This is a genomic window from Streptomyces stoeckheimensis, from assembly GCF_045822005.1.
GTDB lineage: Bacteria > Actinomycetota > Actinomycetes > Streptomycetales > Streptomycetaceae > Streptomyces > Streptomyces stoeckheimensis.
Window position 1 is genome coordinate 1637467 of the sequence record NZ_CP169550.1, and the last position, 455255, is coordinate 2092721.

Here is a 455255-nt window from a genome sequence, read left to right on the forward strand (position 1 = left end):
CCCGGACGCGGTACGGGCCCTGGCGAAGAAGCTCCGCTCCTCGGCGGACCGCCTCGCGGAGACCTCCCGCGTCGTCGACGCCCTGGTCTCCCACAGCTCGGCCTGGCAGGGCGAGGCCGCCACCGCCTTCCGCGCCTCGCTGTCGCGGGAGCTCCCCCGTCACCTCCACGCGGCCCACACATCCCTGGCGGAGGCGGCGCGCGGGCTGACCGGCTGGCACGACACCCTGGCCGCGCACCGCACCCTGGCCTCCCGCTACGCCTCCCTGGCCGCTGCGGCCACCACCGAGGAGGCGCTCACCGACGCCCGCCTCCTGGCCCGTGAACTGGCCTCGGAGCACTCGGCGGCGGCCCGCAGGGTGGCCCGCACGCTGACCGCGACGGCGGAGCGGCTGGCGCCGAAGGAGCCCGGGATGCTGGAGTCGGTCTGGAACAAGATCGTCGAGGATCCGGCCGACGCCCTCTCGAACGCCGCGGCCATTCTGGGAGCCGCCGGTGCGGGCATCGCCCTCTTCTTCCCGCCGGCCGGGATGGCGGTCATGCTGGTCGCGGGCGGGCTCTCGCTGGCCGCCCTGACCGCGCACCTCGCGGACCCCGGCTTCCGCAAGCCGCTGACCGAGGGTTTCACCCGGGGCAAGTTCGACGCCGCGTTCTGGAAGAACGGCGTGACCCTGCTCGGCGACGGCCTCGGCGCCGTTCCGGGCGTGGCCGCGGTCGCCTCGGGCGCGCGGGCCGGTACGGTCGCGGCCCGCGCGGCCATGGCGGTCCCGGAGGCCGGCGCCCTGGCGGGCGTGTCCCCGGGCGCGGGTGCCTTCGCCCGTACGACGTGGAACACGGCGGACGAGCTGCGGAAGGTGGAGAGCCCGCTCGCGGCGTGGGCGCTGCGGTCGTCGACGCCCGAGGTCAGGGAGCGGGTGGGGGTGGCCGTGGCCACCACCGGAGCGGCCACGGCCGCCGCCGACTACACCGGTGACGACGCCGCCGTGGACCGCGGCTCCACGGCGGTGGACGGCACCCGCCTCGTCGTGGAGGACGGTCCGTCCACGGTCGCGAAGTCGGCCCGCCTCTGGACGCTGGTGCAGCCGTGACGCACCACGCCGTCCCGCCCGTCTGGTTCCGGCTGCCTCCCGGGTTCCACGACATCGGCCCCGAGGACCGGGGCGCCCTGCAGGAGGTCGCCGGAGCCCTGGAGGATCTGGTCGGCTTCGGCGACTGCACGCATGCGGCTGCCGGTACGGCTGCCGGAACCGGTGCGGGGTCGCAGCTCGCCCTGCTGATGGACCGCCTCGACGAGCTCGCCGGTCAGCCCGGCCTGCACCTGGTCCACACCGCGGTCGGCCTCCACCCCGAGGGGCGCGAGGCCGTCTCCACCTCGCTGTTCTCCCTCTCCGTCCGGCCCGCCGGAGAGCCCGGGTCCGCAACCGGCGCCGCGGCGGGTGTGGCGCGTACGGCACTGGCCCTCGCCCGGGCGGCACCCGGGAGCGGCTCGACGCGCGGCTTCGTCGAGCTGGCATCGGGCCTCCCGTGCGCCCTGGTCTGCGGGGTCGTCCCCGCCTCCGGCACCGACCGGGGGCTGTTCCGGGCCAGGGCCGTCACGGCCCATCCGGAGGGACGCCACCTGTTCCTGCTCGACCTCATCAGCACGGCCACCGAGCACGCCGGTGCGTACACCGCCATCCTGGAGGCGGTCGCGCACACGATCTCCTTCGCCGATCCCAGTCCCCGGACGCCCGGGCCGCCGGGCGGCGCCGGGACCTCGCGGATCCTGGAACTGCTGGGGTGACGCCGTCTGTCGGGGGCCGCGCGGCCGGGGCCCGTTCTTCGGGTCAGGGCCGGCGGCGCAGGGCCTGGCGCTCGGATTCGGACAGGCCGCCCCAGACGCCGAAGCGTTCGTCGTTGGTCAGTGCGTAGTCCAGGCAGGCCTTGCGGCCCTCGCAGGCCCCGCACAGCCGCTTCGCGTCGCGCAGCGAGGAGCCCGGTTCCGGGAAGAAGAAGCCCGGGCCCGTCTGGGCGCACAGGGCGAGCTCGTACCAGGCCGGGGCGGCAGTGGCGGTATCGGTAGCGGTGGTGTTCATCGACATGCCGCAGAGCCTGTCCGCCGGTGATGGACGTCCGATCAACGCCTGATCAACAGCTCAGAGTGAACGACCGTGCGTGCGATGACTTCGGTACCATGGCGGTATGGCAGACGGACGCGTGGAGCGCGGGAACCAGACCCGGCGGACCGTCCTGGAACGGACGATGAGCACCGCCTCGATGGACGGCCTGGAAGGGCTGTCCCTGGGGAAGATCGCCACGGAACTGGGACTGAGCAAGAGCGGCGTGTTCGCCCTCTTCGGGTCCAAGGAGGAGCTGCAGCTCGCCACCGTGCAGGCGGCCCGTGACGTCTTCGTCGAGGAGGTCGTGCGTCCCGTACGGGACGAGCCCGCCGGGATCGCCAAGGTGTGGCGGCTGTGCGAGAGCTGGCTCGACTACTCCGGCCGCCGGGTCTTCCCCGGCGGCTGCTTCTTCTACTCCGCCGCCGCCGAGTTCGATTCGCGCCCCGGGCCCGTCCACGACGAGATCGCCAAGACCCGCGCCGCCTGGACGCGGTACGTCGAGCGGCTGCTCGACGAGGCCCGGCTGGCGGGCGGGTTCCGTGATGCGGCCGCTGCCGACGCCGATGCGGTGGAACAGCTCGCCTTCGAGATCATGGCGATGATGGAGCTGGCCAACGCGCACTCCGTGCTGCACGAGGACACCACGGCCTACGACCGTGCCGCGCGGGGGATCCTCGCCCGGCTGCGCGCGGCGACGGCCGCCCCGGAGGAACTCCCGGAGCGGCCGCCCGTACTCGCGTTCCCGGTCGCCGGTTTCTCCGCCGGCGACGCACCGGCCGTCAGCCTCCCGGCCGCGTCGGCTTCCTCGGACCGCTGATCCGCATCGAGGCTCCGGCGACCGCCGCGGCGAGCGCGGAGAGCGCGATCAGCAAGAAGATCCCGTGCCAGTGCTCGCCGGGGTCGCCCCCGGTCAGCAGGGCCGCCGTACCGGCGACTCCGAGCGCCCCGCCGAGCTGGCGGGCCGTCATCAGCAGGCCGGTACCGGCCGCGAAGCGCTGCGGCGGGAGTCCGGCCGAGGCCGTGGTCGAGAGCGCGGTCAGCACGGCTCCGATGCCGAGACCTCCGAGGAGTGCGGCGGGCAGGAAGATCCGGGCGTACGAGGTGGACTCCCCGACCCACCCCCACAGCAGCAGGGCGTTGGCGGCGAAGAGCAGCGATCCGACGGTGACGGCGGCCCAGTGGAGGCGGTTGGGGACCCGGCGGCCCACGAAGAGCGAGCCGGCCATGGCGAGGACGGCGCCCGGTGTGACGCCGACGCCGGCTTGCAGGACCGAGTAGTCCCAGCGCTCGACGAGGTAGGACGGGCCCATCAGCAGCCACGCGTACATGGCGACGCCGAAGAGCAGGGCGCCGATGTTGGCGCGGGCGAACAGCGGATCGCGCCACAGGTCCCGGTCGACGGCGGGGGCGGGATGACTGCGCGAGCGGCGCAGTGCGAGGGTGCCCGCCAGGGTCCCGCCGATGACCAGGACGAGCACCGTGGGGTCGGTCCAGCCCCACTCGGTGCCCTGGGAGAGCCCGGCCACCACTCCCCCGATGCCGAAGGCGAGGGCCGTCGTACCGACGGGGTCGGGCAGCCGGCGGCCGGTGCGCGGCTCCTTGGGGAGGATGCGGGCCGCGGCCCAGCCGACGGCGAGGCCGAGCGGGACGTTGATGAGGAAGATCGCGCGCCAGTCCCACCACTCGACGAGCAGTCCGCCGATGCTCGGGCCGACGGCGGCGGCCAGTCCGCCCGCCGCGGACCAGGCCCCGAGGGCGGCGGCCCGGCGGGCGGGCGGCGTGTGGGCGAGTACGAGGCCCAGCGCGGCGGGGATCATCCCGGCGGCGGCCGCTCCCTGGAGGGCGCGGGCCAGGATGAGCAGCTCGGCGGTGGGGGCCGCGCTGGCGGCGAGCGAGGTCAGGGTGAAGGCGAGGATCGAGCCGAGGAACAGGGCCCGGCGGCCCAGGGTGTCCGCGAGCCGGCCGGCCGCGGCGAGCAAGGCCGCGAACAGGACGGCGTAGGCACTGACGACCCAGGTCAGGCGGGCCAGCGACACCTCGGGGAAGGCCCGGCGCAGGTCGGGGAAGGCGATGTTGACGACGGTGGCGTCGAGGAAGGCGAGAAAGGTGACGGCGCTGGCCAGCGCGAGCACCTGCCCGCCGCCGGGGCCGGAGGCGGGGGCGGGGGCGGGGCCAGGCACAGAAGTGGAGCCGGGCGCGGCGGCGGACGCCGGCGCGGAGCCCGAGGCGGCGACGGGCGCCGGCGCGCCGGGTTCGGGACGGGTGGAGGTCATCGGGTGGCTCCTGCGGTCTCGGCGGCCGGGCTCGCCGCAGGGGTCTGCGACGGGGATGCGTTCAGGAACTCGACGGCGGACGCGATGACTTCCGGGTCGAGGAGGATGCGGCGGTGGCCGAGTCCGCTCGTCTCGATCAGGCGGGCCCGCTCCCCGTAGGCCGCCGCGATGGCGCGGGACTGGGCGGGGGCCGCGGTGTCGTCGTCCGCGTCGTGCACGAGCAGGATCTCCGAGGGGATCTCCTCGGGGTGGTGGCACGCGTCGAAGCGGGGCCAGATGTCGGGCTCGCCCGGGAAGAGCCGGCGCTGGACGTGGCGCCGCATGGCGTCCTCGACGGCCTGGTTCACGCCCAGCAGCGCGCGGAACCGCTCGGCGAGGAAGTCGAAGTCGGCGATGGATCCGATCCCGACGATCCGGTCGGCCCGGATCCCGTCCCGCAGCGCGAAGAAGGTGGACACCACCCCGAAGGAGTGGGCCAGGACGGCCGAGAACTCCCCGTGCTGCGCCCGCAGTCGGCGGATGATCTCGCGCTGCCGGAGGATGGTGGTGGCCCGGCCGCCGGACGCGCCGTGACCGGGTGCGTCGAAGGAGACCACGGTCCGGCCCTCGGCCAGCAGCGCCTCGACGAACCCGGCGAAGCGCGAGGCGCGCGAGGTCCAGCCGTGCACGACGAGAACGGGCCGGTCGCCGTCGCCCCAGCGGTACGTGGTCACGGGTATCCCGTCCACGACGAGCCGCCCGGTCACGGCCCGGGCCATGACCTCGACCTCGCCCGGCTTCACCTTCGGCCGGCCGAGCGGCCGCACGAACAGCGCGAAGGCCACCCGCCCGACCGGGCCCGGGGCGACCCGGGCGGTGATGTTGAGGGTGGTGCTCAGGAGTGAAGCCATGGGGTGCATGCCCGGTTCTCCGGATCTCCTCAGAGTGGCCAGACGGCGCTGGCGGGTCAGGGTGGTGAAGAGATATTAGCACGATCGTTCGTGTTGTTATGGATGGGTCACGTCGGCCCTCTTCCTGTGCGGTCGCCCTCGCCGACGACGGTAGTCGACGTTGATCCACGGACCGGGCGAACTCCCCTCGCCATCAAGGACTTTGATGACCCGACCTCGCCGGGTGGCCGACCGGATGCGGGGGGGTAGCCCCACCCCGGGTCGGGTGGGCCGCCGGATGTCCCCGGCCCCCGGCCTCCGCGGATCCTGTGACGAGCCAAGGGGCTTCGGCAGCGAACGGGGACGGCACGATGACACGCACACGCACAGACACGGGCGCCCGCACGGGCACACGTACGGGCACTCACCGGCGCGCGGCCGCGGCGGCGCTGCTCCTCGCCCTCACGGTCGCCACCGCCGGCCCCGCCGCGGCCGCCACCACCGTCGGCCGCTCACCCGCCGGGCCGGTCGGGCCGGTCGGGCCGGTCGGGCCGGTCGGGATCTGGCGGCTCGACGGCTACGGCACCGTGCTCCGCGTGGAGTCCGGACGGCTCCAGGAGTACCAGGTCACCGGGATCAGCTGCCTGCCCGGCCCGAGCGCGCTGCGGGTGACGGACAACGGGAGCCCCGCGGCCTTCCGCTACGCCACCGAGGACGGCGAGGTCCTCACCGTGCGCCGCGGATCGGTGCACGTCGAAGGATCGGTCGGCGACCGGGCGACCCACCGCCTCGCCTCCTTGCCCGAGCGGTGCCGCGAGGCCCAGGAGCCCGGCCCCGCCGCGGATCCGGTCGCCACCTTCGACGTGTTCTGGCAGACGTTCGCGGAGAACTACCCCTTCTTCGCCGCCAAGGGCGTCGACTGGAACGCGGTGCGCGCGAGTCACCGCCCCCGCGTACACGCCGGCACCACCGAGGACGAACTCTTCTCCGTCTTCGAGGAGATGCTCGCCCCGCTGTACGACGCACACGTCCACCTCTCCGACGGCGGCGACCGGTTCTTCGGCGAGGTGCGCCCGGGCACCGCGATGCCGACCCTCGAACTGGAGACCCGCGTCAAGGCGTACATCCAGGAGGTGGACCTCGGCGGACGAGCCCCGCAAGAGTTCGCCCGGGGACGCATCTCCTACGCCGACCTGCCCGACGGCCGCGGCTACCTGCGCCTCTCCGGCTTCGGCGGCTACACCGAGAACGGTGACTTCGCCTCCGAGAGCGCCGAGCTCGACCGTGCCCTGGAGAGCGTCTTCACCGCCGAGCGCACCGCCCGCCTGCGCGGCCTCGTCATCGACCTGCGCATCAACGGCGGCGGCTCCGACGAGCTCGGCCTGCGCCTGGCCGCCCGGCTCACGGACCACCCGTACTTCGCCTACGCCAAGCGCGTGCGCAACGACCCCGACGACGCGACCCGGTTCACCCGCCCGCAGCCCCTGTACGTCCAGCCCGCGCGGGGCACCCGCTACACCGGACCGGTCGCCGTGCTCACCGGGGGCTCCACCATGAGCGCGGGCGAGACCTTCATCCAGGCCCTCCTGGAGCGCCCCGGCCGGACGGTGCGCATCGGCGAGCCTACCCAGGGGGTCTTCTCCGACGTACTCGGCCGCGCCCTCCCCAACGGCTGGGAACTCGGCCTGCCCAACGAACAGTTCCTCACTCGCACAGGGAAGACCTTCGACGGTCCGGGCATCCCGGTCGACGTCACCACCCCGGTATTCACGCAGGAGGAGTTCGACGCGCACCGCGACTCCGCCTTCACCGCCGCCCTGCGCCGTCTTCCCCGGACCTAGGAGGCCGGGAACCCCCGTCAGTCCTCGTGCTTCGCGCGGCTCGGCTGGACGCGCTTGGGCTCACCCGGCATCTTCGGGTAGTCCGGGGGGTACGGCATGTCGCCGAGGCCGTGGTCGCGTTCATGGCGGTCGGCCAGTTCCAGCGCGGCGTCCAGGGCGAAGGCGTGCTCGTCCATGTCGGCGTGCAGGTCGCCCAGTTCCGCGAAACGGGCCGGCATCGTGACGATGTCGAAATCGCGCGGCTCCGCCTCGTCCAGCTCCTCCCAGCGCAGCGGCGCGGAGACGGGGGCGTGCGGGCGCGGACGGATGGAGTACGCGGAGGCGATGGTGCGGTCGCGCGCCGTCTGGTTGTAGTCGACGAAGATCCGCTCGCCGCGCTCCTCCTTCCACCAGGCGGTGGTGACCTTCCCCGGCATCCGGCGCTCCAGGTCCCGGCCGATCGCGATGGCGCACCTGCGGACCTCTGTGAAGGTCCAGCGCGGCGCGATAGGCACGAACACGTGCAGCCCGCGGCCGCCCGAGGTCTTGGGCCAGCCGCGCAAACCCAACTCCTCCAGGAGTACGCGCAGTTCGTGGGCGACCGCGACCGCGTGGTGGTAGTCGGTGCCCGGCTGCGGGTCCAGGTCGATGCGCAGCTCGTCGGGACGGTCGGTGTCGTCCCGCCGGACCGGCCAGGGGTGGAAGGTGAGACAGCCCAGGTTGGCGGCCCACAGGACGGCGGCCGGCTCGGTCGGGCAGATCTCGTCGGCGGTGCGTCCGCTCGGGAAGGCGATGTGGGCGGTGGGGATCCAGTCGGGCAGGTTCTTCGGTGCCCGCTTCTGGAAGAAGGACTCGCCCTCCACCCCGTCCGGGAACCGCTCCAGGGTCGTGGGCCGGTTGCGCAGGGCGCGCGTGATCCCGTCCGCGACCGCGAGGTAGTAGGCGGCCACGTCCCCCTTGGTGAGGCCGCGCTCGGGAAAGTACACCTTGTCCGGGCTGGACAGCCGGACGGCCCGGCCGCCCGCCTCCAGCTCGATCGCTTTGCCCGCTGCACCCATGTGCGCCACGGTAGGCGGACCCGCGCGGCCCCGCACACCGAGCGGGTCCGGGCGTACCGCCCCAGAATCGGAGACATGGATCTGCCGGTCATGCCACCCGTGAAGCCGATGCTCGCCAAATCCGTGTCCACGATCCCCCCGGGCATGCAGTACGAGGCCAAGTGGGACGGCTTCCGCGCGATCGTCCACCGGGACGGGGACGAGATCGAGCTCGGCAGCCGCACCGGCAAGAGTCTGACCAGGTACTTTCCCGAACTGGTGGCGGCGCTGAAGGCGAATCTGCCCGATCGCTGCGTCGTCGACGGCGAGATCGTCGTCATCCAGGGCGCGCGCCTCGATTTCGACCGGCTCAGCGAGCGGATCCATCCCGCCGCCTCCCGGGTGAAACTGCTCGCCGAGACGACCCCGGCCTCGTTCGTGGCCTTCGATCTGCTCGCGCTCGGCGACGAGGCCCTCCTCGACACCCCGCTGGCCGACCGCCGCGCCGCCCTGACCCGCATCCTCTCCACCGCCCGGCCCCCCGTTCACCTCGCGCCCGCGACCACCGACCCCGCGCTCGCACGGGAGTGGTTCGAGCGGTTCGAGGGCGCCGGACTCGACGGGGTCGTCGCCAAACCCCTCGATCTCCCCTACCGGCCCGACGCCCGCCTCATGTTCAAGATCAAGCACGAGCGTACGGCCGACGTCGTCATCGCGGGTTTCCGTTTCCACAAGAGCGGTCCGATTGTCGGATCACTGCTCCTGGGCCTGTACGACGCCCACGGCACGCTCCAGCACGTGGGCGTCTGCGCCGCCTTCCCGATGAAGCGCCGCGCCGAGCTGATCGACGAGCTCGAACCGCTCCGGATGCCCGACCCCGCGGGCCACCCGTGGGCCGCATGGGCCGAGGAGTCCGCCCACGAGAGCGCCCGCCTGCCGGGGGCGCAGAGCCGCTGGACCGGAAAGAAGGACCTCTCCTGGGTACCGCTGCGCCCCGAGTGGGTCTGCGAGGTGGCCTACGACCACATGGAGGGCGACCGGTTCCGGCACACCGCACAGTTCCGCCGCATGCGGCCGGACCGGGAGCCGCGGAGTTGTACGTACGCCCAGCTGGAAGAGGTCGTCGGCTACGACCTCGCCGAGGTCCTGAGAACGAAGACGGCCTGAGGCACACTGCGCGGCCGAGCGGAGCGGGAGCCGCGCAGCGGGTGAATAATTCCTCGAAGGCAGCCGAACCCGCGTGCGAAACTACGGGCCCATCTGCTGATTTCCGCACCACAGCACCCGGTCGTCCCACGGGTTCCGCGGTGAGAACGACGAGGATTCACGTGCGACGTCCCCTCCTTCCCGTGGCACTGGCGCTGACCGCACTCGCCGTGGCGGCGCTCAGCGGGTGTGGCAGCGAGGTCTTCACCTCCCGCGGAGGCGGAGCCGGCGACGGTGCCCCGGCCGCTCCTGCCGCCGGGTCAGCCGCGCCGTCCTCGAAGCCGGGCTCACCGCAGCGGAGTGCGCAGGCGCCGCCCGCGGGACGGGGCGCAGCCGACTACGACCCCAAGGCGGATGCACGGGCCGACATAGCGGCCGCGCTCGCGGCGGCGAAGCAGGACGGCCGTCCGGTGCTCATCGACTTCGGCGCCGACTGGTGCCTGGACTGCCGCGTCCTGAGCGCCCGGTTCAAGCAGGCCGGACCCGCCGCGCAGCTGGCCAAGTACCACGTGGTGAAGGTGGACGTCGGCGAGTTCGACCGCAACCTGGACGTGGCCGAGCGCTACGTCGACCTGGGCACGAGCGGCATACCCGCGCTGGCCGTGCTGGATCCCGCCTCCGGAGACATCAAGGTGGCCACGAACCAGGGCGAGTTCTCCGGTGCCCGCAGCATGTCGGCCGCACAGGTCGAGGAGTTCCTGACCCGATGGCTGTAGCCCTCCGGCTCCGGGCCCGCCGCGCGCGGGCCGGCTGCGCGTTCGTCGCCGCCTTCGCGGCCGTACTCACCGGGTGCGCAGGCCCCGGTGAGAGCGGCAGGACCGCGAACGCCGCCCCCTTCACCTTCGGTGGAGTGGCCGTGAAGGTGCGGGCCGAGTCCCGTGACGGCAGCGTACGGATCCTCGCGGAACTGCGGCCGGAACAGCCGGGTTTCCACCTCTACGGCCTCGGTCTCCCGAACGACGGAGTCGACGGGATCGGCATACCGACCCGCATCCGTGCCGAAGGCGGCCTGGGGGCCACCGGGCCGGCGACCACCGACGCGAAGCCGCGGGTGCTGCGTCCCGCCGGTCTGGACGTCGGGCTGCCGGTCTACGAGGACGGGACCGTCACCCTCGAGCTTCCGGTCCGGCGGGTCGAAGGTGCCGACAGCGCGCGGGTGTTCCTCACGTACGGGGCGTGCAGCGAGACCGGCGGCTGCCTGCCGCCCGTGCGCGACCACGAGGTGCTCCTTCCGCTCGGCCCGCTGGATCCGGCGAGCTTGGCGAGCCCGGCGAGCTGAGGAATCCACCGACCGGCGCGCTCACCGGAGGCTCCGGGCAGCGGCCGTCAGCGCGTCGTCAGCTCCTCCCACTCCGCCCGGCTCGGGCCGGCGGTGTTCGGTGCGTAGTCGGGCCGGGCCGCCAGCCAGCGCGCCACCCGGGCCCGGATCTCCGGGTCGGCGTACGTCCGCTCCGGGGGATCGGCCAGGTGCCTGACCCTCGCGCGCGCCCGCATCACCTCCGGGTCCTCCAGCGCGCAGTCGAACAGCGCGGCCACCTCGCGGGCCGTCCCCGCGCGCCCGGCGCGGGTTGCGAACCGCTCCCCGATGGCCCCGTCCGCGACCACCTGGAAGTCGAACCACGGCTTGAGGGTGCGCACCGCCCACGCGTGGTACGCGGCGGCGAACCGCACCGATCCCGGGTCCTGGTCGGCCGTACGGGCCACCCTGCGCGCGGCCCACAAAGTGAGCGAAGTCCCCTGCCCGAGCGTCGGATTGGTATGGGTGACGGAGTCTCCGACCGGCACGAACCCGCTCACCACCGGCCCCCGCTCGTCGACCAGGGCGCTCCAGCGGTTGTCCAGCCCGCCCGTGGCCAGTACCTCGGACAGCGGCTCGGCGCCCAGTCCCAGCCAGGCCGCGCCGGGCGGGAAGGCCCGCGCGGCGGCCTCGAACACGGCCGGATCGCGCAGCGCGGACCGCGTGTCGTCCCCGGTGTGCACGAACAGCGTCACGGCGAACAGCCGGTTGTCGGCCGGGAAGACCGCGCACCCGGCGAAACTGCCGCCCGTCACCGCCCAGGGGCGCCGCGGCCCCTCCTCACGCCCCTCGGGCAGCCGGTACCAGCGGCAGAAGTAGGCGAGGCCCGTGCGGTGCCGCTCCACGACGCCCGGCCGGCAGCCGATCGCCGCCAGCCACCGTTCGGAGCCGCCGCGCCGGCCGCCCGCGTCCACGACGAGGTCGCCCGCGTAGACCCCCGCCCCCGTGGTCACTCCCGTCACCCTGACCCCGGAAGGAGCAGCCCCCTCCGCGATCAGCCCGGTCACCGGCTCCCCGTACCGCGCGACCACCCCCGGTTCGGCCCGTACGGCCGTGGCGAGCGCGCTCTCCAGCACGATCCGCCGGGCCTGGAGCATCACCAGGTCCTCGTCGCCGGGCCGCGCGGGAGGGCGTACGTCGAACCAGTCCAGCTCGTGCCGTTCCCGGGCTCCGAGCCGGAGCATCTCGGCGTGGACGTCGGGCAGTTCCTCGCGCAGCACCCCGCGCGCGGCCCCGAGCAGCACGTGCGGCTGGTTCGCCTGGGGCACCGTCGACCGGTGCCAGCCGAAGAAGTCCCGGTCGAGCGCGGTGCCGGGGGCGCGCGGATCGCGTTCGAAGAGCTCGGCCGTGTGTCCGCGGCGCGCCGCGAGCAGCGCGGTGGCCAGCCCTCCTATGCCCCCGCCGACAACCAGCACGTGCGCCATGGAGCCCCCTTGAGCCGGTCGAACCGGCGAACCGGCCGACCGGCGAGTCGACGAACCGATGCGCCGTACGACGATCGGACCGCGGGAAGCCTGCGCGGGCGGTGCCCGGCCGAAACCCCGCACGGCCGGCCGGGACGTAAGGTCACAGCCGGACCGCTCCGCACGCCGCCCCGGCCCACTGATCCACCGATCCACCGATCCACCGAACGACCGAAGGACAGTCATGAGCACAGAATCCGGCGAAGCCACCGGCCGCGCCGTCCCGCGCGCCCACGCCGTCATCGGAGTCGGCGTGATCGTGGTGGGCCACGACGGCCGGGTGCTGCTCGGCCAGGCGCACGACGGGCGCTGGGAACTGCCCGGCGGCAAGGTCGACCCCGGGGAGGCCTTCGAGCAGGCCGCCGCCCGCGAACTGGCCGAGGAGACCTCGCTGCGGGCCGCGCCCGAGGAGATCCGGATCGTGTCGATCATGCTCGCCGGTGACACGGGCTCCGGAAACGACTCCGGCCCGACCCGGCTGACGGCGGCGGCCGTCACCTCGGCCGCCGAGGGCGCCGCCACGGTCACCGAGCCCCACAAGATCGCCCGCTGGTCCTGGTTCGCCCCGGCGGAGATCCCGGCGGCCCTCTACGCCCCGTCCGCGGCGGCCCTGCGCGCGTGGCGGCCCGAGCTCGCTCCGAGCCTCCCGCACGTGCCCTCGTACGACTATCCGACGGCCATGCCGCCCCGGACAGGCCCTAGCCGAACACCGTCGCCGTCGTGGCCACGGTGATGGCGGCCATCGCCAGCCGCATGTCGCGGATCGCGGTCCGGATGCTCTCGGCCGCCCACTGCCCCTCGGCGATCTCCGCCGTGCGTGCCTTGATCTCCTTGCGCGTGGCCCCCGGGAAGGCCAGGCCGTGCAGGTCGGCGGCGTGGATCACAGTGATGAGGCTCGCGGTGCGCTCGTCCGGCTCCGCGCCCTTCTGGACCGCGGCGGCGAGCCGCTCGCGCAGTGCGCGCTCGACCGCGCCGTCGGCCTCCGGGTAGCGGCGGACCGGGAACACTCCGAGCGCCTTGCGCTGCTCCTCGACGACCACGCCGCGCGCGGTCAGCCGCTCCACCGCCGCGCCGATGGCCTTGGCCTGGTCCTTCATCAGCCATTCGCTGACCCGGCGCTGGGGCCGACCGCGCATCCAGGTCCGGATCGACTCGGCCCGGCCGTCGAGCAGTTCCTCCCCGGTGGGCGACTTGTCGACCACCTCCAGGTACTTGCCCGAGACCCGCACCCGCTCCGCGAGGACCAGTTCGAGCAGGAGGGCTCCGGCCACGGCCCAGCCCACCGCCTGCCGCTGCTTGACCGACCCGGACTCGTCGTCCAGGGACAGCAGCGTGATCTCCTCCGCCAGCGTGATCGTCATGCCCAGCTCCCCCGTCGATCGTCCGCGTTCACGTGATCAGACGTCCGAACGCGCCCGGAGGTTCCACCGGTTCCGCGATCTCCCTCCTGATCTACGGCCGCCCCGCCATCGCGCGCGGGGCGAAGTTCCCGTCCCCGAGGTCCTCCGCCAGCAGGCGCTTGGCGATCGCATCCGCCGCGGCCCGAAGCTCCGCGCTGCGCGGGCGGCCCCGGTCCTTCTCCAGCTGGTCGCCGAGCCACTTGGCCCACGCGGCCGAGATGACGCCCGCTTCCCGCTCCCCCGCCGGGGTCTGCGTGTAGAAGCCGTTCTGCCGCGTCATGTAGCCCTCGTCCACCATCCGTTCGAAGACCGGCAGCAGTACCTCCGGGGGCAGGTGCCGGCGCGAGGCGATGAGGCCCAGGCTCGCGTAGCCGACGGTGCGGGTCATCAGGTCCACCTGCATCACCGCCCACGCACCCGCCATGTCCAGCCGGGTGTCCGAGGAGTTCACGATCCCGCGCGCCGTCTCCGGCCCCATGCTCCGCACCAGCTTGCCGACCGCCAGTTCCAGCAGTTTCGCCGAGTCGCCGGAGGCCGTGGCGGGTGAGCCGAAGCCGTCTCCCATGTCCGTGGAACCGGCCCGTGCGCTGTCGCGCAGCTTGACCTGCTTGAGGAACAGCGCGACGACGAATCCGACCACCGCCACCGGCACGGTCCACAGGAACACCGTGTGCAGGGTGTCCGCGTACGCGTTGATGACCGGCCCGGCCGCCGCCGGATCCAGGCCGTGCACGCCCTGCGGGCTCTGCGCCGCGACGCCCAGCTGCCGCGGGTCCTCGCCGGTGGCGCGCGCGGCCTCCGCCACGCCCTTCGCCAGCGCGGGTTTGAGGGTGTTGGCGTAGATCGTGCCGAAGACGGCGGTCCCGAAGGCGCTGCCGAGCGTACGGAAGAAGGTGACGCCCGAGGTCGCCGTGCCGAGGTCGGCGTAGTCCACGGTGTTCTGTACGGCGATGGTCAGCACCTGCATGCACAGGCCGATGCCGGTGCCGAGGACGAACATGTACAGGGATTCCAGCCAGGCTCCGGACTCCGGTCCCATCCGCGACAGCAGGTAGAGCCCGAGGCCCATCACGGCGCAGCCGACGATCGGGAAGATCCGGTAGTGCCCGGTCTTGCTCGTGACGTTGCCGCTGAAGACCGACGCGATCAGAAGGCCGATGACCAGCGGCAGCGTCCGTACGCCCGAGACGGTGGCCGAGTCCCCGTCCACGTACTGCAGGTAGGTGGGCAGGAAGGTCATCGCGCCGAGCATCGCGAAGCCGACGACGAAGCTGAGGACGGAGCAGACCGAGAAGACGGGGTTGCGGAACAGCCGCATCGGCAGCATCGGCTGCGCGGCGCGCACCTCGACCACGCAGAACAGCGCCAGTGCCACGACTCCGCCGGCGAAGAGTCCGACGATGAGCGGCGAGCTCCAGGCGTACTCGTTCCCGCCCAGGCTCGTGGCCAGGATCAGCGCGCTCGCGCCGATCGCGACCATGGCGATGCCCAGGTAGTCGATGACCGGCTTGCCGACGGCGCGCACGGAGGGGATCGTCTTCGCGGCGGCCACCACGACCAGGATCGCGATCGGCACGTTGACGTAGAACGCCCAGCGCCAGGTCAGGTGGTCGGTGAAGAGTCCGCCGAGCAGGGGTCCGATGACCGTCGCGACGCCGAAGACGGCGCCGATCGCGCCCTGGTACTTTCCGCGTTCGCGCAGGGGGACCACGTCGGCGATGAGGGCCATCGCGGTGACCATCAGCCCGCCGGCGCCGATGCCCTGGATGCCGCGCCACACGATGAGCAGGGTCATGTTGCTCGCGAGGCCGCACAGGAACGACCCGGTGATGAAGACGATGGCGGAGACCTGGAAGACCAGTTTCCGGCCGAAGAGGTCGCCGAACTTGCCGACGAGCACGGTCGCGACCGTCTCGGTGAGCAGGTACGAGGTCACGACCCAGGACATGTGGTCGCCACCGCCGAGGTCCGCCACGATCGTGGGCAGCGCCGTGCCCACGATCGTCTGGTCCAGGGCCGCCAGCAGCACGCCGAGCATGATCGTGCCGAACACGATGTTGCGCGAGCGCCGGTCGAGGACGGGCGGTGCCGCGGCGGATGGGGCGGGGGCTGCACCTTCGGCTGTGGTCACACCTCGCACTCTCACAGCGCCCCCGCCCGGCCGCATGCGGCGCTAGCCCATCCGGGGCGGGGCGCGAGGGCCGTCGGTGCAGGTGAGCGGGGTGTCAGCGCAGGTAGCCCAGCCCCGGATGCTCCGCCGCGTAGCCGGTCACCAGCCGCCGGGCCACCCCGACGGAGTCCACCAGCGGATGCAGTGCGAAGGCCTTGACCGCGTCCGCCCGCGATCCGCTCGCCGCCGCGGCGAGGACCTCCCGCTCGGCGGCCTTGACCGAGGTCACCAGGCCCACCGCGTGCAGCGGCAGCGGATCGACGGCGACCGGGTGGGCCCCGTTGGCGTCGACCAGGCAGGGCACCTCGATGACGGCCTCGGCGTCGAGCACCGACAGGGTCCCGCGGTTGCGGACGTTCAGGATCAGGGTGGCGCGCTCGTCCCGGGCGATGGCGCGCATCAGGGCGAGGGCCACCTTCTCGTACCCGCCCGACTCCAGGTCGCTCTCCTCGCGCGCGCCGACGCCCGCGACCTCGCGGTTCTCGGACATGTACGTGGCTTCGCGCTCGGCCCTGGTCCGGTCCCAGGCGGCCAGCGCGGCCCCGGGCGCCGGATCCGGCCGCCCGGCCTCGGCGTAGAAGCCCCGCTGCTGGTCGCGCAGGAACGCCCCGCGGGTCTGCTTGGCCTCCTGGTAGGCCCGTACGGTGTCACGGTTGAAGTAGTAGTAGTGCAGGTACTCGTTCGGGATCGCACCGAGCGAGCGCAGCCACTCGGCCCCGAACAGCCGGCCCTCCTCGAAGGATTCCAGCGCCCGCGCGTCGGCCAGCAGCCGCGGGAGTTCGTCCCGGCCGCCGATCCGCAGTCCGCGCACCCAGCCCAGGTGGTTGAGGCCGACGTAGTCGATCCAGGCGTCCTCGGGCCGGGCGCCGAGCAGCCGGGCGATCCGCCGCCCGAGCCCGACGGGCGAATCGCAGATGCCGATGACCCGGTCCCCGAGCTCCTCGGCCATGGCCTCGGTGACCACCCCGGCCGGGTTGGTGAAGTTGATGACCCACGCGTCGGGGGCGGTACGGGCCACCCTGCGCGCGATCTCGCGGGCCACCGGAACCGTCCGCAGGCCGTAGGCGATGCCGCCCGCGCCCACCGTCTCCTGGCCCAGCACTCCCTCGGCCAGGGCGATCCGCTCGTCGGCGGCCCGCCCCTCCAGCCCTCCTACGCGAATGGCCGAAAACACGAAGTCGGCGCCGCGCAGGGCCTCGTCGAGATCGGTGGTGGCCGTGACGGCCGGGGCGTCCGCGATCCCGGCGGCCTGGTCCGCGAGGACCCGTGCCATGGCGCGGAGCCGGCCGGAGTCCTCGTCGTACAGGGTGACGTGCGACACCCTGCCCTCGGCGCGATCGCCGAGCAGGGCTCCGTAGACGAGCGGTACCCGGAATCCGCCTCCGCCGAGGATCGTCAGCCGCACGCCCTTACCGCCTTTCGCAGTGCTCCGGTGCCAGGTGTCGTGGCACCAGTCTCCCCCGCCGGATCAGTCCACCGGCGACGGCACGGCCCTCAGCCGCGGCGGCTGGTGCTGCTGCGCGCCCGGACCGCCCGGGAGCGGGCCCGTCGCCAGGCCCCGCGGAATGGAGAGGACCAGCGTCATCCGGGTCAGTCCCATGCCGTCGAGCATCGGGCCGGATTCCGCCACCATCCGGCAGCGCACCAGGCCCCAGCCCGGGTCCGGGTGGCGCACGCTGCGCACGGCGCCGTCCTGTTCGGCGGCCTCCGCCCCGTGGGTCGTCAGCCAGTGCGGCACTCCGTACCGGTAGGCGGCCTCCATGAACGGGTCACGGGCCACCTCCTGACGGATGCTGCGCAGCCCCTCGTCCTCGGGGGCGGCGGCCAGCGCGGTCGCGAACCGGGCCAGCAGCGGTACGCACCAGGCCGGTTCGTGGTCCTCCAGCACAGCGGCGGCGTCCGGGTGGAACAGCACGAAGCGCAGGAAGTTGTCGTCCGGCAGGGCGGTCGGATGCGGGCGCACCGACTGGAAGAGCCGGTCGAAGGCCGAGTTGGTCAGGGCCACGTCCCAGCGGTGGTCCACGAGGAAACTCGGGTAGGGCACGGCCTCCATGAGGGCCGCGTAGTCGCACAGGTAGTCGCGCTGCGCCGGATCGTCCGGCAGCCGGCTGTCCTCGGCCGCGCGCCAGGTGGGCGGCGGGTCACGATCGACCATGATCCGGAAGAGCCAGAAGCACTGCCGCTCGCTCATTTCCAGGGCTTCGGCCAAGGCGAGCAGCTTGCGGTCCGTCCACTCCTTGACCAGGCCGCGCTCCCAGTTCCCGTAGGCGCGCACGCTGATGCGCAACCGCGCCGCCAGGTCTTCCTGGCTCAGCCCGAGTTCCTCCCGGCGCTGGCGCAAAATCTCCTTGCGTCGCTCCGACCGCACGGCGCCGCGTGCGGACTCCTCGCCCGCGAGGCGCTCCCCACCGATGTGGGCGAGGCCATCGGACGGGCCCACCGCTGCGAGATGTGGCACCGAGAGCTCCCCCCTCTTCCTTACGGTCTGGATCTTCATTTCCGTGTGGCGATCCTGCTACCGACTTCATTCGAGTGTCAACTATTGTGGCAATTCCAGCCTCCTGGCAGCTCGTTCCCGCCACAGATGTGGCACGTTCTAGCCGTACGGACCGAGACCGGATAGATTCCAGAGGCCGACCACGTGCCCGTACCCCGACCTCGCGCGATCTAGGAGAACCACTGGTGACAGACGGCTTCCCGGCTCCCGTCGCGGTGGCCAACACGCTCCTGGCAGCCACCGTCACGCGTGTCGCCGAACTCGCGGGCAAGCTGGGCCGCGACCGGAACCAGGTCTTCGACCTGCGCCGCCTCTCCGAGGCCTCGGGCGTCCCGGCCGACGTGGTGCGGAGCCTGCTGGACGGCCGGCCCGCCGGCGAGCCCGATCTCCAGACCCGGTTCCTCCAGCGCCTCGACCTCCTGCGGCGCACCCGCGTCAAGCCCAACGGCCGCCGCTACACGCAGCAGGAGATCGCCGACGGCGCCGCCATGTCGCGCCAGCAGGCCGGGGCCCTGATCAACGGCGACCGGCGGCCGACCATGGAACACTGTGACGCGATCCAGCGCTTCTTCGGGGTGCACGCCGGATTCCTCACCGCCCATGACGCGGACGCGCTGACGGACGCCCTCCAGCGCACCGAGCAACAGCTGCTCCAGGACTTCGCCGGGCGCGCCAGAGAAACCGCACCCGCTCCGGCCGCTTCGGCGGGCGATCCGCTGGCAAGACTTCTCCAGAACCACGGCGTACGGGGCATCGCCTGGAGAGCCGCCCAACTGCCCAGCGACAAGCACCGGGACAAGGTGACCGAATGGCTGGACATGCTCCTCGAAAGCGTCAAACCGAACGAATCCTGACCCAGTCGAAAGTCTGGGTCTGATCCTTGAGTCCTGATCCGGATCCGCGCCGACGGGGAGAACGGTGAGCATAGGCAGAGAGCAGCGGCGGTTGTGCGGGGAGCTGGTGGCAGGCATCAACCTGACCGCGCCCGTGGAGCCCGTGGACCTCTACGCCGCCCTCTGCGAGGGCATGAGCAAGCACCGCGGCCGCCGGGTGGACTTCCGGATGGCCTCGTTCCCGCCGGGAACGGCCAGCGGCCTGTGGCTCGACATGGCGGACCGCGATCTGGTGGTCATCGAGGAACGCACCGCACCCGACCACCAACTGGTGATCCTCGGGCACGAGCTGTGGCACATGAAGGCCGGCCACTGCAGCCACCACGTCGACGGCGCCGCCGTCGCCGCCCGGCTGCTGACGGACGAGGCCGACATCGGCGAGACCGTGCGGCGCGTCGCCGCGCGCACCCGCGCCGACGTCCAGGAGGAGACCGAAGCGGAAACCTTCGGTTTACTGCTGGGCAGCCGGTGCAGGAACTGGCTCGCCGGATCGGCGAGCCACCGCGCACCGGCACAACGAGACCAACTGGCGGGCCGCATCGAGGCATCGCTCGGATACCGGGGGCACAGGAACGACCGTTGAACGGCAAGGACTACTACATACCGGCCGCGGCCCTGGCGATCGCACTCGCCTTCAAGCTGCCGGCGCTACGGCACAACTGGCGTGAGCCGCTGCTGCGATCGGTCTGCGCCCTGCTCACCCTGGCCGGCGCGGTCTTCACCTTCGCCGCCCCGCCCACCATCGAGGCGGTCAACCGCTGGACCGGCATCACCAACTTCTCGGCCCCGCTCGTCTACTGCCTGATCAGCGCTTTCAGCGCGTCGTGCCTGGTCCTCATCGTCAACTGGCGTGGCGGCCCGCCGGAGCAGACCCGGCGCATCTCCCGCCGGTGGATCCTGGGCTACGCCACGGTCATCGTGATCCTGATGACGCTCTTCCTCCTCGGCGACGCACCGGTCGAGCGACTGCGCGACTTCGACACCTTCTACGCCAACACCCCGTACATGGGGCAGATGATCGGCCTCTACCTGCTCGCGCACAACGTGGCCGCCTTCGTCATGGTCGCGATGTGCTGGCGCTGGTCCCTCCAGGTGCGCGGCTGGCTCCGGACCGGCCTGATGATCATCGTCGTCGGCTACATCCTGAACCTCAGCTACGACGCCGCCAAGATGAGCGCCGTCGTCGGGCGCTGGGTCGGGCTCGGCCCCCGGCTCGACGACCTGAGCACCTTCGTCGCCCCGCCGCTCGCCGCCGCGGGTGCGCTCATCAGTGCCATCGGCTTCGTCCTGCCGTTGCTCTGCCAGCGTCTCTCGGACAGCTGGCAGCACTGGTCCACGTACCGCCGGCTCGGCCCGCTGTGGCACGAGGTGCGCATCTCCGCGCCCGATACCCCCGTCGGGGTCCAGATGTCCTGGTGGTCGGCCGCCGACATCCGCGTGATCCAGCGCGAGTCGGACATCCACGACGGCTTCCTGCACCTCGGCCCGTACTTCGACCGGTCCCACCGGGACGACGCCCTCGCGCGGGCCTACGCCGCCGGCGCCGACGAGGACACCGCGCGGGCCGTCGCCGACGCGGCCATGGTCGCGGCCGCCGTGCGCGCCCGGGCGGCCGACCCCGAGGGGCGGGTCATCGGGGCCAGCGACGAGGGGGCCCCGCCGCCCGCCGACGGTCCCCGCGACCTCGTGCGGATCTCGCACGCGCTGCGCAACTCCCGCGTGGTGGCCGAATGCCGACGGCAGTCGTCCCTGTCGGGGCGCTGAGCCGAGTCCGGGTCGGCCGGGCTGCCGATCAGCTCCCGGCGGCCAGGGCCAGCGACGGGAACAGGTCCTGGAACGGCGCCGCCGAGTCGATCCCGTCCCGGCCGAAGGGCGCGTCGAAGCTCCACACCATGAACAGCAGGAACACGATCAGCGCGCTGAACAGCCCCGCCAGCAGCAGCTCCCGCCCCGAACGCCGGATCTGCAGGGTGAAGATCAGCCCGACGGTGACCAGTCCGCCCGCGACCAGCCCCAGCCAGACCACCCCCGGCAGGGTGGACTCGTCGCTCTGCGTCCGCTCGTGGCGGGCGTCGTCGGCGGCCGCGATGTGGTCCAGCAGCGGCTGGTAGGCCTGGGCCTGCAGCTCGTTGCCCGGGCTCTGGTGGGTGACGTCGCTGCGCAGCTTGCCGAGCAGTTCGCCGCCCTCCGCGGACACCGGGGCCCCGGAGGTCAGCCGCGGCCAGTCCACACTGACGGTGTGGGACACGTACGCGTCGACCTCGCCGCGGATCCGGTCGCGCACGGCGGCCGGGTAGACGTCGGCCCGCTGGGTGACCTCGTACAGGGACTGGGCCTCGCGGCGCACGCTGTCCTCGGCGGCGCCGCGCGCCTCCCAGACGCCCGCGATGGCCAGGCCGAGCACGATCGCGTAGACCACGCCGACCATCATCACCATGTACTCGAGGACGTCGGGGGTTTCGCTGGTGTCCTCGTCGTCGGCGACCCGGCGGTGCCGGATCGCGGTGAAGGCGAGGACGAGGGCGCAGACGAGCGCCATGGCGATGGCCAGGACCAGCCATTCGGACACGAGGGTTCTCCGTAGGTCGAGATGAGCGGACTGAACGTGGGGCGCGGCGCGGCTAGCCGCGGCTCCTGGAACGGGGCCGCAGCGCGACGGCGGCGAGGACCGCCGGGGTCGTGACGACGACCATGAGCATCAGGGTGGACATGCCGTCCGGGCCGCGCCGCGCCAGGGCCGCGGAGTGGTACGGGCGCACGTGGAAGCGCCCCGCCGCCCCGGCCCCCGCTGCGCCCCGGTGCGGGGCCACCGCTCCGCCCGGAGCGGCCTGCGCGACCCCGGCCTCCTCCACCGCGGCCGCCCGCGGCTGCGCCGCCGAAGGCCTTGCCTGCGCCGTCGGCCCGGGCCCCGGGCCGGGCTCCGCCGCCACGCCGGCCGGCGCGGGGGCGAGCGGCCCCCGCCCCGGGTGGCGCACCGTCGGCGCGGCCGGGCCGGGCAGCAGCACACGGGCGGTCGGCCGGACGGCCGGAGCCGAGGGCGGCAGGAGCAGCGGCGGCACGGACGGCCTCGGCCGCGACCCGGCGGGAACACACAGGTCGACCCGGGCGCCGCGCCCGTGGCCGTCTCCGGCGACCGCCACGTGACCGTGCAGCGGGCAGAGCGCCGCCACCAGGCCGGCCCCGGCGAAGTACTGCCAAGCGGTCACCGCGCGTTCTCCCGATTCCGCAGCAGGGATGAGGACTACGCCTGAAGAAACGATCACGGCGGTGCTTCGATACGCGGCAGACAGGTCAAGATCGGCCCTCGGCAGCCCACTTCGGGCCACGGCGGGTCCGGCCGGCCCCCGGCCCGTCCCGGTCCCGCACCGTTCCCGCACCGTTCCCGCACCGTTCCCGCACCGGCAGGCATGCCCCCGCTCACCACCCCGGCGCGCCCTCGCGCGCCCCCGCGCCCGCGGCCGGGCTTCACCCGTCCGGACCACTCCGTCACGGCGCGGCCCGCTCTCCCCGCCGATGATCGGAGAACCCGATCCCGCAGCTCAGCGGGGTGGCCCCGGAGAGCACAGGGACGGTGGCAGGTGGACGCGGACGGCTCGCAGACCCTCGAAGCACAGGTCGACGCCCTGATGGACGGCCTGCGGGCCGACTTGGAACGGCTCGCGTCGATCCCCTCGGTCGCCTTCCCCGGCTACCCTCCGGAGCCCGTCGAGGAGGCGCACGACCTGCTCGTCTCCCTGCTGCGCGAGGCAGGCGTCCCCACCATCGAGCGGATCGACCTCGCGGACACCGCCCCGGTCGTCTACGGGGAGATCCCGCCCCCGCACCCGGACGCCCCGACCGTCCTGCTGTACGGGCACTACGACGTCCAGCCCGCCGGCAATCCGACCCTCTGGCTCTCCCCGCCCTTCGAACCCACCCCCGTCCCCGGCGTCCCCGGCGCCCTGCGGGCGCGCGGCATCGCCGACGACAAGTCGAACGTGATCGCGCACCTGGGCATGCTCCGGGTCTACGGCGGCCGGCCGCCCGTCGGGATCAAGCTGGTGATCGAGGGACAGGAGGAGTACGGCAGCCCCTTCGACGACTATCCGCCCACCGATCCGGAGCGGTTCGCCTGCGACGCGATGGTCATCGCCGACCTCGGCAACCTGCGGCCCGGCACCCCGACCCTGACCACCGGTCTGCGCGGGGCCTGCGAGGTCATGGTGGAGGTGCGCACCCTCGCGGAGGCTCGGCACAGCGGGGAGTTCGGCGGAGCCGCTCCCGACGCCCTGCTGGTCCTGCTCCGGGCGCTGGCCACCCTGCACGACGAGCACGGCGACGTGGCGGTGCCCGGGCTGCGCCGCGATCCCTGGGAGGGAGCGACGTACACCGAGGAGGAGTTCCGCCGGCTGGCCTCCGTACGGGACGGGCTGCCGCTGATCGGCACCGGATCGCTCGGCGAGCGGCTCTGGAGCGGGCCCGCCGTCACCGTCATCGGGCTGGACGCCCCGGACGTGGCGGGCGCCGCCTCCGCCGTGGTCCCGTACGCGCGGGCCAAGCTGAACCTGCGCTTCCATCCGCTCCAGGACGCGAAGGAGGCCCGGGGCGCGCTCGTGAAGCACCTGCGCGCGCAGCGCCCCTTCGGCATCCCGCTCACCGTCACCCCGGGCGACACCGGCCCCGGCTTCGAGGCGCGGACGGGCGGGCCGGCGTACCGGGCGGCGCTGACCGCGCTGAAGGAGGCCTGGGGCACGGAGGCCTCGTACGTGGCCACGGGCGGCTCCATCCCGCTGGTGAACGGCCTCGCGAGGGCGGCTCCGGGCGCGGAGGTGCTGCTGTTCGGCGCGCAGGACAGCATGTGCAACCTGCACGCGCCGAACGAGCGGGTGCTGCTGTCGGAGGTGCGCAACACGGTGGTGGCGATGGCCGCCTTCGTCCGGGAGTACGCGGCGGACTTCCGTGCGCGACAAGCCCCGTCGTCCCCGGGAGGCCGGCAGTGACCACGACACCTCCGCCCCCGGCCCCGCCCCAGATCCCGACCGTGCAGACTCCGCCGGAGGAGCCGGCGCCCGGGCGGAAGTTCTCCTTCCCCAGCGCCCTGACCATCCTGGCCATCGTCACCGTCGCGATCTGGCTGCTGGCCTTCCTCGTCCCGGCCGGCCAGTACGACCGCAACGACAGCGGCGCGCCCGTCTCCGGCACCTACCACCGGGTCGACGGCACCCAGAGCTTCACCGATCGCCTGAACGACCTGTTCCTCTCCCCCGTCAACGGGCTCTACGGCCTCCAGGACCCCAAGACCGGCGAGGTCGGGCCCACTTTCAGCGGTGATCTGTACGGCAGCGCGGGCGTGTTCCTCTTCGTGCTCGCGATCGGCGCCTTCATCACCGTCGTGTTCGCCACCGGAGCCCTCGACCGCGGCATCGCCCGCCTCGCCCACCGGCTGCGCGACCGCGGGGCGCTGCTGATCGCCGCCGTGATGGTGGTCTTCTCGATCCTGGGCACCGTGGAGGGCTTCGCCGAGGAGACCCTCGGTTTCTACGGTCTGCTGGTGCCGATGATGCTGGCCCTCGGCTACGACCGGCTGGTCGCGGTCGGCGCGAGCATCCTCGGCGCGGGCGTCGGCGTGCTCTGCTCGACGGTGAACCCGTTCGCGACCGGCGTGGCCTCCTCGGCGGCCGACATCTCGCTCGGCGACGGGATCGGGCTGCGCTTCCTCATGTGGATCGTGCTGACCACCGTGACCGTGCTCTACGTGATCCGGTACGCGCGGCGGGTCCAGAAGGACCCCTCCAAGTCGATCTGCGGGTTCCTGCCCGGGGACCGGGAGCAGAAGGCCACCGGCGCCGAATACCCCGAGGGCGCAGAACCGGAGCTGACCCGGCTGCACAAGACGGTGCTGGTCCTGCTGGTCCTCGTCTTCGCCTTCATGATCTTCTCGGTGGTGCCCTGGTCGAGCGCGCTCACCGGTAAGGCGGACGCGGCCCCGTACGCCTGGGAACTGGACTGGTCCTTCGCCCAGTTGGCGGCGCTGTTCATCTGTGCGGCCGTGCTGATCGGCCTGGTCGCCCGGATGGGCGAGGCCAAGCTCAGCTCCACGATCATCCAGGGCGCCGCCGACTTCATCTCGCCCGCCCTGGTCATCATGCTGGCGCGCGGGGTCACGGTCATCATGAACAACTCGCAGATCACCGACACCGTGCTGCACTCCATCGAGGGCGTGGTGAAGGGGACTTCGTCCGGGATCTTCGCGATCATCGTCTTCCTCGTGAACCTCCCGCTCGCCTTCCTGATCCCCTCCACCTCCGGGCACGCCACGCTCACCATGCCGATCCTGGCCCCGCTCGCCGACTTCGCGGGCGTCTCCCGCGCGCTGATGGTGACGGCCTGGCAGTCGGCGAGCGGCTGGATGAACCTCTGGGTTCCCACCACCGCCGTCACCATCGGCGGTGTCGCGCTGGCCAAGGTCGGCTACGACAAGTACCTGCGGTTCGTCTGGCCGTTGCTCGGCATCCTCTTCGTGCTGATCTGCGGGTTCCTGGCCCTGGGTGCCGCGATGTGACGGGGCCGGTGACGGCTCAGCGCCGCCGGACGACGACGAAGTCGGCCAGAGCGGTGAGCTGTTCGCGGACCTCTTCGGGCAGGTGGATCTCGTCGAGGGCGGCGAGGGCGGCGTCGTACTGCCGCCTCGCCTCGGCGGCGGTCCAAGCGCGGCCCCCGGCCTCCTCGATCAGGGCGGCCCGGAGCGCGAACTCCGCCTCGCCGAAGACCTCGTCCGGCGCGCCTCCGGCGGCCCCGGCGTACGCGGCGTCGGCGGCGAGCAGCGCGGCGAGGCGCTCCGCGGCCGGTCCGCCGGCTTCGAGCGCCGCGCACACCGGCAGCGACTTCTTGCGCTGCTTGAGATCGCTCCACGCCTGCTTGCCGGTCTGCTCCGGGGTGCCCCAGATGCCGAGCAGGTCGTCGACGGCCTGGAAGGCGAGGCCGAGGTGGTACCCGTAGCGCTCCAGGGCGTCGGCGGTCGCGTCGTCGGCGCCGCCGAGCACGGCGCCTATGGAGATGGCGCAGGCGAGCAGCGCGCCCGTCTTGTTGCCCTCCATCTCCAGGCATTCGGCCACGGTCGCCCGGTCGCGCTGCTCGAAGGACATGTCCTGGGCCTGCCCGTCGATCAGCTTGCGGGTCGCGGTGTTCAGCCGGCGGGTGGCGCGGGTCGCGTCGACGGTGCCCAGCTCCAGCAGCACCTCACCGGCCAGCGCCAACAGCGCGTCCCCGACCAGGATCGCCTGGGCCGGGCCGTGCACCTTCCAGACCGTGTCGCGGTGGCGGCGCTGCTCGTCGCCGTCCATGAAGTCGTCGTGCAGCAGCGAGAAGTTGTGCACGAGCTCGACCGCGACCGCCCCGGTCACTCCCGCTTCGGGCGGGGCGCCGGCGGCTTCGGCGGAGATCAGGGCGAGGGCGGACCGGAGGGCTTTGCCGCCGTCTCCGTCCGACGGGTTGCCCGCGGCGTCGATCCAGCCGAAGTGGTAGGCGGCGATGGTGTCCATGGGCGCTGCCAGCCGTTCGACGGCCTTGCGCAGCACGGGCGCGGACAGGGTGCGCCCCCGCTCCAGCAGGCCGAGCACGTCGACGGCGCCGCGGATCCTCGGCTTCACGTCCAGACGGTTCATGCTGTCTCCTCCCAGAAGGGCCGGGCGCCGTGCAGCCAGGCCATGTGCGCGTACAGGTCGTCCTCGCTCTGGGACCGCAGCATCGCGTTGCGCGCGCGGGCGGCCTCGCCGGCGGGGTGGTAGAGCCGTTCTCCCATCTCCCTGGCCAGGAGCTGGGTACGTGCGGTGCGTTCGCGGCGTTCGGCGTTGTACTTCTCCAGGCGCGCGGGCACGTCGCCGGCGGTGGCGTCGCCGAGGAGCTCTCCCAGCACCACGGCGTCCTCCAGGCTCTGGCACGCGCCCTGGGCGGCGTACTGGAGCATCGGGTGGGCCGCGTCGCCCAGCAGGGTCACCCGCCCGTCGGTCCAGACGTCCACGGGATCGCGGTCGCAGAGCACCCACTCGCGCCATTCCTCGCCCAGGTGGAGGAGCCGGCGGGCCGGACCGCGCAGTTCCCGGAAGCGCTCGTGGACGAGGTCCCGGGGGGCGGGCCGTCCCGCCACGGGCTCGCGGGCGCCGTCGTCCAGGGTCGCGGCGAGGTTGAGGTACTTCCCGCCCCCGATGACGTAGTGGACGAAGTGCCATCGGGGGCCGGCCCACAGCGTCACGGCGTTCCACCGCAGTTCCTCGGGAACCTTCCCGATCGGTATCACCGAGCGGTAGATGGTGTGCCCGCAGACCCGGGGGGCTCCGTCGCCGACGAGCTGGGCGCGGACGGCCGAGCGGATGCCGTCGGCTCCGACCAGCAGATCGCCGGTGAAGGTCCGGCCGTCGGCCGTGGACACGGCGACTCCGGACGGCTGCTGGGCGTACGAGCGCACGGCGGCGCCGGTCACCAGCTCGATGCCGTCGGCCGCGCGGCACGCGGAGAGCAGCGGCTCGTAGAGGTCGGCGCGGTGCACCACCGCGTAGGGGCCCGCGAACCTGCGGCGGTAGCGCTCGGTGAGGGGCGCCGTGACCACGGTCTCGCCGGTGACCCCGTCCATGAAGCGGAGTTCGGCGACGAACACCGCCCGCTCGCGCACCGCCCGGCCCACGCCCAGCCGGTCCAGGGCGTGGAAGGCGTTGGGGGCGAGCTGGATGCCCGCGCCGATCTCGGCGAAGGCGTCCGCGCGCTCCAGGACCGTGACCCGGTGTCCCCTCCGTGCGAGGGAGAGGGCGGCGGCGAGTCCGCCTATGCCCCCGCCGGCGACGAGTGCGTGCGTCGCGGTCCCGCTCGTGGCCGTCGGGTTCGGGTTCGGATGCGCGTTCACGGGCGCAGCACCCCGGTGAGCAGCGCACCGAGGATCCGCCGGCCTTCCCGGGTCAGGACGGACTCCGCGTGGAACTGTACGGAGGCGAAGTGGCGGCCCTCCAGGGCGTGCACCTCTCCGGTGTCGCGGTCCCGGCTCACCGTCACCCGGCCGTGGTCGGGATGATCGAGGACGTCGGCCTCGGCCCGGGCGGCGAAGGTGTTGTAGAAGCCCACCCGTTCGCGCCCTCCCAGCAGGTCGATCTCGCGCTGCACCCCCTGGTTCGGGGCCTCGCGGCGGACCAGGCCGAGACCGAGGAACCCGCTCAGCACCTGGTGGCTCAGGCACACCCCGAGGAAGGGCTGCTCCCGCGCGAGCAGCCGGGAGACCTCGGCCCTGAGGTGGGCGATCTTCGGATGCGCGAGGTCGCCGGGGTCGCCCGGACCGGGGCCCAGGACCACCAGGTCGTGCGCCGCGGTGTCGTACGGCTCGTCGAACCGCCGTACGGTGACCTCCGCGCCGAGGGAGCGGATCAGCTGGGCGAGCATCGCCGTGAAGGTGTCCTCGGCGTCCACCACCAGGACCCGGCGCCCCGCCAGTTCGGCAGTGGCCCCGTTCCTGCCGCCCGGGTCGTCCAGCCAGAACCCGGCGACGCTCTCGTTGCGCAGGGCGAGCGCGGCACGGACCTCCGGATGGGCGGCGAAGCGGCTGGGGGCGGGTCCCGCCAGGGCCGCGAGCAGCCCGGCGGCCTTGGCCCGGGTCTCGCGCGCCTCGGCTTCGGGATCGGAGTGGCGCACCAGCGTGGCGCCGACGCCGATGCGCAGCCGGCCGTCCACGGCGATGTCGGCCGTCCGGATGAGGATGGCGGAGTCGAGGCTCCGGGCGCCGGAGGGGTCCCTCCCGATGAGCGCGGCGACGCCGCTGTAGTAGCCGCGTCCGGTGCTCTCGTGGCGGCTTATGACCCGGGCGGCGTTCTCCAGTGGGGCACCGGTCACCGTGGGCGCGAACAGGGTCTCCCGGAGGACGTCGCGGACGTCCAGGTCGGTGCTGCCCTCGATGAGGTACTCGGTGTGCGCGAGCCGGGTCATCTCCTTGAGGTACGGGCCGATGAGCCGCCCGCCGGACCGGCAGAGCCGGGACATCATCTTCAGCTCCTCGTCGACCACCATGTACAGCTCGTCGGCTTCCTTCCGGTCCGTCAGGAAGGACAGGACGCCGTCGAGCGTGGGGCCGCCCGGGGGGTAGCAGTAGGTGCCGCTGATGGGGTTCATGACCGCGGTGCCGCCCCGGACGCTGATGTGGCGCTCGGGGGTGGCGCCGATGAGCATCCGGTCGCCGGTGTGCACGAGGAAGGTCCAGTAGGCTCCTTCCTCCCGTTCGAGGAGGCGGCGGAAGAAGGACAGGGCGCCGACGACCGAGCAGTCCGGCAGCCGGGCCGTGAACGTCCGCTTGATGACGAAGTTCGCGCCTTCGCCGGTGCCGATCTCGTCGGCGACCACCCGGCGCACCATGTCCGCGTACGCCTCGTCCGAGAGGTCGAACTCCTCGGATTCGACCTTGACGGGGTCGTCGGGCAGCCGGCGCAGGGCCGCGGCGAGCGGGAGGTCCTGCCGTTCGGTGACGGTCAGCGCGATGAGCGGCTCGCCGTCGTCGAGGGCGGCGAACCCGCGCTCGGTGATCTGCCGGTACGGCACCAGGGCGAGCACCTCGCCCCCGCCGGCCGGGGCCGCGGAATCCCCCGCGGGAGTCCCGGGGTCCGTGAGCGGGAGGTCCGCCAGGGTGGCGCAGGCGGCCGTGTCGCCCAGCAGCACTTCCAGGGTGCCCGGGGCCGTGGTTTCCGGGCGGTACAACAGGGCGAAGGCTCCCGCGGAGCCGTCCAGGACCCGGGCGAGGAGGTCCGGGGCCGCGGCGGCGGTCGGCCCGGCCATGGCGGCATCCGTACCGGCCGCGGGCCTGCCCGTCCCGGTCACCGCCGGTCCCCCGCCGGTACGGCGCCGGCCAGCGCCTCGCACACGGAGGCCGTGGTGACGACGGCCGCGCACCGCTCGGCCGCGTACTCCAGCGCGAGCCGGTGGTAGGAGGCGGAGAAGTCGGCGACGGCGTCGCCCACGAGGAACGGCTGGATGTCGCGGGTGAAGGCGTCCACCGCCGTCATCAGAACCCCCACGTGCGCGTAGACCCCGCAGATGACGAGCTGGTCGCGGCCTTCGGTCCGCATCCGTTCCAGCAGCCCGGAGTTGAAGAAGGCGCTGTAGCGCCATTTGGTGAACACCCAGTCGTCCGGGGCCGGTTCGAGGCCCGCGACGACGAGGCGGTGTTCCGGGGAGGTGCGCATCCCGGGGCCCCAGAAGTCCGCGAGCAGACCGCGCTCGGCGGGGGTCATCCCGCCGGGCTGCGCCGTGTAGGCGACGGGGATGCCGAGTTCGGCGCAGCGCCGGCGCAGCAGGGTCGCGTTGCTCACCAGGGGGTCCCGGGGGGAGGTTCCGCGCGGGAACGGCCGGAGGAAGTACTCCTGCATGTCGTGGACGAGCAGCACGGCGCGCCGCGGGTCCACCCGCCAGCCGACCGCCGCGGGAGGGAACTCACCGGGCAGGGGCATCGGGTAGGGATCGATGGAAGGGAGGCCTGCCATGCGGTGGTCGGTCCTTTCGGGATGCGGTCGGTGGACGGAGCGGACCCGGGCGCGCGCGTGGACGTGGGGCCGCGCCCGGGGCGGAGCGGGTGTACGGCGGGGCGGGGGGGGGGAGGGGCGCGGGCCGCCCGGCTACACCCCGAGGGTGGCCCCGCCGTCGACGGTCAGGCCCTGCAGGGTGATGTGCCCGGCCTCGTCCGACAGCAGAAAGCGGATGGCGTGGGCGACGTCCTCCGGGCTCGCCACCTTCCCCAGCGGTATGCCGGTCCGGTAGGCGTCCGGGTTTCCCGCCACGGAGGCGGTGACCGCGCTGCCGTCGGCGTGCATGCCGTGCAGCATGTGGGTGTCCGTCGAACCGGGGGTGACCACGTTGCAGCGGACGCCGTACCGGGCGACCTCCAGGCCCATGCACTTGGTGAAGGCGATCGCCGCCGCCTTCGACGCGGCGTAGGCGGCCATGTGCGAGCGGGCGGTGCCCGCGGCGTTCGACGCGACGGTGACGATCGAGCCCCTGCGGCGCGCCACCATGCGGCTGACCACCGCGCGGGACACGAAGAAGACCCCGTTCGCGTTGACCGCGAAGGTGAGGTACCACTCCTGGTCGCTGAGGTCCGTGACCTCGCCGAGGCGGAGCACGCCGGCGGCGTTCACCAGGTAGTCGATGGGCCCCAGTTGCTCCTCCACCGCGTCGATCACGGCTTCGACGTCGGCGCTCGAGGTCACGTCGGCCGGGTGGCCCCGTACGGGCAGGCCTTCGGCGGCGAGCTTCTCGACCGTTTCCCAGAGCTGCCCGTTGTCCAGGTCCACGGCGGCCACCACCGTGCCCTGCTCGGCGAGCAGCCGGACCACGGCCGAACCGATGCCGCCGGCCGCTCCGGTCACCAGGGCGACTTTGCGGGCCATTCCGTCGCTCATTGCGAGGCCGTCGCCGACAGCGGCCGCAGGGCGGACGGCTCGGCGAACTCTTCGACCGCGAGGGCCCGTTCGCCTCCGGCGTGCGCCTCCTCGGCTTCGCGCAGGGCCGCGATCTTCAACTGGCGGACGAGCATGAAGAGTCCGTAGGTCACGATCAGGGCGATGGCCGGGGCCCCGACGATGTACGCCCACACGTGCCGGATGCCGAACCGCCGGCTCTCCACGATCATGTACGCGCCGACGGCCGCCCAGGTGAGCACCAGGTCCATGTACACGAACTGGGTCGCGAGGTTGGTCGTCGAGTCACGGAGGAAGTTCTCCACGACCCCCAGCGCACCGGCGTCGGCGTTCTGCACGACGAACGCGACGGCCATCCACCCCATGATGATCAGACCGATCAGGGCGGACGTCCCGTACAGGACGCACAGTGCGCGGTCCCTCCCGCGCACCTCGCTCAAACGCGTCACAACTGCCTCCCAGGCATGGGTTCCTCCTGCGGCCGGGCGGCCGCGGGATCATCGTTCGTAGCTGTAGTCGTCCAGGTCGAAGTGGCGGGCCCGCCAGGCCGCTTCGTAGGTGGAGGCGGGGCGGACGGCCGGTGCGTCCCCGTGCTCGTCGAGGTAGTAGCTGTGGGTGCCCCGGCAACTCGGGTCGAGGAAGACCGTGTTGCGCATGCGGCGCAGGTTCCTGCGGAAGGACCGGTCGTGCTTCTCCGGGCGGACGACCGCTTCCGTGGCCCGGCGTCGCCGGGCTTCGCCGATCACCCGCAGGGCGTGGGTCACCTGGTAATCGATCATTCCGAACCAGGACCCGCCGGTGAAGGAATAGGGGCCGACGATGAACCACAGGTTCGGGTAGCCCTTGATCGACGTGCCCTCGTACGTCTGGAACCGCTCGGTCTTCCAGAACTCCTTGAGGTCGCGGCCCCCTTGGCCGCGCATCGGGAACGGGGGCAGGTTGTCGAGCACGTGGAATCCGGTGGCCAGGATCAGCACGTCGAGGTCCTGTTCCTCGCCGTCCGCGGTGCGGATGCCGGACGGGGTGATCTCCTCGATGGGCTCGGTGACGAGCTCGACGTGGTCGCGGGTGAAGGTGCGCCAGTAGCCCTTGCTCAGCGACGGCCGCTTGCAGCCCACCCGGTAGGAGGGCGTCAGCTTGCGCATCAGCGTGCGGTCGCCCTTGACCTGACGCCGCAGGTAGAGCTTGGACGCCGCCTCCCCGGCCTTCGCCAGGAAGGGGAAGCGCCGGTAGTGGACCATGGCGATCACGAAGCTGAGCTCGGTCACGACGTCGGTGAGCAGCCGGATCGTCCGCTGCGTCGCGGGAACCCTGCGGAAGAGCCGGCGGACGGACTCCGGTACCGCGAAGTCCGGCTTCGGGAGCAGCCAGGTGGGGGTCCGCTGGTAGACGTGCAGCCGCTCCGTCCGCTCGGCGATCTCCGGGACGATCTGGACCGCGGAGGCCCCGGTGCCGATGACTCCCACCCGCTTGCCGTCCAGGTCCAGGGACCGGTCCCACTGCGCCGTGTGCACGAGGTCGCCCTTGAACGTGTCGAGGCCGGCGATGGCGGGCGTCTTGGGCTTGGTGAGCCACCCGGTGGCGCAGATGACGAAGCGGGCCGTCAGCGCGGTGCCGTCCCCGAGGACCACCGTCCACACGTGCGCCGATTCGCTGTAGGAGGCGCGCTTGACCCGGGAGTTGAAGCGCAGGTGGGGCCGCAGGGCGTACGCGTCGATGCAGTGGTCGGCGTACGCCTTGAGCTCCTCCCCCGGGGGGAAGACCCGGGACCAGGACGCGAAGGGTTCGGCGGCGAAGGAGTAGGAGAAGGCGGAGATGTCCACGGCGACGCCCGGGTACGTGTTGGCGTACCAGCTGCCGCCCACGTCGTCCCGCTCCTCCAGGATGACGAAGTCGTCGATGCCCGCCCGGCGCAGGCCGAGCGCGGCTCCGATGCCGGAGAACCCCGCGCCGATGACGAGGACTTCGTGGTCGGGAGTCATCGTTCCCCTCGTGGACGTCACAGGGCCAGACCGATCGCCTGCAGGGACCCGAACGCGAGCAGCAGCAGACAGGTGTGCTCCAGCGCCGGAATCAGCTCGCGGCCGGCCGCTCCGCCCAGCACCCGGCGCATCGGGAGGACGGCGAACGGGACCGCGCCGAGGACGAGGAACGCACCGGGACGGGCCGAGGCGAGGAGCAGCGCGGACACGAAGGCCGCGGCGACGCAGAGGGAGTAGAACCGCCGGGTCGGTCCGGCGCCCATCCGTACCGCGAGGGTGATCTTCCCCGCGGCCGCGTCGGTCGGGATGTCGCGGAGGTTGTTCGTGGTCAGCAGCGCGACCGCGAGGAAGCCGAGGGGTACGGACGCGCCGAGGGCGATCGGGGGCACGTGCCCGAGCTGGACGGCGGCCGGGGCGCACACGAAGACGACGCCGTGGTAGAGGAAGATGCTGGCCTCGCCGAGCCCGCGGTAGCCGTAGGGCCGGGCCCCGCCGGTGTAGAACCAGCCGCCGAGCGCGAGGGACGCGGTCAGCGCCAGCACCCACCACGAGACCAGCACGGCCAGGACCAGCCCGGCCAGGGCGCCCACGGCGTACAGCACCAGTCCGTGCCGGAAGACCTGCCGGGGCGTGGCCCGTCCCGAGCCCACCAGCCGGGCCGGGCCCGCCCGGTGGTCGTCGACGCCCCGGATCCCGTCGCTGTAGTCGTTGAAGAAGTTGGTCCCCAGGACGAAGCCCAGGACGAGCACGGCCGTCAGGGCGGCGTGCCAGCGGTCGACGGTCCCGGCCTCGGTGGCGACGGCCAGGCCCACCGCGAGCGGGGCGAGGGTGACGGGCAGGGTCTTGAGCCGTGCGCCGGCCACCCAGCTCCGCACGGCACCGTGCCGCACGGGCTGTTGCTGAAGGGTCATTTCTTGGATCCCACGCCCAGGTAGAGGACGGACGTGGACTTCGTGCGCACCATGGTCACTTCGTCGATCCGGCCGGCCGCGAAGCGGGCCATCTCGCGCATCCGGGGGCGCAGGCCGAGCAGTTCGAGCTCGACTCCGTTCTCCCGGGCGGCCCGGGTCAGTCGCTCCCGGTTGACGAAGAGCCGGTGGTCGTGGGTGCCGCGGGGCGGCCGGCCGGGGAGGGGGAGGTTCTCGGCGAGGGTGATGGAGACGAGCCGGGCCATCCGGGTATCGGCGATGGTGTCGACGATCAGCGTGCCTCCGGGACGCAGCACCCGGCACGCCTCGGCCACCACGGCGTAGGGATCGGGTACGTGCTCCAGGCACTGCCCGGCGGTGACCACGTCGAACGACTCGTCCTCGAAGGGGAGTCGGGCGACATCGGCCCGGACGACCTCGTCGAACCCGTGCCGCAGCGCCTCGCGGAGCGACATCTCCGACAGGTCGACGCCGACGACCCGGTAGCCCTTGGCCGCCGCGTGCGGGCCGAACAGCCCCCCGCCACAGGCGATGTCGAGCAGGGCGGCCCGCTCGTTCCGCGCGAAGGGAACGAATTCCGCGCGGGCCCGGGCGATCCAGCTCAGTGGTGCGAGCGCCCCCCTGGGATCCCACCACTCGTCGGCGAGCCCGTCGTAATCCGAGATGAAGTCCTGCCGGATTTCCGACCTGTCCTTTTCTCCACTGCGTGTAAGCAAAGCAGTTTACCTCCGCCCGTCAGTCGCACTGCGGTCAGCCTTTCCCCGAAGCCTGACAGGGGCGGATAGAGCCCGCATGGAGCATCCCTAGGGCGGACGGCCCGCGCGCGTCCTGCGGCCTTCCGGAGCGGGGCCGGAGCCGGTTAACCTCCCCTGACTTCTTCAACTCCGGCAACCTGCCTGCCCATTCGACAGGCACCCATGCGGCGCGACCCGGAACGATTTCCGGGAAAGGTGGCACACGATGAGCACATTCGGCACGGATTTCGGGCGGTCCCTCTCCCTCACCCCCGAAAGGGTGGTCCGGGAGGGCGCGGACGGAGAGATCGGCGACCTCATGGCCGAGGCGGCCGCGTCCGGGAAGGACACGGCCGTACGGGGAGCCGGCCGCTCGTGCAATACCCAGACGCTCACGACCGGGACCGTGCTGGACAATTCCCGCGACGACGCGGAGCCCCGCTTCACGGGCGAGGGGCACCTCGTGGAAGTACCGAGCGGAATCACCTGGCTGGCGCTGGAGAAATGGCTGAACGGGCACGGCCGGGCCAACCCCGTCCTGCCCAGCTACCTGAATCTCACGGTGGGCGGAACGCTGTCCATCGGAGGTTTCGGGCACGGTTCCCTGCGGTCGGGACTTCAGATCGACCAGGTGGCGGAGATCGAACTCGTCGACGGAACGGGACGCTCACGCACGTGCTCCCGCGAGGAGAATTCCGAGCTGTTCCGATTCGCCCTGGGCGGCCTGGGACAAGTCGGTTTCATCAGGAACGCCGTGCTCCACACCGTCCCGTACCGGGCGGTCACTCCCGTCTCCAGGATTCCGCACACGGGAATGTCCGATCTCGCGGAATTCATGAAGGGCGTCGCCGCCGATCCCGCGGTTTCCGGCTATTTCGGCATGTACGACCGAGACTCCTGGTATTCGCAGATCGCCCTCGCGGCGGAGGTCGCGGAAGCCGTGGAGGCCGGCGAGCCGGGCACCGTGCTGCCCGCCCCCGACTACTCCCTGCTGCTGCACCAGGAGGTCGACCAGCACCTGCTGCCCGTCCTCCAGGACGCGTCCCACGTGAACCTCTGGGCCGACTACGTCTTCGACGAGGCGGGCTTCGAGGGGATCGCGAAGACCCTGGAGGAACTGACCCGCGAGTCCCCGTTCGCGGACCACCTGATCAGTCTGTACTTCCTGGTCATCGTGCGCCCCGAAGCGGCGACGCCCTTCGTCTTCGCCCCGTCGCTCGACACACCCGTCCAGTACGGGATCGGCGTGTTCACCACCATCGAGAAGTCCGACTACCACGCCGTGGCCGAGACCCGCCGGGTGCTGCGCGAGCTGCTGGCGGCCTGCGCGGAGGCCAAGGGGCGCCCGTACCTGTACGGCTCCCACGAGCTCGACGCCGAGCTGCTGGAGGGGTTCTACGGTGCGGACGCGCTGCGGCGGCTGGAATCCCTGCGCGCGGAGCACGCGCTGACCCGCTTCAACCCGCGGGCGTTCGGCGGCGTACGGCCGTGAGGAACGCGCGCAGGGGCGCGATCCCAATGGATCGCACCCCTGCGTAGGTTGGTGCCCAGGCGCCCAAGGGCCCTGGTGCCCTGGCGCCCGGAGGGCCCCTCCGGCTCAGGCCTCGGGGTTGCCGCCGAAGCGCTCGCGGTAGGACTCCAGGTCGTCCTCGGTGACCCTCGGGAAGAGCACCGCCGGAACCGTGAACGGGGTGCCCGCCGGCACCGCGTCGAGGGACGCGGCCTGCTCCGGGGTGACCCAGGTGGCCGTGTCGTCGGCGAGGTCGAACGCGGAGCGCATGGCGCGCGCGGAGGCCGGGATGAACGGCTCGGAGACCACCGCGTAGAGGTGGATGAGGTTCATCGCGGTGCGCAGGGTGAGCGCAGCGCCCTCCAGGTCGGTCTTGACCTCCGTCCAGGGGGCCTTCTCGTCGAGGTAGGCGTTGCCGGCGGACCACAGGGCGCGCAGCGCGGCCGCGGCCTTGCGGTACTGGAGTGCGTCCATGTGGCCCTCGTACTCGGCCAGCAGTTCGGCGATCTGCGCGCCCAGCTTGGCCTCGGCCTCGCCCGCGGGGCTTCCGGCCGGGACCTCGTCGCCGAACTTCTTGCGGGAGAAGGTCAGGACGCGGTTGACGAAGTTGCCCAGCGTGCCGCCGAGGTCCTTGTTCACCGTGGCGGCGAAGTGCTCCCACGTGAACGAGGAGTCGTCGGACTCGGGGGCGTTGGCGATGAGGAAGTACCGCCAGAAGTCGGCCGGGAGGATCTCCAGCGCCTGGTCGGTGAAGACGCCGCGCTTCTGCGAGGTGGAGAACTTGCCGCCGTAGTACGTCAGCCAGTTGAAGGCCTTGACGTAGTCGACCTTCTTCCAGGGCTCGCGGGTGCCGAGCTCGGTGGCGGGGAACATCACCGTGTGGAACGGGACGTTGTCCTTGGCCATGAACTGGGTGTAGCGGACGTCCTCGGCCTCGTACCACCAGGACTTGTAGTCGCGGTTCGCCGGGTCGGCGTCCGACCACTCCTTGGTGGAGGCGATGTACTCGATCGGGGCGTCGAACCAGACGTAGAACACCTTGCCGTCGGCGGCCAGCTCGGGCCACGTGTCGGCCGGGACCGGGACGCCCCAGTCGAGGTCGCGCGTGATGGCGCGGTCGTGGAGGCCCTCGGTCAGCCACTTGCGGGCGATGGAGGACGCGAGCTGCGGCCACTCCTCCTCGTGCTCCGCGACCCAGGCCTCGACCTCGTGCTGGAGCTTGGACTGGAGGAGGAAGAGGTGCTTGGTCTCGCGGACCTCCAGCTCGGTGGAGCCGGAGATGGCCGAGCGGGGCTCGATCAGGTCCGTGGGGTCCAGGACGCGGGTGCAGTTCTCGCACTGGTCGCCGCGGGCCTTGTCGTAGCCGCAGTGCGGGCAGGTGCCCTCTACGTAGCGGTCCGGCAGGAAGCGGCCGTCGACCGGCGAGTAGACCTGCCGGATCGCGCGCTCCTCGATGAAGCCGTTCTTCTCCAGCTGGCGCGCGAAGTGCTGGGTGATCTCGCGGTTCTCCGCCGAGGAGCTGCGGCCGAAGTAGTCGAAGGACAGCTCGAAGCCGTCGTAGACCGCCTTCTGGGCGTCGTGGGCCTGCGCGCAGAACTCGGCGACCGAGAGACCGGCCGCCTTCGCGGCGAGCTCGGCGGGGGTGCCGTGCTCGTCGGTGGCGCAGATGTAGAGGACGTCGTGGCCGCGCTGGCGGAGGTACCGGGAGTACACATCCGCCGGAAGCATCGACCCGACCATGTTGCCCAGGTGCTTGATCCCGTTGATATAGGGAAGCGCGCTGGTGATCAGGTGTCGAGCCATCCTCGGATGCTCCATTTCATATATGCCGGTACGACGTGACGTGCGGTTCATCGTATCGAACCGCCGAAACGCCACGCCCCGCATTTCTTCGGGGTGGACTGGGGTGCAAAGCACCGCGGAGGTGCAAAGCAAAAGCGAGGACTGTGACCACTCCGTCACGGCCCTCGCGCTGCGGCCATGGTACAGCGGGCCGGGCAGCCCCCGAACCGCCGTCCCCGCCCTTGGGACACCGCCCGCGACAGCCGCGGACGATGCTCCGGCGGACGGTCAGTCGCGGCCGCCCCGGGCGCCGTCGATCGCGGTGATCCGGACCCCGCTCGCGAGTCTGCCCGTCAGGGTGGCCGCGCGGCCCTGCGGACCGGCGACGGGGACGGCCAGGGTCCGGCCGGCGGCCTCCGCTCGGACGGCGCCGTCCGCCGTGATGCCCGCGACCTCGCGGCTGCCGGCCGCCAGCAGGTACCAGCGGCCGGCCGGCGACCTCCACCTGGCGCCCGCGAGCAGGTGCTGTCCGAACCGTCCGCACGCCGCGGTCCCGCGGGACCGCGCCACGTCCTGCGGAGCCCCGGCGGGCAGGCGCAGCTGGACCAGGACGTCACCCGGGCCGGCCCAGCCGGAGGCCCGGGTGCAGGTCCAGACGGCCCGGCCCGCGCCGTCGGGGAGTTCGGAGCCGGCGAAGTCCCAGATGTTGACGGCCCGTACCCCGCCGGCGCGGTACTCCCGCAGCCGGCAGGCGACCGGCGCCCACGCCGCCCGCGCGGCCGGGCCGGTGGCCTCGCGCGGCTGGCGTGCCGCCACCGCGCCCGGACCGTCGGGCAGCGGCGTGTAGGTCAGGTGTACGGGGGTCAGCGCGCCCAGGTCGGCGAGGACGAAGGCGTGCTTCTCCACGATGCGGGCGGAGGAGGTCAGCTCCAGCACGGGCCACGCCGCGCAGGCTCCGCCGGCGTCGCCCGTACGGGGCACCGCGGTCTCCTCGGTGACCCCGTCGGCGGAGACGGCCAGGGGTTTGGTCCCCTCCCCCGTCCGGAGCAGGTCGCGGGTGCCGGCCCGGGCGATCCACGGCGCGAGCAGGTACCGGGCCCGGCCCCCGTCCGTACTGTCGTTCCCGTTCCCGTTCCCGTTCCCGTTCCCGCTCCCCTTCTCCGGGGAGCGGCTCAGGGTCAGTGCGGCGGCGGTGGTCACGTTCGCCTCGTCGGTACGGGCGAAGTCGAGCTCCCGGCCGCGCGGCCCGGCGGTGGCGTCCGCCGATTCGCCGTAGCGGACCACCCGGTCCCCGTCGAGCAGCAGCACGACGGCCCGCCCGGCGACGTCCCCCGCGTACAGCAGCTGCGGCGCGCGCAGCGGAGCGTCGGTGGCCGTCCCCGGCGCGGCCGTCACCGCCACCTCCCGGGGCCGGGCGGACCAGGCCGCCAGGGCGCGGGCGAGCAGGCCCCGGTCTGCGGTGCGGGCGCCGCGCGCGGGCCAGGCGGTGAAGTCGACGCGGGCGGTGTCCGCCCAGGCCTCGGCGGGCACACGGACCAGCCGGTCGGGGTCCAGCGCCCCGGCGGCGGCCGGTCCGGCGAGCGGCGACGCGTCGGGGCGGGGCGCCGACCCGTCGGCCGCGAGGATCCCGGCTGCCAGGGCCAGCGCGACCGCGGCGGTCCAGCCCGCCCGGGTACGGCGCCGCCGGCGCAGCAGGTCGGTGGGGCGGGCACTGACCACGGCGGCATCGAACGCGACGTCGCCCGCCCCCCGCAGGAGCGTTTCCCCACCGGCCTCCCCCGCTCGGGCTCCGGATCCGGCACCGGAGCCGGAGCCCAGGCCGAAACCGGGGCCGGGGCCGGAGCCACGGCCCGGGCCGGCAACGGCCGACACCCCCGTCCACGGCCCGGTGCCCGCCCCCAGGGGTCCGGAGGCTCCGCCCACCCACTCCCTCCAAGCGGCCAGCGCCTCCCGCACGGCGTCCGCCGGGTCGGCGACCCCCGCCGCACCGAGGAGCCGGGCCACCGCCTCCTCGGGCAGTCCGTCCATGCCGTGCAGGACGAACGCCGCCCGGACCGGCCCCGGCGCCGCACCCAGCACCCGGGCCGGCTCGTCGATCCCGCCCGCCGGGGGCCACAGCCGCAGCCCCCAGACGAAGGGCAGCACGGGCGGCCACCCGAGCCCGGCCGCGGCGAGCCGGGCCCGGCCGGACGGAGCGAGGCTCGCGCGCAGGACCCGTACGCGCACCTGGGCCAGGGGCCCGCCCGGCCCGTCGGGACCGGCCGGGGCCGCCTGTGCACTGCCGAGCCCGCCGCGCGGGAGGGCCCGTTGGACCGCCTTGTGCGCGAGGAGGACCCGGGTATGGCGGCCGAGCGTGACCGGGAGCGTCACGTAGGCGAGCCGTACCAGTTGGGGGTAGTGCTCGACGAGGACGGCCTCGGCCTGCTCCACGGCGGTGGAGCCGAATCGCTGTGTTGTGCCCACTCTCCGACAAACGAGTGAATCTTGGGATGGTCACACGCCGTGCTCTCCGGCCGGGCGCGAAACGGACGCACAGGAGAACGGCATATGCGTTTGCACTGGTTGGGCGCGCGTGCGATCGACATCGATCAACACGTGATCATCACCGAACGTAATTCTTCCAGCTTTCGTCTCTGCGCCCTCCGAGTGCGCCCGCGCTGATTTCCTTGCCCCGCACACGGGATGGGGTGGAGCGGTGAGCGATGGCAGCGGTCTTCCGGAGGAGTCCGGTGGCGGGGCCGTGGGTCTGCCGAGCCGGCGACGGCGGCCGGCGCCCATGAGCCAGTGGAACGCGACGGCGCGCCTGTCGTACTGGGCCTTCCACGCCGACCGGCGCCCGGCCTACATGCGGTTCGCGTACCTGCAACTGGGCTCGGACGCGGCGGCCGAGGAAGCGGTCGACGCCGCCTTCGACTCGATCATGTGCGAATGGCTGCGGATGCTGCACATGGACCGGCTCGACGCCTACGCGTGGACCGTCCTCAAACAGCGGCTGATCGACCGCCAGTTCCGCCGCAGCCCCTGGCCGGAGCCGATGGACACCAGTGCCTTCGAGGCAGCGCTCAAGGAGGCCCGCGCGGGGGCCGACCAGTACGAGGTGCTCACCGACACCATCCGCTTCTACTCCGCCGTCTCCCGGCTCGCCGAACGGCAGCGCGACGCCGTGCTCCTGCGGTACGGGCTCCAGTGCACCCCCGGCGAAGCCGCCGCGATCATGGGTGTGGACGAGGCCACGGTCCGCTCGCAGCTCGGCCAGGCCCAGCGGCGGCTCGCCCGCCTGCTCGACACCTCGGCCGAGTCATGAACCGCAACACGAGCCGCGGAATCCGTCGCGAGGACGGCGGACTCCCGCGCTCCCTGGAGCAGTTCCTGGCCCGGGCGAGCGTGCGCGACCGCTATCCGCACTACGACCTGGGCGCGGCGGAGGCCCGGCTGCTGCGGCGCGGCGCCGACTCCACCGCCGCCGGGTCGAAGCCGCTCCCCGCTCCGGCCCCCAAGCGCGGCGGAACCCACGCCCGGCGCCGCACGCTGGGCTGGAGCGACCCCCTGCGCGACCTGCCGCTGGACTCCGAGCGGGCCGGACGCGACCTCAAGGCCGCCTGTCTGGCCTCCGTGTGCGCCACGGGGGCCCGGGAGCGGCTCGACGCCTTCGAGAGCGGCGGCCACGCCGACCTGCCCGGCGCCGTGATCTTCGGCTGTCTGCTGCACCTGGCCGGACTGCGCGAAGGGGCCCGGTTCTGGTGGCAGTTCGCCGCCGGGTCCGGGCGCAGCCGGACCGCGCACGCCGCGTACTGCCTCTTCCTCGACCACTCCCGGCGCGGCGAGCACCACGACGCCCGGGTCTGGGCCCGGGAGCTGGGCCAGCGGCGCTTCCGGCCGAGCGGGCGCCGGGAGCTGCGCGAGGTACGGCTGTGCGCGCAGGCGCACGTCCTGCGCTACGTCGACCAGCTCGACGACCCCGACCTGGGCCCGGTGCCGCTGCCGAGGCCCGGGGTGTCCCGGGCGCTGGACGCGTTCCGGCCGCCGGCCGCTCCGGGCGCCCCGGCGCGGCCGCCCCGGCCGGGGGCGGGCCGGCTGGGTTCGGGCCCGCTGCGCCACCCCGCGCTGACGGCCGCGGCCCGCGGGACCGTGGTCCAGCCCGGCGGGGGCGAGGCCCTGGCGGCCGCCCGGCGCGCCCTGGCCGTCGTACGGGTCCTGCAGCGGCGGCCGCTCGGCGTACGGGCCGGGCGGCTCGGGCGGGAGGCCGGCCTGGCCGAGGCGGAGCTCGGGCCGCTGCTGTCGATGCTCTGCGAGGAGCAGTACGCGTACCGCTCCGGCGTCGGGGTCTACGCCCCGGGGCCGGCCCTCGACCGGCTCGCGGCCCCGGGCGGCCGGGGCCTGGCGGGCCAGTTGCAGCGCACGCTGGCCCTGGCGCGGGACAGCGCTGGCGCGGCCGTGTACCTGAGCCGGTACGCGGAGGGGGAGGTCCGGATCACCCAGATGGCGGACGGGCCCGGCGCCCCGCCGGTACGGGAGTGGGTGGACTTCCGGGACGCCGCGCACGCCAGTGCGGTGGGCAAGTGCCTGCTGAGCCAGCTCGACCACGACGGCCGCGCCGACCACGTGGCCCGGCACCGGCCCGCCCGGCTCACCGAGCGGACCATCACCGACAGCCGGGCCCTGTTCAGCGCGCTCGACGCGGTGGCCCCGGGGGGCCCCGTCTTCGACCTGCGCGAGTACGCCCCCGGCGTGGTGTGCGCGGCGGTCCCCCTGGCGCTCGGCGACGCGGCGGGCAGCCTCGCCCTGTCGCTGCCCGGCGGGCACGCGCACCGGCTGGGCCGGGCCACCGAGGCGCTCCGGCTGAAGGCGGTTCCGGTGCTCCTGGCGCTGCTGCTGGCGGGGGCGATCCCGCCGGACGGCACGGAGGGTGCGGGCGGCGCGGAGGAGGAGGCGGAGGACACCGGGTCCGACGGTCCGGAGCTCCGGCCGGAGCCGGAACCGCAGCCGATGCCCGTGCCGGTCACGGCGGAGACCCTGCGCCAGCTGCGCAGGGTCTTCCGGACCCCGCTCACACGGGCCACCGGCGGGGCGGAGGGGCCGCACCTGGTCAGCGACAGCGCCTCGGAGGCGGCGTACCTCTTCGACGCCCCGCAGGGCGACGGAGCCCCGGGCCTGGCGCTCCCGCGCACCTACGCCCCGCTGGTCCCGGGCAGCCTGCGGACGGCCGGCGGGCAGGACGGGCTGGTGGTGCTGCGCACCTGACCGGGGAGGGCCCCGGGGTGGCGGGATCGGCGGGGAGGGGTCAGGGGGTGACGGAACCGGGTGCGCCGGGGACGAAGGTGGCCACGGCGGTGTCGAAGTGCCGCTTGGCCGCGGCGAGTTCGTCCACCGGGGCGGAGACCCAGATGTCGTACATCCGGCCGTTCTGGTCCCAGCAGAGGTCGTAGGTGTGCCGGGGCCCCTCGGCCGGGTCGAAGCCGTTCCAGGTGAACTCCCACAGCGCCGCCGGAAGTTCGTGGTGGGTCGTGGGGACGACCGTGCCGCCGCGGTAACCGGGGTTGGTGTCCGGGCCCTTGGCGTGGGCCTGCCGCATCACGCCGAGCGGACCGCCGGGCACCGGCATCTTCACCCGGATCCCGACGCGGAAGGCCCCGTCCGGGGAGACGTAGAAGACCCGCTGGTCGTCGGTGGCCCGCTGGTAGCCCTCGGGCACGGCGATGGCGAAGCCCTGCGGGTCGGCGAAGGTCCGGTACCCGGAGGGCGGCCCGCCGGGGGCCACACTCACCGGAGTCGGGGTGGAACCACCCCCGCTCGGAGTCACGGACGGGCTCACGGAGCCGCCGGGCGCCGGCGGCGCGCTCGATGTCCCCCGCCCCTCCTCCGCCACTGCGAACAGCGAGCGCAGCGGGTCGGCGCCCACCACCACCCCGCCCGCCACCAGAGCGACGACGACCGCGACCACCCCGAGGCCGAGGCCCCGCCGGGTGGCGAGCCGCTGCCCGGCCGTCGGGCGCGGAGCCACGGCCGGGGCCGTCGACCCCTCGGGCTCCGGCGTGGGCGTGGATCCGGCGGCGGGGGCGGAGCCGTCCGCGGCCACGGACGAGGGCGTCCCGCCGGCGGGTACGGGCACCCGGTCCGCGGGTACGGGTACACGGTCGGCGGGAAGAGGCCCACGGCCCGCGGCCTCGGGTCCGCCGACTGGCACGGTCATCCGTTCGGCCCGGCCGACCGGGCTGCCGCCCGCCAGGTACGCCGACAACAGCCGGTCCGCCTCGGCCGCCGCCATCCTCCGCTCCGGGTCGCGTTCCAGCAGACCCCGGATGACCGGCAGGAGCGGCCCGGCCTGGACGGGCGGCCGGATCTCCCCGGACACGACGGCGTGCAGGACGCCGCCCAGCGAATCGCGGCGGAAGGGGGATTCCCCGGTCAGCGCGGTGCACATGAGCGTGCCGAGCGACCACAGGTCGGCGGCCGGCCCGGCCTCGGCTCCCTGCATCCGCTCGGGAGCGGTGTACTCGGGCGAGCCGACGAAGGCGCCCGTCTCGCTGATGGTGGTGGCCCCGGAGAACCGGGCGATGCCGAAGTCGGTGAGCACCACCCGGCCGGTCCCCGCCTCCATGAGGACGTTGGCCGGCTTCACGTCCCGGTGGAGCACCCCCCGGCCGTGCGCCGCGGTCAGGGCGCCGAGCAGGGCGAGTGCGGTCCTCGCGGTCTCGACCGGAGTGAGGGTCTTCCCGGCGGAGATCAGGTCGGCGAGCGAACCACCGTCGACCAGTTCCATGACGATGCAGGGACGGCCGTCGTGTTCGACGACGTCGTGGACCACGACGACATGGGGGTGGCGCACGTGCGCCACGGCCCGCGCCTCGCGCAGCGCCCCCGCGGCCACACCGTCCCCGTCGCCTTCGCCCACGTGCAGTTCCTTGACGGCGACCGGACGCCCGAGCAGTTCGTCGGTGGCCCGCCACACGGTGCCCATCCCGCCCCGGCCCAGCCGGTCTTCCAGGCGGTACCGTCCGGCCACCACGACGCTGCCGCGCGCCTCGTCCTGTGCCACCGCGATCCCCCTCTGCCGTTCCCCGGGCCATGATGCCGTAGCCCGCTCTCCCGGCGGTCCGAGCCCGGCGCACTCTAGAATCGCGTCGCGCGGCACCGGCACAGCTCTACGGGGGGCACACGTGGAACCCACAGCCATCGGGCTCAAGTTGGCGACGGCCGTGATCGGCCCGCTCGTCAGGAAGTTCTTCGTCGCCGACGCCCCCGGGGCGGGGCTGGTCGACAAGCCGGTCCGGCTCTCCGGGTACGTCTCGTTCAAGGGCGAGAAGCGCACCCTCACCGAGTCCGACGTACGCACCCTGGCCGCCACCCTCGTCCGGCAGGCCCTGAGCACGGGCGAACGCCGGATCCCGGCGGACGAGGAGAACGCCGTCACCGACGCCCTCGCCGCGACCCTGCACGCCCTCGGCGACCTCACGATCACGGACGTCGACGCCGTCCGCCTCGGCCCGGAGGCCTTCGCCCGCGAACTGCGCCGCGCGGCCGACCGCCCGGAGCGCCACCTCTCCGCCGATGCCACGCACTTCTACGAGGCCCTGCTCGGCGTCGCCTCCCTGCACATCCTGGAGTTCTTCACCCAGCGCAAGACCTTCACGGCGCACGCGCTGGTCGGCCAGACCCGGGCGGTCCACGAACTGGCGGCGAAGGCGGACGAGTTGATCCGCCGCACCCCGCTCCCCGACGCGGCGGACGCGGCGTTCGAGGCGACGTACCTCCCCTACGTGGCGAAGAAGCACTCCAAGCTCACCATCTACGGCATCGACCTGAGCAACTCACCGACGCGCTGGCCGCTGGACGTGGCGTACCTCAGCCTGGAGGCGGCGCCGCTGGGGCGATCGGAGATCTCCTGGGACGCCTACGAGACCGCGGAGGATTTCCTCGCGGTGCAGCGGGCCCGGGAACCCCAGCCCGCGGACCAGGCACTGGCCCGCGCCCACCGCGTCTTCCTGCGGGGCGAGGCCGGTTCGGGCAAGACGACGCTCGTCCAGTGGCTGGCCGTCACCGCAGCGCAGCAGGACCGCCCGGACCGGCCCGCGTACCTCCACGGCCGGATCCCCTTCGTGCTCCCGCTCCGCACCCTCACCCGCCACGGGGAGCGCCTGCCGGCCCCCAAGGACTTCCTCGCCGCCATCGGCTGCCCCCTCGCCGGCTCCCAGCCCGCCGGATGGGAGCACCGGGTGCTCACTGCCGGTCGGGGGCTGGTCCTGGTGGACGGCATCGACGAGGTGCCGGAAGCGGAGCGGGAGCGGACCCGCCACTGGTTGCGGGACCTCATCGACACGTACGACGCCACCGGCAACCGCTGGCTGGTCACCTCGCGCCCGTCGGCCGTCGGCCAGAACTGGCTCACCGCGGAAGGCTTCGGCGAACTGGCGTTGTCCGCCATGGGGCGCTCCGACACCGCCACCTTCATCGAGCGCTGGCACGCGGCCGCCCGCGACGGCTCCGAATCCGCAGCCGAAGCAGCCGAACTCGACGCGTACGAGGCACAGCTCCTCACCGCAGTCGGAGCCAAGGCCGACCTCGGCAGGCTGGCCACCAACCCCCTGATGTGCGGCCTGATCTGCGCGCTCCACCGCGACCGGCGGGGCTATCTCCCGCACGGGCGGAAGGACTTGTACGAAGCCGCGCTGTCCATGCTGATCAGCCGTCGCGACCGCGAGCGGGACATGAACGTCCCCGACCTCCGGGAAGAGCCGCAGCTCGAACTCCTCCAGCGGCTCGCGTACTGGCTGATCAAGAACGGCCGTACGGAGATGGACCGTTCCCAGGCCGAGGCCATCATCGGCCGGGCCCTGCCGGCCGTTCCGGAGGCGGCGGCGCTGGGTGACGCACCGGCCGTCTTCGACCACTTCCTCCAGCGCAGCGGCCTGCTCCGCGAACCGACCCCGGGAACGGTGGACTTCGTCCACCGCACCTTCCAGGACTTCCTGGGCGCGCGGGCGGCGGTGGAGGAGGGCGATTTCGGGCTGCTCGCGGCGCACGCCGCGGACGACCAGTGGGAGGACGTCATCCGCATGGCGGTCGCCCTGGCCCGGCCGCGCGAGCGGGTGACCCTCTTCCAGGACATGCTGACCCTCGGCGACGGCACCGAGGAGGAACGCATCCGCTTCCGCGTCTACCTCCTCGCCGCGGCCTGCCTGGAGCACGCCACGACGCTGGAGCCGGCCGTCCGCGCGGCGGTGGAGGAACGCACCGCCAGACTGATCCCGCCGAACGACGAGGAAGAAGCCCGCGCACTGGGGCAAGTGGGTCCCCTGATCCTGGACCTGCTCCCCGGCCCGGAGGCCGTCGGTTCGGCGGACGCGGCGCGCCAGGTGGTCATCGCGGCCTCCCACGTCGCGTCCGACGCCGCGATTCCGTTCCTGGCACGGTACGCCGCCGAACGGGGTTCGCCACTGGCGATCCGGAGTCAGCTCGTGTGGGCCTGGTCGCGCTTCGATACCGCGCGGTACGCGGAGGAGATCATCTCGCGGCTGAACCCGGAGGGCCTGGATTTCACCGTCACTTCCGATGAGCAGGTGCACCTCCTGGAGCGGCTGGGGGTGTCCGTGGAATCCCTGGACCTCAGGAGCGACCCCTCGTGGGAGGTGCTCGCCTCATACCTCTCCCGGCACGCACTGACGAGCTTGCAGCTCCAAGATCGCGACCTGCCTCACCTGTCGTTCCTGGCCGGCCAGACGCGGCTCGAAACGTTCACCGCCCTCCAGTGCAGCCCGGTCTCCGATCTCTCCCCGCTCGCCGGGCTCCCCCTCCGGAACCTGTTCATCGACCTCACCACGGGCGTGGACCTCAGTCCGTTGTGGCAGCTGCCCCACCTCTGCAGCCTCGCGGTGTCCGCCGTGGAGCTCGAGAGCTGGACGCCGGCCGATTTCCCTCCGCACGCTCCCCTCGAGCACCTCCAGATGTTCAGCCACTTCCCTCACGAGTTCTCGCTCAAGGGAATCAGCCGCTTCCCCCTGCTCAGATCCCTCGGATTCTCCGGCTCGGCCACGGCCGAGGACTGGCAGGAGTTCTCCTCCCTGCGGGAACTCTCCCGGCTCAGCCTGGAGGCGGATTCGTTCGACGTCCTTCCGTCCGGCACCGTCCTGGCGGAGCTCACCCATCTCGACGTGAGCGGCATCGACGACGCACTCACCGCACAGAAGATCATCGACGTATTGCCCCGCACCTTCCCCCGCCTCACCGAGTGCGCGTTCTGGGGAAAGGTGGCTCTGGCAGGCACCGTCGACGTCTCCCCACTGGCAGGTGCCCACGCCTTGGAGGAGTTCCGCATCAGCGTGTCTTCGGCCCAGCTGGACGGTCTCGCCACGCTGCCCTCCCGGATCTTGGTCCACAGCGACTTCTGACCGGACATTCGGTCACCCTGTCCGCGCGAGCGCCCGGAGCCGCCCGGTAAGGTGTCGGACCGTGGCTGATCGTCGAACGGCAATCATGGAAGGCGCCGCGCGGGTCATCGCCCGGCGCGGCGTCCGCGGCCTGCGCGTGGAGGAGCTCGCCGCCGAGGCGGGCGTGTCCACGGCCTTGATCTACTACCACTTCAAGGACCGCGCGGGGATCCTCCGCGCCACCCTGGAGTTCATCAACGACCGCGCCGGCCGGTACACCACGGAGCGGGACCCCGCCGATCCGCCGCTCGACGCCCTGGGCGAGCTGGAGCAGACGCTCCTGCTGGAGTTCCAGGACGATCCCGCGGTACGGGAGAACAGCACGGCCTGGGGAGAGCTGCGCGCCAGCGCGGTGTTCGACCCCGACCTGCGGGAAGACCTCGCCGGCGCCACCCGCGTGTGGATCCAGGAAGTGGGCGAGCTGCTCGGGCAGGCCCGCCCCATGGCCCCGGCCGCCGCTCTGTCCGGTGCCGCCGAGCGGCTGACCGCCCTGGTGGAGGGGCTGAGCTCGCGCTGGCTCAGCGGCAGCCTGCCCCTCGCGCACGCCCGCGAGCTGATGGTGTCGTCCATCGCCGCCGAGCTGGACCGCCTCGCCCGCACCGCCTGAGCCGCAGGCTTCGTACGACGCTCCCCCCATCGGCGGGGGTCGCGCACACCTCGCGCCTTGACTGAATTTTCAGTCAGTGACAGAGTCCGGCCATGGCCGCTCTCGGCACCCCCACCTGCTCCGGAGGCTCACCCATGCACGAATCCCCCGACGACAGCCGCTCGCTCCTCGGCCGGCTCCTCGGCTCCGCCCCCTCCCGCAGGCGCGTGCTCGGGGCCGCCGGACTCGGAGCGGCGGGGGTCGCGCTCGGTACCGCGGCCGCCGCGGCGCCGGGGGCGCTCCGGGCGCCGAGCGCGGCGGTGCAGCGCTGGCGGGTGGACCTCGACGACGTTCCCCACGCCCGCACCTGGATGTCCTGGCCTTCGCGCTCCTCCATCTGGGGCGGCCGCGCGCTGGCCGGGGTCCAGGAGGACATCGCGTTGATCGCGAAGACGATCGCGCGCTACGAGCCCGTCACGATGTGCGCGCCGGACTCGTACACCGCCTCCACCGCCCGCTCCTGGTGCGGCCCGGGCGTGACCGTGACCACCGCCGTCGGCACCGACGACCTCTGGATGCGCGACATCGCACCGGTCTTCCGCCGGGACGGCCGCGGCGGGCTCGACGCGATCGGCCTGAACTTCAACGGCTGGGGCAACAAGCAGGCCCACTCCTACGACCGCCACGTCGCGGAGAGCGTCGCGTACGAGGCCCATCTCCCCTTCAGCAAGACGGACTTCGTCGGCGAGGGCGGGTCGATCGAGACCGATGGCGACGGGACCGTGATGGCCACGGAGAGCAGCCTCGTCAACAAGAACCGCAACCCGGGCTGGAGCCGGGCCGAGGTCGAGGAGGCCGTTCTGCACGCGTACGGCGCCGACAAGATGATCTGGGTGCCGGGCATCAAGGGCAAGGACATCACCGACGACCACATCGACGTGACCTCGCGGTTCATCCGACCCGGAGTGGTCATGGTCCAGGTGCCGCCTGCGGGCCGCGACGACATCTGGGCGCGCGATGCCCGGGAGCAGTTCTCGATCCTCTCCGCGGCCACGGACGCCCGGGGCCGGCGGCTGACCGTCATCGAGGTCGACGGCCCCGACACCACGCGCTCGAAGAACCCCGAGTTCGTCGACTCGTACATGAACTTCCACGTGGTCAACGGGGCCGTCATCACCGCCCAGTTCGGGGACGCCGCGAAGGACGCGGCGGCGAAGCGGGCCCTGGCGGCCGCCTTCCCGGGCCGGACCGTGGTGCAGCTCGACGTCGACCGGCTGATGGCCGGGGGCGGCGGCATCCACTGCTCCACGATGGCCGAACCGCGCCCGTAGGGCCGCCGCTGCCGGTGCCGTCCGTGCCCGCGGCACCGGCACGTGCCCGCCGCACCGGCGGCGCCGGCACGTGCCGGCGGGACCGGCAGCACAGCGGGGACGGCGCCAGCCCTTCCCTTCACAGATGAGGCCGCATGCGACTGACGCCGACCGAGCGGGACCGGCTGCTGATGTTCATGGCGGCGGAACTGGCCCCCGCCCGCCGCGCGCGAGGCCGCCCTGACCAAGGCCCGGGCCACGGGGTACCTCACCGCATACGAGGACGCGGCGCCCGACGGGGCGCAGCACCGGGCCCAGGCTAAGGCCGCCGCCGTCCGCGACACCTGCGACATCGTCTGAAGGGCGGCTTCCCGGCGTACGGGGTCACCGGCGACCCGAACGCGTCGACCGATCGCTGCGAACCGCTGGTCCTGGGACCGCAGTTCGGCGCCTACGGGGCCACCGCGGCCGACATATCCGTGGCGTTCGCCGCGGAAGCGGCCGTCCGGAACGGGGACGTGATGCCCACCCGGCGCCGCCGCGTGGCGGTCCGCGGGACCCGGGGCATCGGGCCGAAGCACATGCTCCGCAACAGCCGTACCGGCACCGTCGACGTCCATCCCGGCACGGGCCTGGTGTCGCCCGACGGGGAGCCGCTGGTCTCCGAGCCGGCCGACTCCATCTCGCTCGGCAGGCTCTACTTCCTCTAGGGGGTCTCCCCGGGCTAGGGCGCGTCCCCCGGGGCGTGCGGGCGGAGGTCCAGCATGCAGAACACCTTGTCGTAGCGGCGTTCGCCGACGGCGACGAAACGGGGCAGCCGCCCGTACTCGGTGAAGCCCAGGGAGGCGTAGAGCCGCAGGGCCCGGGTGTTGTCGCCCCGCGCATCCAGCGTGAGGACTTCGATCCCGGCCCTGCGGGCGTCCTCGAGGAGCGCGGCGGTCAGCGCCCGGCCGAGCCCGAGTCCGTGGGCCCCTGGCGCGACGGCGAGCTTCTCCAGGTCCGCGTGCGGCCGGTGGGTGGGGCGGGCGTAGCGCTGCCAGTACCCGAGCCCGACGAGCCGGTCTCCCAGATAGGCCCCGCGCAGGGCCGCGTCCCCGGTCCGTACGGCGGCCACGACCCCGTCGAGGAGCTGCGCCACCTCGTCCTGCCCGGGCGGGTCGACCCAGCCCAGCGCTGCGCCCCCGGCGACGAGCTCGGCCAGGATCCGGTGCGCCGCACCGGCGAACCGGGCAGCCCGTTCCGGGTCGGACCCCAGCTCCAGGGCGCCCACGATCACCGCTTCGGCGGCCGCGCCGCCCGTCTCCCGATCCATGACCGCTATGCGCCCAGTTCCCCGTCGATCGCGTCGGCGAGGAGCCGGCGGGCGTGCTCCAGGGGCAGCGAGCCGCTCAGCCACCGGACGCTGAGTCCTTCGAGGAGGGCCGTGAGGCGCTCGGCGGCGGCCGCGTGCTCGGGGGCCGTGCCGGTGGGGCGGGCCTGGGCGAGGAGGTAGGAGATCTCGTGGACCCAGCTGTGCGTGGCCTTGGCCACGTCTTCGCGCAGGTCGGCGTCGAATACCGCGCTGGCCCTCAGCTCGCCCCAGGCGGTGCTGTTCTCCCGCACCTCGGGGGTTTCCTGGAGTTCAAGGAGCAGGGTCCGCTTGAGCTCGTCGCGAGGGCTCTCCGGATCGTCCGAGCCGTCCTCGCGCTCGGCCGTGTAGCGGTCGGCGCGGTCGCTGATGAACTCCAGCGTGCGGCGCAGGATCCCGGCGCGGTCGGTGAAGTGGTAGTAGATCAGCGAGGTGGACACGCCCGCTTCGGCGGCGAGCTCCCCCACCCGGAGCCCGCGCACGCCGCGTCGCGCGATCACTCGCGTGGCGGCTCTGAGTATTTCCGTTCGACGGTCTGACACGAAGGGTCACTCTACCCGTCGAGTCCGTCACCTGGGGCTTTTCCTGACCGTAACATCAGGCACCCGTTTCCGGCGGTAACGCCGTGATCATGCCGTTTCAGGGGCCCCTCCACAGCCTTTCACGCCGTGTCCGACACGCGGTGTGACCGATTCCGCATCAGCTTGGCCAGAACCATTGACTGAATTTTCAGTTCGGTGGAGGATGCGGGCACCCCTTACAAACACTGACTGAATTTTCAAACAGGAGTGGATCATGACGAGTTTCCGCATGCCGGCCGAGTGGACGGACCACGAGGGCTGTCTGATGGCGTGGCCGACCCGGCAGGAGCTGTGGGGCGACGTCTTCGACGAGGTCAAGGTCGAGTACGCCCAGGTCGCCGCCGCGATCGCCGAGTTCGAGCCCGTCACGATGGTTGCTCTGCCCGGCAAGGGCGACGAGGCCCGCGCGCTGTGCGGTGAGGGCGTCGAGGTGATCGAGCTCCCGATCGACGACTCCTGGTTCCGGGATTCCGGTCCGATCTTCGTGCTCGGAGAGGACGGCCGGCGGGCGGGCGTGGACTTCCGCTTCAACGCCTGGGGCGGCAAGCACTTCCCTTACGACACCGACGACAAGATCGCCGGGGCCCTACTGGCGCACCTGGGCGTGGACCGCGTGGACTCGCGGATGATCCTCGAAGGCGGCGCGATCACGGTCGACGGCGAGGGCACCCTGATCACCACCGAGCAGTGCCTGCTGCACCCGAACCGCAACCCGGACATGACCAAGGAGCAGATCGAGGCCGAGCTGATCGCCCGCCTCGGTGTCACCAAGGTGATCTGGCTGCCGTACGGCGGTCTGCTGGACACCGAGACCGACGGGCACGTGGACGGCGTCTGCGCCTTCGTCGCCCCCGCCACGGTCGTCGTCCAGCTCCCGAGCGACCCGGCGCACCCCGACTACGAGCGCATGCGCGTCAACCGCGCCGTGCTGGAGGGGGCCACCGACGCCGCCGGCCGCCCCTTCACGATCATCGACCTGCCGCAGAGCAACCTCGTCGAGGTCGACGGCCGGGAGACCGAGGTCGGCTACCTGAACTTCTACGTCGCCAACGGCGGGGTCGTGGTCCCGATCGCCGGCACCTCCGAAGACGAGGGCGCGCTCGCCGTCATCGCGTCCGCGCTGCCCGGCCGCAAGGTCGTCGGAGTCCGCTCGCGCGTGATCGCGTACGGCGGCGGCGGCGTGCACTGCATCACCCAGCAGATCCCCTCGGCCGGCCGCGCCGTCTGACCGGCTCGCCCCCTTCGCCGTGCCCGGGCCGGCGGCCCGCACCCGGGCTCCGAGCCCCTCCCCGCTCCGCTCGCCGCCTGCCCGTACCTCCCCGCCCCGCATGGAAGAGAGAGCACCGATGCCCAGATCCCTTCCCTGGTCCAGAGCCGCCAGGTCCGCCGGCCCCGCCGCCACCAGCCCCGCCGCCACCGGTGGCGGTGCCACCGCCCGTGGCTCCGCCGCCCGACGCTCCACCGCCCGCCGGTACGCGCTGCCCGTCGCCGCGCTGACCGTCCTCGGCCTGGTCGCCGCCTGTTCCGGCCCGCCGAAGGGCGACGGGAGCACGAAGGACGCGGCCTTCAAGCTGTCCGCCGGCACCCCCGCCGCCGCGGGCGAGATCGACTCCTTCACCTGGGCCGTGTACGCGGAGCCGCCGACGCTGGACTACATATCGGCCTTCGACTACCCGGCGAACACGATCCTGTCGAACGTCTGCGAGAGCCTGATGCGGTGGACCCCGCAGCTCACCATGGCTCCGGGACTGGCCGAGAAGGCCACCAACCCCAATGACCTGACGTGGGTCTACGACCTGCGCCCGGGCGTGCGGTTCCACGACGGCGGCACGATGAGCGCCGACGACGTGGTCTACAGCCTGGGACGCCAGATGGACCCGGAGAACGGGGCCGCCTGGAACAGCAACTTCTCCAACGTCGAGACCGTCACCAAGACCGGCCCGCTCCAGGTGACCGTCAAGCTGAAGCAGCCCGACTCGCAGTTCCCCCAGTACATGGCGACCGCCGCCGGCGTCGTGGCCTCCAAGGCCGGGGTGGAGAAGGCGGGCGAGGACTACGGCACCACCGGCAGCCTGGACTGCACCGGCCCGTTCAAGCTCGGCGCCTGGAACAAGGGCCAGTCGATCGAGCTCCAGCGCTTCGACGGCTACTGGGGCACCAAGGCCAAGTCCGGCAAGGCCGTCTTCACCTTCCTCACCGACCCCAACGCCCGGACGAACGCCCTGCTGACCGGCGGAGCCGACGGCGGCTACCTGATCCCCACCGAGAGCTACGACCGGCTGCGCGCGAGCGGCGCCGGCACCCTCTACTTCGGCGAGGGCCTCAGCACCGTCAACGTCAACGTCACGAGCATGAAGGGCGCGCTCGGCGACGTCCGCGTCCGCCGGGCCCTGTCCCTGGCCCTGGACCGCCGCGGCTTCGTCAAGGCCGGCCTGGGCGGCGCCGGCACCGTCACCAGCTCGCTCACCACCAAGGCGATCTGGGCCGGCGCCCCCGATGCCGTCCGCGCGTCCGCCTTCGACACCCTGCCGTCCCCCGACCAGAACGTCGAGGCGGCCAAGCGGATGATCGAGGAGGCCGGCGCCACCGGCAAGACGCTGACCGTGGCGACCAGTTCCATCGGCCAGGACGTCTCGGTGCTGGCCACCGCGATCCAGGACGCCGGCACCAAGATCGGTCTGAAGATCGAGCTGAAGACCATCGCCCCGAACGCCTTCACCGCGCTGTTCACCGACCCGGCGGCGCGCGAGGGCATCGACATGTTCCCGGAGACGTACTACGACTCCATCACCGACCCGATGGACCTGCTGAGCAACTTCCAGACCGGGGCCTACCAGAACTACGCCGGCTACAGCGACGAGTCCTACGACGCGCTGGCCGACAAGGCCCGGGCCGAGTCCGATCCGGCCAAGCGCTTCTCGGCGGCCGCCGAACTCCAGAAGAAGGCCTCCGACCAGGTCCTGTGGATCCCGGTCGCCGAATGGCCCACCGCCGTCTTCCTGAACAAGCGCATCACCGGCGCCCCCACCACCATCTCCTACCTGTACTCCCCGTGGGCCGCGGACATCGGGGCGGCCGCGCGATGAGTTTCCTGCGCTTCGCCGTACGGCGGCTGGCCGAAATGGCCGCCACCCTGCTCGGCGCCTCCTTCGTGATCTTCGGCGCGCTGTACCTGGCTCCGGGCAATCCGGCGAGCTTCCTCCTGGGCGGCCGCTCGGCCTCCCCGGAGGCACTGCAGGCGATCAACGAGCACTACCACCTGGACGACCCCTTCGCCGTCCGGTACCTGAACTGGCTCGGCCAGGTGGTGCAGGGCGACTTCGGCCGCTCGATCACGTACCGCACGGACGTGTCGCGGCTGCTCGCGGACCGGCTGCCCAACACCCTGATGCTGATCTCGATGGCGCTCGTACTGGTCCTCGTGTTCGGGCTGCTCCTGGGCTGGATCGGCGCCGTCCGCGGCGGGAAGGCCGACTCCGCGATCCTGGTGACGACCACCGTCGCCATCGGCACCCCGTCGTTCGTGGCGGCGGTGCTGCTGCAGGGCCTGTTCGCCGTGAAGCTGGGCTGGTTCCCCACCGGCGGGGCCGGCGACGGTTTCGGGCAGATGCTATGGCACCTGACCCTGCCCGCCATCGCCCTGGCGCTCTACCTGATCGGCATGCTCGCCCGGGTCACCCGGGCCGCGATGCTCCAAGTCCTCGGCCAGGAGCACGTCACCGCCGCCCGGAGCCGCGGCGTGTCCGCGAGCCAGGTCATCCGTCGGCACGTCTTCCGCAACGCGCTGGGCACCGTGCTCACCACCGGCGGGCTCATCGTCTCCACCCTGCTGGTCTGCACCGTCCTGGTGGAGTCCGCCTTCAGCGTGGGCGGCATCGGCCAGCTCCTCGAACTCTCCACCACCACCAAGGACTTCCCCACCGTGCAGGCCATCTCCCTCATCATGGTCGCGCTGTTCATGACGGTGAACCTCGTCGTCGACCTGCTCCATCCGCTGATCGATCCCCGGGTCACCCTCGGCCCCGCGAAGAAGGCCCCGTGAGCTCCGTCCTGGTGCGCCGGCCGGGCCTCGCCCGGCTCCGGACCTCCCGCGCCCCCCTCTCCCTGTTCTGTACGGGCTTCGTCGCCGTCGTCGTCCTCGTCGCGGTGCTCGCCCCCTGGATCGCGCCCTACGATCCCAACTCCGTCGACCTGGCCAACGCCCTCGCGGGCCCCTCGGCCGAGCACCTCCTGGGCGTCGACGCCTCCGGGCGCGACACCTTCTCCCGGCTGGTCCTGGGCGCCCGTACCTCGCTCCTCGGCCCGCTCGGCGTCGTCGCCTTCTCCACCGTGGCCGGCGTGGCGATCGGCACCGCCGCCGCCTGGCGGGGCGGCTGGCTGGATTCGCTGCTCTCCCGCAGCACCGAGCTGGTCTTCGCCTTCCCCGGCATGCTGCTGGCCATCCTGATCGTCTCGGTCTACGGCGAGGGCCTGCTCGCCCCCGTCATCGCACTGGCCATCGCCTACCTGCCGTACGTCAGCCGGCTGACCCGCTCCCTCGTGCTCGCCGAGCGCGCCCGCCCGTACGTGGAGGCGTACCGCGTGCAAGGACACTCGGGGGCGCAGATCTGCCTGCGCCACGTGGTCCCCTCCGTCATGCCCGTCGTCCTCGCGCAGTCCGCGATCAACTTCGGCTACGCCCTGATCGACCTGGCCGGCCTCGCCTTCCTCGGGCTGGGCGTACCGGCCCTGACCCCCGACTGGGGCCGCATGGTCTTCGACGGCAACGCCGCCATCCAGGCCGGCTATCCGCTCTCCGCGATCGTGCCGTGCGTGGCGATCGTGCTGACCGTGGTCGCCTTCAACGTCGTCGGCGAGGCCTGGGCCGACAAGGTAGCCCGGAGGGCGCGATGACTCTGATGAACACCCTTGAGATCGAGGGCCTGCGGCTGCACCTGCCGGGGGCCGTCCGGCCCGTCCTGGACGGCGTCGGGCTCACCGTCGGCCCCCGGGAGACCGTGGCCCTGGTCGGCGAGTCCGGCTCGGGCAAGAGCCTGACCTCGCGCAGCGTGCTGCGGCTGCTGCCCGAAGGAGCCCGCACGGAGGGCGAGGTGCGGGTGGCCGGGGACGACGTGCTCACCATGTCACCGGGCCGGCTGCGGGTGCTGCGCACCAGCACGGCGGCGATGATCTTCCAGGACCCCCGGGCCGCGGTGAATCCGATGCGCCGCGTCGGGGACTTCCTCACCGAGAGCCTGCGGCTGAACGCCAAGGCGACCAAGGCGGTCGCCGAGGACCGGGCCGTGGCCATGCTGGAGGCCGTCGGCCTCACGGCGGGCGCACTGCGCAAGTACCCCGGACAGCTGTCCGGCGGCATGCTGCAGCGGGTCGTGATCGCGGCCGCGCTGATGGGCGATCCGGCCCTGATCCTCGCCGACGAACCCACCACGGCACTGGACGTCACCACCCAGGCCGAGGTGATCGGCCTCCTCGGGGAGCTGCGCGACCGCTTCGGAACGGGGCTGTTGTTCGTCACGCACGACCTCGGCCTCGCCGCCGCGATCAGCGACCGGGTGTACGTGATGTACGCGGGCCGGATCGTGGAAACGGGCCCGGCGGCCGAGCTGTTCGCCCGCCCCCGCCACCCGTACACGGCGGCGCTGCTGAACTCCACCCCCCGCCTGGACGCGCCCCGCGGGCGGCTCGCCGCGATCGAGGGCCGGCCGCCGAGCCTGCGCGAGGAGCTGAGCGGATGCCCGTTCGCCGCGCGCTGCGTGCTCGCGACCGACGTGTGCACGAGGGAGGCACCGGCCCTGCTCCCGGTCGCCGGGAATCCCGGCCGGCTCGCCTCCTGCCACCACGGCGAGCTGATCGCCGAGCAGGAACGCGAACGGGAACGCGAACGGGAACGGGACCAGGACCGGGCGGGGACCCCGCAAACAGGGGCACAGCGGAAGGAACTCCACCCATGACGACCGCCACCGGCACGAGCGCCGCCGCCACGGCGGGCACGACGAAGACCGTCCTGGAGGTCCTGGGCCTGCACCGGACCTACGGGAGCGTCCGGGCCGTGGACGACGTGTCGTTCCGGCTGGCCGAGGGCGGCTCCCTGGGCATCGTCGGCGAGTCCGGTTCGGGCAAGACGACCACGGTCCGCATCGTGGTGGGGCTGGAACACGCGGACGAGGGGCAGGTGTTGATCCAGGGCCGCGACCGCGGCGACCACGCGCGCGACAAGGCGCGCCGGCTCGCGCGGGCCCGCGAGGTCCAAATGGTCTTCCAGGACCCCTTCTTGTCCCTGGACCCGCGCACCACGGTGGGCGCGGCCCTGCGGGAGACCCTCGCCCTGCACTTCCCCGGCGCCGACCACGCGCGCCGGATCACCGAACTGCTCGACCAGGTCGGCCTCGGCTCCCGCGAGGCGGACGCGCTGCCCCGGCAGCTGTCGGGAGGGCAGCGCCAGCGCGTGGCGATCGCCCGCGCGCTGGCGGTCGAGCCGGCCGTCCTCGTCCTCGACGAAGCGGTGGCCGCCCTGGACGTCTCGGTGCAGGCGCAGATCCTGAACCTGCTCTTCGACATCCGCGAACAGACCGGCATCGGCTACCTGTTCATCACCCATGACCTCGGCGTCGTGCGCTGCGTCACCGATGACGTGATCGTCATGCGGAGCGGCCGGATCGTCGAGTCGGGTCCGACCCAACAGGTGCTCGCCGACCCCCAACACCCTTACACGCGCCTGCTCCTGGAGTCCGTGCCCCGACCGGGGTGGGACCCGCGGAGCATCGCCGCCGCGCGCCGCGCCCTGTGAGGGGGGCCGCGGGTGCGTCGGCGCCCGCGGCCCATCGGTTCACCCGTTCACCCGTTCCACGCAATTCGCGCATCCACGCTTGACTGATCGGAGATCAGAGATGAACGAGCACGTCGTAGGGAAGCTGGACAGACGAGGGTTCCTGGCCGCGGCCGGCCTCACGGCCGCGGGAGCGGCACTGGCATCGGTGGGCGGGCAGGCCTTCGCGGCCGGCCGGCCGTCGGCCGCGGCCGCCGGGGGCTTCTCCGTCCCGTGCGAGACCGTCCGGCACACCCGGACCTGGATGGCGTGGCCCGACCGGACCTCCATCTGGGGCAACAAGCTCTCGGGGGTGCAGGCGAACATCGCGCTCATCGCGAAGACCATCGCGAAGTACGAGCCGGTCGTGATGCTCGCCAACCCGGCGAGCGTTTCCAAGGCGAAGAGCGCCTGCGGGACCTCGGTCACCGTCATCAGCTCGATCCCCGTCGACGACTGCTGGATCCGCGACACCGGCCCGGTGTTCCGTACCAACGGGGCGGGCGGCCTGGACGCGTTCGGCACCAACTTCAACGGCTGGGGCAACAAGCAGAGCCACGCCAAGGACGCCCTGGTGGCGGGCCGTGTCGCCGCCTACGCCGGGGTGGCGTTCAGCACCACCTCGTTCGTCGGCGAGGGCGGCTCGGTGGAGACGGACGGCGCCGGCACGCTCATGGCCACGCGCAGTTCCCTCATCAACTCCAACCGCAACCCCAACATGAGCCAGGCGCAGCTGGAGGCGGGCATGTGCGCCGCCTACGGCGCGTCCAAGGTGATCTGGTTCAAGGGCATCTCCGGCCAGGACATCACCGACGACCACGTCGACGCCACGTCCCGGTTCCTCGAAGCGGGCAGGGCCCTGGTCCAGATGCCGCTGGCGAGCGACAACGACATCTGGGCCAAGGACGCGCGCGAGCAGTACCAGATCCTGTCCACCTCCACCAGCGCCCAGGGCAGCCCGATCGCGGTCACCAAGCTCCAGGGCCCCGACTACAACAAGATCCGCTCCACGAACCCCGACTTCGTGGCCTCGTACGCCAACTACTACGTGTGCAACGGCGCGGTGATCTCCTCGCAGTTCGGTGACACCCGGGCCGACGCGGCGGCCAAGGCCACCCTCCAGCAGCTCTTCCCGGGCCGGGTCGTCGTGCAGCTCAACACCGACAGCCTCGGCGGGGGCGGCGGCGGCATCCACTGCGTGACCCAGCAGCAGCCGATCGCGTAACCGCTCCCCCACCCGTCCGGCCCCCCGCTGTCCGCGGGGGGGGGCCGGTTCCGTTCCCGCGGGACCGCGGCCCCACGGCCCTCCCGCGGGACCGCGGCCCTACGGGGCGACGTCGTCCCAGGCCATCGCGCTCATTCGCCACCCGTCGGGCGTCCGCACGTACTGGGTGGTCTTGTGCCCGGAGCCCTCGAACCAGGTTCCGTCGAGGTATCCGGACTTGCGGTACTCGCTGAACCGGTGCGCGATCGAGCCGAAGACCTCGGTCCGCTCGGCGACCTCCCATTCGCGGAACTCCGTCAGCGTCCCGTCGGTGAGGATCTTCTCCCGCGGCTCGATGAAGCCGTCGAGGTCGTAGATCACGGGGTCGCCCCCGATGTTCTTGATGATCATCCCCTGGGGAATGAACACCTCGCGGACGGCGCCCAGATCCGGCCGCCCGCCGTCGACGTTGCTGAACGCTCCGAGGAAGACGCTCATCAACCGGTCCAGCTCAGCCTTGACTTCGGACACGCATACCCTCCCGAGGGCGAAGATTCCCGGCCGATCTTCGCCTACCCCCGACAGCAGGGCAATGGCCCTCGCACGCACACCACCGGAGCCCCGCCGGCGGCTGAGCGGTCCGGGGCCGATACCCAGCTGAAACGCAACCGTCGGGCGCCCGAAGGGATCCTCTGACGCACTGGAAGTGCGCCTCTCCGAGGCTGTGCCGGTACCCGATCCGCGGTGTACGCGACGTCGGAAGGCGACTGCCGTGCTGAGCACCTCGTACCGTTCTGAGACCACCGGGGAAGAAGGGCCGCCCGGCCCGCTCCCTACGGCACGCCCTTCCCGCATCAGCACCGGCCGTGGTCGTGTCCGTGGCCGGCTGATCGCCGCCGCCGCAGTGTGCGGCGCCCTGTCGATGGCCCTGCACACCTGGATCCCGAACGGGGTCGGCAACCTCGGCAGCCTGTTCCGGACCTTCCTGCCCTGGGTCGGGCTGAGCGTCCCCGTCCTGCTCGTGGCGGCGGCGGTACGCCGCTCGCGGCTCGCGGCCGTCGCCGTCCTGGCCCCCGCGGTCGTCTGGGTCTCCCTCTTCGGCGGGACGCTCACCGACAAGCGTTCCGGCGGCGGGGACTTCACCGTGGTCAGCCACAACGTGGACGAGGAGAACCCCGATCCGGCGCGGACCGCGCGGGCGCTCGCCGCATCGGGCGCGGACGTACTGGCCCTGGAGGAGATGTCCCCGAAGGCCACGCCCGTCTACGAGCGCGAGCTGGCCGCCGGCTATCCGTACCACTCCGAGAGCCTCGGCGTCAGGCTGTGGAGCAAGCACCCGCTGAGCGGCGTGGAAGCGGTGCCGATCATGCCCTGGACGCGTGCCGTACGGGCCACCGTCGACACCCCGGGCGGGCCCGTCGCGGTCTACGCCGCCCACCTCGCTTCGGTACGGGTGACCCCGGCCGCCGGTTTCACCACGGCGCGCCGCAACGAGGCGGCCCGGAAGCTGGCAGCTGCCGTACGGGCGGAGCCGCTGGCCCGGGTCGTCGTGATGGGCGACTTCAACGGGACGGTCGAGGACCCGGCCCTGGAACCCGTGACCTCCGGGCTGCGCTCCGCGCAGCACGACGCGGGCGCCGGCTTCGGCTTCACCTGGCCCGCCTCGTTCCCCGTGGTGCGCATCGACCAGATCCTGGTGAAGGGGATGAGCCCGACCTCCTCGTGGACCCTGCCGACCACCGGCAGCGACCACCTCCCCGTCGCGGCCTCCCTCCGGCTGTGACCGGACCGCAGGCCCGACTGACTACGATGGGCTCTCCCTATGTCCGTTTATGAGCAGGTAGGTGGCGTGTCGGCACCCCGGGTCCCCGACCCCGTCAGCATCCTCGTCGTCGAGGACGACGCCACCATCCGGCGCGCCGTGCAGCTGTCCCTGGAGCGGTACGGCTACCAGGTCGCGGTGGCCGCGGACGGACTCGGCGGCCTGGAGTCGTTCCGGGCCGGTGCGCACGACCTGCTGATCCTTGACGTGATGCTGCCCGAGCTCGACGGCATCGGGCTGTGCCGCCGGGTCCGCGAGGAGAGCCTGGTCCCGGTCCTGATGATGTCCGCGCGCGGGGACGCCCTGGACGTGGTCGCCGGACTGGAGGCGGGCGCCGACGACTACGTCGTCAAACCCGTCGACACCGCCGTCCTCGTCGCCCGCATCCGTACGCTGCTGCGCCGTGCGACGTTCCGGCCGGCCGAGCCGGGGTCGGGTTCGGGTCCGGGTCCCGCCGGGTCGGCCGGGTCGGCCGGGCCCTCGGAGTCCGCGGGCACCTCCCCGGACACCGGGACGGCCCCCGGGGACCTGGTCTTCGGGGACCTGACCGTGAACACCCTCGGCCTGGAGGTCCACCGGGGCGGACGGCCCGTCCCGCTGACCCCCACCGAGCTGCGGCTGCTGCTGGAGTTCGCGGCGGCTCCCGGCGCCGTGCTGGACCGCCGCCGGCTGCTGCGCGACGTCTGGGACTACGGCTGGGAGGGCGACACCCGGGTCGTGGACCTGTGCGTGCTGCGGCTGCGCAAGAAGATCGGCGCCGGCCGGATCGAAACCGTCCGGGGCTTCGGCTACAAACTCGTCCGCGACTGAGGGGCCCGGCCCGAGCCATGGCACTGCTCAACCCGCGCGCCCTGCGTTGGAAGGTCGCCGCCCTGACCGCGGCCGCCTGCTGCGCGGTGGCCGCCGTGATCGGCGTACTCGTTCACCGGGCGATGGCCGAACGCGGCGACCGGACCGGGCACGAACGCCTCTCCGTACGGCTGAACGCCGCGGAACGCGAGTACACCCGCACGGGCAGCGCACCGCTCGACGTCGAGGTCCTCGAACGGGAGCAGCTCGACGCACCGCTCGCGCGGGCACTGGCCGCCGGGGATCCGGCCGGCCTCTATGCGACCTGGTACGACCGCAAACCCCCCAACTGGTACTGGCTGTGGGGGGCCATGCCCGTCGAGGGCGGCCGGGTGCTCGTCGCCCGGACGGACATGAGCTCCGAGGTGCGCGGCCTCCAGCTCCTGGACCGCAGCATCGTCACAGCGGTGCTCGCCGCCCTCTTGGTCGTCGTTCCGCTCGCCGCCCTGGCCACCGAGCCGATGAACCGCAGGCTGCGCCGGGGGTCCCGTACGGCCCGGGCCATCGCCGACGGCGACCTCGACGCCCGCATCGGTCCGGCCGGCCGGGCCCGCGACGAGATCACCGAGATGTCGGCCGCCGTGGACGAGATGGCCGCGGCCCTGCAGCGCAAGCTGGAGGGCGAGCGCCGCTTCACCGCGGACGTCGCGCACGAACTGCGCACCCCGCTGATGGGGTTGTCCACCGCCGCCGGGCTCCTCCCGGAGGGCGACGAGGTGGCCGAGCTCGTCCGCGACCGGGCCCGGGCCCTGAACGGGCTGGTCGAGGACCTCCTGGAAATCTCCCGGCTCGACGCCGGAGCCGAGCGGGCCCGGACCGACGCGGTACCGCTGGGCGAGCTCGTCACCGACCTCGTCCGCCGCACGGGGACGCCGACCGGAGTGGTGGTCCGTGACGCCGGCGTGGTGGGGACCGACCCGCGCCGGGTGGAACGGATCGTGGTCAACCTCGTGACCAACGCCCACCGGCACGGGGCGGCCCCCGTCGAGGTCACGGTCGAGGGCACCGTCGCGGGCGCGCGGATCGTCGTACGGGACCACGGGCGCGGCTTCCCCGCGGAGCTGCTCGAGGAAGGCCCGCAGCGCTTCCGCACGGGAACCGCGGAGCGGGGGCGCGGGCACGGTCTCGGGCTGACCATCGCGCTCGGGCAGGCGGAGGTCCTCGGGGCCCGGCTGGCCTTCGCGAACGCCCCGGAGGGGGGCGCGGTGGCCACCCTCGACCTGGACGGCGGCCCCGGTCCGTCCGACGGTCCGGTCCGGCCCGCGGGCTGAAACGGAACCGCAACACGACCTCCCGGCGGCGGAAGCAAGCTCGCGCAGGTCCGGAAGTACGGCTCCTCGAAGGTGATCCGGGTGCGGGATCCGCACCCCGTCTTCCCGGAGGTTCCCCGATGTCCACCGACCACCGCCGTTCCTCCCGCGACCTCCGCGGGTCCGGCCTGCGCAGGTCCGGCCCGAGCAGGTCCGGCCCGAGCAGGTCCGTCGCGCTGTCCGCCGCCCTCGTCATGACGGCCGGTACGGGCGCCTGGTACGCCTTCGGCGGCGACGGGCCGCCCGGTCCGGCCGTCTCCCCGGACGGCACCGCGGTCGCTTCCCTCGCCGGGTCGCTGGACCTCCCGTGGCCGGCGCAGGGCCAGGCGAGCGCGGAGGTCGAGGGCATCGGCAGCCTCGGCACCAAGGGCGAGCAGGTACCGGTGCCGATCGCCAGCATCACCAAAGTCATGACCGCCCACGTGATCCTGACCGACCACCCGATGTCCGGCGACGGCCAGGGCGAGGAGGTGGACGCCGACCAGCAGGCCGCCGACGAGTCGTTCTCCACCTCGGAATCGACCGCACCCGTGGTGGCCGGCCACCGGTACACCCAGCGCCAGCTCCTGGAGCTCATGATGCTGCCCTCCGGGAACAACGTCGCCAGGCTGCTGGCGCGTTGGGACTCCGGCGATCAGGAGCGGTTCACGGCGAAGATGAACAAGGCCGCCGCCGCGCTCGGAATGGACCGCACCGCCTACGCCGGAGCCTCCGGCCTCGAAACCGGCTCGCAGAGCACGGCGGCCGACCAACTGAAGCTGGCCCGTGCCGTCATGAAGAACGAGGCTTTCCGCCGGATCGTGGCCACGCCCACCGTGACCGCCCCCGGTGCGGATGGGCAGATCCGCAACAGCAACAAACTGCTCGGCCAGGACGGAGTCATCGGCCTGAAGACGGGCTCCTCCACTCCGGCGGGCGGCAACCTCATGTGGGCCGCCACCCAGGAGGTCGCGGGCGTCCCCCGTCTCATCCTGGGCGTCGTCCTCCACCAGCAGGCCGGAACCAACCCCGCTGCGGGCATGGACGCCGCCTTCAGGACGAGCCACACCCTGATCACGGCCATCCGCGCCGCCCTCCCGCACGCCCTCGCCGCCCAGAGCCCGAAGAGCTGACCGGCGGACCCGGGTCCGGTCAGGCGGTCAGGCGGTCAGTTCCCGCACGGTCCGCTCGAGGGCCGAGAGGATCTCGGCGGCGCGTGCAGAGGTGTGCGCGGTGGCCAGCTCGACACTGAGCCGTCCGGCGAAGTGCGTGACGACGTACGTGGACGTGGGAGCGGGCGGTTCCCATGGGGTCGCCCGGCCGGCCGGGCGGAACCTCTGGTCGATGATGGCACCGCGGAAATCCTCGATCCCGCAACCGGCCGGTGTGCGCAGCTCCGGGATCCTTCCCCAGTTCGTCAGCATGACCGTGTCGTCCGCCAGCACGTACGCCGTCCCGGCGGCCGCCTCGGCAGGTGTCGAAACGTCCTGCTCCTGCGCCTGCTCCTGCTCCTGGTCCGGTCCCGTCAGGTGGAGCTGCGACTGCTGTACGACGCCGTCCTCGATGCTCGCCTTCAGTTCGTCGAGCAGGTCCTTGGCCAGCACCACCGGGTCGGTGTGCACGCCGAGAGACCGTGTGAAGCCGACCGTGCCGAAGACGTTCGTCCCGCCGAACGCGTCCACCGGCGGGCTGATGCGGGTGCGCACGTCCACCGGGTAGATGAAGGGAACGGCCACCTCGTGCACGTGGTCGGCGGCGGCTTTGACCCCGGCGTGGGCGATCATCACGGCCGCCGAGACCAGACCGTGGACCGAGACCCCGTTGGCGCGCCCGACCCGGGCCAGCGCCGAGGTCGTCTCGGCGGTGAAGCGGATCCGGCCACGGGCCGACCGCGCCCGCTCACCGGTGGGGGCCGCCGCGTCCGCTGCCGGATCCTCCGGCCGGTCCGGCACCGCGAACGGTTCGAAGAGGGCTTCCAGTCCGTTGCGTTCCAGCCGGGTGACCCCGCGGTGGGCCAGGAGCGCTTCCAGGGACTCCGGCACGGGGAAGGCCCCGAGCGGTGTGGGGAGCCCGGTTTCGACGATGTCGGTGTAGTGCCCCCACAGCTCGGCGAGCAGCGCCACCGATGCGCTCGCGTCGGCGATGCTGTGGTCCGTGAGCAGGGTGACCGTCGAGCGGCGATCCCCGTGGGAGACCTCCAGGCCGATGAGTTCGTCCGCGTGGTCCAGCGTGCGGGTCGCGGGTTCCGGATTCCCGTCGCCGGTACGGAACCGGATCGGGGGAACGGTGCGGTTCCCGTCGAGGAAGAGCTCGGTCCCCGCCGGTCCCGACCGCAGGCATCCGGTGAACACGGGGTGGGCCCGGCAGGTCGCCGCGAAGGCCTCCGACAACGCGGACGCGTTCAACGGGCCCGTGACCGTGACGGCGTACGCCACGGTCTCCATGGGCTCCACATGGGCGACCTCGGTCGGCGCCAGCATCCGCCCGGCAAGGGTCGGCACGGTCTTCTCGCTCATCGGCGACCCCGCTCCTGTTCGGGTACAACAACAGAGCCGGTCAAAGCGACGTGATGTCGCTTTGACCGGCTCTGTTTGGTCGATTGACCGTTGTGTCCGAGGGGGGACTTGAACCCCCACGCCCGATAAAGGGCACTAGCACCTCAAGCTAGCGCGTCTGCCATTCCGCCACCCGGACTAGGTGGTCGGCCCCGGTTTCCCGCGGCGACATGGACAACAATAGCAAAGGTTCAGCGGGGTTCCGACCAGGTATTTCGCCCGGGCCGGGTCCGACGCGCCGCGCTGACCTGCGGGCATGCCCGGGGCCCGGCGCGCGGGGCCGGGCGAGACGCGGAGTCTCGCCGCGCCGGGACTCCTGGTGCACGCACTCCCCCCACCAGGTCCGCCCGGCGCTGCCGGGCGTAGCGGGTGTCCCCGTCGGAGCGGTGCGGCCTCCCGGATGCTGATACCCGTTGGACAGGGGCGGGCCGAGGCGATCGGATGGGCGCCGCACGTTCGACTCCTGGGGGGAATCGCGCATGGAATCCGAGCATCGCGTCAGCACGCTGGAGCTCTTCTTCGACCTCGTCTTCGTCTTCACCATCACCCAGCTGACGGTGCTGCTCGCGGACGACCTCACCCTTCGCGGTGCCGGGCGGGTGCTGCTGATCTTCACGGTGCTGTTCTGGATGTACGGCGGCTACGCGTACCTGACCAATCAGGTACCGCCCGACCGGCCCGTGCGCCGCTTGCTGATCCTGCTCGCCATGGGGGCGTTCCTGGTGTGCGCCCTGGCCGTGCCCACGGCCTTCGGTGACGGCGGGGTCGCCTTCGGTCTCGGCTACCTGGTCGTCGTGATCATGCACAGCGCGCTGTACAGCCAGGCCCACGGGCGCGGGGTGCTGTGGTTCGCGCTGCCGAACGCGCTGTCCGCGCTGTCGGTGACGGCCGCCGGGCTGTTCGACGGCGCGGCGGCCCTGGGCCTGTGGGCCCTGGCGCTGCTGTTCCAGTTCGTCACGCCGGCCATCTCGCGGCGGGCTGCGGCCACCGGGGCCGACGCAGTCGAGGGGAAGACCATCGAGGATCAGCTCGGCGGGATCGGAGCCGCGCACTTCGTGGAGCGGCACGGGCTGCTGCTGATCATCGTGTTCGGCGAGTCGATCATCGCGGTCGGCATCGGTGTGGGTTCGCTGCCGCTGACCTTCGGGATCATCGTCGGCGCGTTCCTGACGCTGGCCGTCGGGGCCGCGCTGTGGTGGATGTACTTCGTGCGCGACGAGGGGCGTGCCGAGCACGTCTTCGCGGGCTGCCCGCCGGACCGGCGTTTCAAGCTGGCGCTGCGCGCGTACTACTACTGCTTCATCCCGATGCTGCTGGGCATCGCCGCCTTCTCGGCGGGCGTCAAGAAGAGCATCGGGCACCTGGGCGAGCAGCTTCCGGCCGGGCCCGCACTCGCCCTCGCGGGCGGGGTCGCCTGCTATCTGGCCGGGGACGTCGCCTTCCGGCTGGTGCTGGGGATCCGGCCGGTACGGTTCCGGGCGCTCGCGGTGGTGCCCGTACTGGCCACCGCCGCGGCGGGCATGCGGATCGGTGCGGTCTGGCAGCTGACCGCGCTGGTCCTGGTGCTCGTGGCCGCGCTGGCGGCGGAGTCCCGCAGCGCGGGCCCCGGCGCGGATCCGACCGGGGCCGAGCCCGGGGCCGACCTCACGGCCGAGCCCGGGGCCGAGCCCGCGACGGGCGGCGTCGCGGGCTCCGGGCCGGGTGTCGCCCCGGGTGTTACGGGCAGCTGATGACCTGGCCGGCGTAGGAGAGGTTGCCGCCGAAGCCGAAGAGGAGGACGGGCGCCCCGGAGGGGATCTCGCCGCGCTCGACCAGCTTGGACAGGGCCATCGGGATCGAGGCCGCCGAGGTGTTGCCGGAGTCGACGACATCGCGGGCGACGACGGCGTTGACGGCGCCGATCTTCGCGGCGAGCGGCTCGATGATCCGCAGGTTCGCCTGGTGGAGGACGACCGCGGCCAGGTCCTCCGGGGTGATCCCGGCCTTCTCGCAGACCTTGCGGGCGAGCGGGGGGAGCTGGCTGGTGGTCCAGCGGTACACGGACTGGCCCTCCTGCGCGAAGACCGGCGGCGTGCCCTCGATGCGGACCGCGTTGCCCATCGAGGGCACCGAGCCCCACAGGACCGGGCCGATGCCGGGCTCCTCGCAGGCCTCGACGACGGCCGCGCCGGCGCCGTCGCCGGTCAGGACGCAGGTGGTGCGGTCGCTCCAGTCGGTGATCTCGGTCATCTTGTCCGCCCCGATGACCAGCGCCCGGGTGGCGGCGCCGGCCCGGATCGCGTGGTCGGCGGTGGCCAGGGCATGGGTGAAGCCCGAGCAGACGACGTTGATGTCCATCACGGCGGGGCTGGAGCCCATCCCGAGCTTGGCCGCGACGCGGGCGGCCATGTTCGGGGAACGGTCGATCGCGGTGGAGGTGGCGACGAGGACGAGGTCGATGTCGTCCGGTGTCAGACCGGCGCTCGCGAGCGCCTTGCCCGCGGCCTGGTAGGCCAGCTCGTCCACCGGTTCGTCGGGTCCGGCCATGTGCCGGGTCTTGATCCCGACGCGGGACCGGATCCACTCGTCGTTGGTGTCCACCATGGCGGCGAGGTCCTCGTTGGTGATCACCTTCGAGGGTTGGTAGTGCCCTAGCGCCACCACGCGTGAACCGGTCATGGGCGGGGTCCCCCCTTGTAAGGCAGTCAGGATGTACCAGCTTTGCCTGCTACCGACGGGTACAAGGGCGCGTGACCCGACAGGATTCAGTGCCCGGAATTTGGAGCTTCCCGAGGGTCCTCCAGCGGGGCAAGGTGCCCGAAGCGGATCCGGGAGAATGAATGCTCCAGGCGCAGGACAAGTCTGTCGCCGCTAGAAACAGATGGACTGATCACATGGGACGGGTCACCGAACGCCGTCGCGTCATCCGGATCCGGAACGGCGTGGCAGGGGCCCGGGCGGACACCCTGGTGGCCGAAGAGCCCCTGGAGATACGGCTGAACGGCAAGCCGCTGGCCATCACGATGCGCACCCCGGGTGACGATTTCGCCCTGGCCGTCGGCTTCCTCGCCAGCGAGGGCGTGCTCGCCTCGGCGTCCGACGTCCGGGCCGTGACCTACTGCGAGGGCGCCGCCGAGGACGGAACGAACACCTACAACGTGGTGAACGTACAGCTCGCCGCCGGAGTTCCGGTGCCCGACATCACGCTGGAGCGGAACGTCTACACCACCTCCTCCTGCGGCCTGTGCGGGAAGGCCAGCCTGGACGCGGTGCGCACCGCGACCCGCTTCCCGGGGCTCGGGGACGATCCCGTACGGGTGAGCGCGCGGCTCCTCGGGGAGCTGCCGGACCGGCTGCGCGCGGAGCAGAAGGTCTTCGATCGCACCGGCGCCCTGCACGGCGCCGGGCTGTTCTCGGCGGGGGGCGAGCTGATCGACGTACGGGAGGACGTGGGCCGGCACAACGCGGTGGACAAGATCGTCGGGCGGGCGCTGCAAGCCGGGCGGCTGCCGCTGGCGGGCTCGGTCCTGCTGGTGTCGGGGCGGGCCTCCTTCGAGCTGGCGCAGAAGGCCGTGATGGCGGGCATCCCCGTGCTGGCGGCGGTCTCGGCTCCGTCCTCGCTCGCGGTGGACCTGGCCTTGGAGTCGGGGCTGACGCTGGTCGGGTTCCTGCGGGGCGGGGACATGAACATCTACGCGGGTGAGGAGCGGATCGACCTGACGGCGTGAGCCGCGGGGCGGCTGGGCGTCGACGGGGCGGCGGGGGCCGTCACGCGGCCCCCGCCCCTGCCCGCGCGGGCTACTTGTCAGCCAGGTGCCCCGCGCCGGTGTGCGGGGTGCCCGCCGGAGCCTCGATGGTCTGGCTGTACGGGTTGTCCTTGGACGCGGGCTCGATCTTCTTCGCGGCCACGTGCGGGGTGCCGGCCGGGGCCTCGACGGTGCGGCTGTGGGCGGAGCCGTCCTTGGCGGTGCCGTTGCCGTTGTCCGCGGCGTTGGCGGCTCCGCCGAGGGCGAGCGTGGCGAGCAGGGCGGCGGCGGAGACGGCGGCGATGCGCTTGTTGAGCTTCATGAGGGGCTCCCTGGTGTTCGGGGTTGTTCGGCTGACACCCAGAACCTAGAAGAACCGGACATTTCCTCGCTCTAACGCTTTCCGCCCCCGCACCCCCTCCGTCCTTACGGCGCCCCGATCACCGCTTGCGGCGGCCGCGGCGGGAAGCGGGCTCGGCCGGCTTCGGTTCCGGGGGGTCGATGCGGTGCAGGTCGAGGGTCGCCGGGAGCGGGGTGACCCCGGGGCCGCCCGCTTCCGCCCAGGCGATGATCTCGTCGGTGGCGGTGTCGTCCAGGGCCCAGCCGAACCAGACCGCACGGGCGCCCCGGCGGCGGGCCTCGGTGGTGGGCTGGACCACGATGACGTTGGCCTGCGCGCAGGGTCCGAGGCAGTCGGTCGTACGGACGGCCAGGCGCCCTTCGGAGGCCGCCGCGGCCTCGCGCAGCCGGTCCAGCTGGCCCTCGTGGTCGGTGCCGGGGTTCTTGCGGGGGTCGCCGCAACAGCAGCCCCGGCAGACCACCAGGGTGCAGGGGCGCGGGGCGTGGGCGGAGAGCGGGCGTATCCAGGTCACCGCCGCACGTTACCGGGCCTGCGGGACCGGGTGTTGAGGGGTGTGCGAGACCTCCGCCACATGCCCGGTGGCGCGTTCGGGCTGGTCCGTGGCCTGCGGGTCCTCCGCGGCCTGCGGGGCGTGACGGTCCTGCGGGGCGTGCAGGGCCTGCGGGGCGTGCGGGTCCCGTGCGCGGCGGCGGGCCAGTACCGCGCAGACCATCAGCTGCATCTGGTGGAAGAGCATCAGCGGCAGCACGGCGAGGCTCGCCTGGGCTCCGAACAGCACGCTGGCCATGGGGAGTCCGGCGGCCAGGCTCTTCTTCGACCCCGCGAACTGGATGGCGATCCGGTCCTCGCGGGTGAAGCCGAGGCGCTTGGCCCCGTACCAGGTGGCCGCCAGCATCACGGCGAGGATGACCGCCTCCACCGCCATCAGCCCGCCCAGGCGCGGGAGGCTGACCTGGCGCCAGATCCCCGCGACCATGCCCGCGCTGAAAGCGGTGTAGACGACGAGCAGGATCGAGCCGCGGTCGACGTAGCCGAGGACCTTCTTGTTGCGGACCAGGAAGCCGCCGACCCAGGGGCGCAACGCCTGGCCGAGGAGGAAGGGCAGGAGCAGCTGGAGGACGATCTTCACCAGCGAGTCGAGGGAGAAGCCGCCCGCGCTGTTGCCGAGCAGGCCGGCGGCGAGGAGGGGGGTCAGGAAGATGCCGACGAGGCTGGAGAAGGAGCCCGCGCAGATCGCGGCGGGAACGTTGCCGCGGGCGATCGAGGTGAAGGCGATGGAGGACTGGATGGTCGAGGGAACCAGGCAGAGGAAGAGCAGGCCGCTGTAGAGGGGCGGCGTGAGCACGGTGGGGACCAGGGCGTGCGCGGCGAGGCCCAGGAGGGGGAAGAGGAGGAAGGTGGAGGCGAGCACGGTGAGGTGGAGCCGCCAGTGGCGCATGCCGTCGAGGGCCTCGCGGGTGGAGAGCCGGGCGCCGTAGAGGAAGAAGAGCAGGGCCACCGCCGCGGTGGAGGCGGCCTCCGCCACGGAGGCGGCCGCGCCGCGGGCGGGCAGCAGGGCGGCGAGGCCGACGGTGGCGAGCAGACCCAGGATGAACGGGTCCACGGGGAGGTGCGGGCGGCGCATGGGGAGGCTCACTTGCTGAGGGGGACTCGACGGATTCCTCTTCATTCTCGGGGGCGGGCGGTGATCGGGAAACCCGTACACCGCTCTCACTGTCATCACGGAACATGATGAGCGGGCGTAAGGTGGACGGTGTGTACGACCCCGTTCAGCTGCGCACCTTCCTGACCGTCGCCCAGACCCTGAGCTTCACGCAGGCCGCCGCCCGGCTCGGCGTCCGCCAGTCCACGGTCAGCCAGCACGTGCGCCGGCTGGAGGAAGCCACGGGCCGGCCCCTCTTCCTGCGCGACACGCACAGCGTGGAACTCACCGAGGACGGCGAGGCGCTGCTCGGTTTCGCCCGCTCGATCCTGGAGGCGCACGAGCGCGCGACGGCCTTCTTCGCGGGGACCCGGATCCGGGGCCGGCTGCGCTTCGGCGCCTCCGAGGACTTCGTGCTGACCCGGCTGCCGGAGATCCTGGAGTCCTTCCGGCACGAGCACCCCGAGGTGGAGCTGGAGCTGTCCGTGGAGCTTTCGGGGACCCTGCACGAGCGGCTGGACGCGGGGCGGCTGGACCTCGTACTCGCCAAGCGGCGCGGGGACGGCGACGAGCGGGGCCGGCTGGTGTGGCGGGACCGGATGGTGTGGATCGGCGCGGAGGGGCTGCGGGTGGACCCGGACCGGCCCGTTCCGCTGATCGTCTTCCCGCCGCCGGGGATCACGCGGGCGCGGGCGCTGGACGTGTTGCAGGCGGACGGACGGCCGTGGCGGATCGCCTGTACGAGCGGCAGCCTGAGCGGTCTGATCGCGGCGGCCCGTGCGGGGCTGGGCGTGATGGCCCACACCCGGGGACTGATCCCGCCGGGCCTGGTCCGGGTGAGCGGCCTGCCGGACCTCGGAACGGTGGAGTTCGCCCTGCTCCGGGGCCCCCGAAGCTCCGCCGCCGCGGAGGCCCTGGCCGCAGCAATCCTGTCGGGCGCGGACCGCCTCACGCGGGCCGCGTAGTCCGAGGCCGGGGCTGCGGGTGTGCCGCTGCGCGGGGCTGGTCCCCTACCCGCCCTTCCACCGTTCCCCGGGCCGGCCCGGACCCGGTCCTCAAACGCCGGACGGGCTGAAGAGGGGGATCCCGGGCTGCGCCCGGACCCCCCTGGGGCTCCGCCCCAGACCCCGGTCCTCACACGCCGGAAGGCTGAAATGCCCCGGGCCACCTCGAACCCGGACGGCTGGATCGGCTCGGCCCGGGCCCCCGGACCTGCGCGGGATATGTGCCGCCGTTCGCCGCGTTGGACGCCTAGGGTCGCCGTACGCCCGCAACCGGTCGCGGCCGGGCGGGGATTCGTACGGAAGGACTGGGGGACGACGCACGTGAAGATCGCGGTACTGGGGACCGGTGAGGTCGGGCAGCGGCTGGCGGGGAAGCTGGTCTCGGTCGGGCACGAGGTCACGATGGGGTCCCGTACGGCGGACAACGCCGATGCCGCGCGGTGGGCCGCCGAGACGGGGGGTGGCCACGGGACCTTCGCCGATGCCGCCGCCTCCGCCGAGCTCGTCGTCAACGCGACCGGCGGGCTGGTCTCGCTCGCCGTGCTGGAGGCCGCCGGGGCCGGCAGTCTTCGGGGCAAGACCATCGTGGACGTCTCCAACGCGCTGGACTTCTCGGAGGGGTTCCCGCCCAGGGTGGTCACCCCGGACGGCCACAGCGTCGCCGAGCAGCTCCAGAAGGCGTTCCCCGAGGCGCGGATCGTCAAGACGCTGAACACCATGAACAACGCGGTGATGGTCGAGCCCGGCCGGGTGCCGGGCCACCACACCGTGTTCCTGAGCGGCGACGACGCCGACGCCAAGGCCGAAACCACCGCGCTCCTGCGCTCCTTCGGCTGGGCGCCCGAGCAGATCACCGATCTCGGCGACCTGCCGAGCGCCCGCGCCACCGAAGCCCTGATGGCGTTGTGGCTGCGCCTCTACGGGGCGCTCGGCCCGGTGGACTTCAACCTCTCCGTGGTCACGGCCCGGGACCTGTCCTGAACGCACCGCTGAGGAGGTCTTGTGGAGGTCTTCCTTCCGTGATCACTGGCAGGTAGGCGTGGGATAGCGTCGCCGCGCCGTACGGAGAGGAGCGGGCCTTGCAGGAGATCACCGTCCCACCCGTCGTCACGGGCTCACCCGTCGGCGGCCTGGCCGATGCCGTCTTCCTGCACGCCCGCGAGGCCCCCGGCCGGGTCGTGCTCGGCCGCAAGTCGGACGGGGTCTGGGGCGACGTAACCTCCGGCGAGCTGGCCTCCGAGGTGCTCGGGCTCGCCAAGGGGCTGCTGGCGCAGGGCATCCGCTTCGGGGACCGGGTCGCGATCATGTCCCGCACCCGGTACGAGTGGACGCTCTTCGACTTCGCCCTGTGGGCGATCGGCGCCCAGCCGGTGCCCGTCTATCCCTCGTCCTCCGCCGAACAGGTGCACTGGATCCTCTACGACTCCGAGTGCACGGCCTGCGTGGTGGAGGACGAGGACCAGGCCATGACCGTCGGATCGGTGATCGACCGGCTGCCGCGGCTGCTCCGGCTGTGGCAGCTGGACGCGGGCGCCGTCGACGGGCTCGTCCGGGACGGGCTCCAGGTCTCCGAGGACGTCGTGCACCGGCACCGGAGCGCGGTGACGCCCGATGCGACGGCCACCGTCATCTACACCTCGGGGACCACCGGCCGCCCCAAGGGCTGCGTGCTGACGCACGCCAATTTCATGTTCGAGGCCGACACGATGGTGGCCCGCTGGGAGTCCGTCTTCCAGGCCCGGCCCGGAGAGCAGCCGTCCACCCTGCTGTTCCTGCCGCTCGCCCACGTCTTCGGGCGGATGGTGGAGGTGGCGGCCGTCCGCGCCCGGGTGAAGCTCGGGCACCAGCCGGTGCTGGCGGCGGCCGAACTGCTGCCGGACCTGGCCGCGTTCCGGCCCACGTTCGTGCTCGGGGTGCCGTACGTCTTCGAGAAGGTCTTCGCCGCCGCCCGCCGCAAGGCCGAGACCGAGGGCCGGACGGGGCCCTTCGACCGGGCGGTGGACACGGCCGTACGGTACGCGGAGGCGCGGGAGCAGAAGGCGTTCGGCACCGGGCCCGGGCCTTCGGCGAAGCTGCGCGTGGAGCACCAGCTCTTCGAGAAGCTGGTGTACGGGAAGGTCCGCGAGGCGCTGGGCGGCAGGGTCCGGTACGCCATGTCCGGCGGCTCCGCGATGTCGCGCCGGCTGGGACTGTTCTTCGACGGCGCCGGGGTCACGGTCTTCGAGGGCTACGGGCTGACGGAGTCCTGCGCGGCCGCCACGGCGAACCCGCCCGGGGCCATCAAGTACGGCACCGTCGGGCGGCCGATCCCCGGCGGTACGGTGCACATCGCCGCCGACGGGGAGATCTGGCTGCACGGGGCCCACGTCTTCTCCGGGTACCTCAACGACCCGCAGGCCACGGAGGCCGTCCTGCGGGACGGCTGGCTGGCGACGGGGGACCTGGGGCGTCTCGACGCGGACGGCTACCTCACGATCACGGGGCGCAAGAAGGAGATCCTGGTGACCTCCAACGGCAAGAGCGTCGCGCCGGCCGCCCTGGAGGAGCGGGTCCGCTCGCATCCGCTCGTCTCCCAGTGCGTCCTGGTGGGCAACGACCGTCCGTACATCGCGGCCCTGCTCACCCTGGACATGGAGGGGGTCGCGCACTGGATGGCGATGCGCGGCCGCCCCCGGCTGCCGGCGGCGGAGCTGGTGCTCGACCCCGATCTGACGGCGGAGGTCCGCCGGTCGGTGGTGGCGGCCAACACCCTGGTCTCCCAGGCCGAGTCGATCCGCGCGTTCCGCGTGCTGGCCGAGCAGTTCACCGAGGAACGGGGGCTGCTGACCCCCTCGCTGAAGCTGAAGCGGCGGGCCATAGAGAAGGTCTACGCCCAGGAGGTGGCGGCCCTCTACCAGTCCTGACGGGCACGCGGAGCGATCACACCGACGGCCACGCCAACGACCCGAACCGTTACCTGACGGCCCGTCACTTTACTTGTCGTTGATATTGACGATGCGTCAGGTCGCACACAGAATGCGGGGATTCCGACCGGAGGGGATCCACACATGTTGCGACCGATCCGCACCCTGGCCGCCGCTGCAGCGGCGCTCGCGCTCGTCTCCGCCTGCAACTCCGCCTCCAACAGCGCCTCCCCCGACAAGCCGGGAGCCGCCGGCACCTCCCGCGGGGTGAGCGCCGACTCGATCAAGGTCGGCGGCATCGTGTCGATGACCAGCGCCAGCGGCTACAGCAAGAAGGACACCGACCTCGGGGCGAAGGCCCGCTACGCGAGAGCCAACGCCGAGGGCGGGATCAACGGCCGCAAGATCGACTACATCGGCGCCGAGGACGACGGGCAGGACCCCGCCAAGAACCTCGCGGCGGCCCGCAAACTCGTCCAGCAGGACAAGGTGTTCGCGGTCTCCCCCATGAGCTCGGTCACCTTCACCGGCGCCGACTTCCTGGAACAGGAGAAGGTGCCCACCTTCGGCTGGGGCACGCTGCCCTCCTTCTGCGGACCGAAGTTCATCTACGGGTTCAACGGCTGCCTCGTCCCCACCCCCGGCGGCACCATCAACCAGACCTGGCCCGAGGGCATCGGCAAGGTGCTCGGCGGCGCCGCGGGCAAGTCGGTCGCGATCATCGCCAACGACAGCGACGCCGGGAAGTTCGGCGTGCGCACCTTCCAGCAGGGCTTCACCAGCGCCGGGTTCAAGGTCTCCTACGCCAAGGCCTCGGTGCCCGGCACCGCCGTGCCGAGCGACTGGTCGGCGTACGTCAAGGAGATCCTCGAGAGCAACGACGGCAAGGCCCCCGACGCGGTCGTCTCCGTCATGCAGACCCCCAACAACATCGGGCTGTTCACCTCGCTCAAGCGCAGCGGGTACAAGGGGCTGCTCTCCGACCCGACCGACTACGACCCGGGTCTGCTCGCCAAGGACGCCACCAAGCAGGCCCTGGACGGCGTGCACGTCCTGCTGCAGTTCGAGCCGTTCGAGTCGACGAACCCGAAGATGGCCCAGTTCAAGGCCGACATCAAGGCCGCCAACGGCGGGCAGGACATCCCCCTCAACATGCACATGATGACGGGCTACATGTCGGCCGACCTGTTCGTGTCCATCGCGCAGAAGGCCGGCAAGGACCTGACCGTCGAGTCCTTCCAGGCAGCCGCACAGGGCTTCTCCGACACCGGCACCCTCGTCGGCGACCGCGCGGAGCCCAAGGGCCAGAAGGACAGCTTCGGCTGCGGCGCGCTCGTCCAGCTGAAGAACGGCGCGTACGAGGTCTCCGTACCGTTCAAGTGCTACGAGCCCATCCCCTTCAAGTAGGGGCCGGGGAAACCGAATGGGAGATCTGCTCGCCTTCGTACTGAGCGGTCTGGTGTCCGGCGCCCTGTACGCACTGCTGGCCACCGGCCTGGTGCTGTCGTACTCGGCGTCCGGGCTGTTCAACTTCGCGCACGGGGCCACCGCCTACCTGTGCGCGCTCACCTTCTACGAACTGCACTCCGGGCTCGGCTGGCCGGCCGTCCCGGCGGCGCTGCTCGTGGTCCTGGTCCTGGCGCCCGGGCTCGGGTGGGCGCTGGACCGGCTGATGTTCCGGCGGCTCGCGCAGGTCGGCGAGACGGCCCAGATCGTGGCCACCATCGGCCTGCTGGTCGCCCTGCCGGCGGCCGGGCTGTGGACGGTGGAGCTCCTGACCGACGCGGGAGCTCCGCTCAAGCCCGCGGAGAACCAGTTCGGGCTGCCGGGGGTGGGGCCGAGCCCCGCGAAGTCCTGGCAGCTCACCGCCGACGTGGGCATCGACTCCGACCAGCTGATCACCTGGGTGGCCACGGCCCTCGTGGCGGTCGCCCTGTGGGTGCTGATGCGGCACACCCGGCTGGGGCTGCGGCTGCGGGCCGCCGTCGACAACCGCTCGCTCACCGAGCTGCGCGGGATCGACGCCGACCGGCTGTCCTCCGTGGCGTGGATGATCGCCTCGGGGCTGGCCGGGCTGGCGGGGGTCCTGGCGACTCCGCTGCTGGGGCTGTCCGCGCACGATTTCACGCTGTTCCTGTTCGTGTCGGCCACGGCGGCCGTCATCGGACGGTTCGCCTCCGTCCCGCTCGCCTTCGCGGGCGGGCTGGGGCTCGGAGTACTGCAGAACCTGGTCGTCGGCTACGCGTCCTTCGCAGACTCCATCACCGGCTTCAGGACGGCCGTGCCCTTCCTGATCCTGTTCGGCGGGCTGCTGGTGCTCACCCGGCGGGCCCGGGCGGCCGGGACCGCCGCCGTGGACGTGGCCTCGCCCGACCATCTGGCCGGGGCTCCGTGGGGGCGGCGGTGGGGGGTGTGGACCGCCGGCGCGGTACTGCTGTGCACGGCCTTCTACACCGTGACCACCCCGTTCTGGAGCGGGCTCCTCGCCCAAGGGCTCGCGCTGGCCCTGGTGTTCATGTCCTTCACCGTGGTCACCGGGCTCGGGGCGATGGTGTCCCTGGCCCAGGGCACCTTCGTGACCGGGGCCGCGCTGGTGGCCGGACTGCTGATGAGCCGCGGGTGGCCGTTCTTCGCGGCACTGGCGGTCGGCACCTGCGTGGCCGCGCTGCTGGGGGCCCTGGTCGCCCTGCCCGCGCTACGGCTCGGGGGGCGCTCCCTGGCACTGGCGACGCTGGCCCTGGCCTTCCTGGCGGACCAGGTGCTCTTCCAGATGCGGTGGCTGCGCAACGGGGACTCCGGGTGGTCGATCCCGCGGCCCGTCATCGGACCGGTGGACCTCTCCGACGACCGGGCGCTGGGGGTGGCGCTGGTCCTGCTGGTCGCGGCGGTCGCCGCCGGGCTGAGCGCGCTGCGGGGCTCTCCCTCGGGCCGGGCGATGCTCGCCGTACGGTCGGCTCCCGCGGCCGCGATGGCCTCCGGGGTGTCCGTGCTGCGGACGAAGCTGCTGCTGTTCACGCTGTCGGCGGGGCTGGCCGGGTTCGGGGGCGTGATGTACGCCTCGTACAACACCCGCATCACCGCTACGGACTTCACGGCGATGACCGGGCTGGTGTGGCTGGCGGTGGTCGTCGCGGCGGGTGTGCGCAGGCCGCAGTACGCGGTGGTGGCGGGGCTGGTCTTCGCCGTCGCTCCGCGGGTCATGGCGGACTACGTGACGGAGTCCGCGCACCTGCCGGTGATCCTGTTCGGGCTGGCGGGGTTGGCCTTGGCCAACGATCCCGACGGGTACTGCGCGGCGGTGCCGGTGCGGCGGGCTCGGCGGCGGGCGGGTTCCGCGGCCGGGACGGGCGCTTCGGCCGCAGCCGGGGCCTCGTCCGGGGCAGTGCCCGGGGCCCGGGACGTTGGTAAGGCCGAGGCCGCTGCCGTTCCCGCGGCTCGGGTCGGTGGCGGCGGGGTGGGCCCTGCGGGGCTTTCCCCCACCCCGCCCCTTCCCGAAACCGGGCTCCGCCCGGACCCGTCGGGGGCTCCGCCCCCGGACCCCCGCGCCTCAAACGCCGGCGAGGCTGGATGTGCCGGGGCCCGGGGCGGAGCCCCGGTTTCGGGAAGGGGCGGGGTGGGGGAAAGCCCCGCAGGGCAACCGGCCGCAGCCGGGACGGCTCCGGACCGGCCCGCCCGGGCCCACGCCACCGGGGAGACGCCCCCACCGAGCCGGCCCGCCCGCGGGCAGGCCACTCCGGAGCCGCCCGCCCTGGAGCTGCGCGGTGTCACCGCCGGGTACGACGGGGGGCTCGTGCTGCACGGGGTGGACCTCGTCGTGCGGTGCGGCGAGATCCTCGCCGTGCTCGGGCCCAACGGGGCCGGGAAGAGCACCGCCTGCCGGGTGGCGGCCGGGGCGCTGCCCGTCGTCGGCGGGACCGTCCACGTGGCCGGGCGGGACGCCACCCGCGACGGCGCCGTGGGCCGCTCCCGGGCGGGGGTGCTGCTCGCACCCGAGGGCCGGGGGATCTTCCCCTCGCTCAGCATCGAGGAGAACCTCGCCCTCTACCTGAGGGACCCGGGCGAACGCGACGCCGTCTACGACCGGTTCCCCCGGCTGCGCGAGCGACGCACGGTCCCCGCCGGGTCGTTGTCCGGTGGCGAGCAGCAGATGCTGGCGCTCGCACCGCTGTTGCAGCGGCCGCCCGGGGTGCTGATCGCGGACGAGCCCTCCCTCGGGCTCGCACCGCGCGTGGTGGACGAGGTGTACGGGCTGCTCATGGAGCTCCGCGCCGCCGGCACCGCACTGCTGCTGGTGGAGGAGAAGGCGGCCGAGATCCTCGGGATCGCCGACACCGTCGCCTACCTCTCGCAGGGCCGCGTCTCCTGGTGCGGCCCGCGCTCCGAGGTGGAGGCGGACCGGCTGACCGAGGCCTACCTGGGGATGGCGACATGAGCGCGGGCGAAGCCCCGTACGAGGGGACGCACGAAGGGACGTACGTCCTGGAGGCCCGCGGCGTCAGCGTCCGGTTCGGCGGGGTCAAGGCGCTGACGGGCGTGGACCTCGGGATCCGGGCCGGCGAGGTGTGCGGGCTGATCGGGCCGAACGGGGCGGGGAAGACCACCCTGTTCGACGTGCTGTCCGGGATCCGGCGGCCCGACCAGGGCCGGATGCTGCTCGACGGGGTGGACGTCACCCGGCGCTCCCCCGTCTGGCGGGCCCGGCACGGCATGCGCCGGACCTTCCAGCGCCAGCAGTTGTTCGGGCAGCTCAGCGTGGCCGACAACGTCCTCGTCGCGCAGGAGTGGCGGGGCGGGGGCGGCGGCCTCGCCGCCGACCTGGTCGCCTCGCCCACCCGGCGCCGCCGCGAGCGGGAGCGTCGGGAGCGGGCCGCCCGGGTGCTGGCCGACTGCGGCATCGGCGCGCTCGGGGACGCGTACGCCGGCGGTCTGCCGGTGGGGCGGGCCCGGATGGTCGAGCTGGCCCGCGCCGTGGCCGATCCGCCCCGGGTGCTGCTCCTGGACGAGCCCGCGTCGGGCATGTCCGCGCCCGAACGCGAGCAGCTGGCGGCGGTCGTGCGCCGGCTCGCCGAGGAGGAGGGCTGTGCGGTGCTGCTGGTCGAGCACAACGTCGCCTTCGTGATGGACCTCTGCACCCGCGTGGTGGTCCTGGACCTGGGCACCGTCCTCGCCGAGGGCACGGCCGCCGAGGTACGGGCCAACGCGCTGGTCCGGGAGGCGTACCTCGGGGCGTAGGACCGCCACGCTCCCGTTCCCGCCGTACGGATTCACCCGTACGGCGGGAATAGGCCACGCCGGGGCCCGGTTGTCGCCGGTCGTACGGGCCTGCGCGCCAGCGCCCGTACGACCGGCAGTCAGCACCCGCACCAGCGACGACCAGAGAGAACGACCGACGTGAACCAGGTCCCCGGCATCAAGCTCAACAACGGCACGCTCATGCCCCAGCTCGGCTACGGCGTCTGGCAGGTTCCGGACGCCGAGGCGGAGCAGGCCGTCCGGACCGCGCTGGAGGCGGGCTACCGCAGCATCGACACGGCCTCCGTCTACGGCAACGAGGAGGGCACCGGCAAGGCCATCGCCTCCGCCGGAGTGCCGCGCGAGGAGCTCTTCGTCACCACCAAGCTGTGGAACGGCAAGTCCGAGACCTGGGGCCGGGACAACGTCCTGCGCGAGTTCGACGCCTCGCTCGCCAAGCTGGGCCTCGACGAGATCGACCTGTACCTGATCCACTGGCCGCGCCCGATGCGCGACGACTTCCTCGCCATCTGGAAGACCTTCGAGGAGATCGCGCAGAGCGGCCGCGCCAAGGCCGTCGGCGTGTCCAACTTCCGCCCCGCCGACCTGGAACGGCTCGGCGCCGAGAGCTCCCTGGTCCCGGCCGTGAACCAGATCGAGCTGCACCCGCTGCTCCCCCAGAGCGAGCTGCGCGCCCTGCACGCGCGCCTGGGCATCGCCACCGAGGCCTGGTCCCCGCTCGGCCAGGGCAAGGACCTGCTGACCCTGCCCGCCGTCACCGAGATCGCCGCCAAGCACGGCCGCTCGGCCGCGCAGGTGGTCCTGCGCTGGCACCTCCAGCTGGGCAACGTCGTGATCCCGAAGTCCGTGACCCCGGCGCGGATCCGGGAGAACCTCGACGTCTTCGGCTTCGAGCTGGACGCCGGGGACGTGGCCGCGCTGGACGCGCTCGGCGCGGGCGGGTCGGGCCGCCGGATCGGTCCCGACCCGGCCGAGTTCGACTACTGAGCCGCCGGTGAGCGAGCCGACGAGAGGGACGAAGGCGCTTGAGGGCGTCTACCGGATCCGCAATGCCGAGAGCGGGCTGCTGCTCCAGGTGGAGAGCGGCAACCGGGTCTGGGTCGGGCCGGACGGCGAGCCGGCCGCGGCCCGGCAGTGGGAGATCACCCCGGTGCACAGCGGCGGCGGGATCTTCCACCTGGTCAGCGTCCACAACGGCAAGCGGCTCGACGTCGCGAACGCCTCGACCGAGAGCGGCACCCGGGTCCAGGTGTGGAAGGCGAACGCCTTCGGGGCGCAGGAGTGGGTCGTGGAGGAGCACCTCGACGACCCCGGCGTGGTCTCGCTGATCGCCGCGATCAGCGGTCTGCCGCTGGAGGCGGACGCGGAGGGCCGGGCCCGGCAGTGCGAGGACACCGACTCCCCGGCGCAGTGGTGGCGCCTGGAGCCCGCCTGAGGACGGGGCGGGGGCGGGGCGGGGGTCATTGGCCCCGTCGCCTCTACCCCCCGCCCCGCCCCCGCCCGTCAGGCCCGTACGAAGGCGTGCAGCCGGTACGTCGGCTCCGCGCGCGGGGTGTCCGGTCCGGGCAGGAGTTCCAGCCGGTCCGCGAGTTCGCGCGGGGTGATCCCGCGCGGGTGGACCCGGGAGGCGTACCGCCCGGCGAGCAGCGCTTCCGCGGCCCCGCGCGGGGTGCGGCCCTGGCCGTGACCGGTGAAGAGGGCTTCGCCCGCGGGGCGCAGGCCCACCGCGGCGGCATGGCCGGTGACGGCCTGGACGGAGTCGGCGGGGGTGGCGGTGAGGTGCTCGGCGAGCACCACGTCGATGTCGCTCCCCACGTCGTGGGCGGCGTCCTTGTCGACGGTGGTGACGAACACCCCGCCGGGCCGCAGCACCCGCCCGGCCTCGGCGATCACGGCGGCCACCAGGCCCGGTGAGCGCAGCAGGTGCAGCAGCCAGACCGCGCTGACCGCGTCGAGCGAGCCCGTGCGGAAGGGGAGCCGGGTCCCGGAGGCCAGGAGCACCGGGATCCCCCGGGAGCGCGCCATGGCGGCCATCCCGTACGAGGTGTCCGCGCCGAGGACCCGCAGCCCCGGGCGGGCGGCGGCGATGCGGGTGGTGACGATGCCCGTGCCGCAGCCGAGGTCGAGCAGGGTGACGGTGTCGGGCGGGAGCAGGCCGAGGACCGCCGTGGCGGCGGCCTCGGCGCGCGGGACCCCGCCGCGGGTGGCGTCGTAGGCCTCGGCTTCGGCGTCGTAGTCGAGGAGCGGTCTCGGCGTGGGCACGTGCATCGGCGGAGCTTCCGGCATCAGGCGGCGCCGTGGGCGGGGGCCAGGGACTCGACGCGCTCGGCGAGGGTGAAGTCGGCGTCGGTGACGGCGTCTCCGGCGTCGTGCGTGTTCACCGAGAGGCGGACGGTGTTGTAGCCGAGGGTGAGGTCGGAGTGGTGGTTCAACTCCTGCTGCACACTGGCGATATGGCTGACCAGCGCGCTCGCCGCGAAATGGCTGCCCAGCCGGTAGGTGCGGGTGATCCGGTCGTCCTCGAAGGCCCAGCCGGGGAGTTCCCGCAGCCGGTCCTCGATCTCCTTCTGCGAAAGCGGCTCTCTCGACATCCGCAGGCTCCTTCCCCGTACGTGACTGCCCGATTGACCTGACGTGGAGTCAAGGTTCCCACAGCTCGGGCTTGAGGGAAGGTTTCGCGCCATAGTGCGTGCGGGTACTTCCGTGCCTTCCGTGGCCGTCGCGCCACCCCTATGCTCCTGCGCCGGACGTGACTGTTACCGCCGGTAATACCACCGGGTGCCGACGACATCGAGGGAGCATCACCGTGACGCGCACAGGAAACTCCAGGCGCACGTTCATCGCGGGGGCCGCGGCCACCGCGGGCGGGTTATCGGCCGCCGGGAGCCTCGCGGCCCCGGCCGAGGCCGCCACCGGATCCGCCGCGGCCACCCCACGCGCCGCGGCGGCGGGCGCGCGCCGCGTGGCCGTCCTCGGCGGCGGGGTCGCCGGGCTCACCGCCGCGCACGAACTGGCCGAACGCGGCTACGCCGTCACCGTGTACGAGCGCCGGGCGCTCGGCGGCAAGGCACGCAGCATGGACGTCCCCGGCAGCGCCCGGGGCGGGCGCCGCCCGCTCCCCGCCGAGCACGGCTTCCGCTTCATCCCGGGGATCTACCACAACCTGCCGGACACGATGCGGCGCATCCCCTTCCCCGGCAACGCCAACGGGGTCTGGGACAACCTGGTCGCACCGCGCGAGATGATGTTCGCCCGGGCGGCCGGCCGCGAGGACCTGCGCGCGCCGATCCCCTGGCCGGACCACTCCCCCGCCGAGCTGACCCCCGACGAGCTGCGCCGGGCCCTCACCGGCATCCTCCAGTCGCTGGTCCGCCTCCCGCTGCACGAGACGGCGTACTTCGTCGACCGCGCCCTGGTCTTCCTCACCAGCTGCGACGAGCGGCGCAACGAGCAGTGGGAGCGCACCCCGTGGTGGGAGTTCACCCGGGCCGCACGGATGTCGAGCGAGTACCAGCGGATCCTCGCCATCGGCGTCACCCGCAACATCGTGGCCACCAAGGCCGAGGAGGCCTCGACCCGTACGGTCGGCACGCTCGGCGAGGCCTTCGTCTTCAACCTGCTGGGCCGCGGCGCCGACGGCCCGCCGGACCGGATCCTGAACCTGCCCACCAACGAGGCGTGGATCGACCCGTGGGTAACCCATCTGCGTTCGCTGGGCGTGGAGTTCGCGATCGGGTGGACGGTGCGCGAGGTCCGGTACGGGGACGGTCGCGTGAGCGGGGTCCTCGTCGAGGATCCGGCCGGAGCGGTCCGGACCGTCACCGCCGACCACTACGTCAGCGCACTGCCCGTCGAGCACGCCCGCCGCACCTGGAGCCCGGCGCTGCGCGCGGCCGACCCGATGCTCGGGCGGTGCGACCTGCTGCAGACGGACTGGATGACCGGCATCCAGTTCTACCTCACCGAGCGCGCACCCCTCGTACACGGCCACCTCAACTGCATCGACTCGCCTTGGTCGTTGACGGCGATCCAGCAGGCCGAGCACTGGCCTTCGCGGAACTTCCCCGCCGACTACGGTGACGGCGCGGCCGTGGACTGCCTGTCGGTGGACATCTCCGAGTGGGACAAGCCGGGGATCCTCTACGGGAAGACGGCCAAGCAGTGCACCCGCGAGGAGGTCGCCCGCGAGGTGTGGGCGCAGCTGAAGGCCTCACTCAACGACACCGGCAAGACCGTCCTGTCGGACGGAAAGCTGCACTCGTGGTTCCTGGACCCGGGTGTGGACGGGATCGGCACCCCCCATCCGACCAACCAGGACCAGCTGTTGATCCACCCGACCGGGACCTTCCACAACCGGCCGAGCGCCGGCACCCGGATCCCGAACTTCTTCCTCAGCGGGGACTACGTGTCCGTCGACATCGACCTCGCGACGATGGAGGGGGCCAACGCCTCGGCCCGGGCGGCAGTCAACTTTCTTCTGGACAAGGATGGTTCGTCTGCTCCCCGGTGCACGGTGCGGCGGCTGTACCGGGCCCCGGAGGTGGAGTCCGCCAAGCGGCACGACCTGTGGCGCTACCGCCTCGGTCTGCGGAACGTCTTCGACGTGGGGTGACCGGGCTGCGGCCGCCCGGCTGGGCTAACGTCGCCGTATGACGACTGCTGCGCCCTTGACGGTAGGCGCCCTGCTGCGCACCTGGCGGGAACGGCGCGGACTCAGCCAGCTCGAGCTGGCGGGCCGCGCCGACTCCTCCTCCCGGCACATCAGCTTCGTGGAGACGGGCCGGTCCCGGCCGAGCGAGGAGATGGTGCTGCGGCTCGCGGACCACCTGGACGTTCCGATGCGGGACCGCAACGCCCTTCTGGTGGCGGCGGGTTACGCGCCCCGGTACGCGCACACCCCGCTGGACGCCCCCTCGATGGAGGTGCTGCGCGAGGGGCTGGAGCGGCTGCTGACCGGCTACGAGCCGTATCCGGCGCTGGTAGTGAACGCCACGTACGACGTGGTGGCCGCCAACCGGGGCATCCTGATGCTGATGGAGGGGCTGCCGGAGCACCTGCTGGCCGGCCCCCTCAACGCGATGCGGCTGACCCTGCACCCGGAGGGCCTCGCCCCCCGGATCCGCAACCTGCGCGAGTGGCGCGGGCACCTGCTGGCCCAGATGGAGCGGCAGATCGCACTGGCCCGTTCGGCGCCGCTGCGCGCGCTGTACGAGGAGGTGTCGGCCTATCCGCTGCCCGCGTCGGCTCAGGGGCCCGGCGCGGAGTGGCCGTACCAGGACGGGCCGGTGGAGGCCGTCGCCTACCTCGCGCTCCCCCTGCGGATCGAGCACGACGGGCACCTGCTCTCCTTCGTCTCCTCCATCTCCACCTTCAACACCCCCATGGACGTGACGGTCGCCGAGCTGGCCATCGAGACCCTCCTGCCGGCCGACCCGGCGACGGTGAAGTATTTGAGGTCACTGGCTCCCTGAGGTCACCGGCTCCCCGAGGTCACCGGCGCCCCGAGCCCGCGCGCAGTGCGAGCTGCTGGAGGAGGGCGAAGGAGGCGACGGTGAGCGCCTGCGCCGGGATCCACACCGCCCCGGCGGTGGTGGGCTCGAACCAGACGACGAGGGCGACGAGGCTGAGGGCGGCCCAGGCGTAGTTGCCTTCGATGACGAGCCTGACGGGGAAGACCGGGGGCTGCCGGCGCGATGCCAGCAGGCCGACGCCCGCCCCGTAGAGCACCAGGAACACGCCGAGCCCCAGCACCAGCCCCTGGCCGAGGCCGAGCAGCCTGCCGAGGGGCGCGGAGAAGGCGGCGTAGGCGAGCCCGTTGCCGGTGGTGACGACGGAGTCGAGAGCGAGGAACCGACGCAGCGCGGCCTGCGGGACGGCAGTGCGGGCTACGGCGGTGAACAGGGTTGCGGACATGGCGGATCAGCCTCCGTCGAGGGTCGATTGCGCTGGTGGAGTACGGATGACCCGGGCCCCGGAGCCGAGTGCGCGGCCCCGGAACCCGATGCCCCCACTGTGGCGCCGGAGCCCCCGCCGGGTCGATTACCTCCCGAGTAATGGGCGGCCTCCACCGGGTGGAAGCCCCACCTTTTTTGAGATGGACGGAAAGAAAGGTGGGGGGTACTCCTGTTCGGCCACGAACCGGGGGGATAGGCTTCACGCAGAGCAACCACAACCACCCCTCTCTCTGCTGACGGAGAAACGCCTGGTGCGCGCCGCCGACCGGCCTGACCTCACCGCGGCCTGGGCCCGTGTCGTGGCGTCGGCGGAGCGACACGGCCAGGACCCGGCACGGGTGCTCGCCGTGGAGCGGCTCAGCCACCTGTCCGGGGTCGCCCCGGACCGCGTCCCTGCGGTGCTGGCGGGTACCGCCGCCGAGCTGCCGCTCTGCGACCGGGTGCACCAGCGCTTCCTGCGGCTGCGCGCCACCCGGCGCGACAAGCACGGCAGGGAGTGGTCGCTCGCCGCGATCGCCGAGGACTTCGACGCCCCCGGCGCCTCCCTCGGCCCGCTCAACGCGGGCACCGGACTGCCCCGGCTCGGCCATGCGGCCGGCGTACAGCGGTTCTTCGGGGTCTACCCCGGATTCCTGCTCGCCGACAGCAAGAGCGCGGTGGAGCGCGCCCTGGCCACCACCGCGCCCGAGGGCCGTGCGGAGGGCGCCGCGGACGACCTCGAACACCTCTCGTACCTCACCGGCATCACCCCGGAGGACATCCGGCTCACTCTCGACGGCACACCGCCCCGGCTCCCGCTCAAGGAACAGGTGCGCCGCCGCTTCGAGCACCTGCGCCGCACCCGCCCCCGCGAGGACGGTCAGGCCCACTCCCTCTCCGCCATAGCCGGATCCTTCTGCGCCTCGGGCCAGTCGCTGACCCGCCTCACCCAGGGCGAGGGGCTCCCGAATCTCGCGGCGGCCGCCGGAATCCAGCGCTTCTACGGGGTCGAGAGCGGCTTCCTGATGGCCGGGGACGCCGAGGCGCTGGCCACCTGCCTCGCCGGGATCGAGCGCGAACTGGAATCCGCGCAACGGCCCGCCGAGAACCCGATGCTCGCCGTGATGCGGGCGCACGACGTGCGCAGCATCGTGACCCGGGCGGGCCGGCTCTCGCCGGACGGCTGGAAGTCGCTGGCGGACCACCTGGACGATCTGCTCGCACGGGAAGGGCAGTTGGGCCGCCCGGCCGTCCCGCGTCCGCCGGGCGGCGCCGATGACATCGACCGCAGTTCCGAAGGGGGAGCACGATGAGGACCACACGGGCCATGCGGAAGCTCGGCGACGACCTGCTGGCGGCGGCGCGCCTGACTCCGAGAACGGACGCCCCCGGCATCATCGGCAGCCTGTGCGCCGCCTACGGACGCGGCCGCGACCGGCCGGTGCTGTTCCGGTTCGCCTCGTTCCCGCCCGATACGGCCAGCGGGCTGTGTCTGGAGATGGAGGACCGCGACCTCCTCGTCATCGAGGAGCGCACCCGGCCCGAACACCAGCTCGTCATCGCCTGCCACGAGCTGTGGCACCTGGACGAGGGCACCTGCGACCGGCACGGCCAGGGCATGGCGGTGGCCGCCCGGCTGACGGGCCGGGGCGGCGGTCTGACGGAGCTTCTGCACTCCGAAGACGGGCTGAGCACCGTGCTGCGGCAGGCGGCCGCCCGGGCCGATCGCAGCGATCCCGCGGAGATCCGGGCGGAGACCTTCGGCCTGCACCTCGGAAAGATCCTCAAGACCTTCCTGCCGTCGCCCCGGGAAGAGCAGGTACCCGAGGCGATCGAGCGCATCAAGACCTCGTTCGGCTGTGGACGTTGAGCGGGCCCCGGCCCACGCCCCCGGCGGCTGACCACCGCCTTCCCGCCGACGCACCTACTTCGCCGATGCGCACGCGCACGGCCCTGACAGAGAGCACCACACGATGACCGAGTCCTTCCCGCCCAACCCGGCCCCGCCCTTCCCGCCCAACCCGGCCCGGTCCTCCCCGCCCCGCCACGCCGTCGTCATCGGAGGCAGCATGGCCGGCCTCCTGGCGGCCGCGGTCCTCGCCGAGCACGCGGCGGTCACCATCATCGACGCCGACACCCTGCCCGAGCTCCCGGAGCCCCGGCGCGGACTGCCGCAGGCCCGCCACGTCCACGTCATGTGGTCGGGTGGCGCCCGCGCCATCGAGGACATCCTGCCGGGCATCATGGAGGACTGGACGGAAGCCGGCGCGATCCGCCGCAGCCTGCCCACCGACCTGGTCACGAAGACCGCCCAGGGCTGGATCCCGCGGTACGGGGAGAAGCAGTTCAACATCTCCTGCAGCCGCGACCTCCTCGACTCGGTGGTCCGCGCCCGGGTGATCGCCTTGGAAGGGGTCACCACCCTCCAGCGCAGCCGGGTCCGCTCCCTGGAGGGCTCGGCCGCGCGGATCACCGGCGTCCGCGTCGACACCCCGGAGGAGGAGGGCCGGCTGGTCACCGCCGACCTCGTGGTCGACGCGAGCGGCCGCGGCTCCCGGGCCCGTTCCTGGCTCCAGGCACTCGGTGTGCACGGCATCCGGCAGGCGGAGGTCGACTCCGGCCTGGTCTACGCGACCAGGATCTTCGAGGCCCCCGCGGGAGCCCACGAGATGGGTTTCCCCATCGTCAACGTGCAGTCCGACCCCCGGGTCCCGGTCCCCGGTCAGACCGCGACGATCGTCCCCATCGAGAACGGCCAGTGGCAGGCCACCCTCTCCGGGACCCGGGGCGGCCAGCCCACCGCCGACCCCGACGAGTTCATCCCGTTCGCCAAGGGCATCCGCGACCCGATCGTCGGAGAGCTCCTGGAGGGCAAGAAGCCCCTGACCGACGTCGCCGTCACCCAGGGCACCGCCAACCGCCGGATCTTCTTCGAGAAGGCCGACCTCCCCGACGGCTTCTTCGCCGTCGGCGACTCGGTCGCCACCTTCAACCCGCTCTACGGCCAGGGCATGACGGTCGCGGCCCAGGGCCTGCTCGCCGTCCGCGCCCTCCTGCGCTCCAAGGGCGGCCTGGCCCACCCCTCCGTCGGCATGGAGGCGCAGCGCGCCCTCGCCCCGCAGGTGGCCACCGCCTGGGAGCTCGCCACCTCGCAGGACATCCTGTACCCGGGCGCCACGGGCATGAAGCCGCGTGCCGGCGCCGGCCTGCTCAACTCCTACGTCTCCCGGCTCATGACCGGAGCCACCACCCGGGAGGAGCTGACCGCCGCCTTCCTGGAAGTCATCACCATGACCAGCCCGCCCACCTACTGGGTCAGACCGTCGGTGGTCTGGCAGGTCCTGCGCGCCTCGGACCGGGGTGAGCTCAAGGCCCCGCCGCTGACCGCCGCCGAGCGGACCGTCGCGGGGCTCGACCAAGAGGCCGACCCCGTCGAAGCCCGGTAGACGCGCGATGGCGGACGGGCTCATCCTCTACGTGCCGGGGTTCGTGATCGTCCTGGCACTGGTCATCAAGGCTCCGACACTGCGCAACGGCTGGGACCAGCCGTTGATGCGTGCGGTGTGCACGCTGCTGGTCGTCGGTTCCCTCGCCATGTTCCTGTCCGGTCCGCCGACGATCGCCGCGGTCAACCGGCTCACAGGCGTCGTCAACTTCTCCGCGCCCCTGGTCTACAGCGTGCTCACCGCGTTCTCCGCGTCGTGCATCGTGCTGATCCTGCACTGGGGCGGCGGACCGACCCCCGGCGTCCTGCGGGCCACCCGGATCACCGTGGTGGCGTACAGCGCCGTCGTAGTGACGATCATCTTCCTGTTCGTCATGGGGGACGCGCCCGTGGAGCGGCTGCGGGACCTGGACACGTACTACGCCAACACCCCGTGGATCCGCGAGATGATCGCGCTCTACCTGGCCGCCCACGTCGTGGGCAGCACGGCCTTGAGCCTGCTGTGCTGGAAGTGGCTGCGGCGCGTGGACCCGGCGATGCGGGCGCTGCGGACCGGGCTGGCGCTGCTGATGCTCGGCATGGTGTTGGACGTGGGCTACGGCGTCGCGAAGTGGGCGGCGGTCGGCGCCCGCTGGTCCGGCCGCGACTGGGACGGGCTGTCCACCTACCTCGCGCCGCCGCTCGCCTCCGCGGCGGCCCTGCTGGTGGGGATCGGGTTCATCGTGCCCCTGGTCGGCGAATCGGCCGCCTGGCAGGAGTTCAGCCAGTACCGCCGGCTGCGTCCGCTGTGGAAGGTCCTGCACGGGTTCGCCGCGTCCAGTGTGACGACGGTGCCGCTGACCTGGTGGTCCCCGGTGGGGATCCGGCTGATCCACCGCGAATCGGTGATCGACGACGGGCTGCTGGCCCTCGCCTCCTGGTTCGACCCCGCCGTCCGGAGCGAGGCCTACGAAGCCGCACGCGCCCAGGGCCGGTGCGAGCGGGGCGCCGCTCTCGTGGCGGACGCGGCCGTACTCGCCGTCGCCTGCCTCCGCCGGGCCGCCGCAGGCCGGGGGGAACCGCACCCCGGGTCCGGTCCCGCCGAGCCCTACCGCCTCGGCACCCAGCCCCTGACGGAGCTGGCCCGGGAGTTCCACACCTCACCCGTCGTGGCGGCGGCCCGCCGGCGAGCCGCCGCCCTCGTCTGAAACCGGGCCGGAAGGGCCGCAGGCCCGGTCAGGCCGCGACCGCCACCGCTTCGCGGGCCGCGGCCGCCTCGCCCGTCAGGACCTTGAGCCGCTTGGTGAAGAGGACCATCACCGCGCCGGCCGCGATGACCATGGCGCCCTGCCACAGGAAGTTCCAGCTCTGGCCGATGACCGCGTCGAGCCGGGGCAGCTGGGCGCCGATCGCGTCGCCGGTCGCGGCGGCGAGGAACCACACACCCATCATCTGGTTGGTGAAGGCCCGCGGGGCCAGCTTGGTGGTGACCGAGAGGCCCACCGGGCTCAGGCACATCTCGCCCATCACCTGGATCACGTACACGCCCACCAGCCACATCAGCGAGACCTTGACCCCGCTGGAGGCGATGGCCGCGGCGCTCGACATGACCACGAACGAGGCGCCGGTCAGCAGCAGGGCCAGGCCGAACTTGAACGGGGTGCTCATGTGCTTGCCCCGGCGCACCCAGAAGGCGGCGAAGACGGGGGCCAGGATGATCACGAACAGCGAGGGCAGCGACTGGGTCCAGCTCGCCGGGATGTGCCAGCCGAGCAGGGACAGGTCGGTCTTCTGGGCGGCGAACATGTTCAGCTCGTTGCCCATCTGGTCGTAGACCAGCCAGAACAGCGTGGCGGCCAGGAAGAGCCAGACGTACGCCCGCAGCCGGGTCTTCTCGACCCGGTCGATCTTGGGGCTGCGGTACATCGAGAGCAGCACGCCCGCCGGGACCACCACGGCGACGACCGTCAGCACGAAGGTGATGGTGTCGATGCTCAGCGCGTGCGAGGCGGCCAGCAGGGTGACCAGGACGGCGGTGAAGACCAGGCCGTACGCGGAGGACTTGCCCACCTTGGCCCGCTCGGCCGGGGTGAGCCGGACCACGGGCTCCGCGCGCAGCTGCTCCGACAGGCGCCGGCCGCCCAGGACGTACTGGACCAGGCCGAGGGCCATGCCGACGGCGGCGGCGCCGAAGCCGAGGTGCCAGTTGATCTCCTCGCCGAGGTAGCCGACGACGAGCGGGGCGATGACGGCGCCGAGGTTGATGCCCATGTAGAAGATCGAGTAGCCGGCGTCGCGCCGCTGGTCGTCGTCTGCGGCGTACAGCCGGCCGACCAGCGCGGAGATGTTCGGCTTGAGCAGGCCGGTGCCGATGACGATGAGGACCAGGCCGGGCCAGACGAAGACCGGGTTCGGGACGGCCATCAGGGCGTGGCCGGCCATGATGACCACGCCGCCCCACAGGACGGCCCGCCGGGCGCCGAGGAACCGGTCGGCGATCCAGCCGCCCGGCAGCGCCAGCAGCGAGATCATGGCCATGTAGACGCCTTCCACGGCCTCCGCGGTGCCCTCGTGGAGGCCCATGCCGCCGTGGCCGCGGGAGGCGGCGAGGAAGTGCACGAGGATGGCGACCATGCCGTAGAGGCTGAAACGCTCCCACAGCTCGGCGAGGACGAGGGTGGCGAGCCCGCGCGGGTGGCGCTTCCCGCCCACCGCCGCCGCGTCCGGTGCTGCGTCCGACGCCGGGGGCTTCTGCATGTCCATCGAAGGCTTCACATATTCATTGGAGCCCCGTCCCGGCGAGGCGGGATCGGTCTTTCGGCCCCTTACCGCGGGAAACGGAACGCCCCGGACCGAAGGGCCCGGGGCGTTCGTCGTACCGAGGGGAGCGCGGCGCGGGTCAGAGGTCCGCGAGGGCCAGGCCGGCCTGGGCGGCCGCGGCCTGGACGGTCTGCTCCAGCAGCACCGCGATGGTCATCGGGCCGACGCCGCCCGGGACCGGGGTGATCAGCGAGGCGCGGGCGGCGGCCGACTCGAAGTGGACGTCGCCGACGTTGCCCTCGTTGTAGCCGGCGTCCAGGACCACGGCGCCCGGCTTGATGTCCTCGCCGCGGATGAACTCGGCCTTGCCGACGGCGGCGACCAGCACGTCCGCCTGGCGGACGATGGACGGCAGGTCCACGGTGCGGGAGTGGCAGTAGGTGACGGTGGCGTTCTGCTCCAGGAGCAGCATGCCGGCCGGCTTGCCCAGGATCGCGCTGCGGCCGACGACCACGGCGTGCTTCCCGGTCAGGTCCACGTCGTAGGCCTCCAGCAGCCGCATGATGCCGCCGGGGGTGCAGGAGACGAAGCCCGGCAGCCCGAAGCCCATGGCGGCGAAGGAGTGCATGGTGACCCCGTCGACGTCCTTGCCCGGGGCGATCGCCTCGAAGGCGGCGCGCTCGTCGATGTGGTGCGGGACGGGGTGCTGGAGCAGGATGCCGCTGATCTCCGGGTCCTCGGAGAGCGCGGTCAGGGTGGCGACGAGCTCCTCGGTGGTCGTCGCGGCCGGCAGCTCCACGTGGCGGGAGGTGATCCCGGCCTTGGCGCAACGGTTCTGCTTCATGCGGACGTAGGTGACGGACGCGGGGTCCTCGCCGACCAGCACGGTCGCCAGACAGGGGGCCGTTCCGGTGCGCTCGGTGATCTTCGCGGCGTACTCGGCGGTCCGCTCCGAGATGCGGCGGGCGAGGGCGGTGCCGTCCATCAGCGTGGCGGTCCGTGCCTGCTGGGCGGTCGTCTGAGTTGTCATCGGGGGCTCCTGAGCGTCGCTGCGGGATCGCGGTTCGCCCAGGCGCGCGGCAGTCGACGTACGGGACACACGAGTACGCCGGGCCGCTCCCCGGTGGTGATCCACCCGAACGCCAGTCACGGCCCGCCGCAAGTGTAAGCGAACCCCCGTGAAGCCCGGCGCGGGCCCCGCCCCCGGCAATCCGGTGGATGACCGGGCCCGGACCTGGGACGATCGAGACATGACGCGCACTTTCGACCATCTCGTCGCCGAAGCGGAATCCGTCTCCGTGGACGGCTGGGACTTCTCCTGGCTCGACGGACGCGCCACCGAACAGCGCCCCTCCTGGGGCTACCAGCGCCTCCTGGCGCGGCACCTGGCGCAGGTCGACTCCGCCCTGGACATCCAGACCGGCGGCGGAGAAGTGCTCGCCGGAGCCGGGCCCCTGCCCCGGCTGACGGTGGCCACCGAGTCGTGGCCGCCGAACATCGACAAAGCGACAAGACTGCTGCACCCGCTGGGCGCCGTGGTGGTCGCGGACTCCGACGAGCCGCCGCTGCCGTTCGGCGACGGGGCCTTCGACTTCGTCTCCAGCCGGCATCCGGTGACGATCTGGTGGGAGGAGATCGCGCGGGTGCTGAAGCCCGGTGGCACGTACCTCTCCCAGCAGGTCGGCCCGGCGAGCGTCTTCGAGCTCGTGGAGTACTTCCTGGGACCGCAACCGGAGGAGGTGCGGCGGGGCCGGCACCCCGACGACGCGGTCGCCGCGGCCACGAAGGCGGGACTGGAGGTGGTCGATCTGCGGTCCGAGCGGCTGCGGACGGAGTTCCACGACATCGGAGCCGTGATCTACTTTCTGAGGAAGGTGATCTGGATGGTGCCGGGCTTCACGGTCGGGCAGTATCGGGACCGGTTGCGCGAGCTGCACGAACAGATCGAGCACGAAGGCCCGTTCGTCGCACACACCGCCCGATTTCTCATCGAGGCCCGCAAAACGGGCTGACAAATCGGGCGGGCGCGACCACCCGCGACCGGCTCCCCGGTCACGGCGTGGCGCAGGTCACTCAATTCAGCGCGTAACGAATCTACTCGGGCATGCGATGAACCGACAGGTGTCCTCGTGCGGCCCGGAATACAGACCCCCCTCGGGTCTGTTTCCCGAGTCCGCGCGATGATGTCCCGCCACCCCTTATCTGTTCGCAACGAGAGGCTCCTTGTGTCGCTCAGCCCGTCCCGTACGTTCCCCACGGAGATCGCCGAATCCGAGGCCCTGGTCGCGCTTGTCGAGCGTGGCCGCGAGCAGGGTCACATCAACGGTGATGACGTGCGCCAGGCCTTCGAGGCCGGCCGCATCCCGGTGGACCAGTGGAAGCGGGTCCTGCGCAGCCTGAACCAGGTCCTGGACGAGGAGGGCGTCGCGCTGCACGTCAGTGCCGCCCCCGCCACGAAGGCTCCCGCCAAGAAGGCGCGCAAGGCGGCCGCCGCCCCGGCGCGCGCCGTCGCCAAGAAGGCTGCCGCCCCGCCGCGCCTCATCGGTGCGCGCAAGACGGCCGCTCCCACCCCCGCTGCGGCGATATCCGACCCGTCGGCCTCCGGGACCGAGGAGGAGGTGGCGGCAGAGGCCGCCGCCGCGCCGAAGAAGCGGACGGTCAAGAAGACCGCCGTCAAGAAGACCGCCGTGAAGAAGACGGCCGCCACGAAGAAGACCGCCAAGGACGGCGACGAGGCCGAGGCCGCCGTTTCCGAGGGCGAGGACTGGGCAGCCGAGGACCTGGACGAGGGTGACGAGAAGGAGACGCCCAAGACGGGCGGCAGCGCCGGCTTCGTCCTGTCCGACGACGACGAGGACGACGCCCCGGCCCAGACCGTCATGGTCGCCGGCGCCACCGCCGACCCCGTCAAGGACTACCTCAAGCTCATCGGCAAGGTGCCGCTGCTCAACGCCGAGCAGGAGGTGGAGCTCGCAAAGCGCATCGAGGCCGGTCTCTTCTCCGAGTACAAGCTCGAAGAGGAGGAGGACCACAAGCCCGCGTTCAAGCGCGAGCTGGAGATCCTCGTCGAGGACGGCCGCCGGGCCAAGAACCACCTGCTGGAGGCCAACCTCCGTCTCGTGGTCTCCCTCGCCAAGCGCTACACCGGCCGCGGCATGCTCTTCCTGGACCTGATCCAGGAGGGCAACGTCGGTCTGATCCGCGCCGTGGAGAAGTTCGACTACACCAAGGGCTTCAAGTTCTCCACGTACGCGACCTGGTGGATCCGGCAGGCGATCACGCGTGCCATGGCCGACCAGTCGCGCACCATCCGCATCCCCGTCCACATGGTCGAGATCATCAACAAGCTGGCCCGTGTCCAGCGCCAGATGCTCCAGGACCTCGGCCGGGAGCCCACTCCGGAGGAGCTGGGCAAGGAACTCGACATGACCCCCGAGAAGGTCATCGAGGTCCAGAAGTACGGCCGCGAGCCGATCTCCCTGCACACCCCGCTGGGTGAGGAGGGCGACAGCGAGTTCGGTGACCTCATCGAGGACTCCGAGGCGGTCGTGCCGGCCGACGCGGTCTCCTTCACCTTCCTCCAGGAGCAGCTCCAGTCCATCCTGGGCACGCTCTCGGAGCGCGAGGCGGGCGTGGTCTCCATGCGCTACGGCCTCAACGACGGTCAGCCGAAGACCCTCGACGAGATCGGCCGCGTGTACGGGGTCACCCGTGAGCGCATCCGCCAGATCGAGTCGAAGACCATGTCGAAGCTCCGCCACCCGTCGCGCTCGCAGGTGCTGCGCGACTACCTCGACTAAACCGTCAGGTCAGTCGGAAGACCGGCCCCTTGGGTGTGAACGGCAGGGAGGCACCCTGCGGAACCAGGAAGGCGTGCTCGCGCCGGATCCGCAGGGTGTCGCACTCCCCGTCCGTGATCACCAGCAGGGGGGCTCCGGGCGGGAAGTCCTCCGCCCGGTGCAGCAGGTCGATGCCCGGTTGCAGGACCGTGCCGCCCCGGCCGCGCACCTTTACCCGGCCCTGGGCTCGCCCGGAAAGTACAGCCGGGGGCAGATAGCCCGCGTCGTACGGCGCCGCGTCGCAGAACACGACGCGGGCGGCCGGCACGTCGCGGGCTTCGGCGTACGAGGCGATGGCGCCGAGCGCCTTGCCGAGCAGGGCCGCGTTCATGGAGCCCGAGGTGTCGAGCACCACCCCGAAGGTGCAGCGGGCGATCTCCTCCTGCGGGAAGTACCGGCCCGCGCGGGGGATGTCCGGGGTGGACGCCTGGCGGCGCGCCGGGCGCGCGTAGGACCGTACGGGCACGGGACGCGGCACGTACTCGTCGAACCAGCGGGCCAGCTTGGCGTCCCACGGCACCGGCGGGTGGGCCAGGGCCCGGATCTCCTGGATCAGCCCGGCGGGCAGCAGCCCGCGCTCCCCGTACTCGTGCAGGTCGAAGCCCTGGACCAGGCCGCGCCGGTAGAAGTCGTCCAGATCGGAGTACGGGCCGCTCCCCGGGTGGGGCAGCGGCTCGCCCAGGATGTCCCCGCGGCCCTTGCCGCGCAGGGTCGCGAGCCGGCGCATCCGGCGCAGGTCGGTCGCGATCCTGTCGTAGACCTCCTCGACGGACAGGTCCCGCAGCTCGGGGTCGTACAGCAGCCCTTCGGGCATCTCGCCGACGCCCATCTCGACGAGCCAGCCGTTGACCACGTAGTCGGCGGCCACGTTGTGCAGGTACGGGTCGCGGGCGCCGCAGCGCTCGCCGTGGCGCAGGGCGGCGTGCAGCATCTCGTGGGCCAGGACGAACCGCCATTCCCCGTCGGTGAAGGTGCGCAGCGGGTTGACGTAGATCTCGCCGGCGCTCGCGCTGACGGCGGCGACGGAGATGCCCTCGGCGCGGGCGAGTTCGGCGTCGGCAACGATCCGCAGGCCGCTCGCGAGGCCGCCGAGCAGCGGGTACGAGGAGACGAACCAGTTCAGTGCCCGGTCCCAGGGGTGCTGGCGCACCCGCTCTCCGGTGACCCGGTCCCGGCGGCCGCCCGCGACGTCCATGGCGGCGGAGACGCTGCGGGTCAGCGCGTGCGCGAAGGCGGTCTCCCAGTCGGGGACCTGCGCGTTTCCCCAGCCCCTCCAGGGCAGCAGGACCTGGTCGGGGTGGTCCCCGGCCGTGCCGCAGTTCTCGTGGGCCGCCGGGATGCCGTCGCGGCGCCAACGGGCGGCGAGCAGTTCCTCGTCGCCGCCGGGGTATTCGGCGGGGAGGTGGTCCGGGGCCCGGCCGACGGGGAAGGTCAGCAGGAAGCGGTTGACGACGGTGCAGCGGGCGGCGAGGTCGAAGCGGTCGGGCTGGGCCCGGTCCTCGTCCTTGGCCGCGGGGACGTGGCCGAAGCCGAGGTGAAGCAGGGCGTGGGCGATCGTCCATGCCCATTCCTTCGGATCGGCGCGCTTGGTGGGGTGGACGTGGATCGTGCCGTTGGAGGTCACGGCGGCCAGCCCGCCGGCCGGGGTCGACGAGCACTTGGCCTGGCGGCAGACGTCGGCTTCGACGGAGGCGAGGGCGGGGTTCCTCTTGACCAGGGCGAGGCCTTCGGAGAAGGCCTGCGTCGCGGGGTCGGGCTTGGGCTCCTTGCCCCGCCCGCCGCGGCTCATCGGCGGGCCTCGACCAGGCGGGGCATGTCACGGGCGGCCTCGATCAGGAACCAGCCGGGCAGCACGGGCAGCCCGTCGGCGTCGTCGGCGATGACGGTCTGGGCGACCTCGACGGAGATCTCGGCGAGCTGCACGAGCAGCGACTTGGCGCGGTAGGCGGTCTGCCGGACGGCGGGCGACACGTGGTCGCGCTGTGCGGGGAGTTCCTTGATCAGGCGGCCGCGGAAGGCCTCGGCGAGGTAGTACAGCAGGTCGCGGTCGGCGAGGCGGGTGGGCCAGGAGGCGTCGCCCTTGATGATCGCCTCGATGCCGAAGCTGTGGCGGACGATCTTCGCGTATCCGCAGAAGGAGACGGCGTGCGCGGGGGTGAGCGTGCCGTGGGCGACGACCTTCAGGGTCTGCTCGTCCAGGCCCGGCCCGAAGGAGTGCAGGGCGTCGGAGAGCATGTGCCAGGAGCGCGGCGTGGAGAAGGGCTCCTCCGTCTTGGGCGGCTGCGACCAGAGGTGGTCGGGACGGTCGGTGAGGTAGTCGGTGACCCACGGGTGGATGCCGTTTTCGCCCGCCCAGACCAGCCAGTCCTGCGCGGAGGCCGTCAGGTGCACGTGGGTGAGCCGGTTGACCAGCGCCGAGGCGATGGGGCGGGCCAGCGCGTTGTCGGTGGCCCGGTTGCCCGCGCCGATGACGATCGAGCCCGCGGGAAGCTCGTACGAGCCGATCCGGCGGTCGAGGATGAGCGAGTAGAAGGCCTTCTGGACGTCCGGGCTCGCGGCGTTGAGCTCGTCGAGGAACAGGCAGTACGGCTCGTCGCGGGCGATCGCCTCGGGCGGGCAGAAGACGGAACGGCCGCCCTGGATCTGCGGTACGCCGATCAGGTCCTCGGGCGCCAGCTGCGTACCGAGCAGGCTCACGCACTCCAGGCCCAGGGATTCTGCGAACTTCCGCACGAGCGAGGACTTCCCGATTCCGGGCGCACCCCACAGGAACACGGGCCGCACGGTGGCGAGGCCGAGGAGCAGTTCGGGAATCTGGGCGGGGGTGACGGTGACGGCAGCCTGCACGGGTGGGGTCGTCCTTGGGTGGTCCGGGTACGGGTGCGCCCAGTGTGAGCACACCGCGTGTCCCGGAGCACCCGGTTTTCCCCGCTCTTCCAGGCCTTGCGGTCCTTGCTTCTCAGGCCGCGGAGTGCTCCAGCAGGTGCTTGAGCTTCTCTTCGCTCCGGGGCATCTCCTTGCGGACCATGGGCTTGACCGCGAGGGGGATGAACGCCCTGCCCAAGCCGTGGCCCTCGAAGTCGACCGCGATGGTGACACGGGAACGGGTCCCGCCGTCGAGGGGTTCGATGTGGCCCCGCACGTCCGGCCGGACCGGCCCGTCGACACCGTGGAAGTGCCAGCTCCTCGGCGGGTCGAGTTCCATGACCTGCATGGTGGTGGGCATCCGGCGCTTGCCGATCTGCCGGGTGACGAGGACCTTCGAACCGACGTGGACGGGAAGATCGCCCATCGGCACCGCCGAGACGGCGCTGTCCTGCCACTCCGGCAGGTGCGTGGGGTCCGTGATGTACGAGTAGACGTCCTCGGGACTGCGGTCTATGTCGATGCTCTTGCTGATCGCGGACATGGCGACCCCTTGGAGCCCCCCTGATGGACTCTGGTTCCAAAGTACGCCCGGGGTGGACGGCCGCGCGAGGCCTTGGGGGCGTCTTGGCACCCAAGGGGTGTCACACCCCCTAGGGCGCGGGCGCCGGGTCCGGGCCCGGGGCGACGGAGAGCTCCGGGGGGACCGGGACCTGGGGCCCGTCCGACTCGGTGAGCCAGCGGCGCAGGACCTGGTGGACCGCCTCCGCGCCCACCAGCTCGCCGTCCGGCCGGTGCACCGGCTCGGACAGCTCCATCGGCCACATCAGGAACGGATGGCCCTGCTCCCCGCCCAGGCCGCCGTGCGAGCCGATCTGCTCCTCGAAGGCGTGCACCGCGCCCGTCTCCGGGTCGTAGGCCGAGTTCACCATCACGTCGGCCACGTGCGGGAAGGTGTCGGTCCGCCGGACCGCCCGCGCCGCGCCCGGGCCGAAGGGGGCGAGCAGCGCCTCCGCCGCGCCCGGCTCGTCCAGCCGGGCTTCGGCCCCGCCGGCCGCCATGACGGTCCCGTCGACGAGCAGGAACCCGACGCCGGGGTGGTTCGCCAGGGTGGAGAGCAGGGCCGGGTGGGCGCGGTCGATGCGTTCCCTGGACGCCCGTCCGGGCAGGTCCGGGAAGGAGATCAGCCCGAGGTTGCCGGAGGCCAGGACCACCGGGTCCGGGCCCGTCCCGGGACGCGCCTCGTCGTCCGTCTCCTCCACGGGCCGGTGCAGGGCGGCCCGTACGGCGGCCCGTGCCTCGGCGCCGCTGTGCGTACGGCCGGCCTTCCGGGACACCGGGAGCCCGCAGCCCGCGCGGACCAGGTCCTTCAGGGTGAGCCCGTACCGGGCCAGGAAGGTCTCCCCCGGGCTCTGGCCGTGGTCCGAGAGCAGCACGATCCGGTACTCCCGGGGTGCGTGCTCGGCGACCCGGGCGATGAGCGCGAGGCTGCGGTCGAGCCGGGCGAGCACCTGCTCGGTGTCCCGGGAGCGCGGGCCGGAGTGGTGGGCGACCTCGTCGTAGGCGACCAGGTCGGCGTAGACCGCGGCGCGCCCGGCGAGCATGTCGCCGATCACCGCGGCGACCACCACGTCGCGCTCCACCACCGTCGCGAAGGCGCGGATCAGCGGGTACAGACCGCCGCGCGCGACCCGTGGGCGCTCCCCGCGCAGGCGGCCGCGTACCGACTGGGTGATCTCGCGGGCCACCTCGGCGACGAAGGAGAGCGCCGTGCGGACGGCGTTGGCCGGGTCGGAGAAGTACGCGAAGTAGCCCGCGCGGGACCGGTTGTGCGGGCCCCGGCGGGCGGAGACGGACAGGACGAGCGCCAGTTGGCCGGCGCCGCCGCTGAAGAGGTTGCCGCGGCTGGCCCCGTCGAGGGTGAGCAGGCCGCCGTCCCCGGTGCGTTCGACCGCCCGCCGCTGGAGCTCGGCGGCGCTGGTGGGCCGGTTGCAGACCATCACCTCGCCGGTGTCCTTCTCGTACCAGCGGAAGGCCGGGACGTCGAAGTTGGAGCCGTGCAGGATGCCGAGCTGGCTCGCACCGGTCTGGCTCGACCAGTCGGTGTGCCAGGAGCCGATGCGGTGGCTGCGGTCGAGCCAGTCGGCCACCGTCGGCATCAGCCCGCTGCCGGCCGCGCGGCGCAGCACCTCGTACCCGACCCCGTCGAGCTGCAGGAACACCAGGGCGGGGGTGCGTTCGTCGGCCCCGGGCATGCCCTCGCGGTGCTGGCGGCGCCGGCGGCGGTCGGCGAGCCGGTACAGCCGGCGCCGGTAGGCCTCGTCGTCCCGGACGGCGAGGGCGGTGGAGGTCGCGGAGGCGACGGCGGACATCACGGCGGCGACCACCACGGCCGTCTCGGGGTCCGCCTCGCCGCGGCCGGCCGGGATCAGGCTGAGGGCCAGGAGCAGCAGCGAGCCGTTGAGGAAGAAGACGAGCAGGCCGAGCACCAGGGCCGGCACGAGCAGCAGGGCGCGGACGAGAACCGGCCACACCAGGGCGCTCAGCAGACCGAACGCGCCGGCGCCGATGGCGGCCGTCAGACCTATCTGCGTGATGCTGTCGCGGTCGCCGCCCGCGCCCGCCTGGAGCCGGAAGTCGGGGAGGATTCCGGCCAGGGCGAGCATGGTGAGGGTGGACACCGCCCACACGATGACCACCCGCACCAGGGCGCCGCCCGCACTCCGCCACCGGCCTCGCACCACGCCGAACCCGCCTCACCACCGTGGCCCGCACCGCGCCGACGAGCCCCCGTCCCACGATGTCCAGGCTCGCACAACGGCGCCCGCCCGGCCGGGTGACACGGGCGGCGGATGTGCGTACGGAGGGGGCGGCCGCTCGCCGCGCCTACGTGCCGTCGTATCCGGCGGTCGGCATGGAGAGCCGGCGGTGCACCTCGGCCTTCATCGCGGAGGTGTAGAGCGGTTCGTCGAGACCGGCGGTTTCCAGCCGTACGCCGCGCCGTGCGCACTCCGCGGTGAACTCCCCCACGGAGTGCAGCGCGCGCGTCAGCACCCGGTGGTTGGCGGCGACGAACAGGTCGACGCGGCCGGCGTCGATGTCGTTCCACAGGCCGCAGTGGTCGGCGCGCAGCCCGTAGACGAACAGTTGGCGGGTCACGACGAAGCCCCGGTCGGCCGCCCACCGGGCGCACACGGCGTGCTGGCTCCGGGTGTCGACGGCGAAGGGATCCGTGTCCAGATCCTCCAGCGGGGCCAGGCTGGCGATCGCGGCCACGCGCAGCTCATCCATGCCGCCCGACCCTACTCCGATCCACCGCCGGGGAGGAGGGGGCGTGAAGGCCCGGTTCCACGGTTCCGGTGCCCCGGTTCCGGGCGGTTGCGGCGGGCAGCCTTTAGGCTCGGACGGGACCCGGTGGCAAGCGGGACGAGGGGAGGGATCAGGGGCCGGTGGAGATCACTTGGTGGGGCCACGCCACGTGCACGGTCGAGGACTCCGGTGTCCGGCTGCTCACGGACCCGCTCTTCGCACGCCGTCTGGCGCACCTGCGCCGCCGTCGCGGGGCGGTGCCCCCGCCGGAGGCGGCGGTCGCCGACGCGGTGCTCGTCTCGCACCTGCACTCCGACCACCTGCACCTCCCCTCCCTGGCGCGGCTCGCGCGCGGGACCCGGCTGCTGGTGCCGCGCGGGGCGCCCGGCGCGGTGCCGGGGCTGGCGCGGATGGCCGGGGCGCGGGGGCTGGCGGTCACGGAGCTGGCGCCGGGCGACACGGTGGCCCTGGGGGACGGCGTACGGGGCGGCGGCGTACGGGTCCGGGCGGTCAGCGCGTTGCACGACGGGCGGCGGCTGCCGTTCGGACCGCGGCTCGCTCCCGCGCTCGGGTACGTGATCGAGGGCTCCTCGCGGACCTACTTCGCCGGGGACACCGGCCTGTTCGACTCGATGGCCGACGAGGTCGGACCGGTGGACGTGGCCCTGCTGCCGGTCGGCGGCTGGGGGCCCAACCTGGGCCCCGGGCACCTGGACGCGGCGGGTGCGGCGCGGGCGCTGGCCCTGCTCGCGCCCGCGGCGGCGGTCCCGGTGCACTGGGGTACGTACTGGCCGATCGGGATGGACGCGGTGCGGCCTCACGAGTTCCACGCGCCGGGCGAGGAGTTCGTGCGGTGTGCGCGGCGGGAGGCGCCGAAGGTGACGGTCCGGCTGCCAGCGCACGGTGAACGGGTGCGGCTGCCGTGAGGGGGCTGTGGCAGCTCGCGGAGTCGGCCGCGCAGGTCCCCCCGGAGTCCACCCAGCAGGCGATCGGCCTTCCGACCCTCTTCGTCCTGGTGGCACTGGGCGCGCTCGTACCGGTGATTCCGACGGGCGCGCTGGTCAGCTCGGCGGCGGTGGTGGCGTTCCACCAGGACTCCCTCCCCTTCGGGCTGTTGCTGGTGTTCGGGGTGTCCTCGCTGGCCGCGTTCGCCGGGGACATGGCGCTGTACTGGCTGGGCCGGCGCGGGGTGCGGTCGCGGAACGGGTCGCGCTGGCTGGAGGCCCTGCGCCGGCGGGCGACCCCCGAACGCCTCGCCCAGGCGCAGCGCAAGCTCGACGAGAACGGCGTACTGGTCCTCGTGGTCTCGCGCCTCCTCCCGGGCGGCCGCATCCCGGTGATGCTGGCCTGCCTCCTCGCGGAGCTCCCCCTGCGCCGCTTCGCCCGCGGCGACGGCCCCGCCTGCCTGGCCTGGGCGGCGACCTACGGCCTGATCGGCATCGTGGGCGGCTCCCTCTTCGCGGAACCCTGGAAGGGCGTGGCCCTGGCGGTGGCCCTCACGGTCCTCATCAGCGCAGCCCCGGCACTGTGGCGGCGTATCCGCCCGGGCGGCTAGGCAGCTGAACCCGGCGGAGCCGGGTGTCCTGGGGCTCCGCCCCAGACCCCGCGCCTCAAACGCCGGCGAGGCTGGATGTGGCCGGCGTCGGCCTGCACGTGAACGCCGGTGGTCTGGGAAATTCAGCCCCTCAGGCGTTTGAGGAGCGGGGTCCGGGGCGGAGCCCCAGGGGGTCCGGGGCACAGCCCCGGGGAACGGGCGAAGGGCGGGTAGGGGACAGCCCCGCAGAGCCGCCTCCCCCGTAGCCGTCGGGCGGCTACAGCGCTCGGGACGCCCCGACCGGGAGGTCCCAGAGGTGCTCCCGGGGCAGCCCGGTCCGGGCCCACGCGGCCCGCACCCGCTGCAACGGCTCCATCACCGGCTCCGACGACAGCACGAAGGTCCCCCAGTGCATGGGAGCCATCCTCCGCGCCCCCAGGTCCAGACAGGCCTGCACGGCCTCCTCCGGGTCCGCGTGGACGTCCCGCAGCCACCACCGCGGGGCGTACGCCCCGATCGGGAGCAGCGCGAGGTCGATGCCGGGGTGCCGCCGCCCGATCTCGCCGAACCAGTGCCCGTAGCCCGTGTCACCCGCGAAGTAGACCTTCTTCACCACCCCGGTCGCCCCGGCGGCGCTGAGCATCCAGCCGCCCCACAACGTCCGGCACGCATCCATCAACGACCGCTTCGACCAGTGGTGCGCCGGCACGAACTCGAACCGTACGCCGCCCAGTTCGACCGACTCCCACCAGTCGAGTTCGGTGACCCGGGTGAACCCCCGCCGCCGGCACCAGCGCGCGAGCCCCGCCGGGACGAAGAGCGGCGTCGTGCGCGGGAGCCGTTTGAGGGTGGGGGCGTCGAGGTGGTCGTAGTGGTTGTGGCTGATCACCACGGCGTCGACCGGAGGCAGTTCCTCCCAGCGCACTCCGACGGGGGTCATCCGGGCCGGGGTGCCGAGGATCCGCCGGGACCAGACGGGGTCGGTCAGTACGGTCAGTCCGCCGATCCGCAGGACCCAGCTGGCGTGCCCCGCCCAGGTGGCGGACACCGCCCCGGCGGCCACGGCGGGCAGCGGGGCGGGAGCGTACGGCAGGTCCGGGATGCCGCGCAGCCCCTCGGGGCCGGGCCGGAAGGCGCCCTCGCGGGCGAGCCGGGCGAACGCGCGCAGCCCCGGCAGCGGAGTGGTCAGCCGGTCCGCGAACGAGCGCGGCCACAGCCGGTGTTCACCCGGCGGCCGCGGCCGCGCGTGCCGGACCCCGGCACCGGCACCGGCAGGGCCACCCACACCGGCCCGCGTCACCCCCGGAGGGGCGTCCGGGCCCGCCTCGGCCGGAGAAGCCGCGGGGGCCTCCGTCTGATCCCTCATCGAGAAGTCTCCGTTCACCGGCGGCAGTCGGGGGTTCCAGGGCGGGGGGGCCAGGGCGGGGGGGGCCAGGGCGCGGGTTCCAGAGCGGGGGGTCAGTCGGACAGCCCGGCCAGGACCGACCGGAGCCGGGCCAGGGAGTCCCGTACGTGGGGCAGGGCGAGGGGGTCGGTCGCGGTGAGCGCCGCGAGCCGCTCCTCCGGGGTGGCTCCGAGCAGCGGTCCGGTCGACAGCCGGACCCGCGGGGCGACGGGCTCGTCCGCGAAGCGCTGCCCGCCGGGCGTGGGCGCGCCGAGCCGTCCGCCCAGCCAGTCCTCCAGTTCCATCGCGTCGCCGACCCCCTGGCGGGCGAGCCCCGAGCGCAGCGGCGTCAGATCGGCGTAGAGGTGGCGGCCGGCCTGCGGGGGCCGGGCCAGCGCCCCGGCGGCGAGCAGTTCCCGATGCGCGGCACGGGCCACCGCGCCGTGCAGGGCGGCGGCCGCGGCGGCACGGCCCACGACGGCGGCGGGCTCGTCGAGGGCGTGCGCGGCCGCCCCTGCGACGGGGCCCGCGACGAACCCGCCGGTGGCGGTGAGCACGTCCAGGGTCCGGGCCCGCAGCCAGGTGCCGCGCGGGGTGCCGGGGAACCGGAGGACGGCGGCGGGCCAGCCCGCGGGCAGCAGGGCGCCGGAGAGGTCCATGAGCACCGCGGTGTCGTCCGGCAGCATCTCGGCGGGGCTGAGCACGACGAGCCTGTCGTGGGAGCCCGGTCGTCCGCCGGTGCCGTCCGCGTCGTCCGGCCCGCCGAGGCGTCCGTGGGCGGGCCGGTGGACGGTGTCGCGCCAGGTCTCGTCGCTGACGACGAACAGCCCGGCGGACGCGGCGGCCTCGCAGGCCTCGAGGAGCAGCTCGGGCGGCGGGACGGTCGCGGTCGGGTCGTCGGCGACGGACAGCAGCAGCACCCGCGGGTCGCCGCCCTCGGCGCGCACCCGGCGCACGGTCTCCAGCAGGGCGTACGGGTCGGGTACGCCGCCGCACTCGGCCGGGGTCGGGACGTGGTAGGCCCGCCGTCCCAGCAGCCGGACCTGTGGCGTCCACCAGGCGGGACAGGGTCGGGGCAGCATGACGTCGCCCCCGTACGCGCCGAGCAGCGCGAGCAGCAGGGCGGGCGCGCCGGGTCCGGCGGCCACGTGGTCGGGGTCGGTGGGGAGCCCGCGCCGCCCCCAGTGCCGGGCCGCGGCGGCCCGTACGGGCACTCCTGCGCCGGGCGGCTCGGGGGCCGAGCGCCAGGCGGCCGCCGCGAGGACGGCCGTGAGCTCGGGCAGCACGGGCAGGCCGGGCTGGGGGGCGGGCGGACCGTAGCGGACCTGGCCCCGGCCCTCGGCCGTCGTGCGCTGGATCCCCGACACCGCGCGCCACCTCTCCCTGCCGTCCCCGCGCTCCCGACCCTGCCTTTATACGGTTATTCGTCCGGGATCGCCCGTTGTGGAGGCCGTGGAGACCTTGGAGGCCGTGGAGGACTGGAGGCCGGGCGCTGTGCACCGCCTCAGCCGCTCCTCCCCACCAGGGCGAGCAGCCGGGTCTGGGCGTTCGCCCCGGCCGGCACCTCCAGCGGAGCGTCGTACATGCCGCTCGCGGCCAGCCCGTCGGCGTAGGGCATGACCTCCTTGATGGAGAACTCGACGAGGCCGTCCGGCAGCCGGTCGTCGGCGCCGATGCCCCGCGCGAGGTCCCAGGCGTGGACCACGCAGTCGGCCGTCAGCTCCGAGCAGTACGCCGACCCGAGAGCGGGCCCGTACGAGAGCCGGACGGTGCGCTCCAGGGCCCCCGGGACCTCGAAGGCGGTGTGCGCGGCGGCCGATGCCTCGTCCCAGGCGGCGGCCGGATCGGTGCCGAGGACGTCGCCGTTGAAGGTGCTCCCGATGTCCTCGACGGTGCGGCCGTCGGTGACCAGGGGCGGTATCCACAGCTGTTCGGCGGTGACGTGGTTGACCAGGTCGCGCACGCTCCATTCGCTACAGGGCGTCGGCGCGTCCCACTGGGCGTCCGAGACCGCGTGGACGTACCGGCCGAAGAGTCGCAGCGCCTCGGCGTGCCGTTCGAGCAGCGGGTCCGGCATGGATCTCACCGTCCTTCGTTCCCCCGGATTCACTGTCCTCGCACCCGCCCCCACCTGCCACCCGTTCACCCAACGCCCTTGACGCACAAGGATGGTGTCCACATGTCAATACGCATATCTCAAATGACGAACTGATCCCTTACGGTGAATCCAACGCCTCGACAGCACTTCGACGACGAAGGAGCCCAGTTCATGAACGCCACGGACGCCACGGATGCCACCGCCGCCACGGAAGCCGCGCACGAGACCGCGGTCTACACCCACGGACACCACGAGTCGGTACTGCGCTCGCACCGCTGGCGCACCGCCGAGAACTCCGCCGCCTACCTGATCGGCGCACTGCGCCCGGGGATGGCCGTCCTGGACGTGGGCTGCGGCCCGGGCACGATCACGGCGGACCTGGCGGAGCTGGTGGGTCCGCAGGGCCGGGTCACCGCGGTGGACGCGGCGCCGGACGTGGTCGACCAGGCCGCCGCGTACGCGAAGGAACGCGGCCTGACCACCATCGAGTTCGCCACGGCCGACGTCCACGCGCTGGACTTCCCCGACGACTCCTTCGACGTGGTCCACGCCCACCAGGTGCTGCAGCACGTGGGCGATCCGGTCCAGGCGCTGCGCGAGATGCGCCGGGTGTGCCGGCCGGGCGGGATCGTCGCGGCGCGGGACGCGGACTACGCGGCGATGACCTGGTACCCCGCGACTCCGGGGCTGGAGGAGTGGCTGGACCTGTACCGGCGGGTGGCGCGCGCCAACGGCGGCGAGCCGGACGCCGGACGCCGCCTGCGCGCGTGGGCGCGGGCGGCGGGCTTCACGGACGTGACCTGCACGGCGACCTCGTGGTGCTACGCGACCGAGGAGGAGGCCGCCTGGTGGTCCTCGCTGTGGGCGGACCGTACGACGGCCTCGGCCTACGCCGGGATCGCGACCGAAGGCGGACACGCGACGCGGGCGCAGCTGTCGGCCGCCGCCGAGGCCTGGCACACCTGGGGCGCGGAACCGGACGCCTGGTTCTCGGTGCTGCACGGCGAGATCATCTGCCGCGCCTGACCCCGGCGGACGCGCCCGTCAGGCCGCCAGGCGTACGGGGAGCAGCTCGGGCCGCTTGGCCGTGCGGCCGTCTCCGGAGGAGCGTCCGCGCAGCCGCCGCCCGATCCAGGGCCCGGCGAAGCCCACGGCCCACCGCAACTCCCCGGCGACGCCCCGCAGGCCCGCCGGGGCGAGGGGCGGCGGGCCGGGCAGCGGGCGGGTCCAGCCGTCGTCGCTGCCGGGCAGCCCCAGGGCGTGCGCGACACCGGCGGCGATCATCGCGTGGCCGGACGGCGCCGCGTGCAGCCGGTCCGCGCTCCACATCCGCGGGTCGGTGGAGGCCTCGTGGCGGGCGAAGTCCGCGACGGCCACCCCGTGCCGCTCCGCCGCCCGCCGTATCCGGTCGTTCAGCGCGGTGACGCGCGGGGCCGCCCCCTTGGCGAGCGGGACGAGCTTGGCGATGTCGGGGAAGGTGACGGTGGCGACGCGGGCGCCCTGCGCGGTGAGCGCGGCGAACATCGCCTCCAGGTGCCCGGCGACCTCGTCGGCGTCGAACTTGGGCCGCAGCACGTCGTTGACCCCGGCGACCACGGTGGCCAGGTCGGGGCGGAGCGCCAGGGCCGGCCCGAGCTGCCCCTCGCGGACCCCTGCCGCCAGGCGGCCCCGGACGGCCAGGTTGGCGTAGAGGACATCGGGCTCGTGCACCGCGATCAGCTCGGCGAGCCGGTCGGCGCACCCGCGCAGCCCGGTGCGGTCGTCCCCGTCGCCCACGCCCTCGCTCTGACTGTCGCCGAGAGCCACGTACCGGGTCGGCCGTCGCTGCTCACTGCTCTCCACGGGATGCCCGCCTCTCGCTCAGAATGATCGTGGTGCGCTCGTACCAGGCCCGGTTGGCCCGCTCGAACTCCAAGCCGCGCATGCAGGTGAGGTAGGGGCCGATCCGTGCGCCGTGGCGCAGGAACTCCTCCTCCGTGCGCTCGCCGCGCATCGAGCGCAGCAGCTCCTCGAACAGCTCCGCCTTGGCCGTCGCGAAGGCGGTCCGCTCCGCGAGCTGCGCGATGAGCGCCTGCGTGTCGACGTGCTCGGCCGCCTGGACCTTCACGAGCAGGTCGTCGCGGATGACGCAGGGCTTCGTCTCGGCGGCGGTGAAGCGCTCCAGCTCGGCCAGTCCGGCGTCGGTGACCTGGAACAGCCGCTTGTTCGGCCGGGTGTCCTGGACCACCTCGCGGCCCGCGATGAAGCCTTCCCGCTCCAGCCTGGCCAGCTCGGTGTAGAGCTGCTGGGGCAGGGCGTGCCAGAAGTTGGCCACGCCCGTGCCGAACGCCTTGGCCAGCTGGTAGCCGCTCAGCTCCTCGTCGAGCAGCGCCGCCAGTACGGCGTGGCGCAAAGCCATCGGTCGGTCTCCTCGGGATCGTGCGCGGCAGCGTCTTCTCAGGAACGCCCGGCCATGATAGTCAAGAAACTGACTAATCACATCGGTGACTATCAAGGAGCCCTCATGAGCAGCGCCACCAGCACGGCCGACCGTTTCCGCGCCGCCGTCGCCGGCCATGACCTCGCCGCGCTGGACGCGCTGTTCACCGACGACGTCCGGCTCAACAGCCCGGTGAAGTCGAAGCCGTTCGAGGGCAAGCCGGCGGTACTGGCCCTCTTCCGCGTGCTGCTGCGCACGTTCGAGGGCTTCCACTACGTCGGCCACTTCGACGGCAGCGTCCAGTCCGCCGGCGTCCCGTTCGGGGCGGAGGGAACGGAGGGGCCGGCGACCGTGCTGCCGTTCCGGACCACCGTGGGCGAGCGGCAGGTGCACGGCATCGACATGCTGCACCTCACGCCCGAGGGCCTGATCGACGAGATCACCGTGATGCTCCGCCCCCAGACGGCCGTCGTGGCGGTCGGCGAGGCGGTCCTGGCCGGCCTGCTCACCGACGGCGTGGTGACCGGCTGACCGGCCGGCCGGCCCACCCCGGCTGACCGGACCCCGGGCGGCAGCCCAGTAGACTCGGTGCCCGTGGCGGATACCCAGTACGAAGACCTGTTGAAGCTGGTGCTCACCTCCGGAACGGCCAAGGCCGACCGGACGGGCACCGGCACCCGGAGTGTCTTCGGGCACCAACTGCGTTACGACCTCTCGCAGGGGTTCCCCCTGGTCACCACCAAGAAGGTGCACCTCAAGTCGATCGTGTACGAGCTGCTGTGGTTCCTGCGCGGCGAGTCCAACGTCGGCTGGCTGCGGGAGCACGGCGTGACGATCTGGGACGAGTGGGCCGACGAGAACGGCGACCTCGGACCGGTCTACGGCGCCCAGTGGCGCTCCTGGCCCACCCCGGACGGGCAGCACATCGACCAGATCACCGAGGTCCTGGACACGCTGCGCCGCGACCCGGACTCCCGCCGGATGATCGTCTCCGCCTGGAACGTCTCCGAGCTGTCCAAGATGGCACTCGCGCCGTGCCACGCCTTCTTCCAGTTCTACGTGGCCGACGGCAAGCTCTCCTGCCAGCTGTACCAGCGCAGCGCGGACCTGTTCCTCGGCGTGCCGTTCAACATCGCCAGCTACGCCCTGCTCACCCACATGGTGGCCCAGCAGGCCGGACTGGAGCCGGGCGACTTCATCTGGACCGGCGGCGACTGCCACATCTACGACAACCACGTCGAGCAGGTCACCGAGCAGATCTCGCGGACCCCGTTCGAGTTCCCCGAGCTGAAGCTGCACCAGGCCGACTCGCTCTTCGACTACGCCTACGGCGACGTGAAGGTGGCCGGCTACCAGCACCACCCGGCCATCAAGGCTCCGGTCGCGGTATGAACCTCGACACCACCGCCGGTACGGACACCCGTACGGCCGTCGTCACCGACACCACGGCGGACACCGGCATGAGCGTCGGGCTGATCTGGGCGCAGAGCTCCGACGGCGTCATCGGCGCGGACAACGGGATTCCCTGGCGGCTGCCCGAGGACATGGCCCACTTCAAGGCCACCACCCTCGGGCATCCGGTGGTCATGGGCCGCAAGACCTGGGATTCGCTCCCGGCGCGGTTCCGTCCGCTCGCGGGACGGCGCAACATCGTCGTGACGCGTGATCCCGCATGGGCCGCGGAGGGCGCGGAGCGCGCCGGGTCCATCGACGAGGCCCTGGAGCTGGCCGCCGCGGCGCGGCCCGACGCGGCAGCCCCCGCCGCCGCGTGCTGGGTGATCGGCGGCGGAGAGGTCTACCGTGCCGCGCTGGCCCACGCCGTCATGCTCTCGGTGACCGAGGTCGACACGCAGGTGGTCGGCGATACCCACGCCCCGGAGCTGGACCCGGCGTGGACCGTCGCCGAGGACGGCGGCTGGCAGTCCTCGGTGACCGGCCTGCGCTACCGCATCCGCACCTACGCCCGCTAGCAGCCGCCGCCCGGAGCCGACCTACGGAGTAACCCGGCATGCGCGGGCGCGCCGCGGACACGATCCTGGCTGCATGGCCAAGCAGCCCACCGTGATCGTCCACCCACCGGACATCCGGGGCTTGCGCGCGGTGACCGTCGATGGTTCCCCGGCCGGAAGTGCGTGGTCGCTGCAGGACCTCCGCAACCAGCTCCGCCGGGCGGGCCTCCCTGGGGACACGGACCTGACCGACCGCTCCCGCGTCATCTGGCGCGAGGGCGGCAGCGACATGTGGCCCGACCGCCCGCGGCGCCGCCGCACGGTCATCGCCGTCATGACCGCCGGTCTGCTCGCCTCCATGGTCCTGCTCGTCGACGTCGGCCGGGTGGACGCCTTCGGAGGGCTCACCTTCGCCGGGCGGATCACCGGTTTCCTGTTCATGTTCGCGGGCGCCGTCCAGGGAGTCGCGGCAGCGGCCGCTTTCGACTACTGGGGCAAGCGGAAGCTGAGGTACTCCGGCGCCCTGGTACTGGTCGGTGTGCTGATCGCGGTCGCCACCGAGAGCGTCTTCCTCCTCATGTGGGCCCAAGAGCGCGAGTACACGCCCTACCTGAGGGCCTTCGTGCCGATCTCCCTCTGGGCACTGTGGGCCTTGTGGGTGCTCTGGCGTCAGCGCCCCTGGGAGGGAATCCCCCACCCCAAGGGTTTCACCGTGGGGCTGAGCACCACCGCCCTTCTCGCGTCGGCGAATTTTGCGTACTCGGCCATCTACCAGCCCGCATCGACCAACCTCACCTTTGACATCAAATTCACCTACGGAAAGGCCACCCTCGATCCCCGGAATCCCATCATCTATCTGCCCGTCGAGATGCACATCAAGAACACAGGAGCGGTCCCGGCCTACGTGATGATGGCGGGCTTCCGTATCGCCGGCCGCACGTCGGAGTACGACAAGGAAAAATCCGTACTCGAACAAGGGGAATGGAGGACGGACGCCGAGCAGGACATCGACACCGAGATGCACGTCAAGACGATGACGCACAGGACACTGCTAATGGGCCCGTTCATCAGCCCTGGCCTCCGCATCAACCCCGGCGACACCCGGGGACAGAGGACGATGGTCCAGATCCCCAAGGACGCGAATTATGACGCGATCGCGTCCGCCGTCGGCGTCATCCTCCTCAGGGCCGACCGAGGAAGAGTCGACAGCACGTTCCAAGAGACGATCTATTCCTGGAAAGAGGGAACCGACCGGTTCTTCGACTGTCCGGCCGGGGGGTGCAACGACTACGTAATGCATCACGGACGCCTCCGCTTCAACAACAACCTCATCAACGTGACACGAAGGCCGCGCTATGTCAGCGCCTTCAAAGAGCTCAGCGAACGCGGCCCCTCGTCCTCCGTCGTGATCAGCTCCTTCAATTCCAAGGGAAAATTGTCGGATGAAGAGGAATCCGTGGAAAGGGCGGGCATCTCCAGCCTCATCACCGGGGCCAACGTGATCCCCTTCGCCACGCTGCTCGCCCCCGGCATGCCCTAACCACGTCCGCCCACGCCGCTCGCCACCCGTGCGGTTCGTCGAGACCATGAAGGAAGCGCGGGCGGCTAGTCACTTGGTGAGGTCGCCCGCGATGCGGTCCGTGCCGGTCTCGACGGTCACGTCGTGTTCGCGGCGGGTGGTGTCACGGCGGACGATCTCGTATCCGCCCTCGTCCAGGACAGGTTCCCGGGCGAAAGGTGTGCTCGACGCGGGCTCGGACCCGTCGGTGTTCGGTGTTGTCCTCCTCCTGGCCGCGCAGGAGAGGGCGTCCTGCTCGTCTCGGTGCGGGACGATCAGCCCGGTGCCCAGGTAGGCGCCGTCCGCGATGACCGTCGTCCCGGCCGCTGCGACGGGCAGGTCAGACTCCCGCCAGACGTGGGCGTCGGCCTTGTTGCCCGGTGCCGGGCGGGCGCTCGCGACGACCAGACGGCTGTCCGCGTCGATGATGACCTGCACGTTCGCCGAAAACCGGTAGTTCCTCGACGAGGCACCAACCGTGCGGTCGCGAACGGGGATCAAGGTTCCGTCCACGATCCACAACCGTTCGACGTCGGCGACGGGCCGCGGTGCCGGCTCCAGCGCGAGGAGCGGGCCGAGCTTGTTGATCACCCGGCAGACGGTGGCCGGGGAGATCCCGAAGAGCGGAGCGAGCTGCCTCATGGTCAGGTTCGTGCGGTAGTACACGGCCACCAGCAAGCACCCGGTCGGGCAGCGGCAGGCACCAGGACGGCCCCGCCGGGCCCGTTTCCGCCCCGCTCCCGCACCACCTTCACCAGCTTCACGAACCGGTCGATCCGCAAGCCCGTGAACGTCTCCACCCATACCTGCTCAGCCCGCAACACCCCACCCATACAAGAGGAATGCCCCATCACGGATGTTCTGCAACAACCTTTAGTCCCCCGGCGGGCGCATCCGGAAGTTGTACGCGGCCGGGAGCGGGCGGTCCGTGAGGGTGGACCAGACCTCCGAGAGGATCTCCTCGCCCTCGCGGAGGTCGGGCAGTTCGAAGCCCTCCTCGAAGACCCGGCGGGCCGCGCCCACATGGCCTTCCGCCGCGAGCAGCCGGGCCGCCGACAGCCGAAGCGGCCCTCCTCCCGCAGTGCGGGGCGCAGCCGGTCCCACACCGCGCGGGCCTCCGGCAGCAGCCCCGCCGCCAGCAGGGAGGCCAGCGCCTCCCGGCCCAGCGCCGATTCTGCGGCCAGCCAGCTCGCGCCGCCCCGGCTCTCCTGGGTCAGGTCCTCGAAGGCCTCGGCGTACCAGCGGGCCGCCCGGGCCGGGTCGCCGGCCAGGTCGTCGGCGACCGCCAGGCACCGCAGCAGCGGCCAGCGCGAGGGGGCCAGCGCCAGCCCGCGCTCCCAGCTGCGTACCGCCTGGGCGATGTCCCCGGCGTGCCACTGGGCGACCCCGAGGTGGTACTCGGTCAGCGGGTCCGCCTGGGCCGTCTCCAGCATGTCCCGCCAGTGCGGGGCGACCAGGCTCGGGCCGGGCGGAGTCACCCGGCGCGGGGTGGGGAAGACCCCGCTGCGCCACAGCTCCAGCCAGGGGGCCTGGTCCTCGCCGAGGGTGTCCTCGGCGAAGGGGGTGCCGGGCAGTTTGTGGCCCCCGCACAGCACCTCGAGAGCGCCCCAGCCGGAGCCTGCCGCCAGCCGCTCCCCCGGTTCGGTGTCGGCGCACCCGCGCCACGCCTCGTACGCCGCGTCCACGGCCGGACCGGGCAGCGCGGACTCCAGCGCCGTGCCCGCCGCGGTGCGGGCCGCCGCCCAGTCGTCCCCGTGCACGGCGACGGGGTCCGCGGACAGGGCCCCGTAGGCCTCCAGCCAGCTGAACTCCGCGCCCGCCTCAAGACGTACGTGCTCCAGCTGCGTCCGGGCGAGCCCGGCCTGGATCTCCGCGTACCCGCCCGTGCCGGGCTCGGTCAGCCACTCCTGCCAGCGCCGGCCGCCCTCGCCCGCGCCCCAGACGAAGAGCTTGCGGCCGCGCAGCCGGGCCGTCGAGGTCTGGACGAGTCCCCGGCCGTCGGCGTCGAGGGAGGCGATCCAGGGCCGGGTCCCGGCCTCGACCTCGTAGAAGAAGTCGGCGGGGTACGTGCTGCGCAGCGGGTACGTACGGTCCGCGCCCTCCCATCCCGGTACGGGGATGCGGCGCAGGGAGCGTTCGTACCCGAAGTGCCAGGCCTCGTCGGCCGGGGCCAGGACACGGGTGCCGGCCTCCTCGGGCACGGCGATGTTGGACCACCAGTAGACGGGGGCGGGCCGCTCGTGCGGGTTGCGCACGCGGACGCCGACGTAGAGGAACTCCGAGTCCTCGGGCAGCCACAGGTCGACCTGGAAGGGCAGGTCGCGCAGCCGCTCCCATTCCCAGAGCCGCACCATCACTCCCCCGTCGGGCGCCGGGACGAGCGCCGCGTGCAGCGGTGCACAGGAGAGGGTGGTGTGGCCGGTGGCGCCGAGGTTCCACTCGATGCCGCCGGAGAACCAGGCGCCGTTCAGGGCGAAGTTCGCGGGCTGGAACACCGGGTTGCGGTAGAGCAGTTCGCGTCCGGTCGGGAGGTGGACGAGCGAATGGATCCGGCCGCCGAGGCCGGGCAGGACGGTGACGCGCAGGTGCGCGTTCTCGATGACGATCGTCTCGAAGTCCCGCTCGGTGCGCTGCCGTTGGTAGCCGTCCCGGATCCGGACGGGGAGCAGCGAGCGCAGTGGTTCGTACCCGATCTGGCGTGCCATGTCGCGCGGCAGGCCCTCGCGCGAGCGCTCGTCCAGCGTGTGCACGCCGTCGGACTCGCGGAGGGCGGGCAGTGGGTTCTCGGGGCCCAGCGGGGCTGCGGGGAGGGTCAGTACGGAGCGGCGGACGGTGGTGGCCATGAGGAAATGGAACACGCCAAGGCCGCCGGTGCACAGGGATTCGGCGGATCACCACCGGTCAGGATTACGCAAAGCCTGGTGGGGCGTGGGCCGGTGATCGACAATGAGGTCCATGAGCGTACGGAGCAGACGGGGACAATTGTTCGGCGGGGAGGCGACGGAGAGCCGGATCACCGCGCATGTGAACGCCGGCGAACGGGACATGCTCGCCGGGATGTTGGCGGCGCAGCGCGCGACGCTGGAGCTCAAGTGCTCGGGCCTGGGGGCGGAGTTGGCCGAGCGGTCGGTGGAGCCGTCCACACTGTCGCTGCTCGGGCTGGTACGTCACCTCGCGGACGTGGAGCGCCGCTGGTTCCGGCGGGTGCTGGCCGCGCAGGACGCCCCGGCCCTGTTCTCCTCGCCGGACGATCCCGACGGTGACTTCGACGGGGCGGTGTCCGATCCCGCGGTGGTCGAGCGGGCGTGGGAGGCGTGGCGGGCGGAGGTGGCCTTCGCAGAGCGGTTCACGGAGTCGGCGCCCGACCTGGAGGTGTCCGGGAAGGACGGGTGGCTGGGCGAGGTCCCGCTGCGCTGGGTCCTGGTCCACATGATCGAAGAGTACGCGCGCCACAACGGCCACGCGGACTTGCTGCGCGAGCGCATCGACGGCGCGATCGGGGTCTAACCCCGATCACGACCGCCGGGCAGGGCGAGGGGGTGTCCTTCGGATCGGGCCGGGCTCGATCCGAAAGACACCGCCTAGCCGAAGGCCCCCGCCACCAGGTCAGCGAGCAGGGCTCCGGCCCGCCCGTCCGGGTCCAGGTCCGGGTCGTAGATGGTGACGTTGAGCCCGACGCAGCGCGGGGAACTGATCAACACCCCGAGCAGTTCGGCGAGTTCGTCGGGGATCAGGCCACCGGGGTCGGGGCTGTCGACGGCCGGCATCACGGACGGGTCCAGTACGTCGGCGTCCAGGTGGACCCAGAACCCGGCGGTGGCCGGGGGCTGCAGCCCGGTCAGCGCGGTACGGGCCACCGGCCCGGCGCCGCGGTCGCGGATCGCCCCGACCGTGGCGGCGAAGATGCCGGCGGCGCGGAGCTCGGGGAGGTCCGGGTCCCCGTCGCGCAGCCCGAAGAGCCGGACGTCCTCGTCGCGCACGTAGGGCCCGAGACCCTCCAGGTCGGCGAGGTCCGCCTGGCCGCGGCCGGTGGCGAGCGCCAGTTCCTCGCCGCCGGCCGCGCCCACGGGCCCGTTGACGGCCTCGTTGCCGGGGTGCCGGAAGTCGGCGGACCCGTCGATCGCGGCGATGCCGTACCGGCCGAGGCGCCGCATGGCCAGGGACGCGCCGAGCTGGATGGAGCAGTCGCCGCCGAGCACGACGGGGAACTCCCCGGAGCGCAGGTGGTCCTCGATCCGGTCGGCGAGGGCGACGGTGTACGCGGCGAGGGGCCCGGCGTGGAACACCCCGTCCCCCTCCTTCCAGTCGCCCCGGTCGTAGCGCGGCGGGACGACCACCCCGCCCTCGCGCGCGCCGAGGCGGGCCAGCAGGCCCTGTTCCCGCAGGGCCCCGGCCAGCTTGTACACGCCGGGAACGGCGCCCGGGGCCGGGGGGCGGAGCCCGAGGTTGGACGGTGCGTCGAGGAGCACGAGGGTTCGCATGCACTCATCCTGTGCGATGCGGGACCCCGGGACATGGCATTTCGGCCGTGATCGCCCACCGTTCGTGGTCCCGCCAGGCGCCCTTGACGTGGAGGAAGTCCGGCGACAGCCCCTCCAGCCGGAAGCCGAGCCCTCGGACGAGGGCGATCGAGGCGGCGTTTCCCGGCTGGATGTTGGCCTCCAGCCGGTGCAGTGCGAGACCGTCCGCGGCGAAGGCGTGGCCGACGGCCAGGCCGAGCGCCTCCCGCATCAGCCCCCGGCCCGCCGCGTGGGCGAAGGCCCCGTAGCCGAGCGCGCCGCAGCGGAAGGCGCCGAGGACGATGTTGTTGACGTTGACGAAGCCGGCGATCGCGCCCGACTCCCGCTCGCACACGAGGAATCCGGTCCTGCCCGTCGCGGCGGCCGCGGCCGCGCCCCCGGTCGCGCCGGTGATCAGCGGGGCGGCGTACGCCTCGTAGGCCTCCACCGTCTCGGGCGGCGACAGCCACGGGTGGTGGAGCTCCCGGCTCTCGCGCACCCGGGCGGTGAACTCGGCGCCGTCAGTGTGCCGGTAGGGCCGCAGCCCGATCCGATCACCCTCGGCGAGGTACGGAAAATACGCCATCGCCCCAGGCTAGGGCCTGTGGCAGGATCCCGATGTGATCATCACCCCGAACACCGAAGAGCTCCTCCTCGCGGCCGCGTACAACAACGCCGCGTGGTGCGCCGCAGTCTGCCGCGACGGCGGCTTCACCGCCCAGGCCTGGAGCAGCCCCCGCCCGACCCCGCTCTACTACCCGGACGCCGTGACCCTCACCCGGGACACCGACACGGCCGCCCTGCTCGGCGGGATCGACACCGGCGCGCCGCACGCCTCGGTCAAGGACAGCTTCGCCGTGCTCGACCTGGCTCCGGACGGCTTCGAGGTCCTCTTCGGCGCCGAGTGGATCCACCGCCCGGCCTCCGCTCCCGCCGCCGCCCCGGCCCCCGCCCTGACGTGGAGCCGGATCTCCGGTCCCGCGGAGCTGGAGGCGTGGGAGACGGCCTGGGACGGCGAGGAGAGCACCGGCCTGTTCCACCCGGGGCTGCTCACGGGGGATGCGCGGGACGCACGGGGTGCAGGGGCTACGGAGAAGACCGAGGAGATCGCCTTCCTCGCGGGGCGGGACGCCGAGGGCCGGATCCTCGCCGGGGCCGCTGCCAACCGCACCGGCGAGGTGGTCGGCATCTCCAACGTGTTCACCGCCGAAGGCACCCCGGACGACGAGGCCTGGGCGGGCGCGCTGACCCTGACGGCCTCGCTCTGGCCCGGCCTGGCGCTCGTGGGCTACGAGTCGGGGGACGACCTCGACACGGCGCTGCGCCACGGCTTCACGGCCATCGGCCCGCTGCGGGTCTGGGTCCACTCGGGCTGACCGCCGTCCCGGCCCCCCGCCACGGACCGGCTACGGGCTCGGCGGGGCGTACGGGGCTGCGGCCCTACGGGGCTGCGGGGCGTACGGGGCCTACGGGGCCCGCTGCTTGCGCCGCCGGGCGAAGTAGACCCCGCACAGTCCGCCCAGCACCGCCGCGATCAGCAGGGCGACGTACAGCGGCATCGTCACCTGCGGGATCAGCAGCCGGATCTTGGTGGGGCGGGTGTTCTCGAAGATGAACACCAGGGTGAGCACCGCGAGCGCCGCGATGCCCGCGCGCCCCGGGGTGATCTGCGCGCGGCCCTTGCCGCTGCCCTTGGACGTGTGGGAGCTCATGGTCCCATCGTCCGGCCGCGGCGTCCCGGGGGCTCAGTCGGACAGGGCCAAACGGGGGATGTCCGCCCGCTCGAACCCGAACACCTGCGCGTACAGCGACAGCTCCGCCTCCAGCGCCCGGACCATCGTGTCCGCACGCCGGAAGCCGTGCCCCTCGCCCTCGAAGGCCACGTACGCGTGGGGCACCGAGCGCCCGCGCATCGCGGCCAGCAGCCGCTCCGCCTGCGCGGGCGGGCAGACCGGGTCGTCCAGGCCCTGGAGCAGGACGAACGGCGCGGTGATCCGGTCGGCGCGGGCCACCGGGGAGCGCTCGCGGCTGCGCAGGGCCAGGGTCTGCGGCGGTCCGGCGAGGCCGTCGATGTAGCGGGACTCCAGGTCGTGGGTCTCGGCGGCGAAGCCGGTCAGGTCCAGGACCGGGTAGATGATCGCCGCGCAGGCGTACAGGTCGGTGGACGCCAGCGAGGCCGCGGCCGTCCAGCCGCCCGCGCTGCCGCCCCGGATCGCGAGCCGGTCCGGATCGGCGGTGCCCTCGGCGGCGAGGGCCCGCGCCACGGCGGCGCAGTCCTCGACGTCGACGACGCCCCACTGTTCGCGCAGCCGTTCCCGGTAGGCGCGGCCGTAGCCCGTGGAGCCCCCGTAGTTGACTTCGACGACGCCGATGCCGCGCGAGGTGAAGTAGGCGATGTGCAGGTCGAGTACGGGCGGCACGTGGTCGGTGGGGCCACCGTGCGCCCACACCACGTACGGGGGCAGCTCGTCGGCCCGGGCGCGCAGCACAGGGTGGTGCGGCGGGTAGACGTGGGCGTGGATCTCCCGGCCTCCCCGGCCGAAGAAGGTCCTGCTCTGCGGCTCCGGGTAGTACGCGGGGTCCGCCCGGTCGCCCGCCTCCGGTGAGCCGCGGCCGCCCACCACCCGGGCGTGCCCGGTGGCCGTGTCCAGCTCCACCACCTCGTACGCGCTGCGCGGGCTGGCCGCGACCCCGTAGACCCGGCTGCCGCTGACGGCGAGCGTGGGCTGCCAGGCCGTCCACGGCCCGGCCGCGTCGACCAGGTCCCCGCTCTCCGGGTCGAGCACGCCGAGCACCGAGGAGCCCCGGCCGTGCAGCACGGCGACGAGCCCGTCGGGGAGCGCCGCGATCCAGCGCAGCCCGGACTTCCACAGCGGGCCGCCGAACTCCTCTTCCCTGGGGCAGAGGTTGACGGCCTCGCCCGTCTCCCGGTCCACCCGGTACGGGTTCCACCAGCCGCCCCGGTCGCTCACCGCGAGGAGGCTTCCGCCGGTGGTCCACTCGACCTGGGCGACGGCCTCCTCCGGTCCGCCGAGCACGGTACGGGGCTTCGCGAGCCGGCCGTCCGGGGTGACCTCGGCGAGCCTGAGCTCGGTGCCGTCCCACGGCATCCGGGGGTGGTCCCACACCAGCCAGGCCGCCTGCCGCCCGTCCGGGGAGATCCGGGGCCCGGTGCTGAACCGGTACCGGTCGTCGGTCAACTCCCTGACGAGGGAGCGGTCTTCCGCGGCAGACCCGTCCAGCGGTACGGCGGCCAGTACGCGGCGCACATCGGTCGGCGCAGTTCCGGTGAACTCCTCCAGCACGCACCAGACTTCGCCGTCCCGCAGCACCGGGTCGGCCCAGCGCAGCCCGCCGCCGACCACCGAGACGGGAGTCAGGGGCCGCGGCGCCGGGCCGCCGGGTGCGTCCGGCTCGTACGCGTACAGCCGCTGGTCGGCGAAGTGGACGAAGACCACCAGCGGGCCGCCCAGGGGCCGTTCGGCGCCCGCCCAGGGCAGGCCGCCGTACTCGGTGACCCGGCTGCGCACGTTCCACGGCGCGGGCAGCGCACAGGCCGCGGGCCCGCCGTCCGCGGGCCGGCGGACCAGGGCGCGACGGCCGCCTTCGGCCGGCCGGGGCACCGTCCACCACACCTCGGCGCCGATCGCGCCGACGTACTCCGGCCTTCCGTCGAGGGAGGCGGCGAGCCCGGCGCCGATCGGCGAGGGCCAGCTGCCGTAGGGGGCGGTTCCGTCGCCGCGCGGGGTCTTCACAGTGCGCGCAGGGCTCGGTCGAGGACGCGGACCCCGAAGTGCAGGGCGTCGACGGGCACCCGCTCGTCCACTCCGTGGAAGAGGGACCAGTAGTCGAAGCCGGGGGGCAGCTTGAGCGGGGAGAAGCCGTAGCCGGTGATGCCGAGCCGGGAGAACTGCTTGGCGTCGGTGCCGCCCGCCATGCAGAAGGGCACCACGTGTCCCTCGGGGTCGAAGGCCTCGACGGACTCGCGCAGGATCCCGTACGTCCGCCCGTCCACGGGGGCTTCGAGGGCCACTTCGCGGTGGTGGAACTCCCAGTGCACGTCGGGGCCGGTGAGTTCGTCGAGGGTGGCGATGAACTCGGCCTCGCCGCCGGGCAGCATCCGCCCGTCCACGTACGCGGTGGCGGTGCCCGGGATGACGTTGAGCTTGTAACCGGCGCTGAGCATGGTCGGGTTGGCGCTGTTGCGGACGGTCGCCTCGACGAGGGCGCCGGCCGGACCGAGCTTGTTGAGGATCTGGTCGAGCTGGAATTCGGGGGCCCTCGGGTTCACCGACATCCCCTGGAGGGCGGCGAGTTCGGTGATGCAGGCGGTGACGGTGTCGGTGAGGCGGACCGGCCAGTCGTGCTCGCCGATGCGGGCGACCGCGGCGGCGAGCCGGCTGACCGCGTTGGCCCGGTTGGGCTTGGAGCCGTGTCCGGCGGTGCCGGTCGCGGTGAGCTTCAGCCATGCGGTGCCGCGCTCGCCGGCGGCGATCGGGTAGAGGGCCTGTCCGGGGGCGGCGTGCACGGTGAAGGCCCCGGATTCGCTGATGCCCTCGGTACAGCCTTCGAAGAGCTCGGGGTGGTGGTCGGCGAGGAAGCCCGAGCCGTCGATCGCGCTGTCCTCCTCGTCGGCGGTGTAGGCGATCACGATGTCCCGCCGGGGTCTGACGCCGGCCCGCGCCCAGGCCCGTACGACGGCCAGCACCATCGCGTCCATGTTCTTCATGTCGACGGCGCCGCGGCCCCAGACCACCCCGTCGCGGACCTCGCCCGAGAAGGGGTCCACGCTCCAGTCGGCGGCCTCGGCCGGGACCACGTCGAGGTGGCCGTGGACCAGGAGGGCGGGGGCGGTGGGGTCGGTGCCCGCGATCCGGGCCACCACGTTGGTGCGGCCCGGGGTGCGCTCCAGCAGCGCGGGCTCCAGGCCGATGGCGGCCAGCCGCTCGGCGACGTACTCGGCGGCCGGGCGTTCCCGGCAGTCGCCGCCGCCGCGGTTCGTGGTGTCGATGCGGATCAGGCCGGAGGTGAACTCGACGGCCTCGTCGAGCGCCACGCCATCAACGCAGTCGACGGGCGTACCGGTGACACCGACACCGGCGCCCTGCTCGGACATGTCAGCCATACTGCTCCTCCACCGCTGCCGAGACGATCGTCGTGACCGCCTTGAAGGTCCGGATCCCCTCGTACATCGTCCCGCTGGTGTACCCGACCCTACGCTCGCCCGAGCGCTCGACTCCGGGCACCACCGTGGCGGCCATCGCCAGGTGCTCGGCGTCGAACTCGACCTCCACCGCGAACGGCCCGCCCCGTACCGGTTCGTACCGGACGGCGAGGGCGGCGGCCTCCTTGGCGGCGGCCCGGATGTCGGCGGCCGTACGGGCCGGGGTGCGGCAGACGGCGGCGTAGCGCGAAACGTGGTCCTTGACGGCGACCGTCAGCGCGTCCGGGGCGTAGCCGGCGGCGTCGGCGCAGGTCAGGTCGTCTCCGGTGACCAGGACGACCGGGACCCCGTACTCGGCGACCACGTGTGCGTTGAGCAGTCCCTCGCTGGCGCGGGTCCCGTTGACCCAGACCCCGGTGATGGAGTTGGCGAGGTAGGTGTGGGCGAGCACGCCCTCGGCGCCGGCGCCCGTGTGATAGCCGACGAAGGCGATGCCGTCGACGTCCCCGTACTGGACGCCCTCGACCATGGAGAGGGACTTGTGGCGGCCGGTCAGCATCTCGACGCGGGCGTCGAGCCGCTCCAGCAGCAGGTTGCGCATGGTCCAGTGGGCCTCGTTGACGAGGACCTGATCCGCCCCGGCGTCGTAGAACCCGAGGACGGCGGCGTTCACGTCGGAGGTGAACAGGGTCCGGCAGCGTTCCCACTGCGGGGTCCCGGGCAGCACGTCGGCGGGCCAGGTGACGCCGGTGGCGCCTTCCATGTCGGCGGAGATGAGGATCTTCATCGGGCCCCCGGGCGGTCGGTTGCGCTGGGGCCCCACCCTAGCCCTCCGACCCCTGCCGGACCTCGGGGCCGTCACTCCGGGCGCGCCGCGCGCCCCGCATCCGGACCCGGATCAGCGCCTGTTGTACGGCAGCCGGGCCAGCAGTGAGCCCATGGTGCAGGTGTCCGAGAGCGCGGAGAACACCAGGCCGGCCGCCACCCCGGCGGACAGCAGCAGGGCGGCCGGGTGGAGGAGCCCGCCGGCCAGTCCCGCCAGGACCAGGGTGCCCGCGGCCAGCCGGACCTGACGGTCCATCGCCCAGGGCGCGGCGCCCCGGCCGACCCCCTCGGGCCTTTCCAGTGCGCCGCCCGCCCGCTGCCAGGCCGAGGTGCCCCCGGACAGCGAACGCGCGGTCAGGCCGTGCCCGGCCAGTGTCCGGCACGCCTGGGCCGACCGGGCGCCGGAGGCGCAGACGACGAGCAGCGCGGCCTGCCCGGTCCGCAGTTCCTTCAGGGCCGAGGGCATCCGGTCCAGCGGAACGTTGCGGGCGCCGGGCAGGTGCCCGCCCGCGAACTCCGCCGGGGTGCGCACGTCGATGACGGTGAACTCGGAGAGCCGGGCGCGGGCTTCGGCGGGGGCGATCTCAACGGCGGGTACGGATGCCATGGGGGTTCCTTCGGTGGGGAAGCGGGTCGGGAGACGGCGGAGCGGCCGGCGGGGCGGCGGGCGAGGCGGCGGGCGACGGGCGGCGGGGCGGACGTCCGGCGGGCCGGGTGCGTCAGGCGGCCGCCGCGGCGGTACCGGCCGACCAGGTGAGCCACCCGCCGTCGAGGTTCACGGCATCCAGGCCGAGGTTGCGCAGCAGCCGGACCGCGGTGTGCGCACGCTGCCCGCCCTGGCAGTAGACGGTGAGCGGCCGGTCCGCGGGCAGCTCGCCGATGCGGTCGCGCAGCTCGTCCAGCGGGATGTGCACCGAGCCGGGCAGGTGCCCGCGCTCGTGCTCGGCCTTGGTCCGTACGTCGACCGGGAGGCCGTGGCCGCCGTGGCCGCCGTCGCCCGCGTCCCACTGGACCGTCGGGGTGGTGCCGGTCAGCAGGTTGTCGGCGAGGTAGCCCAGCAGGTTGACGGGATCCTTGGCGGAGCCGTACGGGGGCGCGTAGGCCAGTTCGAGGTCCGCGAGCGCGGTCACGGGGAGCCCGGCGGCCATCGCCGTGGCCAGTACGTCGATCCGCTTGTCGACTCCGTCGGAGCCGACGGCCTGGGCGCCGAGGATCCGCAGGCTCTGCGGATCGAAGAGGAGTTTCAGCGACAGCGGCGCGGCGCCGGGGTAGTACCCGGCGTGCGATCCGCCGTGCAAGTGCAGGGTGCGGTACGGACGGTCCTCGCGCCGGAGCTCCTTCTCGGCCCGGCCGGTCGCGGCCGCCGTCAGACCGAAGACCTGCACGATGGCGGTGCCCTGCGCGGGCACGGCCGTGACGGTCCGCCCGGCGAGGGTGTCGGCGGCGATCCGGCCGTGCCGGTTGGCGAGGTTCGCGAGCGGGATCAGCCGGGTCCCGCCGCCGTGCGCGTGCGTCTTCTCGGCCGCGTCGCCCACGGCGAGGATGCGGGGATCGCTGGTGCGCAGCGCCCCGTCCACCCGTATCCCGCCGTGCGGGCCCAGCTCCAGCCCGGCCGTCACGGCGAGTTCCGTCTCGGGGCGGACGCCGACGGCGAGCAGCACCAGATCGGCCGGAACCCGGTCGCCGTCGGCGAGCTCCACTTCCCGCGGCAGCACCCGCACGGCCCGGGTGCCCAGCCGCAGGTCCACGTGGTGGGCCCGCAACTCGGCGGCGACCGGCTGGGCCATCTCCGGGTCGAGCGGGGGCAGGACCTGCGGGGTGGCCTCGACCAGGGTGGTGGCCAGGCCCCGGTGGCGCAGGTTCTCGGCGGCCTCGACGCCTATGAACCCGCCCCCGATCACCACGGCGGTCCGGGCCCCGCCCGCCAGGGCGGCCAGGATGCCGTCGAGATCCTCGATGTCGCGCAGGGTGTGGGCCCGCTCGATGCCCGGCACCGGGGGCACCACCGGGCGGGCGCCGGGGGCCAGGACCAGCCGGTCCCAGCTCTCCTCGTAGACCCGCCCGTCGGCGAGGTCGCGTACCCGCACCAGCTGTCCTTCGCGGTCGACGGAGAGGACCTCGTTGCGCACCCGGACATCGAGGGCGAAGCGGCGGGCGAGACTGTCGGGGGTGTGCAGCAGCAGGTCCGCGCGCTCCTCGATGACCCCGCCGAGGTGATAGGGCAGACCGCAGTTGGCGAAGCTCACGTACCCGCCGCGCTCCAGGACGACGATCTCCGCCTTCTCGTCCAGGCGGCGGAGCCTCGCCGCGGCCGACATGCCCGCCGCGACTCCTCCGATGACGACGACCTTCATGGGATCACCCTTGCCCCTCACTCGACCTCGACACCCCCGGGGGTATCCGGGTGATGAGTAGACGATACCCAGGGGGGTATTGAAATTGCAAAAGCGAACCGACCGCCACCTCTCGACGCATACCCGTCCGGGTATCGTGGAGGGCCTACGCGAGCACGGACTCGCGGATCGGAACGACAGAAGGCGGGCGCCGTGAAGGTGGAAGAGGAAGCGTCGGCCGCGGTGCTGAACCGGCTGCGCCGGGCGCAGGGTCAGCTCTCCGGAGTGATCGCGATGATCGAGAGCGGCCGGGACTGCAAGGACGTGATCACCCAGCTGGCAGCGGTCTCCAGGGCCCTGGACCGGGCGGGGTTCAAGATCATCGCCTCGGGCATGCGCCAGTGCCGGGAGGACGGCGAGGGCGGCCAGGAAGCGCCCCTCACGGAGGCGGAGCTGGAGAAGCTGTTCCTCTCCCTGGCCTGACCGCACGAAAGCCCGCGACCCGGGCCCCGGCAACGGGGCGCGAGGCGCGGGCAGCTCAGTTCACCCGATCCGGTGAGGCCCGACCTGCGGCCTCACCGGCAACGACCTTGCTCAGCCCTCGACTTCGGTGGCCAGATTGGCCAGAACAGCGTCGTAGATGCGACCGAGACCCTTGGGCGCGAAGGTGCGCTCGAAGAAGCCGCCGATGCCGCCCGCGCCGTTCCACACCGTGGTGACGACGGCCTTGGACTTGCCCTCGCCCGCCGGGGTGACCGTCCAGGTGGTGACCATGGAGGAGTTGCGGTCCTTCTCCACGAGCTGGCCGTCGGTGGGCTCGGTGACCTCCAGCAGGCAGTCGCGGACCCGCTTGCTCGTGGCCTGGAGCTTCCAGTGGACGAGGGTGCCCTCGCCGTCGCCGCCCTCGCGCACCTCGTACTCGCTGAAGTGCTCGGGCAGCAGCTTGCCCCGGGTCCCGGTGTAGTCGGCCAGCGCGTCGAACACGGTCTCCGCGTCCGCCCCGATGATGCGTTCCGTGGTGGCCTCGACCTGCGCCATGGCTTTCCTCCAGCAGTTGTGATCGCTCGTCACGGCGAAGCCAACCACCTCCGGGGCGGCCGCCCAAATCCGGGTCAGAGATGGCAGCGCACGGAGACGGGGAGGGTGTCCCCGGGCAGCGCCTCCAGGTAGCGCGACACGGCCCGCGGGGACGGCTCCGGGAGGGGCGGGGGATGCGGGCAGGACTCCGGGCCCTCGCAGGCGCCGTGGACGGGCTCGTCCTCGCCGTACCACCAGCCGCCGGGGGTGAGCACGTAGGGGTGCCAGGGCAGGGCCTCGGTCTCCTCGGACGCGAACTCCTCCCGCCCGAGGGCGCCGACCGTGTGGGCGGCGCCCTCGTAGAGGATGCCGCCGCCCAGGTCGTAGCCCCGGTGTGCGGCCTTCAGGGCGGCCACGCCCTCGCGGTAGGCGAGGACCAGCGGCTGGGCGTCGAAGGCGGCCCGGGCCTGCGACCACTCGCGGAGCCGGGCCCGATACTCGTCGGGGTTCGCCCAGGGTTCGTCCGAGACCTCGTACTGCGGTTCGGCCGGCGGACGGCAGGCGGAGAGCTCCCGCCACAGGCCCCAGGCCGCACCGGCCAGGGCGGCCCCCTCGGCGCGGACCTCGGCGAGGGCCAGCGCCTCCCGGGGGCCACCGGCGCACCAGCCCGGGCGGCTGGGCCCCGGCCTCGCCCGGGAGGCGCACCACGATGCTCATCCCTGCCATCCGGCGAACCTCCCACACGGACATCGGCGCGATCGAGCAGATCATCACCCCGCACGATCATGGGAACACATGTTCTATTCTCGGGGCGAGCTACCGAGGGAGGCGCACCATGCGCTGGGACAATCTGACCGAGGGCCCCACGGGCCCGGCCGCGCTCTTCGGCGCCGACTCCGTCGTGACCCGCACCTTCGACACCCCAGAGTTCCGCGGGATCACGTTCCACGAGGTCCGGGCCCGGTCGATCGTCAACCGGGTCCCCGGCGCCTCGCGGATGCCGTTCGAGTGGACCGTGAACCCGTACCGGGGGTGCAGTCACGCCTGCGTGTACTGCTTCGCCCGCAAGACGCACGGATATCTCGACCTCGACACCGGGATCGGCTTCGACTCCCAGATCGTCGTCAAGACCAACGCCCCCGAGCTCGTGCGCCGCGAGCTCGCCTCGCCCCGCTGGACCGGCGCGCACATCGCGATGGGCACCAACGTGGACTGCTACCAGCGCGCCGAGGGCCGGTACCGCCTGATGCCCGGGATCATCGAGGCGCTGCGGGAGCGGGCCAATCCCTTCTCGATCCTCACCAAGGGCACCTTGATCCTGCGCGACCTCCCCCTCATCCAGGAGGCCGCGGCCGTCGCCGACGTCGGGATCTCCGTGTCCGTCGGCTTCACCGACACCGCCCTGTGGCGCACGGTCGAGCCCGGCACCCCCTCCCCCGCCGCCCGGCTGCAGGCCGTCCGCACCCTCACCGACGCCGGCATCGAGTGCGGGGTGCTCATGGCCCCGGTGATCCCCTTCCTCGGCGACTCCCCCGAGCAGCTGCGGGCCACCGTCCGGGCCGTCGCCGAATCGGGTGCGACCTCCGTGACACCCCTGGTACTCCATCTGCGCCCCGGGGCGCGCGAGTGGTTCACGGCCTGGCTGGGCGAGCACCACCCCCACCTGGTCGAGCGGTACGCGCGGATGTACGCGGGCGGCTCGTACGCGCCCACCTGGTACCAGCGGATGATCACCCGCCAAGTCCACGAGCTCGCCGCCGAATTCGGCATCGGCCCCGGCGGCCGCGGACCGGCCCGGCGGATCGTCGTACCGGAGCGGCCGGACGGGCCGACGCCCGCGCCCGGGCCGACCCAGCTCAGCCTGCTCTGAGCACCCGTACGACCGTACGACCGACTGAAGGGTCATCACATCGGGCCAATCGGAGCCCCAATCCCCCCTTCCGAGCACAGGTTCCGGGACGATTCCGCCCAGAACCCTCGGCTGGGAGGCCCCATGCTGTACCCGACGCTGCACCCGACGCTGCGCCCGATGAAGGAGAGCAAGCCCGGTCCCGCCCTGAGGCGCGCCGCCGTCCTGTTGGCCGTGTCCACCCTCGCCGCCGCCCTGGCGAGCCCGATCACGGCCGCGGCACCGGCAGCGGCAGCGACGGCCCCGGCCGCCGAGGCCCTGAAGTGGTCCAACTGCGCGACCTCCCGCTACCCGACGCTCCAGTGCGCCTCCCTCAAGGTTCCCCTCGACCACGACAGCCCGGCCGGCCGGCAGATCTCCCTCGCCCTGACCCGGGTCCCCCACACGGCCGCCCGCTCCCAGGGCCCGCTGCTGGTCAACCCCGGCGGGCCCGGCGGCAGCGGCCGCACTCTGGCCGGGTTCATCGCCTCCGCACTGCCCAAGGACGTGGCCGCCCAGTACGACGTGATCGGCTTCGACCCCCGGGGAGTCGGCAAGAGCGAGCCCGCCCTGGACTGCGGAGCGGGCCACTTCACACCCGTACGGCCCGACTCCGTACCGCTGGACGAGGAGACCGAGCGGGCCAACCTGGAGCGGGTGAAGTCCTTCGCCGAGTCCTGCCAGACCAAGCACGCCGACGTCCTCCCGCACATCGGCACCGTGTCGGCGGCCCGCGACCTCGAAGTGCTCCGTACCGCCCTGCGCGCGGACAAGCTGAGCTACTTCGGCTACTCCTACGGCACCTACCTGGGCGCGGTGTACGCCAAGCTCCACCCCGACCGCGTGCACCGCCTGGTCCTGGACTCCGTCGTCGACCCGGCCGGGGTCTGGTACGAGGACAACCTCGCCCAGGACCAGGCCTTCGACTCCCGCCACAAGGCCTTCATGGCCTGGGTCGCCCGGTACGACGCCACGTACCACCTCGGCACCGACCCCGCCGAGGTCGAGGCCCGCTGGTACGAGATGCGGACCGCGCTGCGCACGGCCCCGGCGGGCGCCAAGGTGGGCCCGGCGGAGCTGGAGGACACCTTCATGCCGGGCGGCTACTTCAACGGCTACTGGCCCCACCTGGCGACGGCCTTCGCGGCGTACGCGGTGGAGGGCGACCCGAAGCCGCTGGTCTCCGCGTACGAGAAGTTCGGCGCGGTGGAGCCCTCTGCGGGCAACAGCTACAGCGTGTACACCGCCGTGCAGTGCCGGGACTCGGCCTGGCCCAGGAACTGGAACCAGTGGCGGGCCGACATGTGGCGCACGCACGCCAAGGCCCCCTTCATGACCTGGAACAACGCCTGGTACAACGCCCCTTGCGCGTTCTGGCCGGGCGAGCCGCTCCAGGCCCCGGACGTCACCAACTCGGCGCTCCCGCAGGCTCTCCTCTTCCAGGCGACCGAGGACGCGGCGACCCCGTACGAGGGTGCGGTGAGCATGCGGCGCAAGCTCGCGGGCTCGGCGCTGGTGGTCGAGGAGGGCGGCGGCAACCACGGCATCGCCCTGAGCGGCAACAAGTGCCTCGACGAGAAGCTGGCCTCGTACCTGCTGACGGGCAAGGCCGCGGACGCCGTCTGCCCCGCCCAGGCGGCCCCCACCCCGATCCCGGCGACCCGCGCGGTCCCGCCGTCGGCGGGCGGCGCGGCCCTCCACGGCCTGCTGGGTTTCCGGAGCTAGGGGTGCCCTAGCCGTACAGCGGGCAAGATCGTGCCCATGAGCACCTCACAGGACAACCACCTCACCCGCATCGCCGCGCCCGAGGGCGTGGCCCCGGGCACCGGCTACAGCCACGTCGTCTGGGGCACGGGCCGGTTCGTCGCCGTGTCCGGACAGTGCGCCTTCGACGAGAAGGGGGAGCTGGTCGGAGAGGGCGACGCCGCCGCCCAGGCCCGGCAGGTCTTCGAGAACCTGCGCCGCTGCCTGGCGGCTGCCGGGGCCGGCTTCGAGGACGTGGTGAAGCTGACGTACTTCGTCACGGACGTCGCCCACCTCCCGGCCGTACGGGAGGCCCGTGACGAGGTGATCGCCCCGGACCGCCTCCCGGCCTCCTCGGCGGTCCAGGTGGCGGCGCTGTTCCGGCCCGAACTGCTGATGGAGATCGAGGCCTTCGCGGTCCTCCCGGAGCCGGCCGGGACCGGGTCGCACTCCGGGCCCGAGACGGAGACCGGGTTCCGGACCGGTCCCGGGGCCGGCTTCGGCACCGGGTTCAAGACCGGCTTCGCCGGCTGAGGCCCGGCGTCGCCAGCTGACGCCCGGCTCGCTAGCTGACGCCCAGCCCCCGCAGGGCCGCCGTCGCCGCCACGGCCAGCCGGGGGTGCGACTGGGCCCGGGTCAGGACCTCCCGGGCCCGCTGGTCGGCCAGCGCGCCCAGCCCCTCCACGCAGGCCAGGGCCACCCGCCAGTACGGGTCGTGCGGTGCGAGCAGCCGCGACAGGGTGCGGATCAGCGCCGGGGCGGACTCCGGGGCGCGCAGCGCCGCCAGCAGCCGGACCGGGTGCAGGGCGTAGGCCGTGCGCAGTTCGTTCGTGGCCAGTGCCGCCGCCGCGCGGGCGGTGCGCGGGTCCCCGAGGACGGCCAGGGCCTGGGCGGCGGCCTCGCAGCGCGGCGGGTCCCGGTGGTTGAGCAGCAGGACCAGGGATTCGAAGGCGCGCCGGTCGCCGGCCAGCCCCAGCCGGTACGCGGCCAGTTCGCGGGCCCACAGGTGCTGCCCGGCGGAGGTCAGGGAGGCCGCCAGGCCGTCCGCGTCCGCCGCGAGCAGCGCCGCGTACTGCTCCTCGCCTCCGGGAGCCTGCCCGGCTTCGGCCCGCAGGCGCTCCAACACGTCGTTCACCCGGCCACCCTAGGGGGCCGCGACGGCCGCCGCGCCGGGTTCTCGAGAGCCGGTTGATCGATGATCGATGATCGGTACATTTGGGCGGTACAGGTCACATCTCCGCGCTCTGGCGGACCAGTTACCAACGGGTTACTGTCCCTACAACACGTACGAGGGCGGCCTGGTGACGCAGCCACCTCGTACCAGTCGGTTCTGCACGACCACACTTCTCCACGGCGTGACCCCGGGACAGGGCTCCGCCGTTTCCGCCCTCAGGGCTGCTTTCCTCAGGGCTGCTTCCCTCCGGGAGTCTCCGGAATCCCCGGGACACCCCCCGGGCTTCTCCGCACGGCCTTCTCCGCACGGCTTCTCCGTACGGCATCCGCGCGCGCCGTGCGCTCCGCGCGCCCCCTCAGTCGTCACCCTCTTCCACTGGAGTCCCGCGATGGACCTTCCGTCCACGTCCAGTCAGTCGTCCCCCTCCCGCCCCGCCCTGCAGACGATCGCCGTCGTCGGCCTCGGCACGATGGGCTCCGGCATCGCCGAGGTCCTCGCCCGGGCCGGCCGCGAGGTCATCGGCATCGACGTCAGCGAGGCCGCCGCCCGCCGGGCCACCGCGGCCCTCGCGGCGGCCACGGCCCGCTCCGTCGCCAAGGAGCAGCTCACCGAGCAGGAGCGCGAGGCGGTGCTCGCCCGCTTCCGCACCTTCTCCGAGCTCGGCGCCGCCGCCGACGCCGACCTCGTCATCGAGGTGGTCCCCGAGTCCTACGAGCTCAAGCAGCGGATCTTCCGCGAGCTCGACGCGATCGTCCGGCCCACCGCGATCCTGGCCACCGGCACCAACGCCCTGTCGGTGACGCGGATGGCCGCCGAGTCCCAGCGCCCGGAGCGCGTGGTCGGCCTGCACTTCTTCAACCCGGTCAGCGCGATGAAGCTGGTCGAGGTCGTCTCCAGCGTGCTGACGGCCCCGCCGGCGGTCGAGGCGGTCACCACGCTGGCCCGCGAGCTCGGCAAGGAGCCCGTCGCGGTCGGCGACCGCCCGGGCTTCGTCGCCGACGGCCTGCTGTTCGGCTACCTGAACCAGGCCGCCGCCATGTTCGAGGCGAAGTACGCCTCCCGCGAGGACATCGACGCGGCGATGAAGCTGGGCTGCGGCCTGCCGATGGGCCCGCTCGCGCTGCTCGACCTGATCGGCGTGGACACCGCCCGCACCGTCCTGGAGGCCATGTACACGGCCTCGGGCGACCGGCTGCACGCCCCGGCCCCGATCCTCGGCCACCTCGCCGAGGCGGGTCTGACCGGGCAGAAGTCCGGGCGCGGGTTCTACACGTACGAGGCCCCGGGCAGCCAGGTCGTCGTCCGTGACCTGCAGACCCCGCCGGACGGGGAGCTGGTCCGGGCGAGCCGTCCGGTGAACTCGGTCGGCGTGGCCGGTTCGGGCACCATGGCGAGCGGGATCGCCCAGGTCTTCGCGCAGGCCGGCTTCCCCGTGGTGCTGGCGGCCCGCAGCCAGGAGAAGGCGGACGCGGCGAAGGCCGCGATCGGCAAGTCGCTGGCCCGTGCGGTGGACCGTGGCCGGCTGACGGCGGAGGCCGCCGCCGCCACCGTGGGCCGGATCACGGCGGCGGGCTCGCTGGACGCCTTCGCCGACGTGGACCTGGCCGTGGAGGCCGTCGCCGAGGACCTGGAGGTGAAGCAGGAGCTGTTCCGGGCGCTGGACAAGGCGTGCAAGCCCGGTGCGGTGCTCGCCACCACGACCTCCTCGCTCCCGGTGATCGCGATCGCCCGCGCGACCTCGCGTCCCGAGGACGTGATCGGCATGCACTTCTTCAATCCGGCTCCGGCGATGAAGCTGGTCGAGGTGGTCCGGACCGTCCTGACCGCCGACGACGTGCACGCGACGGTCCGCGGGATCTGCGGCCAGGTGCGCAAGCACGCGGTGGACTGCGGGGACCGGGCCGGCTTCATCGTGAACGCGCTGCTGTTCCCGTACCTCAACAACGCGATCAAGATGGTCGAGCAGCACTACGCCGGCATCGACGACATCGACGCGGCGATGAAGCTGGGCGGCGGCTACCCGATGGGGCCCTTCGAGCTCCTCGACGTGGTCGGCCTGGACGTGTCGCTGGCCATCGAGCAGGTCCTGCACAAGGAGTTCCGCGACCCGGGCCTGGCCCCGTCCCCGCTGCTGGAGCACCTCGTCGCCGCGGGCTGCCTGGGCCGGAAGACCGGCCGCGGATTCCGTGAGTACGCCCCCCGCCGGTAACCCGCGGCAGGCGCAAGAGCCGGATGCGTGGGGAGGGCTGCTCGGGTCCGCCGGACCCTCACGGCGGACGAACCCTCCCGAGGAGCACTGTGTGCCCAGTGCGAGTCCTCCCCCGCATCCCATCCCGTCCCACCCCCCTCGGGAGCGCTCTCCCGCACGAATGAAGTACTTTCGCTCTATGTCCCAGCCCGCCAAGACCTCACCCCGCGCCTCCGCGGTCTCCGACGCCCCGGAGACCCCGGCCGGCACCAAGGCGGCCGCGCAGCGGCTCAAGATGCGCCGCGAGCTCGCGGCGGCGGCCATGGAGCTCTTCGCGAACAAGGGGTACGAGGCCACGACGGTCGACGAGATCGCCTCGGTGGCCGGGGTCGCGCGCAGGACCTTCTTCCGGCACTTCCGGTCCAAGGAAGAGGCGATCTTCCCGGACCACGACGACACCCTGACCCGCGCCGAGGCCGTCCTCGACGTGGCCCCGGCGCACGAGCACCCGCTCGACACGGTGTGCCGCGGGATCAAGGAAGTCATGAAGATGTACGCCGCCTCGCCCGCGGTGTCGGTCGAGCGCTACCGGCTCACCCGCGAGGTGCCGGCGCTGCGGGAGCGGGAGATCGCCTCGGTCGCCCGCTACGAGCGGCTGTTCACCCGCTACCTGCTGGCCCATTTCGACGAGACCGACCACCACGACGGCAACGACGACCCGCTGCTGGCGGAGGTCGCCGCCTCGGCGGTGGTCACGGCCCACAACCACGTGCTGCGGCGCTGGCTGCGGGCGGGCGGGCAGGGCGACGTGGAGGCGCAGCTCGACCACGCCTTCTCGATCGTGCGCAAGACCTTCGGTTCCGGGATCGGCGCGGGGCGCACGCTGAGCACGGCGCCGGTGCCTGAGCCCGCCGCCGCTCCGCCGGCCTCGGTGCGGACGCAGGGCGAGGTACTGGTCGCGGTGGCCCGTACGGACGCCCCGCTGGACGAGGTCATGCGGACCATCGAAGAGGCACTCAGAAACAAGTAGACGAACGCCAAGGCGACACACGTCACAGCGGCCGCTCCCGTTCCGGGGGCGGCCGCTTTCGTTTGTCCGAGTTGCCCCTACTCGCGGGTAACTTTGATCGATCATCGCTCATCGGTGCAGGTCAATCGGCAAATGAGAGAAAGTTTTGGCACGCGGTGCCTTGCTGAGTGACACGGGGTGCCATACGTTGAATCTCGTCCGGATGTCCCCGCGGTCCAGCCCACTCGGCACGGAACGCGCCCCGGATGCCTGCGTCACCAGGCCTCCCGCACCGCCCCACCACAGGCAACGCGCAGCTCCACCCCAGCCGAATCGACGGCGCCCCAACACATCGCTCCACGCTCATCGCTCCACCCCCATCGCTTCGCCGCACAGCAGCTCAACGCACCCCGTTTCCCTCAGCGCACCCTCATCAGCGCACGGCCGGAGGCAACACCGTGAAGGACATCCTGGACGCGATCCAGTCGCAGGCCGCGACGGCCGCCGACTTCGCTGCCCTGCCGCTCCCCGACTCGTACCGCGCGATCACCGTGCACAAGGACGAGGCGGAGATGTTCGCCGGGCTCACCACCCGCGAGAAGGACCCCCGCAAGTCCCTGCACCTCGACGAGGTCCCGCTCCCCGAGCTGGGCCCGGGCGAGGCCCTGGTCGCCGTGATGGCCTCCTCGGTCAACTACAACTCGGTGTGGACCTCGATCTTCGAGCCGGTCTCCACCTTCAGCTTCCTGGAGCGCTACGGGCGCCTCTCGGAGCTCACCAAGCGCCACGACCTGCCGTACCACATCATCGGCTCGGACCTCGCGGGCGTCGTCCTGCGCACCGGCCCCGGCGTGAACGCCTGGAAGCCGGGCGACGAGGTCGTCGCGCACTGCCTCTCGGTCGAGCTGGAGTCCTCCGACGGCCACAACGACACGATGCTCGACCCCGAGCAGCGGATCTGGGGCTTCGAGACCAACTTCGGCGGCCTGGCGGAGATCGCGCTGGTCAAGTCGAACCAGCTGATGCCCAAGCCCGACCACCTCAGCTGGGAGGAGGCCGCCTCCCCCGGCCTGGTCAACTCCACCGCCTACCGCCAGCTGGTCTCCCGCAACGGCGCCGGCATGAAGCAGGGCGACAACGTCCTGATCTGGGGCGCCAGCGGCGGGCTCGGCTCGTACGCCACCCAGTTCGCGCTGGCCGGCGGCGCCAACCCGATCTGCGTGGTCTCCTCCCCGGAGAAGGCCGACATCTGCCGGGCGATGGGCGCGACGGCGGTCATCGACCGCAACGCCGAGGGCTACAAGTTCTGGAAGGACGAGCACACCCAGGACCCGAAGGAGTGGAAGCGCTTCGGCAAGCGCATCCGCGAGCTCACCGGCGGCGAGGACATCGACATCGTCTTCGAGCACCCGGGCCGCGAGACCTTCGGCGCCTCGGTCTACGTCACCCGCAAGGGCGGCACCATCACCACCTGCGCGTCGACCTCGGGCTACATGCACGAGTACGACAACCGCTACCTGTGGATGTCCCTGAAGAAGATCATCGGCTCGCACTTCGCGAACTACCGCGAGGCCTGGGAGGCCAACCGCCTGGTCTCGAAGGGCAAGATCCACCCCACCCTGTCGAAGGTCTACTCCCTGGAGGAGACCGGCCAGGCCGCCTACGACGTCCACCGCAACCTCCACCAGGGCAAGGTCGGCGTGCTCTGCCTGGCCCCCGAGGAAGGCCTCGGCGTCAAGGACCACGAGATGCGCGCCACGCACCTGGACGCGATCAACCGCTTCCGCAACATCTGAGACCCCTCAAAGGCCAAAGGGACAGCCTGAGATGACAGAGCGCCAGAAGGACCGTCCGTGGCTCATGCGGACGTACGCCGGCCACTCCACGGCCGAGGCGTCCAACGAGCTGTACCGCCGCAACCTCGCCAAGGGCCAGACCGGCCTGTCGGTCGCGTTCGACCTGCCGACGCAGACCGGCTACGACCCCGACCACATCCTCGCCCGCGGCGAGGTCGGCCGGGTCGGGGTCCCGGTCTCCCACCTGGGCGACATGCGGCGGCTGTTCCAGGACATCCCCCTGGAACAGATGAACACCTCGATGACGATCAACGCCACCGCCATGTGGCTGCTGGCGCTCTACCAGGTGGCCGCCGAGGAGCAGGGCGCGGACATCGCCCAGCTCCAGGGCACCACCCAGAACGACATCGTCAAGGAGTACCTCTCGCGCGGGACGCACGTCTTCCCGCCCGGGCCCTCGCTCCGCCTGACGACGGACATGATCGCGTACACGGTCAACCACATCCCGAAGTGGAACCCGATCAACATCTGCAGCTACCACCTGCAGGAGGCCGGGGCCACTCCGGTCCAGGAGATCTCGTACGCGATGTCCACGGCCATCGCAGTCCTGGACTCGGTGCGCGACTCGGGCCAGGTCCCGCCGGAGCGGTTCGGCGAGGTCGTCGCCCGGATCTCCTTCTTCGTGAACGCGGGCGTCCGCTTCATCGAGGAGATGTGCAAGATGCGCGCCTTCGGCCGCATCTGGGACAAGGTCACCCGCGAGCGCTACGGCATCGAGAACGACAAGCAGCGGCGCTTCCGCTACGGCGTCCAGGTCAACTCCCTGGGCCTGACCGAGGCGCAGCCGGAGAACAACGTCCAGCGCATCGTGCTGGAGATGCTCGCGGTCACCCTCTCCAAGGACGCCCGCGCCCGCGCCGTGCAGCTGCCGGCCTGGAACGAGGCGCTGGGCCTGCCACGGCCCTGGGACCAGCAGTGGTCGCTGCGCATCCAGCAGGTCCTGGCCCACGAGAGCGACCTGCTGGAGTACGAGGACATCTTCGCCGGCTCGCACGTGATCGAAGCCAAGGTCGAGTCCCTGGTGGCCGAGTGCCTGGCCGAGATCGACCGGATCCAGGAGATGGGCGGCGCGATGGCGGCCGTCGAGTCCGGGTACCTCAAGGGCGAGCTGGTCTCCTCGCACGCCGCGCGGCGGGCCCGGATCGAGGACGGCCAGGACAAGATCGTCGGCGTCAACTGCTTCCAGCAGACCGAGGAGAACCCGCTCACCTCCGACCTGGACGGCGCCATCATGACGGTGGACGGGGCCCTGGAGGCGCAGACCGTCGAGCGCATCGGCCGCTGGAAGGCCGAGCGCCAGGAGTCCTCGGAGCGGCAGGGCGGCGGCGACCCGTTCGTCTTCCCCACGGTCATGCAGGCCCTGGACCGGCTCAAGGAGGCCGCCGCCGGGGACGAGAACCTGATGGAGGCCACCCTGGAGTGCGCCCGCGCCGGTGTCACCACCGGCGAGTGGTCGAGCGCGCTGCGCGAGGTGTTCGGCGAATTCCGGGCTCCGACCGGGGTCTCCTCGGCCCCGGTGGCCGTGACCGCCGAGGAGGGGACCCCCATGGCCCTCGTCCGCGCGAAGGTCTCCCGTACGGCCGAGGACCTCGGCTCCGGCCGGCTGCGCCTGCTGGTCGGCAAGCCCGGCCTGGACGGGCACTCCAACGGCGCCGAGCAGATCGCCGTACGGGCCCGCGACGCCGGCTTCGAGGTGGTCTACCAGGGCATCCGGCTGACCCCCGAGGAGATCTCCTCGGCGGCCCTGGCCGAGGACGTGCACTGCGTGGGACTGTCCATCCTGTCCGGCTCGCACAGCGCGCTCGTCCCGGACGTGCTGGAACGCCTGCGCGCGGCGGGGGCGGGTGACATCCCCGTCGTGCTCGGCGGCATCATTCCGAATGCCGACGCCGTGGCGCTCAAGGAGGCCGGGGTGGCGGCGGTCTTCACCCCGAAGGACTTCGGCATCACGGAGATCATCGGCCGTATCGTCGACGAGATCCGCAAGGCGAACAAGCTCCACCCGCTCGGCGACGCCGACGACACCTCAATCACAGACATCACCGCAAGCACGGAGGTCCCCGCATGACCACGCCCTCTTCCCCGGTCAACCGGCTGCGGCCGCGCCGCTCCTGCCTCGCGGTGCCGGGTTCCAACCCCCGGTTCCTGGAGAAGGCCCAGGGCCTGCCGGCCGACCAGGTCTTCCTGGACCTGGAGGACGCCTGCGCCCCGCTCGCCAAGGAGGGCGCCCGCCACACGATCGTGGACGCGCTGAACAACGGCGACTGGACCGGCAAGACCCGCGTGGTGCGCGTCAACGACTGGACCACGCACTGGACGTACCGCGATGTGATCACGGTCGTCGAGGGCGCCGGTCAGAACCTCGACTGCATCATGCTGCCGAAGGTCCAGGACGCCCAGCAGGTCGTGGCCCTCGACCTCCTGCTGACGCAGATCGAGAAGACGATGGGCTTCGAGGTCGGCAAGATCGGCATCGAGGCGCAGATCGAGAACGCCAAGGGCCTGGTGAACGTCGACGCGATCGCCGGCGCCTCGCCGCGGCTGGAGACCATCATCTTCGGACCGGCCGACTTCATGGCCTCCATCAACATGAAGTCCCTGGTCGTGGGCATGCAGCCGCCCGGCTACGGCGCGGACGCCTACCACTACATCCTGATGCGGATCCTGATGGCGGCCCGCATGCACGACCTCCAGGCGATCGACGGTCCCTTCCTCCAGATCAAGAACGTCGACGGCTACCGCGAGGTCGCGGGCCGTGCGGCGGCCCTGGGCTTCGACGGCAAGTGGGTACTGCACCCCGGCCAGGTCGACGCGGCCAACGAGGTCTTCTCCCCGTCCCAGGAGGACTACGACCACGCCGAGCTGATCCTCGACGCGTACGACTGGTGCACCTCCGAGGCGGGCGGCAAGAAGGGCTCCGCGATGCTCGGCGACGAGATGATCGACGAGGCCAGCCGCAAGATGGCACTGGTCATCTCGGGCAAGGGCCGCGCCGCCGGCATGCAGCGCACCACCAAGTTCGAGATCCCGGAGGCCTGATCCCGATGCAGTTCGGACGCACCTACGAAGAGTTCGAGATCGGCGCGGTCTACAAGCACTGGCCCGGAAAGACGGTCACCGAGTACGACGACCACCTCTTCTGCCTGCTGACCATGAACCACCACCCGCTCCACATGGACAGCAACTACGCCGAGAACACGACCGACTTCGGCAAGAACGTCGTCGTGGGCAACTACATCTACTCGCTGCTGCTGGGCATGTCGGTGCCGGACGTCTCCGGCAAGGCCATCGCCAACCTGGAGATCGAGTCGCTGCGCCACGTGGCGCCGACCTTCCACGGCGACACGATCTACGGCGAGACCACGGTCCTCGACAAGACCCCGTCCAAGTCGAAGAACGACCGCGGCATCGTCTACGTGGAGACCAAGGGCTACAAGCAGGACGGCACCCTCGTCTGCGTCTTCCGGCGCAAGGTGATGGTCCCGACCGAGACGTACATCAAGGAGCGCGGCGGCGAGCAGCCCGGCCGCCCCACGCTGAAGGAACAGGGGAAGTAGAACCATGAGCCGACTTGCCCAGACCGCCGGCCTGACGGACGACCAGAGGGACATCCTCAAGACCGTCCGGGAGTTCGTCGACAAGGAGATCATCCCGGTCGCGACCGAGCTGGAGCACCGGGACGAGTACCCGCAGCAGATCGTCGACGGCCTCAAGGAACTCGGCCTCTTCGGCCTGATGATCCCGGAGGAGTACGGCGGCCTGGGTGAGTCCCTGCTCACCTACGCGCTGTGCGTCGAGGAGATCGCGCGCGGCTGGATGTCCGTCTCGGGCATCATCAACACGCACTTCATCGTGGCGTACATGCTCAAGCAGCACGGCACCCAGGAGCAGAAGGAGTACTTCCTTCCGCGGATGGCGCTGGGCGAGGTGCGCGGCGCGTTCTCGATGTCCGAGCCGGGGCTCGGCTCGGATGTGTCGGCCATCACCTCCAAGGCGGTGCAGGACGGCGACGAGTACGTCCTGAACGGCCAGAAGATGTGGCTGACGAACGGCGGCACGTCCACGCTCGTGGCCGTCCTCGTCCGCAGTGACGAAGGACACCCGGAGGGCACCGCGCCCCACAAGTCGATGACGACCTTCTTGATCGAGAAGGAAGCCGGCTTCGGCGAGGTCCGTCCCGGCCTGACCATCCCGGGCAAGATCGACAAGATGGGCTACAAGGGGGTCGACACCACCGAGCTCATCATGGACGGACTGCGCATTCCGGCCAATCGGGTCCTGGGCGGGGAGACCGGCCGAGGGTTTTACCAAATGATGGACGGGGTCGAGGTCGGCCGCGTCAACGTGGCGGCCCGTGGTTGCGGCGTCGCGCAGCGTGCGTTCGAGCTGGGTGTCTCGTATGCCCAGCAACGTCACACTTTCGGCAAGGCCATCGCCGAGCACCAGGCGATCCAGTTCAAGCTGGCCGAGATGGCTACCAAGGTCGAAGCCGCCCATGCGATGATGGTCAATGCAGCACGCAAAAAGGACTCCGGGGAACGAAACGACCTCGAAGCAGGGATGGCGAAGTACCTCGCCTCCGAGTACTGCAAGGAGGTGGTGGAGGACGCGTTCCGCATCCACGGTGGCTACGGCTTCTCGAAGGAGTACGAGATCGAGCGTCTCTACCGAGAGGCACCCATGCTGCTCATCGGTGAAGGTACCGCCGAGATCCAGAAAATGATCATCGGGCGACGCCTGCTCGAGGAGTACCGGCTCCAGGGCTGAAAGTCCCTTTTGCGGTAAATCATCCAGTGGTTTTCCGCAAAAGAGTCACTAGCAGTCACTGGCTCACGGCCATCGACTCGGCTTCTGGCTTGCCCAGTTGTTGCGCGCAACCGATAGCATTCCAGTAAAGCCGCCGTCCCGTCCCCCCGTTTGCGGCGCGGCATCACCCGCTACGAAGGTCATCCATGCCCCACAGCCAAACCTCTGCACCTCGCGTCGGCCTCCTCGGTGGACGCCTCGCGCGCGGAGCATCGCCGTGGCTTCTGCCGACCGTCGCCACCGCCGCCCTCAGCCTCACCCGGGCCCGCAAGTCCGGGCGCTGGGCGGCAGTGGCCGTGCCCACCACCGCGCTCGCGGCGGGCATGCTGTGGTTCTTCCGCGACCCCGAGCGCGAGATCACGCAGGGCCGGGTCATCTCCCCCGCCGACGGTGTGGTGCAGAGCATCATGCCGTGGAAGGACGGGCGCACCCGCGTCGCGATCTTCATGAGCCCCCTGAACGTCCACGTCAACCGCGCGCCCCTCGCGGGCACGGTGACGTCCGTGGAGCACATCCCCGGTGGATTCGTTCCGGCGTTCAACAAGGAGAGCGAGAACAACGAGCGCGTCGTCTGGCACTTCGACACCGAACTCGGCGACATCGAGATGGTGCAGATCGCCGGCGCCGTCGCCCGTCGCATCGTCCCGTACCTGCCGGCCGGCACCAAGGTGGAGCAGGGCGAACGCATCGGTCTGATCCGCTTCGGCTCCCGCGTCGACATCTACCTCCCCGAGGGCGTCGAGGTCGCGGTCGAGGTCGGACAGGCCACCACCGCGGGGGTGACCCGAATTGACCGTGACTGAACCTGAAACCCCGGCTGCGGGCTGGGTGCCCGAGGCGTCGTCCGAGGAGGAGTCCACCGAGGACGACATGCCGCTGTCACTGCGGCTGTCGATAGCGGACACCCTCACCCTCGGCAACGCGACGTGCGGATTCATGGCGGTGTACTTCACCACCACCGGGATCCTCATCCCGCACCTCACCGGCAGCGGCGAGTCGGGCATGGCCCGCAGCAGCGCGGCCACGGCCGTGATACTGATGCTGCTCGCGGCGGTCTTCGACCTCTTCGACGGCATCGTGGCCCGCAAGCTGCGCAGCTCGCCGATGGGTGCGGAGCTGGACAACCTGTCCGACCTGATCAGCTTCGGGCTGGCTCCGGCGTACTTCGTCCTCGTCTACGGCATGGTCGCCGACGACGCGGTGCAGAAGATGTCGGCGCTGGCGGCGATCGTCGTCCTGCTGGCCGTGGTCCTGCGCCTCGCGAGATTCAGCTGCGTGGCGATGAAGGACGGCATGTTCCAGGGCATGCCGAGCCCCTTCGGTGCGCTGACGGTCGTCTCGATCGTGCTGCTGGAGCTGCCGTTCATCCCGACCCTGCTGGCGATCGTCGGCGTGGCCTGGCTGATGGTGAGCCGGGTCGAGTACCCCAAGCCGCGGGGTGTCCTCGCGGTGGCGATGCTCAGCTGGATCGTCGCGGCGATGGGCCTGCTGGCCGCGTGGGCGTTCGACGCGCCGGGCGGCGGGCTGCTGCTCCAGACCGGCTGCGCGCTGCAGATCGCTCTGGCGGCGACCATCCCGCTGTTCGCGACGACCCGTCGCGCGAACACGTTCCGCCACAACCGCCGCGAGGCAAGGGCCACCCAGGCCCCGTAGCCCCGCTGTACGCGCACGCAAGGGCCCCCGTCCGCCACCAGGCAGCCGGGGGTCCTTCCGCATCCCCGGGCACCCCTACCGGAGGCACGGCGCGCATAGGCTTGGTGTCGGAAAACCGCCAGCCCGGGGCCCGGCCGGCCGGGAGGATGGGAGCCATGTACACCGACACGGAGCGTTGCGTACGGGCCGTCCAGTCGAAGGACGCACGGTTCGACGGCTGGTTCTTCACCGCCGTGAGGACCACCGGCATCTACTGCCGCCCCAGCTGCCCCGCCGTACCGCCCAAGGTCGAGAACATGACCTTCCTGCCCAGCGCCGCCGCCTGCCAGCAGAACGGCTACCGGGCCTGCAAGCGGTGCCGGCCCGACACCTCCCCCGGCTCGCCCGAGTGGAACGCCCGCGCCGACGCCGTCGCCCGCGCCATGCGCCTCATCCAGGACGGCGTGGTCGACCGTGAGGGCGTCCCGGGGCTGGCCACCCGCCTGGGGTACTCCGCCCGTCAGGTGGAGCGCCAGCTGGGCGCCGAGCTCGGCGCGGGGCCGCTCGCCCTGGCCAGGGCCCAGCGCGCGCAGACCGCCCGGCTGCTGATCGAAACCTCCGCGCTCCCGATGGGCGACATCGCCTTCGCCGCCGGGTTCTCCTCGATCCGGACCTTCAACGACACCGTCCGAGAGGTCTTCGCCCTGGCCCCGAGCGAGCTCCGGGCGCGGGCGGCCGGCCGGGGGGCCGTCCCGGGTGCCGGACCCGGCCAGGTGCCGGGCACCATCAGCCTGCGGCTGCCCTTCCGGGCCCCGCTCACCCCCGACAACCTCTTCGGCCACCTCGCCGCGACCGCCGTCCCCGGGGTCGAGGAGTGGCGGGCGGGCGCCTACCGCCGCACGCTCCGGCTGCCGTACGGCACCGGCGTCGTCGCCCTCACCCCGCAGCCCGACCACATCGGCTGCCGGCTCGCCCTCACCGACCTGCGCGACCTCACCATCGCGATCAGCCGCTGCCGTCGGCTCCTGGACCTCGACGCGGACCCCGAGGCCGTGGACGAGCAGCTGAGCGCCGACCCGCTGCTGGCCCCGCTCGTGGCCAAGGCTCCCGGCCGCCGGGTGCCGCGTACCGTCGACGCGGAGGAGTTCGCCGTACGGGCGGTGCTCGGCCAGCAGGTGTCCACCGCGGCGGCCCGTACGCACGCGGCCCGCCTGGTCCGCGCCCTCGGCGAGCCGGTGACCGATCCCGACCCCGAGGGCGGGCTGACCCACCTGTTCCCCACGTCGCAGGCGCTGGCCGGGCTGGACCCGGAGTCCCTGGCCCTGCCGCGCAGCCGGCGGACCACCTTCACCACGCTCGTCTCGGCCCTCGCCGACGGCTCGCTCCCGCTCGGCATCGACAGCGACTGGGAGGCGGCCCGCGCCCGGCTGGGCGCGCTGCCCGGTTTCGGGCCGTGGACCACCGAGATCATCGCGATGCGGGCGCTGGGCGACCCGGACGCCTTCATTCCGGCCGACCTGGGGATCCGGCGGGCCGCGAAATCGCTCGGTCTGCCCTCCACGCCCGCGGCGCTGACGGGGCGCGCGGCGCACTGGCGGCCCTGGCGCGCGTACGCCGTGCAGTACCTGTGGGCCACCGAGGACCACGCGATCAACGTCCTGCCCGTCTGACCCCCCACCGACTTCCACCGATTTCCGAGGAGTACGAGCATCATGAGCAGCAGCACGAGCCGCGCAACCCGCACCCGGCAGCACACCGTCGTGGACAGCCCCTACGGGCCGCTCACCCTCGTCGCCGCCGACGGCTTCCTCTGCGGCCTCTACATGACCGCTCAGCGCCACCGCCCGGCCGAGGAGTCCTTCGGGGAGCGCGTCGCGGCGGGCGAGGAGCCCTTTCCGGAGGTGGTGCGGCAGCTGACCGCGTACTTCGCCGGGGAGCTCACCGAGTTCGACCTGCCGGTCCGGCTGGAAGGCACCGAGTTCCAGCGCAGCGTGTGGGAACAGCTCGTACGGATCCCCTACGGGCAGACCTGGTCCTACGGGGAGCTGGCCGCCAAGCTCGGCAAGCCGAACGCCTCGCGCGCGGTGGGGCTGGCCAACGGGAAGAACCCGGTCGGCATCATCGTGCCGTGCCACCGCGTGATCGGGGCGTCCGGCTCCATGACCGGCTACGGCGGCGGCATCGACCGCAAGGTCCGCCTCCTGGCCTTCGAGTCCGGGGCCGAGCAGCTCTAGGGCCTACGGCGCCCCGGTCAGCCGCTTCAGCAGGTGCACGTCCTCGTGCTCTCCGTGGATGCCCGGGATCCGGGCGGTCTCGACATAGCCGTGGCGCTGGTAGAAGCCCGGGGCCTGGAAGGTGAACGAGGAGACGGCCACGCGATCGCAGCCGCGTCGCCGGGCCTCCGTCTCCGCCGCCCGCAGGATCCTGCCGCCCCAGCCGTCCTCGCGGCTGTCGTCGCGCACCCAGAGCAGGTCGATGCCGCACATCGCGCCCCAGGTCCACGCGGACAGTCCGCCGACCAGTTCGCCCGCTTCATCGGTGACCTTGACCGAGAACGTGCCGCGGTCGGACACGCCGGTGGCGGCCGTGTTGAAGGCGATGAGTTCTTCGGTCAGCCGGCCGTCGAGCTCGCGGTCGCCCTCACCGGTGGTCAGCGTCGGGCCGGAGACGTGGTCGGTCGTCACGGCGCGGAGTCTGTCAGGCGGCGGGGGTGCCACCGCTTCGAGGTCGGCGACGGTGCCGGACATGACGGTGCGGATGTGCCGGGTGAGGTGCTCCACCGGCCAGTCCCACCAGGCGAGGGCGAGCAGGCGGGTGATCTCCCCGTCGGTGTAACGGGTGCGGATGAGGGTGGCCGGGTTGCCGCCGACGATCCCGTAGTCGGGGACGTCGTCCACGACCACGGCGCCGGCGGCGATGATCGCGCCGTGCCCGATGCGCACCCCGGGCATGACCATGGCGCCGTAGCCGATCCAGACGTCGTTGCCGACGACGGTGTCCCCCCGGCCGGGCAGGCCGGAGAGCAGGTCGAAGTGTTCGGCCCAGGACCCGCCCATGATGGGGAACGGGAAGGTGGAGGGGCCGTCCATGCGGTGGTTGGCACCGTTCATGAGGAAGCGGACCCCGGTGCCCAGCGCGCAGAACTTCCCGATGACCAGCTTCTCGGGCCCGTAGTGGTAGAGCACGTTGCGGGTCTCGAACGCGGTCGCATCGTCCGGGTCGTCGTTGTACGAGTACTCCCCCACCTCGATCAGCGGCGAGGTGACCAGCGGCTTCAGCAGGACCACGCGGGGCTGGTCCGGGAGCGGGTGGAGGACCGCGGGGTCCGCGGGGAGGGAATCCACGGCTAGATGACCACCAGCGGGACCAGCAGCGCGAAGGCGGCGCCCGCCTCGACCGCGTAGGCGTACAGGGACGGGTGCTGGACGGGGGCCGCGAGCAGGACCACGCTCTGCTGGGCGGCGGCCGCTCCCACCCAGTCGGAGTCGGCGCCGAGGCCGCCCTGGTACCAGCCCTCGCAGGAGCCGGGGCCGGTGACGGCGAGGACGTCGTCCTCGCGGCGGTAGAAGGCCTGCCAGCCCTCGGCCGGCGCGGACCAGGCCTCGAAGTCGGTGAACTGGGCCCAACCGCCGTCGCGGATCGCGGTGTCGAACATCCAGACCTGCACCCCGTCGGGGGTGACCTCGCCGCTCTCCTGCTGGTCGGTGGTGAAGTGGACCATGGGCAGGGCGTCGGGCCCGTCGGCGGTGCTGGGCCAGGCGTACATCGTGATCATTTGCTGAATTCTGTCCTGCTCGGTGTAGGCACGGAATAACGAGCGGACGGGGCTACGAGGCCTGCGGCCTGCGGCCGTTCTCCAGCTCCACGGTGCCCTCGCCGGTCTGGAGGACCCGGCACGCCTCCACGGTGCGCCGGCCCAGGGACCCGAGCAGATGGTCCGTCAGCTCGGCCTGCTCCACCAGCCGCCACGAGATCAGCTCCTCTTCCTGGAGCTTGATGGAGGCGAGCTGCGCGGCGTCGAGCACGCCGCCGTCGTACAGGTACGCGACGAGCGGGGGCCGGCCCTCGCCGAGCGACCAGTCGACGGCGAGCAGCCGGCCGAGCGGCACGTCGATGCCGATCTCCTCGGCGCTCTCCCGGCGGGCGGCCGTGCGCGGGGACTCCCCCGTGTCCGACTCGATGGTGCCGCCCGGCAGCGTCCAGCCCTCCCGGTAGTTGGGCTCGACGAGGAGCACCCGGCCCTCGGCGTCCCGGAAGAGGGCGGCCGCTCCGGCCAGCACCCGGGGCAGGCTCGCGATGTAGGTGGCAAAGTCATCCGTGGTCGTCACGCCGCCACCCTACCCAGCCGCCCCGGGTGGCCGGCGATCACTCTTCCCCGGTGCCGCCGCCCGGCGGCCCGTCCTCCCGGTCGCGGTTCCTCGACTCCGCCACGCGGCGCAGGCGGGGGTGGCGGGCCGGGCCCCGTTCGGTGATGGCGTCGCCGACCATGGCCTTGACCGCGTCCCGGAGTCCGTGGAGGGCGTGCTGGCGGACGGGGCCCGCGCCCGGGTCCTCGCGCAGTTCCTTCACCAGGGCCCAGCACAGGAGCAGCATCACGACCACGAACGGCAGCGCGACCAGGATGGTGGCCGTCTGCAGGGACTTCAGGCCGCCCGCGACGAGGAGTACGGCGGCCACGGCGGCCATCAGCACGCCCCAGGTGACCACGAGCCAGGTCGGCGGGTTCAGGGAGCCGCGGCTGGTGAGGGAGCCCATGACGAGGGAGGCGGAGTCGGCGCTGGTGACGAAGTACGTCATCACCAGGAGCATCGCGATCCACGAGGTGACCGTGCCGAGCGGGAGCGCGTCGAGCATCGCGAAGAGCGAGGCCTCGGTGCCCTCCTTGGCCTTGGCGGCCATGTCGGCGACGCCGGTGGAGTCGAGGCGGATCGCGGTGCCGCCCATGACGCAGAACCAGACGACGGTGGCGCCGCTGGGCACCAGGAGCACGCCGACGAGGAACTCGCGGATGGTGCGGCCGCGCGAGATGCGGGCGATGAAGGTGCCGACGAAGGGCGCCCAGGAGAGCCACCACGCCCAGTAGAAGATCGTCCACGCGCCGAGCCACTCGCTGTCGGTGAAGGCGCCGGTGCGGGTGGCCATGGGGAGCAGTTCGTGCAGGTAGCTGCCGATGCTCGCCGGGATCACGTCGAGGATGTAGACGGTCGGGCCGAGGACGAAGACGAAGGTCATCAGGGCCGCGGCGAGCACGATGTTGATCGTGCTGAGCCATTTGACGCCCTTGTGCAGCCCGGAGAAGGCGGAGAGCACGAAGGCGGCGGAGAGGGAGACGATGATGATCAGCTCGACGGTGGTCGAGTCCTCGATCCCGGTGGTGATGTTGAGGCCCTTGGACACCTGGAGGGCGCCGAGGCCGAGGCTGGTGGCGGTGCCGAAGACGGTCGCGAACACGGCGAGCAGGTCGATGGCCTTGCCGGGCCAGCCGTTGGCCCGCTCCTCGCCCATGAGGGGGACGAAGGCGGAGCTGAGGCGGTTGCCGCGGCCCTTGCGGAAGGTCGCGTAGGCGAGGGCGAGGCCGGCGATGCCGTAGATCGCCCAGGGGGTGAGGGTCCAGTGGAAGAAGGAGTAGTCGAGCGCGGCGCGGGCGGCGTCGCCGGTGCCGGGGGCCGCGCCGGAGGCCGGGGGCGGGTTCAGGTAGTGGGTGAGCGGCTCGCCCACCCCGTAGAACATGAGCCCGATCCCCATGCCCGCGCTGAACATCATCGCGATCCACGCGAGGTTCGTGAACTCCGGCTCCGAGTCGTCCTTGCCGAGGCGGATCCGGCCGAAGCGGCTGATCGCGAGCACGACGCACATGACGAGGAACACATCGGCGGCGATCACGAAGAGCCACGCGAAGTTGCCGAGCACCCAGGCCAGCGCGCTGCTCGACGCCGAGTCGAAGGAACTCTTCCCGAGGGCCGCCCAGGCGACCACCGCCAGGACGGAGATCACTCCGATGGTGACGACGGTGCGGTCGGGAGTGCCGTCGGTGGCGTCGGCGCCGCCGTTCCCGCCGGCACCGTCGCCGGGGCCTTCGGACCCTCCACCTGGGGAATCCGGACGTGGCTGTTCCAGTGAATCCGTGCTCATGCGGCCACACTATGCGGGCGTATGTCCCTCTTTGGGGGCATGCCGCGCCGTGTGTGGCCCAGGCCACGCATGGGCATAGGAGGATCCTCCGGATAGGCTCAGGGGTGGCGCGACTGCACTGTTCGATAGCAAGGGATTAGCAAGGTGACGGACGGAGCAGTAACTGAGACCGCGCGCGTGCTCATCGCCGCGGACAAATTCAAGGGCTCGCTCACGGCCGTTCAGGTCGCGGAGCGGGTGACGGCCGGCCTTCGCAAGGCCGTACCGGGCGTGGAGATCGAGACCCTCCCCGTCGCGGACGGCGGCGACGGTACGGTCGCGGCCGCCGTGGCGGCCGGGTTCGAACGCCGGGAGGTACGGGTCACCGGACCGCTCGGTGACCAGGTCACGGCCGCTTTCGCCCTGCGCGGGAGCACCGCGGTGGTCGAGATGGCGGAGGCCTCCGGGCTCCAGCTGCTGCCGGCGGGTGTCTTCGCCCCGCTGACGGCGACCACCTACGGCTCCGGCGAACTGCTGAAGGCCGCACTCGACGCGGGAGCGCGCTCGATCGTCTTCGGTGTGGGCGGCAGCGCCACCACCGACGGCGGCGCGGGCATGCTGGCGGCGCTGGGCGCGGTGTTCCTGGATGCGAACGGTGAACCGGTCGGTCCGGGCGGCGGCGCGCTGGCCGGGCTGGCCTCGGCCGACCTGTCGGGCATCGACCCCCGCATCAAGGAGGTCGACTTCGTCCTGGCGAGCGACGTGGACAACCCTCTGACGGGTCCGAAGGGCGCTCCGGCGGTCTACGGCCCGCAGAAGGGGGCGTCGCCCGAGGACGTGGCGACGCTGGACGCGGCGCTGGCGCACTTCGCGGTGGTCCTGGAGAAGTCGATCGGCTCCCTGGCCGCCGAGGCGGCGGTTTCGCCGGGCGCGGGCGGAGCGGGCGGCATCGGCTACGGGGCACTGCTGCTCGGCGCCTCGTTCCGTCCCGGCATCGAGCTGATGCTCGAGGTGCTCGGCTTCGCGCCGGCGCTGGAGCGGGCCACGCTGGTCATCACCGGTGAGGGTTCGCTGGACGAGCAGACCCTCCACGGCAAGGCCCCGGCCGGTGTCGCGGCGGCGGCTCGCGCGGCGGGCAAGCCGGTCGTCGCGGTCTGCGGCCGCCTGCTGCTGACGCAGGAGGCCCTCCAGGCCGCCGGCATCCAGCGGGCCTACCCGCTCACGGACCTCGAGCCGGACCCGGCGGTGAGCATCCCGAACGCGGGGCCGCTGCTGGAGCGTGTGGCGGAGAGCATCGCGGCCGACGTCCTCTGACGTCGTCCCGCCCTCACCGGCGACGGCCCGGATCCCCTGACGGGGGTCCGGGCCGTCGGCGTTTCCCGGGCCGGGCGGGCCGGGCGGGCCGGGCGGGGCGGGGCGGCCCCGTGGGGGGTCCCCTACCCGCCTTCGCCCGTTCCCCGGGGCTCTGCCCCGGACCTCGTACGAGCGCTGCGCGCTCGCGCCCTCAAACGCCGGGCGGGCTGGAAGGATCCAGCCCCGCAGGGCCCACCCGCGGCCGGGTCAGGCCCGGGCGGGGGCCGGCGCGGCGGTGCGGGCCGCGGTCACGAGCTGCGCCGTGGTGACGATCCGGGCGAAGCCGCCGCCCTGGAGGTTGACCGCGGTGGCGGTGGCGAGCTGGTCGGCCGTCAGCCGGGGTGCGTCCGGGCCGGGTTCGGCGGCCAGGTCGAAGGTGTGCGTGGCATCGAGCGGCACGAGGACCTCGTAGCCCAGGTTCCCGGCCATCCGGGCCGTGGTCTCGACGCACATGTTCGTCTGGATCCCGGTGATGACGAGCTGTCCGACGCCCTGGGCGGTGAGCCAGTCGGCGAGGTCCGGCGTGCCGTAGAAGGAGGAGTTCACGGACTTGGTGACGTGCAGCGCGGCCCGGCCGGCCCGCTCGGCGACGAAGTCCTTGAAGGCGTACCCGGGCCGGTCCGGCGCGAGGACGGAGCCGGCCATGCGGGAAGCGTGCTGGACGAGAACGAGGGGACGGCCGGTCTCCTGCCAGGCGTCCATCAGCGCGGCGATGTTCTCCTCGGCGGCCGGGTTGTTGCGCGGCCCCCAGAAGTCGGCTTCGTCGAAGCCCTGTTGGACGTCGATGACCAGCAGGGCGCTGTTCGCGGCGATCTCGATGCCGGTCGCGGCCGGGGTCGCGGTCGGGGCCGCGGTCGGGGCCGCGGTCGTCTGGGCCGTCTGCGTCTTCGGGGTCGTGCTCTCGTTCGTCATGCCCTCATCCTGGGCGGCCCCTCCCCCTCGAACCAGTACCACCCGGCCCCCGAACCGATGGGATCCTGCCAAGGTGGCAGATCCGGGCCCGGAGCGGCCCACGGTCCGGCTCCGCCCCAGGTCAGGGCCGCGCGGCGGGATCTACCGAAGGCTCGGCCCTCCCCTTCGGCGGGGCCTCCGTGGCAGACTCACGGCCATGCACCGCGTTGCGATCGTCGTTCAGCCCGGCATCCGCGCTTTCGACCTGGCCGTCATCACCGAGGTCTGGGGGCACGACCGCGGCCACAGCGGGGTACCGCCCTTCGAGCTCCGCCGGTGTGCCCTCGACACCGGCCCGATCCCGCTCCCCGGAGGGCTGACCCTGACCCCGGACCGCGGGCTCGACTGGCTCGCCGACGCCGACCTCGTCGTGGTCCCCGCGCTGGACCGGCCCTCCGACCCGACGCCCGAGCCGGTCCTCGCCGTCCTGCGGGACACCCACGCCCGGGGCATCCCGGTGGCCGCCCTGTGCGCCGGCGCCTTCATCCTCGCCGAAGCCGGGCTGCTGGCCGGCCGCCGGGCCGTGACCCACTGGTCGCTGGCCCCGGCGCTGGCCGGGCGGTACCCCGCCGTGCGCGTCGAGGAGGCTCCGCTGTACGTCGGGGATGACGGGCTGTGGACCTCCGCAGGGGTCGCCTCCGGGATCGACCTCTGCCTGCACCTGGTCCGCGAGGCCCACGGCTCCGAGGCGGCCGCCGCCATCGCCCGCTCGATGGTGACCGGCCCCTTCCGCACCGGCGAACACGCCCAGTACCTGGACCGCCCGACCCCGGTCGCCGACCGGACCGCCGAGGCGCTGGCCCTCGTACGGGAGCGGGCGCTCGGGCGGCTGCACGAGGCGCTGGACGTGGCCACCCTGGCCCGGTGGGCCGGGATGTCCCCGCGGTCCTTCGCCCGGCACTTCGCCGCGTCGACCGGCACCACCCCGCACAAATGGCTCCTGGGCCACCGTCTGGACGAAGCGCGCAAACTGCTGGAGCGCACCGATCATCCGGTCACCGAGGTGGCCCGGCGGGCCGGATTCGCCAGCGAGGTCACCTTCCGCCAGCACTTCACCTCGTACGTCGGCACGAGCCCCCGCGCGTACCGTGCGGCCGCCACCGCACTAGGGTCTCCGGAGCCTCCCCCAAACCACGCCGACAGTGTTAGAAATGGCTCATGACCGGACGTTTTGGCCTACCCAGGGGCTCCGAAGGAGCGCCCGAGGACAGGCCCCCGCCCGAGGACGGGTCGCCACCCGTCACCGGGCCCGGACACGCACCCGGACACGAACCCGGAACCGGCCCCGCACCCGGGCCCGGCCGCAGTCGCCTGCGCCGTCTCGCACACCGCCTCGCCCGCCCGTTCTCCCGGCTGTTCGCCCACCTCTCGCTCGGCGCCCGCAGTGTCGCCGGCCAGGTCTTCGCCCTCCAGGCCATCCTCGTCCTGGTGCTGATCACGGCCGCCGCCTCGGCCCTGTTCTTCCAGGCCCGGTACGACAGCCAGCGCGACGCCCGCAACCGCTCCCTCGCCGCCGCCGAGGCCTTCGCACACGCCCCCGGCCTCCCCGCGGCCCTGGAGTCCCCCGACCCCGCCGCCGTGCTCCAACCGCTGGCCGAGGGCGCCCGCCGGGCCTCGGGCGTCGATTTCATCGCCGTCATGACCACCGACGGGATCCGGTACACCGACTCCCGCCCCGAGCTCATCGGCCAACGCGCCACCGGCGACCTCTCCCGCGCCGCGGCCGGACAGGCCTTCACCGAGACGTTCCAGGGGAAGCCGAGCGACGTGGTCCGCGCCGTGGTCCCCGTCCGGGACTCCGCGGGCGCCGTGGTCGGCCTGGTCGCCACCGGCATCGAGGTCGAGAACGTCGGCGACGTGGTCGAGGGCCAGCTGCCCCTGCTCCTCGGCGCGGCCACCGGTGCCCTGATCCTCGGCACCGGCGGCGCCGCCCTCGTCAGCCGCCGGCTGCGGCGCCAGACCCGGGGCCTCGGCGAGGCCGAGATGACCCGGATGAACGAACACCACGAAGCAGTTCTGCACGCCGTCCGCGAGGGTGTCCTGATCATCGACGCCGAAGGCCGGCTGCAGCTCGCCAACGACGAGGCCCGCCGCCTCCTCGACCTGCCCGCCGACGCCGAACTGCGGCACGTGGGCGACCTCGGCCTCGATCCGACCACGGCCGCGCTGCTGGCCTCCGGGCGGGCCGCCACCGACGAGGTCCACCGTGCGGGCGACCGGCTCCTCGCCGTGAACGTCCGCCCGACCAAGCCCTACGGGGGCCGCCCGTCCGGCACCGTGACCACCCTGCGCGACTCCACCGAGCTCGCCGCGCTCTCGGGCCGGGCCGCGGTCGCCCGCGACCGCCTCCAGCTGCTCTACGACGCCGGCGTGCGCATCGGGACCACCCTGGACGTGGTCCGCACCGCCGAGGAGCTCTCCGAGGTCGCGGTCCCGCGGTTCGCGGACTTCGTCACCGTCGAGCTGCTGGAGCCGGTGCTGCGCGGCGAGGAGCCCGGCGGCGGCACGCACACCGAGATGCGCCGGGCCGCCATCAGCGGGATCCGCGTGGATTCACCGCTCCAGCCGGTGGGCGACGTCATCCGCTTCGTGGTGCCGACCGCGCCGATGGCGACGGCCCTGGACGCCGGGCGGGCGGTGCTCGCCGCCGATCTGAACGCCGCCTTCGGCTGGCGGGCCCAGGACCACGACGGCACCCGGGTGGCCCTGGACTACGGACTGCACTCGCTGATCTCCGTACCGCTCCAGGCCCGCGGGGTGGTCCTCGGCATGGCCAACTTCTGGCGGGCCGACACCCCCGAGCCCTTCGACGAGGAGGACCTGTCCTTCGCCGAGGAGCTGGCGGCGCGGGCCGCGGTCTCCATCGACAACGCCCGCCGGTTCACGCGCGAGCACGCGGTGGCGGTGACCCTCCAGCGCAGCCTGCTGCCGCGGGTGCTGCCCGATCTGAGCGCCGTGGACGTCGCGTTCCGGTACCTGCCCGCGAAGGCGGGGGTGGGCGGGGACTGGTTCGACGTGATCCCGCTCGCCGGGGCCCGGGTCGCGCTGGTCGTCGGCGACGTGGTGGGGCACGGCGTGCACGCCGCCGCCACCATGGGCCGGCTGCGGACCGCCGTGCACAACTTCTCCACGCTCGACATGCCGCCCGACGAGCTGCTGGGCCACCTCGACGAGCTGATCGACCGGATCGACCAGGACGAGTCCTCGGCCGACGAGGGTTCCGGGGAGGGCGAGTCCTCGAGCGTCACCGGCGCCACCTGCCTGTACGCGGTGTACGACCCGGTGTCCGGCCACTGCGCCGTGGCCAGCGCCGGGCACCCCGGCCCGGCCCTGGTCCGGCCTGACGGGCGGGTCGAGTACCCGGAGCTGCCGATCGGGCTGCCCTTGGGCGTCGGCGGGATGCCCTTCGAGGCCGTGGAGCTGCAGCTGCCCGAGGCGAGCCGGCTCGTGCTGTTCACCGACGGGCTGCTGGAGGACCGCGACCGGGACTTCGACACCGGCCTCGACCTGCTGACCGAGGCCCTGTCCCGGCCGGACCGCAGCCCCGACCAGGCCTGTTCCGACGTACTGTCCGCGCTGCTGTTCCCGGCGCCGAGCGATGACATCGCCCTGCTCATCGCCGACACCCGGCGGCTGCCGGCCGAGCGGATCGCGGAGTGGGAGGTGCTCCCGGACCCCTCGGACGTGTCCCGGGTCCGCCGCGCGGGCTCGGCGCAGCTCACCGCGTGGGGCCTGGGGGACGTCACCTTCACCGCCGAGCTCATCCTCAGCGAACTGATCACGAACGCCATCCGCTACGGGACCCCGCCGATCCGGGTCCGGCTGCTCCGCGACCGCACCCTGATCTGCGAGATCTCCGACGGCAGCAGCACCTCGCCGCACCTGCGCTACGCGGCCACGACCGACGAGGGCGGGCGCGGCCTGTTCCTCGTCGCCCAGTACGCGGAGCGCTGGGGCACCCGCTACACGGACCGCGGCAAGGTGATCTGGGCTGAGCTCCCCCTGACGGGCGCGGCCGAGCCGGAGGCCCCGGCCGTACTGGACCTGGACGCCCTGGAGGACCTGGCCTGGTAGCCGGACGGCGGTGACGGGCCCTAGGGCCTGTCGTCAAACTCCCGTCTGCCGCGCGACGCCTGGCACGCGCTCTCGCCGCACCGGACGGAAGCCAAGTACGTCCAGTACGCGGGCTTCCGCCCGGCACGCCGAGAGCACGCACCAGACGCCGCGCGGCCGCCCTTCGGGCGACGACGGGATTTTGACGACAGGCCCTAGAGCCGGGCGGCCAGCCGGGCCTTCGCCTCCGGCCATTCGTCGGCCAGCAGGGAGAAGTACACGCTGTCGCGCCAGGTGCCGTCCGGGCGCCGGCGGTGGCGGCGCAGGACGCCTTCGCGCTGCGCTCCGAGGCGGGCGATGGCGGCCTGGGAGCGGGTGTTGAGGTGGTCCGTCTTGAGCTGGACCCGGCCCATGCCGAGGTCCTCGAAGGCGTGGGTGAGCAGGAGCAGCTTGGACTCGGTGTTGACGGCGCTGCGCCAGTACGCGCGCCCGTACCAGGTCCAGCCGATCTCCAGGCGTTCGTCGGCCGCGCTGATGTCCATGTACGTGGTCCAGCCGGCGGCCCGGCCGCTTTCCAGGTGGATCACGGCGAAGGGAACGTACTCGCCGCGTTCCGCGTCCTCCAGCAGTGCGTCGAGGGTGGCGCCCAGCTCCTGCTCGGTCCGCGGCGCGCCGCCGACCCAGCGCCAGACTTCCTCGTCACCGCCTCCGGCCGCGTAGAGGTCGGGGAGGTGGCTCCTGGTCAGCGGCTCCAGGCGGACGTGGCGGCCGGTGAGCGTGATGGGGGACGGCGACTTGGCAGGCATGGGAGAAACCGTAGCCGCTCATTGCGCTAGATACAAACAATTATTGCACTAGTACAGTTACCTTGTCCGGGCCAGGAGCACCGCCACGTCGTCCTGCGGGGCCTCCGGGAGGAGGTGCGCCAGGATCGTGTCGCACAGGGTCTCCAGGGGCTCTCCCCCGCCCCTCAGGGCGTCCGCCAGCCCCGCCATGCCCTCGTCCAGGTCCCGGTCCCGGGACTCGATGAGGCCGTCCGTGTAGAGCACGAGCAGGCTGCCCGGCTCGAGCCGGACCTCCTCCGTGCGGAACTCCCGTCCGCCCGTGCCGAGCGGGGTTCCCGGCGGGCCCTCCAGGAAGGTCACGGCCCCGGCGGCCGTGACCACGGCCGGCGGCAGGTGGCCGGCGCGGGCGATGACGCACGCGCCCGTCACCGGGTCGTGGACGGCGTAGACGCACGTGGCCATCTCGTCCTCGCCGAGGTCGGCCACCACGGCGTCCAGCGACCGGAGCATCTGCTCCGGGGTCACCTGATGCCGCGCCAGGGTCCGTACCGCGGTGCGCAGCTGGCCCATGACCGCGGCCGCGTGGATGCCGTGGCCCATCACGTCGCCGATCACCAGGCCGGTCCGGCCGTCCGGCAGTTCGATCACGTCGTACCAGTCCCCGCCGACGTCGTGGTCGCTGGCCGGCAGGTAGCGGCCGGTCAGCTGCAGGCCGGCGACCTCGGGCAGCGCGTTGTTGGTGAGGCTGCGCTGGAGCGTCAGGGCCGCCGCGCGCTGGGTGGTGTACATCCGGGCGTTGTCGATGTTCAGCGCCGCCCGGGCCACCACCTCGTCGATGAGCACGCAGTCCTCGTGGTCGAAGGGGTCGCGCCCGCGCACCCGGGTCACCACCACCACGCCGAGCACCCGGCCGCGGGCCACCAGCGGGACCATCCGGGCGCAGCCCAGGGTGGCCAGGTAGGCGCGCAGCGCGGCCGCGCGCGGATCCTTGATCAGGGCCGGGATGTCGGCCGTGAAGAGGTTCATGGGCTGGCCGTCGGTGATGACCTGCTCGTAGGCGGTGTGCGCCGGGATCTGGAAGGTCTGCCCGGCGACCAGTTTGGCGGTCGGGGCGGCCGGGTCCGGGAAGAGCGCGGCGAGGCGGCGCAGCAGGCCCCGGGTGGACGCGCCGGCCTCGTCCGGGTCCAGTACGGCTTCCAGGAGCTGTACGTCGGCCGAGTCCGCGAGCTGCGGTACCAGCACCTCCACGATCTCCTGGGCCGTCTGCCCGAGGTCCAGCGTGGTGCCGATGCGGGTACCGGCCTCGGAGAGCAGGGCGAACCGGCTGCGCGCCCGCTCCGCCTCCGCCTGGGCGCGCTGTCCGTCGGTGATGTCGATGAGGGAGGCGATCAGGCCGAGCGGCCGCCCGGACCCGTCCAGCAGCGGGGCGTAGGAGCAGGACCAGGTCCGGTCGTGGTCGGGGTCGGCGGGGGTGCGGCCGGTGCGCCGGACGTCCACGACGGCGGAGCCGCACTCCAGCACCTTGCGCATGAGCCGTTCGAGTGCGGCGGCATTGACCCCGGGCACGACCTCGGTGAGCCGTTTGCCGACGTGCTCGGCGGCGGACACCCCGTTCATCCGGGCGAGGGCGTCGTTGACGCGCAGGAAGCGCAGGTCCGGGCCGAGGGTGCCGAGGCCGATCGGCGACTGGGTGAACAGGCTCTCCAGCGCGGCGAGCGAATCGCGCATCCGCAGGACCTCGGAGGTCTCCACGGCGATCAGCATGGAACCGGTGCGCCCCTGCGGATCGGGGGAGGGCAGGATCCACATCTCCATCGGGACCTGGTGCCCGTCGCGGTGGCGCACGGGCAGGGTGCCGACGACCGTCTCCCCGGCCTGGACCCGGCGGGTCAGCTGGTCGGCGAGCTCGTGGTTGGCGTCGGGGACGAGCACGTCGGAGCCCGGTCGGCCGAGGATGTCCTCGGGCCGGTGGCCCAGCAGGTCCTGGGCGGCCAGCGACCATTCGACGACGAGCCCGTCGGCGTCTTCCCGCCACAGGGCGATCGGCAGCAGCTCGCTCAGTACGCCCGCGTACCCGACAGCAGCCACCGGCTGGTCCGGTACCTCGCTCGTCTCCTGGTACGTGTCCAATGCACCGACCTCACCCCAGGGGGCCTGTTCCTACCGATTCACCCTATCCGAGCCTTCGCCGCCCGGCGCAGTGTCGGGCCGGACGGCACGGACTGCGGCTTCGGGCGGAGCCGGGGCAGGATCACGGACCGGGCCGCCCCGCGGCCGGGCTGCTACTCCCAGTCGTCCCAGGGCGGGTCGATGTCCTCGTCCTCCGGGCCGAAGAGCGACTCCTCCGCCCGGGGGGCTGGCGGGGACTGCGCGGGCACAGCGACGGAGGCGGCCGCCACGGCCCGGGCGGCCGGAGCTGCCGCCGCTCGGGCGGTCGGCGGGGCGGTCGCCGGGGCGACTGCGGTCGCCGCCTCCGGGTCCCCCGCGCCCGGCTCGGGCTGCGCGCCGCCCAGGGTCCGCAGGATGCCCTCGGCGTACTTGGCGAGCTTCGCCTCGCCGACACCGCTGATCGTGCCCAGTTCCGCGACCGTCCCGGGCAGCTGGGTCGCGATCTCCCGCAGCGTCGCGTCGTGGAAGACGACGTACGCCGGCACGCCCTGCTCCTTCGCGGTCTCGGCACGCCACGCACGGAGGGACTCGAACGCCGGTACGGCGGCCGCCGGCAGGTCGACCGGAACGCGGCCGCCCTTCCCGGAGCGCGATCCGCCGGACTCCCTGCGGGAGGAACCGGCCGGCGGCGCCGTCTCCTTGCGCATCGGAACGCTCCGGCGCCCGCCCAGCACCTCGCCGCTGGCCTCGGTCAGCACCAGCGTGCCGTAGTCGCCTTCGACGGCCAGCAGTCCGAGCGCCAGCAGCTGCCGCACGACCCCGCGCCATTCGGTGGTGCCCAGGTCCGCCCCGATGCCGAACACCGAGAGCCCGTCGTGGTCGAACTGGATGACCTTGGCGGTCTTCTTGCCCTGCAGGATGTCGATGATCTGGCCGGCGCCGAACTTCTGGCGCCGCTCCTTGGCCAGCCGCCACACCGTGGACAGCAGTTTCTGCGCCGGGACCGTCCCGTCCCAGGACTCGGCGGGCGTCAGGCAGGTGTCGCAGTTCCCGCAGTCCGGCGCGCCGGTCTGCCCGAAGTACGCCAGCAGCCGCACCCGCCGGCAGCCGACCGTCTCGCACAGCGCGAGCATCGCTTCCAGGTGTCCGGCCAGCGCGCGGCGGTGCGCCTCGTCGCCCTCGGAGCCCTCGATCATCTTGCGCTGCTGCACCACGTCCTGGAGCCCGTACGCCAGCCAGGCCGTGGCCGGTTCCCCGTCGCGGCCGGCACGGCCGGTCTCCTGGTAATAGCCCTCGACCGATTTGGGCAGGTCCAGGTGGGCCACGAAGCGCACGTCCGGCTTGTCGATGCCCATGCCGAACGCGATCGTGGCCACCACCACGACCCCGTCCTCGCGCAGGAACTTCGACTGGTTGGCCGCGCGCGTCCGGGAGTCCATGCCCGCGTGGTAGGGCACGGCGTCGATGCCCTGCTCGACCAGGGCGGCGGCCGTCTTCTCCACCGAGGCCCGCGAGAGGCAGTAGACGACCCCGGCGTCCCCGGGGTGCTCGGTGCGGATCAGCTCCAGCAGCTGCTTGAGCGGGTTGTTCTTCGCCACGATCCGGTACTGGATGTTCGGCCGGTCGAAGCCGGCCACGAAGTGGCGGGCCTCCTCCAGGCCGAGGCGCGCCGCGATCTCGGCGTGCGTGGCCTCGGTGGCCGTCGCGGTCAGCGCGATCCGGGGCACCTTCGGCCAGCGCTCGTGCAGCATGGACAGCGCGAGGTAGTCGGGCCGGAAGTCGTGGCCCCACTGGGCGACGCAGTGCGCTTCGTCGATGGCGAAGAGCGAGACCGTGCCCCGGTCGAGCAGCCGCTGCGTCCCTTCGGTGCGCAGCCGCTCGGGTGCCAGGTAGAGCAGGTCGAGCTCGCCGTCGAGGAAGGCCTGCTCGACCGCGCGCCGGTCGTCGGACAGCTGCGTCGAATTGAGGAACCCGGCCCGCACTCCGAGCGCGTTGAGGGCGTCCACCTGGTCCTGCATCAGGGCGATCAACGGGGAGATCACCACTCCGGTGCCCGCTCTGACCAGGGCCGGGATCTGGTAGCAGAGCGATTTGCCGCCGCCCGTGGGCATCAGCACCAGCGCGTCGCCGCCACCGGCCACGTGCTCGATGATCTGCTGCTGCTCACCGCGGAACGAGTCGTACCCGAAGACGCGGTGGAGCACCTGCTGGGCGTCGGGGATCTCGACGGCTGCCTCGGAAGTGGTCATCCCAGAAGCCTAGCGACCTCCTCGGACACATCCGCCCGGATCCGTCGGCCCTGTGGATATCCCGGGAGGACGCCGGACGCCCCGCACGCCGCGGCGCGGCGCGGCCGGGCGCCTCGGCGGCCCGACCGGTGACAGAGTGGAGGATCTCCCGTATCTCCCGGCCTCCGAGAGGAACACGCGATGTGGCAGCCCGACGGGTGGGACGTGCGCGTCCGCCTCGGCGTCCTCACCCCGCACGCCGATGTCGGCCCCGAGTCGGAGTTGCGCGCCATGGCTCCGGCCGACGTGGGCGTGCACGCCGCGCGGGTGCCGTTCCGCGCGATGGGGCGCGGCGGCACGATGGACCCCACCATTCCGCTCGCCCCCGTACGGGCCTTCGCCGAGCCCCCGCACGTGGACGATGCCGCCGAGCTGCTGGCGGCCGCCCCGGTGTCGGTGATCGCCTACGCCTTCACCAGCTCCGCCTACGTCATCGGGCCGCGCGGGGAGGGGTACATGCTGGACCGGCTGCACGAGCGCACCCACGGGCTTCCGGTGGTGGCAACCTGCGCCGCCACCGCCGAGGCGCTGCGGGCGCTGGACGCCGGCCGGATCGCCCTCGTGGACCCGCCGTGGTTCGACGAGACGCTGAGCGACCTGGGCCGGGGCTACTACGAGGACGCCGGGTTCGAGGTCCCGTACGCCGCCCCCTGCGGCCTCCCCAGCGGGCAGACCCTCATCGGGCCGCGGGCGCTGCACGACTGGGTGGCCTCGCACGTCCCCGACACCGCGGACGCGGTCGTGATCGGCGGCAACGGCTTCCGCGCGGTCGGGGCGATCGCGGCCCTGGAGGCCACCTTGGGCCGCCCGGTCCTGACCGCGAACCAGACGCTCCTCTGGGCGGCCCTGCGCGCGGCGGCCACCCCGACCACCCCCGTCACGGCCTACGGCCGGCTGTTCTCGGCGCCCTGAGGGCTCGGGACCCGCCCCTGAGGCTCAGGCCCCGCCCCGGCCGCCTGCGCGCCGAGCGCCGAGCCGAAATATGATGAGCCCGGGTCTTTCGCGCAGCGGAAGCAGAGGCACATGGACGTGGACGAAACCCGGAGCGGTCCGTGACCCCGCGCCGGCCTCCCCGGCCCGCCAGCGCGGATCTGCTGAGCATGCTGGGCCGGCTCACCGCCCAGGCGCGGGAGGGCGCCGAGCTGCAGCGGGCCCGGGTGGAGCTGGCCGAGGCCCTGCAGCGCGAGTTGCTGCCCGCCTCGCTGCCCGTGGCGCCGGGGCTGAGGACCGCGGCCCGGTACGCGCCCGCCCGGCGCGGCCTGGACATCGGCGGCGACTGGTACGACGGCTTCCGGGTGGCGGGCGGGGCCCTCGCCTTCTCCATCGGCGACGTACAGGGGCACGATGTGGCGGCCACCGCCTTCATGGGGCAGGTCAGGGTGTGTCTGCGCGCCGTGGCCTCCGTCGTCCTCGATCCCGGCGAGGTGCTGAGCCAGGCCAATGACGTGCTGCTCTCGATGGACAGCGAGCTGTTCGCGACCTGCAGTCTGCTCCGCTTCGATCCGCGGACGTGGGAGCTCCAGACGGCCCGGGCCGGCCACGTCCCCACCGTCTGGGCCACCGTCGACGGCCGGTACGGGATCGCCGAGGACTCCGGTGGTCCGCCGCTGGGCACGGTCCCCGGGGCCCGGTACCCGGTGACCCGCAGGAGGCTGACGGAGGCGGGCTCCATCGTCCTGGTCACCGACGGGGTGGTCGAAGGGCCGTCGTTCCCGATCGAGGCGGGGCTGGAGCGCGTGGCCCGGATCGTCCGGGAGGCTGCGGGGAGCGATCCCGACGAGCTGGCCGCCGAGGTGATGAAGGTGACCGATTTCACCGGCCACGCCGACGACGCCGCGGTGCTCGTCCTCAGCCACGACGCGGCCGGGCCGCGCTGACCCTCCCCGGCGACCGGCCACCCGTCCGCGCGTGTCACGCCCTGCCAAGGCGCCCGGGCCGTTGTCTGATGCAGGGGTGCGCACCGTGGAATGGCGACGTCCGGCCGGAACCCTCCTTCGGATCCTCGGGGTCGCCGTCGCCTACTACGCGACCGGCCGGCTCGGCCTGCTGCTGCACGTGAGCGTCGAGGGGGCGGTCGTGACACCCCTGTGGCTGCCCACCGGCATCGCCCTCGCAAGTCTGCTGTGGTTCGGGCCCCGGATCTGGCCGGGCCTCGCGCTCGGGACCTACCTCGCCATCGAGCGGATCAGCGAGTTCGACCTCGTCGACCTCGGAATCATCGCGGGCAACACCCTGGGTCCGCTCTGCGCCTACGCGCTGCTGCGCCGGGTGGGCTTCCGCCCCGAACTGGACCGGCTGCGGGACGGGCTGGCGCTGGTCTTCCTCGGCGGCCTGCTGCCGATGCTGATCAGCGCCACCACCGGGACCTGGACCCTGGTGTTCACCGGCGACCTGCCGATCCAGAGCTTCTGGCCGGTGTGGTCGGCCTGGTGGGCCGGCGACACGATGGGCGTCCTCCTGCTGACCCCGCTGCTGCTGGTCCTGCGCCGGGCCAGGCTGCCCCGGGACCCGTACCGGGTGGCCGAGGCGGCGGCCCTGGCGGTCACGGTCAGCGGCGTCACCCTCGCGGCCACCCGCAGCTCACTGTCCCTGCTCTTCCTCGTCTTCCCGCTGCTCATCTGGGCCGCGGTGCGCTTCCGGCTCCCCGGCGCCGCACCGTGTGCCCTGCTCGTGTCCGTCCTGGCGATCACAGCGGCGACCGACCGTGCCGGGCCCTTCGCCGGCCACACCCTCCTGGAGATCATGGTCAACCTCCAGGCGCTCAACGGGGCGGCCGCCCTGACCGCGCTGCTGCTGGCCGCCCTCGTCACCGAGCAGGACAACATCCGCCTGAAGATCGAGGAGGTCTGCGAGGACCTGGCCGAGGTGGTGGCCCGCCTGGCCCCGCCGAAGGAATGACAGAAGGCGGAACAAACCCTTGACTAAGGCGAAATAGGGAGGAAACTCATCAATACACCGGAATACCGGATAGAGCCGCACCTCCTTCTGGAGACGTCCAGAAGCACGCGTGACCCTTTTCCAGGCTCTGGCCAGGCCCCCGGCAGCAGATGTCGACCATGGGAGCCATCGGCGACGGCGGATGGCTCGTGGAATCGACGAACTGCCGGGGACTGTCTTGTCCGCCTTGTCCGCGGACCCTAGGCCGGCAGGATCACCCGCGGCGCGTCGGCCGTGTCGAGCACCGCAGCGATCCCCTGCGCGAGGCGGGGAATGCGGTTCGCCGGGATTCCCGCGATGTTGATCCGCCCCGAGGTGGTGCCGTAGACGGCGTACTGCCGGCGAAGCCGGAGCATCTGCTGCGGCGTGAGCGGCAGCATGGAGAACATCCCCTTCTGCCGCGCCAGCGACCGCGCCTGTTCCGTACGGCCCAGCGCACTCAAGTGGGCGACCAGATCGGCCCGGTTGGCCATGATCCGGCCCCGCATGACGTCGAGTTCCGCCCGCCAGGCGGCCCGTAGCCCCTCGTCCTCCAGGATCGTGGTCACGACGGCCGCGCCGTGCTCGGGCGGCATCGAGTAGAGGGTCCGGGCCGCGTTCTGCAGGGCCGTCTCGGCGTGCCGCACGGACCGGGCCGAGGCACCGAGAACGATGGCGCAGCCGACGCGGTCGCTGTAGAGGCCGAAGTTCTTGGAGCAGCTGACCGCGATCAGCATTTCCGGCACGCGCTCCGCCAGCATCCGGGTGGCCAGCAGGTCGGCGTCCAGGCCGTCGCCGAGCCCGTGATAGGCGAGGTCGACGAAGGGCACCCAGCCGCCGCGGACGGCCGACTCGGCCAGCGCTTCCCAGTCGTCGAGGAGGGGGTCCACGCCCGTGGGGTTGTGGCAGCACCCCTGGAGCAGGACGACGTCGTCCCGGCGGGCCTCGCGCAGTTCCCGCAGCACGCCTGCCGTGTCGAAGCCGCCCTCGGCGTCGCGCCAGCCGTACGGACGGACCTTCAGCCCGGCGGCCTCCAGGATGGGCCGGTGGTTGACGTACGCCGGATCGCTGACCCACACCGTGGTGCCCGGGCGGGTGCGCCAGATCAGATCGGCCAGCAGCCGCAGTGCGCCGGAGCCCGCGACGGTCTGGACGGCCGCGGCCCGGTCGGCCGGTCCGCCCGGACCGGGGCCCAGGACCAGGTCCAGAAGGGAGCGGTTGAAGGCGGCGTTGCCGGAGAGCCCGCGGTACTCCTTGGACTCCGAGCGCTCCGCCAGGCGTATCTCGGCCTCGCGCACGGCGGCCATGACGGGCGTGGTTCCCGTCTGGTCCCGGTAGACCCCGAGGACGAGGTTCAGGCGTTCGGGCCGGTCGTCGGTGCCGAACTCGTAGGTCAGGTCCCACAGCGGGTCGGTGGGCGGCGGCGGGAGGAGCTCAAGCATCTGCGGGCACCTTGGGTCGTGGGCGGCGGTTGGCGAGGACTACGCCGGCGGTGATGAGGGGGACGCCGATGAGCACGGCGGCGGTCGGCGACTCGCCGAGCAGCGGGACGGCGAGCAGGACGACGGCGACGGGGCTGAGGCTGCCGACGACGGAGCTGCGCTCGGCGCCCAGCCTGCGGATGGCGAAGGCGTACAGCAGGCCCGCGCACAGCCCGACTCCGAGCCCTTGCACCACCAGGAACAGCGCGATGTCGCTGCCCGCGGCGTGCGCGATGCCCGTCGGGAGCACCCCGGTCAGGACCAGGACTCCGATCACCGCGAAGGAGGGCAGGCACAGCAGCCCGATCGATCCGACGGGGTCGAGGTCCACCTCGCGCAGGCCCACCGTGTACAGGGCCCACAGCCCGCTGGCGACCAGGAGGATGCCGGAGCCGGCGAGCACGTCGGTGTCCACCGGTACGACGTAGCGCCAGACCAGGGCGACCACACCGGCCGCGATCAGCGCGAGTCCGACGGACTGCGTCCCTCGGGGCATTCCGTGGCCGCGGCGGACCATGATCGCGGAGACGAACAGCGGGACCATCCCGGGGACGATCGAGCCGACGAAGGCGGCGGACGTCAGCGCGCCGCCGTGCATCGCCGCCAGGAAGAAGGGCACCCCCGCACCACAAATGATCTTGAGCGCTACGCCCGGCCGCACCGCGGCGATGCGGTGGCGGCGCCGCCACAAGGCCGGGAGCAGGACGAGGAGGGGGACGCCGAACCGCAGCAGGGCCGCGTCGGCCGGCAGGAGGGAGGAGGCGCTCAGGGCGCGGGCGCTCAGGGCGAAGGCCGCCCAGATCGCCACGGTCAGCAGGAGGGCCAGCATGCCCTGGGCCTGCGGGGAGAGCCCGAACCGGCCGGGGTGTCCGGCCTTCGGGCCCGCCGCGTCGGGAGGCGCGGTCGCCGGGGTGGTGTTCGTCGCGACCAAGGAAATTGCTCCAGCCTCTGAGAGCGGACCGGTCCGGCCCGTTCCAGGGCAACGCTAGGGCTTTGCGCGGGGCAGTCGATTGCCAGTTCTGCCCCTCAGGCATACGTTTGGGGCAGGATCTGCCAAGGATCCGCCGAGGAGGGGCCGTGGACGCAGTCGATCTGCAGATCATCAGGGAATTGCAGGCCGACGGGCGCCTGTCCAACCAGGATCTGGCGGACCGCGTCCGGCTCTCCCCGTCGCCCTGTCTGCGCCGGGTTCGGCGCCTGGAGGAAGCGGGCCTCATCCGCGGCTACACCGCCATGGTCGACCAGGTCGCCTTCGGGCTCCCGGTCACCGTGTTCGTCCGGATCCGCCTCGAACGCCACACGGCGGAAGCGGTGAGGCTGTTCGAAGAGCACGTCGCGGTCATCGAGCACATCCAGGACTGCTACCTGATGGCGGGGAGCAGCGACTACCTGCTCCGGGTCGTCATCGAGGACCTCGAAGCCTACGAAGCCCTGGTCCGCCACCGGATCCACGCCATCCCCGGCATCGCCTCGATCGAGTCGAGCTTCGCGTACGGCAGCGTCAAACAGTCCAGGACGTACCCGCGGCCCCATCCGGGGGCATCGAGGCGGCCACCGTCCTCCTGAGCCGATCGCGGCGGCCGGCTCCCGGCCGCCGGCTCCAGCCTCCCTGCCGCCGACGGCGCCCGGCCCGTCATCCGCCGATCGGAGCGGAGGCGGCCGCGAGGTGGCGGGCGACCTGCGCGGGATGGGTGAGCTGGGGATAGTGCCCGGCCCCCTCGATCTCCACCACCGGGTGGCCGACGGCCTCGACCAGCGGATCGGCCGATCCCACGACGATCCGGACCGGGACGGTCACCCGGTCCAGCAGCGCCCGCGACCGCCGACGTCCGGCGAGGTCGGTACGCAGGGCCGCGACCACGCGGCGCGCCACGCCGCGGCGGCGCAGGTCCGCCGCGGCACTCTCCACCTCCGCCCCCTCGGGGACACCGAGCGTCCGGGCCAGCCGCGCGGCGGAGATGCGGCGCATCATCGGCGCGGCCAGGCCCGAACGGGCGAGCCGGGAGGCGGGTGCCTGCAGGAACGCCGGGGAAACGAGGACGAGGCCGCTGATGCGGTCCGGGTGGTCGACGGCGAATTGCAGCGCGGGTCCGCAGGCCAGGGAGTGCGCGACCAGCGTGGGGCGGCTCCGCACCGGGCCCAGCAGATCGGCCAGCCATACGTCCACCGGCCGGTCCGTGGCGGCCGAGCGGCCCAGGCCCGGCAGGTCGGGGGCCAGGACCGGGCCGGGGAGGAAGGCGGCGAGGGGCGCCCAGAGGTCCGCGTTCATCGGCAGTCCGTGCAGCAGGACGTGGTCGGGGCGGTGCCGCTCTCCGCTCACCCAGGTACGGCCGCCCGCCACCTCGGAGAAGCCGTACGGCTTCAGCCAGGGCGATGCGGCGCCGAACCGGGCGGCCACCAGCTCGTCGGCCCACCCGCGCAGGGCCTCGGCGGCCGGGGGCATCTCCAGGCCGGCGCCCGCCGCGAAGGCGCGGGCCGAGGCCGTCGGGTACCGGTCGGCGGACAGGAACGCCAGCGTCTCGGGATCGGCGCCGGTCAGCTTGCGCGGCAGGCGCCGCAGCAGACCGGCGGGAACGGTCCGCCGAGGTGCCCGTACGCCGGTGTGGTCGGCGATCGTGCCGATCAGCTCGGGCAGGAGCGGGGTGCTGTCGTCGAGCACCCAGTAGTGCTCGCCCGCGGGCGCCGCGGGGACCTCCGCGAGGAACCGTACGAAGTAGTCGATCGTGGCGATCGGCAGGAAGGTGTCCGGGCCGCCGGGCAGGGCGGGAAGCCGGCCGTTCCACAGGTCCTCGACGAGGGCGGCCAGGCCGATGTACTGGCCCGGCCCGATCACGGTGCTGGGGTTCGCGATGGTCAGCGGGACCCCCAGGGCGCGGGCCCGGGCGCGCACGGCGAGATCGCCTTCGAACTTCGACGCCTCGTACGCGCCCAGCCCGGCGTAGTCGGGGCGGCCCTCGGACGCGCTCACCCGGTACCCGCTGATGTGCACCAGCCGCCGCAGTCCGGGCAGTTCGGCGGCCCATTCGAGCACGTTGAGCGCCCCGGTGACGTTGGTCGCCCGCGCCTCCCGCACGCCGAGGCCGAAGGCGAAGCGGCCGGCGGCGTTGTAGACGTCGCGCACCTCGGGCAGCCCCGAGAGCGGTCGCGTGATGTCGGCGACGACGACGTCCAGCCCGCCGGTGTCGACGCCCTGGGAGGTCAGCCAGGGGGTGAGGGTGTCGTTGCGCACGGCTGCCGCCACCCGCTGCCCCCGGGTGAGCAGTTCGGCGACGAGCGAGCGGCCGATGAATCCGGTCGCGCCGAAGACGATCGCGTCCATGAGAACCCCTTGAATAGATCGGTCTACATATTTTGAGGCCAAAAAGAAGCCCGCCGGTCGCGGCGGGCCCTGTCGTGCCGGGCGGGCCGTGTCAGGTCAGCAGGGCGCCGATCCGACGCGAAACGCTGTCCAGCGGCCCCCTGCTGCGGTGCGCCCGGGCCAGCAGGAGCGCCCCCTCCACGAGGGCCAGGATCGTGACGGCGAGGTCGTCCGCGTCCGGACGGCCCGCCAGCCGTGCGCGCAGGGCCTCCTGCCACGAGGCATAGACCTCCGAGCACGCCTCGTGCAGCGGGTCGCTGGTGGCGGCCATCTCCAGCGCCACCGTGGCCACCGGACATCCCTTGCGCCAACCCGACTCCTCCAGCCGGTCGCCCAGGTGTCGCAGCACCCCGTCGACGAACTCCGCCACGGACGGACTGGAGCCGGCCAGTCCCCCCAGGGCGTCACCGATCATCCCGCCGGCCCGCCGGACGGACTCGCCGACGAGCTGGTCCTTGCCGCCGGGAAAGTGGAAGTAGAGCGAGCCGCGGGGCGCACCGCTGGCCGCGATCACTTGATTGAGCCCGGCGCCGAAGTATCCCCCGGCCTCGATCAGCTCCTGTGTCGCGTCCAGCAGCCGGTCGCGCGTCTCGGCACCCTTCTGTCCCATGACCGCAGACTAGACCGATCTACATATTCTTTCAATCGCTCTCGCGGTCCGGCCGAGCCGATCAGGCATCCACCGCCGCCGCGAAGGCCGCGTAGGCACGCTCGTCGAACAGCACGAACCGCACTTCCTCCACCTCGGTCCGCACGGACCGTACGGTCTCCACCGCGATCCGCGCCCCGTCGTCCATCGGCCATCCGTAGATGCCGGTGGAGATCGCCGGGAAGGCGACGCTACGGGCTCCCAGCTCGTCGGCGATCCGCAGCGACTCCCGATAGCAGGAGGCCAGCAGCTCGGAGCGGTCCTCGTCGCGCGACCAGACCGGGCCGACCGTGTGGATCACGTGCTCCGCCGGGAGCCGGCCGGCCGTGGTGGCGACGGCCCGGCCCGTCGCGAGGCCCTTGCCGTAGTGGGAGCGGCGCAGGTCCTCGCAGGCGGCCAGGATCTCCGGGCCGCCGCGCCGGTGGATGGCTCCGTCGACCCCGCCGCCGCCGAGGAGCGAGGAGTTCGCGGCGTTGACCACCGCGTCGGCCTCCTCGGCCGTGATGTCACCCAGAACGAGCGTGATGCGGGGCATCGGATTCCCTTCCTTCGCAGGTGGTGCAGGGTATCGGCATCTCGACGGCCGCTTCGAGGGGAATTGCGTCCGCCGTGGGATCAGCGCGATGCCGTTTCGGTGGCGTCGGCCTTCCGCGCGGGGACGGTGCGCGGCTCCGGTGGGGTCGAGGTGCCGGCGGAAGCGGCCCCTGCCGTCGGGGCGGGAAGGATGCGGCTCAGCAGCGGACCGGTGAGCGCGGTGGTCGTCACCGCCATCACCACCATCAACGAGTACAGCTTCGCGTCCAGGAGGCCGAGCTCCAGACCCACGCCGAGAACGACCAGTTCGGTGAGTCCGCGCGTGTTCAGCAGGGCGCCGAGCGCGGCCGCGTGGCGGCCGTCCAGCCCTCCGATGCGTGCGCCGACGTACGCGCCGACGAACTTCCCGGTCACGGCCACGACCAGGATGGCGGCCAGCTGGCCGAGGTCCGATGCGTTGAGGCGGGAGAGGTCGACCTTCAGGCCGGACAGGACGAAGTACACGGGCAGCAGGAGCAGACCGCACAGCGGTTCGACCCGCTGCAGCACTCCGTCCCGGAGCGTGCCGTCCGTTCCCCGTGGCAGTACGGCACCGAAGAGGAACGCGCCGAAGATGTAGTGCAGCCCCAGCCATTCGGTGAAGGCGGCCGAAACCAGGAGCCCACCGAGTACGAGGGCGAGGAAGTTCCTGTTTCCCGCCCGGCCGCCCTGCTCGTCCTCCGAGACCGTGCGGGCCGCCCGGCGGAGCAGCGGGCGGACGACCGTGACCATCAGCGCCACGTACGGCACCAGCAGCGTCAGCCACCAGTCGAAGCGCTCGCCCGTGGCGATGGCCACCACCACGGCGAGCAGCGTCCAGGCGAGCAGGTCGGTGATGGCGGCGCAGGCCAAGGCGGTCGCGCCGATCCGGGTGTTGGCCAGTTTGCGGTCGGCGATGATCCGCGCCAGTACGGGAAACGCCGTCACGGACATCGCCACCGAGAAGAACAGCACGAAGCCGACGGACGAGCCCTCGTGGTGCGAGGACACCAGGGTCAACGCCAGTGCGGCGCCGAGCACCAGCGGCAGCAGGGTCGACAAGAGGGAAGTCCACAGGGTGGCCCGACCCCCGCCGCGCAGGATGCCGAGGTCGAGTTCACTGCCGACGACAAACATGAAGAGCGCGACGCCCACGCCGGCGAGCGCGTTGAGCAGGGGCCGCACCTCGGCGGGGAAGACGGCGCCCGAGAGCTGGCTGCCGAACAGGGTGGGGCCCAGCAGCACACCGGTGAGGATCTCGCCGATCACCGCGGGCTGACCGAATCTGCGCGCCAGTGCCCCCATGGCCCGCGCCAGACCCAGGATCACGGCCAGACCCAGGAAGAGGTGGACGGCCTGGGACTCGGTCACCGCCGGCCTCCGGGCGCGTTCGGCTCGTCACGCCTCGCCATGGCGGAGGCGGAGGCAGAGCAACTCGTCATGAAAGAAGACTCCTCGAAACTCGACATGGGTACGACACGCCGAAGCTCCGGTGGTTCGGGGTGACTGGGAAAGCCCACCCCGTTCGACCGGAGCTTCGGCGGAGTCCGGGGTCATCGCCCGGCCGGTTCGGCCTCAGCCGGTCGCGACGCCCGGCTCCGAAGCCCGGATGGTTCCCAGGAAGGGGTGCCAGACGTGCTTCGGGTCGCTCTCCACCTCATTGATGACCGCACGCATGGCGGTCAGGGCCCTGGGGTGCTCCTCGTACATGTCTCCCTGGAGGAGCTGCAGTACGTCCAAGCGGAACTTCGGGTGCTGCACGAAGACGCCGAAGAGGAGGTTCAGCCGGTAGTAGATCGAGATGAACTCGTACCAGTTCCGCGTTCCGATCTTCTGGAGGCGCGCGTACTCGGCGAACTGGGCGGCGTCGTAGCGGTCGGCCTTGAAGGCCGCAACGATGTCCTCGCACGCCAGCCGGGCCGTGTTCATGGCGATGCCGACGCCGCTGGAGAAGATGGGATCGACGAACCGGGCGGCGTCTCCGACCATGACGAACCGGTCTCCGCTGACCTGGTTCATCGAATAGCTGTAGTCGCCCTCCGCCTTGAAGGGCCGCACCCGCCCACACTTCTTCAGCTCGTCCGCGAGGTCCGGCCGCGAGCCGACGAACTCCCAGAAGAACTCCTCGCGATCCGCGTTGAGCTTCCCGAAGTTCTTCTTCTGCGTCACCACCCCGATGCTCGTGATGGTGTCCGTGATCGGAATCTGCCAGACCCAGGTGTCGCTGATCGGAAGGAAATGGACGTGGATGTTGTCGATTTCCTTGGGCGATTTGGCGAGCGCCTTCCGGTCGAGGCCCTCGAACCAGGTGTGGATGGCGTACTGGTTGAAGTGCGGGTCCGCCACCTTGAGCTTCTGCTGCCGGCCGAGGAACGTGCTGCGACCCGATGCGTCGACCACGACGCGCGAAGTGAAGTCCAGCGTGCGAGGGCCCATGCCGACGGTCACGGTCACCTTGTCCGGGTCGTCGAAATCGACCTTCTGCACGCGGACGTTCTGGAACACCTGCGCGCCCAGGGACTCGGCGTTCTTGAGCAGGATCAGGTCGAACTTCCCGCGGTCGACGTGGTAGGTGAAGATCCGGTCGACCCCCTCCTGCGCACGTTCGCCGAAGGCGACCTCGGCATGGCCGTCGAAATCCAGCGCCAGGGGGGCCGCATGGACCTTCCGGTACGTGTCCGGAGTCGTCCACGAGGCGCCGTACTTCTTGGGGAATCCGGCCGCCTCGATCTCCGCCATCGCGCCGGTCTCCAGCAGAACGCGCGTGGTGGCCGGGACCAGCGACTCACCGACGTGCGGCCGGGGGAAGATCTCGCTCTCGAACACCGCGACCGAAAGACCCGCCTTGGCGAGGTACGAAGCGGTGGTGGAGCCGCCCGGGCCGCCCCCCACGATGATCACATCAAAGTCTACGGTCATTCCCAACCCCTCTTCGAACGGTGTGACGGAACGAGGCCGAGCGAGCCGAGCGAACAGGAAGAGGAAATCCGCCTCATATTCCTCCTCGATTTGGCTCGAAACGCGGCGTCGCTCGACAGTCAATCCATGGAGCAGTCGACAGCGCAAGCTTCTTCATCGAAGGTGGTAGTGACGCCTCCCCGAAGTACCCGTCCACATTCCATCAGGCGGAACTTCCATCGGGAATTGATGGCGCTTTGATTCCCTGCACGCTGCGCACAAAGAGAGGGACCGACTCGAGGGATTCATCCGGCGGGGAGGAATCCGGGGCTCACGCCGCCGTTATCGAGCCGTACCGCTCTCCACGGCTTCGGTGCGCTCGCCGTCCCGGCCCCGCCCGATCGTCCCGGCGATGGGCCGGCAGGGGGAACCCGGACCGTGTCGGACGGCGGGGAGGGGGCTGTGATCACAGCCGTCCCTAGGTTGGCAGCGCGGCCTGGGCATCCGGCCGACGGGTCCCGGGGACCCCCCGGATCCACGGTGCGCACACCCCCGCGGGAGCGAAACCCCATGGCAATCCCCTTGATCAGGACGGCCGCGCGGCTAGGGCTCTGCGTCGTCACGGCCATCGCCGTCTGTCCACTGGTACCTGCGTCGGCGGCGGCCGGCGGGTCGGCGGACCTCGTGGTCCCCCGGGACCATCCGACGATCCAGGCAGCGGTCGACGCCGCCGCCCCCGGTGACCGGATCTCCGTCCGGCCGGGTGTCTACCGCGAGCAGGTGGTGATCGGCAAGAGCCTGTCGATCACCGGGTCGGGCGACGGGAAGACGACGATCCAGGCTCCGCAGACGCTGACCCCCGGCGAAGACGGCGCCAACTCGATCGTCGAGATCCACAACGGCGCGAAGGTCTCGCTGTCCAAGCTCGCCGTCAGCGGACCGGGCTCCGGCACGTGCGACAGCGGCGCGCTCGGCACCGGCATCCGCGTGCTCGGGGGCGCGAGTCTCGACCTCGGCCACGCCGCCGTCACCCACATCACCGACACCCCGGCCGCGCCCTGCTTCCGCAGCGCGCACGGCCTCCTCATCGGCGACCTGCCGACCGGTACCGGGTCGGCGACCATTCACGACACCAAGATCACGGGCTACCAGGGCGCGGGGGTGGTCGTCCTCAACGAGGGGTCCACCGCCACCATCGAGCGCAGCACCGTCACCGGGCACCCGACCCTGTCGACCGACGGCATCGAGTTCGTGGCGGGCGCGGTCGGCCGCGTCGTCAAGAGCACCATCAGCGGCAACGAGTGCCGGGAACCCGACCCGGGCTGCGGCACCGACTTCTTCAACGAGTTCCAGCACGCGGGGATCGTCGGCGACGCGCCGGGCACCGTCGTGGAACACAACCGGATCGTCGGCAACCAGGTGGGCATCTACGTCGCCGGTACGGGCCTCACCATCGGCGGCAACGACCTCCGGAAGAACTCGTACGTCGGAATGGCCCTCCAGGACGGTTCGTTCACGCTCCGGAAGGACCGGATCTCGGGCGGGGTGCACGGTGTCGCGGTCATCGCGTCGGCGGTCGACACGGACGCGGTGCTCGACGGCGTGAAGATCACGCAGACCTCGGGCGCGCCGGTACAGACCTTCGAGTGCTGCGGCTTCACCGCCACGGCGACCGTGAAGCCGTAGCGGCTTCCTGCCCGACCCTCTTCGCCTCCGCCCCTACCTGCCCTCGCCGTCCGCGTCCTCCAGGCGGGCGGCGAGCCGGGCGAGGGCCGGCAGGGCCGTGCGGAGCGCCGCGCGGTCGGCGTCGGGCAGGGCCGTCAGTGCGTGCTCCAGGCGGCGTTCGTGGGCGCGGGTCCAGGCGGCCAGCCGCAGCCGGCCGGCATCGGTGGCGCTGACGGCGGCGGCGCGCCGGTCCTCGCTGTCCACCTCGCGGGTCACCAGCCCGTTCAGCACCATCGTGGCGACGAGTCCGCTCACCGTGGACTGTGCGAGGCGCTGGCGGGCGGCGAGTTCGCTGACGCGGACCGGGGAGTGTTCGACGCAGACCTGGAGGAGTTCCACCTGGGCCATGGGGAGCTGCTCCCACGGGTACTCCGTACGGATCGAGGCGCGCAGGGCGCGGCGCAGGCGGGTGACGGCTGCGGTCAGCTCCCGGGCTTCGGGCGAGCCCGCGCCGGGCTGGGCGTCCGGTGCGCCGGGCGGGCCAGGCATGCGTGGCATACCGACCACGTTACGCGCGCTCCGCCGCGGAGGGGGCGCGGCCGCCGGTGCCCGGAGGGTCCTTCGGCACCGCCCGCATCAGGAGGGCGTTGTTGGCGGGGGCGAACAGCCCCAGGCCGAGGCCGAGTACGCCGAGCGCGCAGACGAGCGGTACGGGTGCGGGCGGCAGGAAGAGTTTCCGTGCCCGGCCCCCGTGTTCCGAGATTACATCGGACACCGCTCCATTCCCCTTCTTCTCCCCCGGAAGAAAAGGCGCAAAGACCCGGTCCGCGCGGGCCGAAAGGCCGGGAGCCCCACCCCGCCAAGGCCGGTCGAAGAATCCTGGACATAATTCTTTACGGACTTTCCCGGCATTTTTTGGCTCCCCATACTTAGCGCCGCCTTATTCGTTTTCCGTTTACCCGGGAAGCCGATTCGGCCGGTCCGGCGAGCCTATGGTTCAGACGTTCCCACTCCACTCGCAGAGACGCGCACTCATGGACTCCTCCACGACGCTCATCGCGATCACCATCGCGGTGGCCCTGCTCTTCGACTTCACCAACGGGTTCCACGACACGGCGAACGCCGTGGCCACCGCCATCGCCACCGGCGCGCTGCGCCCCAAGGTCGCCGTGGCCATGTCCGCGGTGTGCAATCTCGCGGGTGCGTTCGTCTCGGTGGCGGTCGCCAAGACGATCTCCGGAGGCATCATCGACGAGCGCGCCGGAATACGTCCGCCGGTCATCCTCGCGGCCCTGGCGGGGGCCGTCCTGTGGAATCTGGCGACGTGGCTGCTCGGAATTCCCAGTAGCTCCTCGCACGCCCTCGTGGGCGGACTGATCGGCGCCACGGTCGCCTCCGTGGGGCTCCAGGGGGTCAACGGGATGGCCGTGGTCGGCAAGATCCTCGTCCCCGCCGTCCTGTCTCCGCTGATCGGCGGAGTGGTGGCGTACGCGGCGACGCGGGCGGCGGGCCGGCTGAGCGGCCCGGAACGCGGCGCGGGGCGAGATGGGCGAGCGGGGCGCGGGACGGAGCGGGCAGGGGGCAGCAGGGCCCGCGCCGGGCAGGTGCTCGCCGCCGCCCTCGTGTCCCTGGCGCACGGCACCGGCGACGGACAGAAGACCATGGGCGTGATCACGCTGACGCTGGTCACCGCGGGCTCCCTGCCCGCCGGGTCCGCGCCCCCGCTGTGGGTCATCGTGACCGCGGGGCTCACGATGGCCCTGGGCACCTACACGGGCGGCCGGCGCATCATCCGCACGCTCGGCACGGGTCTGACCCGGCTCGGCCCGCGGCAGGGCTGCGTGGCCCAGACGAGCGCGGCGGCCGTGCTGCTGACCACCTCCCACCTGGGCTTCGCGGTGTCGACCACGCACGCCGTCACCGGCAGCGTCGCCGGGGCCGGGCTCGCCACCCCCGGCGGGGACCTGAGCCGGACGACCGTGCGGGCCATGCTCGTCTCCTGGGTCCTCACGCTCCCCGCGGCGGGGCTCGTCGCCGCCCTGGCCGTCCTGCTCACGGAGCAGGGCGCCTGGGGCCAGGACGCCACGGCCGCCCTGCTGTTGTGCGCGACCCTCGCCTTCTGGGCCCGGTCCCGCCGTACGGCCGTCACCGCGCGGAGCGTCGCCCCGGCGGCGGCCACCGCCGCGGACACCGCAGCCGCCACCTCCGCCGCCGGTTCCACGGCCGCCGCGACCGCGACCGCCTGAGCCCCGGTACGCATCTCGTCACGTAAGGTCACAAAAGTGGAGGCATCGGGCAGAACGGCGACAGCAGAGGGCCTGCGGTCCCGGATGACCGCCGGCTTCGGCGACGCAAGCATGGTCGTGCGCGCGGCGATCTCGGCGGGACTCGCCTGGTGGATCGCCTCCGTGCTGCTGCACTCCGACGCGGCCTCGCTCGCCCCCGCCGGCGCCGTCCTCGCCACGCAGACCACGCCCTTCGCCACCGCGCGCAAGAGCCTGCAGCGGGCGGCCGGCATCCTCTTCGGCTTCCTGCTCGGTGTGGCGGCCACCGCATCGATCGGCACGAACACGGTGAGCGTCGCCCTCGTGGTGCTGGTCGGCATGTTCGCGGGACGCGCGATGAAGCTCGGATCGCAGATGCACCAGATCGCGCTCACCGCCGTGCTCGTGATGGGCGCCGCCACCACCTTCGGGTACGGATCCGCCCGGCTGGAGGACAACGTCGTCGGCGTGCTCGTCGGCACGTGCGTCGGCCTCGCGCTGCCCGCTCCCGGCTTCACCCGCCGTGCGGGTGAGGAACTGGCCCGCCTGAACCGGCAGATGGCCGCCCTGCTGACCGAGATCGCCCGCGGCCTGGCCGAGGACGAGTGGGCCGCGCGCACCGGGGACTGGGTCCGGCGGGCCCGCTCCCTGTCCAAGGAGCTCGACGCGGTGCGCCGGGCCGTCCGCGAGGCCGAGGACGCGATCCGCTGGAGTCCGCGCGGCCGGTTCGCGCGGCCCCGCCTGGACCGGCTCGCCGAAGCCACCCAGTGCCTCGACCACGTCGGTCACCAGGTCCGGGGGATCACCCGCGGCCTGTACAACCTGACCTTCCGCGAAGGCCGCCCGCCCGCCCTGCACTGGGCGCAGCAGGAGGAACCCCTGGCGCCCCGGCGGGCCGACGCCCCGGCCGGGCTGGACGGGGTGCTGGCCGCGCTCGCCGCGATGCTGGGCGACCTGGCCGACGTACACGTGCGGGAGGACGCGCCTTCGCCCGAGGTCCGGGCCCGCCTGGCGGGGCTGCTCGGCGAGGCCGAGACCGGCTTCCTGCGGACCGCGCTGGCGCAGTCCCCCGCCTACGCGGACTGGCGGGTCCTGTGCACCGCCGGGATCCTGGAGGACGCCCGGAAGATGCTCCACGAACTGGACCCCTCGATCGGCCCCCACAAGGCCGCTTTCGGTTAGGGCCCGTGCGGAAGCCGCCCTCAGGCCGCCTTCCCCCGCAGGTGGCGCCAGACGGCCTTGGCCGCGTTGTGGCCCGACATGCCGTGCACTCCGGGGCCGGGCGGGGTGGCCGAGGAGCACAGGAACACGGCCGGGTGGGCCGTGTTGTACGGGGACAGGGTGAGCTTGGGACGCAGCAGGAGCTGGAGCCCGGAGGCCGCTCCGCAGGCGATGTCGCCGCCGACGTAGTTCGGGTTGCGGGCGGCGAGCTGCGGCGGGCCCGCCGTGGCGCGGGCGAGCACCAGGTCGCGGAACCCGGGTGCGAAGCGCTCCAGTTGGCGCTCGACGGCTTCGGTGAGGTCGCCGTCCCAGCCCGCCGGGACGTGCCCGTACACCCAGAAGGTGTGCTTGCCCTCGGGCGCCCGGCCGGGGTCGACCAGGCTGGGCTGTGCGGCGATGAGGAACGGGGTGCGCGGGACCCGCCCGCCGGAGGCCAGTTGCAGGGCCGCGTCGATGTCGCGGGTGCGCGGACCGATCTGTACGGTGCCGGCCCGGCGCGCCTCCTCGGCGGTCCAGGGGACGGGGCCGTCCAGGGCGTAGTCCAGCTTGAACACGGAGGCGCCGTAGCGGTAGCCGTCGTAGACCCGGCCCAGGCGTGCGATGCGGGCCAGTGCGGTCGGGGAGGTGTCGAAGACGTAGGCCCGGGCCGGCGGCAGGTCGTCGAGCCGCTTGACCTCGAACCCGGTGTGCACGGTCCCGCCGAGGTCGCGCAGGTACCCGGCGAGGGCGTCGGAGATCGACTGCGAGCCGCCGCGCGGCATCGGCCAGCCGTTCGCGTGCGCCGCGAGGGCGAAGACCAGGCCGACGGCGCTGGTCCCGATCCCGCCGAGCGGGGCGATGACGTGCGCGACGAGCCCCGCGAACAGGGCGCGGGCACGGTCGTCGCGGAAGCGGCTCAGCAGCCAGGTGGAGGGCGGCAGCCCGGCCAGCCCGAAGCGGGCGAGGGTGAGCGGGTCACGGGGCAGCGCGGTGTCCGGCAGCGACATGAAGTCCCGGGCCAGGGTGTCCCACTTGCCGAGGAACGGATCCACCAGACGCCGGTACGTGCCCGCGTCTCGGGGCCCGAAGGACGCGGCCGTCTCCGCGACGGAGCGGGAGAGCACGGCCGCCGTGCCGTCGTCGAAGGGGTGCGCCATGGGCAGCGGGGCGTGCAGCCACTCCAGCCCGTACTGCTTGAGGGGCATCGTGGCGAAGACCGGCGACCCGGCGCCGAGCGGGTGCACCGCCGAGCAGGGGTCGTGCCGGAAGCCGGGGAGGGTGAGCTCCTCGGTCCGGGCCCCGCCGCCGACGGTGTCCGCGGCTTCGAAGACGGCCACGGAGAAGCCGCGCCGGGCCAGTTCAACGGCGGCCGTCAGCCCGTTGGGCCCGGCCCCCACCACGACCGCATCGAGGATCGACGGCACTTGCGACTCCTTCGTCCGGCGGCGCCACCGCCCCCAGGGTATTGCGCCTGTCCAGAGGCGGCTCCGAGATCCGCGCCGACTCCGTTCGCTCTGGGCTCAGCCGCGCAGCAGTTCCCGGATCCGTACGGCCGTGGCCTCGTCCCGGCCGACCGCGAACGGCAGCGCGTTGTCCCGGTCCACCCGGAAGGGGACCCCGTCAACGGTGCTCTGGGAGCCGCCCGCCTCGGCGACCAGCAGCAGCCCGGCCGCGTGGTCCCAGGCCGAGGGCCAGTTGAAGGCCAGGCCGTCCATCTCTCCCCGGGCCACCTTCAGGTACTCCAGGCCCGCCGAACCGCAGGCTCGGGAGGCCACCCCGGGCACGTCGAGGCGCGCCAGGACGCGCCGCTCGGCCTCGGTGGTGTACAGCGGGTGGGCGGTCGCGACCCGCAGTTCGGCGCCGGGATCCGGCGAACCGCTCAGGATCCGCTCGCCGTTGACGTACGCGCCCTGTCCGCGCACGGCGGTGGACATCTCCTCCAGCGCCGGGGCGAAGGTCCAGGAGGCGAGGAGCTCCCCGCGGTGCGCGAGGGCGACCAGGGTGCAGAACTCCGGCTCGCCGTGCACGAACTGCCGGGTCCCGTCGACGGGGTCCACGATCCACACCGGGGCGTCGGCGCGCAGCGCGCCGTAGACCCCGGGATCGGCGTGCACCGCTTCCTCGCCGACCACGGCCGAGCCGGGCAGCAGCCGGGTCAGGGCCTGCGTGAGGTACTCCTCCGCCTTGCGGTCGGCGTCGGTCACCAGGTCGTGCGGGCCGCTCTTCTCGTCCACCTCGTGGTCCGCGAGCCGACGGAACCTCGGCATGATCTCGATCGCCGCCGCTTTGCGAACGGCTTCGTCGACGTCGGACAGCTTCCGGGCGAGGAATTCATCGATCATGCCTCCAGCAAAGCACGCCCGGCTGACAAACCCCACCGCCGGACCCGGCGGACGGCCGGACCCAGGGTGGACCGCGGATGAACGCGCCGCCGGACGGGCGGCGGGGACCGGGGTGGGTGGGGAGCGGAGCAGATGAGGACCGGGCGGTGAGGACCGGAACCCGGTCCGCCTCCTGGTGGGCTCCGGCCGCCCGTGCTACACCGGCCGGGCCCGGCCCTCTCCCTCCCCCACACCACCGCCTGGGAGCCCTTCATGCGCCGCCCCGCCCGCTCCTCCCGACCCTCTCGCCTCTTCCTCCCCCTCCGCCGCGCCGCGGCCCTGCTCGCGGCCGCCGCCACCGCCGCGGCCGCGCTCGTGGTCGCCGCGCCCGCCGCCCCCGTGGGCGCCGCGTCCGTCCTGCCCTCGCTGCCCGCGCCGAACGCGGCCGGGCTGACCCTGCGGACCTGGTCGGTGGCCGCGGGACAGAGCGAACGCATGGGCGACGCCTCCGTGACCTCCGCCGCCGTCTTCGCCGCGCACGGCGGCACCCCCTCGATCGATCCGGTCCAGGTGCCCGTGCGGGTACGCGTCCTGCTGCCGGAGGACTACCAGCGGGACCCGGCGCACCCCTACCCCGTGCTGTACCTGCTGCACGGCGGCACCGGCGACGTGGAGCAGTGGTCGAAGACCGACGAGGGCAACGTCACGGCGAACCTGAAGGACTCCGCCTTCAAGGGCATCGTCGTGATGCCGGAGGGCGGCAAGGCCGGCTGGTACAGCGACTGGCCCGGGCACACGGACGGCTTCTTCGCCCCGCAGTGGGAGACCTTCCACGTCCAGCAGCTGGTCCCGTGGATCGACGCCAACTTCAACACCGTGCGAGCGGCCTCCGGGCGCGCGGTCGCGGGTGTCTCGATGGGCGGTTACGGGGCCCTGCGCTACGCCGGCCGCCACCCGGAGCTGTTCTCCGCCGTCGGCGCCTTCTCGCCCGGCACGGACATCTACGACCCGGGCGCGCAGACCATCATCACCAACTCCACCTGGCAGGTGGGGGCTTCGATCCTGTGGACGGGCCTGTTCGACGGGAAGTTCCGGGTGACCGGCGACACCCCGTACCGGATGGCCACGGTCTTCGGCCCGCCGAGCACCTGGCCGGGGCAGAACCCGGTCAACCTGGCGCTCGACGGCAAGTACGCCTCGTACGGCGGGAAGATGGCCCTGTACGCGGGCGGCACGGGCGGTACGGGCGAGAAGGAGATCGGCGCGATGACCGCGGCGCTCCACCAGGACCTGAAGGACCGCGCGGTCGCCCACCGCTACTGCCGGGGCGCGGGCGACCACGCGTGGCCCTACTGGGGCCCGGAGCTCAAGGACTTCGTGGCCTACGCCTACGGCCCGGCCACGGGGTCCGCGGCCCCCTGCCCCAACGGCTGGGGGCCGGAGACGCCGTAGCCGCGCCCCGGGATCAGTGCTCGAACGCGCCGTCCTGGAGGAACTGCGGGCCCTGCTCGCCCCAGACGTACTGCGCGCCCTGCTCCCCGGACGGACCGGACCGGCCCTGCGGCGCGACGCTGCTGTGGTTGTCCGCGAAGGCCGGGCCGGCGCCCAGCGCGGCGAGGGCGAAGGCGGCGGTGGCGGCCATGGCGGCGGCTCTGATGTTCATGAGGGTCCCCCCGGGTCCGGCCGGCCCCTGGTCGGGCCGGCTCGGGACCAGGCTGTCAGGACCGGTCGGAGTCGTGCAACGACATCGGGGCGATCCGCTCAGCGCACCCCGGCGCCGAGGTCCTCCAGGAGAGACAGTCCCGCCGCGCGGTGCTCGGCGGCCGCGGCCGGATCCGTGTCGTCCAGCAGGACCGCGATCCCCTCGTGGGCCAGTGCCTCCTCGTGCCGGTACCCGAGCCCGGGGGCCAGCTCCAGCGTCTGCCGGTGCAGGATCAGGGCCTCCTCGGGCAGTCCCGCGAGCCGGCAGGTCTCGGCGTAGGCGCCGAGGAAACGGACCTTCCAGTGGTCCTCGAAGAGCTCGTCCAGCAGGGCGAACGCCTCCCGGTGGCTGGCCAGGGCCTCCTCGTACCGGCCCATCCGGCGCAGCCCGACGCCCAGGCAGTTGAGGGCCCACGCCTCGTTGTTCACGTGCCCGTCCTCGCGGGCCAGGGCCAGCGCCCGGTGCAGGTGCTGCGACGCCTCCTCGGGCGACTCCGCGGCGATGGCCACGCCGAGGGTGATGCGGGCCGTCAGGGTGGGCGGCCAGGCGGGGTCCGGGTGGGACACCTCCAGCACCTCCCGGGCCCGTCGCGCCGCCTCCTCGCGGTCGCCCAGCTGGAGCAGCGCCCAGGCCTCCGCGGCGGCCGCGTGGGCCGCGCCCGCCGGGAGGCCGGCTTCCCCGTACAGCTTCCCGGCCAGCCGGAACAGTGCGAGCGGCTCCTCGGCGCTCCCCCGGTCCCAGCTCAGATAGCCGCGGCGCAGGGCCAGTTCGGCTTCCGTGTGGGTGTCCCCCGCCTGTACCCCCCGTACTCCGGCGGCCTCGTACGCCGCTGCGGCCTCGACCATCCGGCCCGCGTTGTAGCGTGCGAAGCCCAGGTCGCTGTAGGCCTCGGCCAGGCGCAGCGGGTCTCCGAGGCGTTCGGCGGCGTCCAGCGAGCGCTCGAAGAGGTGGTTGAGGTGGGTCGTGCCGCAGCGCCGTGCGAAGTAGGCCCGCAGGAAGCGCGGCAGCTCGCACACGTGCGTGTCCGCCCCGACGGCGACCGCCGTCTCGAAGGCGGCGATCATCGTCTCGTATTCCGAGGTGAGCCAGGCGCAGGCCGCGTGCTTGTCGGCGAACCTCGGCAGCTCGGCCGGGGGCCGGCCGGCGGAGGGCAGCCGTCCCGGCGAGAGGACCGGCATCGCGGCGTCGGCCGCCGCCGCCGCGTGCACGAAGTAGTCGAGGAAGCGGCCCAGCGCCCGCTCCCGCTCGGCCGGGGAGTCCTGCTGCGCACAGGCGCCGCGCGCGTGCTGGTGCACCAGGTCGTGCAGCCGGTAGCGGCCCGCCGTCGGCTGCTGGACCAGATGCGCGTCGACCATGTCCTCCAGCATCTCCCGGGCGCCGCGCACCGGTACGTCCGCCAGGGCCGCGGCCGCGTAGGCGTCGAACGAGCCGCCGGGCAGCAGGCCCAGCATCCGGAACAACCGGGCCTGGGACCGGTCCAGTTGCCGTACGGACATGGCGAAGGCGGTGTCGAACTCGCTCGTGCCCTCCGTCAGCCGCTCCACGAGGATGCCCACCGTCCAGCCGGGCCGGTGGCGCAGCCGGGCCGCGGCCAGCCGCAGGGCCAGCGGCAGGTGGCCGCAGAGCCGCAGCACTTCGGCGGCGGACTCCGGTTCGCGGGCGAGGCGGCCTTCGGGGCCGCCCGGGTCTCCGCTGGCCCGGGCGAGCAGCTCCGCGCTCTCCCGCGGGCTGAGCACGTCGAGCGAGACCGGCGGCACCTCGTCCAGGCCGACCAGCCGGTTGCGGCTGGTGATCAGGACGACGGAGTCGCCGGCACCGGGCAGCAGCGGGCGGACCTGCTCCGCGTCGGCCGCGTTGTCGACGACCACGAGGGCGCGCCGGCCCGCCAGCTCCGCGCGCCAGCAGGCCGCCAGCGGTTCGAGGCCCTCCTGCGGGACCCTCTCGGACGGCACGTCGAGCGCCCCGAGCAGCATCCGCAGCGCCGACTCGGGATCGAGGGGGTCCCGGCCCTCGGTGAATCCGTGCAGGTCCACGTAGAGCTGGGCGTCCGGGTAGTCGGCGGCGAGCCGGTGTGCGGCGTGCACCGTCAGGCAGGTCTTGCCCACGCCCGCCATGCCGTCGACGGCGACACCCCGGTGGCTGTCCACCGCGGCGAACACGGCGGCGAGCTGGCTCTCGCGTCCGGTGAAGTCGGGGACGTCGCGCGGCAGACCGTTGCGGGGCCGCGGCTGGACCTGGCGGCTGGTCTTCGGGGGTGCCGGCAGCGGGTTGGCGCAAGCGAGCTCCCAGAGGGGGCGCAGCGGTCGGGGATCGCGTTTGACCAGGCGGCAGAGGGCGACCACCGCGGGCCAGGGCGGCGCGGTCTGGCCGCTGAGGTAGCGCGAGAGCGAGGAGGAGCTCAGTCCCGCATCCTTCGCGAGGGCCCGTACACCGAGGCCGGAAAGCTCCTGGAGCAGCCGCAGCCGTGCGGCCAGCTCGCCCTGCGGGTCGGCTCCGGCCGTCCGCCGTTCCATGTCCACGGTTCCCCCCGTATCCCTGTCCCGCCGCGCCCGGATTATCTTGGCCCTCGGATCCGCTGGTCAAGGATGTTCCGCCTGTCCCAGGGTGTCCCACCGCCCTCGTCGCGACGGGCCGCTGCGGCTGTCATGGAGTCACACCCCGAGGGGGGCACCGGAAACCCGGAACGACCCCGGAGGACCGGAAGACCAGCAGAGGAGCACACCGAGATGCAGTCCCGCATGCAGAACCCCGCCGTCGTCCTGTCCGGTGCGATGCAGCCCATCCAGGAGATCTTCAAGGCCGTCCACTCCGGTGGAGTGGACGGGCAGACGCTGGAGCTGGTCCACCTGCGGGTGAGCCAGATCAACGGGTGCAGCTCCTGTGTCGACAGCGGCGCCAAGGCGGCCCGCAAGGCCGGGGTGAGCGAGGAGCGGCTGGCCACGGTCTCCGTCTGGCGCGAGACCCCGTACTTCACCGAGGAGGAGCGGGCGGCCCTGCTGCTGGCCGAGGCCGCGACCCGGCTGGCCGACCGTCCCGACGCGGTGAGCGACGAGGTCTGGGACACGGCCGCCACCTACTTCGACGAGAAGCAGCTCGCCGCGCTCGTCCTGATGATCGGCGTCACGAACCTGTTCAACCGGCTCAACGCCACGACCCGCCAGATCGCCGGCTCGTGGTGACGACGGGAGCGGACCGCCCCGCCTCCTAGCCCGACCGTCCAGCCCCTCGACCCGACTCCTGTGAGGAAAACCGCCATGACGAACACCGACCGACCCGCGAAGAGCACGTTCGAAGGGTTCACCGACGAGGAACGCGCCGCGATGAAGGACCACGCCAAGGAGCTGAAGGCGTCCGCGCGCCGCGGGTCCCGCGCCGACAAGGCGGCGGAGGAGGAGGCCGCCGTGGTCGCGAAGATCGCCGAGATGCAGGACTCCGACCGGGTCATGGCGGAGCGGATCCACGCGATCGTCAAGGCGAGCGCGCCCGGCCTCGCGCCGAAGCTCTGGTACGGGATGCCGGCGTACGCCCGGGACGGCAAGGTGGTCTGCTTCTTCCAGAGCGCGGAGAAGTTCAAGGCCCGCTTCGCGACGCTCGGCTTCAGCGACCAGGCCCACCTCGACGAGGGCACCATGTGGCCGACCTCCTACGCCCTGACGCAGCTGACGGCCGCGAACGAGGAGATGATCGCCACCCTGGTGAAGAACGCGGCACACTGAGAGGCACACTGAGAGGAAGCCTGCCGACGGCCGGCGCCGGACCTAGGAGAACACCGATCGTGCTCACGCCCCACGTCCTCACGATCGGTGCGGAGCTCCCGCCCGCCGCGCAGGCACCGTCCGACGCGTCGACAGCCGTGTGGCTGGTCGACACCGACGACCGGGAGGGCGCGGCCGCCCGGCTGGCTCCGGAGACCCTGGACCCGGCCGAGCAACAGCGCGCGGCCTCCTTCAAGCGCAAGGAGGACCGGCGCCGCTACGTCACCTCCCACGTGGCGCTGCGGGTGCTGCTCGGCGCCTGGCTCGACCTCGCCCCGGGCCGGGTACGGATCGGCCGCGCCCCGTGCCCCGGGTGCGACGGTCCCCACGGACGTCCGATGTCCGCGGACGGACCCGTCCACTTCTCCCTGTCGCACAGCGACCGGCTCGCCCTGCTCGCGGTGGGCCCGTTGCCGGTGGGCGCCGACGTGGAGACGCTGCCCGCGGCATCGGCCGTGGCCGAACTGGCCGGGCAGCTGCACCCGCGGGAGACCGCGGAGCTAAAGGCCCTGGCCCCGGAGGAGCGGCCCGCGGCCTTCGGCCGCGTCTGGGTCCGCAAGGAGGCGTACCTCAAGGGCCTGGGCATAGGTCTGGCCCGGGGCCTCGCCCTCGACTACGTGGGCGCCGGCGACACCCCGGCGAACGGCCTGCCCGACTGGTCCCTGACGGACGTGGCCGTCCCCGCGGGCTTCACGGCCGCCGTGGCGGTGGGTACCGGAGACTAGGCGGTCTCTTTCGGATCTTGCCGGTCAGGCCCGCGTCGCGAGCAGGATGTTGCCCTCCCACAGGTCGAAGTGGACCAGTGAGGGGGTCGTCACCCGGTCGAGGAGCCGGCCCCGGGCGCGGACGAGGGCGAGGACCTCGTCGGGGTCGACGGGCAGCGGGGCGCGGAAGCGGCGGGCGTCCGCGCAGACGTGGGCCAGCATGCCCTCGAAGGCCGTCCGCCGACTCGCGGCGGCGCCGGCCGGCGGATGCGCGTACGGATAGCCGAACGAGGAACCCCGCACCCGGTGGAGTCCGCGGACGGGGCGCCCTAGGGCCTGTCGTCAATCCCGTCGTCGCCCGAAGGGCGGCCGCGCGGCGTCTGGTGCGTGCTCTCGGTTCGCCCTCCAGGTGGTGGGTCATCAGGAGGTAGTCGCCGTCGATCGGGCCGTCGCCGGCGATCGCGCTGCGGTCGAAGCCGGTCGCCACGACTCCGGGCACCGGAAGTCCGGGTACCGCCGAGGCTCGCCGGTAGAACTCCGCTTCCGTGCGCATCAGCGCGCGCTCGTAGGTCATGAGGGGCGTGCCCGCGGGTGGCGCGACCTTGAGCACGGCCGACTCCCGTCCCGCGCCCCGGTCCAGGGTGAGCAGGTGGACGGAGTTGAAGGTGCCGCCCGCCAGCTCCCGGCTGCCGAGCACCCGGGTGTCCGGCCCCCGGGCGTGCGCGATCGCGCGGGCGATCTGCTCGTCGGTCGGTGTCCGCTTCATCGCGCGTGCCCTCCGGTCGGCGAGCGGTCCTCGAGGCGCCCGATCCGGTGCGGGAGAGCGCTCTCCCTCTGCGGGAACCTAATGCGCGTTCTCGGCCGCGGTCAAGGAAGCCGGGCGATCAACTCACCTCCGGGAGAGGCGAGTTTCCCCGGCGGGCCCCAAGGCTCGCCGTACCGGTGCCACGGGGCGGGGCCGGCCGCCGGGGTCGACCGGGTCTCGATTTCCGGATGTTGTGCCAAGGCGTTCCCTCGCGGGGGTGGCCTCCGCTAGCTTCTGACCTCAACTCCCCCACCCCCCTCCCACACCCCATTCCCAGCTCCGGGCGGATCGTTATGAGTCGTTCCATCGCGTTGCGCGATGTCAGCAAGAGATACGGGCGGGGCTCCCTCGCCGTCGAGCGCGTCTCCCTCACCGTCGAGCCGGGCGAGTTCCTGGTTCTGCTGGGGCCTTCGGGCTGCGGCAAGTCCACCGTCCTGCGGATGATCGCGGGGCTGGAGGAGATCACCGAGGGCGCGCTGTACCTCGACGGCGAGTACGCCAATCACGTGCCGCCGAGCGAGCGGGACATCGCGATGGTGTTCCAGAGCTTCGCGCTGTACCCGAACATGACGGGCCGCGCCAACATCGGATTCCCGCTGAAGCTGCGCGACCCCCGCGGGGATCACGAGCCCCAGGTGGAGGCCACGGCCCGGATGCTGGGCATCGAAGACCTCCTCGACCGCTTCCCCGGACAGCTCTCCGGCGGCGAGCGCCAGCGGGTGGCGATGGGCCGGGCCATCTCCCGGCAGCCGTCGGTGTTCCTGATGGACGAGCCGCTCTCCAGTCTGGACTCGAAGCTCCGCACCCACCTGCGGGCCGAGATCGCCCGGCTGACCGCCGAACTCGGTGTCACCACGGTCTACGTGACGCACGACCAGTCCGAGGCCATGTCCCTCGGGCACCGCGTGGCGGTCATGCGGGGAGGCGTCCTCCAGCAGGTCAGCTCACCACGGGACACCTACGCCCTGCCGGCGAACGTGTTCGTCGCGGCGTTCATCGGAACACCCCGCATCAGCCTGCTCCAGGCCGTCGTCCACGCGCCGCTGGGCGCGGGCATGTGGATCGACCTGGGACGCCACCGGCTCGCCCTTCCCCAACCCCTCAGCCCCGACCACCAGTTGCTCCGGATCCAGCAGGGGCGCCCGGTCATCGTCGGCCTGCGGTCGGAGGCGGTCCGGATCGCACCGCCGAGCCAGGCACGGCCGGGCGAGGTGGCGATGACGGGCATCGTCGAGCACGTCGAGTACCAGGGGCACGAGGCGCTGGTCCACGTGGACACGGGCTCGCGCCCCGCGGTGGTGGCGGATCTGGAGTCGGCGCGGCAACCGGCCGCCCGTCCCGGGCGCAGCCTCAGGCGGCAGCAGAGCGGGTTGGGACGGCTCAAGGCCCGGGCCGTGGAACGGCTGTCCGGGTCGGTGGCGGTCCTGGACGCGCCGCCGGAATCCCCCCAGGGGCCCGACGCGGGCGTCGCATCGGAACGGCTGGGGGCGGTGCGCAGCGACCTCGTCGTGCGCACGGGACCGCACGTCCGGGTGCGGGTGGGGGCGCAGATCCCGCTCCTGGTCGATCTCGCGCAGCTGTACGTCTTCGACCATGCCGGGCAACGGGTGTCTCCGGCCGGGGACGGGCTCGCACCTCTGGAGCGGTAGCGCCCGGGCCTGCGGGGCACCGCCCGGGGCCGGATGGGCAGGGCCCGGATGAGCAGGGCCCGGATGCAGGCCGGCCCACCGCGCGGGCTGCGGGGTGGGCCGGGCGGTCAGTGCGCCGCCCGCTCCTGCAGCGTGGTCCGCCAGGCCGGCAGCGGCTCCTCGCGTTCGGGTTCCGTGCGGTGTCCGCCGCGGGCGAAGAAATCGGCGAGGGGCAGGATTCCCGCGCCGACGGTGACGGCGTCGGGGCCGAAGGTGCCCAGGTCGATGCGGACGTTGGCGGCCGGGTACGACAGGGCGTAGGAGGTGGCGTAGGACCGTACGGAGTCCAGGAAGCGGGTGCCGAGCTGCAGGCCGGCCCAGCCGCCGACGAGGATGCGTTCGGGCTGGAAGAGGTTGATCAGGTCGGAGAATCCCGCGCCGAGGTATTCGGCGGTCTCTTCCAGGACGGCCAGGGCGGTCGCGTCGGCCCGGGGGGCGGCGCCGTCGGGGCCCGGCTCGGGGTAGGCGGCGGCGAGCATCGCGGTCAGGGCGGTCTCCTCGTCGGCGTCGGCCGGGGGGCGTCCGCCGGCCTCGGCCCAGCGTTCCAGGAGGGCCTCGGCCCCCGCGTACGCCTCCAGGCAGCCCTGGGCTCCGCAGCGGCAGCGGCGCCCGCGGACGCGCACGGTCAGGTGGCCCCACTCGATGGCGCGGCCGGTCCGGGTGTCGTCGCTGACCACGCACGCGCCGACGCCGGAGCCGAAGAGCACGACGACGGCGCCCCGCGCCCCGCGCCCCGCACCGAACCACATCTCCGCCTGGCCGAGGGTCTTGGCCCCGTTGTCGATGTAGTACGGGACGGTTTCGGGCAGCAGGTGGGAGTCGCGCAGCATCCGCTCCAGGGGGACCGCGTCCCAGCCGATGGTCTGACCGTGGACGACGGCGCCGTCCGCGGTCCGCGCGACGATGCCGGGAACGCCGATGCCGACGCCCAGGAGCCGCTCGGGTGCGATGCCGGCCCTGCGCAGGACCTCGGTGATGCCCTCGCGGAGGTGTTGCACGACGACGGTGACCTCGTAGCGGTCGATGCGGCGGGGCCCCGCCGCCTCCAAGGGGCGTTCCACGCGGGCGAGCTCGGTCAGGGTCAGGTCGAAGAGCTCGATGCGGATGCGCGTCTCGCCGACGTCCACGCCGATCATGTAACCGCTGGTCGGGCTGACGCGGAGCAGGGTCCTGGGGCGCCCGCCGGCCGACTCCACGCTCCCGGCTTCCTCCACCAGGCCGTCGGTGACGAGCTCCGCGACCACGTTGCTGATCGACCCGGAGCTCAGCCCCGTGGCGGGGCCCAGCGAGAAGCGGCTCAGGGGGCCGTCGAAATACAACCGTTGCAAAACAGCGGTCCGGTTCTCGCGCCGCAGGTCACGCACTGTTCTGCCGCTACGTACTCGCACTCTGTCCCCTGTCATCGATGCCCGTACCTGCAAGATACCTGCGTGAACGCTCTTGACGAGTCCTTCACTTGAGGTTTAACTCACATCCTAAATTAAGCCATGTGGTTTTGGGGGCGAACCACGGAACGTCCGCCCCCCACCCCGCAGTCGGCATCCCGTTCCTTCCTGAAAGGCCCATGGAGCCATGCGCAGAATCAGAGTCGCAGCGGTCGGCGCCGTCACCCTCTCCCTCGTCCTCGGGGCGGCCGCCTGTGGTGGTGGCGGCTCCACCGACGGGAGCGGGTCCAACGAGCAGCCGAAGACGCTGACCTACTGGGCCTCCAACCAGGGATCGAGCCTGGAAGTCGACAAGCAGGTCCTCCAGCCGGAGCTCGACAAGTTCGAGAAGCAGACGGGCATCAAGGTCAAGCTCGAGGTCGTGCCGTGGGGCGACCTGCTCAACCGCATCCTGACCGCGACCACCTCCGGTCAGGGCCCCGACGTCCTCAACATCGGAAACACCTGGAGCGCCTCGCTCCAGGCCAGCGGCGCGCTGCTCCCGTGGGACGCCAAGAACTTCGAGAAGATCGGCGGCAAGGACCGGTTCGTGGAGTCCGCGCTCGGCTCCACCGGCGTCCAGGGCCAGGACCCGGCGGCCGTCCCGCTGTACTCGATGGCCTACGCGCTCTACTACAACAAGAAGGCGTTCGCCGACGCCGGCGTCACCAAGCCGCCGACCACCTGGGACGAGGTGATCGCCACCGGCAAGCAACTGACCAAGGACGGCAAGGCCGGACTCGGCGTCGAGGGCTCCAACCTGTCCAACAACATCCACCAGGTCTTCGTCCTGGGCAAGCAGCACGGTGCGGACTTCTTCACCGCGGACGGCAAGGCCGACTTCACCTCCGACGGCGCGGTCAAGGCCGTGAAGCAGTACGTCGACCTGATGGCCGATGCGCAGATCGTCGCCAAGGGCAACGCCGAGTACTCCCAGAACCAGTCACTGAGCGACTTCGCCAAGGGCAAGACCGCCATGGTGCTGTGGCAGACCGCTTCGGCCACCTTCGCCGCGCAGGGCATGAAGGAGGACGAGTGGGGCGTGGTCCCCGCGCCCGTGCAGTCCGGCGCGCCGGGCACGGGAACGTCCACCAACTCCATGGTCGCCGGCATCAACATGGCCGTCTTCAAGAACACCAAGAACATCGACGGCGCCACGAAGTTCGTGAACTTCATGACCGGTGACGAGGAGCAGAAGATCCTCAACAAGGCCTACGGCTCCATCCCGCCGGTGAAGTCCGCGCAGACCGACCCCGCCTTCAACACCCCCGGCCTCGCCGTCCTGCGCGACACCCTCGCCAAGAGCGCCTCCGCCCTCCCGCAGGTCCCCGAGGAGTCGCAGTTCGAGACGGTGGTGGGCACCGCGGTCAAGGAGCTCTTCGCCGACGCGGCGGCCGGCCGTCCGGTCACCACGGAGTCGGTGAAGGCGAAGCTCGAGAAGGCCCAGCAGCAGATGCCCAAGAAGTAGGCACGGACACCTCATGACCACCACCGCACCCCCTCGTACGGGCAAGCGGACGGTACGGAAGAACCACCCCGGAGCGGCGCCTCGCACCCGCCGCTCCGGGCGGCTCCGCCGGATCTCCCTGCCGTACCTGCTACTGCTCCCCGCACTCGTCCTCGAGCTCCTGGTCCACCTGATCCCGATGGTCATCGGCATCGTGGTCAGCTTCAAGGAGCTCACCCAGTTCTACCTCCGCGACTGGGGCAACGCGCCCTGGTCCGGCCTGGACAACTACGCCCTGACCGTCGACTTCGACGCACCGGTCGGCGAGGCACTGCTGAGCTCCTTCTTCACCACGTGCCTGTTCACCTTCTTCTCCGTGGGCCTGTGCTGGTTGATCGGCACGGCGGCCGCGATCTTCATGCAGGAGACGTTCAAGGGCCGGGGCATCCTGCGCACCATCTTCCTGGTGCCGTACGCACTGCCCGTCTACGCCGCCGTCATCACCTGGGCCTTCATGTTCCAGCGCGACAACGGCCTGGTGAACCACGTCATCCACGACCAGCTCGGGCTCACCGACAGCCCGCCGTTCTGGCTCATCGGCGACAACGCCTTCGTCACCCTGCTGGTCGTCTCGGTCTGGAAGGGCTGGCCCTTCGCCTTCCTCATCATGATGGCCGGCCTGCAGAACATCCCCCGCGAGATCTACGAGGCCGCGGCCCTGGACGGGGCCGGCGTCTGGCAGCAGATCCGCCGCATCACGCTCCCCTCGCTGCGCCCGGTCAACCAGGTCCTGATCCTGGTGCTGTTCCTGTGGACGTTCAACGACTTCAACACGCCGTTCGTCCTGTTCGGGAAATCGGCACCGGCGTCGGCCGACCTGATCTCCATCCACATCTACCAGTCCTCGTTCCAGACCTGGAACTTCGGCACCGGATCCGCGATGTCCGTCCTGCTGCTGCTGTTCCTGCTCGTCGTGACCGGCCTCTACCTCCTGTTCACCTCCCGAGGAAGGAGCGCCACCGATGCCTAAGCACACTCAGGCGGTGCAGTCCCGGTCGCCCATGGCGCCCCCCAAGTCGTTCCTCGTGAGCCGGCTGGTCTTCCTGACGCTCCTCACCGGCTTCGTCCTGCTGCCGGTGTACGTCATGATCTCCAGTTCGCTGAAGCCGCTGCAGGACGTGTCGGGGAAGTTCCAGTGGATCCCCTCCGGCCTGACCGTCCAGCCGTACTTCGACATCTGGAAGACCGTCCCCCTCGGCGACTACTTCATGAACTCGCTGATCGTGGCCGGTTCGGCGACCGCCTTCTCCGTCATCATCGCGATCTTCGCGGCCTACGGCGTCAGCCGCTACTCCTTCCGCGGCAAGCGGGTCTTCACCGTCACGGTGCTGTCGACGCAGATGTTCCCCGGCATCCTCTTCCTGCTGCCGCTGTTCCTCATCTACGTCAACATCGGCAACGCCACCGGGATCGCGCTGTTCGGCTCGCGCGCCGGGCTGATCCTCACCTACCTGACGTTCTCGCTGCCGTTCTCGATCTGGATGCTGATCGGGTACTTCGACTCGGTCCCCAGGGACCTCGACGAGGCCGCCAAGGTCGACGGCTGCGGTCCCCTCGGCGCCCTCTTCCGCGTCATCGTGCCCGCCGCGATCCCCGGCATCGTCGCCGTCGCCGTCTACGCCTTCATGACGGCCTGGGGCGAGGTGCTGTTCGCCTCGGTGATGACCAACGACGCGACCCGCACCCTCGCGGTGGGCCTGCAGGGCTACTCGACACAGAACGACGTGTACTGGAACCAGGTCATGGCCGCCTCGCTCGTCGTGAGCCTGCCCGTCGTCGGCGGCTTCCTCCTCCTCCAGCGCTACCTCGTCACCGGGCTGACCGCCGGCGCGGTCAAGTAGCCCCTTCTCCCATGACTTTCGAAAGGTTCGCTGTGTCGGATTCCATTGACCTCGGCGCCTTCCCCCAGGACTTCGCCTGGGGCACGGCCACTTCCGCGTACCAGATAGAGGGAGCCGTCAAGGAGGACGGCCGCGGGCCGTCCATCTGGGACACGTTCTCCCATACCCCCGGCAAGATCGACAACGGTGACACCGGCGACGAGGCCTGCGACCACTACCACCGCTGGCCCGAGGACATCTCCCTCATGAAGCAGCTGGGCACCAACGCCTACCGCATGTCGATCGCCTGGCCGCGCATCGTCCCCGACGGCTCCGGACCGGTCAACGCCCGGGGCCTCGACTTCTATGACAAGGTGATCGACGGGCTCCTGGAGGCCGGCATCACCCCCTCGGTGACCCTCTACCACTGGGACCTCCCCCAGGCCCTGCAGGACCGCGGCGGCTGGACCGTCCGCGAGACCGCCGAGCACCTGGCCGCCTACACCTCCGCCGTCGCGGAACGGCTCGGCGACCGCGTCACCCAGTGGGCCACCCTCAACGAACCGCTCTGCTCGGGCTGGATCGGCCACCTGGAAGGCCGCATGGCCCCCGGCCTGACCGACCTGACCGCCGCCGTCCGCGCCTCCTACCACCTCCTGCTGGGCCACGGCCTGGCCGCGCAGGCCATCCGTGCCGCAGCACCCGGCGCGCAGATCGGCCTCGTCACCAACCACTCCACGGTGGTCCCCGCCTCCGACGGCCCCGAGGACATCGCCGCCGCCGTCCGCATGGACGGACACACCAACCGCTGGTGGCTCGACCCCGTCTACGGACGCGGCTTCCCCACCGACATGCGGGAGCTGTACGGCGTGGAGCTGCCCGAGCGCCCCGGCGACCTGGACACCATCGCCGCGCCCCTCGACTGGCACGGCCTCAACTACTACTTCCCAGCCACCGTCACCAACGACGCCCAGGGCCCCGTCCCCTTCGCCCGCGAGGTCCGCCTCCCGGACGTACCGCGCACCGGCCTGGACTGGCAGATCGACGCCAACGGCATCGAATCCCTGCTGCTGCGCCTCACCCACGACTACGGCGTGCAGAAGCTCTACGTCACCGAGAACGGCTCCGCGTTCCCCGACACCGTCGGCCCCGACGGCGCGGTCGACGACCCCGAGCGCACCGCCTACCTCGAGCAGCACCTGGCAGCCTGCGCCCGCGCCGTCCGCCAGGGCGCCCCGCTGGCCGGCTACTACGCCTGGTCCCTGCTGGACAACTTCGAGTGGGCCTACGGCTACGACAAGCGCTTCGGCCTGGTCCACGTCGACTACGCGACCCAGCAGCGCACCGTGAAGACCAGCGGCCGCCGCTACGCGGACATCGTCCGCAGCCACCGCGAGCTCCACGCGTAGGTCCGGCGGCTCGCCCACGGTCCCGGCCGGATTCCGTCCCACGCCGGCACGGTAGGGCGCCCCCACCCCCCTTCCCCACCCCTTCCCCTTCGCCCCCGCGGAACGCTCGGCCGGAACACCCGGCCGAGCTTGCGGCGGTGCTCCCGGGCAGCCGGACGAAGCATCCGGAACTTCCCCTGCCATATGCCTACCGGCCTGCGCGTACCGGTGCCTATGGTGTGGCTCCGGACCATCCCGGGCCCAGCACCCTCCCGGCTCCCCACGGGAGGGTTGCCGTGCGTCCGGGTTCGTCCCGGCCCCCGCGTCCACGCGGAACCCGACGAGCCCCCGGCCGTCAGGGCGTTCGCGGCGAACACCCCGGCCGCGCCGGGATCCCCGACCAGCAGCCGGGTCGTGACGACCCCACAGCAGCCCATGGCCACCCATGGGCTGCTCACGGCTGCCCGGGCGGTCGATCCCGCCCGCCACTCGGCACTTAATGAAAGCCAAAAGAAAAGGCGTCACGGTCCTTGACCGGCCGATCGCGTTACGGGCAAGGTCTGGAGAGCGCTCTCCCGTTCAGGTTCGTTAAAGGAGCACCCATGCCCACTGGCATACCTGTCGATGTGTTGCCACGCGGACGACGTCCCGTCTCCACCCGGAGGGGGATCGCCGGGGCGGTCACGACCGCCCTCGTCGGCAGCCTGCTCGCGCTGGCACCGTCCTCCCCCGCCGTCTCCGCGGAGGCGCCGCTGGTGTCCCAGGGCAAGGCCGTGACTGCCTCCAGCCAGGAGCACTACGGCACCCCGGCGGCCGACGCCGTCGACGGCGACAACGGCTCGCGCTGGTCCAGCGCCGCCTCCGACGCCCAGTGGCTGCAGGTGGACCTCGGCGCCGCGACCGAGCTGAGCAAGGTCGTCCTGCAGTGGGAGGCCGCCTACGCCAAGGCGTACCGGATCGAACTGTCGGCCAACGGCACCGACTGGTCCACGGCCCACTCCACGACCACCGGCGCCGGCGGCACCGAGACCGTGAACATGACCGGGACCGCCCGCTACGTCCGCATGCAGGGCGTCTCCAGGGCCACCGGCTACGGCTACTCGCTCTGGGAGTTCAAGGTGTTCGGGGCCACCGGGGGCGACGGGGGCGGGCCGACCCTGCCGGGCGGCGGCGACCTGGGCCCCAACGTGCACGTCATCGATCCCGCCACGCCCGGCATCCAGGCCAAGCTGGACGAGGTGTTCGCCCAGCAGGAGTCGGCGCAGTTCGGCAGCGGACGGCACGCCTTCCTGTTCAAGCCGGGCACCTACGACAACATCAACGCCCAGATCGGCTTCTACACCCAGATCGCCGGCCTCGGCCTGAACCCGGACGACACGACCTTCAACGGCGACGTGACCGTGGACGCGGGCTGGTTCGGCGGCAACGCCACCCAGAACTTCTGGCGCTCCGCGGAGAACCTCGCCGTCAAGCCGGTCAGCGGCACGAACCGCTGGGCGGTGTCCCAGGCGGCGTCCTTCCGCCGGATGCACGTCAAGGGCGACCTCAACCTCGCCCCCGCCGGGTACGGCTGGGCCAGTGGCGGCTACATCGCCGACAGCAAGGTCGACGGCACGGTCGGCCCGTACTCGCAGCAGCAGTGGTACACCCGCGACAGCACCATCGGCGGCTGGACCAACGGCGTGTGGAACATGACCTTCTCCGGAGTCGAGGGCGCCCCGGCCACCTCCTTCCCGGAGCCCCGCTACACCACCCTCGACACCACTCCCGTCTCGCGCGAGAAGCCCTTCCTCTACCTGGACGGCAACGAGTACAAGGTCTTCGCACCGGCCAAGCGCACCAACTCCCGCGGCACCAGCTGGGCCAACGGCGCAGCGCAGGGCGAGTCGGTCCCGCTGAGCAAGTTCTACGTGGTGAAGCCCGGAGCCACGGCCGCCACCATCAACAGCGCGCTCGCCCAGGGCCTCAACCTGCTGTTCACGCCCGGCATCTACCACGTCGACCGGACCATCAACGTCGATCGCCCCGGCACGATCGTGCTGGGCCTGGGCCTGGCGACGATCATCCCGGACAACGGGGTGACCGCGATGAAGGTCGCCGACGTGGACGGGGTCAGGCTCGCCGGCTTCCTCATCGACGCCGGACCGGTCAACTCCCCGACCCTGCTGGAGGTCGGCCCGGCCGGCGCTCCGGCCGGCCACTCCGCGAACCCGACGACCGTTCAGGACGTCTACATCCGCGTCGGCGGGGCGGGCGCCGGCAAGGCGACGACCGGCATGGTCGTCAACAGCGACGACACGATCGTCGACCACACCTGGGTGTGGCGCGCCGACCACGGCGAGGGCGTGGGCTGGGAGACCAACCGCGCCGACTACGGGGTGCGGGTGAACGGTGACGACGTCCTGGCCACGGGCCTGTTCGTCGAGCACTTCAACAAGTACGACGTGGAGTGGTACGGCGAGCGCGGAAAGACGGTCTTCTACCAGAACGAGAAGGCCTACGACGCCCCGAACCAGGCCGCCATCCAGAACGGCACCACCAAGGGCTACGCCGCCTACCGGGTCGACGACTCGGTGACCACCCACGAAGCGTGGGGCCTGGGCAGCTACTGCAACTACGACGTGGACCCGGCCATCCGCCAGGACCACGGCTTCAAGGCCCCGGTCAAGCCCGGCGTCAAGTTCCACAGCCTCCTGACGGTGTCGCTCGGCGGCAACGGCCACTACGAGCACGTCATCAACGACACCGGGGCGTCCACGGTCCCCGCCGGCACCTCGACGGTTCCCTCCACGGTGGTCTCGTACCCCTGAGCCGTCCGGCCTCCCCCACCGGTTCCGCCCACGCGGCGCAACCGCCCCCAACACCCCGGGCCCGGTTTCCGCCCTGCCGCCGCGGACCGGGGGCACCACCGCACGACCGGCCTCCGCCGACCCGCCGGAGCCGCACCCACTCCCCTGGGCCGGGTGAACCGATCTCCGCGCCCCGGCCCAGGGGCCCCCTCACACCAGGAGCCGCAATGTTCCCCCCTCCCGCCACGAGAAGCACGCTCCGCCGCACGCGCGGCGCGGCCGCCCTCGCCACCCTGGGCGCACTCCTCGCGTCCTCGCTCACCCTGGCCGCCGCCCCCACCGCGGTGGCCGCCGACTCCCTGCTCTCCCAGGGCAAGCCGGCCACCGCCTCCTCCCAGGAGGGCGAGGGCTACTCCGCGGCCGCCGCCTTCGACGGCAACCTCACCGGCACGCGCTGGGCCAGCCAGTGGCGCGACGCCGAATGGATCCAGGTCGACCTGGGCGCGAGCCGCAGCCTCAGCCGGGTCGTCCTCACGTGGGAGGGCGCCTTCGGCAAGAACTACGAGATCCAGGTCTCGGACGACGGAACGAACTGGCGCACCGCCAAGACCGTCACCGGCAGCGACGGCGGCACCGACGAGATCGCCGTCTCCGGCAGCGGCCGCTACGTGCGGATGAACGGCCTGATCCGTTCCGGCGGTTACGGCTACTCCCTCTGGGAGTTCCAGGTCTACGGCACCACCACGGCGGAACCCCCGGCCCAGGGCGCCGTCCGCGTGGCCGGCTCCCAGGGCAACTGGCAGCTGACCGTCGGCGGGCAGCCGTACACGGTCAAGGGCCTCACCTGGGGTCCGTCCTTCGCGGACGCACCGAAGTACATGCCCGATGTGAAGTCCATGGGCGTCAACACCATCCGCACCTGGGGCACGGACGCGTCGAGCAAGCCCCTGCTCGACACCGCCGCGGCGAACGGGATCCGGGTGATCAACGGCTTCTGGCTGCAGCCCGGAGGCGGCCCCGGCTCGGGCGGCTGCGTCAACTACGTGACCGACGCCGCGTACAAGAGCAGCATGCTGACCGAGTTCGCGAAGTGGGTGGACACCTACAAGTCGCACCCGGCCACGCTCATGTGGAACGTCGGCAACGAATCCGTCCTCGGCCTGCAGAACTGCTACAGCGGCGCCGAGTTGGAGGCGCAGCGCAACGCCTACACCACGTTCGTGAACGACGTGGCCAAGAAGATCCACACCATCGACCCGGACCACCCGGTCACCTCGACCGACGCCTGGACGGGCGCGTGGCCGTACTACAAGCGCAACGCCCCGGACCTCGACCTGTACTCGATGAACTCCTACGGCGACATCTGCGGGGTGAAGCAGGACTGGGTGGACGGCGGCTACAACAAGCCCTACATCATCACCGAGACGGGCCCGGCCGGCGAGTGGGAGGTGCCGAACGACGCCAACGGCATCCCCGACCAGAAGACCGACGTCCAGACGGCCGAGGGGTACACCACCGCCTGGAACTGCATCACCGGTCACCAGGGCGTGGCCCTGGGTGCCACGATGTTCCACTACGGCATCGAGCACGACTTCGGCGGCATCTGGTTCAACCTGCTGCCCGACGGGCTCAAGCGGCTGTCGTACTACGCGGTGAAGAAGGCGTACACCGGGTCGACCACGGGCGACAACACGCCGCCGGTCATCAGCAACATGGTCGTCGACAAGGCCTCCAACGCCCCGGCCGGCGGGGAGTTCACCGTCCGCGCCAACATCAGTGACCCGCAGAACGACCCGCTGACGTACAAGGTCTTCCTCAGCGGCAACTACGCGAACGGCGACAAGCGCCTGGTCGAGGCGCAGTGGCGGTCGACGGGCAACGGGACCTTCGCGGTCACCGCTCCCGAGAAGCTCGGCGTCTGGAAGGTGTACATCCAGGCCGAGGACGGCCGCGGCAACGCGGGCATCGAGACCAAGTCCGTCAAGGTGGTCGCCCCGCCCGTGAGCGGCACGAACGTGGCGCTGAACAAGCCGACGACCGCCTCCTCCTTCCAGGCCGGGTACGGGGACTGCCCCTGCGCGCCGGGCAACGCGACCGACGGCAAGGCCGGCACCCGCTGGGCCAGCGACTGGAGCGACCCGCAGTGGATCTCGGTGGACCTCGGTGCCTCCACCGCGATCCGCACCCTGCAGCTGGTCTGGGACCCCGCGTACGCCAAGTCCTACGAGGTGCAGCTCTCCGACGACGGCACCAACTGGCGCACCGTCCACACGACGACGACCGGCAACGGCGACATCGACACGATCAACGTGTCGGCGAACGCCCGCCACGTACGCCTGAACCTGACCGCCCGCGGCACCGCCTGGGGCTACTCCCTCTACGAGTTCGGCGTCTACAGCTGACCCCGTGACGGCGCGGCACTGAACGCGGAGCACCGGCCGCCCTGACCCGGTCGGTCCTCCGTACGGGCCCGGCTCTCCCCGCCTGAACCGCGGGGAGGGCCGGGTCTTCTCGAACCGCAGGCGGGGAGCGGATGACGTGAATGGGGTGGGGATGAGCGAGGACATGCTCGATCGACTGCTGGAGAAGCTCGATCTGGCACAGAAGGTGCGGCTGCTGTCCGGGGCCACGACGTGGCGGACGGCGGGCGAACAGGCCGTCGGCCTCCGGGAGATGGTGACCTCCGACGGCCCTGCAGGGGTGCGGGGAGAGGCCTGGGACGAGCGGCTCACCTCCGCGCTGCTGCCCTCGGCGTCCGCGATCGGCGCACTGTGGGACGAGGACCTGGTCGAGGAACTGGGGGGCCTGCTCGCTTCGGAGGCGGTCCGCAAGGGCGTGGACGTCGTCCTGGCGCCGACGCTCAACCTGCACCGCACGCCCCTGGGCGGCCGGCACTTCGAGTGCTTCTCGGAGGATCCCGTACTGACGGGCCGCACGGGCGCGGCGCTCGTCCGGGGCATCCAGGCCGCGGGCGTGGCGGCCACGGCCAAGCACTACGTGGCCAACGACTCCGAGACCGGGCGGATGCACGTGGACGTACGCGCTTCCGAGCGGGTGCTGCGGGAGGTGTACCTGGCTCCGTTCGAGGCTGTCGTCGGGGCGGGCGTGTGGCTGGTGATGGCCGGCTACAACAGCGTGAACGGCGCGACCATGACCGCCAGTCCACTGCTCGCCGAACCCCTCAAGGGCGAGTGGGGCTTCGACGGGGTGGTGGTCTCCGACTGGGGCGCCCTGCGGTCGACCCTGGAACCGGCCCTCGCCGCACTCGACCTGGCGATGCCGGGACCGCAGGGCCCGTGGGGGGCGTCCCTCGTCCGGGCCGTGCGGGACGGCCACGTCCCCGAGCGGGCCGTCGACGAGAAGGTGCGGCGCCTGCTGCGGCTGGCCGGACGCGTGGGGGCACTCGAACCGCACCGGCCCCCGCGCACCCCGGCGTTCGGACCCGACGACACGCGGACGCTGCTGCGCCGCACCGTGGCGGCCGGATCCGTGCTGCTGAGCAACCGCGCGGCGCTCCCGCTCGACCCGTCCGCGCTGGCGGAGGTCGCCGTCATCGGCGTGCACGCCGACTGCCCGCGCCTCCAGGGCGGAGGCAGCGCGGGGGTCTTCCCCGCGCACGTGGTCACTCCGCTCGACGGGATCCGGGCCCGGCTGGAGGGCCTGGCCCGGGTCGTGCACGTACCGGGTCCGGGACTGGGCGTCCCCCCGGCGCCCCTCGGCACCGACTGGTGCGGCGACCCGCGCTCAGGGCGGCCCGGCGTGCTGCTGCGCCTCCTGGACGAGGCGGGCCACGAGATCTACGCCGAACACCGGCTGTCCGGGCGCCAGTTGGAGCCCCCCGTGACGCCCGCCGCACGGACGGTGGAGATCAGCGCGCTCCTACGGCCGCAGGCGGCCGGGGAATGGACCTTCGGCATCGCCGGCTTCGGCCGCATGAGCCTGACCCTCGGTGGACGGACCGTACTGGACGGCACGTTCCCGTGCACCACCGACGATCCGGCCGTCGTCCATGTGAACCCGCCCCTCCACACGGTGCGGGCGACCCTGGACACGACGGAACCCGTTCTCCTGACGGCCCGGCGCGAGCTGGTCCCCGGGGCCGGGCGCGCCACGGTCGTCGCGGCGGCGGCGCCGGAGCCCGAGGCGGCGGCCGCGCTCGCCGAAGCGGTGCGGGCGGCCCGCGACGCGGACGCCGTGATCGTGGTCGTCGGCACGACCGAACACACCGAGACCGAGGGCCACGACCGCGGCGGCCTCTCCCTGGGCGGCCACCAGGACGAGCTGGTCCGCGCCGTGGCGGCCGCCAACCGGCGCACCATCGCCGTGGTCAACAGCGGCGGCCCCGTCGAACTGCCGTGGCGCGACGAGGTGGGCGCGGTGCTGCTCACCTGGTTCCCCGGGCAGGAGGCCGGTGCCGGGCTCGCCGACGTCCTGTTCGGGGACTCCGAGCCGGGCGGCCGCCTCCCCACCACCTGGGCGGCCGCCCTGACCGACGCGCCCGTCACCCACGCGCACCCGGTCGACGGCCGCCTCGCCTACGACGACGGCGTGCACATCGGGCACCGGGCCTGGCTCCGCACCGGCGGGCGGCCCGCCTACTGGTTCGGCCACGGTCTGGGTTACACCACCTGGGAGTACGGCACGGTCCACGCCCCGGCGGAGGTCACGGAAGGCTCCTCGTTCGCGGTCCTCGTCCAGGTGCGCAACACGGGCGACCGGCCCGGCCGCGAGGTCGTGCAGGTGTACCTCGCCCGCCCGGAATCCACCGTCGAGCGTCCGGTCCGCTGGTTCGCCGGCTACGCCGCGGTCCACGCGGAAGCCGGCGCTTCGGCGAGCGCCGTCGTGGAGGTGCCGGCCCGCGCGCTGCGGCACTGGTCCGAAGCCGAGGAGGCCTGGCGCACGGAGCCCGGGACGTACCGGGTCATGGTGGGCCGCTCAGCCGGCGACCTGGTGTGGAGCGGGACGGTGGAGGTCAGGGGGACCCGGTGAACCATGCGGCTCCGATTGACGGCGCGGGCGGGGCGGTGTGACGATGCGCCGATGTCGGACCTGCACGCCCGGATGGCCGCCCGGGTCGGTGACCTCACCGCCGTCGTGGTCGCGCGCTGCGCGGCGGAGGCGCCGTTCTACGGGGCGCTGCCCCGCGCCACCCTCCAGGGCGAGGTGGCGCGGTCCATCGCGGCGGTGAACGCACTGCTGCTCAGGGCGCTGCGCGACGGCGGCGCGGGTGCGATGGGTCCGGGCGACGTGACCCGGCTCATCGAGTGGTCGGCGCGGCGGGCCGAGGAGCGCGTCCCCCTCGAAGCGGTGATCGCCGCCTACCTGATCGGCGCGGAGGTGTGGTGGCAGACGCTGACGGAGGTCGCGGAGCCGGACGAGCTGGCCGGAGCGGGTGGCAAGCTGCTCGCCTGCCTGCACTCCGCGCTGCCCGCGGTCGTCCTCGCCCACCAGAACGCCCGGGACGACCTCCACAGCGAGGACAAGCGGGTACGGCGAGCCCTGCTCGGCGCCCTGCTGGCGGGACGTCCCCACGAGGAACTGGCGGACGCGGCACGGGTGTCCGTGGCGGGTGAGCACGAGGTGGTCGCCTTCGCGTTCGCGTCCGACCCGCCGACGAGGCTGGTGCAGTCCTCGCTCGACGCCTTCACCGGGACCCCCGTGCTGATGGACCACGTCGCCGGCATGGCCCTCCTGCCGGGCCGGCTCGACGTACCGGGCCTGGTGGCCCGGCTGGAGAAGGACGTGGGGCAGTCCGTGCTCGCCGCCGCGGCCCGCGCCTCCGTCCCGGCGGCCGTCCCGACGGCGGCGCAGGAGGCCGGTCGCGTACTGGATCTCGTACGGCGCCTGGGCCGCCCACCCGGGTGCTACCGCCTCGACGACGTCCTGCTGGAGCACCAGATCGCGCGCCCCGGGGACGGGCTCGTGCGGCTGGCGGCCAAACTCGACCCCTTGGACGAGCACCCCTTCCTGCTCCGGACGCTGCGCGTGTTCGTGGAACAGGGGCTCAACCGCCGCCGGACGGCGTTGGAGCTGTGCGTCCACCGCAACACCCTGGACTACCGGTTGCAGCGGGTGGGCACGCTGACCGGTCTCGACCTCGCGGTCCCCGCGCAGGCGCGGCTGATCCAGGCGGCGCTCGTCGCCAGGGACCTGGCCGGGACCGCGGATCACCGCGAGGCCACCGGGTGACGCTCTCACGCGGGTGACGTGGATTGCGGGGGTGACGTGGATCCGGGTCAGAGCCAGGCCCGGAGTTCCTCGTGCCGCGGTGCCAGGACCGGGCCTGCGCCGGGGTGGTCGAAGACCATGACCGGCCGGTCCGCGTTCCAGCCGGGCCAGCCGGGGTCCCCGGTCGTGGCGTAGGCGACCCAGGCCCGGTGCATGGCGTCGGCCAGGGGCTGGGGGGCGCCGGGCCCGGTCAGGTCCTCGGCGGCGCCCAGGTTGTCGAAGACGAAGCCGAGTTCCAGCGCATGGCACGCGCCGAGCCCCATCACGGGTGAGCGCCAGGCGAATTCGTAGACGAAGGTGCGCTCGGGCCGGGAGTCGGCGAGCCGGTTGAGCGGCCCCCGCACCAGCAGGTCGGTGGCCATCTCTCCGAGGATCTCACCGGGTGTGGCGTGTGGCCGGGTGGCCCGGTACAGCCGTGCCACCCGGTACGGGACACGGAACTTCAGCAGGGCCAGCCGCAGGGTGAGCCGGCCGATCCGGTCGACGGTTCCGCCGGGCACGAACCACAGCCGGTACTCCTCCCGGTTGCAGCCCAGCAGGAGGTCGGCCGCGGGCAGGGGCGGGTCGGCGGGCACCGCGTCGCCGTCGGTCACGATGTGGAATCCCGGGCCGCCTCCGATGGGGTCCGACCGGTCGACCACGGCGGCCTGCGCGTCCAGCAGCCGGTCCCGGTCCACCGCCGCGAACGCCTCGGCGGTGGCAGGGATCCGCAGTCGTTTGGCCATCGCCCGTACGGTCTTCGCGCCCTCGCGGCGCGACACCGTGTGCGGCGGGCCGCTCTGCAGGACCGCCCTGCAGAAGAGTCCGGCCGCGCGGGGGCTCGTCACGAGGGCCGCGATGCTGATCGCGCCGGCGGACTCCCCGCACACGGTCACGTTCGCCGGATCTCCGCCGAAGGCGGCGATGTTGTCGCGGACCCAGGCCAGGGCCGCGATCTGGTCGAGGAGGCCCCGGTTGTCCGGGGCGTCGGGGAAGACCCCGAACCCTTCCACGCCCAGCCGGTAGTTGACGGAGACGAGGACCACCCCGTCGCGTGCGAAGGCGCGCCCGTCGTAGAGCGGCAGGCTCGACGAGCCGTTGCGCAGCGACCCCCCGTGGATCCAGACCATGACGGGCAGCCGTCCCTCACCGACGGACGGCGTCCAGACGTTGAGGTTGAGGCAGTCGTCCCCGGCGATGTCCGGATCGGGGATCAGCCGGTCCAGGGGCGGGCGGTACGGGCGCTTGGGTGCGGTGGGCCCGTACTCCAGGGCGTCCCGCACCCCTTCCCAGGGCTCGACGCGGGCGGGAGCCCGGAAGCGGTGGGCTCCGAAGGGCGGGGCGGCGTACGGGATGCCGAGGAAGGCGGCGATCCCGTGGTGGAACCGGCCCCGGACCTTGCCCTGAGCGGTGGTCGCGAGGATTTCCCCGGCTGAACCGGTCACCGGGTGGCGAGGGCGTTGCGGCGGACGTCGGACCAGGTCCCGCTGTCGGTGCAGATCCCGCAGACCGCCCCGAGGAACTGGGCGCGCGCCGTCTGGTCCCCCATCAGGTGGGCCTTGAACCAGGCGGTGGTGGGTGCGGCGAACGGGCCGGGGTCACCCACGACCGTGAAGTGGTCGGCGCCGCGCAGTTCCCCGTAGACGGCCGGGATGTGGTCGGCGTCGTCGTAGAAGGCCTTGACCAGGAAGGGGAAGACGATGCTGTCCTTCTGCCCGGCCAGGAGGAGCGCGGGTACGCGCACGTCGTCGATGTCCGCCAGGGGCCCGGGCTGGATGGGCAGGACGGTGTCGATGCGCGGGTCCGCGCCGACGACGATGGCGGCGGCTCCGCCCTGCGAGTGGCCGGAGGCGCCGATGTGCTCCAGGTCGACGCGGTCGTGGAAGGGGCTGCCGGGATCGGCGTTGCGACGGGTGAGCAGGTCGATGCCGGCCCGCATGGAGATGCCGAGGTTGGACTGCGGGGTGTTGGCGGCGGCGACGATGAAGCCCTGACCGGCCCAGTGCAGCAGCAGATCGCGGTAGACGACGGGGAAGGCGAAGGTCCCGTTGCCCCACACGATCACGGGGTGGCGGCGGTCGCTGGTCGCGATGTCGCGCGGGTAGTACAGGGTGGTCACGGCCCCGACCTCCACCTCGGTGGCGTAGGGACCGGGAGCGCCGTAGTCGGCCGGGGCCGCCCCGGCGCCGGTGGAGGCCTCTGCCGCGCCCGCGCCGGCCGGGGCCGTCAGCAGGAGCAGGAACGCGGTCAGGGGGACGAGCAGTTTTCTCCAGAGCACAGCGGACTCCCGATGCCGTCACGGTGAACCGGACGTCCCGTCCGGCTCACGCCTTGTATGACCGCACATCCTGGAGCACGCTGCGAAGCCCGTCTCTGGGCAAGCGCGGCAAGCGCGGACACCCGAGTTCGTGCAACATGCCGAGAGGCACGGGCACGGCAGGGGTGCCATGCTCGGTTCCGCCGCGGTGACGGGCCGTGCGTACCGTGCCGTACGGCTACCCGGCGAGTGCGGGGATGACGTACTGGCCGTACGCGTCGATCGCGGCTTCCCGGGCGTCGTGCATGTTGTAGAGGGCGAACTGGTCGACGCCCAGGTCGCGCAGGGCGCGGAGCTTCTCGATGTGGGCCTCGGCGGGGCCCAGCAGGCAGAAGCGGTCGACGATCTCGTCCGGGACGAAGTCCGTGGACGGGTTCCCGGCGCGGCCGTGGTGGCTGTAGTCGTAGCCGTGCCGGGCCTTGACGTACTCCGTCAGCTCCTCCGGAACCATCGAGGAGTGCTCCCCGTAACGGGACACCAGGTCCGCCACGTGGTTGCCGACCATCCCGCCGAACCAGCGGCACTGGTCACGTGCATGGGCCACGTCCTCACTCACATACGCGGGGGCGGCCACGCAGATCGTGATCGAGTCCGGGTCTCTTCCAGCCTCGACGGCGGCCCGGCGGACCGCCTTGATCATCCACTCGGTGAGGTAGAGGTCGGCGAGCTGGAGGATGAACCCGTCGGCCTTCTGTCCGGCCAGGGCCAGCGCCTTGGGCCCGTACGCCGCCATCCAGACGGGCAGCTTCCCGTCCTTGATCCAGGGGATCTTGATCGGGTTGCCGTCGACCAGCGCCTCCCGGCCCTCCGCCAGGTCCCGGATGACCTCGATGGCCTCCCCCAGCCGGGCCAGGGTGTTGGGCGCGCGCCCGGCGACCCGCATCGCCGAGTCGCCGCGCCCGATCCCGCAGACCGTGCGGTTGCCGAACATGTCGTTCAGCGTCGCGAAGGTGGAGGCGGTGACCTCCCAGGTGCGGGTGCCGGGGTTGGTGACCATCGGCCCGACGTGCAGCTTCTGCGTGTTGGCCAGGATCTGGCTGTAGATGACGAACGGCTCCTGCCACAGCACGGCGGAGTCGAAGGTCCAGCCGTAGCGGAAGCCGTTGCGCTCGGCGCGCTTCATGAGGCTGACGACCTGGGAGGCCGGCGGGTCGGTTTGCAGGACGAGGCCGAAGTCCATGCATGGCTCCTTGCTGCTGCTGTGTGCGGGTGCGGCTTACAGGTACTGGCAGGTGGAGCGGGGGATGAAGGCCCCGTGGCCGGCCCGGCCGGTGAACTCCCGCCGGTCGATGACGAGTTCGCCCCGGGACAGGACCGTGTCGACGCGTCCGGTGATCCGCTTGCCCTCGTACGCCGAGTAGTCCACGTTCATGTGGTGCGTCTCGGCGGAGATGACCTGCTCGGCGTGCGGATCGTAGAGGACGATGTCGGCGTCGGAGCCCGGCGCGATCGTGCCCTTCTGCGGGTAGAGGCCGAACATCCGGGCCGGGGTCGCGCACGCGATCTCGATCCAGCGGCGGCGGCTGATGTGCCCGTCCAGGACGGCCTGGTGGAGGAGGTCCATGCGGTTCTCCACCCCCGGCAGCCCGTTCGGGATCTTCGAGAAGTCGCCCCGGCCCAGCTCCTTCTGGCCCCGGAAGCAGAACGGACAGTGGTCGGTCGAGACCACCTGGAGGTCGTTCGTACGGAGCCCCCGCCACAGCGCCGCCTGGTGCTCGCGGGGGCGCAGCGGTGTGGAGCAGACGTACTTCGCGCCCTGGAAGTCGGGCTCTTCGAGGTTGTCGGTGGACAGGAAGAGGTACTGCGGGCAGGTCTCGCCGAAGACGGGGAGGCCCTTGTCCCGGGCCGCCGCCAGCTCGGCCACGGCCTCCTCCGCCGAGACGTGGACGACGTAGAGGGGGGCGCCCGCGACCCTGGCCAGCTGGATCGCCCGGTGGGTGGCCTCGGCTTCGAGGAGGACCTTGCGGACCTCGCCGTGGTGGCGGGGGTCCGTCTCCCCGCGCGCCAGGGCCTGTTCGACGAGCACGTCGATCGCGATGCCGTTCTCGGCGTGCATCATGATCAGCCCGCCGTTGCCCGAGGCCCGCTGCATCGCGCGCAGGATCTGGCCGTCGTCGCTGTAGAAGACCCCGGGGTACGCCATGAAGAGCTTGAAGGAGGTGACCCCCTCCCCCACCAGGTGGTCCATCTCCTTCAGGGTCCGCTCGTTGACGTCCGAGAGGATCATGTGGAAGGCGTAGTCGACGGCGCACTTGCCGTCGGCCTTCTCGTACCAGGTGTCGAGGCCCTCGCGCAGGGCGTGCCCCGGTGTCTGGACGGCGAAGTCCACAATGGTGGTGGTGCCGCCCCAGGCGGCGGCCCGGGTGCCGGTTTCGAAGGTGTCGGAGGCCGCCGTACCGCCGAAGGGCAGCTCCATGTGGGTGTGCGCGTCGACCCCGCCGGGGATGACGTACTTCCCGCTCGCGTCGATCGTCCGGTCGGCCGTCCAGGTGTCGGCGGCCGCCGTGCCGTGTGCCGCGAGGGCGGCGACCCGGCCGTCCTCGATCAGCACGTCGGCGTGGAGCTCGTCGGATGCGGTGATGACGAGCCCGCCGCGGATGAGGGTGCGGATGCTGCTCATGTACGTCTCCCCCGGTACTAGTTGAGGGTGCGGAGGGCCTCGGCAAGGATTTCTGCGCCCTCTTCCGCCTCGGCGACGGTGAGGGAGAGCGGCGGCGCGATGCGCAGCACGCTCGTGTTGTGGCCGCCGCCCTTGCCGAGCAGCAGGCCGCCGGCCCGGGCGGCCTCCAGTACGGCGGCGGCCGCGTCCGGGTCGGCCTGGTCGGTGCCGGGCTTCGTCAGCTCCAGGCCGGCCATCAGGCCCCGGCCGCGCACCTCTCGTACGGCGGGCACGGTCGCGGAGATGGCCCGCAACCGCTCCAGCAGCAGGCCGCCGACGCGGCGGGCGTTGCCCTGGAGGTCGTGCTCGAGGAGGTAGGCGAGATTGGCCACGCCCGCCGCCATGGTGACCGGGGAACCGCCGAAGGTGGAGATGGAGTTGGAGTCGAGGCAGTTCATCACCTCGGCGCGGGCCACGACTCCGCCGATGGACATGCCGTTGCCGATGCCCTTGGCGAAGGTGATGATGTCCGGCGGGCCGTTCTGGGCGTGGGCCTGCCAGCCCCAGAAGTGCTCGCCGGTACGGCCCCAGCCGGTCTGCACCTCGTCGCTGATCCAGAGGATGCCGTGCCGGTCGAGGACCTTGCGGAAGGAGCCGTACAGCCCGTCGGGCGGCGAGGTGAACCCGCCGACTCCCTGCACCGGTTCGGCGATGAGCGCGGCGACCCCGCCGCGCGCCTGGCCGAGGACGTCCTCCAGGTCGGCGACGGCCGCGGCGGTGAAGGCGGTGTCGTCGAGGTGGGCGAAGGGTCCGCGGGTGCGGACCGCGCCGTGGACGTAGTACGTCTGGAGCGGCGAGAGGCTGGTCGGGGACCAGCCGCGGTTGCCGGTGATCGAGACGGTGGAGAAGGACCGGCCGTGATAGCTGTTGCGCATCGCCAGGATCTGGTTGGAGCGGCGGTACGTCGTCGCGAGCAGCAGGGCGGTGTCGTTGGCCTCGGTGCCGGAGGTGGTGAAGAAGACCCGGGCGTCGGGGATGCCGGACAACGCCGAGACGCGCTCGGCCAGTTCGATCATCGGGCGGTTGAGGTACAGGGTGGAGGAGTGGATGATCCGCCCGGCCTGTTCGGCGACGGCCTTGGTGACCTCGGGCAGGGCGTGGGCGGTCATCGTGGTGAGGATGCCGCCGAAGAAGTCGAGGTAGCGGTTGCCGTCCGCGTCCCAGACGTGGCGGCCCTCGCCGTGGGTGAGTTCGACGGGGCGGTCGTAGTAGAGCGCGAGCCAGTCGGGCAGGACGGAGCGGTGCCGGCTGTGCAGGGGGATCGGGTTGGTCACGGCTGTACGAGTCCTCCGTAGGCGTCGGGGCGGCGGTCGCGGTAGAAGGCCCACTGGTCGCGGACCTCCTTGATGAGGTCGAAGTCGAGGTCGCGGACGAGGAGTTCCTCCTCCTTGTCGCTGGCGACCTCCCCGACGAACTGGCCGCGCGGGTCGACGAAGTAGCTGGTGCCGTAGAAGTCGTTGTCGCCGTACTCCTCTTGGCCGACGCGGTTGATGGCGGCGACGAAGTACTCGTTGGCCACGGCGGACGCGGGCTGCTCCAGCTGCCACAGGTACCCGGAGAGCCCCCGGGAGGTGGCGGAGGGGTTGTAGACCAACTGGGCTCCGGCGAGGCCGAGTTCGCGCCAGCCCTCGGGGAAGTGCCGGTCGTAGCAGATGTAGACGCCGACCCGGCCGACGGCGGTGTCGAAGACGGGGAATCCGAGGTTGCCCGGGCGGAAGTAGTACTTCTCCCAGAAGCCCCTGACCTGCGGGATGTGGTGCTTGCGGTACTTGCCCAGGTAGCTGCCGTCGGCGTCGATGACCGCGGCGGTGTTGTAGTAGAAGCCCTCGGACTCCAGCTCGAAGACCGGTACGACGATCACCATGCGGGTCTCGCGGGCGAGGGCCTGCATCCGCTGGACGGTGGGGCCGTCGGGGACGGCCTCGGCCCAGCGGTAGTGCTCGGGCTCCTGGACCTGGCAGAAGTAAGGGGCGTTGAAGACTTCCTGGAAGCCGATGATCTGCGCACCCTGGGCGGCGGCCCGGCGGGCGTGCTCCTCGTGTTTGGCGATCATCGACTCGGTGTCTCCGGTCCAGGTGGCCTGGACGAGTGCGGCGCGGACGACTTGGGCCATGAGCTGCTCCTCGCGACGGGTACGCCGGCTTCTACGCACGTAGAGGGTGTACGACGGCTGCGCGTAGGGAGTTGAAGGTAGGCCTCGGCCAGGCCCGGGGCAAGACCGCCTTGCACGGTTGGAGTAGTCGATCAGCAAACGCAGGAGTTACGTCGGCACACGGTCGATTCCGATCATCCGACGGGCAGATTCGCGACTCGAAGGGCGTGCAACAGGTCACGATGATGAGCCCCCGAGAGGGCTTCGGCGGCTCGGAGCAGCCGGGGCGCGAACCACCGGGGATCCCGGCGGGCGAGCCGGGCCGACTCCTCGGCGGTGCGGACCCGGACGAAGGCGGTGAGCAGGGCGTCGGCCTCCGGGGTGTGACCGGCCTCCCCGAGGACGAGGGCGATCTCGGCGATCTCGGCGGCCGGGCGGGCCGCGCCCTGGCGCAGCAGGGCGTCGCGGTCGGCCGGCCCGAGCACGGCGGCGACCGCAGCGAACCGGGCGGGCGGCAGCGAGGCCGCCTCCCAGAGCAGGGTGGCCCAGTCCGCGGCCAGCCCGGCCCGCGCCAGCTCCTCCCCCAGCAGCACCAGCCGCTCGGCGGGCCCGGCGGCGGCCTCACAGAGCAACGCATGCGCCTCCCCACTCCGCCCTTGCCCCCGCAGAGCCACGAGCCCCTCCACGAACCCCGCGACCACCTGAGCGGGCACCCCGTGCGGGTCCCCGCCGGGGGCTGAACGGACCCACTGGGCGGAGCCGCCCTGCGGACCACCGCCGGGAGCGGAGCCGGCCGACGGGGCGGAGTCGGCGTGCGGGCCGTCGGCGAGGGCGGATCCCGCCCAGCGCCCGGCATGGGCCTGCGGATCACCACCGGAGGCGGAACCGGCCCACGGGGCGGAGTCGGCCTGCGGGCCGTCCGCGCGGGTGGATCCCGCCCACTGCCCGGAGTCGGCCTGCGGATCACCACCGAAGGCGGAACCGGCCCACGGGGCGGAGTCGGCCTGCGGGCCGTCCGCGCGGGCGGATCCCGCCCACTGCCCGGAGTCGGCCTGCGGGCCACCGCCGGAGGCGGAGCCGGCCCACTGCCCGGCATCGGCCTGCCTGCCACCGCCGGAGGCGGAACCGGCCCGCTGGGCGGTGTCGTTGTGCTGGCCGTCGGCGCGGGCCCGGTCCGGCCACGGGGTGGGCTCGCCCTGCGGGTGGGGCCGGAGCCCGGGGTCGGAGGCCCTGCCGGGCGAGGGGGCGTGTCCCGTGCTCCAGGCCGGGGCACCGGGCCCGCGTCCGCCCTGGCCGGTGGCGGCGGAGGGCTGCCCTTGGTCCGGCACTTCGGAGGCCGTACGGGCGGGCTCGTGCGGGGCTCCGTGAGCCCGGCCGGCGTGTCCGGACCCGTTTGCCGAAGCGTCCTGCTCCGGCCCCGGGTTGCCCGCCGGGGCCGGGTCGGCCGCCACCCGGGCGGGCCGCCCGAAGCGGGCGCCGCGCAGCGGCGTGGCGGACGCCGGGTGCCCCGGGGGCACGGACACGGCCCGGGCTTCCGGTGCCGCCGCGCCCGCGTACCGGGCCCCGCCGCTCCGCCGCGCACCGCGCAGCCACCGCCCCTCGGCCCGCCCGACCGGCTCCCCCGCCGCTTCAGGCGCCGAGGCCGCTTCCGGCGCCGGGCCCGATGCCGGGGCTGACGCCCGGCCCGAAGCCGCGTCCGACGTCGCGCCCGGCGTCCCGTCCGATGTCCCGTCCGACGCCGCACCCGACATCCGGCCCGACGCCGCGCCCGGCGTCCCGTCCGGCACCCAGTCCGATCTCCCGTCCGACGCCCAGCCCGACGCCGCACCCGACACCCGGCCCGATGCAACGCCCGAAGCCGCGCCCGGCGTCCCTCCCCGCGCATCCCCGGGCCCACCGGCCCACGCCGCGTCCCGGGGCCCCGTCTGCGTGCTGCCGCCCTGCGCGCCTTCCCGTGGGCCCGGCCACGCCGTGGCGGGCGTTGCGCCCGGGGACGTTGCCGCGCGCTGTGCGGGTACGGCGTTCAGGGGGTCCGGCGGCGGCTGGTGGCCGGGGCGGTCGGGTCCCGGGGTCACCGCTCGCAGGCGGGCCGTCAGGTCCTCGTGGCGGGCCGCCGCGCGGGCGGCGTCGTCGCGGGTCCAGGAGAGTTCCCGGGACAGGGCCTCCGCCTCCGCCGGGTCCGCCGATTCCGCGAGCCGCGCCGACAGCACGCGCAGGGCCGCCCGGGCCCGGGCCTGCTGCTCGGCGGCCGATGCGAGCAGCGTGCGCAGCTCCTCCACCCCGCCCGGCAGCCGGTCCCAGACCCCGACGGCCCGCAGACCGGCCGCGTACTGCGTCTCCCGGGCGATCGCCACCGCGCCCGTCGTGGCGGCCAAGTCGCCGAGCAGCGACTCCAGCACGTCCCACGGAGGCATCGCGGCCCCGTCCAGACAGGCCCGCATCCCCTCCGGGTCCCGCCGCAGGAACTCCCCGTACCAGCCCGTCCCGGGATCCAGTCGCTGCGTCAATCCCCGCATGTATCCGGAGAGTTGGCCGATCACCTGCGAAATCGCGGTCTCCATCCCCGCATTGGACCCCACGGGTGTTACGGGCGGGCTACAGGAGTCTCAAAGCTTGACGGCGGGCGGGGCAAGCCTGACCGCGATCGCGGTGTGAGGCCGCCCGCGCCGGACGATGGCGGCCGGCACGTCGAGCATCCAGAACTGCCACGTGTACTTGCGCAGCATGAGCTTCCGCACCCGCTTCAGCCCCGCTTCGTCCAGCAGCCGCGCCTCGCCCTCGAACACCGCGGCCCCGTCGGCCACCCGCCCGCGTACGTCGCAGGCCACGACGGTGACCCGCCCGTCGTTGCGGATCCGCTTCACCTTCCACGCGTCGTCGCGCGTCCACACGTACAGCTCGTCGCCGTCCGCCACCGCCCACACCGGCGTGGCCACCGCCGTGCCGTTCTTGCGGAAGGTGGTGAGACTGACGTACTTCGCCCTGCCCAGCTCCACGATCGTCATGCGCCCGACCCTACGCGGCCGGTCAACGGGAGGTGACGGCCCGCTCCAGCAGGCTCCGCAGCATGCCCTGCTCCTCCGGGGCGAGCCCGGACACCGGCGAATCCACGGAGAGGAGGTCGAGGAGCCGGGCGCGCAGGGCGGCGCCCTCGGGCGTGAGGACGAGTTGCTTGGCGCGGCGGTCGGTGGGGTGCGGGTGCCGCTCGATCAGGTGCTGCTTCTCCAGCTTGTCGACGACGAAGGTGGCGTTGGAGGGCTCGCAGCTCATGCGCTCGGCGAGGTCCCGCATGGTCATCGGCCCGCTCATCTCGCGCAGCGCGGTGGCCTGGGACGCGGTGAGGCCCAGCGTGGCGGCGCGCTCCCGCACGTGCTCGGCGATCCGGTGGGCCAGCCCGTCCACCAGCCCGCACAGCTGCCGCTCGGCGATGGCCTGGCGCTCGGGAGGTGTCGTCATGGGGCCAGTTTAACAAGTCCCTCAAGCCAGAATATTTACAGCTTGAATGATTCAAACTTGATGTTTATGGTTGGCCCCACCACCCCGGCAGACCGGCCCGGGGCGGCCTGACGACCACTCACGCAGGAGCTCTCATGCCCGATTTGACGACGAAGCGCGACGAACGACTGCACCGGCCCGCGGGAATCCGCTCGCTGTGGCTGGGCGACACGAAGGTCTCCTACGTGCCGGACGGCGACGTACGGCTCCGGCCGCTGCCGCTGCTCCCGGACACCACCGACGAGGTCTGGGCCACCCACCCGGAATACCTGGATGCCGCGGGCCACCTCGTGGCGGGCGTCGGCGGCCTGCTGGTGGAGCACGGCGGCCGGGCGCTGCTGATCGACGCGGGCTTCGGCCCGCAGACGTTCCGCGCCCCGGACGGCCCCCTCGGCGTGATCCACGGTGGCGCGCTCCCCGGCAGCCTGGCCGCACTCGGCCGCGCCCCCGAGGACATCGAGGCGGTGGCCTTCACCCACCTCCACTCCGACCACATCGGCTGGGCCGTCCACCCTTCCCCCGACGACGGGCTCCCCCTCTTCCCCCGCGCCGAGTTCCTGATCGCCGAGCCCGAGTGGGACCGGCTCGACCTGCTGGCGGCCGAGGGCACGACCGAGCGGGTCGCCGCCCTCGCGCCGCGCGTGCGCACGGTCAGGGACGGCCAGGAGGTCTTCCCAGGCGTGCACCTGCGGATCACCCCCGGCCACACCGTCGGGCACGCCGAGTACGTCATCACCGGGGGCGGCCGGCGCCTGATCGCCTTCGGCGACGCCGTGCACTCGCCGATCCAGATCGATCACCCGGACTGGTCCTCGGCCTTCGACCACGACCTCGCCCGGACCGCTGTCCACCGCCGCCGGCTCGTGGCCGAGCTGGCGGAGCCGGACACCATCGGCTTCGGCATCCACTTCGCCGACGTGGTGTTCGGACACGTCCGCCAGGGCGGCGACGGCCCGGCCTGGCACCCCGTGGACGCCTGACCGGAGCCCCCCGGCCGCGCCTCAGGCGACCGGCGCCGCCTCCCCGTGGGTGAGGGTCTCCCACGCCACGAACAGGTCGTCCGTCCCGGCCGGCCGCGTCTTCTCGACCAGCTCGCGGGTGTACGGGAGTTTCGCCCCCGTCCGCACCGCGTAGTGCTGGAGCGCGACTTCCAGGTCGGGCCCCATCGTGCGATCGAGCTTGCCGCCGCACAGCCACTCGGGGGCTTCTTCGCCCAGCTGGTACTTGGAGTGGAACTCCAGTGCCGCTCGGAGTCGCTCGCCCTGCTCCCCGTACAGGTCGACGCCCTGGTGCCAGGCCGTCTCCGCGATGTGCGCGGACGCCGCGAGCGCGTAGCCGACGTGCATGAGGTTGCGGCAGGTCTCCTGGGCGACGCCGTCGACGTACGTCCCCTGGCCGAACCAGTACGCCGTGACCTTGTCCGGCGAGTCGATGGCGGTGCGCGGCGGGGCCAGCGGGTGCACGCCGTCCCGCTTGAGGTAGAAGTACGCCGGAACGCGCTCCCGGAACCGCTCCAGCGACTCCTCGAAGACGGCCCGGTCCTCCAGGAAGACGGAGATGCCCAGGGCGGCGTCGGTCATGGCCAGCTCCCAGTTGCCGTTGTACGCCGGCACCTGCGCGCGGACGGCCGGAAGGTAGGCGGTGCGCAGCATCTCCTTGAAGCGGGCGACCCGTTCCTCCCCCCACGCCGGGTAGTCGGCGTGGATGATCTCGGCGGCGCGCGCCCAGGTGGAGCCGGACCAGGCGGCCTGGAGGCCGGCGTTGTCCTCGGCGTGGCGCTTCATCACGGCCGACCAGCCGTCCATGATCTGCACGGCCTTGCGGGCGTGGGAGGTCTTGCCGTTCACCGACCACAGCAGGGCGTGGGTGTAGGCGGCGATCGCGTCCTGGCGTTCGTCCAGACAGGGCTGCGGCCCCGCGTTGAAGGGGCAGGGCACCACGTCGGCCGGGTGCGCCCGGTAGTCGAGGGAGGCGTAGCGGCTCTTCAGGAGCGCCTGGTACGCCGAGTTCCACGGCTCCTTGCCGGCCGCGACCATCTGCTGCGCGTGCTGGAGCCGGGTGTGGCTGACGACGACGCCCGGGTGGCGGAAGACCACGTCGCCCGGGTCCTTGGCGTGGGCCCGGCCCTCGGGCGCGGCGCATGCCGCGAGGAGCAGGCCGCCCGCGAGGAGGGCGCCCACGAGTCCGAGGCCGAGTCGCTTGGATGTGGATGCGTTCATGTCTGACACGCCTTCACGCTTGCCCCGCGCCCCGGCCCTCCCACCGCCGATTGGGCCGTTCGGCCCGTGGGCCCGCCCTAACGGCACGCCGAAGGGCGGGCCCGGCGGCCGAACGGCCGCACGGCCGCGGCCCGCCCGCTCCGCCGGACCTCACACGGGCACGAGGGCGCAGCGCCGCATCACTTCGTCCAGGGAGAGCCCGAGCGCCCCCGCCAGGGCGGCGACGGTGAAGAAGGCCGGGGTCGGGGCCCGGCCGGTCTCGATCTTGCGGAGGGTTTCGGCGGAGAGTCCGGCACTGGCCGCGACCTCGACCATGCTGCGGCCACCGCGGGCCGTGCGCAACAGGGCACCGAGCCGCTCGCCGCGCTCGCGCTCTTCGGGGGTGAGGGGGGTACGGACCATGCCCACATCCTACCCCGGAGCCCAATAAGTATCCCGTTACAGTTATACCGGTATAGTTATTGGAATGGTGGAACTGAAGACAGACCAATCGATCGACCGGATGCGCGCCGCGGGCCGCGTCGTCGCGCACGCCCTCGCCGCCGTCCGGGAACGGGCCGCCGTCGGGGTGTCCCTGCTGGAGCTCGACCTGGCCGCGCGCGAGGTGCTCCGCGAGGCCGGCGCGAGCTCGCCCTTCCTCGGCTACCGGCCGCGCTTCGCCCCGGTCCCCTTCCCCGCCGTCATCTGCGCCTCCGTCAACGACGCGATCGTGCACGGCATCCCCGACGGCTACCGGCTGCGCGACGGCGACCTGGTGAGCATCGACTGCGGCGCGAAGCTGGGCGGCTGGGTCGGCGACGCGGCCGTCAGCTTCACCGTGGGCCGGGCCCGCCCCGAGGACCTGCGGCTCATCTCGGCCACCGAGGCGGCCCTCGCGGCGGGCATCGCGGCCGCCCGCCCCGGCAACCGCATTGGCGACATCGCCCACGCCATCGGCACGGTCGGCCGCGCCGCCGGGTACGGCATCCCCGACGGCTTCGGCGGCCACGGCATCGGACGCTCCATGCACGAGGAGCCGGGCGTGCCCAACGAGGGCCCGGCGGGGCAGGGTACGAAGCTGCGCGCCGGCATGGTGATCGCCATCGAGCCGATGCTCATCGCGGGCGGCACGGACGACTACGCCTGCGACGCGGACGGCTGGACCCTGCGGACCGTCGACGGCAGCCGCGCCGCGCACGCCGAGCACACGGTCGCGATCACGGCCGCCGGCCCGAGGATCCTCACCGCCCTCTAGGCCCTACGGCATCCCCTACGGCGTCCCCTGCGGGTGGACCACCATCGCCGAGCCTCCGCCCCGCCGGGTCGTCTCGGCCGCGGCCAGCCACCTCCCGTCGGGCAGCCGCTGGACCCCGGTGGCAGCGCCGATCTCCGGGTTCTGCCGGAAGCCCTGTCCGAGCGCCTCCAGCTCGGCCCGCACCGGGCTGTTCCACAGGCCCGGCTCCAGCTCGGTGGTGGTCTGGTTGCGCTGACTGGCCCGCGGCGCGGCGATCGCCTCGACCAGCGGCAGCCCGCGGTCCAGGTGCCCGGTCAGGGTCTGGAGCACCGTGGTGATGATGGTCGCCCCGCCCGGGGAGCCCAGCGCCAGCACCGGGCGTCCGTGCTCCAGCACGATGGTCGGGGACATCGACGAGCGCGGCCGCTTGCCGGGACCCGGCAGGTTGGGGTCGGGGACGCCGGGCGCCGCCGGGGCGAAGGAGAAGTCGGTCAGCTCGTTGTTGAGCAGGAAGCCGCGCCCCGGGACGGTGATGGCGCTGCCGCCGGTCGACTCGATGGTCAGTGTGTAGGAGACCACGTTGCCCCAGCGGTCCGCGACGGTCAGGTGCGTGGTGTTCTCGCCCTCGTACGTGGTCGGGGCGGCCTGCCCGGAGCCGCCGCAGGCGACCGGGTTGCGGGGATCCCCCGGAGCGAGCGGGCTGGTCAGCGCCTTGGCCGGGTCGATGAGGCAGCCGCGCGTGTCCGCGTAGCGCTGCGAGAGCAGCTCCTTCGTGGGCACGTCCTCGGCGGCCGGGTCGCCGACCCAGCGGCCGCGGTCGGCGAAGGAGATCCGGGAGGACTCGATGAAGCGGTGCAGGTACTGGGCTTCGGTGAGCGCGCCGAGGTCGGTGCGCTCCAGGATGTTCAGCGCCTCGCCGACGGTGGTGCCGCCGGAGGAGGACGGGGCCATGCTGTACACGTCCAGGCCGCGGTAGCCGACCCGCGTCGGGTCCTGGCGCTTGGTCGCGTACGCGCGCAGGTCCGCGGTGGTCAGATCGCCGGGGCGGACCACGCGGGTGGCGGCCGGGTCCACCGGGGGCGTGCGCACGGCCCGGACGATGTCCTCGGCCAGCGGGCCCCGGTAGAGCGCGCCCGCACCCTTGCGCCTCAGCTCCGCGTACGTGGCCGCCAGGTCGGGGTTCTTGAAGGTGGAGCCGACCACCGGGAGGGCTCCGCCGGGCAGGAAGAGCTTGCTCGTGTCGGGGAAGTCCCGGAAGCGGGCCTCGTTCAGCTCGGTCTGGGCCCGGAAGGTGGAGTCCACGGTGAAGCCCTCGCGGGCCAGCTTCTCGGCGGGCTTGAGGAGTTGGCCCAGCGAACGGGTGCCCCAGGACTCCAGCGCGCTCTGCCAGGTCGCCGGGGTGCCGGGGACTCCGACGCCGCGGCCGCTGGTCTGGCCCTCGGCGAAGGGGATGGGCAGGCCGTTCTCCTGGAACAGCCCGGCGGTGGCCGTCGCCGGGGCGGTCTCGCGGCCGTCGATGGTGCGCACCCGGCCGGAGCGGGCGTCGTAGTACACGAAGTAGCCGCCCCCGCCGATGCCCGCGGAGTACGGCTCGGTGACCCCGAGCGCGGCGGCCGTCGCGACGGCGGCGTCCACGGCGTTGCCGCCTGAGCGCAGGACGGCGATGCCGGCCGCACTGGCGTCGGCGTCGACGCTGGCGACGGCCCCGCCGTAGCCCGTGGCCACCGGGACCTTGGGCGGGGTGGGGCTCTTCGACGACGGGGCGTTCGCCCCGGTCGAGACGAGCGCCCCGGCGAGCGCGACGAGCGCTAAGTGACGTGCCGCGGGACCACGCATACGGTTCCTCCAGTCGACTGCCTGTCAGACCTTCGTGCGGCAGCCTAACTTCCGTGCACCCGCCGCGTCATGAAGGCCGTGTGACGACTACCATCCGCCGCATGAATGAGGACGTCCGCAACATCGTGCTCGGGGTGATCGCCACCGCGTGCAGCGGCGGGTTCGGCTGGTTCACCCGGACCTACCTGTGGCGCCGTGCGCTGCGCCGCAAGCAGGCCTTCTTCGGGCTGCCCACCGGCTCGGACTGCCTGTTCGTGGTCAACCGGCAGATGGGCGGCACCGATTCCTCCCTGCACCGCAACGACGCCTTCGCGCTGCTGGAGATATCCGCCCTGATCAAGGACTGCGGGGCGAACGTGCAGATCGTCACCCACGACGGAGCCCGTCAGGGCTTCGGCGAACGGGCCGAGTTCTGCGTGGGCGGCCCCTCCTCCAACGCCCGGACGACGGCCCATCTGGCCTCCATGCTCCCCGGGGTGCGGATCATCGTCTCGAGCGATCCCGCACCGGACCGCGGGGCCATCACCGTCGGCGGGGAGACCTACCGCTGGGAGAAGGGCCTCGTCGAGCACGTGCTGCTGGCGCGGCTGACGACCGGGCGGGGGTCCCGGCCGGTGTTCCTGCTGAGCGGGCAGACGGCCATCAGCAATCAGGCCGCGGCCCGCTACCTGGCCCGGCACCACCGGAAGCTGGCCGACTCCTACGGAGACCGCTCCTTCTGCATCCTGCTCAAGGTGGTCAACTCCGATGCCTACGGCCCCGATGTGACCGAGCTGGTCGCCGACGTCACCACCGCGGCCCGGACACCCGCAGCGGCAGCCGTGTGATCCCGTTGATGAAGTTCGACACCAACCGACGGGGCGGGCCCGCCAGTTCCGGTGCCGGCATGGCGGCGATCCACTCCTCGTAGAGGACGCGGAGCTGGAGCCGGGCGAAATGTGCGCCCAGGCACACGTGCGGGCCGTCGCCGAAGGAGACGTGCGGGTTCGGTGCGCGGCCGAGGTCGAGACGGCCCGGGTCGGTGAACACGCGCTCGTCGTGGTTGGCCGAGGCGTGGAAGACCACCACCTTGTCGCCGGCCCGGATCCGCTGCCCGGCGAGCTCGGTGTCGGCGGCGGCGGTGCGGCGAAAGCTCAGCACCGGCGGGTGGACGCGCAGGAGTTCCTCGACGGCCCGGTCCAACGGGGACCGGCCGTCGGCGAGTCCGGCGTAGGCGTCCGGGTCACGGGCCAGGGCGAGCAGGCCGCCGGGCGCGGCGCTGCGCACGGTGTCGTTGCCCGCGACGGTGAGTAGGAAGAAGAACATCTCCAGCTCCGCGTCCTCCAGCCCGGCGAGCGCGAGGGTGGTCATCACGTCGTCGCCGGGGTGGGCCCGTTTGTGCGCGGCCAGTTCGCGGGCGTACCCGAACATCTCCCCCAGCAGCGCCGGCGAGCGCGGGTTCAGCGGCTTGCCGTCCGGGCCGAGCAGCGGAGCCGGGGCGTCTTCGGGATCCTGGTATCCGATGATCCGTACGGTCCACTCCAGCAGCAGCCCCCGGTCGGCGGCGGGAACGCCCAGCAGGTCGGTGAGGTTCAGCAGCGCGTACGTGTCGGTGACGGTGTGCACCAGATCGGCGGCCCCGTCCTCGGCGGCTTCGCGGGCGGCGCGCAGCAGCGTACGGGCCCGGCCCCGGACCCGGGCGGCGAAGGCGTCGACGCGGGCCGGGGTGAAGGCGCGGGCCACGGTCCGGCGCAGGGTCCCGTGCTCGGGGGGATCCTGGTTGAGCATGGTGCGCCGCAGGAACGGCAGGTCCGCCGGGTCGGGGTCGCGGATCTGGGTGGCGCCCAGGTGCGAGGAGTACGTGCGGTGGTCGCGCAGGACCCGGACCACGTCGGCGTGCCGGGTGACGGCCCAGAAACCGGGGCCGGCGGGCCAGCCGAGCACCTCGGGCTCGCCCTGCCAGGCCACCGGGTGCCGGTCGCGCAGCAGGCGGTAGCGGTCGTACGGGACGCCTTCGCCGTAGAGGCGCGGGTCGAAGACGTCGGGGGCCGGTCCTTGGTCCATGCGCACACGGTGGCGGGGAGCGGCCCGGCCCGCAAGGGGCCCCGCGGGGGTCGGCCGGGGCTCAGCCCTCCGGCCTGACCTGGCACACGGCGCTCCCCTCCTTGCCGTCGGAGCCGATGAGGAGGATCTCGGGGGCCGGGCTGACGCTCACCGCCTGGAGGGCCGTGCACGCCAGTTGACGGCGGGCCGGTCCGGACAGCGGCTCGACCGGGAGGGGCAGGACCACGCGGAGGGTCTTGTCGTCGGCGGCGACCTTGACCGGCCCGCGGGCCGTGCCCTTGGCCTTGGGGTCGGGAGAGTTGACGTCCGGAACCGGGATCTCGGTGGTCAGACCGGCCTCCCGCGCGACCTCGCCCGGCCCCTCCAGCAGCATCCCGATCGTGAAACCGACGTCCGGCCGCGGCACGCGGTCGGTGGCCGGGACCGGGACCAGCGCACCGTCGGGCGCGATGAAGTACAGCAGGCCCGGGTCCGGGGCGGTGGCCAGTTTCACGGTCCCGGCGCGGCCGCTCTCGACGACCCCGGTGGTGGCGATGCCGCAGCCGGTGGCGAACAGCAGCGGGACGGTCAGCGCGGCCGCGGTCACGGCCCTGCGCAGGCGGCTCATACGCGGGCCTCCAGCGGCATGTCGAGGATGAAGAGCGCGCCGCCGCCGGGGCCGTTGGCCGCGTGCAGGGTGCCGCCGTGCAGGCGGACGTTCTCCAGCGTGATGGCCAGGCCCAGGCCGCTGCCCGTGGAGCGGGTGCGGGCGGCGTCGGCCTTGAAGAAGCGGTCGAAGATGTGCGGCAGCACCTCGGGGGCGATGCCGGGCCCGCTGTCGGCGACCTCGACGAGCAGCCGCTCCCCCTCGGGCCGGGTCTCGGTGCGGACGCCCACGCGGACCGGGGCCCCGCCGTGTTTGAGGGCGTTGCCCACGAGGTTGGCGAGGACCACGTCGAAGCGGCGCGGGTCGAGCCGGGCACGGACGTCGGGGGGCAGGTCGGTGCTGACCCGCCCGTCGGTCCAGTGGCGGCGTTCCAGGGTCTTGGTGACGGTCTCGGCCAGGTCGACCTCGTCGAGGTTGAGCTCGGCGGCGCGGGCGTCGAAGCGGGAGATCTCCATGAGGTCCTCGACGAGCACGGCGAGTTTCTCCGTCTCGGCACTGATCAGGCGCAGCGCCTTGGCGGTGTCGGCGTCGAGCTCCTCGGCTCCCTCGTCGAGGACCTCGGTGACGGCGAGCATCCCGGCGAGCGGGGTGCGCAGTTCGTGGGAGACGTCGGCGGCGAAGCGGCGGGCCCGGGCTTCGGCCTCCCGGAGTTCGCTGACCGACTGTTCGAGTGCGCGGGCCGTCTCGTTGAAGGTGCGGGCGAGTCCGGCGAGTTCGTCGGAGCCGCGCACCTCGATCCGGGTGTCGAGCCGGCCGCGTCCGAGCCGCTGGGCGGCCTTGCGCATGTCCCGTACGGGCCTCAGGACGCTGCGCGCCGCGAGCAGGGCCGGGATCAGGGCGATCGCGAGACCCGGTACGGCGCCCGTGCGGGCGGCGGTGACCAGGGCCTCCACGGTGGTCTGCTCGCTGTCCAGGGGCAGGACCGCGTAGAAGACCGCACCGGTGGTCTCGTAGACCTCGTGGTGCTTGAAGACGGCGGGCATGCCGACGACGAGGGAGAGGTTGCCGTTGCGGTCCTGCGTGCGCTGGAAGGCCCCGTGCGGATGGGCGGTCACCTGGCTGCGGAGCTGTTCGCTGATGGAGGGCGAGGTGGTCGCGCCGCCCGGGTTGGACGTGGCGCGGAGCTTTCCGTACTCCCCGTAGACGATCCAGGGGTGCGGCTGGCCGCGCTTGCCCAGTTCCCCGACGAGCCGCTGGAGCTCCGCCTGCCCCATGGGCAGTTGGCTGTACTGGGAGTCGACCAGGTCGCGCAGGGTGCTGACGGCGGTGTCCTGGCTCTGCTTGAGGATCGCGTTGCGGGCCTGCTGGTAGGTGAGCGCGGCCGTGCTCACCGCGCAGATGGCGGCGACCAGCAGGAAGGCGGCGATCAGCCGGGTGCGCAGGCCCAGCGGTGCGAAACGTGTCATGCGGGGCGCTTACAGCGGGCCGAAGCGGTAGCCGAAGCCGCGCACGGTCTGGATGTAGCGGGGGGCGCCGTCCGGGTCCTCGATCTTGTGGCGCAGGCGGCGTACGCAGGCGTCCACCAGCCGGGCGTCGGCGTGGTAGCTGTGCTCCCACACGTATTCGAGGAGCTGCTGGCGGGAGAAGACCTGCTCGGGCGAGGCCGACAGGTGCAGCAGGAGCTTGATCTCGCTGGGGGCCAGGGGAACGCGCTCGCCGTTCTTGGCGACGGTGAGCCCGGCGCGGTCGACGGCCAGCTCGCCGTGGAACTCCACGTCGGGGCGGCCGCCCGCGGGCTCGCTGAGGCGGCGCAGCACGGCCTTGATGCGGGCTTCGATGACCTCGGTGCGGGCGGGTTTGACGATGTAGTCGTCGGCGCCGGCTTCCAGGCCGACGACTATGTCGAAGTCGTCCCCGCGTGCGGTGAGCATGATGATCGGGACCTGGCTGGTCTCGCGGATCCGGCGGCACACCTGGACGCCGTTGATGCCGGGCAGCATGAGGTCGAGCAGGACGAGCTCGGGGTGGAAGCTCGACATGAGGCCGAGTCCGGCTTCGCCGGTCTCGGCGGCGCTCACGTCGTGGCCCCTGCGGCGCAGGCCGAGACCCACGCCCTCCCGGATGGAAGGGTCGTCCTCGATCAGCAGTACGCGTGGCATCGGGTCAGTATTCCAGGGTCGTCGATCGGTCCCCTCCCGCTTTCGGCCGATGTCTCGCGGCTTGGGCGGGTCCCGGCTAGCGGCCGGTCTTGCGTCGTACGGAGTCCAGCAGGTCGGTGATCTCCGTGAGCCGCAGGGGGCGGGCGAGGAGTACGACGCCGAGGACGATCACCACGGTTCCCGCCGCGACCCCGGCGAAGTTCCCGAGGGGCCCGGCCAGGTTCCCGAACCGGTCGACGGAGCGCGCGGCCGCGTACCCGGCGGCGCCGGCCGGGGCGCAGGCGGCGAGGAGCCGCAGGTGGGTGCGGAGGGCGGTGCTCCGGCGCTCCGTCCGGGTCCCCGTGCGCGGGCCGAGCCGCCGGGACAGGACGTACGCGGTGACGGCAGCGCCCACGGTGAAGGCGATCGAGCAGGCCGCGGCCATGCCGGTGACGGCCCAGCGCGGCGGCAGCAGGAGGTACGCGGCGGCCGAGAGCCCGGCGTTGAGGGCGGCGATGGTGAGGTTGAGGAAGAAGGGGGTCCGGGTGTCGGAGAGGGCGTAGAAGCCGCGGGAGAGCACGTACTGCGCGGAGTAGGCGATCAGGCCGGGCGCGAAGGCCGCGAGCATGCCGGCCATGACGGCGACGTCGGCGGGGCCGGTGCGCCCGTACTCGAAGACGCTGCCGGTCACCCAGGGGGCGAGGGCGGCGAACAGCGCGGCGGCCGGGACGATCAGGGCCGCGCTGGAGCGCAGCGCGTAGGAGACGTCCTTGCGCACGGCCCCGAGGTCGCCGTCGGTGGCCGCGGAGCTCATCCGGGGCATGAGGGCGGTGACGAGGGAGACGGTGATGACGCCCTGCGGGACCATCCACAGCAGGTAGGCGTTGCTGTAGGCGGTGTATCCGGCGCCGCCGGCGAGGCCCTCGGCGACGGCGTGCGCGCCGGTGGCGGTGGAGAGCCGGGTCACGACCCAGTACGCGAGCTGGTTGGTCAGGACGAGCAGGACGAGCCAGCCCGCGTTGCGCAGCGGGCGGGCCAGTCCGCTGCCGCGCCAGTCGAAGCGGGGGCGCCAGCGGAAGCGGGCGGCGCGCAGCGAGGGGACCAGGCCGAGGGCCTGGATGACGATGCCGGCGGTGGTGCCGATGCCCAGCAGCCGGGTGTCGGCGGCGCTCAGGCCGTCGCCGGCGCCGTGGGAGACGGTGAGGAAGAGTCCGAAGACGGCGATGACGACGAGGTTGTTGAGGACCGGGGTCCACATCATGGCGCCGAACCGGCCGCGGGCGTTGAGCACCTGCCCGAGCAGCGTGAACAGCCCGTAGAACAGGATCTGCGGGAGGCAGTACCGGGCCAGGGCCACGGTGACGGACTCCTGGGCGCCGCTGTAGCCGGTGTACACCGAGACGATGAGCGGGGCGGCCAGGACGGCGGCGGCGGTGAGGACCAGGAGCGCGGCCGTGCAGACGGTGAGCAGCCGGTCGGTGTAGGCGGCGCCGCCGTCCTCGTGCTCCTTGGCGGCGCGGACCAGCTCGGGGACGAAGACGGCGTTGAGGGCGCCGCCGATGAGCAGGATGTACAGGATGTTCGGGACGGTGTTGGCGACCGCGTAGCCGTCGCCGAGCAGGGTGGTGCCGAGGGCGGCGACGATCACGGCGGAGCGGACGAAGCCGGTGGCGCGGGAGACGACCGAGCCGGCGGCCATGAGCGCGCCGCTGCGCAGCACCGAGGTCTTCTTCGGTGCCGCGCGGTCGGTGCGGGGCTCTGCCGCGGCATCTGCGGCCTCGGCGGCCTCGGCCGCTCTGGGGTCTGCGAGGGTCACCGGCGGGCCATGTACGCCTGGAACGCCTTGTAGAGGGCCGTGTTGGCGTATCCGTCCATGGAGGTCTCCCACTCGCCGAGGGTTTCGACGACCTGTCCGCCGGTGCCGAGCTTCCAGCGCAGCAGCCCGAAGGAACGTTCGTCGGGGTCGAGGGTGGAGGGTACCCCGCGCATGTCGTATTCGTCCGCTCCGAGTGCATGTGCGTCACACATCATGCGCCACTGCAGGGCGTTGCTGGGGCGGACCTCGCGCCGATGGTCGGCGGAGGCGCCGGTCTGGTACCAGACCCGGCTGCCGGCCACGATCATGGTGTGCGCGGCGAGGATCTCGCCCTGGTGAACGCCCAGGTAGAGGCGCATGCGGCCGGGTTCCTCGGCGTTCAGGGCCTCGTACTGCTGCTGGTAGTACGCGAGCGAGCGGCCGAGCCGGAAGCCGTCGCGCTCCTCGGTGATGCGCAACAGCCGGTAGAACTCGGGCAGCTCGGCGGCCGTGCCGACGACCGTCTCGACCCCCGCCTTCGTGGCCTTGCGCACATTGCGCCGCCACTCCTGGTTCAGGCCCGACCACAGGTCGTCGCGGGTGCGCCCGGCGAGCGGGACGCGGAAGACGTGGCGGGGCTGGGCATCGCCGTCGTCCTCGCCTCCGCAGCGCTTCCAGCCTCGGGTGCGCAGCCGGTCGGCGAGCGCGGCGCCGACCGGGTCCACCTCGGTGGCGAGCACGTCGGAGATCTGCCGGCCCGGGCCGGTGCCCGCCTTGGCGGTGGCCGCGTCCCAGCGGCGGTAGGCGGGGGTGGGCCCGATGCGGACGGCGAAGGCGCCGGAGGCCTTGAGGTGGTTCTTGAGGGGGGTCAGCCAGCGGTCGATGTCGGGGTCCGCCCAGTCGGCGACGGGCCCTTCGGGGAGGTAGGCGAAGTATTTGCGGGTGCCCGGGAATTGACGGTAGAGAACGAGCCCGGCACCTTCTATTTCACCGCCGGGACAGTGCCATCCGACCCTTTCCGACCGCCAAAGGTCCTTTACCGCACCCCAGGACGGGTACTGGAGAAAGCTGGCCCGCCCGTGCCGCGAAAGGAAACCCCGGTATTCCGCTTCGGACAGCGGGCGCACGGTGAGCTCCCTGTCCCGGCTTCGGGTCTGGTCCTGCTGGGTGGGGGTCACGAGCAGTGCACACACGGCTGACCGGCCTTCCTGTACGTCCAAATCGGTGGATGCACAGGACTCTCACAGGTGTCCATGACCGCCGTGCGCGGCGATTGTGACCGGACGATGACCGTATCGCTGCGGTCCATGTCACACGGGAAATACTGAACTTTTCTTCATCTTCCGCAACCTAGAGTTGCCCCGTTCGCATCTTCTTTTGCGGACGATCATTACTTCGGAGGGGTTTTCGTTGAGCCGCACACGCCGGGTCTTCTCTGTACGCAGCCGCACCGCCGTGGCGGCCGGCACCGCATTGCTGGCCGCATCACTGGCCGCCTGCGGGGGCGGCGCCGCTTCGGGGGGCGCGGCCAAGGCGGAAATGAAGCCGAAGCCGGACATGGCGGTCTCGGTGAACCTCACCGGTGACCAGGTCAAGGCGGGCGCGCCGGTGACCGTGACGATCGCCGAGGGCAAGCTCGCGGCGGTGAAGGTCACGGACGCCAAGGGCGGCGAACTGGCCGGGCAGATATCCGCCGACGGGAAGACCTGGACCTCGCAGGGCAACGCCCTGCCCTCGGCCGACTACAAGGTCGAGGCCCAGAACACGGACAGTCAGAGCGCCACGACGACGTTCAAGACCTCGGCCCCCGACAAGGTCAACAAGGTCTCGATCAACATCCCCAAGGGCAGCACCGTGGGCGTGGCCATGCCGGTCTCGATCGTCTTCGACAACCCGGTGAAGGACAAGGCCGCGGTCGAGAAGCAGTTGAAGGTCACCACCTCGAACAACACCGAGGGTTCCTGGGGCTGGATCACGGACTACTCGGGCAAGGACCGGGTGGACTGGCGGCCCAAGGAGTACTGGAAGTCCGGCACCGACGTGAAGGTCCAGATGAACCTGAACGGCGTCGACTCCGGCCCCGGCGGCGGGATGTTCGTCAAGGACTACAACACCGAGTTCAAGATCGGCAAGGACCGCGAGGTGAAGGTGGACCTCGACACGAAGAAGGCGACGGTCACCGAAGGCGGCCAGGTCGTCAGCACCATCCCGATCTCGGCGGGCACTCCCGGCGGCAAGAAGGCCTCCTGGGACGGGAAGATGGTGCTGATGGCGAAGGAGGGCACCATCCGGATGGACTCCCAGACGGTGGGCCTGGGCGACTCCTACGACAAGATGGTCGACTACTCGATCCGGTTGACCTGGTCGGGCATGTACGTGCACGCCGCGCCGTGGAACACCGCCAACTTCGGCCGCGCCAACACCAGTTCCGGCTGCGTGGGCATGAGCGACGAGAACGCGAAGGCGTTCTTCGCGGCGGCCCAGGCCGGCGATCCGTTCGAGGTCGTGGGGCAGGGCTCCAAGGGCAATCCGGACGTCGGCAACGGCTACGGCGAGTGGAACCTGACCTGGGAGCAGTGGCAGGGCAAGAGCGCCCTCGCCGGGACCCCGCAGGTCGGCTGATCCACGCGAGTTGACCATCGTTCAATCGTTACCGCCACGTAACTTACTCATGGGTTACTTCCGGTAAGCCCCTCCCGTTACCGTCGGGTCACTTTGACACCCCGGCACACGCGAGGAGCGATCGATGGTCCGCACGGTCCGCACCACCAGCACCGCGACTGCCCTGGCAGCCGTACTGGCAGCAGCCGCCCTGGGCCTGGCCCCCCATCAGGCCCAGGCGGCTCCCGCCACCACGACCGCCACCGCCTCGGAGGCTTCTTCCGAGCTCCGGTTCCACGACATCCCCGGCTCCGGCGGCATCACCCTCAAGGGCAACGTCTTCACCCCGGCGGGCGCCGGAACCGGCACGACGTATCCGCTGATCGTGCTGCCGACCAGCTGGGGCATGCCGCAGATCGAATACATCGCCCAGGCCAAGAAGCTCGCCGACTCCGGCTACGTGGTGGTCAGTTACACGTCCCGCGGCTTCTGGCTCTCCGGCGGAGAGATCGAGACCGCCGGCCCGGCGGACACCGCCGACGTCTCGGCCGTCATCGACTGGGCGCTCGCCAACACCCCGGCCGACGCCGCGCACATCGGCCTGGGCGGGGTCTCGTACGGCGCGGGCATCAGCCTGCTGGCCTCCGCGAGCGATCCGCGCATCAAGGCCGTGGTCGCGCTCAGCGGCTGGGCCGATCTCATCGAGTCCATCTACTCCGGCCGCACCCAGCACCTCCAGGCCGCCGCCCTGCTCGGCGGCGCCGGCTTCCTCACCGGACGCCCCGGCCCCGAACTCCGGCAGATCCTCGGCGACTTCCTCGGCTCGAAGCTGGACCGGGAACCGCAGATGATCGAGTGGGGCAAGAAGCGCTCGGCCGCGGAGAAGGTGGACGCCATCAACGCCAACGGCGCCGCGATCATGCTCGGCAACGCCTGGGGCGACACCATCTTCCCGCCCAACCAGTACGCGAAGTTCTTCGAGAAGCTGACCGGCCCCAAGCGCCTGGAGTTCCGCCCCGGCGACCACGCCACCGCCGAGGCCACCGGGCTCCTCGGACTGCCCAACGACACCTGGACCAACGCCCACCGCTGGTTCGACCGCTACCTCAAGGGCGCGGCCAACGGCATCGACGCCGAGGCCCCGGTACAGATCAAACCCCGCAGCGACGGCGGATACGAGGGCTACGCCGACTGGAAGTCGGTCGGCGGCGGCGGCGCCGAGAAGGTGATGCTCTCCGACAGCGAGCACCTCTTCACCGGCATCGACTCCGGCGCCAACGGCGGAGTCGTCATGCTCTCCAACCTGCTCGACCAGATCGCCCAGGCACCCCCCGTCGCCTCCATCCCGCTGCTCCCCCGCGCCTTCGCCGCCGTCTGGCAGTCGCCGCGCTACGAGGAGGAGCGCCGCATCCGGGGCACGGTCGCCCTGCACACCACCGTCACGCCCTCGAAGTCCGACGGCACCTTCGTCGCCTACCTCTACGACGTGGGCCCGCTCGGCATCGGGAAGCTGATCAGCAACGCCCCGTACACCTTCCACGGCAAGCAGGCCGGCCACCCCTTCGGCGTGGACCTGGAGCTCTTCTCCACCGCCTACGACGTCCCGGCCGGGCACCGCCTCGCGGTCGTCGTCGACACCGTCGACCCGCTGTACATCGAGCACAACCCGACCGGCGGGCAGCTGACCTTCTCCTCGCCGCGCACCGATCCCTCGTACGTCTCGGTGCCGCTGCGCGAGCAGTGATCCGCGGCTGCTGCCGTGCCGGGTGTGGCTCTGGGGTGCGCCCCTCGGGTCAGATCCGGCCCGGCAGCGCCGTTCCGGGGTCGGCCACGTCGATGTCGATGCCGACCGCCTTGGTCTTGGGGTTGCGGCGCTCGCGCCGGGCCACCCAGGTGGCGAACCAGGACAGGAGCATGCACATCCCGATGTAGATCGGCGAGATGATCATCACGACGGGGATGAAGGGGAGGTCGTAGTCGAGGTTGGAGGCGATCAGCTTGCCCGCGTGCAGGAACTCCTCGTAGGTGATCAGGTAGCCGAGCGAGGTGTCCTTCAGGGCGACCACCAACTGGCTGATGATCGTGGGCAGCATCGCCCGGACCCCCTGCGGGGCCAGGACGTAGGTCATCACCTGGGTCTTGCGCATGCCCAGGGCGTACGCGGCTTCGCGCTGGCCCTTCTCCACCGAGTTGATGCCGGTCCGGAAGACCTCGGCCAGCACCGAGCCGTTGTACAGGGTCAGTCCGGCGACCAGCGCGGGCAGCGGCTGGACCTTGAGCGCGACGAAGATGAAGAAGATCATCACCAGCACGGGCATGGCCCGGAAGAACTCCACGCACAGCGTGCACAGCCAGCGCACCGGCCGGTGGACCGAGAGCCGGCCCGTCGCGAGCACCGCGCCGAACACGAGCGAGAGCACCGAGGCGTAGGCGAAGGCCTTGAGGGTGTTCCACAGGCCCTTGAGCAGCAGCTCCTGGATGCCCTTGTAGGTGAAGGGGCTCCACTTGGCGGCGGTGAACTGGTTCGTGTCGAAGAGCAGGTAGAGCAGCCAGCCGATGAGCCCGAGGATGACGGCCGTCGAGGCGATCCCGTAGAGGAAGTGGCGGCGCTGGGCGCGCGGGCCCGGCAGGTCGTAGAGGGCGGTGGACTCCAGGTCACCGTGGAGCGCGTGCGCGGTCATCGGGCGACTCCGTAGCGCTTTTCGAGCACGTTGAACAGCGCGCTGATGGACAGGGTGATGATCAGGTAGCCGACCGCGATCCAGACGAAGGTCCAGATGATGCTGTAGCCCAGCTCGTTGAGGGTCTTGTACGTGCCCAGCAGCTCGGTGACGCTGAAGGCGCCGGCGATCGCGGAGTTCTTGGCGAGCGCGATCAGCGTGGAGCCGATGGGCGGGATGACGGACCGGAAGGCCTGGGGCAGGACGACGGTGCCCAGGGTCTGGCCGAAGGACATGCCGAGGGTGCGGGCCGCCTCGCCCTGGCCCTTGGGCACGGTGTTGATGCCGGAGCGCAGGACCTCGCAGATGAAGGCCGAGGTGTAGCAGCCCAGGGCCAGCACGGCGAAGAGCTGGAAGGGCAGGACCAGTCCGAAGCGGGGCAGGCCGAGCAGCACGGCGAAGAAGAGCAGGGTGAGCGGGGTGTTGCGCAGGATGGTCACCCAGACGGTGCCGAAGACCCGGAAGGAGCCGACGGGGGCGACGCGGAAGGAGGCCATCAGGAATCCGAGGACCAGGGCCAGGAGGGAGGCGTAGACCGTGAGTTCCACGGTGCCGAGGAAGCCCTTCCCGTAGAGCGAGAAGTTTTCGGTGAGTACGTCCATGGCGGTGCGGTCTCCCCTCAGCTCGCCGGGTAGCGGTCGATGGCGGGCGGTGTCGGCGCGGGCTGGCCGGAGAGGCCGAGCGTGGCCTCGTAGGCCTTCTTCCAGTTGCCGTTCTTCTCGTTCGCGGCGAGCGCGTCGTCGAGGGCGAACCGCAGGGCGTTGTCGGAGCGCGGGACGCCGATGCCGTAGGGCTCCTCGGAGAAGGGCTTGCCGACCACCTTGAGCTCCTCGGGGACCTTGGCCGCGTAGCCGAGGAGGATGGAGTCGTCGGTGGAGACGGCGTCGACCTGGTAGGTCAGCAGGTTGTCCACGCAGACCGAGTACGTGTCGTAGGCGACGAGGACGGCCCGCGGGAACTCCTTCTGGAGCCGCTGGTAGGGGGTGGAGCCCGCGGCCGAGCAGACCTTCTTGCCGTCGAGGTCCTCGGGGCCCTTGATGTCCGTCTCTCCCTTGCGCACCAGCAGGGACTGGCCGGCCATGAAGTAGGGGCCGGCGAATCCGACCTGCTTCTTGCGGTTGGCGTTGATGGTGTAGGTGCCGACGTAGTAGTCGATCTGGCCGTTCTGCAGGGCCGTCTCGCGGTTGGCGGAGGCGATCGTCTTGAACTCGATCGTCTTGGGGTCGAAGCCGAGCGAGGCGGACATCATCTTGGCGATCTCGATGTCGAAGCCGGAGTAGCGGCCGCTCGCGGGGTCCTTCTCCCCCATGTACGGCTGGTCCTCCTTGGCGCCGACCACGAGGTGGCCGCGCCGCTTGGCCTTCTCCCAGGTCGGGGAGGACGGCAGCTGAAAGCCGGCCTGGACCTGGTAGACGGGCAGGTCCTCGGGCTGCGGGCCCTTGACCGGCGGGCTGCCGGACTTTCCGCAGGCGGTGGCTGCCAGCAGCAACGCGGCCAGGGCCAGTACGCGCAGGGTGTGCTTCATCGGACCGCCCCTCAGTGCTTGAGGATCTTGGAGAGGAAGTCCTTGGCCCGGTCGCTCTCGGGGGCGGTGAAGAAGGCCTCCGGGGTCCGGTCCTCGACGATCTTTCCGTCGGCCATGAACACGACGCGGTTGGCGGCGGAGCGGGCGAATCCCATCTCGTGGGTGACCACGACCATGGTCATCCCCTCCGCGGCGAGCTGCTGCATGACCTCCAGCACCTCGTTGATCATCTCCGGGTCGAGCGCGGAGGTGGGCTCGTCGAAGAGGAGGGCCTTGGGGTTCATGGCGAGCGCGCGGGCGATGGCCACGCGCTGCTGCTGGCCGCCGGAGAGCTGGGCCGGGAACTTCTCGGCCTGGTTGGCGAGGCCGACCCGTTCCAGCAGCTCGCGGGAGCGCTTGTCCGCCTCCTCCTTCTTGCGCTTCCTCACCTTGATCTGGGCGAGGGAGACGTTGGCGAGGACCGTCTTGTGCGCGAAGAGGTTGAAGGACTGGAAGACCATCCCCACGTCCGCGCGGAGCGCGGCGAGCTCCTTGCCCTCGGCCGGGAGCGGCTTGCCGTCGAGCGTGATCGTGCCCGACTCGATCGTCTCCAGCCGGTTGATCGCCCGGCACAGGGTCGACTTCCCGGAGCCGGAGGGGCCGATGACCACCACCACCTCCCCGCGGCCGACGGTGAGGTTGATGTCCTGGAGGACGTGCAGTTGTCCGAAGTGCTTGTTGACGTCCCGCAGCTCGATCAACGGATCGACGGCCATACGCTGCCCTGCCCACTTGTCGGTGTGTCGAGGTCAGCGCAAACTATCCAGCCGCGGAAGGGCACTTCACCGCGACACGCCTAAAAGCCGCATAAAGGCCCGCGAGGTCAGCCTTCCGTGGCGGCTCGGGCTTCCGCGACGGCGCGGCGCTCCGCGCCGGCTCAGCCCTCCGAGGCCTCCGCGTAGGCCTGGCTGAGCTCGGGGGATCCCGTCATCGCCCAGGACACCCCCGACTCGACCACGTTCAGCTCGCGCCCCGAGGCCAGCCGGATCATCGGCTGCCCGTTGGGCCACACCTGCCAGGCGGCGCCCGGAACGGAGCGGATGATCACGGTCCCGAGGTAGAAGCCCGCGTCGTTGCCGAGCCACGGGGTGATCTCCGGATCCCGGCGCCAACGCGGCATCAGCTGGTCGATCTCCTCCAACGAGCGCGGGCTCTCGTCGAGTTCGAGCCCGGCCGAGCGCGCCTGGGCGCGCAGCATCTCGCATTCCGCGAACAGCTCGTTGATGCCCTCCGGATCGTCCGCGAGGGCCGCGGCGAGTCCCGCGCCCCGGTCCGTTTCATGTCGGTTGATCCAGTTGGCCAGGAAAGGGATGTTCATGGGGCCAGCCTGACACCAGGATCCGCGACCGGCCATAGGACGCGCCTGAGGATCACGGGCCGCGGGGACAATCGACGGCCTAGACCTCCAGGTCGACGACGACCGGCGCGTGGTCGGAGGCGCCCTTGCCCTTGCGCTCCTCGCGGTCCACGTAGGAGTCGGTGACGGCCTTGGTGAAGGCCTCGTTCCCGTAGACCAGGTCGATGCGCATGCCGCGGTTCTTCGGGAAGGCCAGCATCCGGTAGTCCCAGAAGGTGTACGGCCGGTCGTACTTGAGCGCGCGCGGGAAGACGTCGGAGAGCCCGGCCGCGCGCAGGGCCTCCAGGGCGGCGCGCTCGGCGGGGGTGACGTGGGTGAGGCCCTCGAAGACGGCCGGGTCGTAGACGTCCTCGTCGGTCGGGGCCACGTTGAAGTCGCCGAGCACCGCGAAGGGGCGCTCCCCCGCCGCGTCCTCGGCGACGGCGGCGGACAGGGCCCGGAACCAGTCCAGCTTGTAGCCGTAGTGGTCGTGCTCGACCTCGCGCCCGTTGGGCACGTACACCGACCAGACGCGCACGCCGCCGCAGGTGGCGGAGATGGCGCGGGGCTCCTGGACGCCTTCGTAGTCGGGCCCGCCGGGCAGGCCGGTGACCACGTCCTCCAGGCCGACCTTGGAGATCAGGGCCACGCCGTTCCAGCGTCCGGTGGCGTTGACCGCCGACTCGTAACCCAGCGCGCGGAGCTCCTCGTACGGGAACTGCTCCGCGGAGCACTTGGTCTCCTGGATGCACACGACATCGGTGCCGGAGCTCTCCAGCCAGGCCAGCAGGCGCGGCAGCCGGGCGGTGATCGAGTTGACGTTGAACGTGGCGATACGCATGCCGTCCAACCTACCGCCCGGCACCGACAGTCACAGTTCGGTGGCGTTCCCGGCGGTGAGTCGTTCGTACGCGGCGCCGCCGAGGTTGCCGATCTGGTTGGCGTAGACCGGCAGGATGAGGTCGGTCAGACCGGCGTCGTGGATGGCGAGGGTCTGGCGCGGCTTGACCTCGCGGACGTAGTCGATCACCTCGGCGATCTTGTTCCAGGGCGCGTGCACCGGGAGCATGAGGGTCTCGACGGGGGTCGCGGGCACGGTCAGCGCGTCCCCGGGGTGGAAGACGGACGCGTCCACCAGGTAGCCGACGTTCGTGATCCGCGGGATGTCCGGGTGGATCACGGCGTGCAGTTCGCCGTACACCTGGACCTCGAAGCCCGCCGCGCTGAAGGCGTCCCCGTGGCCCACGGTGTGGACACGCCCGGGATAGGCGGGAGCCAGCTTCTCCGCGACGCTGCGCAGGGTCCAGAGCTGCGCCGCCGGGTTCGCGTCGAGGGCGGCGCGGACCCGGCCCTCGTCGAAGTGGTCGAAGTGCTCGTGGGTGACGAGCAGGGCGTCGGCGCCGAGGCCGGCGTCCGGTTCGCTGAAGGCGCCCGGGTCGATGACGAGCACGCGCCCGTCCTTCTCCAGCTGGACGCAGGAGTGCAGCCGCTTGGTGAGCTTCATGATCCAAGGCTAGCGGCGCGGGCACCGCCGCGCGGTGGGAAGACGGAGCCGACCGGATTCGAACCGGTGTCCTCGCAGTTTTGGAGACCGCGCGCGACGACCTCTGCGCTACGGCCCCGCCCCCGGGCGCACTGTACCCGCGGGGCGGCGGGTGTGGCGCGGCCGGCCCGTCCCGGGGTTTAGGGCACTGCCGTGGAGACCACGTAGACCTTGGGGTATCCGGGGTGGCTCAGGTCCACGGTGATGTCGCGGGTGGGCCGGGGGTCCGGCGCGTCCAGGGTGATCCCGTACCAGCTGCCCTTCGAGCCCCAGCGCCAGCCCGCGGACGCGGTGTCGCTCGGGGAGATCGACACCCCGCGGGTCAGGTCCTCCCGGCTGGTGCCGATCTCGGCGAGGAAGGTGTCGAGCTCCTCCGGGGTGACCCCGAACTGCACGTACAGGCGGCTGGTGTGCCAGTTGTTGGTCTCCAGGTACCCGACCCGCGAGGCCTTCACCGGGATCGGGACCTCGTAGATGCTGCGCTGCACCTTGGAGGGCCAGCCGGTGCGGACCTTGGCGGCGCCGACCTTGGCGGCCTTGTCGCGGCCGCTCTGGCGGCTCTGCTGGGCGGAGACGGCGAGGTAGCCCGCCGGGACGCCGACCAGCAGCAGGATGATGATCGCCGTGATCCAGCGGCGCCGCACCACGTGCTTGCGGTCCTCGGCGGGGATGGGCGCGCCGGACCCCGCGTCGGGAGACGGGGCCTGGCGGGGCAAGGAGGGCGGTGTCACTGCTGGTCCTGGTCCTCGGGGCCGGTGGTGGTGTCGCGCCGGCCGAACTGCGCATAGCGCTCGTACCGCTCGACGCGCCGGCGCGTGGCACGGCGGAAGCGGCGGGCGACCAGTCGGGAGAGGTCGGCGGCGCCGACCATGCCGGCCTCGGGGCCGAGCTGGGCCTTGGCGATGCGGGCCTCGGGGCGGTAGCCGCGGCCGGTGAGGTGCCGGCGGAAGGCGTCGCGGGCGGGGCCGATCAGCAGGTCGTCGGCGGCGCTGACGCCGCCCCCGATGACGAAGCAGGAGGGGTCGAGGGCCGCCGCGAGGTTGGCGATGCCGACGCCGAGCCACTGGCCGATGTCCTGGAGGAGCTCGACGCACATGGCGTCGCCCTCGCGGGCCAGCTCGGTGATGAGCGGCCCGGTGATCTCGTGGACGTTGCCGCCGACCCGGGCGATGAGGTTGTGCGCGACCGGGGAGTCGGCGGCGGCCAGCTCGCGGGCCTCGCGGACCAGGGCGTTGCCGGAGCTGTACTGCTCCCAGCAGCCGCGGTTGCCGCAGGGGCACCGGTGGCCCCCGGGGACCACCTGCATGTGGCCGAACTCGCCGGCGACCCCGTAGCGGCCGCGCTTGACCTGGCCGCCTTCGAGGATGGCCCCGCCGATCCCGGTGCCCAGGGTGATCATGACCAGGTGGTCCTCGCCCCGGCCGGCGCCGAAGCGCCACTCGGCCCAGGCGGCGGTGTTGGCATCGTTGTCGACCATGACCGGGACCGCGAGCCGTGACTGGAGGGCGTCGCGCAGCGGTTCGTCGCGCCAGGCCAGGTGCGGGGCGAACAGCACGCGGGAGCGGTCGGCGTCGACCCAGCCGGCGGCGCCGATGCCCACGGCGTGCACGTCGTGCCGGTCGGAGAGGTCGAGGACCAGCTCGACGATGGTGTCCTCGACCACCTTGGGGCTCTTGGACTTGTCCGGGGTCTCGGTCCGGATCTTCTCCAGGATGACCCCGTCGGCGTCGACGACCCCGGCCATCACCTTGGTGCCGCCGATGTCGATGCCGACGGTCGGAACGCGCGGGGCGGTCAGGTGCGACCGGCGCTCACGGGTCCCGATGGTCCGCAGGACGGTGCCTCGCGCCGCCCCCCGGTGGGCGAGCGTGAAGTCCCGGTACGTGCTCATCGAGTCGTGTCGTCCCTCAGGATGCGGCAGGGCCCGCAGTGGGGCCGGATGCCTGGTCGGATGGAGTGGCCGATGGGGAGGCGGATGCGCTGTCAGGTCCTGATTCTGCCACTCGCTCCAGTTCGTGGCTCAGTTCGTCGAGCTCGGAGCCGCCCGCCATCTGCCGCGTGAGCTCGTCCAGGGTGATCGAGTCACGGGTGTGACTGCCCGCCATGGTGCCTCGCTTGAGCAGCACGAACCGGTCCCCGACCAGGTGGGCGTGGTGCGGATTGTGCGTGATCAGGACCACGCCGAGGCCCGCGTCACGGGCCGCGGCGACGTACTTGAGGACCACCCCGGACTGTTTGACGCCGAGGGCGGCGGTGGGCTCGTCGAGCACGAGGACCTTCGCGCCGAAGTGGACGGCGCGGGCGATGGCCACGCACTGCCGCTCGCCGCCGGACAGGGTGCCGATGGGCTGGTCCACGTCGCGCAGGTCGATGCCCATGCGCAGCAGCTCGGCGCGGGTGGTCCGGCGCATGAGCTCCACGTCGAGGCGGCGGAAGGGGCCGCGGCCCTTGGTGGGCTCGGAGCCGAGGAAGAAGTTGCGCCAGACGGGCATGAGCGGGACCACGGCGAGGTCCTGGTAGACGGTGGCGATGCCTCGGTCGAGGGCGGCGCGCGGGTTGGCGAGGACGGTCTCCTCGCCCTCGATCTCGAAGGTGCCGGCGTCGTGCCGGTGCAGCCCCGCGATGATCTTGATGAGGGTGGACTTGCCCGCGCCGTTGTCGCCGAGGACACAGGTGATCTCGCCGGCCGAGACCTCCAGGGAGACGTCCTGGAGGGCGCGGATGTTGCCGTAGTACTTGCTGACCTCGGTCAGCTTCACCAGAGCCGGTGCGGTCTCGGACATCACTTCGCCTCCGCCCGCTTGCGGACCCATGCGTTGAGCAGCGTGGCCAGCAGCAGCATCGCGCCGAGGAAGAACTTGAACCAGTCCGGGTTCCACTGGGCGTACACGATGCCGTTGCTGGTCATGCCGAAGATGAAGGCGCCCACGGCGGAGCCGATGGCCGAACCGTAGCCGCCGGTCATCAGACAGCCGCCGATGACGGCCGCGATGATGTAGAGGAACTCGTTGCCGACTCCCTCGCCCGACTGGACCACGTCGAACGAGAAGAGGATGTGCTGGCCGGAGATCCAGGCGCACAGGGCGACGCCCATGTACAGGCCGATACGGGTCTTCACGACCGGTACGCCGGTGGCCCGGGCGGCGTCCGCGCCGCCGCCGACGGCGAAGATCCAGTTCCCGGCGCGGGTGCGCAGCAGGATCCAGGTGGCCACGGCGACCAGGAGCAGCCACCACAGGATGGTGACCTTGAGGGTGACCGAGCCGAAGGTCCACTGCGAGGCGAAGAGCGCGCGGGCGGAGGAGAAGCCCTCCATGTCGGCGATGGTCTTGGTGGAGACCGAGCCGCTGATCAGCTTGGTGAAGCCGAGGTTCAGTCCGGTCAGCATCAGGAAGGTGCCGAGCGTGATGATGAAGCTGGGCAGTTTCGTGCGGGTCAGCATGAACCCGTTGAAGAACCCGATCCCCAGGGTGACCAGCAGCGATACGAGAACGCCCACCCAGACGTTGGCGGTCATCTGGTAGCTGAACATCGAGCTGAGCAGCGCCGACGAGGTGACCATGACCCCGGCGGACAGGTCGAACTCGCCGCCGATCATGAGCAGGGCCACCGGGACGGCCATGATGCCGATCGTGGAGGCCGAGTACAGGATCGTGCTCAGGCTGGAGGCCCGCAGGAAGCTGTCTGCGGCGAAGGAGAAGAAGACGAAGACGGCGGCCGCGCCGACCACCGCACCGAGCTCGGGCCGGCCGAGCAGGCGGCGCAGCAGCGAGGTGGGTGCGAGCCGCTCGTCGCGCGGGGCGGGGGCCCGGGTGCCGGTGGCGGTGCTCATCGGCTGCCCCGGTTGATGAACTTCTCCAGCGTGGCCGCCTCGGCCCCCGTGACGATCTGCGGGCCGGTGAGTACCGGGCGGCCGCCGCCGAGCACGTCGGCGTTGTAGCGGTAGAGCCAGAGCAGGTCCACGGCCTCGTAGCCCTGGAGGTAGGGCTGCTGGTCGACGGCGAATCCGAGGGCGCCGGACTTCAGGTCGCGGGCCACGGAGGCGTTCAGGTCGAAGGTGTCGACCTCGGCCTTGCTGCCCGCCGCGTCCTTGGCCTTGACGGCCGTGGGGGCGAAGGGCGCGCCGAGGGTGAGGATCGCGTCGATGGAGGGGTCGGCCTGGAGCTTGGCCTGGAGGGCGGACTGGACGGACGGCATGTTGGTGCCCTCGACGTACAGGTTCTCCATGGTCCCGCCGGACTCGCCGAAGGTCTTCTTCGCTCCGGCGCAGCGCTGCTCGTGGCCGACGTTGCCCTGCTCGTGCAGGACGCAGACGGCCTTCTTGCGGCCGCGCTTGCCCAGCTCGGTGCCGACCGCCTCGCCGGCGATCTCCTCGTCCTGGCCGATGTGGGTGAGCGCCCCGTACGCGGCGGACTGGGCGGATCCGGAGTTGACCGTGATCACCGGGATGCCGGCCTTGACGGCCTTGGCGAGGACGTCCTTGAGCGCCTCGGGCTTGGCGAGGGAGACGATCAGCCCGTCGACCTTCTGGTCGATGGCGTTCTGGACGAACTGGGCCTGCTGCTGTGCCTGGTCGTCGTGGGCGTAGACGAAGTTGATGTTGTCCTTCGCCGCGGCCTCCTTGGCGCCCTTCTGCACGATGTCCCAGAAGGTGTCGCCGTCTCCCGCGTGGGTGACCATCGCGAAGGTCCAGCGCGGAGTGGAGACGGCGGGCCGGCCCGCCGCCTCGGCCTTCGCGCGGTCCTCGGCGCGCTTGCCGCCCGTACTGCTGCAGCCCACGAGGGAGGCACCCAGTACCGCCGCGAGCACCGCGCCCACGAGGCGTACCCCTGTCCGAACCCTAGCCACGTCTGCCCGTGCCTTTCGTCAAAACGGTCATATGTTTCAAGCCGCAGCCGCCCAGTATCCGTCACAGTGCACCATGCAAGGTCATCGGGGCCATTGCGGACCGTGCCGGACACAGCGGGACAGATTGACAGCTCCCCCGGACGGGGCCACGTTGAGTGCATGCGCATCGGGCTCATCGGAACGGGCCGGATCGGTTCCTTCCACGCGGCGGCACTGGCACGCCAGGCGGACGCGGGATCGCTCCTGCTCGCCGACGCCGACCCCGCGCGGGCGGTGCGCCTCGCCGACCGGCTCGGGGCCACCGCCGCACCCACCGTCGAGCAGATCTTCACCTGGGGCGTGGACGCACTGGTGGTGTCCTGTGCCACCGAGGGGCACGCGGACCTCGTCGTACGGGCGGTCCGCGGCGGGCTGCCGGTGTTCTGCGAGAAGCCGGTGGCCCCGGACCTGGACCGCACCCTGGCGGTGCTGCGCGAGGTGGCGGCGGTCGGCGGGGTGCTCCAGCTCGGGTTCATGCGCCGCTTCGACGCGGGCTACACGACGGCGCGCGAGCTGGTCCGCTCCGGGGCCCTGGGCCGGCTGCACACCGTACGGACCACGACCGCGGATCCCTCGCCGCCGACCGCCGAGTACCTGCGGACCTCGGGCGGGCTGTACCGGGACTGCCTGGTGCACGACTTCGACATGGTCCGCTGGGTGACGGGGCACGAGGTGAGCGAGGTGTACGCGACCGGGTCGGACGCGGGGCCGGCGCGGTTCCGGGAGGCGGGTGACATCGACACCGCCACCGCCGTCCTCACCCTCGACGACGGGACGCTGGTCTCCAGTACGGGTACGCGGTGCAACGGCGCCGGGTACGACGTACGGATGGAGCTGGCCGGGGAGCTGGACCAGGTGTCCACGGGGCTGGACGACCGTACGCCGATCGCCTCCACCGAACCGCAGGGCCCGCCCCCGGCGACCAAACCGTGGCCGGGGTTCCTGGAACGCTTCGCTCCCGCCTACGAGGCGGAGCTGGAGGCCTTCGTCCGGCTGGTGCGGGGCGAGGGCCCCAATCCGTGCGACGGCGTCGAGGCACTCGCCGCGTTCCGGGTGGCGGAGGCCTGTGAGCTCTCGCGGCGCGAGCGGCGCCCGGTGGCCATGGAGGAGCTCCCGGATCTCTGAGGCCGGCAGCCGGGTGCCCGGGGTCCGTAAGCCGGCCGGCGTCACGCCCGTCCCGCGCACGCCCGCTACCAGCGCACCGGGTGGCGGGTGGTCCCCCGGACCAGGGTCCCCGGCGCCCATTCCAGGGCGGCCGGCTCCTCCCGGAGGTCCGGGAATCGCTCCAGGAGGGAGCGGATCGCGATCCGGCCCTCCAGCCGGCCGAGCGGGGCGGCGACGCAGTGGTGGATGCCGTGTCCGAAGGCGATGTGCCCGCCGCGGACGGGGCGGCGGATGTCGAAGGTGTCGGGGCGCTCGAAGCGGGCGGGGTCCCGATCCGCCGCGGCGAGGCAGACGAGGATGGCGGAGCCCGCCTCGATGAAGGTGTCGCCGATCTCCAGGTCCGCGCCGGCGAAGCGGAACGTGGCCGTCTCCACCGGGCCGTCGTAGCGCAGGATCTCCTCGACGGCGCCGTCGATCAGTCCGCCGGGGTCGGCGCGCAGCGCGGCGAGCTGGTCGGGGTGGGTGAGCAGCGCCCGCATCCCGTTGGAGATCAGGTGCACCGTGGTCTCGTGCCCGCCGACCATCATCAGGACGGCCATGGCGACCAGCTCCTGCCGGGAGAGCCGGTCTCCCCCGTCCAGCCGGCTGGTCACCCAGTCGCTGAGCAGGTCCTCACCGGGACGGGCCATCCTGGCGTCGACGAGCCCGGCCGTGTAGGCGGTCATGGCGCGCACGGCCGCGTTCTCGGCCTCGACCCCGGTGGGTGAGACCATCTCGGTGATCCAGCCGTGGAAGGCGCCGCGGTCGGCCTCCGGAACCCCCAGGAGCTCGCAGATCACGGTCATGGGCAGCGGCCGGGCGAAAGCCTCGATCAGGTCGGCGCGGCGCTCGGGGAGGGCCTCCATGCCGTCGAGCAGTCCGTCGACGATCTCCTGGATGCGCGGGCGCAGCCCTTCGATCCGGCCGGAGGCGAAGGAGCGGGAGACGTGCCGGCGCAGCCGGGTGTGGTCGGGCGGGTCGGCGCGCATCATGTTGGCGCTGGCCTCGGTCCGTTCCCGGTCCGTGTAGAGCCCGGAGGTCAGCCAGTTCTTGGACACCGCGGGGTGGGTGAGGGCCTGGCGGGCCTCCTGGTAACCGACGATCAACCAGACCTCCTGGCCGTCCGCCGCCTTCACCCGGTGGACGGGCCCCTCGGCACGCAGGCGCGCGTAGTGGGGGTACGGGTTTTCGTTGAAGTCTTCGGCGATCGTGCTGAGGTCCAGAACGGGCATGTAGCCACCCTAGACGGGGAGTTGATCGCTCCGGAGCGCCTTTCGGCCATTCGTTCAGCCAGCCGCGCGCCGCCCCCAGGCGGTCCCCGCGAGCACCAGCGCGACCCCCGCGAATCCGGCCGCGCCGAGCCGCTCGCCGCCGATGGCGATGCCCGCGGCCGCGGCCCACAGGGGTTCGGTGCCGAGCAGCAGGCTGACGCGCGAGGGGGAGGTGCGGCGGACGGCCCACATCTGCACGAAGAAGGCGAACAGGGTGCAGAAGACGGAGAGGAAGGCGAGCCCGGCCCACTCGGCCGGGCCGAAGTCGGCGGCGGCCGCCCAGGGGCTCGCGCCGGTGCCGGGCAGCAGGGCCAGTACGGCGAACACGGCGACGGCGGTCCCGAGCTGGACGGTGGTCAGGGAGAGCGAGTCGGCTTCCTGCACGGCCTTGATCCGGGCCATGAGCAGGACGTGCGCCGTCCGGGCGAGCGCGGCGCCGAGGATGAGGAAGTCGCCGAGGCTCGGGGTGGTGAAGCCCGCCCCCTGGGTGAGCAGCACGACTCCGCAGACGGAGACGGCCGCTGCGCCGAGGAAGGCGGGCGAGGGGGCCGCGCGCCGGACGGCCGATTCGGCGAGCGGGGTGAAGATCATGGTCAGGCTGATGATGAGCCCGGCGTTGGTGGCGGAGGTGTGGACGACCCCGTAGGTCTCCAGCAGGAAGATTCCGCCGAGTACGAGTCCCAGGACCCCGGCGCCGCGCAGCTGGGCGGGGGTGAGCGTGCGCAGCTTTCGCCGGCCGGCGACGGCCAGGACGGGCAGGACCAGCGCGAAGCGCAGGACGAGCACCGCGATCACGGTGTGCGTGGTGGTGACGCCCTTGGCGGCGAGGTAGCTGCCGCCCCAGACGACGGCGACGAGCAGGACCGGCAGATCCGCGAGCCAGGCCCTGCGGGGGGCGGCGACGGAAGCGGGGGCGGCGATGGTGGACACCGGTTCTCCAACGGCAGAAGGCAGGTGGAGACTTCGGCGGCTCGCACGGGGGATTGGGCCCAAGCTACCCGAGCATGATCGGCCGGTCGAGCCTTTTGCTCCCCCTGACGCCGGGCCCCGCCCCGCCCGGCCCGCTTGCGGGCGGAGCGGGGCCCGGCGTCAGGCGAAGGTGCCGAACGCGGCGCGCCCCGTCGGCCGGTAGGTGTGGATGGCCGTGCCGGCCGAGGTGGTGCGGGAGCCCGTCAGCTCGAAGGCCGTCGGCAGGCCGCCCGTCGGGAACAGCCGACGTCCGCCGCCCAGGAAGACGGGGAAGACCAGCAGGTTCAGCTCCTCCACCAGGTCCCGCGCCAGCAGCCACTGCGCCAGCGCGCCGCTGCCGTGCACTTGCAGCTCCCCCTCGGTCGCGTCCTTGACCCGTACGACCTCGCTCTGCAGCTGCTCCCCGTCGATCGCGGTGGCGGGGCCCCAGGCGGGCTCCTTGAGCGTGGTCGAGGCCACGTACTTGGGCAGCCGGTTCAGCTTGCTCGCGACCGGGTCGGCGGGGTCGTCGTGCTGCGGCCAGTACGAGGCGAAGATCTCGTAGGTCCGGCGGCCGAGCAGGAAGGCCCCGGCCCGGTCGAAGACCTCGGTGACGAACTCCCCCATGCCTTCGTCGGCGAAGGGCACGAGCCACCCGCCGTACGCGAACCCGCCGCTGGGGTCCTCCTCCGGGCCCCCCGGGGCCTGCATCACGCCGTCGAGGGTCAGGAAGGTGGTGAGGGTCAGCTTTCCCATGGCACTGCGCTCCTTGGCTCCGGTACGTCCACTGTCACGGGTTCAGACTCCCGGGCCGCCGGGAACTCACCGCTCCGGCGCGCGCGAACGCGATGTCCGTTTCCCGCCAGCGGCGTTGCCCCCCGGGCGATTTCATTGAACCCGCAACCAACTGACGCGGGAGGAACACCATGAACGGCAACGCAGTGGCCCTGGTGACGGGTGGCAGCAGGGGAATCGGCGCGGCGACCGCGCTGCGGCTGGCCCGGGACGGGGCCGACGTGGCCCTCACCTACGCCGAGGACGCGGAGGCGGCCCGGGCGGTCGTCGGGAAGATCGAGGCGCTCGGCCGCCGCGGCCTGGTCCTGCGCGCCGACGCGGGCGACGCGGAGCGGGCCGCCGGTGCGGTGGAGGAGACGGTACGGAGCCTCGGCCGGCTCGACGTCCTGGTCAACAACGCCGGGGTCGGCGTGCTCGGCCCCCTGGAGGGACTCACCCTCGCGGAGGTGGACCGGGTCCTCTCGGTCAACGTCCGGGGCGTGTTCCTGGCCTCCCGGGCCGCGGCCGGCCGGATGGGCCGGGGCGGACGGATCATCACCATCGGCAGCTGCATGACCCAGCGGGTGGCGGCCCCGGGCGGCACCCTGTACGCGATGAGCAAGGCGGCGCTGACCGGCCTGACCAAGGCCCTCTCGCGGGAGCTCGGCGAGCGCGGGATCACCGCGAACCTGGTCCACCCGGGCCCGGTGGACACGGACATGAACCCGGCGGACGGCCCCTACGCCGCTTCGCAGTCGGCCGTGACGGCGCTGGGCCGCTTCGGCACCCCGGAGGAGGTGGCCGCCATGGTCTCCTTCCTCGCCGGCCCGGACTCCGCGTACGTCACGGGTGCCGAGTTCTCGGTGGACGGGGGTTATGCGGCGTAGGCCGTCAGGGCTCTCGGGCCATCAGGACTGTCGGGCCGTCAGGGCTCTCGGGCCCGTCAGGGCAGCCAGCGGCCTGCCTTCATCAGGTCGCGGCCGGCGATCTCGTCGACTTCGCGCCAGGCCTGGATCCACACGGGCGTGACGCGGAAGTACGGATAGGGCGTCTTGAGGCCGCTCGGGTCGAAGCCGGAGTGCGCCGCGAAGGCCTCGATCTCGCCGGGTGCGAGCTCCGCCGCCTCCAGCCGGGTCACTGCTCCCTCGACGAGGACCACGTCGCGGGTCGCGCCGAAGGCCAGCCTGGCACGGCCGCTCGCCGCGAGGTTGCGTCCGGTGGGCAGCGTGCGTCCCGTCGACAGCAGGAAGGTCTCCCCGTCCCACCGGAAGGAGAGCGGCACGAGGGTGGCGACGCCTTCGGCGTCCGCCGTGGCGACCCAGACGTCGATGTCGCTCTCGAACCGGGCCAGCGCGTCCTTGCGCCGCTGCTCCGTCGTGCGTGGCGTGCTCTGCTCCATCGTGGCCCCCTGGTGTCCGCCGTGTCCGCCGTAGCGGCAGGCTAGCAACGCCCGCAGGGGCGCACCGTCGAAACGGTGCGCCCCTGCGGGGTGTTCGCGCATGCCCCGGGGGTGTCGGCCCCCGGGGCGGTCACGAGGGTGGCGTCAGCCGCCCAGCTCCTGGTGACGGGCGGTGTGCGCGGCGGTGCCGGCCTCCGTCAGCGCGCCGAAGAGGCGCAGGCGGGAGAAGCCGCCGTCCGGGAAGATGTCGATGCGCACGTGCGTGCCGACCGCCGGGGCGTCGAGCACGAAGCGGTGGTTGGTGTCGGGCTGCAGGCGGGTGCGCGGCAGGAACTCGGTCCACTCGCCCTCCTCGCCCGTCTTGATCGACAGCGAGGCCCAGCCGGCCGAGTTGCCCTTGAGGTACGCGGTGTCGATCTCGACGGCGCGGATCTCGGACTCGGCGACGAGCTGGTAGCGGATCCAGTCGTTGCCGTTGTCGCGGCGACGGGCGGTCTCCCAGCCGTCGTCCATCTTGCGGGACCGGCCCGGGTTGATGGTGTTGGTCGGCGGGGAGTAGAAGCGGTTGGAGGCGTCCTGGACGGAGCCGCCGTTCTCCAGGGCCACCACGTCGAAGGAGCCGAGCGCCTCGAGCCACTTCGGGTCGGGCACGACCTCGCCGTAGACGCGCAGGCGGGCGATGCCGCCGTCGGGGTGCTGGTTCACGCGCAGGTGCGTGAAGCGCTGCTCGACGTCGATCTCGAAGCCGTTGGCCGCGTGGCCGCCGACCGGGGTGCGGGCGACGATGGTCGTCCACTTGATGCCGTCGCCCTGGAGCTCCGCCGGGGTCGGCGCGAGGGCGCCTTCCCAGTTGGTGGCCTCGACGGAGACGGCCTGCGGCATGTTGCCGCGGAAGTGGGCGGTGTCGACGACGATGCCGCGGATGACGCCGGGGGCGCCCAGGCGCACCAGCGCCCAGTCGTGGTCCTCGGGGGTCGGCCAGGGCTGGGTGGCGGAGATGCCGCGGCGGCGGCGGGTCTCCCAGCCGTCCATGACCTTGCCCTTGTGACCGAAGTCCTCGGGGTCGAAGTGCGCGGCCTCGGAGATCAGCAGGTTCTCGCGCTGGGCGAAGAACTCGTCGTTGGCCTCGATGACACCGGCGCCGAGCTCACGGGCGGCGAGGTTCGCGTACTGGGTGAACGGGAAGTCCGCGCTGCGGTAGTCCGCGTACGGGTCGCCGCCTCCGTACGGGTTCGCGTTGCCGGTGAAGGATTCAATCGCCACTGTCAGTTCTGCCTTTCAAGGAGTCGGCCGGTGGGCTCGGACGGGGTGCCGTGGTCGGCGATCTGCGCTCCGCGGAGCCAGGTGGACTTCACGACGCCGTGCAGGGTCTTGCCCGCGTACGCCGTGACCTGGTTGCGGTGGTGCAGGTGGGCCGGGTCCACGGTGAAGGTCTCTTCGGGGGCCAGGACGGCGAAGTCGGCGTCGCGGCCGGCCTCGATGGCGCCCTTGCTCGCCAGACCGGCGAGGGCGGCCGGGGCGGCGGACATCCAGCGGACGACGTCCTCGAGGGTGCGGCCGCGCTTCTTCGCCTCGGTCCAGATGGCCGGAAGGCCCAGCTGGAGGGAGGAGATGCCGCCCCACGCGGTGGCGAAGTCGCCGGTCTTGAGGTCCGCCGTGGAGGGGGAGTGGTCGGAGACGATGCAGTCGATCGTGCCGTCGGCGAGCGCGTCCCACAGGACGTCCTGGTTGGCGGACTCGCGGATGGGCGGGCAGCACTTGAACTCGGTGGCGCCGTCCGGGACTTCCTCGGCCGTGAGGGTGAGGAAGTGCGGGCAGGACTCGACGGTGATCTGCACGCCCTCGGCCTTGGCCGCGGCGATCAGCGGCAGCGCGGAGGCGGAGGACAGGTGCAGGACGTGGACGCGCGCGTTCAGTCGCTTCGCCTGGTCGATCAGGTTCTGGATCGCGGTGTTCTCGGCGTCCTGGGGGCGGGAGGCCAGGAAGTCGGCGTACTTGGGGCCCGCGTTCTGCGGCGCGGACTCCAGGTGGTGCGGGTCCTCGGCGTGCACGATCAGCAGGCCGCCGAAGCCGGTGATCTCGGCGAGCGAGGCGGCCAGCTGCTCCTGGTCGAGGAGGGGGAACTCGTCGACGCCGGAGGGCGACAGGAAGCACTTGAAGCCGAAGACGCCGGCGTCGTGCAGCGGGCGCAGGTCCTTGACGTTGTCCGGGAGCGCACCGCCCCAGAAGCCGACGTCCACGTGCGCCTTGGTCCGGGCCACGTCCTGCTTGACCACCAGGTTGGCGGTGGTCGTGGTCGGCGGCAGCGAGTTCAGCGGCATGTCGAGGATGGTGGTGATGCCACCGGCCGCGGCGGCGCGGGTGGCCGTCCAGAAGCCTTCCCACTCGGTACGACCGGGGTCGTTCACGTGGACGTGGGTGTCGACCAGGCCGGGGAGGAGCACGTCGTCGCCGAAGTCCTCCAGCCGGGCACCGGCCGGTACGTCGGCCTCGTACGGCAGCACGGCCGCGATCTTCCCGCCGGCGACGGCCACCGAAGCGGCACGCGTCCCCTCGGGGGTGATGACGCGCGTCGAGCGCAGTACCAGTTCCACAGCCAGGTCGGACACCGGAACCTCCCCATCTACTTCCACAGAGCGAAATTCAACGTTCTGTTGACGGAGTCTTCACGTCGATCCGGAACCAGTCAAGAGCGCCCGGACGGACCACTGACGACCGCGTATCGCAATTGGATGTTTCCACAGGATGGAATTAAGATTTCGCTATGCAGAATGTAGCTACCACCACCAGGAACCGGACGGGTAACTTCCCGAGGACGTCCGCCACCAGGACAAACCGCCTCTGACCGGCGGGGACGGCATTGCCCCGGCTCTAGGGCCGACGCAGACCGACCGGTAGGCTGCTTGCTTGCCTGCCAGCACCGAAAGGACCGCGCCCGTGCCGACGTCCAGCGCCAGCACCACCGACGCCTCCACCAAGCCCACCGCCGCCAGCGGTGGCGTCCAGTCCCTTGAGCGCGCCTTCGATCTGCTCGAACGCATGGCCGATGCCGGGGGCGAAGTCGGCCTCAGCGAGCTCTCCGCCGCCAGCGGTCTGCCGCTGCCCACCATCCATCGCCTCATGCGCACCCTCGTGGCGTGCGGCTATGTCCGGCAGCAGCCCAATCGACGGTACTCCCTCGGACCCCGGTTGATCCGCCTCGGCGAGTCCGCGTCGCGGCTGCTGGGCACCTGGGCCCGCCCCTACCTGGCGCGTCTGGTGGAGGAAACCGGCGAGACCGCGAACATGGCCCTGCTCGACGGGGACGAGATCGTCTACGTCGCCCAGGTGCCGTCCAAGCACTCGATGCGCATGTTCACCGAGGTCGGGCGCCGGGTGCTGCCGCACTCCACCGGCGTGGGCAAGGCGCTGCTCGCCTACACCCCCGCGGACGAGGTGCGGGCGCTCCTCTCGCGCACCGGGATGCCCGCCGCGACCGAGAAGACCATCACCACCCCCGAGGGCTTCCTGGACGCCCTGGAGGTGGTCCGACGGGTGGGCTACGCCGTCGACGACAACGAGCAGGAAATAGGAGTCCGCTGCCTGGCGGTCTCCGTGCCGAACTCGCCGACCGCCGCCGCGATCTCCATCTCCGGCCCGGCCGGCCGGGTGACCGAGGCGGTGGCCGAGTCCTTCGTGCCGATCCTCCAGGGCGTCGCGGCCGAGCTGTCGGTGGCCCTGCAGAGCCAGAACCCGGCGTAGGCCCTGGCCGGGCGGTAGACCCGAGAGAGCCCGGCGCCCCTCCAGTGGGGCGCCGGGCTCTCGCGTACTCCCCCGGCGCGCGGGGGCCGACCTCCGGCGGCCCGGCCGGAGGGGGCTGCGCCGTGCGGCCCGGGCCGCACGGGTGACCGCGCCGGTCAGGCCGCCGGGACGGAGTCCGCGCCCTGGGTCAGACGGCCATCGGTCATCAACGCCGTGGCGTCCATCCGCTCCAGGTGCGCGTGGTCGTGGGTGACCAGCACGGTGGCGGTGGAGCGCTCGCGGGTGAGGGTGACCAGCAGGTCGAGTATCGCGGCGCCGCGCTCGTGGTCGAGGGCGCTGGTGGGCTCGTCGACCAGCAGCACGGCGGGCTCGTTCATCAGGGCGCGGGCGATGTTGATCCGCTGGCGCTGCCCTCCGGAGAGCTGGTGCGGCCGCTTGTCGGCCTTGTCGGCCAGTCCCACCGCGTCCAGCAGCTCCAGGGCCCGCCGGCGCAGGGCGCGCGGGGGGCGGCCGGAGAGGTGGGCCATCACCTGGAGCTGTTCGGCGGCTGTGAGCGAGGCCAGCAGGTTCGGCTGCTGGAAGACGATGCCGATCTTCTCCCGGCGCAGCGCCGACTTCTCGCCCGCGCCGAGCTGCGAGGTGTCCTGCCCCGCCACGACCACCCGGCCCGCGTCGGGCGTGACGAGGGTGGCGGCGACCGCCAGCAGGCTGGACTTCCCGGAACCGGAGGGGCCGACCACCGCCGTCAGGGTGCCGGCGGGCACCTCCAGGCCGACCGCGTCCAGCGCCGTGAGGCGGCCGTCGCCGTCCGGGTAGGTGAGCGTGACGTCGTGCACGAGCAGGGTCATCGGGCGCTCCCGAGGGCGGTCAGGGGGTCGACGGCGGTGATCCGCCGGATGGACAGGGCGGCGCCCAGCGCGCCGAGCGCGATCATGACGGCGGCCGGGACCAGCACGGTGGCGGCGTCGAGCACGAAGGGCACGTCACCGCCGCTGATCAGCGCTCCGAAGGCGGCCGCGAGCGCGGTGCCCGTACCGGTGCCGAGCGCCAGCATCACCACGGCCTGCCCGAGGGCGTCCTTGAGGAGGTACGGGGTGGAGGCACCCAGTGCCTTCAGCACGGCGATGTCCCCGCTGCGCTGGATGGTCCACACGGTGAAGAAGGCTCCTATGACCAGGGCCGAGATGGCGAAGAGGAACCCGCGCATCAGCTGGAGCGAGCCGTTCTCGGAGGTGTAGGAGCCGATCGCGCTCAGGGCCTCGTCGACGGTCTGCGCCGTGGTGCCGGTGGCCCGGTCGCCGGCCGCCCAGTCGACGCCCTTGCCGTCCAGGGCCACGACGGTGGCGAGGGTGTCGATGGAAGTGCCGGGGTTCCCGACGCGCTGCCAGTCGTTGAGGTCCATCCAGACGACCGGGGTGTGGCTGTAGGCGGCGGTGCCGGATACGGCGGCCACGGTTGTCTCGACCTGGCCGATCCTGAGCTTGGCTCCGGCGGTCAGCCCGCCGAGCTCCTTGGCGGCCTTCTCCGTGAGGACCACCCCGCCCTGGGCGAGCCCGCTCCCCCGGGGTGCGAGGGGGCCCGCCGGATCCACGCCGAAGACGGACACGGCCGCCGTGCGCTCACCCGAGACGACGTTGGTGGTGCGGATGCCCAGCGGCTGCGCCGAGGTCACCCCGGGCTGCTCCCGCCAGGCCAGCCAGGCCTTCTCGGGCACCTGGGAGTTGGTGAAGGAGACCTTCTGGTCCCCGGCGGGCGCGGCGAACGCGAGGCGGGTGGTGGCGGGCAGGCCGGTGACGGCCGAGATGTTCTCCCGGGCCAGGCCCGCGGTGAGCCCGGACAACAGGCCGACCAGCAGCGTGATCAGCAGTACGACCGAGCCCATCAGGGCGAAGCGGCCCTTGGCGAACCGTAGATCTCTCCATGCGACGAACATGTTCCCCACCTTGGTCTTCCGCGTGGACACAAGGCATCGCGCCACAGTAGAGATCCTCGTATCGAAGGGCGCACCAAGACATCAATCCTTTGGTTGACCGGGGCCCCCGGACCCGGACTTACGCTGGTCAGGCCATGACTCCTCCCCTCCCGCCCGCCGCGGCCGCCCTCGCGCCCCCCTCACCCGGCGCCCCCGGCGTCCGCACCCTCACCCCCGTCTCCCGCGTCCTGCGGCTGTGCCTGCACGCGCTGCTCTTCGGCCTGCTCGCCCTCGCCGCCGGGCGGGCCGTCGCCGACTCCGCGCCGCAGGCCGGCTGGGTGGTCGGGGCCTGCGCGGTGCTGGCCGCCGTGTACCTCGCGGGCGTACGGACGCCCGCGGTGCACCGCTCGGCGCGCGCCGGGGCGGTGTGGCTGGCCGGATTGTGCACGGCCTGGGCCGCGCTGCTGGTGGTCTCCCCCGACGGGCTGTGGATCGCCTTCCCGCTGTACTTCCTGGAGCTGCACCTGCTGCGGCTGCGCTGGGGCGTGGCCGCCGTCGCGGGGACGGCGGCCGCGGCGATCGGCGGGTTCGTGGGACATCACAGCCTCGCGCACAGCAGCGCGGTGACCCCCGGGGCCTTCCTCGGGCCGCTGCTGGGCGGCGCCGTGGCGGTGGCGACCGTACTGGGCTACCAGGCGCTGTACCGGGAGAGCGAGCGGCGCCGCGAGCTGATCGAGGAGCTCATCACGACCCGGGCCGAACTCGCGGCGGCCGAGCGGAGCGCCGGGATCCTGGCGGAGCGGGAGCGGCTCGCCCGGGAGATCCACGACACCCTGGCGCAGGGCCTGTCGTCCATCCAACTCCTCCTGCGGGCCGCGGAACGCAGCCTGCCCGAGGGCTCGGCGGCCCTTCCGCACATCGGCCGGGCCCGGGAGGCCGCCCAGGAGAACCTCGCCGAGGCGCGTCGCTTCGTACGGGCCCTCACGCCTCCGGACCTGGAGCACGGGTCGCTGCCGGCCGCGCTGGAACGCCTGTGCACCGGGGCTCCGGGCCCCCGGGTCCGCTTCTCCCTGAGCGGCACCCCGCGCCCTCTGCCCACCCCCTACGAGGTGGCGCTGCTGCGGATCGCGCAGTCGGCGCTGGCCAATGTGGTGCGGCACGCGGAGGCCGGGCGCGCCGAGATCACCCTGACCTTCATGGACTCCTCCGTGACCCTGGACATCGTCGACGACGGCAAGGGCTTCGACCCCACGTCCGCACCCTCCGGTGACGGCGGCTTCGGGCTGCCCGCGATGCGCTCGCGCGCCGAGACCCTCAGCGGCCTGTTCACGGTCGAGTCCGCCCCCGGCCAGGGCACCGCCGTGGCCGTCACCCTTCCCCTGCCCGCGGAGGCCCTGTCATGACGATCCGCCTGCTCCTCGCCGACGACCACCCCGTGGTCCGGGCCGGGCTGCGCGCGGTGCTGGACACGGAGCCGGACTTCGAGGTGGTCGCGGAGGCGGCCACGGCGGAGCGGGCGGTGGAGCTGGCCCGCTCCGCCGGGGTCGACGTGGTCCTGATGGACCTCCAGTTCGGCCCCGGCGGCGGCATGCACGGCTCGGCGGCCACGGCCCTGATCACGGCCGGGTCCCCGTCCCCCCGGGTGCTGGTCCTGACCACGTACGACACGGACGCGGACATCCTGGCGGCGGTGGAGGCGGGCGCCTCGGGCTACCTCCTCAAGGACGCCCCGCCGGAGGAACTGGCGGCGGCGGTCCGCACCGCGGCGGCCGGCCAGTCGGCACTGGCCCCGGCGGTGGCGCTACGCCTGATGGACCGCATGCGCACCCCTGCCGAAGCCCTGACCAAGCGCGAACTGGAGGTCCTCCAACTGGTCGCGGACGGCCTGTCGAACCAGCAGATCTCCAAGCAGCTCTTCCTCAGCCAGGCCACGGTCAAGTCCCACCTGGTCCACATCTACGCAAAACTCGGCGTCGACTCCCGCACCTCGGCAGTGGCCACGGCGGCCACCCGGCGCCTGATCCGGACGCCCTGACCGCTCCCCGCGGGGCTGTCCCCCACCCGGTCCGGCGGCCTACGCCACCCAGTACGGCCGCTCCACCGCCGAAGGCAGGGGCACGCCCCCGTGGAAGGCCTCCGCGAGTCTCCGTACGCCCTCGTCCAGCCGCTCCGCCGCCAGCGTGTACGGGATCCGCAGCCGGTGCTCGAAGGTCCCGGGGTCCACCCCGAACCGCGCGCCGCGCCCGATGTTGACCCCGGCCGCCGCCGCCCGGTCCGCCAGCGCCGAGCTGACCGGCTCCCCCAGGTCCACCCAGAGCGAGAGCCCGCCCGGCGGCACCTGCCAGGACCACTCCGGCGTGTGCCGCTCCAGCGAAGCGATCAGCGCCGCCCGCTGTCCGCGCAGCCGGTCCAGCCGGGCGGGCAGCGTCCGCTCCAGCCCCTCCAGCAGCGGGAGCGCCACCAGCTGGTCCAGGACCGAGCCGGTCATGTCGGCCGCCACCCGCACCGCCGTCAGCTCCGTGATCATCTTGGCGGTGGCCCGGATCCACCCGACCCGCAGCCCGCCCCAGTGCGTCTTGCTCAGCGAGCCGATGGTCACCACGTGATCGGCCCCGCCCTTCGGCGCGAGCGAGGCCAGCGGGGCGGGCGCCGGCACGTCGAGCGCGATGTCGGCGATGGTCTCGTCGACCACCAGCCAGGTCCCGGTCCGCCGGGTCGCCGCCAGCAGCCGCAGCCGCTGCTCCTCCGGCATCAGCGCGCCCGTCGGGTTGTGGAAGTCGGGGATCACGTAGGCGAGCCTCGGCACGGTCTGGCGCAGCGCGGACTCGGCGATCTCCAGGTCCCAGCCCGCGTCGGAGACGGCGATCGACCCGGTGCGCAGCCGTGCGTGGCGCAGGGCGTCCAGGGCGTTGGCGTAGGTCGGGTTCTCGGTCATCACCCGGTCCCCGGGGCGGCACAGCATGCTCGTCACCAGGGCGAACGCCTGCTGCGCGCCCGCCGTGACGAGGATCTGCTCCGGGCGGGTCGCCAGTCCCCGCCGGGTGAACCGCTCCGCGATGGCGGTCCGCAGGTCGGGCAGCCCGAAGGGGTGGTAGCCGGGGTGCCGGGCGAAGGCCGGGAGCCTGGGCGCGGCCCAGGCCACGGCCTCGGTGAGGCTGTCCTCGGGGGCGCCCATGGCGGCGATGGCGAGGTCGATGCCGGGGTCGCCGTCGGCGTGGTAGCCGCCGGCGCCGACGATGGCGTGCGCGCCGACCGGGCGGTGGCCTTCGGGGAGCTCGGTCCAGGTTCCGGAACCGCGGCGGCTGCGGACGTAGCCGCTCTCGCGCAGGAGGTCGTAGGCGCCGGTGACGGTGGCCCGGCTGGCGCCGATCGCCTCGGCGAGCTCGCGTTCGGCGGGCAGGCGCACGTGCAGGGCGATCCGGCCGTCGAGGATCAGGGTGCGGACGGCGTCGGCCAGGGCCCGGTAGCCGGGGCGGGCCAGTACCTCCGCCGGGAGCAGGGCCGCGAGCTGGCGGCTGCCGATCGTTCTGTCCGCCGTCTGGACCACTCGCCCGTTTGCCATGCCAACCTCCCCCGATTGGCTCTGCCTGCCAGGCCAATCCAGGTCCAGACTCGCTGCATTGGCCGCCGATTGGCAAGGAGATGCCGCCGATGCTGACCGACCGTGACGAACGGAACCTGCTCACCGCCGCCGAGAACCGGATCGCCGAGCCCCTGCGCGTGGGGGCCGCGCTGGCCGCCGTACGACGCCTCCTGCGGCGGGAGCGAGAATCGGTGACATGTCGCACCACAGCACCACCTCAGACCAGCAACGGCAGCCCCGGCGACCCGCGGCGGCAGCCGACGGCTCCGCTCCCCCGGTGATCGCCGGCCTGCTCCTCGCCGCCGGCGGCGGCCGGCGCCTGGGCGGCCGCCCGAAGGCCCTGCTGACCTACCGGGGCCGCCCGCTGGTGGAGAACGCCGTACGGGTCCTGCGCGAGGCGGGCTGCGGCCCGCTGCACGTGGTGCTCGGCGCCTCCGCGGCCGAGGTGCGCGAGCGCGCCGACCTGAGCGGCTGCGTGGTGACGGACAACCCGGACTGGGCCGAGGGCATGGGCTCCTCCCTGCGGATCGGCCTCGCCTCGCTGGCCGGTACGGGGGCCGGCGCGGCCCTGGTCTCCCTGGTGGACCAGCCGGGCATCGGCCCTGAGGCGGTGGCCCGGGTCCGGGCCGCCTACCGGTCCCCCGCGAGCCTGGTGGCGGCGGCCTACGACGGCGAGCGCGGGCACCCGGTGCTGTTCGGGGCGGACCGGTGGCCGGACATCGTGGCGACGGCCACGGGCGACAAGGGCGCGCGGGTGCACCTCTCGGCGCACGCGGACGAACTCACGCTGGTCGAATGCGGTGACATCGCGGAGGCCTTCGACATCGACACCCCGCCGGACCTGGCACGACTCGCCTGAGCGGGCTGTGACCACGATGGCACTGAGGGCCACTTGGAGCCGTCCGGGAACCGGAATCTGTCGACTCAGAGAATCTCGACATCAACAAACCATTGAACTTCCACCATGAGGAAATTACTATCCACTGGTCAGAAGCGCCCTGAACCCCAGACGGCGCCCGCGACCGTATCCCGGAACTCTCCACACCCGACGGCACTGCGTGCCGTCTCGCGCGAGCATTCCCCCGCGGCCGCCAGGCACCGCCGCTGAAGGAGTGACAGATATGTCCGCACCAGCGCCGTCGCTGGCCATCGTCGACGCCGAGCCCCTGCCCCGGCAGGACGAGGTCCTCACCGACGCGGCTCTCGCCTTCGTCGCGGAGCTCCACCGGCGGTTCGCCCCCCGCCGCGCCGAGCTCCTCGCCCGCCGCTCCGTGCGCCGCGCCGAGATCGCCCGCACTTCCACGCTCGACTTCCTCCCGGACACCGCACAGGTCCGCGAGGGCGACTGGAAGGTGGCGCCGGCCCCGGCCGCGCTGAACGACCGCCGCGTGGAGATCACCGGCCCGACGGACCGCAAGATGACCATCAACGCCCTGAACTCGGGTGCCAAGGTCTGGCTCGCCGACTTCGAGGACGCCTCGGCTCCCACCTGGGAGAACGTGGTCATCGGCCAGCTCAACCTGATCGACGCCTACGAGCGCCGCATCGACTTCACCGACGCCCGCACGGGCAAGGCGTACGCCCTCAAGCCCGCCGAGGAGCTCGCCACCGTCGTGATGCGCCCCCGCGGCTGGCACCTGGAGGAGCGCCACCTGCAGTTCGAGGGCGGCCCGGCCTCCGGCTCCCTGGTCGACTTCGGCCTGTACTTCTTCCACAACGCCAAGCGCCTCATCGCGCTCGGCAAGGGCCCGTACTTCTACCTGCCGAAGACCGAGTCCCACCTGGAGGCGCGCCTCTGGAACGAGATCTTCGTCTTCGCCCAGGACTACGTCGGCATCCCGCAGGGCACCGTCCGCGCGACCGTCCTGATCGAGACGATCACGGCCGCGTACGAGATGGACGAGATCCTCTTCGAGCTGCGCGACCACGCGGCGGGCCTGAACGCCGGCCGCTGGGACTACCTCTTCTCCATCGTCAAGAACTTCCGTGACGGCGGCGAGAAGTTCGTCCTGCCGGACCGCAACGCGGTGACGATGACCGCCCCCTTCATGCGGGCGTACACCGAGCTCCTCGTGAAGACCTGCCACAAGCGCGGCGCGCACGCCATCGGCGGCATGGCGGCCTTCATCCCGTCCCGCAAGGACGCGGAGATCAACAAGGTCGCCTTCGAGAAGGTCAAGGCCGACAAGGACCGCGAGGCCGGCGACGGCTTCGACGGCTCCTGGGTCGCCCACCCCGACCTGGTCCCGATCGCGATGGCCTCCTTCGACGCCGTCCTGGGCGAGAAGCCCAACCAGAAGGACCGCCTCCGCGAGGACGTCTCCGTCGCCCCCGGCGAGCTCATCGCGATCGACTCCCTCGACGCGAAGCCCACGTACGACGGCCTGCGCAACGCCGTCCAGGTCGGCATCCGCTACATCGAGGCGTGGCTGCGCGGCCTCGGTGCCGTCGGCATCTTCGGCCTGATGGAGGACGCCGCCACCGCCGAGATCTCGCGCTCGCAGATCTGGCAGTGGATCAACGCCGGCGTGGTCTTCGAGAACGGCAAGCTCGCCACCGCCGACCTCGCCCGCGAGGTCGCGGCCGCCGAACTCGCCGCGATCCGCGAAGAGGTCGGCGAGGAGGCCTTCACCTCCGGCAAGTGGCAGCAGGCCCACGACCTCCTCCTCCAGGTCTCGCTCGACGCCGACTACGCGGACTTCCTCACCCTCCCCGCGTACGACCAGCTCATCGGCTGACACCCCGCCTTCGGCTGAATCGCACAGCAGCCGAAACCACGACAACGCCCCCGAAGCCTTCCGGCTCCGGGGGCGTTGTCGTGCGTGCGCGTCCGGCGCGTCCGTACGGTCTACGCCGAACGACCGATCGGTTGTTACTTGTTCGTAACTTGCCTGTACCTAGCGGTAACAACGCGCGGGGTGACACCTTTCCGATTGCCACCGGCCGGAGGTAACCCCCACTTACCCCGCCATGCGCCGGAGTTGTTCCCGGCTTCCGCATGGCCGACCGCAGGAGTTCCGCAGTGATCGGAATGCGCAGCGACAGCATGGACCGGGCCCGTCGGGTGCGACGACTGGCCGGGATCGGGATGGCAGTGCCGCTCGTCGCCGGGGCCCTGGTCGCCGGAGGGGCCGGGACGGCCGTGGCCGGACCGGGGAACGGACCCACGGCAGTGGTGTCCCTCGGCGACAGCTACATCTCCGGGGAAGCCGGACGCTGGAAGGGCAACAGCCTGACCAACAGCGGGAACCGGACCGGTACGGACCGGGCCTGGGTGAGCGGCAGCAGCTACGACCCCGGCAAGGTCTACGGGGCCACCGCCGGCGGATGCCACCGGTCGGACTCCGCCGAGGTGAAGAGCGCCGGGCCGCTCGCCGATGTCGCGATCAACCTGGCCTGCTCCGGGGCGGTCTCGCAGAACGTGTTCCGCGCCTCCAACGGGGGCGTCGCCTTCAAGGGCGAGGCCCCGCAGGCCGATCAGCTCGCCGCCGTGGCCGCGAGCAACAACGTCAAGGTCATCGCGCTGTCCATCGGCGGCAACGACCTCGGCTTCGCCGACATCATCAAGGAGTGCGCGTACGACTTCGTGCTCTGGAACTCCTACTGCTACGACGACCAGCAGGAGGGTGTGGACGCGAAGATCGACGGGGTCATGGCCGACGTCGGCAAGTCCGTGGACGAGGTGCGGGCCGTCATGCGCGGCGCCGGGTACGCCGACTCCTCGTACCGGATCGTGCTGCAGTCCTACCCGTCGCCGATCCCGCGCGGCGCGGAGAACCGGTACACCCAGAGCGACTGGAGCCGGCTCAACACCGGCGGGTGTCCCTTCTGGAACAGGGACTCCGACTGGGCGCGGGACTCCCTCGTGCCGCAGATCGCCGGGCGGCTCAAGGCGGTCGCCGCGGCCAAGGGCGCGCAGTTCCTGGACCTGAAGGACATGATGCAGGGGCGCGAGGTGTGCGCGAAGGCCAGCAAGCAGGTGACCACCGCGGTGCCGGCCTCGGCGAAGACCAGCGAGTGGGCGCGCTGGATCGACAGCAGCGAGACGCAGGGGCTGGTCCAGGAGTCCATGCACCCGAACTACTTCGGGCAGCTCGCGGCCGGGCGCTGCCTGGCCCTGGTCGTGGCGCAGCCGGCGGGCAGCGGCTTCGGCTGCAAGAACACCGCCGGGGCCGACCAGAGCGGGATGTACCTCACGCCGACGCCGTAGCCGTGCCGGGTCCGCCGGCGTGGGAGGGGTGCCCCTTGCCCCGGGCGCCGTCGGCGGGCTCGAGCCCGCCGACGGCCGCCTCGACGGCCGCCTCGACGCCTGCGCGGGTGATCGGATAGGTGGCGCTGCCCATCGTGAACGGGGCGCCGATCTCGGGCATCGTGTTCCTTCGTGGCGGGGCCGGGGTCGCGGAGTCGGCGGAGCTTTCAGGATATTGGGGTGATCGGGTGAGGTCCCGGCTGGGATGCTCTCGCCATGACCTCAGTCCGCACCGCCGCCCGCTCCGCCCGTCCGGCGCGGCCCAGTCTCTACATCTCCGTCGACATCGAAGCCGACGGGCCCATCCCCGGGCCGTACTCGATGATCAGCTTCGGGGCCGCCGTGGCCGGGCGGCAGGTCGGCGCTTCGTATACGGCCGCCGATCCGGAACAGGACACATTCTACCGGGAGTTGCGCCCCATCAGCGAGGCGTACGTACCGGAGGCGCTCGCGGTCAGCGAGCTGGACCGGGACCGGCTGGTCCGCGAGGGCGCCGAACCGGCCGTCGCCATGGCGGAGTTCCGCGCCTGGGTGCGGGAGGTCTCGGTGGGGGCGCAGCCGGTGATGTGCGCCTATCCTGCCTCCTTCGACTGGACCTTCCTGTACTGGTACTTGATGAGCTTCGGCGGCGACAGCCCCTTCGGCCACTCGGGCTGTCTGGACATGAAGACCCTCTACGCGGCCAAGGCCGGGGTCCCGCTCCGCGCAGCCGTCAAGGGGCGCATGCCGCGCGAACTGCTCTCCCGGCGGCCGCACACCCACCACGCCCTCGACGACGCCATCGAGCAGGCCGAGTTGATGAGCAACCTGATGGCGTGGGTGCCGCCCGGTCAGGCCGACCGGCCCGGCTAGGCCAGCTCCGGCAGGAGGTCGCGCAGGGGGGTGCGGGTGCCCGAGGTGTAGGCCGCGCGGAAGGCCTGGGGGGTGAGGCGGGATCGGACCGTGTGCTGGACGCGGGGGGCCGAGGCCGCGTGCGGGCGGGTGCGGGAGACCGCGCCGAGGAGCCGGGCCGCTTCGGCGTAGCGGCCCTGGTCCGCCTCCAGTTCGGCGAGGAGTTCCACCGTGAAGGCCTGCCCGAGGGTGTCGTCCAGCGCGAACTGGGTCCGCAGCGCGCTCAGCAGTTCTCTACGGGCCTGCGCCGGGTGGCCCTCGTGGCGCTGGACCAGGGCGTGAGCGTAGCTCACCCAGGACCGGGCCCACAGGTCGACCGAGCCGTCCGGCGCGCTGCCCGGCGGGCCGTCCTCGACCGGGACCGAGGCCGGGTCCGTACGGGCGACCGCGAGGGTGTGCGCGGCGAGCAGGGCTTCCCGGCCGGGGCCGAACTCCTGGTCGGCCGGGAGGAGTTCCAGTCCTTCCCGGTATTCCTCCGCGGCGTCCTCGTACCGGTCCTCCCACAGCGCGATCGTTCCGCGCAGGTACGCGAGGTACGCCAGGCAGGCGTCCTCCCCCTCGTGGACGGCCTCCGCCCACGCCTCCACCAGCAGGGGGTCGGCGCCGTCCGCCTCCCCGAAGACCGCGACCAGCCACGCCGCGAGCCACAGCGCCCGGGCGGGCCGGGGCGCCGGGTGCACGGCCAGGGCGCGTTCCACGTGCCTGCGCCCCTCCGCCGCCATCCCGCACGCGGACCACAGGAACCACAGGGACACCGCGATCTCCAGCGCTGCGCCCGGTCCTCCCGCGGCGAGCGGGTTCATCGCCGCGCGCAGCTCGGGGAGTTCCCGCAGGGCGAGGGCGCGCGCCTCGCCCTGCGCACCGGCGCGCCACAGCTGCGCGGCCCGCTCCGCCATCACCCGGCAGCGTTCGCGGTGGCGCCGGGCCGTCGTCGCGCCGTCCCCGGCGGGTCCGTGCGCGAGCCGCCGGGCCGCGTACGCCCGTACGGACAGCGGCAGCCGGTAGCGGCCGGGCCCGGCGTCCGCGAGCAGGCCCGGGGCCAGCCGGAGCAGTGCCTCGACGGCCGTGTCCGGGGTGAGCGCCCCGAAGCCGCACACCTCTGCGACGGCCGCCCTGTCGAAGGAGCCCGCGAAGACGGAGAGCCGCTCCCAGAGCAGGCGTTCGGCGGGCGAGGCCAGCCGGAGCGAGCGTTCGGCATCCACGCGGGTGCTGCGGCCCGCGCCCCCGGCGAGGAAGCCCAGCGGGTCGGAGTCGAGTCGGCGGAGCGCCTGCGCGGGCGCGTACTGGTGCGAGCGCCCCGCCGCGAGCTCCAGCGCCCCGGGGATCCCGTCGAGCGCCCGGACCAGCGCGGCCACGGCGCCCGCGTTGCGGTCGGTCAGCTCGAAGAAGGGGTCCGCGCCGCGCGCCCGCTCCGCAAAGAGCCGTACGGCCGCGTACCCGGCGACGTCCGCCACCGGGAACCGCCGGGCGGGGTCGGGCGCACCGTGCCCCGGCACGACCGACGGGGACGGGGGCAGCGGCTGCACGGAGGGCGCGGTCGGTACCGACAGCGGTGGTACGGCGAGCACGGCTTCCCCGGCGATCCGCAGCCGCCGCTGCGACGTGGCCAGAATCCGTAGCCCCGGAAGCCGCAGCAGCTCGGCCGCGAGCCCCGCGCCGGCCTCCCCCAGCTGTTCGCAGCCGTCGAGCACGAGCAGCGTCTCACGCCCCGCCAGGCGGTCTGCGAGCTCCCCCAGGAGACCGCCCCAGCACCGCTCGGGCAGGCCCGCGAGCTCCACCCAGACGACATCGAGGCCGTCCCGGTCGCGCAGGGTGCGGACGGTGCGCACCGCGAGCCGGGTCTTGCCGATGCCGGCCGGTCCGGTCAGCGTGACCAGGCGTTCCGTGGCGAGCAGGGTGGCGAGGGCGCCGAGCTCCCGCTCCCGCCCGATGAAGCTCGACAGTTCGGCGGGCACCGCCTGCCGCACGCCCGAGCCGGCCTCCCCCACACATCCTCCTGCTCTGTCCGACACGTGCGCACCGTCATGTGGTCAACAGTTGAACGCACAAAGAGAGATGATCTGCTCATAATCCCGTTGTCCCGTCACCGACCGGGAGAACCACCAAGGGGAGGGTATGAACTCGGCCATTTCCGCCATCGACGACACGGATCGGGCACTCGTCCACGCACTCCAGCTCGCACCCCGCGCGAGCTGGGAACTGCTGGGTCCGGTCCTCGGCGCCCGCCCGGACACCCTGGCCCGCCGCTGGGAGCGGCTCACCGGGTCCGGCGAGGCGTGGCTGAGCGGACTCGGGCTGCGCACCGGCGTCACGAAGCCCTGCATGGCGTGGGTGGAGGTCACGTGCACCGCGGGCACCTCGCCTTCGGTGGGGGACGTGCTCGTGGCGGATCCGCACGCCCTGGGGATCGAGCACACCACCGGGAGCCGGGACCTGCTCGTTTTCGTGGCGGTACCCGACCTGCCGACCCTGTACGCCTACCTGTCCTGCCGGGTGCAGAGGATCCCCGGCGTGGTCGGCACCCGCACCTCGATGGTGACGGCGGTGCACTACGCCCCCGACCGCTGGCGCCTGGACCAGCTGACCCCGGCCCAGATCGGCCTGCTGACCCGGCGGACCCGGCGGCCCGCGGCTTCCGCCGCCCCGGACCGGCCTGCGGTGGCGCCGCTCCAGGAGGAGGACCGGCCGCTGGTCCTGGCCCTGGCCGCGGACGCGCGGCGCACGGTGGCCTCGCTGGCCCGGGAGTTCCGGATGAGCGAGTCGACCGTACGGCGCAGGCTGGCGCGGCTGGAGGGCGGGCAGAGCCTGCGCTACAGCTGCGCGCTGGCCTCGGCGCTGTCGGGCTGGCCGGTGTCGGCGACGCTGTGGGCGGAGGCCTCCGAGTTCGAGCTCGCCGACTGCGCGGCGGTCGCCGCGGGGCTGCGCGAGACCCGTGTCTGCATGTCCGTCAGCGGCCCCTGGAACTTCATGATCAGCGCCAGGCTGCGCACGGTGGAGGACCTCTCCCGCTATACGGCGGAGCTCACCCGGCGGCTGCCGGGCCTGCGCATCACGGATTCGGCGGTGGCCCTGCAGGTCCGCAAGACGGAGGCCCAGGAACTGGACCGCCGCGGCCACCGCGTGCGTACCGTCACCCCGGACATCTGGTCGCACCCGGTCCCGGGCAGGTCCGATCCCGTGTGCCCGGTGGGCCTCTAGGGGGTGTCCGTGGGCCCAGGTAGCCCGCAGGCCCGGGTAGCCCTCAGCCCCGCCCGCACCGAAACGCGTACGGCGGTGCGGACGCCAACCCCGCAGTGGGTGACGTACGCACCGCCGTGTCCCGCGCCCGGACCGGGGCCGGCCCGGCCGTCGCGCACGGACCGGGAACGGCCCGGTCGGCGCGCACCGGCCGGGAAGAGCCCGGTCAGTGCACCAGTACCGGATCCGGGGCGGCCGAGGCCGATCCCTTCTTGGCACCGAGGTGGTTGAAGGCCAGGTTCAGCAGGATGGCCACGACGCAGCCGGTGCTGATGCCGGAGTCGAGGACGACCAGCAGGTCCTCGGGGAAGGCGTGGTAGAAGCCGGGGGCCGCGATCGGGATCAGGCCTATGCCGAGCGAGGCGGCGACGATCAGGGCGTTCTCGCCCGTCTCCATGGCCGCGCCGGCCAGGGTCTGGATGCCGCTGGCGGCCACCGAGCCGAAGAGGACTATGCCCGCGCCGCCGAGGACCGGCAGCGGTACGACTCCGATGAAGGAGGCGGCGATGGGACACAGGCCCAGCAGGATCAGGATGCCGCCGCCGGCCGCGACGACGAACCGGCTGCGGACCTTGGTCATGGCGACCAGACCGATGTTCTGCGCGAAGGCGCTGCACATGAACCCGTTGAACAGCGGGCTGAGCGCACTGCCCAGGGTGTCGGCGCGCAGGCCGCCCTCGATGGTTTTCGCGTCCGCCGGACGGCCGACGATCTTGCCCAGCGCGAGGATGTCGGCGGTGGACTCGGTCATGCACACGAGCATCACGATGCACATGGAGACGATCGCGGCGACCTGGAACTGCGGCGCCCCGAAGTGGAACGGCGTCGGGAAGCCGATGAAGTCGGCGTTCTTGACGGCGTCGAAGTTCGTCATGCCCAGCGGCAGCGCGATGAGCGTGCCGGCGACCAGGCCGAGGAGGATGGAGATCTGCTGGAGGAAGCCGCGCAGGAACTTGCGCATCAGCAGGACGATGGCGAGGGTGACCGCGGCCATGGCGATGTTCTTCATCGAGCCGTAGCCGGCGGCGTGACTGTTCCCGCCCTGCGACCAGTTGAAGGCCACGGGGAGCAGCGAGACGCCGATCAGGGTGATGACCGTACCGGTGACGACCGGTGGGAAGAACCGGACCAGTTTGCCGAAGTACGGGGCGGCGAAGAAGCCGAGGATTCCGGCGACGATGATCGCGCCGAAGATGATCGGGATGGCGTTGTCGCCCTCACCCTTTCCGATGGCGATCATCGGGGTCACACCGGCGAAGGAAACACCGTTGACGAAGGGGAGCTTGGCGCCGATCTTCCAGAAACCGAGGGTCTGGAGGAGGGTGGCGAGTCCTGCGGTGAAGAGCGAGGCGCCCATCAGAAAGGCGGTCTCGGTGGCGGAGAGGCCGACGGCCGGTCCGACGATCATGGGCGGGGCAACTACACCCGCGTACATGGCGGCTACGTGCTGGAGGCCGCTGGTGAACATCTTCAGCGGGGGCAACGTCTCGTCGACCGGGTGCTTCCCCCCTGAGTCGTCCGAGCCCTGCGGTACTGCGACTGCGTCTGCGTCTTTGCGAAACCTGGGCGCCTGAGCCACGGCTTCCTCCGAACTGTTTAACACGCCGGCAGGGACGTGATGTGTCTGGGAGGTGATGCGAAAGCTGTACGAGTCGAGCCTGTATGGAGTTGTGGGGGTGCTGCGGGTACCGGTGTTGCGGGTACGGGTGTTGCGAATGCTTGTCCCAAGGGGTGCGGAAACGATTCGCCCGAGTCGTTTCCACGCCTTGCGGCCCGGGAGCCGCCGGTAAGGAAGTCAAAAGTGAGCTGGAGGTGCCGTAGCAGTGGCGCGGTACGCGGTCTGCGGGGCTCATGGCACGAGCTGCGGGACGCGGTACGCGAGCTGCGGGGCTCGTCGCACGGACTGCGCGCTGGTGGCACGGGCTGCGGAGCAACTGGCACGAGTCACCGCTCCCGGGTAGCGCCCTCGGAAGAACCTCGGGCGCTACCCGGGAACAGCTGCCGTGGACCCCGCTCGGGTCCGCGGCCGCCGGCCGGGGGCCGTCCCCCCCGGCCGGACTCCGTGGGATCAGGCCTGCGCGGAGATCCGCGCGAGGCGCTGGGCCTCTTCCCGAGTGGACACGGCGATGGCGTCCTCGTCGGCGAAGAGCAGACGGTTGTTCTCGACGATCTGCTTGCCGTTGACGAACGACGCGGTGACCGGGGCCGCCGCACCGAAGACCAGCGCCGTGACCGGGTCGGCGATCGAGGAGTGCAGGAGGGTGTTCAGGTTCCAGAGCACCAGGTCGGCGCACTTGCCGACCTCGAGCGAACCGATGTTCGAGGCGCGGCCGAGGACCTGGGCGCCACCGAAGGTACCGAGGCGCAGGGCCTGGCGGGCGTTGAGCGCGCGCTCGCGGTGGACCGGGTTCAGGCGGTTGATGAGCAGCGCGTTGCGCAGCTCGGTGTGCAGCTCACCGGACTCGTTCGAGGCGGTGCCGTCCACGCCGAGGCCGACCGGGACACCGGCGGCGAGCATGTCCGGGACGCGGGCGATGCCGGCGGCCAGACGGGCGTTGGAGGACGGGCAGTGCGCGACACCGGTCTTGGTACGGGCGAACGCGGCGATGTCGGAGTCGTTCATGTGGACGCTGTGCGCCATCCACACGTCCTCGCCGAGCCAGCCGGTCGACTCGAAGTAGTCGGTCGGGCCCATGCCGAACAGTTCCTTGCAGAACTGCTCTTCCTCGACGGTCTCCGAGCCGTGCGTGTGCATGCGCACACCCAGGCGGCGGGCCATCTCGGCACCCTGCTTGAGCAGCTCGGTGGAGACCGAGAAGGGGGAGCACGGGGCGACGGCGACCTGGGTCATCGCGTCGAAGGAGGAGTCGTGGTACTTCTTCACGGTCGCCTCGGTGTCCGCGAGGGCACCTTCGAGGGTCTCGACCGCGTGGTCCGGCGGCAGGCCGCCGTCCTTCTCGCTGCGGTCCATGGAGCCACGGGCGAGGGTGAAGCGGACGCCCATCTCGGACGCGGCGCGGATGATCGACCCGGAGAGGTCGCCCGAACCCTTGGGGAAGACGTAGTGGTGGTCCATCGCGGTGGTGACGCCACCCTTGGCCATCGCGGCGAGGGAGCCCTGCGCGGCCGTGTACGTCATCTGCTCGTCGATGCGCGCCCACGTCGGGTACAGCGCGACCAGCCAGTTGAAGAGGTTGTGGTCGGTGGCCAGACCACGCGTGATCCACTGGTAGAAGTGGTGGTGCGTGTTGACCAGACCGGGGGTCACGAGGTGCCCGGTGCCGTCGATGCGGCGGACGACGTTCTCGAGGTTCTCGGGGGCCTTGCCCGCACCGACGAACTCGATCTTGTTACCGGCGACGACCACGTGGCCCGAGGCGTACTCGGTGTCGTTGGCGTCAACGGTCGCAATCGCACAGTTTTCGATGACGATGCGCTCTACGGCGCTGTCATTGGCTGCCGATGCTGCCATGGGACTTCCTCGTGCTTTCAGTGGCGGTGCGGGCACGGCAAAACCCAGGGGATTTGAGTGCCGGAGCCGGGGGCCTTGACAGCTGACAGTACTGCCGCCCCGTGTGGTGCGTCCGGGTGCCGATTCAGGAAGTTGAAAGTGTTGAGAGTGGTGCGGGTGGTGCGGGTGCTGACGGGTGTCGCGCCGCCCCGGGGCCACTGCGGAGCCCCGGGACGCGCGTGCCACATCAGAGGTTGGTCATGTCCACGGGGATACGGGCGTCTACGCCGTCGCGGAGGACCGTCGCCTCGATCAGACCGTACGGACGGTCCGCGGCGAAGTAGACCTCGTTGTCGTTCTTGAGACCGAAGGGCTCAAGGTCGACGAGGAAGTGGTGCTTGTTCGGGAGCGAGAAGCGAACCTCGTCGATCTCCGAACGGTGGTTGATGATGCGCGAACCCATCTGGTACAGGGTCTGCTGCAGCGACAGGGAGTAGGTCTCCGCGAAGGCCTGGAGCATGTGCTTCCGGGTCTCGGCGTAGGACTTCTCCCAGTTGGGCATCCGCTGCTCGTCATCCGACCAGGCGAAGCGCCAGCGAGCCGAAACCTGGGTCGCCAGGATGCGGTCGTAGGCCTCCTTCAGGGTCGTGTACTTGTCCTTCACGTAACCCCAGAACTCGGAGTTCGTGGAGTTCATGACGGTCAGGTCCTTGAGGCCGGAGATGACCTCCCAGTTCTTGCCGTCGTACGTGATCTGGGTGACCCGGGTCTCCATGCCCTCGCGGACGAAGGAGTGGTTCACCTCGTCGGAGCCGATGAACTTGGAGTTCGCGTCCGAGGTCGCGATCCGGGACCAGGAGTACTCCTCGATCCGGATGCGGGCCTTCTGGATCGGCTCCTGGCTGTTGACGAACCAACGCGCCAGGTGGATGCCGAACTGCTCGGCGGACTCGATGCCGTACTCCTTGGCGAACGCGTACACCGTGTTCTTGGTGGTGTCCGTCGGCAGGACGTTGGCGTTCGAGCCGGAGTAGTGGACGTCGTCCATGTCACCCGAGAGGGCGACCGAGACGTTCAGGTCCTTGATGTGGTGGGTGTCGCCGTCCCGCGTGATCTTGACTACGCGGTTCTCTGCTTTGCCGTACTGGTTCTGGCCCAGAATGGTGGCCATGCTAGCTCCCTCGGTAAACGGAGTAGCCGAACGGGTTGAGCAGCAGCGGTACGTGATAGTGCTCGCCCGGGTTCACCGCGAAAGTGATGGTGACCTCGGGGAAGAACGCACCGCTGTCCCTTACGCGGGGGGCGTCCTGCTGTGCCTCGGCGGCTTGCTTCTTGGAGAAGTACGTCTCGGTCTCGAAGTCGAGGCGCACGTGGGTGGTGCCCTCCGGCAGCGCCGGCAGGTCCTTGCAGCGCCCGTCGGCATCGGTGGCGGATCCGCCCAGGGCCGCCCACTCGCCGTCGAGACCCGTACGGGCCGACAGGGAGATCGCGACGCCTTCGGCGGGCTTTCCGATGCTGGTGTCCAGGATGTGCGTGGACACCGACGCGGTGGTCTCAGTGCTCATGCTCGGTCTTACTCTCCTTCTACGGATTCCACGAGACGGGTCAGCCGAATCCGGTTGATCTTGACGAGCTCGCCACGAGCGATTTCCCGCTCCTGTTCCGGCGAGTTCTCGATCCGGACCTTGACCGCGTCCCGCATGAACTCACCGGTCGCACCGGTGGCGCAGATGAGGAAGACGTGGCCGAACTTGTCCTGGTAGGCCAGGTTCAGTTCGAGGAGCTCGGACTTGAGCTCCTCCGAGGCACCGGCCATGCCGCGCTGCTCGCGGGCGGAGGTCGGGTCTCCCGGCTTCGGCCGGCCGATCGGCGCGTGTCCACCCATCGCCTCGCCCAGGTCCTCCGCGGTGAGCTCGGCCATGGCGGCCTCGTTCGCGGAGAACAGGGTTTCGACGCTGGTGAAGGGGCGCTGGGCGAGCAGCTTGCTGCCCCATGCCGAGCTGGCACACACCTCGTGCAGCTCGGCCGTGGCCGCGCTGTCGTCCAAGGCGTTGAACCGGGTGAGACCCGGGGTCGGACTCGAAGTCACGGTAGGCCTCCGTGGCCTGTTGTTGCTTTGACGGGCTGCGCATAGCTAACGCCCTCGACAACACGGCGTCAACACTTTGTTGAAACTTCCCGTACACAAAAGCCGCCGCCCGGGTGAATTGGGCGGCGGCTCGTCACGGTGAGTCAATCAGGATTCACTCTTGGTTGGTCCCGGTGGACCCTTTGGGAGTGTTTGAGTCCCGGTTCAAGTAGTTGTAGACCGTGAAGCGACTCACGCCCAGGGCCCCCGCGACCGTCTCCACACCGTGCCGGACCGAGAAGGCGCCGCGCGCCTCCAGTATCCGCACGACGTCCTGCTTGGACTTCCGGTCGAGCTGGGACAACGGTACGCCGTGCCGGCGCTCCAGCGCCGCCAGGATGTGGTCCAGCGAGTCGGAGAGCTGCGGAAGCCGTACGGCCAGCAGGTCCTGGCCCTCCCAGGCGAGCACGACGTCGTCGGGCTGGGCCAGGGACGGATCCATCAGCTCGCCGCCCATCGCGTCGACCAGCGGCTTGACCGCGGCGACGAACGGGTGATCCCGAGGCTCGGTCATGGCGTGTCCTCCCCGATCACATTGACCTGGAGCGAGACGCGCGTGGCCCCGGCCTCCAGGGAGTTCCGCAGCAGCGCGGTGACCGCGGTCAGCACCGCTTCGGACTCCCCCTCGGCGGTGTTGCCGAACGGGCCGACGTCCACCGCGTCCAGCTGGGCCGTCTGGATGACCTCGCGAGCGGCTACGGCATGGGCAGGGGCCTCTTCTAGATCGAAGGGCTCGGTCGTGAACTCCACTCTCAATCGCACGCCGCTCAAGCTACCTGGCAGTCCGGACTTTTCGGGAGGCGGCACTTGACAACCGGGCCGCCCTGCTTGCAGTCTTCCATCAGGCAGAAACTAACTTCCGCAATACGGAAGGAGCGCACACCCCTCATGGGATACACGGACCAGCGCTTCGATGTAAATCTTTCGATCCTCTTCACGGAACTCCCGCTCCTGGAGCGTCCCGCGGCAGCCGCCGCAGCGGGCTTCACGGCGGTCGAGCTGTGGTGGCCCTGGATCGAGACCCCCACCCCCGCTCAGGAGGAGCTCGACGCCCTCAAGACCGCTCTTGAGGACGCCGGCACCCAGCTGGTGGGCCTGAACTTCTACGCCGGCCAGCTGCCGGGCCCCGACCGCGGTGCGGTATCGGTTCCCGGTGAGGAGTCGGAGCGCTTCAACGCCAACATCAACGTGGCTGCGGACTTCGCCGCCTCGGTCGGCTGCAAGGCGCTGAACGCCCTCTACGGCAACCGCGTCGAAGGCGTGGACCCGGCCGTTCAGGACGAGCTCGCGCTGAAGAACCTGGTCGTGGCGGCTCAGGCCGCGGACCGCGTCGGCGCGATCCTCCTGATCGAGACCCTGAACAAGCCCGAGTCGCCGCTCTACCCCCTGGTGAGCGCCCCGGCCGGCATCGAGGTAGTGGACAAGGTGAACGAGGCCACCGGCCTCGGGAACGCCAAGTTCCTGCTCGACCTGTACCACCTGGCGATGAACGATGAGGACCTCTCCGAGGTCATCGAAAAGTACGCCGCCAAGACCGGACACGTCCAGATCGCGGACAAGCCGGGACGAGGTGCCCCCGGCACCGGCGAGCTGCCCCTCGAAGAGCTGCTCGACCAGCTCCAGAAGGCCGGCTACCAGGGCTTTGTCGGCCTGGAGTACAAGGCCGCCGACGCCGCCGCCTCCTTCGCGTGGCTGCCCGAAGAGGCCCGCGCCGCGAAGTAAGCGGAAAAGTCCGGGCGAACAGCCAGGCACCTGACGAACTTTTCGTACGAAGCATTAAGAAGAAGGACCCTCATCATGAGCAACCCCGCTGCGCTCCCGAAGATTGCCTGGATCGGCCTCGGAATCATGGGCTCCCCCATGGCCGAGAACCTGCTGAAGGCCGGCTACTCGGTCACCGGCTTCACGCTGGAGCAGGACAAGCTGGACCGCCTGGCCGCGGCCGGTGGCGCCGCCGCCGGTTCGATCGCCGACGCGGTCAAGGACGCCGACGTGATCATCACGATGGTGCCCGCCTCCCCGCAGGTCGAGGCCATCTCCTACGGTGAGAACGGCATCCTCGAGAACGCCAAGTCCGGCGCGCTGATCATCGACATGTCGTCGATCACCCCGCAGACCTCGATCGACCTGGCGAAGAACGCCGCCGCCAAGGGCATCCGCGTCATCGACGCCCCGGTGTCCGGTGGCGAGGCCGGTGCCATCGAGGCCGTCCTGTCGATCATGGTGGGTGGCGAGCAGGCCGACTTCGACGAGGCCCTGCCGGTCCTCGAGGCCCTCGGCAAGGTCATCGTCCTGTGCGGCCCGCACGGCTCCGGCCAGACGGTGAAGGCTGCCAACCAGCTCATCGTCGCGGTGAACATCCAGGCGTGCGCCGAGGCCGTCGTCTTCCTCGAGAAGTCGGGCGTGAACCTCGAAGCCGCTCTGGACGTGCTCAACGGCGGTCTGGCCGGCTCCACGGTCCTGACCCGCAAGAAGGCCAACTTCCTGAACCGCGACTTCAAGCCCGGTTTCCGGATCGACCTGCACCACAAGGACATGGGCATCGTCACCGACGCCGCCCGCAACGTCGGTGCGGCCCTCCCGGTCGGCGCGGTCGTCGCCCAGCTGGTCGCCTCGCTGCGCGCCCAGGGTGACGGTGGCCTGGACCACTCCGCGCTGCTCCGCGCGGTCGAGCGCCTCTCCGGCGCCCAGATCTGAGCTCCGCTCCGATAGGCGGCCCGATCTCCCCGATCACAGGGCCGCCACCCGCCCCGCTCACGGGGCCCTGAGTTTCCGGATGGTGCCGGTGCTGACACCTGTCCTGTCGCGCCCAAGTGCCGGCACCGTCCGGATTACCTCTCCCTCAACTTTCATTTCAACAAACTGTTGACGTCGCGTTCATGCCGAAATTAGTCTGTTCCGCATGACGGAAGACGATTTCCGTCAGCAGTTCCCCGTACGGAAGGTCACCATGTCGAAGCGCACGCTGACGACCGAGTCTGGCGCCCCGGTCGCCGACAACCAGAACTCCGCTACCGCCGGCGTCGGTGGCCCCCTGCTGATCCAGGACCAGCAGCTCCTCGAGAAGCTCGCCCGGTTCAACCGCGAGCGCATCCCGGAGCGCGTGGTGCACGCCCGCGGCTCCGCCGCGTACGGCTACTTCGAGGTGACCGACGACGTCACCGCGTACACCAGCGCCGCGTTCCTGAACACGGTCGGCAAGAAGACCGAGACCTTCCTGCGGTTCTCCACCGTGGCCGACTCGCTGGGTGGCGCGGACGCGGTCCGCGACCCGCGCGGCTTCGCGCTGAAGTTCTACACCGAAGAGGGCAACTACGACCTCGTCGGCAACAACACCCCGGTGTTCTTCATCAAGGACCCGATCAAGTTCCCCGACTTCATCCACTCCCAGAAGCGCGACCCCTTCACGGGCAAGCAGGAAGCGGACAACGTCTGGGACTTCTGGGCGCACGCCCCCGAGGCGACGCACCAGATCACCTGGCTGATGGGTGACCGCGGTATCCCGGCGTCGTACCGTCACATGAACGGCTACGGCTCCCACACGTACCAGTGGACCAACGCCCAGGGCGAGGCCTTCTTCGTCAAGTACCACTTCAAGACGAACCAGGGCATCCGCTGCCTGTCGGGCGAGCAGGCCGCCGAGCTCGTCGGCTCCGACGCCAACTCGCACCAGACCGACCTGCTGCAGGCGATCGAGCGCGGTGTGAACCCGAGCTGGACCCTCTACGTCCAGGTCATGCCGGCCTCCGAGGCCGCGGACTACCGCTTCAACCCGTTCGACCTCACCAAGGTGTGGCCGCACAGCGACTACCCGCTGCAGCGCGTGGGCCGTCTGGTCCTCGACCGCAACCCGGACAACGTCTTCGCCGAGGTCGAGCAGTCCGCCTTCTCCCCGAACAACTTCGTCCCGGGCATCACCGCCTCGCCGGACAAGATGCTCCAGGGCCGTCTCTTCGCGTACGCCGACGCCCAGCGTTACCGCCTCGGTGTGAACCACACCCTGATCCCGGTCAACGCCCCGAAGGCGACGAAGGCCGACAACTACGGCCGCGACGGCGTCATGGCGCTGCGCAACGGCTCGCGCTACGACAAGAACTACGAGCCCAACTCGCACCAGGGTCCGGCCGAGACCGGTCTGGCGCTGGGCGCCCCGAAGGCCGTCTCCGGCTACACGGGCACCCACGAGGCTCCGGCCCACACCAAGGACGACGACTTCTTCCAGGCCGGTGAGCTCTACCGCCTGATGTCGGAGGCCGAGAAGCAGCGTCTGGTGGCGACCATCGCCGGCGGCCTGTCTCAGGTCACCCTCGAGGACGTCATCGAGAAGAACCTGGCTCACTTCCACGCCGCGGACGCCGACTACGGCAAGCGCGTCGAGGAGGCCGTCCGCGCCCTGCGCGACGCCTGAGCCACACAAGCTGCGCCGGGATCCTGACGGGAGGTCAGGATCCGGGTGCTGAGCCCGCACCGCGGACCCGGATGAGGGGTGGTACGCGGTGAGGGCAGGACGAGGACCGTGGCGAGCGTGCGAGCCAGTGCGGTGGTAATGGGTTCCGAGGCCCGTCTCTTGACCTGAGGGAGACGAAGCCGGAGTTCTCGTCGCCGTTCGCCACGGTCCCAGCCAAAATCACTCCTCTATATACAGGGGCCACGCACAGAGTCCCCTGTATATGAGGAGAACCTCCCACCACAACTCCGCCCGGCGGTGCGAACGTCCTGTCGCGCCAGCCTCGTACCGTCGGGCGGTAACAAGCAACACACACTCAAAGAGCCGAGTCACGGACGGTCCCGTGACTCGGCTCTTTGTCATGCCCCGGGACTGCCCGGCGTGCGTGCTCTACGGGAGCAGGGCCAGCGCCTCCTCGAGGTTGTGCTCGGCGATGCCCTCCATGAGCTCCCGGTCGGGGAAGTCCCCGTCGAGGAGCCGCAGCGGGCCGGCCACGAGGGAGAGGCGCATGGCCAGCTCGTAGAGGGCGAGTCGCCGCGGGTCGAGGCCCGGACGGGCCAGGGCCCCGTAGCGCTCGTGGAAGCGCAGCCGGAGGAAGACGTGCTCCCACTCGACGTCGAAGTACATGAGGCCCTCGATGTCGATGAGGACCGCTTCCCCTTCGGAGGTCACGAGGACGTGGTCGGGGCCCAGCTCCCCGTGGACCAGTCCGTGTTCCGTGCGCGGCGCCACCAGCGCCCGGAGGCTCCGGAGCCGGTCGTCGAGCCGGCCGCGGGCCGCCCCGATCCTGCCGTCGCGCCCCGCCGCTTCCCCGAGGTCGCCCAGGGCGCGGTCGAGGACCAGCTGCTCGCAGGAGCTGCCGAGGGCAACGCCTCCCCGCTCCAGCAGGTCCGCCCTGCCGTAGCGGGGGGCGTGGTGGGCGTGCATCCGGCCGAGGGTCCGGGCCAGGTCGGCCAAGGCCTTCCGCGCGGCGGCAGGATCGGTATCGAAGAGCGCCTCCAGCGTGCCCCCGCGGACGTCCTCCACCACCGCCAGGCGCATGGGCACGCCGGCGGGCCGCCTGGCGGAACGGGGGTGGGACCTGGGGCTCGTAGGGGACGCGGAACGGCCCCCGTTCCTCCTGGAGGAGGGACGGGGGCCGTTCGGTGGTGCTAGACCAGCCTGATGGGACTAGGCGGGCAGGGTGTTGCGGAGCGCGGTGGGGGCGTGACCCAGCTCGGTCGCGACCTCTTCGAACTCGGTGACGTCGCTCATGTCGACCGTCTTGCTCATCGAGATGTTGGTGATGCGCTCGAGGATGGCCTCGACGACGACCGGGACCTGGTGCTCCTGGGCCCACTTCTTGGCCGTCTCGAAGGCCTCGCCCAGCTTGTCCGGGTCGGTGACGCGGATCGCCTTGACGCCCAGGCCCTCGGCGACCTTGACGTGGTCGACACCGTAGACACCCAGCTCGGGGGTGTTGATGTTCTCGAACTCGAGGTTGACCTCGAAGTTGATGCCCAGGCCGCCCTGCGCCTGACGGATCAGACCCAGGTAGGCGTTGTTCACGAGGACGTGGACGTAGGGGACCTTGTGCTGGGCGGCGACCGCCAGCTCCTCGATCATGAACTGGAAGTCGTAGTCGCCGGACAGCGCGACGATCGGGGTCTCCGGGTCCGCGGTGGCGGCACCGATGGCGGCCGGGATGGTCCAGCCGAGGGGGCCGGCCTGGCCACAGTTGATCCAGTTGCGCGGCTTGTAGACGTGCAGCATCTGCGCACCGGCGATCTGGGACAGACCGATGGTGGTGACGTAGCGGGTCTCGGGGCCGAACGCCTTGTTCATCTCCTCGTAGACGCGCTGCGGCTTCATGGGGATGTTGTCGAAGTGCGTGCGGCGCAGCAGCGTCGCCTTGCGCTCCTGGGCGGAAGCGGCCCAGGCGCTGAAGTCGGGCAGCTTGCCCTCGGCCTTGAGCTCCTTGGCGATCTCGACGAAGAGCTCCAGGGCCGCCTTGGCGTCCGAGGCGATGCCGAAGTCCGGGGCGAAGATCTTGCCGATCTGGGTCGGCTCGATGTCGACGTGGACGAACTTGCGGCCCTTGGTGTAGGCGTCGAGGTTGTAACCGGTGTGACGGTTGGCCCAACGGTTGCCGATGCCGAAGACGAAGTCCGACTCGAGGAACGTCGCGTTGCCGTAGCGGTGCGAGGTCTGGACACCGACCATGCCGGCGGCCAGCTCGTGGTCGTCCGGGATGACGCCCCAGCCCATGAGGGTGGAGATGACCGGGACGTTCGTCAGCTCGGCGAACTCGACCAGCAGGTCGGAGGCGTCGGCGTTGATGATGCCGCCACCGGCGACGATCAGCGGACGCTCGGACTCGAGCAGGAACTGCAGGGCCTTGCGGGCCTGGGCGCGGCTGGCGCTCGGCTTGTAGACCGGCAGCGGGGTGTAGGTCTCGGGGTCGAACTCGATCTCGGTCAGCTGGACGTCGATCGGGAGGTCGATCAGGACCGGGCCCGGACGGCCGGAGCGCATCAGGTGGAAGGCCTCCTGGAACACGCCCGGAACCTGGGCGGCCTCCAGGACGGTCGTCGCCTTCTTGGTGACCGGCTTGGCGATCGAGGCGATGTCGACGGCCTGGAAGTCCTCCTTGTGGAGCTTCGAGACCGGAGCCTGACCGGTGATGCACAGGATCGGGATGGAGTCCGCGATCGCGGAGTACAGGCCGGTGATCATGTCGGTGCCGGCCGGGCCCGAGGTACCGATGCAGACGCCGATGTTGCCGGCCTTGGCGCGGGTGTAACCCTCGGCCATGTGCGAGGCACCCTCGACGTGGCGGGCCAGCGTGTGAGCGATTCCGCCCACGTTCTTGAGCTCGCGGTAGAACGGGTTGATCGCAGCACCGGGGACGCCGAACGCTTGTTCGACACCCTCGAGCTTGAGGATCTCCACTGCAGCGGCGGCGGCTGTCATACGAGGCATCGAGTTCTCCTGCGGGTCTGGCGGTCAGGCTTTTCCGTAATCCGGAAGTTTTGTTCTGCTATACGGAACAAGCTAAGCGGCGACTCCCCACAACGTCAAGGCGGTACGGCACCCCGGAACCCACCAAAAGCCGCGTCTTGGGCAGTGAGTTGTACGAAAAACCAGGACCCGGCGGAAAATCGGGGGTCTGCCCACCCCTCCGGTGGCAGGTGGTGGACCATGGGGCTACGCACAGCGACGAAGGGGGTCCAGGTCTCATGGCGGATGCGGTACCGGTGCGCTGCCCGGCGTGCCTGCGCGAGAACGGCTACGCCGCCCCGGTCTTCCCCTGCGCCTGCGGGAACCCGGTCACCCCTCCCCTGGACCTGACCTCGCCGCCCCGGGAGCTGACCCACCGCACCTGGACGCAGAGCTGGGTCGCGGTGCGGTGCGAGGCCTGCGGGCGGGAAGGCGAGTGGCCGCATCCGGAGGTGGGGTGCACCTCCTGCGGGACGGTCGTACTGGTTCCGGTGCATCCGCTGGAGCCGGCGGGCGGGGTTGCGCACACTCCTCTCGCTCCCCCTCCTTCCGTTCTTTCTCCGCCTCTCCCTCCGCCTCCCTCTCCTTCCTCTCGCGGAGTGGAGCCGCCGAAGTCGCCGGGGCGGCCGGGACCGCCCGTCGGTCCGGCCCCGGCCGACCCCGCGGTGCCCCGCCCGGCGTTCCGGCCCGTGACCATCCGGACCGCCCGGGACGCGGTGGTCACCGCCGCGCTGTACCTGCGCTGGCTCGGCTTCCAGGACGTGCGCCAGCCCGACGGGCGGCCGATCCCGTCGGCGGCGGTGGACCTGCGGGCCCCCGGCCTGGTCGCCCAGGTGGACCCGACCACGGCCCCGGCGGGGCTGCGGGCGGTGGAGTGCGTCTGGCTGAACGGGCTCACCGCCTGCGCGACGAGCGTCTACTTCTCCCTCGCCGGATACACGGAAGACGCCCGCGCCCGCGCGGACGACCTCGGGATACCGCTCTTCGTCATGGACTTCACGGGCACGCCCCAGCCGGTCAACGACCCGGCGGAGGACCTCGTCGGCATGGGGGCCTAGGCTCGGGGGGTATTACGTGTGTCGCCTGCCGAGGAGAGCTTGATGAGCCTGTACGACATCCCGCTGACCACCCTGTCCGACGAGCCCACCAGCCTCGCCGCGCACAAGGGCAAGGCGATCCTGCTCGTGAACACCGCCTCGCAGTGCGGTCTCACCCCTCAGTACTCGGGTCTGGCCCGCCTGCAGTTCAAGTACGAGGAGAAGGGCTTCACCGTCATCGGCGTGCCCTGCAACCAGTTCGGCGGCCAGGAGCCGGGCAACGCCGACGACATCCAGACGTTCTGCGCGGCCGGCTTCGGCGTCACCTTCCCGATGCTGGAGAAGACCGAGGTCAACGGCGAGAACCGCCACCCGCTCTACAAGGAGCTCGTGAAGGTTCCGGACACCGAGGGCGAGGCCGGCGACATCACCTGGAACTTCGAGAAGTTCCTGATCTCCCCCGCCGGCGAGGTCGTGGCCCGCTTCCGCCCGCGTACGGAGCCCGAGTCCGCCGAGGTCATCGCGGCGATCGAGGCCCTGCTGCCTGCCTAGAGCAACACCCGAGGGCCGGTACGGGGCTGCGCGCGCAGCCCCGTACCGGCCCTCGGTCGTTCACCTGGCCCCGGGGTCGCCCCGACGGGGTCAGTTCACCTGCCGCTCCAGGCCCGACCAGTACGGCTCGCGGAGCTTGAACTTCTGGATCTTGCCGGTGGCCGTACGCGGGATGGTGGCGCGGAATTCGACCGTCGTCGGAGCCTTGTACCCGGCCAGTCGCTGCTTGCAGTGGGCGATGATCTCCGCCTCCTGGACGGCCTCTCCGTCGACTCCCTCGGCGAGGACCACGAGGGCCTTGATCGTCTCGCCCCATTTCTCGTGCGGCACACCGATGACGGCGACCTCCGCGACCGCCGGATGGCTGAAGATCGCGTCCTCCACCTCGATCGACGACACGTTCTCGCCGCCGGTGATGATCACGTCCTTCTTCCGGTCGGAGATCGTCAGATGGCCGTCGGCCTCGTCGACCGTGCCGCCGTCACCCGTGTGGAACCAGCCGTCCCGCAGTGCGGCCGCGGTCTCCTCCGGCTTGTCCCAGTACCCCTCCAGTACGACGTTCGACCTGGCCAGGACCTCGCCGTCCTCGGAGACCCGCAGCTTGACCCCCAGAGCGGGCAGCCCCGCACGCGAGAGCCTGCGCGCCCGTTCCTCGGCCGGCAGCGCGGCGTCGGCGGGCAGGGTCCGGTTGAAGGTGAGCAGCGGCGCGGTCTCGGTCAGGCCGTAGATCTGCGTGAACTCCCAGCCCAGCTCCTCGCCCATGCGCTGGATCGTCCGGCTCGGCGGCGGGGCTCCCGCGCAGACGACCCGCACCCGGTCGCGGCCCGGGATCTCGCCCTCCCAGCTCGCCGCCGCGTCCAGCACGGTGTTCCACACGGCCGGCGCACCGCACATCAGCGTGACCCCGTGTTCCTCGACCCGGCGCAGGATCTCGGCGCCGTCGACCTTGCGCAGCACGACCTGCTTGACGCCGAGCCCGGCCATCACGAAGGGCATGCCCCAGCCGTTGCAGTGGAACATCGGCAGCGTGTGCATGTAGACGTCACGCTCCCAGACCCGGGTGTGCAGTCCGAAGGTGAGCCCGTTCACCCAGATGTTGCGGTGGGTGAGCTGCACCCCCTTGGGGCGGGCGGTGGTCCCCGAGGTGTAGTTGATCGTCGCCGTCGCGTCCTCGTCCGGGTGCGACCAGGGGCGCGGCTCCACCCCGAAGCGCATCAGCTCGGCGTCGGTCTGCGGGCCGAGGACGAAGCGGTGGCGGGCCTTGACGCCCGACAGCTCCTCGTCCAGTTCCGGGTCGACGAGCAGCACTGAGGCCCCGCTCTGCCGGACCACGTAGTCGACCTCCTCCGGCTTCAGCCGGAAGTTGACCGGTACGCAGACGCGCCCGCTCATCGGCACCGCGAAGAGCAGCTCCAGGAGCCGGGCGGAGTTGTGGCTGACCACGGCCACGCGCTCGCCCTCGCCCACCCCCAGCGCGTCGAATCCCGCCTGCCAGGCCCGTACGCGCTCGCCCAGCCTCCCGTAGGTCGAATCGGGGACCGGTGGAGCGGGCTGATCCGGCTCGTCCACCACGCCCGGGCTCGACGAGAACCCCAGCTCCGCCCGGTCGAGGAAGTCCGTGACGGTCATGGGAATCCGCATGTGCTCTCTCCTTGGGTCCCTGATCCCGAACAGCTGCATGAAGGAGGCGCGCCGCCGTCCGTCGGTGGTCGAGCGGCCCGCCCCACGAACGAGAACGATCGCGGGTGATCTCGGTCGTGCCAGGCATCGTGCCGTGTCCGGCGTACGGGCCACCAGAGCGCGACGGGGCTCATTCGGGGTCCGGGCTCACGGGCGGTCCGGACTCACGCACGGTCCGGGCTCACGGGTGGTCCGGACTCACGTGCGGATGGGCCCGAAGCGGACCTCACCCGCCCCGTCGCCCATCTCCGCGAGGAGCACCTCGCCCTCGGCCGCGATCTCCGCCTTGCCCGCCTTGGAGACGGCGGAGAACAACTCGACGGTGAGCGTCCCGCCGCCCTTGGCGCTTTCCTTCCCACCGCCCTTGGGGCCGTCCAGCTTCCAGAGCCCGGCGAGGAAGCCGTCGAGGAGCAGCGTGCAGTGGGCTTGGTTCCCGGTCCAGCTACTCCCCTTCAGCTCGGGCGGGATCACCCGGGAGCGGTCGGCGTGGGAGAGGAGCAGGTTGTCGAACTCGGGAAGGAAACGGGGCGGGGCGGGCTGCTCGGCATCGGGGCGGGGCCCGTCGGGCAGATCGAAGAGTTCGACGCCGTTCTCGTCCTGGAACACCTCCAGAACGGGCCTCAGCCGCTCGAAGGCCTCGCGCAGCCGGGTGAGCCCGGCCCACGTCTGCATGTCCTTGACGGAGGCGGGCCCGAAGGCCCCGAGATACCGCAGAACAGCGTCATCGATCCCCGAGGCCTCCCCACCGGGCCCCCCGCCCTCCACTCCGCCCGCGTCCCTTCCTCCCACCCACTCGCTCAAGGTGGTGAGGCGGACCTGCCCGCTCTTCCCCCAGACCCCGCGCGGGGTGACCTGGACGAGCGGCAGCCGGCAGCGCGCGGCGACGGACAGCGACTGCGGGTCGGCTCCGGGCCACTCCTTGAGCAGTTCCTCCCGTATCTCCGCCATGGTCCGCGGCTCGGCCTCCACGAACTCCCGCGCCCGCTCGGCCAGCCTGTCCAGGTCCACTCCGACCAGGCCCTTGCGGAAGTAGTTGATCTCCCGGTCGCGGGCGGGCTGGACCAGGGGACGCAGGGTGAGCGCGTCGTGGACGGTGTGGGTGTGGATGGTGGACCTCATGGTGACCATCCGGACCACCTGCCGGGACTCCATCAGCCCGGCGAGCTCGGCCGGCCCGAAGCCGGCGAGGCGGGCGTGGAGCTGGAAGTAGGGCGGCTTCACGTTCTGCGCCTGCAGCCCCAGCAGGTGCTCCGTGGCGTCCTGCGCGGACATCTCGGCGCGGGTCAGGAGCAGCTGGCGGGCGAGCGTGGCACGGTTCAGCGCACGGGTGTCGAGTACGGGACGCGTCGTCTTGGAGGCCATGACAGCAACGTAGCGGCCCATGCGGACACCTTCTGTCCGCAACTCCGTTACGGCCGCATCCGCCCACCCGGACTCGAATGGACCCCGGGGAACCCGGGGGACCATTCACCCGGATATCCTGCACCTTGCCCGTAAACACCCGTTCGACCGGGAGCTGACCTGCGATGTCGGAGCGACCAGACCGCCGCCGCCCCGCACCCCCGTCCGCCGCCGCGCCCGGGGCCGGGCCCGCGAAGCGGGTGGGCTGGCGACGCCCGGCCGCTCTCCCCTCCTCTCCCCCGGCCACACCGCCACGGGCTCCGAAGCCGCCCCCGCCGGCCCCCACGCCCGCGGACCACCGCAGCGTGATCGACTCCGCGGTCTACCGCGACGGAGTCCGGGTCGCCTCACCCACCACCCTGGCCGACACCTTCCGCCGGCTGCGCGAACAACCCGACGGCATGGCCTGGATCGGCTTGCACCGCCCGACGGAATCCGAACTCCACTCCCTGGCCGACGAGTTCAACCTCCACCCGCTCTCCATCGAGGACGCCTTGGAGGCCCACCAGCGCCCCAAGCTGGAGCGCTACGGAGACACCCTCTTCGTCGTCCTGCGAGCCGCCCGCTACCTGGACGCTCTGGAGGAGGTCGACTTCGGCGAGCTCCACGTCTTCGTCGGCCCCGACTTCCTGATCACGGTCCGCCACGGAGCGGCCCCGGACCTCTCGGCGGTCCGCCGCCGCATGGAGGAGTCCCCCGAACTCCTCTCCCTCGGCCCGGAAGCCGCCCTGTACGCCATCCTCGACGCGGTGGTCGACGGCTACGCCCCCGTCGTCGAGGGGGTCCAGATCGACATGGACGAGATCGAGACCGAGGTCTTCAGCGGCGACCCGGAAGTCTCCCGCCGCATCTACGAACTCTCCCGGGAAATGGTCGAGTTCCAACGCGCCACCCGCCCCCTGGTCGGCATGCTCCACAGCCTGATGGCCGGCTTCGCGAAGTACGGCACGGACGAGGAACTCCAGCGCTACCTCCGCGACGTGGCCGACCACGTCACCCACACCAGCGAACGCGTGGACGGCTTCCGCCAGGCCCTCACAGAAATCCTGACGGTCAACGCCACCCTGGTCTCCCAACAACAAAACGCCGAAATGCGCGCCTTGGCCGAGGCGGGCTTCGAGCAGAACGAGGAAATCAAGAAGATCTCGGCCTGGGCCGCCATCCTCTTTGCACCTACACTCGTTGGCACCATCTACGGCATGAACTTCGACTCCATGCCGGAACTGGGCTGGAGCCTCGGGTACCCCTTCGCAATCGGTTTGATGGGGATGGTTTGCGTCAGTTTGTACGTGATCTTCAAGCGTCGGGACTGGCTATAAGCGGAGGCTCACCCCTTCACGCAGCACGCGCGATTTGCGCCTGCACTTCCCGCGCAAGCCTCCCATTTGGGACTCTGGGGAGTCCCTGGGGAGAAGTGATGCGGACGATCTCCTCGTGCTGTCCTTGACGATCCCCTGACCAGGGCTTTTTGGCATCCAACGACCGGTGGGGAGAATCCGGGGAGAATCGACTGGCCTCACGAGCTGTCGGCCGCACGCCGGAGCAACGCGGGTTATCGATCTGCGGCGTCTACCAAACCTGACGGCGTCGGGCCTCATCACGGACAGTGAGAGCAGACGCTGCGCTCAGCGGGGCCCAAGGCCAGCCAGGACGACCGGTCATGTCCCGCCTTCGCCCCAACGCCGTTCCGTTTCCCGCCCGTCCCCCCGTCAGGCATGCACACGGCCATCCGCCATCACCAGCCGAACGCGACGCAGCGCCTGGAGATCGCTCAGGGGATCACCATCGACGACCAGGAGGTCCGCGCGGAGGCCGGGGAGCAGGCGCCCCGTGACCTTGCCCAGCCCGAGTGCGTCCGCCGCCTCGCAGGTGGCCAGGTCGACGATCTCCTGCGAGGTGCAGCCCAGATGGGCGAAGAACTCGAGACTGGACACGAAGTCATCGAAGACCGCCCGGCTCACGCCCGCGTCCGTGCCGGTGAGCAGCTGCACCCCGCGCTCGCGCATTCGGCGGATCCCGCCGAACATCTCCTCCGCGCGCTCATGTCCAAAGCGCTCGGCGAAGCCGCGCCAGTCGGGGCTGGCCGCCGGACAGACCCTGATGCCCCGGGCGGCGATCTCGTCGACGACGTCGTCGAGGAGCCGGAAGCCATCCTGGTCGATCCACGTGCAGTGCTCGATCGTGCTCACCCCGGCCTCCACCGCCGCGACGATACCTGCGGTGCCGTGCGCGTGCGCCGCCACCGGGAGGCCGGCACTCGCCGCCTCCCGCACGATGGTCCGGAGCTCCTCGGCCGTGAACTGGGGCGCCCAGATCGGCGGCCCGCCCTTGGTGATGCCCCCGCCCGTGGCCATCACCTTGATGAGGTCCGTGCCCCGCTCCGCGTTGCGGCGGACCAGCGCCCTGGCGGCGTCCTCGCCGTTCACCTCTCCGCCCAGGAACCAGCAGTGTCCGCCGGGTCCCGTCACAGGAGTGCCGGCCGCCAGGACACGCGGTCCGGGCAGCCGCCCCGCCCTGACGGCGTCGCGGAACTGCGTCACCAGTCCGTTCCGGTCGCCGAGGTCGCGCACGGTGGTGACGCCCGCGTTCAACAGACCGAGCGCCCGCTCCGCAATGCCTTCGGCCACCGTCGCATCGTCCGCTTCCCGCAGCGCCGCGACCGGATCGGGCCCCGCGTCCAGAACGAGGTGGACGTGCGCGTCGACGAGCCCCGGCAGCAGCGTGCCGTCGGGGAAGTCGTGACGGAGAATGCCCGCGGGGGCGCGGGACTCCACCTCGCGGCGCGGTCCGGTGTCCACGATGACGCCGTTTCGCACCAGCACGGCGCCGTCCGCCAGGACCTGGCCGTGCGGTCCCGTCACCACGCGCCCGGCAGATATCAGGGTGTCCATCGTCACTCCTCGTTCAGGATTGTGCTGTCAGGGCTTCGGAAAGCCGGATCAACTGCCGTACATCGCTCTCCAGTCCGCCGTCGCCCTCGCCGGGCAGCGCGACCGGAACGGCCTGGGAGGGCGCGTCCTCTCCGGAGGCGTACGCCCGCAGCGCGGACCTCAGATGGCGCGCCGCGACGTCGGGCGTGAGTGGCGCCTCGGCGTCGGCCGTGGCCGCCTCCAGCGCCAGATAGGGACTGATCCGGACGAGCCCGTCCCGGCACTCGATCACACGCCGGTAGTAGCGCCGGTGCACGCCCCGCGGACTCAGCACGTCCCAGCGGCGACCGCCCCCGGTGCGCTCGAGCGCGTCCTCCGGGAACGCCAGGTGCAGAGCCTCCCAGAGGCGTGCCAGCTGGTGGTAGACGCGGCCGTGGTGCCACCACAGACGGATGCTGGCCCAGCGCGTCACCAGCCCCGGGTAGACCACGCCCGCTACGAAGAGGGGGATCGCGAGGTCGAGCAGGAGCTTCGCGCCGGTGATCACCGGGTGGGGCACACCACCGCCGAGCAGGCGCACGAGCGTCAGGCACTCCCGTGCCGCCGAGGCCAGCACCATGCCAGCCAATGCGGTGGCCACCATCCGCAGCCCGGTCGCCAACGGCCGGCTCGCCAGCCGCGCGTACCGCACCGTCCAGAACAGCGCCGCCGCCACGGCATACGTAAGGTAGGCGCCGGCCGAGAGGTAGAAGACCGCGACACCGGGGACCCTCATGTCGGCCGTCGCGTACGTGTGGCCCCGCTCGGTGTGCGGCGTCACAGCCATGGCTGCCGAGGCGATCACCGCAGTCGCGGCGAACGGCACCGCATGCCACCGCACCCGTGTCCGGGCCGAGGTCGGGTCGGACGCCGAGTGGATGAAGAAGCACCCCAGGAAGTACACGGCTCCGAGCAGGCAGAGGTTCTGCAGCAGCTTCGCGACACCGTCCCCGGCGAGCCCGTCGACGAGGCGGATGACTACGGGCAGGCCCAACGGGAAGGAGAGACCCGCACTGAACATGCAAAGGAAGACCGCGCGCAGTAGCCGGTCGGAAGGATCGCGTACGACCTGCCGCCCCGTCCAAAGCAGCGAGCCGTACAGAACAACAGCGAGCACCAGGGACAGCACGCTCACAACCACCCCTGCCGGTCCGCGAGCGCCGTGTGCACCCGTCGGGCCGAGACGTCACCCGGCGCGCGGGGCGTGACCCGGTCCAGCACCGACGCCCACTCGAGGATGATCGTGGCGACGAGTTCCGCCTCCCGCTCCCTCTCCTCGGCGTAGGAGGTGCGCCGGAGCGCGCGGTTGATCACCTCGATCGAGAGGTCCGGCAGCACCTCCTGCCAGACGGCGTCCTCGGACTCGTCGCTCCCGTGGTCCGCCAGGATGTGCCCGACCTCGTGGAGCACGATGTGGTCCTGGTGCGCCCGGCTGGTCTCCTTCTGGTAGAAGATGAAGTCCGCCTGCGCGCCGGCGATCCACAGACCGTACGGGCCGGGGACGGGCAGCGAGTACGGGACCAGCCGGATCGGCCGTCCGCGGTGCTCGCCGAGGAGCCGGCACAGCTCGGGGACCCGCAAGGGGGCGGTGACGCCGAGTTCCCTGAGGATGCTCCGACATCGTTTGCGTAACGTACGTTCGCTCACGGGCCAACTCCGCTGGTGGATCTCCTGGGGCCTGGAGACTCCATCCAATGGCGTCAGACCATCATGATCCAGGACGATTCAGGCCATCGTCCTGGCCGGGACCGCCCTCGGCCTGCTCCAGGCGGTAGACCACGTCCAGCAGATCCATCACCTGTTCGCGGTGCTTCTGGGACAACTGACCCGCCCTCATGGCCATCAGCTTCACATCACTGCCCTGCGACGCCTCGTGCAGTCGTGCCTGCGCGGCGGCGAGGGCCGAGAGCTGCTCCTCGATGCGCGCGGTGGCCGAGTCGTCCACGAAATAGGCCGCGGGGACTCCGAAGAAGGCTGCCAGCGCCTGCAGATGACGCAGCGTCGGATTGGTCTTCTTGCTCTTCCGCAGCTGCCAGATGTAGCTCTGAGAGATCGACACTCCGGTATCCCGGATGGCAGAGGCCACCTGCTCGTTGCTGTACTCGTGGCCGGGATCCGGTCTGACGGTCTCGAAGAGCCTGTTCAGCTTGTCGGCGAACCCACGTTCCGGTTCCTCTGGCATGACGCCCACCCCCCTGGTCCGGCCAGCCCTGTTCTTCCACTCGGATGAATCGATGCAACGTCCACTATCTCCATACTGGTTGAAGAGCGTCAAGGTGCGGACTACGGTACGGCTGCACCAGCCATCAACCGATGTGAAAGAACGGTCCACCCAAGAATCGACATGGGTCTATGCCGGACCCGGGGAACGACGAAGGCAGCCATCGGCTCCGCACCGACCACGCGGAAGCCGTCCCTGAGGCTGCCCCCTGCCCCGGCGAGTCGACGGCGTGGCACGAGTGCTTGAGCACAACGTGAACCAGAAGGGGGAGCAGCACATGTCAACTGCGTCCGGAACGGGGAACATCAACCTCCACAGCAGTGCCGCCGAGATACCGCTCTACGCCCAGATCCGGGCGAAACTCAGGATGGACATCGCGTCGGGCCTCTACCCCCAGGGTGAGTACCTTCCGCCCGCCGACCAGCTCGGCAAGGAGTACGGCGCCAACAAGAACACGATCCTCCGCGCGCTGCGGATGCTGCGCAGCGAAGGCGTCGTGGACTTCGGGCGCGGACGCGGTGCCGTCGTCCTGCCGGCTTCCGGCCCGGTGGGCCTCGATGACATCTCCGACCAACTCCAACGGGTCGTCAACCTCGCAGACGTCTCGGGTATCCCGCGCGCCGCCATCATCTCCGCCATCGAACGGATGCCCAGGATGGCCGCCCGCCACGGGAGGGCGACGCGGCGCGGGCTGCCGACGGCGCGCGGCCGCAGGCCGGGATGGAGCCAAGGAAGCTCAAGCGGAGAGTGACCAACAGGCCAAGAAGACCAGGCCGATCCCGCACGCCCGGACCGGCGGATCCTTCTCGGGCCGGTCCCTCTTCTGCCAGGTGGCGGCCCCTGACAAGAGGTGCCGGGAGGACCGGCCGCCCCGATCGCGGACCGTGTCGACCACCGGTTGCTCCTTGAGCGGCGGGTGGCCACCGATCGAGGATCTTTCCAGGCGGCCACCGAATTCCCGGGAAACGGGGTCGTCCCGTTGGAAAGCCACTCGAGAAGGGATGAGAACCATGGCCAAGAAGATCTACGAGGTTCCGGCTCTGTCCAAGGCCGGCGACTTCCGCAAGGACACCGGATTCCTGAAGCGCGGACCGCACGAGCCCAAGGTCCGTCTGCCCCTGGGCTGGTAGTCCGATGACACGCCACGGCGAGGGATGGTTCGCGCTGTTTCCGGACTGTGAGGCCGCCCTCGCCGTGGCCTCCCGGCTCGGGACACGAGCCGAACGCACCCTCACACACCCGTCAGGACGACCGTTCGTGCTGGGCAACTGGGCCACGTCCGTCCAGGCCCGCAACGACCGGGGAATCTCCGTGACGCTCGTCGGGCACACCCCCGTCGGCGCACCCGAACTCAGCGCGCACATCGCCGGGGTGCGCGATCCCGGCGAGGTCCACCGGGTCACCGCGCGCCTCCCCGGTGACTTCCACGTCATCGCCGAGGCACACGGCGAGATCCACGCGCACGGCACCGCCTCGGGGATGCGCCGGCTCTTCCACGCCGCCGAGGACGGCGTCACCGTCGCCGCCAACCGCTCCGACGTCCTGGCCCGGCTGTTCGACGCGCCCCTCGACGAGGACGTCCTCGCCCTGCGACTGCTGGACTCCGTCCCGCACCCGCTGGGCGACGTCCCCCTGTGGCGCGGTGTGCACTCCGTCGTCCCCGGCGAACTCCTGCGCTTCGGCCGCTCCGCCCCTCGGACGGTCCGCTGGTGGCAGCCCCCGCAGACACAAGTCCCTCTCGCCGAGGGGGCGGAGGCGCTCCGCGCGGCGCTGGACGAAGCCGTACGCCTGCGGGTGGACGCAGCCGGAAGCGTCAGTGCCGACCTCTCCGGCGGCCTCGACTCCACCACCATCTGTGCCCTCGCTGCAGGCGTGAGCACCGCACCGTTACCCGCGCTCACCATGCCCAGCAGGGACCCGGGCGACGACGACGTGCACTGGGCCCAACTCGCCGCCGCCGAGATCGACGGCCTGGAGCACATCCTGCTCGACATCGACGAGATCCCACTCTTCTACAGCGGTCTGCTGGACGTGCGCGGACCCGTCGACGAACCCCTGCCCACCATCCTCGACCAGCCGCGCCAGCTGGTCGGCCACGACCGGCTCCTCGCCGGCGGGTCGCGCCTCCACCTCACCGGCATGGGCGGCGACCACGTCCTGTGGGGGCATCCCGCCCACCACCGTGACCTGCTGGCCACCCGTCCCCTCACGGCACTGCGCAGCATCCGCGGCTACCGCGCCCAGAACCGCTGGTCGCTGCGCGAGACCCTGGCCGTCCTCGCCGACAGCCGCCCCTACGGCAGGTGGCTCGCGGACGTCGCCGACGACGTCACCGCCCCGCGACCCGCCCCGCACAGCCCGGACGTCTTCGGCTGGGACATCCCGCCCCGTCTGCCGGTCTGGGCCACCGCCGACGCCGCCGCCTCCGTACGCCGGAGCCTGCGGGAGGCCGCCGGCACGGCACAGCCCCGCGGTACCACCCGCGCCCTCCACAACGAGATCCACACCCTGCACCACGGCACGCGGGCCACCCGAATCCTGCACCAGGTCGCGGAGCACAGCGGGCTGCCCCTGGCGAGCCCCTTCCTCGACGACCGCGTCGTCGAGGCGTGCTGGTCGGTCCGCTCCGAGGAACGCGCCACGCCATGGGAGTTCAAACCGCTGCTCAAGCGCGCCATGCGCGGCCGGATGCCCGACGCACTGCTGCGCCGCACCACCAAGGGCGAGGCCTCGGCCGACGCCGCCAACGGGCTGCGGGAGAACCGCGAACGCCTCGCAGAGCTGTGGCGGGACTCGCTGCTCGCCAAGGCCGGACTGGTCGACGCCGACAAGCTCCTGGACATCACCCTGCGGCCCTCGTCGCCCGAACTCCGGCACGGCGGCCTCGACGCCACGCTCGCCTGCGAGATCTGGCTCCGCACCATCTGAAGGGGAACCCATGCAACTGCGCGAGGACGTGTCCGTGGTGGACACCGACTACGGCAAGATCCTGCTCGACGGCAGTACGGGTGAGTACTGGGAGCTCAATCCGACCGGCAGCTCGGTCCTGGCCGGCCTGCTCGACGGCACCCCGGCGAAGGACATCGCCGATGCCCTGTGCGCCGAGTTCGACGTCGACGCGGACCGGGCGCAGTCCGACGTGAGCACCCTGCTCTCCGCCCTGCGCGACGCCCGGCTGGTCAGCCCATGAGCTTCCATCCGGTCCCTGAGACCCATACCGGGACGTCCTTCGCCCAGCGCGCCGGAGCCCGCCTCGCCGTTGCGGTGGGCCGGCCCCTGCTGCTCCTGCCGCCGGCCCGACTGGCGCGGGTGCTCGGCGTGGTGTCCCGCGGGGCCCGCCCGGCCGGCCATGACCGGACCTACCGGGCCCGGCAGGCCGTCACCACGGTCAGCGCCGTCTGCGCCGGCCGTGAGGGCTGCCTGCCGCGCTCGGTCGCCACGGCCCTGCTCTGCCGCGCCCGCGGCGAGTGGCCCACGTGGTGCGTCGGCGTCCGCGCCGCGCCTCCCTTCGGCGCCCACGCCTGGGTCGAGGCGGAGGGCCGACTGGTGGGCGAGGAACTACCCGAGAGCTACTTCCGGAGGCTGATCACCGTGGGCTCCGGGAGCGAGGAGAGGAGCCCTTCATGACCGACCACGCGGATCCGTCCGGCGCGACGACCGGAACCGGCCGGGGAACCGAGGGCGTGCCCGCGGCCGTGGCGCGCCCGGGGGAGAACCCCGCCGACGGTGCCCGCCCGGGCACCCGTGACCTGTTGCGCCTGCTGCGCGGCAGCGGCCGGACCGTGGGGGCCTCGCTCGCACTGACCGTCGTCGGCACCGCCCTCGGGCTGCTCCAGCCGCTGCTGACCATGCGTCTGATCGACCGGGTCTCCGCCGACCGGGCCGTCACCGCGCTCATCGTGACGCTGGCTGCTCTCTTCCTCGTCCAGGCCGCCCTCGAGGCGGCCGGTCAGTACCTGTTGGACGTGACCGGCGAGAGCGTGGTCCGGCGCCTGCGCCGCGGACTCGTCGAACGGCTGTTGTTCGTCCGCCTCCGGGACCTCGACGGCCGGCGCGCCGGCGACCTGCTCTCCCGGGTCGGCACCGACACGACCATGCTGCGGGACATGGTCGCGGGCAGCTTCGTCCAGCTCGTGACGGTCACCATCACCGGAGTCGGAGCCGCCGGACTGATGCTGTGGATCGACCCCGTCATGTTCCTCGTGGTCGCCGGGACGCTGGTGATCGCCGCCGTCCTCGTCGCGGGCGTGATGGCCGGCATCCGGACCAGCACCGAGCAGGCCCTCGCCGGTGTCGGTGCGATGACCGCCGACCTCGAACGCGCCCTCGGCGGCATCAGGACCGTGCGGGCCGCCCGCGCCGAACACCGGGAGGCCGAGCGCATCGGCGCGGACGTCGACGCCGCCTACACCGCCGGCGTCCGCTCCGCGAAGCTCGGCTCCGTCGTGGGGCCCGCCATGGAGATCGCGGTCAACGGCTCGTTCCTCCTCGTCCTGCTCGTCGGCGCGGTCCGGGTTTCCGACGGCTCCATGTCCGTCAGCGAACTCGTCGCGTTCCTGCTGTTCGCCACCTACCTGGTGATGCCGCTCGCAGGCCTCTTCAACGCGCTCAGCCTGATCCAGCGCGGTCTCGGCTCGCTCCGCCGGATCGAGGACGTCCTGCGCCTGCCCGTCGAGCAGGACCCGGAGGACGGTGCGCCCGTACCGCTCCCTGCCCCCGCCGCATCGCCCGCGACCCCGCCCCCGCTCCTCGAACTGCGCCGGGTCTCCTTCGCGTACGACGACCGCCCGGTACTGCGCGACGTCTCGTTCTCCGTGCCGCGCACCGGGCTCATCGCCCTGGTCGGCCGGTCCGGCGCCGGCAAGACGACGATCGTCTCCCTTGCCGAGAAGTTCCACGAACCGGACGCCGGACACGTCCTCTTCGACGGCGTCGACGTCAGGGGCGTCGATCCGCGCGACCTACGGGCCCGTATCGGCCTGGTCGAGCAGCACGCGCCCCTGCTGTACGGAACCCTGCGGGACAATCTCGTCTACGCGAAACCCGAGGCGAGTGAGAGAGAAATCCGGGAAGTGCTCCGGATGGTGAATCTCGAAGAACTCGTGGAACGCCTGGCGAACGGACTGGAGACAGAAGTCGGCGACCGGGGATTCAATCTATCCGGCGGAGAACGCCAGCGGGTCGCCATCGCCCGCGCCCTGCTCGCCCGGCCCGAACTCGTACTCCTCGACGAACCCACGTCTCAACTCGACCCCATCAACGAACGGGAACTCACCGACGTCCTGCGGGACATCTCCCGAGAACGCGCCCTGCTCGTCGTCGCCCACCGCATGTCCACCGTCCGGGCGGCCGACCGGATCGTCGTCCTCGACGAGGGCCGTGTCGGCGCCGAGGGCACGCACGAACAGCTGCTCGCCGAGGACCCGTTCTATCGCAGGCTGACCACCGACCACCTCACGCCGCCCCTCGGCCGGCCCGCCCCAGACAGGAGCGTCGCAGCACCGTGAGCCCCACCCCTGCCCGCACCCCCACCGCACCCCACGCGACCGCCGGCGCACGCGCGCCGGGCGCACCGCACTGGACACCGGCCCTCGAACGGGTCGGCCGACTCACCCCGCGCGAGCAGGAGACCTTCCTCCTGCTCGCCGAAGGGCTCTCCAACGAGACGATGGCCCAGCGGCTGCACGTGACCGAACGGACCGTGCGCGCACACGTCGCTGCGGTCATGGAAAAACTCGAACTCTCCTCACGCCTGACCGTCTGCCTGGCTTCGTACGTGTTCTCCACGGAACACGCGGACGCCGGGAACCGGATTGGTCCGTAAAGAGTCCTGAAAATGCTGCCCGTTCGAGATCCGGTCCTACGGCGAATACTGTCGCCACGGCCAATGGAACGGACGCACGGTGTTCGACACGATTTCCCTGGCTTCAGAAAATCCCTCCGGAGCCCCCGACGAAGCGATTCGCCGGGAAGAATGACGAAAGGAAAGTCATGTCTGACGCATTCGACCTGGACGCCCGGATCTCCGCCCCCGCCGGCCCCACCGGCGAGCAGGCGCCCCCGCCGTCCATCTCCGGGATCGCCACCCGCACCGTCTGCACCCGGGTGACCTGCCAGGCCAGCAAGACCTGTGTCTGCACCTCGCTCTGCACGACCTTCTGCGTGGGCGGCAAGTAGCCACGGGCTAGTTCCCGACGGGTGCTGCCGTGGTCGAGACACGGCAGCACCCGTCGTCGCAGAGCGAGAGAAGCACGCCGATCAGACAGGGGCCGACCACCATGCACCTCACCCACCACGGTACCGAAGCCTGGGCCCGCGTGGCAGACGACGACCTCGTGAGCCTGGCGCGGACAGCCGTCCGGCAGGTTCTGAGGGAGACCGCGACCACCGCTCAGGTCGAGGACCTCGCGCTCCGCGCCGCCGAGCAGAGCGACACCACCGGCGCCTGGTACCCGCCCAGTCTCACCCACGGCCAGGCAGGTACCGCGCTGCTCCACCTGTACGCCGCCCGGGCCGGGCTCGGCGACCTGGACACGGCCTCCGGCCACATACGCGAGGCGGTCCTCTCGACCCAGACCGAACCTCTGCAGCACCACGGTCTGTTCGCCGGCACCAGCGGCCTCCTCCTCGCCCTCGCGGACGTCACCCGCGACGAACCCCGCTTCCGCCCCAGCCTCGACCGGCTGACGGACCAGCTGGCCGAGCAGGTCCTCGCCGCGCCACCGCACCGCACCGAACGGGCCGTCAGCGACCTCGACTACGACCTCGTCACCGGCGCGGCCGGCACCCTCGCCCAGCTGAGCTCCGTCCCCGAGCCCTCCGAGCGGGTCACCGAGGCCGCCGCCGTACTCGCCGACTACCTCATCTGGCTCGCCGGACCCGCCGGGACCGCGGGCACCCCGCACCGCTGGCTCATCACGCCCGCGTACTACCCACCCGTCGGCGACTACCTCGCGAGGTACCCGCACGGGTACCTCAACCTCGGGCTCTCGCACGGCGTCCCCGGCATCGCCGCAGCCCTCGCCGCCGCCTGGGCCTCGGGCAACCGCCGCCCGGGCCACCTGGAGGCCGTCACCGCCCTCAGCGGCTGGATCCGCGCGCAGGCGGACACCGACGCGCACGGCTCCCTGTGGAGCGACGGCACGCCCGTCGACGAACACGGCCACGAGGTCTCGGCCGGATGCGTGCACGACCGGATCGCCTGGTGCTACGGCACCTTCGGCGTCGCCGGCGCCCTCCTCACGGTCGCCGAGGCCACCCTCGACGACGAACTGCGCGCCGAAGCCGTCGGCGCCTTCGAGGGCGCGCTCGCCCGCCTCGGGGACCTCCGGCCACTGTCGCCGACCCTCTGCCACGGCCTCGCCGGACTGGTCATGCTGGCACTGGAGTTCGCCCCCTGGAGCGCCGCCGCCCGCGAGCGGCTGCCGGAACTGGTCGGGGACCTCCTCGACCGCCACGAGCCGGACCGCCCGCTCGGGTTCGCCGACCTGGAGGAGCCCGGCAAACCCGTCGACGACCCGGGACTGCTCACCGGGGCCACCGGCGTCGCGCTCACGCTGCTCGCCGCCACCGGCGATCGGCGGCCCGACTGGTTCCGCGCCTTCCTCGGCCGGTGACGCCCATGACCCCGTACGAGCCCGCCGGCTTCTTCCTCCTGCGCTCCCCGGCCCTGCCCGCCCGCACCTGGCTCGACGTGACCGCGGACCCCGACGACACCCCGCGGGCCCTCGTCGACCTCGCCCGTCGTCCGGACGTCACGCGCGCCCTCCTCGTCGCCAGTGGGGACCTGGCCGACAGTCTCGACCGCATCGGCGACCTGAGCGAGAAGCGCCTGCGCCGGCTGCACTCCGGGCTGCTGCGCTACGTCACGCGCATGGCGACCCGGCCCACGCCCTTCGGGGCCTTCTCCGGTGTGGCGATGGGCGAGTTCGGCCCCGCCACCACCGCCCGGCTCGGCCGGCCCGAGGAGCACCGGCTGCGCGTGCGGGCCGACATGGGCTGGCTGCTCGGGCTGATCAAGCGCCTCGACGAGTCCGACGACCTGCTCCGCAGGCTCCGGCTCGTCCTCAACCCGATGGCGGACACGGCCGGCGACCGCGTGGTCCTGCCGCAGGCCGACAAGTACGGCCGGCACGACGCCCGCAGCGTGCGCATCCGGGCCACGCCCGCCGTCGGGCTCGTCATGCGGACCGCCGCCACCCCGGTCCCGTACGAGCGGATCACCGCCGAACTCGCCGCCGCCTTCACCGAGGTCACGGCCGAGACCGTCGAGGGCCTGGTCCGGCAGATGTGGGACCTCGGTTTCCTCATCAGCGACCTGAGGCCCCCGCAGACCGCGGAACGGCCCGAACACCATGTCCTGAAGAGGCTCACCGGCATCCCCGCCGCGCAGGAGACGGCCGACCGGCTCAGCGCCGTCGCCGACCTCGCCGACCGGGCGGACGACGCCGCCTCCCTGCGCCGACTCGCCGCCGCCCAGCAGGACCTCGTACCCGGGCACGACGGCCGCCCCTACCAGGCCGACATGGCGCTGCACCTGGACGGTCCCGTACTGAACGCGTCGATCGGCGAGGCGGCGGCCGAGGCCGTCGGTGTCCTGGTCCGCCTGAGCGCCGCCCACGGTACGCGCAACCACCTGACGCGCTACCGCGAGGAATTCACCGAACGCTACGGCGAGGGCACCCGCGTCCCGGTACTCGGTCTGCTCAGCCCCGACACCGGGCTCGACGCCCCGCCGACCTACACCAACCCGCCGCGCAGCATCGAACTGCCGGGGGCGACGCCCGAGCACACCGCCCGGCTGGACGCCCTGCTCGTCGAGTTCGCCCAGCAGGCCTGGTGGGACAAGTCCTTCGAGGTCGAGCTGACCGACGCCTGGCTGGAGCGCCTCTCCCGCGCGGGCCGGTGCCCGACCCGCCGCCCGCCATGGAGGTCTACCTCCAGCTGCACGCCGCCGACCGCGCCGCCCTCGACCGGGGGGAGTGGCAGGCCGTCCTGCGCTACGACAGCCTCACCTACGGGGGCCGCACCTTCGGACGCTTCAGCGAGCTGCTGGGCGAGTCCGCCGCCGAGCGGCTGCGCGGGTACGCCCGCGCGGAGGAGGCGCTCTTCCCCGACGTCGCCTACGCGGAGCTCGCGTTCCTGCCCCCGTACGGCCGTGCGGCCAACATCACCCTGCGCCCCGCCGTCCGGCCGTACGAGATTCCCGTCAACACCACGCCGTCCGTCGGCCCGGACCAGGTCCTCCCCCTCGCAGACATCCTCGTCGGCGTCAGCGGGAACCGGTTCCACCTGTGGTCCCGGAAACTCGACCGGGAGGTCGTGGTCGCCCAGCACCACATGCTCAGCCCGGCGATGGCGCCGAACGTGGCCCGGTTCCTACTCGAGGCCTCCCAGGACGGCTGTGTCATGCCCTCCGGTTTCCACTGGGGCCCCGCCGAAGCGGCCCCCTTCCTGCCGCGCGTCACCCGCGGGCAGATCGTCCTGCGCCCCGCGCAGTGGCGGCTCACCAGAAGTCCCGCGGCCGCCACGGACCCCGCGGGCGCGCACGGCAGGACCGGTCTCGCGGCACCCGCAGCCGGCACACCGTCCACGCACCCGCTCGACGACCTCGACGGCTGGCGCCGGCGCTGGAACGTGCCCCGCCACGTCTATCTCGTCGAGTCCGACCAGCGGCTGCTGCTGGACCTCGACCACCCCGCCTGCCGCGCCGAACTCCGTGCGGAGCTGGACGAGCGCGGTACCCTCGTCTTCCACGAGATGCTGCCGTCCTTCGACGGCATGTGGCTCCAGGATGCCGACGGCGAGCACTACGCCGCCGAGGTCGTCGTCCCCGTCCTCGCCCGCGACGCGGTCCGCGCCACCCGCGCTCCCGTGCCGCGGCAAGGCCGCGCGGTCCCCGTGGAGCGCCATCTGCCCGGCGGTGCCTGGACGTTCCTCAAGGTCTACGCGGCCCCCGAGCGGCAGGACGAGATCATCGCCGGCCCGCTGCTCGACCTCGTTGCGGGACTGGGCCGCGAAGGGCTCCTGGACCGCTGGTTCTACATCCGCTACGCCGACCCCTTCCCGCACCTGCGCCTGCGGGTCCGCGGCACCGACGCCGACCGTACCCTGACCGAGGTCACCGCGTGGGGACGCGATCTCGTCGCCCGCGGACTGGCCCTGGACATCGAACTCGCCGGCTACGCACCGGAGACGGCCCGCTACGGCGGCCCGGAGGTCTTCGACACGGCCGAGCGGCTCTTCAGCGCCAACAGCGAAGCCACCGCCCTGCTGCTGTCGCGACAGCCCGACATCAGGCCCGAATTCCTCGCCGTCGCCGCGCTGGACACCCTCCACGCCCAGTGGGGCATGCCGCCGGGCGGCGGGCGCGTTCACCACACCGGCGGCCACGACGAGGCCCACGTCCGGGACACCCGAACGCTGTTCCGCGAACACCGCGCCTACCTGTGCGAACTCCTCAGCCCGTGGGAGCGCGACCCGCACGAGGAAGGGCGGGCCCACCGGCTGCTCCTCCGGGAGACGTTCGCCGCGCAGGCACCCGCCGTCGCCGAGACGGCCGGAGCCGTCCGCGAGGCGGCCCGCCGCGGCCTCCTGGTCGGCTCCGAGGACTCCATCCTCGCCAGCCTCGCGCACATGCAGATCAACCGGCTCCTCCCCATCGACCTCCAACGGGAGGCCCGCAGCCACGCCCTGTGGGCCCACGTCCTGCGCGCCGTCCGGGGCCGCGCGGCCGCGAAGGCCAGGGAGGGCCGATGATCTGGCTGCGCGTCGGCACGCTGTTCTGGCGGCTCAGCCCGCTGCGGGTATCCGCCTTCACCGGCGTCTCCCTCCTCCTCGCCCTCATACCGGCCGCGCAGATCGGGCTGGTCGCCGCCGCCGTGCAGGGTGTGGCCGACGCCGTCACCGGCGACCGGGACGCCGGACGGGCCGCGCTCACGGCGGGCGCCGCCCTTCTCGGGGTGGGCCTCGCCAGCCATGTCCTGGGCACCTTCCTGCAGTACCTCGACACCCTCCTGCGGCTCGAACTCACCGCTCGCGTCGGCGAATGGGTGATGCGCAAGGGCACCATGCTCGACCTCCAGCAGTACGAGGACGCCGAGGTCTACGACAAGATGCAGCGCGCCTTCCAGGAGAGCAGCGGAGGCCGCGTCTACCAGGTCTTCACCCAGCTCCTTGAGGTCGCGAGGGAGTTGGTCACCCTGGTGACCGTCAGCGTGGTGCTGTTCTCCTGGAGCCCCTGGATCGCCCTGGTGATCCTGCTCTCGCCCATGCCGTCGGTCGTCTCGTACGTGCTCTTCAGCCACAGGGCATACGAGATCGAGTACGACCGGACCGCTGACCGGCGGCGCGCGTACTACTACCAGCACCTCACCACCACCGACCACTCCTACAAGGAGGTCCGTCTCTTCCAGCTCGGCCCGCACCTGGTGGACCTCTACACCCGGCTCATCCGCACCTTCTTCGACGTCGACCGCCGCCTCGCCCGCAAGCAGTCCGTGCTCGGCGGCGTCCTCGGTCTTCTCAGCGTCGCCGCCTCCTCCGGCGCCGTGCTCTGGGCGATCCACACCACCACCCACGCCGGGCAGGTCGGGCAGCTCGCCGGCTACCTCCAGGCCGTCGGTTCGGTCCAGGTCTCCGCTCACGGCATGCTGCTCGGCATCGCCGCTCTCTACAAGGACAGCCTGTTCCTCGGCAATCTCTTCGACTTCCTCGCCCTGCCCGAGCGTCAGATCAAGGGCGGGACACGCCCGTTCCCGGACACGCTGCGCAAAGGCATCGAGTTCCGCGACGTCCGCTTCGTCTACCCCGGCACCGGCCACGTCGTCCTGGACGGCGTCAGCTTCACCCTGCCCGCGGGCGAATGCGTCGCGCTGGTGGGACAGAACGGCTCCGGCAAGACCACGCTGGTCAAGCTGCTCACCCGGCTCTACGAGCCGACGAGCGGCCAGATCCTCGTCGACGACGTCCCGATCGAGGAGTACGACCTCGACGACCTGCAACGCCACATCGGCGTCATCTTCCAGGACTTCATCCGCTACGAGCTGCCCGTCCGCGACAACATCGGCCTCGGCAGCGTCGAAGCCCGCGAGGACACCGGGCGCGTCGCCGAGGCGGCACGGGCCGCCGGCGCCGACGGGTTCGTCGAGGCGCTGCCCCGTGGCTACGACACGACACTCGGCCGCCACTTCGAGGACGGCCACCAGCTGTCCGGCGGCCAGTGGCAGAAGATCGCCCTGAGCCGGGCCTTCATGCGCCGCGCTCCCGTCGTCGTCCTCGACGAGCCGACGGCCTCCATCGACGCGGAGGCCGAAGCGGAAATCTTCGGCCGGCTCAAGGACGTCGCCCACGGCGCCACTGCCCTGGTCATCGCCCACCGCTTCGCCACCGTCCGGATGGCCGACCGGATCGTCGTCCTGGAAAACGGCAAGGTCATCGAGCACGGAGTGCACCAAGACCTCCTGAGGGCCGACGGCGTGTACGCCCGGCTCTTCCGTATCCAGGCTTCGGGCTACCTGACCGAAGCCGCGTCCCCCTGAAGGCCGAGCGATGCGCGTATCCGTCCTGTATCCCGCCATGCCGACGGACCCCCGGCACGTCGCCCCCTTCGCCGCGCTCGTCCGCGACGAAGGAGCGGCCCGCCTCTGGCAGGGCCAGTCCCTCTGCGCCGACACCCAGCAGGTCTTCGCCTACCTGGCCGGAATGGGCTACCGCGTCCCGGTCGGGACCAGTGTCGCCCTCATGCCGCTGCGGCATCCGCTGGACACGGCCATTCAGGCCCGGTCCATGTCCGTCCTCACCGGACACCGCACGACCCTCGGACTCGGTCCCGCGACCCCCGACGTCGTCGCCGGACTGCACGGAAAGCCGTACGACAGCCCACGCGACGCCTGTGTGGAATACCTGACCGAGGTTCGGCGCCTGATCGGGACCGAGGACGGAGTCGCCGGACCCGGCATCGGCGCCGCCATCGGCCTGCCGGGCCTGTCACATCCGGGGGTGGAGACCGGACTCGGTGTGCTCCGGCCGACGCTCGCGCGGGCCGCGGGCCGGGTGGCGGACGCGGCGATCAGCTGGATGACCCCGCCCGGCTACGTCCGCGACACCCTGCTGCCCGCCATGGCGAAGGGCGCGGCCGAGTCGGGCCGCCCGGTGCCCCGCATGGTCACCGTCGTGCACGCCGCCGTCGACCGCCCCGGGCGCCACGCCTACCGGCTCGCCTTCGCGGCCGCCCACGTCCACCTCGCCGGGCCGCACTACTGCGACATGCTGCGCCGCGCCGGCCTGCGCGTCCACCACAGCCGCCCGGGGCTCGGCGCCCGCGCCCTGGTCGATTCCGGAGTCTTCCTCTACGGCACGCCCGGGCACATCGCCGCACAGCTGGCCGAATTCGATCGGGCGGGGGTGGACGAAGTTGTCGTCAACGTCGCGGGAGTGTATTCCGAGCATGGCCGACCGGACGCCGTACGGGACCTCCAGGAGATCCTCGCGGCCTGCCGGGAGGCGACGAACTGACCCAGGAACGGGTGCGGAAGGCCGGGGCACGCCCGCGTGCCGCCCTCCCGCACGCGGTGAGGAGAGGCAAGACGGTGCCCGACGACATCGCCCGGTGGCTGAACGAGCACGCCAACCCCTTGAGCACCCTGACCCCCGGCGCGCCGGTGGAGGACCTGAGGCCCCTGGGCGAGGCCCTGCGGGAGACACGGATCGTCGGTCTGGGGGAATCGACCCACGGCACGGGCGAGTTCTTCCGGCTGAAGCACCGCATCGTGGAGTTCCTGGTCCGTGAGGAGGGGTTCACCGCCCTCGCCATGGAGGCCAGCCAGTCCGCCGCCCGCGCGCTCGACGGGTACGTCCGGTACGGCACGGGCTCCCCCGAACGGCTCGTCGCCCGGCTGGGCTTCTGGACCTGGCGCACCCGCGAGATGGTCGACCTCGTCGAGTGGCTGCGCGCCCACAACCGCGACCTGCCCGAAGAGCGCCGGGTCCGCTTCGTGGGAACCGACCCCCAGCTCTGCGCCGACTCGGTCGAGGCCGTCGCCGCCTTTCTGCTCCGGGCTGCGCCCGATCAGGCCGGGCGCGTCAGCGCCCTGGACGTCCTGGCCCGGGCGCGCCCGGGCTCGCTTCCGGACCCGGACAAGGCCCTGATGCGACGCGCCGAGGAGATCGCCCGCCTCGTCGCGGACCACGCCGAGCGGCCGGGTCCCGGCGACGACGCCGGCGAGGCTCTGGAACACGCGCGGATCCTCGTCCGCGCCGCCGACCTGGTGACGCGGCCCTTCGCAGCCTCGGCCGGCGAGGACGGCGTGCTCGCCGCGCGTGACCGCTACATGGCCGAGGCCGTCGCACGGCTCGTGGACGACAACCCCGAGGCTCGCGTCATGGTCTGGGCACACAACGGGCACATCGCGAAGGGCACGTACGGGGACCAGGTGCCGGCCCTCGGCAGCAGACTCCGCGAACGGTACGGCGACGCCTACTACGCGCTGGCCCTCCTCTTCGGCAAGGGCTCCTTCCTGGCCCGCCGCGGCAACGACCTTCAGCGCCCGCCTGCCCGCCACCGCATCGGCACCGGCCTCCGCTCCCTGGAGGCCAGACTCACGCACGCCCTGCCCGGCGACTACTACGCGGACCTCCGCGCCGCGAGTTCCCCCACCGGCACCGCGCCCTGGCTGCACGCCCCGCACGCGCAGCGCAGCTTCGGCGCCAACGTCCAACGGTTCCTCTACCGCTTGAACACCGCCCCGCTCGTCCCGGCCGAGGACTACGACGGCATCGCGTTCGTAGCACGCTCGACCTGCTCCCACCTGCTGCCCCCGGCGGAGGACTGAGGTTCTCTCACGGCCACAGGTCGAGCGCGGCGTTCAGAGTGAGCTGCCACATCGGTTCGGCACCGGTGCCGAATGCCGCGGCGAGCCCGTACCCCACGGACGCGTCGTACGGGTCCCTGGCACGCTCGGACTCGCCCGCCGCCTCCCAGTCGGCCGACACGCGCCCGTCGCCGCTCGATGTGAAGACGCCGAGCAGCCGCTCGTCCCGCAGCAGCCGGCTGGTGCCGAGGGAGTCCGGAACCAGCAGATAGCTGCACTCCCGCGCCCCTGAGACGACCTCGACCCGGTACGAGCGCCGGGTCAGGAATCCCTTGGACGGCCGCAGGGTCTCCTCTGCACCGTCGACGAGCAGAGTCAGGTGCTCGGGGTCGCGCGTCCCGATCGGCACATGGCTCTCCGGCACGGTGTGCGGGGCCCGCCGGATCTCGACCGGCGGCAGACCGTCCCCGCTCACGCCCAGCGTCCCGCCCTCATGGTCGAGTTCGATCCGGACCGCGCCGAAGAGCGGATCGTCGGCGGGCTCGTACGCGTACGGATTCATCGGGACCCTTGCCTCCTGTTCATCCTGGTGATCGTCTTCCCCCAGTCTCGTCCGGACGCGGTGGGCCGGTTCCCTTTCCGGCCAGAGGCGGGCCCGTGGGCGACGGCCACCGGCTCCCGCCTCGCTGCCACTACGTCGCGTAGCCGGTCACGCCAGGCGCTTCGCGGTCCCGACCAGCGGCGATCCGTCTTCAGAGGCAGCCGCGGCTGGGGAGAATCCGGGGAGAACGAAGCCTCGTTGGGGAGCGGCTGGGGAGGATCGACCGTACAAACTGGCAGCACGGTGAAAGAGGCGGAAAGGCTGATCGTTGCAGGTCGGACCGCCTGTTCGGGCTATTTCCGCAGGTCAGCGGCGTGAGAGCGACGACTTCAAGAAGATCTCCTCCTGGGCCGCCATCTTGTTTGCACCCACACTCGTGGGAACCATCTACGGCATGAACTTCGAAGACATGCCGGAACTCAAGTGGGCAGGCGGCTACCCCTTCGCGATCCTGCTGATGGCGGTGGTATGCGTTAGTTTGTACGTGATTTTCAAGCGGCGGGACTGGCTCTGAACATCCCACTCGCCCCTCCTTCGCACTTCACTTTCGCATCACTCACAGATCGGCCCAGAAGAGGCCGTGGGGGGCCCTGGGGGGATAGATGCGGGTGATCTCCTCGCCTTGCCCTTGATAAGCCCCTGACCAGGCCTTTTGGGGCGTCGGCAAGCTCCGGGGAGAATCTGGGGAGAAACGAATGGCAGTCGGCGCCGTGCGCCCGCCATAACGAGCCCGCCCGGCTTCCCGCTCAGGGCTCCCTGTAGAGCGCACCGAACCTGCGGCGCATCACAGACAGTGACCTCCATGCACTCGCCGTCCCCGACGGTGTCGTCCGTGCGAGCAACGCCAGTCGCGGGGCTCCAGCAACTCGTCGTACACCGCACCGTGCCCACGGCGTCAGCAATAGGGCAGACACCCCCGGCCCCAGCGCTTCGGCCAGCGACTCCCGGGCGGATACGCCGTCCAGGCCCGGCATCCCCGGCCGAGGCCGTTTCGTCTCAGGTGTGGGAGATCGCCGTTGTCGGTGGTTGCGCGTGGAACGCCGTCCGTACGACGCGGGCTGCGATGAATCCGATCAGCGCTGTTGCTGCCGCCAGGCCGATGCCGGTCGCGTCGAGCGGTTCGGTCTCCAGGATCGACCGGAGCGCGGGGAGGTAGAGCGCGGCTGCCGCGAGGAGTGCGGAGGCGAGGACGGCCAGGGGGAGGAAGAGGTTCTCCTTCGTCAGCAGGCGGGATCGCAGGCCCAGTACCACTCCGAGCTGGCCGGCGAGCAGGGCGAGGAAGAGCACGCTCTGCCAGGGCAGGTCCCAGGCGCGTGCGGTGAGGGCCGCCGCGAGGCAGGAGGCGGTGACGACCGTGGCGAGCAGGAGCAGCCGCTGCCAGGCACCGGCGCCGAGGATGTGCTGTCCGGGCGGGCGGGGCGGCCTGTTCATGGCGCCTGGTGAGACGGGTTCGGCGCCCATGGCGACACCGGTGAGGCCGTGGGTGAGGAGGTTGATCCAGAGGATCTGTCCGGCCCGCAGGGGCAGGAGGCCGATGAGGGGGCCGGTGAGCATGACGAGGATCTCGGCCGCTCCGCCGGCCAGGCCGTAGACGAGGAAGCGCCGGATGTTGTCGTAGACGCGACGGCCTTCCTCCACCGCCGAGACGACCGTCGACAGTTCGTCGTTGGTGAGCACGAGGTCGGCGGCCTGCCGTGCGACTTCCGTGCCGCGTGCGCCCATCGCGACGCCGATGTCGGCCTGGCGCAGGGCTGGTCCGTCGTTCACGCCGTCGCCGGTCATCGCGGTGACGGCGCCGCGGGAGCGCCAGGCTTCCACGATGTCCAGCTTCTGCTGCGGAGTCGTACGCGCGAATACGCGGACGGTGGTGAGGTCCGCGATCCGGCCGGCGGCGAGGTCCGCACCCGTGACCACCTCCTCGTGCGAGCTGTCGGCGGGCAGCAGGCCGACCTCGGTTGCCACGGCGCGCGCAGTGGCGGGGTGGTCGCCGGTGATGAGGATGGGGGTGATACCAGCGGCCCGGCAGGCGGCGATCGTGGCCGCGGCCTCCGTTTTGGGCGGGTCGCTGATGGCGACCAGGCCGAGCAGGCGGAGGCCGGACTCGGCGTCGGAGGGGTGGTGGGGGACCTCGTCCCGTGTCCCCGAGGCGATGGCGAGGACACGGAAGCCGCGGGCGGCCAGCAGCGCGGCCTGCTGCTCCGCCGTGTGGAGCAGGTCCGTGGGGTCGGCGAGGACGGCGGGGTCGAGGATCGCTTCGGGCGCGCCCTTCAGGCACACGAGCACCCGGTCCTCGGGGGTGGTGTGCAGGGTGGTCATGCGTTTGCGCAGGCTGTCGAAGGGGGCTTCGTCCGCGCGCGGGTGGCTTGCGTGGAGCGTGGCCTGATCGGCGCAGCCCGCCTTGGCCGCGGCCGTCAGGAGGGCCGCCTCGGTGGGATCACCCATGGGGGTCCAGCGGTCGTCGGGCGCGGCGGGTCCGGTCGGCGGGCGGATCGAGGCGTCGTTGCAGAGCGCCGCCGTGGTCAGCAGTTCGCGTAGCGGATCCCATTCCGCCTGTGTCGGGCGTCGGCCGGCGATCAGGACGTCGCCTTCCGGCTCGTAGCCGACGCCGGAGAGGTCGGCCGTGGCACGGGGCATCCAGACGTGCTGGACCACCATGCGGCCTTCGGTGAGGGTGCCGGTCTTGTCCGTGGCGAGGACCGATACGGAGCCGAGCGTCTCGACGGCGGGAAGGCGGCGTACGAGCGCGTGCCGGGTGGCCATGCGGCGGGCGCCGAGGGCGAGGGCGAGGGTGACGACGGCGGGCAGGGATTCCGGTACCGCGGCGACCGCCAGGCTGATGGCGGTCACTGCCATGATCCCGACGGGCAGGTCTTGCATGAGGCCCAGGACGAAGACGACCAGGCAGAGTCCGAGGGTGGCGACGGCAAGGATCCGGCCGAGGGAGGCGAGGCGGTGTTGCAGCGGGGTCGGCTCCCGTCCGCCTTCGAGGAGGGCGGCGATACGGCCGAGTGCGCTCGCTGCGCCGGTCGCCGCCACGGTGGCCACGCCCCTCCCCCGTACGACGACCGTTCCGGCGCTCAGGGCCGTACCCGGATCCTTGTCCACCGCGACGGACTCGCCGGTGAGCATGGACTCGTCGACGAGGAGGGCCGATGCTTCGGTGAGTTCGGCGTCGGCGGCGACGATGTCGCCCTCGCCGAGGAGGAGGACGTCACCGGGTACGACGTCGGTGGCCGGGACTTCGCGCGGCACGCCCTCCCTCAGTACACGTGCTCCCGGCGCCGACATGGCCGAGAGGGCGGCCACCGCGTTGTCGGCGCGGATCTCCTGGGTCACGCCGACGGCGGTGTTGAAGAGGATCACCAGGCCGATGACGATGGAGTCGGCGTGGTCTCCGATGGCGATCGTGAGCAGGACCGCGCCGATCAGGACCATGACCAGGGGGTCTCGGAGCTGTGCCAGGACCCGCGCGTACAGGGGTGTCGGCGACTGGGCGGCGATTTCGTTGCGGCCGTGTTCGACGAGGCGGCGCTCGGCCTCCCGTTCGGTGAGTCCGCGGGGCTTCCGTGGGGCGGGGGGTGCTTGGCTGGCCGCGGGCGCAGACATCAGGCCCCTTGCGCGACGGGGACCGTGATGACGGGGCAGTGGGCCCGGTGCAGCAGTCCGTGGACGACGGAGCCGAGCCGCATGCCGGTGTAGCCCCCGTTTCCGCGGCGGCCCAGCACCAGGGCCAGGGCGTGTTCGGCCGCCTTCGCCAGCTCCTCGACCGGGTGGCCTGCCGGCACTTCGTGGGTGAGCGCGACGTCCGGGTACTTCTCCGACCAGCCGGCGACGGTCTCGGACAGCGTGCGGCGCTGCGCCTGGAGACCGTCGTTCTTGTTCTCGAACGAGAGCAGGGGCTGGTGCCACACCGAGATGGCCCGCAGCATGCATCCGCGTGTGCTCGCTTCTTCGAAGGCCACTGCCAGCGCCGCCTTCGACGACTCGCTGCCGTCGACCGCGACGACCATGTACGGCGACAGTTGACTGACGTGCTCCGCATCGCCGACGACCGCGACCGGACAGTGCGCCTGCGCGACGACGGGCACCACCAGGGAACCGGCGCTGAGGAACTCCTCGGTGCGGCTGAGGTGTCGCGACCCGAGCACCAGCATGGGGGCCTTCAGGGAAAGCCTGCCGAGGACGGGAGCAGGAAGCCCGTCGAGCAGGTGGGTGGACGGTTCGAGATCCGGGTGCCGCGAGCGCGTCCACCCGGCGGCCGCTTCGAGGGTTTCCGCTCCGGTCCGGCGCAAGTCGATGCGGTACGTGCTCCCGTCGGCGTGCTGGGTGTCGTGTTGCGGTGGCACCACCAGTGCGAGACCCAGTCCGAGCGCCCGGCGGTGCGCCTCGTCGGCCGCCCAGGCCAGGGCCATGTGCCAGTCCCTGACCGGGTCGATGCCGACGACGATCTCACGGCCTGTCATGTTCTCCATCACGACTCGCTCCCCTGATCGTTGCCGTGCCGCGGGATGAGCAGCACGGGACAGCGCGCGTGGTGCAGGAGGCTGTGGGTCACGTGCCCCAGCGTCCGGCCGATGTAGCCCGGCGAGCGCCTCCCGCCGACGACCAGCAGGTCCGCGTCCTGCGAGGCCTCGGCCAGTACACCGGCCGCCGAGAAGCCCTTCTCCAGGTCCGCGTGCACGGTCAGATCCGGGAACTCCTCGCGGATCAGGCCTGCCATTGCCGTCAAGCGCTCCGCGTGCCGGCCGCTGATCTCCTCGACGTCGTCGAGCATGCTCACGACGTTGCCGACGGTTCCCAGCACGTTCCATACGTGCAGCAGCCTCAGCGACGACTTGCGCAGCCCGGCTTCGCACGCCGCGTACCGGACGCAGTCGAGGTCGTGTTCGTCGCGGACACCGGCCAGCACGCTGCCCGTCTCGACCCGCGGGTCCGTCCCCCGCACCACGGCCAAGGGGGTGGTGGCACTCGCGGCGGCCTTGAGTCCGACGGAGCCGAGCATCAGCGAGGTGAACCCGCCGAGACCGCGGTTGCCGACGACGATCGTGCCGTGGACGCCCGCGGCCCTGTGGAGGCTGGGTACGGGTGAGCTGCGACTGAACTCCGTGGTGACGTGCAGATCGGGATGGAGTTCCGCTACGGCCGCGGCGGTGTCATCGAGTAGTTCGCGGCCCGCTGCACGGACCCGTTCAAGGGTTTCCACCGATGCGTATACGGCTCTGCTGTCCGTGTCGGCGGCGTGGAGGATGTGCAGGGTGCTCCCCCGCCGTGCCGCTTCGGCCGCGGCCCACAGGACTGCCCCGCGTGCGGGGTCCGACCCGTCGACGCCGACGATGACCGTCCCGAGTTCCGGACCGGCAGTGATGCCTTCCATGGTTTCTCCTGATCGAGGGCCATCGTGCTTGCGCTCCCACGCTGGCATCGCGGGCCCGTGGCCGGCGAGGGCCATAGGGGCCAGGGCAAGGGCCGACTGGTCCCTCCCCGACTCCGGGAACCTGCACAAGCCTCCGCGGACGGACCCGGTCGGCCCTCGTACAGGACCGTTCGGCCCTCGATACGGGCATCGGCCGGGCGGATGGTGGCCCTGTACGGGTGGTGCACACCAACCCTCTGCGCCCCTGCATGACGACGTATAGGAGGTCCGCTCGTGAAGCACACCCAGGTCGGCGAGGCGATGACGGCAGATGTCGTCTCGGTGGACCGGTCGGCGACGTTCAGGGAGATCGCCAAGCTCCTCGCCGACTACGACATCACCGGACTGCCCGTCGTGGACGAGGACGACCGGGTGGTCGGCATCGTCTCCGAGAGCGATCTGCTCGCCCGCAAGGCCCTGACGGCCGCGGACATCATGTCGGCTCCCGCTGTCACGGTCCACGCTCAGGAGAGCGCCTCGGAGGCCGGGCAGCTCATGACGCGCCTGGGCCTGCAACGCCTTCCGGTCACCGACGAGCAAGAACGCCTCATCGGCATCGTCACCCGGCGTGACCTCCTGCGCGTCTTCCTTCGCCCCGATGCCGACATACGGCGGCAGGTGAGCGAGGACGTGCTGTCCGGCAACATCGGGGCGCCCACCGGGGCGGTGGACATCCACGTCCTGGACGGTGTCGTGACCCTCGCGGGCCGGCTGGAACGGCAGAGCCAGGTGCCCCTCGCTCTACGGCTCACCGCACGACTGGACGGTGTCGTCGCCGTGGTGGACGAGCTCACCGCCCGCACGGACGACTCCCGTCTGATCCCGCCGGAGCGCGGAGCGCAACCCATCACCTGGTGACCGCGAAACACCCCACGCAGTCCGAGGAGGCCACCGTCATGAACCACCACGTAACCGTCGGCGTCGATGGCACCCCCGCGGAGTCTGGAACTCACACGTCAGCTGAAGGAGACGGAACCATGGCCAACCTTGTGACCGCCGGCCTCGACGGCTCGCGCGAAAGCGTCGCGGCGGCCCGATGGGCCGCGCACGAAGCCGACCTCCGAGGGGTGCCTCTGGCCCTGGTCCACGTGGAGGAATGGCTGGAACGGCCCCCTCTCCCCGTCGCGACCACCGAGGTCCGGCGCCAGTGGGCCGAGGGACTGTTGCGCGAAGCCTCCGAGGAGATCAAGCGGCTGTATCCGGATCTGGAGATCACCTCCCGCCGGCTGTCGGGGATCCCGGCCACGGCCCTGGCCCACGCGGCCGCCTCTTCGGACATCCTGGTGCTGGGTTCCCGAGGGCTCGGCGGCATCGCCGGATTCATCCTCGGGTCCATCGGCGCCGGCACCATCGCCGCGGCCGATCAGCCGGTCGTCCTCGTCAGAGCGCCGCACGGTGAGGCGACGCCTGCCGAGGGATCCGGTATCGACGGCCCGATCGTTGCGGGAGTGGACATCGGGCGCCCGTGTGACGCGCTCCTCTCCTTCGCCTTCGACGAGGCAGCACGCCGCGGGTGCGCCCTGCGGGTGCTCCATGCCTGGGCACCACCGCCGATCATCGGCTACGGCCCCCCTCTCGACCCCGGTGCCCAGGAGGAGATCGGGCAGGGGATCGCGACGGCCGTGGACGAGATGATCCGCCCCTGGTGCGAAAAGTACCCCTCGGTGGCAGTCACTCCCGAGGTGCGCATGGGCCAGTCCGCGATCCAGCTCGTGGACGCCTCCAAAGGTGCCGCGCTCGTCGTCGTCGGCAGACGCATCCGACGGTCCGCCTACGGCACCCACATCGGCGCGATCGCGCACGCGGTCCTGCACCACGCCACCTCGCCCGTCGCCGTCATCGCCCACGAGTGAACGCACCCGCGTTCCCCTGGACGGTCGGGTGCGCGCGGGCTTACGGGTACGCCGCCCCAGGCAGCACAGTTCGTCGGTGGCCCGGCGGCGGGTCTAGTCCACGGGAAGCCGGAACCACTGCTCGTCCCCGGCCGCCACCGCGACGGCCTGTTCGCCCGGCAGCATGAGGGCCAGAGGACCGTGGCGGGATTCCGGCACGGTGATGCCGAACCTGCCGTGGAGCAGTCGCACGCGGACACCGCGGTGTCCGCGGTGGCAGAGCGTGAACGCGACGGGCTCCATGTCCCGGAGGGGGACGGGATCGATGTACAGGCCTTCGGGGCCGGTCTCCAAGCCCGTGACGCCGCGCTCCGCCAGGTCGAGGGTGCCGGCCATGGCGCCGAGGTGGATCCCCTCCCCGGTGGTCCCGCCCTGAATGTCCGTGACGTCGCCGAGGAGTGCCTCCTCGCAGTACTTCCAGGCATCCGGATCCCTCTGGCGGGCCAGCACCCACCCGTGGACGAGGCTGCTGAGCGTCGATCCGTGGCTGGTGCGCGGCAGGTAGTACGCGACGGTCGCGCGCCACACCGCATCGTCGAGCCGGTAGCCGAGCCGGGCGAACAGGCCGTACAGCTCGGCAGGCCGGAAGAGGTAGCCGAGCATCATCACGTCGGCCTGTTTCGACGCCTGGTAGCGGTTGACCGTATCCCCTTCGGCTTCCAGGATCCGGTCGAGCCGGCGCACGTCGCCGTACCGGGCGCGGTAGGCCGCCCAGTCCAGCTCGGCCAGGTCTCCGTATCCCTCGAACTGGCTGATGACGCCCCGGTGGAACGGGACGTACAGACGGCGGGACACCTCTTCCCAGTGCTCCAGAGCGCCGCGGTCCAGGGCGAGCCGCTCGGTCAGTTCCGTCCGTCGAGCGGGGGGCAGTTCGTCGAGCAGTTCGAGCCCCTGGTTGATCACCCAGGCGGCCATCACGTTGGTGTAGGCGTTGTCGTCGATTCCGGGTTCCGCGGCCGCGGGATAGGCGTCGTGGTACTCGTCGGGGCCCAGCACACCGCGGATGCGGTAGCGCCCCCGTTGCGCGTCGTAGACGGCGGCGCCGGCCCAGAAGCGGGCGATCTCCAGCAGGATTTCCGCGCCGGGGCCGTACAGGAAGCCGGTGTCCCCGGTGGCCCGCCCATAACGGCAGACGTTCAGGGCTATGGCGGAGCCGACATGGCGCTGCAGGTGCGAGTGGTCGGGCAGCCAGCGGCCCGAGCGGGGATTGAGGTGCAGGGCCTGGCTCTCCTCCTGTCCCGAACTTCCGCTCTGCCAGGGGAACATGGCTCCGCTCTGTCCTGCCAGCCGGGCAGCATCACGGGCGGCCGGCAGCCGTCGGTGGCGGTACATGAGCAGGGCCCGCGCCACTTCGGGGAAGTGCAGCGTGATGTAGGGCAGGACGAAGAGTTCGTCCCAGAAGACGTGGCCCCGGTAGGCCTCACCGTGCAGGCCCCGCGCGGGGACACCCACGTCCAGCTCGGCGGTGTGCGGGGAGAGCGTCTGCAGCACATGGAAGAGGTGGAGGCGCAGGATCCGGCCCGCCTCCCCCGACACCGTCAACTCGCCTTGCTCCCACAGCCGTTCCCAGGCCGAGCGCTGTGCCGTGAGCAGGGCCGGGAATCCGGGTGCCCGCGAAGCGTGTGCGATCGCGCGCGGCAGGAGGTCTCCGGCCGGCCTGTCGAGGGAGGTGTACAGGGCCGCGGTCTTCACCACCGTCGCGGACCGTCTGGGAGCCACGGGCAGTCGATACGTCCGCACCGTCCCGGCCGCGGTGCGGCTCGTCATGACGGGTGCGCGAGGTCGCGTGACCGTCCTGACGGCAAGGGCGATTTCGGTGCGGGAGGAGGTGGTCCGGCAGGCGATCCACGCGACGCCGTGCGGCGCGAAGCCCGTCCGATGCTCCGTGAGGTGGTGACCGTCGAGCCCGCTGTAGCGCTCCACTCCCGCATTGGCCACGTCTCCGTCCAGCCCTGATTCCACTTCTATCAGGCCGCTCCATCCGTACGCGTGGAAGGTGGTCCGCTGGGCCGCGAGGTAGGGATCTCCCATGTGTACGACGCGGACGTGGGTGACGCCGAGGCGGCGGCCGCGGCCGCCCTGGAAGAGCATGTGCCGGGTGAGCGTCCCTCGGCGCAGGTCGAGCACCACCTCGTAGTGCAGCATCCCGGGATCGTCGGGAGTCAGCCAGTCTCCCGGGAGTCCGCCGTCGGCGACGCAGCGGTACCGCAGGGCCGTCCAGTTGGGCAGGTTGACCATGTCCTCGTTGTCGACCTGCTGTCCGGCCACGTGCGAGGTGAGCCGGTTGGAGCAGCCGGCGGCGTAGGTGGCGGGATAGTGCACGGGGCCCGCCGGGGTCTCGGGGGCCGCGCCGCGCGTGGCGAACCTTCCGTTGCCCAGTGTGCACAGGGCTTCGACCAGGCGCTCCGTTTGGGGGTCGTAGCGGTCGTACTCCCAGGTCCACGGGGCGGTCACGGTCGTGCCCCGCATACGAGGTCGGCAACCGTGAGGAGTTCGGCGCCGACCAGGTCCGCCCCGCGTTCCCGTAGTGCCCGTGCCGTGTCGGGGTTCTTCGTCCGGTCGAGGCCGACGACGAGGCCGAAATTGCCGCGTCGGCCTGCTTCGACACCTGCGAGGGCGTCTTCCACCACCGCACAGCGGGCGGGGTCCGTCCCGAGCCGTACGGCCGCTTCGAGGAACAGAGCGGGGTCCGGCTTGCCCGCGAGCCCCAGGTCGGCGGCGTCCGTACCGTCCACCACAGCGTCGAAGCAGCCCAGAAGGGAGGCCGATCCGAGAAGCGGCCGGGCATGCCGGGAGGCCGATACGGCGGCACAGCACACGCCGTGCGCCCGCAGCCGGGCGAGCGCCGGAGCGACGTCGGCGAAGGCATGAACGGCCCCGGACCGCAGCGTGCGTACGAACGCCGCCTCCTTGCGCGCGGCCACCGCCCAGACCGTGTCGTCGCCCGGTGCGTTGTCGGGGCTGCCGGTCGGCAGGTCGATGCCACGGGAGTTCAGAAAGGAACTCGCCCCGTCCAGCCGGGGCTTGCCGTCGACCCACTGACGGTACTCACGGTCCGCGTCGAAGGGAGGCTGCCGCCCGTTCCCGGACGCGGCCCAGGCGTCCAGACAGCTGTCGAAGGCAGCCTTCCAGGCCGCGGCGTGCAGCCGCGCCGAGTCGAGCAGTACCCCGTCCGTGTCGAACACGACGGCATGCGGGGCGCTCACCCGGATCCCACACGACGGCCGGTCATCCGGGTGGGGGTAATGGACATCCAGTGCGTGCGGGGTCCGCCGGCCCAGGGGAGCGAGCGGGCGACCGAATACAGGTGGCTGACCCGCTCCCCGTCCGTGACACCGGACACCTCGCCGACGCCCATGACGCTCCAGCCCTCTCGCATCGCGTCGTCGATGTGGTCCACCTCGAAGGCGACCTCAGTCCCGGATGCCTCGGCGAGCCGCGAGTCGGCCGCCGTGCGGAACGCGATCTCGTTTCCCACAACGACGTAGTTGACGGGGAAGACGGCGAGTCCTTCCATGCCGGAGAACCCGATCCGGCCGATGCCGTGGGTGGAGAGCAGGCGCAGGCACTCGGCCTCGCTCAGCACCCTCGACTCGGAACCGCGCATCGCTGTCCCCATGCTGGGGGGAATGTCGGTCGTTCTCCCGGTCAGCTCGTCAACGGTGGTCCCCAGCCCGTCCGCGAGACCCACGAGCATGCCCATGCTGGGCGCTGCCGCCCTCTCCTCCACATAGGCGATGTACGACGCGGCGGCCCCGCAGCGCTCCCCGAGTTCTTCACGCGTGAGTCCCAGCTCTTCGCGGCGGGCGCTCACGCGTCGTCCGAGGTCACCACGGGCAGCCGGAACCTTGATCGGGGACGCATCTGCTGTGGTCTCTCCCATGATCGTCACACCCTTGTTGTTCGAATGTCGTTCGAAGCCGGTACGGGAACTTGGCGACGCCTTGGGCGCCAACCTCAGGCTGTACCCGCTACGGGTGCACGGACAGGGCCGGACGGTCCCCTACCGCGGCCCGTCGGGCCCATGCGACCCTCTCCTCGGGGTGTGACGGTGGAGGCCGGTTTCCCCTGCCGGAGGCAGGCCCGTCATATCCGAGGCAGCGTCGATTCCGCCCCGCATACCGCTGTCCGATTCCGGAACCAGTCGGCGGTGAAGTTCCGTGGTCATCGCGTGGACGGCACGGGTCAGTTCCGTATTGGTCTTGAGTTCCAGCTCCTGCTCGACGAAATCGTGGTCGGCCTTGGCCTGCTGGAACGCGGCCTGCCGGTTCTGTCCGATCATGACGAACGTCGACAGGAAGATCGCTTCCAGGGAGACGACGAGCGTCAGCATCGGCCAGGGATTCGCCTCTACGAACAGCATCCAGAGGGCGAAGCCGATCGCGTGGAGATAGACGAACGGCATGGAGCCGGCGAACTTCGTGATCGCGTCAGCGACGCGCAACTGGACATCGGCGGCCTGACTCGTGCGGTGTGCGACGACAACCGGATGGTGCCGCGCCTCGTCCTCGGTTGCGTTCACCTGCCCGCCTCGGGACGGGCACCCGTGACGCGGCTCTGCGTCCCGCATCGTCTCAAAACCATCGGCCCTTCTCGGCGTACCGCCAGGGCCCGCCGTCGGCCGGGGCGACGTGACCCGGCAGAGACCCAGCCCGCCCACACTCCACCCCCCGCCGGCGGCACAGAAGGGGCCGACCGGCCCCATATGGGGGCCGGTCCCACCCTTCCCGCCTCCGGCCCCGTAGGAGCACGGTTCACGCATCGACTCAACCGGCGCATGCGCCGGCCTGCGGTTCGAAGGAGCGCTCATGACCACCACGTACCGGATCGCGGAGCTGGACGCGCACTGGCGTGCCGCGAACTATCTGGCCGTCGGCCAGATCTACCTCTTGGACAACCCGCTGCTCGCCGAGCCGCTGCGGCCTGAGCACATCAAGCCGCGGCTGCTCGGCCACTGGGGCACCGCCCCCGGCCTGAATCTCGTCCACACCCACCTGAACCGGGTGATCAAGGAGCGTTCGCTGGAGGCCCTTTGCGTGTGGGGACCCGGCCACGGCGGGGCGGCGGTACTCGCCAACTCCTGGCTGGAGGGCACGTACAGCGAGACCTATCCGGACATCGGCCGGGACGCGGACGGGATGCGCGGGCTGTTCCGCCAGTTCTCCTTCCCCGGCGGCGTGCCGAGTCACGTCGCGCCGGAAACGCCGGGCTCCGTCCACGAGGGCGGTGAGCTCGGCTACTCGCTGGCCCACGCGTACGGGGCCGCCTTCGACCATCCCGGCCTGCTGGTGGCCTGCGTCATCGGCGACGGCGAGGCGGAGACGGGGCCGCTGGCCGCCTCCTGGCACTCGAACAAGTTCCTGGACCCGGTCCACGACGGCGCCGTCCTGCCGATCCTGCACCTCAACGGATACAAGATCGCCAATCCGACCGTGCTGTCGCGGATCCCCGAGGCGGAGCTCGACGCGCTGCTGCGCGGTTACGGGCACGAGCCCCTCTACGTCTCCGGCAGCGACCCCGCCCTCGTCCACCCGGCCATGGCCGGAGCCATGGACCGGGCCCTCGACCGGATCCAGGCCATCCAGCGGGAAGCCCGGGCGGCAGGCACGGTTCCGGGCGCTGAACGTGCGCTCTGGCCGATGATCGTCCTGCGGACTCCCAAGGGCTGGACGGGTCCCGCGACCGTCGACGGGCAACCCGTCGAGGGCACCTGGCGCGCGCACCAGGTGCCGCTCGCAGGTGTCCGCGAGAACCCTGAGCATCTGGGGCGGCTGGAGAACTGGATGCGGTCGTACCGGCCGGAGGAGCTCTTCGACGCCGAGGGCCGCCCCGTCTCCTCCGTACGGGCCTGCGTACCGGAGGGAGAGCGCCGCCTGGGCGCGAGCCCGTACGCCAACGGCGGCCGGCTGCTGCGCTCGCTCCCGCTCCCCGCCCTCGACGCGTGGGCCGTCCCCGTGGAGAAGCCCGGAAGCACCCTGCACGAGCCGACCCGCGTCCTGGGCCGCTACCTCGCCCAGGTCATGCGGGCCACCGCCGGACGGCGGGACTTCAGGGTCGTGGGGCCGGACGAGACGGCGAGCAACCATCTCGACGACCTGTACGACGTGACGGGCAAGGCCTGGCAGGGTACGACCCAACTCACCGACCAGAACCTGTCCCGGGACGGCCGGGTCATGGAGATCCTCTCCGAGCACGTGTGCCAGGGCTGGTTGGAGGGGTATCTCCTCACCGGCCGCCACGGTCTGTTCTCCACGTACGAGGCCTTCGCCCACATCGTCGACTCCATGGTCGGCCAGCACATCAAATGGCTCAAGAGCGCCCGCGAGCTGAGCTGGCGCGCCCCCGTCGCCTCCCTCAACTACCTGCTCACCTCGCACGTCTGGCGCCAGGACAGCAACGGCTTCTCCCACCAGGACCCCGGATTCGTCGACCACGTCCTCAACAAGAGCCCCGAGGTCGTACGGGTCTACCTGCCGCCGGACGCCAACACCCTCCTCGCGGTGGCCGATCACGCGCTGCGCAGCCGTGACCAGGTCAACGTGATCGTCGCGGGCAAGCAGCCCTGCTTCGACTGGCTGCCCATCGGAGAGGCCCGCGCGCACGTGGCGCGCGGCGCCGGAGTCTGGGAGTGGGCGGGGACCGACCACGGCTCCCGCGAGCCGGACGTCGTGCTCGCCTGCGCCGGCGACGTGCCCACCATGGAGGTCCTGGCTGCCTCGGCCCTGCTCCGCGAGCACCTCCCCTGGCTGGCCGTCCGGGTCGTCAACGTCGTCGACATCGCCCGGCTGATGCCCCACGAGGAGCACCCGCACGGAATGACCGACACCGAGTACAACGCCCTCTTCACCACCGACAAGCCGGTGGTCTTCGCGTACCACGGCTATCCGTGGCTGATCCACCGTCTCGCCTACCGCCGGACCGGCCACGCCCAGCTACACGTCCGCGGCTACAAGGAGTCCGGCACGACCACCACCCCCTTCGACATGGTCGTGCGCAACGACCTCGACCGGTATCGGCTCGTGATGGACGTCATCGACCGCGTCCCCGGACTCGCAGACCGCGCGGCGGCCCTGCGCCAGAGCATGTGCGACGAGCGGATCCGCCACCACGACTGGATCCGCGCCCATGGAACCGACCTGCCGGAGGTCGCCGACTGGTCCTGGCCCTACTGATCGCCCGCCCGGGGCGGTACGGGTGGGCCGTGTGGGTCGGGGAAGGTACCGAACGGCCCTTACCGGGCCGGGCCCCATGGGCGGAGGGTGGAGGAGGACCCGAACGGAGAACCGCCATGAGCACCTCTTCCCCCCACCGGCTCACCTCCTCCCCCATCCGCTTCGACCACGCACTCTCCCCTGAGCACTGCGGCAGTCTGCTGGCCCTGGCCCACGAGGCGAACTTCGACGCCGGCGCGCGCCTGTTCAACCAGGGCGGGCACGCCGGCCGGTTCTGGGTCGTCCGGTCGGGCAGCGTCGGCATGGACGTGCACGTACCCGGCAGGCAGGCCGCGGTGGTCGAGACAGCCGGCCCTGGCGAGCTCGTCGGCTGGTCCTGGCTGTTCCCTCCCTACACCTGGCACTTCGGCGCCGAGGCCATGACGCCGGTGCGTACCGACGAGTTCGACGCCGCCGCCGTGCGCGAGCTGATGGACGCCGACCCCGCGCTCACCTCGGCCATGTGGCAGTGGGTGGGGCAGGTGCTCGCCCACCGGCTCGTCTCCGCCCGGATCCGACTCCTCGACCTGTACGCACCCCACGGCAGCGGAAGCCGCATCTGAGACAATTGTCCCCAGACGTATCCGACCCGAGGGTGTGGCGTGGATGTCCGATGCACCAGATGCCGCCCCGGCACCCATCCGGGTGTTCCTCCTCGACGATCACGAGGTCGTCCGGCGCGGACTGCACGACCTGCTGGACTCCGAGCCGGACATCGAGGTGGTGGGCGAGGCGGCGACGGCCGCCCAGGCCCTCGCCCGGGGGCCCGCCCTGCGGCCCGACGTAGCCGTGCTCGATGTCCGGCTGCCCGACAGCGACGGCATTACCGTCTGCCGTGAGCTGCGCTCGCGCATGCCGGGCCTCGCCTGCCTCATGCTGACGTCCTTCGACGACGAGGAGGCCCTGCTCGACGCCATCATGGCGGGCGCGGCCGGGTACGTCCTGAAGCAGATCAAGGGTTCGGACCTGGTCGCCGCCATTCGGACGGTGGCGACGGGCCAGTCGATGCTCGACCCCGCGACGACAGCCCGTCTGATGAGTTCGCTCCGGGACCCGACCGCCGGGAAGCCGTCCGGAGACAAGCGGCTGACGGTGCTCTCCGAGCGCGAGCGAGCCGTACTCGAACTGATCGGCGAGGGCCTCACCAATCGTCAGATCGGCAAACGGCTCTTCCTGTCCGAGAAGACGGTCAAGAACCACATCTCGCGGCTGCTCGCCAAGCTGGGTGTCGAACGCCGCGTGCAGGCCGCCGTCATCGCCGCCGAGGTGCGTGAGCACGACGACGCTGGCCGCTGAGGCCCGGGCTCACCGGGCAGGCTCGATCGGGATCCGCCAGTCCAGACGGGTTCCGCCACCATCCGGGCCCGGCGAGACGGACAGCCCTCCCCCGCGGGCCTCGGCGCGCTCCGCGAGGTTGCGCAGACCGCTCCGACGGCCACCGTCCGTGACGCCCACACCGTCGTCACTCACCGTCACGGCGAGCACCCCGTCCGCCAGGACGATCCCGACCTCCGCCCGCGCCGCTCCCGCATGGCGGGCCACGTTGGTCAGGGCCTCTCCGAGCACGGCTATCACGTCGTCGGCGACCGGCACCGGAACATCGGTGTCGATCAGCCCCTCCATGCGCAGGGCGGGCGCGAAACCGAGCAGCGCCGCCGCGTCACCCACGGCACGAACCGCACGGACCCGGAGCCTCGGGGTACTGCCCGCCTCTTCGTGGTCGCGGAGTCCGAAGATCGTCGACCGGATGATCTTGATCGTCTCGTCAGGTCGTCGATCGACCGGTTCAGCCTCTCGGAAGCCTCTGGGTGCTCCACGAAGCGCTGTGCGCTCTGCAAGGTCATTCCCGTGGCGAAGAGCCGCTGGATCGCGAAATCGTGCAGATCCCGGGCGATCCGGTCGCGGTCCGCCAACAGGCTCACCTGCTCACTGTCCCGGCGCCGGTCGGCCAGCTCCAGCGCGAGGGCCGCCTGCCCCGCGAAGCCGGGCAGGGGTGCGACCTCGGCCGCGGCGAACGCCGGCCGCCCCGTACGCCGTGCCAGCATCAGCACTCCCCGCAGCTTCGCCCTCGTGCCCACCGTGACCGCCACGGCCGGCCCGAAGCCCGTCCACGTGTCCGGCTGCGCCGCGGCCCGGGCATCGGTGGCCACATCGGCCAAGGTGATCAGTCCGTCCCGGGCCAGGATGACGGCGGCCAGGATCCCCTCGCTGCCGGGCAGCACGATCCCGCGGTGCGCTTCGGCGCCCTCCCCCAGGGCCAGCGAGCCGCGCAGCTCGCCGCCGGTCCCCACCTGGTAGAAGACGCACATCTCGGCCGAGATGATGTCCCGGGCCCGCTCCAGCATGCCTTCCAGCACCTCGATCTCGGAGGAGCCGGACAGCAGCGCGCTCGTGAAATCGGAACTGGCCGCCAGCCAGCGCTCCCGGAGCCGGACCTCCTCGTACAGACGGGCGTTGTCCACGGCGACGCCGGCGGCAACCGCGAGGGTGGACAAGACCCCCTCGTCTTCCGCGTCGAAGCCTTTCCCGCCCCGCTTCTCCGTCAGGTAGAGGTTGCCGAACACCTCGTCCCGGACCCGGATCGGTACGCCGAGGAAGGAGCGCATCGGCGGGTGGTGCTCGGGAAGGCCGGCGGAGGCCGCGTGCTCCGAGAGGTCTCCCAGGCGCAGTGGCCGGGGGTGCCTGATCAGCTCGCCCAGCAGTCCGTGTCCGGTGGGCAGGGCTCCGATCCGCGCCCGGAGCTGGTCGCTGATGCCCACCGGGAGGAACTCGGCGAGTTTCTCGTCGTCCCCCACCACGCCCAGCGCACCGTACTCCGCGTCCACGAGGACCACTGCGGCCTCCACGATGCCGCGCAGCACCTGGGCCAGGTCCAGCCCCTGCCCCTGACCCAGCGACATGACCGCCTCCAGCAGGCCCGTCAGCCGGTCACGGGTGTCCCGCGCGTCAGTGACCTGCGCCTGGAGCACGTCCAGCCTCGGCTGCGGAATCCGGCTCGCCGACGGGTCTCGATCGTCCCCGGCCATGGACACCTCCGGCGGCGTCGAAGGGCTCCGCTTACCCGCCCGGCCTTCAGCCTAGTCCTCCTGCGCCCGGCCTGCGGCCGTCTCGATCAGCATGCGGCGCCGGGCCTCCACAGCAGCCTTCTCGACCTGGGCGATCAGGACCGAGGCCGCCGACACGCTCCTTTCCACGTCGGTGTTCACCGTCAACGCGGGAAACTCCTCGCCTACGCGGTCGGCGACGGACTTCAGACCGCGGACATGGCGGCCGGGCGAACTCGTCGACGTCGTCGAGCATGGTGACCACGGTTCCGGCGTACTGGAGTACGTTCCACACGGTCAGCAGGCGCAACGTTGCTTCGCACAGCTCTGCTTCGCGGGCGGCGCGGCGCGCGCATTCGAGGTCGTACCCGTCGCGAACCGCGGCCAGCACCACGACCGTCGCGTCGGGCTGCCTCGGCGGCGGCCCAGAGCGGCGCTGTCAGCGCGGTGTCTGATCCGTCGACGCCGACGACGACCGAGCCGAGGTCCGGACGGTGCTGAGTGGAGCCTTCCGTGGCTTCCTCCTCTGTCGAACAGCGGCGGGGGTGTCGTCACACTGCCACCCTGACCGCGCGAGGAATGGGCCGCAGTGGTCAGTCCAGGCACCGAAGGTCCCTTGCCCTCTACGCACCGCCTCATCGACCCCCTCACCGCTGGGGACCGGTCAGTCCTGGCACAGGACCCGTTCGGCCCTCGCACCGCGGGCGGACGCGGCGGATGGTGGCTGGTGAGGGCGCTCCGCACGATGCGCTCACTGGCCGAAGCCGACAGGAGGGCCAGAGATGAAGCACGCCAAGGTCGGCTTCCTGATGACCGACGAGGTCGTCTCGGTCCTCGGGAGGACTCCGTCCGCGGACGCGGCCGCGCTGCTCGTCGAACACGACATCAGCGGCATGCCGGTCCTGGACGCGGACGAGCGCGTCCTCGGGGTCATCTCTCGGACCGATCTGCTCGCCCAAGACCACCTCACCGCTCAAGACTTGATGACCGCGCCGGCCGTCACGGTCCACGCCGAACAGACCGTCACCGAGGCCGCCCGCCTCATCACCCGACGCGGGGTGACGCGACTGCCGGTCGTCGACGAGGAGGACCGTCTGGTCGGCATCGTGACGCGACGGGACCTGCTCCGCGTGTTTCTGCGCCCGGACCACGAGATACACCGGGTGCTCGTCGAGGAGGTGCTGGCGGACACGATGGGTGTCGGTAGCGATGCCGCGAGCGTGGGTGTCGTGGACGGGGTCGTCACCTTGGACGGCCGACTGCCCAGGAGCAGCCAGATTCCCGTCGCGCTCCGGCTCGCCGGGCAGTCGGACGGTGTGGTCGCGGTCATCGACCGGCTCACGGCCCATTCCAACGACACCCGCACCCTCACCCGGACCGCTCCGCCGGACCGCGGCGCCGAAGACGTTCGCCGCTGATGCGGGATGTGGACCGTTCGGCCCCTGCCCGCCCCATCCGCACCGCGCGAGCATGGAGGAGAGGCGGGCTCGCCGCACCCGGTCACACCCGTGCGGCGCCCTGCAGACGGACCCGGGCCATCCCCTTGCTCCGCCACCGCACTTCGTGAGGAGCACCTTCATGGAAGTCCTGATCTTCGCCCTGATCGCCCTGGCCGTGGTCGCCCTGATAGGGCTGACCATGGCGCTGAAGATCGTCAAGCAGTACGAGCAGGGCGTGCTGTTCCGCTTCGGCCGGCTCACCGGGACCCGCGCGCCGGGCCTGCGGGTCATCGTGCCGTTCGCGGACGTCCTGCACCGGGTGTCCCTGCGGATCGTCACCATGCCCATCCAGTCCCAGGGCATCATCACCCGGGACAACGTCAGCGTCGACGTCTCCGCGGTCGCCTACTTCCGCGTCGTCGACGCCGTGAAGTCGGTCATCGCCATCGAGAACGTGGGCGCGGCCATCAACCAGATCGCGCAGACCACACTGCGCAAGGTCGTCGGGCAGCACACCCTCGACGAAACCCTGTCGGAGACCGACCGCATCAACCTGGGCATCCGGGAGATCCTCGATGTCACCACCGCCGAATGGGGCGTTGAGGTCACCCTGGTCGAACTGAAGGACATCCAGCTGCCCGACAGCATGAAGCGCGCGATGGCCCGCCAGGCCGAGGCCGAGCGGGAGAAGAGGGCCAAGATCATCAACGCGGAGGGCGAGTCGCTGGCCGCCGCCGCACTCGGCGACGCCTCCGACACCATGATGGCCCACCCCCTCGCCCTGCAACTGCGCAACCTGCAGAGCCTCGTGGAGATCGGCGTCGACAAGAACACCACCGTGGTCTTCCCCGCACCGCTCATGAGCACCATCGGCGAACTCGGCGCCTTCCTCGCCCGCGAATCCGCGGCCGCGACCCTCCAGACACCGCGCACGGCGGAGATCACCACGCCGCTCCCCAGCCCGTCCCCGCCGAACGGAGCGCGAGCGGTCAAGACCACGTAACCGAAAGTCGGCGGCGCCGCCGTGCGGAGGACGCTCTCCGTACGGCGGCGCCGACTGCTGTGCTGTGGGGCGCGTTCAGTGAGTCGCCGCGAGTTCGGCGCCGATCCGACGGGCCCTGTTGTTCCAGCGGCCGGCGTACAGCGAACCGCCCAGGACCACGCCGTCGTAGCCACGGACGTCGTCCACGTCCTGGGCTGGCGCGACGACCACCTCGAAGCCGTCGTCGCGCAGTGACCTGCCGATCTCTTCCGCGATGCCGGCGGTCGCGCCGTGCTTGCTGCCGTAGGCGACCAGTACCCGTTGTGCGCTCATGGGCCCGCCTCCTTCCTGTCTTCTCAGTACGGCAGGACGCGCCCCGACGGCGTGCGCAGGTCGAGGGGCGGCGGGCGGTGCGGCCGTGGCCGGGGTACCGAGATCTGGATCCGAGGCATGGTGGATCACCTCTTCGGGAGCGAGACCGGAACAGGCCCGCACTCCAGAATCACCCGGTGGGACATTCGCTTGGCAGGGCCGACGGGGACAGAGGTGGGGGCCGACCGGCCCCCACCTCAGCACCGGCGACGTGGCGCACCGGGGCCTTCACGCCTTCTGTACGCGCGACGGGTTCGATGCGGCCAGGTCGTCGTGGCGCGGCCCGCCCAGCACGACCTTCAGCGCGCCCGTCTCACCGGCACGGGAGAACACCTCGTACGCCTCTTCCATCTGTCCCAGCTCGAAACGATGGGTGATCAGCGACGAGGTCGGCAGGCGGCCCGCCGCCAGCATGCGCAGCAGCATCGGTGTGGAGCTGGTGTCCACGAGCCCGGTGGTGATGGTGACGTCTTTGATCCACAGGTCTTCGAGGTGCAGGGTCGCCGGCTTGCCGTGGACGCCGACGTTCGCGACCCGGCCGCCGGGGCGGACCATGCGGGTGCACATCTCGAAGGTCTCGGACACGCCGACGGCCTCCATGACCACGTCCGCGCCGAGTCCGTCGGTCAGGTCGCCCACGAGCATTTCCGGTTCCTCAGCGGCGTTCACGACCGCGTCCGCCCCCAGCTCGCGGGCCTTCGCCAGCCGAGACGGCTCGAGGTCCACGGCGATGACGCGGGCCGGCGAGTAGAGCCGTGCCGTGGCGATGGCCGCGAGTCCTACGGGGCCGGCACCGACCACGACGACGGTGTCCCCGGGCCGCACGTTGCCGTTCAGCACTCCCACCTCGTAGGCGGTGGGGAAGATGTCCGCGAGCAGGACGGCGTCGGCGCTGTCGACCGTGCTCGGCAGCGGGTGCGCGGAAAGGTCGGCGAACGGCACGCGGACGTACTCGGCCTGCGTGCCGTCGATGGTGTGCCCGAGCACCCAACCGCCGCCCCCGCGGCACTGCCCGTAGCGGCTCTCGCGGCAGAACAGGCACCGATGTGAACGTTCGCGTTATTCCCCAGGGGTAAGTTCACGTAATTCCCCAGGCTCTGGAGCGCGGACGGGGCTCGCGGTTGGTCCTGTTCGATGGATCTTCGATCGGGTCTGAGAGGATCAGGCTGGGTGGAGGGGTCGAATAGTGGAGGTTGCAGGTTGGCGAGCGTGGCGTGGCTCCCGTATGACTCGAGTGCTCTCGCAAGCCTTGGTGTGGGAGCGGGAGCGGTGTCTGACCTGGGCGAGCGGGGGCTGCCGGCTGACTGTAATCGCATGTTTGTGAGGGACTTGGATCGAGAGTTGTCGGTCCGGGATCTTCCCCAGGGCCGGGCCGCGTTCCTCGGCGCGTTCGAGGACGGCGCCAACACTTACTGGCTGCTGATCGACAGCTGTGAAGTCTGGATGGTCCGCGGTTATGAAGGCGACGTGGACGAGCAGTACGGGTTGGTCAACTCCTCGGTCGCGGGTCTCCAACGCATGCTGAAGATCTGGGAGGCCTTCGTCTACTCGGGCAAGAGCGAAGCCGAAGACGACTACGAGGACTTCGTTGAAAACGTGATCGAGCAGGCCCGTCAGAGTGATCCGGACGTGTTCGAGGACGAAGACTCCTGGTGGTCACGCGTCTTTGAGGAAGTCGAGCTCGGGGCGCTTGGTCCCGAAGAAGCGTAGGCCACCACCCATCAGGCTCGACCTAGCGGACCGGGGGTTTGGAGGGCGTGTCGGTGGGGTTCTTGGGCCGCTTGTTCGGTCGGTAGCTGGGGCCGTTCATGATGACCTGGTGGCTGGTGTTGATCAGCCGGTCCAGGAGCGACTCGGCGACGACGGGGTTGGGGAAGAGCGGATACCAGTCGCTGGGTGCCCGGTTGCTGGTGATGATCAGGGACCTGCCCTGCCGTTCACTGACCAGCTCGTAGAGGTCATCGGCCTGGGCCGCTCCGAGCTGGCGCATGGCGAAGTCGTCGAGGATGAGCACGTCGGGCCGTACCAGCTCACGGATCCGCTTGTCCCAGGTGCGGTCCGCGTGGCCGCCCGCGAGGTCCGCGAGGATCCGACTGGTCTTGGCGAAGCGGACGTGGGCGCCCTGGCGGACGGCGAGGTGGCCGAGGGCCTGGGCGACGTGTGTCTTTCCGACCCCGACCGGACCAAAGAGGATGACCGACTCGCCCGAATGGAGCCAGCGCAGGGCTCCGAGGTCGCGGATCTGGGCAGCGGGCAGCTTCGAGGAGGCGGTGAAGTCGAACTCCTCCAGGGTGACCTGTTGCTCGAACTTCGCGCGGGTCAGGCGCCGTTGGAAGGCGACGGTCTCGCGGCGGGTGATCTCGTCCTGGCAGAGGACCTGCAGGAAGTCCAGGTGCCCGAGTTCGCCGCCGTGGGCCTGGGCCAGGCGGGCATCGAGGGTTTCCAGCATCCCCGAGAGCCGCAGCGACTTCAGCGACTCACGCAGGGCAGAATCCATCACGCTCATCAGATGCTTTCCTCAGCTTCGCCGTGGACCTGGTCGTCGTGGAGTTCATCCGCCGTCTCGGACGGGGCGACGGAGGCGAACAGTCGCTTGGGCCCGTGGAGGAAGGCCGCGGCTCCCGCGTCCCCGCTCGATTCGGGCTCCGGATCGGTCTCGGTGCCGGCGATCAGGATGCCCTTGATGGTTCGGTAGGACGGATCTCCGACCGTGATGGCCCTCGCGCAGGCGGCCTCCAGCCTCGCGTCGCCGTACTTCTTCTTCAGCCCGAGGATCCCCTGGGCGGCGCGGAGCCGGTAAAGCGCGTTGACTTCCAGCAGCTGGTCGACCACGGTCCGGCAGGCGTCACCGACCTCGGATGCCTGGGTCCGGCACCAGATCGGCGTGCGCATCTGGAAGGCGATCTTCTCCGGCGGGTAGTCGGTCCTGTCGGTTCGTTTTCCCTGCTCAAGTGCCACGTGGGTCTTGACGAGGTCGCCGTCGAGGAAGACCTGCACCATCGTGGCAGTCGAGCGGACATCGACCCGGCGGCCGATCAGTTTCCAGGGAACCGAGTAGAGGGTGCGGCCGACCTTGACGTGGATGTCCGGACCGACCACCGCCGTCGACCAGCGGGCCAGCACGAACGGAGTGGGCGGCAGCGGCAACAGGGTCTCGGCTTCGATCGCCTCGAACACCGCCATCGGGGCGGCTCCCTGCAAGGGCCGGCACTGGCGTCGGCCGGCCACCTTCTGGCTCCAGGTCACAGCCTCGGCCTGCATGTGCTCGATCGAGGTGAACTCCCGCCCGCGCCAGAACGAGTCCCGGATATAGGGCATGGGCCTCTCGACCCGCGGCTTGTCCTTGGGCCGGGCAGCACGGGCCGGATCGACCAGTGCCCCGTAGTGGGTGGCGAGCTCGGCATACGCCTTGTTGATCTTCGGATCGTAGAGATCAGGCTTGTCGACCCCAGTCCGCAGGTTGTCCGGCACCAGCCGGCGCGGGGCGCCCCCGAAGTAGCGGAAGGCGGCGACGTGGGCCTCGGTCCAGGCGTGCTGGTGCAGATAGAGGACCGGGCGGACGAACATGTGCCGCGAGCACGGCAGCACCATCACAAAGGCCCAGATCCGGTGCCTCTTGCCGGTCTTCGGATTGGTCCACTGGCCTAGGTGGCCGTAGTCGATCTGGGCCTCCGAGCCCGGCTCGACGTCATCGCGCAAGACCGTGACCTGCGACCTTGTAGTCTCGTCGGGCAGCGTGGCATGCACCCAGCGGCGGAACGAGGAGATCGACACGTCCAGCTTGTGCTCGTCTCGCAGCCGCTGGTGGATCGTGGAGACGGTCACCGTCCCCAGCAGGTTCTTGATGTAGTCGCGGTGCTGGTCGATGTCGGGCCAGGTGATCTGCCTCAGCCGCCGGTCCACGAGTTCGGGGAACCAGCTCTTGATCAGCTTGGCCCAGTCGGCCTCCCGCATCGGCGGCCCGCCAGGCGTGATCCCGGACGCCTCCGCCGGCTCCAGGTACTTCCTGATCGTCTTGCGGTCCACCCCCAGCGACGCGGCCAGCTCGCTCTTCGAGCGGCCCGCGTACCAGTGGACGTAGATCTCGGAGATGTCGACCACGACGAACGTTCTCCTTGCCATCCGGGCTGACCATCGGCCTTCCGAACCACAGGCCCAGGGCCGCCCACGCACCTCCGCGATGACCAGGTCCCTCGATCCCGAACTCCGTCGTACCCATGGCCAATTAGGAGAAGTCGGGATGAGGAATTACATGACGCTCAAACCACCCGAGATGGGGAAAAACGTGAACGCTCACAACCGACCGCACGAGGAGATGCAAGAGACCAGGACCCGGTCGCCGGGACGGACCGAACGGACGTCACCGCCACTCTCCACCACCGTGCCCACGGCCTCGTGACCGAGCACACGGCCTGGAGTCACCTCCGGCAGGTCACCCTTGACGATGTGCAGGTCCGTACCGCAGATCGTCACGGCGTCGACGCGCACGATCACGTCGGCGGGATCCTTGATCGCCGGATCCGGCACCTCCTGCCACGCGGTGCTTCCCGGTCCCTGGAAGACGAGTGCCTTCATGACGCCACCTCTCCATGTCTCCCGTGCTCCGGCAAAGGTCACCTCAGGCTGTCCCCGCAGCCCGGTTCCCGGACAGGGCCGGACGGTCCCGCACCGGGGCCCGACAGGCCCCTCCGGCCCGTGCCGTGGAGGTGTGATGGTGGATGGAGGGTCTCCTTCACCGGGGGACGGCCGCCGATCTCCGGGACAGCCCCGGAAACCCTTCGCCTTCTCAGAGGACCACCACGCCATGACCTCCAGCCCACGTCTCGTCCGCGACGTGATGACGAGAACCGTCGTCAGCGTCACGCCCCTCGCCGAGTTCAAGGAGATCGTCGCCGTCATGAAGCAGTGGCGAGTGACGGCAGTACCGGTCATCGAAGGCGGGGGCGAGGGCAATCGCACGGCCAGGGTCATCGGTGTGGTCTCGGAAGCCGACCTGCTTCCGAAAGAGGAGTTTCGCGATCACGACCCCGGTCTCATCGAGCAGATGCGGCGGCTCGGTGACACGCTGAAGGCCGGCTCAACCCTGGCCAAGGACCTGATGACGGATCCCGCCGTCACCGTTCGGCCCGACACCACCCTGGCCCAGGCGGCCCGGCTCATGGCGGAACGGCACATCAAACGGCTCCTGGTCGTCGACCCGGCCGGCACCCTCCAAGGCATCGTCAGCCGCACCGATCTGCTCAAGGTGTTCCTGCGCCCGGACAGTGAACTCGCGGACGAGATACGGCGCGAGGTGGTCGGCCGACTGTTCCCCCTTGCACAGCACCGGGTACGGGTCGACGTCCACAACGGCGTGGCCACCCTCTCCGGCGGCATCCTCGACGCCTCACTCATTCCGGTGGCGGCACGTCTCGCACGCGCCGTGGAAGGCGTGGTCGACGTCAACTGCGCGCTGACCACCTCGGTCGCGCAGACGGCCGGGGCACAAACACTCCGCCTCAGCGGAAGTATCTGATCAGAACCCCTTCCGATCTCCGTACCGGAGTAGAATGGAGTTACCGGGAGTATTTCGTGCATCGGATGCAACTCAGGTGTCATTTCCGGCGATCAATACGCCGGGCCGTCGAACTGCGAGCGGCCCGGGGACAGGTCTTCATCATGACCGTCATCCTGGAACGCACCGCACCTGCCACACGACCCGCGCCTCCCGCTGCCGCGCCTCCTCGCCCCGCTCGCCTCGTGCTCACGCCGAAGACCACCCTCGCCGGGCAGCTGGACGGCGCCTGGTGGCCCCGCTCCCGTGACCTCGCAGCCGAACTCCCCGCTCTCGTCGCCGCTTTGGCAGAGCCCTGGGGGCGCATCACCCGCGTCACCGTGAACCCCACCCGCTGGCCCGTCATCCCACACAAGGTCCTCGTCGCCGGGCACACCCTGCACGTGGGCTGGTTCACCGAACAGGCCCCCGACAAGCTGATCCTGTTCTCCTACACCGTCGGCCGCTGGGACCTCCTCGTCGTCCCGCCCCAGACAGCACCCGCCTCCGCGGCCCGCCTGATGGCTGCCGCCGCCGTCCCCGGCAGCGTTCTGACCTCCCGCGCTCTGATCGCCGCCGAAGCCGTCATCGGCCGAATTCCCGACCTCCGGAACCGCGAAGACGCCTGGGAGAGCGAAGGCGGGGCGCGCGCATCCGACATCGGCTCCCTCGCCAGGCTGCCGGTCGGACCGCTGTCCGCCGGCGCCTGGTGGTGAACGCTGCCATGCCTGGCCGGTGCGGAGGAGGGGGTGCCGGGTCCGCGCGCGTGCAGGTCAGACCACCTGCGCAGTCGATTTTCGCAGGTCAGCGGCGTGAGGGAGACGACGTCAAGAAGATCTCCTCCTGGGCGACCATCCTCTAGCGGACAGCGTCGATCGGCAGCAGGCGTGTGGGCCGAAGGCCTTCAGCAGCCGCGAAGTCTCCGCGACCAGCCTGAATCCCCGGAGGCCAAGATGCTGATCGGGGTGGCGCAGTGCACGCATCGCTCCTTTGTGGTGAACCGGGTCGGGACCGTAGCCCAGCCCCGGTTGGGCATGTCTTTGAGGTAGGCATCGCGCGGCGCGGGATGCAGTTGGACTCGCGGCGGATGGCCTGGAGCCGGCGTCCCGGCCGTACCGCTCGAGGCCGCGTGAGAGCTGAGCGAGCATCGCCCCTGGCGCCGGCGTCGACACCGTAGGTCCTGCTCGCCTTTCGACAGACAACCCGGTTCGCTGGGAGACCACTTGGTCTGTTTGCACCTTCTGCCTCCAGTTGATGCGAACACCCCGCTTAAGGCTTGCGATAGAGCTCAGATCCCGCTCCCTACCCACCTTGACCCGACTCAAGTGCCAGCCTGGACACTCGATGCCACCCAGGAGACTCAACCCCTTGCGGGAGAAATGTCTTATTTGCCTGGATGCCTATCAGGCTTAGAGGAGACCAGTCGGTCTGTTCAGCTGGAGCTCAGTTTGGGACGCCAGTTGCGCACGCGTCAAGCGGAATCGACCACGGATGCGCGGCCGGGGGCCAGTTGCTCACGCGGCATCGTCACGAGGAAAGCTCGACGAGCCACAATCCGTACAATCCCGGCAAACGTGACACAAGCTGTCATCGGTGAGCGGATCGAGGCTTACGCGATCTCTCAGGCTGTGAGAGTCTCACTTTCGGCTTGGAGATCACGAGTGAGCTCGCCAGGGCGGAACCGTGTCCTGACGGGCGCCGGCGCGAGTATCACGTGGGCAGGAAATCACCGGAGACTGAATCCGAGCACCCACGTGACGACAGAAGGAGTTCAGAAACGTGCCCGAGGCACACAAGCTGTCCAGGGCGCAGTCAGACCGCGCCAAGTGGACGTACGGAAAGATCCTTGATGCGGCCGGCCTTGTATTCGAGCGGAACGGATACGAGGGAGCGTCGGTCAATGAGATCATCCGAGTTGCAGCCGTAACCAAGGGTGCCTTCTATTTTCACTTTCGGTCGAAGAAGGACCTCGCGGTAGCGATCCTGGAATCGACTCTTCAAGTCGACGGGCTCGTCCCGCAGGAAATCAAGCTTCAAGAGGTGGTCGACGCCGGATTGATCCTGAGTCACAGGATCTCTCGGGACCCGAAAATCATGGCTGCATTGCGCCTGTCGCTGACCCATGAGGCTCGAGATGTCTACGGAACCCCGTGGCCTGAATGGATCAAATTCAACACCGCACAGCTGGACGAAGCCCAACGACGAGGCGAGATCGGCTTCGATGTGAAAACTGCCGACCAGGCGCACCAGATCTCCGGTACTTGGTCAGGCCTCGTTCTGACAGGTCACTCCATCTACGGGAACCTCGATGGCCTCGAAGAACGGATTGCGACGATGTACGAGAATCTCATGATCGTCATCGCACATCCACGGATACTCAAGCAAATCGACTACTCGCCCACTCGGGGCCGGGATCTCTATCAGGCCTTCCTCGACCAGCGGCCCTGAGGGCCCGCGCCCCTTCCGTGAAGCGCGTGTGAACCAAGGGCGTTTTGCGCCGTCTGTTCATAAAAGCGACTATTATTCGAACTCTCAAATGTGCGGTGTGGCGCAGATCGGTGTGGGGAAGCTCTCCTTCTGCGTGGAAGTTCAACGGTGAGGGTAGGCAGCGCTGGCCATCACTGTTCGATCTTGCAAGAAAGAGTTGCTTTGAACATTTCCACGGCTACTGTCGGCGTCGACCGGCGGGCGTTGACGGCCACTTTTTCTCGGCTGCGAACAGAGGCTGGACAGTCGGATCCACTACCATCCTATCGGCAACTCGCGAAAATGGGAGAGGTCATCCCTGCGCCATGGGGCGGATACATTGTCACGTCCTACGCTCTCTGTGACCAGATCCTTCGAGACAAGACTTGGAGCGTTCCCGATGCCGACTGGCGGAGAAACCATTCGGCACGATGGAATTCGCCCGCCTCGCAGCAGATGGCCGCGTCTCTGCCGATGCTCAACCCGCCCCACCACACGAGGGAACGGCGGTCTCTGGGGAGCCTCTTCCCACACAGCTCACTCGCAGTCCTTCGTCCGTCCGTGGAGCGGGCCGTCGACCGGCTGCTCGCCGACTTCACGGACCAACTGCGCCATGGGCCGGCCGATTTCCACACACTCGTCAGCGAAGAACTGCCCATCATCGCCATCGGCGAGTGGATGGGGATACCTGCCACCGACTACGGACTCCTGCGCACCCTGACGCACGACCAGGTTTTCGCGCAGGAGCTCTTCCCCACGCCGAGCCAGCTGGCCCTCTCCGATAGCGCCACGACGCAACTTCGAGCCTACTTCGCCGATTTGATCCGAGCCCGCCGTAAGGAACCGGGGAGCGACCCGGTTTCGGCGTGGATTCGGACCTGGGATGCGCTCGAACCTGACCGGCACCGCGCAGACCAAGCCGTTCACGCCATCGCGCTCTTCATGATTCTCGCGGCGCTGGAGACGACCTCCCACGTCCTGTCCACGTCGGTGCGCCTGCTCCTCGAACACCCCGAGCATCTGGAAGCACTACGCCGCGATCCTGAACTCATCCCGGACGCCGTCGATGAAGTACTGCGCTACGACGCCCCCATCCACATGATCAGCCGTGTGGCCTCGACGGAGACCCGGCTCGGAGACACCCTGGTGCCGGCCGGCCAAATGGTGCAGCTCATGGTGGGGGCCGCCCATCACGATCCCGCACGCTACCCAGACCCCCATCGTTTCAGCCCCCGTCGCGGGGCGTCCCACCTGGCCTTCGGAGCAGGAATCCACTACTGCGCAGGCAACGCCCTGGCCCGGTTGGAAGCCGTCACCCTGCTCACCGCACTCCTCGGTCGCTCGATAAGGCCGCGCCTGAGCGGACCCCCACGCTGGGCGCCCCGCGTAGCCTTCCGACGGATCACGTCCCTGCAACTCACCCTCACCTGACCACCCACTCGAGAAGCGAGACAAAGCCCCACATGCTCACGGACTTCAAAACCCTCCAGGTGACCGACGAAGGCCCCATCCTCAGGGTGGAGCTCAACCGCCCCGAGACGGGCAACAGCGTCGACGGCCAGATGCTCAGCGAACTGCTGCAGGTCCTGCGCGCCCTGGAGGACGACAGCACCGTCCGCGTGATGGTGCTGTCCGGTGCGGGAGACCACTTCTGCCAGGGAGGTGACCGCGCGGAGTTCCCCACACTGCTGGAGAGGGACCCGTCCGGCTCCGAGCTGAGGTCCCTCGCCGACAAGGCCCAGCGGGTGTGCTCGACGCTCTCGCAACTGAGACTCGTCACCATCGCCCGCCTCCACGGCGATGTCATAGGCGCCGGCCTCGGCCTCGCGGTCTTCTGCGATCTGCGCGTCGGAGCGGACACCTGCCGATTCCGGATGCCGGAGGTCGGCCTCGGAGTCCCGCCCGCCTGGGGCGGTGTCCTTCCCCGTCTCGCGGAAGAGGCGGGACAGGCCTGGGTTCGCCGGCTCCTGCTCACGGCCGAGCCGTTCGACGCCGCCAGGGCGGAGCAACTGTCCATCCTGCATGAGGTGGTGCCTGCAGCTGATCTCGACGCTGCAGTCGCGCGCTGGGCGAAGCCGATCATTCGTCGTGACCCGACTACCGTGCGGATCACGAAGAGCATGCTGAACGCGCGCGCGGGCGCAACTCAGCTTGCCGTCGCCTCTCACTTCGACGACGAGTTGCTGACGGCTGCCGTCGCCAGGCGGGCGTTGCATCGGCGGTGACTCCAGGCGGGTGCAACGCCCGCCTGCGAGCGACTGATCGTCGGGAGCCCGGATTCTCGGCAACCGGGCGAGGAGGAAGTGAGGGGCTGTCCGCGATCGGCATCGACATCGGCAGTACGCGGATGCGGATGCGCTTCGCCCCCCCTCACGGCAGAGGGTCCCGGACGGGGGCCACAGGCGGACCCCGGTGTCCGGCCGGTCGGGGTGTCTAGCAGAATCGGATCCATGTCCAACGCCCCTGAGAACGCCCGGTCCGAGAGCCCGACGGACGCCGAGCGGTTCACGGCGCCGCTCATCACGAACATGCCGATGGCCGGAGACTTCAGTCACGAGGCCATCCAGAGGCTGGGAAATCCGGTGCCGATGCTCGTGATCAACGACGGGACCGAGCTCCTCGAGCTGATGCTCGAGCCGTTCGGGCAGGACTACTGGCTGCGGCCGGGCGAGTCCTTCATGGTCACCTCCTACGGGGAGTGGTCCGACTACCCGTTCGAGACGATCCACGAGCCGAACCTCATCACCGTCTGGGCCACGTCCTGGTTCGCGACCGTCTCCTTCCGGAACGGGGACGAGGTCCCCGGTGGATACCAGCGGCCCGACGGCGAGCATCCGGTCGCGTCCGACCCCGAGGCGTGAGCGTGCGGGGGATCAGGTGGCCGGGGGCGGGCTCGCCCGGCCGCCGCGGCGGCTCCGTACGAAGCGCAGCAGGCGAGTGATCCCGTAGCCGAGCAGCCAGGGCAGCAGCGTGATGCCTCCTACGTACACGGCCAGGTAGCCGAGGAAGTCGTACAGCTGCTCCGGGGCCTCCAGCGCGCCGTCGACCCGTCTCGGGCGGTCCCACCGGCTCAGTGGGAACGTCATGACGGACGCCGAAGTCAGCACCGGCACCAAGGGGACGAGCACCGACCACAGCCGGGCCCGCCGGCCGGGCGCGGAGGCGCACCACGATCCCAGGCCGAGCATGACGAACGGCCCGAACGGCACCCACAGCAACGCCGGGAACAGCAGCAGCACCCACCACTCGTCCGAGTAACCGAACATCATCGCCATCGCCCCCCGTACTCACCTGACCCGGGCGGTCTCCTCACCCCTAGGGCCTGTCGTCAAACTCCTGTCGTCGCCCGAAGGGCGGCCGCGCGGCGTCTGGTGCGTGCTCTCGTCGTGCCGGGCGGAAGCCCGCGTACTGGACGTACTTGGCTTCCGTCCGGTGCGGCGAGAGCGCGTGCCAGGCGTCGCGCGGCAGACGGGAGTTTGACGACAGGCCCTAGGCCAGGTGGTCCAGCAGCCAGGAGGTCTGCGCGGCGGGGATCAGCAGGCCTCCCGGGTCCGCGGGGGCGGTGGTGTCGTCGAAGTCCTCGTCGCGCTGGTCGCCGGCGACGTCACCGGCGACCAGCTTGAGCTTCTGCGGCAACCGCGGCCAACCGCCCAGCACCGCGAGCTCGGTGTCCTCCTCCGGCGCAGGCGCCGTCCCGTTGAAGGAGAAGTACGTTCCGGCGCGGTGGTTCTCCTGGCGGTACTCCGCCGTGGCGAGGGCGTAGCGGACCGCCAGCGCTCCCCTGCCGATGCCGCCGACGGCGAGGGGGGCGGTGCCGGTCTGCTCGGCCGTCGTGCGCCGGAGGGCGTCCACGACCGTGTCCGCCAGGTCGGACAGGGGGGCGGCGCCGTCGTCGAAGCCGACCAGGATCAGGTCGTAGCCACGGGCGCGCACCGCGTCGCCGAACGAGTCGGTGGTGGCGTAGAGGCGGGCCTGGAGCGCGTCCAGGTCCGTCGCCCCGGGGCCGGCCTTGCTGAACAGGAGGAGCGGCTTGACGATGCCCTCGTCGCCCGCGGGAAGGAGTCGCGCGGTTCCGGCGTCGAGCTTCCACTCCTGGTCCGACGATGCCATGGGTCCTCCAGGGGGCGGGTTCACGGAGATGCGGTCGCCGCGTCGGCGCCCGAGCCAAGGGAAGCGGCACGGCCACGGCCGGCGAAAGAGCGAAATCACGCCGTTGGGCCGAGAGTCGATCACGAGTCGACTCAGCTGCCGGGAGCGGACCCGGCCTGCGAGAACGGGCCCGCGCACCCGGTCGGCGCCGGGTGCGGAACCGGCCAACCGGCCTGCTCGCCGTTCCACTTGGCCCGCGAAGCCGACCGGGGCGAGTGGAACGGCGGCGGCCGTCGGCGAACAGGCGCCTGTCGATGCGACAGGGAGAAGCGGCCCGCGGATATCGGTGCTTTCGGACATCGTTCACCATGCAACAACTCGCATGCGATTCCGACATGGAACGATTCCGGGATTGCATTGCCGCGGCTCGATCCGGGAGGAGATCCGGGATGTTTTATGCACCGGCGTTCGCGTACTCGCGGCAAGCCGCGGTGAAGGCCGTAGGGGTGTATTGCCCACCGCGGCCGGAGCGGCGACCGGCGGCGGCGACCGCGTCATCGCAGGTGGCGATGGCCGGCCCCCGGACTCCGGGGCCCGAGCCGGGGCGCGGCCGACCGGCCGGGGACCGCGGATCCGCGGCGGCCCCTCCTCGTTCCGCTTGGACTCATCACAATTCCGGGCAATGTCCGCGAGAGCGCCTCCGTCCCGACTCCCGCGGCCCGAGGCCCGAAACATCCGGGAGCTGGGGAGATGTGAGAGATCACCGGCCCTCCCGTGAAGAACTGCTTAACGAATCGGTGTCGGGAGGGGGCTGCCGACGGCCGGCGCCGGGGTCGGAAAGGCCATGTCAACCCGCAGCCGTAGCAGTCCGGTTGGGCGGATGCGGAGCCATAGTCGGCGTCCCGGCGGCCGAAGATCCGGTGATAGCATCCCGGCATCTGTGATCTTGATTCATTTAGACGCAGATGCTGATTTGGATCGGCGGCATGCTCTCCGCGTAACAGCGGGCGAACCGTGCCGATCAGCTGTGTTGCGGGGCCTCGCGAGGTGTATCTGCAGCCGTCCGCATGGCACGCGCCGGGAAAGGTTTCCATGAATCGAGACGCACTTGTGTGGTGCCTGGTTGCGGTGGCGGCGATAGCCGTGGTCGCGGTCGTGGCACTCGTCGCCCGCAACAGAGCGCTGGGGGCGAAGAAGGAACACACCGAGGCCGAACTCAGGCACCAACTGCTCGCGGCTGAGAGCCACCTGCACGCATCGCGCGCCGAGCTGCACAGGTTCCGGGGCGAGCAGGACGCCACGCTCCGCGAAGCCAAGGAAGCCGCGGAGGAGAACACCAAGGCGGTCCTCAAGGGTGCCGCCAGCCTCCTGCAGAGCCTCGCCGCCGAGCAGACGACGCTCCTGGACGGCATCCAGCGCAAGTACGGCGGACACACCGTCCTCAGCGACCTGTTGGACGTCAACCACGCCAACGCCCAGATGGCGCGCAAGGCTCAGGGCATCGCCGTCATGTGCGGTGCGCCGCTCGGCCGCCGCAACCGGCCCGCCAGCGTCTACGACGTGGTCCGCAGCGCCCAGGGACAGATCCGCAACTTCCACCGGGTCGCCATCATGCAGCAGACCAGTCTCGCCCTGAAGGCGTCCGCGGTCGCGCCCGTCGCCCTCGCCGTGGCGGAGCTGCTCGACAACGCCGCCAGTTTCTCGCAGCACGACGCACCGATCGAGGTCACGTTCCAGCGCGTCCAGAACAACCTGTGCATCGTCATCGACGACGCCGGCGTCAGCATGAACGACGAGGAGCGGCAGCGGGCGACCGCGCTGCTCTCCGGAGAAATCGCCCCTCGCCTGTCGCAGCTCGGAACCCAGCCCAGATTCGGCTTCCCGGTCATCGGCCTGATCGCGCGTCAGCACGGCTTCAAGGTCGACGTCACCGGAGTCTCCCGGTACGGCGGCGTCAGGGCCGTCGTCCTCCTGCCCGAGGAGCTGTGGACCATGGAGGAGATCCCGCCCGTCCAGCCCGTCCCGACCGCCTCGTCCGTCGCGTCCGCCTCGTCCGCCTCGTCCGCCTCGTCCGTGCAGGAGGCTCCGGTCAGCGAGATCCGGCGGGCCGCCGAGAGCCGGCCCGCTCCGGGCGCGACGTCGCGCACGATGCACGGTCTGCCCAAGCGCGGGGCGCGCCAGGCGCCCATCGCGAGCGTTCCCGACCCCGACGCCACCGTGCCGGCGCCCCAGACCTCCGGGGAGACGGGCCGCGCCTCCGGGCGCAGCCTGGGGGCCCTCCAGCGCGGCACGCTCTCCGGCCGCAACCTTGACGCCACCTCGTTCGAAGGGCCCGAAGAGGCATGACCGCTGACCTCTCGTGGATGCTCGAGGACATCGTGCACAACGTGCCCCGTGCACGGCACGCCGTCCTGCTGTCTGCCGACGGCCTTCCCCGCGGAGCGACCGAAGGCCTGGCGGAGAAGGACGTGCGGACCATCTCGGCGGCCATGGCCGGGATGCAGTCGCTCAGCCGGGCGACGGCCCACTTCGCCGGACCGGAGGAAGACCGGCAGTGGAACCAGACCATCGTCGAGTTCTCGCACGGCTGGAGCTTCCTGATCGGGGCGGGGCAGGGCTCCTACCTCGCCGCCGCGGCCGCGCCCGATGTCGACATGCAGCAGATCTCCTTCCGCATGCACCGTCTCGTCGCCCGGCTGGGCAACAACCTCACCTCGCCGCCACGGGTGAACACCGAGGACGCCGGGGATCCGCGCGGGAGCGTGCCCCGGCAGCAGGGCCCCGGTGACGCCGGATTCGTCCTGGGCGAGCTCGACCGGGTGATCTCGGAGGTCAAGGGTGCCCGGCACGCCGTGCTGCTGGGATCGGACGGGCTTCCCCGCGGGGCCACCAAGGGGATGAGCCGGGACCTCGCGGACACGATCTCCGCGGCCATGACGGGCATCCACGCCTACAGCCGGGTCACCTCCCAGTTCGCGGGGGCCGTAGAGGACCCGGAATGGCGTCAGACGGTCATCGAGTTCCAGCACGGCTGGATCTTCCTGATGGCGGCCGGCCCCGACACCCTCCTGGCCGCCGCCGCCGAGCACGATTGCGACATCGAGCAGTTCACCACGCGTCTGCACGAGGTGGTTCCCAGACTGACCGCACCGGCACCAGCGAGGGCGACCGCGGCACCGGGGAAGGGAACGGCACATGTCTGACGGACACGAACCGGACGAAGAGCTGGAACTGACCTCTCCGTTAGTCCCCCTCTTCGTGATCACGAACGGGCGGGCGCTGCCCCCGGACCACGAGTACGAGCACACGACGCTCGTGACGGCGGCGGCGGACATCGGACAGGTGGCAGCCCGCACGCTGTCCCCGGAGGCGGGCCGGGTCATGGACCTGGTCGCGAACGGCTTCCTGTCCGTGGCCGAGGTGGCGGGGCACACGCACCTGCCCCTGGGCGTCGTCCGCATCCTGTTGGCGCAGTTGGAGGAGGACGAACTCATCCTCGCGAGGACACCGATACCGCGCGCCGAACGTGTCGACAGAGAACTGGTCAGCGCCGTGCTCGAGGGCCTGAAGAATCGATTCGGAGCGTAACGCGTGTACCTGGATCCAGATGTCTCCCATGCGGTGAAGATCCTCATCGTGGGGCATTTCGGGGTCGGCAAGACCACCTGCATCGGCAGTCTCTCGGAGATCGAGCCCCTGCGGACCGAGGAGGAGATCACCGAAGCCAGCGTGGGTTTCGATGATCTGTCGGGTGTGCCCGACAAGACGACCACCACCGTCGCCATGGACTTCGGCCGGCTGACCCTGAGCGACACCCTGGTGCTCTACCTCTTCGGAACGCCCGGCCAGGAGCGCTTCAAGGAGATGTGGGAGGAACTCTCCCGGGGTGCTCTGGGCGCGCTGGTCCTCGTCGACCCGGAGCGCCTGCACGAGTCCTTCCCCGTCCTGGACCTCGTCGAACGTTTCGGCCTGACGTACGCCATCGCCGTGAACCACTTCGAGGGCACCACGCACTACCCGCTCGACGAGGTGCACGAGGCCCTGAACCTCAGCGCCGAGACCCCTGTCGTGGAGTGCGACGTACGGGACCAGAACTCCTCCGCGCGGGCCCTCATCACCCTCGTGAAACACCTCATGTCCCAACTCGGCTAGGAGCGCAGGAATGCAACAGCCACGTGACCCGCACGAGATACCCCCCGGCTGCCCCGCGCACGGGAACGTCCAGATGTACGGCCCTTCGTTCGGAGCCGACCCCGACAGCCACTACGCACAGCTGCGTGCGTACGGCCCCAGCGCGCCCGTGGACATCGCCCCCGACGTCGAGGTCGAGCTCGTCACGAGCTACGACGCCGCCCTGTACATCCTGCAGAACCCCGCCTCCTTCGTACGCGACTCCCGCCGCTGGAACGCGCTGAACGAAGGCCGCGTACCGGCCGACAGCCCGGCCCTGCCGATGATGAGCTACCGCCCCAACGCCCTTCTCAGCGACGGCGCCGCGCACGCCCGACTGCGGCGGGCCGTCACGGACAGTCTCGCCACGGTCAACGAGCACCAGCTCATCCGGCAGACCCAGCAGTCCGCCAACTACCTGATCAGCCAGTTCAGTACCGACATCCGCGGCCATGCCGAGCTGATGGCCGAGTACGCCCAGCCGCTGCCCCTGCTGGTCTTCAGCGAGCTCTTCGGCTGCCCGCCCGAGATCGGCGACCGCGTGATCGCCGGGATCAGTGGCCTCTTCGAGGGAACCCCCGGGTCCGACGAGGTGCTCGGCGGGGCGCTCATGGAGCTCATCGCCCTCAAGCGACGGCGCCCGACGGACGACCTGACGACGCGCCTGATGGAACACTCGGCCGAGCTGAGCGACGAGGAGGTGATGCACCAGCTGGTCACCCTGCTCTCCGGCGGCACCGCACCGCTGGCCGCGGCCATCGGCACCAGCACCGCCCTGTACCTCGGAGAGGACTGGCAGCTCGGGCTCCCGGTCGAGGACGCGATCTCCCAGACCCTCTGGAACTACGCACCGATCTCCAACTACGCGGCCCACTACCCGACGCACGACGTCGAGCTCGGCGGCAGGGTGATCCGGGCGAACGACCCGATCCTCGTCTCGTTCGCCGCGGCCAATACCGACCCGAAGCTGACCGAGCACCGGGAACAGCTCAGCGCGAAGGCGCACTTGGCCTTCGGGGCTGGCCCGCACGCCTGCCCCGCCAAGGACCCGGCCTTCATGATCGCCGTGACGGCCGTCGAGACGCTGCTCAACCAGCTTCACGACGTGGAGCTGCGCGTCCCGTTCAAGTCGCTCACCTGGGCGCCGATTCCGTGGAGCCGCTCGCTGGTCACCCTCCCGATCCGTTTCACCCCCAAGGCCGTCGCGCAGGGTGCCGGGTCGGCCGCGTCGGCCGGATCCGGCGCTTCCGCCTGGTCGGCGGGGTCGACCGGGGGCCAAACGCCCCAGCAGCAGGCATCCGCCCCCGCGCCCTCCCACGCCGACCCCTCGGGTACGCACGCCCCTGCCGCGCCGCAGCCCAAGGGCGGCCTGTTCAGCCGCTTCCTGGCCTGGACCAGGGGCGAATGAGGAATCTGTGATTCAGGTAGCACCCTGAGCACTCAGCGGTAGCGGACGCCCTGACGACCATGAGGGCCTGACCCATGACCGCCGGGCGTCCGCTTCCCTCTTCTCCCGTCCGCGGACGGCCGGAGGGCAGGCCAGCCCCCTTCCCGATGTACGCCGAACTCCGCGCGCGGCGAGGTCGTGCCCGCTCCCCGGGGCCGCTTCGCCGCGGCGGACTTCGCCGCCTGCGACCAAGTCCTGCGAAGACACGTGTGGTTGGAGCCCGAACAGGACGACGGACGTCTCCCTTCTCGACTCCCGCCTCCTGGCCGCCTCGCTGCACCAGCACACGGGGCTGAGACGGCAGGGCACCCGGGCACGTCGCCTCGGTACCATCCTGCACTCGGCAGAAGAAGGAAGTCTTTCGTGAGCAGCAGCGGTTCCGCCGGGCGGGTCCAGCCGTCCCGGCCCGGCGATCCGGGGAGGATCGGCCCGTACCGGGTCATCGGCCGGCTCGGTGCGGGCGGCATGGGAACCGTCCATGCCGCTCTCACCCCGGACGGGGTGAAGGTGGCGGTGAAGGTCATCCACCCGGCGCAGGCCGAGGACCCGGAGTTCCGGGCCAGGTTCCGCCGCGAGGTCGCCCTGTCGTCCCGGGTCCAGGGCCCCTGCCTCCTGCCGCTGCTCGCCGCCGACCCGGAAGCCGCCGCCCCGTGGCTTGCTTCGGAGTTCGCGCCCGGTCCGACGCTGAGCGAGCACCTGGCCGCTCTCGGCCCGCTCACGGGCGGCTCCCGGCACGCCTTCGCCACCGGTACCGCGCAGGCGCTGGACGCGATCCACCGGGCGGGGGTGGTGCACCGGGACGTGAAGCCGCAGAACGTCATCCTCAGCCCGTCCGGGCCCCGGGTCCTGGACTTCGGCATCGCCCACGCGGTCGACGGCACGTCGGTGACCCGTACCGGCGTCATGACCGGCACTCCCGGCTGGATCAGCCCCGAGCAGTACCGCACCGGGACGGCGGGGCCGGCCGGGGACGTGTTCGCCTGGGGCGCGCTCGTCGCCTACGCCTCGACGGGGCGGCTCCCGTTCGGCACGGGAGCCCCCGACGTGGTCGCCTTCCGCGTCATGGCGGGCGAGGCCGACCTCACCGGCGTACCCGAAGGGCTCCGGGAGATCGTGGAGCGGGCCCTTTCCAAAGAGCCCGGCGACCGGCCGACGGCAGCCGAGGCGGCCAGCGCGTGCGCAGCCCTGCTGTCCGCGCAGGGCACCCAGGTTCTCGCACCCGGTGGCGCGCCCACCCTGGTCGGCGACCTCATCGCCGCCGAGTGGCACATGCCCGCGCCGGACGACCCGTCGTGGTGCGCCCCGGCCGCCGCGTCCCGGACCCGGACCCTGGCTGCCGTGGCCGTGGCCGCGGCCCTGGTGGGCGGACTGGGCGGCGGCATCGCGGCGTTCGTCACGAACGAGGACGGCGGCGGACCGCGCGGCGCGACCCGGGCGGCATCGGCGACGGCGACGGCAGCCGCGACGGGGACGCATCCGGCGCCGGGCAGCAGCGCGAGCCCGGCCGGGAGCGCCGCGCGCCAGGGCGGGCCCGCGAAGGAGACCGGGACCGGTTCGGCGGAGGCCTCCATCGCCACGTGGAGGGAGTCCCGCCCCGGCCGGACGGCGGCCGAGACCGACACCTACGGAGCGATGGGCACGGGATCCTGGCTGGACCCCGTGTCCTATCCCGACGCCGAGAACGGCACCCTCACCTTTCACCAGGAGCGGAAGGAGGTGTACGTCGCCATGGGCGGCAGCGGCCTTCCTCCCGTAGCGGTCCAGGAGATCGCCCAACTGGCCTGCCTGGGACTGCGGGACCTCGTCCGCAGCTATCCCGACTACCCCTACACCGACTACGTGATCGTGGACACCGCGCGCGCGGGCGGACCCGGGATCGTGTGGGAGGGCGACTTCCGCACCAACCCCACCTGCACCACCTCCGTGACCCAGAGCACCGGTGACTGGCGTCCCGGGCAGCCCGGCCTGGCGCGGGCCCAGGTCCCCAGCAGCAACCGCGAGGAGATCCGCGTCGCCACCGACGCCGTCGCCGGCATCTTCGCTCGGTGGTCCGACGGCTCCCTCGGCCACCACAACACGAGCGCCGGATACGACCCTGAGGGCGGCGCCCTGTACGTGTGGGTGAAGAGGCCCGACTGGGACGGTGCCACGCGCGAGAGCTGGGCCCGTATCGCCGCTTCCGCCGTGTGCCGGAGCCTGCGCGCGCAAGCCGCCGGCTCCGCGAACTGGCCCTACACCCGGTGGGCCGCCGTCATCACCGCCGAGGACGGCACGGCCCGGGAGTTCATGTCCTCGGGCACCCTCGCGGACTGCCCTGCCTGATCACCGGCCGAGGGCCGTGATCCGTTCGAGGATCTCCGCGTAGACGGAGCGTTTGTCGGGGCGGGCGTGCACGGCGGCGCGCCTGAGCGCCGGGACCGCCGGGGCGCCCATGACGACGAGTCCCTCGGCCGCGGCCCTGCGGACGACGGGGTGGGAGTGCTCCAGGAGGCCGGTCACCGCGGGGATCGCGGGTGCCCAGGTCGCGTGGCAGAGGATACGGATCGCCGTGCGCACCAGGTCCGGCTGGGGGTCGTGCAGCAGGATCGAGGTGTGGTGGAGGTGGGTCTGGCGGTCCAGCACGGCCCGTGAGGTCCGGTGGGCGTGCAGGCGGACCTTGGGCTTGGGGTGGTGCAGCAAGGTGCCGATCAGGTCCCGCAGGCCGGGGTCCGGGTCCGCGTCCGGGCCGCTGTGCCCCTCGGCGAGCCGCGTGAGTGCTTGGCGTACCTGTACGGGGTCGCCCGTACGGGCCAGCTCCAACAGCTGCTGCCGGGAGGGGGATCGGTACGCCGCCGTGGACGCGGCCGGGCCGCGGCCGCGGAGCGCCGCCAGCGCGTCGGCGTCCTGCTGCACGGTGTCCGGGCGGCGCAGCGGACCGTCCACGAGGTTCAGGGTGTCGGCGAGGTCGTCGCGTCCTTCGGCGCGCAGCCGCCGGCAGGTCCGCGTCAGCGCGGGCGTGCGCAGCAGGGGACGCCCGCCGAGCAGGTCGAGGAACCCCCAGGCACCGGCGTCGAGCCGGTCCGCGAGCCGCTCCGCCAGCACGTCGGCGGGGACCCGGCGCAGCGCCTGCCCGGCCGCGGAGCTGCCCGACGCCGGGTCGTGCTCCCACCATGCGAGCAGCAGCGGGACCAGCGGCTCCAGATCCGACGGGTCGAGCTCGCTCGCCACGAGGGCGACCCTGTCGTGCAGGATGCCGTCCCCGCGGAGTTCTTCCTCGTCGATCGCGCTCAGGGCGCGAGCCAGGCCGTCGCCGACGGGTACGTCGACGCCGCCCCGGAGGAACGCGCGGAGCACGGGGAGCCCGCACTCGAGCTCGGGCCATGCGAGGAGCGCGAGGGCCGCGGTGTGCCGGCGGTCCGGCGCAGGCGCCTGCAGCATGGCCAGCAGGCGGTCCCGCAGTGCCGCCGAACGGGGCTGGTCGAGGTCGTCGATGCGCACGGTCCGGGGGTGCGGTGCCTTGGCGCGAGCGGTTTCGGCGATGGTCCACGGGGGTGCGTCGAGGGGCTGGATCTCCGTCATCCAGTCGACGAGGGCGACGCGGACCTCGGGTCCGGCCGAGGCGTGGACGTCGATCAGCGCGGCGAGACGGTCCCGGGAGCCTTCGCCTTGGTCTTGGTCTCCGTCGTACTGGCGGCAGCGTCGGCGGAACTCCTCCAGGGCGCCCGGTGTGCGCACGGCGGCCTCCAGCTCGGCGCGCCAGGCTTCGGCCCGGGCTTCGGCCTCGGCCTGCACGGTGGCCTCGGTGGTCGCGGGAGACCGCGAGGCGGCGAACGCGTCCCTCAGTACAGCCGTCTCGGCCTGTCGCGGGCCGGCTCCCAACCGGGCCGAATCCAAGGCCTGTTCGAGGTCCGCGCGGACCAGTACGGCGCCGAGGCTCCGCAGCAGCGTCAGTGTGGACGGGCCGTCCGCGGGGGCGCGGGGCAGTGCGCGTACCGCCACCGCGACGGCCCTCTTCTCGACCGCGGGCAGGGTCGGTGCGATCGCTTCGAGTACCGCCATGAGGCCGTGCCGGTCTTCCACCGGGGCCTCGGCGAGCCCGTCGAGCAGGACCGCGGTGGACCGGGCGAAGGCCGCCAGTTCCCCGGCCGTCCACGGCGCGGGGCAGAGCCGGAGCGTGAGCCGCAGGACGGCAGCTCGCTCGGCGGGTTCGGAGGCGGCCAGGCGCAGCCAGTCCGGCAGCAGGTGCCGTAGCTCCCGCAGTCGGAAGGAACGCAGCGGCTCGTGTCGCGCGGTGAGGCGCAGCGCGGTCGGGGCGTGCCAGCCCGCCGCCGCCAGGGCGTCGACGTCGCGCTGCGCTCCGGTGTCCGCCGCCGACCGGGGTGCGGCGGCCGTGGTGATCCCGTGCCGGGCCAGGGCCGTGGACAGGTCCTCGACCGTCCCGGAGGCGAGGCCGACGCGACCGCTCGCCACCAGCGCGAGCAGGGTCGGGGCGACCCGTGACGCCTGCTCGTCCAGGGCGAGGACCGAGCGCACCGGCAGAGCGCCGTCGAGGCCTGCCAGCAGCAGTTCGCGGGTACGGCCGTGGTCGCTGTGCTCGGCTGCCGCGAGGACGGTCGCCGGGTACGCCTCGCCGAGGACGGCGCGCAACGCCTCGATGAGGGTGCCGCGCAGGCCCGGATTGTCATGGTGTCCGAGCCAGAAGAGCAGCGCCGGTACCGCCACGGGCGTGCCCGCGCCGACCAGGACCTGCGCGGCGGTCTTCTTGACGTTCATGTTCGGGTGGCCGAGACATGCGGCGATCGCGGTGGCGGCCCAGCGGGCCCGCGCGTGGCCGAGGGCGAGGAGCGCCTGCCGGACGGTCTGGATGTCCTGGGCGGCGGTCAGCGTGATCAGCGTCGCCGACAGGGCCTGCGCATCGTCCCCGGTGGCCTCGCGGGCGAGGAGCGCGATCACGTGCTTGCGCACGTGCCGGTCGCGGTGCCGGAGCAGGCGGTGCACTCGCGCACGGGTGCCCGCGTAGGGGGCTCGGAGCAGGAGTTCGAGCAGGACCGCCTGTTCGCCGCTCGACAGTCCGGGCCGGTCCAGCAGATCGAGCGCCAGGGTCGCGACGAGAGCGTGCCCCGCCTCCTGTGGGGTCTGCGCGTCGAGCAGGCAGGCCGGCCTGATGCGTCCCCGCTCGTGGAGCCGGCGGCCCAGGCCGTGTACGGCGTCCAGGATCTCCTGGGGGACCGCAGGCTCCCCGGGATGCTGTCGGGCCGGCTCCCATGTCTGCGGTTCGGCCTGCTGTACGCCGTCGAGGCGCGGGGCGGCCGCGCCCGGTTCCCGGGACGCCGCCAGCTCGGCCACGACGCGCAGCAGCAGGTCCGCGATGACCGGCAGCGTGCCCGCGCCGCCGTGTGCGGCCAGTCGGCACAGTGCGGCCACCGGCTGGTCCGGGTCCAGATGGGAGCTCAGGAGGGCGAGTTCCCGCTCGTCCGGCCCGCCGAGGTCCGACGCGATGCGCGTCGGCAGATCGGTGGGATCGAGGCGGACGAGAAGGGCACGCCGCCCTGTCGGATCGTCCGTCAGGTGCCACAGCACCTCGAGCGCACGGTGGCGTACGGCGCGGAGATGCGGTGCGATCCCTCCCGCGCCGTCCTGTGTCCCTCCCGCGCCGTCCTCCGTCCCTCCCGCGCCTCCGTCCGTCCCTCCCGCGAGGAGCCCGAGCCCTTCCCTCAGCGCCGCCGTCGTCCGGTGCCCGCCGATGGCTTCCAGGGCCTCCAGGGCCGCTGCGGGCGCCGAGGGCAGGAGGGCGATCACGGCGTCCTCGGCATCCGCGTGGCGCAGCGCACGGATGGCGTCGAGGAACGGTCCCGGCGCGGGAGCCGAGGGGAGGATCCGGGTGACGGCGTCCCCGATCTCCAGGTCCTGCGCCCCTTGTTCGGCCAGGGCGACAAGCAGGGCGAGCCGGCGCGGCCAGCTCGGGTCGCCCGCGGCTGCGTCGACCAGGACGCGGAGCGTCTCGTGGCGGCAGGTGAACAGGATCGTCGCGACCTCGTGGGGCGGAATCGAGTGATCGGCCAGCGCCAGGCCGATGACGGACGGGACGTGCGGAGCCTCGGGGAAGTGCCCGCGCCGGTGGAGCCCGCGCAGGCAGGTCACGGCGGGTGCTCCGAACAGCAGCGGGTCCTGTGCGGCGATCTCCGTCAGTGCGCCGATGTCGCCGCGGTCCGCCAGATCGCCGAGCCGTTCCATCGCCGGTCGGCGAAGGCGCGGTGGAAGATCCGGATCGTCGATGACCTGCCGGAGCAGGCCGCGGTGTCCGTGGTGGGCCGCGGCCGTGAGTGCGGCATCGGCGGTCCCGGGCCGGGTGCTCGCCGATGCAGTGGCGAGGAAGGGCGGCAGCCGCCCCGCCGGCAGGGGCTCCAACGTCGCCCAGGGCTCGGCGAGTTCCTCCAGCGCGGCGGCGACGACGGCCGGGCTGCCGCTGCCGAGGAGCCCCATCACGTGGGCGCGTACCCGTACGGGGGCCAGCAGGCCGGCGTGCAGTGCCTGCCGGGCCAGCCGCAGTCCCTCCCCCTGCACCACCGGGTCGCCGCTGCCCACCAGCTCGTCCACGAGCTGCTCGGGCCGGTGTGCGCCGGTGGCGGTCGTCTCCCGCAGGGCCTGGTAGAGCAGTTCGCCGGGGGGCTCCTTCCGGATCACCGCGGGCTCGTTCAGGATCTCGGCGCGCAGCCAGGCGATCCGTACCCGCACCGGCAGCGAGGCCGTACGCCACGACGGCCGGCGGTTCCCCGGGAGATACGGGCCGAGCCGTTCGTAGAGCCGGGCCAGGAGGAGCGCCTCCTCCGGCGCGCCCTCCACCGGCGCGCCCTCCACCGACACCGGCAGCAGCTCCGCGAGCTCGGCCATCTCGCGCTCGTCGCCCGTCCGGCCCGAGGTGACGCGCTCGGCGAGCAGGGCCAGCCCCAGGTACCGCAGTCGGGAATCCTCGTGCCGGACGAGGAGTTCGAAGGCGGCCGGCGGGCAGACCTGCGGGTCGAGGTGGCGGGCCAGCCAGTCGAGGTCGGCTCGACGCACGGCGTCGTGGAGGGGCTTGTCTGCCGGCATCGTCATCTTCGGATGCTAACCGGGACGTTCCCGGCGCCACCACCGTGTTTCCGCCCGCCCGGGCCTCCTCCGCGACCACCGCCCTGATGCGGTCAGATCCAGCCCCGCCTGGCCGCGATGACTCCCGCCTGGAAGCGGTTCGCCGCGCCCAGTTGGTCGTGCAGGCGGCTCATCCGGCGTCGCATGGTCCGCACCGACCAGCCCAGCTGGCGCGCTATCGCCTCGTCCTTCAACCCGCTGACCAGCAGGGCGAGGAGCAGCCGGTCCTCTTCACCGGGTTCCGCGGAGTCCTCGCCGGGTCCCGTCGGTTCCGGTGGCGCGAGCAGCGGGGTCGCCAGGGTCCAGCACAGTCTCCAGTAGTCCGTCAGCGCGTCCAGCAGTGAGGACGGGCGGATCACCGCCGCGCGCACGTCCGTCAGGTCCAGCGACAGGGGCATCAGCGCGAGTGCGTCGTCCGCGATGGCCGGTTTGATCCGCAGGCCCGGCAGGACCCGCGCCTGCTCCCCCTGGGCCACCAGCCGCCGGATGTCGTCCAGCACCCCCGGCCACTCCAGCGCCTCCGGGGCGTACACCGCGCGGTACGTCAGCCCGCCGCGCATCGCCGTCTCCTCCACCGGGTTGGCGGTGGTCAGTGCGTAGGGCGGCCGGTCCAGGGTACGGACCTGCTGCTTCGCCTCCTGTTGGAGACGTACGAACCAACGGCCCAGCGCCTCCCGGCCGGAGACGATCTCGACCTCCTTGGCGTCGCCTCGCCGGGCCGCCTCGAAGAGTCCGGCGAGCTCGCCGGCGGCCGACCGTACGCGGCCCAGTGCCACCGTGCGCTCCTGGATCAGCGCCTCCACCGCGTGCTGCGGGTCGATGGCCGCGTAGCGCCGCCGGGGGCCGGAGAGCCGCCCGACCAGCCCGCGGTCGTGCATCCGGTCGAGGGCGCGCGCCACCCGCTCGGAGCCCACGGCGAGTTCGCCCGCCAGCTCGCCGGGCGCGGCCGCCTGCCGGGCGAGCAGCGCGCGGTAGACCTGTTCGTCGAAGGCGTCGATGCCGACGGCCTCCAGCTCCTGGGACATGCGGGCCATCCTGGCCCACCTGTGCCAGCGGCAGCAATGGGCCACGGGGAATCGTTGCCCTATCCGGACCGGGCCGCATTAGGTACCGCCTATGGGTCACTCACACCGAAGAACTGTGCATACGGGCCTGGTGGCCGCGGTGCTCGGCGGACTGCTCGTCTCGGTCCCGCCCGCCGTCGCCGCCCCCGAGTCCGCGGGCCACGGCACGCAACGGGTCATCGTCGAGTTCGAGGGCGCCGCGGCGCTGGAGGCCGCGTCCGGCTCCGCGCGGCACGCCACGGGCGAGCGGAGCGCCAAGGAATCCGAGGCCGCGAAGGACGCGAGGGCGGCCGAGGTGACGGCGGCGCGCAAGAACCTGACCGGCAGGCACGACGCGTTCCTGGCGGAGGCGAAGGGCGCCGGCGTCACCGCCACGTCCGTACGCCGGCACACCCTGCTGCTCAACGCCGTGGCCATGACCGTCGGCGCCGGCGACCCGGCGAAGCTGCGCAAGCTGCCGGGGGTGAAGGCCGTCAGCGCCGCCGGCACCTCGCGCGCCCTGGACGCCGACGCGAACGGGGTCGTGGGCAACCCGGCCCTGTGGGCCCAGGAGGACCCCGGCGGCGTCAAGGTCACCGGCAAGGGCGTCACCGTCGCCGTGATCGACACCGGGGTCGACTACGGCCACCCCGATCTGGGCGGCGGCTTCGGTGAGGGCCACAAGGTCGTCGGCGGCTGGGACTTCGTTGACAACGATGCCGACCCGATGGACGACAACGGCCACGGCACCCATGTCGCGGGCATCGTCGCGGGCAAGCCGGCCGCGGCCGGGGGCGTCACCGGCGCCGCGCCGGACGCCGAACTGCTGGCGTACAGGGTGCTCGGCGCGAACGGCAGCGGCGACGACTCCGGCATCATCGCGGCCATCGAGGCGGCGGTCGACCCGGCCAATCCGCACCGCGCCGACATCATCAACATGAGCCTCGGCAACGGCGCGGGCACCGCGAGCGACCCGCTGTCCCGGGCCGCGTCCGCGGCCGTCGACGCCGGCGTCCTGGTCTTCGCCGCGGCCGGCAACTCCGGTCCCGGCTACTGGACCGTCGGCTCCCCGGCCGCCGCTCCCGGTGTCATCGCCGTCGGCGCCTCCACCAGCGGGATACGGCTGCCCGTGCTCAAGGCGTCGGGCGAGACCCTGCAGAGCTACCGCGGCGGACGCTCCGCCAACCCGCCGGCTCCGCCAACCCGCCGGCCGGGGAGGTGACCGCCGGGGTGGTCGGCATCGGCATGGGCACCGCGGAGGACTGGGCGAAGGCGGGCGACGTGAGCGGCAAGGTCGTGCTGTACGCGATCCCGCCGGCCGTGAACCCGTACGACGTGTGGCCCGAGGAGCTCGAAACCTGGCGCGAGGCCGAACGGCGCGGCGCCGCCGCCCTGGTGGGCGGTGTCGGCGGCGGAGGCGGCGGCCCGGTCGTGTTCGGCGGCAAGAGCCGTACGAACCCGCTCCGGCCGCAGCGCGAGCAGGCGCCCGCCCGCAGCGGGGCCGCCGCCCGGAGCGAGGTCCTGTTCGGTGCCACGCCCGCGGAGTCCGGCGACTCCCTGCGCCTGGACCGGCTCGTCGTGACCGGCGTGGACCACGAGACGGGGCAGCGGCTCGCCGCGCTGGCCGAGTCCGGCGGCGAGCTGGTGCTCGGCGGCCGCGACTCCACCGACGAGATGGCCTCGTTCTCCTCCCGCGGCCCGGACTCCGAACGGCTCGGCCTCAAGCCCGAGATCGTCGCCCCCGGCGTCGAGATCCTCTCCACCGTGCCCAAGGCCGTGGAGCCCACGGGCTACCGGCGGATGTCCGGCACCTCGATGGCCTCGCCGCTCGCCGCGGGCTCGGCGGCGCTGCTGCGCCAGCTGCACCCGGACCGCCCCGCGGACCGGCTGCGCGCCGAGGTGATCGGTTCCGCGAAGCCGCTCGACGGGCCCGAACCGCAGGCGCAGGGCAGCGGCCGGCTCGACACCGCCGCCGCGGCGCGGGCCGGGCTGTACGCCTCCCCCGCGACCGTCTCCTTCGGCCTGGCGCACATGGACCAGCCGAAGGTCACCGGCAGCCGGGAGGTCACCCTCCACAACACCGGCAGCGCGCCGGTCGGCGGCAAGGTGACCGTCACCGGCCCCGCGACCGTCACCCCGGACCACGTCGTCATTCCGGCGGGCGGCACCGCGAAGGTCACGCTGACCGTCGCGCGCGACCGGCCCGACGTCACGGACTACGCCACCAACTACCTGAGCGGCCGCGTCACCGTCACCCCCGAGAAGGGCCGGGCGCTCACCGTTCCGTACCTGATGGCGGCGATCCCGCTGTACGTCGACCCGGCCGAGGACCCGTCCAACGACGGCTCCACCACCGTGTACGTGTACAGCCCGACGCCGCTCGCCGCACCGCCGGTGCTGACGGTCACCCCGCCCAAGGGCAAGGCCTACACCAAGGCGACGGCGCCCACCTCGGACCCGTTCTACTACCGGGCCGATTTCACCGGTCTCGGATCGGGCGTCCACACGATGACCGCCCGCGCGACCACCTCCACCGCGGTGCGCCAGTACGGCACGGGCGCCGTCGAGGTGACCCTCACGGCGCCCAAGGCGAAGAACTGGAAGGCCGTCGGCCCGAACAGCGCCGTGGGCACCACCCAACTGGCGCCGGGCGCCCCGGACCAGGCCGTGATGACCCTGGGCACCCGCCCGGGCGCCTGGCTCACCACCGACGGCGGCAAGAGCTGGCAGCAGCGCGGCCACACCCCGGTCAGCAACGCGCTGACCGAGCCCTCCCTGGTCATCGATTCCCGGGATCCGAAGCGCTGGTGGGAGGCCGTGGTCAGCGCCCACCCGTCGGCGTTCCCGGAGGGCGGCGTGCTGATGCGCACCGAGGACAGCGGCCGCAGCTGGGAGCGGACGGCCGGTCCGCCGGCCCCGATCACCCAGCTGAGCGCCGATGCCCGCACCCGCGTCCTGCTCGCCGCGTCCGACTACACCGGCGAGCGGTTCGTCAGCCGGGACCGGGGCGCCACCTGGACGCCGGTGGACCTCACGGGGATCACCGGCTACGTCGCCAAGAGCGTGATCGGCGGCGACGACCTGTACCTCTGGGCCGGCCAGGCGATCTGGGTGATCCGCGACTTCGTCACCGGCTCCCCCGAACCCGCGCGGAAGGTCTTCCAGGCCACACCGCGCGTGCAGCTCGTCGGCGGCTTCGACGCCGACGGCGCGCTGCTCGCCATCAAGGTGCAGGGCCAGAACTCGGGCCTGTACGTGAGCCGTGACGGCGGCCGCAGCGTCGAGAAGACCAGCCGCACCTTCAGCGGCCTGGTCGACGTCTCCGGCGGCGACATCTACCAGGACGACCTGAGCGGCACCGGCGCGCTGAGCCGCGACGGCGGCCGTACGTGGGCCACGTCCGCGCAGCCCGTGCCGGGTTCGGTGGTCTACGACTACGACCGCTGGGCCGACGGTTCCCACACGATCGGCTCCGGCGCGGCCGGTCTCTTCCGCTCCACCCGGGACGGCGGCTACCGCCGGATCGGCGTCCAGGGCGAGTCCGTTCCGGCGCTGGCGGCCTTCGGCGACCAGCTCCTCGCCGGCACCTCGGTCGGCACCTACCGCACCACGGTGCCCGCGGCGAGCCCCGAGTGGGGTGCGGCGGAGCGCGAGGGCACGACCGGTACCCATGTCGTCGGGTTCCAGCCGTCCGCGGCAGACCCGAAGTCCGGCTGGCAGCTGGTCAATCACCTCTACGACGTGGTGCTGCAGAAGACCACGGACGCCGGCCGGACCTGGTCGGACGTCGCCACCCGCGAGGCGAACGGAACCGCGTTCCTGGTCGACCCCGCGAACCCGGACCGGATGGTGATCTCGTACAAGAGCTCCAGCTCGGCGGGCCTTTACACCACCACCGACGGCGGCGCCCACTGGAAGACCTACGACCAGGGCCGGTACTACGACACCCTCGTGGCCGACCCCGGCAAGCCCGGGCGGATCTGGGCCGGCGGCTCGTGGGGCCTGTCCTACTCGGACGACTTCGGGGCCACGATGCACCAGGTGTCCGAAGCCGAGGTGCACGCCGTCCAGTTCACGGCGGGCGCCATGGTCACGGGCGGTCAGGCGATCCGGGTCAGCAAGGACGGCGGCACGACCTTCACCAAGGCCGACACCGGCGCCCTGCGGATCAGCGTCTCCAGCCTCCTCCGGGTCGGCAACACCCTCTACGCGGGCACCAACACCCGCTGGACGGACTTCACCCCCACCGGCGGGCGCGGCGTACTGCGCTCCACCGACGGCGGGCTGACCTGGCAGAACATCTCCCGCTCGATGCCGAACAAGGACGTCCTGTCCCTGGCGGCCTCGCCCGACGGCCGGTACCTCTTCGCCGGCGTCGACCAGGGTGGCGTCCACCGCCTGGAGTTGGACGACTGAGGCCGGGGCCCTCGCGGTCCGGGCGACGATCCGGGCCCTGACGCTCCGGGCCGGTGCGGCCGCCGTACGACGAGGCGACCGCACCGGCCCGCTTCCGGGGTCGGCGCGATCTTGACAAGTCTTCATGGGCATGACACCAGTGGGGCTTGCACCACTCCCACTCCCGTCAGCGGCACCACACCCCGAAGGGGGCGATCAGCGCATGCCCAGGCCTGAGAGCGCGGAACACGACTACGACGTCGTCATCAGCGGAGCCGGCCTCGCCGGCAGTGCCGCGGCGATCCTGCTCGCCCGGCGCGGTGTCCGCGTCGCCCTGCTGGAACGCCGCTCGGACCCCGAGGCGTACAAGGTGCTGTGCACCCACTCCATCACGGCCAACGCCTATCCGGTCCTGGACGAGCTCGGCCTCGTACCCGCCCTGGAGAAGGCCGGAGCCGTGCACAACACGGCGCGCTGGTACACCCGTTGGGGCTGGATCGAGCCGAAACCGGCTCCGGGCGGACCCGAGTTGCCGTACGCGTACAACGTCCGGCGCAGCACCCTCGACCCGTTGATCAGGTCCCGTGCCGCGCAGACCCCGGGCGTCGATCTGCTCCTCGGCCACCAGGTCAGCGGAGTGGTCCGGGAAGGCGGACGGACCGTTGGGGTGCGCGCGTCGACGCCGCAGGGCGAGCGCGAGATCCGGGCCCGGCTGGTGGTCGGCGCCGACGGCAAGGACTCGGCCGTGGCCAAGCACGCCGGGATGCGCACCTGGACGCATCAGAACAACCGCTTCGGCTACCTTGCCCACTTCCGCAACCTGCCGCTCCGCGACGGCATCGGTCACACCTGGTTCCTCGAGCCCGACATGGCCTACGCGTTCCCGAACGACGACGGGGTGACCGTCCTCGCGGTGCTCCCGGACAAGAAGCGGCTGCCGGAGTTCCGCGAGGACCTGGAGGGCAGCTTCGCCGCCTTCGTCCGCGCCCTGCCCGAGGCGCCGGCGATCGACTCCGCCGAGCGCGTCTCGAAGATCATCGGGACGGTCGACTACCCGCTCCACATGCGCAAGCCCACCGCACCGGGCCTCGCGCTGATCGGCGACGCCGCCCTGACCGGCGACCCCCTGTGGGGAGTGGGATGCGGGTGGGCCCTGGAGTCCGCGCGATGGCTGGCGGAGGCGGTCGCCCCGGCCGCGGCCGGCCGGGGGGACCTCGGCAGATCGCTCAAGCGGTACGCGCGCAAGCACCAGCGCAAACTGAGCGGTCACCAGACGCTGGCGATCGACTTCGCCAAGTCCCGTCCGTTCAACGGCGGGGAGGAGCTGGTGTTCGCGGCGGCGGCGCGCGACGCGGCCATGGCGCGGCACATGCACCTGTTCGCGTCCCGGCTGATCGGCCCGGTGCGCTTCCTGAATCCCGTGATCCTGGCCAAGGCCTCGCTCATCAACATCAGACACCGCTGGGCGGACGAGGACTGAGGTCGACCCGTACCGGCCGAGGTCAACCCGCCCCGGCCGCGGCCCCGTCGCGGCCGGGCAGCAGGACGCGGACCGTGAGCCCGCCGCCCGCACGGGGCGTGGCCACGATCTCGCCGTGGTGCGTCTCGCTGATCGCCCGGACCACGGCGAGCCCGAGCCCGAAGCCGCTGCCCCGCTCCCGGCCCTGGTGAAACGGCGCGAACAGGGCGGGCACCTCCTCGGGCGGCACGACGTCGCCGGTGTTGGAGACCTCCAGGAACATCCGGTCGCCCACCGTGCCGGTCGCGATCACGGCGGTCCCGCCGGGATGGTTGTGGCGCACCGCGTTGGCCAGCAGGTTGAGTGCGACCTGCCGGAGCAGCGCGGGGTCCCCGTCCACCGGCGCGTCCGCCGCGTCGAGCGTGACCTGGCGCGCGCGGGCCGTCGAGGCGCTGCGCGCCGTGGGCCTCGGGCACCGGCTGGACCACCGGCCCGACCAGCTCTCGGGCGGCGAGAAGCAGCGCGTGGCGATCGCCCGCGCACTGATCGGACGACCGGCGCTGCTGCTCGCCGACGAGCCCACCGGAGCACTGGACAGCGTGTCCGGCGCCGCCGTGGTCGAGCTGCTGAGCACCCTGAACGCGAACGGCACCACGGTGGTGGTCATCACCCACGACCGTGCGCTGGCCGCTTCGTTCCCCCGGCGGGTCGGCATCCAGGACGGCCGGATCGAGTTCGACGAACGTCTCCCGGAGCCCGCTGGAGCCCACCCATGAGGACCCGTACCCGAACCCGTACGCATACCCGTACGCGGCCGCCGCGCAGTCGGCTGCGCCCCATGGACCTGCTGCGCCTGGGCATGATCGGGCCGCGGACGCGCAAGCTGCGTACCGCCCTGTCCGCGCTGGGCATCTCGCTGGGCATCGCCGCCGTGGTCGCGGTCACCGGCATCTCGAACTCCAACCAGCAGCACCTGCTGGCACGGCTGGACCAGCTCGGCTCCAACCTGATCACCGTGGCCCCCGGCAAGGGGCCCGACCAGCAGCCGGTACCGCTCCCGCTCACCGCGGAGAAGATGCTCTCCGCCATCGCGCCCGTCCAGCTGACCACGGCCACCGGGGCCACCGGGGCCCAGGTGTACCGCAACGACCTGGTACCGGCGCAGCAGACGGGGAGCCTCACCGTGCTGGCCGCGCGCCTCAACCTGCTGGAGGTGCTGCGGGCCGAACTGCACAGCGGGCAGTGGCTGGACGCCGCGAGCGAGAACCTCCCGGTGACCGTGCTCGGCGGCCAGGCCGCCCAGCGCCTCGCCGTCACCGGACCGGGCGAGCGGGTGTGGCTGGGCGGACAGTGGTACCAGGTGCTCGGCATCCTCGCCCCGAACGAGCTCGCGCCCGAGCTGGGCACGGCGGCCCTGGTCGGCTGGCCCCAGGCGGTCGCCCACCTGGGGGCCGACGGCAGCGCCGCGACCGTCTACCTGCGGTCGTACTCCGAACGCGTGCCGCAGGTCCAGGCGGTGGCCGCGGCCAGCGCGAACCCCGGCAGCCCGACCATGGTCGCGGTGAGCCGGCCCTCCGATCTCCTGCTGGCCCGCACCGAGACGGAGAACAGCCTCACCGCGCTCGTACTCGTCCTGGCCGGCGTGGCGTTGCTGGTGGGCGGCGTCGGGATCGCCAACACCGTGGTCGTCGGCGTGAGGGAACGCCGCGGCGAGATCGGGCTGCGCCGCGCGCTGGGTGCCCGGGGCGGCCAGATCTCGGCGCAGTTCCTGCTGGAGGCCGTGCTGATGGGGTTCATCGGCGGCGCGGGCGGACCGCTCCTGGGCAGCCTGACCGTGTACGGCTACGCGCTGGTCCAGGGCTGGCCGGCGGTCATCCCGCTCTACACCCTGGTCGCCGGCCCCACGGTCTCGGTGGTGGTGGCCGCGCTCGCCGGGCTCTACCCCGCGCTGCGGGCCGCCCGCGCCTCCCCCACGGACGCCCTGCGTTCGGCGTGACGCCTGCGGATCCGGGCGGGCCGGGAGTGCCTTCGCGGTACAAGTGCGCAGGTCCGGGATAGGGTGCCGCCGACGGTTGTACTCGGTGGGGTGGGGCGGGACATGACACTGCGGGACGGGGATCCGCGGGCGATCGGCGGGTATGTCCTGATCGCCCGGCTGGGTTCCGGCGGGATGGGGACGGTGTATTCGGGGCGGGCCGCTTCGGGGCGGCTCGTCGCGGTGAAACTGGTGCACCAGCAGTTCGCCGACGACCCGGAGTTCCGGACCCGGTTCCGGCAGGAGGTGGCGGCCGCCCGGCGGGTGAGCGGGGCCTTCACCGCCGCGGTGGTGGACGCCGACCCGGACGCCGAGCGGCCCTGGATGGCCACGCAACTGGTGCCTGGCCGGACCTTGGGCGCCCGGGTGAAGGCGGACGGGCCGCTGCGCGGGAGCGCGCTGCGCGTGCTCGCGCTCGGACTGGTGGAGGCGCTGCGCGAACTGCACACCACCGGGGTGATCCACCGCGATCTGAAACCGGACAACGTCATGCTGACGGACGACGGGCCGCGGGTGATCGACTTCGGGATCTCGCGGGCGGCGGGGCAGCAGACGCTGACCTCGACCGGGCAGATCCTGGGGACTCCGCCGTACATGTCGCCGGAGCAGCTGTCGGCCCCGGCGCGGGTGCGGCCCTCCTCGGACGTGTTCTCGCTGGGATCGGTGCTGGTGTTCGCCGCGACCGGGCGGGGGCCCTTCCACTCCGAGTCGCACTACATGACGGCCTACCGCGTGGTGTCGGACGCGCCGGACATCGAGGGTCTGGCCGATTCGCTACGGGCCGTGGTCGGGGCGTGCCTGGCCAAGGAGGCGGCCGCCCGGCCGGGACCGGACGAGCTGCTGGCCGTGCTCGCGCAGATCCCGGCGGCCGACTGGGAGAGCCCGCTCCGCGAGGACGGCAGCCCCGGCGCGGAGGCCCGTAAGCCGCTCGGGGCCGGAACCTGGACCGGCTCGCGGGCCGACGACGAAGGCGACCGGGGCGACGGAGCGGAGCCCGGGGCCGGTGCCGACGACTCCGGCGACTCCCACGGCTCCGACTCCGGCACCGGCACCGGCACCGGCACCGGCACCGGCGGCCCCGAATCGCCCGCCGTGTCCGGGGACGGATCCGAGGACACCGACGGGCCGCTCACCCGGCAGTCCGGGCCGCCCACCGGCCCCGCCGGAGACGTGGCGGCCGGGCGGCCCCGGCGGCCGCGCAGGCCCCGCAGGCGCGCTCTCCTCGCGGCGGCGCTCGTGGCTTCGCTGCTGACCGGCGGCGGGCTCTACCTGCGGTTCTCCCCGCCGGCCGACGGTTCGCGGAACAACGCCAAGGCCCCCGAGACCTCCGCGGGGCCCTCCGGCACCCCCACCACGCGGGCCCCCTCCACGCCGACGCCCCACGGAACCCTCGCCCCGTACGTGGCCACCGAGGGCGGCAGCCCCGGCGGCAGCCGTGCCTACGCGGACTCGCCCGCCCGGCGCCCCGCCGGGTGGCGCGCCTGGAACGGCGGCGACGACATGGGGTCCTGCGCGTACGCGGAATCCTCTCTGTTGTGCACCGCGCCCCGCCCCGGCAAGGCCTCGGCTCTCAGCCGGTTCGACGCGGCGACCGGCGAACTGCTGTGGGGGCAACTGCTGGAAGGCATCGTGGACGGGAAGGCCCCGATGGTGGCCCCGGGAGCGACCGCCGGAACCCACACGGTGATCGCGCTGGACAGAAACGGGTTCACCGCGCTGGACCTCGGCGACGGCACCCCCCGGTGGAAGTTCCCCACCAAGGAGATGCTGCGGCGCCCGGTGCTGGACGCGGACGGCAGCCGGGTGTTCGCCGTCTCCATGTCCGGCACGGTCACCGCGCTGGAGACCCGGTACGGGAAGGTCCTGTGGACGCAGGCGGCGTTCGGGCCGTCCGGGTCGGCCGACGGCTATCCGGCGCTGCGCGTCGACGGGGACCGCGTGTACGTGGAGGGGCGGGTCCAGAACGCCGACATGAGGTTCGAGAGCTTCGTGACCGCCCTCGACGGGGCCACGGGGAAGAAGCTGCCGTTCGGGACCCCCCAGGACGGCACCCGCTTCACGATGCCCGGGATCTGCGAGACGCGCGGACTGACACTGGGCCGGGACGAGAGCGAGGCGACCGTCTTCCTGTGCAACAAGGAGAACGGGGCGGGTGTGCTGCGCGGTGAGCCGGCGCGCCGGCGGAGCGCGGACCTCCCCTACGCCGGCACCACGCTGTCCGGACCGGCCGTGGCCGGGGACAAGGTGTACCTGATGGCGACCGCGGCGGGCGGCGAGCCGGGGTTCATGGAGCTCAACCAGGAGTCCGGCGGCGCCGTGTGGCGGATTCCACTGGCGCAGGAGTGCACCGACCCGGAGCGCCCGGAAGCCTCGAACGCGGTGGTGGTGACCGACGGACTCGCGTACGTACGCTGCCGGACCTCGGGCGTGGTCATCGACCTGGTCACCCGCAAGCAGACCGGCCGGTTCACCGTCCCCGGCGGCGTCCGCCCCGGGGCCGACGACGCGTTCGGCTTCCTGGTGGTGGGCGGGATCGTCTTCACCCCGACCGCCAAGGGGTGGTCCTCCGTCGAACCCTCGCCGGTCTAGGGCCTGTTCGCGAGAGCCTGCCCCGGCAGGTGCCGACCGGCGAGGGAGGGGCCGGTGCAGAGGTCCGGTCCCCTCCCAGGGCGGCGAAGGGGGTCGCCGCCGCCGGTTCAGCGGGCGATCAGCAGCCGCTCGTGTGCCAGCGGCAGGCCGTGATCAGCGCGGCGGCGTGCTCCTCGCCGCGGGCGTCCTCGGTACGGAGGTCCTCGGGCAGGACCTGGAGGGCGTCGATGTCGAACTCCGCCATGGCGGTCTCCTTCTGTGCGGATGGAACTGCAGAGAGAACTGCAGCGGGAACTGCGGGTGGAACGCCGGACCCGTGCGGGCCCGGCAGCCGGTGGCCGTCGGCCACCGGACACTCAGGGGTGGGCGGATCCGCCCTCCGGCAGCCAGGCGCGCGGGCCGCCGTACCGCAGGCGCAGCAGCAGCGAGAGGCTCCCGGCCAGGCCGGTGGCGTACTCCGCCAGCACCGTCTTGCGGTTCTCGTCGGGCACCAGCAGCCGGCCGTCACGCAGTACCGCCTGGGCCGCCATGTGCTCGACCAGCAGCTCGGCTCCCGCCCGGTGGCGTACGTCGCCGGTCAGCTCGGCGGCGTCGAGCAGGAACTCGGCGTTGCCCGCGAGCCCGTGGCAGGTGGCGGCCGTGTCGGTGACCCGGCCCGCCCGGACCGCGGCGGCCGCGCCCTCCACCAGCTCGGCGAGGTCGGGCAGGCCGGGTGGTCCGGGCACGTCGGGGCCGGGCACGTCCGGCAGGTCGGCCCAGCCCGTGTCCCGGGCTCCGCCGGCCGCCCGGAGGCGGACCAGGAAGGTGCCCGCGCCGGAGGAGCCGCTGCACCAGTGCCGGGCCAGTTCCGGGGAGTCCGACAGGTGCCGGGCCCGGTCCACCGGCCACAGGGTGCCCGCCGGTCCGCGGCGGGCGGCCCCGGCGAGGGTGGCGCCCGCCTCCACTGCCGCGGCGCGCAGCCGTTCGTCGCCCGTCGCCTCCCAGGCGAGGAGCAGGAAGGTGCCGACGCCGGCGACCCCGTGCGCGAACCCGTAGTGCCAGGCGCCGGCCAGACCGGAGTCGAAGTCCTCGGGCACCGGCCAGAAGACGCCTTCGGGCGTACGCCGGGCCGCTGCCAGCAGGCCTTCGGCGGCCCGCGCGGCCCGGTCGAGGAACCGCGGGTCGCCCGTGGTGCGCCAGAAGTGCAGCTGGGTCAGGCCGGCTCCGGCCGCGCCGTGGCAGACATCGGGGTTGGGCCACTCGACGGGCAGCGCCAGGGCCAGGGCCACGGCGCGTTCGGTGAGCGCCGCGTCCTCCAGCGCCCGGGCCGCGTCGAGCAGGGCCCAGGCGGTGCCCGACCGGCCGAAGTGGAGTCCGGGCAGGTGGCCGGGGAGCGCCTCCTGCCGGTCCGCCGTCCAGAGCGCGGCCGTACGCAGCCCCGCGCGCAGGGATTCCCGGGTGACCGGGGGTTCGTACGGGGAGCCCTGGGAGCTCCCGCGGGGGGCGCCGGAGCCGGAGCCCGAGCCGGCCGCGAGGTCGTCCGCGTGCCGCAGGGCCCGGGCGAGCACGCCCAAGGGGCCCGCGGAGCCGTGCTGGAGGGCCACCGGATCGCAGGTCGCGCCGACGGAGTCCGCGGCCCAGAGCCGGTCGGGGTCGGCCGGGCGCATGGTGGCCAGCAGGTGGGCGATCCCGTCGTGCAGTAGCCGTGCCCGGAGGTCCGCGGGTGCTGCGGGCGCTGCGGGCGCGCTCCGTACGGCAGGCGCCCCGAGTGTCGTCTCCGTCTCCGCGTCCGTCTCCGGTGTCGGGCTGCCCGCGAGATCCTCCCGGGCCCGCTCCAGCGTCCAGCGGTCCTCGGGTGCGTCGCGCATCAGGCCGCGGACCAGCGGCCCGAACCGTCGTACGAGCGGCTGGTCCCGGCCCAGCAGCTCCAGGAGCCCGGACAGTCGCTCCTCGTCCGGGCGGGCCTCCGCCGCGGGCCGGTCCGCCGCGAAGAGCGGATCGGCGCCGGTCAGGGCATGCAGGACGGTGGCGCCGAGGGCGTAGAGGTCCACGGCGGGACCGAACGCGGGGGCCACCGGATCGGCGGCGTGCAGTTCGGGCGCGGTGTAGCCGGGGGTGGCGCCGAGCACCCAGCGTTCACCCTCCGCGGCTGCCATCTCCAGGTCGATCAGGCGGAGTTGCCCGTCGGGGGTGACCATGACGTTGTTGGGGTTGAAGTCGTGCAGGGTGAGGCCGAGTTCGTGGGCGGCGGCGACCAGGTCGAGCAGCTGCCGGACCAGGGAGCCCGCGGCCTGCTCGTCGGGGCAGGCGGCGCCCTCCCTGATCAGCCGTTCGGCGACGGTCCGGCGCAGGGTGGCGCCGGGCACCGACTCGGCGACCAGGAAGGCGCTGCCCTGTTGCTCGAACACCTCGACGAGGCGCGGGACCCGGTCGGGGAACCGCAGCCGGAAGCGTTCCAGCAGGGCCGCCTCCCGGCGCAGCAAGTCCCGTACGTCCAGACCTTCGAGGCCGGCGCCGACATGGGGGCGGGCCTGCTTGACGACCACCCGGGCTCCGGTGACGGTGTCCTCCGCCCGGAAGACGCCGCCTTTGTTGGAGTGCTGGATCGCGCCGCGCACGAGGTAGCGCTCGTGCAGCAGCACGGGCTTCGCGGTGGCCGTGCTGCGGGCCGGGGCGGCCGGGCGGTCCGGGAACGGATCCCCCGCCCAGGACGGCGGGCTGTACCAGGCGTTGCGCTCGTCCGGAACCGGCCGGCCCGCGGGGTCGGTCAGCCGGGCGGCGTAGGCCCCGTCGGGGGTGAGCTCCGGAGTCGCGGCGAACACCCCGTAGCGGTAGTAGACCTGACTGTCCGGCAGATAGCGGCGATCGGAGAGCACCGCGGGACCGGGCAGCCCCACGGTGACCTTGTGCAACTCCGCTGCGAGCAGTCTGAATTGCTCGTCGTCGGCCGGGTAGACCGTGAGGAACTTGCCGGCTCCGCCGCGGGCGAAGCGCCCCGAGACGAGGGCGGCGACCCGCGCGGGGCTCCCGGCGAACTTGAACGGCGCGCGGTGGCCGGTCAGCACCTCGGCGGCGCGGGCGAGGACCAGGGGGGCCGAGAGCGGGGTGGCCGAGACGTGGAGCTTCCACCCCTGAGTGCGGCGGGCGACGCCCGGGGGCCGTACGTGGCACCAGAACTCACCCGGCTCCACGGCCCAGTCCCCCACCGATCCGTCCCCCACCGCCCCGGCCGCATGCCTCATGAGGACGGCACGTACCAGGTCGGGCAGCAGCGCCAGGTCCGCTGGGCCCTCCGCGCGGGTGCGCCGCGGCCCGGTGAGGGTCGGGGCCGGAGTCTGGGGCAGTGGTGACACGCTCGACGACCTCGCACTTCGCTGTTGGCCCTTCACAGGGCAGACGGGAGTTTGACGACAGGCCCTAGAGGACGGGCCGGACGTAGTCGTCGCCCCAGCTCGTGTCGAGGGGTTCCGCGGCGAGGACCGCGCTCGCCGCGCCCCCCGTTCCCCGGTGGTGCCCGTCGGCCGCTCCCGGGCCCGCCTCCTGCTGCACGGCGAGCGGGCCGCCGGCTAGCAGGGCCGCGACGAGGAGGAGACGGGGCAGGGTTCGGGACATGGCGTGGCTCCTGGATGGGGAGGTCGTGGACCGGGCGGCGAGCGCCCGCGTCGGGCGGTTCGCGCCGTATGCCGGCATATCGGCCCGCCGGGATGCGGCCCGGCCGATGACAGAAGTTCATACCGGCATGCCCGCTTGGTCCAGGCCCGAGCGCTGGCAATAGCCTGCATGGCACGGAAGTAGCAGGGCCGCATTGCGGGGGAAATCATGACCATCCAGACCAAATCCATCGAGCTGCCGAGGCTGGACGCCCGGGCTGTCGCCGTGTTCGAGCACGCGCTGTCGCAGGGGAGCATCAAGAGGCGGACGCCCGGGGCGCCCGAGGTACCCGCAGCCCTCGGCCTGACCCCCGAGGAGGCCGAGGAGGCCTGCCGCACGCTGCTGCTGCTCCGGCTGCTGCGCCCCGCGCCCGGCAGCCCCGGGGAACTGATCCCGGTCAGCCCGGACGCGGCCGCGGCGGAGGCGGTCGGCCCACTGGAGGCCCAGGTCGCACAGGCCGCGGCACACGCCCACTCCGTGCGCGAGGACCTGCGCTCCCTCATGCCGCACTACCGCGCCGCCCGGCGCGAACGCGACCGCCGGCAGGGCGTGGACGTACTGCCGGACCTCGCGGCCGCATCGGCGCTGCTCACCGAGGAGTCGGCGCGCTGCCGCGAGGAGGTGTTCAGCATCCAGCCGGGCGGCGGACGGGCCGCGCACCGGCTCGGGGACGCCATCGAGCGGGACCTCGCGATGCTGCGCCGCGGGGTGCGGATGCGCACCCTCTACCAGCATTCGGCGCGGGCCAGCCTCTCCACCCAGGGGTACGTGGAGACCCTCACGGAGGCCGGCGCCGAGTACCGCACGGCCGCCGAACTGCCGGACCGGGCCGTGGTGTTCGACCGCTCCGTGGCCTTCCTGCCCCGGCGGACCGACGGCGGCCCGGGCGAAGGCGCCGTACTGGTGCGCAACCCGGACGTGGTGGCGTACCTGTGCCGGGTCTTCGACCAGCACTGGTCCGGTGCGACCCCGTTCCGCGGTGGCAGCGGGGCCGCGTACAAGGAGGTCGGAGCGAGCCTGCGCCGGGCCCTGGTCGGGCTGTTGGCCGAGGGGGCCAAGGACGAGGTGATCGCCCGGCGGATGGGCATGTCCCTGCGCACCTGCCGCCGCCACATCGCCGAACTGCTGGAGGAACTCGGCGCCGAGAGCCGCTTCCAGGGCGGCGCCCTCGCCGAACGCGCCGGACTCACCGGGGAGGAATAGCCCGGCCAGGCCCCGGCCCGGCCGGGGCCTGGCCGGGGCCGGGGGCTGCCGGCTAGGCGATACCGGGGATCTGCCGGTCCCTGAAGGCCGTCCGGACGGCGTCCGCGGCGCCCGTCCCGTACATGCTCCGAGCGGTGGCGATCGTGGTGAGCGCCGCGTCGCGGAAGCTGGTGTCGGGGGCGAAGCCGAACTGCGCGTTGACGATGATGCGGTCGGCCGTCCTCGCGCCCAGGGCCCTGCGGATGTCGAGGAGGGCACGGGACCAGATCTCGCCGTCCGCGTGCACCTCGCCGGTGCGGTCCGCGTAGACCTTGGTGCCGTCGATGCGGCGCAGGCAGTGCGGGGCCGCGCTGTAGCCGACCGAGTCCCAGTCGGCCACGCACGCCGGGTCCGTCCCGCGCGGCCAGCCGCGGACGGCGGCGGCGTGCTCGCCGACCGAGACGGCAAGGTAGTCGCCGAAGGCCTCGCCTATCGCCCCGGACTCCGGGGAGCTGCCGAAGCCGGGGACCTGCGCGTTGTGCACCGCGTGCCCGTACTCGTGGACGATGACCTCCGCGTCCTCGGCGTCGTCGACGCCGCCCTTGCCGAAGCGGATCTCGGCCTTCTTGTCGGTGAAGAAGGAGTTGTCGGCGCCCCACTGGTTGATGCGGACCGGCTGGGCGCGGTCGTTGGCTCCGGGCAGTTCGCTGCCGAAGCCGAGTCCTTGCAGGTACTCCTGCGCCTCGTTGACCCAGAAGTAGGCCATGACCTGCTCGAACCGGTCGTCGGCGCGGTCGTACCGGCCGGCGTCCGCGACGGCCGCGGGCGCGCCGGTCTCCGACCGGATGTACGCCCACCGGCCGGAAAGGCCCCCGCTGCCGTCGAGGTTGCGCAGCGCGACCGAGGCGTAGGCGGAGTCGGGCACGGCGCCGGCCGAATCCTTGGCGTCGACGAGCGTCTGATCACCGGTGGACTGGACGGGATTGACCATGAAGACGCGGCCCTGGGGCAGCCCGGACGCGGACTGCGAGGCGTCGGCCGAGGCCGGCACGGCGAGGCCGAGCAGGGTCAGGGACGCGATCACTGCAGCGGTGCGGCCGCGGGAGGTACGGCGGGGCATGGACATCCTCCTGTGGTGGACGTGTGGCGCCGGAAGATCGTGCGTGGCGAGGTGCGGACGCGATCCTTGCTCAACGTCGCCGCGTTTGACCAGCCCCGGAGCGAAGCAACCGATCCGCCGCCCCTCCGGCCGGGGTGAGCGGTCGGGCCCGGGTGGCGCATGATGTCCCGCGTGCACAGTGCGGAGGAGTTCGGCGGAGCCGACAGCGAAGCGGGTATACCCGGAACCCGGGAGGCCCCGGACATCCGGGGAGCCGCGGGAACCCAGGGCCCCTCGGGAGACATGACGGACGCCGTCCGGGCGGCGCAGCAGGGGGACGAGGCGGCCTTCCAGGCACTGTTCCGCGCGGTGCAGCCCGTACTCCTGCGCTACCTGACCGTCCTGGTCGGCGAGGACGCGGAGGACGTGGCCTCCGAGACCTGGCTCCAGATATCCCGGGATCTGGGCTCGTTCAGAGGCGACTTCGACGGTTTCCGGGGCTGGGCGTCGACGATCGGCCGGAACCGGGCCATGGACCTGCTGCGGCGCCGCCGCCGTCGGCCGGCCGTGAGCGTACCGGTCGAGTACCTGCACGACCGGGCGGCGCAGGAGGACACCGAGGGGGCCGCGCTGGCCACGATGGGGACGGGTGCGGCGCTCGCACTGATCTCCCTCCTGCCCCGCGACCAGGCGGAGGCCGTGCTCCTGCGGGTGGTCATGGACCTGGACGCGGACAGCGCCGCACGGGTGCTGGGCAAACGGGCCGGGGCGGTACGGATGGCATCACACCGCGGGCTGCGCAAGCTCGCCAAACTCCTCGACCAGCAGGGCGCGGGGCCCGCGCGGGACGCGGGCTCGGCGGGTGCGGGGCCCGCGCCGGACGCGGGCTCGGCGGGTGCGGGGCCCGCGCCGGACGCGGGCTCGGCGGGTGCGGCGGGAACCGCCGGGGCCTCGGGCACCGCGGGCACCGCGGGCATCGCGGGCATCGCGGGCATCGCGGGAGGCGCGGGAGGCGCGGGCCTGGCAGGGACCGCAGGGGCCGGGGGAGGTGGGGGCGTACCCGGCGCGACGGGTGGTTCGGGATGGCCCGAAAAAACTTCTGCCCCAGGAGTGACACCGACGACGGCTCCGACGCTGAAGGGCACGACATGAGCACCCACCGATCCCGCCGGATCGACCACGCCACGGCCGAGCAGTTGCTCGCCGGCGCCCGGTCGCGGGCGTCGGGCACGCACGACGCGTCCGTTATTCCCGAGTTGGCGGAGTTGTCCGGCACCCCGGGCGGCCACGAGGCCCTCGCGGGGCTGCTCGCAGCCGCTGCCGCTCCGGCGGGGAAGAACGAACTGTCGGGCGAGCAGGAGGCCCTGGCCGTGTTCCGGGCCGCTCGCCTCGCCCCCGCAACCGCATCCGCGGCCGCCGCCCCCGCCCCGACGCCGCGGAAGCGGTCGCTGCTCACCCCGGCGACGCTCCTCGGCGCGAAGGTCGCGGCCGCCGCGCTGGCGGCCGCCCTCGGTGGCGTGGCCGTCGCGGCCGGCACGGGCAACCTCCCCACCGTCCTGGGCGGCGCCCCCGAGCGCGAGCGCCCGGCCGCCTCCCCCACACCCGGTACCCGGGCCGCGGACGCGCCGTCCCCCGGAGCATCCGGCCGCTCGTCCGCAGCGGTACCCGCCGACCTGGCCGACCTGTGCCGGGCCTTCGCCCGCGCCCCGGGTCCGCGTCCCGAGGAGGTCCTGGCCGAGCAGCGGTTCGCCCCGCTGGTCGCCGCGGCGGGAGGCCGCTCCGCCGTTCCGGGTTACTGCCGCCCCGTCGGGGACGGCGGGCAGGAACCGACCGACTCCCCGCCGGCCGCCGCCGCACCGACCGCTTCCCCGACGCGGAACCCGCACGCGGCCACCCCCTCGCATCCCGGCAAACACGAACCGAGCCGGCGTCCAGTCACCCCGGGTCCGAGCGCCGGACAGCACGGGCCCGGCACCCGTCCGCCGGGACACCCGAGCCCCGGCCCGTCCTCGCCCGGCCGGAGCGCTCCCCCCGGGCATCCGCCGGGGGCCAACCCCTGACCCCGGACGGGACCCGGTCCGGCGGAGTACGGGCCGTCCCCCCGTGCCCGTACCCCCGTCCGGGTCCCGTCCACCACCAGTAGAGGCTGTCCACCGATGCACCGACCACCGGGTTCCACGGCAGAACCGGAACCGTATCCCCACGCCGCATACGCGCCCGTGCCCCCTGCCACGCCCTGGCCCACGGACGCCCCCTTCCCCGAAACCCCGGCCACGCCCTGGCACGCACCCTCCGCCGAAACCCCCGCCACACCGTGGCACGCACCCTCCGCCGAAACCCCCGGCACGCCCTGGCACGCACCGTTCTCCGAAGCCCCCGCCACACCGTGGCACGCGCCCTCCGCCGAAACCCCCGCCACACCCTGGCCCGCCCCCGCACCCCTCTCCGACCCCCCAGCCGCGCCGGCACGCACGCCCGCTTCCGGGCGCGCCCGCCCACCCGCCTCCGCCACCCCTCCCACCCCCACCCCCGCCTCCGCCCCCGCCCCCGACCCGAGTCCCGTCTTCGTCGACTCCTCCGGCAGGCGTCAGCGCCGCGTTCGGCGTCTGGGGTGGCTGCTCGTCGTTCCGGCCGCCGGCTACATCGTGCTCCTGCTGAGCTCCCTCTTCGGCGGGCCCACGCTCTCCTCCCCGCTCCTGCCGCTCCCCCACCCCTCGCAGGCGGCCCCGGACGCCGCGCCGAGCAAGGCGCCGGCCGCCTCCCCGGCCCCCGGGTCCACCGCCGCCCCGAAGCGCACCGGCGTCGCCGCCGTGAGCGGTACCGCCCAGCCGCCGGCGGCCCCGTCCGCCGCGGGCCCCGACCGCGGCGCCACTCCGAGGACCACGCCCGGCGCCACCGTCGCGCCCCCCGTACAGCCGGCCCCCACCACGGGGCCCGGGACCACACCGGCCCCCGGCCAGACCAACCGCGGCAAGTCCACGTCCGCGCCCGGCCAGAGCGGCAAACCCACCACGCACCCGTGACCCGTTCTCCCCGCCCACCCGCTCAAGCACCAACACAGGCACCAGCACAGGCAGGAAGCACCTCCCCTTGTCGAAGAACCGCCGCCTCCCCCGCGGCCGGCACAGCACCGTGCGCAACGTCCCCCTGCGCACCCACTGGCTGCTGCTGACCACCCTGGTCCTGACCCTCTCGGCGGCCCTGCTGCTCCAGGGCTACGCCACGCACATGTTCGACACCACCGCCGACGGAGCCCACCGCGATCCGGGTCCGGCGGACACCGTCCCGGAGCAGATCCGGACGGGCGGCCCGGTGATCGAGGGGTCCGTGGGGCGGACCGCGACCGTCAAGCCGCGCACCATCGCCCTGACCTTCGACGACGGTCCGGATCCCCGGTGGACCCCGCAGATCCTGGACGTCCTGCGGCGCAACGGGGTCCGCGCCACCTTCTTCACCGTGGGCGCGCAGGTCGCCGCCCACCCCGAACTGGCGCGCCGGATCGTCGAGGAAGGCCACCAGATCGGCGTCCACACCTTCACCCACACCGACCTCGGGGCGGCCTCGCCCTGGCGCCGTTCCCTGGAGCTGCGCGAGAGCCAGCTGGTCATCGCCGGTGCCACCGGAGTCACCACCCCCCTGCTGCGCCCGCCCTATTCCTCGACCGGCGGGGCGCTCGACGACAGCGCCTGGGACTCCGTCGTCCAGGCCGGCACCGAGGGGTACCTCACCGTCCTCAGCACCCAGGACAGTCAGGACTGGCGGCGCCCCGGGGTCGATCAGATCGTGGCCCACTCCCTGCCCGCGGACAACGAGGGGCAGATCCTGCTCCTGCACGACGCGGGCGGCGACCGCTCGCAGACCGTCGCGGCCCTGGAGCGCCTCGTTCCCCGGCTGAAGGCCTCGGGTTTCGAGCTCACCACCGTCACCGAGGCGACCGGTCTTCCCGCGGCCACGCACGGGGCCGCGACCGTGGACGTCTGGCAGGGGACCTCCCTCATCTACGCCCTGCGGGCCAGCGACTGGGTCCTGAGCGCACTGTCCTGGCTGCTCTGGGCGGCGGGCGCCATCAGCGTGCTGCGCGCCGTGGCCGTCTTCACCGCGGCCCGCCGCCACGTGCGCAAGCGCCGGGTGCCGTGGGGAGCCCCCGTCACCGAACCGGTCAGCATCATCGTCCCCGCCTACAACGAGAGCGCGGGCATCGAAGCGGCCGTCCGGTCCCTGCTGGCCTCGGACCATCCGGTGGAGATCATCGTGGTCGACGACGGGTCCACCGACGGCACCGCCGACATCGTCGAGTCCCTCCGGCTGCCGGGCGTACGCGTCATCCGCCAGCGCAACGCGGGGAAGCCCGCCGCCCTCAACACCGGTATCGCCGCGGCCTCCTGCAACCTGCTCGTCATGGTCGACGGCGACACCGTCTTCGAACCGGACGCCGTCCGCATGATCGTCCAGCCGTTCGCCCACCGCCGCGTCGGCGCCGTCTCGGGCAATGCCAAGGTCGTCAACCGCGGCGGCCTGCTGGGCCGCTGGCAGCACATCGAGTACGTCGTCGGCTTCAACCTCGACCGCCGCCTCTTCGACCTCGCCGAATGCATGCCCACCGTGCCGGGTGCGGTGGGGGCCTTCCGCCGCGAGGCCCTCCTGCGCGTGGGCGGTGTCAGCGACACCACCCTCGCCGAGGACACCGACCTCACCATGGCCCTGTGCCGGGACGGCTGGCGCGTGGTTTACGAGGAGCGGGCCAAGGCCTGGACCGAGGCCCCGGCCACCCTCGGCGCCCTCTGGAAGCAGCGCTACCGCTGGTGTTACGGGACCCTCCAGGCCATGTGGAAGCACCGCGGCGCCCTCACCCAGCGGGGCCAGGCCGGAAAGCTCGGCCGCCGGGGGCTGCTGTACCTCCTGATGTTCCAGGTGTTGCTGCCCCTGCTCGCCCCCGTGGTCGACGTCACCGCGGTCTTCGGTCTGATCTTCCTCGACCCCCTGCGGATCCTGGGCCTGTGGAGCGCCTTCCTGCTGCTCCAGCTGCTGATGGGCCTCTACGCCTTCCGCCTCGACAAGGAGCACCCCGGCCCGCTCTGGAGCCTGCCGCTCCAACAGTTCGTCTACCGCCAGTTGATGTACCTGGTCGTCATCCAGTCCGTGTTCACCGCCATCGCGGGATCGCGCCTGCGCTGGCAGCGCATGGAACGCTACGGAAGCCTCCAGGTCCCCGCCGGTCACCAGGCCCCCGTAGGTCACCAGACCCCCGTCGCCCCTCCGGCACCCCACAGCCCCGGCCGCCAGGACGCCGACTGGTCGCGGTGACCACGGCGGGTCACCGTTGACACATGACCGCACCCTCCCGGACCAGCTCCGCGCTCCCCACCGTGACCGGCCCCCCGGGCTCGCGCGTGCGGCAGCTCGGCCCGAACTGGTACGCGAGCGTGATGGGCACGGCCATCGTGGCCAATGCCGGCGTGGCCCTCCCCTGGCAGTTCCCGGGCCTGCGTACGGCCTGCACGGTGGTCTGGGCCCTGTCCGCGGTGATGCTGGCGGTGCTGCTCATCACCCGGACGGTCCATTGGGCCCGCCACGGCGACCAGGCGCGCGCCCATCTGCTCGATCCGACCGTGGCGCCGTTCTACGGCTGCCTCTCCATGGCCCTCCTGGCCGTGGGAGCGGGCACGCTGCTGGTCGGGAAGGACTGGATCGGCCCGGGCGCGGCCGTCGCCGTGGACGCGGTGCTGTACACGGCCGGCACGGCCGTCGGGCTGCTGGTGGCCGCCGCCATCCCCTATCTGATGGCGCTGCGGCACGAGCTGAAGCCCGGCAGCGCCTCACCCGTCTGGATCCTGCCCGTGGTCGCGCCCATGGTCGCCGCCGCGCTCGGCCCCCTGCTGGTCCCGCACCTGCCGGCCGGCCAGTGGCAGCAGGCCCTCCTGCTCGGCTGCTACGCGATGTTCGGCATGAGCCTGCTGGCGACGCTGTGCCTGCTGCCCATCGTCTTCGCGCGCCTGCTGGCGGGCCCTCGGCTGCCGCTCGCCCTGACGCCCACGCTCTTCCTGGTGCTCGGCCCGCTGGGGCAGTCCACGACGGCGGCGAACAATTTCGCCGATGTCGCACCGCAGGTGCTCCAGGCCCCCTACGCCGAGGGCTTCCGGATGCTCGCGGTGCTCTACGGGGTGCCGACGATGGGGTTCGCCCTGCTGTGGTTCGCGCTGGCGGGCGCGGTGGTCCTGCGGGCCCGGCGCCGGGGCATGGGGTTCTCGATGACCTGGTGGGCCCTCACCTTCCCCGTCGGCACCTGCGTGACCGGCGCGGAGGGGCTCGCCCGGCACACCGGGCTGACCGCGTGCGCCTGGCTCGCGGGCGGGCTGTACGTGTTCCTCGTGCTGGCCTGGCTCACGGCCGGGATCCAGACGCTGCGCGGACTCCTCGCGGGAACCCTCGCCCCGGCCTCGTAGCGGATCCGGGCCCGCGGGCTCCGCCCATGCCGATTCCCCGTGCCGGGCCAGGTGGCCGGCCGGGGAATCGGCATGGGCGGGGGGGATCAGAAGAGGTCGGTGAAGAACCGGTAGCCGGTGGGGTCTCCGGGCATCTGCCAGTGGAAGCCCTGCAGGAAGAAGCAGGCCACGAAGTTGCTGACGGCGAAGAGGGCCAGGACGGCCAGGGTGAGGGCGGCGGCGCGGCGGAGGGCGGGCGAGCCGGCCGCGGCGTCCAGGGGTGCGGCCCGATCGGCCAGGACGAGGGTGACCCCGGCGGCGAGGGCGGCCAGGAAGAAGGTGATGGCGGCCCAGGTGTACAAGTGCAGGCCGAAGAGAGCGCCGGCGTAGCCGGGGTCCCCGGGGGCGATGTGCATCAGCACCTGGGCGCCGGAGACGGTCCCGCCGACGAGGGCCGAGACGATGGCGATGCCCCAGCCGGAGGCGAACTCCCCGGTGGTCACGGCCCCCTTGCGGGAGCGGGCGATGATCATGGCGGGCCCGAGGGCGCTGAGCAGCATGAACATCCGCTGCAGGAGGCACATGGGGCAGGGGTACTCCCACAGCCCGAACTGGAAGACGTAGGCGCCGCCGATGGTGGCGCACATGCCGAGGACGTAGGCATGGGCGAACCAGAGGCCGAGGCGGTGCGAGAGCCCGGCGGGGCGGGTCCCTGCGGCGGGGGCGGCGGGGGATGCGCTGGTGGTGGCGTTGGTGGACATTCCTGCTCCTCCTCAGAAGCTCAGGTTGAATGCGTGGTCGAGGTGGGGGAGGAACGCGAGGAGCGTCACGCTCAGGGTTCCCGCCCACAGCAGGAGCCGGTTCCTGCCCGGCCAGTCACGGAGGACCGCCAGGACGCATACGGAGATCAGGAGGAAGAGGATGGTGTACATGGTGTCCCTGCTTCATCGGAGGCTTACGCGTTCATCCTCCGGCGGGGAGTTCCGGCCCGGTAGCGGCGGCGGATCGATGGATCCATAGACCGAATCTATGACCTTCGGAATCTATGACCTGCGGGAACCTACGAGCCCGCGGCGAGCTGCCTCCGGGCGAGGGCGTACAGGTCCCGGGCCGGGCCGGCCGGACGCCGGCCGGTGGGCCAGACGGCGCGCAGCGAGCGGCCGAGTTCGAGGCCGGTGACCGTCGGGGACCGCAGGGTGCCGGCGGCGAGTTCGTCGGCGACGGCGAGCGAGCTGAGGACGGCCGGGCCGCCACCGCCGGCCACGGCGGTCTTGATGGCGGTGGTGGAGGCCAGTTCCAGCAGGGCGGAGGGCTTCCAGTCGGGCAGGTGGGCCGTGATCGCGCGCTCGAAGGCGGTGCGCGTCCCCGATCCCGCCTCCCGCTGGATCAGCGAGGCGGCGGCGAGTTCGTCGAGGGTGATGGCGGTGCGCCGTGCCCAGGGGTGCGTCGGCGCCACCACGACGAGGAGCCGGTCCCTCGCCACGGCATGGCTTTCGAGCCCCTTGGGCGCGCGGGGGCTCTCGATGAAGCCCAGCTCGGCGCGGCCGTCCAGGACCGTCCTGGCCACCTCGGCGGAGTTGCCCGATTCGAGGGCGACGCTCGTGGCGGGATGCTGCGCCCTCAGTCCGATGAGCCACTTGGGGACCAGGTACTCGGCGACCGTCTGGCTGGCCGCGACCTTCAGGTGGGAGCTGCGCCGTTCGCGCAGGGCGGCGATGCCGGCGTCCAGTTCGTGCGCCGCGTCGATCACGGTCCGGGCCCACTCCGCGATCAGCGCCCCGGCCGGGGTGGGCTTCGAGCCGAGCGAGGAGCGTTCCAGTACGGGAAGGCCGACGAGCTTCTCCAGGTAGCGGATGCGGGAGCTGGCCGAGGGCTGGCTGATGCCGTGCGCCTCGGCGGCCCGCCCCAGACTGCCGAGCTCGATGACGCTGAGCAGCAGGTCGAGGGCGGGGAGGTCGGGGACGCGCGGGGAGATGGGCATAGATTCATCCTATGGATGCGGAGGCATCGATCCGGTGCCGCCACCGCGGTGCGCCGGCTCCGGAACGGGTGCTCGGTTTGGTGGGTGCGGGGAATCTCAATACGATCCGGCGATGATCACTAGAAGATGGGTGAGGGCCAGTGCGTGCGGCCTGTTCGTCACCCTCGCTGCCGGGTTGTTCCCGGCAGGTGCCGCCGCCGGGGAACCGGTGGCCAAGGAAGCGCCCAAGGTCGAGTTGGTGCTCGACGTCAGCGGCTCGATGCGCGCACAGGACATCGACGGGCAGACCCGGATGTCCGCCGCGAAACAGGCGTTCAACGAGGTGCTGGACGCGGTACCCGACGAAGTGCAGCTCGGCATACGCACCTTGGGCGCCAACTACCCCGGCCCCGACAAGGCACTCGGCTGCAAGGACACCAAGCAGCTCTACCCGGTCGGCCCGTTGGACCGGACCGAGGCCAAGACGGCGGTCGCCACGCTGGCCCCCACCGGGTGGACGCCCATCGGGCCGGCGCTGCTCGGAGCCGCCGAGGACCTGAAGGGCGGCGACGCCACCCGGCGGATCGTGCTCATCACCGACGGCGAGGACACCTGCGCCCCGCTCGACCCCTGCGAAGTGGCCCGGGACATCGCGGCCCAGGGGATCCACCTGGTCATCGACACGCTCGGGCTCGTCCCCGACGCCAAGACCCGCGACCAGCTGATCTGCATCGCCGAGGCCACCGGCGGTACGTACACCTCCGTACAGCACACGGCCGAACTCTCGGGCAGGGTCCGGCAGCTGGTCGGCCGTGCGGCCACTCCGGTGGTCAATCCGGTGGCCACCGAGGGCGCCAAGCAGTGCACGGGAGCGCCGGAGTTGAAGCCCGGTCTCTACAGTGACCGCGAAAGCTTCGGCGAGCACCGCTGGTACCGGGTCTCCGTGGCGCCGGGCAAGGAACTGCGGGCCTCGGTCAGCATCGGCGCCGACCGCGCGGTGAACAACGACTACGGCGTGCTGCTGCGCGCCACGACGCTGAGCGGCCGGGAGATCGTACGCGGCCAGGAAGCCGGTGACGGGCGGACCGACCTGATCTCGTCCGGGCTGCGCTATCCCAAGGCGGGAAGCTCCGACGACGAGGAGCCGGCCGAGACGGTGTGCCTCCAGGTCAGCAACTCCTTCTCGGCGCCCGCCACGGTCAAGACCACCCCGGGCATGCCGGTCGAGCTGACCATCGACGTGGTGGACGGCCCGGACGCGGCCTCCGACGTGGCCTCCTTCGGCCTCGGACGCGGCTGGTGGCTGCTCGGCGTACTGGCGCTCACCGGCCTGCTCGCCGGACTGGTGTGGGGCTGGGTCTCCCGCTGGCGTATCGCGGTCTGGAGGACCAACTGATGAGTGCCCTGAGACGTGAACGCAACGACGCGCCCCCGACCGGCCCGGCCGGCCCTCGCGTACGACGCGTGCGCCGCGCGCTGACCGCCGCCCTGCTCGTGGGCGGCGGCATGTTCGGGGTGGCGGCCTCGCCGTCGCCGAGCCCGAGCGGCGGCGCGGAGGGTCCGACCGAGGCCGGCACGGCCTTCCGTACCGCCACCCCGCTCCAGTTGGGCGAGAGGGCCACGGCCGACGCCTCCACCGGCGACTACCTCTACTGGGTGCTCCCCCTGGACTCGGGACAGCGCGCCACCGTGCGCGCCTCGGTCACCCTGCCCGCCGCGGCCGGCCGGCACTCCGCCTCCACGTGGCAGCTCGACGTGTACGACGGTCTGCGCCGCCGCCAGCCCTGCATGTACGGCACGCAGACCGGCACGGCCGCCAAGGACGCGGCGACCGTCGACCTGTCCTGCACCCTGCGGCCGGTCCGCTCGGGCGCCGATCAGTGGGCCAACGACCCGCTGCCGGGCGCCTATTACCTCCGGCTCACGGTCACCGACCTCGCGCCGGAGGACCTCGGCCAGCCGGTACGGGCCAGCGTGCGGGCCGAGTCCCAGGACGTCGGCGGCGCCTACGCGGCCGACAACACCCTGGCCGCTCCGCTCGTCCCCGGCGCCGGTACGGCGTCCGGCATCGCACCGGCCGACGGCTGGTCGGGCACCTGGTGGTCGGACCGCTGGCTCTGGACGGCGGCCGGCGGCCTGCTCGCCGCCCTCGCGGGCATCGGCGGCTACCGCCTGACCCGCGGCGCCGGCCGCCCGGCACGGGTACCGCCCACCGCCTGACCCCGGCCCGTGGCGACCCGGGTGCGGGGCCGACAGGCCCCGCACCCGGGAATCCGCCCGGCATCCACGCGCCGGAGCCGTTGCCTCCCCCGGGATCCGCCGAGATGATGCGCCACACATGCGCATCGGGGGGCGGCACATGGACGACGGTGGAGCACGGGGCGACCAGTACGACGACGAGTCGGAGGACTACGTCGCCTACTGGCAGGGGCGCGACTACGAGCACGCGGCGGAGCTGGCCGCGGTCACACGCCTGATCGGCGACAGCCGTTACGGACTCGTCTGCGAAGTGGGCGGCGGGTTCGGGCGGTTGAGCCCGGTCCTCAAGGAGTACGCGGACCGGGTCATGATGTTCGACCCGAGCGCCAAGCACGTGGCCATCGCCGGACGGCTGCTGGCCGACCGGCCCGGGATCACGGCGCACCACATGCGCCCCGGACACCTTCCGCTGGACGACGGATCGGCCGATCTCGTCTCCATGATCCGCGTCATGCACCACCTCCCCGACCCCGGCCCCACGCTGCGCGAGATAGCGCGCGTCCTGAAGCCCGGCGGCCGCGCCCTGATCGAGGTGGCCAACTCCGCGCACATGCTGAACAAGCTGCGCTACGCGAAGCGGCTGCGCGGCATCCCGCGCGCTCCCGTGGACATCCGCTCCGCCGAGAAGGCCGCCGAGGGCGGCATTCCCTTCGTCAACCACCATCCGGACACCGTCGTACGGCAGTTCGCGGAGGCCGGGCTGCGCGTCGAGGACAAGCTGTCGGTGTCCAACATGCGCAGCGGCCGACTGAAGCGCAGCGTCGGCGAGGACCGCCTGCTGGCCGTCGAACAGCGCATCCAGGGCCCGCTGGCCGCCCTCAACTTCGGTCCCAGCCTCTTCTTCCTGCTCCGGCGGAACGGGTAGCTCAGGGCTCAGTCAGCTCTGCCCCTCCGCTGGCGCGCCGCCCAGGGTGAACGTCGCGGCGCCCGACGGCGGCAGGAGGGGCCGCCACGTGTCGGGCAGCCCCGCGGGATCGGCGAAGGTCGCGTTCACGAACTCCCCCTGGTCCGCGAAGTCGGTCTCGGCGAAGGTCACCCGGTCCGCGAAGAACGTGCCCTTGAAGAACGTCAGTCCGGCGAAGGTGGTGTGGTCGAAGGAGACCGGGCCCGCGAAGCGGACCTGGTCGAACACCGCGCCCGAGCCCCACACGGTGGACGCGAAGGTGGCGGGCCCCTGGAAGGCGCTCCCCCTCCAGTCGCTGTGGCCGCGGAAGACCGCGCGCCCGAGCTCGGCGGCTCCCCGCACCCGCATCCGGCCCATCCGCGCCCTGCGCCAGACCTCGGCCCGGGTCATGTCGAGACCTTGGGCGAACACGGCCTCCGCGAATCCCGCATCGCCCCCGAAGTCCGCCCTGACGAACCTCGCTTCGTGGTCGAACACGGCCGCGTCGAAGGTCGCTCCGCGCCGGAAGTCGGTCCGGCCGAAGGACGCGCTCCCCTTGAAATGCACCGCGTCGAACGCCGCCCGGCCTTCGAAGACGGCCCGGTCGAAGCAAGCGCGCTCCTCGAACTCGCCCCCCGGCAGTGCCCAGTCGTCGACGAAGCGCGCCCGGTCGAACCGCGCGAAACCCATCCGCACGTGCCCCGTCTCCGGGTCGCGCAGCACAGACATCAGCCGTTCGAGCAGGCCGTTGGCGAAGGTGGTGCCCCGCATGTCCACCCGCGAGCCGGGAGCCATCATCGCGAGGTACCTCATCCGGTCCGGCTCCGTCACGTGGGCCAGGCAGAGCGGGCGGCCCGGCAGGCGGATGCCGGTGCACCCGGCCGGATCTCCCGGGCTCCCGTACCGGCACCGCGACCAGCCGATGGCCGGGTCGCCCATGATCAGTTCGACATCGCGCAGCAACCGCCCCACCTCGGCTGCGTCGTCGAGCAGGATCCATCCGAGCCCCGGGGGGCCGGTCACCGGTCCCGGCTCCGACCGTGCGACCGCGAGGGCTCCCAGCCCGCCGACATCGAGCAGCGACGGGCCCGTCACGGGGATGATCGTCCCCCGCACACCGGTCGCGTTCAGCCGCTCCCCGAGCGCGGCGGTGCGCACCAGCCGCAGGGCCTCCTCCACCGCCGGTCCGTGCACTCCTTCCTCGTCGAACGTGAACTCCCCTCTCGCCAGCGCCACTCCCAGCGAGACCTCCCGCGCGGAGCCCCCGCGCAGCCGGGACATGGCCACGGGCAGTTCGGACAGCACCGTCCCCGCCTTTCCGAGGGATCCGGGATCCGCCATCGGGAGGAGCACGACCCCGTCCTCCAGCGCGGACAGGTACCCGAGTACCTCGCCGTCCCTTCTCGCCAGATCGAGGAGCTCGAAGATCTCCGGCCCCACGGCCCCTGCGGGCCGAACCGCCATGCAGACGCCGGAGATCTCGGTCCCGGCGCGCGCGTACGCCGCCACGGCCTCGCTGAATCCGGGCTGATCGAGCAGTGCCCGGCCGGTCAGGAACACCATCCGGTCCGGCAGCACCGTGTGCACGATGCCCGCCAGCAGGCCGTCCTGGGAGACCGGAGAGCCGACGTAGAGGGTCCAGGCCTCCGGCTCGGCGGACAGCCGGACGAGTTCCCCGTTGCGTTCCCCCTGGTACGAGAGGACCTCGCCGGTCAGTGCCACCGCCTCGCCCTGGTCGGTCGTGCCGTCCACGACGAGGTGCCTCCTCGGGCTCGCCCAGGCCGGCTCCGTCCAATCCGCCGGGTGCACGAGGTCCACGTCGGAGACGAGCAGGAGCGCTTGGGGCACCGCCCCGTCTCCCCAGGCCTGGTGGCACAGGACCTCCCGGCCTCCGGCCCTGACCCAGGCGAAGGCGTCCGTCCGCGGGGTGGGGGACGCGCCGTCGACCGTCAGCACCAGTCGGGGCGACAGCAGCACACCCACCGCCAGCGGCTCCCGCTGCGGCTCGAAGCGGACCCGCACCACCCGGTCGGCCAGCCCCGACACCGGTCCCGCGGCCTGGGCGAACGGCATGGCGTCAGGCGCCAGTTCGCGGCGCCCCCCGCCTCCGGGCCCGCGGCGGATCGCCGTGAAGTCGCGGCCGGTGCCGCGGTTGCGGGACATGTACTCCCCGACGCGCCGCCGGACCAGCTCCCGTACCGCGGCCACGTCACCGCGCAGCTGCGACCCGAGCAGGGCTTCCCGTACGCCCGGCAGGAACTCGAACTCGACCGCATCGGCGGGCTGTTCGCCGTCCCACGGGGCGAGCAGTCCACCCAGGGCCACTTCCGCGAGGTGCCCGTGCTCGGAGTTCCGCAGCAGGGAGCGGCGCACGAGGGTCATCACGGGCAGGGTGAGCGGTACGGCGGCCAGGTGGTCGGCGAGGCGCTGGGCGGTCGGGGAGGCGCTCGCGCGGAAGCGCTCCACCGCCTCCAGCGGGTCCTGGAGGACCTTCGGGGCCTCTGGCGCCGTCCCCGTCCCCGTCCCGTACGGGGCTTCGCGCGCGGGTTCCGCGTCGAGGCGCAGGCAGGCGAGGCGCCGCCAACGGCCGTCGCCGGACACCACCCGCACCAGCCGGGCCAGGCTCCCGGAGGCGATGCCGACGACCGGGATCACCGCGCCGCCGCCGCGGGCCCGCCGGGTCATCGGGACCCGCTGCCAGGAGCGGGTGGCCGCCGCGGGCCGGTCGGCGCGGACGGCGAAGGGGACCGGCCGGACCGCCCCGCGCGTCCAGAGCCGCTCGGGCAGGACGTTGAGTACGGCCACGGCGTTGTGCGCCGACCACTGCCGCAGGACACCGCGCAGGGGGGCTTCGCGCCAGCCGCCGGCGACCGTGTCGGAGAGCACCAGGATCAGCCGTCGGCCCGCCGGGTCGACCAGCTCCAAGGGGTTGCGGGGCGGGCTGTCGCGATGGTGCGCGACCATGGGCACGCCGCCGGGGCCGGTACCCGTGAGCCGCCAGGTCCGTACGTCGCGGAAGACCCCGCTGCGGGTGAGGAGCCCGCGGACCTCCTCCACCAGGTCGGACCAGAGCAGCATCGAGTGGTGGGAGTCGACGACCAGGGCCACGTCCAGCCAGCGGCTTTCGGCGGGCCGCAGGACCGGTGTGAGCACCATCCGTTCGATGCTGCGCTCGACGGTGAGCTGTTCGTCCAGCTCCTCCCCCGGGCCGCCGATGCTGCGGCGGCCGATCGGGCGCAGGGCGCGCATCAGGGCCAGCGGGTCGTCGAGGGTGGCGGCGCGCGGCAGCCGCACCGCGGTGCCCCGGCGCACGGCCGGCGCGGCTGCGGCGCCGACCCCGCCGCCGGGTGCGCCGATGGGTGCGCCGGCCGGTGCGCCGCCTCCCGCGGCCCGGCAGGCGGCGGGAACAGGGGCGGCCCCGGCCGCGGGGAAGTACTGGACGCCGGGTGCGCCGGCGCCGCTGCCGCCGGCGCGTGGCGTGACGGGTAACTCCGGCCCGTCCGCGGCCGGTTCGGGTACGGGCGCCGGGGACCGTGCCGGAGGCTCACCGCGGGCGGCCGCGTCCACCCGGGTCGCGAGCCACAGGATGTCGGCGATCTCCTCCGCCCCGACCCCGGGGCGCGGGCCGTTGTCCTCGGCGCCTTCGGCCAGGGCGGCGAGGAGCTTCTCGATCACGCGGAGGGCCCGGTGAGGTGGTGCATGACGGTGTCGAGGAAGCGCTCGCGGTCGCCGGGGGCGGACCAGGCGCCGGCCAGGCGCAGTTGGATGGCGTTGAGGAGCTGGTCGGTGGCGAGGTCGCCGTCCTCGGCGCGCTCCAGGAAGCTCTGGACCAGATCGCGGTACTCGTCGCTGTTCTCGATGTCGACGCCGAGCCGGCCGCGCACGATGCGGGCGAGCTTGTCGGGGTCCGGCGGGTCCAGGTGGAGTCGGACGCAGCGGCGCAGGAAGGCGGGCGGGAAGTCGCGTTCGCCGTTGCTGGTGAGCACGACGATGGGGAAGTACCGGCACTGGACGCGGCCTTGGGAGATCCGGACGGCCTCCTCCGTGTCGTCGTCGGTGCCGATGGCGACGGTGGGGGCCTCCTTGGCGAGCCGGGCGAGCTCGGGGATGACGAAGCCGCCGTCCTCGAAGACGGTGAGGAGGTCCCCGGGGAGGTCGATGTCGCTCTTGTCGATCTCGTCCACGAGCAGCACGCGGGGTCGGTCCTGGGGCAGCAGGGCGGTGCCGAGGGGGCCGAGGCGCAGGTAGCGGGCGATGGAGGGACCGCCCTCCACGGCGGGGCCGGGGGCGGAGGCCGCAAGGGCCCGGGCCGCGGGCGGCTCGGCGCCGGGCGTGCGCAGCTGTTCCAGCCCCGCCTCCTGGAGCCGGCCGATGGCGTCGTACAGGTAGAGGCCGTCGCGCAGGACGGTCCGGCTGGTGACCGGCCAGTGCAGTACGGGGCCGAGGCCGAGGTCTGCGGCGATGCTGGAGGCGAGCGTGGACTTGCCGACTCCCGGCTTGCCGGTGATCAGGAGCGGCCGCCGCAGGTGCAGGGCCGTGTTGACCACGTCCTTCTCCAACTCGTCGGGCACGTAGCCCTCGCCGCGCCGCCAGGTCCGCTCCCAGGCCGGCCCCTCGCAGCCGGGGGGCGCGTATCCCGGGTCGGGGACGCCTTCGAAGTCCCGCCAGGGCGGTGGCGGTCCGGCCTCCAGCCTGGCCCGGCGCTCGGCGGCCTCGCCGGTCCCTTGGTACAGCCACCAGTCCTTCACCACGGCCTCTGCCTCCATCGTCGGTATCACGGTCCGTCGCTGCGAGCGGTCATCGGAATCGGTACGGAAGCCGGGACCGGGCACGGGACCCGCCCCGGAGCCGGGTGCGGGATCGGCGCGGGCATCGGCGTCGGCGTCGGCATCGGGTTCACGCCAGGGACCGGAGGATGAGGGTGTCGTCGGGATCGTCCCACAGGAGGACCAACCGGTCTCCCCCCGGCGGCTGTCGGCGATCGCCGACGGGGGCGCCCGCGCCCGCGACGGCCGCCGCCAGGCGCACCGCGCGTACGCGGGCGGGCAGCGCGAGCACGTCGAGCGCGCCGGGGTCGGTCGCCCGCCCGTCCTCACCGGCCGGCGCCAGCAGGGCGAGCAGGTCACCCGCGAACCCGTCCGTACCGGCACCCCCCGCGCCCCCGGACCGGCCCGGCCGCGTCGGGGCCGGAGCTCGGTGCCAGAGGGCCACCGGGACGCCGCCCTCGAGGACGGCCTCCACCACCGTCGAGGTCCGGGCCCCGGTCCGGGTGTGGGCCAGTACGCACGCGGGTGCCGCTCCCGCGCCCAGTTCCATGCCGAGCCCGTCGTCCGCGTCCGCGTCGGCCACCACCCGGACCGCGTCCGGGTGCCGGCCGCCCTGGGCCCACAGCCAGCGCCATTTGCCGCGCCATTCGGCGCCGGTGTCCTCGCGTTCCTGCGGGCAGCGCACCACCACCTGGTAGACCACGCCCAGGGGCCGGGTCCGCCCGCCCGGGCCGCGCGGGACCTGCCACTGGTCGAAGTCCAGGTCCAGGAGCTCGTACGGCACGTGGAACTCGATCCGCTCCACCGCACCGGACAGCCGCCCGGCCTCCGCATCGGCGCCCCACGCCTTCGCCACCGCCCCGAGGTGCCGTACGAGTGCGTCCCGTACCGCGTCCAGCCGGACCGGCTCCCCCTCCGATTCCCAGATGAGCTCGGTCGCCTCCCGGCGCAGCCACATCCGGGCGAGGAAGCCGTCCTCCCCGCCCGGCGGCGCCTCCAGCCGTACGTGCAGGGCCGTCTTGCGCGCGGGCGGGGGCGGGGGCGGCAGCGCGGGCAGGCCGAGGCGTTCGCGGGTGGCGCGCACCCAGTCGCGCACCCGGGCCGCCCACCGCTCGTCGCCCGCCGCGCCCTGCTCCGCGAGGAACCGTACGAAGGGCACCGCGAGCGGCATCCCGCCCGGCCCGCCGTGGCGTTCGTCCAGGTCCTGGGCCACCTCCAGCAGGCTGTCGCCCGGCAGCCCGCCCCGGGCGGGGGCGGCGCAGCCGGCGGCCTTGAAGGCCCACAGGTACGCCTCGTAGGCGCAGCGCGGCAGGTCGCGGCCCTCGAAGAGCGCGCCGAGCCCGTCCCAGGCGCTCTGGTCGAGGCGGCCGGCGCGCGGCGGCGCCAACCCGGGGACGTCGTCGTCGAGGAAGGAGGAGGCGTCCCAGTTGCGGTCCACGACGAACTGCGGGAGCTGCCAGCCCTCTCCGCGTGCGCGCAGGCCCAGGAAGGTCCGGTGGATGGAGCGGGCGGTCTCGGCGAGACCGGAGACGGCCTCGTGCACCTGGCGTTCGCCGAGTTCGGCGAGGAGCTCCTCGGTGAAGCGGCCGGCGCCGCGTTCGGCGTCGTTCCTCGCGGCCTCGCCCTCGCGGGAGGCGTACAGCCGGAACTGGCGGCGCCCCGGGACGGTGGCGCCGCCGCCGTAGTCGTTGGCCCCGAAGTTCCACCGGGCCTCGCGGGGTGCGTCGACCCGGCAGGCGTCCACCAGGGCGGCCTGGTAGCGGAAGACCTCGCGCTTGACGAGGCTGGAGCGCCACCAGCGCAGTGCGGAGTCGAGGTTGAGGTGGAGGATCTGGCCGGGCCCGGCGTCCGCGGAGGGCAGCATCAGGTCGCCGCGGCGCGGTTCGGTGTAGCCGTGTCCCGCCCAGAAGATGACGAGCAGATCGCCGTCACATGCGGGGAGTTCGTCGAACAGCACCGATTTCGTGTTCGCCTCGGTCGCCGGGCGGTGCGTACCGCGCAGGGCTTCCAGACCGGCGGAGGCCGACCAGTCGAGTGTGTCCGGGTCGTCGAGCGGGGACAGCAACAGCCGTACGTGGCCCGGCGGCACCCCTCCGGGCCCGGTGAGCCAGCGGGCGAACCGCAGGGCGTCGCGGGCCGGGCCGCGCAGGTTCCAGTGGTGGCTGATCTTGTACTTCTCGACCCCGGCGACGAGCGCGAAGGTGCGCGGCCCCAGCTCGGAGGGCAGCAGGTCGAGGGGGTTCACCCGATCTCCGCTTCGGCCACCGCCCGTTCGATGCGTGCGTAGAGGGAGTCCTGTTTCCAGTAGGCGCTGTGGCAGGCCGGGAAGGGCTGGCGGCTGCCGATCTCCTGGTCGCTGACGCGCGGGTCTCCGGGGAAGACGGGCTCGGCGAGGTACGAGAGCACGTCCTGGCGGTCGTAGACGTTGAGCCAGCGCGGGAAGGCGTACGGGAGCTTGGTGCCCGGAACGACCCCGGCCAGGGCGCCGAGTTCGTAGAGGAAGGGGGCCTGCGAGCCGACGGTGACGAGCAGTTCGACCCCGGGCACCGGTTCGCCGCGGGCGGCCGCGAGGGCGAGGAGGTCCACCAGGGCGATGCCGCCGAGGCTGTGGCCGATGAGGACGGTCGGCCCGGGCTCGGCGGTGATCCGCTCGTGCAGGAACGCACGGAGGTCGGCGCCCCGGGCCTGGTAGCGCAGGATGTCGCCGAGGGCGGGGGTGGCCCCGACGGTGAGGGAGCCGCGCCAGGCGTTGAGCAGGGGCTGGGTGGTGACGCGCAGTGCGAGCCGGCCGAGGACGGCGGCGGCGCGGGCGCCGGGGAACCGGGCGTCGCCACCGAGACGGGCGGTGATCAGCTCGACCAGGCGGTCGCGTTCGGCTCCGGTGCAGTCGGCCTCGGCTCCGGCCGAGGCGAGTGCGGCGGCGGTCACCGCACGGGCCAGGGCCTTGGCCAGCTCCCGGGCCTGCGTCTCCCCGACGGCCCGGTCCCCGGCCCGGGCGGCCTCGGCGGAGCGGGAGACGCCCTCCAGGGCGGCCGGGAATCCGGCGGCGAGGCCGGTGCCGAGCAGCAGGGCGGCCTGTTCGCCGCCGTCGGGGACCCCGCGGACCGCGGCGAGCAGCTCCAGCACGCGGTCGCCCGCGGACTGCACGCCGGGCATGGCGAACGCGTCCCCGTCGGGGTCGTCATCGGGGTGGCCGCCGGCCGCGGTGTCCCAGCCGGCTTCCGCCAGGACCCGCAGCTCGCAGAGCGGGTCGGCGATCAGCAGCCCCCACTCGGCTATCTCCTCCTCGTCGGGCCCGGGGGCCGTACCGGGGGCGCCCAGGCCGGGCACCGAACGCCCGTCGGCGCTGAGGGTGGCCCCGTACCGCTCCCCCCAGAAGCAGGAGTCGACGGTCGCCCCGGGGAACCGGGCGGTCAGCCGGTCCCGGACCAGGGCGAAGAGCGTGTCGTGCCGCTCGCGCCGCACCCCCGTGCCGTGCACAAACAGAAATCGCATCGCGGTTCCGCCCCCTCGCACCGTCGTCCCCGCTCGGCACGATAGCGCCGCGCGGTGAACGGGGCCCTCGGAACGTCGAGTTCGAGCGGGCCGGTGCGCAGGTCCCGCCCCACTCGGGCACACGTCCCGCCCCGCTCGGGCGCGCTCCCCGTTCCCCTCCCCCACACCTATCAATCACCTGTCACATGTGAAATATTACTCCCGCTCCGATCAACCCGACCGGCCGGAACCTCCAGAAAGGCCCGCTACGTTGCGCAGACTCGCTGCGGTGGGAGCGGCGATATCACTCGCCCTCCTCGCCGCCCCCGCGCTCGCCGCCACCGCACCCCCGACCCCGGCGCCGACGCCGACGCCCGCCGGGCAGCAGCAGACCGATCGGGCCGCCCCGCCGCCCGCACCCCTGGAGCTCCAGCGGCAGGCCCTGCGCCGCCAGGCCCTCGAAGAGGTGGCCGCGGGCCGTCCCGGCGGCCTGCGCGCCGGGACCGACGGCAGGCTGCCGCGCCAGGCCAAGATCGGCAAGCGGTACGTCGAACTGGCCCAGGAGCGCAAGGACAAGGTCTTCGTGATCCTCGCCGAGTTCGGCGACCAGGTGGACAACACCACGGAGTTCGAGGGCAAGCCGCGCTTCGGCGGCACCCCCGGCCCGGCCCACAACACGATCGGCAAGCCCGCCGCGGACGACAACCACACCCTGTGGCGCAAGGACTTCGACCGGTCCTTCTACGAGAAGCAGTTCTTCTCCACCGACCCGCAGTCGGCGTCCCTGCGCGCCTACTACCGACTCCAGTCCTCCGGCCGGTACGACATGGACGGCACGGTCACCGACTGGGTCAAACTCCCCTGGAACGAAGCCCGTTACGGCACCGACAACTGCTCCGAGTCCGGCCAGTGCCGGACCAACTGGGACATGATCCGGGACGCCACGGACTCCTGGTACAAGTCCGAGCGCGCGAAGGGCCGTACGGCCGAACAGATCAAGGCGCAGCTCGCCGAGTACGACGTGTGGGACCGCTACGACGCCGACCACGACGGGAACTTCGACGAGCCGGACGGCTACCTCGACCACCTCGTCGTCGTCCACGCGGGCAAGGACGGCACCTGGGGCGGCGGCGCGCAGGGCAAGGACGCCGTGTGGGCGCACCGCTGGTTCGCCTACTGGAACCAGGCCGGCAGCGCGGGCCCGGAGGGCAACAAGGCGGGCGGCACCCCGGTCGGCGACACCGGCATCTGGGCCGGGGACTACCTGACCGGCGGCGAGAACAGCGGCGCGGGCCTCTTCGCGCACGAGTTCGGGCACGATCTGGGCCTGCCGGACCTGTACAGCTCGGACGGGGACAACAGCGTCAACTTCTGGTCGCTGATGTCCTCGGCGTCCTACCTCGGCAGGGGCCGCAACTCCACGGGCGAGTTCCCGGGCGACCTCGACCCGTGGAGCAAGCTGCAGTTGGGCTGGCTCCGGTACACGGAGGCCGACGCGGGCCGCACGACGCGGGCGACGCTCGGGGTGTCCGGCTACAACACCGAGGAGCCGCAGGCCCTGCTGGTGCACCTGCCGCCGTCGTCGACCACCACCGAGCTGGTCGACCCGTACGAGGGCGCCAGCCAGTGGTGGAGCGGTACGGGCGACTTCATGGACAACACCCTGACGCGCACCGTCGACCTCACGGGGGTCGCAGCCGGGACACCGGCCCGCCTGGACGCCCGCCTCTGGTACGACATCGAGCAGGACTTCGACTACCTGACGGTGGAGGCCTCCACGGACGGCGGAGCCGGCTGGACGGCGCTGCCGGGCACGGTGGACGCCACCCCGATCGGGGCGAAGGGCGTCTCCGGCACCTCGGCGGGCTGGACGCAGCTCTCGGTCCCGCTCGGCCAATTCGCAGGAAAGTCGGTGCAGTTGCGGTTGCGCGTCACGTCCGACAGCAACACCCACGGCAAGGGCGTCACCTTCGACGACATCCGCGTCACGGCGGGCGACGACGGCCGGGTGCTGCTGCGCGACGGGGCGGAGCAGGGCGCGAACGGCTGGACGGCGGTCAAGTGGTCCCGTACCGAGGGCCGTACGGGCAGCGAGCAGCACCCGCGGGCGTACTTCGTGGAGAACCGCCGCTACACCGGCTACGGCAGCCTGCTGCGGACGGGGCCGTACAACTTCGGCTTCACGGGCGACAAGGTGGAGTTCTACCCGTACCAGCAGGGCGTGCTGATCTGGCTCTGGGACACGGCGTACAGCGACAACACCACCAAGGCGCACCCCGGCGGCGGCATGCTGCTGCCCGTCGACTCCCGCCCGGCGCCGCTGACCCACGCGGACGGCACGCTGCTCAACGCGCGTGCGCAGACCTTCGACGCGCCCTTCTCCCTCGGCAGGAGCGACCGGATCGTCCTGCACAAGGCGGGCGTCCCGACCGTGATCCCGGCCCGAAGCGGCGTACCGGTCTTCGACGACCGTCACGGGACGTACTGGAACGCGGAGCTCCCGCAGCTCGGGGTCAAGGTGCCGGACACCGGGACCCGGCTCACGGTGGTGAAGGAGGCCGCGGGCGGGGCCCTGACGACGGTCCAGCTCACCCCGTCGAAGTGACCTGCCGGAGCTGAACGGGGCGGGGTTGGCGGAGGCCGTCGGTCAGTGGCGCACCAGACAGAACGGGTGCCCGGCCGGATCGGCGTAGACCCGCCAGCCCTCGCCCGCCCGGCCCCCGTCCAGCAGGGTGGCGCCGCAGGCCAGGACCTCGGCGTGGGCCAGGTCCAGGTCCGCGACGGCGAAGTCCAGGTGGAGCTGCTGGGGTCGGGCCGGGTCCGGCCAGCGGGGCGGCCGGTGGTCCTCGGCGTACTGGAAGGCGAGGACCGGACCGGCCGGGAGGTGCAGGGTCGCCCAGGTCGCGCCGGTCGCCCAGCGCCGGTCGGGACGGTCGACCTCGCCCCCGGTCAGGCACTGGTAGAACGCGGCCAGCGCCGCCGGGTCGGGACAGTCCAGCACCACGCACTGCATCTCGGCGATCACGCCGTGATCCTAGGCCTTGCGGCGCACCCCCCGCTCCGCGGGCGGACCGTGGTGCGGCGGGTAGGCGGTGGCTTCCGGGGTGTCCGGGAGGCGCGGCTTGGACAGGACGCGGACCATCGTGACGGGGTCCATGAGGATGCCCGGCGGGCGGGTCAGCGAGAGCACCCCGAAGAAGCGGGCGGCGATCGCCGGGTCGGTGTTGGCGCCCGCCATCACCCGAGCCATGTAGCGCTGCAGGATCCGCGTGGCCCGGTCCGGCGGGGGACCTTCCGTGACCGCGTACCGCATGTCCTCGCTGGTGGCGATCTGCCAGGGCACGGCCACCACGGCGGTGGTCCGCCGCTGGATCCGGCGGGAGGCCGCGGCGATCTGCTCCGGACTCAGCGTGCGGATCTCCTTGGCCAGCGCCTCCGCGGCGAGCGCGGCGACCGTCATCCCGTGCCCGTACACGGGGTTGAACCGGCAGGCGGCGTCGCCGAGGACCACGAAGCCGGCCGGCCAGCGCTCCAGGCGCTCGTAGTGGCGCCACTCGTTCGCCGTGTTCCGGAAGGCGGTGGGAGCGGACAGCGGGACCGCGTCCCGGATGGCGTCGTACAGGGCCGGACTGCGCAGGCTCCGCGCGAACGGGAGGAACTCCTCCTCCCGCACGGGCGGGGCGTGTTCGCCGTTGCCGACGAGGGTCACCAGCCAGCGGTTCCCGTCCAGCGGCATCAGCACGCCGCCGCGCGGGAGGTCCGGCCGGCCCTGCACGTACACGCCCTGCCAGCTCCGGGCCGGATCGTCCGGCATCTCGAAGTAGCGGCTGGAATACCCGAGATGGGAGTCGTAGCGGGTGACCGCCGGCGCCTGGTGGCCGATCTCCGTGAGCCAGGCGGGAGCCTTCGAGGTGCGGCCGGTCGCGTCGACGACGAGCCGTGCGGCCAGCTGCTCGCCGTCGCGCAGGCGCACGCCGCTCACCGTGCGGCCGTCCGCCCCGGCCACGAGTCCGGCGGCCGTCGCACCGCCCCGGATCCGCACACGGGGGTTGCGCAGGACTTCCGCACGCACCGTCCGGTCGAGCAGCTCCCGGCTCGCGAGGAGGACCCTGGCTCCCGGCACCGGTCCGAACCAGTCGGCCGGGCTCAGCCAGAGGAAGTCGCGCGGCGATTCGACCAGGGCCGCCCCCGCGGCCAGCAGCTTGCCGGTGGTGCCCGGCAGCATCCGCTCGATCAGCTCCACGCCCCGCGCCCACAGCACGTGCGTGTGCCGGGACTGGGGTATGCCGGGCCTGAACACCGGCTCGCCCTGCGGCAGTTCGTCCCGCTCGAGCACGGTGACCCGGGAGAACCGCATCGCGAGCACCCGCGCGGCCAGCAGTCCGGCCATGCCCGCGCCGAGGACCACGGCATGGTCCCCGGCGCGGTCCTCGGCTTGATCCTTGGCTTGATCCTCGGCGTGCGGTCCGGCGTGCGGTCCGGCCTGCGGGCCGGTGGTACGTAGGTGGTTGTCCGTTGCGTCGTCGTCCATGCCGCCGAGTGTGACGGGGGACGGGGCTCCCTGGTCAGGGCCCGGACGGGGCGCCCGGAGGCTCGACGGGGGCGGACGGGCTCATACCGGGGCGCGCCCCCGCCGGAGCTCCGTACGGACCTCTATCGGGGTCAGGGGCAGAGGGCGGTCCAGGTGACCTTCACGTGCCCTCCGTCGTCCCCTCGGAACTCGCTCGTACGGGTGCCCGGCCGGTCGGTGTACGGATCCCAGGCCACCGTGCCCCGGGCGACCAGGTCGTCGGCCGAGGAGGCGTCGTAGTCCCAGAGGAAGACGGCGATCTCGAACGGGCCGGGGCCGTACGTAGTCCCCGAGCCGACGCGCTGGTGGAAGTACGGGTCCGGGTTGGTGCGGTTGCCCTGGTTGGGGAAGGTCGACGGGTCGGAGCCGGAGCGCGACCACACGGCGGTGCGCGCACCGTCGCCGGTCCGGACCGCGATGTCCCCGTAGAGCGCGGGGCGGGTCGTACCGTCGTCGAAGTAGGTCAGCTCCGCCTGGTCCACGCGGACCCGGCAGGCGGGGACGCCCTGCACCGGGGTGACGGTGTAGGTGACGGAGACCTCGCCGCCGTCCACACCGGACATCCGGGCGGTGAACCGGCCGAAGCCGAGCGCCGGGTCCCAGTGGACGCGGCCGGCGGCCATCACGTCGTCGTTGTTCCCGGCGCTGTAGTCGGCGTCGGTGAGGTAGGCGGTGACGGTCGCCCGGCCGCCGAAGACCTGGCTCCGGGCTGCGTCATCGAGCCCGAACCAAGGATCGTGGTCGGGAAAGGCGGTGGCGCCGGACCGGTCGCGGTGCCAGAGGGAGCGGGCCGTCCCGTCGGTGGTCAGGGTGAGGCCGTCGTAGAGCTCGGGCCCGCTCTCGCCGCTGGAAGTGAACCGGGCCGAGTCGACGGTGATCCGGAACGGCCCCGTCTTCAGCTCCACTTCGCGCACCGGGTCCTTGGAGAACTCGGCGACGATCTGCCGGCGCACCCAGTCGTTGCCGAGCAGACCGTAGTGCGAGGGGCAGCCGCTGTCGCCCACCGGCAGGACGTGGTTGACGGCTCCCGCCAGCTCGGTGGAGCGCGGGGCGCGGCTGTCGCCGGGCGGGATCTGCTGGTCGCAGGTGGAGCTGATGGTGGTGTAGCGGGTGGTGCCGGGGGTTTCGTCGCCCGCGTTGAGGGAGTTCAGGAAGGGGCTGCCGGGGGTCATGTCCGCGAGCGATGCCGCGTGGATGTCGCAGAAGGTCGCGAAGGGCCCGCACGGGGCCGCGTCCCCCGCCCCGTGATTGGGCCCGCCGAGCGAAATCCAGGCGCGGACCCGAGAACTCCCTCCGTCCTTCAGATACTTGCGCGTCAGCAGCGATCCCATGCTGTGAGCGACCACGTCGACGGGGCGGCTGCCGAACCGTTCGGTGAGGAAGGCTCCGAAGCGGGCGGCGTTGGAGTCGTTGGTGGCGGCCCAGTCGTAACCGAACTCGGCGAGGTCACTGGCGAGCCACCCCTGGGTGAGCAGGTGGTCCTCCAGCCCGTCGAGGGAGGCCGCGGTGTCCCCGAAACCGTGGACGAGGACCACCGGCGTACGCTGCTGCGCGCGGGCGGCGGCCTCCGCGGAGTCCGCGGCCCGCGCCGTCGGGGCCGTGAGCAGGGCCGCGACGAGCGCCGCGACGGCGGCGACGAGCACGGAGAACAACAGAGGAACCGGCACGGGAACGGGCAGGACGGATCTGCGCATGGCTCTCCCAGGGGATGCGGCGGGATGCGGCCCGACAGCCTGAAGTGACTGGCGAGTAGCAAGTTAGCCGCCGGGGATTCAGCGCGATAGAGACGCGTACGAGACTCCGGTGAGCTTTTCGGAGGCGGCCCAGAGCCGTTCGCCGGACTTGTCGTCCAGGGTCCATTTCGCCCGCCAGGAGCGGTGCGGCGCGCCGCGCACGCTGAACCGCGGCCCGATGAACTCGTCCGGCCGGACCCCGGGTGCGGTGGCCGCGTACAGGGTGGGCAGCGCGCCGGCGGCCGCGGACTGGGCGAGGACCCCGTTGCCGATGGCGACGCCGAGGCCGTTGGCGGCGACGGCGAGCCGCGATCCGAGGCCGGTGCCCGCCTGCGGGGCCGCGGCGACGTGCAGGTTGGTGGAGGCGTAGCCGGGGTGGGCGGCGGCCGCGACGATCCCGGACCCGGCGGCGGCGAGGCGCCGGGCGAGCTCGTGGGTGAAGAGCAGGTTCGCGGTCTTGGAACGGCCGTAGGCGATCCAACGCCGGTAGTTCCGCTCGCCGTTGAGGTCCTCGTGGTCCACGTCCCCGAAGACGTGGAAGCCGCTGGAGAGATTGACGATCCGGGCTCCGGGCGGGGCGGCGAGGAGGTGGGGCAGGAGCAGTCCGGTGAGGGCGAAGTGCCCGAGGTGGTTGACCCCGAACTGCGTCTCGAACCCGTCGGCGGTGCGGCCGTACGGCAGGGCCATCACACCGGCGTTGTTGACGAGAAGGTCGAGGGTGGCGCCGCGGCGCCGCCCGTACGCGTCCGCGAACTCCCGGACGGATGCCAGGTCGGCGAGGTCGAGCGGCATGAACTCCACATCCCCACCGGGCACTTCGCCGCGCAGCGCGACCTCGGCGGCACGCCCCCGGGCCGCACTCCTGCAGCCCAGCACCACCGAGGCCCCGCGGCGCGCGAGTTCCCTGGCGGCGGCGTAGCCGATCCCGCTGTTGCCTCCGGTGACGACGGCCGTACGACCGCTCTGGTCCGGCATCCGGGTGGCCTTCCAGCCCGCCATGGCAGCCCCTCCCCTCCCGGGGACCCCTCGGCCCACCGGCCCCCGCACCCTACTCCCGCAGCCGGGGCCGCACCGCTGCGCGGGACGGAGTCCCCGCAGCACCCTTCGCCGCTGCGCGGGGCAAGGTCCCCTACCCGCCCTTCGCCCGTTCCCCGGGGCTCAAACGCCGGCGAGGCTGGGTTTATCCAGCCCCTCCGGCGTTTGAGGAGCGGGGGTCCGGGGGCTGGCCCCCGGCAACGGCGCCGCACGCGGCAACGGGTCCGGGCGCAGCCCGGGGAACGGGCGAAGGGCGGGTAGGGGACCCAGCCCCGCAGGGCAGGCCCGACCTGGGCCGGGGCCCGCCCGCCAGGGCCCCGGGGCGGGACCAGTAGGCTGCGGGTCCACCCGCTTCCGTACCCCGAGGTCCACCCAGTGAGCTCCGCACCGCCCCCCACCCCCGTGTCGGTCGTCGGCCTCGGCGCCGACGGCTGGGGCGGGCTCACAGCCCCCGCCCGGGCCGCGCTGGCCGGGGCCGAGGTACTGATCGGCGGGCCCCGGCAGCTGGACCTGCTCCCGCCCGGGGAGTGCGGCGGCACCCGCGTGGCATGGCCCAGCCCGCTGCGCCCGGCCGTGCCGAAGTTGATGGCCGAGCACGCCGGCCGCCGCATCGCGGTGCTGGCCAGCGGCGACCCGATGTTCTACGGGATCGGCCGTGCCCTGTCCGAGGAGCTCGGACCCGACACCCTGCACGTCGTCCCGCACCCCTCCTCCGTGTCCTACGCCTGTGCCCGCCTCGGCTGGCCCGTGGAGGACACCGAGGTGGTCACGGTGGTCGGCCGTCCGGTGGCCCGGCTCGCCGCCGCGCTGTACGAGGGCCGCCGGGTGCTGGTGCTGAGCGCCGGAGCGGTGACCCCGAACGAGATCGCTGCTCTGCTTCGAGAGCGGGGCTTCGGCCCCAGCCGGATGCGCGTCCTGGAACAGCTCGGCTCCGAGCACGAGGACACGTACGAGGGCCTCGCCCAGAACTGGGAGCACCCGCCCGGCGACCCCCTCAACGTCGTCGCCGTGGACTGCCGCCGCGACCCCCGCACCGAGGCCCCCCGGCTCGGCGCGACCCCCGGCCTGCCCGACACCGCCTACGAGCACGACGGCCAGCTCACCAAGCGCCACGTCCGCGCCGCCACGCTGTGCGCCCTCGCCCCCGCCCCCGGCGAACTCCTGTGGGACATCGGCGGCGGCTCCGGCTCCATCGGCATCGAGTGGATGCGCACGCACCCGTCCTGCCGCGCGGTGACCGTGGAGCGGGTGACGGAGCGGGCCGCGCGGATCACCCGCAACGCGGCCGCGCTCGGCGTCCCCGGCCTGCGCGTGGTCACCGGCTCCGCACCCGACGCGCTCGCCGGACTGCCCGCCCCCGACGCCGTGTTCATCGGCGGCGGCCTGACCGCGCCGGGCCTGCTCGACGCGGCCTGGGAGGCGCTGGCCCCCGGCGGCCGGCTCGTGGTCAACACCGTCACCCTGGAGTCGGAGGCGGTCCTCGCCGACCGCTACCGCCGCCACGGCGGCGAGCTGGTCAAACTGGCCGTCGCGCATGCCGTACCGGTCGGCGGTTTCACGGGCTGGCGCCAGGCGATGCCCGTCACCCAGTGGACGGTCACCAAGCCGCACCCGTCCCACCCGCAGTCCCAGCCCGACCAGTCCGACCAGCCCGACCCCGAAATGGTGGATCAGACGATATGACCGTGTACTTCATCGGTGCGGGCCCCGGGGCCGCCGACCTGATCACGGTGCGCGGCGCCCGGACGCTGGCCGCCGCCCCCGTCTGCCTGTACGCGGGCAGCCTGGTCCCGCGCGAGCTGCTCGCCGAATGCCCGCCGGACGCCCGTCTCATCGACACCGCCCAGCTGAACCTGGACGAGATCATCGCCGAGTGCGTACGCGCGCACGCGGCCGGCCAGGACGTGGCCCGGCTCCACTCCGGCGACCCGTCCGTCTTCAGCGCCGTCGCGGAGCAGATGCGGCGGCTCGACGCGGCCGGCATCCCGTACGAGGTCGTCCCCGGCGTCCCCGCCTTCGCCGCGGCGGCCGCCGCGCTGAAGCGGGAGCTGACCGTCCCCACCGTCGGCCAGACCGTGATCCTGACCCGGATCTCCCAGCAGGCCACGCCGATGCCGCCCGGCGAGGACCTCGCCACACTGGGCCGCAGCGGAGCACTCCTCGTCCTCCACCTGGCCACCCGCTACGTGGACCGGGTCGTGGACGAACTCCTGCCGCACTACGGGCCCGAGTGCCCGGCGGCGGTGGTCGCGATGGCCAGCCGCCCCGACGAACTGATCCTGCGCGGCACGCTGGCCGACATCGCCGCCCAGGTGAAGGAGGCCGGGCTGGTCCGCACGGCCGTCATCCTGGTGGGCCGCACCCTGGGCGCCGAGCAGTTCCGCGACAGCCACCTGTACTCCGCCGAGCGCGACCGGCATGTCTGCTGACCCGACCGGCCTGCTTCCACACGTCCTGATCCTCGGCGGCACCACCGAGGCCCGCCGCCTCGCGGAGGCGCTGGCCGCCGCCCCGGACTCCCCCCGGGTGACCACCTCCCTGGCCGGCCGGGTCGCCGCTCCGGTGCTCCCGCCCGGCGAGACCCGGATCGGCGGCTTCGGCGGTCCGGACGGGCTGGCGGCCTGGATCGGCGCCCACGGGGTCACGCACCTGGTCGACGCCACGCACCCCTTCGCGGAGCGGATGAGCTTCAACGCGGCTGCGGCGGCCGCCCTTTCGGGCGTGCCGCTGCTCGCGCTGCGCCGCCCCGGCTGGACCCCGGGCCCGGGGGACGACTGGCACTTCGCGGACTCCCTCACCGAGGCGGCCGCCCTGCTGCCGGACCTCGGCACCCGGGCCTTCCTGACCACCGGCCGGATGGGCCTGCACAGCTTCGCGCACCTCACGGAGCCCTGGTTCCTGGTGCGTTCGGTGGATCCGCCGGCCGCGCCCGCGCCACCGCGCCTCGAAGTGCTGCTCGCCCGCGGCCCGTTCACCCTGGCCGACGAGCGCGAGCTCCTGGCCCGCCACCGCATCGACCTCCTGGTCACCAAGGACAGCGGCGGCTCGGCCACCGCCCCCAAACTCACGGCCGCCCGCGAGGCGGGCATCCCGGTCCTCGTCGTCCGCCGCCCGCCGGTGCCGCAGGGCGTCCCGCAGACCGGCTCCGTGGACGAGGTGCGGACCTGGCTGTCCGGCTGAGGGGTGAGGGGTGAGGGCCGAGAGGGTCCGTGGCGCGGACCGGCATCCCGCCACGCCGAGGGATCACGGAGGATCGATTCGCCGCTCGGAGCCCTCCTAGGGTCGTGCCCGCACTGCCCGACCCGCCCCCACGGAAAGGGATCCACTCCCTCATGAAGCTCCGCACCACCGCTGCAGCCACCATGGCGGCCTTCGCCCTGGTCCTGTCGCTGCCCGGTTCGGCCTCCGCCGCCGAAGGCTACTTCCACTACAAGTACGTCGACGGATACGCGCAGGAGCAGCACGTGACCCTGCACGACCCGCACAGCGGCAAGTGCGTCAACCTCTACGCCGTCGGCGACGACGAGGTGCAGCCCGGCTACGGCCCGCACAACGACACGGACTCCGCCGTGGTCGTCTACACCGGGGCCAACTGCCAGGGCCCCGAGTGGAAGCTGCGCGCGCACGGCAACCCGGCGCGCGACGACCTCCTGGTCCGGTCCGTTCGCTTCGCGGTCACCCCCGGCTAGCGGCCGGAACCCCCTGCGACCGACCGGCCCCGCCGGGCTTCTGCCCGGCGGGGCCGGTCGGGCAACCGGACGTCGACGAAGCCTCTCCGCCCGTCGACGGGAAGTGGTCGTAGACGGCCTCAGTTGTCCCGGATCACCCGTACCGCCGCGGCGTCCACGTGACGCGGGACCCGTCGGGCCGCTCGGTCACCTGGGTCTGGGAGGAGCCGATCAGCAGGATCGTCCGCATGTCCACCTCGGACGGCTCCAGTTCGGCCAGCGTGACGATCCGGACCGACTGCTCCGGCCCGCCCACGTCGCGCGCGACGACCACCGGGGTCTGCGGTGCGCGCAGCTCCAGGAGCAGCTCGCGGGCCTGCGCCACCTGCCAGGTCCGGCTGCGGGAGCCCGGGTTGTACAGGGCCAGGACGAGATCGGCCGCGGCGGCCGCGCGCAGCCGCTCCGCGATGACCTCCCAGGGCTTGAGCCGGTCGGAGAGGGAGATGGTGGCGTAGTCGTGGCCGAGCGGGGCTCCGGCCGCGGCGGCCGCCGCGTTGGCGGCGGTCACGCCGGGCAGTACCCGTACGGGCACGTCCTCGTACTCGGGCTGCCCCGCGACCTCCAGGACGGCGGTGGCCATGGCGAAGACGCCGGGGTCGCCGCCGGAGACCACGGCCACCCGCTTGCCGCGCCGGGCGAGGTCGAGCGCGAACTCGGCGCGCTCCGACTCGACCTTGTTGTCCGAGCCGTGCCGGATCTGGCCCGGCTTGACCGGGACCCGGTCCAGGTAGGTCGTGTACCCGACCAGCACCTCGGCGTCGGCCAGCACCCGCCGCGTCTCGGCGGTCAGCCACAGCGGTCCGGCCGGGCCGGTGCCGACCACGGCGACCTCTCCGGGTCCGGAGGGCACGCTGCCCGGGTTCCCGATCCGGCTGGGCAGCACGGCGACGGCGAAGTAGGGGACGGAGTCGGGGTCGGTGTCCGCCAGGACGCCGGTCCGCTCCCCCTCCATCGTGGCGCGCTCCACGTAGCGCGCCTCGGCGAGCCGGCCACTGTTCTCCATGGCCCGCCGTATGGCGGGGAAGGTGCGGCCGAGCTTCATCACGACCGCCGAGTCGGTGGCGGCGAGGCGGGCCGTGAGCTCCTCCTCGGAGAGGGTGCCGGGCAGGATCGTCAGCACCTCCTCACCCTCGACGAGCGGGGTGCCGAGCCGGGCGGCGGCGGCGCTCACCGAGGTCACCCCGGGGATCACCTCGGTCTCGTACCGGTCGGAGAGCCGCTTGTGCATGTGCATGTACGAGCTGTAGAAGAGCGGGTCGCCCTCCGCGAGCACGGCGACGGTCCGGCCGGCGTCCAGGTGGACGGCGAGCCGGGCGGCGGAGGCCTCGTAGAACTCCTCCATCGCGCCCTGGTAGCCGCCGGGGTGGTCGGTGGTCTCGGTGGTGACCGGGTAGACCAGCGGCTCCTCGATGTGGTCGGAGCGCAGGTGCTTCGCGGCGATGGAGCGGGCGATCGAGCGGCCGTGGCGGGCGGAGTGGTACGCGACCACGTCGGCCTCCGCGATCACCTCGACGGCGCGCAGCGTCATCAGCGAGGGGTCGCCGGGCCCGAGTCCCACTCCGTAGAGCCGTCCCGGAGCGGGGGTGCGGTCGGTGCTCATTCGGCCACGCTCGCGATGGCGTTGACGGCGGCCGCGGCCATGGCGCTGCCGCCGCGCCGGCCACGGACGATCAAGTGGTCGAGTGCGGAGGGGTGTTCGGCGAGGGCGTCCTTGGACTCGGCGGCGCCGATGAACCCGACGGGGACCCCGATGACCGCGGCGGGGCGCGGGGCGCCCTCCTCGATCATCTCCAGCAGCCGGAAGAGGGCGGTCGGCGCGTTTCCGACGGCGATCACCGAACCCTCCAACAGGCCCCGGTCCCGCCAGACTTCGAGGGCGGCGGCGCTGCGCGTCGTGCCCATCTTCGCGGCGAGCTCCGGCACGGCCGGGTCGGAGAGGGTGCAGATCACCTGATTGTCGGCGGGCAGCCGCTTGCGGGTGACCCCGCTGGCGACCATCTGCACGTCGCACAGGATCGGCGCACCCGCCTCCAGGGCGGCGCGCGCCCGCAGGACGACCTCGGGCGAGTAGCCCAGGTCCCGGGTCAGGTCGGTCATCCCGCAGGCGTGAATCATGCGCACCGCGACCTGGGCGACCGAGGCGGGCAGCCCGGAAAGGTCCGCCTCGGCGCGGATCGTGGCAAAGGACTGGCGGTAGATCTCGGCGCCGTCCTTCTCGTACTCGAACACGGTGTACTCGCTCATTTCTTCACTGCGTCTTCGGACACTCGGGGTTGGCTGCGCGCGTCGGCGACGGCCTGGGCAAGTTCGTGGGAGGGCACCGGTCGGCCGTCGAGGCGGTACCCGTCGGAGGTGGCGACGAGGTCGACCCACGCGGTGCCGCGCGGATGCCCGCACCGGCGCTCGCATCCGGACCAGTGCACGGGCGCTCCGGCGGGCCCGGCCGGTGCTCCGCCGTCCGCGGCCACGACGGCCCGCGCGTCGGCGCGTACGTCGGACAGCGCCTTGGCGCAACCCGGCCGCCCGGTACAGGCGGTGACGGACTCCCAGGGGCCGTCGGGCGCGACGGACAGGCCGGCCGCCTCGAGTTGGGCGTAGCCGTCGACCGGGCGCCGGGTGCTAGCGCGGGGCAGCACGATGCTCCGCCAGGGGGTGATCCGCAGCCCGCCGTCGCCTGCGACGCGCACCAGGAGCCGCCACTGGTCCGCGGTGAGCCGGCCGAGCGGGGGCAGGACGCACAGCGGCGTGCGGTCACCGGTGCCGGGGCCCCACGGCTTGGGCGGCGGGGCGTACGGCCAGGCCACCTCGGGAACGAGGTCCGCGGCGATGCCGGCCGCCCCGAGCCGCGCCGCGAGCTCCGCGTCCTCCAGGGCGTGTACAGAGGGCAGTTCGGCCACCCGCCAGGCGCGGGTGCCGGCGGCGTCCGCGGAGTCGAGGAAGTACTCGGCCGCGAGCAGCGCCGCCCGGGGTGCGTCGGCGGCGTCCACCTCCACGGCGCCCGGGGCCGCGCCGAGCCGGACCAGGGCCCGGCCCCGCGGTGTGCCGAGCAGGGTGACATCGGGGTCGAGCGCGGCGACGTCCCCGCGCCCGTCGTCGATGGCGAACAGGAACCGTCCGGACAGGGCCGTCGCGCGGGTGCTCGCGCACAGCAGCCGGTCCAATTCCCCGACCCAGGGGGTCACATGGGGCCGCTCGGAGCCCAGGATCCCGGACAGCGGGGTCGCCACGACGTTCCGTACCCGCTCGTGGCCGGGGGCGGGCAGCAGTCCGGCCCCGTCCAGCAGCTCCGCCAGCCCCGCACCGCACCCTTCGGCGAGCCCGCGCAGCTGCACGTTCCCGCGCGAGGTGAGCTCCAGGTGCCCGTCCCCGAACCGGTCGGCGGCCAGCGCCAGCACCGAGGCCTGCCGGGCGGTGAGCAGACCTCCCGGGATCCGGACCCGCGCCAGGTACCCGTCGTCGGCGGCATGCAGGCGCAGCGCGCCGGGGCAGGCGTCGCCGCGATCCCGTATGACGGGTTCGTCCCGCGCTGCGGCGGAGGGGGGCGTGGGCATGGCGGCGAGCATACCCACGATTCTGCGCCCACCCCCTGTGTCGATCACCACCCCGAACCGGCCACCCCGAACCAACCACCGGCCCGCGCCGAATCCAGCCCTGCCGCCCTTCAACGCCTGAAGCCCGCCCAGCCCAGCCCCGCCGGTCCCTGCCGAACGCAGCCACCGGCCCCCGCCCAACCCAGCCCCGCCGGCGTTTGAGGCGCGGGGCCCGGGGCAGAGCCCCGGCAACGGCGCCGCACCCGACCACCGCACCCCGGCCCACCCGGCACCCCACGGGCCCGCAGCCGATGACCCCGACCACGACCCAGCGTCACCGCAGGTGACCCACCCCCCTAAGATGAGTCCAAGGCGGCCAACAGGCCCGCCATCGCCGAGGACGGCGACATGGGAGGAAGCCCGGTGCGAATCCGGCGCGGTCCCGCCACTGTGAATCCGCGGCCCCGGCCCCGGATGAGTCAGGAACTCCCGTCGTCCTCACTGCCCGGGGCGCGGAAACCCCGAGGAAGGCCTGCCGCCGCATGATCCTGCTGCTGTCGACGTCCGACACCGATCTGCTCAGCGCCCGCGCAGCGAACGCCGGGGACGCTCCCGTCCCGTACCGGTTCGCCAACCCCTCCCGCCTTCCCCTCGACGACCTCCCGGGTCTCCTCGACGGCGTCACCCTGGTCGTCGTACGCCTCCTCGGCGGCCTCCGCGCCTGGCAGGACGGCCTCGACGTGCTCCTGGCCCCCGGCCAGACCCGCCCGGTGGTCGTGCTGACCGGTGAACAGGCCCCCGACGCCCAGCTGATGGAAGCCTCGACCGTCCCGATCGGCATCGCCGCCGAGGCGCACGGCTACCTCGCCCACGGCGGCCCGGCCAACCTGGAGCAGCTCGCCCGCTTCCTCTCCGACACCGTGCTGCTCACCGGCCACGGTTTCGAGCCCCCGGCGGCCTCCCCCACGTGGGGCCCGCTGGAGCGCACCCCGCAGCGCACCGAGGGCCCCCGGATCGCGGTGCTCTACTACCGCGCGCACCAGATGAGCGGCAACACCGCCTTCGTGCACACGCTCTCCGAGGCGATCGAGGCCCACGGCGCCCAGGCGCTCCCCCTCTACGTCTCCTCCCTCCGCTCCCCGGAGCCGGAGCTGATCGAGCAGCTCGCGTCCGCCGACGCGATCGTCACCACGGTCCTCGCCGCCGGCGGCACCAAGCCCGCCACCGCCTCGGCCGGCGGTGACGACGAGTCCTGGGACGCCGGCGCCCTGGCCGCCCTCGGCGTGCCGATCCTGCAGGCCCTGTGCCTGACCGGCTCCCGGTCCGCCTGGGAGGAGAACGACGAGGGCCTGTCCCCGCTCGACGCCGCCACCCAGGTCGCCGTGCCGGAGTTCGACGGCCGCCTGATCACCGTCCCGTTCTCCTTCAAGGAGCTGGACGAGGACGGGCTGCCCGCCTACGTCGCCGATGCCGAGCGGGCCGCCCGCGTGGCCGGCATCGCCGTGCGCCACGCGCGCCTGCGCCACATCGAGCGCCGCGACAAGAAGATCGCCCTGGTCCTCTCCGCGTACCCCACCAAGCACTCCCGCATCGGCAACGCGGTCGGCCTGGACACCCCGGCCAGCGCCGTGGAGCTGCTGCGCACGCTCATCGCGGGCGGGTACGACTTCGGTCCCGTCGAGGACGTCCCGGGCCTGGTCTCCGGCGACGGCGACGAGCTGATCCGCGCCCTGATCGAGGCCGGCGGCCACGACCAGGACTGGCTCACCGAGGAGCAGCTGGCCCGCAACCCGGTCCGGATCCCGGCGGCCGACTACAAGCGCTGGTTCGCCGAGCTCCCGGCCGAGCTGCGCGACAGCGTCAACGAGCACTGGGGTGAGGCGCCCGGCAGCATGTTCGTGGACCGCTCCGCGAATCCCGAGGGCGACATCGTGCTGGCCGCCCTGCGCCGCGGCAACCTCCTCATCCTCATCCAGCCGCCGCGCGGCTTCGGTGAGAACCCGATCGCGATCTACCACGACCCGGACCTGCCGCCCTCGCACCACTACCTGGCCGCGTACCGCTGGATCCAGGCCCGCGCCGAGGACGGCGGTTTCGGCGCCGACGCGATGATCCACCTGGGCAAGCACGGCAACCTGGAGTGGCTGCCGGGCAAGAACGCCGGCCTGTCGGCGTCCTGCGCCCCCGACGCCGCGCTCGGCGACCTGCCCCTCATCTACCCGTTCCTGGTCAACGACCCGGGCGAGGGCACCCAGGCCAAGCGCCGGGTGCACGCCACCCTGGTCGACCACCTGGTGCCGCCGATGGCGCGCGCGGAGTCGTACGGCGACATCGCGCGCCTGGAGCAGCACCTCGACGAGTACGCCCAGATCTCCGCGATGGACCCGGCGAAGCTGCCGGCCATCCGCGCGCAGATCTGGACCCTGATCCAGGCCGCGAAGCTGGACCACGACCTGGGTCTGGAGCAGCGCCCGGACGACGACGGCTTCGACGACTTCCTCCTGCACGTCGACGGCTGGCTGTGCGAGATCAAGGACGCCCAGATCCGCGACGGTCTGCACGTCCTGGGCGGCGCCCCGACCGGCGACGCCCGGGTCAACCTGGTCCTCGCCATCCTGCGCGCCCGCCAGATCTGGGGCGGTACGACGGCCCTGCCCGGTCTGCGCGAGGCGCTCGGACTCGACGAGTCCGCGGCCACCCGCACCACCGCCGACGAGGCGGAGGAGACGGCCCGCGCGCTGGTCCAGGCGATGGAGGACGCGAACTGGGCTCCGGAGGCGGTGGCTTCGGTCGCCGCCGGGCACTCGGCGGAGGTGGCGGCCGTACTGGACTTCGCGGCCCGCGAGGTCGTCCCGCGCCTGGCCGGCACCACCGACGAGATCGCCCACGTGGTCAGCGCCCTGGACGGCGCGTTCGTCCCGGCGGGCCCGTCCGGCTCCCCGCTGCGCGGTCTGGTGAACGTGCTGCCGACCGGCCGCAACTTCTACTCGGTGGACCCGAAGGCCGTTCCCTCGCGCCTCGCGTGGGAGACCGGCCAGGCCCTGGCCGATTCCCTGCTGACCCGCTACCGCACGGACAACGGCGAATGGCCCGCGTCCGTCGGCCTGTCCCTGTGGGGCACGAGTGCGATGCGCACCTCGGGCGACGACGTGGCCGAGGCCATGGCGCTGCTCGGCGTCCGCCCGGTCTGGGACGAGGCCTCGCGCCGCGTCACCGGCCTGGAGCCGATCCCGCTCGCCGAGCTCGGCCGTCCGCGCATCGACGTGACCCTGCGCATCTCGGGCTTCTTCCGTGACGCGTTCCCGCACGTCATCGGCCTGCTGGACGATGCCGTACGGCTGGCGGCCTCGCTGGACGAGCCGGCCGAGGACAACTTCGTACGGGCCCACGCGCAGGCCGACCTGGCCGTGCACGGGGACGAGCGGCGGGCCACCACCCGCATCTTCGGCTCGCGCCCGGGCACGTACGGCGCGGGCATCCTGCAGCTGATCGACTCCCGCGACTGGCGCACCGACGCCGACCTCGCGGAGGTCTACACGGTGTGGGGCGGGTACGCGTACGGCCGGGGCCTGGAGGGGCGCGCGGCGCGCGAGGAGATGGAGACCGCCTACAAGCGGATCACGGTCGCGGCGAAGAACACCGACACCCGTGAGCACGACATCGCCGACTCCGACGACTACTTCCAGTACCACGGCGGCATGGTGGCCACCGTCCGCGCCCTGCGCGGCACGGCCCCCGAGGCGTACATCGGTGACTCGACCCGGCCCGAGACGGTCAAGACGCGCACGCTGGTCGAGGAGACCTCCCGCGTCTTCCGTGCCCGCGTCGTGAACCCGAAGTGGATCGAGGCGATGCGCCGCCACGGTTACAAGGGAGCCTTCGAGCTGGCGGCCACGGTCGACTACCTCTTCGGCTACGACGCCACGACCGGCGTGGTCGCCGACTGGATGTACGACAAGCTGACCGAGACGTACGTCCTGGACCCGGAGAACCGCGCCTTCCTGGAGGAGGCCAACCCCTGGGCCCTGCACGGGATCGCGGAGCGGCTGCTGGAGGCCGAGTCCCGCGGCATGTGGGAGAAGCCGGATCCGCAGGTCCTGGAGGCGCTGCGCCAGGTGTACCTGGACACGGAGGGCAACCTCGAAGGCGAAAGCGACTAACCGGGCACCGGCTGGATCAGACTGAGCCGCATGTGCCATTACTGCGGCTGCCGCGAGATCCCCCTGATCAAGGAGTTCATCGCCGAGCACGAGGCGGTGACGAACGCCGCGGGCGACGCGCTGCGCGCCCTGGACGCGGGGGACCTCACGAGGGCGCGCGCCCTCGTCGCGGAGATGACGGCCGTCCTCCTCGCCCACTGGAAGGGCGAGGAGGACGGCCTTTTCGCGGTCATGGAGCAGGACCCGGAGTACGCCCCGTACATCGCGGCGCTGGTCGGGGAACACCGCGAGCTGGCGGCGTTCCTCGCCGGCGCCGACGTGGCGGACCCGGCGGACGCCGAGGCCCTGCGCCGGGCGGTGGAGGAGCTCCACCACCACATCGCGAAAGAGGAGGACGGCCTCTTTCCCGCTTCCCTCACCGCCCTGACGGGCGACGACTGGGACCGGTCCATCGAGGCCTGGCGCGCGGCCCATCCCGACGGGGACCTGAGGCCCGCCGGGTAGCCGGTGCGCCCGGGTGGTCGCGCTACTTGGTGCTCGTGCTACTTGGTGCTCGCGCTACTTGGTACTCGCGCTACTTGGTGGTCTGGTTCAGCGCGACCAGCGCCTGCGCCCAGCGCGCGTACTTCAGCTGGCCGAAGTCGGCGACGGTCTTGACGCCGAAGGCCTCCTGCAGCAGCTCGCCGTCCTTGTCGGTGACGCCCTTGAGCGCGGCCACCGGCGCCGCGAGCACCTCCGCGAGCGGCTTGTCGGCCCACGCCTTGTCCAGCACCTTGTCGAGGTCGATCGCCATGAGTGTCCCTCCGGAATCACAAAGTATGAACTGATGTCACAAACCTAGAACAATCGGACAAGCATCCGGGGATGCGACACCAGCGCCTTCCGGCGCGCCGTGCACCCGCCCGACCAAGGGGCGGGCGCACCCCCCTCACTCCGGCGGATTCCACGTATAATCCGCCCCGTTCCCCCTGCACTTCGCGTCGGATATCGGAATCGAAAAGGCTGTGACCAAGAAATGAATTCACTGCGGGCGCTTCTCGACGGCGGGATTCCGCTGGTGGCCGTCAGCTTCGACGACAGCGACACCGAGCCGCGCGCCCACGCCGCGAAGAGCGCCGGCGTCGACGTGGCCGAACTGCGCGTCGACCGGTACGCGGCGACCGGAACGGACCATGTCCTGGCCCAGGTCGACGAGTTCAAGACGCTGCCGGTCCTGGCCACGATCCGGTCCGCCCGCGAAGGCGGCGAGTGGAAGGGCACCGAGGCGCAGCGGCTCGAACTGTTCCGCGCGCTCGCCCCTCGGGTCGACGCCGTGGACATCGAGCTTTCCTCCGGGGAAATCCTGTCCGAGGTGATCGAGGCCGCCCACCGGCACGACACGGTGGCGCTCGTCTCCTATCACAATTTCGAATTCACTCCGGCCACCGAGGAACTCCAGGCCGTCATCGACGACGCGAAGAGCGCCGGCGCCGATGTGGTCAAGGTGTCCACGATGGTGCGCTCCGAGGACGACGTACGGCGGCTGGCCTCGCTCCTGCTGCGCGCCGGAGCCGAGGACACCCGGCTGGTCGTCATCGCCATGGGCGAGGCCGGGGCGGTGTCCCGCGTCTTCTTCCCCGCCCTCGGGTCCCGGATCACGTACTCCTTCTTCGGTGCCAGCTCCGCCCCGGGCCAGCTCGACTTCCCCGAGACCTTCGGCCTGCTGCGCAAGTTCTACCCGGCGTTCGACGAGCGGAAGTCCGCCGGGGCCTGAGCCCCCGCGCCGGGGAGGGGCACCACCTCCCCGGCCGCCTCCCCGGCCCCTCCCCCGGCTGCGTCTCCCCCGTCGCTCTACCGGTCACCGGCCCCATCCGTCGCAGAACGGCGCACACGTCACCTGATGAAGTGAACTCCCCCTTATCCCACCGGCACCCGGGGTAGGGCCCTGCTGATCTCGTGAGGAAACCGACGAGACAGTCAGACGAAAGGCCCACCCTGCCGTGACGCAGCCGTTTCAACTGCCGGATTTCTATGTGCCTTATCCGGCGCGACTGAACCCCCACCTGGAGGACGCCAGGGTCCACACCAAGAAGTGGGCCCGCGACTTCGGGATGCTGGAAGGTTCCGGCGTCTGGGAGGAGCGCGACCTCGACTCGCACGACTACGCCCTGCTCTGCTCGTACACCCACCCCGACTGCGACGGCGAGGCGCTGTCCCTGGTCACCGACTGGTACGTGTGGGTGTTCTTCTTCGACGACCACTTCCTGGAGATGTTCAAACGCTCCCAGGACCGCGAGGGCGCCAAGGCCTATCTCGACCGGCTCGGCGCCTTCATGCCGATGGACCTGGCGGACGGGTTCCCCGAGGCCACCAACCCCGTCGAGGCCGGACTCGCCGACCTGTGGGCCCGTACCGTCCCGGCCATGTCGATGGACTGGCGGGAACGGTTCTCCCTGTCCACCAAGAACCTGCTCGACGAGTCGATGTGGGAACTCGCCAACATCAACATCGGCCGGGTCTCCAACCCCCTCGAATACATCGAGATGCGCCGCAAGGTCGGTGGCGCCCCCTGGTCGGCCGGCCTCATCGAGTACGTCTCCGCGGAGGTTCCGGCCCGCGTCGCGCACTCCCGCCCCCTCGGCGTGCTGCGCGATTCCTTCTCGGACGCCGTGCACATCAGGAACGACATCTTCTCCTACCAGCGCGAGGTCTCCGAAGAGGGCGAACTGTCCAACGCCATCCTGGTGTTGGAGACCTTCCTCGGCTGCACCACCCAGGAGGCCGCCGAGGCCTCCAACGACCTCCTCACCTCCCGGCTCCAGCAGTTCGAGCAGACCGCCCTCGCCGAACTCCCCCAGCTCTTCGCCGAACACGCCATGGACCCGGCCGAGATCGCCGCCGTCCTCGCCTACGCCAAGGGCCTGCAGGACTGGCAGTCCGGCGGCCACGAGTGGCACATGGTCTCCAGCCGCTACATGAACAAGGAGGCCCGGGCCACCGCCCCGCTCACCCTGCCGTTCATGCCGACGGGCCTCGGCACCACCGCCCTCGACCTCCGCTCCCTCCTCGCCCCCCGCGCCCTGGAGCTGCGCCGGCGCTCCTTCACCCACGTCCCCTTCGAGCACACCGGCCCGTCCGTCATCCCGGACGTCTACATGCCGTTCCCGCTCACGCTCAGCCCGCACCACACCCGCGCGCGCGAGGAATCCGTGGCCTGGGCCCGGGAGATGGGCCTGCTCGACCCGCAGATCGGCGACCCCGGCTCCGCGATCTGGAACGAGGAGAAGCTGCGCGGCTACGACTTCGCGCTCTGCTCCGCGGGCCTCGACCCGGACGCCACCCCCGAGGCCCTGACCCTCAACGCCTGCTGGCTGACCTGGGGCACGTACGGGGACGACTACTACCCGGTGGTCTTCGCCCAGCCCAAGAACGCGGCGGCCGCCAGGGCCACGCACGCCCGGCTCCTCGCCATGATCCCGGTCGACCACGCCGAACAGGCCGTACCGGCCACCGCGATGGAGCGCGCCCTCGGCGACCTGTGGGTGCGCACGAGCCGGGACATGGGCCCGTCGGTGCGCGCGGAGTTCCGGGCCACCCTCGTGGACATGCTGGAGAGCTGGCTGTGGGAGGTGGACAACCAGATCCTGAACCGCATTCCGGATCCGGTGGACTACGCCGAGATGCGCCGCCGCACCTTCGGCACCTACCTCACCATGTACCTGTGCCGGCTCGGCCGGGCGGGCCGGGGCATCCCCGAGGAGATCTACTCCTCCGGCACCATCCGCTCCCTGGAGAACGCCGCCGCCGACGCCGCCTGCCTGATCAACGACATCTTCTCGTACCAGAAGGAGGTGGAGGTCGAGGGCGAGGTGCACAACTACGTGCTCGTCACCCGCAACTTCTTCGACATCGGCTACCCGGAGGCCCTGCACATCTGCCACTCCCTGATGACGCAGCGCACCGAGGAGTTCGAGCACATCGTCGCCACCCAGCTGCCGCTGCTCTACGAGGACTGGAAACTGGACGCGCAAGCCCGGGCCGGACTCGACGGCTACGTGGGCGAGTTGCAGGACTGGCTCGCCGGAATCCTCAACTGGCACCAGAAGGCGAAGCGTTACCGCGAGGAGGATCTGCACCGGCTGGGTGACGGGATCTCCACCGGCGTCCTGGGCGCCTCCTTCGGCATGGCGGCGGCCCGGATCGGCCTGCCAGGCTGAGCTCGACTGAGCCCGGCCGAGCGCGGTCGAGCTCGGCCGAGCCCTGAGGCTCACCCTGCGTAGGACCGCCGTAAAGTACCCGCGTGATCAAGAAAAGAATCCTCACGGCCCTGCTCATCGGGGCCCTCCTGACGGTGGGCGCTCCGTCCGCCTCTGCCGAGGACACGACGACGTACGTGACCACCGGCCCGGTCTTCAACAAGCCCAGGGGCACGACGGCCGAGCAGGGCGCGATCCTCAGCCAGCTCGGCCGTCTCGTCAACGGCGCCCAGAGCGGGTCGACCATCCGGATATCGCTGTACCTGTTCGGATCGAGCTGGCTCGCGGACCAACTCGGGGCGGCGCACCGCAGGAACGTGAACGTGCAGGTCCTCGTCGACGACGACAGCATCACCGACGGCTGGATGTCCGGCTCCGGTGCCACGGTGAGGGACAAGCTGACCACGGCCTTCGCGGCGACCCCGCCCGCGGGCACGACGTACGGCACCTCCTGGTTCAAGGTGTGCGCCGCGAACCGGCCGTGCCTGGCCAAGGGCACGGGCGGCGTCAACCACAACAAGTTCTTCCTGTTCTCCCGGACCACCGGCAGCGGCCTTCCCGACAAGGGCAAGCCGGTCGACAACGTCGTGGTGCAGTCCTCGGGCAACCTCACCACCTGGGACCGCGAATCCGCCTGGAACGACGCCATGACCGTCGCCGACAACGCGGACCTGCACGCCGGCTACACCCGCTACTTCGACCTGATGGCCGCTTCGCAGGCGCTGCCGGACGGATCGGGGCGGGTCGACAACCTGGCGATCGACGTGGAGGCGGGCCCGGCCAAGGGCTACTTCTTCCCGCGGAGCTCGACGGACGTCGTCGAGAACATCCTCAGCATGGTCGAAACCCCCGTCACGAACCCCGACGGGACCACCGCCCCGGTCTGCCACGGGAACACCGCCGGTCACGGCACGGCCGACGGCCGCACCGTGATCCGCATCGCCAACGGCCACATCTCCCGGCCGGTCGTGGCGGAGAAGCTCTGGAAGCTGGCCGACGCCGGCTGCTTCGTCGACGTCGTCCACGGCAAGCTCTCCGACTACGAAGCCGAGGGCGTGCACCGCGAGACCGCCTACTGGCTCACGAGGTCGACCGCGAAGGGCAAGATCTCCCTCCACCGCCTGGCCAACGACGACCTGAAGAACCCGGCCGACCCCGCGGTCTCCGGAACCTTCAGCCACACCAAGTACCTGCTCATCGAGGGCTCGTACAAGGGCGCGAAGGACCAGAAGCTCGTCTTCACCGGCAGCCACACCTACACCGGCATGGCCCTGACCAGCAACGACGAAGCGCTGCTGAAGTACAACAGCCCGACGGTGCACGAAGCCTACGTGGCGAACTTCCGCGAGCAGCGCGCCGCCGCGCTCGCGGAATCCCAGTACGGCGGAGTCCTCTAGCAGATCGCTAGAACTCGTCCGCCGTGTGCGGCAGCAGCGCGGTGCGCAGTCCCGCGTCCAGGGCCGCCGCCGCGCCGGGGGTGTGCTCCACCACCAGGGCGGCCGCGGCCAGTTCGACGGCCCGGGTCCCGCCGAGGTAGCAGGCCGCGAGCTCCCGTACGTCCAGGGTCAGGTCCGGGGCCCGGCCCGCGGCGGCGGGCTCGTACGTCGCCCCGTCCGGCCCGGCCTTCAGGAGGAACCGCCCCGCGTTCGCGGGCAGCCGTACGTCGGTCAGTTCCAGTACGAGTTCCACGGGCGCGGCCCACGAGCGGCGGGTCAGCGCCGCCGCCACGTCGACCAGCCGCAGCCAGAGCGCCGGGAACGCGGCGGTGACCCGGACCTGGTCCCGGTCGGCGGCGAAGTGCAGCAGCGGGTCGTCGGCCGGCCGGCCCCATGCGGTGACCCGGCCCGTGAGGTCGAGGGAGGCCACGCACTCCCACAGTGCGGCGGCGGCCTGCGGGGTGTCGGCCTCCAGCTCGTCGACCCGGACCAGCCCCGGGGTCCGCACGCCCCCGGTGTCCCCCTCGGGCTTCGTGCGGTAGAGGACGTAGCCCGCGATCGGTGCGCCGGGCTCCCCCAGGACGATGATCCGGGGCGGGCTGAGCTCCTCGTCCTCCTCGTCCTGCTCGATGAGCCACTCCTCGGTCCAGCGCCGCTCGCTGCGCGTGGGCCGTCCGGCCCGGACCGCGCGGGCCGCCTCGTGGTACGGGCCCACGACGGCGACGGCCTCCTTGGGGTCCGCGGTGGCGACCAGCCGGAGCGGCCGCCGGTCCGCCTCGATGCGCAGGGCCAGCGGCCGGGTGGAGTCGATCTCGATGGTGGCGCCCTGGGTGGCGCTGCCGTAGCCGAAGCGCCCGTAGATGGCGGCCTCGGAGGCCCACAGGGCGGCGACGGGACTTCCCTCCGCCCCCGCCCGCCGCAGCATCTCCCCCATCAGGGCGGTCAGTACGCCGCGCCGGCGGTGGGTGGGGGCGACGGAGACGAAGGTGAGCCCGGGGCAGGGCAGGTCCGCGCCGGGCACCGAGAGCCGGAACGCGTGCGCGGCCATGAACCCGACGATCGCGTCGCCTTCGTAGGCCCCGATCCGCAGACAGGCGCGGAGCAGCTCGTGGTGCCGCTCGCGCCCCTCCTTCTCCGGGCGGTCGTGGAAGACCAGGTACGCGAGCTCCAGAGCGCGGTCGATGTCGGCCTCGGGCACTTCGCGGATCTCCACCATGATCCGGAGACTAATCGGTCATGGTGGACCAGTCACTTCATAAGGGCGGATTCTCGTTCCGGCCGCCGTGGGTCAGTGCGCCGCGGGCCCCGTCCAGTCCGCCGGAACGTGCCCGAGGCGGACCCGCTGGGGGTGGTCTCCGACGGGTACGGACACCCGCTTGGCGCCGGTGGCGAAGTCGATGGCGGTGACCTGGTCGGCGCCGCTCTCGGAGATCACGCAGCCGGTGCCGTCGCCGTCGACCGTGGCCCAGTAGGGCTTGGCGGCGGGGACGAGGGGCCCTTGCTCCAGGGTGGCCCGGTCCACGACGGTCGCGTAGTCCTCCATGGTCCCCGCGACGCACAGCTTGGACCCGTCCGGGCTCATGGACATGCCGTGGTGCCGGGAGTCGTTGACCCACGTCGTGCGGTCGGTGCTGGTGGCGGGGTTCACGGGGAGGGTCTTGATCCGGGTGATCCGGTCGGCGGCCACGTCGTACTCGACGAAGCCGTTGAAGAAGGACACCTGGAAGTAGAGCTTCGACTCGTCCGGGGCGAAGGACATGGGCCGCACGGCATCGGACAGGTCGGAGCGCCCGAAGGCGTCGAGGCGGGCCCGCATGTCGATCACCCGTACCGGGCGCAGGGTCTGCGCGTCGGCGACCGTGATCCTGCGGTCGCCCTTCGTCCAGTCCAGCCAGGGCGCGTCGAGGGCGGAGGTCACGTCACCGATGGAGCTGTTCCACAGGAAGCGGCCGTCCCGGGTGAAGGTGTTCTCGTGCGGTTTGTCGCCGGTGGCGAAGGAGCCGGCCTGGCGGCCGCTCGCGATGTCGAGGACGTGCACGGTGTTGGCGGTGGAGGCCGAGACCGCCACGCGGGTGCCGTCCGGGGAGACGGCCATGTGGTCGGCCCGGTAACCGGCCACGGGGAAGCGCCAGTTGATCCGGCCGGTGCGGACGTCGATGGAGACGACGTCGGCGAAGCTGGGGCGGGAGGCGACGACGGCGGAGCCGTCCGGGGTGGTGTACATGTCGTCGACGAACTGGTCGTGCCCCTCGCCCGCGGTGGCCCGGACGCCCAGGAAATAGGCGAGCTTCACCGGGTTGAGGTAGATCTCCCGGAGCCGCTCCTCCTTGTCCGGGACCATGTTGATCCGGCCCACCTTGGCCAGGTTCCCGGTGGAGGCGAGGACGTCGGCGGTGCCCTCCCAGTTGTTGCCCACGAACAGGACCTCGCGCGGGCCCGCGGCGGCCGCCCCCGCGGCCGTGGACAGCCCGGCGCCCGCCGCGGGCGCGGGACCCGCCGCGAGGGCGGCCAGCACCAGCGCGGCCACGGCCGCGAGGGCCGGCAAGCCCGTCAAGACACCGCGGTTACTCGATCGGCTGACAGACATCCGGTCAACTCCGTTACGGGGAGACTCTGTTACCGGCCGGTAAGATAGGGGGAACAGCGAAAGGGCGCAACCCCCACGGGGTTGCGCCCTTTTCACACCGTGCTACAGCTCGTCACCTCTTCAAGCGACGGACCCGATCCTGCTGATCACCGTGTTCGCGACGTCCGGGTGGATCGGGATGTGGGCGCCGGTCAGGGCCGCGCCGGTGCCGCCGCGCCGGTTGGCGACGATCTCGGCGGCGATGGACAGCGCGGTCTCCTCCGGGGAGCGGGCCCCGAGGTCCAGGCCGATCGGGGAGCGCAGCCGGGCCAGTTCGAGCTCGGTCACGCCGACCTCGCGGAGCCGCTTGTTGCGGTCCTCGTGGGTGCGGCGGGAGCCCATGGCGCCGACGTAGGCGACGGGAAGTTTGAGGGCCAGTTCGAGGAGCGGGACATCGAACTTGGCGTCGTGCGTGAGGACGCACAGGACCGTCCGGCCGTCTATCTCACCGGCGGAGGACTGCTCCTCCAGGTAGCGGTGCGGCCAGTCGACCACGATCTCGTCCGCTTCGGGGAAACGCTTCTTCGTGGCGAACACGGGCCGGGCGTCACACAGCGTCACCCGGTAGCCGAGGAACTTGCCGATCCGCACCAGGGCGGAGGCGAAGTCGATGGCCCCGAAGACGACCATCCGGGGCGGCGGGACGCTGGACTCGACCAGCACCTTGAGCGGCTCTCCGCAGAGGCGGCCGTCGGCGCCGATCTCCAGCACACCGGTCTTGCCGGCCTCGAGCATGGCCCGGGCCTCGTCGGCGATGGCGCGGTCCAGCTCGGGGTGACCGCCGAAACCGCCCTCGTGGGGGCCTTCGCCCCGGACGAGTACGGCGCGGCCCATGAGCTCGGCCGGCCCTTCGGCGATCCGGGCGACCGCCGCCGCCTCCCCACCGGCGGCGGCGGCCAGCGAGGCCGCGAACACCTCCCGTGCGGGAGAGCCCACGGGGACCGGGGTCACGAGGATGTCGATGATTCCGCCGCAGGTCAGACCGACGGCGAAGGCATCGTCATCGCTGTAGCCGAAGCGCTCCTGGACGGTCTCGCCGTCCTCCAGCGCCTGCTGGCACAGCTCGTACACCGCACCCTCCACGCATCCACCGGAGACCGAACCGATGGCCGTGCCGTCACTGTCGACGGCGAGGGCCGCTCCGGGCTGCCTGGGCGCGCTCCCGCCGACCGCCACGACCGTGGCGACGGCGAAGTCACGTCCCTGCTCGACCCACCGGTTCAGTTCTTCGGCGATATCCAGCATGGGGGCCTCCTCGGAGGGGTTCAGATTCCAGTATCGGATACGTGGAGGGTGCGGCTCTTGGTACGGATCAGATCAGCCCGGACCGGATCGGCCCGGGCAGATCAGCGGGGTCAGCTGACCCCGAGCCAGCCCTCGATCGGGTGGAGCGCGAAGAAGACCAGGAAGATTCCGGTCAGCGCCCACATGAAGGCACCGATCTCGCGCGCCTTGCCCTGCGCCAGCTTGATGACCACGTAGGAGATGACACCAGCGGCGACGCCGGCCGTGATCGAGTACGTGAAGGGCATGATCACGACGGTCAGGAAGACCGGGATCGAGGTGGCGCTGTCGGCCCAGTCCACGTGGCGGGCGTTCTGCATCATCATCGCGCCGATGACCACGAGGGCCGCGGAGGCGACCTCACCGGGGACGATCTGCGTGATCGGGGTGAAGAAGAGGCAGAGGGCGAAGAAGAGGCCGGTGACGACGGAGGCGAGGCCTGTGCGGGCACCCTCACCGACGCCGGTGGCCGACTCGACGAACACGGTCTGGCCGGAGCCACCCGCGATGCCACCGATGGCGCCACCGGCACCGTCGATGAACAGCGCCTTGGACAGGCCCGGCATGCGGCCCTGGTCGTCGGCGAGCTTGGCCTCGGTGCCGACACCGATGATGGTGGCCATCGCGTCGAAGAAGCCGGCGAGCACGAGGGTGAAGACGATCATGCCGACCGTCATGACACCGACATCGCCCCAGCCGCCGAACTCGACGTCACCGAAGAGCGAGAAGTCCGGCATCGAGACCGCGGAGCCCGAGAGCACCGGCGGGCCGCTCTTCCAGGCCTTCGGGTCGATGTCGGCGACGGCGTTCAGGATGGCCGCGAGGACGGTGCCGCCGACGATGCCGATCAGGATCGCGCCGGGGACCTTGCGGGCCTGCAGGGCGAAGATGACGAGCAGGGTCACGCAGAAGAGAAGGACGGGCCAGCCGGCGAGCTCACCGCCGTGACCGAGGGTGACGGGGGGACCGAATTCCGAGCCCTTGCCGACGAAGCCCGCGTTCACGAGGCCGATGAGGGCCACGAACAGGCCGATGCCCATGGTGATCGCGTGCTTGAGCGCGAGGGGTATCGCGTTCATGATCATCTCGCGGAGGCCGGTGACGACCAGGAGACAGATCACGACACCGTAGATCACACACATGCCCATGGCCTGGGGCCAGGTCATCGCGGGTGCGACCTGCGAGGCGAGCACGCCCGACACGGAGAGACCGGCGGCGAGCGCCAGCGGCACCTTGCCGACGAAGCCCATGAGGAGCGTGGTGATGCAGGCGGCGAAGGCCGTCGCGGTGATCAGGGCCGCGGGGGCCATCGTGGTGCCCGCGACGTCCTTGCCCGAAAGGAGCAGGGGGTTCAGCAGGAGGATGTACGCCATGGCCATGAAGGTCGTGATACCGCCACGAACCTCGTTGCCGACGTTGGATCCGCGCTTGCTGATGTGAAAGTACCGGTCGAGCCAAGACTGGCCAGCAGGGGTCGGAGAGCCGTCTCCGGCTCCCTCCGCACTGGGCTTGGACTCCACAGAGGACTGGGTCATGGTGCCTAACTCCCAAGGTTCAAAGGGGCACCCGCATAAAGATTGGAGACACGGGATTTGGGAAAACGCGTTTGGCTGCACGACCCGGGGTGACGGCCCGAGGCGACGCAAATTGTGCACTGCGTGTACTGCGGGTACTGCGAGGGTTCTGCGGTACGGCTGGTACTCCTGGTGTCACCTGGGGTAGGCGGTGCACCGGGGGGTACTACGGGGGGACTGCCGGTGAAACTTGACCGCGAGCGGTGCGGTGCTGATGACTCCGGACTTCTGTGCTCCGGGCGGTGCGACTGGAAGTGTGACGTTCCCGTGTCACACCGCCCGGAAATCTGGGGGGTCCGGGGGCCTCGCGGCCCCCGGACCGTGCCGTCCTAGAGGGTGCCGGTGAGCAGTTCCGGACGGATCGGCGTCTTGTTGATCTCCAGACCGGTCGCCGCCCGGATCGCCGCGATGACGGCCGGGGTGGACGAGAGGGTCGGGGCCTCGCCCATACCGCGCAGGCCGTACGGGGCCTTCGGGTCGGCGAGCTCCAGGACGTCGACCGGGATGGTCGGGGTGTCGAGGATGGTCGGGATCAGGTAGTCCGTGAAGGAGGGGTTGCGCACCTTCGCGGTCTTCGGGTCCACGATGATCTCTTCCATGATCGCGACGCCCAGGCCCTGGGTGGTACCACCCTGGATCTGGCCGACCACGGAGAGCATGTTCAGCGCCTTGCCGACGTCCTGGGCGGTCGCCAGCTCGACGACCTTGACGAGGCCGAGCTCGGTGTCCACCTCGACGACCGCGCGGTGCGCGGCGAAGGTGTACTGGACGTGGCCGTTGCCCTGGCCGGTGACCAGGTCGAAGGGCTCGGTCGCGGCGTGGCGGAACTCGAGCTCGATGTCGATCGCGTCCTCGCCCTCGAGGATGTCGGCGATGTCCGCGAGGACCTCTCCGCCATCGGTGACGACCTTGCCGCCTTCGAGGAGCAGCTCGGCGGTCGCCCACGCGGGGTGGTACGAGCCGTTCTTGCGCCGGCCGATCTCCAGGACCGCCTCGCGGACGGCCTCACAGGTGTTCTTCACGGCGCCACCGGTCATGTACGTCTGCCGCGAGGCGGACGTGGAACCGGCGGAGCCGACCTGCGTGTCGGCCGGGTGGATGGTCACCTGCGTGACACCCAGCTCGGTACGGGCGATCTGCGCGTGGACGGTGATGCCGCCCTGGCCGACCTCCGCCATGGCCGTGTGGACCATCGCGACCGCTTCGCCGTTGATGACCTCGAGGGTCACGCGGGCGGTGGAGTAGTCGTCGAAGCCCTCGGAGAAGCCGACGTTCTTGATGCCGACCGCGTAGCCGACGCCGCGGACGACGCCTTCACCGTGGGTGGTGTTCGACAGACCACCGGGCAGCGCGCGGACGTCCGCGTTCTCGCCGGCGGACTCCCACTGGCGCTCCGGCGGCAGCGGGCGGGCCTTGACCCGGCGCAGCAGCTCGGCGACGGGCGCCGGAGCGTCCACGACCTGGCCGGTGGGCATGATCGTGCCCTGCTCCATGGCGTTGAGCTGGCGGAACTCCACCGGGTCCATGCCCAGCTTCGCCGCGAGCTTGTCCATCTGGGCCTCGTAGGCGAAGCAGGCCTGGACGGCGCCGAAGCCGCGCATCGCGCCACAGGGCGGGTTGTTCGTGTAGAGCGCGATCGCCTCGATGTCCACGTCCTCCAGGACGTACGGACCGACCGAGAGGGAGGAGGCGTTGCCCACGACCGCCGGGGAAGCGGACGCGTACGCGCCGCCGTCCAGGACGATCTTGCACTTCATGTGCGTGAGCTTGCCGTCCTTGGTGGCGCCGTGCTCGTAGTACAGCTTCGCCGGGTGACGGTGCACGTGGCCGAAGAAGGACTCGAAGCGGTTGTAGACGATCTTGACCGGCTTCTGCGTGGCCAGGGCCAGCAGGCAGGCGTGGATCTGCATCGAGATGTCTTCGCGGCCACCGAACGCGCCGCCGACGCCCGAGAGCGTCATGCGGACCTTCTCCGGGGGCAGGCCCAGGACCGGGGCGATCTGCTGGAGGTCCGAGTGCAGCCACTGGGTGGCCACGTACAGCTCGACACCGCCGTCCTCGGACGGTACGGCCAGACCGGACTCCGGGCCGAGGAAGGCCTGGTCCTGCATGCCGAAGGTGTACTCGCCCTCGACGATGACGTCGGCGCGCTTGCGGGCCTCTTCCACGTTGCCGCGGATGATCGGCTGGCGGTGCACGATGTTCGGGTGCGGGACGTGACCGATGTGGTGGTCGTCGCGGCCCTCGTGGATCAGCGGCGCGTCCTCGGCGAGGGCGGAGGCCTCGTCCGTGACGAGCGGCAGCTCACGGTAGTCGATCTTGATCTTGGCGGCCGCGCGGCGGGCGGTCTCCGGGTGGTCGGCGGCCACGAGGGCGACCGGCTCACCATGGTGACGGACCCGGCCGTTGGCGAGAACCGGGGTGTCCTGGATCTCGAGGCCGTAGTTCTTCATCTCGGCCGGCAGGTCGTCGTACGTCAGCACCGAGTAGACACCCGGCATCGCCAGGGCCTCGGAGATGTCGATCGAGACGATCTCGGCGTGGGCGACGGTGCTGCGGAGCGTCTGGCCCCACAGCATGTCCTCGTGCCACATGTCCGAGGAGTACGCGAACTCACCGGTCACCTTGAGGGTGCCGTCCGGGCGCAGCGTGGACTCGCCGATGCCGCCCTTGGTGTGGTTCTGCGTGACGTTGGTCGGCGTACCCGCCGGGACCGTGCGCGTGTTCTGGGCCATGGTCAGACCGCCTCAGACTGACGGGCGGCCGCGAGGCGGACCGCGTCGAGGATCTTCTCGTAGCCCGTGCAGCGGCAGAGGTTGCCGGACAGGGACTCACGGATGTCCTGGTCGGACGGGGAGGGGTTCTCCTCCAGCAGCGCGTCGGCCTGGACCAGGAGGCCCGGGGTGCAGAAACCGCACTGGACGGCGCCGGCGTCGATGAACGCCTGCTGGATGTTGGAGAGCTCGACGCCCTCGCCGGTCTGCGAGTCGCCCGGCTTGGCCTGCCACTGCTTGGCCGCGTCCAGGGTGACGCCGCCCTTGCCGCCGCAGCCGCCGCCGGTGCCGCAGGCACCGCCGTGGCCGTGCTCGTCGCGCTGCTTGGCGAACTCCGCCAGGCCCTCGACGGTCACGACGTCGCGGCCCTCGACCTGACCGGCCGCGACCAGGCAGGAACAGACCGGCACGCCGTCGAGACGGACGGTGCAGGAACCGCACTCGCCCTGCTCACAGGCGTTCTTCGAACCGGGAAGGCCCAGGCGCTCGCGCAGGACGTAGAGAAGGGACTCGCCCTCCCAGACGTCGTCGGCTTCCTGCTGACGGCCGTTGACAGTGAAATTGACGCGCATGATTACGCAGCCCCTTCAAGCGAGCGGCCGTTGTTCGAACCGCGGTACTGCTCCCACGTCCAGACGAGCTGGCGGCGAGCCATGATGCCGACCGCGTGGCGGCGGTACTTCGCCGTGCCGCGGACGTCGTCGATCGGGTTGGCCGCGCCGGAGGCGAGGTCACCGAACTGCTTGGCGATCGACGGGGTGATGACCTTGCCGGACTCCCAGAAGCCACCCTCTTCGAGCGCGGCGTTGAGGAACTCCTCGGCGGCCTTCGCCCGGATCGGGGTCGGCGCGGCCGAACCGATACCGGTACGGACCGTGCGGGTCTCGGGGTGCAGCGCCAGGCCGAACGCGCAGACGGCGATGACCATCGCGTTGCGGGAGCCGACCTTGGAGTACTGCTGGGGGCCGTCCGCCTTCTTGACGTGGACGGTCTTGATGAGCTCGTCGGCGGCCAGCGCGTTGCGCTTGACGCCGGTGTAGAACTCGTCGATCGGGATCAGGCGGGATCCGCGTACGGACTCCACCTCGACCTCGGCACCCGCCGCGAGGAGCGCGGGGTGGGAGTCGCCGGCCGGCGAGGCGCAACCGAGGTTGCCGCCGACACCGCCGCGGTTACGGATCTGCGGGGACGCGACCGTGTGCGAGGCGAGCGCGAGTCCCGGAAGCTCCGTGCGGAGGTTCTCCATGATCTGCGTGTACGGGACGGAGGCGCCCAGACGTACCACGTCCTCGCCGACCTCCCACTCCCGCAGGAGACCGATGCGGTTCAGGTCCAGGAGGTACTCCGGCCGACGGTGGTCGAAGTTGATCTCGACCATCACATCGGTGCCACCCGCAATCGGCACAGCTGTGGGGAACTCGGCCTTAGCGGCGAGCGCCTCCTCCCAGCTGGCGGGGCGAAGGAAGTCCATGTGCGGCTCTCTTCTTCTTAATCGGGTCGTTCACTTCAAGCCAGGAGGCCGTTGGGCCCTCGACTGGTCGTTCACGTGCTGTTAACGCGGTGTGGACTCAGTACACCGGCCCTCCGTCCCTCGGGTGCAGTCACCGAAACCATGAAGGAGTTGGCTGGGGACCTCCCTCGTCTTGTAGATTCGTATGAAAGGCAGGATGCGACGACCTGCCCGATTTCCAACGGCAACATTCGAGACAGATCGGCGGCGACATCATGCGGCTGCGCGCACTGCTGGAAACCGAGGCGCTGGGGCTGCGGCTGCTGGGCGGCGAGGAAGAACTCGACCGGACGGTCCGCGGGGTCATGACGACCGACCTGAGGGATCCCAGCCGATACCTATCCGGAGGGGAACTGGTCCTCACTGGCCTGGCATGGAGACGAAATTCAGCCGACTCCGAGCCGTTCGTACGAATCCTCGCGAGCGCCGGCGTGGCCGGGCTCGCGGCCGGCGAGGCCGAGCTGGGTGACATTCCCGACGACCTCGTCACGGCGTGTCTGCGCAACCGTCTTCCGTTGTTCGCTGTAAACGAAGACGTTGCATTCGCCACCATCACCGAGTACGTGGTGCGGCAGGTGTCGGGAGAGCGCGCCGGGGACCTCGCGGCCGTCGTGGACCGCCATCGCCGGCTCATGACCTCAGGTCCGGCCGGTGGCGGACCCGATGTGGTGCTCGATCTGCTCACCACGGACCTCGATCTCCGGGCCTGGGTGCTCTCGCCCACCGGTCGGCAGATCGCCGGGGCGGGCGAGCCGCTGGCGCCGGGCATCTGCGCGGCACTGGCGAGCGAGCACCTCGCGGCGGTCCGGACGGGCCGCAGGGGGCCGCACCGGATCTCCCTCCAGGGTATTACCTACTCCCTCTTCCCGATCAGGGGACACGGCCGCGGCGCCGCAGGTCCGGTGGCCCGGGACGTGCGCGAGAGCGTGCTCTCCGACTGGCTGCTGGCCGTCGAGGCCGACGCCGGCGACTGGCCGGCCGAGCGGCTCGACCTGCTCCAGGGCGTCACCCAGCTCATCGCGGTCGAGCGGGACCGCCGCGACGCGGCCCGTACGGTGCGCCGCCGGCTGGCCCAGGAGGTCCTGGAGCTGGTCCAGACGGGCGCTCCGCCCGCCGAGATCGCCGCCCGCCTGCGGGTGGCCGCGCCGGTGCTCCTGCCCGGCCTGGGCTCCGCCCCGCACTGGCAGGTCGTCGTGGCCCGGGTCGACTGGGACGGCGGCGACATCGCCGGCGGCCCCGTAGCCCAGTCGCTCCTCGAAGAAATCCTGGTCGACCCCTCGGTCTCCGGACCGGAGCCGTCCGACCGGATCGCCGTCGCGCACGCCGGGGACGAGGCGATCGCCCTCGTACCCCTGCCCGCGCCCGCCGGGGAGCCCGGCGAGGAGAAGGGCCCCGACACCGCCCTGCACGCGGAAACGCTGCTGGCGGCCGTACGGGACCCGCTGGCGGCCGGTCTCGCCGACGACGGCCGGCTCACCCTGGGCGTCAGCGCGGCCGTGTCCTCCGCCGAGGGGCTCCGCGGAGCCCTGGAAGAGGCCCGGCACGCCCGCCGGGTCGCCGCGGCCCGCCCGGGCCGGGTCTGCGCGGCCGGTCACCACGAGCTGGCCTCGCACGTCCTGCTGCTCCCGTTCGTCCCGGACGACGTCCGCCGCGCCTTCACCGCCCGCCTGCTCGACCCGCTGCGGGACTACGACCGCCGCCACCGGGCGGAGCTCATCCCCACCCTCGAAGCCTTCCTGGACTGCGACGGCTCGTGGACCCGCTGCGCGACGCGGCTGCACCTCCACGTCAACACGCTGAGGTACCGGGTCGGGCGAATCGAGCAGTTGACGGCGCGGGACCTTTCCCGCCTGGAGGACAAGCTCGACTTCTTCCTGGCACTGCGGATGAGCTGAGAAGATCCACCGCCTGACCGGCCGGGGGGCCGGTCGGGACCCAGTGGAGGCCGAGTGGAGGCCGGGCGGGGGCGGCTGATGATCCGTCCGGACTTTGTGAAAGAGTTCACCCGACCCCTTGGCCGAAGCCGCCGATCCGTGCTCTCATTTCGCCCCAGGGCTCAACGACGTGCTGCTTGGTTGCTTTGGGGAGGGCAATGTGGCGGATACCGCCATGTCCAGTGCCGGAACTACCGGGGGAGACGACCCCCTCCAGCGGGCGATATGGCGGCTGCGCTCGCGCGGCTGTTGGACCGACGCGGCGGCCCTGCTGACGCCGCACCTGCACGATGCCGGAGCCGCCGTGCAGCGGACCGGGCTCCTGGTCGAGCGCTGCCTGTTCACGGGGCAGGGCTGGGCCGAGGCGGAGGACGCGCTGCGGGTGGCCGAAGCGGTCTCCCAGGACGACGACGACCGGGGCGCGGCCGCGTGCGAGCGCGGTCACCTGGCGTACGCGGCGACCGTACTGGGCGTGCGCGACCGGGCCGACGAGGCCCGCTCCGCGCTCGGGCGGGCGGCGGCGCTGCTGTCCCCCGGCTCCCGCACCCGGCCCCTCCTGGACTTCCGCCGGGGCCTGGTCGCGGAACACCTCGCGGACGCCCCCTCCTCCGCCCTCCCGGCGTACCGGCGGGCCCACGCGGGCGCCCTCGCCCACGGCGACGTCCTGCTGCTCTCCTTCACCTGGCGGCACCTGGCGGCGCTGGCCCTGCGGGACGGGGAGGTCGCCGAGGCCCGCAAGGGCTTCGCGGAATCCCTCCGCATCCGGGAGGACCTGGGCTTCCTGATCGGCACGGCCCCCGCGCTCGCGGCCCTCGCCGAAGCCGAACCGGAACCGGAGGCCACCCGCCTCCGCGCGGAGGCCCGCCGCCTCTTCCACCTCCTGGGCGGCATCCCCACCTGGCTGGCCGACCAACTCCACCCCGTTCCGGCCCCTACCCCTTCTTGAGGCCCCGCTCGCACCGCTGCGCGGGACTCCGTCCGGCGGGGCTGCCGCCTCCGCCCTCCCGGCGCGGGGCCCGGTGGGCGGGTGCGGCCGGGTCGGCCCTGCGGGGCGAAGTCCCCTACCCGCCCTTCCACCGTTCCCCGGGCGCTGCCCGGACCCGCGCCTCAAACGCCGGCGAGGCTGGGGATGCCCCCGGCCGGGGCCGGGAGGGGGCCCCGGGCTGCGCCCGGACCCCCTGGGGCTCCGCCCCAGACCCCGGTCCTCAAACGCCGGACGGCTGAGATGACCCCAGACGGCCGAGATGACCGCGGACGGCTGAGATACCCCCGGACGGCCGAGATGGCAGCAGACGGCTGAGATGACCCCGGGCGGCGGGAAGGGCCGACCGTCGGGCGGCGGGAAGGCTCGCCGCTTGGCGGGGTCGGATCGTCGCTTGGCGGGGTCGGATCGTCGCCCGGCCGGGGTCGGAGGGCGGCGGCCCGGGGCGGGGACGGGGACGGGGTGGGGTGTTGGCCTGGACGTAGAGCGTGATTTGTGGCGCGAGAACACGCTTCGCCCTGTCGGAGTAGAGCAGGGGGCGCCTAAATCATGCAGTCCAGGCCGACACCCCACCCCGGCCCCGGCACCGACCCACCACCCGCAGCCACGCCGCGCCCCGTCCCGCGAAGCCCCACAGGGGCGTCAGGGGGACGTGAAGTGGGTTCGGATCAGGGACTCCGCCTCCGGGAGGTTGCCCGTGGAGAGGGCCGCCAGGACGGCCACGTGCTCCGCCGCGTCCGCGACGAGGTCCGCCCGCCGGATGCGCCGGGGGCCCGGCAGGGGCCACTGGGAGCGGCGGTGGAGATCCTCCGCCACCAAGAGGAGCTGCGCGTTGCCGGCCAGCGCGAGCACCGCCCGGTGAAACGCCCGGTCCGCATCGGCGTACCGCGCCGGATCACCCGCGGCCGCCGCCGCCTCCCCCTCCGCCGCCGCAGGCCCCACCGCGGCCCACGCCCCGGCCGGCACCGTACGGGCCAGCCTCAGCATCACCGGAACTTCGAGCAGCGCCCTGACCTCGGCCAGCTCCGCCAGCTCCCCCGGGGTCCGGGTCAGGACCCGGAAGCCCCGGTTGGGGAGGCATTCGACGACCCCCTCCAGCGCCAGCTGCTGCATCGCCTCGCGCACGGGCGTCGCGGAGACCCCGAACCGCTCCCCCAGCGCCGGGCCCGAGTAGATCTCCCCCGGTGCCAGCTCGCCCGCGAGCAGCGCCGCGCGCAGGGCGTCGAGGATCTGCCCGCGCACGGAGTGGCGCACCACCTTGCGGTCCTGCTGTGCCGGTACCCGGGCTCGGGCCGTATCGCGCACTCGGTCCTCCCACGGGTTTCGACCTGCCCGAAGAATAGCCCGGCTTCCCACACCCATCAGAGATCAGGTAAGGTAAGGCTTACCTGTCAACGATCACGCGATTCGGTGGTACGCCATGACCGTCACGGCCGTCGCACCCGCCCAGGGCGGCGTCAGCTTCGTCCGCCCCGTACGCACCGCCCCGGCCGGCTCCCCGGCGGCGGACGCCTACGCGCGGCTGACCGAGGCGTACGCCGGACTGCGCGTCACCGAGCTCGCCCCGCACGAACCCTCCCCTCGCGGTGTGGGGTGGGTCGGTGCGGACGAGCTCGCGGCGGGCGGCGACGCCCTGGAGGCGTTCCTCGCGTGGGACGAAGCACAGATACTCCGCGACTACGGGCGCCCGGGTCGGCCCGACGTGGTGGCGGGGTTCGGACTGCACCGGTACGCGTGGACGGCCTGCCTGCTGATCACGATCCCGTGGTTCCTGGACCGGCGCGTACCCCTCCTGCCTCCGGAGGCCGTGTCCTTCCACCGGACTCAGGGCCGGATGGCCGTCCGCGTCCGCTCCTTCGCCTGCCTGCCGGGCGACCCGGCGGCAGCGCTCCCGGGGGCCCGGGTCGTGCCCGACGAGGACGCGCTGCGCGCAGAGGTGCGGGCTGCGGTGGCCCAGCACCTCGAACCGGTCATGGAGGGCTTCGGCCCGCGGACCCGGCGCGGGCGGCGCGCCCTGTGGGGCATGGTCACCGACGACGTGGTCGAGAGCCTCTGGTACGTGGCCAACCTGCTCGGCGAGGCCCAGGAGCAGCGGGCCGTGCGCGAGCTCGACCGGCTCTTCCCCGGCTCGACCGCCCCGTACACCGGCGGCGCGGGCTTCCGCACGCTCGAGGCCCCGGACGGCCGGGAACTCCCCACCCGCGACCGGGCGAGCTGCTGCTTCTTCTACACGATCCGCCCCGACGACACCTGCGTCACCTGCCCCCGCACCTGCGACGCGGACCGCATCGCGCGCCTGACGGCCGACGACTGAAGGAGCCGGCCCCCACGGCTACGGCTACCGAGGCCGAGCAGTCCGGTCACCTCGTCCTCGGTACTGGCGTCGATCGGGCTGACGTCGAGTGCGGACCGGCAGCAGCTCCAGCGGCGCCGCCGGGCGGAAGTGTCACCCGCCCGGCCGTACGACCGCCACCGGGTTTCCGCGCCGCGGCCTCCGCCGCGTCAACCCACCCGTCCGACTGACGGAAATCGAACTCAACCCACCCGGTACGAGCTGGAGTTCGATCCGCAACACCCTATCCGGCGGGCTCCGCCCCCCGTTGGCGTCCACTTGCCCCGAAACCCGCGTGTACGGCTCACCGGCTGCGCCACTATGGCGCCCGGAAAGCCGCACCGGCCACAAGCCGAACAGCCGCATACGCGAGGCAAGGGACAACCGCATGAGACTGACCGACATATCGCTGGACTGGCTGCTGCCCGGCAGCCTGCTGATCCTGGGCGTACTTGCGGCAGTGGCGGTACTGGCCCGGGGCAAGCGCGAAGGCGAGAAGGCGGGGGTGGCCGAGGACAGCTGGGAGCGCAGCGAGGAGCGGCGGCGGCGCAAGGAAGCCGTCTACGGAACCGCCTCCTACGTCCTGCTCTTCTGCTGCGCGGCGGTCGCCGCGGCGCTCTCCTTCCACGGACTGGTCGGCTTCGGCCGGCAGAACCTCAACCTCTCCGGGGGCTGGGAGTACCTGGTCCCCTTCGGTCTCGACGGCGCCGCCATGTTCTGTTCGGTGCTCGCCGTCCGCGAGGCCAGCCACGGCGACGCGGCCCTCGGTTCGCGCATGCTGGTCTGGCTGTTCGCCGGAGCCGCCGCCTGGTTCAACTGGGTGCACGCCCCGCGCGGCCTCGGCCACGACGGGGCCCCGCAGTTCTTCTCCGGCATGTCGCTCTCGGCGGCCGTGCTCTTCGACCGCGCCCTGAAGCAGACCCGCCGGGCCGCACTGCGCGAACAGGGCCTGATCCCCAGGCCGTTGCCACAGATCCGGATGGTCCGCTGGCTGCGGGCGCCCCGGGAGACCTTCGGCGCGTGGTCGCTGATGCTGCTGGAGGGGGTCCGTACGCTCGACGAGGCCGTGGACGAGGTGCGCGAGGACAAGAAGGAGAAGGAGAACGACCGACACCGCCGGCGGGAGCAACACCGCCTGGACCGGGCGCACATCAAGGCGCTCGGCCGGCAGAACCGGGCGTTCGGGCGCGTGGCCCGCGCCCGTCAGGTCGAGGTGCCGGGGCTGGCCCCCGGAGCGGGCTCCGCGCCGGTCGGCGCGGAGCCGGCCATAGCGGAAACCGGACAGCTGCCCCTACGGCGCCGGCCCTCCCTGCAGGCCGTGAGCGGAACCGAGCCCGTCCACACGGCTGACATCGCCGACCTGGCCACCGGCCCCCGGACGGTGGACCTCACCGCCGAGGACGATACGCAGACGCTCCCCCGTCTCGACTCCCTGGAACGCAAACTGAAGGACCTGGAGCAGCAGTTCGGCTGATGCGTCCGATGCCGTCGATGTGACGGGGTCCCGGCCGTCCGGGATCGGCGTCGCGGGGTCCGCCCGGTCACTCAGGCGGGCCCCGCCTCCTTCGCTCCGTCGAGCTCGAACCACACCACCTTGCCGCCGCCCAGCGCGAGCCCGAGCGCGTCCACGCCCCAGGCGTCGGCGAGCGACTGCACCAGCACCAGTCCCCTGCCGTGCGTACCGTCGTCGGCGGACGGTACGTGCGGCCGGGGCCGGCGGGCGGCGTAGTCGCGGACCTCCACCCGCAGCCGGTCGGCGGCGAGCGTCGCGGAGACCTCGGCGCCCTGATCGGTGTGGACGAGGGCGTTGGTGACGAGCTCGGTGATCAACAGCTCGGCCACCTCGGCGGCCTCCGTCTTGCACCGGTGGCGCATCAACTCCCGTAAATCCCTGCGGACTTCTCCCACCGCTTTCAGATCGGCCCGCCGCACGCTCCGGGTGATCCCCGACGCGTGCACGGCCGTCCCCTCCTCGGCCGACGGTTCGCGCGGCACCGGCCGCCCTCTCCGCCACAGCTTCCCGGCCTTCGCCCCCACCCGCACGGCGATGTACCTCCCGTATGCCCGCTGCCCGACGGCCCGCCTATCGAACAGGCCTACGGGATGCATGCCCCCCGGGGGAATCCGCACGCATTCGGACTCAAGGGCGCGGCACGTTACGGAGGTTGGATCGCGCCATCTGGATCATCCGGCCCACCCCTCCGTCCAGCACGATCTTGCTGGCCGAAAGTGCGAATCCGGTCACCATTTCAGCGCTGATCTTCGGCGGAATGGACAGCGCGTTGGGGTCCGTGACCACGTCCACCAGAGCGGGTCCCTTGTGCTTGAAAGCGTCCCTCAAAGCGGCTGTGAGCTGCTTGGGCTTCTCCACCCGGACCCCGTACGCGCCCGCCGCGCGGGCGATCGCGGCGAAGTCGGGGTTCTTGTTCGTCGTTCCGTACGAAGGAAGGCCGGAAACCAGCATCTCCAACTCGACCATACCGAGGGATGAGTTGTTGAAGAGGACCACTTTGACGGGGAGGTCGTACTGCACCAGGGTGAGGAAATCTCCCATCAGCATGGAGAAACCGCCGTCGCCCGACATCGACACCACTTGACGTCCGCGATCGGTGAACTGTGCGCCGATGGCCTGAGGAAGGGCGTTGGCCATGGAGCCGTGGCTGAAGGAGCCGATGATGCGGCGCCTTCCGTTCGGGGAAAGATAGCGCGCGGCCCATACGTTGCACATGCCTGTATCCACGGTGAACACAGCGTCTTCGTCGGCGAGTTCGTCGAGCACCGCGGCCACGTACTCGGGATGGATGGGGGTGCGCTTCTCGACCTTGCGCGTGTACGCCTTCACCACTCCCTCCAGGGCGTCCGCGTGCTTCTTCAGCATCCGGTCGAGGAACCGGCGGTCCGTCTTGGCCTTCACCCGGGTGTTCAGCGCGCGCAGGGTCTCCCGTACGTCGCCCCAGACCGCGAGGTCCAGCTTGGAACGGCGGCCGAGGTGCTCGGGCCGGATGTCCACCTGGACGATCTTGACGTCGTCGGGGAGGAAGGCGCTGTACGGGAAGTCCGTGCCGAGCAGGATCAGCAGATCGCACTCGTGGGTGGCCTCGTAGGCCGCGCCGTAGCCGAGCAGCCCGCTCATGCCGACGTCGTACGGATTGTCGTACTGGATCCATTCCTTGCCGCGCAGGGCGTGCCCGACGGGGGCCTTGACCCGGCCGGCGAACTCCATGACCTCCGCGTGTGCGCCGGCGGTGCCGCTGCCGCAGAACAGGGTGACCCGGTCGGCCTCGTCGACGAGCCGGACCAGCTTGTCGATCTCGCCGTCGCCGGGCCGTACGGTCGGCCGCGCGGTCACGAGGGCCTGCTCGATGCTCTGCTCCGGGGCGGGCAGGGACGCGATGTCCCCGGGCAGCGACACCACGCCGACACCGCCGCGTCCGATGGCGTGCTGGATGGCGCTCTGCAGCACGCGGGGCATCTGCCGGGGGTTGGAGATCAGCTCGCTGTAGTGGCTGCACTCGGTGAACAGCCGGTCGGGGTGGGTCTCCTGGAAGTAGCCGAGGCCGATCTCGGAGGAGGGGATGTGGGAGGCCAGCGCGAGGACCGGGGCCATGGAGCGGTGGGCGTCGTAGAGCCCGTTGATCAGGTGGAGGTTGCCGGGGCCGCAGGAGCCTGCGCAGGCGGCGAGGGAGCCGGTGATCTGGGCCTCGGCACCGGCCGCGAAGGCGGCGGTCTCCTCGTGGCGCACCTGGATCCACTCGATGCCGCCGGTGCGGCGGATGGCGTCGACGACGGGGTTGAGGCTGTCCCCGACGACTCCGTACATCCGGCGCACGCCGGCGCGCACGAGGATGTCGATGAACTGCTCCGCCACGTTCTGCTTGGCCATGGAGGGGGCGCCCTTCCCTTTTCCGGTTCGGCTCTGCCGGGTGCGCCTCCCATCCACGCATGATCCGCCGGGTTACGCCTCCCAGACCGCGGCGGCCGTCCGGTCGTCGGCGTACCCCTTGAGGCGCAGCTGGGTGTCCGCGAGGAAGGCGGCGAGGCCCGGCGGGGGTGCGTCGGCCCAGCGGGCGGCGAGCTCAGCGGAGAGCGGCTCCTCCTCGCGCATCGGGTCGGCGAGGCCGCCGGAGCACAGGAGCAGGGTGTCGCCGGGGCGGGCCACGGAGGCCCGGAAGCGGAACCGGAATCCGGCGGGCCCGGCGGGCGGGGCGGGTGGGGCCGCCGGGGCCGGGGCGGGCTCATCCAGGTCCTGCCACTGTCCGTCCCGGAGCCGGAACAGCCCGCCCGCGCCCGCGCCGAAGCAGACCCGGGTCCGGCAGCCGGGGTCGACCGGAAGCAGTACCCCGCGCAGCCCGGCCGTGTAGCCGTCCTCCGGGAGCCCGAGCTCGGCGGCGCGGGCGCGCAGCTGCCCGTAGCCGCGGTCGGTGAGCCGCTGGAGCCCTGAGCGCAGGGCTTCGCGCCGGCCGTCGCGGATGTCCTGCGACAGCCGCTCCTGGCTCCGCCCGACGGCTGCGGCGACGGAGCGGCACACCTCGGCGGCGGCTTCGGCGGCCCCGGGCGCGGCCCGGTCCCCGCCGGCGAGCACGACCAGGACCAGCGCGTCGGGGCCGGTGCCGAAGCGGGCGGTGAGCAGGAAGTCCCGCCGGGCCTCGCCCCGGAACCGGGCGGAGTCCCCGCGCACGGAGGCCGCGCGCAGCGTGTAGCCGCCGTACTGGGCCCCCTCCAGCACCGTGTCGGGGGTCAGCGCGACGAGCCCGGCCGGGTCGGCGGCGGGCAGCGCGACGGGCTCGGCGGCGTAGGTGGGCGGCCGGTCCCCCAAATGCGCCACCACGGGCCGCGGCACCCCCGCGCCCCCGAGGCCGACGTCGGAACCGCCCCCGGACGCGGGAGCGGCACCCCGTTCCGACCCGGAACCGGGATGCGATCCAAGGGCGAAGCCGGTGCGGGTGCCCGTGCGGGGATCAGCATCGAGGCCAGGGCCGACACCGGAACCGGACACGGGAACGGGACCGGATCCGGGCCCAGAGCCGGACCCGGGCCCGGAGCCGGGACCTGAGGCCGGATCGGAGCTGGAGGCGGGATAACTCCCGGAAGCAGGATCGGGAGCCGGCCCGGCCTCAGGTCCGGGACCGAACCCAGAAGCGGAACCGGGAACAAGGCCGGCGTCAGGCCCGGGACCGGACCCGGGGCCGGGAATCGCACCGGACCCGGGGCCAAGGCCGGAACCGGGAACAAGGCCGGCGTCAGGGCCGGGACCGGACCCGGGGCCGGGGATCACACCGGACCCGGGGCCAAGGCCGGACCCTGGACCGGCTGCAGGGCCGGACCTGGGATCCGAGGCGGGGCCAGAACCGGACCCGGACCCGGACACGGCCCCTTGAACCGGAGCAGAATCGACACCGGCCCCTGAAACCGGGCCGAAGCCCGGGCCGGACCCGGTAACGGCACCCGGCGGCGAGCCGGTCCCCGGGCTCGTCCACGGATCGGCGTCGCCGCCCGCACCGGGTGCCGGGGCGGATCCCGCCGGGCCGGCCGGGGCCTGGTGCCCGGCCCCGCGGTACGTGCCGTCGGGGCCGCTCCCGGCCCCTGCCGGGTCCGGACCCGGGGGCGCAGCCGCCGGCGTCGCCTCGTCCCGTGGGCCCCAGCTCCAGTCGGTCGGGTAGACCGGCTCCTCGGCGGGCAGCGCGGGCGGGACGGCGACGCTCCCGAGCGCGTACCAGGTCTGGCCGCCCTCCCGCGGGTCCCGCGGCGGCGGCAGCACCGAGCCGCCGAACGCGTCCTCCGCCACGGCCTCCGGCCGGGGGCCGGGCACGGGCGGCTCCACTACCGCGACGGGCTCCGGCACCGGCCCGGGAGCAACCACGGGCGGCTCCACTACCGCGACGGGCTCCGGCATCGGCTCCGCCACCGGCCCGGAAACAGCCACGCCCAGCTCCGGACCCGGCACCGGCTCCGCCTCGTCCCCCGTCAGGGGAACCGGCTCTCTCCGGGGGTTGGGTACCGCGGACGGCGTCGGGGCCACCAGTACCGCCGCCGAGCGGAAGCGGTGTTCCAGGGTGTCCCGGGGATCGGGTTCCGGCCCCCCGTCGGGGTCCTCGTAGAGCTTCTGCCACCAGTCATCCGCGCCCGCGTCCCGCTGACTCATGGCCCTCATTGTCGGGCTCCGGCGCAGCCGAAATCCGGCGAACGCGGGAAAAAGGGGGGCCCATCGGACCGCCGTCCGATGGACCCCCCTGCTCTATGTCGTACGACTTAGCGAATGTCGTACGCCCGCGCGACCATCTGGGTGACGGTGGCGCCGTTCTTGTCGGTCAGCTCGACCTTGAGCATGACCTGCTTGCCCGCGGCTCCGGCGTGGTCCACGGTCGCGGTCCACTGCCCGCCGCGCTCGCCGACCTTCGCCTCGCTCCAGGTGCCGCCCTCGTCGTACGAGTACGACAGCTTGGCCGAGGCGAGCGCGCCGGGCGCGTAGCCCGCGTGCCCGCTGACCGAGAGGCCGATCTTCTGGCCGTTGGCCGCGGCCAGAGTCTTCATGCCGTCCAGCGGGGCCGAGATCCGCGGGAAGATGACCGGCAGCGCCTGCGAGTACTGCGTCTCGTCCAGCTTCGAGCGGAAGGTCCAGGTGGTCTGGATCCCGGAGGAGCGCTGCCAGGTGCGGGCCGGCTGGCCGAACTTCTCCAGGTACTGGGTCAGTTCGTACGTGGCCTCGCGGGCCGGGACCTCGAAGGCCCCGAACGGGTAACCGGTGTCGCCCAGCGACTCGCCGTCGACCTTGAGCGAGACGTTGCCGAGGTCGCCGAAGCCGCCCTGCTGCGCGTAGTGCCCGGTGTCGCCCCACATGGCGGAGGCGAAGCCGATCAGGTTGCCCTGCCGCTCGGCGGCCAGCTGCTCCTTGCCCGCGGTGTCGCGCGGCGCGACCGGGCCGATGACCCCGTCGTACCAGTTCTCCGTGCGCCGGGAGCCCGCCTTGTACGTACGGTGCTGGTCGGTCATGAACTCGCCCCAGGGGAAGCTGCTGGAGACCAGGTGGTCCCAGGCGGTGTCCCCGGCGGAGTAGTACTCGGTGCGCTTGCCCGGTACCGCGACGGTGTCGATGGAGCCGAAGTACACGGCGTTGCCGAGCGGGCGGTAGGCCCCGGTCACGTCGACGTAGTCGGCGGCGACGCCCATCGACTGGTAGGCCGATTCGACGGTGCCCAGCTCGCGGTCGCGCACCCGGTAGGTGCGGTCCCCGTGGACCTGGCCCTTCTCGATCTGGGCGAGGTTGTAGACGTACGGGCTCTTCGCGCTGCCCTTCCAGCTCAGCGTGACCGGGCCCTTGCCGAGCTTGGCCAGCAGGGCCTGGCCCTCGCCCGCCTCGACGGACAGGGCCGGGAGCGCGCCGCCCGCGTAGCCGGTGAAGCCCTGCCAGCGGCCGGGAGCGTCGCGGTAGGCGAGGACGGCCTTGGCGCCGGCCGCCTTCGCGTCGTTCGCGATCCCGTACAGCGCGCCGTCGGCCACCTTGACCAGGACGATCGCGCCCTTGGCGGCGACGGCGGCGAGCTCCTCCGGGGTGCCCGTGCCCGCGTTGACGAGCGGGGCGCTGCCCGTGCCGTCGAGGTTGTCGCTGCCGGTGGAGGCGGTGATCGGGTGCAGCACCGGGCCGCCGGAGGCCTTCAGCTCGGAGAGCAGCGGCGCGGCCGCCCGCCAGTAGCTGCCGAACTCGAAGTCGCCCTCCTTGGCCGTTCCGTCGACCGAGGCGTAGTAGCCGCGGATGGTACGGCCGCCCGCCGCGGTACCCGCGTGCAGCCAGGCGTCGCCCCAGGAGCGGGAGAAGGCGAGGGTGGTGGCGCGCGCCTCGGCGGGCTTGTCGGTGGCGATGTTCAGCTTGGCCGCCTTGCGGGCGTCCAGCACGATCACCGTGTCCTTCTTGATCTCCGTCTGCGGACGGCCGAGGTAGGTGAGCGAGTCGTACATCCGCTCGCCCTCCCCGGCGTCGGGGGTGCCGACGAAGGCGGAGAGGAAGTACGAGCCCGGGCGGACCCGGTAGACCTGGTCGGCGGCCCCCTCGTTGAAGCGGCGCTCGCCGGTGGCGTCGTCGGTGCCGATCAGGTCCAGGGAGGACGGGCCCGCGGCGGGCTTGCCCGCGCGGTCGAGGAGCTTGACGCGCACCGTCACCGTCTCCGGCTCCACGTAGAGGGAGAAGGGGGTGGAGACGTGCACGCCGTTCGCCGTGGCGACGACGCGGCCGGTGACGTCCCCGTACTGGGAGCGCTCCAGCTTCGCGGCGGGGTCCAGGGCGAGCGGCACCTTGACGGTGGCGCCGGCCGGGACGGTCACGGTGCGCCGGTCCAGCCGGGCGACCTGGCTGCGGACGGCGGAGCCGTCGTTGCCGGTGACCTTCTCCACGGAGAGGTTCAGCGTGATGGGCTTCTTGCCCGTGTTGGTGTACGGGACCTCGACCGCGGTGCGGTCGCTGCGGTCCTGCGGCCAGTTGAAGGTGCCGCCCTGGAGCGCGGGGGCGCTGGTGACGGTGGTGTCGATGGCGGCCTTGACGTCGAGCCGGCCACCGCCGGTCTCCCGTACGTCGCCCGGGACCGCGGTGTCGGCGGAGCCGACGAGCGCGGCCTTGATCTGCTGCGGGGTCCAGTCGGGGTGGCGCTGCTTGACGATGGCGGCGGCGCCCGCGACGTGCGGGGTGGCCATCGAGGTGCCGGACATGGAGGTGTACGCGTACACCCCGCGGCCGCCCATGGCCGCGGCGGAGATCTGGACGCCGGGGGCGGCGATCTCGGGCTTGAGGGTGTGGTTCAGACCGGCCGGGCCCCGGCTGGAGAAGGAAGCCGTCTTGTCGTCGCGGTCGACGGCGCCGACGGTCAGCACGCTGGGCGCGCAACCGGGCGAGGAGACGGTGTTGTTGCCGGGCCCGGAGTTGCCGGCGGCGATGACGAAGAGGGTGTTGCTGCTCTGCGCGAGCGCCTCGGTGGCCGCGGCCATCGGGTCGTCACAGGAGAGCTGGGAGGGGTCGCCCAGGCTCATGGAGACCACGTCGGCCTTGCTGTCCACGGCCCACTGCATGCCCGCGATGATCCAGGAGTCCAGGCCGTAGCCGGAGTCGTTGAGGACCTTGCCGCTGAGCAGCTGGGCGCCGGGGGCGACGCCCTTCTTCGCTCCGGCGCTCGCGGCGCCGGAACCGCCCACGGTGGAGATGGTGTGGGTGCCGTGGCCCTGGCGGTCCTCGGCGGTGTCCGAGTCGGTGAAGTTCTTGGCTTCGGCGACCCGGCCCTTGAGGTCGGGGTGTTCGAGGTCGGTGCCGGTGTCGAGGACGGCGACCTTGGTGCCCGTGCCGTCGAATCCGGCGGCCCAGGCGGCGGTGGCGCCCACCTGCTTGGTGGAGCGCTCCAGGTTCGCCTGGACCTTGCCGTCCAGCCACAGCTTCTTCAGCGGGGCGGAGGCGGCCGAGCGGGCGCGCGGGTTGACGTTCGCGCCGGTGACGTCGGCCCAGAAGTCGGCGGCCTTCTCCTTGTCGGCGGCGAGCGCGACTCCGCCGATGGAGCCGAGGACCAGCGACTGCTCGGCACCGCGCGGGGCGGGCGGGGCGCTGCGGGCGAGGCCGGCGGAGCGCTCGTACACGGCGATCAGCGGGAGCTTCTTGGCGTGCGTGTCGTCGTAGCCCTGCCGGATCAGGCCGGTGACGTTGAAGAGCTCCTCGTCGACCTTGCCCGCGGCGAGCGCCTTGACCGCGCTCTCGGGGTAGACGTAGAGGTCCTTGCCCGCCTGGCGGGTCTGCACGATCGGCTGCGAGCCGTCCGCGCGGGGCATCGCGGTGGCGGCCGTACGGCCCTGCGCGTCGGTGGACACCAGGATCCGGTCACCGGTGACCAGGGTCACCGTCACGGGACCGGTGGGCTGCTTCGCGGCCTCCTGGCTCCCGGTGAGGGCCTTCTTTGCCGTTCCGGATCCTGCTCCGGACGCTCCATCGCTCGGCTGCGCCGTGGACGGGCCCACGGCCGTGACGGCCAGGACGGCCGCGATGGCCGCTCCCAGTGCCGTACGCGATATCGGGCGCATCGCTCTCCCCAGATGAATTCCGGCCAACTACTGCATTGCACGGCGAAAATGCCGCGTAAATGGCTTCTGGCCAGCGGATGTTGGTGCTGCGGTGGCGCCACCTTGGCAGAGGGGCGGGGGGTACGGCGATGATGTCGGCGGCGGGTTTGCGCCGTGGCCGCTTCCCGCCAGGAACGGCTCCGAGAGGGTTGGGTGGACGAGTTGCTGGGTGCGATAGGCCTCGACGAAGGACAGGAGTCCGCTTACCGCGCGCTGGTCGCGCTGGGGGCGGCGGAAATACCGGACCTCGCGCACCGGCTGACGCTGCCGGTGCAGCAGACCGAACGGACCCTGCGCCACCTGGAGCGCCACGGGCTCGCCGCCCAGTCCTCGGCCCGCCCCGGCCGGTGGGTGGCGGCCCCGCCCGGGGTCGCCCTGGGGGCCCTGCTCACCCAGCAGCGGCACGAACTGGAGCAGGCGGAGCTGGCGGCGGCCCTGCTGGCGGAGGAGTACCGGGCGGAGGCCGCCGAGCCGGCCGTGCACGACCTGGTGGAGGTGGTGACGGGCGCCAGCGCGGTGGCCCACCGCTTCCACCAGCTCCAGCTCGGCGCGGTGGAGGAGGTGTGCGCGCTGGTCAGCGGCCGGCCGCAGGTGGTGACGGGGACGGACAACGACGCGGAGGACCGGGCGGCCGTACGGGGCGTCGCGTACCGCGTGGTCATCGAGCGGGAGGTGCTGACCCTGCCGAGCGGGATCCGCGAGGCGTCCACCGCTCTGGCCCGCGGCGAGCACATCCGGGTGTCGGCCACGGTGCCGACCAAACTCGTCATCGCGGACCGGTCGCTCGCGATGGTCCCGCTGACGGCGCGCGGCGCGGAGCCTGCGGCGCTGGTCGTGCACGCGTCGGGGCTGCTGGAGTCCCTGATGGGGCTCTTCGAGGCGGTCTGGCGGGAGTCGCTCCCCCTGCGGCTGGGCTCCACCGGGGCGCCGGAGGAATCCGATGGCGGACCCGACGCCACGGACCTGGAGATCCTCACCCTCCTGCTGGCGGGGATGACGGACGCGAGCGTGGCGAAGCACCTGGAGCTGGGCCTGCGGACGGTCCAGCGGCGGGTCAAGGGCCTGATGGAACTGGCGGGGGTCACGACCCGGCTCCAGCTCGGCTGGCACGCGTACGAACGGGGCTGGGTGGCCCGGTAGCCCCAGGTCAGGCAGGCTGAGCAGATGGATCTGCCTCAGCTGCCCCAGTTGCTGCTGGTGGGGCTGGTGCTGGTGCTCGGATTGCTCGCGGTACTGGTCCCCGGCGCCCCCGGCACCCTCCTCGTCTGGGCCGGACTCCTGTGGTGGGCGCTGCACGAGCGGACGTCGACGGCCTGGGGCCTGCTGGCGGGCGCGACGGCACTGCTGCTGGTCGTGCAGGTGGTGAAGTGGCAGCTGCCCCCGCGACGGCTCCGGGGGGTCGGCGTCACCCGCCGGATGGTCGTGTACGCGGGTGCGGGGGCGGTACTGGGCTTCGTGCTGCTCCCGGTCGTCGGCGCGGTCCCCGGCTTCGTGGGCGGCGTCTACCTCTGCGAGCGGCGCCGCCTGGGCACCCACGGGGAGGCCTGGGCGTCGGTACGGGCGGTGATGCGGGCGGTGGGGACGAGCGTGCTGGTGGAGCTGTTCGCGTGCCTGCTGGTGGTGGGGGCCTGGGTGGGCACGGTGCTGTGGGCGTAGACCCGGCGGCCTTGGGCTTGGCCCAGGGCCTGGCTCTGGCTCTGGTTCTGGCCCTAGTCCGCCAACTGGGGCTTACGGCGTAGGCCCGACTAGGCCCTCGGCCCGATGCGCCGCGCGGGCGCGGCTGGGATCGTCTGTCCCATGACGGAGTCGAGTTTCAAGGGTTTCAGGGGTTTCAGCGAGGCCGAACTGACCTACCTGCGTGCGCAGCACCTGGGCCGGCTCGCGACGGTGGACGCGGCCGGACAGCCCCAGGCGAACCCGGTGGGGTTCTTCCCGCAGGACGACGGCACGATCCTGGTGGGCGGGCTGGCGATGGGCACGACGAAGAAGTGGCGCAACCTCACCAAGAACCCCCGGCTGTCACTGGTCGTGGACGACCTGGTCAGCACCCGCCCGTGGACGGTGCGCGGCATCGAGATCCGCGGCCACGCCACGCTGGAGGTGGGCCCGCACTCCCTGGGACCGCACTTCAGCCCGGAGGTCATCCGCATCCACCCGGACCGCGTCCTGACGTGGGGCCTGACGGACTGAGGCGCGCCCTCACGAAGGGAGAGCGGGGGCGACGAGGCACCGCACGACGCACGAAAATGCCGAGCGCATCCGGTGCGGCCGCTGGTCTCATGCCCGCACGGAGAACCAACCGACTGCGGAAGCCGCACCCTCCGACCCGTGGCTCGCCCACTTCGCCGACCGCGGCCACCCGGGTGTCCGCCGGGTCGGCGCCGGTGTGGAGGCGCCTGCCGTTCGCCACCTCGGAGATCTTCGAGGTCGAGGACCACGAGGGCGTCCTGGTGACGTACGAGCGCGAGCTGCCCGGCGGCCCGATGCGGGTCGACTCCGCGCACGCGGCGTACGAGCGCGAGCTGTCCGCCCGGCACACCGACACGCTGCTTTCCGTTCTGCGCGGCCTGGCTTCCGTTCCCGGCACCGATGCCATGCTCCGGTTGACCGTCCAGGGGGACGACCGTCCGCTGTGGCGGGATCACGACTGTTTCCGCGACGCGCTCGCGTCCCTGGTCGACCGGGCCGCGGCCCGGCACGGCGCCGCCCTCGCGGCTCACGTCCCGGACTTCGAGGCGGGAGTGGAACGCACGCGAAAGGCACTGCGCGCGCTCCCCGACGCCCCGGTGACGGCGATCCACGGTGACCTCGTACCGCCCAACATCCACGTGGACGAGGCCGGCCGGCCCGTCGCGGTGCTCGACTTCGGCTTCTACACGACCGCGGGAGACCCGGCCTTCGAGGCCGCCGCGACCGCTGCCGTCTGGGACATGTACGGGCCGCACGCCGAGGAGCACGCCGCGGAACTCACCGGGCTCTTCGGCTCGGACGAGCGCGACGGGCACTTCCGCTGGTGCGCGCAACAGCTGCGCCGCAACGCGGTGTTCGTCACCTGACGCCACGGGCGAAGTCCCCGACCCGCCCTTCGCCCGTTCCCCGGAGCTCCGCCCCGGACCCCCGCGCCTCAAACGCCGGCGAGGCCGGATTTGGCCGGCGTCGGGTCTTTTCAGCCGTCCGGCGTTTGAGGACCGGGGTCTGGGGCGGAGCCCCAGGGCGGGTCCGGGCAGCGCCCGGGGAACGGTGGAAGGGCGGGTAGGGGACTTCGCCCCGCGCAGCGCCGCCACGCACCCGCACCCCCGCCCGCATCCGGGGCGGGTCCGGGTGGGACCCCACCCCGGGCGGGACGGAACCGGCCCGGGGCGGTACCCGTCAGGCTCGGCCCGTCCGCTTCGCGGAATAGTTCGCGCGGCCCTCCGCCGAGCGGAGCCTCCAGTCACGCCTGATCTCCGCCCGGAGCCGCGCATCGGTCTTCGCGACGATCCGCTGGTTCTCCCGCAGCAGCTTGCGGTAGCTCTCCAGCCGCCGCTCGGCCAACTCCCCGGAGTCCACCGCGGCCCGCACCCCGCACCCCGGCTCCGCCTCGTGCGCGCAGTCGTGGAAGCGGCAGCGCTCCGCGTACTCCTCGATCTCCGAGAAGACCTGCCCGACGCCCGCCTCCGCGTCGAAGAGCCCGACGCCCCGCAGCCCGGGGGTGTCGATCAGCACGCCACCGCCCGGCAGCGCGAGCAGGTTCCGCGTCGTGGTGGTGTGGCGGCCCTTGCCGTCGACGTCACGCGTCGACTGGACCTCCATCACGTCCTCCCCCAACAGCGCGTTGGCCAGCGTGGACTTGCCCGCGCCGGAGATCCCGAGGAGCACGCTCGTACCGCCCCCGACCACCGCGGCGAGCACGTCCGTGCCCTCCCCGGTCATCGAGGACACGGTGAGGACCTGGACGCCGGGGGCCGTGGTCTCCACGTCCTCGACGAGGTGGCCGAGGGTGACCGGGTCCGGGACGAGGTCCGCCTTGGTCAGGACCACGAGCGGCTGCGCCCCCGATTCCCAGGCGAGCGCGAGGAACCGCTCGATGCGGCCGAGGTCCAGTTCGACCGCCAGCGACACCGCGATGATCGCGTGGTCGACGTTCGCGGCGAGGATCTGGCCCTCGGACCGCTGGGAGGAGGTGGAGCGTACGAAGGCGGTCCGGCGCGGCAGGTACGTCTTCACGTAGCGCGGCTTGCCGTGCGCCTCCAGCACCGCCCAGTCGCCGGTGCAGATGACCCGGAGCGGGTCGTGCGGGGTGACGAAGGCGGTGTCGGCGCGGACGATGCCGTCCGCCGTCATGACGTCGCACTGCCCGCGGTCGACCCGTACGACCCGACCGGGCAGGAGGCCCTGGTCCGCGTACGGGGCGAACTCGGTTGCCCACGCTTCGTCCCAGCCGTAGGGGGCCAGGGCGGAGGAAAGGGAGGAAGAAGAAGGAGAAGCGGAGAAAGCGGAGAGAGACAAGGGAAACCCTTCACAGGGTGGCCCCGGCGGTGCGCGCCGCTACCGGGCGCGAAAGAGGTGAGAGGTCAGCCGGAGACCACAGAAGTGACATCGATGATCTTCTGAGTGCGGGCAACGCCCTGCGCCATGACAGTCATCAATGAACTCACCTCCGGGTCTGCATACGTACTGACGAGCGTCCCGCAGCGACCGGCTTGACCGGTGAGCGGCGGGAACGCCCCCACCGTAACAAGCCTCCTCGGGCCCGCGCCACTTCTTTTACGGGCGGCCGCACACCGCGTTTCGAACTTACCGCCGGTCAGGGCGGACCGAGGAAATCGGCAGTCAAGTCGGCTACCGACACTAAGGTGTTCTCATGGAGCGCAGCGGAACCGCAGATTCTGAGACGATTTACGAGACGGCCCCCGATACCCGGCAGCGGATCCTGCGGGTCTCCACGGAGCTGTTCGGAGTCCACGGCTTCCACGAGACCTCGCTGCGGGAGATCGCCGAACGGGTGGGCGTCTCCAAGCCGGCGGTGCTGTACCACTTCCCCGGCAAGGCCGACATCCTCGGCGCCCTCGTGGAGCCGATGCTCCGCGAGCTGGCGGAGGCCCTGGCACGTGCGGCCGCGGCGTCGGGTGCGCCCGACGGATCCGGCGCGTCATCCGGCGCGTCCGACGGGGCCGGCACGTCATCCGGCCCCTCGGAGCGGGCCCGGTGGGCCGCCATCGAAGGAGTGCTCGACGTCTGGCTGGAGCACCGCCACTTGCTGCGCCTCAACTTCCAGGACATGGCCCTGGCCACCACCGGCCCGGTCTTCGCCCAGCTGCGCGACGCCATGCTCCGGGCCAACTTCCTGGTCGCGGGGCCGAATCCCGGGTTCGCGGAACGGGTCCGGGCGTCCCAGGCCGTCGCCATGCTCTCCGACCCGGTGGTGCTCTTCGCCGACGCCCCCGTCCCGGCCCTGCGCGAAGCCGTCCTGGACGGCGTACGCCGCCTGCTCGACGGCCCGCACGGACCGCGGGGGCCGCACGCTCCGCGCGGGCCCGACGACCCGGCCCGGCCCGCGCCGGGGGGCCGGCGCGGCCGGCGCGGGCGGCCCGCCGCCATGAGCCCGGCCATGATCGAAGCCGCCCGCCGGATGCACGCGGCGGGCAGCGGGGCCACCGCGATCGCCGCCGCCCTCGGCGTCTCCCGGGCCACGGTCTACCGGCACCTCCCCCAGGAGGAGGACACCGATTGAATGCTCCCCTCCCTGAAGGGACGGGAGTCACCTTCGGGGTTGTGCGGGGATTTCTAGCTCACGCTGCCTGGCGGGACTGCGTCCCGTCGGGTCTTCCGCGATCAGCGCCAGCCGGGTTCAGACCTGCCCGGATGAGCATCACGCGTGCGGAGTTCTTGTCCCGAGGGGACACGGCTCCGCACGCGGTGCAGGTGTAGGTGCGCTCTCCCAACGGCAGTGCGTGCTTGGCTCTCGCTCCGCACTGCGCGCAGTCCATCGTGGTGTGCGCGGGGTGTACCAGGCGGATGTCCCGCCCGTGCTTGCGGCCCATCTCGACCAAGGCCGTCTTCGTAGCGCCGATGGCGGCGTCAGCGGCCTTACGGGCCATGGCGGTCCTGGCGAGGAACTTCGGCCGGAAGTCCTCCACCGCGAGGGCATCGTGGTCGCGGACCACACGCTTGGCCCACTTACGGGCTGCGTCCTGACGCTGCCGTGCCACCTTCTTGTTCAGCTTCGCGGCATGCCGCTTCGCCTTGCGGTAGCCCTTGGATCCAGCCTGCCCGCGCTTGGGCTTCCGGCGGGCCACCATCCGCTGATAGTGCGCGAGCTTCACGGCGGCCTTCCGCCCGTACCCGGCATGCGGCAGGTCGTGGGCGTCGCTGGTGGTGGTCGCCGTCTCTTTGACGCCCCAGTCGATGCCGATCACCCGGCCCGTTTCGGGAAGCGGCTGGACCTCGGCTGGGACGACGAAGGAGGCGTACCAGTGGTCGAGGCTGTCTCGGTAGACCCGCACGCTGGACGGGGCGGAGGGAAGTTCCCGCGACCACACCACAGTCAGGACGATCCCTCCCGCCAGGTGCAGTTTCCCGTCCTTGAGACGGAAGCCGCGCCGGGTGTAGTTCAACGTCGGCAGCGCTTCCCGCTTCTTCCTGTACTTGGGCATCCCCGCCCGGCGTGCCATGGGCAGCCGGTCCTCGATGCCCTTCTGGGCCTTGGCGCGCGACTTCCCAAAATCACGGATCAGTTGCTGCTGCGGAACACTGGCCCCTTCCCGCAACCACGAGGTCTTGGCGCGGGCCTCGGTCAGCATCTTGTCGAGCTGAGCCGGGCCGCAGGTCTGCTTGTCCTCACCCTCAGGCCGGATTCCCTGACGACCCCACGAACGAGTGAGCGATCACGCACACATCGACCAACGATCCATCAACTCCGAGACCCTGTACTTGTGGAAGGCCCCATCAACCACCCCGGTGGTGAACGCCGAATCCCCGACAGCGATTCGGCTCAACCCGCCCCGCTACGCGGGAAGCCGGATTCCTCCCCGACCTCAAAGCCGGGGCACCCTACGGTGATCCTGTGACCGGCTCCGGCGCCCCGCCCACCGGTGTCCGATTCGTTCAAGACCGGCCCGGCCGGGCGTGCCTAGGGTGAGCTCATGACTCCCCGACTCGACATGATCGGCATCGTCGTCTCCGACATGGCCGCATCGCTCGCCTTCTACCGCCGCCTCGGCATCGACGTGCCCGCCGGGGCCGACTCCCAGCCGCACGTCGAAGCCGTCCTGCCGGGCGGGCAGCGGATCGGCTGGGACACGGAGGAGGTCATCCGCTCCTTCGACCCGTCCTGGACCCGCCCCACGAGCGACGGCAGGGTGGGGCTGGCGTTCCTGTGCGATTCCCCCGCCGAGGTGGACTCGCTGTACGCGGAGCTGACGGAGGCCGGGCACACGGGCCACCTGAAGCCCTGGGACGCCTTCTGGGGGCAGCGCTACGCCGTCGTCCTGGACCCGGACGGCTCCGGGATCTCCCTCTTCGCACCGGCCGCCGCGTAGGCCCCCGGCGTGGTCCCGGCCAGGGCCCGCACCTCGCGGGTGTAGTGGGCCTGGTCGGCGTATCCGGCGGCCGCCGCCACCGCCGCCTGCGGCAGCCCGCGCCGGGTCAGCGCGAGGGCCCGCTGGAGGCGCAGGATCCGGCCCAGGGTCCGGGGGCCGTAGCCGAAGGCGTCGAGCGAGCGGCGGTGCAGCTGCCGCTCCCCCAGGCCGACCGCCCCCGCGACGGCGGCCACGCCCTGCCCGGCCCGCAGCCGGGCCGCGACCTCCCGGACGAGCGGGTCCGGGAGCCCGCCGTCGGCCGTGCGGAGCCGGGCCAGCTCCTCCAGTCCCGCGCGGGGATCCCCGTACGAGGCCACGCGCGCGGTGAGGCGCCGTACCTCGGCGGCGGGCCACAGGTCGGACAGCTCGACCCGCCGGTCGCGCAGCAGGCGGGCCGGTACGCCGAGCAGCGCGGGCGCCGTGCCGGGGGCGAGCCGGATCCCGGCGAAGCCGGAGCCCGGGACTTCTCCGGCGGGGTGCGGGGCGGTGTCGGGTCCGGCCACCAGGAGCCGGCCGTCCACCCACAGCAGGTCCATGCACCCGTCGGGCAGCACGATGCCGGAGCCGGCCCCGCCGGCCCGCCAGAGCACCGCTCCGGCGACCGTCCCGGACGGCCGTTCCTCGTACCCCGAACCGGGCACGGAGTCCGCGTGATCCACCACGGACACCAGGCTACGGCGGCGGTCGGCGGCGGGCAGGCGCAGTCGCCGTCGGCGGCCGTCAGTGCTTGCGCAGGCGGGAGTGGTAGTCCTCGGGCGGCAGGAACTTCGACCAGCGCTCCGGGAACTCCGAGGGCATGCCCCCGTCCTCGTCGTCGTCCTCCGACTCCCCCTCGGCCAGGGCCCGCCAGGCGGCCGCCCGGGCCACGAGCTGGGCGGCCTCCGCCTCGCGGACCCGCTCGTTCGCCTCGCGCGCCGCCGCGGTGGCCACGGAGGGCCAGACCCGGTCGATCGCGGCGTTGACGGCGGCCCCGACGAGGACGGCGAAGGCCGAGATGCCGATCCACAGCAGGATCGCCACGGGGGCGGCCAACGATCCGTAGATGGTCGGGCCCTCCACCGTGTTGGTGAGGTAGATCCGCAGCAGGAACGAGCCGAGCACCCACATGGCGAGGGCGACCAGCGCGCCGGGCACGTCCTCGATCCAGGGCGAGCGGACCGGGACGGAGACGTGGTAGAGCGTGGTCAGGAAGGCGATGGAGAGCAGCGTGACGACGGGCCAGTACAGGACCGCGATCACCTCGGTGCTCCAGGGCACCAGCCGCACCACCGCGTCCGGGCCGACCACCATCAGGGGCAGCACGATGGCCCCGATCAGCAGGGCGGCGATGTAGAGGACGAAGGCGAGCAGCCGGGTCTTGACGATGCCGCGGTGTCCGTCGAGGCCGTACATGACGGTGATGGTGTCGATGAAGACGTTCACGGCGCGCGAGCCCGACCAGAGGGCGAAGGCGAATCCGAGGGAGATGAGGTCGGGACGGCCCCGGCCGGTGACGTCGTCGAGCATCGGTTTGGCGATGTCGTTGACGCCCCGGTCGGAGAGGACCGTGCCGACCGCGCGCAGGATGTTCTCCTCGATGCTGGCGACGGTCGTACCGCCCGACCAGCCGTCCACGTACCCGAGGAGGCCCAGCAGGCCCAGGAAGAGCGGGGGCAGCGAGAGCAGGGTGAAGAAGGCCGCTTCGGCGGCGAGTCCGAGGATCCGGTACTCGATGCACGAGTTCACGGTGTCTTTGAGCAGCAGCCACGCCATCTTGCGCTTGGAGACGTTGCGGTAGAGGGCGCGGGCCCGGTGGAGGCGTCCCGGAATCCGCTCGGGTGTTTCTTTCGCGTGCTGCACGTCCTTACGGTATCGGCATGGCAGCCACCACCCACACAGTCAGCAATCAGGCCCCGCCCCTCGTGGGCCACGACGTATACGGCAGCGACCTGGTCCTGAGCGAGGGGGTGGAGCGGCATCTCGCGGACGCCGCACCCGAACTCGCCTCGGAGGTAAGGGAAGAGCTCACGGATCTGGGGCGTGCGGCCGGATCCCGGCAGGCGCAGGACTGGGGGGCGCAGGCGAACGAGAACCCGCCGAAGCTGCGGACGCACGACCGGTACGGAAACCGGATCGACGAGGTGGAGTTCCATCCGTCGTGGCACCGGCTGCTCGGGCACGCCGTGGGCGCCGGGCTCACCGACGCGTGGGGGCGGCCGGCGGGTCATCTGCGGCGGGCGGCCGGGTTCTTCGTGTGGTCGCAGGCGGAGGCGGGGCACGGGTGCCCGGTCTCGATGACGCACGCGGCGGTACCGGCGCTGCGGACCGATCCGGAGCTGGCGGCCGAATGGGAGCCGCGGCTGACCTCGCACGTGTACGAGGAGGGGCTGCGGCCGGCCGGGCAGAAGGCCGGGGTGCTCTTCGGGATGGGCATGACGGAGAAGCAGGGCGGCAGCGACGTCCGGGCGAACACGACGGCGGCGGTGCCGCTGGACGCCTCGGGCGAATACCTGCTGACGGGGCACAAGTGGTTCTGCTCGGCGCCGATGTGCGACGGGTTCCTGGTACTGGCGCAGGCGCCGGGCGGGCTGACCTGCTTCCTGGTGCCGCGGGTGCTGCCGGACGGGACGCGGAACGTCTTCGCGATCCAGCGGCTTAAGGACAAGCTGGGCAACCGGTCGAACGCGTCGAGCGAGGTGGAGTTCGACGGGACGTGGGCGCGGCGGGTGGGCGAGGAGGGCCGGGGGGTGCGGACCATCATCGAGATGGTCGCGGCGACCCGGCTGGACTGCGTGATCGGTTCGGCCTCGCTGATGCGGCAGGCGCTGACGCAGGCCGCTCACCACACGGAGCACCGCTCCGCTTTCGGAGCACCGCTCATCGACCAGCCGCTGATGCGCAACGTGCTCGCGGATCTCGCCCTGGAGTCGGAGGCGGCCACCACCCTCACGCTCCGCCTCGCGGCCGCGTACGACGCCGTCCAGAGCTCGGGCAACGAGCAGGAGCGGGCCTTCCTGCGCATCGCGGTGCCCGCCGCGAAGTACTGGGTGACCAAGCGTTGTACGCCGATGGTGGCGGAGGCCCTGGAATGCCTGGGCGGAAACGGCTACGTCGAGGAGTCCGGGATGCCCCGGCTGCTGCGCGAGTCCCCGCTGAACTCCATCTGGGAAGGATCGGGCAACGTCCAGGCCCTCGACGTGCTGCGCGCCCTCCAGCGCGAGCCGCAGGCGCTGAACGCCTTCCTCCAGGAGGTCGGCCTGGCGCGCGGCGCCGATCACCGGCTGGATTCGGCCATCAAGAACCTGCTGACCGAGCTCGCGGACCTGGAGGGCATCGAGGCGCGGGCCCGGCGGGTCGTGGAGCGGATGGCCTTGGTGCTGCAGGGATCCCTGCTGGTGCGCTGGGCCCCGCCGGAGGTGGCCGACGCCTTCTGCGCCTCGCGCCTGGGCGGTGACTGGGGCGCGGCCTTCGGCACGCTGCCGCACAGTCTGGATCTGGGATCCGTGGTGGAACGGGCCCGGATCGCGGGCTAGCGGAGGGCCCCAACCCTCCGGAAGCGGGCTCATGCAGAGGGCCCCAACCCTCCGAAAAGCACTGTGGTGCGGGATCCGGGCCCGTTGACCAGGAACAGGGATGGCGCCGCGCCGACTCGGCACCACCCCTGATCCGAGACGCCCCGAGGAAGGAGCTGTCACGTCGCTCGGCGACGTGCGCACAGTTTCGATCGGGCGACCGGGACTTGGCGAGAGTTGCAAGACGTTGCAACCTTTGACTTGGAACCGCCCTTGGGGGCGTACCGGTCCGCCCGCTGGAAGCAGCGCGCACCGGACGGCCCCGCCGGGCGGGAACCGTCGTACGCATGTTCGGCACGGGGAGGTTCCGGTGGTCCACACCACAGGCAGCGCGGTCGATGCGGCACGCATCTCGGCCATGGACGCGCGCGAGGCCGCGCGTCTGCTCAAGGGGGTACGGGCGGCCGCGCTCGCCGGGGACCGGCCGCCGGCCGCGCCGCGCCCGGAGATCGCCGAGTCCTGGCGCCGGATGATGGCGGGCGGGGTCCACCCGGACCGCGACAGCCGCTCGCGGATGCTCTCGGCCGCCGAGACCGAGGAGCGGCGCCAGACCTCTCCGCTACGGGACCTGCTGCCCGTCCTGCGCGAAGGACTGCTCCCCGCGCTGGACGAGGCCCTGCACATCATGGTCGTCGCCGACGCCGACGGGCGGCTCCTGTGGCGGGAGGGCCACTCCTCGATCCTGCGCAACGCGGACCGGCTCGGCTTCGGCGTGGGCGCCCACTGGGACGAGGCGGTGGTCGGCACCAACGGGGTCGGCACCGCCCTGGTGACCCGCAGACCGGTCCAGGTGTTCTCGGCCGAGCACTTCGTCTCCAGCCACCACGACTGGACCTGCGCCGGAGCCCCCGTGCGGGACCCCCGCGACGGGCAGCTGCTGGGGGTCCTCGACGTCAGCGGGCCGCTGGCCACCATGCACCCGGCGACCCTGACGTGGGTGAGCTCGGTGGCCCGGCTCGCGGAGCGGGAGCTGCGGGTACGGCACCTGGAGTCGCTGGAACGGCTGCGGGCGGTGGCGGCCCCGCTGCTGGCCCGGATGCCGGGGCGGGCGCTGGCCCTGGACGCCAACGGGTGGACCGCCGCCGTCACGGGGCTCGCTCCGACGGAGCGGATCCCGCTGCCCAAGACCTTCGGACCGGGCCGGGTGTGGGTGCCGCAGCTCGGCGACTGCCTGGTGGAGCCGCTGCCGGGCGGCTGGCTGGTGACCGTCACGGAGGCCCGTACCGGCGCCGGGGCGGCGGCCCGCGTCGTCCTCGACCTCAGCCGGCCGGGGGCGTGGCGGGCCACCGTCTACGGGGCTGCGGGGAGCTGGTCGCAGGAGCTCAGTCCGCGCCACGCGGAGCTGCTGTTCCTGCTGGCGGAGTCCCCCCGTGGACGGTCGGCGGCGGAGCTCGCGCAGGAGCTGTTCGGGGATCCGACCCGCACGGTGACGGTCCGCGCGGAGATCTCCCGGATCCGCCGCAACCTCGGCGGCGTGCTGGCCCACCGCCCGTACCGCTTCGCCCACGACGTGGAGGTGGAGCTGATCCGGCCGGGGAACCCGGCCGCCCTGCTGCCGCACTCCACGGCGCCGGCGGTGATCAGCGCCCGGCTGGGCCATACGGGAACCGGCGTGATTCCCTGACGTCCATGAGCACGAGCACACTGACCACCTGGTCCCTGGAAATGACCGCACCGTCCGACCTCGTCGCGGCGGCCGTCCCGGGCCCGGAGATCCGGATCGTCCGGTCGGAGGTCCCCTCCCCCGAGTTCAGCCGGTTCCTCTACGCCTCGGTGGGCGGCGACATCCACTGGACGGACCGGCTGTCGCTGACCCGTGCGCAGTGGGTGGAGCAGCTGGACCGTCCGGGCGTGGAGACGTGGGTGGCGTACGACCGGGGCACCCCGGCGGGGTACGTGGAACTCGACCCGCAGCCCGACGGTGTGGTGGAGATCATGTACTTCGGGCTCCTCCCCGATTTCCGGGGGCGGCGCATCGGCGGCCACCTGCTGACCGTGGGCATCGAGCGGGCCTGGTCCCTGGCCGAGCGCTGGCCGGAGCTGGCCCCGACGCGGCGCGTCTGGCTGCACACGTGCAGCGACGACGGCCCGACCGCCATGGCGAACTACCTCCGGCGCGGCTTCAAGGTATTCAAGGAGGAGACGGAGGAGAAGGCCGTCACCCCCACCCCCGGCCCCTGGCCGGGCGCGTAACCCTGCGGGGCGGCAGGGCGGCCCTGCGGGGCCGTCCCCTGCCTGCCCTTCCCCCGTTCCCCGGGCGCTGCCCGGACCCGGCCCTCAAACACCAGACGGGCATGTGGCTGCTGGCCCCTCAAGGGGCTCCTGAGGTGACCCCCGTCACCGGGATCTTGCGATGCGAGACGAGTTCGTCCGGATTGTGGACAGTAGTGGACTCCTCCAATCGCCCCATGCCACGCTTCCCCCCATGAACGGAGCTGGAATTGCCTTGGTGAGTCGGCGGCACGTCGACCTCGGCCGCATGTCCAGCGCCATCTGTCCGGCGCGCTGACGCACAGCACCGCCGCGACAGCGCCCCGCACCGACGTCGCCGCGGAAGCGAACACACCGCCCGTCGTCAGCCACCACAGCAGTCCCCTGTAGGCCGTTCGTCGCCCCAAAAAGGCCGCGAAACAGCCACATCCGCTCACGCGTGCGCCAGGGGTCACGCCGCCGCTCCCCCTGCCCCTGCCTCGAGCCGCCGAAGAAGGACGTACCGCCATGGCCGCCACCCCCGATACGACCGCAGCCGCCGCACCCGCCGCCGCCGCGCGCCGCAAGCCCGGCCGTCACCGCGGTGAGGGCCAGTGGGCCGTCGGCCACCACACGCCCCTCAACGGCAACGAGCAGTTCAAGAAGGACGACGACGGCCTCAATGTGCGTGCGCGCATCGAGAACATCTACTCCAAGGCGGGCTTCGACTCGATCGACCCCAACGACCTGCGCGGCCGTATGCGCTGGTGGGGCCTCTACACCCAGCGCAAGCCCGGGATCGACGGCGGCAAGACCGCGATCCTGGAGCCGGAGGAGCTGGACGACAAGTACTTCATGCTGCGCGTCCGCATCGACGGCGGCCGGCTCACCACCGAGCAGCTGCGCGTCATCGGCGAGATCTCCGAGGAGTTCGCCCGCGGCACCGCCGACCTCACGGACCGGCAGAACGTGCAGTACCACTGGATCCGCATCGAGGACGTCCCGGAGATCTGGCGCCGTCTGGAGGCCGTCGGCCTCTCGACCACCGAGGCCTGCGGTGACACCCCCCGCGTGATCCTCGGCTCGCCCGTCGCCGGCATCGCGCTGGACGAGATCATCGACGGCACCCCCGCGATCGACGAGATCTACGCCCGCATCGTGGGCAACCCCGCCTTCTCGAACCTGCCCCGCAAGTTCAAGTCCGCGATCTCCGGCTCGCCGCTGCTCGACGTGGCGCACGAGATCAACGACATCGCCTTCGTGGGCGTGAACCACCCCGAGCACGGCCCCGGCTTCGACGTCTGGGTCGGCGGCGGTCTCTCCACCAACCCGAAGCTGGGTGTGCGCCTGGGCACCTGGGTCTCGCTCGACGAGGTCCCGGACATCTACGAGGGCGTCATCTCGATCTTCCGCGACTACGGCTACCGCCGGCTGCGCACCCGCGCCCGCCTGAAGTTCCTCGTCGCCGACTGGGGCCCGGCCAAGTTCCGCCAGGTCCTGGAGGACGAGTACCTCAAGCGCAAGCTGACCGACGGCCCCGCGCCCGAGCAGCCCACCGGCCAGTGGCGCGACCACGTCGGCGTGCACCAGCAGCAGGACGGCAAGTTCTACGTCGGCTTCGCGCCCCGCGTGGGCCGTGTCGACGGCGCCACCCTGACGAAGATCGCCGCCGTCGCCGAGCAGCACGGTTCCGGCCGGCTGCGCACCACCGCCGAGCAGAAGATGATCGTGCTCGACATCGAGGCGGGCCAGGTCGACTCGGTCGTCGCGGCCCTGGAGGCGCTCGACCTGCGGGTCAACCCGTCCCCGTTCCGCCGCGGCACGATGGCCTGCACCGGCATCGAGTTCTGCAAGCTGGCCATCGTCGAGACGAAGGCGCGCGGCGCCTCGCTGATCGACGAACTGGAGCGCCGACTGCCGGAGTTCGCCGAGCCGCTCACCATCAACATCAACGGCTGCCCGAACGCCTGCGCCCGTATCCAGGTGGCGGACATCGGTCTCAAGGGCCAGCTGGTCCTGGACGACGAGGGCAACCAGGTCGAGGGCTACCAGGTCCACCTGGGCGGCGCACTCGGGCTGGAGGCCGGTTTCGGCCGCAAGGTCCGCGGGCTCAAGGTCACCTCGGCCGGTCTGCCGGACTACGTCGAGCGGGTCGTCTCGCGCTTCGAGGACCAGCGCGAGGACGGCGAGCGCTTCGCCGCCTGGGTCACCCGTGCCAAGGACGAGGATCTGTCGTGAGCGAGCGCGCCGCACCGTTCTACTGCCCGTACTGCGGCGACGAGGACCTGTTCCCGAACGAAACAGGCCACGGCGCCTGGGAATGCAGGGCCTGCAATCGAGCCTTCCAGCTGAAGTACCTCGGGCTGCTGGCCCGGGGTGTTCAGTCCAATGACGCTGGAGGGGGCGAGATATGACCACGATTCAGGACGCGAGTCTCAAAAACCTGCAGGCGCTGGCCGAGCAGGCGGGCCGGGACCTCGAGGACGCCACCGCGCTGGAGATCCTCACCTGGGCGGCCGAGACCTTCGGCAAGAAGTTCGCCGTGACCTCCTCCATGGAGGACGCGGTCGTCGCCCACCTCGCCTCCCGCGCCTTCCCCGGCGTGGACGTGGTCTTCCTCGACACGGGCTACCACTTCGAGGAGACCATCGGCACCCGTGACGCGGTCGAGGCCGTGATGGACGTCAACGTCATCACGCTCACCCCGCGCCAGAGCGTCGCCGAGCAGGACGCCGAGTACGGCCCCAAGCTGCACGACCGCGACCCCGACCTGTGCTGCGCGCTGCGCAAGGTCAAGCCCCTCGAAGAGGGCCTGACCGCGTACGACGCCTGGGCCACGGGCCTGCGCCGCGACGAGTCCCCGACCCGGGCGAACACCCCGGTGGTCGGCTGGGACGAGAAGCGGCAGAAGGTCAAGGTCTCGCCGATCGCCCGCTGGACCCAGGACGACGTGGACGCGTACGTCCTGGAGCACGGCGTCCTCACCAACCCGCTGCTGATGGACGGTTACGCCTCCGTCGGCTGCGCCCCCTGCACCCGCCGGGTGGCGGAGGGCGAGGACGCCCGCGCCGGCCGCTGGGCCGGGCGCGGCAAGACCGAGTGCGGACTGCACGGCTGATGACGGCCACCAGCGCGACCAACGAACGTACTGAACCGACGGAGACGAACCAGATGAGCGTGAGCGACCAGGGCGCCACCGTGTGGCTGACCGGGCTGCCGAGCGCGGGCAAGACCACCATCGCCTACGCGCTGGCCGAGCGGCTGCGCGCCGAGGGCCACCGCGTGGAGGTCCTCGACGGCGACGAGATCCGCGAGTTCCTCTCCGCCGGCCTCGGCTTCAGCCGCGAGGACCGGCACACCAACGTGCAGCGGATCGGCTTCGTCGCCGAACTCCTCGCGTCCAACGGCGTCAAGGCGCTCGTCCCGGTGATCGCGCCGTTCGCGGACAGCCGTGAGGCCGTCCGCAAGCGGCACGCCGCCGAGGGCACCAGCTACCTCGAAGTGCACGTGGCCACTCCGGTGGAGGTGTGCTCCGAGCGTGATGTGAAGGGCCTGTACGCCAAGCAGGCGGCGGGCGAGATCTCCGGTCTGACCGGGGTCGACGACCCGTACGAGGCACCGGAGTCCCCGGACCTCCGCATCGAGTCGCACACGCAGTCCGTACAGGAATCGGCTTCGGCCCTGCACGCACTGCTCACCGAGAGGGGTCTGGCATGACCGCCACCGTCGCACACGTCCACGAAGGGACGGACGCGCCCTACGCGCTGTCGCACCTCGATGCCCTCGAGTCGGAGGCCGTGCACATCTTCCGCGAGGTGGCGGGTGAGTTCGAGAAGCCGGTGATCCTGTTCTCGGGCGGCAAGGACTCCATCGTCATGCTGCACCTGGCGCTGAAGGCGTTCGCGCCGGCGCCGGTGCCGTTCACCCTGCTCCACGTGGACACCGGCCACAACTTCCCCGAGGTCCTGGACTACCGCGACCGCGCGGTCGCCAAGCACGGTCTGCGCCTGCACGTGGCCTCCGTCCAGGAGTACATCGACGCCGGCAAGCTCCGCGAGCGTCCCGACGGCGTCCGCAACCCGCTGCAGACCGTCCCCCTCACGGAGGCGATCCAGAGCCGCAAGTTCGACGCCGTCTTCGGCGGCGGCCGCCGCGACGAGGAGAAGGCCCGCGCCAAGGAGCGCGTCTTCTCCCTGCGCGACGAGTTCTCCCAGTGGGACCCGCGCCGCCAGCGGCCCGAGCTGTGGAACCTGTACAACGGACGCCACGCGCCGGGTGAGCACGTGCGCATCTTCCCGCTGTCCAACTGGACCGAGCTGGACGTGTGGCAGTACATCGCCCGCGAGAAGATCGAACTGCCGGAGATCTACTTCGCCCACGAGCGCGAGGTCTTCCAGCGCAACGGCATGTGGCTGACGGCCGGCGAGTGGGGCGGCGCCAAGGACGGCGAAGCCACCGAGACCCGCCTGATCCGCTACCGCACCGTCGGTGACATGTCCTGCACCGGTGCCGTCGACTCCGACGCCACCACGCTGGACGCCGTGATCACCGAAATCGCCGCTTCCCGCCTCACCGAGCGGGGCGCGACCCGCGCCGACGACAAGCTGTCCGAAGCCGCGATGGAAGACCGCAAGCGCGAAGGGTACTTCTAGAAATGACCTCCACCACCGAGCAGTTCGCCGATCTCTCGGCGACCACGCTGCTGCGCTTCGCGACCGCGGGCTCCGTCGACGACGGCAAGTCCACCCTGGTCGGCCGCCTCCTGCACGACTCCAAGTCGGTCCTCACCGACCAGCTGGAAGCCGTGGAGCGGGTCTCGGCCAGCCGTGGTCAGGACACCCCCGACCTGGCGCTGCTCACCGACGGCCTGCGGGCCGAGCGGGAGCAGGGCATCACCATCGACGTGGCCTACCGCTACTTCGCGACCGCCCGGCGCCGGTTCATCCTGGCCGACACCCCCGGGCACGTGCAGTACACCCGGAACATGGTCACCGGCGCCTCCACCGCCGACCTCGCCGTGGTGCTCGTCGACGCCCGCAACGGCGTGATCGAGCAGACCCGCAGGCACGCCGCCGTCGCGGCCCTCCTCCGGGTCCCCCACGTGGTCCTCGCCGTCAACAAGATGGACCTCGTGGGCTACGAGGAGACCGTCTTCGCATCGATCGCCGAGGAGTTCACCGCGTACGCCACGGGCCTCGGAGTCCCGGAGATCACCGCGATCCCGATCTCCGCCCTGGCCGGCGACAACGTAGTGGAACCCTCCGCGAACATGGACTGGTACGGCGGCCCCACGGTGCTGGAGCACCTGGAGACGGTCCCGGTCAGCCACGACCTCACCGCCTGCCCGGCGCGTTTCCCGGTGCAGTACGTGATCCGTCCGCAGACCGCCGAGAACCCGGACTACCGGGGCTACGCGGGTCAGATCGCCTCCGGCGTGCTGCGCGTCGGCGAGGCCGTCACCGTCCTGCCGTCGGGCCGCGCCTCGGTCATCGAGGGCATCGACGCGCTCGGCGAGAGCGTCGACATCGCGTGGGCCCCGCAGTCGGTGACCCTGCGTCTGAAGGACGACATCGACATCTCGCGCGGCGACCTGATCGCGCCGTCGTCGAGCTCCCCCGCCACCACGCAGGACGTCGTGGCGACGGTCTGCCACGTGGCGGACCAGCCC

At 72.2% G+C, this 455255-nt stretch carries 381 protein-coding genes, 2 tRNA genes, 12 pseudogenes and 2 riboswitches (2 of these 397 only partly in view); of the genes and pseudogenes, 199 read left to right on the forward strand and 196 right to left on the reverse strand.

What is annotated here, in order from left to right; translation table 11 throughout:
• Together ACE1OC_RS07760 and ACE1OC_RS07765 are read left to right on the forward strand one after the other, a co-directional pair.
• Positions 1-1087, forward strand: partial view of a WXG100 family type VII secretion target gene (locus tag ACE1OC_RS07760; RefSeq protein WP_407836366.1) — the 3' portion only. The gene continues 56 nt to the left of window position 1, outside the view; the window shows 1087 of its 1143 coding nt (coding positions 57-1143); its start codon lies off the left edge, out of view; it ends in the stop codon at positions 1085-1087.
• Positions 1084-1782 carry a hypothetical protein gene (locus ACE1OC_RS07765; RefSeq protein ID WP_407836367.1) on the forward strand — a complete coding sequence of 233 codons (699 nt, stop codon included), beginning with the start codon at positions 1084-1086 and terminating at the stop codon, positions 1780-1782. The genes ACE1OC_RS07760 and ACE1OC_RS07765 overlap by 4 nt, the downstream gene beginning before the upstream one ends.
• Before the next feature lie 43 nt (positions 1783-1825).
• On the opposite strand, the gene ACE1OC_RS07770 is transcribed toward ACE1OC_RS07765, so the two are convergent.
• Positions 1826-2080, reverse strand: a complete 255-nt coding sequence (locus ACE1OC_RS07770) for a WhiB family transcriptional regulator (protein WP_382973104.1) — start codon at positions 2078-2080, stop codon at positions 1826-1828.
• Between the two features lie 100 nt (positions 2081-2180).
• On the opposite strand from ACE1OC_RS07770, the gene ACE1OC_RS07775 reads away from it, so the two are divergent.
• A complete protein-coding gene (locus tag ACE1OC_RS07775) occupies positions 2181-2915 on the forward strand; it encodes a TetR/AcrR family transcriptional regulator (protein ID WP_407836368.1) in 735 nt (244 codons plus the stop codon).
• Here ACE1OC_RS07775 and ACE1OC_RS07780 read toward each other — a convergent pair.
• Together ACE1OC_RS07780 and ACE1OC_RS07785 are read right to left on the reverse strand one after the other, a co-directional pair.
• Entirely contained in the window at positions 2878-4371 is a 1494-nt protein-coding gene (locus ACE1OC_RS07780; protein WP_407836369.1) for a DHA2 family efflux MFS transporter permease subunit, read from the reverse strand. The two genes, ACE1OC_RS07775 and ACE1OC_RS07780, sit on opposite strands and share 38 nt — an antisense overlap.
• The gene (locus ACE1OC_RS07785; RefSeq protein WP_407836370.1) at positions 4368-5261 is read right to left on the reverse strand and encodes an alpha/beta fold hydrolase; all 894 of its coding nucleotides are present in this window, start codon (positions 5259-5261) and stop codon (positions 4368-4370) included. Before ACE1OC_RS07785 ends, ACE1OC_RS07780 begins: the two co-directional genes overlap by 4 nt.
• A gap of 350 nt (positions 5262-5611) precedes the next feature.
• On the opposite strand from ACE1OC_RS07785, the gene ACE1OC_RS07790 reads away from it, so the two are divergent.
• The gene (locus ACE1OC_RS07790) at positions 5612-7081 is read left to right on the forward strand and encodes a S41 family peptidase (protein ID WP_407836371.1); all 1470 of its coding nucleotides are present in this window, start codon (positions 5612-5614) and stop codon (positions 7079-7081) included.
• Between the two features lie 17 nt (positions 7082-7098).
• Here ACE1OC_RS07790 and ligD read toward each other — a convergent pair whose 3' ends face one another.
• The gene (gene ligD, locus ACE1OC_RS07795; protein WP_407836372.1) at positions 7099-8118 is read right to left on the reverse strand and encodes a non-homologous end-joining DNA ligase; all 1020 of its coding nucleotides are present in this window, start codon (positions 8116-8118) and stop codon (positions 7099-7101) included.
• Between the two features lie 75 nt (positions 8119-8193).
• On the opposite strand from ligD, the gene ACE1OC_RS07800 reads away from it, so the two are divergent.
• The 3 genes from ACE1OC_RS07800 to ACE1OC_RS07810 all read left to right on the forward strand — a co-directional run bounded on the left by ACE1OC_RS07800 (position 8194) and on the right by ACE1OC_RS07810 (position 10582).
• Positions 8194-9264, forward strand: coding sequence for an ATP-dependent DNA ligase (locus ACE1OC_RS07800; RefSeq protein WP_407836373.1), 1071 nt, complete (start codon positions 8194-8196; stop codon positions 9262-9264).
• A 161-nt stretch (positions 9265-9425) separates the two neighbouring features.
• Complete coding sequence (locus tag ACE1OC_RS07805; protein ID WP_407836374.1) at positions 9426-10019, forward strand: thioredoxin family protein; 594 nt, start codon at positions 9426-9428, stop codon at positions 10017-10019.
• Positions 10010-10582, forward strand: coding sequence for a hypothetical protein (locus tag ACE1OC_RS07810; RefSeq protein WP_407836375.1), 573 nt, complete (start codon positions 10010-10012; stop codon positions 10580-10582). Before ACE1OC_RS07805 ends, ACE1OC_RS07810 begins: the two co-directional genes overlap by 10 nt.
• A gap of 47 nt (positions 10583-10629) precedes the next feature.
• Here the strand turns inward: ACE1OC_RS07810 and ACE1OC_RS07815 are convergent, their stop codons facing one another.
• Positions 10630-12024 carry an NAD(P)/FAD-dependent oxidoreductase gene (locus ACE1OC_RS07815; RefSeq protein WP_407836376.1) on the reverse strand — a complete coding sequence of 465 codons (1395 nt, stop codon included), beginning with the start codon at positions 12022-12024 and terminating at the stop codon, positions 10630-10632.
• A gap of 223 nt (positions 12025-12247) precedes the next feature.
• On the opposite strand from ACE1OC_RS07815, the gene ACE1OC_RS07820 reads away from it, so the two are divergent.
• Positions 12248-12796: an NUDIX domain-containing protein gene (locus ACE1OC_RS07820; RefSeq protein ID WP_407836377.1), complete on the forward strand. Its 549-nt coding sequence runs from the start codon at positions 12248-12250 to the stop codon at positions 12794-12796.
• Here ACE1OC_RS07820 and ACE1OC_RS07825 read toward each other — a convergent pair.
• The 4 genes from ACE1OC_RS07825 to ACE1OC_RS07840 all read right to left on the reverse strand — a co-directional run bounded on the left by ACE1OC_RS07825 (position 12762) and on the right by ACE1OC_RS07840 (position 18091).
• A complete protein-coding gene (locus ACE1OC_RS07825) occupies positions 12762-13424 on the reverse strand; it encodes a GOLPH3/VPS74 family protein (protein ID WP_407836378.1) in 663 nt (220 codons plus the stop codon). The genes ACE1OC_RS07820 and ACE1OC_RS07825 overlap by 35 nt on opposite strands.
• A 91-nt stretch (positions 13425-13515) precedes the next feature.
• Positions 13516-15594, reverse strand: a complete 2079-nt coding sequence (locus ACE1OC_RS07830; RefSeq protein ID WP_407836379.1) for an MDR family MFS transporter — start codon at positions 15592-15594, stop codon at positions 13516-13518.
• Between the two features lie 94 nt (positions 15595-15688).
• Positions 15689-17038, reverse strand: coding sequence for a 6-phospho-beta-glucosidase (locus tag ACE1OC_RS07835; protein ID WP_274550381.1), 1350 nt, complete (start codon positions 17036-17038; stop codon positions 15689-15691).
• A 63-nt stretch (positions 17039-17101) separates the two neighbouring features.
• Positions 17102-18091 carry a helix-turn-helix domain-containing protein gene (locus ACE1OC_RS07840; protein ID WP_407836380.1) on the reverse strand — a complete coding sequence of 330 codons (990 nt, stop codon included), beginning with the start codon at positions 18089-18091 and terminating at the stop codon, positions 17102-17104.
• Positions 18092-18315: 224 nt separating this feature from the next.
• On the opposite strand from ACE1OC_RS07840, the gene ACE1OC_RS07845 reads away from it, so the two are divergent.
• The 3 genes from ACE1OC_RS07845 (at position 18316) to ACE1OC_RS07855 (ending at position 20787) form a co-directional block, all read left to right on the forward strand.
• On the forward strand, positions 18316-18984 hold the full coding sequence (locus ACE1OC_RS07845; protein WP_274550379.1) for a helix-turn-helix domain-containing protein: 669 nt from the start codon (positions 18316-18318) through the stop codon (positions 18982-18984).
• Between the two features lie 64 nt (positions 18985-19048).
• Positions 19049-19606: a toxin-antitoxin system, toxin component gene (locus ACE1OC_RS07850; RefSeq protein WP_407836381.1), complete on the forward strand. Its 558-nt coding sequence runs from the start codon at positions 19049-19051 to the stop codon at positions 19604-19606.
• A complete protein-coding gene (locus tag ACE1OC_RS07855) occupies positions 19603-20787 on the forward strand; it encodes an MAB_1171c family putative transporter (RefSeq protein ID WP_407836382.1) in 1185 nt (394 codons plus the stop codon). The genes ACE1OC_RS07850 and ACE1OC_RS07855 overlap by 4 nt, the downstream gene beginning before the upstream one ends.
• A gap of 28 nt (positions 20788-20815) precedes the next feature.
• On the opposite strand, the gene ACE1OC_RS07860 is transcribed toward ACE1OC_RS07855, so the two are convergent.
• Together ACE1OC_RS07860 and ACE1OC_RS07865 are read right to left on the reverse strand one after the other, a co-directional pair.
• Entirely contained in the window at positions 20816-21592 is a 777-nt protein-coding gene (locus tag ACE1OC_RS07860) for a hypothetical protein (protein ID WP_407836383.1), read from the reverse strand.
• Positions 21593-21644: 52 nt separating this feature from the next.
• Positions 21645-22229: a hypothetical protein gene (locus ACE1OC_RS07865; RefSeq protein ID WP_407836384.1), complete on the reverse strand. Its 585-nt coding sequence runs from the start codon at positions 22227-22229 to the stop codon at positions 21645-21647.
• Positions 22230-22649: 420 nt separating this feature from the next.
• On the opposite strand from ACE1OC_RS07865, the gene ACE1OC_RS07870 reads away from it, so the two are divergent.
• Both ACE1OC_RS07870 and ACE1OC_RS07875 read left to right on the forward strand, forming a co-directional pair.
• Entirely contained in the window at positions 22650-24002 is a 1353-nt protein-coding gene (locus ACE1OC_RS07870) for a M20/M25/M40 family metallo-hydrolase (RefSeq protein WP_407841504.1), read from the forward strand.
• A complete protein-coding gene (locus tag ACE1OC_RS07875) occupies positions 23999-25564 on the forward strand; it encodes a YfcC family protein (protein WP_407836385.1) in 1566 nt (521 codons plus the stop codon). The genes ACE1OC_RS07870 and ACE1OC_RS07875 overlap by 4 nt, the downstream gene beginning before the upstream one ends.
• A 16-nt stretch (positions 25565-25580) precedes the next feature.
• Here the strand turns inward: ACE1OC_RS07875 and ACE1OC_RS07880 are convergent, their stop codons facing one another.
• The 9 genes from ACE1OC_RS07880 to ubiG all read right to left on the reverse strand — a co-directional run bounded on the left by ACE1OC_RS07880 (position 25581) and on the right by ubiG (position 35069).
• Positions 25581-26666, reverse strand: a complete 1086-nt coding sequence (locus ACE1OC_RS07880; RefSeq protein ID WP_407836386.1) for a polyprenyl synthetase family protein — start codon at positions 26664-26666, stop codon at positions 25581-25583.
• A complete protein-coding gene (locus tag ACE1OC_RS07885) occupies positions 26663-27898 on the reverse strand; it encodes a 3-hydroxybenzoate 6-monooxygenase (protein ID WP_407836387.1) in 1236 nt (411 codons plus the stop codon). The genes ACE1OC_RS07880 and ACE1OC_RS07885 overlap by 4 nt, the downstream gene beginning before the upstream one ends.
• A complete protein-coding gene (locus ACE1OC_RS07890; protein ID WP_407836388.1) occupies positions 27895-29805 on the reverse strand; it encodes an anthranilate synthase family protein in 1911 nt (636 codons plus the stop codon). Before ACE1OC_RS07890 ends, ACE1OC_RS07885 begins: the two co-directional genes overlap by 4 nt.
• A gap of 38 nt (positions 29806-29843) precedes the next feature.
• Positions 29844-30509, reverse strand: a complete 666-nt coding sequence (locus tag ACE1OC_RS07895) for an isochorismatase family protein (RefSeq protein ID WP_407836389.1) — start codon at positions 30507-30509, stop codon at positions 29844-29846.
• A 132-nt stretch (positions 30510-30641) separates the two neighbouring features.
• Positions 30642-31412 (reverse strand): 2,3-dihydro-2,3-dihydroxybenzoate dehydrogenase, encoded by a 771-nt coding sequence (locus ACE1OC_RS07900; RefSeq protein WP_407836390.1) that lies wholly within the window; start codon positions 31410-31412, stop codon positions 30642-30644.
• Between the two features lie 8 nt (positions 31413-31420).
• Positions 31421-31891 carry a DUF2834 domain-containing protein gene (locus ACE1OC_RS07905; protein WP_407836391.1) on the reverse strand — a complete coding sequence of 157 codons (471 nt, stop codon included), beginning with the start codon at positions 31889-31891 and terminating at the stop codon, positions 31421-31423.
• Between the two features lie 48 nt (positions 31892-31939).
• Positions 31940-33424 (reverse strand): flavin-containing monooxygenase, encoded by a 1485-nt coding sequence (locus tag ACE1OC_RS07910; protein WP_407836392.1) that lies wholly within the window; start codon positions 33422-33424, stop codon positions 31940-31942.
• Positions 33425-33441: 17 nt separating this feature from the next.
• On the reverse strand, positions 33442-34335 hold the full coding sequence (locus tag ACE1OC_RS07915) for a 1,4-dihydroxy-2-naphthoate polyprenyltransferase (protein WP_407836393.1): 894 nt from the start codon (positions 34333-34335) through the stop codon (positions 33442-33444).
• Positions 34332-35069 carry a bifunctional 2-polyprenyl-6-hydroxyphenol methylase/3-demethylubiquinol 3-O-methyltransferase UbiG gene (gene ubiG / locus ACE1OC_RS07920; RefSeq protein ID WP_407836394.1) on the reverse strand — a complete coding sequence of 246 codons (738 nt, stop codon included), beginning with the start codon at positions 35067-35069 and terminating at the stop codon, positions 34332-34334. The genes ACE1OC_RS07915 and ubiG overlap by 4 nt, the downstream gene beginning before the upstream one ends.
• A gap of 244 nt (positions 35070-35313) precedes the next feature.
• Here ubiG and ACE1OC_RS07925 point away from each other — a divergent pair, with 244 nt between their 5' ends.
• The gene (locus ACE1OC_RS07925) at positions 35314-36579 is read left to right on the forward strand and encodes an FAD-binding protein (RefSeq protein WP_407836395.1); all 1266 of its coding nucleotides are present in this window, start codon (positions 35314-35316) and stop codon (positions 36577-36579) included.
• A gap of 105 nt (positions 36580-36684) precedes the next feature.
• On the opposite strand, the gene metG is transcribed toward ACE1OC_RS07925, so the two are convergent.
• Together metG and ACE1OC_RS07935 are read right to left on the reverse strand one after the other, a co-directional pair.
• The gene (gene metG, locus ACE1OC_RS07930) at positions 36685-38400 is read right to left on the reverse strand and encodes a methionine--tRNA ligase (RefSeq protein WP_407836396.1); all 1716 of its coding nucleotides are present in this window, start codon (positions 38398-38400) and stop codon (positions 36685-36687) included.
• 267 nt (positions 38401-38667) lie between these two features.
• The gene (locus tag ACE1OC_RS07935) at positions 38668-40842 is read right to left on the reverse strand and encodes a hypothetical protein (RefSeq protein WP_407836397.1); all 2175 of its coding nucleotides are present in this window, start codon (positions 40840-40842) and stop codon (positions 38668-38670) included.
• A gap of 313 nt (positions 40843-41155) precedes the next feature.
• Between ACE1OC_RS07935 and ACE1OC_RS07940 the strand changes: the two genes are divergently transcribed.
• Both ACE1OC_RS07940 and ACE1OC_RS07945 read left to right on the forward strand, forming a co-directional pair.
• Positions 41156-41683: an RNA polymerase sigma factor gene (locus tag ACE1OC_RS07940; RefSeq protein WP_407836398.1), complete on the forward strand. Its 528-nt coding sequence runs from the start codon at positions 41156-41158 to the stop codon at positions 41681-41683.
• An 824-nt stretch (positions 41684-42507) separates the two neighbouring features.
• Positions 42508-43254, forward strand: a pseudogene (locus ACE1OC_RS07945) (IclR family transcriptional regulator domain-containing protein); the annotation flags it as partial.
• 406 nt (positions 43255-43660) lie between these two features.
• Here ACE1OC_RS07945 and ACE1OC_RS07950 read toward each other — a convergent pair.
• On the reverse strand, positions 43661-45415 hold the full coding sequence (locus ACE1OC_RS07950; RefSeq protein WP_407836399.1) for a serine/threonine-protein kinase: 1755 nt from the start codon (positions 45413-45415) through the stop codon (positions 43661-43663).
• A 121-nt stretch (positions 45416-45536) separates the two neighbouring features.
• Between ACE1OC_RS07950 and ACE1OC_RS07955 the strand changes: the two genes are divergently transcribed.
• From ACE1OC_RS07955 to ACE1OC_RS07975, 5 genes and pseudogenes are all read left to right on the forward strand, one after another.
• Entirely contained in the window at positions 45537-48764 is a 3228-nt protein-coding gene (locus tag ACE1OC_RS07955; protein ID WP_407836400.1) for an NACHT domain-containing protein, read from the forward strand.
• 61 nt (positions 48765-48825) lie between these two features.
• Positions 48826-49410 carry a TetR/AcrR family transcriptional regulator gene (locus tag ACE1OC_RS07960; protein WP_407836401.1) on the forward strand — a complete coding sequence of 195 codons (585 nt, stop codon included), beginning with the start codon at positions 48826-48828 and terminating at the stop codon, positions 49408-49410.
• A gap of 134 nt (positions 49411-49544) precedes the next feature.
• The gene (locus ACE1OC_RS07965) at positions 49545-50720 is read left to right on the forward strand and encodes an agmatine deiminase family protein (protein ID WP_407836402.1); all 1176 of its coding nucleotides are present in this window, start codon (positions 49545-49547) and stop codon (positions 50718-50720) included.
• A 134-nt stretch (positions 50721-50854) separates the two neighbouring features.
• Positions 50855-51022 (forward strand): urease subunit gamma, encoded by a 168-nt coding sequence (locus tag ACE1OC_RS07970; protein ID WP_407836403.1) that lies wholly within the window; start codon positions 50855-50857, stop codon positions 51020-51022.
• A gap of 33 nt (positions 51023-51055) precedes the next feature.
• A pseudogene (locus ACE1OC_RS07975) lies at positions 51056-51409 on the forward strand (urease subunit alpha); the annotation flags it as partial.
• A 14-nt stretch (positions 51410-51423) separates the two neighbouring features.
• Here ACE1OC_RS07975 and ACE1OC_RS07980 read toward each other — a convergent pair.
• Together ACE1OC_RS07980 and ACE1OC_RS07985 are read right to left on the reverse strand one after the other, a co-directional pair.
• Positions 51424-52011, reverse strand: coding sequence for a GNAT family N-acetyltransferase (locus ACE1OC_RS07980; RefSeq protein ID WP_407836404.1), 588 nt, complete (start codon positions 52009-52011; stop codon positions 51424-51426).
• A 5-nt stretch (positions 52012-52016) separates the two neighbouring features.
• Positions 52017-52589, reverse strand: a complete 573-nt coding sequence (locus ACE1OC_RS07985; RefSeq protein WP_407836405.1) for a TetR/AcrR family transcriptional regulator — start codon at positions 52587-52589, stop codon at positions 52017-52019.
• A 253-nt stretch (positions 52590-52842) separates the two neighbouring features.
• Here ACE1OC_RS07985 and ACE1OC_RS07990 point away from each other — a divergent pair, with 253 nt between their 5' ends.
• From ACE1OC_RS07990 to ACE1OC_RS08020, 7 genes are all read left to right on the forward strand, one after another.
• Positions 52843-53856, forward strand: coding sequence for an agmatine deiminase family protein (locus ACE1OC_RS07990; protein ID WP_407836406.1), 1014 nt, complete (start codon positions 52843-52845; stop codon positions 53854-53856).
• 118 nt (positions 53857-53974) lie between these two features.
• Complete coding sequence (locus tag ACE1OC_RS07995; protein WP_407836407.1) at positions 53975-55714, forward strand: ABC transporter substrate-binding protein; 1740 nt, start codon at positions 53975-53977, stop codon at positions 55712-55714.
• Positions 55711-56670, forward strand: a complete 960-nt coding sequence (locus ACE1OC_RS08000) for an ABC transporter permease (RefSeq protein WP_407836408.1) — start codon at positions 55711-55713, stop codon at positions 56668-56670. Before ACE1OC_RS07995 ends, ACE1OC_RS08000 begins: the two co-directional genes overlap by 4 nt.
• Complete coding sequence (locus tag ACE1OC_RS08005) at positions 56667-57521, forward strand: ABC transporter permease (RefSeq protein ID WP_407836409.1); 855 nt, start codon at positions 56667-56669, stop codon at positions 57519-57521. Before ACE1OC_RS08000 ends, ACE1OC_RS08005 begins: the two co-directional genes overlap by 4 nt.
• The gene (locus tag ACE1OC_RS08010; protein ID WP_407836410.1) at positions 57518-58579 is read left to right on the forward strand and encodes an ABC transporter ATP-binding protein; all 1062 of its coding nucleotides are present in this window, start codon (positions 57518-57520) and stop codon (positions 58577-58579) included. The genes ACE1OC_RS08005 and ACE1OC_RS08010 overlap by 4 nt, the downstream gene beginning before the upstream one ends.
• A complete protein-coding gene (locus ACE1OC_RS08015; RefSeq protein ID WP_407836411.1) occupies positions 58576-59415 on the forward strand; it encodes an ABC transporter ATP-binding protein in 840 nt (279 codons plus the stop codon). The genes ACE1OC_RS08010 and ACE1OC_RS08015 overlap by 4 nt, the downstream gene beginning before the upstream one ends.
• A 100-nt stretch (positions 59416-59515) precedes the next feature.
• Positions 59516-60658 (forward strand): agmatine deiminase family protein, encoded by a 1143-nt coding sequence (locus tag ACE1OC_RS08020; protein WP_407836412.1) that lies wholly within the window; start codon positions 59516-59518, stop codon positions 60656-60658.
• Between the two features lie 99 nt (positions 60659-60757).
• Here the strand turns inward: ACE1OC_RS08020 and ACE1OC_RS08025 are convergent, their stop codons facing one another.
• The gene (locus ACE1OC_RS08025) at positions 60758-61168 is read right to left on the reverse strand and encodes a DUF4440 domain-containing protein (RefSeq protein ID WP_407836413.1); all 411 of its coding nucleotides are present in this window, start codon (positions 61166-61168) and stop codon (positions 60758-60760) included.
• Positions 61169-61490: 322 nt separating this feature from the next.
• Between ACE1OC_RS08025 and ACE1OC_RS08030 the strand changes: the two genes are divergently transcribed.
• From ACE1OC_RS08030 to ACE1OC_RS08045, 4 genes are all read left to right on the forward strand, one after another.
• A complete protein-coding gene (locus tag ACE1OC_RS08030; protein ID WP_407841505.1) occupies positions 61491-62420 on the forward strand; it encodes an endonuclease/exonuclease/phosphatase family protein in 930 nt (309 codons plus the stop codon).
• Positions 62421-62459: 39 nt separating this feature from the next.
• Positions 62460-63269, forward strand: coding sequence for a response regulator transcription factor (locus ACE1OC_RS08035; protein WP_407836414.1), 810 nt, complete (start codon positions 62460-62462; stop codon positions 63267-63269).
• A 17-nt stretch (positions 63270-63286) separates the two neighbouring features.
• Positions 63287-64579: a sensor histidine kinase gene (locus tag ACE1OC_RS08040; protein WP_407836415.1), complete on the forward strand. Its 1293-nt coding sequence runs from the start codon at positions 63287-63289 to the stop codon at positions 64577-64579.
• Positions 64580-64812: 233 nt separating this feature from the next.
• The gene (locus ACE1OC_RS08045; RefSeq protein WP_407841506.1) at positions 64813-65730 is read left to right on the forward strand and encodes a D-alanyl-D-alanine carboxypeptidase family protein; all 918 of its coding nucleotides are present in this window, start codon (positions 64813-64815) and stop codon (positions 65728-65730) included.
• A 27-nt stretch (positions 65731-65757) separates the two neighbouring features.
• Here ACE1OC_RS08045 and ACE1OC_RS08050 read toward each other — a convergent pair whose 3' ends face one another.
• A complete protein-coding gene (locus ACE1OC_RS08050; RefSeq protein WP_407836416.1) occupies positions 65758-67113 on the reverse strand; it encodes a phthiocerol/phthiodiolone dimycocerosyl transferase family protein in 1356 nt (451 codons plus the stop codon).
• A 93-nt stretch (positions 67114-67206) separates the two neighbouring features.
• A tRNA-Leu gene (locus ACE1OC_RS08055) sits at positions 67207-67291 on the reverse strand.
• A 340-nt stretch (positions 67292-67631) separates the two neighbouring features.
• Here ACE1OC_RS08055 and ACE1OC_RS08060 point away from each other — a divergent pair.
• Positions 67632-68882, forward strand: a complete 1251-nt coding sequence (locus ACE1OC_RS08060) for a low temperature requirement protein A (protein WP_407836417.1) — start codon at positions 67632-67634, stop codon at positions 68880-68882.
• Here the strand turns inward: ACE1OC_RS08060 and ACE1OC_RS08065 are convergent.
• Positions 68869-69810: a beta-ketoacyl-ACP synthase III gene (locus ACE1OC_RS08065; RefSeq protein ID WP_274550340.1), complete on the reverse strand. Its 942-nt coding sequence runs from the start codon at positions 69808-69810 to the stop codon at positions 68869-68871. The two genes, ACE1OC_RS08060 and ACE1OC_RS08065, sit on opposite strands and share 14 nt — an antisense overlap.
• A gap of 215 nt (positions 69811-70025) precedes the next feature.
• On the opposite strand from ACE1OC_RS08065, the gene fdhD reads away from it, so the two are divergent.
• Positions 70026-70859 (forward strand): formate dehydrogenase accessory sulfurtransferase FdhD, encoded by an 834-nt coding sequence (fdhD, locus tag ACE1OC_RS08070; RefSeq protein ID WP_407836418.1) that lies wholly within the window; start codon positions 70026-70028, stop codon positions 70857-70859.
• Between the two features lie 70 nt (positions 70860-70929).
• On the opposite strand, the gene ACE1OC_RS08075 is transcribed toward fdhD, so the two are convergent.
• From ACE1OC_RS08075 to ACE1OC_RS08085, 3 genes are all read right to left on the reverse strand, one after another.
• Positions 70930-71199, reverse strand: a complete 270-nt coding sequence (locus ACE1OC_RS08075) for a hypothetical protein (RefSeq protein WP_407836419.1) — start codon at positions 71197-71199, stop codon at positions 70930-70932.
• 118 nt (positions 71200-71317) lie between these two features.
• Positions 71318-71749 (reverse strand): (2Fe-2S) ferredoxin domain-containing protein, encoded by a 432-nt coding sequence (locus tag ACE1OC_RS08080; RefSeq protein WP_407836420.1) that lies wholly within the window; start codon positions 71747-71749, stop codon positions 71318-71320.
• Positions 71750-71758: 9 nt separating this feature from the next.
• Positions 71759-72862, reverse strand: a complete 1104-nt coding sequence (locus ACE1OC_RS08085) for a bile acid:sodium symporter family protein (RefSeq protein WP_407841507.1) — start codon at positions 72860-72862, stop codon at positions 71759-71761.
• A gap of 131 nt (positions 72863-72993) precedes the next feature.
• Here ACE1OC_RS08085 and ACE1OC_RS08090 point away from each other — a divergent pair, with 131 nt between their 5' ends.
• From ACE1OC_RS08090 to ACE1OC_RS08125, 8 genes are all read left to right on the forward strand, one after another.
• Positions 72994-73845 (forward strand): LysR substrate-binding domain-containing protein, encoded by an 852-nt coding sequence (locus ACE1OC_RS08090; protein ID WP_407836421.1) that lies wholly within the window; start codon positions 72994-72996, stop codon positions 73843-73845.
• A 360-nt stretch (positions 73846-74205) separates the two neighbouring features.
• Positions 74206-74865 (forward strand): NADPH-dependent F420 reductase, encoded by a 660-nt coding sequence (locus ACE1OC_RS08095; protein WP_407836422.1) that lies wholly within the window; start codon positions 74206-74208, stop codon positions 74863-74865.
• A gap of 98 nt (positions 74866-74963) precedes the next feature.
• Entirely contained in the window at positions 74964-76787 is a 1824-nt protein-coding gene (locus ACE1OC_RS08100) for an AMP-dependent synthetase/ligase (RefSeq protein WP_407836423.1), read from the forward strand.
• A gap of 144 nt (positions 76788-76931) precedes the next feature.
• Positions 76932-78194: an ABC transporter substrate-binding protein gene (locus tag ACE1OC_RS08105; protein ID WP_407836424.1), complete on the forward strand. Its 1263-nt coding sequence runs from the start codon at positions 76932-76934 to the stop codon at positions 78192-78194.
• A 16-nt stretch (positions 78195-78210) separates the two neighbouring features.
• Complete coding sequence (locus tag ACE1OC_RS08110) at positions 78211-81219, forward strand: ABC transporter permease subunit (protein WP_407836425.1); 3009 nt, start codon at positions 78211-78213, stop codon at positions 81217-81219.
• A complete protein-coding gene (locus ACE1OC_RS08115) occupies positions 81216-82019 on the forward strand; it encodes an ABC transporter ATP-binding protein (RefSeq protein ID WP_407836426.1) in 804 nt (267 codons plus the stop codon). The genes ACE1OC_RS08110 and ACE1OC_RS08115 overlap by 4 nt, the downstream gene beginning before the upstream one ends.
• Positions 82020-82178: 159 nt before the next feature.
• Positions 82179-83027: an aldo/keto reductase gene (locus ACE1OC_RS08120; protein ID WP_407836427.1), complete on the forward strand. Its 849-nt coding sequence runs from the start codon at positions 82179-82181 to the stop codon at positions 83025-83027.
• 7 nt (positions 83028-83034) lie between these two features.
• Positions 83035-83475: an RICIN domain-containing protein gene (locus ACE1OC_RS08125; protein WP_407836428.1), complete on the forward strand. Its 441-nt coding sequence runs from the start codon at positions 83035-83037 to the stop codon at positions 83473-83475.
• Between the two features lie 68 nt (positions 83476-83543).
• On the opposite strand, the gene ACE1OC_RS08130 is transcribed toward ACE1OC_RS08125, so the two are convergent.
• Together ACE1OC_RS08130 and ACE1OC_RS08135 are read right to left on the reverse strand one after the other, a co-directional pair.
• Positions 83544-84308, reverse strand: coding sequence for a class I SAM-dependent methyltransferase (locus ACE1OC_RS08130; RefSeq protein ID WP_407836429.1), 765 nt, complete (start codon positions 84306-84308; stop codon positions 83544-83546).
• A gap of 17 nt (positions 84309-84325) precedes the next feature.
• Complete coding sequence (locus ACE1OC_RS08135) at positions 84326-84631, reverse strand: 4a-hydroxytetrahydrobiopterin dehydratase (protein ID WP_407836430.1); 306 nt, start codon at positions 84629-84631, stop codon at positions 84326-84328.
• A 215-nt stretch (positions 84632-84846) separates the two neighbouring features.
• Between ACE1OC_RS08135 and ACE1OC_RS08140 the strand changes: the two genes are divergently transcribed.
• Complete coding sequence (locus ACE1OC_RS08140; protein ID WP_407836431.1) at positions 84847-86652, forward strand: hydroxysqualene dehydroxylase; 1806 nt, start codon at positions 84847-84849, stop codon at positions 86650-86652.
• 37 nt (positions 86653-86689) lie between these two features.
• The gene (locus ACE1OC_RS08145; protein WP_407836432.1) at positions 86690-87511 is read left to right on the forward strand and encodes a helix-turn-helix domain-containing protein; all 822 of its coding nucleotides are present in this window, start codon (positions 86690-86692) and stop codon (positions 87509-87511) included.
• Positions 87512-87530: 19 nt separating this feature from the next.
• Here ACE1OC_RS08145 and ACE1OC_RS08150 read toward each other — a convergent pair whose 3' ends face one another.
• Positions 87531-87953: a hypothetical protein gene (locus tag ACE1OC_RS08150; RefSeq protein ID WP_407836433.1), complete on the reverse strand. Its 423-nt coding sequence runs from the start codon at positions 87951-87953 to the stop codon at positions 87531-87533.
• Positions 87954-88245: 292 nt separating this feature from the next.
• Between ACE1OC_RS08150 and ACE1OC_RS08155 the strand changes: the two genes are divergently transcribed.
• The 4 genes from ACE1OC_RS08155 (at position 88246) to ACE1OC_RS08170 (ending at position 92605) form a co-directional block, all read left to right on the forward strand.
• On the forward strand, positions 88246-89286 hold the full coding sequence (locus ACE1OC_RS08155; RefSeq protein WP_407836434.1) for a hypothetical protein: 1041 nt from the start codon (positions 88246-88248) through the stop codon (positions 89284-89286).
• Positions 89283-89843 carry a toxin-antitoxin system, toxin component gene (locus ACE1OC_RS08160; RefSeq protein ID WP_407836435.1) on the forward strand — a complete coding sequence of 187 codons (561 nt, stop codon included), beginning with the start codon at positions 89283-89285 and terminating at the stop codon, positions 89841-89843. Before ACE1OC_RS08155 ends, ACE1OC_RS08160 begins: the two co-directional genes overlap by 4 nt.
• Positions 89844-89946: 103 nt before the next feature.
• Entirely contained in the window at positions 89947-91419 is a 1473-nt protein-coding gene (locus tag ACE1OC_RS08165; protein ID WP_407836436.1) for an NAD(P)/FAD-dependent oxidoreductase, read from the forward strand.
• Between the two features lie 7 nt (positions 91420-91426).
• Positions 91427-92605: an MAB_1171c family putative transporter gene (locus ACE1OC_RS08170; protein ID WP_407836437.1), complete on the forward strand. Its 1179-nt coding sequence runs from the start codon at positions 91427-91429 to the stop codon at positions 92603-92605.
• Between the two features lie 28 nt (positions 92606-92633).
• On the opposite strand, the gene ACE1OC_RS08175 is transcribed toward ACE1OC_RS08170, so the two are convergent.
• Positions 92634-94172 (reverse strand): peptide MFS transporter, encoded by a 1539-nt coding sequence (locus ACE1OC_RS08175; RefSeq protein ID WP_407836438.1) that lies wholly within the window; start codon positions 94170-94172, stop codon positions 92634-92636.
• Positions 94173-94296: 124 nt separating this feature from the next.
• Positions 94297-95187, reverse strand: a complete 891-nt coding sequence (locus ACE1OC_RS08180; RefSeq protein ID WP_407836439.1) for a bifunctional 5,10-methylenetetrahydrofolate dehydrogenase/5,10-methenyltetrahydrofolate cyclohydrolase — start codon at positions 95185-95187, stop codon at positions 94297-94299.
• Positions 95188-95216: 29 nt separating this feature from the next.
• Positions 95217-95317, reverse strand: a riboswitch (ZMP/ZTP riboswitch).
• 90 nt (positions 95318-95407) lie between these two features.
• On the opposite strand from ACE1OC_RS08180, the gene ACE1OC_RS08185 reads away from it, so the two are divergent.
• Together ACE1OC_RS08185 and ACE1OC_RS08190 are read left to right on the forward strand one after the other, a co-directional pair.
• Positions 95408-96169 (forward strand): class I SAM-dependent methyltransferase, encoded by a 762-nt coding sequence (locus ACE1OC_RS08185; RefSeq protein ID WP_407836440.1) that lies wholly within the window; start codon positions 95408-95410, stop codon positions 96167-96169.
• Positions 96170-96382: 213 nt separating this feature from the next.
• Positions 96383-97957 (forward strand): RNA polymerase sigma factor, encoded by a 1575-nt coding sequence (locus tag ACE1OC_RS08190; RefSeq protein WP_407836441.1) that lies wholly within the window; start codon positions 96383-96385, stop codon positions 97955-97957.
• Between the two features lie 4 nt (positions 97958-97961).
• Here the strand turns inward: ACE1OC_RS08190 and ACE1OC_RS08195 are convergent, their stop codons facing one another.
• From ACE1OC_RS08195 to ACE1OC_RS08215, 5 genes are all read right to left on the reverse strand, one after another.
• On the reverse strand, positions 97962-99785 hold the full coding sequence (locus ACE1OC_RS08195; RefSeq protein WP_407836442.1) for a DUF2201 family putative metallopeptidase: 1824 nt from the start codon (positions 99783-99785) through the stop codon (positions 97962-97964).
• Complete coding sequence (locus tag ACE1OC_RS08200; protein WP_407836443.1) at positions 99782-100843, reverse strand: ATP-binding protein; 1062 nt, start codon at positions 100841-100843, stop codon at positions 99782-99784. The genes ACE1OC_RS08195 and ACE1OC_RS08200 overlap by 4 nt, the downstream gene beginning before the upstream one ends.
• A 112-nt stretch (positions 100844-100955) precedes the next feature.
• The gene (locus tag ACE1OC_RS08205; protein ID WP_407836444.1) at positions 100956-101405 is read right to left on the reverse strand and encodes an SRPBCC family protein; all 450 of its coding nucleotides are present in this window, start codon (positions 101403-101405) and stop codon (positions 100956-100958) included.
• 109 nt (positions 101406-101514) lie between these two features.
• Complete coding sequence (locus ACE1OC_RS08210; protein ID WP_407836445.1) at positions 101515-103605, reverse strand: phage holin family protein; 2091 nt, start codon at positions 103603-103605, stop codon at positions 101515-101517.
• Between the two features lie 142 nt (positions 103606-103747).
• Entirely contained in the window at positions 103748-104152 is a 405-nt protein-coding gene (locus tag ACE1OC_RS08215) for a hypothetical protein (protein ID WP_407836446.1), read from the reverse strand.
• Between the two features lie 158 nt (positions 104153-104310).
• On the opposite strand from ACE1OC_RS08215, the gene ACE1OC_RS08220 reads away from it, so the two are divergent.
• Both ACE1OC_RS08220 and ACE1OC_RS08225 read left to right on the forward strand, forming a co-directional pair.
• On the forward strand, positions 104311-105096 hold the full coding sequence (locus ACE1OC_RS08220) for an MBL fold metallo-hydrolase (RefSeq protein ID WP_407836447.1): 786 nt from the start codon (positions 104311-104313) through the stop codon (positions 105094-105096).
• 5 nt (positions 105097-105101) lie between these two features.
• Positions 105102-105725 carry a DedA family protein gene (locus ACE1OC_RS08225; protein ID WP_266962733.1) on the forward strand — a complete coding sequence of 208 codons (624 nt, stop codon included), beginning with the start codon at positions 105102-105104 and terminating at the stop codon, positions 105723-105725.
• A gap of 256 nt (positions 105726-105981) precedes the next feature.
• On the opposite strand, the gene ACE1OC_RS08230 is transcribed toward ACE1OC_RS08225, so the two are convergent.
• The 3 genes from ACE1OC_RS08230 to ACE1OC_RS08240 form a co-directional block, all read right to left on the reverse strand.
• A complete protein-coding gene (locus ACE1OC_RS08230) occupies positions 105982-107070 on the reverse strand; it encodes an MBL fold metallo-hydrolase (RefSeq protein ID WP_407836448.1) in 1089 nt (362 codons plus the stop codon).
• A gap of 92 nt (positions 107071-107162) precedes the next feature.
• The gene (locus ACE1OC_RS08235; RefSeq protein ID WP_407841508.1) at positions 107163-108446 is read right to left on the reverse strand and encodes an aminotransferase class I/II-fold pyridoxal phosphate-dependent enzyme; all 1284 of its coding nucleotides are present in this window, start codon (positions 108444-108446) and stop codon (positions 107163-107165) included.
• Positions 108447-108592: 146 nt separating this feature from the next.
• Positions 108593-109165, reverse strand: coding sequence for a TIGR03086 family metal-binding protein (locus ACE1OC_RS08240; protein WP_407836449.1), 573 nt, complete (start codon positions 109163-109165; stop codon positions 108593-108595).
• Between the two features lie 192 nt (positions 109166-109357).
• Here ACE1OC_RS08240 and ACE1OC_RS08245 point away from each other — a divergent pair, with 192 nt between their 5' ends.
• Positions 109358-110212 carry a class I SAM-dependent methyltransferase gene (locus ACE1OC_RS08245; protein WP_407836450.1) on the forward strand — a complete coding sequence of 285 codons (855 nt, stop codon included), beginning with the start codon at positions 109358-109360 and terminating at the stop codon, positions 110210-110212.
• An 18-nt stretch (positions 110213-110230) separates the two neighbouring features.
• Here the strand turns inward: ACE1OC_RS08245 and ACE1OC_RS08250 are convergent, their stop codons facing one another.
• The gene (locus ACE1OC_RS08250; RefSeq protein ID WP_407836451.1) at positions 110231-111028 is read right to left on the reverse strand and encodes an SGNH/GDSL hydrolase family protein; all 798 of its coding nucleotides are present in this window, start codon (positions 111026-111028) and stop codon (positions 110231-110233) included.
• Positions 111015-111584, reverse strand: coding sequence for a PadR family transcriptional regulator (locus tag ACE1OC_RS08255; protein WP_407836452.1), 570 nt, complete (start codon positions 111582-111584; stop codon positions 111015-111017). Before ACE1OC_RS08255 ends, ACE1OC_RS08250 begins: the two co-directional genes overlap by 14 nt.
• Before the next feature lie 105 nt (positions 111585-111689).
• Here ACE1OC_RS08255 and ACE1OC_RS08260 point away from each other — a divergent pair, with 105 nt between their 5' ends.
• From ACE1OC_RS08260 to ACE1OC_RS08275, 4 genes are all read left to right on the forward strand, one after another.
• On the forward strand, positions 111690-112136 hold the full coding sequence (locus tag ACE1OC_RS08260; RefSeq protein WP_266962527.1) for a nuclear transport factor 2 family protein: 447 nt from the start codon (positions 111690-111692) through the stop codon (positions 112134-112136).
• Positions 112137-112199: 63 nt separating this feature from the next.
• The gene (locus ACE1OC_RS08265) at positions 112200-112997 is read left to right on the forward strand and encodes a thymidylate synthase (RefSeq protein ID WP_407836453.1); all 798 of its coding nucleotides are present in this window, start codon (positions 112200-112202) and stop codon (positions 112995-112997) included.
• A gap of 68 nt (positions 112998-113065) precedes the next feature.
• Entirely contained in the window at positions 113066-113575 is a 510-nt protein-coding gene (locus ACE1OC_RS08270; RefSeq protein WP_407841509.1) for a dihydrofolate reductase, read from the forward strand.
• A 73-nt stretch (positions 113576-113648) separates the two neighbouring features.
• A complete protein-coding gene (locus ACE1OC_RS08275) occupies positions 113649-115094 on the forward strand; it encodes a hypothetical protein (RefSeq protein ID WP_407836454.1) in 1446 nt (481 codons plus the stop codon).
• A gap of 199 nt (positions 115095-115293) precedes the next feature.
• On the opposite strand, the pseudogene ACE1OC_RS08280 reads toward ACE1OC_RS08275, so the two are convergent.
• Positions 115294-115945, reverse strand: a pseudogene (locus ACE1OC_RS08280) (transposase family protein); the annotation flags it as partial.
• Positions 115946-115985: 40 nt separating this feature from the next.
• A pseudogene (locus ACE1OC_RS08285) lies at positions 115986-117955 on the reverse strand (DUF5107 domain-containing protein).
• A 112-nt stretch (positions 117956-118067) separates the two neighbouring features.
• On the opposite strand from ACE1OC_RS08285, the gene ACE1OC_RS08290 reads away from it, so the two are divergent.
• Positions 118068-118619 carry a DinB family protein gene (locus tag ACE1OC_RS08290; RefSeq protein ID WP_407836455.1) on the forward strand — a complete coding sequence of 184 codons (552 nt, stop codon included), beginning with the start codon at positions 118068-118070 and terminating at the stop codon, positions 118617-118619.
• 74 nt (positions 118620-118693) lie between these two features.
• Here the strand turns inward: ACE1OC_RS08290 and ACE1OC_RS08295 are convergent, their stop codons facing one another.
• Positions 118694-119593 (reverse strand): arginase family protein, encoded by a 900-nt coding sequence (locus tag ACE1OC_RS08295; RefSeq protein ID WP_407836456.1) that lies wholly within the window; start codon positions 119591-119593, stop codon positions 118694-118696.
• 4 nt (positions 119594-119597) lie between these two features.
• The gene (locus tag ACE1OC_RS08300; protein WP_407836457.1) at positions 119598-120197 is read right to left on the reverse strand and encodes a GNAT family N-acetyltransferase; all 600 of its coding nucleotides are present in this window, start codon (positions 120195-120197) and stop codon (positions 119598-119600) included.
• A gap of 34 nt (positions 120198-120231) precedes the next feature.
• Here ACE1OC_RS08300 and ACE1OC_RS08305 point away from each other — a divergent pair, with 34 nt between their 5' ends.
• A complete protein-coding gene (locus tag ACE1OC_RS08305) occupies positions 120232-120987 on the forward strand; it encodes a hypothetical protein (protein ID WP_407836458.1) in 756 nt (251 codons plus the stop codon).
• Between the two features lie 90 nt (positions 120988-121077).
• On the opposite strand, the gene ACE1OC_RS08310 is transcribed toward ACE1OC_RS08305, so the two are convergent.
• From ACE1OC_RS08310 to ACE1OC_RS08335, 6 genes are all read right to left on the reverse strand, one after another.
• Positions 121078-121323 carry a DUF1049 domain-containing protein gene (locus tag ACE1OC_RS08310; RefSeq protein ID WP_407836459.1) on the reverse strand — a complete coding sequence of 82 codons (246 nt, stop codon included), beginning with the start codon at positions 121321-121323 and terminating at the stop codon, positions 121078-121080.
• Between the two features lie 33 nt (positions 121324-121356).
• Positions 121357-123366, reverse strand: coding sequence for a prolyl oligopeptidase family serine peptidase (locus ACE1OC_RS08315; protein ID WP_407836460.1), 2010 nt, complete (start codon positions 123364-123366; stop codon positions 121357-121359).
• Entirely contained in the window at positions 123363-124736 is a 1374-nt protein-coding gene (locus tag ACE1OC_RS08320; RefSeq protein ID WP_407836461.1) for a M20/M25/M40 family metallo-hydrolase, read from the reverse strand. Before ACE1OC_RS08320 ends, ACE1OC_RS08315 begins: the two co-directional genes overlap by 4 nt.
• Entirely contained in the window at positions 124729-125562 is an 834-nt protein-coding gene (locus ACE1OC_RS08325) for a M55 family metallopeptidase (protein WP_407836462.1), read from the reverse strand. The genes ACE1OC_RS08320 and ACE1OC_RS08325 overlap by 8 nt, the downstream gene beginning before the upstream one ends.
• A gap of 111 nt (positions 125563-125673) precedes the next feature.
• A complete protein-coding gene (locus tag ACE1OC_RS08330; protein ID WP_407836463.1) occupies positions 125674-126207 on the reverse strand; it encodes a rhodanese-like domain-containing protein in 534 nt (177 codons plus the stop codon).
• 112 nt (positions 126208-126319) lie between these two features.
• The gene (locus tag ACE1OC_RS08335) at positions 126320-127954 is read right to left on the reverse strand and encodes an FAD-dependent oxidoreductase (protein ID WP_407836464.1); all 1635 of its coding nucleotides are present in this window, start codon (positions 127952-127954) and stop codon (positions 126320-126322) included.
• Between the two features lie 192 nt (positions 127955-128146).
• Here ACE1OC_RS08335 and ACE1OC_RS08340 point away from each other — a divergent pair, with 192 nt between their 5' ends.
• Positions 128147-128416, forward strand: a complete 270-nt coding sequence (locus tag ACE1OC_RS08340) for a metal-sensitive transcriptional regulator (protein WP_250753899.1) — start codon at positions 128147-128149, stop codon at positions 128414-128416.
• Between the two features lie 111 nt (positions 128417-128527).
• Here ACE1OC_RS08340 and ACE1OC_RS08345 read toward each other — a convergent pair whose 3' ends face one another.
• Positions 128528-128971: an SRPBCC family protein gene (locus ACE1OC_RS08345; protein WP_250753902.1), complete on the reverse strand. Its 444-nt coding sequence runs from the start codon at positions 128969-128971 to the stop codon at positions 128528-128530.
• 74 nt (positions 128972-129045) lie between these two features.
• Positions 129046-129366 (reverse strand): hypothetical protein, encoded by a 321-nt coding sequence (locus tag ACE1OC_RS08350; protein WP_407836465.1) that lies wholly within the window; start codon positions 129364-129366, stop codon positions 129046-129048.
• A gap of 419 nt (positions 129367-129785) precedes the next feature.
• On the opposite strand from ACE1OC_RS08350, the gene ACE1OC_RS08355 reads away from it, so the two are divergent.
• From ACE1OC_RS08355 to ACE1OC_RS08365, 3 genes are all read left to right on the forward strand, one after another.
• Positions 129786-130820: an Rv2578c family radical SAM protein gene (locus ACE1OC_RS08355; RefSeq protein WP_407836466.1), complete on the forward strand. Its 1035-nt coding sequence runs from the start codon at positions 129786-129788 to the stop codon at positions 130818-130820.
• 159 nt (positions 130821-130979) lie between these two features.
• Positions 130980-132563, forward strand: a complete 1584-nt coding sequence (locus ACE1OC_RS08360) for an alpha/beta hydrolase (RefSeq protein WP_407841510.1) — start codon at positions 130980-130982, stop codon at positions 132561-132563.
• A 36-nt stretch (positions 132564-132599) separates the two neighbouring features.
• Positions 132600-133115: a RidA family protein gene (locus ACE1OC_RS08365; RefSeq protein ID WP_407836467.1), complete on the forward strand. Its 516-nt coding sequence runs from the start codon at positions 132600-132602 to the stop codon at positions 133113-133115.
• Positions 133116-133146: 31 nt separating this feature from the next.
• Here the strand turns inward: ACE1OC_RS08365 and ACE1OC_RS08370 are convergent, their stop codons facing one another.
• Positions 133147-133716, reverse strand: coding sequence for a HEAT repeat domain-containing protein (locus ACE1OC_RS08370; protein WP_407836468.1), 570 nt, complete (start codon positions 133714-133716; stop codon positions 133147-133149).
• Between the two features lie 427 nt (positions 133717-134143).
• Between ACE1OC_RS08370 and ACE1OC_RS08375 the strand changes: the two genes are divergently transcribed.
• From ACE1OC_RS08375 to ACE1OC_RS08425, 11 genes are all read left to right on the forward strand, one after another.
• Complete coding sequence (locus ACE1OC_RS08375) at positions 134144-135964, forward strand: 3-hydroxyacyl-CoA dehydrogenase family protein (protein ID WP_407836469.1); 1821 nt, start codon at positions 134144-134146, stop codon at positions 135962-135964.
• A 178-nt stretch (positions 135965-136142) separates the two neighbouring features.
• Positions 136143-136973 carry a TetR family transcriptional regulator gene (locus tag ACE1OC_RS08380; RefSeq protein ID WP_407836470.1) on the forward strand — a complete coding sequence of 277 codons (831 nt, stop codon included), beginning with the start codon at positions 136143-136145 and terminating at the stop codon, positions 136971-136973.
• Positions 136974-137410: 437 nt separating this feature from the next.
• Positions 137411-138748: a crotonyl-CoA carboxylase/reductase gene (gene ccrA / locus ACE1OC_RS08385; protein WP_407836471.1), complete on the forward strand. Its 1338-nt coding sequence runs from the start codon at positions 137411-137413 to the stop codon at positions 138746-138748.
• 31 nt (positions 138749-138779) lie between these two features.
• Positions 138780-140876: a protein meaA gene (locus tag ACE1OC_RS08390; RefSeq protein WP_407836472.1), complete on the forward strand. Its 2097-nt coding sequence runs from the start codon at positions 138780-138782 to the stop codon at positions 140874-140876.
• The gene (locus ACE1OC_RS08395) at positions 140873-141847 is read left to right on the forward strand and encodes an HpcH/HpaI aldolase/citrate lyase family protein (protein WP_254381043.1); all 975 of its coding nucleotides are present in this window, start codon (positions 140873-140875) and stop codon (positions 141845-141847) included. The genes ACE1OC_RS08390 and ACE1OC_RS08395 overlap by 4 nt, the downstream gene beginning before the upstream one ends.
• Positions 141848-141852: 5 nt before the next feature.
• A complete protein-coding gene (locus ACE1OC_RS08400; RefSeq protein WP_053681718.1) occupies positions 141853-142365 on the forward strand; it encodes a MaoC family dehydratase in 513 nt (170 codons plus the stop codon).
• Positions 142366-142369: 4 nt separating this feature from the next.
• Positions 142370-143575: an acyl-CoA dehydrogenase family protein gene (locus tag ACE1OC_RS08405; RefSeq protein ID WP_250740414.1), complete on the forward strand. Its 1206-nt coding sequence runs from the start codon at positions 142370-142372 to the stop codon at positions 143573-143575.
• Positions 143576-143760: 185 nt separating this feature from the next.
• The gene (locus tag ACE1OC_RS08410; protein WP_250740415.1) at positions 143761-144417 is read left to right on the forward strand and encodes a phosphatidylserine decarboxylase; all 657 of its coding nucleotides are present in this window, start codon (positions 143761-143763) and stop codon (positions 144415-144417) included.
• 67 nt (positions 144418-144484) lie between these two features.
• Positions 144485-145267, forward strand: a complete 783-nt coding sequence (gene pssA / locus ACE1OC_RS08415; RefSeq protein WP_266912559.1) for a CDP-diacylglycerol--serine O-phosphatidyltransferase — start codon at positions 144485-144487, stop codon at positions 145265-145267.
• A gap of 155 nt (positions 145268-145422) precedes the next feature.
• Positions 145423-146916, forward strand: a complete 1494-nt coding sequence (locus ACE1OC_RS08420) for an AlkA N-terminal domain-containing protein (protein WP_407836473.1) — start codon at positions 145423-145425, stop codon at positions 146914-146916.
• A 42-nt stretch (positions 146917-146958) separates the two neighbouring features.
• Positions 146959-147480, forward strand: coding sequence for a methylated-DNA--[protein]-cysteine S-methyltransferase (locus ACE1OC_RS08425; protein WP_407836474.1), 522 nt, complete (start codon positions 146959-146961; stop codon positions 147478-147480).
• Positions 147481-147483: 3 nt separating this feature from the next.
• On the opposite strand, the gene ACE1OC_RS08430 is transcribed toward ACE1OC_RS08425, so the two are convergent.
• From ACE1OC_RS08430 to ACE1OC_RS08450, 5 genes and pseudogenes are all read right to left on the reverse strand, one after another.
• On the reverse strand, positions 147484-147963 hold the full coding sequence (locus tag ACE1OC_RS08430; RefSeq protein ID WP_407841511.1) for a GNAT family N-acetyltransferase: 480 nt from the start codon (positions 147961-147963) through the stop codon (positions 147484-147486).
• Positions 147958-148590, reverse strand: a pseudogene (locus tag ACE1OC_RS08435) (CatB-related O-acetyltransferase); the annotation flags it as partial. The pseudogene ACE1OC_RS08435 and the gene ACE1OC_RS08430, both read right to left, overlap by 6 nt.
• A 2-nt stretch (positions 148591-148592) precedes the next feature.
• Positions 148593-149021, reverse strand: a complete 429-nt coding sequence (locus ACE1OC_RS08440) for a hypothetical protein (protein WP_407836475.1) — start codon at positions 149019-149021, stop codon at positions 148593-148595.
• Between the two features lie 52 nt (positions 149022-149073).
• Positions 149074-149574, reverse strand: coding sequence for an NUDIX domain-containing protein (locus tag ACE1OC_RS08445; RefSeq protein ID WP_407836476.1), 501 nt, complete (start codon positions 149572-149574; stop codon positions 149074-149076).
• 37 nt (positions 149575-149611) lie between these two features.
• Positions 149612-151378: a BCCT family transporter gene (locus tag ACE1OC_RS08450; RefSeq protein WP_407836477.1), complete on the reverse strand. Its 1767-nt coding sequence runs from the start codon at positions 151376-151378 to the stop codon at positions 149612-149614.
• A 144-nt stretch (positions 151379-151522) separates the two neighbouring features.
• Here ACE1OC_RS08450 and ACE1OC_RS08455 point away from each other — a divergent pair, with 144 nt between their 5' ends.
• Positions 151523-152671 (forward strand): glycerate kinase, encoded by a 1149-nt coding sequence (locus ACE1OC_RS08455; RefSeq protein WP_407836478.1) that lies wholly within the window; start codon positions 151523-151525, stop codon positions 152669-152671.
• A 246-nt stretch (positions 152672-152917) separates the two neighbouring features.
• Here the strand turns inward: ACE1OC_RS08455 and ACE1OC_RS08460 are convergent, their stop codons facing one another.
• Positions 152918-153529: a cysteine hydrolase family protein gene (locus tag ACE1OC_RS08460; protein ID WP_407841512.1), complete on the reverse strand. Its 612-nt coding sequence runs from the start codon at positions 153527-153529 to the stop codon at positions 152918-152920.
• A 289-nt stretch (positions 153530-153818) separates the two neighbouring features.
• Between ACE1OC_RS08460 and ACE1OC_RS08465 the strand changes: the two genes are divergently transcribed.
• Positions 153819-154823 (forward strand): GlxA family transcriptional regulator, encoded by a 1005-nt coding sequence (locus ACE1OC_RS08465; protein WP_407836479.1) that lies wholly within the window; start codon positions 153819-153821, stop codon positions 154821-154823.
• Entirely contained in the window at positions 154820-157735 is a 2916-nt protein-coding gene (locus ACE1OC_RS08470; RefSeq protein WP_407836480.1) for a SpoIIE family protein phosphatase, read from the forward strand. Before ACE1OC_RS08465 ends, ACE1OC_RS08470 begins: the two co-directional genes overlap by 4 nt.
• Positions 157736-157929: 194 nt before the next feature.
• On the opposite strand, the gene ACE1OC_RS08475 is transcribed toward ACE1OC_RS08470, so the two are convergent.
• The 3 genes from ACE1OC_RS08475 to recQ form a co-directional block, all read right to left on the reverse strand.
• On the reverse strand, positions 157930-158520 hold the full coding sequence (locus ACE1OC_RS08475) for a GNAT family N-acetyltransferase (protein WP_407836481.1): 591 nt from the start codon (positions 158518-158520) through the stop codon (positions 157930-157932).
• Positions 158521-158577: 57 nt separating this feature from the next.
• Complete coding sequence (locus ACE1OC_RS08480) at positions 158578-160629, reverse strand: SpoIIE family protein phosphatase (protein WP_407836482.1); 2052 nt, start codon at positions 160627-160629, stop codon at positions 158578-158580.
• 152 nt (positions 160630-160781) lie between these two features.
• The gene (gene recQ / locus ACE1OC_RS08485) at positions 160782-162857 is read right to left on the reverse strand and encodes a DNA helicase RecQ (protein WP_407836483.1); all 2076 of its coding nucleotides are present in this window, start codon (positions 162855-162857) and stop codon (positions 160782-160784) included.
• Positions 162858-163037: 180 nt separating this feature from the next.
• On the opposite strand from recQ, the gene ACE1OC_RS08490 reads away from it, so the two are divergent.
• The 3 genes from ACE1OC_RS08490 to ACE1OC_RS08500 all read left to right on the forward strand — a co-directional run bounded on the left by ACE1OC_RS08490 (position 163038) and on the right by ACE1OC_RS08500 (position 165794).
• The gene (locus ACE1OC_RS08490) at positions 163038-163808 is read left to right on the forward strand and encodes a maleate cis-trans isomerase (RefSeq protein WP_407836484.1); all 771 of its coding nucleotides are present in this window, start codon (positions 163038-163040) and stop codon (positions 163806-163808) included.
• Between the two features lie 140 nt (positions 163809-163948).
• A complete protein-coding gene (locus tag ACE1OC_RS08495; protein WP_407836485.1) occupies positions 163949-164773 on the forward strand; it encodes a PP2C family protein-serine/threonine phosphatase in 825 nt (274 codons plus the stop codon).
• Between the two features lie 76 nt (positions 164774-164849).
• On the forward strand, positions 164850-165794 hold the full coding sequence (locus ACE1OC_RS08500) for an MASE1 domain-containing protein (RefSeq protein ID WP_407836486.1): 945 nt from the start codon (positions 164850-164852) through the stop codon (positions 165792-165794).
• Between the two features lie 239 nt (positions 165795-166033).
• Here the strand turns inward: ACE1OC_RS08500 and ACE1OC_RS08505 are convergent, their stop codons facing one another.
• Both ACE1OC_RS08505 and ACE1OC_RS08510 read right to left on the reverse strand, forming a co-directional pair.
• The gene (locus tag ACE1OC_RS08505) at positions 166034-167254 is read right to left on the reverse strand and encodes an aromatic amino acid transaminase (protein ID WP_407836487.1); all 1221 of its coding nucleotides are present in this window, start codon (positions 167252-167254) and stop codon (positions 166034-166036) included.
• A complete protein-coding gene (locus ACE1OC_RS08510) occupies positions 167247-168224 on the reverse strand; it encodes a DMT family transporter (protein ID WP_407836488.1) in 978 nt (325 codons plus the stop codon). Before ACE1OC_RS08510 ends, ACE1OC_RS08505 begins: the two co-directional genes overlap by 8 nt.
• A gap of 146 nt (positions 168225-168370) precedes the next feature.
• On the opposite strand from ACE1OC_RS08510, the gene ACE1OC_RS08515 reads away from it, so the two are divergent.
• The gene (locus ACE1OC_RS08515; protein WP_407836489.1) at positions 168371-168859 is read left to right on the forward strand and encodes an Lrp/AsnC family transcriptional regulator; all 489 of its coding nucleotides are present in this window, start codon (positions 168371-168373) and stop codon (positions 168857-168859) included.
• 67 nt (positions 168860-168926) lie between these two features.
• Here ACE1OC_RS08515 and ACE1OC_RS08520 read toward each other — a convergent pair whose 3' ends face one another.
• From ACE1OC_RS08520 to ACE1OC_RS08540, 5 genes are all read right to left on the reverse strand, one after another.
• Entirely contained in the window at positions 168927-170612 is a 1686-nt protein-coding gene (locus ACE1OC_RS08520) for an alpha/beta fold hydrolase (RefSeq protein WP_407836490.1), read from the reverse strand.
• A gap of 91 nt (positions 170613-170703) precedes the next feature.
• Positions 170704-171261, reverse strand: a complete 558-nt coding sequence (locus ACE1OC_RS08525; RefSeq protein WP_407836491.1) for a TetR/AcrR family transcriptional regulator — start codon at positions 171259-171261, stop codon at positions 170704-170706.
• Between the two features lie 61 nt (positions 171262-171322).
• Positions 171323-171835: an O-acetyl-ADP-ribose deacetylase gene (locus ACE1OC_RS08530; protein ID WP_407836492.1), complete on the reverse strand. Its 513-nt coding sequence runs from the start codon at positions 171833-171835 to the stop codon at positions 171323-171325.
• An 80-nt stretch (positions 171836-171915) separates the two neighbouring features.
• Positions 171916-173223 (reverse strand): cation:proton antiporter, encoded by a 1308-nt coding sequence (locus tag ACE1OC_RS08535; protein WP_407836493.1) that lies wholly within the window; start codon positions 173221-173223, stop codon positions 171916-171918.
• Between the two features lie 204 nt (positions 173224-173427).
• Positions 173428-174771 carry an NAD(P)/FAD-dependent oxidoreductase gene (locus tag ACE1OC_RS08540; RefSeq protein WP_407836494.1) on the reverse strand — a complete coding sequence of 448 codons (1344 nt, stop codon included), beginning with the start codon at positions 174769-174771 and terminating at the stop codon, positions 173428-173430.
• A 549-nt stretch (positions 174772-175320) separates the two neighbouring features.
• Between ACE1OC_RS08540 and ACE1OC_RS08545 the strand changes: the two genes are divergently transcribed.
• Entirely contained in the window at positions 175321-176436 is a 1116-nt protein-coding gene (locus ACE1OC_RS08545) for a right-handed parallel beta-helix repeat-containing protein (RefSeq protein WP_407836495.1), read from the forward strand.
• Between the two features lie 33 nt (positions 176437-176469).
• On the opposite strand, the gene ACE1OC_RS08550 is transcribed toward ACE1OC_RS08545, so the two are convergent.
• Together ACE1OC_RS08550 and ACE1OC_RS08555 are read right to left on the reverse strand one after the other, a co-directional pair.
• Positions 176470-176973, reverse strand: a complete 504-nt coding sequence (locus ACE1OC_RS08550; RefSeq protein WP_407836496.1) for a MarR family winged helix-turn-helix transcriptional regulator — start codon at positions 176971-176973, stop codon at positions 176470-176472.
• 10 nt (positions 176974-176983) lie between these two features.
• On the reverse strand, positions 176984-177190 hold the full coding sequence (locus ACE1OC_RS08555) for a hypothetical protein (RefSeq protein ID WP_407836497.1): 207 nt from the start codon (positions 177188-177190) through the stop codon (positions 176984-176986).
• 259 nt (positions 177191-177449) lie between these two features.
• Between ACE1OC_RS08555 and ACE1OC_RS08560 the strand changes: the two genes are divergently transcribed.
• Entirely contained in the window at positions 177450-178661 is a 1212-nt protein-coding gene (locus ACE1OC_RS08560) for an inorganic phosphate transporter (protein ID WP_407836498.1), read from the forward strand.
• Between the two features lie 84 nt (positions 178662-178745).
• Positions 178746-179861 carry an FUSC family protein gene (locus tag ACE1OC_RS08565; RefSeq protein WP_407836499.1) on the forward strand — a complete coding sequence of 372 codons (1116 nt, stop codon included), beginning with the start codon at positions 178746-178748 and terminating at the stop codon, positions 179859-179861.
• Positions 179862-179881: 20 nt separating this feature from the next.
• Here the strand turns inward: ACE1OC_RS08565 and ACE1OC_RS08570 are convergent, their stop codons facing one another.
• Entirely contained in the window at positions 179882-181303 is a 1422-nt protein-coding gene (locus tag ACE1OC_RS08570; RefSeq protein WP_407836500.1) for a phytoene desaturase family protein, read from the reverse strand.
• 96 nt (positions 181304-181399) lie between these two features.
• Positions 181400-182221 (reverse strand): inositol monophosphatase family protein, encoded by an 822-nt coding sequence (locus tag ACE1OC_RS08575; protein ID WP_407836501.1) that lies wholly within the window; start codon positions 182219-182221, stop codon positions 181400-181402.
• A gap of 252 nt (positions 182222-182473) precedes the next feature.
• Between ACE1OC_RS08575 and ACE1OC_RS08580 the strand changes: the two genes are divergently transcribed.
• Entirely contained in the window at positions 182474-183652 is a 1179-nt protein-coding gene (locus ACE1OC_RS08580; RefSeq protein ID WP_407836502.1) for an alpha/beta hydrolase, read from the forward strand.
• A 13-nt stretch (positions 183653-183665) separates the two neighbouring features.
• Here the strand turns inward: ACE1OC_RS08580 and ACE1OC_RS08585 are convergent, their stop codons facing one another.
• Both ACE1OC_RS08585 and ACE1OC_RS08590 read right to left on the reverse strand, forming a co-directional pair.
• Positions 183666-183863, reverse strand: a complete 198-nt coding sequence (locus tag ACE1OC_RS08585) for a hypothetical protein (RefSeq protein ID WP_407836503.1) — start codon at positions 183861-183863, stop codon at positions 183666-183668.
• Positions 183864-183961: 98 nt separating this feature from the next.
• Entirely contained in the window at positions 183962-186415 is a 2454-nt protein-coding gene (locus ACE1OC_RS08590) for a tetratricopeptide repeat protein (RefSeq protein ID WP_407836504.1), read from the reverse strand.
• 213 nt (positions 186416-186628) lie between these two features.
• Here ACE1OC_RS08590 and ACE1OC_RS08595 point away from each other — a divergent pair, with 213 nt between their 5' ends.
• The 3 genes from ACE1OC_RS08595 (at position 186629) to ACE1OC_RS08605 (ending at position 188382) form a co-directional block, all read left to right on the forward strand.
• Positions 186629-187081 (forward strand): carboxymuconolactone decarboxylase family protein, encoded by a 453-nt coding sequence (locus tag ACE1OC_RS08595; protein WP_250740452.1) that lies wholly within the window; start codon positions 186629-186631, stop codon positions 187079-187081.
• Positions 187082-187156: 75 nt separating this feature from the next.
• Entirely contained in the window at positions 187157-187618 is a 462-nt protein-coding gene (locus ACE1OC_RS08600) for an iron chaperone (RefSeq protein WP_407836505.1), read from the forward strand.
• 59 nt (positions 187619-187677) lie between these two features.
• Entirely contained in the window at positions 187678-188382 is a 705-nt protein-coding gene (locus tag ACE1OC_RS08605) for a 4'-phosphopantetheinyl transferase family protein (RefSeq protein ID WP_407836506.1), read from the forward strand.
• 24 nt (positions 188383-188406) lie between these two features.
• Here the strand turns inward: ACE1OC_RS08605 and ACE1OC_RS08610 are convergent, their stop codons facing one another.
• Positions 188407-188664 (reverse strand): hypothetical protein, encoded by a 258-nt coding sequence (locus tag ACE1OC_RS08610; protein ID WP_407836507.1) that lies wholly within the window; start codon positions 188662-188664, stop codon positions 188407-188409.
• 795 nt (positions 188665-189459) lie between these two features.
• Between ACE1OC_RS08610 and ACE1OC_RS08615 the strand changes: the two genes are divergently transcribed.
• Entirely contained in the window at positions 189460-190815 is a 1356-nt protein-coding gene (locus ACE1OC_RS08615) for an ABC transporter ATP-binding protein (protein ID WP_407836508.1), read from the forward strand.
• A gap of 107 nt (positions 190816-190922) precedes the next feature.
• Here the strand turns inward: ACE1OC_RS08615 and ACE1OC_RS08620 are convergent, their stop codons facing one another.
• Positions 190923-192242, reverse strand: coding sequence for an ROK family protein (locus ACE1OC_RS08620; RefSeq protein ID WP_407836509.1), 1320 nt, complete (start codon positions 192240-192242; stop codon positions 190923-190925).
• A 184-nt stretch (positions 192243-192426) separates the two neighbouring features.
• Here ACE1OC_RS08620 and ACE1OC_RS08625 point away from each other — a divergent pair, with 184 nt between their 5' ends.
• The 8 genes from ACE1OC_RS08625 to ACE1OC_RS08660 all read left to right on the forward strand — a co-directional run bounded on the left by ACE1OC_RS08625 (position 192427) and on the right by ACE1OC_RS08660 (position 205971).
• Positions 192427-193746, forward strand: a complete 1320-nt coding sequence (locus ACE1OC_RS08625; protein ID WP_407836510.1) for an ABC transporter substrate-binding protein — start codon at positions 192427-192429, stop codon at positions 193744-193746.
• 13 nt (positions 193747-193759) lie between these two features.
• Positions 193760-194755, forward strand: coding sequence for a carbohydrate ABC transporter permease (locus tag ACE1OC_RS08630; RefSeq protein ID WP_407836511.1), 996 nt, complete (start codon positions 193760-193762; stop codon positions 194753-194755).
• Positions 194756-194786: 31 nt separating this feature from the next.
• A complete protein-coding gene (locus ACE1OC_RS08635; RefSeq protein ID WP_407841513.1) occupies positions 194787-195626 on the forward strand; it encodes a carbohydrate ABC transporter permease in 840 nt (279 codons plus the stop codon).
• Between the two features lie 32 nt (positions 195627-195658).
• A complete protein-coding gene (locus tag ACE1OC_RS08640; RefSeq protein WP_407836512.1) occupies positions 195659-197014 on the forward strand; it encodes a GH1 family beta-glucosidase in 1356 nt (451 codons plus the stop codon).
• Positions 197015-197595: 581 nt separating this feature from the next.
• Positions 197596-199803: a discoidin domain-containing protein gene (locus ACE1OC_RS08645; RefSeq protein ID WP_407836513.1), complete on the forward strand. Its 2208-nt coding sequence runs from the start codon at positions 197596-197598 to the stop codon at positions 199801-199803.
• Positions 199804-200009: 206 nt separating this feature from the next.
• Entirely contained in the window at positions 200010-202184 is a 2175-nt protein-coding gene (locus ACE1OC_RS08650; protein ID WP_407836514.1) for a discoidin domain-containing protein, read from the forward strand.
• A gap of 151 nt (positions 202185-202335) precedes the next feature.
• The gene (locus tag ACE1OC_RS08655; RefSeq protein ID WP_407836515.1) at positions 202336-204771 is read left to right on the forward strand and encodes a glycoside hydrolase family 3 C-terminal domain-containing protein; all 2436 of its coding nucleotides are present in this window, start codon (positions 202336-202338) and stop codon (positions 204769-204771) included.
• Between the two features lie 51 nt (positions 204772-204822).
• The gene (locus tag ACE1OC_RS08660; RefSeq protein WP_407836516.1) at positions 204823-205971 is read left to right on the forward strand and encodes a PucR family transcriptional regulator; all 1149 of its coding nucleotides are present in this window, start codon (positions 204823-204825) and stop codon (positions 205969-205971) included.
• A 47-nt stretch (positions 205972-206018) separates the two neighbouring features.
• Here the strand turns inward: ACE1OC_RS08660 and ACE1OC_RS08665 are convergent, their stop codons facing one another.
• From ACE1OC_RS08665 to ACE1OC_RS08705, 9 genes are all read right to left on the reverse strand, one after another.
• Positions 206019-207434 carry a carboxylesterase/lipase family protein gene (locus ACE1OC_RS08665; RefSeq protein WP_407836517.1) on the reverse strand — a complete coding sequence of 472 codons (1416 nt, stop codon included), beginning with the start codon at positions 207432-207434 and terminating at the stop codon, positions 206019-206021.
• The gene (locus tag ACE1OC_RS08670) at positions 207431-208267 is read right to left on the reverse strand and encodes an alpha/beta hydrolase family protein (RefSeq protein WP_407836518.1); all 837 of its coding nucleotides are present in this window, start codon (positions 208265-208267) and stop codon (positions 207431-207433) included. Before ACE1OC_RS08670 ends, ACE1OC_RS08665 begins: the two co-directional genes overlap by 4 nt.
• Positions 208268-208484: 217 nt before the next feature.
• Positions 208485-209486, reverse strand: a complete 1002-nt coding sequence (locus tag ACE1OC_RS08675) for a TIGR03842 family LLM class F420-dependent oxidoreductase (RefSeq protein ID WP_407836519.1) — start codon at positions 209484-209486, stop codon at positions 208485-208487.
• 36 nt (positions 209487-209522) lie between these two features.
• Positions 209523-210926 carry a dihydropyrimidinase gene (hydA, locus tag ACE1OC_RS08680; protein WP_407836520.1) on the reverse strand — a complete coding sequence of 468 codons (1404 nt, stop codon included), beginning with the start codon at positions 210924-210926 and terminating at the stop codon, positions 209523-209525.
• A gap of 17 nt (positions 210927-210943) precedes the next feature.
• Positions 210944-212239 carry an aspartate aminotransferase family protein gene (locus ACE1OC_RS08685; protein WP_407836521.1) on the reverse strand — a complete coding sequence of 432 codons (1296 nt, stop codon included), beginning with the start codon at positions 212237-212239 and terminating at the stop codon, positions 210944-210946.
• Positions 212236-213078, reverse strand: a complete 843-nt coding sequence (locus ACE1OC_RS08690; protein WP_407836522.1) for a nitrilase-related carbon-nitrogen hydrolase — start codon at positions 213076-213078, stop codon at positions 212236-212238. Before ACE1OC_RS08690 ends, ACE1OC_RS08685 begins: the two co-directional genes overlap by 4 nt.
• A 173-nt stretch (positions 213079-213251) precedes the next feature.
• Positions 213252-215618, reverse strand: coding sequence for a hypothetical protein (locus ACE1OC_RS08695; protein ID WP_407836523.1), 2367 nt, complete (start codon positions 215616-215618; stop codon positions 213252-213254).
• A gap of 45 nt (positions 215619-215663) precedes the next feature.
• Positions 215664-216062 (reverse strand): PPOX class F420-dependent oxidoreductase, encoded by a 399-nt coding sequence (locus ACE1OC_RS08700; protein ID WP_407836524.1) that lies wholly within the window; start codon positions 216060-216062, stop codon positions 215664-215666.
• A gap of 22 nt (positions 216063-216084) precedes the next feature.
• Positions 216085-216513 (reverse strand): MarR family winged helix-turn-helix transcriptional regulator, encoded by a 429-nt coding sequence (locus ACE1OC_RS08705; protein ID WP_250740478.1) that lies wholly within the window; start codon positions 216511-216513, stop codon positions 216085-216087.
• 134 nt (positions 216514-216647) lie between these two features.
• Here ACE1OC_RS08705 and ACE1OC_RS08710 point away from each other — a divergent pair, with 134 nt between their 5' ends.
• The gene (locus tag ACE1OC_RS08710) at positions 216648-217532 is read left to right on the forward strand and encodes an MBL fold metallo-hydrolase (protein WP_407836525.1); all 885 of its coding nucleotides are present in this window, start codon (positions 216648-216650) and stop codon (positions 217530-217532) included.
• Positions 217533-217553: 21 nt separating this feature from the next.
• Here the strand turns inward: ACE1OC_RS08710 and ACE1OC_RS08715 are convergent, their stop codons facing one another.
• Together ACE1OC_RS08715 and ACE1OC_RS08720 are read right to left on the reverse strand one after the other, a co-directional pair.
• Entirely contained in the window at positions 217554-218771 is a 1218-nt protein-coding gene (locus tag ACE1OC_RS08715; protein ID WP_407836526.1) for an alginate lyase family protein, read from the reverse strand.
• Positions 218772-218921: 150 nt separating this feature from the next.
• Positions 218922-219173: a helix-turn-helix domain-containing protein gene (locus tag ACE1OC_RS08720; protein WP_243339177.1), complete on the reverse strand. Its 252-nt coding sequence runs from the start codon at positions 219171-219173 to the stop codon at positions 218922-218924.
• A 64-nt stretch (positions 219174-219237) separates the two neighbouring features.
• Between ACE1OC_RS08720 and map the strand changes: the two genes are divergently transcribed.
• Positions 219238-220005, forward strand: coding sequence for a type I methionyl aminopeptidase (gene map, locus ACE1OC_RS08725; protein ID WP_407836527.1), 768 nt, complete (start codon positions 219238-219240; stop codon positions 220003-220005).
• A gap of 15 nt (positions 220006-220020) precedes the next feature.
• Here map and ggt read toward each other — a convergent pair whose 3' ends face one another.
• Complete coding sequence (gene ggt, locus ACE1OC_RS08730; protein ID WP_407836528.1) at positions 220021-221820, reverse strand: gamma-glutamyltransferase; 1800 nt, start codon at positions 221818-221820, stop codon at positions 220021-220023.
• Between the two features lie 101 nt (positions 221821-221921).
• Between ggt and ACE1OC_RS08735 the strand changes: the two genes are divergently transcribed.
• Complete coding sequence (locus ACE1OC_RS08735) at positions 221922-222647, forward strand: hypothetical protein (protein WP_407836529.1); 726 nt, start codon at positions 221922-221924, stop codon at positions 222645-222647.
• On the opposite strand, the gene ACE1OC_RS08740 is transcribed toward ACE1OC_RS08735, so the two are convergent.
• From ACE1OC_RS08740 to ACE1OC_RS08765, 6 genes are all read right to left on the reverse strand, one after another.
• A complete protein-coding gene (locus tag ACE1OC_RS08740; protein WP_407836530.1) occupies positions 222607-223863 on the reverse strand; it encodes a cytochrome P450 in 1257 nt (418 codons plus the stop codon). The two genes, ACE1OC_RS08735 and ACE1OC_RS08740, sit on opposite strands and share 41 nt — an antisense overlap.
• 61 nt (positions 223864-223924) lie before the next feature.
• Positions 223925-224470 (reverse strand): hypothetical protein, encoded by a 546-nt coding sequence (locus tag ACE1OC_RS08745; protein ID WP_407836531.1) that lies wholly within the window; start codon positions 224468-224470, stop codon positions 223925-223927.
• The gene (locus ACE1OC_RS08750) at positions 224467-225915 is read right to left on the reverse strand and encodes an ATP-binding protein (RefSeq protein ID WP_407836532.1); all 1449 of its coding nucleotides are present in this window, start codon (positions 225913-225915) and stop codon (positions 224467-224469) included. Before ACE1OC_RS08750 ends, ACE1OC_RS08745 begins: the two co-directional genes overlap by 4 nt.
• Positions 225916-225924: 9 nt before the next feature.
• Positions 225925-226608, reverse strand: coding sequence for a response regulator (locus ACE1OC_RS08755; RefSeq protein WP_407836533.1), 684 nt, complete (start codon positions 226606-226608; stop codon positions 225925-225927).
• A 76-nt stretch (positions 226609-226684) separates the two neighbouring features.
• On the reverse strand, positions 226685-228403 hold the full coding sequence (gene murJ / locus ACE1OC_RS08760; RefSeq protein WP_407836534.1) for a murein biosynthesis integral membrane protein MurJ: 1719 nt from the start codon (positions 228401-228403) through the stop codon (positions 226685-226687).
• The gene (locus ACE1OC_RS08765) at positions 228400-229575 is read right to left on the reverse strand and encodes a lipid II:glycine glycyltransferase FemX (protein WP_407836535.1); all 1176 of its coding nucleotides are present in this window, start codon (positions 229573-229575) and stop codon (positions 228400-228402) included. Before ACE1OC_RS08765 ends, murJ begins: the two co-directional genes overlap by 4 nt.
• Positions 229576-229792: 217 nt before the next feature.
• On the opposite strand from ACE1OC_RS08765, the gene ACE1OC_RS08770 reads away from it, so the two are divergent.
• Positions 229793-231004 (forward strand): L,D-transpeptidase, encoded by a 1212-nt coding sequence (locus ACE1OC_RS08770; protein ID WP_407836536.1) that lies wholly within the window; start codon positions 229793-229795, stop codon positions 231002-231004.
• Between the two features lie 124 nt (positions 231005-231128).
• On the forward strand, positions 231129-232727 hold the full coding sequence (locus ACE1OC_RS08775) for a CocE/NonD family hydrolase (protein WP_407836537.1): 1599 nt from the start codon (positions 231129-231131) through the stop codon (positions 232725-232727).
• A 49-nt stretch (positions 232728-232776) separates the two neighbouring features.
• Here ACE1OC_RS08775 and ACE1OC_RS08780 read toward each other — a convergent pair whose 3' ends face one another.
• The 13 genes from ACE1OC_RS08780 to ACE1OC_RS08840 all read right to left on the reverse strand — a co-directional run bounded on the left by ACE1OC_RS08780 (position 232777) and on the right by ACE1OC_RS08840 (position 242994).
• Entirely contained in the window at positions 232777-233664 is an 888-nt protein-coding gene (locus ACE1OC_RS08780; protein WP_250740490.1) for an amino acid ABC transporter permease, read from the reverse strand.
• Positions 233661-234305 carry an amino acid ABC transporter permease gene (locus ACE1OC_RS08785; protein WP_250740491.1) on the reverse strand — a complete coding sequence of 215 codons (645 nt, stop codon included), beginning with the start codon at positions 234303-234305 and terminating at the stop codon, positions 233661-233663. Before ACE1OC_RS08785 ends, ACE1OC_RS08780 begins: the two co-directional genes overlap by 4 nt.
• 17 nt (positions 234306-234322) lie before the next feature.
• Positions 234323-235228, reverse strand: coding sequence for a glutamate ABC transporter substrate-binding protein (locus ACE1OC_RS08790; RefSeq protein WP_407836538.1), 906 nt, complete (start codon positions 235226-235228; stop codon positions 234323-234325).
• 11 nt (positions 235229-235239) lie between these two features.
• Positions 235240-235983, reverse strand: coding sequence for an amino acid ABC transporter ATP-binding protein (locus ACE1OC_RS08795; protein WP_250740493.1), 744 nt, complete (start codon positions 235981-235983; stop codon positions 235240-235242).
• 161 nt (positions 235984-236144) lie between these two features.
• Positions 236145-236585, reverse strand: a complete 441-nt coding sequence (locus ACE1OC_RS08800; RefSeq protein WP_250740494.1) for a DUF6278 family protein — start codon at positions 236583-236585, stop codon at positions 236145-236147.
• Positions 236586-236664: 79 nt separating this feature from the next.
• On the reverse strand, positions 236665-237444 hold the full coding sequence (locus ACE1OC_RS08805; RefSeq protein ID WP_407836539.1) for an exodeoxyribonuclease III: 780 nt from the start codon (positions 237442-237444) through the stop codon (positions 236665-236667).
• A gap of 30 nt (positions 237445-237474) precedes the next feature.
• A complete protein-coding gene (locus ACE1OC_RS08810; RefSeq protein WP_407836540.1) occupies positions 237475-238107 on the reverse strand; it encodes an MBL fold metallo-hydrolase in 633 nt (210 codons plus the stop codon).
• 43 nt (positions 238108-238150) lie between these two features.
• Positions 238151-238225: transfer RNA gene (locus tag ACE1OC_RS08815), tRNA-Trp, on the reverse strand.
• A 61-nt stretch (positions 238226-238286) separates the two neighbouring features.
• On the reverse strand, positions 238287-238862 hold the full coding sequence (locus tag ACE1OC_RS08820) for a hypothetical protein (RefSeq protein ID WP_407836541.1): 576 nt from the start codon (positions 238860-238862) through the stop codon (positions 238287-238289).
• Positions 238863-238873: 11 nt separating this feature from the next.
• On the reverse strand, positions 238874-240037 hold the full coding sequence (locus tag ACE1OC_RS08825; RefSeq protein ID WP_250740498.1) for an ROK family glucokinase: 1164 nt from the start codon (positions 240035-240037) through the stop codon (positions 238874-238876).
• A gap of 16 nt (positions 240038-240053) precedes the next feature.
• Positions 240054-240959 (reverse strand): ATP-binding cassette domain-containing protein, encoded by a 906-nt coding sequence (locus tag ACE1OC_RS08830; RefSeq protein WP_407836542.1) that lies wholly within the window; start codon positions 240957-240959, stop codon positions 240054-240056.
• Positions 240929-241978, reverse strand: a complete 1050-nt coding sequence (locus tag ACE1OC_RS08835; RefSeq protein ID WP_407836543.1) for an ABC transporter permease — start codon at positions 241976-241978, stop codon at positions 240929-240931. Before ACE1OC_RS08835 ends, ACE1OC_RS08830 begins: the two co-directional genes overlap by 31 nt.
• Positions 241975-242994, reverse strand: coding sequence for a sugar ABC transporter substrate-binding protein (locus ACE1OC_RS08840; protein WP_407836544.1), 1020 nt, complete (start codon positions 242992-242994; stop codon positions 241975-241977). Before ACE1OC_RS08840 ends, ACE1OC_RS08835 begins: the two co-directional genes overlap by 4 nt.
• Before the next feature lie 159 nt (positions 242995-243153).
• Here ACE1OC_RS08840 and ACE1OC_RS08845 point away from each other — a divergent pair, with 159 nt between their 5' ends.
• Positions 243154-244158 (forward strand): Gfo/Idh/MocA family oxidoreductase, encoded by a 1005-nt coding sequence (locus tag ACE1OC_RS08845; RefSeq protein WP_407836545.1) that lies wholly within the window; start codon positions 243154-243156, stop codon positions 244156-244158.
• A 65-nt stretch (positions 244159-244223) separates the two neighbouring features.
• On the opposite strand, the gene ACE1OC_RS08850 is transcribed toward ACE1OC_RS08845, so the two are convergent.
• From ACE1OC_RS08850 to ACE1OC_RS08860, 3 genes are all read right to left on the reverse strand, one after another.
• Positions 244224-245408 carry a cytochrome P450 family protein gene (locus tag ACE1OC_RS08850; protein WP_407836546.1) on the reverse strand — a complete coding sequence of 395 codons (1185 nt, stop codon included), beginning with the start codon at positions 245406-245408 and terminating at the stop codon, positions 244224-244226.
• Between the two features lie 54 nt (positions 245409-245462).
• A complete protein-coding gene (locus ACE1OC_RS08855; RefSeq protein WP_407836547.1) occupies positions 245463-246377 on the reverse strand; it encodes a DMT family transporter in 915 nt (304 codons plus the stop codon).
• 159 nt (positions 246378-246536) lie between these two features.
• Complete coding sequence (locus ACE1OC_RS08860) at positions 246537-247151, reverse strand: dihydrofolate reductase family protein (protein ID WP_407836548.1); 615 nt, start codon at positions 247149-247151, stop codon at positions 246537-246539.
• A gap of 170 nt (positions 247152-247321) precedes the next feature.
• Here ACE1OC_RS08860 and ACE1OC_RS08865 point away from each other — a divergent pair, with 170 nt between their 5' ends.
• Positions 247322-248056 (forward strand): SDR family oxidoreductase, encoded by a 735-nt coding sequence (locus ACE1OC_RS08865; RefSeq protein WP_407836549.1) that lies wholly within the window; start codon positions 247322-247324, stop codon positions 248054-248056.
• Positions 248057-248112: 56 nt separating this feature from the next.
• Here ACE1OC_RS08865 and ACE1OC_RS08870 read toward each other — a convergent pair whose 3' ends face one another.
• The 3 genes from ACE1OC_RS08870 to allB all read right to left on the reverse strand — a co-directional run bounded on the left by ACE1OC_RS08870 (position 248113) and on the right by allB (position 251168).
• The gene (locus tag ACE1OC_RS08870) at positions 248113-248568 is read right to left on the reverse strand and encodes a pyridoxamine 5'-phosphate oxidase family protein (RefSeq protein ID WP_407836550.1); all 456 of its coding nucleotides are present in this window, start codon (positions 248566-248568) and stop codon (positions 248113-248115) included.
• Positions 248569-248712: 144 nt separating this feature from the next.
• A complete protein-coding gene (gene alc, locus ACE1OC_RS08875) occupies positions 248713-249831 on the reverse strand; it encodes an allantoicase (protein ID WP_407836551.1) in 1119 nt (372 codons plus the stop codon).
• A 2-nt stretch (positions 249832-249833) separates the two neighbouring features.
• Entirely contained in the window at positions 249834-251168 is a 1335-nt protein-coding gene (gene allB, locus ACE1OC_RS08880; RefSeq protein WP_407841514.1) for an allantoinase AllB, read from the reverse strand.
• Positions 251169-251505: 337 nt separating this feature from the next.
• Between allB and ACE1OC_RS08885 the strand changes: the two genes are divergently transcribed.
• Positions 251506-252309: an IclR family transcriptional regulator gene (locus ACE1OC_RS08885; RefSeq protein ID WP_250740510.1), complete on the forward strand. Its 804-nt coding sequence runs from the start codon at positions 251506-251508 to the stop codon at positions 252307-252309.
• A gap of 155 nt (positions 252310-252464) precedes the next feature.
• Here the strand turns inward: ACE1OC_RS08885 and ACE1OC_RS08890 are convergent, their stop codons facing one another.
• Together ACE1OC_RS08890 and ACE1OC_RS08895 are read right to left on the reverse strand one after the other, a co-directional pair.
• Entirely contained in the window at positions 252465-253157 is a 693-nt protein-coding gene (locus ACE1OC_RS08890; RefSeq protein ID WP_407836552.1) for an ABC transporter ATP-binding protein, read from the reverse strand.
• Entirely contained in the window at positions 253154-254242 is a 1089-nt protein-coding gene (locus tag ACE1OC_RS08895) for an ABC transporter permease (RefSeq protein ID WP_407836553.1), read from the reverse strand. Before ACE1OC_RS08895 ends, ACE1OC_RS08890 begins: the two co-directional genes overlap by 4 nt.
• A gap of 134 nt (positions 254243-254376) precedes the next feature.
• Here ACE1OC_RS08895 and ACE1OC_RS08900 point away from each other — a divergent pair, with 134 nt between their 5' ends.
• Together ACE1OC_RS08900 and ACE1OC_RS08905 are read left to right on the forward strand one after the other, a co-directional pair.
• Entirely contained in the window at positions 254377-255624 is a 1248-nt protein-coding gene (locus ACE1OC_RS08900) for a sensor histidine kinase (protein ID WP_407836554.1), read from the forward strand.
• A complete protein-coding gene (locus ACE1OC_RS08905) occupies positions 255621-256256 on the forward strand; it encodes a response regulator (protein WP_389696829.1) in 636 nt (211 codons plus the stop codon). Before ACE1OC_RS08900 ends, ACE1OC_RS08905 begins: the two co-directional genes overlap by 4 nt.
• 39 nt (positions 256257-256295) lie before the next feature.
• On the opposite strand, the gene ACE1OC_RS08910 is transcribed toward ACE1OC_RS08905, so the two are convergent.
• Positions 256296-257783 (reverse strand): PLP-dependent aminotransferase family protein, encoded by a 1488-nt coding sequence (locus ACE1OC_RS08910; protein WP_407836555.1) that lies wholly within the window; start codon positions 257781-257783, stop codon positions 256296-256298.
• 89 nt (positions 257784-257872) lie between these two features.
• Between ACE1OC_RS08910 and ACE1OC_RS08915 the strand changes: the two genes are divergently transcribed.
• From ACE1OC_RS08915 to ACE1OC_RS08930, 4 genes are all read left to right on the forward strand, one after another.
• Positions 257873-258085, forward strand: a complete 213-nt coding sequence (locus ACE1OC_RS08915; RefSeq protein WP_407836556.1) for a hypothetical protein — start codon at positions 257873-257875, stop codon at positions 258083-258085.
• Entirely contained in the window at positions 258001-258663 is a 663-nt protein-coding gene (locus ACE1OC_RS08920; RefSeq protein ID WP_407836557.1) for a nucleotidyltransferase family protein, read from the forward strand. Before ACE1OC_RS08915 ends, ACE1OC_RS08920 begins: the two co-directional genes overlap by 85 nt.
• 262 nt (positions 258664-258925) lie before the next feature.
• Entirely contained in the window at positions 258926-260542 is a 1617-nt protein-coding gene (gene aceB, locus ACE1OC_RS08925; RefSeq protein ID WP_407836558.1) for a malate synthase A, read from the forward strand.
• 293 nt (positions 260543-260835) lie between these two features.
• Positions 260836-262014 carry a hypothetical protein gene (locus tag ACE1OC_RS08930; protein WP_407841515.1) on the forward strand — a complete coding sequence of 393 codons (1179 nt, stop codon included), beginning with the start codon at positions 260836-260838 and terminating at the stop codon, positions 262012-262014.
• On the opposite strand, the gene ACE1OC_RS08935 is transcribed toward ACE1OC_RS08930, so the two are convergent.
• Entirely contained in the window at positions 261998-262174 is a 177-nt protein-coding gene (locus ACE1OC_RS08935; protein WP_407836559.1) for a hypothetical protein, read from the reverse strand. The genes ACE1OC_RS08930 and ACE1OC_RS08935 overlap by 17 nt on opposite strands.
• 95 nt (positions 262175-262269) lie before the next feature.
• Here ACE1OC_RS08935 and ACE1OC_RS08940 point away from each other — a divergent pair, with 95 nt between their 5' ends.
• A complete protein-coding gene (locus ACE1OC_RS08940; RefSeq protein ID WP_407836560.1) occupies positions 262270-262905 on the forward strand; it encodes a 3'-5' exoribonuclease domain-containing protein in 636 nt (211 codons plus the stop codon).
• On the opposite strand, the gene ACE1OC_RS08945 is transcribed toward ACE1OC_RS08940, so the two are convergent.
• Positions 262902-264932 carry an ATP-binding protein gene (locus ACE1OC_RS08945; RefSeq protein WP_407836561.1) on the reverse strand — a complete coding sequence of 677 codons (2031 nt, stop codon included), beginning with the start codon at positions 264930-264932 and terminating at the stop codon, positions 262902-262904. The two genes, ACE1OC_RS08940 and ACE1OC_RS08945, sit on opposite strands and share 4 nt — an antisense overlap.
• A gap of 127 nt (positions 264933-265059) precedes the next feature.
• Between ACE1OC_RS08945 and ACE1OC_RS08950 the strand changes: the two genes are divergently transcribed.
• A complete protein-coding gene (locus ACE1OC_RS08950; RefSeq protein ID WP_407836562.1) occupies positions 265060-266142 on the forward strand; it encodes an Lrp/AsnC family transcriptional regulator in 1083 nt (360 codons plus the stop codon).
• A 205-nt stretch (positions 266143-266347) separates the two neighbouring features.
• Here ACE1OC_RS08950 and ACE1OC_RS08955 read toward each other — a convergent pair whose 3' ends face one another.
• From ACE1OC_RS08955 to ACE1OC_RS08985, 7 genes are all read right to left on the reverse strand, one after another.
• Positions 266348-267760: a nucleobase:cation symporter-2 family protein gene (locus ACE1OC_RS08955; RefSeq protein WP_407841516.1), complete on the reverse strand. Its 1413-nt coding sequence runs from the start codon at positions 267758-267760 to the stop codon at positions 266348-266350.
• Positions 267761-268249: 489 nt separating this feature from the next.
• Positions 268250-269653: an 8-oxoguanine deaminase gene (locus tag ACE1OC_RS08960; protein WP_389699371.1), complete on the reverse strand. Its 1404-nt coding sequence runs from the start codon at positions 269651-269653 to the stop codon at positions 268250-268252.
• 226 nt (positions 269654-269879) lie between these two features.
• Positions 269880-270803, reverse strand: coding sequence for a factor-independent urate hydroxylase (gene pucL, locus ACE1OC_RS08965; protein WP_250740536.1), 924 nt, complete (start codon positions 270801-270803; stop codon positions 269880-269882).
• Between the two features lies 1 nt (position 270804).
• Entirely contained in the window at positions 270805-271197 is a 393-nt protein-coding gene (uraH, locus tag ACE1OC_RS08970) for a hydroxyisourate hydrolase (protein WP_250740538.1), read from the reverse strand.
• Between the two features lie 8 nt (positions 271198-271205).
• Positions 271206-271721, reverse strand: a complete 516-nt coding sequence (gene uraD / locus ACE1OC_RS08975; RefSeq protein ID WP_407836563.1) for a 2-oxo-4-hydroxy-4-carboxy-5-ureidoimidazoline decarboxylase — start codon at positions 271719-271721, stop codon at positions 271206-271208.
• 154 nt (positions 271722-271875) lie between these two features.
• Positions 271876-272274, reverse strand: coding sequence for a helix-turn-helix domain-containing protein (locus tag ACE1OC_RS08980; protein ID WP_250740543.1), 399 nt, complete (start codon positions 272272-272274; stop codon positions 271876-271878).
• Positions 272271-272522: a thiamine-binding protein gene (locus ACE1OC_RS08985; RefSeq protein ID WP_250740545.1), complete on the reverse strand. Its 252-nt coding sequence runs from the start codon at positions 272520-272522 to the stop codon at positions 272271-272273. Before ACE1OC_RS08985 ends, ACE1OC_RS08980 begins: the two co-directional genes overlap by 4 nt.
• 126 nt (positions 272523-272648) lie before the next feature.
• On the opposite strand from ACE1OC_RS08985, the gene ACE1OC_RS08990 reads away from it, so the two are divergent.
• The 3 genes from ACE1OC_RS08990 (at position 272649) to ACE1OC_RS09000 (ending at position 276168) form a co-directional block, all read left to right on the forward strand.
• Positions 272649-273482 carry a TIM barrel protein gene (locus ACE1OC_RS08990; protein WP_407836564.1) on the forward strand — a complete coding sequence of 278 codons (834 nt, stop codon included), beginning with the start codon at positions 272649-272651 and terminating at the stop codon, positions 273480-273482.
• A 75-nt stretch (positions 273483-273557) separates the two neighbouring features.
• Positions 273558-274457 (forward strand): 2-hydroxy-3-oxopropionate reductase, encoded by a 900-nt coding sequence (locus tag ACE1OC_RS08995; RefSeq protein WP_407836565.1) that lies wholly within the window; start codon positions 273558-273560, stop codon positions 274455-274457.
• A gap of 253 nt (positions 274458-274710) precedes the next feature.
• A complete protein-coding gene (locus tag ACE1OC_RS09000; RefSeq protein WP_250740648.1) occupies positions 274711-276168 on the forward strand; it encodes a catalase in 1458 nt (485 codons plus the stop codon).
• 429 nt (positions 276169-276597) lie between these two features.
• On the opposite strand, the gene ACE1OC_RS09005 is transcribed toward ACE1OC_RS09000, so the two are convergent.
• The gene (locus ACE1OC_RS09005; protein ID WP_407841517.1) at positions 276598-277248 is read right to left on the reverse strand and encodes a phosphotransferase; all 651 of its coding nucleotides are present in this window, start codon (positions 277246-277248) and stop codon (positions 276598-276600) included.
• 129 nt (positions 277249-277377) lie between these two features.
• On the reverse strand, positions 277378-279159 hold the full coding sequence (gene gcl, locus ACE1OC_RS09010; RefSeq protein WP_243339237.1) for a glyoxylate carboligase: 1782 nt from the start codon (positions 279157-279159) through the stop codon (positions 277378-277380).
• Between the two features lie 266 nt (positions 279160-279425).
• Here gcl and ACE1OC_RS09015 point away from each other — a divergent pair, with 266 nt between their 5' ends.
• The gene (locus ACE1OC_RS09015; protein WP_407836566.1) at positions 279426-280244 is read left to right on the forward strand and encodes a hypothetical protein; all 819 of its coding nucleotides are present in this window, start codon (positions 279426-279428) and stop codon (positions 280242-280244) included.
• A gap of 42 nt (positions 280245-280286) precedes the next feature.
• The gene (locus ACE1OC_RS09020) at positions 280287-280775 is read left to right on the forward strand and encodes a glutathione peroxidase (RefSeq protein WP_407836567.1); all 489 of its coding nucleotides are present in this window, start codon (positions 280287-280289) and stop codon (positions 280773-280775) included.
• A gap of 90 nt (positions 280776-280865) precedes the next feature.
• On the opposite strand, the gene ACE1OC_RS09025 is transcribed toward ACE1OC_RS09020, so the two are convergent.
• The gene (locus tag ACE1OC_RS09025) at positions 280866-282416 is read right to left on the reverse strand and encodes an AMP-binding protein (protein WP_407836568.1); all 1551 of its coding nucleotides are present in this window, start codon (positions 282414-282416) and stop codon (positions 280866-280868) included.
• Positions 282417-282653: 237 nt separating this feature from the next.
• Complete coding sequence (locus ACE1OC_RS09030) at positions 282654-283817, reverse strand: winged helix DNA-binding domain-containing protein (RefSeq protein ID WP_407836569.1); 1164 nt, start codon at positions 283815-283817, stop codon at positions 282654-282656.
• Positions 283818-283981: 164 nt separating this feature from the next.
• On the opposite strand from ACE1OC_RS09030, the gene ACE1OC_RS09035 reads away from it, so the two are divergent.
• Positions 283982-285175 (forward strand): magnesium and cobalt transport protein CorA, encoded by a 1194-nt coding sequence (locus tag ACE1OC_RS09035; protein WP_407836570.1) that lies wholly within the window; start codon positions 283982-283984, stop codon positions 285173-285175.
• Between the two features lie 390 nt (positions 285176-285565).
• On the opposite strand, the gene ACE1OC_RS09040 is transcribed toward ACE1OC_RS09035, so the two are convergent.
• The 4 genes from ACE1OC_RS09040 to ACE1OC_RS09055 all read right to left on the reverse strand — a co-directional run bounded on the left by ACE1OC_RS09040 (position 285566) and on the right by ACE1OC_RS09055 (position 288947).
• On the reverse strand, positions 285566-286747 hold the full coding sequence (locus ACE1OC_RS09040) for an amidohydrolase family protein (RefSeq protein ID WP_407836571.1): 1182 nt from the start codon (positions 286745-286747) through the stop codon (positions 285566-285568).
• Positions 286748-286760: 13 nt separating this feature from the next.
• Entirely contained in the window at positions 286761-287900 is a 1140-nt protein-coding gene (locus ACE1OC_RS09045) for an MAB_1171c family putative transporter (protein ID WP_407836572.1), read from the reverse strand.
• Positions 287897-288412, reverse strand: coding sequence for a hypothetical protein (locus ACE1OC_RS09050; protein WP_407836573.1), 516 nt, complete (start codon positions 288410-288412; stop codon positions 287897-287899). Before ACE1OC_RS09050 ends, ACE1OC_RS09045 begins: the two co-directional genes overlap by 4 nt.
• Positions 288413-288473: 61 nt before the next feature.
• Positions 288474-288947 carry a helix-turn-helix domain-containing protein gene (locus tag ACE1OC_RS09055; protein WP_250740569.1) on the reverse strand — a complete coding sequence of 158 codons (474 nt, stop codon included), beginning with the start codon at positions 288945-288947 and terminating at the stop codon, positions 288474-288476.
• Positions 288948-289263: 316 nt separating this feature from the next.
• On the opposite strand from ACE1OC_RS09055, the gene ACE1OC_RS09060 reads away from it, so the two are divergent.
• From ACE1OC_RS09060 to ACE1OC_RS09125, 14 genes and pseudogenes are all read left to right on the forward strand, one after another.
• On the forward strand, positions 289264-289737 hold the full coding sequence (locus tag ACE1OC_RS09060; RefSeq protein WP_250740571.1) for a GntR family transcriptional regulator: 474 nt from the start codon (positions 289264-289266) through the stop codon (positions 289735-289737).
• A 259-nt stretch (positions 289738-289996) separates the two neighbouring features.
• Positions 289997-290116, forward strand: a complete 120-nt coding sequence (locus ACE1OC_RS09065; protein ID WP_250740573.1) for a keywimysin-related RiPP — start codon at positions 289997-289999, stop codon at positions 290114-290116.
• Between the two features lie 127 nt (positions 290117-290243).
• Entirely contained in the window at positions 290244-291914 is a 1671-nt protein-coding gene (locus ACE1OC_RS09070; protein ID WP_250740575.1) for an asparagine synthase-related protein, read from the forward strand.
• A 10-nt stretch (positions 291915-291924) separates the two neighbouring features.
• On the forward strand, positions 291925-292176 hold the full coding sequence (locus ACE1OC_RS09075; RefSeq protein WP_250740577.1) for a lasso peptide biosynthesis PqqD family chaperone: 252 nt from the start codon (positions 291925-291927) through the stop codon (positions 292174-292176).
• Entirely contained in the window at positions 292173-292613 is a 441-nt protein-coding gene (locus tag ACE1OC_RS09080; RefSeq protein WP_250740579.1) for a lasso peptide biosynthesis B2 protein, read from the forward strand. The genes ACE1OC_RS09075 and ACE1OC_RS09080 overlap by 4 nt, the downstream gene beginning before the upstream one ends.
• A complete protein-coding gene (locus ACE1OC_RS09085) occupies positions 292610-294493 on the forward strand; it encodes an ABC transporter ATP-binding protein (protein WP_407836574.1) in 1884 nt (627 codons plus the stop codon). The genes ACE1OC_RS09080 and ACE1OC_RS09085 overlap by 4 nt, the downstream gene beginning before the upstream one ends.
• Positions 294490-294810: a response regulator transcription factor gene (locus ACE1OC_RS09090; RefSeq protein WP_250740583.1), complete on the forward strand. Its 321-nt coding sequence runs from the start codon at positions 294490-294492 to the stop codon at positions 294808-294810. The genes ACE1OC_RS09085 and ACE1OC_RS09090 overlap by 4 nt, the downstream gene beginning before the upstream one ends.
• Before the next feature lie 167 nt (positions 294811-294977).
• On the forward strand, positions 294978-295163 hold the full coding sequence (locus tag ACE1OC_RS09095) for an FDLD family class I lanthipeptide (protein ID WP_250740585.1): 186 nt from the start codon (positions 294978-294980) through the stop codon (positions 295161-295163).
• A 140-nt stretch (positions 295164-295303) separates the two neighbouring features.
• The gene (locus tag ACE1OC_RS09100; protein WP_351440815.1) at positions 295304-296602 is read left to right on the forward strand and encodes a lanthionine synthetase C family protein; all 1299 of its coding nucleotides are present in this window, start codon (positions 295304-295306) and stop codon (positions 296600-296602) included.
• A 5-nt stretch (positions 296603-296607) separates the two neighbouring features.
• Positions 296608-298643, forward strand: a pseudogene (locus ACE1OC_RS09105) (lantibiotic dehydratase family protein); the annotation flags it as partial.
• A gap of 123 nt (positions 298644-298766) precedes the next feature.
• Positions 298767-299744: a thiopeptide-type bacteriocin biosynthesis protein gene (locus tag ACE1OC_RS09110; RefSeq protein WP_407841518.1), complete on the forward strand. Its 978-nt coding sequence runs from the start codon at positions 298767-298769 to the stop codon at positions 299742-299744.
• On the forward strand, positions 299741-301525 hold the full coding sequence (locus tag ACE1OC_RS09115) for an ABC transporter ATP-binding protein (RefSeq protein ID WP_407836575.1): 1785 nt from the start codon (positions 299741-299743) through the stop codon (positions 301523-301525). The genes ACE1OC_RS09110 and ACE1OC_RS09115 overlap by 4 nt, the downstream gene beginning before the upstream one ends.
• A 10-nt stretch (positions 301526-301535) precedes the next feature.
• Positions 301536-302501, forward strand: a complete 966-nt coding sequence (locus tag ACE1OC_RS09120; protein ID WP_351440818.1) for an LLM class flavin-dependent oxidoreductase — start codon at positions 301536-301538, stop codon at positions 302499-302501.
• A 74-nt stretch (positions 302502-302575) separates the two neighbouring features.
• Positions 302576-303817: an erythromycin esterase family protein gene (locus ACE1OC_RS09125; protein ID WP_407836576.1), complete on the forward strand. Its 1242-nt coding sequence runs from the start codon at positions 302576-302578 to the stop codon at positions 303815-303817.
• 7 nt (positions 303818-303824) lie between these two features.
• Here the strand turns inward: ACE1OC_RS09125 and ACE1OC_RS09130 are convergent, their stop codons facing one another.
• Positions 303825-304358: a hypothetical protein gene (locus ACE1OC_RS09130; RefSeq protein WP_407836577.1), complete on the reverse strand. Its 534-nt coding sequence runs from the start codon at positions 304356-304358 to the stop codon at positions 303825-303827.
• Between the two features lie 367 nt (positions 304359-304725).
• Here ACE1OC_RS09130 and ACE1OC_RS09135 point away from each other — a divergent pair.
• Positions 304726-304911, forward strand: a pseudogene (locus ACE1OC_RS09135) (CorA family divalent cation transporter); the annotation flags it as partial.
• 482 nt (positions 304912-305393) lie between these two features.
• Here the strand turns inward: ACE1OC_RS09135 and ACE1OC_RS09140 are convergent.
• The 3 genes from ACE1OC_RS09140 to ACE1OC_RS09150 are packed head-to-tail and all read right to left on the reverse strand — an operon-like array spanning position 305394 to position 309771.
• A complete protein-coding gene (locus ACE1OC_RS09140) occupies positions 305394-308003 on the reverse strand; it encodes a cation-translocating P-type ATPase (protein WP_407836578.1) in 2610 nt (869 codons plus the stop codon).
• A complete protein-coding gene (locus tag ACE1OC_RS09145; RefSeq protein ID WP_407836579.1) occupies positions 308003-308869 on the reverse strand; it encodes a universal stress protein in 867 nt (288 codons plus the stop codon). The genes ACE1OC_RS09140 and ACE1OC_RS09145 overlap by 1 nt, the downstream gene beginning before the upstream one ends.
• The gene (locus tag ACE1OC_RS09150; RefSeq protein ID WP_407836580.1) at positions 308869-309771 is read right to left on the reverse strand and encodes a universal stress protein; all 903 of its coding nucleotides are present in this window, start codon (positions 309769-309771) and stop codon (positions 308869-308871) included. The genes ACE1OC_RS09145 and ACE1OC_RS09150 overlap by 1 nt, the downstream gene beginning before the upstream one ends.
• Before the next feature lie 273 nt (positions 309772-310044).
• On the opposite strand from ACE1OC_RS09150, the gene ACE1OC_RS09155 reads away from it, so the two are divergent.
• Together ACE1OC_RS09155 and ACE1OC_RS09160 are read left to right on the forward strand one after the other, a co-directional pair.
• Positions 310045-310668, forward strand: coding sequence for a CBS domain-containing protein (locus tag ACE1OC_RS09155; protein ID WP_407836581.1), 624 nt, complete (start codon positions 310045-310047; stop codon positions 310666-310668).
• A gap of 119 nt (positions 310669-310787) precedes the next feature.
• A complete protein-coding gene (locus tag ACE1OC_RS09160) occupies positions 310788-311663 on the forward strand; it encodes a universal stress protein (protein ID WP_407836582.1) in 876 nt (291 codons plus the stop codon).
• Positions 311664-311756: 93 nt separating this feature from the next.
• Here ACE1OC_RS09160 and ACE1OC_RS09165 read toward each other — a convergent pair whose 3' ends face one another.
• From ACE1OC_RS09165 to ACE1OC_RS09180, 4 genes are all read right to left on the reverse strand, one after another.
• Complete coding sequence (locus ACE1OC_RS09165; RefSeq protein WP_407836583.1) at positions 311757-314171, reverse strand: glycoside hydrolase family 65 protein; 2415 nt, start codon at positions 314169-314171, stop codon at positions 311757-311759.
• Positions 314153-314908 carry an HAD family hydrolase gene (locus tag ACE1OC_RS09170; RefSeq protein WP_407836584.1) on the reverse strand — a complete coding sequence of 252 codons (756 nt, stop codon included), beginning with the start codon at positions 314906-314908 and terminating at the stop codon, positions 314153-314155. The genes ACE1OC_RS09165 and ACE1OC_RS09170 overlap by 19 nt, the downstream gene beginning before the upstream one ends.
• Entirely contained in the window at positions 314905-315585 is a 681-nt protein-coding gene (locus ACE1OC_RS09175; protein WP_407836585.1) for a helix-turn-helix domain-containing protein, read from the reverse strand. Before ACE1OC_RS09175 ends, ACE1OC_RS09170 begins: the two co-directional genes overlap by 4 nt.
• 120 nt (positions 315586-315705) lie before the next feature.
• Positions 315706-316224: a DUF1003 domain-containing protein gene (locus tag ACE1OC_RS09180; protein ID WP_407836586.1), complete on the reverse strand. Its 519-nt coding sequence runs from the start codon at positions 316222-316224 to the stop codon at positions 315706-315708.
• Between the two features lie 286 nt (positions 316225-316510).
• On the opposite strand from ACE1OC_RS09180, the gene ACE1OC_RS09185 reads away from it, so the two are divergent.
• The 3 genes from ACE1OC_RS09185 (at position 316511) to ACE1OC_RS09195 (ending at position 320209) form a co-directional block, all read left to right on the forward strand.
• Complete coding sequence (locus ACE1OC_RS09185) at positions 316511-318874, forward strand: phosphoketolase (RefSeq protein WP_407836587.1); 2364 nt, start codon at positions 316511-316513, stop codon at positions 318872-318874.
• Positions 318875-318990: 116 nt separating this feature from the next.
• Positions 318991-319476, forward strand: coding sequence for a Crp/Fnr family transcriptional regulator (locus ACE1OC_RS09190; protein WP_407836588.1), 486 nt, complete (start codon positions 318991-318993; stop codon positions 319474-319476).
• Positions 319477-319519: 43 nt separating this feature from the next.
• Complete coding sequence (locus tag ACE1OC_RS09195; protein WP_407836589.1) at positions 319520-320209, forward strand: response regulator; 690 nt, start codon at positions 319520-319522, stop codon at positions 320207-320209.
• 9 nt (positions 320210-320218) lie between these two features.
• Here ACE1OC_RS09195 and ACE1OC_RS09200 read toward each other — a convergent pair.
• Together ACE1OC_RS09200 and ACE1OC_RS09205 are read right to left on the reverse strand one after the other, a co-directional pair.
• Positions 320219-321939: pseudogene (locus tag ACE1OC_RS09200) on the reverse strand (GAF domain-containing protein).
• A 51-nt stretch (positions 321940-321990) separates the two neighbouring features.
• Positions 321991-322125, reverse strand: coding sequence for a hypothetical protein (locus ACE1OC_RS09205; RefSeq protein WP_407836590.1), 135 nt, complete (start codon positions 322123-322125; stop codon positions 321991-321993).
• A gap of 614 nt (positions 322126-322739) precedes the next feature.
• Here ACE1OC_RS09205 and ACE1OC_RS09210 point away from each other — a divergent pair.
• Both ACE1OC_RS09210 and ACE1OC_RS09215 read left to right on the forward strand, forming a co-directional pair.
• Entirely contained in the window at positions 322740-323375 is a 636-nt protein-coding gene (locus ACE1OC_RS09210; protein WP_407836591.1) for a CBS domain-containing protein, read from the forward strand.
• Between the two features lie 160 nt (positions 323376-323535).
• Positions 323536-324399 (forward strand): slipin family protein, encoded by an 864-nt coding sequence (locus ACE1OC_RS09215; RefSeq protein ID WP_407836592.1) that lies wholly within the window; start codon positions 323536-323538, stop codon positions 324397-324399.
• 75 nt (positions 324400-324474) lie between these two features.
• Here the strand turns inward: ACE1OC_RS09215 and ACE1OC_RS09220 are convergent, their stop codons facing one another.
• On the reverse strand, positions 324475-324711 hold the full coding sequence (locus ACE1OC_RS09220; protein WP_407836593.1) for a flavodoxin domain-containing protein: 237 nt from the start codon (positions 324709-324711) through the stop codon (positions 324475-324477).
• Positions 324712-324978: 267 nt separating this feature from the next.
• A pseudogene (locus ACE1OC_RS09225) lies at positions 324979-325794 on the reverse strand (zinc-binding dehydrogenase); the annotation flags it as partial.
• A 165-nt stretch (positions 325795-325959) separates the two neighbouring features.
• Between ACE1OC_RS09225 and ACE1OC_RS09230 the strand changes: the two are divergent.
• The gene (locus ACE1OC_RS09230) at positions 325960-326460 is read left to right on the forward strand and encodes an SUKH-4 family immunity protein (protein ID WP_407836594.1); all 501 of its coding nucleotides are present in this window, start codon (positions 325960-325962) and stop codon (positions 326458-326460) included.
• Positions 326461-326482: 22 nt separating this feature from the next.
• Here the strand turns inward: ACE1OC_RS09230 and istB are convergent, their stop codons facing one another.
• From istB to ACE1OC_RS09245, 3 genes and pseudogenes are all read right to left on the reverse strand, one after another.
• Positions 326483-327256, reverse strand: coding sequence for an IS21-like element helper ATPase IstB (istB, locus tag ACE1OC_RS09235; protein ID WP_407836595.1), 774 nt, complete (start codon positions 327254-327256; stop codon positions 326483-326485).
• A complete protein-coding gene (gene istA, locus ACE1OC_RS09240; RefSeq protein WP_407841519.1) occupies positions 327256-328851 on the reverse strand; it encodes an IS21 family transposase in 1596 nt (531 codons plus the stop codon). Before istA ends, istB begins: the two co-directional genes overlap by 1 nt.
• Before the next feature lie 198 nt (positions 328852-329049).
• Positions 329050-329325: pseudogene (locus ACE1OC_RS09245) on the reverse strand (alcohol dehydrogenase catalytic domain-containing protein); the annotation flags it as partial.
• 229 nt (positions 329326-329554) lie between these two features.
• Here ACE1OC_RS09245 and ACE1OC_RS09250 point away from each other — a divergent pair.
• The 6 genes from ACE1OC_RS09250 (at position 329555) to ACE1OC_RS09275 (ending at position 335610) form a co-directional block, all read left to right on the forward strand.
• Positions 329555-330265, forward strand: a complete 711-nt coding sequence (locus ACE1OC_RS09250) for a CBS domain-containing protein (RefSeq protein WP_407836596.1) — start codon at positions 329555-329557, stop codon at positions 330263-330265.
• Positions 330266-330408: 143 nt separating this feature from the next.
• Positions 330409-330999: a DUF5994 family protein gene (locus ACE1OC_RS09255; protein WP_407836597.1), complete on the forward strand. Its 591-nt coding sequence runs from the start codon at positions 330409-330411 to the stop codon at positions 330997-330999.
• Positions 331000-332062: 1063 nt separating this feature from the next.
• Positions 332063-332731: a TetR family transcriptional regulator gene (locus ACE1OC_RS09260; RefSeq protein WP_407836598.1), complete on the forward strand. Its 669-nt coding sequence runs from the start codon at positions 332063-332065 to the stop codon at positions 332729-332731.
• A gap of 579 nt (positions 332732-333310) precedes the next feature.
• Entirely contained in the window at positions 333311-334180 is an 870-nt protein-coding gene (locus ACE1OC_RS09265) for a cytochrome P450 (protein ID WP_407836599.1), read from the forward strand.
• Positions 334181-334212: 32 nt separating this feature from the next.
• On the forward strand, positions 334213-334974 hold the full coding sequence (locus ACE1OC_RS09270; RefSeq protein WP_407836600.1) for an enoyl-CoA hydratase/isomerase family protein: 762 nt from the start codon (positions 334213-334215) through the stop codon (positions 334972-334974).
• A gap of 225 nt (positions 334975-335199) precedes the next feature.
• Positions 335200-335610, forward strand: coding sequence for a hypothetical protein (locus ACE1OC_RS09275; RefSeq protein ID WP_407836601.1), 411 nt, complete (start codon positions 335200-335202; stop codon positions 335608-335610).
• A 12-nt stretch (positions 335611-335622) separates the two neighbouring features.
• Here ACE1OC_RS09275 and ACE1OC_RS09280 read toward each other — a convergent pair whose 3' ends face one another.
• Positions 335623-336024, reverse strand: coding sequence for a hypothetical protein (locus ACE1OC_RS09280; protein ID WP_407836602.1), 402 nt, complete (start codon positions 336022-336024; stop codon positions 335623-335625).
• Between the two features lie 214 nt (positions 336025-336238).
• On the reverse strand, positions 336239-336859 hold the full coding sequence (locus tag ACE1OC_RS09285; protein ID WP_407836603.1) for a hypothetical protein: 621 nt from the start codon (positions 336857-336859) through the stop codon (positions 336239-336241).
• A gap of 1071 nt (positions 336860-337930) precedes the next feature.
• On the opposite strand from ACE1OC_RS09285, the gene ACE1OC_RS09290 reads away from it, so the two are divergent.
• From ACE1OC_RS09290 to ACE1OC_RS09315, 6 genes are all read left to right on the forward strand, one after another.
• Positions 337931-339184, forward strand: coding sequence for an ATP-binding protein (locus ACE1OC_RS09290; RefSeq protein WP_407836604.1), 1254 nt, complete (start codon positions 337931-337933; stop codon positions 339182-339184).
• Positions 339181-340041, forward strand: a complete 861-nt coding sequence (locus ACE1OC_RS09295; protein WP_407836605.1) for a roadblock/LC7 domain-containing protein — start codon at positions 339181-339183, stop codon at positions 340039-340041. The genes ACE1OC_RS09290 and ACE1OC_RS09295 overlap by 4 nt, the downstream gene beginning before the upstream one ends.
• Positions 340034-340426: a DUF742 domain-containing protein gene (locus tag ACE1OC_RS09300; RefSeq protein ID WP_407836606.1), complete on the forward strand. Its 393-nt coding sequence runs from the start codon at positions 340034-340036 to the stop codon at positions 340424-340426. The genes ACE1OC_RS09295 and ACE1OC_RS09300 overlap by 8 nt, the downstream gene beginning before the upstream one ends.
• Before the next feature lie 3 nt (positions 340427-340429).
• Positions 340430-340990, forward strand: a complete 561-nt coding sequence (locus tag ACE1OC_RS09305) for a GTP-binding protein (RefSeq protein WP_407836607.1) — start codon at positions 340430-340432, stop codon at positions 340988-340990.
• Between the two features lie 10 nt (positions 340991-341000).
• Positions 341001-342416 carry a cytochrome P450 gene (locus ACE1OC_RS09310; RefSeq protein ID WP_407836608.1) on the forward strand — a complete coding sequence of 472 codons (1416 nt, stop codon included), beginning with the start codon at positions 341001-341003 and terminating at the stop codon, positions 342414-342416.
• Between the two features lie 402 nt (positions 342417-342818).
• Positions 342819-344777, forward strand: coding sequence for a serine/threonine-protein kinase (locus tag ACE1OC_RS09315; protein WP_407836609.1), 1959 nt, complete (start codon positions 342819-342821; stop codon positions 344775-344777).
• Here ACE1OC_RS09315 and ACE1OC_RS09320 read toward each other — a convergent pair whose 3' ends face one another.
• Both ACE1OC_RS09320 and ACE1OC_RS09325 read right to left on the reverse strand, forming a co-directional pair.
• Entirely contained in the window at positions 344778-349529 is a 4752-nt protein-coding gene (locus tag ACE1OC_RS09320; RefSeq protein ID WP_407836610.1) for a HEAT repeat domain-containing protein, read from the reverse strand.
• Positions 349530-349615: 86 nt separating this feature from the next.
• Entirely contained in the window at positions 349616-350587 is a 972-nt protein-coding gene (locus ACE1OC_RS09325) for a helix-turn-helix domain-containing protein (RefSeq protein ID WP_407836611.1), read from the reverse strand.
• 115 nt (positions 350588-350702) lie between these two features.
• Here ACE1OC_RS09325 and ACE1OC_RS09330 point away from each other — a divergent pair, with 115 nt between their 5' ends.
• The 3 genes from ACE1OC_RS09330 (at position 350703) to ACE1OC_RS09340 (ending at position 356480) form a co-directional block, all read left to right on the forward strand.
• Positions 350703-351827 carry a S8 family peptidase gene (locus ACE1OC_RS09330; protein WP_407836612.1) on the forward strand — a complete coding sequence of 375 codons (1125 nt, stop codon included), beginning with the start codon at positions 350703-350705 and terminating at the stop codon, positions 351825-351827.
• Entirely contained in the window at positions 351824-355021 is a 3198-nt protein-coding gene (locus ACE1OC_RS09335) for a S8 family serine peptidase (protein WP_407836613.1), read from the forward strand. The genes ACE1OC_RS09330 and ACE1OC_RS09335 overlap by 4 nt, the downstream gene beginning before the upstream one ends.
• Before the next feature lie 202 nt (positions 355022-355223).
• On the forward strand, positions 355224-356480 hold the full coding sequence (locus ACE1OC_RS09340; RefSeq protein WP_407836614.1) for an NAD(P)/FAD-dependent oxidoreductase: 1257 nt from the start codon (positions 355224-355226) through the stop codon (positions 356478-356480).
• Positions 356481-356502: 22 nt separating this feature from the next.
• Here ACE1OC_RS09340 and ACE1OC_RS09345 read toward each other — a convergent pair whose 3' ends face one another.
• Positions 356503-356859, reverse strand: a complete 357-nt coding sequence (locus ACE1OC_RS09345) for a sensor histidine kinase (RefSeq protein ID WP_407836615.1) — start codon at positions 356857-356859, stop codon at positions 356503-356505.
• A gap of 31 nt (positions 356860-356890) precedes the next feature.
• Here ACE1OC_RS09345 and ACE1OC_RS09350 point away from each other — a divergent pair.
• From ACE1OC_RS09350 to ACE1OC_RS09360, 3 genes and pseudogenes are all read left to right on the forward strand, one after another.
• Positions 356891-357235, forward strand: a pseudogene (locus ACE1OC_RS09350) (ABC transporter ATP-binding protein); the annotation flags it as partial.
• Entirely contained in the window at positions 357232-358455 is a 1224-nt protein-coding gene (locus tag ACE1OC_RS09355) for an ABC transporter permease (protein WP_407836616.1), read from the forward strand. The pseudogene ACE1OC_RS09350 and the gene ACE1OC_RS09355, both read left to right, overlap by 4 nt.
• A gap of 102 nt (positions 358456-358557) precedes the next feature.
• Positions 358558-361083, forward strand: a complete 2526-nt coding sequence (locus tag ACE1OC_RS09360; RefSeq protein WP_407836617.1) for a protein kinase domain-containing protein — start codon at positions 358558-358560, stop codon at positions 361081-361083.
• A 118-nt stretch (positions 361084-361201) separates the two neighbouring features.
• Here the strand turns inward: ACE1OC_RS09360 and ACE1OC_RS09365 are convergent, their stop codons facing one another.
• From ACE1OC_RS09365 to ACE1OC_RS09375, 3 genes are all read right to left on the reverse strand, one after another.
• A complete protein-coding gene (locus tag ACE1OC_RS09365; RefSeq protein ID WP_250744215.1) occupies positions 361202-361327 on the reverse strand; it encodes an ALQxL family class IV lanthipeptide in 126 nt (41 codons plus the stop codon).
• A gap of 112 nt (positions 361328-361439) precedes the next feature.
• Positions 361440-364415, reverse strand: a complete 2976-nt coding sequence (gene lanL, locus ACE1OC_RS09370) for a class IV lanthionine synthetase LanL (protein WP_407836618.1) — start codon at positions 364413-364415, stop codon at positions 361440-361442.
• A 64-nt stretch (positions 364416-364479) separates the two neighbouring features.
• A complete protein-coding gene (locus ACE1OC_RS09375) occupies positions 364480-364674 on the reverse strand; it encodes a hypothetical protein (protein WP_407836619.1) in 195 nt (64 codons plus the stop codon).
• Between the two features lie 207 nt (positions 364675-364881).
• On the opposite strand from ACE1OC_RS09375, the gene ACE1OC_RS09380 reads away from it, so the two are divergent.
• Positions 364882-365916, forward strand: coding sequence for a hypothetical protein (locus tag ACE1OC_RS09380; RefSeq protein WP_407836620.1), 1035 nt, complete (start codon positions 364882-364884; stop codon positions 365914-365916).
• A 52-nt stretch (positions 365917-365968) separates the two neighbouring features.
• Here the strand turns inward: ACE1OC_RS09380 and ACE1OC_RS09385 are convergent, their stop codons facing one another.
• On the reverse strand, positions 365969-367015 hold the full coding sequence (locus tag ACE1OC_RS09385; protein WP_407836621.1) for a M4 family metallopeptidase: 1047 nt from the start codon (positions 367013-367015) through the stop codon (positions 365969-365971).
• Positions 367016-367297: 282 nt separating this feature from the next.
• Here ACE1OC_RS09385 and ACE1OC_RS09390 point away from each other — a divergent pair, with 282 nt between their 5' ends.
• The 5 genes from ACE1OC_RS09390 to ACE1OC_RS09410 all read left to right on the forward strand — a co-directional run bounded on the left by ACE1OC_RS09390 (position 367298) and on the right by ACE1OC_RS09410 (position 373437).
• Positions 367298-368146, forward strand: a complete 849-nt coding sequence (locus ACE1OC_RS09390) for an RNA polymerase sigma factor (protein WP_407836622.1) — start codon at positions 367298-367300, stop codon at positions 368144-368146.
• A complete protein-coding gene (locus tag ACE1OC_RS09395; protein WP_407836623.1) occupies positions 368143-369054 on the forward strand; it encodes a hypothetical protein in 912 nt (303 codons plus the stop codon). Before ACE1OC_RS09390 ends, ACE1OC_RS09395 begins: the two co-directional genes overlap by 4 nt.
• Before the next feature lie 159 nt (positions 369055-369213).
• The gene (locus ACE1OC_RS09400) at positions 369214-370017 is read left to right on the forward strand and encodes a hypothetical protein (RefSeq protein WP_407836624.1); all 804 of its coding nucleotides are present in this window, start codon (positions 369214-369216) and stop codon (positions 370015-370017) included.
• A 67-nt stretch (positions 370018-370084) separates the two neighbouring features.
• Positions 370085-372298 (forward strand): bifunctional polysaccharide deacetylase/glycosyltransferase family 2 protein, encoded by a 2214-nt coding sequence (locus tag ACE1OC_RS09405; protein ID WP_407836625.1) that lies wholly within the window; start codon positions 370085-370087, stop codon positions 372296-372298.
• Positions 372299-372321: 23 nt separating this feature from the next.
• Positions 372322-373437: a TDT family transporter gene (locus ACE1OC_RS09410; RefSeq protein WP_407836626.1), complete on the forward strand. Its 1116-nt coding sequence runs from the start codon at positions 372322-372324 to the stop codon at positions 373435-373437.
• 86 nt (positions 373438-373523) lie between these two features.
• Here the strand turns inward: ACE1OC_RS09410 and ACE1OC_RS09415 are convergent, their stop codons facing one another.
• The 3 genes from ACE1OC_RS09415 to ACE1OC_RS09425 form a co-directional block, all read right to left on the reverse strand.
• Positions 373524-374177: a disulfide bond formation protein B gene (locus ACE1OC_RS09415; RefSeq protein WP_407836627.1), complete on the reverse strand. Its 654-nt coding sequence runs from the start codon at positions 374175-374177 to the stop codon at positions 373524-373526.
• A gap of 12 nt (positions 374178-374189) precedes the next feature.
• Positions 374190-374348 (reverse strand): hypothetical protein, encoded by a 159-nt coding sequence (locus ACE1OC_RS09420; RefSeq protein WP_407836628.1) that lies wholly within the window; start codon positions 374346-374348, stop codon positions 374190-374192.
• A gap of 128 nt (positions 374349-374476) precedes the next feature.
• Positions 374477-375397: a LysR family transcriptional regulator gene (locus tag ACE1OC_RS09425; RefSeq protein ID WP_407836629.1), complete on the reverse strand. Its 921-nt coding sequence runs from the start codon at positions 375395-375397 to the stop codon at positions 374477-374479.
• A 112-nt stretch (positions 375398-375509) separates the two neighbouring features.
• Between ACE1OC_RS09425 and ACE1OC_RS09430 the strand changes: the two genes are divergently transcribed.
• The 3 genes from ACE1OC_RS09430 to ACE1OC_RS09440 all read left to right on the forward strand — a co-directional run bounded on the left by ACE1OC_RS09430 (position 375510) and on the right by ACE1OC_RS09440 (position 378500).
• Entirely contained in the window at positions 375510-376772 is a 1263-nt protein-coding gene (locus ACE1OC_RS09430; RefSeq protein ID WP_407836630.1) for a VWA domain-containing protein, read from the forward strand.
• Complete coding sequence (locus ACE1OC_RS09435; protein ID WP_407836631.1) at positions 376772-377596, forward strand: hypothetical protein; 825 nt, start codon at positions 376772-376774, stop codon at positions 377594-377596. The genes ACE1OC_RS09430 and ACE1OC_RS09435 overlap by 1 nt, the downstream gene beginning before the upstream one ends.
• A gap of 139 nt (positions 377597-377735) precedes the next feature.
• Positions 377736-378500 carry a class I SAM-dependent methyltransferase gene (locus ACE1OC_RS09440; protein ID WP_407836632.1) on the forward strand — a complete coding sequence of 255 codons (765 nt, stop codon included), beginning with the start codon at positions 377736-377738 and terminating at the stop codon, positions 378498-378500.
• A 12-nt stretch (positions 378501-378512) separates the two neighbouring features.
• Here ACE1OC_RS09440 and ACE1OC_RS09445 read toward each other — a convergent pair whose 3' ends face one another.
• From ACE1OC_RS09445 to ACE1OC_RS09460, 4 genes are all read right to left on the reverse strand, one after another.
• Complete coding sequence (locus ACE1OC_RS09445; RefSeq protein WP_407836633.1) at positions 378513-382193, reverse strand: SAV_2336 N-terminal domain-related protein; 3681 nt, start codon at positions 382191-382193, stop codon at positions 378513-378515.
• The gene (locus tag ACE1OC_RS09450) at positions 382190-383284 is read right to left on the reverse strand and encodes an AAA family ATPase (RefSeq protein ID WP_407836634.1); all 1095 of its coding nucleotides are present in this window, start codon (positions 383282-383284) and stop codon (positions 382190-382192) included. Before ACE1OC_RS09450 ends, ACE1OC_RS09445 begins: the two co-directional genes overlap by 4 nt.
• Before the next feature lie 130 nt (positions 383285-383414).
• Complete coding sequence (locus tag ACE1OC_RS09455) at positions 383415-385529, reverse strand: hypothetical protein (RefSeq protein ID WP_407836635.1); 2115 nt, start codon at positions 385527-385529, stop codon at positions 383415-383417.
• Positions 385526-386779: a hypothetical protein gene (locus ACE1OC_RS09460; protein WP_407836636.1), complete on the reverse strand. Its 1254-nt coding sequence runs from the start codon at positions 386777-386779 to the stop codon at positions 385526-385528. The genes ACE1OC_RS09455 and ACE1OC_RS09460 overlap by 4 nt, the downstream gene beginning before the upstream one ends.
• A gap of 268 nt (positions 386780-387047) precedes the next feature.
• Here ACE1OC_RS09460 and ACE1OC_RS09465 point away from each other — a divergent pair, with 268 nt between their 5' ends.
• A complete protein-coding gene (locus ACE1OC_RS09465) occupies positions 387048-389363 on the forward strand; it encodes an immune inhibitor A domain-containing protein (RefSeq protein ID WP_407836637.1) in 2316 nt (771 codons plus the stop codon).
• Positions 389364-389405: 42 nt separating this feature from the next.
• On the opposite strand, the gene ACE1OC_RS09470 is transcribed toward ACE1OC_RS09465, so the two are convergent.
• From ACE1OC_RS09470 to ACE1OC_RS09485, 4 genes are all read right to left on the reverse strand, one after another.
• On the reverse strand, positions 389406-389783 hold the full coding sequence (locus ACE1OC_RS09470) for a VOC family protein (protein WP_407836638.1): 378 nt from the start codon (positions 389781-389783) through the stop codon (positions 389406-389408).
• A gap of 9 nt (positions 389784-389792) precedes the next feature.
• Positions 389793-391289, reverse strand: coding sequence for an NAD(P)/FAD-dependent oxidoreductase (locus tag ACE1OC_RS09475; protein ID WP_407836639.1), 1497 nt, complete (start codon positions 391287-391289; stop codon positions 389793-389795).
• A 131-nt stretch (positions 391290-391420) separates the two neighbouring features.
• Positions 391421-393022 carry an esterase/lipase family protein gene (locus ACE1OC_RS09480; RefSeq protein ID WP_407836640.1) on the reverse strand — a complete coding sequence of 534 codons (1602 nt, stop codon included), beginning with the start codon at positions 393020-393022 and terminating at the stop codon, positions 391421-391423.
• Positions 393023-393100: 78 nt separating this feature from the next.
• The gene (locus tag ACE1OC_RS09485; RefSeq protein ID WP_407836641.1) at positions 393101-394060 is read right to left on the reverse strand and encodes an oxidoreductase; all 960 of its coding nucleotides are present in this window, start codon (positions 394058-394060) and stop codon (positions 393101-393103) included.
• A 411-nt stretch (positions 394061-394471) separates the two neighbouring features.
• Between ACE1OC_RS09485 and cbiE the strand changes: the two genes are divergently transcribed.
• From cbiE to ACE1OC_RS09505, 4 genes are all read left to right on the forward strand, one after another.
• A complete protein-coding gene (cbiE, locus tag ACE1OC_RS09490) occupies positions 394472-395779 on the forward strand; it encodes a precorrin-6y C5,15-methyltransferase (decarboxylating) subunit CbiE (protein ID WP_407836642.1) in 1308 nt (435 codons plus the stop codon).
• Positions 395776-396525, forward strand: coding sequence for a precorrin-4 C(11)-methyltransferase (cobM, locus tag ACE1OC_RS09495; protein WP_274550138.1), 750 nt, complete (start codon positions 395776-395778; stop codon positions 396523-396525). Before cbiE ends, cobM begins: the two co-directional genes overlap by 4 nt.
• The gene (locus ACE1OC_RS09500; RefSeq protein WP_407836643.1) at positions 396515-397276 is read left to right on the forward strand and encodes a cobalt-precorrin-6A reductase; all 762 of its coding nucleotides are present in this window, start codon (positions 396515-396517) and stop codon (positions 397274-397276) included. The genes cobM and ACE1OC_RS09500 overlap by 11 nt, the downstream gene beginning before the upstream one ends.
• Before the next feature lie 152 nt (positions 397277-397428).
• A complete protein-coding gene (locus tag ACE1OC_RS09505; RefSeq protein ID WP_407836644.1) occupies positions 397429-397785 on the forward strand; it encodes a hypothetical protein in 357 nt (118 codons plus the stop codon).
• Positions 397786-397918: 133 nt separating this feature from the next.
• On the opposite strand, the gene ACE1OC_RS09510 is transcribed toward ACE1OC_RS09505, so the two are convergent.
• The 3 genes from ACE1OC_RS09510 to cobG are packed head-to-tail and all read right to left on the reverse strand — an operon-like array spanning position 397919 to position 401375.
• On the reverse strand, positions 397919-399424 hold the full coding sequence (locus tag ACE1OC_RS09510; protein ID WP_407836645.1) for a precorrin-2 C(20)-methyltransferase: 1506 nt from the start codon (positions 399422-399424) through the stop codon (positions 397919-397921).
• A complete protein-coding gene (locus tag ACE1OC_RS09515; protein WP_243338785.1) occupies positions 399421-400068 on the reverse strand; it encodes a precorrin-8X methylmutase in 648 nt (215 codons plus the stop codon). Before ACE1OC_RS09515 ends, ACE1OC_RS09510 begins: the two co-directional genes overlap by 4 nt.
• Positions 400065-401375, reverse strand: coding sequence for a precorrin-3B synthase (cobG, locus tag ACE1OC_RS09520; RefSeq protein ID WP_407836646.1), 1311 nt, complete (start codon positions 401373-401375; stop codon positions 400065-400067). The genes ACE1OC_RS09515 and cobG overlap by 4 nt, the downstream gene beginning before the upstream one ends.
• Positions 401376-401766: 391 nt before the next feature.
• Positions 401767-401843, forward strand: a riboswitch (cobalamin riboswitch).
• A gap of 53 nt (positions 401844-401896) precedes the next feature.
• On the opposite strand from cobG, the gene cobN reads away from it, so the two are divergent.
• Positions 401897-405514 carry a cobaltochelatase subunit CobN gene (gene cobN, locus ACE1OC_RS09525; protein ID WP_407836647.1) on the forward strand — a complete coding sequence of 1206 codons (3618 nt, stop codon included), beginning with the start codon at positions 401897-401899 and terminating at the stop codon, positions 405512-405514.
• A 30-nt stretch (positions 405515-405544) separates the two neighbouring features.
• Entirely contained in the window at positions 405545-406018 is a 474-nt protein-coding gene (locus ACE1OC_RS09530; protein WP_407836648.1) for a hemerythrin domain-containing protein, read from the forward strand.
• A 70-nt stretch (positions 406019-406088) separates the two neighbouring features.
• On the opposite strand, the gene ACE1OC_RS09535 is transcribed toward ACE1OC_RS09530, so the two are convergent.
• On the reverse strand, positions 406089-406307 hold the full coding sequence (locus tag ACE1OC_RS09535; protein WP_250744176.1) for a hypothetical protein: 219 nt from the start codon (positions 406305-406307) through the stop codon (positions 406089-406091).
• 222 nt (positions 406308-406529) lie between these two features.
• Here ACE1OC_RS09535 and aroD point away from each other — a divergent pair, with 222 nt between their 5' ends.
• The 3 genes from aroD to ACE1OC_RS09550 all read left to right on the forward strand — a co-directional run bounded on the left by aroD (position 406530) and on the right by ACE1OC_RS09550 (position 411146).
• Positions 406530-407267, forward strand: a complete 738-nt coding sequence (gene aroD / locus ACE1OC_RS09540) for a type I 3-dehydroquinate dehydratase (protein WP_407836649.1) — start codon at positions 406530-406532, stop codon at positions 407265-407267.
• 226 nt (positions 407268-407493) lie between these two features.
• Positions 407494-409710, forward strand: a complete 2217-nt coding sequence (locus tag ACE1OC_RS09545) for a terpene synthase family protein (RefSeq protein WP_407836650.1) — start codon at positions 407494-407496, stop codon at positions 409708-409710.
• A gap of 83 nt (positions 409711-409793) precedes the next feature.
• A complete protein-coding gene (locus tag ACE1OC_RS09550) occupies positions 409794-411146 on the forward strand; it encodes a phospholipase D-like domain-containing protein (protein ID WP_407836651.1) in 1353 nt (450 codons plus the stop codon).
• A 7-nt stretch (positions 411147-411153) separates the two neighbouring features.
• Here ACE1OC_RS09550 and ACE1OC_RS09555 read toward each other — a convergent pair whose 3' ends face one another.
• The 7 genes from ACE1OC_RS09555 to ACE1OC_RS09585 all read right to left on the reverse strand — a co-directional run bounded on the left by ACE1OC_RS09555 (position 411154) and on the right by ACE1OC_RS09585 (position 420914).
• Complete coding sequence (locus ACE1OC_RS09555) at positions 411154-412401, reverse strand: GNAT family N-acetyltransferase (protein WP_407836652.1); 1248 nt, start codon at positions 412399-412401, stop codon at positions 411154-411156.
• Positions 412402-412473: 72 nt separating this feature from the next.
• The gene (locus ACE1OC_RS09560; protein ID WP_407836653.1) at positions 412474-413739 is read right to left on the reverse strand and encodes a YncE family protein; all 1266 of its coding nucleotides are present in this window, start codon (positions 413737-413739) and stop codon (positions 412474-412476) included.
• 153 nt (positions 413740-413892) lie between these two features.
• On the reverse strand, positions 413893-415056 hold the full coding sequence (locus tag ACE1OC_RS09565; RefSeq protein ID WP_407836654.1) for an XdhC family protein: 1164 nt from the start codon (positions 415054-415056) through the stop codon (positions 413893-413895).
• Between the two features lie 110 nt (positions 415057-415166).
• A complete protein-coding gene (locus tag ACE1OC_RS09570) occupies positions 415167-416630 on the reverse strand; it encodes an NCS2 family permease (protein WP_407836655.1) in 1464 nt (487 codons plus the stop codon).
• A 368-nt stretch (positions 416631-416998) separates the two neighbouring features.
• Complete coding sequence (locus ACE1OC_RS09575) at positions 416999-419404, reverse strand: xanthine dehydrogenase family protein molybdopterin-binding subunit (protein WP_407836656.1); 2406 nt, start codon at positions 419402-419404, stop codon at positions 416999-417001.
• A gap of 2 nt (positions 419405-419406) precedes the next feature.
• A complete protein-coding gene (locus ACE1OC_RS09580) occupies positions 419407-420015 on the reverse strand; it encodes a (2Fe-2S)-binding protein (protein WP_407836657.1) in 609 nt (202 codons plus the stop codon).
• Between the two features lie 2 nt (positions 420016-420017).
• Positions 420018-420914 carry an FAD binding domain-containing protein gene (locus ACE1OC_RS09585; protein WP_250744166.1) on the reverse strand — a complete coding sequence of 299 codons (897 nt, stop codon included), beginning with the start codon at positions 420912-420914 and terminating at the stop codon, positions 420018-420020.
• Positions 420915-421168: 254 nt separating this feature from the next.
• Here ACE1OC_RS09585 and ACE1OC_RS09590 point away from each other — a divergent pair, with 254 nt between their 5' ends.
• Positions 421169-422848, forward strand: coding sequence for a PucR family transcriptional regulator (locus tag ACE1OC_RS09590; RefSeq protein ID WP_407836658.1), 1680 nt, complete (start codon positions 421169-421171; stop codon positions 422846-422848).
• 199 nt (positions 422849-423047) lie between these two features.
• Positions 423048-423833: a hypothetical protein gene (locus tag ACE1OC_RS09595; protein WP_250744164.1), complete on the forward strand. Its 786-nt coding sequence runs from the start codon at positions 423048-423050 to the stop codon at positions 423831-423833.
• 678 nt (positions 423834-424511) lie between these two features.
• Here the strand turns inward: ACE1OC_RS09595 and ACE1OC_RS09600 are convergent.
• Complete coding sequence (locus ACE1OC_RS09600) at positions 424512-425231, reverse strand: GntR family transcriptional regulator (protein WP_407836659.1); 720 nt, start codon at positions 425229-425231, stop codon at positions 424512-424514.
• A 58-nt stretch (positions 425232-425289) separates the two neighbouring features.
• On the opposite strand from ACE1OC_RS09600, the gene ACE1OC_RS09605 reads away from it, so the two are divergent.
• Together ACE1OC_RS09605 and ACE1OC_RS09610 are read left to right on the forward strand one after the other, a co-directional pair.
• A complete protein-coding gene (locus ACE1OC_RS09605) occupies positions 425290-426183 on the forward strand; it encodes a (2Fe-2S)-binding protein (RefSeq protein WP_407836660.1) in 894 nt (297 codons plus the stop codon).
• Between the two features lie 406 nt (positions 426184-426589).
• Positions 426590-427675: a DUF2637 domain-containing protein gene (locus tag ACE1OC_RS09610; RefSeq protein WP_407836661.1), complete on the forward strand. Its 1086-nt coding sequence runs from the start codon at positions 426590-426592 to the stop codon at positions 427673-427675.
• A 71-nt stretch (positions 427676-427746) separates the two neighbouring features.
• On the opposite strand, the gene ACE1OC_RS09615 is transcribed toward ACE1OC_RS09610, so the two are convergent.
• From ACE1OC_RS09615 to ACE1OC_RS09630, 4 genes are all read right to left on the reverse strand, one after another.
• On the reverse strand, positions 427747-428133 hold the full coding sequence (locus ACE1OC_RS09615; RefSeq protein WP_407841520.1) for an ATP-binding protein: 387 nt from the start codon (positions 428131-428133) through the stop codon (positions 427747-427749).
• A gap of 208 nt (positions 428134-428341) precedes the next feature.
• A complete protein-coding gene (locus ACE1OC_RS09620) occupies positions 428342-430084 on the reverse strand; it encodes a pyruvate dehydrogenase (protein WP_407836662.1) in 1743 nt (580 codons plus the stop codon).
• Between the two features lie 72 nt (positions 430085-430156).
• Complete coding sequence (locus ACE1OC_RS09625; RefSeq protein WP_407836663.1) at positions 430157-431029, reverse strand: protein phosphatase 2C domain-containing protein; 873 nt, start codon at positions 431027-431029, stop codon at positions 430157-430159.
• A gap of 1421 nt (positions 431030-432450) precedes the next feature.
• Complete coding sequence (locus ACE1OC_RS09630) at positions 432451-436248, reverse strand: S8 family peptidase (protein ID WP_407836664.1); 3798 nt, start codon at positions 436246-436248, stop codon at positions 432451-432453.
• Between the two features lie 201 nt (positions 436249-436449).
• Between ACE1OC_RS09630 and ACE1OC_RS09635 the strand changes: the two genes are divergently transcribed.
• The 4 genes from ACE1OC_RS09635 (at position 436450) to ACE1OC_RS09650 (ending at position 439343) form a co-directional block, all read left to right on the forward strand.
• On the forward strand, positions 436450-437427 hold the full coding sequence (locus tag ACE1OC_RS09635; protein WP_407841521.1) for a helix-turn-helix domain-containing protein: 978 nt from the start codon (positions 436450-436452) through the stop codon (positions 437425-437427).
• Positions 437428-437451: 24 nt separating this feature from the next.
• Entirely contained in the window at positions 437452-437943 is a 492-nt protein-coding gene (locus tag ACE1OC_RS09640; protein WP_407836665.1) for a DUF456 domain-containing protein, read from the forward strand.
• 141 nt (positions 437944-438084) lie between these two features.
• On the forward strand, positions 438085-438477 hold the full coding sequence (locus ACE1OC_RS09645; protein WP_407836666.1) for a PPOX class F420-dependent oxidoreductase: 393 nt from the start codon (positions 438085-438087) through the stop codon (positions 438475-438477).
• Positions 438478-438566: 89 nt separating this feature from the next.
• Positions 438567-439343: a phosphotransferase gene (locus ACE1OC_RS09650; protein WP_407836667.1), complete on the forward strand. Its 777-nt coding sequence runs from the start codon at positions 438567-438569 to the stop codon at positions 439341-439343.
• A 313-nt stretch (positions 439344-439656) separates the two neighbouring features.
• On the opposite strand, the gene rsgA is transcribed toward ACE1OC_RS09650, so the two are convergent.
• Positions 439657-440775, reverse strand: a complete 1119-nt coding sequence (gene rsgA, locus ACE1OC_RS09655) for a ribosome small subunit-dependent GTPase A (protein WP_407836668.1) — start codon at positions 440773-440775, stop codon at positions 439657-439659.
• Between the two features lie 355 nt (positions 440776-441130).
• On the opposite strand from rsgA, the gene ACE1OC_RS09660 reads away from it, so the two are divergent.
• On the forward strand, positions 441131-442000 hold the full coding sequence (locus tag ACE1OC_RS09660) for a TetR family transcriptional regulator (protein ID WP_407836669.1): 870 nt from the start codon (positions 441131-441133) through the stop codon (positions 441998-442000).
• Between the two features lie 58 nt (positions 442001-442058).
• On the opposite strand, the pseudogene ACE1OC_RS09665 reads toward ACE1OC_RS09660, so the two are convergent.
• Positions 442059-443102: pseudogene (locus tag ACE1OC_RS09665) on the reverse strand (RNA-guided endonuclease InsQ/TnpB family protein); the annotation flags it as partial.
• Between the two features lie 309 nt (positions 443103-443411).
• On the opposite strand from ACE1OC_RS09665, the gene ACE1OC_RS09670 reads away from it, so the two are divergent.
• Positions 443412-443807, forward strand: coding sequence for a VOC family protein (locus ACE1OC_RS09670; protein ID WP_407836670.1), 396 nt, complete (start codon positions 443412-443414; stop codon positions 443805-443807).
• Here ACE1OC_RS09670 and ACE1OC_RS09675 read toward each other — a convergent pair.
• On the reverse strand, positions 443744-444508 hold the full coding sequence (locus ACE1OC_RS09675; protein ID WP_407836671.1) for a helix-turn-helix domain-containing protein: 765 nt from the start codon (positions 444506-444508) through the stop codon (positions 443744-443746). The two genes, ACE1OC_RS09670 and ACE1OC_RS09675, sit on opposite strands and share 64 nt — an antisense overlap.
• Before the next feature lie 58 nt (positions 444509-444566).
• Positions 444567-445685, reverse strand: coding sequence for a YihY/virulence factor BrkB family protein (locus ACE1OC_RS09680; RefSeq protein WP_407836672.1), 1119 nt, complete (start codon positions 445683-445685; stop codon positions 444567-444569).
• 17 nt (positions 445686-445702) lie between these two features.
• On the opposite strand from ACE1OC_RS09680, the gene ACE1OC_RS09685 reads away from it, so the two are divergent.
• The 10 genes from ACE1OC_RS09685 to ACE1OC_RS09730 all read left to right on the forward strand — a co-directional run.
• A complete protein-coding gene (locus tag ACE1OC_RS09685) occupies positions 445703-447358 on the forward strand; it encodes an acyl-CoA dehydrogenase family protein (RefSeq protein ID WP_407836673.1) in 1656 nt (551 codons plus the stop codon).
• A gap of 397 nt (positions 447359-447755) precedes the next feature.
• The gene (locus ACE1OC_RS09690; RefSeq protein WP_407841522.1) at positions 447756-449021 is read left to right on the forward strand and encodes a GAF domain-containing protein; all 1266 of its coding nucleotides are present in this window, start codon (positions 447756-447758) and stop codon (positions 449019-449021) included.
• 5 nt (positions 449022-449026) lie between these two features.
• Positions 449027-449590, forward strand: a complete 564-nt coding sequence (locus ACE1OC_RS09695; RefSeq protein ID WP_274550107.1) for a GNAT family N-acetyltransferase — start codon at positions 449027-449029, stop codon at positions 449588-449590.
• Between the two features lie 232 nt (positions 449591-449822).
• The gene (locus ACE1OC_RS09700) at positions 449823-449906 is read left to right on the forward strand and encodes a putative leader peptide (protein ID WP_312847410.1); all 84 of its coding nucleotides are present in this window, start codon (positions 449823-449825) and stop codon (positions 449904-449906) included.
• A 209-nt stretch (positions 449907-450115) separates the two neighbouring features.
• Positions 450116-451825 (forward strand): nitrite/sulfite reductase, encoded by a 1710-nt coding sequence (locus ACE1OC_RS09705; RefSeq protein ID WP_407836674.1) that lies wholly within the window; start codon positions 450116-450118, stop codon positions 451823-451825.
• Positions 451822-452001, forward strand: coding sequence for a hypothetical protein (locus ACE1OC_RS09710; protein WP_407836675.1), 180 nt, complete (start codon positions 451822-451824; stop codon positions 451999-452001). Before ACE1OC_RS09705 ends, ACE1OC_RS09710 begins: the two co-directional genes overlap by 4 nt.
• Positions 451998-452705 carry a phosphoadenylyl-sulfate reductase gene (locus ACE1OC_RS09715; RefSeq protein ID WP_407836676.1) on the forward strand — a complete coding sequence of 236 codons (708 nt, stop codon included), beginning with the start codon at positions 451998-452000 and terminating at the stop codon, positions 452703-452705. The genes ACE1OC_RS09710 and ACE1OC_RS09715 overlap by 4 nt, the downstream gene beginning before the upstream one ends.
• Before the next feature lie 53 nt (positions 452706-452758).
• Complete coding sequence (cysC, locus tag ACE1OC_RS09720) at positions 452759-453304, forward strand: adenylyl-sulfate kinase (protein ID WP_215148038.1); 546 nt, start codon at positions 452759-452761, stop codon at positions 453302-453304.
• Positions 453301-454239 (forward strand): sulfate adenylyltransferase subunit CysD, encoded by a 939-nt coding sequence (gene cysD / locus ACE1OC_RS09725; RefSeq protein WP_407836677.1) that lies wholly within the window; start codon positions 453301-453303, stop codon positions 454237-454239. Before cysC ends, cysD begins: the two co-directional genes overlap by 4 nt.
• Before the next feature lie 2 nt (positions 454240-454241).
• A protein-coding gene (locus tag ACE1OC_RS09730; RefSeq protein ID WP_407836678.1) for a sulfate adenylyltransferase subunit 1 crosses the window boundary here: on the forward strand, positions 454242-455255 show its 5' portion. The gene runs 327 nt beyond the window's last position; only the first 1014 of its 1341 coding nucleotides appear in the window; the start codon lies at positions 454242-454244; its stop codon lies off the right edge, out of view.

What these genes read in the sequence shown, in the direction of transcription:
- ACE1OC_RS07770 (WP_382973104.1), bottom strand. Translation starts at nt 2,080, where the DNA reads ATGTCGATGAACACCACCGCTACCGATACCGCCACTGCCGCCCCGGCC.
- ACE1OC_RS07775 (WP_407836368.1), top strand. Translation starts at nt 2,181, where the DNA reads ATGGCAGACGGACGCGTGGAGCGCGGGAACCAGACCCGGCGGACCGTC.
- ACE1OC_RS07780 (WP_407836369.1), bottom strand. Translation starts at nt 4,371, where the DNA reads ATGACCTCCACCCGTCCCGAACCCGGCGCGCCGGCGCCCGTCGCCGCC.
- ACE1OC_RS07785 (WP_407836370.1), bottom strand. Translation starts at nt 5,261, where the DNA reads ATGGCTTCACTCCTGAGCACCACCCTCAACATCACCGCCCGGGTCGCC.
- ACE1OC_RS07790 (WP_407836371.1), top strand. Translation starts at nt 5,612, where the DNA reads ATGACACGCACACGCACAGACACGGGCGCCCGCACGGGCACACGTACG.
- ligD (WP_407836372.1), bottom strand. Translation starts at nt 8,118, where the DNA reads ATGGGTGCAGCGGGCAAAGCGATCGAGCTGGAGGCGGGCGGCCGGGCC.
- ACE1OC_RS07800 (WP_407836373.1), top strand. Translation starts at nt 8,194, where the DNA reads ATGGATCTGCCGGTCATGCCACCCGTGAAGCCGATGCTCGCCAAATCC.
- ACE1OC_RS07810 (WP_407836375.1), top strand. Translation starts at nt 10,010, where the DNA reads ATGGCTGTAGCCCTCCGGCTCCGGGCCCGCCGCGCGCGGGCCGGCTGC.
- ACE1OC_RS07815 (WP_407836376.1), bottom strand. Translation starts at nt 12,024, where the DNA reads ATGGCGCACGTGCTGGTTGTCGGCGGGGGCATAGGAGGGCTGGCCACC.
- ACE1OC_RS07820 (WP_407836377.1), top strand. Translation starts at nt 12,248, where the DNA reads ATGAGCACAGAATCCGGCGAAGCCACCGGCCGCGCCGTCCCGCGCGCC.
- ACE1OC_RS07825 (WP_407836378.1), bottom strand. Translation starts at nt 13,424, where the DNA reads ATGACGATCACGCTGGCGGAGGAGATCACGCTGCTGTCCCTGGACGAC.
- ACE1OC_RS07870 (WP_407841504.1), top strand. Translation starts at nt 22,650, where the DNA reads ATGGACGGCCTGCGGGCCGACTTGGAACGGCTCGCGTCGATCCCCTCG.
- ACE1OC_RS07880 (WP_407836386.1), bottom strand. Translation starts at nt 26,666, where the DNA reads ATGAACCGTCTGGACGTGAAGCCGAGGATCCGCGGCGCCGTCGACGTG.
- ACE1OC_RS07890 (WP_407836388.1), bottom strand. Translation starts at nt 29,805, where the DNA reads ATGGCCGGGCCGACCGCCGCCGCGGCCCCGGACCTCCTCGCCCGGGTC.
- ACE1OC_RS07895 (WP_407836389.1), bottom strand. Translation starts at nt 30,509, where the DNA reads ATGGCAGGCCTCCCTTCCATCGATCCCTACCCGATGCCCCTGCCCGGT.
- ACE1OC_RS07900 (WP_407836390.1), bottom strand. Translation starts at nt 31,412, where the DNA reads ATGGCCCGCAAAGTCGCCCTGGTGACCGGAGCGGCCGGCGGCATCGGT.
- ACE1OC_RS07910 (WP_407836392.1), bottom strand. Translation starts at nt 33,424, where the DNA reads ATGACTCCCGACCACGAAGTCCTCGTCATCGGCGCGGGGTTCTCCGGC.
- ACE1OC_RS07915 (WP_407836393.1), bottom strand. Translation starts at nt 34,335, where the DNA reads ATGACCCTTCAGCAACAGCCCGTGCGGCACGGTGCCGTGCGGAGCTGG.
- ACE1OC_RS07925 (WP_407836395.1), top strand. Translation starts at nt 35,314, where the DNA reads ATGAGCACATTCGGCACGGATTTCGGGCGGTCCCTCTCCCTCACCCCC.
- metG (WP_407836396.1), bottom strand. Translation starts at nt 38,400, where the DNA reads ATGGCTCGACACCTGATCACCAGCGCGCTTCCCTATATCAACGGGATC.
- ACE1OC_RS07940 (WP_407836398.1), top strand. Translation starts at nt 41,156, where the DNA reads ATGAGCCAGTGGAACGCGACGGCGCGCCTGTCGTACTGGGCCTTCCAC.
- ACE1OC_RS07965 (WP_407836402.1), top strand. Translation starts at nt 49,545, where the DNA reads ATGCACGAATCCCCCGACGACAGCCGCTCGCTCCTCGGCCGGCTCCTC.
- ACE1OC_RS07970 (WP_407836403.1), top strand. Translation starts at nt 50,855, where the DNA reads ATGCGACTGACGCCGACCGAGCGGGACCGGCTGCTGATGTTCATGGCG.
- ACE1OC_RS07980 (WP_407836404.1), bottom strand. Translation starts at nt 52,011, where the DNA reads ATGGATCGGGAGACGGGCGGCGCGGCCGCCGAAGCGGTGATCGTGGGC.
- ACE1OC_RS07990 (WP_407836406.1), top strand. Translation starts at nt 52,843, where the DNA reads ATGACGAGTTTCCGCATGCCGGCCGAGTGGACGGACCACGAGGGCTGT.
- ACE1OC_RS07995 (WP_407836407.1), top strand. Translation starts at nt 53,975, where the DNA reads ATGCCCAGATCCCTTCCCTGGTCCAGAGCCGCCAGGTCCGCCGGCCCC.
- ACE1OC_RS08000 (WP_407836408.1), top strand. Translation starts at nt 55,711, where the DNA reads ATGAGTTTCCTGCGCTTCGCCGTACGGCGGCTGGCCGAAATGGCCGCC.
- ACE1OC_RS08010 (WP_407836410.1), top strand. Translation starts at nt 57,518, where the DNA reads ATGACTCTGATGAACACCCTTGAGATCGAGGGCCTGCGGCTGCACCTG.
- ACE1OC_RS08015 (WP_407836411.1), top strand. Translation starts at nt 58,576, where the DNA reads ATGACGACCGCCACCGGCACGAGCGCCGCCGCCACGGCGGGCACGACG.
- ACE1OC_RS08020 (WP_407836412.1), top strand. Translation starts at nt 59,516, where the DNA reads ATGAACGAGCACGTCGTAGGGAAGCTGGACAGACGAGGGTTCCTGGCC.
- ACE1OC_RS08035 (WP_407836414.1), top strand. Translation starts at nt 62,460, where the DNA reads ATGTCCGTTTATGAGCAGGTAGGTGGCGTGTCGGCACCCCGGGTCCCC.
- ACE1OC_RS08040 (WP_407836415.1), top strand. Translation starts at nt 63,287, where the DNA reads ATGGCACTGCTCAACCCGCGCGCCCTGCGTTGGAAGGTCGCCGCCCTG.
- ACE1OC_RS08045 (WP_407841506.1), top strand. Translation starts at nt 64,813, where the DNA reads ATGACGGCCGGTACGGGCGCCTGGTACGCCTTCGGCGGCGACGGGCCG.
- ACE1OC_RS08050 (WP_407836416.1), bottom strand. Translation starts at nt 67,113, where the DNA reads ATGAGCGAGAAGACCGTGCCGACCCTTGCCGGGCGGATGCTGGCGCCG.
- ACE1OC_RS08060 (WP_407836417.1), top strand. Translation starts at nt 67,632, where the DNA reads ATGGAATCCGAGCATCGCGTCAGCACGCTGGAGCTCTTCTTCGACCTC.
- ACE1OC_RS08065 (WP_274550340.1), bottom strand. Translation starts at nt 69,810, where the DNA reads ATGACCGGTTCACGCGTGGTGGCGCTAGGGCACTACCAACCCTCGAAG.
- fdhD (WP_407836418.1), top strand. Translation starts at nt 70,026, where the DNA reads ATGGGACGGGTCACCGAACGCCGTCGCGTCATCCGGATCCGGAACGGC.
- ACE1OC_RS08075 (WP_407836419.1), bottom strand. Translation starts at nt 71,199, where the DNA reads ATGAAGCTCAACAAGCGCATCGCCGCCGTCTCCGCCGCCGCCCTGCTC.
- ACE1OC_RS08085 (WP_407841507.1), bottom strand. Translation starts at nt 72,862, where the DNA reads ATGCGCCGCCCGCACCTCCCCGTGGACCCGTTCATCCTGGGTCTGCTC.
- ACE1OC_RS08105 (WP_407836424.1), top strand. Translation starts at nt 76,932, where the DNA reads ATGTTGCGACCGATCCGCACCCTGGCCGCCGCTGCAGCGGCGCTCGCG.
- ACE1OC_RS08110 (WP_407836425.1), top strand. Translation starts at nt 78,211, where the DNA reads ATGGGAGATCTGCTCGCCTTCGTACTGAGCGGTCTGGTGTCCGGCGCC.
- ACE1OC_RS08115 (WP_407836426.1), top strand. Translation starts at nt 81,216, where the DNA reads ATGAGCGCGGGCGAAGCCCCGTACGAGGGGACGCACGAAGGGACGTAC.
- ACE1OC_RS08130 (WP_407836429.1), bottom strand. Translation starts at nt 84,308, where the DNA reads ATGCACGTGCCCACGCCGAGACCGCTCCTCGACTACGACGCCGAAGCC.
- ACE1OC_RS08135 (WP_407836430.1), bottom strand. Translation starts at nt 84,631, where the DNA reads ATGTCGAGAGAGCCGCTTTCGCAGAAGGAGATCGAGGACCGGCTGCGG.
- ACE1OC_RS08145 (WP_407836432.1), top strand. Translation starts at nt 86,690, where the DNA reads ATGACGACTGCTGCGCCCTTGACGGTAGGCGCCCTGCTGCGCACCTGG.
- ACE1OC_RS08150 (WP_407836433.1), bottom strand. Translation starts at nt 87,953, where the DNA reads ATGTCCGCAACCCTGTTCACCGCCGTAGCCCGCACTGCCGTCCCGCAG.
- ACE1OC_RS08160 (WP_407836435.1), top strand. Translation starts at nt 89,283, where the DNA reads ATGAGGACCACACGGGCCATGCGGAAGCTCGGCGACGACCTGCTGGCG.
- ACE1OC_RS08165 (WP_407836436.1), top strand. Translation starts at nt 89,947, where the DNA reads ATGACCGAGTCCTTCCCGCCCAACCCGGCCCCGCCCTTCCCGCCCAAC.
- ACE1OC_RS08170 (WP_407836437.1), top strand. Translation starts at nt 91,427, where the DNA reads ATGGCGGACGGGCTCATCCTCTACGTGCCGGGGTTCGTGATCGTCCTG.
- ACE1OC_RS08180 (WP_407836439.1), bottom strand. Translation starts at nt 95,187, where the DNA reads ATGACAACTCAGACGACCGCCCAGCAGGCACGGACCGCCACGCTGATG.
- ACE1OC_RS08185 (WP_407836440.1), top strand. Translation starts at nt 95,408, where the DNA reads ATGACGCGCACTTTCGACCATCTCGTCGCCGAAGCGGAATCCGTCTCC.
- ACE1OC_RS08195 (WP_407836442.1), bottom strand. Translation starts at nt 99,785, where the DNA reads ATGAGCCGCGGCGGGCGGGGCAAGGAGCCCAAGCCCGACCCCGCGACG.
- ACE1OC_RS08205 (WP_407836444.1), bottom strand. Translation starts at nt 101,405, where the DNA reads ATGTCCGCGATCAGCAAGAGCATCGACATAGACCGCAGTCCCGAGGAC.
- ACE1OC_RS08215 (WP_407836446.1), bottom strand. Translation starts at nt 104,152, where the DNA reads ATGGATGAGCTGCGCGTGGCCGCGATCGCCAGCCTGGCCCCGCTGGAG.
- ACE1OC_RS08230 (WP_407836448.1), bottom strand. Translation starts at nt 107,070, where the DNA reads ATGAGGGATCAGACGGAGGCCCCCGCGGCTTCTCCGGCCGAGGCGGGC.
- ACE1OC_RS08240 (WP_407836449.1), bottom strand. Translation starts at nt 109,165, where the DNA reads ATGCCGGACCCGCTGCTCGAACGGCACGCCGAGGCGCTGCGACTCTTC.
- ACE1OC_RS08245 (WP_407836450.1), top strand. Translation starts at nt 109,358, where the DNA reads ATGAACGCCACGGACGCCACGGATGCCACCGCCGCCACGGAAGCCGCG.
- ACE1OC_RS08255 (WP_407836452.1), bottom strand. Translation starts at nt 111,584, where the DNA reads ATGGCTTTGCGCCACGCCGTACTGGCGGCGCTGCTCGACGAGGAGCTG.
- ACE1OC_RS08260 (WP_266962527.1), top strand. Translation starts at nt 111,690, where the DNA reads ATGAGCAGCGCCACCAGCACGGCCGACCGTTTCCGCGCCGCCGTCGCC.
- ACE1OC_RS08270 (WP_407841509.1), top strand. Translation starts at nt 113,066, where the DNA reads ATGAGCGTCGGGCTGATCTGGGCGCAGAGCTCCGACGGCGTCATCGGC.
- ACE1OC_RS08275 (WP_407836454.1), top strand. Translation starts at nt 113,649, where the DNA reads ATGGCCAAGCAGCCCACCGTGATCGTCCACCCACCGGACATCCGGGGC.
- ACE1OC_RS08290 (WP_407836455.1), top strand. Translation starts at nt 118,068, where the DNA reads ATGAGCGTACGGAGCAGACGGGGACAATTGTTCGGCGGGGAGGCGACG.
- ACE1OC_RS08295 (WP_407836456.1), bottom strand. Translation starts at nt 119,593, where the DNA reads ATGCGAACCCTCGTGCTCCTCGACGCACCGTCCAACCTCGGGCTCCGC.
- ACE1OC_RS08300 (WP_407836457.1), bottom strand. Translation starts at nt 120,197, where the DNA reads ATGGCGTATTTTCCGTACCTCGCCGAGGGTGATCGGATCGGGCTGCGG.
- ACE1OC_RS08310 (WP_407836459.1), bottom strand. Translation starts at nt 121,323, where the DNA reads ATGAGCTCCCACACGTCCAAGGGCAGCGGCAAGGGCCGCGCGCAGATC.
- ACE1OC_RS08320 (WP_407836461.1), bottom strand. Translation starts at nt 124,736, where the DNA reads ATGGCTGACATGTCCGAGCAGGGCGCCGGTGTCGGTGTCACCGGTACG.
- ACE1OC_RS08325 (WP_407836462.1), bottom strand. Translation starts at nt 125,562, where the DNA reads ATGAAGATCCTCATCTCCGCCGACATGGAAGGCGCCACCGGCGTCACC.
- ACE1OC_RS08330 (WP_407836463.1), bottom strand. Translation starts at nt 126,207, where the DNA reads ATGGCATCCGTACCCGCCGTTGAGATCGCCCCCGCCGAAGCCCGCGCC.
- ACE1OC_RS08335 (WP_407836464.1), bottom strand. Translation starts at nt 127,954, where the DNA reads ATGAAGGTCGTCGTCATCGGAGGAGTCGCGGCGGGCATGTCGGCCGCG.
- ACE1OC_RS08345 (WP_250753902.1), bottom strand. Translation starts at nt 128,971, where the DNA reads ATGGCGCAGGTCGAGGCCACCACGGAACGCATCATCGGGGCGGACGCG.
- ACE1OC_RS08355 (WP_407836466.1), top strand. Translation starts at nt 129,786, where the DNA reads ATGCGCTGGGACAATCTGACCGAGGGCCCCACGGGCCCGGCCGCGCTC.
- ACE1OC_RS08360 (WP_407841510.1), top strand. Translation starts at nt 130,980, where the DNA reads ATGAAGGAGAGCAAGCCCGGTCCCGCCCTGAGGCGCGCCGCCGTCCTG.
- ACE1OC_RS08365 (WP_407836467.1), top strand. Translation starts at nt 132,600, where the DNA reads ATGAGCACCTCACAGGACAACCACCTCACCCGCATCGCCGCGCCCGAG.
- ACE1OC_RS08375 (WP_407836469.1), top strand. Translation starts at nt 134,144, where the DNA reads ATGGACCTTCCGTCCACGTCCAGTCAGTCGTCCCCCTCCCGCCCCGCC.
- ACE1OC_RS08380 (WP_407836470.1), top strand. Translation starts at nt 136,143, where the DNA reads ATGTCCCAGCCCGCCAAGACCTCACCCCGCGCCTCCGCGGTCTCCGAC.
- ACE1OC_RS08390 (WP_407836472.1), top strand. Translation starts at nt 138,780, where the DNA reads ATGACAGAGCGCCAGAAGGACCGTCCGTGGCTCATGCGGACGTACGCC.
- ACE1OC_RS08395 (WP_254381043.1), top strand. Translation starts at nt 140,873, where the DNA reads ATGACCACGCCCTCTTCCCCGGTCAACCGGCTGCGGCCGCGCCGCTCC.
- ACE1OC_RS08400 (WP_053681718.1), top strand. Translation starts at nt 141,853, where the DNA reads ATGCAGTTCGGACGCACCTACGAAGAGTTCGAGATCGGCGCGGTCTAC.
- ACE1OC_RS08405 (WP_250740414.1), top strand. Translation starts at nt 142,370, where the DNA reads ATGAGCCGACTTGCCCAGACCGCCGGCCTGACGGACGACCAGAGGGAC.
- ACE1OC_RS08410 (WP_250740415.1), top strand. Translation starts at nt 143,761, where the DNA reads ATGCCCCACAGCCAAACCTCTGCACCTCGCGTCGGCCTCCTCGGTGGA.
- pssA (WP_266912559.1), top strand. Translation starts at nt 144,485, where the DNA reads ATGCCGCTGTCACTGCGGCTGTCGATAGCGGACACCCTCACCCTCGGC.
- ACE1OC_RS08420 (WP_407836473.1), top strand. Translation starts at nt 145,423, where the DNA reads ATGTACACCGACACGGAGCGTTGCGTACGGGCCGTCCAGTCGAAGGAC.
- ACE1OC_RS08425 (WP_407836474.1), top strand. Translation starts at nt 146,959, where the DNA reads ATGAGCAGCAGCACGAGCCGCGCAACCCGCACCCGGCAGCACACCGTC.
- ACE1OC_RS08440 (WP_407836475.1), bottom strand. Translation starts at nt 149,021, where the DNA reads ATGATCACGATGTACGCCTGGCCCAGCACCGCCGACGGGCCCGACGCC.
- ACE1OC_RS08450 (WP_407836477.1), bottom strand. Translation starts at nt 151,378, where the DNA reads ATGAGCACGGATTCACTGGAACAGCCACGTCCGGATTCCCCAGGTGGA.
- ACE1OC_RS08465 (WP_407836479.1), top strand. Translation starts at nt 153,819, where the DNA reads ATGCACCGCGTTGCGATCGTCGTTCAGCCCGGCATCCGCGCTTTCGAC.
- ACE1OC_RS08470 (WP_407836480.1), top strand. Translation starts at nt 154,820, where the DNA reads ATGACCGGACGTTTTGGCCTACCCAGGGGCTCCGAAGGAGCGCCCGAG.
- ACE1OC_RS08475 (WP_407836481.1), bottom strand. Translation starts at nt 158,520, where the DNA reads ATGCCTGCCAAGTCGCCGTCCCCCATCACGCTCACCGGCCGCCACGTC.
- recQ (WP_407836483.1), bottom strand. Translation starts at nt 162,857, where the DNA reads ATGACCACTTCCGAGGCAGCCGTCGAGATCCCCGACGCCCAGCAGGTG.
- ACE1OC_RS08490 (WP_407836484.1), top strand. Translation starts at nt 163,038, where the DNA reads ATGTGGCAGCCCGACGGGTGGGACGTGCGCGTCCGCCTCGGCGTCCTC.
- ACE1OC_RS08505 (WP_407836487.1), bottom strand. Translation starts at nt 167,254, where the DNA reads ATGCTTGAGCTCCTCCCGCCGCCGCCCACCGACCCGCTGTGGGACCTG.
- ACE1OC_RS08520 (WP_407836490.1), bottom strand. Translation starts at nt 170,612, where the DNA reads ATGGACGCGATCGTCTTCGGCGCGACCGGATTCATCGGCCGCTCGCTC.
- ACE1OC_RS08525 (WP_407836491.1), bottom strand. Translation starts at nt 171,261, where the DNA reads ATGGGACAGAAGGGTGCCGAGACGCGCGACCGGCTGCTGGACGCGACA.
- ACE1OC_RS08530 (WP_407836492.1), bottom strand. Translation starts at nt 171,835, where the DNA reads ATGCCCCGCATCACGCTCGTTCTGGGTGACATCACGGCCGAGGAGGCC.
- ACE1OC_RS08540 (WP_407836494.1), bottom strand. Translation starts at nt 174,771, where the DNA reads ATGACCGTAGACTTTGATGTGATCATCGTGGGGGGCGGCCCGGGCGGC.
- ACE1OC_RS08545 (WP_407836495.1), top strand. Translation starts at nt 175,321, where the DNA reads ATGGCAATCCCCTTGATCAGGACGGCCGCGCGGCTAGGGCTCTGCGTC.
- ACE1OC_RS08550 (WP_407836496.1), bottom strand. Translation starts at nt 176,973, where the DNA reads ATGCCACGCATGCCTGGCCCGCCCGGCGCACCGGACGCCCAGCCCGGC.
- ACE1OC_RS08560 (WP_407836498.1), top strand. Translation starts at nt 177,450, where the DNA reads ATGGACTCCTCCACGACGCTCATCGCGATCACCATCGCGGTGGCCCTG.
- ACE1OC_RS08565 (WP_407836499.1), top strand. Translation starts at nt 178,746, where the DNA reads ATGACCGCCGGCTTCGGCGACGCAAGCATGGTCGTGCGCGCGGCGATC.
- ACE1OC_RS08575 (WP_407836501.1), bottom strand. Translation starts at nt 182,221, where the DNA reads ATGATCGATGAATTCCTCGCCCGGAAGCTGTCCGACGTCGACGAAGCC.
- ACE1OC_RS08580 (WP_407836502.1), top strand. Translation starts at nt 182,474, where the DNA reads ATGCGCCGCCCCGCCCGCTCCTCCCGACCCTCTCGCCTCTTCCTCCCC.
- ACE1OC_RS08585 (WP_407836503.1), bottom strand. Translation starts at nt 183,863, where the DNA reads ATGAACATCAGAGCCGCCGCCATGGCCGCCACCGCCGCCTTCGCCCTC.
- ACE1OC_RS08590 (WP_407836504.1), bottom strand. Translation starts at nt 186,415, where the DNA reads ATGGAACGGCGGACGGCCGGAGCCGACCCGCAGGGCGAGCTGGCCGCA.
- ACE1OC_RS08595 (WP_250740452.1), top strand. Translation starts at nt 186,629, where the DNA reads ATGCAGTCCCGCATGCAGAACCCCGCCGTCGTCCTGTCCGGTGCGATG.
- ACE1OC_RS08600 (WP_407836505.1), top strand. Translation starts at nt 187,157, where the DNA reads ATGACGAACACCGACCGACCCGCGAAGAGCACGTTCGAAGGGTTCACC.
- ACE1OC_RS08615 (WP_407836508.1), top strand. Translation starts at nt 189,460, where the DNA reads ATGAGTCGTTCCATCGCGTTGCGCGATGTCAGCAAGAGATACGGGCGG.
- ACE1OC_RS08625 (WP_407836510.1), top strand. Translation starts at nt 192,427, where the DNA reads ATGCGCAGAATCAGAGTCGCAGCGGTCGGCGCCGTCACCCTCTCCCTC.
- ACE1OC_RS08630 (WP_407836511.1), top strand. Translation starts at nt 193,760, where the DNA reads ATGACCACCACCGCACCCCCTCGTACGGGCAAGCGGACGGTACGGAAG.
- ACE1OC_RS08635 (WP_407841513.1), top strand. Translation starts at nt 194,787, where the DNA reads ATGGCGCCCCCCAAGTCGTTCCTCGTGAGCCGGCTGGTCTTCCTGACG.
- ACE1OC_RS08645 (WP_407836513.1), top strand. Translation starts at nt 197,596, where the DNA reads ATGCCCACTGGCATACCTGTCGATGTGTTGCCACGCGGACGACGTCCC.
- ACE1OC_RS08650 (WP_407836514.1), top strand. Translation starts at nt 200,010, where the DNA reads ATGTTCCCCCCTCCCGCCACGAGAAGCACGCTCCGCCGCACGCGCGGC.
- ACE1OC_RS08655 (WP_407836515.1), top strand. Translation starts at nt 202,336, where the DNA reads ATGAGCGAGGACATGCTCGATCGACTGCTGGAGAAGCTCGATCTGGCA.
- ACE1OC_RS08660 (WP_407836516.1), top strand. Translation starts at nt 204,823, where the DNA reads ATGTCGGACCTGCACGCCCGGATGGCCGCCCGGGTCGGTGACCTCACC.
- ACE1OC_RS08675 (WP_407836519.1), bottom strand. Translation starts at nt 209,486, where the DNA reads ATGGACTTCGGCCTCGTCCTGCAAACCGACCCGCCGGCCTCCCAGGTC.
- hydA (WP_407836520.1), bottom strand. Translation starts at nt 210,926, where the DNA reads ATGAGCAGCATCCGCACCCTCATCCGCGGCGGGCTCGTCATCACCGCA.
- ACE1OC_RS08690 (WP_407836522.1), bottom strand. Translation starts at nt 213,078, where the DNA reads ATGGCCCAAGTCGTCCGCGCCGCACTCGTCCAGGCCACCTGGACCGGA.
- ACE1OC_RS08695 (WP_407836523.1), bottom strand. Translation starts at nt 215,618, where the DNA reads ATGGAGACCGCGATTTCGCAGGTGATCGGCCAACTCTCCGGATACATG.
- ACE1OC_RS08700 (WP_407836524.1), bottom strand. Translation starts at nt 216,062, where the DNA reads ATGACGATCGTGGAGCTGGGCAGGGCGAAGTACGTCAGTCTCACCACC.
- ACE1OC_RS08705 (WP_250740478.1), bottom strand. Translation starts at nt 216,513, where the DNA reads ATGACGACACCTCCCGAGCGCCAGGCCATCGCCGAGCGGCAGCTGTGC.
- ACE1OC_RS08710 (WP_407836525.1), top strand. Translation starts at nt 216,648, where the DNA reads ATGCCCGATTTGACGACGAAGCGCGACGAACGACTGCACCGGCCCGCG.
- ACE1OC_RS08715 (WP_407836526.1), bottom strand. Translation starts at nt 218,771, where the DNA reads ATGAACGCATCCACATCCAAGCGACTCGGCCTCGGACTCGTGGGCGCC.
- ACE1OC_RS08720 (WP_243339177.1), bottom strand. Translation starts at nt 219,173, where the DNA reads ATGGTCCGTACCCCCCTCACCCCCGAAGAGCGCGAGCGCGGCGAGCGG.
- map (WP_407836527.1), top strand. Translation starts at nt 219,238, where the DNA reads ATGGTGGAACTGAAGACAGACCAATCGATCGACCGGATGCGCGCCGCG.
- ggt (WP_407836528.1), bottom strand. Translation starts at nt 221,820, where the DNA reads ATGCGTGGTCCCGCGGCACGTCACTTAGCGCTCGTCGCGCTCGCCGGG.
- ACE1OC_RS08735 (WP_407836529.1), top strand. Translation starts at nt 221,922, where the DNA reads ATGAATGAGGACGTCCGCAACATCGTGCTCGGGGTGATCGCCACCGCG.
- ACE1OC_RS08740 (WP_407836530.1), bottom strand. Translation starts at nt 223,863, where the DNA reads ATGGACCAAGGACCGGCCCCCGACGTCTTCGACCCGCGCCTCTACGGC.
- ACE1OC_RS08745 (WP_407836531.1), bottom strand. Translation starts at nt 224,470, where the DNA reads ATGAGCCGCCTGCGCAGGGCCGTGACCGCGGCCGCGCTGACCGTCCCG.
- ACE1OC_RS08750 (WP_407836532.1), bottom strand. Translation starts at nt 225,915, where the DNA reads ATGACACGTTTCGCACCGCTGGGCCTGCGCACCCGGCTGATCGCCGCC.
- ACE1OC_RS08755 (WP_407836533.1), bottom strand. Translation starts at nt 226,608, where the DNA reads ATGCCACGCGTACTGCTGATCGAGGACGACCCTTCCATCCGGGAGGGC.
- ACE1OC_RS08775 (WP_407836537.1), top strand. Translation starts at nt 231,129, where the DNA reads ATGGTCCGCACGGTCCGCACCACCAGCACCGCGACTGCCCTGGCAGCC.
- ACE1OC_RS08780 (WP_250740490.1), bottom strand. Translation starts at nt 233,664, where the DNA reads ATGACCGCGCACGCGCTCCACGGTGACCTGGAGTCCACCGCCCTCTAC.
- ACE1OC_RS08785 (WP_250740491.1), bottom strand. Translation starts at nt 234,305, where the DNA reads ATGGACGTACTCACCGAAAACTTCTCGCTCTACGGGAAGGGCTTCCTC.
- ACE1OC_RS08790 (WP_407836538.1), bottom strand. Translation starts at nt 235,228, where the DNA reads ATGAAGCACACCCTGCGCGTACTGGCCCTGGCCGCGTTGCTGCTGGCA.
- ACE1OC_RS08795 (WP_250740493.1), bottom strand. Translation starts at nt 235,983, where the DNA reads ATGGCCGTCGATCCGTTGATCGAGCTGCGGGACGTCAACAAGCACTTC.
- ACE1OC_RS08800 (WP_250740494.1), bottom strand. Translation starts at nt 236,585, where the DNA reads ATGAACATCCCTTTCCTGGCCAACTGGATCAACCGACATGAAACGGAC.
- ACE1OC_RS08805 (WP_407836539.1), bottom strand. Translation starts at nt 237,444, where the DNA reads ATGCGTATCGCCACGTTCAACGTCAACTCGATCACCGCCCGGCTGCCG.
- ACE1OC_RS08810 (WP_407836540.1), bottom strand. Translation starts at nt 238,107, where the DNA reads ATGAAGCTCACCAAGCGGCTGCACTCCTGCGTCCAGCTGGAGAAGGAC.
- ACE1OC_RS08825 (WP_250740498.1), bottom strand. Translation starts at nt 240,037, where the DNA reads ATGAGCACGTACCGGGACTTCACGCTCGCCCACCGGGGGGCGGCGCGA.
- ACE1OC_RS08830 (WP_407836542.1), bottom strand. Translation starts at nt 240,959, where the DNA reads ATGGGTCCGCAAGCGGGCGGAGGCGAAGTGATGTCCGAGACCGCACCG.
- ACE1OC_RS08835 (WP_407836543.1), bottom strand. Translation starts at nt 241,978, where the DNA reads ATGAGCACCGCCACCGGCACCCGGGCCCCCGCCCCGCGCGACGAGCGG.
- ACE1OC_RS08845 (WP_407836545.1), top strand. Translation starts at nt 243,154, where the DNA reads ATGCGCATCGGGCTCATCGGAACGGGCCGGATCGGTTCCTTCCACGCG.
- ACE1OC_RS08850 (WP_407836546.1), bottom strand. Translation starts at nt 245,408, where the DNA reads ATGCCCGTTCTGGACCTCAGCACGATCGCCGAAGACTTCAACGAAAAC.
- ACE1OC_RS08860 (WP_407836548.1), bottom strand. Translation starts at nt 247,151, where the DNA reads ATGGGAAAGCTGACCCTCACCACCTTCCTGACCCTCGACGGCGTGATG.
- ACE1OC_RS08865 (WP_407836549.1), top strand. Translation starts at nt 247,322, where the DNA reads ATGAACGGCAACGCAGTGGCCCTGGTGACGGGTGGCAGCAGGGGAATC.
- ACE1OC_RS08870 (WP_407836550.1), bottom strand. Translation starts at nt 248,568, where the DNA reads ATGGAGCAGAGCACGCCACGCACGACGGAGCAGCGGCGCAAGGACGCG.
- ACE1OC_RS08890 (WP_407836552.1), bottom strand. Translation starts at nt 253,157, where the DNA reads ATGACCCTGCTCGTGCACGACGTCACGCTCACCTACCCGGACGGCGAC.
- ACE1OC_RS08895 (WP_407836553.1), bottom strand. Translation starts at nt 254,242, where the DNA reads ATGTTCGTCGCATGGAGAGATCTACGGTTCGCCAAGGGCCGCTTCGCC.
- ACE1OC_RS08900 (WP_407836554.1), top strand. Translation starts at nt 254,377, where the DNA reads ATGACTCCTCCCCTCCCGCCCGCCGCGGCCGCCCTCGCGCCCCCCTCA.
- ACE1OC_RS08905 (WP_389696829.1), top strand. Translation starts at nt 255,621, where the DNA reads ATGACGATCCGCCTGCTCCTCGCCGACGACCACCCCGTGGTCCGGGCC.
- ACE1OC_RS08910 (WP_407836555.1), bottom strand. Translation starts at nt 257,783, where the DNA reads ATGGCAAACGGGCGAGTGGTCCAGACGGCGGACAGAACGATCGGCAGC.
- ACE1OC_RS08915 (WP_407836556.1), top strand. Translation starts at nt 257,873, where the DNA reads ATGCTGACCGACCGTGACGAACGGAACCTGCTCACCGCCGCCGAGAAC.
- ACE1OC_RS08920 (WP_407836557.1), top strand. Translation starts at nt 258,001, where the DNA reads ATGTCGCACCACAGCACCACCTCAGACCAGCAACGGCAGCCCCGGCGA.
- aceB (WP_407836558.1), top strand. Translation starts at nt 258,926, where the DNA reads ATGTCCGCACCAGCGCCGTCGCTGGCCATCGTCGACGCCGAGCCCCTG.
- ACE1OC_RS08930 (WP_407841515.1), top strand. Translation starts at nt 260,836, where the DNA reads ATGCGCAGCGACAGCATGGACCGGGCCCGTCGGGTGCGACGACTGGCC.
- ACE1OC_RS08935 (WP_407836559.1), bottom strand. Translation starts at nt 262,174, where the DNA reads ATGCCCGAGATCGGCGCCCCGTTCACGATGGGCAGCGCCACCTATCCG.
- ACE1OC_RS08940 (WP_407836560.1), top strand. Translation starts at nt 262,270, where the DNA reads ATGACCTCAGTCCGCACCGCCGCCCGCTCCGCCCGTCCGGCGCGGCCC.
- ACE1OC_RS08950 (WP_407836562.1), top strand. Translation starts at nt 265,060, where the DNA reads ATGAACTCGGCCATTTCCGCCATCGACGACACGGATCGGGCACTCGTC.
- ACE1OC_RS08960 (WP_389699371.1), bottom strand. Translation starts at nt 269,653, where the DNA reads ATGGCAGCATCGGCAGCCAATGACAGCGCCGTAGAGCGCATCGTCATC.
- pucL (WP_250740536.1), bottom strand. Translation starts at nt 270,803, where the DNA reads ATGGCCACCATTCTGGGCCAGAACCAGTACGGCAAAGCAGAGAACCGC.
- uraH (WP_250740538.1), bottom strand. Translation starts at nt 271,197, where the DNA reads ATGAGCACTGAGACCACCGCGTCGGTGTCCACGCACATCCTGGACACC.
- ACE1OC_RS08980 (WP_250740543.1), bottom strand. Translation starts at nt 272,274, where the DNA reads ATGACCGAGCCTCGGGATCACCCGTTCGTCGCCGCGGTCAAGCCGCTG.
- ACE1OC_RS08990 (WP_407836564.1), top strand. Translation starts at nt 272,649, where the DNA reads ATGGGATACACGGACCAGCGCTTCGATGTAAATCTTTCGATCCTCTTC.
- ACE1OC_RS08995 (WP_407836565.1), top strand. Translation starts at nt 273,558, where the DNA reads ATGAGCAACCCCGCTGCGCTCCCGAAGATTGCCTGGATCGGCCTCGGA.
- ACE1OC_RS09000 (WP_250740648.1), top strand. Translation starts at nt 274,711, where the DNA reads ATGTCGAAGCGCACGCTGACGACCGAGTCTGGCGCCCCGGTCGCCGAC.
- ACE1OC_RS09005 (WP_407841517.1), bottom strand. Translation starts at nt 277,248, where the DNA reads ATGCGCCTGGCGGTGGTGGAGGACGTCCGCGGGGGCACGCTGGAGGCG.
- gcl (WP_243339237.1), bottom strand. Translation starts at nt 279,159, where the DNA reads ATGACAGCCGCCGCCGCTGCAGTGGAGATCCTCAAGCTCGAGGGTGTC.
- ACE1OC_RS09015 (WP_407836566.1), top strand. Translation starts at nt 279,426, where the DNA reads ATGGCGGATGCGGTACCGGTGCGCTGCCCGGCGTGCCTGCGCGAGAAC.
- ACE1OC_RS09020 (WP_407836567.1), top strand. Translation starts at nt 280,287, where the DNA reads ATGAGCCTGTACGACATCCCGCTGACCACCCTGTCCGACGAGCCCACC.
- ACE1OC_RS09025 (WP_407836568.1), bottom strand. Translation starts at nt 282,416, where the DNA reads ATGCGGATTCCCATGACCGTCACGGACTTCCTCGACCGGGCGGAGCTG.
- ACE1OC_RS09030 (WP_407836569.1), bottom strand. Translation starts at nt 283,817, where the DNA reads ATGGCCTCCAAGACGACGCGTCCCGTACTCGACACCCGTGCGCTGAAC.
- ACE1OC_RS09035 (WP_407836570.1), top strand. Translation starts at nt 283,982, where the DNA reads ATGTCGGAGCGACCAGACCGCCGCCGCCCCGCACCCCCGTCCGCCGCC.
- ACE1OC_RS09040 (WP_407836571.1), bottom strand. Translation starts at nt 286,747, where the DNA reads ATGGACACCCTGATATCTGCCGGGCGCGTGGTGACGGGACCGCACGGC.
- ACE1OC_RS09055 (WP_250740569.1), bottom strand. Translation starts at nt 288,947, where the DNA reads ATGCCAGAGGAACCGGAACGTGGGTTCGCCGACAAGCTGAACAGGCTC.
- ACE1OC_RS09060 (WP_250740571.1), top strand. Translation starts at nt 289,264, where the DNA reads ATGTCAACTGCGTCCGGAACGGGGAACATCAACCTCCACAGCAGTGCC.
- ACE1OC_RS09065 (WP_250740573.1), top strand. Translation starts at nt 289,997, where the DNA reads ATGGCCAAGAAGATCTACGAGGTTCCGGCTCTGTCCAAGGCCGGCGAC.
- ACE1OC_RS09075 (WP_250740577.1), top strand. Translation starts at nt 291,925, where the DNA reads ATGCAACTGCGCGAGGACGTGTCCGTGGTGGACACCGACTACGGCAAG.
- ACE1OC_RS09080 (WP_250740579.1), top strand. Translation starts at nt 292,173, where the DNA reads ATGAGCTTCCATCCGGTCCCTGAGACCCATACCGGGACGTCCTTCGCC.
- ACE1OC_RS09085 (WP_407836574.1), top strand. Translation starts at nt 292,610, where the DNA reads ATGACCGACCACGCGGATCCGTCCGGCGCGACGACCGGAACCGGCCGG.
- ACE1OC_RS09095 (WP_250740585.1), top strand. Translation starts at nt 294,978, where the DNA reads ATGTCTGACGCATTCGACCTGGACGCCCGGATCTCCGCCCCCGCCGGC.
- ACE1OC_RS09110 (WP_407841518.1), top strand. Translation starts at nt 298,767, where the DNA reads ATGTGGCTCCAGGATGCCGACGGCGAGCACTACGCCGCCGAGGTCGTC.
- ACE1OC_RS09115 (WP_407836575.1), top strand. Translation starts at nt 299,741, where the DNA reads ATGATCTGGCTGCGCGTCGGCACGCTGTTCTGGCGGCTCAGCCCGCTG.
- ACE1OC_RS09120 (WP_351440818.1), top strand. Translation starts at nt 301,536, where the DNA reads ATGCGCGTATCCGTCCTGTATCCCGCCATGCCGACGGACCCCCGGCAC.
- ACE1OC_RS09130 (WP_407836577.1), bottom strand. Translation starts at nt 304,358, where the DNA reads ATGAATCCGTACGCGTACGAGCCCGCCGACGATCCGCTCTTCGGCGCG.
- ACE1OC_RS09140 (WP_407836578.1), bottom strand. Translation starts at nt 308,003, where the DNA reads ATGTCTGCGCCCGCGGCCAGCCAAGCACCCCCCGCCCCACGGAAGCCC.
- ACE1OC_RS09145 (WP_407836579.1), bottom strand. Translation starts at nt 308,869, where the DNA reads ATGGAGAACATGACAGGCCGTGAGATCGTCGTCGGCATCGACCCGGTC.
- ACE1OC_RS09150 (WP_407836580.1), bottom strand. Translation starts at nt 309,771, where the DNA reads ATGGAAGGCATCACTGCCGGTCCGGAACTCGGGACGGTCATCGTCGGC.
- ACE1OC_RS09160 (WP_407836582.1), top strand. Translation starts at nt 310,788, where the DNA reads ATGGCCAACCTTGTGACCGCCGGCCTCGACGGCTCGCGCGAAAGCGTC.
- ACE1OC_RS09165 (WP_407836583.1), bottom strand. Translation starts at nt 314,171, where the DNA reads ATGCGGGGCACGACCGTGACCGCCCCGTGGACCTGGGAGTACGACCGC.
- ACE1OC_RS09175 (WP_407836585.1), bottom strand. Translation starts at nt 315,585, where the DNA reads ATGGGAGAGACCACAGCAGATGCGTCCCCGATCAAGGTTCCGGCTGCC.
- ACE1OC_RS09185 (WP_407836587.1), top strand. Translation starts at nt 316,511, where the DNA reads ATGACCACCACGTACCGGATCGCGGAGCTGGACGCGCACTGGCGTGCC.
- ACE1OC_RS09190 (WP_407836588.1), top strand. Translation starts at nt 318,991, where the DNA reads ATGAGCACCTCTTCCCCCCACCGGCTCACCTCCTCCCCCATCCGCTTC.
- ACE1OC_RS09195 (WP_407836589.1), top strand. Translation starts at nt 319,520, where the DNA reads ATGTCCGATGCACCAGATGCCGCCCCGGCACCCATCCGGGTGTTCCTC.
- ACE1OC_RS09210 (WP_407836591.1), top strand. Translation starts at nt 322,740, where the DNA reads ATGAAGCACGCCAAGGTCGGCTTCCTGATGACCGACGAGGTCGTCTCG.
- ACE1OC_RS09215 (WP_407836592.1), top strand. Translation starts at nt 323,536, where the DNA reads ATGGAAGTCCTGATCTTCGCCCTGATCGCCCTGGCCGTGGTCGCCCTG.
- ACE1OC_RS09220 (WP_407836593.1), bottom strand. Translation starts at nt 324,711, where the DNA reads ATGAGCGCACAACGGGTACTGGTCGCCTACGGCAGCAAGCACGGCGCG.
- istB (WP_407836595.1), bottom strand. Translation starts at nt 327,256, where the DNA reads ATGAGCGTGATGGATTCTGCCCTGCGTGAGTCGCTGAAGTCGCTGCGG.
- ACE1OC_RS09250 (WP_407836596.1), top strand. Translation starts at nt 329,555, where the DNA reads ATGACCTCCAGCCCACGTCTCGTCCGCGACGTGATGACGAGAACCGTC.
- ACE1OC_RS09255 (WP_407836597.1), top strand. Translation starts at nt 330,409, where the DNA reads ATGACCGTCATCCTGGAACGCACCGCACCTGCCACACGACCCGCGCCT.
- ACE1OC_RS09270 (WP_407836600.1), top strand. Translation starts at nt 334,213, where the DNA reads ATGCTCACGGACTTCAAAACCCTCCAGGTGACCGACGAAGGCCCCATC.
- ACE1OC_RS09275 (WP_407836601.1), top strand. Translation starts at nt 335,200, where the DNA reads ATGTCCAACGCCCCTGAGAACGCCCGGTCCGAGAGCCCGACGGACGCC.
- ACE1OC_RS09280 (WP_407836602.1), bottom strand. Translation starts at nt 336,024, where the DNA reads ATGGCGATGATGTTCGGTTACTCGGACGAGTGGTGGGTGCTGCTGCTG.
- ACE1OC_RS09285 (WP_407836603.1), bottom strand. Translation starts at nt 336,859, where the DNA reads ATGGCATCGTCGGACCAGGAGTGGAAGCTCGACGCCGGAACCGCGCGA.
- ACE1OC_RS09290 (WP_407836604.1), top strand. Translation starts at nt 337,931, where the DNA reads ATGAATCGAGACGCACTTGTGTGGTGCCTGGTTGCGGTGGCGGCGATA.
- ACE1OC_RS09295 (WP_407836605.1), top strand. Translation starts at nt 339,181, where the DNA reads ATGACCGCTGACCTCTCGTGGATGCTCGAGGACATCGTGCACAACGTG.
- ACE1OC_RS09300 (WP_407836606.1), top strand. Translation starts at nt 340,034, where the DNA reads ATGTCTGACGGACACGAACCGGACGAAGAGCTGGAACTGACCTCTCCG.
- ACE1OC_RS09310 (WP_407836608.1), top strand. Translation starts at nt 341,001, where the DNA reads ATGCAACAGCCACGTGACCCGCACGAGATACCCCCCGGCTGCCCCGCG.
- ACE1OC_RS09320 (WP_407836610.1), bottom strand. Translation starts at nt 349,529, where the DNA reads ATGACGATGCCGGCAGACAAGCCCCTCCACGACGCCGTGCGTCGAGCC.
- ACE1OC_RS09325 (WP_407836611.1), bottom strand. Translation starts at nt 350,587, where the DNA reads ATGTCCCAGGAGCTGGAGGCCGTCGGCATCGACGCCTTCGACGAACAG.
- ACE1OC_RS09340 (WP_407836614.1), top strand. Translation starts at nt 355,224, where the DNA reads ATGCCCAGGCCTGAGAGCGCGGAACACGACTACGACGTCGTCATCAGC.
- ACE1OC_RS09355 (WP_407836616.1), top strand. Translation starts at nt 357,232, where the DNA reads ATGAGGACCCGTACCCGAACCCGTACGCATACCCGTACGCGGCCGCCG.
- ACE1OC_RS09360 (WP_407836617.1), top strand. Translation starts at nt 358,558, where the DNA reads ATGACACTGCGGGACGGGGATCCGCGGGCGATCGGCGGGTATGTCCTG.
- ACE1OC_RS09365 (WP_250744215.1), bottom strand. Translation starts at nt 361,327, where the DNA reads ATGGCGGAGTTCGACATCGACGCCCTCCAGGTCCTGCCCGAGGACCTC.
- ACE1OC_RS09375 (WP_407836619.1), bottom strand. Translation starts at nt 364,674, where the DNA reads ATGTCCCGAACCCTGCCCCGTCTCCTCCTCGTCGCGGCCCTGCTAGCC.
- ACE1OC_RS09380 (WP_407836620.1), top strand. Translation starts at nt 364,882, where the DNA reads ATGACCATCCAGACCAAATCCATCGAGCTGCCGAGGCTGGACGCCCGG.
- ACE1OC_RS09385 (WP_407836621.1), bottom strand. Translation starts at nt 367,015, where the DNA reads ATGCCCCGCCGTACCTCCCGCGGCCGCACCGCTGCAGTGATCGCGTCC.
- ACE1OC_RS09390 (WP_407836622.1), top strand. Translation starts at nt 367,298, where the DNA reads ATGACGGACGCCGTCCGGGCGGCGCAGCAGGGGGACGAGGCGGCCTTC.
- ACE1OC_RS09395 (WP_407836623.1), top strand. Translation starts at nt 368,143, where the DNA reads ATGAGCACCCACCGATCCCGCCGGATCGACCACGCCACGGCCGAGCAG.
- ACE1OC_RS09410 (WP_407836626.1), top strand. Translation starts at nt 372,322, where the DNA reads ATGACCGCACCCTCCCGGACCAGCTCCGCGCTCCCCACCGTGACCGGC.
- ACE1OC_RS09415 (WP_407836627.1), bottom strand. Translation starts at nt 374,177, where the DNA reads ATGTCCACCAACGCCACCACCAGCGCATCCCCCGCCGCCCCCGCCGCA.
- ACE1OC_RS09420 (WP_407836628.1), bottom strand. Translation starts at nt 374,348, where the DNA reads ATGTACACCATCCTCTTCCTCCTGATCTCCGTATGCGTCCTGGCGGTC.
- ACE1OC_RS09425 (WP_407836629.1), bottom strand. Translation starts at nt 375,397, where the DNA reads ATGCCCATCTCCCCGCGCGTCCCCGACCTCCCCGCCCTCGACCTGCTG.
- ACE1OC_RS09430 (WP_407836630.1), top strand. Translation starts at nt 375,510, where the DNA reads ATGATCACTAGAAGATGGGTGAGGGCCAGTGCGTGCGGCCTGTTCGTC.
- ACE1OC_RS09435 (WP_407836631.1), top strand. Translation starts at nt 376,772, where the DNA reads ATGAGTGCCCTGAGACGTGAACGCAACGACGCGCCCCCGACCGGCCCG.
- ACE1OC_RS09440 (WP_407836632.1), top strand. Translation starts at nt 377,736, where the DNA reads ATGGACGACGGTGGAGCACGGGGCGACCAGTACGACGACGAGTCGGAG.
- ACE1OC_RS09450 (WP_407836634.1), bottom strand. Translation starts at nt 383,284, where the DNA reads ATGGAGGCAGAGGCCGTGGTGAAGGACTGGTGGCTGTACCAAGGGACC.
- ACE1OC_RS09460 (WP_407836636.1), bottom strand. Translation starts at nt 386,779, where the DNA reads ATGCGATTTCTGTTTGTGCACGGCACGGGGGTGCGGCGCGAGCGGCAC.
- ACE1OC_RS09475 (WP_407836639.1), bottom strand. Translation starts at nt 391,289, where the DNA reads ATGGACGACGACGCAACGGACAACCACCTACGTACCACCGGCCCGCAG.
- ACE1OC_RS09480 (WP_407836640.1), bottom strand. Translation starts at nt 393,022, where the DNA reads ATGCGCAGATCCGTCCTGCCCGTTCCCGTGCCGGTTCCTCTGTTGTTC.
- ACE1OC_RS09485 (WP_407836641.1), bottom strand. Translation starts at nt 394,060, where the DNA reads ATGGCGGGCTGGAAGGCCACCCGGATGCCGGACCAGAGCGGTCGTACG.
- cobM (WP_274550138.1), top strand. Translation starts at nt 395,776, where the DNA reads ATGACCGTGTACTTCATCGGTGCGGGCCCCGGGGCCGCCGACCTGATC.
- ACE1OC_RS09500 (WP_407836643.1), top strand. Translation starts at nt 396,515, where the DNA reads ATGTCTGCTGACCCGACCGGCCTGCTTCCACACGTCCTGATCCTCGGC.
- ACE1OC_RS09505 (WP_407836644.1), top strand. Translation starts at nt 397,429, where the DNA reads ATGAAGCTCCGCACCACCGCTGCAGCCACCATGGCGGCCTTCGCCCTG.
- ACE1OC_RS09510 (WP_407836645.1), bottom strand. Translation starts at nt 399,424, where the DNA reads ATGAGCACCGACCGCACCCCCGCTCCGGGACGGCTCTACGGAGTGGGA.
- ACE1OC_RS09515 (WP_243338785.1), bottom strand. Translation starts at nt 400,068, where the DNA reads ATGAGCGAGTACACCGTGTTCGAGTACGAGAAGGACGGCGCCGAGATC.
- cobG (WP_407836646.1), bottom strand. Translation starts at nt 401,375, where the DNA reads ATGCCCACGCCCCCCTCCGCCGCAGCGCGGGACGAACCCGTCATACGG.
- cobN (WP_407836647.1), top strand. Translation starts at nt 401,897, where the DNA reads ATGATCCTGCTGCTGTCGACGTCCGACACCGATCTGCTCAGCGCCCGC.
- ACE1OC_RS09530 (WP_407836648.1), top strand. Translation starts at nt 405,545, where the DNA reads ATGTGCCATTACTGCGGCTGCCGCGAGATCCCCCTGATCAAGGAGTTC.
- ACE1OC_RS09535 (WP_250744176.1), bottom strand. Translation starts at nt 406,307, where the DNA reads ATGGCGATCGACCTCGACAAGGTGCTGGACAAGGCGTGGGCCGACAAG.
- aroD (WP_407836649.1), top strand. Translation starts at nt 406,530, where the DNA reads ATGAATTCACTGCGGGCGCTTCTCGACGGCGGGATTCCGCTGGTGGCC.
- ACE1OC_RS09555 (WP_407836652.1), bottom strand. Translation starts at nt 412,401, where the DNA reads ATGGTGGAGATCCGCGAAGTGCCCGAGGCCGACATCGACCGCGCTCTG.
- ACE1OC_RS09565 (WP_407836654.1), bottom strand. Translation starts at nt 415,056, where the DNA reads ATGCTGGATATCGCCGAAGAACTGAACCGGTGGGTCGAGCAGGGACGT.
- ACE1OC_RS09570 (WP_407836655.1), bottom strand. Translation starts at nt 416,630, where the DNA reads ATGACCCAGTCCTCTGTGGAGTCCAAGCCCAGTGCGGAGGGAGCCGGA.
- ACE1OC_RS09575 (WP_407836656.1), bottom strand. Translation starts at nt 419,404, where the DNA reads ATGGCCCAGAACACGCGCACGGTCCCGGCGGGTACGCCGACCAACGTC.
- ACE1OC_RS09580 (WP_407836657.1), bottom strand. Translation starts at nt 420,015, where the DNA reads ATGCGCGTCAATTTCACTGTCAACGGCCGTCAGCAGGAAGCCGACGAC.
- ACE1OC_RS09585 (WP_250744166.1), bottom strand. Translation starts at nt 420,914, where the DNA reads ATGGACTTCCTTCGCCCCGCCAGCTGGGAGGAGGCGCTCGCCGCTAAG.
- ACE1OC_RS09590 (WP_407836658.1), top strand. Translation starts at nt 421,169, where the DNA reads ATGCGGCTGCGCGCACTGCTGGAAACCGAGGCGCTGGGGCTGCGGCTG.
- ACE1OC_RS09600 (WP_407836659.1), bottom strand. Translation starts at nt 425,231, where the DNA reads ATGGGTGTGGGAAGCCGGGCTATTCTTCGGGCAGGTCGAAACCCGTGG.
- ACE1OC_RS09605 (WP_407836660.1), top strand. Translation starts at nt 425,290, where the DNA reads ATGACCGTCACGGCCGTCGCACCCGCCCAGGGCGGCGTCAGCTTCGTC.
- ACE1OC_RS09610 (WP_407836661.1), top strand. Translation starts at nt 426,590, where the DNA reads ATGAGACTGACCGACATATCGCTGGACTGGCTGCTGCCCGGCAGCCTG.
- ACE1OC_RS09620 (WP_407836662.1), bottom strand. Translation starts at nt 430,084, where the DNA reads ATGGCCAAGCAGAACGTGGCGGAGCAGTTCATCGACATCCTCGTGCGC.
- ACE1OC_RS09630 (WP_407836664.1), bottom strand. Translation starts at nt 436,248, where the DNA reads ATGCGCCCGATATCGCGTACGGCACTGGGAGCGGCCATCGCGGCCGTC.
- ACE1OC_RS09640 (WP_407836665.1), top strand. Translation starts at nt 437,452, where the DNA reads ATGGATCTGCCTCAGCTGCCCCAGTTGCTGCTGGTGGGGCTGGTGCTG.
- ACE1OC_RS09645 (WP_407836666.1), top strand. Translation starts at nt 438,085, where the DNA reads ATGACGGAGTCGAGTTTCAAGGGTTTCAGGGGTTTCAGCGAGGCCGAA.
- ACE1OC_RS09650 (WP_407836667.1), top strand. Translation starts at nt 438,567, where the DNA reads ATGCCCGCACGGAGAACCAACCGACTGCGGAAGCCGCACCCTCCGACC.
- ACE1OC_RS09660 (WP_407836669.1), top strand. Translation starts at nt 441,131, where the DNA reads ATGGAGCGCAGCGGAACCGCAGATTCTGAGACGATTTACGAGACGGCC.
- ACE1OC_RS09670 (WP_407836670.1), top strand. Translation starts at nt 443,412, where the DNA reads ATGACTCCCCGACTCGACATGATCGGCATCGTCGTCTCCGACATGGCC.
- ACE1OC_RS09685 (WP_407836673.1), top strand. Translation starts at nt 445,703, where the DNA reads ATGGCAGCCACCACCCACACAGTCAGCAATCAGGCCCCGCCCCTCGTG.
- ACE1OC_RS09690 (WP_407841522.1), top strand. Translation starts at nt 447,756, where the DNA reads ATGGACGCGCGCGAGGCCGCGCGTCTGCTCAAGGGGGTACGGGCGGCC.
- ACE1OC_RS09695 (WP_274550107.1), top strand. Translation starts at nt 449,027, where the DNA reads ATGAGCACGAGCACACTGACCACCTGGTCCCTGGAAATGACCGCACCG.
- ACE1OC_RS09700 (WP_312847410.1), top strand. Translation starts at nt 449,823, where the DNA reads ATGAACGGAGCTGGAATTGCCTTGGTGAGTCGGCGGCACGTCGACCTC.
- ACE1OC_RS09705 (WP_407836674.1), top strand. Translation starts at nt 450,116, where the DNA reads ATGGCCGCCACCCCCGATACGACCGCAGCCGCCGCACCCGCCGCCGCC.
- ACE1OC_RS09715 (WP_407836676.1), top strand. Translation starts at nt 451,998, where the DNA reads ATGACCACGATTCAGGACGCGAGTCTCAAAAACCTGCAGGCGCTGGCC.
- cysC (WP_215148038.1), top strand. Translation starts at nt 452,759, where the DNA reads ATGAGCGTGAGCGACCAGGGCGCCACCGTGTGGCTGACCGGGCTGCCG.
- cysD (WP_407836677.1), top strand. Translation starts at nt 453,301, where the DNA reads ATGACCGCCACCGTCGCACACGTCCACGAAGGGACGGACGCGCCCTAC.